The sequence below is a fragment of the Serratia marcescens genome, assembly GCF_029846115.1.
In the GTDB taxonomy this organism is placed as follows: Bacteria; Pseudomonadota; Gammaproteobacteria; order Enterobacterales; family Enterobacteriaceae; genus Serratia; species Serratia marcescens_L.
This window is the reverse complement of record NZ_JARVZZ010000001.1, coordinates 3,941,549-4,397,739: the sequence shown is the minus strand read 5'-3', so window position 1 is coordinate 4,397,739 and position 456,191 is coordinate 3,941,549. Positions and strand designations below refer to the sequence as shown.

At 60.0% G+C, this 456,191-nt stretch carries 427 protein-coding genes, 6 tRNA genes, 1 other RNA gene, 8 pseudogenes and 1 riboswitch (2 of these 443 running past the window's edge); of the genes and pseudogenes, 222 read left to right on the top strand and 220 right to left on the bottom strand.

Annotated elements, in window-relative coordinates; all coding sequences use genetic code 11:
* Nucleotides 1–1,877: the 3' portion of a tetrathionate reductase subunit TtrA gene (gene ttrA / locus QDT79_RS20990; protein WP_308317026.1), read on the top strand. It extends 1,195 nt beyond the left edge of the window; the window shows 1,877 of its 3,072 coding nt (coding positions 1,196–3,072); the start codon falls outside the window, past its left edge; it ends in the stop codon at nt 1,875–1,877.
* A gap of 47 nt (nt 1,878–1,924) precedes the next feature.
* Here the strand turns inward: ttrA and QDT79_RS20985 are convergent.
* The 4 genes from QDT79_RS20985 to QDT79_RS20970 all read right to left on the bottom strand — a co-directional run bounded on the left by QDT79_RS20985 (nt 1,925) and on the right by QDT79_RS20970 (nt 4,262).
* Nucleotides 1,925–2,054, bottom strand: a non-coding RNA gene (locus QDT79_RS20985) — RtT sRNA.
* A gap of 34 nt (nt 2,055–2,088) precedes the next feature.
* A tRNA-Pro gene (locus QDT79_RS20980) sits at nt 2,089–2,165 on the bottom strand.
* A gap of 78 nt (nt 2,166–2,243) precedes the next feature.
* A complete protein-coding gene (gene yejM / locus QDT79_RS20975) occupies nt 2,244–4,025 on the bottom strand; it encodes an LPS biosynthesis-modulating metalloenzyme YejM (RefSeq protein ID WP_308317025.1) in 1,782 nt (593 codons plus the stop codon).
* A gap of 9 nt (nt 4,026–4,034) precedes the next feature.
* Nucleotides 4,035–4,262: a YejL family protein gene (locus QDT79_RS20970; RefSeq protein WP_004935782.1), complete on the bottom strand. Its 228-nt coding sequence runs from the start codon at nt 4,260–4,262 to the stop codon at nt 4,035–4,037.
* Nucleotides 4,263–4,473: 211 nt separating this feature from the next.
* Here QDT79_RS20970 and yejK point away from each other — a divergent pair, with 211 nt between their 5' ends.
* Nucleotides 4,474–5,481, top strand: coding sequence for a nucleoid-associated protein YejK (gene yejK / locus QDT79_RS20965; protein ID WP_063988779.1), 1,008 nt, complete (start codon nt 4,474–4,476; stop codon nt 5,479–5,481).
* An 84-nt stretch (nt 5,482–5,565) separates the two neighbouring features.
* Here the strand turns inward: yejK and rplY are convergent, their stop codons facing one another.
* Entirely contained in the window at nt 5,566–5,850 is a 285-nt protein-coding gene (gene rplY / locus QDT79_RS20960; protein WP_019453645.1) for a 50S ribosomal protein L25, read from the bottom strand.
* 162 nt (nt 5,851–6,012) lie between these two features.
* A complete protein-coding gene (radD, locus tag QDT79_RS20955) occupies nt 6,013–7,770 on the bottom strand; it encodes a DNA repair helicase RadD (protein ID WP_149559611.1) in 1,758 nt (585 codons plus the stop codon).
* A 318-nt stretch (nt 7,771–8,088) separates the two neighbouring features.
* On the opposite strand from radD, the gene rsuA reads away from it, so the two are divergent.
* From rsuA to QDT79_RS20940, 3 genes are all read left to right on the top strand, one after another.
* Nucleotides 8,089–8,802 (top strand): 16S rRNA pseudouridine(516) synthase RsuA, encoded by a 714-nt coding sequence (gene rsuA, locus QDT79_RS20950; RefSeq protein WP_063988777.1) that lies wholly within the window; start codon nt 8,089–8,091, stop codon nt 8,800–8,802.
* A 41-nt stretch (nt 8,803–8,843) separates the two neighbouring features.
* Entirely contained in the window at nt 8,844–10,040 is a 1,197-nt protein-coding gene (locus QDT79_RS20945; protein ID WP_063988776.1) for a Bcr/CflA family multidrug efflux MFS transporter, read from the top strand.
* A gap of 594 nt (nt 10,041–10,634) precedes the next feature.
* Entirely contained in the window at nt 10,635–10,979 is a 345-nt protein-coding gene (locus tag QDT79_RS20940) for a YejG family protein (RefSeq protein WP_004935763.1), read from the top strand.
* Nucleotides 10,980–10,987: 8 nt separating this feature from the next.
* On the opposite strand, the gene yejF is transcribed toward QDT79_RS20940, so the two are convergent.
* From yejF to QDT79_RS20900, 8 genes are all read right to left on the bottom strand, one after another.
* A complete protein-coding gene (gene yejF / locus QDT79_RS20935) occupies nt 10,988–12,598 on the bottom strand; it encodes a microcin C ABC transporter ATP-binding protein YejF (protein ID WP_107226569.1) in 1,611 nt (536 codons plus the stop codon).
* 1 nt (nt 12,599) lies between these two features.
* Nucleotides 12,600–13,625 (bottom strand): ABC transporter permease, encoded by a 1,026-nt coding sequence (locus tag QDT79_RS20930; RefSeq protein WP_107226568.1) that lies wholly within the window; start codon nt 13,623–13,625, stop codon nt 12,600–12,602.
* Nucleotides 13,622–14,713 (bottom strand): microcin C ABC transporter permease YejB, encoded by a 1,092-nt coding sequence (locus QDT79_RS20925; protein ID WP_107226567.1) that lies wholly within the window; start codon nt 14,711–14,713, stop codon nt 13,622–13,624. Before QDT79_RS20925 ends, QDT79_RS20930 begins: the two co-directional genes overlap by 4 nt.
* A 9-nt stretch (nt 14,714–14,722) precedes the next feature.
* Entirely contained in the window at nt 14,723–16,531 is a 1,809-nt protein-coding gene (locus tag QDT79_RS20920; protein WP_130018053.1) for an extracellular solute-binding protein, read from the bottom strand.
* An 89-nt stretch (nt 16,532–16,620) separates the two neighbouring features.
* Nucleotides 16,621–18,207, bottom strand: a complete 1,587-nt coding sequence (pdeN, locus tag QDT79_RS20915; RefSeq protein WP_130018052.1) for a cyclic di-3',5'-guanosine monophosphate phosphodiesterase PdeN — start codon at nt 18,205–18,207, stop codon at nt 16,621–16,623.
* Between the two features lie 412 nt (nt 18,208–18,619).
* A complete protein-coding gene (gene mepS / locus QDT79_RS20910; RefSeq protein WP_025303553.1) occupies nt 18,620–19,195 on the bottom strand; it encodes a bifunctional murein DD-endopeptidase/murein LD-carboxypeptidase in 576 nt (191 codons plus the stop codon).
* Nucleotides 19,196–19,606: 411 nt separating this feature from the next.
* Nucleotides 19,607–20,317 (bottom strand): phosphatase PAP2 family protein, encoded by a 711-nt coding sequence (locus QDT79_RS20905; RefSeq protein ID WP_063988770.1) that lies wholly within the window; start codon nt 20,315–20,317, stop codon nt 19,607–19,609.
* A 78-nt stretch (nt 20,318–20,395) separates the two neighbouring features.
* Nucleotides 20,396–21,370, bottom strand: coding sequence for a CobW family GTP-binding protein (locus QDT79_RS20900; RefSeq protein WP_063988769.1), 975 nt, complete (start codon nt 21,368–21,370; stop codon nt 20,396–20,398).
* Between the two features lie 318 nt (nt 21,371–21,688).
* On the opposite strand from QDT79_RS20900, the gene QDT79_RS20895 reads away from it, so the two are divergent.
* Nucleotides 21,689–21,997 (top strand): YmdA family protein, encoded by a 309-nt coding sequence (locus QDT79_RS20895; protein ID WP_063988768.1) that lies wholly within the window; start codon nt 21,689–21,691, stop codon nt 21,995–21,997.
* A 62-nt stretch (nt 21,998–22,059) separates the two neighbouring features.
* On the opposite strand, the gene QDT79_RS20890 is transcribed toward QDT79_RS20895, so the two are convergent.
* Nucleotides 22,060–23,532, bottom strand: a complete 1,473-nt coding sequence (locus QDT79_RS20890) for a mannitol dehydrogenase family protein (RefSeq protein WP_130018051.1) — start codon at nt 23,530–23,532, stop codon at nt 22,060–22,062.
* 293 nt (nt 23,533–23,825) lie between these two features.
* On the opposite strand from QDT79_RS20890, the gene uxuA reads away from it, so the two are divergent.
* Complete coding sequence (gene uxuA, locus QDT79_RS20885) at nt 23,826–25,016, top strand: mannonate dehydratase (protein WP_107226542.1); 1,191 nt, start codon at nt 23,826–23,828, stop codon at nt 25,014–25,016.
* A 42-nt stretch (nt 25,017–25,058) separates the two neighbouring features.
* Here uxuA and yeiP read toward each other — a convergent pair whose 3' ends face one another.
* Both yeiP and mtr read right to left on the bottom strand, forming a co-directional pair.
* The gene (yeiP, locus tag QDT79_RS20880; protein ID WP_004935725.1) at nt 25,059–25,631 is read right to left on the bottom strand and encodes an elongation factor P-like protein YeiP; all 573 of its coding nucleotides are present in this window, start codon (nt 25,629–25,631) and stop codon (nt 25,059–25,061) included.
* A gap of 126 nt (nt 25,632–25,757) precedes the next feature.
* Nucleotides 25,758–27,002 carry a tryptophan permease gene (gene mtr / locus QDT79_RS20875; RefSeq protein WP_130018049.1) on the bottom strand — a complete coding sequence of 415 codons (1,245 nt, stop codon included), beginning with the start codon at nt 27,000–27,002 and terminating at the stop codon, nt 25,758–25,760.
* A gap of 265 nt (nt 27,003–27,267) precedes the next feature.
* On the opposite strand from mtr, the gene QDT79_RS20870 reads away from it, so the two are divergent.
* On the top strand, nt 27,268–27,522 hold the full coding sequence (locus QDT79_RS20870; protein WP_019453627.1) for a YkgJ family cysteine cluster protein: 255 nt from the start codon (nt 27,268–27,270) through the stop codon (nt 27,520–27,522).
* On the opposite strand, the gene QDT79_RS20865 is transcribed toward QDT79_RS20870, so the two are convergent.
* The 4 genes from QDT79_RS20865 to QDT79_RS20850 all read right to left on the bottom strand — a co-directional run bounded on the left by QDT79_RS20865 (nt 27,519) and on the right by QDT79_RS20850 (nt 33,929).
* Entirely contained in the window at nt 27,519–28,694 is a 1,176-nt protein-coding gene (locus QDT79_RS20865) for a sugar efflux transporter (RefSeq protein WP_063988764.1), read from the bottom strand. The genes QDT79_RS20870 and QDT79_RS20865 overlap by 4 nt on opposite strands.
* A 930-nt stretch (nt 28,695–29,624) precedes the next feature.
* Complete coding sequence (gene torA / locus QDT79_RS20860) at nt 29,625–32,099, bottom strand: trimethylamine-N-oxide reductase TorA (RefSeq protein ID WP_063989313.1); 2,475 nt, start codon at nt 32,097–32,099, stop codon at nt 29,625–29,627.
* A 13-nt stretch (nt 32,100–32,112) separates the two neighbouring features.
* On the bottom strand, nt 32,113–33,273 hold the full coding sequence (locus QDT79_RS20855) for a NapC/NirT family cytochrome c (RefSeq protein ID WP_063989312.1): 1,161 nt from the start codon (nt 33,271–33,273) through the stop codon (nt 32,113–32,115).
* Between the two features lie 233 nt (nt 33,274–33,506).
* Complete coding sequence (locus QDT79_RS20850) at nt 33,507–33,929, bottom strand: nucleotide triphosphate diphosphatase NUDT15 (protein WP_063989311.1); 423 nt, start codon at nt 33,927–33,929, stop codon at nt 33,507–33,509.
* A gap of 248 nt (nt 33,930–34,177) precedes the next feature.
* Between QDT79_RS20850 and fruB the strand changes: the two genes are divergently transcribed.
* The 4 genes from fruB (at nt 34,178) to QDT79_RS20830 (ending at nt 38,701) form a co-directional block, all read left to right on the top strand.
* The gene (gene fruB, locus QDT79_RS20845; protein WP_308317024.1) at nt 34,178–35,311 is read left to right on the top strand and encodes a fused PTS fructose transporter subunit IIA/HPr protein; all 1,134 of its coding nucleotides are present in this window, start codon (nt 34,178–34,180) and stop codon (nt 35,309–35,311) included.
* Complete coding sequence (gene fruK / locus QDT79_RS20840; protein WP_063989309.1) at nt 35,308–36,249, top strand: 1-phosphofructokinase; 942 nt, start codon at nt 35,308–35,310, stop codon at nt 36,247–36,249. Before fruB ends, fruK begins: the two co-directional genes overlap by 4 nt.
* A gap of 11 nt (nt 36,250–36,260) precedes the next feature.
* A complete protein-coding gene (gene fruA, locus QDT79_RS20835; RefSeq protein ID WP_308317023.1) occupies nt 36,261–37,946 on the top strand; it encodes a PTS fructose transporter subunit IIBC in 1,686 nt (561 codons plus the stop codon).
* Between the two features lie 161 nt (nt 37,947–38,107).
* Entirely contained in the window at nt 38,108–38,701 is a 594-nt protein-coding gene (locus QDT79_RS20830; RefSeq protein ID WP_308317022.1) for a DJ-1/PfpI family protein, read from the top strand.
* Nucleotides 38,702–38,720: 19 nt separating this feature from the next.
* Here QDT79_RS20830 and nfo read toward each other — a convergent pair whose 3' ends face one another.
* Together nfo and QDT79_RS20820 are read right to left on the bottom strand one after the other, a co-directional pair.
* Nucleotides 38,721–39,560, bottom strand: a complete 840-nt coding sequence (gene nfo / locus QDT79_RS20825; RefSeq protein ID WP_016926988.1) for a deoxyribonuclease IV — start codon at nt 39,558–39,560, stop codon at nt 38,721–38,723.
* Nucleotides 39,561–39,650: 90 nt separating this feature from the next.
* Nucleotides 39,651–40,724 carry a YeiH family putative sulfate export transporter gene (locus QDT79_RS20820; RefSeq protein ID WP_063989306.1) on the bottom strand — a complete coding sequence of 358 codons (1,074 nt, stop codon included), beginning with the start codon at nt 40,722–40,724 and terminating at the stop codon, nt 39,651–39,653.
* Nucleotides 40,725–40,917: 193 nt separating this feature from the next.
* On the opposite strand from QDT79_RS20820, the gene QDT79_RS20815 reads away from it, so the two are divergent.
* From QDT79_RS20815 to QDT79_RS20805, 3 genes are all read left to right on the top strand, one after another.
* The gene (locus QDT79_RS20815; RefSeq protein ID WP_063989305.1) at nt 40,918–41,115 is read left to right on the top strand and encodes a hypothetical protein; all 198 of its coding nucleotides are present in this window, start codon (nt 40,918–40,920) and stop codon (nt 41,113–41,115) included.
* A gap of 97 nt (nt 41,116–41,212) precedes the next feature.
* Nucleotides 41,213–42,079 (top strand): DNA-binding transcriptional regulator YeiE, encoded by an 867-nt coding sequence (yieE, locus tag QDT79_RS20810; protein WP_107226535.1) that lies wholly within the window; start codon nt 41,213–41,215, stop codon nt 42,077–42,079.
* Nucleotides 42,080–42,296: 217 nt separating this feature from the next.
* Nucleotides 42,297–43,775, top strand: a complete 1,479-nt coding sequence (locus QDT79_RS20805; RefSeq protein ID WP_063989303.1) for an amino acid permease — start codon at nt 42,297–42,299, stop codon at nt 43,773–43,775.
* Between the two features lie 45 nt (nt 43,776–43,820).
* Here the strand turns inward: QDT79_RS20805 and QDT79_RS20800 are convergent, their stop codons facing one another.
* Nucleotides 43,821–44,921, bottom strand: a complete 1,101-nt coding sequence (locus tag QDT79_RS20800) for a GGDEF domain-containing protein (RefSeq protein WP_107226534.1) — start codon at nt 44,919–44,921, stop codon at nt 43,821–43,823.
* A 363-nt stretch (nt 44,922–45,284) separates the two neighbouring features.
* On the opposite strand from QDT79_RS20800, the gene QDT79_RS20795 reads away from it, so the two are divergent.
* Nucleotides 45,285–46,367, top strand: coding sequence for a FecCD family ABC transporter permease (locus QDT79_RS20795; protein ID WP_031300718.1), 1,083 nt, complete (start codon nt 45,285–45,287; stop codon nt 46,365–46,367).
* Nucleotides 46,364–47,152: an ABC transporter ATP-binding protein gene (locus tag QDT79_RS20790; protein ID WP_033647994.1), complete on the top strand. Its 789-nt coding sequence runs from the start codon at nt 46,364–46,366 to the stop codon at nt 47,150–47,152. Before QDT79_RS20795 ends, QDT79_RS20790 begins: the two co-directional genes overlap by 4 nt.
* Before the next feature lie 810 nt (nt 47,153–47,962).
* On the opposite strand, the gene QDT79_RS20785 is transcribed toward QDT79_RS20790, so the two are convergent.
* From QDT79_RS20785 to puuR, 5 genes are all read right to left on the bottom strand, one after another.
* A complete protein-coding gene (locus QDT79_RS20785; RefSeq protein ID WP_308317021.1) occupies nt 47,963–48,916 on the bottom strand; it encodes a siderophore ABC transporter substrate-binding protein in 954 nt (317 codons plus the stop codon).
* A gap of 55 nt (nt 48,917–48,971) precedes the next feature.
* Nucleotides 48,972–50,960, bottom strand: coding sequence for a ligand-gated channel protein (locus QDT79_RS20780; RefSeq protein WP_063989228.1), 1,989 nt, complete (start codon nt 50,958–50,960; stop codon nt 48,972–48,974).
* A gap of 244 nt (nt 50,961–51,204) precedes the next feature.
* Nucleotides 51,205–52,200: an ABC transporter permease gene (locus tag QDT79_RS20775; RefSeq protein WP_308317020.1), complete on the bottom strand. Its 996-nt coding sequence runs from the start codon at nt 52,198–52,200 to the stop codon at nt 51,205–51,207.
* Entirely contained in the window at nt 52,197–53,708 is a 1,512-nt protein-coding gene (locus QDT79_RS20770; RefSeq protein WP_308317019.1) for a sugar ABC transporter ATP-binding protein, read from the bottom strand. Before QDT79_RS20770 ends, QDT79_RS20775 begins: the two co-directional genes overlap by 4 nt.
* Nucleotides 53,709–53,863: 155 nt before the next feature.
* Nucleotides 53,864–54,421, bottom strand: a complete 558-nt coding sequence (gene puuR, locus QDT79_RS20765) for an HTH-type transcriptional regulator PuuR (RefSeq protein WP_038877865.1) — start codon at nt 54,419–54,421, stop codon at nt 53,864–53,866.
* Nucleotides 54,422–54,816: 395 nt separating this feature from the next.
* On the opposite strand from puuR, the gene QDT79_RS20760 reads away from it, so the two are divergent.
* Nucleotides 54,817–56,235, top strand: coding sequence for a glutamine synthetase family protein (locus QDT79_RS20760; protein WP_149559119.1), 1,419 nt, complete (start codon nt 54,817–54,819; stop codon nt 56,233–56,235).
* Nucleotides 56,236–56,769: 534 nt separating this feature from the next.
* Nucleotides 56,770–58,137, top strand: coding sequence for an APC family permease (locus QDT79_RS20755; RefSeq protein WP_063989232.1), 1,368 nt, complete (start codon nt 56,770–56,772; stop codon nt 58,135–58,137).
* Between the two features lie 71 nt (nt 58,138–58,208).
* Here QDT79_RS20755 and sbcB read toward each other — a convergent pair whose 3' ends face one another.
* The 3 genes from sbcB to QDT79_RS20740 form a co-directional block, all read right to left on the bottom strand.
* Entirely contained in the window at nt 58,209–59,636 is a 1,428-nt protein-coding gene (sbcB, locus tag QDT79_RS20750) for an exodeoxyribonuclease I (RefSeq protein WP_149559120.1), read from the bottom strand.
* Nucleotides 59,637–59,726: 90 nt separating this feature from the next.
* Entirely contained in the window at nt 59,727–59,915 is a 189-nt protein-coding gene (locus tag QDT79_RS20745; RefSeq protein ID WP_033635247.1) for a DNA polymerase III subunit theta, read from the bottom strand.
* A gap of 54 nt (nt 59,916–59,969) precedes the next feature.
* Entirely contained in the window at nt 59,970–60,176 is a 207-nt protein-coding gene (locus QDT79_RS20740; protein ID WP_107226528.1) for a hypothetical protein, read from the bottom strand.
* 258 nt (nt 60,177–60,434) lie between these two features.
* On the opposite strand from QDT79_RS20740, the gene QDT79_RS20735 reads away from it, so the two are divergent.
* Nucleotides 60,435–61,544, top strand: a complete 1,110-nt coding sequence (locus QDT79_RS20735; RefSeq protein WP_107226599.1) for an SDR family oxidoreductase — start codon at nt 60,435–60,437, stop codon at nt 61,542–61,544.
* Nucleotides 61,545–61,580: 36 nt separating this feature from the next.
* On the opposite strand, the gene QDT79_RS20730 is transcribed toward QDT79_RS20735, so the two are convergent.
* Nucleotides 61,581–62,327, bottom strand: coding sequence for a S24 family peptidase (locus QDT79_RS20730; protein WP_004935623.1), 747 nt, complete (start codon nt 62,325–62,327; stop codon nt 61,581–61,583).
* Between the two features lie 176 nt (nt 62,328–62,503).
* On the opposite strand from QDT79_RS20730, the gene QDT79_RS20725 reads away from it, so the two are divergent.
* The 3 genes from QDT79_RS20725 to tmaR all read left to right on the top strand — a co-directional run bounded on the left by QDT79_RS20725 (nt 62,504) and on the right by tmaR (nt 64,911).
* Nucleotides 62,504–63,271: an N-acetylmuramoyl-L-alanine amidase gene (locus QDT79_RS20725; protein WP_063989235.1), complete on the top strand. Its 768-nt coding sequence runs from the start codon at nt 62,504–62,506 to the stop codon at nt 63,269–63,271.
* 94 nt (nt 63,272–63,365) lie between these two features.
* The gene (locus QDT79_RS20720; RefSeq protein WP_070914537.1) at nt 63,366–64,433 is read left to right on the top strand and encodes an FUSC family protein; all 1,068 of its coding nucleotides are present in this window, start codon (nt 63,366–63,368) and stop codon (nt 64,431–64,433) included.
* A gap of 160 nt (nt 64,434–64,593) precedes the next feature.
* Nucleotides 64,594–64,911, top strand: a complete 318-nt coding sequence (tmaR, locus tag QDT79_RS20715; RefSeq protein ID WP_004935612.1) for a PTS system regulator TmaR — start codon at nt 64,594–64,596, stop codon at nt 64,909–64,911.
* Nucleotides 64,912–65,056: 145 nt separating this feature from the next.
* Here the strand turns inward: tmaR and QDT79_RS20710 are convergent, their stop codons facing one another.
* The gene (locus tag QDT79_RS20710; protein WP_308317017.1) at nt 65,057–65,845 is read right to left on the bottom strand and encodes an ABC transporter substrate-binding protein; all 789 of its coding nucleotides are present in this window, start codon (nt 65,843–65,845) and stop codon (nt 65,057–65,059) included.
* Nucleotides 65,846–65,867: 22 nt separating this feature from the next.
* On the bottom strand, nt 65,868–67,049 hold the full coding sequence (locus QDT79_RS20705) for a M20 aminoacylase family protein (RefSeq protein WP_308317016.1): 1,182 nt from the start codon (nt 67,047–67,049) through the stop codon (nt 65,868–65,870).
* A gap of 138 nt (nt 67,050–67,187) precedes the next feature.
* On the opposite strand from QDT79_RS20705, the gene QDT79_RS20700 reads away from it, so the two are divergent.
* From QDT79_RS20700 to araD, 8 genes are all read left to right on the top strand, one after another.
* Nucleotides 67,188–68,141 (top strand): LysR family transcriptional regulator, encoded by a 954-nt coding sequence (locus QDT79_RS20700; RefSeq protein ID WP_308317015.1) that lies wholly within the window; start codon nt 67,188–67,190, stop codon nt 68,139–68,141.
* A gap of 285 nt (nt 68,142–68,426) precedes the next feature.
* Nucleotides 68,427–69,494 (top strand): zinc-binding dehydrogenase, encoded by a 1,068-nt coding sequence (locus QDT79_RS20695; protein WP_033643780.1) that lies wholly within the window; start codon nt 68,427–68,429, stop codon nt 69,492–69,494.
* A gap of 136 nt (nt 69,495–69,630) precedes the next feature.
* Nucleotides 69,631–70,548 (top strand): ABC transporter substrate-binding protein, encoded by a 918-nt coding sequence (locus QDT79_RS20690; RefSeq protein ID WP_015378502.1) that lies wholly within the window; start codon nt 69,631–69,633, stop codon nt 70,546–70,548.
* Between the two features lie 54 nt (nt 70,549–70,602).
* The gene (locus tag QDT79_RS20685) at nt 70,603–72,093 is read left to right on the top strand and encodes a sugar ABC transporter ATP-binding protein (RefSeq protein WP_308317014.1); all 1,491 of its coding nucleotides are present in this window, start codon (nt 70,603–70,605) and stop codon (nt 72,091–72,093) included.
* Complete coding sequence (locus QDT79_RS20680; protein ID WP_038877882.1) at nt 72,090–73,079, top strand: ABC transporter permease; 990 nt, start codon at nt 72,090–72,092, stop codon at nt 73,077–73,079. Before QDT79_RS20685 ends, QDT79_RS20680 begins: the two co-directional genes overlap by 4 nt.
* A gap of 8 nt (nt 73,080–73,087) precedes the next feature.
* Entirely contained in the window at nt 73,088–74,575 is a 1,488-nt protein-coding gene (locus tag QDT79_RS20675) for an FGGY-family carbohydrate kinase (protein ID WP_308317013.1), read from the top strand.
* Nucleotides 74,562–75,431 (top strand): L-ribulose-5-phosphate 3-epimerase, encoded by an 870-nt coding sequence (locus QDT79_RS20670; RefSeq protein WP_308317012.1) that lies wholly within the window; start codon nt 74,562–74,564, stop codon nt 75,429–75,431. Before QDT79_RS20675 ends, QDT79_RS20670 begins: the two co-directional genes overlap by 14 nt.
* The gene (araD, locus tag QDT79_RS20665; protein ID WP_308317011.1) at nt 75,425–76,117 is read left to right on the top strand and encodes an L-ribulose-5-phosphate 4-epimerase; all 693 of its coding nucleotides are present in this window, start codon (nt 75,425–75,427) and stop codon (nt 76,115–76,117) included. The genes QDT79_RS20670 and araD overlap by 7 nt, the downstream gene beginning before the upstream one ends.
* Nucleotides 76,118–76,123: 6 nt before the next feature.
* On the opposite strand, the gene QDT79_RS20660 is transcribed toward araD, so the two are convergent.
* Nucleotides 76,124–77,128, bottom strand: coding sequence for a LacI family DNA-binding transcriptional regulator (locus QDT79_RS20660; RefSeq protein WP_308317010.1), 1,005 nt, complete (start codon nt 77,126–77,128; stop codon nt 76,124–76,126).
* Between the two features lie 521 nt (nt 77,129–77,649).
* Here QDT79_RS20660 and QDT79_RS20655 point away from each other — a divergent pair.
* Complete coding sequence (locus QDT79_RS20655) at nt 77,650–81,291, top strand: YobI family P-loop NTPase (RefSeq protein WP_308317009.1); 3,642 nt, start codon at nt 77,650–77,652, stop codon at nt 81,289–81,291.
* A 515-nt stretch (nt 81,292–81,806) separates the two neighbouring features.
* Here QDT79_RS20655 and QDT79_RS20650 read toward each other — a convergent pair.
* Nucleotides 81,807–82,232: pseudogene (locus QDT79_RS20650) on the bottom strand (LysR family transcriptional regulator); the annotation flags it as partial.
* 107 nt (nt 82,233–82,339) lie between these two features.
* Between QDT79_RS20650 and QDT79_RS20645 the strand changes: the two are divergent.
* Nucleotides 82,340–83,647, top strand: coding sequence for a serine hydrolase domain-containing protein (locus tag QDT79_RS20645; RefSeq protein ID WP_308317008.1), 1,308 nt, complete (start codon nt 82,340–82,342; stop codon nt 83,645–83,647).
* A gap of 180 nt (nt 83,648–83,827) precedes the next feature.
* Nucleotides 83,828–84,049, top strand: a complete 222-nt coding sequence (locus QDT79_RS20640) for a DUF6434 domain-containing protein (RefSeq protein WP_308317194.1) — start codon at nt 83,828–83,830, stop codon at nt 84,047–84,049.
* 74 nt (nt 84,050–84,123) lie between these two features.
* Here the strand turns inward: QDT79_RS20640 and QDT79_RS20635 are convergent, their stop codons facing one another.
* The 11 genes from QDT79_RS20635 to QDT79_RS20585 all read right to left on the bottom strand — a co-directional run bounded on the left by QDT79_RS20635 (nt 84,124) and on the right by QDT79_RS20585 (nt 95,758).
* Entirely contained in the window at nt 84,124–84,471 is a 348-nt protein-coding gene (locus QDT79_RS20635; RefSeq protein ID WP_308317007.1) for a DUF3088 domain-containing protein, read from the bottom strand.
* Between the two features lie 166 nt (nt 84,472–84,637).
* Complete coding sequence (locus QDT79_RS20630) at nt 84,638–86,053, bottom strand: Na+/H+ antiporter NhaC family protein (RefSeq protein ID WP_063989251.1); 1,416 nt, start codon at nt 86,051–86,053, stop codon at nt 84,638–84,640.
* A gap of 21 nt (nt 86,054–86,074) precedes the next feature.
* On the bottom strand, nt 86,075–87,235 hold the full coding sequence (locus tag QDT79_RS20625; RefSeq protein ID WP_308317006.1) for a trans-sulfuration enzyme family protein: 1,161 nt from the start codon (nt 87,233–87,235) through the stop codon (nt 86,075–86,077).
* Between the two features lie 22 nt (nt 87,236–87,257).
* Entirely contained in the window at nt 87,258–88,568 is a 1,311-nt protein-coding gene (locus tag QDT79_RS20620) for an L-cysteine desulfidase family protein (protein ID WP_308317193.1), read from the bottom strand.
* A gap of 601 nt (nt 88,569–89,169) precedes the next feature.
* Nucleotides 89,170–90,249, bottom strand: a complete 1,080-nt coding sequence (gene lptG, locus QDT79_RS20615; RefSeq protein WP_308317005.1) for an LPS export ABC transporter permease LptG — start codon at nt 90,247–90,249, stop codon at nt 89,170–89,172.
* Nucleotides 90,246–91,316 carry an LPS export ABC transporter permease LptF gene (lptF, locus tag QDT79_RS20610; protein WP_308317004.1) on the bottom strand — a complete coding sequence of 357 codons (1,071 nt, stop codon included), beginning with the start codon at nt 91,314–91,316 and terminating at the stop codon, nt 90,246–90,248. Before lptF ends, lptG begins: the two co-directional genes overlap by 4 nt.
* Nucleotides 91,317–91,344: 28 nt before the next feature.
* Nucleotides 91,345–91,911: a YtfJ family protein gene (locus QDT79_RS20605; RefSeq protein ID WP_107226513.1), complete on the bottom strand. Its 567-nt coding sequence runs from the start codon at nt 91,909–91,911 to the stop codon at nt 91,345–91,347.
* Between the two features lie 20 nt (nt 91,912–91,931).
* Complete coding sequence (locus QDT79_RS20600; protein ID WP_107226512.1) at nt 91,932–92,801, bottom strand: hypothetical protein; 870 nt, start codon at nt 92,799–92,801, stop codon at nt 91,932–91,934.
* Nucleotides 92,798–94,135, bottom strand: coding sequence for a lipopolysaccharide biosynthesis protein (locus QDT79_RS20595; protein ID WP_004935553.1), 1,338 nt, complete (start codon nt 94,133–94,135; stop codon nt 92,798–92,800). The genes QDT79_RS20600 and QDT79_RS20595 overlap by 4 nt, the downstream gene beginning before the upstream one ends.
* 72 nt (nt 94,136–94,207) lie before the next feature.
* Entirely contained in the window at nt 94,208–95,002 is a 795-nt protein-coding gene (locus QDT79_RS20590) for a nucleoside/nucleotide kinase family protein (protein WP_063989257.1), read from the bottom strand.
* A gap of 30 nt (nt 95,003–95,032) precedes the next feature.
* On the bottom strand, nt 95,033–95,758 hold the full coding sequence (locus QDT79_RS20585; protein ID WP_063989258.1) for a nucleoside/nucleotide kinase family protein: 726 nt from the start codon (nt 95,756–95,758) through the stop codon (nt 95,033–95,035).
* Between the two features lie 374 nt (nt 95,759–96,132).
* Here QDT79_RS20585 and QDT79_RS20580 point away from each other — a divergent pair, with 374 nt between their 5' ends.
* On the top strand, nt 96,133–96,864 hold the full coding sequence (locus tag QDT79_RS20580) for a nucleoside/nucleotide kinase family protein (protein ID WP_308317003.1): 732 nt from the start codon (nt 96,133–96,135) through the stop codon (nt 96,862–96,864).
* A 70-nt stretch (nt 96,865–96,934) separates the two neighbouring features.
* Here QDT79_RS20580 and spt read toward each other — a convergent pair whose 3' ends face one another.
* From spt to QDT79_RS20560, 4 genes are read right to left on the bottom strand one after another with little or no spacing between them, the layout of a single operon-like run.
* Nucleotides 96,935–98,107 carry a serine palmitoyltransferase gene (gene spt / locus QDT79_RS20575; protein ID WP_004935542.1) on the bottom strand — a complete coding sequence of 391 codons (1,173 nt, stop codon included), beginning with the start codon at nt 98,105–98,107 and terminating at the stop codon, nt 96,935–96,937.
* Nucleotides 98,094–98,354, bottom strand: a complete 261-nt coding sequence (locus QDT79_RS20570; protein ID WP_015378483.1) for an acyl carrier protein — start codon at nt 98,352–98,354, stop codon at nt 98,094–98,096. Before QDT79_RS20570 ends, spt begins: the two co-directional genes overlap by 14 nt.
* 31 nt (nt 98,355–98,385) lie before the next feature.
* Complete coding sequence (locus QDT79_RS20565; protein WP_308317002.1) at nt 98,386–99,300, bottom strand: NAD-dependent epimerase/dehydratase family protein; 915 nt, start codon at nt 99,298–99,300, stop codon at nt 98,386–98,388.
* Nucleotides 99,297–101,036, bottom strand: coding sequence for a fatty acyl-AMP ligase (locus QDT79_RS20560; RefSeq protein ID WP_074181172.1), 1,740 nt, complete (start codon nt 101,034–101,036; stop codon nt 99,297–99,299). The genes QDT79_RS20565 and QDT79_RS20560 overlap by 4 nt, the downstream gene beginning before the upstream one ends.
* A gap of 737 nt (nt 101,037–101,773) precedes the next feature.
* Between QDT79_RS20560 and QDT79_RS20555 the strand changes: the two genes are divergently transcribed.
* From QDT79_RS20555 to psrA, 3 genes are all read left to right on the top strand, one after another.
* A complete protein-coding gene (locus QDT79_RS20555; RefSeq protein WP_063989263.1) occupies nt 101,774–102,898 on the top strand; it encodes a hypothetical protein in 1,125 nt (374 codons plus the stop codon).
* 219 nt (nt 102,899–103,117) lie between these two features.
* Nucleotides 103,118–103,483, top strand: a complete 366-nt coding sequence (locus QDT79_RS20550) for a diacylglycerol kinase (RefSeq protein WP_060439472.1) — start codon at nt 103,118–103,120, stop codon at nt 103,481–103,483.
* A gap of 92 nt (nt 103,484–103,575) precedes the next feature.
* Nucleotides 103,576–104,475 (top strand): L-proline-binding transcription factor PsrA, encoded by a 900-nt coding sequence (gene psrA / locus QDT79_RS20545; protein WP_308317001.1) that lies wholly within the window; start codon nt 103,576–103,578, stop codon nt 104,473–104,475.
* Here the strand turns inward: psrA and QDT79_RS20540 are convergent.
* The gene (locus QDT79_RS20540; protein WP_107226504.1) at nt 104,450–105,256 is read right to left on the bottom strand and encodes a substrate-binding domain-containing protein; all 807 of its coding nucleotides are present in this window, start codon (nt 105,254–105,256) and stop codon (nt 104,450–104,452) included. The two genes, psrA and QDT79_RS20540, sit on opposite strands and share 26 nt — an antisense overlap.
* Before the next feature lie 27 nt (nt 105,257–105,283).
* Complete coding sequence (locus QDT79_RS20535) at nt 105,284–106,579, bottom strand: MFS transporter (protein WP_063989266.1); 1,296 nt, start codon at nt 106,577–106,579, stop codon at nt 105,284–105,286.
* Between the two features lie 437 nt (nt 106,580–107,016).
* Here QDT79_RS20535 and QDT79_RS20530 point away from each other — a divergent pair, with 437 nt between their 5' ends.
* The 3 genes from QDT79_RS20530 (at nt 107,017) to QDT79_RS20520 (ending at nt 109,297) form a co-directional block, all read left to right on the top strand.
* The gene (locus QDT79_RS20530; protein ID WP_100396990.1) at nt 107,017–107,370 is read left to right on the top strand and encodes a type II toxin-antitoxin system RelE/ParE family toxin; all 354 of its coding nucleotides are present in this window, start codon (nt 107,017–107,019) and stop codon (nt 107,368–107,370) included.
* Nucleotides 107,371–107,374: 4 nt separating this feature from the next.
* On the top strand, nt 107,375–107,677 hold the full coding sequence (proR, locus tag QDT79_RS20525; RefSeq protein WP_049200011.1) for a transcriptional regulator ProR: 303 nt from the start codon (nt 107,375–107,377) through the stop codon (nt 107,675–107,677).
* A 411-nt stretch (nt 107,678–108,088) separates the two neighbouring features.
* Entirely contained in the window at nt 108,089–109,297 is a 1,209-nt protein-coding gene (locus QDT79_RS20520) for an aldose 1-epimerase family protein (RefSeq protein WP_308317000.1), read from the top strand.
* 75 nt (nt 109,298–109,372) lie between these two features.
* Here QDT79_RS20520 and QDT79_RS20515 read toward each other — a convergent pair.
* Nucleotides 109,373–109,448, bottom strand: a tRNA-Asn gene (locus QDT79_RS20515).
* Between the two features lie 456 nt (nt 109,449–109,904).
* On the opposite strand from QDT79_RS20515, the gene QDT79_RS20510 reads away from it, so the two are divergent.
* The 5 genes from QDT79_RS20510 (at nt 109,905) to QDT79_RS20490 (ending at nt 114,945) form a co-directional block, all read left to right on the top strand.
* Nucleotides 109,905–111,023 carry a branched-chain amino acid ABC transporter substrate-binding protein gene (locus tag QDT79_RS20510; RefSeq protein WP_063989269.1) on the top strand — a complete coding sequence of 373 codons (1,119 nt, stop codon included), beginning with the start codon at nt 109,905–109,907 and terminating at the stop codon, nt 111,021–111,023.
* 125 nt (nt 111,024–111,148) lie between these two features.
* Nucleotides 111,149–112,063: an ABC transporter permease subunit gene (locus QDT79_RS20505; RefSeq protein ID WP_063989270.1), complete on the top strand. Its 915-nt coding sequence runs from the start codon at nt 111,149–111,151 to the stop codon at nt 112,061–112,063.
* A gap of 10 nt (nt 112,064–112,073) precedes the next feature.
* The gene (gene livM / locus QDT79_RS20500) at nt 112,074–113,360 is read left to right on the top strand and encodes a high-affinity branched-chain amino acid ABC transporter permease LivM (RefSeq protein ID WP_063989271.1); all 1,287 of its coding nucleotides are present in this window, start codon (nt 112,074–112,076) and stop codon (nt 113,358–113,360) included.
* On the top strand, nt 113,357–114,232 hold the full coding sequence (locus QDT79_RS20495; protein WP_033635209.1) for an ABC transporter ATP-binding protein: 876 nt from the start codon (nt 113,357–113,359) through the stop codon (nt 114,230–114,232). The genes livM and QDT79_RS20495 overlap by 4 nt, the downstream gene beginning before the upstream one ends.
* Nucleotides 114,229–114,945: an ABC transporter ATP-binding protein gene (locus QDT79_RS20490; protein WP_063989272.1), complete on the top strand. Its 717-nt coding sequence runs from the start codon at nt 114,229–114,231 to the stop codon at nt 114,943–114,945. Before QDT79_RS20495 ends, QDT79_RS20490 begins: the two co-directional genes overlap by 4 nt.
* A gap of 30 nt (nt 114,946–114,975) precedes the next feature.
* Here the strand turns inward: QDT79_RS20490 and QDT79_RS20485 are convergent, their stop codons facing one another.
* Nucleotides 114,976–115,398 (bottom strand): winged helix-turn-helix transcriptional regulator, encoded by a 423-nt coding sequence (locus QDT79_RS20485; RefSeq protein ID WP_107226499.1) that lies wholly within the window; start codon nt 115,396–115,398, stop codon nt 114,976–114,978.
* A gap of 86 nt (nt 115,399–115,484) precedes the next feature.
* Between QDT79_RS20485 and QDT79_RS20480 the strand changes: the two genes are divergently transcribed.
* The gene (locus QDT79_RS20480) at nt 115,485–116,432 is read left to right on the top strand and encodes an aromatic alcohol reductase (protein ID WP_308316999.1); all 948 of its coding nucleotides are present in this window, start codon (nt 115,485–115,487) and stop codon (nt 116,430–116,432) included.
* 17 nt (nt 116,433–116,449) lie between these two features.
* On the opposite strand, the gene QDT79_RS20475 is transcribed toward QDT79_RS20480, so the two are convergent.
* A complete protein-coding gene (locus tag QDT79_RS20475; RefSeq protein WP_107226497.1) occupies nt 116,450–117,136 on the bottom strand; it encodes an aspartyl/asparaginyl beta-hydroxylase domain-containing protein in 687 nt (228 codons plus the stop codon).
* Between the two features lie 268 nt (nt 117,137–117,404).
* Here QDT79_RS20475 and QDT79_RS20470 point away from each other — a divergent pair, with 268 nt between their 5' ends.
* The 6 genes from QDT79_RS20470 to QDT79_RS20445 all read left to right on the top strand — a co-directional run bounded on the left by QDT79_RS20470 (nt 117,405) and on the right by QDT79_RS20445 (nt 124,324).
* Nucleotides 117,405–118,595, top strand: a complete 1,191-nt coding sequence (locus QDT79_RS20470; RefSeq protein ID WP_308316998.1) for a sugar transporter — start codon at nt 117,405–117,407, stop codon at nt 118,593–118,595.
* Nucleotides 118,596–118,769: 174 nt separating this feature from the next.
* Complete coding sequence (locus QDT79_RS20465; protein WP_308316997.1) at nt 118,770–120,164, top strand: MFS transporter; 1,395 nt, start codon at nt 118,770–118,772, stop codon at nt 120,162–120,164.
* A 142-nt stretch (nt 120,165–120,306) separates the two neighbouring features.
* A complete protein-coding gene (locus QDT79_RS20460) occupies nt 120,307–121,137 on the top strand; it encodes an alpha/beta fold hydrolase (protein ID WP_147190420.1) in 831 nt (276 codons plus the stop codon).
* A 9-nt stretch (nt 121,138–121,146) separates the two neighbouring features.
* On the top strand, nt 121,147–121,572 hold the full coding sequence (locus QDT79_RS20455) for a DoxX family protein (RefSeq protein ID WP_063989278.1): 426 nt from the start codon (nt 121,147–121,149) through the stop codon (nt 121,570–121,572).
* Nucleotides 121,565–123,175, top strand: coding sequence for an MFS transporter (locus QDT79_RS20450; RefSeq protein WP_063989279.1), 1,611 nt, complete (start codon nt 121,565–121,567; stop codon nt 123,173–123,175). Before QDT79_RS20455 ends, QDT79_RS20450 begins: the two co-directional genes overlap by 8 nt.
* A gap of 96 nt (nt 123,176–123,271) precedes the next feature.
* A complete protein-coding gene (locus QDT79_RS20445) occupies nt 123,272–124,324 on the top strand; it encodes an NAD(P)H-dependent flavin oxidoreductase (protein ID WP_308316996.1) in 1,053 nt (350 codons plus the stop codon).
* A gap of 117 nt (nt 124,325–124,441) precedes the next feature.
* On the opposite strand, the gene QDT79_RS20440 is transcribed toward QDT79_RS20445, so the two are convergent.
* The 3 genes from QDT79_RS20440 to QDT79_RS20430 form a co-directional block, all read right to left on the bottom strand.
* Nucleotides 124,442–125,824, bottom strand: coding sequence for a serralysin family metalloprotease (locus tag QDT79_RS20440; RefSeq protein WP_308316995.1), 1,383 nt, complete (start codon nt 125,822–125,824; stop codon nt 124,442–124,444).
* Between the two features lie 501 nt (nt 125,825–126,325).
* Nucleotides 126,326–127,615, bottom strand: coding sequence for an alginate export family protein (locus QDT79_RS20435; protein WP_063989282.1), 1,290 nt, complete (start codon nt 127,613–127,615; stop codon nt 126,326–126,328).
* 41 nt (nt 127,616–127,656) lie between these two features.
* Nucleotides 127,657–128,556 (bottom strand): VOC family protein, encoded by a 900-nt coding sequence (locus tag QDT79_RS20430; protein WP_063989283.1) that lies wholly within the window; start codon nt 128,554–128,556, stop codon nt 127,657–127,659.
* 38 nt (nt 128,557–128,594) lie between these two features.
* On the opposite strand from QDT79_RS20430, the gene QDT79_RS20425 reads away from it, so the two are divergent.
* Nucleotides 128,595–128,777 carry a hypothetical protein gene (locus QDT79_RS20425; protein WP_308316994.1) on the top strand — a complete coding sequence of 61 codons (183 nt, stop codon included), beginning with the start codon at nt 128,595–128,597 and terminating at the stop codon, nt 128,775–128,777.
* Nucleotides 128,778–129,039: 262 nt separating this feature from the next.
* On the opposite strand, the gene QDT79_RS20420 is transcribed toward QDT79_RS20425, so the two are convergent.
* The 3 genes from QDT79_RS20420 to QDT79_RS20410 form a co-directional block, all read right to left on the bottom strand.
* Nucleotides 129,040–129,399 (bottom strand): DUF805 domain-containing protein, encoded by a 360-nt coding sequence (locus QDT79_RS20420; protein WP_060420345.1) that lies wholly within the window; start codon nt 129,397–129,399, stop codon nt 129,040–129,042.
* A 113-nt stretch (nt 129,400–129,512) separates the two neighbouring features.
* A complete protein-coding gene (katG, locus tag QDT79_RS20415) occupies nt 129,513–131,708 on the bottom strand; it encodes a catalase/peroxidase HPI (protein ID WP_308316993.1) in 2,196 nt (731 codons plus the stop codon).
* Between the two features lie 259 nt (nt 131,709–131,967).
* Nucleotides 131,968–133,392, bottom strand: a complete 1,425-nt coding sequence (locus tag QDT79_RS20410) for a coniferyl aldehyde dehydrogenase (protein WP_308316992.1) — start codon at nt 133,390–133,392, stop codon at nt 131,968–131,970.
* Nucleotides 133,393–133,591: 199 nt separating this feature from the next.
* Here QDT79_RS20410 and QDT79_RS20405 point away from each other — a divergent pair, with 199 nt between their 5' ends.
* Nucleotides 133,592–134,422, top strand: coding sequence for an alpha/beta fold hydrolase (locus QDT79_RS20405; protein ID WP_038877959.1), 831 nt, complete (start codon nt 133,592–133,594; stop codon nt 134,420–134,422).
* Nucleotides 134,423–134,488: 66 nt separating this feature from the next.
* Here the strand turns inward: QDT79_RS20405 and QDT79_RS20400 are convergent, their stop codons facing one another.
* Together QDT79_RS20400 and amiA are read right to left on the bottom strand one after the other, a co-directional pair.
* A complete protein-coding gene (locus QDT79_RS20400) occupies nt 134,489–135,541 on the bottom strand; it encodes a porin (RefSeq protein ID WP_308316991.1) in 1,053 nt (350 codons plus the stop codon).
* 54 nt (nt 135,542–135,595) lie between these two features.
* Nucleotides 135,596–136,426, bottom strand: coding sequence for an N-acetylmuramoyl-L-alanine amidase AmiA (gene amiA / locus QDT79_RS20395; protein WP_308316990.1), 831 nt, complete (start codon nt 136,424–136,426; stop codon nt 135,596–135,598).
* Between the two features lie 334 nt (nt 136,427–136,760).
* Here amiA and QDT79_RS20390 point away from each other — a divergent pair, with 334 nt between their 5' ends.
* The 7 genes from QDT79_RS20390 (at nt 136,761) to QDT79_RS20360 (ending at nt 143,179) form a co-directional block, all read left to right on the top strand.
* Complete coding sequence (locus tag QDT79_RS20390) at nt 136,761–138,131, top strand: MFS transporter (protein ID WP_308316989.1); 1,371 nt, start codon at nt 136,761–136,763, stop codon at nt 138,129–138,131.
* Nucleotides 138,132–138,147: 16 nt separating this feature from the next.
* The gene (locus tag QDT79_RS20385; RefSeq protein WP_308316988.1) at nt 138,148–138,546 is read left to right on the top strand and encodes a hypothetical protein; all 399 of its coding nucleotides are present in this window, start codon (nt 138,148–138,150) and stop codon (nt 138,544–138,546) included.
* A 46-nt stretch (nt 138,547–138,592) separates the two neighbouring features.
* Nucleotides 138,593–139,669, top strand: a complete 1,077-nt coding sequence (locus tag QDT79_RS20380; RefSeq protein WP_233221869.1) for an ABC transporter substrate-binding protein — start codon at nt 138,593–138,595, stop codon at nt 139,667–139,669.
* A 43-nt stretch (nt 139,670–139,712) separates the two neighbouring features.
* Nucleotides 139,713–140,723, top strand: coding sequence for a FecCD family ABC transporter permease (locus QDT79_RS20375; protein ID WP_063989290.1), 1,011 nt, complete (start codon nt 139,713–139,715; stop codon nt 140,721–140,723).
* Nucleotides 140,710–141,477: an ABC transporter ATP-binding protein gene (locus QDT79_RS20370; protein ID WP_063989291.1), complete on the top strand. Its 768-nt coding sequence runs from the start codon at nt 140,710–140,712 to the stop codon at nt 141,475–141,477. Before QDT79_RS20375 ends, QDT79_RS20370 begins: the two co-directional genes overlap by 14 nt.
* Nucleotides 141,478–141,578: 101 nt before the next feature.
* Nucleotides 141,579–142,454 carry a glyoxalase III HchA gene (gene hchA / locus QDT79_RS20365; RefSeq protein ID WP_060425936.1) on the top strand — a complete coding sequence of 292 codons (876 nt, stop codon included), beginning with the start codon at nt 141,579–141,581 and terminating at the stop codon, nt 142,452–142,454.
* Nucleotides 142,451–143,179 (top strand): PA1136 family autoinducer-binding transcriptional regulator, encoded by a 729-nt coding sequence (locus tag QDT79_RS20360; protein WP_063989293.1) that lies wholly within the window; start codon nt 142,451–142,453, stop codon nt 143,177–143,179. The genes hchA and QDT79_RS20360 overlap by 4 nt, the downstream gene beginning before the upstream one ends.
* On the opposite strand, the gene QDT79_RS20355 is transcribed toward QDT79_RS20360, so the two are convergent.
* Nucleotides 143,176–144,066 (bottom strand): LysR substrate-binding domain-containing protein, encoded by an 891-nt coding sequence (locus QDT79_RS20355; protein WP_063989294.1) that lies wholly within the window; start codon nt 144,064–144,066, stop codon nt 143,176–143,178. The genes QDT79_RS20360 and QDT79_RS20355 overlap by 4 nt on opposite strands.
* Nucleotides 144,067–144,195: 129 nt before the next feature.
* Here QDT79_RS20355 and QDT79_RS20350 point away from each other — a divergent pair, with 129 nt between their 5' ends.
* Complete coding sequence (locus tag QDT79_RS20350; protein ID WP_308316987.1) at nt 144,196–144,768, top strand: hypothetical protein; 573 nt, start codon at nt 144,196–144,198, stop codon at nt 144,766–144,768.
* An 85-nt stretch (nt 144,769–144,853) separates the two neighbouring features.
* Here QDT79_RS20350 and QDT79_RS20345 read toward each other — a convergent pair whose 3' ends face one another.
* On the bottom strand, nt 144,854–145,753 hold the full coding sequence (locus QDT79_RS20345; RefSeq protein WP_107226483.1) for a LysR family transcriptional regulator: 900 nt from the start codon (nt 145,751–145,753) through the stop codon (nt 144,854–144,856).
* A 233-nt stretch (nt 145,754–145,986) separates the two neighbouring features.
* Between QDT79_RS20345 and QDT79_RS20340 the strand changes: the two genes are divergently transcribed.
* The 5 genes from QDT79_RS20340 to QDT79_RS20320 all read left to right on the top strand — a co-directional run bounded on the left by QDT79_RS20340 (nt 145,987) and on the right by QDT79_RS20320 (nt 150,754).
* Entirely contained in the window at nt 145,987–146,337 is a 351-nt protein-coding gene (locus QDT79_RS20340; protein WP_107226596.1) for a cyclophilin-like fold protein, read from the top strand.
* Between the two features lie 131 nt (nt 146,338–146,468).
* Nucleotides 146,469–147,686 carry an MFS transporter gene (locus tag QDT79_RS20335; protein ID WP_107226482.1) on the top strand — a complete coding sequence of 406 codons (1,218 nt, stop codon included), beginning with the start codon at nt 146,469–146,471 and terminating at the stop codon, nt 147,684–147,686.
* A 131-nt stretch (nt 147,687–147,817) separates the two neighbouring features.
* Entirely contained in the window at nt 147,818–148,846 is a 1,029-nt protein-coding gene (locus QDT79_RS20330) for an alpha/beta hydrolase (RefSeq protein WP_308316986.1), read from the top strand.
* Nucleotides 148,847–148,871: 25 nt separating this feature from the next.
* Nucleotides 148,872–149,858, top strand: a complete 987-nt coding sequence (locus QDT79_RS20325; protein ID WP_107226480.1) for an aldo/keto reductase — start codon at nt 148,872–148,874, stop codon at nt 149,856–149,858.
* 317 nt (nt 149,859–150,175) lie between these two features.
* Nucleotides 150,176–150,754, top strand: coding sequence for an HD domain-containing protein (locus tag QDT79_RS20320; RefSeq protein ID WP_107226479.1), 579 nt, complete (start codon nt 150,176–150,178; stop codon nt 150,752–150,754).
* A 157-nt stretch (nt 150,755–150,911) separates the two neighbouring features.
* On the opposite strand, the gene QDT79_RS20315 is transcribed toward QDT79_RS20320, so the two are convergent.
* Nucleotides 150,912–151,832, bottom strand: a complete 921-nt coding sequence (locus QDT79_RS20315) for an AraC family transcriptional regulator (RefSeq protein WP_149559153.1) — start codon at nt 151,830–151,832, stop codon at nt 150,912–150,914.
* Between the two features lie 105 nt (nt 151,833–151,937).
* On the opposite strand from QDT79_RS20315, the gene QDT79_RS20310 reads away from it, so the two are divergent.
* On the top strand, nt 151,938–152,771 hold the full coding sequence (locus QDT79_RS20310; protein WP_107226595.1) for an oxidoreductase: 834 nt from the start codon (nt 151,938–151,940) through the stop codon (nt 152,769–152,771).
* Nucleotides 152,772–152,865: 94 nt separating this feature from the next.
* Here QDT79_RS20310 and QDT79_RS20305 read toward each other — a convergent pair.
* The 3 genes from QDT79_RS20305 to dpiA all read right to left on the bottom strand — a co-directional run bounded on the left by QDT79_RS20305 (nt 152,866) and on the right by dpiA (nt 156,934).
* A tRNA-Asn gene (locus tag QDT79_RS20305) sits at nt 152,866–152,941 on the bottom strand.
* Nucleotides 152,942–153,055: 114 nt separating this feature from the next.
* Nucleotides 153,056–156,145: a beta-galactosidase gene (locus tag QDT79_RS20300; protein ID WP_308316985.1), complete on the bottom strand. Its 3,090-nt coding sequence runs from the start codon at nt 156,143–156,145 to the stop codon at nt 153,056–153,058.
* A 102-nt stretch (nt 156,146–156,247) separates the two neighbouring features.
* On the bottom strand, nt 156,248–156,934 hold the full coding sequence (gene dpiA, locus QDT79_RS20295) for a two-component response regulator DpiA (RefSeq protein WP_021505854.1): 687 nt from the start codon (nt 156,932–156,934) through the stop codon (nt 156,248–156,250).
* Between the two features lie 313 nt (nt 156,935–157,247).
* Here dpiA and citC point away from each other — a divergent pair, with 313 nt between their 5' ends.
* From citC to dhbA, 11 genes are all read left to right on the top strand, one after another.
* On the top strand, nt 157,248–158,318 hold the full coding sequence (gene citC / locus QDT79_RS20290; protein ID WP_130017198.1) for a [citrate (pro-3S)-lyase] ligase: 1,071 nt from the start codon (nt 157,248–157,250) through the stop codon (nt 158,316–158,318).
* A complete protein-coding gene (citD, locus tag QDT79_RS20285) occupies nt 158,318–158,626 on the top strand; it encodes a citrate lyase acyl carrier protein (protein ID WP_019452464.1) in 309 nt (102 codons plus the stop codon). The genes citC and citD overlap by 1 nt, the downstream gene beginning before the upstream one ends.
* Nucleotides 158,610–159,530 carry a citrate (pro-3S)-lyase subunit beta gene (gene citE, locus QDT79_RS20280; protein WP_308316984.1) on the top strand — a complete coding sequence of 307 codons (921 nt, stop codon included), beginning with the start codon at nt 158,610–158,612 and terminating at the stop codon, nt 159,528–159,530. The genes citD and citE overlap by 17 nt, the downstream gene beginning before the upstream one ends.
* The gene (gene citF / locus QDT79_RS20275) at nt 159,530–161,035 is read left to right on the top strand and encodes a citrate lyase subunit alpha (protein WP_004940815.1); all 1,506 of its coding nucleotides are present in this window, start codon (nt 159,530–159,532) and stop codon (nt 161,033–161,035) included. The genes citE and citF overlap by 1 nt, the downstream gene beginning before the upstream one ends.
* Before the next feature lie 3 nt (nt 161,036–161,038).
* Nucleotides 161,039–161,587 carry a citrate lyase holo-[acyl-carrier protein] synthase gene (gene citX / locus QDT79_RS20270; RefSeq protein WP_308316983.1) on the top strand — a complete coding sequence of 183 codons (549 nt, stop codon included), beginning with the start codon at nt 161,039–161,041 and terminating at the stop codon, nt 161,585–161,587.
* Nucleotides 161,568–162,452: a triphosphoribosyl-dephospho-CoA synthase CitG gene (gene citG, locus QDT79_RS20265; protein WP_060430289.1), complete on the top strand. Its 885-nt coding sequence runs from the start codon at nt 161,568–161,570 to the stop codon at nt 162,450–162,452. Before citX ends, citG begins: the two co-directional genes overlap by 20 nt.
* A 25-nt stretch (nt 162,453–162,477) precedes the next feature.
* The gene (locus tag QDT79_RS20260; protein WP_004940821.1) at nt 162,478–163,941 is read left to right on the top strand and encodes an anion permease; all 1,464 of its coding nucleotides are present in this window, start codon (nt 162,478–162,480) and stop codon (nt 163,939–163,941) included.
* A 146-nt stretch (nt 163,942–164,087) separates the two neighbouring features.
* Nucleotides 164,088–165,317 carry a bifunctional glucose-1-phosphatase/inositol phosphatase gene (gene agp, locus QDT79_RS20255; protein ID WP_308316982.1) on the top strand — a complete coding sequence of 410 codons (1,230 nt, stop codon included), beginning with the start codon at nt 164,088–164,090 and terminating at the stop codon, nt 165,315–165,317.
* A gap of 161 nt (nt 165,318–165,478) precedes the next feature.
* Nucleotides 165,479–166,171, top strand: a complete 693-nt coding sequence (locus QDT79_RS20250; protein ID WP_308316981.1) for a 4'-phosphopantetheinyl transferase family protein — start codon at nt 165,479–165,481, stop codon at nt 166,169–166,171.
* 189 nt (nt 166,172–166,360) lie between these two features.
* On the top strand, nt 166,361–167,551 hold the full coding sequence (locus QDT79_RS20245; RefSeq protein WP_308316980.1) for an isochorismate synthase: 1,191 nt from the start codon (nt 166,361–166,363) through the stop codon (nt 167,549–167,551).
* 100 nt (nt 167,552–167,651) lie between these two features.
* Nucleotides 167,652–168,410, top strand: a complete 759-nt coding sequence (gene dhbA / locus QDT79_RS20240; protein WP_039565253.1) for a 2,3-dihydro-2,3-dihydroxybenzoate dehydrogenase — start codon at nt 167,652–167,654, stop codon at nt 168,408–168,410.
* A gap of 1 nt (nt 168,411) precedes the next feature.
* On the opposite strand, the gene rarD is transcribed toward dhbA, so the two are convergent.
* Nucleotides 168,412–169,290, bottom strand: coding sequence for an EamA family transporter RarD (rarD, locus tag QDT79_RS20235; RefSeq protein ID WP_308316979.1), 879 nt, complete (start codon nt 169,288–169,290; stop codon nt 168,412–168,414).
* A 139-nt stretch (nt 169,291–169,429) separates the two neighbouring features.
* On the opposite strand from rarD, the gene alkB reads away from it, so the two are divergent.
* Entirely contained in the window at nt 169,430–170,077 is a 648-nt protein-coding gene (gene alkB, locus QDT79_RS20230; RefSeq protein WP_063989214.1) for a DNA oxidative demethylase AlkB, read from the top strand.
* On the opposite strand, the gene QDT79_RS20225 is transcribed toward alkB, so the two are convergent.
* The gene (locus tag QDT79_RS20225; RefSeq protein ID WP_308316978.1) at nt 170,060–170,995 is read right to left on the bottom strand and encodes a LysR family transcriptional regulator; all 936 of its coding nucleotides are present in this window, start codon (nt 170,993–170,995) and stop codon (nt 170,060–170,062) included. The two genes, alkB and QDT79_RS20225, sit on opposite strands and share 18 nt — an antisense overlap.
* Before the next feature lie 85 nt (nt 170,996–171,080).
* Between QDT79_RS20225 and QDT79_RS20220 the strand changes: the two genes are divergently transcribed.
* Nucleotides 171,081–171,710: an alanyl-tRNA editing protein gene (locus tag QDT79_RS20220; RefSeq protein ID WP_308317192.1), complete on the top strand. Its 630-nt coding sequence runs from the start codon at nt 171,081–171,083 to the stop codon at nt 171,708–171,710.
* Between the two features lie 10 nt (nt 171,711–171,720).
* Here QDT79_RS20220 and QDT79_RS20215 read toward each other — a convergent pair whose 3' ends face one another.
* Nucleotides 171,721–171,963 carry a hypothetical protein gene (locus QDT79_RS20215; RefSeq protein WP_308316977.1) on the bottom strand — a complete coding sequence of 81 codons (243 nt, stop codon included), beginning with the start codon at nt 171,961–171,963 and terminating at the stop codon, nt 171,721–171,723.
* 304 nt (nt 171,964–172,267) lie between these two features.
* Between QDT79_RS20215 and QDT79_RS20210 the strand changes: the two genes are divergently transcribed.
* The gene (locus QDT79_RS20210; protein WP_308316976.1) at nt 172,268–173,176 is read left to right on the top strand and encodes a WaaZ-like lipopolysaccharide core biosynthesis protein; all 909 of its coding nucleotides are present in this window, start codon (nt 172,268–172,270) and stop codon (nt 173,174–173,176) included.
* Nucleotides 173,154–174,377 carry an O-antigen ligase family protein gene (locus QDT79_RS20205; protein ID WP_308316975.1) on the top strand — a complete coding sequence of 408 codons (1,224 nt, stop codon included), beginning with the start codon at nt 173,154–173,156 and terminating at the stop codon, nt 174,375–174,377. Before QDT79_RS20210 ends, QDT79_RS20205 begins: the two co-directional genes overlap by 23 nt.
* Here QDT79_RS20205 and QDT79_RS20200 read toward each other — a convergent pair.
* Complete coding sequence (locus QDT79_RS20200; RefSeq protein ID WP_308316974.1) at nt 174,316–175,416, bottom strand: glycosyltransferase family 9 protein; 1,101 nt, start codon at nt 175,414–175,416, stop codon at nt 174,316–174,318. The two genes, QDT79_RS20205 and QDT79_RS20200, sit on opposite strands and share 62 nt — an antisense overlap.
* A 143-nt stretch (nt 175,417–175,559) precedes the next feature.
* A complete protein-coding gene (locus QDT79_RS20195; protein ID WP_063989218.1) occupies nt 175,560–176,195 on the bottom strand; it encodes a flavodoxin family protein in 636 nt (211 codons plus the stop codon).
* A 115-nt stretch (nt 176,196–176,310) separates the two neighbouring features.
* On the opposite strand from QDT79_RS20195, the gene QDT79_RS20190 reads away from it, so the two are divergent.
* The 3 genes from QDT79_RS20190 to QDT79_RS20180 all read left to right on the top strand — a co-directional run bounded on the left by QDT79_RS20190 (nt 176,311) and on the right by QDT79_RS20180 (nt 178,288).
* Complete coding sequence (locus QDT79_RS20190) at nt 176,311–177,207, top strand: LysR substrate-binding domain-containing protein (RefSeq protein ID WP_107226467.1); 897 nt, start codon at nt 176,311–176,313, stop codon at nt 177,205–177,207.
* Nucleotides 177,208–177,276: 69 nt separating this feature from the next.
* Nucleotides 177,277–177,864: a nitroreductase family protein gene (locus QDT79_RS20185; RefSeq protein ID WP_308316973.1), complete on the top strand. Its 588-nt coding sequence runs from the start codon at nt 177,277–177,279 to the stop codon at nt 177,862–177,864.
* A gap of 130 nt (nt 177,865–177,994) precedes the next feature.
* The gene (locus tag QDT79_RS20180; protein ID WP_038878018.1) at nt 177,995–178,288 is read left to right on the top strand and encodes a DUF2623 family protein; all 294 of its coding nucleotides are present in this window, start codon (nt 177,995–177,997) and stop codon (nt 178,286–178,288) included.
* A 13-nt stretch (nt 178,289–178,301) separates the two neighbouring features.
* Here the strand turns inward: QDT79_RS20180 and QDT79_RS20175 are convergent, their stop codons facing one another.
* On the bottom strand, nt 178,302–178,871 hold the full coding sequence (locus QDT79_RS20175) for a helix-turn-helix domain-containing protein (RefSeq protein WP_063989221.1): 570 nt from the start codon (nt 178,869–178,871) through the stop codon (nt 178,302–178,304).
* 38 nt (nt 178,872–178,909) lie between these two features.
* Here QDT79_RS20175 and QDT79_RS20170 point away from each other — a divergent pair, with 38 nt between their 5' ends.
* Together QDT79_RS20170 and QDT79_RS20165 are read left to right on the top strand one after the other, a co-directional pair.
* Nucleotides 178,910–179,428: a GNAT family N-acetyltransferase gene (locus QDT79_RS20170; RefSeq protein ID WP_197816131.1), complete on the top strand. Its 519-nt coding sequence runs from the start codon at nt 178,910–178,912 to the stop codon at nt 179,426–179,428.
* 17 nt (nt 179,429–179,445) lie between these two features.
* On the top strand, nt 179,446–179,886 hold the full coding sequence (locus QDT79_RS20165; protein WP_043143187.1) for a DMT family transporter: 441 nt from the start codon (nt 179,446–179,448) through the stop codon (nt 179,884–179,886).
* An 86-nt stretch (nt 179,887–179,972) separates the two neighbouring features.
* On the opposite strand, the gene QDT79_RS20160 is transcribed toward QDT79_RS20165, so the two are convergent.
* Complete coding sequence (locus QDT79_RS20160; RefSeq protein WP_308316972.1) at nt 179,973–180,836, bottom strand: hypothetical protein; 864 nt, start codon at nt 180,834–180,836, stop codon at nt 179,973–179,975.
* A gap of 243 nt (nt 180,837–181,079) precedes the next feature.
* Here QDT79_RS20160 and QDT79_RS20155 point away from each other — a divergent pair, with 243 nt between their 5' ends.
* Nucleotides 181,080–181,811: a hypothetical protein gene (locus tag QDT79_RS20155; protein WP_308316971.1), complete on the top strand. Its 732-nt coding sequence runs from the start codon at nt 181,080–181,082 to the stop codon at nt 181,809–181,811.
* Nucleotides 181,812–182,118: 307 nt separating this feature from the next.
* Nucleotides 182,119–182,646, top strand: a pseudogene (locus QDT79_RS20150) (transposase).
* On the opposite strand, the pseudogene QDT79_RS20145 reads toward QDT79_RS20150, so the two are convergent.
* Nucleotides 182,638–183,035, bottom strand: a pseudogene (locus QDT79_RS20145) (integrase core domain-containing protein); the annotation flags it as partial. The pseudogenes QDT79_RS20150 and QDT79_RS20145 overlap by 9 nt on opposite strands.
* Here QDT79_RS20145 and QDT79_RS20140 point away from each other — a divergent pair.
* Nucleotides 183,025–183,285 (top strand): annotated as a pseudogene (locus QDT79_RS20140) (MFS transporter TsgA); the annotation flags it as partial. The pseudogenes QDT79_RS20145 and QDT79_RS20140 sit on opposite strands and share 11 nt — an antisense overlap.
* Before the next feature lie 96 nt (nt 183,286–183,381).
* On the opposite strand, the gene QDT79_RS20135 reads toward QDT79_RS20140, so the two are convergent.
* Nucleotides 183,382–183,457: transfer RNA gene (locus tag QDT79_RS20135), tRNA-Asn, on the bottom strand.
* 337 nt (nt 183,458–183,794) lie between these two features.
* Between QDT79_RS20135 and nac the strand changes: the two genes are divergently transcribed.
* Nucleotides 183,795–184,718, top strand: coding sequence for a nitrogen assimilation transcriptional regulator NAC (gene nac, locus QDT79_RS20130; protein ID WP_197657826.1), 924 nt, complete (start codon nt 183,795–183,797; stop codon nt 184,716–184,718).
* A 36-nt stretch (nt 184,719–184,754) separates the two neighbouring features.
* On the opposite strand, the gene QDT79_RS20125 is transcribed toward nac, so the two are convergent.
* On the bottom strand, nt 184,755–186,218 hold the full coding sequence (locus tag QDT79_RS20125; protein ID WP_130017208.1) for an AMP nucleosidase: 1,464 nt from the start codon (nt 186,216–186,218) through the stop codon (nt 184,755–184,757).
* Between the two features lie 137 nt (nt 186,219–186,355).
* Complete coding sequence (gene opgB, locus QDT79_RS20120) at nt 186,356–188,659, bottom strand: phosphatidylglycerol--membrane-oligosaccharide glycerophosphotransferase (protein ID WP_308316970.1); 2,304 nt, start codon at nt 188,657–188,659, stop codon at nt 186,356–186,358.
* Nucleotides 188,660–188,945: 286 nt separating this feature from the next.
* On the opposite strand from opgB, the gene QDT79_RS20115 reads away from it, so the two are divergent.
* Nucleotides 188,946–189,686, top strand: a complete 741-nt coding sequence (locus QDT79_RS20115) for a transporter substrate-binding domain-containing protein (protein ID WP_197816129.1) — start codon at nt 188,946–188,948, stop codon at nt 189,684–189,686.
* On the opposite strand, the gene QDT79_RS20110 is transcribed toward QDT79_RS20115, so the two are convergent.
* From QDT79_RS20110 to tenA, 4 genes are read right to left on the bottom strand one after another with little or no spacing between them, the layout of a single operon-like run.
* Complete coding sequence (locus QDT79_RS20110; RefSeq protein WP_308316969.1) at nt 189,687–190,622, bottom strand: ABC transporter substrate-binding protein; 936 nt, start codon at nt 190,620–190,622, stop codon at nt 189,687–189,689. It lies immediately after the preceding gene.
* 35 nt (nt 190,623–190,657) lie between these two features.
* The gene (locus tag QDT79_RS20105; RefSeq protein WP_060437754.1) at nt 190,658–191,425 is read right to left on the bottom strand and encodes an ABC transporter permease; all 768 of its coding nucleotides are present in this window, start codon (nt 191,423–191,425) and stop codon (nt 190,658–190,660) included.
* Nucleotides 191,422–192,162, bottom strand: coding sequence for an ABC transporter ATP-binding protein (locus tag QDT79_RS20100; RefSeq protein WP_308316968.1), 741 nt, complete (start codon nt 192,160–192,162; stop codon nt 191,422–191,424). Before QDT79_RS20100 ends, QDT79_RS20105 begins: the two co-directional genes overlap by 4 nt.
* Nucleotides 192,159–192,842: a thiaminase II gene (gene tenA, locus QDT79_RS20095; RefSeq protein ID WP_308316967.1), complete on the bottom strand. Its 684-nt coding sequence runs from the start codon at nt 192,840–192,842 to the stop codon at nt 192,159–192,161. The genes QDT79_RS20100 and tenA overlap by 4 nt, the downstream gene beginning before the upstream one ends.
* Before the next feature lie 62 nt (nt 192,843–192,904).
* A riboswitch (TPP riboswitch) is annotated at nt 192,905–193,007 on the bottom strand.
* 150 nt (nt 193,008–193,157) lie between these two features.
* On the opposite strand from tenA, the gene QDT79_RS20090 reads away from it, so the two are divergent.
* The 4 genes from QDT79_RS20090 (at nt 193,158) to gap (ending at nt 197,117) form a co-directional block, all read left to right on the top strand.
* Nucleotides 193,158–194,180, top strand: a complete 1,023-nt coding sequence (locus QDT79_RS20090; protein WP_063990438.1) for an LLM class flavin-dependent oxidoreductase — start codon at nt 193,158–193,160, stop codon at nt 194,178–194,180.
* Between the two features lie 13 nt (nt 194,181–194,193).
* Nucleotides 194,194–194,928: an SDR family NAD(P)-dependent oxidoreductase gene (locus QDT79_RS20085; protein WP_107226461.1), complete on the top strand. Its 735-nt coding sequence runs from the start codon at nt 194,194–194,196 to the stop codon at nt 194,926–194,928.
* Between the two features lie 126 nt (nt 194,929–195,054).
* Nucleotides 195,055–196,029: a GlxA family transcriptional regulator gene (locus QDT79_RS20080; RefSeq protein WP_107226593.1), complete on the top strand. Its 975-nt coding sequence runs from the start codon at nt 195,055–195,057 to the stop codon at nt 196,027–196,029.
* 77 nt (nt 196,030–196,106) lie between these two features.
* Complete coding sequence (gap, locus tag QDT79_RS20075) at nt 196,107–197,117, top strand: type I glyceraldehyde-3-phosphate dehydrogenase (protein WP_063990436.1); 1,011 nt, start codon at nt 196,107–196,109, stop codon at nt 197,115–197,117.
* A gap of 54 nt (nt 197,118–197,171) precedes the next feature.
* On the opposite strand, the gene QDT79_RS20070 is transcribed toward gap, so the two are convergent.
* Together QDT79_RS20070 and mtfA are read right to left on the bottom strand one after the other, a co-directional pair.
* Nucleotides 197,172–197,247, bottom strand: a tRNA-Asn gene (locus QDT79_RS20070).
* Nucleotides 197,248–197,346: 99 nt separating this feature from the next.
* A complete protein-coding gene (mtfA, locus tag QDT79_RS20065) occupies nt 197,347–198,147 on the bottom strand; it encodes a DgsA anti-repressor MtfA (RefSeq protein ID WP_063990435.1) in 801 nt (266 codons plus the stop codon).
* Nucleotides 198,148–198,239: 92 nt separating this feature from the next.
* Here mtfA and QDT79_RS20060 point away from each other — a divergent pair.
* Nucleotides 198,240–198,329, top strand: a tRNA-Ser gene (locus QDT79_RS20060).
* Nucleotides 198,330–198,493: 164 nt separating this feature from the next.
* Here the strand turns inward: QDT79_RS20060 and QDT79_RS20055 are convergent.
* The gene (locus QDT79_RS20055) at nt 198,494–199,243 is read right to left on the bottom strand and encodes an AraC family transcriptional regulator (RefSeq protein WP_107226459.1); all 750 of its coding nucleotides are present in this window, start codon (nt 199,241–199,243) and stop codon (nt 198,494–198,496) included.
* Nucleotides 199,244–199,429: 186 nt separating this feature from the next.
* Here QDT79_RS20055 and QDT79_RS20050 point away from each other — a divergent pair, with 186 nt between their 5' ends.
* The 5 genes from QDT79_RS20050 (at nt 199,430) to QDT79_RS20030 (ending at nt 206,833) form a co-directional block, all read left to right on the top strand.
* Nucleotides 199,430–201,553 (top strand): TonB-dependent siderophore receptor, encoded by a 2,124-nt coding sequence (locus QDT79_RS20050; RefSeq protein WP_308316966.1) that lies wholly within the window; start codon nt 199,430–199,432, stop codon nt 201,551–201,553.
* A 21-nt stretch (nt 201,554–201,574) separates the two neighbouring features.
* Nucleotides 201,575–202,414, top strand: a complete 840-nt coding sequence (locus QDT79_RS20045) for an iron-siderophore ABC transporter substrate-binding protein (protein WP_308316965.1) — start codon at nt 201,575–201,577, stop codon at nt 202,412–202,414.
* Nucleotides 202,407–204,392, top strand: coding sequence for a Fe(3+)-hydroxamate ABC transporter permease FhuB (fhuB, locus tag QDT79_RS20040; RefSeq protein WP_107226456.1), 1,986 nt, complete (start codon nt 202,407–202,409; stop codon nt 204,390–204,392). Before QDT79_RS20045 ends, fhuB begins: the two co-directional genes overlap by 8 nt.
* Nucleotides 204,393–204,403: 11 nt before the next feature.
* Nucleotides 204,404–206,038, top strand: a complete 1,635-nt coding sequence (locus tag QDT79_RS20035) for a cyclic peptide export ABC transporter (RefSeq protein ID WP_233221866.1) — start codon at nt 204,404–204,406, stop codon at nt 206,036–206,038.
* A 162-nt stretch (nt 206,039–206,200) separates the two neighbouring features.
* On the top strand, nt 206,201–206,833 hold the full coding sequence (locus tag QDT79_RS20030; RefSeq protein WP_063990434.1) for an ECs1377 family protein: 633 nt from the start codon (nt 206,201–206,203) through the stop codon (nt 206,831–206,833).
* Nucleotides 206,834–206,890: 57 nt separating this feature from the next.
* On the opposite strand, the gene QDT79_RS20025 is transcribed toward QDT79_RS20030, so the two are convergent.
* Nucleotides 206,891–207,325, bottom strand: a complete 435-nt coding sequence (locus tag QDT79_RS20025) for a DoxX family protein (RefSeq protein ID WP_063990433.1) — start codon at nt 207,323–207,325, stop codon at nt 206,891–206,893.
* Between the two features lie 217 nt (nt 207,326–207,542).
* On the opposite strand from QDT79_RS20025, the gene QDT79_RS20020 reads away from it, so the two are divergent.
* The 3 genes from QDT79_RS20020 (at nt 207,543) to QDT79_RS20010 (ending at nt 209,763) form a co-directional block, all read left to right on the top strand.
* Entirely contained in the window at nt 207,543–207,743 is a 201-nt protein-coding gene (locus QDT79_RS20020; RefSeq protein WP_016927170.1) for a hypothetical protein, read from the top strand.
* Nucleotides 207,744–207,819: 76 nt separating this feature from the next.
* The gene (gene gspS / locus QDT79_RS20015) at nt 207,820–208,215 is read left to right on the top strand and encodes a type II secretion system pilot lipoprotein GspS (protein ID WP_308316963.1); all 396 of its coding nucleotides are present in this window, start codon (nt 207,820–207,822) and stop codon (nt 208,213–208,215) included.
* A gap of 114 nt (nt 208,216–208,329) precedes the next feature.
* Nucleotides 208,330–209,763 (top strand): EmmdR/YeeO family multidrug/toxin efflux MATE transporter, encoded by a 1,434-nt coding sequence (locus QDT79_RS20010; protein WP_308316962.1) that lies wholly within the window; start codon nt 208,330–208,332, stop codon nt 209,761–209,763.
* 62 nt (nt 209,764–209,825) lie between these two features.
* On the opposite strand, the gene QDT79_RS20005 is transcribed toward QDT79_RS20010, so the two are convergent.
* Both QDT79_RS20005 and QDT79_RS20000 read right to left on the bottom strand, forming a co-directional pair.
* Nucleotides 209,826–210,098: a FaeA/PapI family transcriptional regulator gene (locus tag QDT79_RS20005; RefSeq protein ID WP_063990430.1), complete on the bottom strand. Its 273-nt coding sequence runs from the start codon at nt 210,096–210,098 to the stop codon at nt 209,826–209,828.
* Nucleotides 210,099–210,109: 11 nt separating this feature from the next.
* Nucleotides 210,110–210,313 carry a hypothetical protein gene (locus tag QDT79_RS20000; protein WP_130017216.1) on the bottom strand — a complete coding sequence of 68 codons (204 nt, stop codon included), beginning with the start codon at nt 210,311–210,313 and terminating at the stop codon, nt 210,110–210,112.
* 559 nt (nt 210,314–210,872) lie between these two features.
* Here QDT79_RS20000 and QDT79_RS19995 point away from each other — a divergent pair.
* The 10 genes from QDT79_RS19995 to QDT79_RS19950 all read left to right on the top strand — a co-directional run bounded on the left by QDT79_RS19995 (nt 210,873) and on the right by QDT79_RS19950 (nt 219,284).
* Nucleotides 210,873–211,397 carry a fimbrial protein gene (locus QDT79_RS19995; RefSeq protein WP_033635129.1) on the top strand — a complete coding sequence of 175 codons (525 nt, stop codon included), beginning with the start codon at nt 210,873–210,875 and terminating at the stop codon, nt 211,395–211,397.
* A gap of 91 nt (nt 211,398–211,488) precedes the next feature.
* Complete coding sequence (locus tag QDT79_RS19990; RefSeq protein ID WP_107226592.1) at nt 211,489–212,034, top strand: fimbrial protein; 546 nt, start codon at nt 211,489–211,491, stop codon at nt 212,032–212,034.
* A 61-nt stretch (nt 212,035–212,095) separates the two neighbouring features.
* On the top strand, nt 212,096–214,621 hold the full coding sequence (locus QDT79_RS19985; RefSeq protein WP_063990429.1) for an outer membrane usher protein: 2,526 nt from the start codon (nt 212,096–212,098) through the stop codon (nt 214,619–214,621).
* Nucleotides 214,622–214,654: 33 nt separating this feature from the next.
* Nucleotides 214,655–215,413 (top strand): fimbria/pilus periplasmic chaperone, encoded by a 759-nt coding sequence (locus QDT79_RS19980; RefSeq protein ID WP_033635126.1) that lies wholly within the window; start codon nt 214,655–214,657, stop codon nt 215,411–215,413.
* A 48-nt stretch (nt 215,414–215,461) separates the two neighbouring features.
* Nucleotides 215,462–216,091: a fimbrial protein gene (locus QDT79_RS19975; RefSeq protein WP_209007969.1), complete on the top strand. Its 630-nt coding sequence runs from the start codon at nt 215,462–215,464 to the stop codon at nt 216,089–216,091.
* A 9-nt stretch (nt 216,092–216,100) separates the two neighbouring features.
* The gene (locus QDT79_RS19970; protein ID WP_063990428.1) at nt 216,101–216,595 is read left to right on the top strand and encodes a fimbrial protein; all 495 of its coding nucleotides are present in this window, start codon (nt 216,101–216,103) and stop codon (nt 216,593–216,595) included.
* A gap of 15 nt (nt 216,596–216,610) precedes the next feature.
* Nucleotides 216,611–217,102, top strand: a complete 492-nt coding sequence (locus QDT79_RS19965) for a fimbrial protein (protein ID WP_063990427.1) — start codon at nt 216,611–216,613, stop codon at nt 217,100–217,102.
* Nucleotides 217,103–217,116: 14 nt separating this feature from the next.
* The gene (locus tag QDT79_RS19960) at nt 217,117–217,659 is read left to right on the top strand and encodes a fimbrial protein (RefSeq protein ID WP_130017218.1); all 543 of its coding nucleotides are present in this window, start codon (nt 217,117–217,119) and stop codon (nt 217,657–217,659) included.
* 73 nt (nt 217,660–217,732) lie between these two features.
* Complete coding sequence (locus QDT79_RS19955) at nt 217,733–218,554, top strand: MrpH family fimbial adhesin (RefSeq protein ID WP_233221865.1); 822 nt, start codon at nt 217,733–217,735, stop codon at nt 218,552–218,554.
* 121 nt (nt 218,555–218,675) lie between these two features.
* Nucleotides 218,676–219,284 carry a helix-turn-helix transcriptional regulator gene (locus QDT79_RS19950; protein ID WP_308316961.1) on the top strand — a complete coding sequence of 203 codons (609 nt, stop codon included), beginning with the start codon at nt 218,676–218,678 and terminating at the stop codon, nt 219,282–219,284.
* 33 nt (nt 219,285–219,317) lie between these two features.
* Here the strand turns inward: QDT79_RS19950 and QDT79_RS19945 are convergent, their stop codons facing one another.
* The 4 genes from QDT79_RS19945 to pqqU form a co-directional block, all read right to left on the bottom strand.
* A complete protein-coding gene (locus QDT79_RS19945; RefSeq protein ID WP_063990424.1) occupies nt 219,318–219,497 on the bottom strand; it encodes a hypothetical protein in 180 nt (59 codons plus the stop codon).
* Entirely contained in the window at nt 219,494–219,679 is a 186-nt protein-coding gene (locus QDT79_RS19940) for a hypothetical protein (RefSeq protein ID WP_063990423.1), read from the bottom strand. The genes QDT79_RS19945 and QDT79_RS19940 overlap by 4 nt, the downstream gene beginning before the upstream one ends.
* A gap of 229 nt (nt 219,680–219,908) precedes the next feature.
* Nucleotides 219,909–222,302 carry a glucose/quinate/shikimate family membrane-bound PQQ-dependent dehydrogenase gene (locus QDT79_RS19935; protein ID WP_308316960.1) on the bottom strand — a complete coding sequence of 798 codons (2,394 nt, stop codon included), beginning with the start codon at nt 222,300–222,302 and terminating at the stop codon, nt 219,909–219,911.
* Nucleotides 222,303–222,449: 147 nt separating this feature from the next.
* Complete coding sequence (gene pqqU, locus QDT79_RS19930; protein WP_175089941.1) at nt 222,450–224,603, bottom strand: TonB-dependent receptor PqqU; 2,154 nt, start codon at nt 224,601–224,603, stop codon at nt 222,450–222,452.
* Nucleotides 224,604–224,908: 305 nt separating this feature from the next.
* Here pqqU and QDT79_RS19925 point away from each other — a divergent pair, with 305 nt between their 5' ends.
* Entirely contained in the window at nt 224,909–225,898 is a 990-nt protein-coding gene (locus QDT79_RS19925) for an aldo/keto reductase (RefSeq protein ID WP_308316959.1), read from the top strand.
* Here QDT79_RS19925 and QDT79_RS19920 read toward each other — a convergent pair.
* On the bottom strand, nt 225,895–226,788 hold the full coding sequence (locus tag QDT79_RS19920) for a LysR family transcriptional regulator (RefSeq protein WP_308316958.1): 894 nt from the start codon (nt 226,786–226,788) through the stop codon (nt 225,895–225,897). The genes QDT79_RS19925 and QDT79_RS19920 overlap by 4 nt on opposite strands.
* A 172-nt stretch (nt 226,789–226,960) precedes the next feature.
* Here QDT79_RS19920 and QDT79_RS19915 point away from each other — a divergent pair, with 172 nt between their 5' ends.
* Nucleotides 226,961–227,353, top strand: a complete 393-nt coding sequence (locus QDT79_RS19915) for a (R)-mandelonitrile lyase (protein ID WP_308316957.1) — start codon at nt 226,961–226,963, stop codon at nt 227,351–227,353.
* 41 nt (nt 227,354–227,394) lie between these two features.
* On the opposite strand, the gene QDT79_RS19910 is transcribed toward QDT79_RS19915, so the two are convergent.
* From QDT79_RS19910 to QDT79_RS19890, 5 genes are all read right to left on the bottom strand, one after another.
* A complete protein-coding gene (locus QDT79_RS19910) occupies nt 227,395–228,132 on the bottom strand; it encodes a helix-turn-helix domain-containing protein (protein ID WP_063990417.1) in 738 nt (245 codons plus the stop codon).
* A 160-nt stretch (nt 228,133–228,292) separates the two neighbouring features.
* On the bottom strand, nt 228,293–228,868 hold the full coding sequence (locus QDT79_RS19905) for an O-methyltransferase (protein ID WP_063990416.1): 576 nt from the start codon (nt 228,866–228,868) through the stop codon (nt 228,293–228,295).
* Nucleotides 228,869–228,926: 58 nt separating this feature from the next.
* Complete coding sequence (locus QDT79_RS19900; protein ID WP_080473410.1) at nt 228,927–229,961, bottom strand: alpha/beta hydrolase; 1,035 nt, start codon at nt 229,959–229,961, stop codon at nt 228,927–228,929.
* 8 nt (nt 229,962–229,969) lie between these two features.
* Entirely contained in the window at nt 229,970–230,524 is a 555-nt protein-coding gene (locus QDT79_RS19895; protein WP_063990414.1) for a DJ-1/PfpI/YhbO family deglycase/protease, read from the bottom strand.
* A 121-nt stretch (nt 230,525–230,645) separates the two neighbouring features.
* Entirely contained in the window at nt 230,646–230,816 is a 171-nt protein-coding gene (locus tag QDT79_RS19890) for a hypothetical protein (RefSeq protein WP_172837482.1), read from the bottom strand.
* Nucleotides 230,817–231,074: 258 nt separating this feature from the next.
* Here QDT79_RS19890 and QDT79_RS19885 point away from each other — a divergent pair, with 258 nt between their 5' ends.
* A complete protein-coding gene (locus QDT79_RS19885) occupies nt 231,075–231,890 on the top strand; it encodes a helix-turn-helix domain-containing protein (RefSeq protein ID WP_100395599.1) in 816 nt (271 codons plus the stop codon).
* Nucleotides 231,891–232,000: 110 nt separating this feature from the next.
* The gene (locus QDT79_RS19880) at nt 232,001–232,861 is read left to right on the top strand and encodes a LysR family transcriptional regulator (protein WP_308316956.1); all 861 of its coding nucleotides are present in this window, start codon (nt 232,001–232,003) and stop codon (nt 232,859–232,861) included.
* 164 nt (nt 232,862–233,025) lie between these two features.
* On the opposite strand, the gene QDT79_RS19875 is transcribed toward QDT79_RS19880, so the two are convergent.
* The 4 genes from QDT79_RS19875 to gabD form a co-directional block, all read right to left on the bottom strand.
* Entirely contained in the window at nt 233,026–233,469 is a 444-nt protein-coding gene (locus QDT79_RS19875) for a cupin domain-containing protein (RefSeq protein WP_072269740.1), read from the bottom strand.
* A gap of 225 nt (nt 233,470–233,694) precedes the next feature.
* Complete coding sequence (locus QDT79_RS19870; RefSeq protein ID WP_172837484.1) at nt 233,695–234,063, bottom strand: glyoxalase superfamily protein; 369 nt, start codon at nt 234,061–234,063, stop codon at nt 233,695–233,697.
* A gap of 22 nt (nt 234,064–234,085) precedes the next feature.
* On the bottom strand, nt 234,086–234,499 hold the full coding sequence (locus tag QDT79_RS19865; protein ID WP_063990412.1) for a GyrI-like domain-containing protein: 414 nt from the start codon (nt 234,497–234,499) through the stop codon (nt 234,086–234,088).
* Nucleotides 234,500–234,605: 106 nt separating this feature from the next.
* A complete protein-coding gene (gene gabD, locus QDT79_RS19860; RefSeq protein WP_308316953.1) occupies nt 234,606–236,081 on the bottom strand; it encodes an NADP-dependent succinate-semialdehyde dehydrogenase in 1,476 nt (491 codons plus the stop codon).
* A 211-nt stretch (nt 236,082–236,292) separates the two neighbouring features.
* On the opposite strand from gabD, the gene QDT79_RS19855 reads away from it, so the two are divergent.
* Entirely contained in the window at nt 236,293–236,508 is a 216-nt protein-coding gene (locus QDT79_RS19855) for a glycogen synthesis protein (RefSeq protein ID WP_049201387.1), read from the top strand.
* A 38-nt stretch (nt 236,509–236,546) separates the two neighbouring features.
* Here QDT79_RS19855 and QDT79_RS19850 read toward each other — a convergent pair whose 3' ends face one another.
* A complete protein-coding gene (locus tag QDT79_RS19850) occupies nt 236,547–237,461 on the bottom strand; it encodes a pyridoxamine 5'-phosphate oxidase family protein (RefSeq protein WP_308316952.1) in 915 nt (304 codons plus the stop codon).
* A 4-nt stretch (nt 237,462–237,465) separates the two neighbouring features.
* A complete protein-coding gene (locus QDT79_RS19845) occupies nt 237,466–238,083 on the bottom strand; it encodes a glutathione S-transferase family protein (RefSeq protein ID WP_063990409.1) in 618 nt (205 codons plus the stop codon).
* Nucleotides 238,084–238,182: 99 nt separating this feature from the next.
* Here QDT79_RS19845 and QDT79_RS19840 point away from each other — a divergent pair, with 99 nt between their 5' ends.
* The 7 genes from QDT79_RS19840 to QDT79_RS19810 all read left to right on the top strand — a co-directional run bounded on the left by QDT79_RS19840 (nt 238,183) and on the right by QDT79_RS19810 (nt 244,155).
* A complete protein-coding gene (locus QDT79_RS19840; RefSeq protein WP_107226443.1) occupies nt 238,183–239,094 on the top strand; it encodes a LysR family transcriptional regulator in 912 nt (303 codons plus the stop codon).
* 147 nt (nt 239,095–239,241) lie between these two features.
* Nucleotides 239,242–240,039, top strand: coding sequence for an alpha/beta hydrolase (locus QDT79_RS19835; protein WP_063990407.1), 798 nt, complete (start codon nt 239,242–239,244; stop codon nt 240,037–240,039).
* A 1-nt stretch (nt 240,040) separates the two neighbouring features.
* Nucleotides 240,041–240,412: a RidA family protein gene (locus QDT79_RS19830; protein ID WP_063990406.1), complete on the top strand. Its 372-nt coding sequence runs from the start codon at nt 240,041–240,043 to the stop codon at nt 240,410–240,412.
* 58 nt (nt 240,413–240,470) lie between these two features.
* Nucleotides 240,471–241,658: an amino acid aminotransferase gene (locus QDT79_RS19825; RefSeq protein WP_063990405.1), complete on the top strand. Its 1,188-nt coding sequence runs from the start codon at nt 240,471–240,473 to the stop codon at nt 241,656–241,658.
* 20 nt (nt 241,659–241,678) lie between these two features.
* Nucleotides 241,679–243,076, top strand: a complete 1,398-nt coding sequence (locus QDT79_RS19820) for an amino acid permease (protein WP_063990404.1) — start codon at nt 241,679–241,681, stop codon at nt 243,074–243,076.
* 120 nt (nt 243,077–243,196) lie between these two features.
* The gene (locus QDT79_RS19815) at nt 243,197–243,742 is read left to right on the top strand and encodes a hypothetical protein (protein WP_063990403.1); all 546 of its coding nucleotides are present in this window, start codon (nt 243,197–243,199) and stop codon (nt 243,740–243,742) included.
* 2 nt (nt 243,743–243,744) lie between these two features.
* On the top strand, nt 243,745–244,155 hold the full coding sequence (locus QDT79_RS19810) for a putative T6SS immunity periplasmic lipoprotein (RefSeq protein ID WP_146158851.1): 411 nt from the start codon (nt 243,745–243,747) through the stop codon (nt 244,153–244,155).
* A gap of 59 nt (nt 244,156–244,214) precedes the next feature.
* On the opposite strand, the gene paaY is transcribed toward QDT79_RS19810, so the two are convergent.
* From paaY to paaA, 13 genes are all read right to left on the bottom strand, one after another.
* Nucleotides 244,215–244,811 carry a phenylacetic acid degradation protein PaaY gene (paaY, locus tag QDT79_RS19805; RefSeq protein ID WP_060420568.1) on the bottom strand — a complete coding sequence of 199 codons (597 nt, stop codon included), beginning with the start codon at nt 244,809–244,811 and terminating at the stop codon, nt 244,215–244,217.
* Nucleotides 244,812–244,823: 12 nt separating this feature from the next.
* Complete coding sequence (paaX, locus tag QDT79_RS19800; protein WP_308316951.1) at nt 244,824–245,762, bottom strand: phenylacetic acid degradation operon negative regulatory protein PaaX; 939 nt, start codon at nt 245,760–245,762, stop codon at nt 244,824–244,826.
* Between the two features lie 79 nt (nt 245,763–245,841).
* The gene (gene paaK / locus QDT79_RS19795; protein ID WP_033635108.1) at nt 245,842–247,149 is read right to left on the bottom strand and encodes a phenylacetate--CoA ligase PaaK; all 1,308 of its coding nucleotides are present in this window, start codon (nt 247,147–247,149) and stop codon (nt 245,842–245,844) included.
* 15 nt (nt 247,150–247,164) lie between these two features.
* Complete coding sequence (gene pcaF, locus QDT79_RS19790) at nt 247,165–248,370, bottom strand: 3-oxoadipyl-CoA thiolase (RefSeq protein WP_063990400.1); 1,206 nt, start codon at nt 248,368–248,370, stop codon at nt 247,165–247,167.
* Nucleotides 248,367–248,807: a hydroxyphenylacetyl-CoA thioesterase PaaI gene (paaI, locus tag QDT79_RS19785; protein WP_060419004.1), complete on the bottom strand. Its 441-nt coding sequence runs from the start codon at nt 248,805–248,807 to the stop codon at nt 248,367–248,369. Before paaI ends, pcaF begins: the two co-directional genes overlap by 4 nt.
* Nucleotides 248,804–250,333, bottom strand: coding sequence for a 3-hydroxyacyl-CoA dehydrogenase (locus QDT79_RS19780; RefSeq protein ID WP_063990399.1), 1,530 nt, complete (start codon nt 250,331–250,333; stop codon nt 248,804–248,806). The genes paaI and QDT79_RS19780 overlap by 4 nt, the downstream gene beginning before the upstream one ends.
* 2 nt (nt 250,334–250,335) lie before the next feature.
* A complete protein-coding gene (gene paaG / locus QDT79_RS19775; RefSeq protein WP_063990398.1) occupies nt 250,336–251,127 on the bottom strand; it encodes a 2-(1,2-epoxy-1,2-dihydrophenyl)acetyl-CoA isomerase PaaG in 792 nt (263 codons plus the stop codon).
* A 3-nt stretch (nt 251,128–251,130) separates the two neighbouring features.
* Nucleotides 251,131–251,904 carry a 2,3-dehydroadipyl-CoA hydratase PaaF gene (gene paaF, locus QDT79_RS19770; RefSeq protein WP_063990397.1) on the bottom strand — a complete coding sequence of 258 codons (774 nt, stop codon included), beginning with the start codon at nt 251,902–251,904 and terminating at the stop codon, nt 251,131–251,133.
* A gap of 8 nt (nt 251,905–251,912) precedes the next feature.
* Nucleotides 251,913–252,971, bottom strand: a complete 1,059-nt coding sequence (gene paaE, locus QDT79_RS19765; protein ID WP_063990396.1) for a 1,2-phenylacetyl-CoA epoxidase subunit PaaE — start codon at nt 252,969–252,971, stop codon at nt 251,913–251,915.
* 13 nt (nt 252,972–252,984) lie between these two features.
* Entirely contained in the window at nt 252,985–253,482 is a 498-nt protein-coding gene (paaD, locus tag QDT79_RS19760; protein WP_033653577.1) for a 1,2-phenylacetyl-CoA epoxidase subunit PaaD, read from the bottom strand.
* 9 nt (nt 253,483–253,491) lie between these two features.
* Nucleotides 253,492–254,250 (bottom strand): 1,2-phenylacetyl-CoA epoxidase subunit PaaC, encoded by a 759-nt coding sequence (gene paaC, locus QDT79_RS19755; RefSeq protein ID WP_063990395.1) that lies wholly within the window; start codon nt 254,248–254,250, stop codon nt 253,492–253,494.
* A gap of 8 nt (nt 254,251–254,258) precedes the next feature.
* Nucleotides 254,259–254,546, bottom strand: coding sequence for a 1,2-phenylacetyl-CoA epoxidase subunit PaaB (paaB, locus tag QDT79_RS19750; protein WP_004935173.1), 288 nt, complete (start codon nt 254,544–254,546; stop codon nt 254,259–254,261).
* Between the two features lie 21 nt (nt 254,547–254,567).
* Nucleotides 254,568–255,506 (bottom strand): 1,2-phenylacetyl-CoA epoxidase subunit PaaA, encoded by a 939-nt coding sequence (gene paaA, locus QDT79_RS19745; protein ID WP_063990394.1) that lies wholly within the window; start codon nt 255,504–255,506, stop codon nt 254,568–254,570.
* Nucleotides 255,507–255,823: 317 nt separating this feature from the next.
* Between paaA and paaZ the strand changes: the two genes are divergently transcribed.
* Nucleotides 255,824–257,890, top strand: coding sequence for a phenylacetic acid degradation bifunctional protein PaaZ (gene paaZ, locus QDT79_RS19740; protein ID WP_063990393.1), 2,067 nt, complete (start codon nt 255,824–255,826; stop codon nt 257,888–257,890).
* Nucleotides 257,891–257,933: 43 nt separating this feature from the next.
* Here the strand turns inward: paaZ and kdoO are convergent, their stop codons facing one another.
* Together kdoO and QDT79_RS19730 are read right to left on the bottom strand one after the other, a co-directional pair.
* Entirely contained in the window at nt 257,934–258,827 is an 894-nt protein-coding gene (kdoO, locus tag QDT79_RS19735; protein WP_308316949.1) for a Kdo hydroxylase KdoO, read from the bottom strand.
* A gap of 481 nt (nt 258,828–259,308) precedes the next feature.
* Nucleotides 259,309–260,862 carry a sensor domain-containing diguanylate cyclase gene (locus tag QDT79_RS19730; RefSeq protein WP_063990391.1) on the bottom strand — a complete coding sequence of 518 codons (1,554 nt, stop codon included), beginning with the start codon at nt 260,860–260,862 and terminating at the stop codon, nt 259,309–259,311.
* Nucleotides 260,863–261,022: 160 nt separating this feature from the next.
* On the opposite strand from QDT79_RS19730, the gene QDT79_RS19725 reads away from it, so the two are divergent.
* The gene (locus QDT79_RS19725) at nt 261,023–261,217 is read left to right on the top strand and encodes a hypothetical protein (protein WP_063990390.1); all 195 of its coding nucleotides are present in this window, start codon (nt 261,023–261,025) and stop codon (nt 261,215–261,217) included.
* Between the two features lie 15 nt (nt 261,218–261,232).
* On the opposite strand, the gene yjdN is transcribed toward QDT79_RS19725, so the two are convergent.
* Nucleotides 261,233–261,652, bottom strand: a complete 420-nt coding sequence (gene yjdN, locus QDT79_RS19720) for a VOC family metalloprotein YjdN (protein ID WP_063990389.1) — start codon at nt 261,650–261,652, stop codon at nt 261,233–261,235.
* A gap of 176 nt (nt 261,653–261,828) precedes the next feature.
* Nucleotides 261,829–262,749, bottom strand: coding sequence for a Kdo(2)-lipid IV(A) acyltransferase (locus QDT79_RS19715; protein WP_107226430.1), 921 nt, complete (start codon nt 262,747–262,749; stop codon nt 261,829–261,831).
* 628 nt (nt 262,750–263,377) lie between these two features.
* On the opposite strand from QDT79_RS19715, the gene QDT79_RS19710 reads away from it, so the two are divergent.
* The 3 genes from QDT79_RS19710 to QDT79_RS19700 all read left to right on the top strand — a co-directional run bounded on the left by QDT79_RS19710 (nt 263,378) and on the right by QDT79_RS19700 (nt 264,323).
* The gene (locus tag QDT79_RS19710; RefSeq protein ID WP_063990387.1) at nt 263,378–263,575 is read left to right on the top strand and encodes a glycine zipper domain-containing protein; all 198 of its coding nucleotides are present in this window, start codon (nt 263,378–263,380) and stop codon (nt 263,573–263,575) included.
* Nucleotides 263,576–263,589: 14 nt separating this feature from the next.
* Nucleotides 263,590–263,838: a GlsB/YeaQ/YmgE family stress response membrane protein gene (locus QDT79_RS19705; RefSeq protein WP_063990386.1), complete on the top strand. Its 249-nt coding sequence runs from the start codon at nt 263,590–263,592 to the stop codon at nt 263,836–263,838.
* Nucleotides 263,839–263,933: 95 nt separating this feature from the next.
* Nucleotides 263,934–264,323, top strand: a complete 390-nt coding sequence (locus tag QDT79_RS19700; RefSeq protein ID WP_107226429.1) for a YidB family protein — start codon at nt 263,934–263,936, stop codon at nt 264,321–264,323.
* 3 nt (nt 264,324–264,326) lie between these two features.
* Here QDT79_RS19700 and QDT79_RS19695 read toward each other — a convergent pair whose 3' ends face one another.
* Nucleotides 264,327–265,259: a LysR family transcriptional regulator gene (locus QDT79_RS19695; RefSeq protein WP_308316946.1), complete on the bottom strand. Its 933-nt coding sequence runs from the start codon at nt 265,257–265,259 to the stop codon at nt 264,327–264,329.
* 110 nt (nt 265,260–265,369) lie between these two features.
* Between QDT79_RS19695 and QDT79_RS19690 the strand changes: the two genes are divergently transcribed.
* The gene (locus QDT79_RS19690) at nt 265,370–266,422 is read left to right on the top strand and encodes an SDR family oxidoreductase (protein ID WP_063990383.1); all 1,053 of its coding nucleotides are present in this window, start codon (nt 265,370–265,372) and stop codon (nt 266,420–266,422) included.
* A gap of 44 nt (nt 266,423–266,466) precedes the next feature.
* Here the strand turns inward: QDT79_RS19690 and QDT79_RS19685 are convergent, their stop codons facing one another.
* The 3 genes from QDT79_RS19685 to QDT79_RS19675 all read right to left on the bottom strand — a co-directional run bounded on the left by QDT79_RS19685 (nt 266,467) and on the right by QDT79_RS19675 (nt 268,725).
* Complete coding sequence (locus QDT79_RS19685; RefSeq protein WP_107226426.1) at nt 266,467–267,474, bottom strand: NAD(P)H-quinone oxidoreductase; 1,008 nt, start codon at nt 267,472–267,474, stop codon at nt 266,467–266,469.
* A gap of 153 nt (nt 267,475–267,627) precedes the next feature.
* Complete coding sequence (locus QDT79_RS19680; RefSeq protein WP_004935132.1) at nt 267,628–267,837, bottom strand: hypothetical protein; 210 nt, start codon at nt 267,835–267,837, stop codon at nt 267,628–267,630.
* A gap of 510 nt (nt 267,838–268,347) precedes the next feature.
* Entirely contained in the window at nt 268,348–268,725 is a 378-nt protein-coding gene (locus tag QDT79_RS19675; protein WP_063990381.1) for a hypothetical protein, read from the bottom strand.
* A 377-nt stretch (nt 268,726–269,102) separates the two neighbouring features.
* Between QDT79_RS19675 and cspE the strand changes: the two genes are divergently transcribed.
* Both cspE and dsrB read left to right on the top strand, forming a co-directional pair.
* On the top strand, nt 269,103–269,315 hold the full coding sequence (gene cspE, locus QDT79_RS19670) for a transcription antiterminator/RNA stability regulator CspE (protein WP_004935122.1): 213 nt from the start codon (nt 269,103–269,105) through the stop codon (nt 269,313–269,315).
* A 320-nt stretch (nt 269,316–269,635) separates the two neighbouring features.
* Nucleotides 269,636–269,839 carry a protein DsrB gene (gene dsrB / locus QDT79_RS19665; RefSeq protein ID WP_060420622.1) on the top strand — a complete coding sequence of 68 codons (204 nt, stop codon included), beginning with the start codon at nt 269,636–269,638 and terminating at the stop codon, nt 269,837–269,839.
* A gap of 218 nt (nt 269,840–270,057) precedes the next feature.
* Here dsrB and rcsA read toward each other — a convergent pair whose 3' ends face one another.
* Nucleotides 270,058–270,687: a transcriptional regulator RcsA gene (rcsA, locus tag QDT79_RS19660; protein WP_004935115.1), complete on the bottom strand. Its 630-nt coding sequence runs from the start codon at nt 270,685–270,687 to the stop codon at nt 270,058–270,060.
* A 797-nt stretch (nt 270,688–271,484) separates the two neighbouring features.
* On the opposite strand from rcsA, the gene QDT79_RS19655 reads away from it, so the two are divergent.
* Nucleotides 271,485–272,126: a GNAT family N-acetyltransferase gene (locus tag QDT79_RS19655; protein WP_063990380.1), complete on the top strand. Its 642-nt coding sequence runs from the start codon at nt 271,485–271,487 to the stop codon at nt 272,124–272,126.
* 13 nt (nt 272,127–272,139) lie between these two features.
* On the opposite strand, the gene QDT79_RS19650 is transcribed toward QDT79_RS19655, so the two are convergent.
* The gene (locus tag QDT79_RS19650; protein WP_308316945.1) at nt 272,140–273,555 is read right to left on the bottom strand and encodes a pyridoxal phosphate-dependent decarboxylase family protein; all 1,416 of its coding nucleotides are present in this window, start codon (nt 273,553–273,555) and stop codon (nt 272,140–272,142) included.
* Nucleotides 273,556–273,657: 102 nt separating this feature from the next.
* Between QDT79_RS19650 and QDT79_RS19645 the strand changes: the two genes are divergently transcribed.
* Nucleotides 273,658–274,533, top strand: a complete 876-nt coding sequence (locus QDT79_RS19645) for a LysR substrate-binding domain-containing protein (protein WP_063990378.1) — start codon at nt 273,658–273,660, stop codon at nt 274,531–274,533.
* Here QDT79_RS19645 and QDT79_RS19640 read toward each other — a convergent pair.
* From QDT79_RS19640 to QDT79_RS19630, 3 genes are all read right to left on the bottom strand, one after another.
* Nucleotides 274,530–275,915 carry a CoA transferase gene (locus QDT79_RS19640; protein WP_063990377.1) on the bottom strand — a complete coding sequence of 462 codons (1,386 nt, stop codon included), beginning with the start codon at nt 275,913–275,915 and terminating at the stop codon, nt 274,530–274,532. The genes QDT79_RS19645 and QDT79_RS19640 overlap by 4 nt on opposite strands.
* 61 nt (nt 275,916–275,976) lie before the next feature.
* Nucleotides 275,977–278,160: a glycoside hydrolase gene (locus tag QDT79_RS19635; protein ID WP_308316944.1), complete on the bottom strand. Its 2,184-nt coding sequence runs from the start codon at nt 278,158–278,160 to the stop codon at nt 275,977–275,979.
* A 162-nt stretch (nt 278,161–278,322) separates the two neighbouring features.
* Nucleotides 278,323–278,547 carry a hypothetical protein gene (locus QDT79_RS19630; protein ID WP_130017239.1) on the bottom strand — a complete coding sequence of 75 codons (225 nt, stop codon included), beginning with the start codon at nt 278,545–278,547 and terminating at the stop codon, nt 278,323–278,325.
* 113 nt (nt 278,548–278,660) lie between these two features.
* Between QDT79_RS19630 and QDT79_RS19625 the strand changes: the two genes are divergently transcribed.
* Both QDT79_RS19625 and mgtA read left to right on the top strand, forming a co-directional pair.
* Nucleotides 278,661–279,359, top strand: a complete 699-nt coding sequence (locus QDT79_RS19625) for an MgtC family protein (protein ID WP_025303346.1) — start codon at nt 278,661–278,663, stop codon at nt 279,357–279,359.
* 243 nt (nt 279,360–279,602) lie between these two features.
* A complete protein-coding gene (gene mgtA / locus QDT79_RS19620) occupies nt 279,603–282,302 on the top strand; it encodes a magnesium-translocating P-type ATPase (RefSeq protein ID WP_063990375.1) in 2,700 nt (899 codons plus the stop codon).
* Nucleotides 282,303–282,350: 48 nt separating this feature from the next.
* Here the strand turns inward: mgtA and QDT79_RS19615 are convergent, their stop codons facing one another.
* The 4 genes from QDT79_RS19615 to QDT79_RS19600 form a co-directional block, all read right to left on the bottom strand.
* Nucleotides 282,351–283,124, bottom strand: a complete 774-nt coding sequence (locus QDT79_RS19615) for a DUF3307 domain-containing protein (protein ID WP_063990374.1) — start codon at nt 283,122–283,124, stop codon at nt 282,351–282,353.
* Between the two features lie 2 nt (nt 283,125–283,126).
* A complete protein-coding gene (locus QDT79_RS19610) occupies nt 283,127–283,723 on the bottom strand; it encodes a hypothetical protein (protein WP_063990373.1) in 597 nt (198 codons plus the stop codon).
* Between the two features lie 213 nt (nt 283,724–283,936).
* Nucleotides 283,937–284,116 carry a hypothetical protein gene (locus QDT79_RS19605; RefSeq protein WP_004935085.1) on the bottom strand — a complete coding sequence of 60 codons (180 nt, stop codon included), beginning with the start codon at nt 284,114–284,116 and terminating at the stop codon, nt 283,937–283,939.
* Nucleotides 284,117–284,211: 95 nt separating this feature from the next.
* Nucleotides 284,212–285,321, bottom strand: coding sequence for a YbdK family carboxylate-amine ligase (locus tag QDT79_RS19600; protein ID WP_149559191.1), 1,110 nt, complete (start codon nt 285,319–285,321; stop codon nt 284,212–284,214).
* 150 nt (nt 285,322–285,471) lie between these two features.
* On the opposite strand from QDT79_RS19600, the gene QDT79_RS19595 reads away from it, so the two are divergent.
* The 3 genes from QDT79_RS19595 to arsC all read left to right on the top strand — a co-directional run bounded on the left by QDT79_RS19595 (nt 285,472) and on the right by arsC (nt 287,603).
* The gene (locus QDT79_RS19595) at nt 285,472–285,798 is read left to right on the top strand and encodes a metalloregulator ArsR/SmtB family transcription factor (protein ID WP_308316943.1); all 327 of its coding nucleotides are present in this window, start codon (nt 285,472–285,474) and stop codon (nt 285,796–285,798) included.
* A gap of 69 nt (nt 285,799–285,867) precedes the next feature.
* Nucleotides 285,868–287,157 (top strand): arsenic transporter, encoded by a 1,290-nt coding sequence (locus tag QDT79_RS19590; protein WP_197816081.1) that lies wholly within the window; start codon nt 285,868–285,870, stop codon nt 287,155–287,157.
* Between the two features lie 14 nt (nt 287,158–287,171).
* A complete protein-coding gene (arsC, locus tag QDT79_RS19585) occupies nt 287,172–287,603 on the top strand; it encodes a glutaredoxin-dependent arsenate reductase (protein ID WP_130017242.1) in 432 nt (143 codons plus the stop codon).
* A gap of 27 nt (nt 287,604–287,630) precedes the next feature.
* Here arsC and QDT79_RS19580 read toward each other — a convergent pair whose 3' ends face one another.
* Genes QDT79_RS19580 through fdhD form a run of 3 tightly spaced genes read right to left on the bottom strand, consistent with a single transcriptional unit; the run spans nt 287,631 to nt 290,446 of the window.
* Complete coding sequence (locus QDT79_RS19580) at nt 287,631–288,593, bottom strand: Dyp-type peroxidase (protein WP_308316942.1); 963 nt, start codon at nt 288,591–288,593, stop codon at nt 287,631–287,633.
* A 34-nt stretch (nt 288,594–288,627) separates the two neighbouring features.
* Nucleotides 288,628–289,545, bottom strand: a complete 918-nt coding sequence (locus QDT79_RS19575; protein ID WP_063990370.1) for a bestrophin family protein — start codon at nt 289,543–289,545, stop codon at nt 288,628–288,630.
* A gap of 58 nt (nt 289,546–289,603) precedes the next feature.
* Nucleotides 289,604–290,446 (bottom strand): formate dehydrogenase accessory sulfurtransferase FdhD, encoded by an 843-nt coding sequence (gene fdhD / locus QDT79_RS19570; protein WP_063990369.1) that lies wholly within the window; start codon nt 290,444–290,446, stop codon nt 289,604–289,606.
* A 307-nt stretch (nt 290,447–290,753) separates the two neighbouring features.
* Here fdhD and QDT79_RS19565 point away from each other — a divergent pair.
* The 9 genes and pseudogenes from QDT79_RS19565 to umuC all read left to right on the top strand — a co-directional run.
* Nucleotides 290,754–290,945 (top strand): annotated as a pseudogene (locus QDT79_RS19565) (S24/S26 family peptidase); the annotation flags it as partial.
* Nucleotides 290,946–291,158: 213 nt separating this feature from the next.
* Entirely contained in the window at nt 291,159–291,530 is a 372-nt protein-coding gene (locus QDT79_RS19560) for a hypothetical protein (RefSeq protein WP_126171699.1), read from the top strand.
* 302 nt (nt 291,531–291,832) lie between these two features.
* A pseudogene (locus QDT79_RS25105) lies at nt 291,833–292,012 on the top strand (SOS response-associated peptidase family protein); the annotation flags it as partial.
* A gap of 188 nt (nt 292,013–292,200) precedes the next feature.
* Entirely contained in the window at nt 292,201–292,635 is a 435-nt protein-coding gene (umuD, locus tag QDT79_RS19550; RefSeq protein ID WP_033635060.1) for a translesion error-prone DNA polymerase V autoproteolytic subunit, read from the top strand.
* A 96-nt stretch (nt 292,636–292,731) separates the two neighbouring features.
* A complete protein-coding gene (locus tag QDT79_RS19545; protein WP_373275482.1) occupies nt 292,732–295,269 on the top strand; it encodes a TonB-dependent receptor in 2,538 nt (845 codons plus the stop codon).
* 167 nt (nt 295,270–295,436) lie between these two features.
* Nucleotides 295,437–295,949, top strand: a complete 513-nt coding sequence (locus QDT79_RS19540; protein ID WP_063990452.1) for a sigma-70 family RNA polymerase sigma factor — start codon at nt 295,437–295,439, stop codon at nt 295,947–295,949.
* Between the two features lie 17 nt (nt 295,950–295,966).
* Nucleotides 295,967–296,884, top strand: coding sequence for a DUF4880 domain-containing protein (locus QDT79_RS19535; RefSeq protein ID WP_130017245.1), 918 nt, complete (start codon nt 295,967–295,969; stop codon nt 296,882–296,884).
* A 250-nt stretch (nt 296,885–297,134) separates the two neighbouring features.
* On the top strand, nt 297,135–297,866 hold the full coding sequence (locus QDT79_RS19530; RefSeq protein ID WP_308316940.1) for an energy transducer TonB: 732 nt from the start codon (nt 297,135–297,137) through the stop codon (nt 297,864–297,866).
* Between the two features lie 180 nt (nt 297,867–298,046).
* Nucleotides 298,047–299,363, top strand: a complete 1,317-nt coding sequence (gene umuC / locus QDT79_RS19525) for a translesion error-prone DNA polymerase V subunit UmuC (RefSeq protein ID WP_308316939.1) — start codon at nt 298,047–298,049, stop codon at nt 299,361–299,363.
* Between the two features lie 27 nt (nt 299,364–299,390).
* Here the strand turns inward: umuC and aceE are convergent, their stop codons facing one another.
* Nucleotides 299,391–302,066 carry a pyruvate dehydrogenase (acetyl-transferring), homodimeric type gene (aceE, locus tag QDT79_RS19520; protein ID WP_308316938.1) on the bottom strand — a complete coding sequence of 892 codons (2,676 nt, stop codon included), beginning with the start codon at nt 302,064–302,066 and terminating at the stop codon, nt 299,391–299,393.
* Nucleotides 302,067–302,220: 154 nt separating this feature from the next.
* Here aceE and QDT79_RS19515 point away from each other — a divergent pair, with 154 nt between their 5' ends.
* Nucleotides 302,221–302,658 (top strand): MarR family winged helix-turn-helix transcriptional regulator, encoded by a 438-nt coding sequence (locus tag QDT79_RS19515; protein WP_063990368.1) that lies wholly within the window; start codon nt 302,221–302,223, stop codon nt 302,656–302,658.
* Here QDT79_RS19515 and QDT79_RS19510 read toward each other — a convergent pair whose 3' ends face one another.
* From QDT79_RS19510 to QDT79_RS19485, 6 genes are all read right to left on the bottom strand, one after another.
* A complete protein-coding gene (locus tag QDT79_RS19510; protein WP_130017247.1) occupies nt 302,659–303,741 on the bottom strand; it encodes a transketolase-like TK C-terminal-containing protein in 1,083 nt (360 codons plus the stop codon).
* A 136-nt stretch (nt 303,742–303,877) separates the two neighbouring features.
* Nucleotides 303,878–304,294, bottom strand: a complete 417-nt coding sequence (locus tag QDT79_RS19505) for an RbsD/FucU domain-containing protein (RefSeq protein WP_063990307.1) — start codon at nt 304,292–304,294, stop codon at nt 303,878–303,880.
* A 48-nt stretch (nt 304,295–304,342) separates the two neighbouring features.
* Nucleotides 304,343–305,104 (bottom strand): SDR family NAD(P)-dependent oxidoreductase, encoded by a 762-nt coding sequence (locus tag QDT79_RS19500; protein WP_063990306.1) that lies wholly within the window; start codon nt 305,102–305,104, stop codon nt 304,343–304,345.
* Between the two features lie 21 nt (nt 305,105–305,125).
* On the bottom strand, nt 305,126–306,361 hold the full coding sequence (locus tag QDT79_RS19495; protein ID WP_172837476.1) for an MFS transporter: 1,236 nt from the start codon (nt 306,359–306,361) through the stop codon (nt 305,126–305,128).
* Between the two features lie 271 nt (nt 306,362–306,632).
* Nucleotides 306,633–307,670, bottom strand: coding sequence for a LacI family DNA-binding transcriptional regulator (locus QDT79_RS19490; RefSeq protein WP_107226409.1), 1,038 nt, complete (start codon nt 307,668–307,670; stop codon nt 306,633–306,635).
* Between the two features lie 159 nt (nt 307,671–307,829).
* Nucleotides 307,830–308,705, bottom strand: a complete 876-nt coding sequence (locus tag QDT79_RS19485) for a cupin domain-containing protein (protein ID WP_308316936.1) — start codon at nt 308,703–308,705, stop codon at nt 307,830–307,832.
* Nucleotides 308,706–308,842: 137 nt separating this feature from the next.
* On the opposite strand from QDT79_RS19485, the gene rclC reads away from it, so the two are divergent.
* From rclC to sbmC, 5 genes are all read left to right on the top strand, one after another.
* Nucleotides 308,843–309,415, top strand: coding sequence for a reactive chlorine resistance membrane protein RclC (rclC, locus tag QDT79_RS19480; protein WP_107226407.1), 573 nt, complete (start codon nt 308,843–308,845; stop codon nt 309,413–309,415).
* 35 nt (nt 309,416–309,450) lie between these two features.
* Nucleotides 309,451–309,867, top strand: coding sequence for a DUF302 domain-containing protein (locus QDT79_RS19475; RefSeq protein ID WP_253719010.1), 417 nt, complete (start codon nt 309,451–309,453; stop codon nt 309,865–309,867).
* Nucleotides 309,868–309,904: 37 nt separating this feature from the next.
* The gene (gene rclA / locus QDT79_RS19470; RefSeq protein ID WP_308316934.1) at nt 309,905–311,242 is read left to right on the top strand and encodes a reactive chlorine resistance oxidoreductase RclA; all 1,338 of its coding nucleotides are present in this window, start codon (nt 309,905–309,907) and stop codon (nt 311,240–311,242) included.
* A 147-nt stretch (nt 311,243–311,389) separates the two neighbouring features.
* Nucleotides 311,390–312,232, top strand: coding sequence for a tryptophan 2,3-dioxygenase (kynA, locus tag QDT79_RS19465; RefSeq protein WP_308316933.1), 843 nt, complete (start codon nt 311,390–311,392; stop codon nt 312,230–312,232).
* Nucleotides 312,233–312,255: 23 nt separating this feature from the next.
* Entirely contained in the window at nt 312,256–312,723 is a 468-nt protein-coding gene (gene sbmC, locus QDT79_RS19460) for a DNA gyrase inhibitor SbmC (RefSeq protein WP_308316932.1), read from the top strand.
* A 90-nt stretch (nt 312,724–312,813) separates the two neighbouring features.
* Here sbmC and QDT79_RS19455 read toward each other — a convergent pair whose 3' ends face one another.
* From QDT79_RS19455 to QDT79_RS19275, 37 genes and pseudogenes are all read right to left on the bottom strand, one after another.
* A complete protein-coding gene (locus QDT79_RS19455; RefSeq protein ID WP_107226403.1) occupies nt 312,814–313,512 on the bottom strand; it encodes a hypothetical protein in 699 nt (232 codons plus the stop codon).
* 53 nt (nt 313,513–313,565) lie between these two features.
* Nucleotides 313,566–313,940, bottom strand: coding sequence for a hypothetical protein (locus tag QDT79_RS19450; protein ID WP_107226402.1), 375 nt, complete (start codon nt 313,938–313,940; stop codon nt 313,566–313,568).
* 6 nt (nt 313,941–313,946) lie between these two features.
* Nucleotides 313,947–318,407 (bottom strand): glycohydrolase toxin TNT-related protein, encoded by a 4,461-nt coding sequence (locus QDT79_RS19445; protein ID WP_308316930.1) that lies wholly within the window; start codon nt 318,405–318,407, stop codon nt 313,947–313,949.
* Nucleotides 318,400–318,846: a DcrB-related protein gene (locus QDT79_RS19440; RefSeq protein ID WP_107226401.1), complete on the bottom strand. Its 447-nt coding sequence runs from the start codon at nt 318,844–318,846 to the stop codon at nt 318,400–318,402. The genes QDT79_RS19445 and QDT79_RS19440 overlap by 8 nt, the downstream gene beginning before the upstream one ends.
* A 55-nt stretch (nt 318,847–318,901) precedes the next feature.
* On the bottom strand, nt 318,902–320,830 hold the full coding sequence (locus QDT79_RS19435; RefSeq protein ID WP_308316929.1) for a type VI secretion system Vgr family protein: 1,929 nt from the start codon (nt 320,828–320,830) through the stop codon (nt 318,902–318,904).
* A gap of 143 nt (nt 320,831–320,973) precedes the next feature.
* Entirely contained in the window at nt 320,974–322,419 is a 1,446-nt protein-coding gene (locus QDT79_RS19430) for a serine/threonine protein kinase (protein WP_308316928.1), read from the bottom strand.
* A gap of 49 nt (nt 322,420–322,468) precedes the next feature.
* Complete coding sequence (gene tssH, locus QDT79_RS19425) at nt 322,469–325,123, bottom strand: type VI secretion system ATPase TssH (RefSeq protein ID WP_308316927.1); 2,655 nt, start codon at nt 325,121–325,123, stop codon at nt 322,469–322,471.
* 56 nt (nt 325,124–325,179) lie between these two features.
* A complete protein-coding gene (gene tssG / locus QDT79_RS19420; protein WP_308316926.1) occupies nt 325,180–326,250 on the bottom strand; it encodes a type VI secretion system baseplate subunit TssG in 1,071 nt (356 codons plus the stop codon).
* Entirely contained in the window at nt 326,247–328,133 is a 1,887-nt protein-coding gene (tssF, locus tag QDT79_RS19415) for a type VI secretion system baseplate subunit TssF (RefSeq protein WP_063990295.1), read from the bottom strand. Before tssF ends, tssG begins: the two co-directional genes overlap by 4 nt.
* A 4-nt stretch (nt 328,134–328,137) precedes the next feature.
* A complete protein-coding gene (locus QDT79_RS19410) occupies nt 328,138–328,713 on the bottom strand; it encodes a type VI secretion system baseplate subunit TssE (protein ID WP_038876749.1) in 576 nt (191 codons plus the stop codon).
* 2 nt (nt 328,714–328,715) lie between these two features.
* Nucleotides 328,716–329,537 carry a type VI secretion system accessory protein TagJ gene (locus tag QDT79_RS19405; RefSeq protein ID WP_308316925.1) on the bottom strand — a complete coding sequence of 274 codons (822 nt, stop codon included), beginning with the start codon at nt 329,535–329,537 and terminating at the stop codon, nt 328,716–328,718.
* Between the two features lie 15 nt (nt 329,538–329,552).
* Nucleotides 329,553–330,539: a type VI secretion system-associated protein gene (locus tag QDT79_RS19400; RefSeq protein WP_308316924.1), complete on the bottom strand. Its 987-nt coding sequence runs from the start codon at nt 330,537–330,539 to the stop codon at nt 329,553–329,555.
* A gap of 28 nt (nt 330,540–330,567) precedes the next feature.
* Nucleotides 330,568–331,341: a PP2C family protein-serine/threonine phosphatase gene (locus QDT79_RS19395; protein ID WP_015378289.1), complete on the bottom strand. Its 774-nt coding sequence runs from the start codon at nt 331,339–331,341 to the stop codon at nt 330,568–330,570.
* On the bottom strand, nt 331,341–333,068 hold the full coding sequence (tagH, locus tag QDT79_RS19390) for a type VI secretion system-associated FHA domain protein TagH (protein ID WP_308316923.1): 1,728 nt from the start codon (nt 333,066–333,068) through the stop codon (nt 331,341–331,343). Before tagH ends, QDT79_RS19395 begins: the two co-directional genes overlap by 1 nt.
* A 243-nt stretch (nt 333,069–333,311) precedes the next feature.
* Nucleotides 333,312–333,659 carry a T6SS amidase immunity protein Tai4 family protein gene (locus QDT79_RS19385; protein ID WP_369919367.1) on the bottom strand — a complete coding sequence of 116 codons (348 nt, stop codon included), beginning with the start codon at nt 333,657–333,659 and terminating at the stop codon, nt 333,312–333,314.
* Nucleotides 333,660–333,677: 18 nt separating this feature from the next.
* On the bottom strand, nt 333,678–334,136 hold the full coding sequence (locus tag QDT79_RS19380) for a T6SS amidase immunity protein Tai4 family protein (protein WP_107226394.1): 459 nt from the start codon (nt 334,134–334,136) through the stop codon (nt 333,678–333,680).
* 159 nt (nt 334,137–334,295) lie between these two features.
* Complete coding sequence (locus tag QDT79_RS19375; protein WP_107226393.1) at nt 334,296–334,655, bottom strand: T6SS amidase immunity protein Tai4 family protein; 360 nt, start codon at nt 334,653–334,655, stop codon at nt 334,296–334,298.
* A complete protein-coding gene (locus QDT79_RS19370) occupies nt 334,652–335,137 on the bottom strand; it encodes a type VI secretion system amidase effector protein Tae4 (protein WP_074181220.1) in 486 nt (161 codons plus the stop codon). Before QDT79_RS19370 ends, QDT79_RS19375 begins: the two co-directional genes overlap by 4 nt.
* A gap of 58 nt (nt 335,138–335,195) precedes the next feature.
* The gene (locus QDT79_RS19365) at nt 335,196–335,678 is read right to left on the bottom strand and encodes an Hcp family type VI secretion system effector (RefSeq protein WP_004961372.1); all 483 of its coding nucleotides are present in this window, start codon (nt 335,676–335,678) and stop codon (nt 335,196–335,198) included.
* Between the two features lie 263 nt (nt 335,679–335,941).
* Nucleotides 335,942–336,325, bottom strand: coding sequence for a Rap1a/Tai family immunity protein (locus QDT79_RS19360; protein ID WP_107226392.1), 384 nt, complete (start codon nt 336,323–336,325; stop codon nt 335,942–335,944).
* A 67-nt stretch (nt 336,326–336,392) separates the two neighbouring features.
* Nucleotides 336,393–337,898 (bottom strand): type VI secretion system contractile sheath large subunit, encoded by a 1,506-nt coding sequence (gene tssC / locus QDT79_RS19355; RefSeq protein WP_016927259.1) that lies wholly within the window; start codon nt 337,896–337,898, stop codon nt 336,393–336,395.
* A 3-nt stretch (nt 337,899–337,901) separates the two neighbouring features.
* On the bottom strand, nt 337,902–338,438 hold the full coding sequence (tssB, locus tag QDT79_RS19350; RefSeq protein ID WP_033635026.1) for a type VI secretion system contractile sheath small subunit: 537 nt from the start codon (nt 338,436–338,438) through the stop codon (nt 337,902–337,904).
* Nucleotides 338,439–338,559: 121 nt separating this feature from the next.
* A pseudogene (gene tssA / locus QDT79_RS19345) lies at nt 338,560–339,586 on the bottom strand (type VI secretion system protein TssA).
* A 23-nt stretch (nt 339,587–339,609) separates the two neighbouring features.
* Entirely contained in the window at nt 339,610–340,329 is a 720-nt protein-coding gene (tagF, locus tag QDT79_RS19340) for a type VI secretion system-associated protein TagF (RefSeq protein WP_063990285.1), read from the bottom strand.
* Between the two features lie 18 nt (nt 340,330–340,347).
* Entirely contained in the window at nt 340,348–343,983 is a 3,636-nt protein-coding gene (tssM, locus tag QDT79_RS19335; RefSeq protein ID WP_130018213.1) for a type VI secretion system membrane subunit TssM, read from the bottom strand.
* Nucleotides 343,983–345,203, bottom strand: a complete 1,221-nt coding sequence (locus tag QDT79_RS19330; protein WP_060427397.1) for a DotU family type VI secretion system protein — start codon at nt 345,201–345,203, stop codon at nt 343,983–343,985. The genes tssM and QDT79_RS19330 overlap by 1 nt, the downstream gene beginning before the upstream one ends.
* A 3-nt stretch (nt 345,204–345,206) precedes the next feature.
* The gene (tssK, locus tag QDT79_RS19325; protein WP_048322102.1) at nt 345,207–346,553 is read right to left on the bottom strand and encodes a type VI secretion system baseplate subunit TssK; all 1,347 of its coding nucleotides are present in this window, start codon (nt 346,551–346,553) and stop codon (nt 345,207–345,209) included.
* A 40-nt stretch (nt 346,554–346,593) separates the two neighbouring features.
* Nucleotides 346,594–347,121, bottom strand: a complete 528-nt coding sequence (gene tssJ / locus QDT79_RS19320) for a type VI secretion system lipoprotein TssJ (protein WP_025303286.1) — start codon at nt 347,119–347,121, stop codon at nt 346,594–346,596.
* Between the two features lie 32 nt (nt 347,122–347,153).
* Nucleotides 347,154–347,654, bottom strand: coding sequence for a type VI secretion system accessory protein TagV (tagV, locus tag QDT79_RS19315; RefSeq protein ID WP_063990282.1), 501 nt, complete (start codon nt 347,652–347,654; stop codon nt 347,154–347,156).
* 47 nt (nt 347,655–347,701) lie between these two features.
* Nucleotides 347,702–348,094, bottom strand: coding sequence for a DUF4150 domain-containing protein (locus QDT79_RS19310; protein WP_004934933.1), 393 nt, complete (start codon nt 348,092–348,094; stop codon nt 347,702–347,704).
* 16 nt (nt 348,095–348,110) lie between these two features.
* On the bottom strand, nt 348,111–348,746 hold the full coding sequence (locus tag QDT79_RS19305; RefSeq protein WP_308316922.1) for a DUF3540 domain-containing protein: 636 nt from the start codon (nt 348,744–348,746) through the stop codon (nt 348,111–348,113).
* A 30-nt stretch (nt 348,747–348,776) separates the two neighbouring features.
* The gene (locus QDT79_RS19300; protein ID WP_308316921.1) at nt 348,777–349,844 is read right to left on the bottom strand and encodes a pentapeptide repeat-containing protein; all 1,068 of its coding nucleotides are present in this window, start codon (nt 349,842–349,844) and stop codon (nt 348,777–348,779) included.
* Nucleotides 349,841–352,393: a DUF2169 family type VI secretion system accessory protein gene (locus tag QDT79_RS19295; protein WP_063990279.1), complete on the bottom strand. Its 2,553-nt coding sequence runs from the start codon at nt 352,391–352,393 to the stop codon at nt 349,841–349,843. The genes QDT79_RS19300 and QDT79_RS19295 overlap by 4 nt, the downstream gene beginning before the upstream one ends.
* 171 nt (nt 352,394–352,564) lie before the next feature.
* Complete coding sequence (locus QDT79_RS19290; protein ID WP_063990278.1) at nt 352,565–353,065, bottom strand: hypothetical protein; 501 nt, start codon at nt 353,063–353,065, stop codon at nt 352,565–352,567.
* 101 nt (nt 353,066–353,166) lie between these two features.
* Nucleotides 353,167–353,556, bottom strand: coding sequence for a DUF3592 domain-containing protein (locus QDT79_RS19285; protein ID WP_004934914.1), 390 nt, complete (start codon nt 353,554–353,556; stop codon nt 353,167–353,169).
* Between the two features lie 10 nt (nt 353,557–353,566).
* A complete protein-coding gene (locus tag QDT79_RS19280; RefSeq protein WP_107226386.1) occupies nt 353,567–355,906 on the bottom strand; it encodes a type VI secretion system Vgr family protein in 2,340 nt (779 codons plus the stop codon).
* 512 nt (nt 355,907–356,418) lie between these two features.
* Nucleotides 356,419–357,351 carry a LysR family transcriptional regulator gene (locus QDT79_RS19275; protein ID WP_063990276.1) on the bottom strand — a complete coding sequence of 311 codons (933 nt, stop codon included), beginning with the start codon at nt 357,349–357,351 and terminating at the stop codon, nt 356,419–356,421.
* 97 nt (nt 357,352–357,448) lie between these two features.
* Between QDT79_RS19275 and pcp the strand changes: the two genes are divergently transcribed.
* Nucleotides 357,449–358,096, top strand: coding sequence for a pyroglutamyl-peptidase I (gene pcp, locus QDT79_RS19270; RefSeq protein ID WP_130018217.1), 648 nt, complete (start codon nt 357,449–357,451; stop codon nt 358,094–358,096).
* Nucleotides 358,097–358,130: 34 nt separating this feature from the next.
* Here the strand turns inward: pcp and curA are convergent, their stop codons facing one another.
* From curA to QDT79_RS19250, 4 genes are all read right to left on the bottom strand, one after another.
* Nucleotides 358,131–359,162 carry an NADPH-dependent curcumin/dihydrocurcumin reductase gene (gene curA, locus QDT79_RS19265; RefSeq protein WP_107226384.1) on the bottom strand — a complete coding sequence of 344 codons (1,032 nt, stop codon included), beginning with the start codon at nt 359,160–359,162 and terminating at the stop codon, nt 358,131–358,133.
* Nucleotides 359,163–359,247: 85 nt separating this feature from the next.
* Nucleotides 359,248–359,667 (bottom strand): universal stress protein UspC, encoded by a 420-nt coding sequence (gene uspC / locus QDT79_RS19260; protein WP_063990274.1) that lies wholly within the window; start codon nt 359,665–359,667, stop codon nt 359,248–359,250.
* 197 nt (nt 359,668–359,864) lie between these two features.
* On the bottom strand, nt 359,865–360,080 hold the full coding sequence (gene ydgT, locus QDT79_RS19255) for a transcription modulator YdgT (protein WP_004934895.1): 216 nt from the start codon (nt 360,078–360,080) through the stop codon (nt 359,865–359,867).
* A 229-nt stretch (nt 360,081–360,309) separates the two neighbouring features.
* The gene (locus tag QDT79_RS19250; protein WP_197816073.1) at nt 360,310–360,606 is read right to left on the bottom strand and encodes a hypothetical protein; all 297 of its coding nucleotides are present in this window, start codon (nt 360,604–360,606) and stop codon (nt 360,310–360,312) included.
* A gap of 821 nt (nt 360,607–361,427) precedes the next feature.
* On the opposite strand from QDT79_RS19250, the gene flhD reads away from it, so the two are divergent.
* From flhD to QDT79_RS19165, 17 genes are all read left to right on the top strand, one after another.
* On the top strand, nt 361,428–361,778 hold the full coding sequence (flhD, locus tag QDT79_RS19245; RefSeq protein WP_004934891.1) for a flagellar transcriptional regulator FlhD: 351 nt from the start codon (nt 361,428–361,430) through the stop codon (nt 361,776–361,778).
* Nucleotides 361,778–362,362, top strand: coding sequence for a flagellar transcriptional regulator FlhC (gene flhC, locus QDT79_RS19240; protein WP_016927281.1), 585 nt, complete (start codon nt 361,778–361,780; stop codon nt 362,360–362,362). Before flhD ends, flhC begins: the two co-directional genes overlap by 1 nt.
* A 145-nt stretch (nt 362,363–362,507) precedes the next feature.
* Nucleotides 362,508–363,398: a flagellar motor stator protein MotA gene (gene motA, locus QDT79_RS19235; protein WP_015378266.1), complete on the top strand. Its 891-nt coding sequence runs from the start codon at nt 362,508–362,510 to the stop codon at nt 363,396–363,398.
* Nucleotides 363,395–364,471: a flagellar motor protein MotB gene (motB, locus tag QDT79_RS19230; protein ID WP_149560030.1), complete on the top strand. Its 1,077-nt coding sequence runs from the start codon at nt 363,395–363,397 to the stop codon at nt 364,469–364,471. The genes motA and motB overlap by 4 nt, the downstream gene beginning before the upstream one ends.
* Nucleotides 364,468–366,453 carry a chemotaxis protein CheA gene (gene cheA / locus QDT79_RS19225; protein ID WP_308316919.1) on the top strand — a complete coding sequence of 662 codons (1,986 nt, stop codon included), beginning with the start codon at nt 364,468–364,470 and terminating at the stop codon, nt 366,451–366,453. Before motB ends, cheA begins: the two co-directional genes overlap by 4 nt.
* A 32-nt stretch (nt 366,454–366,485) precedes the next feature.
* Nucleotides 366,486–366,986, top strand: a complete 501-nt coding sequence (gene cheW, locus QDT79_RS19220; protein ID WP_025303271.1) for a chemotaxis protein CheW — start codon at nt 366,486–366,488, stop codon at nt 366,984–366,986.
* Nucleotides 366,987–367,181: 195 nt separating this feature from the next.
* Nucleotides 367,182–368,852 carry a methyl-accepting chemotaxis protein gene (tsr, locus tag QDT79_RS19215; RefSeq protein WP_063990271.1) on the top strand — a complete coding sequence of 557 codons (1,671 nt, stop codon included), beginning with the start codon at nt 367,182–367,184 and terminating at the stop codon, nt 368,850–368,852.
* 76 nt (nt 368,853–368,928) lie between these two features.
* Nucleotides 368,929–370,545 carry a methyl-accepting chemotaxis protein gene (locus QDT79_RS19210; RefSeq protein WP_107226382.1) on the top strand — a complete coding sequence of 539 codons (1,617 nt, stop codon included), beginning with the start codon at nt 368,929–368,931 and terminating at the stop codon, nt 370,543–370,545.
* 37 nt (nt 370,546–370,582) lie between these two features.
* Nucleotides 370,583–371,455 (top strand): protein-glutamate O-methyltransferase CheR, encoded by an 873-nt coding sequence (gene cheR / locus QDT79_RS19205; protein WP_308316918.1) that lies wholly within the window; start codon nt 370,583–370,585, stop codon nt 371,453–371,455.
* On the top strand, nt 371,455–372,504 hold the full coding sequence (locus QDT79_RS19200; protein WP_063990269.1) for a protein-glutamate methylesterase/protein-glutamine glutaminase: 1,050 nt from the start codon (nt 371,455–371,457) through the stop codon (nt 372,502–372,504). Before cheR ends, QDT79_RS19200 begins: the two co-directional genes overlap by 1 nt.
* Nucleotides 372,505–372,606: 102 nt before the next feature.
* Complete coding sequence (cheY, locus tag QDT79_RS19195) at nt 372,607–372,996, top strand: chemotaxis response regulator CheY (protein WP_004934862.1); 390 nt, start codon at nt 372,607–372,609, stop codon at nt 372,994–372,996.
* A 10-nt stretch (nt 372,997–373,006) separates the two neighbouring features.
* A complete protein-coding gene (gene cheZ / locus QDT79_RS19190) occupies nt 373,007–373,651 on the top strand; it encodes a protein phosphatase CheZ (protein ID WP_004934858.1) in 645 nt (214 codons plus the stop codon).
* Between the two features lie 125 nt (nt 373,652–373,776).
* Nucleotides 373,777–374,010, top strand: a complete 234-nt coding sequence (gene vapB, locus QDT79_RS19185; protein WP_041035628.1) for a type II toxin-antitoxin system VapB family antitoxin — start codon at nt 373,777–373,779, stop codon at nt 374,008–374,010.
* Nucleotides 374,010–374,408 (top strand): type II toxin-antitoxin system tRNA(fMet)-specific endonuclease VapC, encoded by a 399-nt coding sequence (vapC, locus tag QDT79_RS19180; RefSeq protein WP_063990268.1) that lies wholly within the window; start codon nt 374,010–374,012, stop codon nt 374,406–374,408. Before vapB ends, vapC begins: the two co-directional genes overlap by 1 nt.
* 126 nt (nt 374,409–374,534) lie before the next feature.
* A complete protein-coding gene (gene flhB, locus QDT79_RS19175; protein WP_015378261.1) occupies nt 374,535–375,686 on the top strand; it encodes a flagellar biosynthesis protein FlhB in 1,152 nt (383 codons plus the stop codon).
* The gene (gene flhA, locus QDT79_RS19170; protein WP_063990267.1) at nt 375,679–377,757 is read left to right on the top strand and encodes a flagellar biosynthesis protein FlhA; all 2,079 of its coding nucleotides are present in this window, start codon (nt 375,679–375,681) and stop codon (nt 377,755–377,757) included. Before flhB ends, flhA begins: the two co-directional genes overlap by 8 nt.
* A complete protein-coding gene (locus tag QDT79_RS19165; RefSeq protein WP_063990266.1) occupies nt 377,757–378,161 on the top strand; it encodes a flagellar protein FlhE in 405 nt (134 codons plus the stop codon). Before flhA ends, QDT79_RS19165 begins: the two co-directional genes overlap by 1 nt.
* A 2-nt stretch (nt 378,162–378,163) precedes the next feature.
* Here the strand turns inward: QDT79_RS19165 and QDT79_RS19160 are convergent, their stop codons facing one another.
* The 5 genes from QDT79_RS19160 to flgA form a co-directional block, all read right to left on the bottom strand.
* Nucleotides 378,164–378,466: a helix-turn-helix domain-containing protein gene (locus tag QDT79_RS19160; protein ID WP_033632742.1), complete on the bottom strand. Its 303-nt coding sequence runs from the start codon at nt 378,464–378,466 to the stop codon at nt 378,164–378,166.
* Complete coding sequence (locus tag QDT79_RS19155) at nt 378,463–378,834, bottom strand: type II toxin-antitoxin system RelE/ParE family toxin (RefSeq protein ID WP_063990265.1); 372 nt, start codon at nt 378,832–378,834, stop codon at nt 378,463–378,465. Before QDT79_RS19155 ends, QDT79_RS19160 begins: the two co-directional genes overlap by 4 nt.
* A gap of 229 nt (nt 378,835–379,063) precedes the next feature.
* Nucleotides 379,064–379,498 (bottom strand): flagella synthesis protein FlgN, encoded by a 435-nt coding sequence (locus tag QDT79_RS19150; RefSeq protein ID WP_063990264.1) that lies wholly within the window; start codon nt 379,496–379,498, stop codon nt 379,064–379,066.
* A gap of 39 nt (nt 379,499–379,537) precedes the next feature.
* Nucleotides 379,538–379,849, bottom strand: coding sequence for a flagellar biosynthesis anti-sigma factor FlgM (gene flgM, locus QDT79_RS19145; protein WP_063990263.1), 312 nt, complete (start codon nt 379,847–379,849; stop codon nt 379,538–379,540).
* Nucleotides 379,850–379,978: 129 nt separating this feature from the next.
* Nucleotides 379,979–380,632: a flagellar basal body P-ring formation chaperone FlgA gene (gene flgA, locus QDT79_RS19140; RefSeq protein WP_063990262.1), complete on the bottom strand. Its 654-nt coding sequence runs from the start codon at nt 380,630–380,632 to the stop codon at nt 379,979–379,981.
* A 160-nt stretch (nt 380,633–380,792) separates the two neighbouring features.
* Between flgA and flgB the strand changes: the two genes are divergently transcribed.
* The 11 genes from flgB (at nt 380,793) to flgL (ending at nt 391,070) form a co-directional block, all read left to right on the top strand.
* Complete coding sequence (gene flgB / locus QDT79_RS19135; protein ID WP_033634995.1) at nt 380,793–381,206, top strand: flagellar basal body rod protein FlgB; 414 nt, start codon at nt 380,793–380,795, stop codon at nt 381,204–381,206.
* Nucleotides 381,207–381,211: 5 nt separating this feature from the next.
* Complete coding sequence (gene flgC, locus QDT79_RS19130) at nt 381,212–381,616, top strand: flagellar basal body rod protein FlgC (protein WP_004934826.1); 405 nt, start codon at nt 381,212–381,214, stop codon at nt 381,614–381,616.
* Between the two features lie 12 nt (nt 381,617–381,628).
* Nucleotides 381,629–382,306, top strand: a complete 678-nt coding sequence (gene flgD / locus QDT79_RS19125) for a flagellar hook assembly protein FlgD (protein ID WP_016927297.1) — start codon at nt 381,629–381,631, stop codon at nt 382,304–382,306.
* 54 nt (nt 382,307–382,360) lie between these two features.
* Nucleotides 382,361–383,584: a flagellar hook protein FlgE gene (gene flgE / locus QDT79_RS19120; RefSeq protein WP_063990261.1), complete on the top strand. Its 1,224-nt coding sequence runs from the start codon at nt 382,361–382,363 to the stop codon at nt 383,582–383,584.
* A 12-nt stretch (nt 383,585–383,596) separates the two neighbouring features.
* The gene (locus QDT79_RS19115; RefSeq protein ID WP_025303261.1) at nt 383,597–384,352 is read left to right on the top strand and encodes a flagellar basal body rod protein FlgF; all 756 of its coding nucleotides are present in this window, start codon (nt 383,597–383,599) and stop codon (nt 384,350–384,352) included.
* A gap of 18 nt (nt 384,353–384,370) precedes the next feature.
* Nucleotides 384,371–385,153 (top strand): flagellar basal-body rod protein FlgG, encoded by a 783-nt coding sequence (gene flgG, locus QDT79_RS19110; protein WP_004934819.1) that lies wholly within the window; start codon nt 384,371–384,373, stop codon nt 385,151–385,153.
* An 83-nt stretch (nt 385,154–385,236) separates the two neighbouring features.
* Nucleotides 385,237–385,938 (top strand): flagellar basal body L-ring protein FlgH, encoded by a 702-nt coding sequence (gene flgH / locus QDT79_RS19105; protein WP_107226381.1) that lies wholly within the window; start codon nt 385,237–385,239, stop codon nt 385,936–385,938.
* Between the two features lie 145 nt (nt 385,939–386,083).
* Nucleotides 386,084–387,184 (top strand): flagellar basal body P-ring protein FlgI, encoded by a 1,101-nt coding sequence (locus tag QDT79_RS19100; RefSeq protein ID WP_038876847.1) that lies wholly within the window; start codon nt 386,084–386,086, stop codon nt 387,182–387,184.
* Entirely contained in the window at nt 387,184–388,128 is a 945-nt protein-coding gene (gene flgJ / locus QDT79_RS19095; protein ID WP_308316917.1) for a flagellar assembly peptidoglycan hydrolase FlgJ, read from the top strand. Before QDT79_RS19100 ends, flgJ begins: the two co-directional genes overlap by 1 nt.
* A 273-nt stretch (nt 388,129–388,401) precedes the next feature.
* Nucleotides 388,402–390,051: a flagellar hook-associated protein FlgK gene (gene flgK / locus QDT79_RS19090; RefSeq protein ID WP_107226380.1), complete on the top strand. Its 1,650-nt coding sequence runs from the start codon at nt 388,402–388,404 to the stop codon at nt 390,049–390,051.
* Nucleotides 390,052–390,110: 59 nt separating this feature from the next.
* Nucleotides 390,111–391,070 (top strand): flagellar hook-associated protein FlgL, encoded by a 960-nt coding sequence (gene flgL, locus QDT79_RS19085; protein WP_063990258.1) that lies wholly within the window; start codon nt 390,111–390,113, stop codon nt 391,068–391,070.
* A gap of 273 nt (nt 391,071–391,343) precedes the next feature.
* Here flgL and sra read toward each other — a convergent pair whose 3' ends face one another.
* The 14 genes from sra to fliF form a co-directional block, all read right to left on the bottom strand.
* A complete protein-coding gene (sra, locus tag QDT79_RS19080; protein WP_175089935.1) occupies nt 391,344–391,478 on the bottom strand; it encodes a stationary-phase-induced ribosome-associated protein in 135 nt (44 codons plus the stop codon).
* 345 nt (nt 391,479–391,823) lie between these two features.
* Nucleotides 391,824–392,606: a flagellar biosynthetic protein FliR gene (fliR, locus tag QDT79_RS19075; protein ID WP_004934804.1), complete on the bottom strand. Its 783-nt coding sequence runs from the start codon at nt 392,604–392,606 to the stop codon at nt 391,824–391,826.
* 2 nt (nt 392,607–392,608) lie between these two features.
* On the bottom strand, nt 392,609–392,878 hold the full coding sequence (gene fliQ / locus QDT79_RS19070; RefSeq protein WP_004934803.1) for a flagellar biosynthesis protein FliQ: 270 nt from the start codon (nt 392,876–392,878) through the stop codon (nt 392,609–392,611).
* 21 nt (nt 392,879–392,899) lie between these two features.
* Nucleotides 392,900–393,661, bottom strand: a complete 762-nt coding sequence (fliP, locus tag QDT79_RS19065; protein ID WP_025303257.1) for a flagellar type III secretion system pore protein FliP — start codon at nt 393,659–393,661, stop codon at nt 392,900–392,902.
* Complete coding sequence (gene fliO / locus QDT79_RS19060) at nt 393,658–394,062, bottom strand: flagellar biosynthetic protein FliO (RefSeq protein WP_063990257.1); 405 nt, start codon at nt 394,060–394,062, stop codon at nt 393,658–393,660. The genes fliP and fliO overlap by 4 nt, the downstream gene beginning before the upstream one ends.
* On the bottom strand, nt 394,062–394,478 hold the full coding sequence (gene fliN, locus QDT79_RS19055) for a flagellar motor switch protein FliN (protein ID WP_038876868.1): 417 nt from the start codon (nt 394,476–394,478) through the stop codon (nt 394,062–394,064). Before fliN ends, fliO begins: the two co-directional genes overlap by 1 nt.
* The gene (fliM, locus tag QDT79_RS19050) at nt 394,471–395,475 is read right to left on the bottom strand and encodes a flagellar motor switch protein FliM (protein ID WP_025303254.1); all 1,005 of its coding nucleotides are present in this window, start codon (nt 395,473–395,475) and stop codon (nt 394,471–394,473) included. The genes fliN and fliM overlap by 8 nt, the downstream gene beginning before the upstream one ends.
* A 5-nt stretch (nt 395,476–395,480) precedes the next feature.
* Nucleotides 395,481–395,966 (bottom strand): flagellar basal body-associated protein FliL, encoded by a 486-nt coding sequence (gene fliL, locus QDT79_RS19045; protein ID WP_004934797.1) that lies wholly within the window; start codon nt 395,964–395,966, stop codon nt 395,481–395,483.
* A 165-nt stretch (nt 395,967–396,131) separates the two neighbouring features.
* Complete coding sequence (locus tag QDT79_RS19040; protein ID WP_308316916.1) at nt 396,132–397,352, bottom strand: flagellar hook-length control protein FliK; 1,221 nt, start codon at nt 397,350–397,352, stop codon at nt 396,132–396,134.
* On the bottom strand, nt 397,349–397,795 hold the full coding sequence (gene fliJ / locus QDT79_RS19035) for a flagellar export protein FliJ (RefSeq protein ID WP_033634978.1): 447 nt from the start codon (nt 397,793–397,795) through the stop codon (nt 397,349–397,351). The genes QDT79_RS19040 and fliJ overlap by 4 nt, the downstream gene beginning before the upstream one ends.
* A gap of 21 nt (nt 397,796–397,816) precedes the next feature.
* Nucleotides 397,817–399,178 (bottom strand): flagellar protein export ATPase FliI, encoded by a 1,362-nt coding sequence (gene fliI / locus QDT79_RS19030; RefSeq protein ID WP_004934781.1) that lies wholly within the window; start codon nt 399,176–399,178, stop codon nt 397,817–397,819.
* Nucleotides 399,178–399,882 (bottom strand): flagellar assembly protein FliH, encoded by a 705-nt coding sequence (gene fliH / locus QDT79_RS19025; RefSeq protein WP_107226377.1) that lies wholly within the window; start codon nt 399,880–399,882, stop codon nt 399,178–399,180. Before fliH ends, fliI begins: the two co-directional genes overlap by 1 nt.
* Nucleotides 399,875–400,867, bottom strand: coding sequence for a flagellar motor switch protein FliG (fliG, locus tag QDT79_RS19020; protein WP_060420814.1), 993 nt, complete (start codon nt 400,865–400,867; stop codon nt 399,875–399,877). The genes fliH and fliG overlap by 8 nt, the downstream gene beginning before the upstream one ends.
* Nucleotides 400,864–402,564, bottom strand: coding sequence for a flagellar basal-body MS-ring/collar protein FliF (gene fliF / locus QDT79_RS19015; RefSeq protein ID WP_130018229.1), 1,701 nt, complete (start codon nt 402,562–402,564; stop codon nt 400,864–400,866). Before fliF ends, fliG begins: the two co-directional genes overlap by 4 nt.
* Before the next feature lie 314 nt (nt 402,565–402,878).
* Here fliF and fliE point away from each other — a divergent pair, with 314 nt between their 5' ends.
* Together fliE and QDT79_RS19005 are read left to right on the top strand one after the other, a co-directional pair.
* Nucleotides 402,879–403,193: a flagellar hook-basal body complex protein FliE gene (fliE, locus tag QDT79_RS19010; RefSeq protein WP_004934773.1), complete on the top strand. Its 315-nt coding sequence runs from the start codon at nt 402,879–402,881 to the stop codon at nt 403,191–403,193.
* Between the two features lie 80 nt (nt 403,194–403,273).
* Nucleotides 403,274–403,474, top strand: coding sequence for a hypothetical protein (locus QDT79_RS19005; protein ID WP_063990253.1), 201 nt, complete (start codon nt 403,274–403,276; stop codon nt 403,472–403,474).
* A gap of 168 nt (nt 403,475–403,642) precedes the next feature.
* Here QDT79_RS19005 and QDT79_RS19000 read toward each other — a convergent pair whose 3' ends face one another.
* Entirely contained in the window at nt 403,643–404,242 is a 600-nt protein-coding gene (locus QDT79_RS19000) for an FMN-dependent NADH-azoreductase (RefSeq protein ID WP_063990252.1), read from the bottom strand.
* Between the two features lie 129 nt (nt 404,243–404,371).
* Between QDT79_RS19000 and QDT79_RS18995 the strand changes: the two genes are divergently transcribed.
* Nucleotides 404,372–405,301 carry a LysR family transcriptional regulator gene (locus QDT79_RS18995; protein WP_107226374.1) on the top strand — a complete coding sequence of 310 codons (930 nt, stop codon included), beginning with the start codon at nt 404,372–404,374 and terminating at the stop codon, nt 405,299–405,301.
* Nucleotides 405,302–405,779: 478 nt separating this feature from the next.
* Here the strand turns inward: QDT79_RS18995 and QDT79_RS18990 are convergent, their stop codons facing one another.
* The 4 genes from QDT79_RS18990 to fliD form a co-directional block, all read right to left on the bottom strand.
* Nucleotides 405,780–406,640: a helix-turn-helix transcriptional regulator gene (locus tag QDT79_RS18990; RefSeq protein ID WP_130018231.1), complete on the bottom strand. Its 861-nt coding sequence runs from the start codon at nt 406,638–406,640 to the stop codon at nt 405,780–405,782.
* Nucleotides 406,641–406,948: 308 nt separating this feature from the next.
* Nucleotides 406,949–407,317, bottom strand: a complete 369-nt coding sequence (gene fliT / locus QDT79_RS18985; protein WP_004934765.1) for a flagella biosynthesis regulatory protein FliT — start codon at nt 407,315–407,317, stop codon at nt 406,949–406,951.
* Nucleotides 407,317–407,727: a flagellar export chaperone FliS gene (gene fliS, locus QDT79_RS18980; protein WP_025303243.1), complete on the bottom strand. Its 411-nt coding sequence runs from the start codon at nt 407,725–407,727 to the stop codon at nt 407,317–407,319. The genes fliT and fliS overlap by 1 nt, the downstream gene beginning before the upstream one ends.
* A gap of 26 nt (nt 407,728–407,753) precedes the next feature.
* On the bottom strand, nt 407,754–409,154 hold the full coding sequence (gene fliD, locus QDT79_RS18975; RefSeq protein ID WP_063990248.1) for a flagellar filament capping protein FliD: 1,401 nt from the start codon (nt 409,152–409,154) through the stop codon (nt 407,754–407,756).
* 282 nt (nt 409,155–409,436) lie between these two features.
* Between fliD and QDT79_RS18970 the strand changes: the two genes are divergently transcribed.
* From QDT79_RS18970 to tcyN, 7 genes are all read left to right on the top strand, one after another.
* Entirely contained in the window at nt 409,437–410,489 is a 1,053-nt protein-coding gene (locus QDT79_RS18970; protein WP_063990247.1) for a flagellin FliC, read from the top strand.
* A 182-nt stretch (nt 410,490–410,671) separates the two neighbouring features.
* Nucleotides 410,672–411,394, top strand: a complete 723-nt coding sequence (locus tag QDT79_RS18965; protein WP_004934752.1) for an RNA polymerase sigma factor FliA — start codon at nt 410,672–410,674, stop codon at nt 411,392–411,394.
* A gap of 55 nt (nt 411,395–411,449) precedes the next feature.
* The gene (gene fliZ, locus QDT79_RS18960; protein ID WP_063990246.1) at nt 411,450–411,959 is read left to right on the top strand and encodes a flagella biosynthesis regulatory protein FliZ; all 510 of its coding nucleotides are present in this window, start codon (nt 411,450–411,452) and stop codon (nt 411,957–411,959) included.
* Nucleotides 411,960–412,083: 124 nt separating this feature from the next.
* Nucleotides 412,084–413,076 carry a D-cysteine desulfhydrase gene (locus QDT79_RS18955; RefSeq protein ID WP_019452928.1) on the top strand — a complete coding sequence of 331 codons (993 nt, stop codon included), beginning with the start codon at nt 412,084–412,086 and terminating at the stop codon, nt 413,074–413,076.
* Between the two features lie 115 nt (nt 413,077–413,191).
* Nucleotides 413,192–413,992, top strand: coding sequence for a cystine ABC transporter substrate-binding protein (gene tcyJ / locus QDT79_RS18950; protein ID WP_063990245.1), 801 nt, complete (start codon nt 413,192–413,194; stop codon nt 413,990–413,992).
* The gene (tcyL, locus tag QDT79_RS18945; RefSeq protein WP_041035592.1) at nt 413,992–414,654 is read left to right on the top strand and encodes a cystine ABC transporter permease; all 663 of its coding nucleotides are present in this window, start codon (nt 413,992–413,994) and stop codon (nt 414,652–414,654) included. Before tcyJ ends, tcyL begins: the two co-directional genes overlap by 1 nt.
* A gap of 3 nt (nt 414,655–414,657) precedes the next feature.
* Entirely contained in the window at nt 414,658–415,410 is a 753-nt protein-coding gene (gene tcyN / locus QDT79_RS18940; RefSeq protein WP_060424097.1) for an L-cystine ABC transporter ATP-binding protein TcyN, read from the top strand.
* A 29-nt stretch (nt 415,411–415,439) separates the two neighbouring features.
* Here tcyN and QDT79_RS18935 read toward each other — a convergent pair.
* Together QDT79_RS18935 and putA are read right to left on the bottom strand one after the other, a co-directional pair.
* A pseudogene (locus QDT79_RS18935) lies at nt 415,440–415,538 on the bottom strand (type II toxin-antitoxin system HicB family antitoxin); the annotation flags it as partial.
* Nucleotides 415,539–415,747: 209 nt separating this feature from the next.
* Nucleotides 415,748–419,719, bottom strand: coding sequence for a trifunctional transcriptional regulator/proline dehydrogenase/L-glutamate gamma-semialdehyde dehydrogenase (putA, locus tag QDT79_RS18930; protein WP_107226371.1), 3,972 nt, complete (start codon nt 419,717–419,719; stop codon nt 415,748–415,750).
* 571 nt (nt 419,720–420,290) lie between these two features.
* Between putA and putP the strand changes: the two genes are divergently transcribed.
* The 6 genes from putP to lpxO all read left to right on the top strand — a co-directional run bounded on the left by putP (nt 420,291) and on the right by lpxO (nt 427,977).
* Nucleotides 420,291–421,775 (top strand): sodium/proline symporter PutP, encoded by a 1,485-nt coding sequence (gene putP / locus QDT79_RS18925; protein ID WP_063990243.1) that lies wholly within the window; start codon nt 420,291–420,293, stop codon nt 421,773–421,775.
* 245 nt (nt 421,776–422,020) lie between these two features.
* Complete coding sequence (gene efeU, locus QDT79_RS18920; protein ID WP_063990242.1) at nt 422,021–422,866, top strand: iron uptake transporter permease EfeU; 846 nt, start codon at nt 422,021–422,023, stop codon at nt 422,864–422,866.
* Between the two features lie 20 nt (nt 422,867–422,886).
* Nucleotides 422,887–424,023: an iron uptake system protein EfeO gene (efeO, locus tag QDT79_RS18915; protein WP_308316915.1), complete on the top strand. Its 1,137-nt coding sequence runs from the start codon at nt 422,887–422,889 to the stop codon at nt 424,021–424,023.
* A gap of 11 nt (nt 424,024–424,034) precedes the next feature.
* On the top strand, nt 424,035–425,333 hold the full coding sequence (gene efeB, locus QDT79_RS18910) for an iron uptake transporter deferrochelatase/peroxidase subunit (RefSeq protein ID WP_063990240.1): 1,299 nt from the start codon (nt 424,035–424,037) through the stop codon (nt 425,331–425,333).
* A gap of 718 nt (nt 425,334–426,051) precedes the next feature.
* The gene (gene phoH / locus QDT79_RS18905; protein ID WP_015378226.1) at nt 426,052–426,840 is read left to right on the top strand and encodes a phosphate starvation-inducible protein PhoH; all 789 of its coding nucleotides are present in this window, start codon (nt 426,052–426,054) and stop codon (nt 426,838–426,840) included.
* Between the two features lie 234 nt (nt 426,841–427,074).
* Complete coding sequence (gene lpxO / locus QDT79_RS18900) at nt 427,075–427,977, top strand: lipid A hydroxylase LpxO (RefSeq protein ID WP_063990238.1); 903 nt, start codon at nt 427,075–427,077, stop codon at nt 427,975–427,977.
* A 37-nt stretch (nt 427,978–428,014) separates the two neighbouring features.
* Here the strand turns inward: lpxO and chaA are convergent, their stop codons facing one another.
* Together chaA and QDT79_RS18890 are read right to left on the bottom strand one after the other, a co-directional pair.
* Nucleotides 428,015–429,118: a sodium-potassium/proton antiporter ChaA gene (chaA, locus tag QDT79_RS18895; RefSeq protein WP_063990237.1), complete on the bottom strand. Its 1,104-nt coding sequence runs from the start codon at nt 429,116–429,118 to the stop codon at nt 428,015–428,017.
* A 294-nt stretch (nt 429,119–429,412) separates the two neighbouring features.
* Nucleotides 429,413–430,231, bottom strand: a complete 819-nt coding sequence (locus QDT79_RS18890; protein ID WP_063990236.1) for a siderophore-interacting protein — start codon at nt 430,229–430,231, stop codon at nt 429,413–429,415.
* Nucleotides 430,232–430,361: 130 nt separating this feature from the next.
* On the opposite strand from QDT79_RS18890, the gene chaB reads away from it, so the two are divergent.
* From chaB to QDT79_RS18840, 10 genes are all read left to right on the top strand, one after another.
* A complete protein-coding gene (chaB, locus tag QDT79_RS18885; RefSeq protein WP_063990235.1) occupies nt 430,362–430,589 on the top strand; it encodes a putative cation transport regulator ChaB in 228 nt (75 codons plus the stop codon).
* A 251-nt stretch (nt 430,590–430,840) separates the two neighbouring features.
* Nucleotides 430,841–431,536 carry a gamma-glutamylcyclotransferase gene (locus tag QDT79_RS18880; protein ID WP_063990234.1) on the top strand — a complete coding sequence of 232 codons (696 nt, stop codon included), beginning with the start codon at nt 430,841–430,843 and terminating at the stop codon, nt 431,534–431,536.
* Between the two features lie 302 nt (nt 431,537–431,838).
* The gene (gene cbl / locus QDT79_RS18875; protein WP_308316914.1) at nt 431,839–432,792 is read left to right on the top strand and encodes an HTH-type transcriptional regulator Cbl; all 954 of its coding nucleotides are present in this window, start codon (nt 431,839–431,841) and stop codon (nt 432,790–432,792) included.
* A 176-nt stretch (nt 432,793–432,968) separates the two neighbouring features.
* Nucleotides 432,969–434,537: an ABC transporter substrate-binding protein gene (locus QDT79_RS18870; protein ID WP_107226369.1), complete on the top strand. Its 1,569-nt coding sequence runs from the start codon at nt 432,969–432,971 to the stop codon at nt 434,535–434,537.
* Nucleotides 434,537–435,592, top strand: a complete 1,056-nt coding sequence (locus tag QDT79_RS18865; protein WP_107226368.1) for an ABC transporter permease — start codon at nt 434,537–434,539, stop codon at nt 435,590–435,592. The genes QDT79_RS18870 and QDT79_RS18865 overlap by 1 nt, the downstream gene beginning before the upstream one ends.
* Nucleotides 435,589–436,458 (top strand): ABC transporter permease, encoded by an 870-nt coding sequence (locus tag QDT79_RS18860; RefSeq protein ID WP_049202024.1) that lies wholly within the window; start codon nt 435,589–435,591, stop codon nt 436,456–436,458. Before QDT79_RS18865 ends, QDT79_RS18860 begins: the two co-directional genes overlap by 4 nt.
* Entirely contained in the window at nt 436,448–437,290 is an 843-nt protein-coding gene (locus QDT79_RS18855; RefSeq protein ID WP_308316913.1) for an ABC transporter ATP-binding protein, read from the top strand. Before QDT79_RS18860 ends, QDT79_RS18855 begins: the two co-directional genes overlap by 11 nt.
* Nucleotides 437,287–437,958, top strand: coding sequence for an ABC transporter ATP-binding protein (locus tag QDT79_RS18850; RefSeq protein ID WP_063990230.1), 672 nt, complete (start codon nt 437,287–437,289; stop codon nt 437,956–437,958). Before QDT79_RS18855 ends, QDT79_RS18850 begins: the two co-directional genes overlap by 4 nt.
* Nucleotides 437,959–438,090: 132 nt before the next feature.
* A complete protein-coding gene (locus tag QDT79_RS18845) occupies nt 438,091–439,665 on the top strand; it encodes an ABC transporter substrate-binding protein (protein WP_308316912.1) in 1,575 nt (524 codons plus the stop codon).
* Nucleotides 439,666–439,896: 231 nt separating this feature from the next.
* On the top strand, nt 439,897–441,507 hold the full coding sequence (locus QDT79_RS18840; protein WP_063990228.1) for a hypothetical protein: 1,611 nt from the start codon (nt 439,897–439,899) through the stop codon (nt 441,505–441,507).
* Here the strand turns inward: QDT79_RS18840 and QDT79_RS18835 are convergent.
* Nucleotides 441,504–442,172, bottom strand: a complete 669-nt coding sequence (locus QDT79_RS18835; RefSeq protein WP_308316911.1) for a prepilin peptidase — start codon at nt 442,170–442,172, stop codon at nt 441,504–441,506. The two genes, QDT79_RS18840 and QDT79_RS18835, sit on opposite strands and share 4 nt — an antisense overlap.
* 429 nt (nt 442,173–442,601) lie before the next feature.
* Between QDT79_RS18835 and QDT79_RS18830 the strand changes: the two genes are divergently transcribed.
* Complete coding sequence (locus tag QDT79_RS18830) at nt 442,602–444,113, top strand: YchO/YchP family invasin (protein ID WP_308316910.1); 1,512 nt, start codon at nt 442,602–442,604, stop codon at nt 444,111–444,113.
* Here QDT79_RS18830 and narL read toward each other — a convergent pair.
* A complete protein-coding gene (narL, locus tag QDT79_RS18825) occupies nt 444,110–444,760 on the bottom strand; it encodes a two-component system response regulator NarL (protein ID WP_016927346.1) in 651 nt (216 codons plus the stop codon). The two genes, QDT79_RS18830 and narL, sit on opposite strands and share 4 nt — an antisense overlap.
* A gap of 10 nt (nt 444,761–444,770) precedes the next feature.
* A complete protein-coding gene (narX, locus tag QDT79_RS18820) occupies nt 444,771–446,555 on the bottom strand; it encodes a nitrate/nitrite two-component system sensor histidine kinase NarX (protein WP_308316909.1) in 1,785 nt (594 codons plus the stop codon).
* A 351-nt stretch (nt 446,556–446,906) separates the two neighbouring features.
* On the opposite strand from narX, the gene QDT79_RS18815 reads away from it, so the two are divergent.
* The 7 genes from QDT79_RS18815 to QDT79_RS18785 all read left to right on the top strand — a co-directional run.
* On the top strand, nt 446,907–448,301 hold the full coding sequence (locus QDT79_RS18815) for a NarK family nitrate/nitrite MFS transporter (RefSeq protein WP_130018242.1): 1,395 nt from the start codon (nt 446,907–446,909) through the stop codon (nt 448,299–448,301).
* A gap of 771 nt (nt 448,302–449,072) precedes the next feature.
* Nucleotides 449,073–449,972, top strand: coding sequence for a winged helix-turn-helix domain-containing protein (locus QDT79_RS18810; protein WP_308316908.1), 900 nt, complete (start codon nt 449,073–449,075; stop codon nt 449,970–449,972).
* Between the two features lie 180 nt (nt 449,973–450,152).
* Nucleotides 450,153–451,115, top strand: coding sequence for an NAD-dependent epimerase/dehydratase family protein (locus QDT79_RS18805; RefSeq protein ID WP_063990224.1), 963 nt, complete (start codon nt 450,153–450,155; stop codon nt 451,113–451,115).
* Between the two features lie 174 nt (nt 451,116–451,289).
* Nucleotides 451,290–452,339, top strand: coding sequence for a UDP-N-acetylglucosamine--undecaprenyl-phosphate N-acetylglucosaminephosphotransferase (gene wecA / locus QDT79_RS18800; protein WP_308316907.1), 1,050 nt, complete (start codon nt 451,290–451,292; stop codon nt 452,337–452,339).
* A gap of 45 nt (nt 452,340–452,384) precedes the next feature.
* A complete protein-coding gene (locus tag QDT79_RS18795) occupies nt 452,385–453,518 on the top strand; it encodes a polysaccharide export protein (protein ID WP_063990222.1) in 1,134 nt (377 codons plus the stop codon).
* A gap of 27 nt (nt 453,519–453,545) precedes the next feature.
* The gene (locus QDT79_RS18790) at nt 453,546–455,726 is read left to right on the top strand and encodes a polysaccharide biosynthesis tyrosine autokinase (protein ID WP_308316906.1); all 2,181 of its coding nucleotides are present in this window, start codon (nt 453,546–453,548) and stop codon (nt 455,724–455,726) included.
* A 4-nt stretch (nt 455,727–455,730) separates the two neighbouring features.
* Nucleotides 455,731–456,191, top strand: partial view of a flippase gene (locus QDT79_RS18785; protein WP_107226359.1) — the 5' portion only. Its footprint extends 838 nt past the window's final position; only the first 461 of its 1,299 coding nucleotides appear in the window; its start codon is at nt 455,731–455,733; its stop codon lies off the right edge, out of view.

Here is a 456,191-nt window from a genome sequence, read left to right as displayed (position 1 = left end):
ACCCGCTGGCGGGGCAGCATCTGACGCTCGCTCATCTGAACGGCGCCGAGTCGGCGTCGCCGCTGGTAGTCAACGGCGCGGGGGAACTGGTGCCGGCCGAGGCGTGCGACCGCGCCGAACTGTGGGTAACCCGCACGGTGACGCTGCACGACGGCGCGCAGGTGGCGGTGAAAAGCGGTTTCCAGTGTCTGAAAGAGGCCGCCGACAAACTGTCGCCGGAGGCGTACAGCCGGGAATGCGGCGTGCCGGTGGCGCGTATCGCGGCGCTGGCCGAAGCCTTTACCGCCCACGGGCGCAAGGCGGCGGTGATCGCCCATGGCGGGATGATGGCGGCAAACGGGTTTTACAATACCTGGTCGGTGATGATGCTCAACGTGTTGATCGGTAACCTGAGCCTGGCGGGCGGGGTGTTTGTCGGCGGCGGAAAATTCAACGGCTTCGCCGAGGGGCCGCGCTATAACCTGGTCGAGTTTCCCGGCCTGGTAAAACCGAAGGGATTGAATATCGCGCGCAGCAAGGCCGCTTATGAAACCTCCGACGAATACCGGGAAAAAGTGGCGGCGGGTGTTTCACCCTGGCCTGCCAGGGCGCCCTGGTATCCGTTCGTCGCCGGGCAGTTGACCGAGCTGCTGACGTCGGCGCTGGCGGGGTATCCGTACGGGCTGAAAGCCTGGATCTCGAACATGACTAATCCCTTGTACGGTATCGCCGGGTTGCGCGGCGTGGCGGAAGAGCGGCTGAAAGATCCGGCGCGTTTGCCGCTGTTTATCGCCATCGATGCGTTTATCAACGAAACGACGGCGCTGGCCGACTATATCGTCCCGGATACCCATAACTTTGAGAGCTGGGGGTTCAGCGCCCCCTGGGGGGGTGTCGCCAGCAAGGCCACCACTGCACGCTGGCCGATAGTGACGCCGGCGACCGCGAAAACGGCGCAAGGGCAGCCGATCTCCATGGAGGCGTTTTGCATCGCGGTAGCCAAACGCCTGGCGCTGCCGGGGTTTGGCTACCGCGCAATCGGCGACGGCCAGGGCGGGCTGCTGCCGCTCAACCGCGCCGAGGATTATTATCTGCGCGCCGCCGCCAACGTGGCGTTTGCCGGCAAAGCGCCGGTGCCGGGCGTGCAAGCGGAAGAGCTGGCGCTGACCGGCGTCGATCGCTTGTTGCCGCAGCTTGCGCAGACGCTGCGCGCCGATGAAGTCGACCGCGTGGCGTTTATCTACAGCCGCGGCGGCCGGTTTGCCGAGCATGACAGCGGCCGTCGCGACGGCAGCGTGGGCAACCGCTGGGAGAAGCCTCTGCAGATCTGGAATGCGGAAGTGGCGAAGCACAGGCATGCGATTACCGGCGAGCGTTTCAGCGGCTGCCCCACCTGCTACCCGGCGCGTTTGTCGGACGGCCGCGCGGTGGAAGAGCTCTACCCTGAGCGGCAGTGGCCGCTGCGGCTGATGTCCTTCAAATCCAATGTGATGAGCAGCTCCACCGCAGTGATCCGGCGCCTGCACGACGTGAAGCCGGTGAACCTGGTGGCCCTGAACCCGGCGGACGGGGTGCGTTTCGGCATTCAACACGGTGATTGGGTGAGCATCAGTACGCCGGGCGGTAGCCGGGAGGCGCAGATCAGTTTGCTGGCGGGGGTGATGCCCGGCGTGATCGCGGTTGAGCACGGCTACGGCCACCGGGAGATGGGGGCCAGCCAGCACTACCTGGACGGCGAGCCACTGGCGATGGATGAGCGCATCGCTGCCGGCATCAACCTCAACGATTTGGGCTTTGCCGATCCGACGCGCGAAGTACCGAACACTTGGCTGGATTGGGTGACCGGTGCGGCGGTGCGTCAGGGCATTCCGGCGGCGATCGTCAAACTCTCCGCGTAAACGACAGACGAAAAAAAACCTGCTGTAACAGCAGGTTTTCTTGAATTTGGTCGGCATGAGAGGATTATGCGCATCTTCGATGCTTGCCCTGCGGGCCGTTGCTAAAGCAACGTGGTCTCACTACGTTCGGCTCAAACCTCCTTCGGAGATTCTCATTCTCTCAGTGTGCAGACGAAAAAAAACCTGCTGTTACAGCAGGTTTTCTTGAATTTGGTCGGCATGAGAGGATTCGAACCTCCGACCCCCGACACCCCATGACGGTGCGCTACCAGGCTGCGCTACATGCCGACGCTATGAAAAATCATACTACCGATTCCCGATGTTAATGCAAGCACCTCGCTACTTGATTGCTTTAGTTTTAAGCAGTTAGTTGGCGATAAAGCGTTTTACATCGGTCAGCACCTGCAGCAGCAGAGCAAGCTGCGGTTTCTCGTCTTTTATTTCTTCGCCGTTCTGATCGTAGACGCGATAGTTGCCGCTGTTGTCCAGCATCAGCGTCTGCGTCGGCGTGGTGATCACCAGCTGATTGCCATCGCCGGTGGCGATCCAGTCGTTGCGGCGCTGGGCGGTGAACAGATCTTCGCCCTGCGAATAGTCTTTCGGCGCGGTCTTCACGTGCAGCAATCGTTGCATCAAGGTGCGCATCACGTCGTTATGGCCGGTCAGCTTGCTGATGGTCTGCGCCGGGGTGCCCGGCCAGTGGATCACCAATGGCACCTGCAGCTGCGCCTGGTTGAAGGCGGAGCCGGCGCCCCATTGGCCTTTGCCGCTGTCGTTGAACTCGACGCCGTGCTCGGCGGTGATCACCACCACGGTTTTATCCAACAGGCCGCGCTGTTTCAGAGTGTCCAGCACCTGGGCTATCTGGGTATCCACGTCTTGCGCACCGGTGCGATAGCGCCGAATAAAGTCGGCCGGAGTCGGGGTTTTGTCGCCTTCGGCCGGCTCGGCGCCGCTGAAGTTGATATAGGAGAACCACGGCTCTTTGCTGCCCTGATCCGTCAGCCAACGCTGCCATTGCTGCGTGGTTTGCGCATCGCTTTGCGGCGCCGGCGTCGGCAGCGAGAAGTCGGTCAACAGGGCCTGGCGGTACAGGCTGGCATTGAAGCCATCGGAGGAGAACAGCCCCAGCTGGTAGCCCCGATCGCCGAGCGCAGTGATCAGCGCCGACGGCTTGCGGCCGGCGAGCACGCTGTCCAGATAGGTCGGGGAAATGCCGTAGAACAGGCCGAACAGCCCAGTATCGGCATGGTTGCCCGAACTGTAGTGATCGCTGAAACGCACGTTTTCCTGGGCGAAGCGCGTTAGCGCCGGCATGTCCTGCGCCATGTCTTTTGCGCGAATGCCGTCCACCACGATCATCAGCAGGTTATAGCTGCTGCCTTTCTCGCCGTAGCTGAGATCGCTGAGCGGATACTCCACTGCCACCGCTTCCGGATTGCCCTGTTGCATCAGGCGGCGCTCATACGCTTGCTGATCGAGCAGGCCGTGTTTTTCGAGGAACTTGCGCGCGGTCATCGGGTACGAGAGCGGCAGGTTGGCCCGCTGCATGGTGATCGGGCGATAGAAGTTGGCGTCGGCCCAGATATAAATCAGGTGTGACGCGAAAAAGGCGCTGATAAACAGCGTCGCCAGCGGTTTGCCGAAACGGCGGCGATTCAGGCTGCGCAGCTTCTGCCAGCTCCAGGTGCCGAACAGCATCTCCACCAGGAAGATCACCGGCACGCAGATAAACATCAGCTGCCAGTCGCGCGAAAGCTCGCTTTGGTCCGGGTTGACCACCAGATCCCACACCACCGGATTGAGGTGCAGGTGGAAATGGGAGAACACTTCGCTGTCGACCAGCAACAGCGTGAGCCCGATGGTGGCCAGCGCGGCGGAAATAAATCGCAACAGCCGCTGCGACATCACCACGAAGGTGAGCGGGAAGATCACCAGCAAATAGCCAGCGAACACGATAAAGCTGAAATGCCCCAGCAGGCTGACAAAGGCATAGACCCGGCCCAGCAGGGATGCGGGCCAGTCGGTGACAAACAGGTAGCGGCTGCCCAACCCAAGGGCGAGCAGAATGTTGAATAAGGCGAACCAGTGCCCCCAGCTGATCATCTGGGAGACTTTTTCACGATAACGCTGACGGTTTGTCACCATAAGTCAATATTAATGTGCTTTATCTTCACGGACAGAAGCCTGCAGGGCTTCCGCGAACGATCTCGCCAGGGTTTTCCGCTGCGCGGGAGCAACGCTGGTGTTGATCAAATTAGTGACCATGTTGCCCAGCACCATCAGGGAAAGATCGGTGGGGGTATGGTGTTTTTCCAGAACATTGACCAGCTCTGAGAGCAGTTGTTCAACGTGTTCGTCACTGTAACGGGATGATTGTGGCATAAAATTGCGCTTAGTAATCTGCAAAGTGCCCTATCTTACCGTATAGGACAGTGATTTTCCGCTCTTTTATCACTTCCTGTCATTCGGGAAATTGTTCGCCCGCGCCGGGGCGGGCCCTCGCTGCGCCTTTCCGGTTTGCCGCGGTTTTTTAGTATTGCAGGGCGGGGCCTTCAGTGTTTGAATACGCGCCTAAAGAACAGGAGGATTTACCATGAGTCTGGATATCGACCAGATCGCTCTGCACCAGTTGGTGAAACGCGACGAGCAAACGCTGGACGTGGTGCTGCGCGATTCCTTGCTTCCCACCAACGCGGCGGTGGAAGAAATGATGACGGAACTGCATCGCGTCTACAGTGCCAAGAGCAAGGCCTTGGGCCTGTTCAACGAAGGCAGCGAGCTGGCGGAAGCGCTGCGCACCTGCCGCAAGGACGATAAGGACTTTCTGGCCTTTAGCCGCGCGGCGACCGGCCGCCTGCGCGACGAACTGGCGAAGTATCCGTTCGCTGAAGGCGGCGTGGTGCTGTTTGGTCAATACCGTTATCTGGCGGTGGAGTATCTGCTGATCGCGGTGCTGAACAGCCGTAACAGCATGCGCGTCAACGAAGAGCTGGATATCAACACCACGCACTATCTGGACATCAACAACGCCGATATCGTCGCGCGCATCGATCTGACCGAATGGGAAACCAACCCGGAATCGACCCGCTACCTGACCTTCCTGCGCGGGCGCGTGGGCCGCAAGGTCGCCGACTTCTTCATGGACTTCCTGGCGGCGTCCGAAGGGTTGGACACCAAGGCGCAAAACCGCGGGCTGCTGCAGGCGGTAGACGACTATTGCGCTGATGCGCAGCTGGACAAGAACGAACGCCAGTCGGTGCGCCAGCAGGTGTACAGCTACTGCAACGAACAGCTGCAGGCGGGCGAAGAGATTGAACTGCAGGCTCTGTCGCAGGAGTTGTCGCCGGTCGGCGAGAAAGACTTCATGCAATTCTCCAGCGAGCAAGGGTATGAGCTGGAAGACAGCTTCCCGGCGGATCGCGGCACGCTGCGCCAGCTAACCAAATTTGCCGGCAGCGGCGGCGGCATCAGCCTGAACTTTGACGCCATGCTGCTGGGCGAGCGTATTTTCTGGGATGCGGCCACCGACACGCTGACCATCAGAGGCACGCCGCCGAACCTGCGCGATCAGCTGCAGCGCCGGACCGGCAGCGGCAAGTAAGCGTACCGAATCGCAGACAATAAAAAACGCCGCAATTGCGGCGTTCTTTATTTCGGCGTCCCGAAAGGTTCGAAATCGTAGCGATTAAACGCGAACGAAGTCGATGTGAGCCAGTTTTGGCTTGAACGGGTGACGCTGTACAGCCTGAACCTTAACTTTGGTTTCTTTACCGTCGATAACCAGAGTTACTGCTTCGCTGTAGAATTCTGGTTTAGCTTCCATGTTCTTAACAGAATCATGGTCCAATTCGATGGAAACTGCAGCTTCTTTGCCACCGTAAACGATAGCTGGGAATTTGTTTGCTGCACGCAGGCGGCGGCTCGCACCTTTACCCTGGTCTTTACGTACTTCTACATTGATAGTGAACATTGTTTTTTCTCTTAAAAGAAAATTTACCCTGCTACAGGCGACCCAAGTAGCAAGTTCGGAAACCCGCTTTAACGCTGGGCAGGCCCAGGTAAAGCGCGCGGTATTTTAACGGAAAGCCGCCCGCAGGGCAACGAAAACCTGCCCAGGTTGGGGACAGTTCGCTCAGGCCAATTGATTGGCGCGGCGGAAACGGCCTTGATAATCGAACACTTTCTCGCGCACCTGCCAGAACTGCCCGCGTTTGCGCGCCACCACGAAATCCGGATGGCGCAGCGCCTGCTGCTGCGCCAGCACGTCGGCGGCGGTGTGCCAGGCGAACGGCACGCCCGGCGCGCGCTGATGCGGGCGCAGGAACAGCATTTCGAACGCTTTGCGCTGCGCCGGCGTCTGCAGGCGGAAACGCTCGCTGGTGCTGGTGCCGTCCTCGTCGTAATAAGTGGCCTTCAGCCATTCGCCCTTGTCGTCGCGCCCGCTCTGCAGTTCCATGCCGCCGCAGCGCAGCACCAGCGCGTCTTTCAGCTTCAGCGCCGCCTTCAGCATGTCGTCGGGATCGACCAGCACTTCCTGGCACTGATGGCAGCGGCGCGCGGCGATATCGTTCTCCGCGCCGCAGTGCGGGCAGCTCTTGAACCGGAAGCGGTAGTCGCACTGCTCGCGGTGGCCGTCGTCGTCCTCCAGCCAGCCCTGACAGCGGCGGCCGTAGTGCTCGATGATGTCGCCAGTCTCGGTGCACTTGCCCCAGAACAGGTTGGCGAAGCCGCAGGCTGGGCAGAACACCTGCACCGGTTGGCTGTCGCCGTGCGGCTTGCTGACGCCGACCTCCGGCGTGAACAAGTCGTGCGGGTTGCCGGCGTAGTCGAGGATCAGGCAATCCTCCTTGCCGGGTGCCAGCCGTAGCCCGCGGCCGACGATCTGCTGATACAGGCTGACGGACTCGGTCGGGCGCAGGATCGCGATCAGATCGACGTGCGGCGCGTCGAAGCCGGTGGTCAACACCGCGACGTTGACCAGATAGCGCAGCTGCTGCTGTTTGAACGCCTCGATCAGCGCATCGCGCTCGGCGGGCGGCGTTTCGGCGCTGACCAGCGCGGCCTCGCCGTTCGGCAGCAGGCCGTGGATCTCGCGGGCATGCTCGACGGTGGCGGCGAAGATCATCACCCCTTTGCGGTCTTCGGCGTACTCCACAATCTGGCTGATGATGTGCGGCGTGACGCGGTTTTGCCGCTTCAGTTCGCGGTTCAGATCCGCTTCGCTGAACAGGCCGTTGCTTCTGGCTTCCAGCCGGCTGAAATCGTACTGCACGATCGGCATATCCAGCCGCTCCGGCGGTACCAGGAAGCCGTTCTTAATCATATAGCGCAGCGGCAGCTCGTAGATGCAGTCGCGAAACAGGCTGGTGCCGTCGCCGCGGGTGAAGCCGTGGTAGTGATACTGGTAAATCCAACCCTTGCCCAGGCGATAGGGCGTGGCGGTCAGCCCCAGCAGCCGCAGCTGCGGGTTGGTTTTCTGCAAATGCTGGATGATTTGCTGGTACTGGCTGTCGTCGTCGTCGCTGATGCGGTGGCATTCATCGACGATCAACAGCGAGAAAGCGCCGTCGAACAGCGGCAGGTTGCGCGCCACCGACTGCACGCTGCCGAACACCACCTTACCGGCGCTCTCTTTTTGTTGCAGGCCGGCGGCGAAGATATCCGCTTCCAGGCCGTAGGCGCAGTATTTGGCGTGGTTTTGCGCCACCAGTTCCTTGACGTGCGCCAGTACCAGCACCCGCCCGCGGGCGCGCTTCGCCAGCTCGGCGATCACCAGGCTTTTGCCGGCGCCGGTCGGCAGCACGATCAGCGCCGGTTCGGGATGCCGCCGGAAATGATTGATGGTGGCTTCGACCGCTTCCAGTTGGTAGGGGCGTAGGATAAAGGCCATAAATGAACGCCGTGGGTTGAGATGGGCCGTCGGGACGCGGTTTTGTCACCGCTGTTCCCACAGAAACCGTGACATTTTACGCGCCGGGCGGCCGAAAAATTTCTATTATTATGCCTTCTGCGCGCGCGCGGTGCGAGAAGCGTGAAAATTACCCCTGTCGGGCAACGCGTTGTGCCGCTATACTCGTGTGACAGCAATCGCTGTGCCCCCACGCGATTTCCCCCCTGAGCCTGCCATTTGCACCCGGTGCAACGGCGGGCGTCATATTTTGGCAATACGATCAATGCGATCATAACAACGACAGGCAAAGCAGATCCCATGCGATTGGACAAGTTTTTATCTCAGCAGTTAGGCATCAGCCGTGCGCTGGTCGCGCGCGAACTTCGGGCTAAACGCGTCACCGTGGACGGTGAGGTAGTGAAGAGCGGGGCGATCAAACTGACCCCGGAGCAAGAAGTAGCGTTCGACGGCAATCCGCTGCAGCAGCAGAACGGCCCGCGCTATTTCATGCTCAATAAACCTCAGGGTTACGTCTGCTCCACCGACGATCCCGATCATCCGACGGTGCTGTATTTTCTCGATGAGCCGGTCGCGTACAAGCTGCACGCCGCCGGGCGGCTGGATATCGACACCACCGGGCTGGTGTTGATGACCGACGACGGCCAGTGGTCGCACCGCGTCACGTCGCCGCGCCACCACTGCGAGAAAACCTATCTGGTGACGCTGGAGCACCCGCTGGCGGAAGACACCGCGCAGCGTTTCGCCGAAGGGGTGCAACTGCACAACGAGAAAGACCTGACGCGGCCGGCGACGCTGGAACAGGTCGACGAGCACGTGGTGCGCCTGACTCTCAGCGAAGGGCGCTACCACCAGGTGAAGCGGATGTTCGCTGCCGTCGGCAACCGGGTGATCGAGTTGCACCGCGAGCGCATCGGCGCCATCGTGCTGGATGACGATCTGGCGCCGGGCGAATACCGCCCACTGACCGAAGAAGAGATCGCCAGCGTGGGCGCGCCGCACCTGCAGGACTGATAACCGATCATCGATTGCGGCCGATTAAGGAGTCGTGGAACGTGCAACAGAACCGAACCTCTCATCTCGGTTTGATTTTCATTCTGGGCCTGTTGTCCATGTTGATGCCGTTGGCCATCGACATGTACCTGCCCAGTATGCCGGTGATCGCCGCCCAGTTTGGGGTCGAGTCCGGCAGCGTGCAGATGACGCTCAGCGCCTATATGCTCGGCTTTGCCTTCGGGCAACTGTTCTATGGGCCGATGTCGGACAGCATCGGCCGCAAGCCGGTGATCCTGTGGGGTACGCTGATCTTCGCCATCGCCGGCTGCGCCTGTGCCATGGCGCAGTCGATCGATCAGCTGATCGGGCTGCGTTTCCTGCACGGTTTGGCCGCCGCCGCCGCCAGCGTGGTGATCAACGCCCTGATGCGCGATATGTTCACCAAGGATGAGTTCTCGCGCATGATGTCGTTCGTCATTCTGGTGATGACCATTGCGCCGCTGCTGGCGCCGATGATCGGCGGTGCGCTGTTGCTGTGGTTCAGCTGGCACGCCATCTTCTGGACCATGGGCGCCGCGGCGCTGATCGGTTCACTGCTGGTGGCCCTGTTCATCAAGGAGACGCTGCCGAAAGAGCGGCGACAACGGTTCCACCTGCGCACCACGCTGGGCAACTTCGGTTCGCTGTTCCGCCACAAACGGGTGCTGAGCTACATGCTGGCCAGCGCCTTCTCGTTTGCGGGCATGTTCTCGTTCCTCAGCGCCGGGCCGTTCGTCTACATCGAACTGAACCACGTTTCGCCGCAGCATTTCGGCTACTATTTTGCGCTGAACATCGTCTTCCTGTTCCTGACGACGCTGATCAACAGCCGCAACGTGCGGCGGTTCGGCGCGGTCAAGATGTTCAAGCTGGGGCTGTTGGTACAGCTGGCGATGGGGTTGTGGCTGGTGGCGGTGAGCGCCGTCGGCTTGGGCTTCTGGGCGCTGGTGATCGGCGTTGCGGTCTATCTGGGGTGCATCGCGATGATCTCTTCCAACGCCATGGCGGTGATCCTGGATGACTTCCCGCATATGGCGGGCACCGCATCTTCTCTGGCCGGCACGTTGCGCTTCAGCATCGGCGCGCTGGTGGGGGCGGTACTGTCGATGGCACCGGGCAAAAGCGCCTGGCCAATGGTCACCTCGATGGCGCTGTGCAGCATCGTGGCGGTGCTGTTCTATGTTTACGCCAGCCGGCCGCGCGATCGCGCAGCCTGACGTACTCCCGATGCGGGGCGTGTCACCCCGCATCGTCATGGGGTTGCGCCCTGCCATTTCAGGGTGCAACTGGCAATGGAAATTTTGTTGCTAAATACACGCAAGCTAATTAATTGGCCGTTTTCCCCTCTGTGTGCTTTTTGTTAAAAAATCCCGCCGCCGCACCGCCCAATATTCCCCGGGAGGCGCGGCGTTCTGCCGGCTGAGCGCAGCGGGTGGTTTGTGTTAGGGTTGATGTAAATCAAGGCATTAGCAGGGAAATCGGCGCTAACGCGGCGGGTGAAATGTTTCTTCAATGTAAAAATATGGCGACGGAAAAGTAGTTGCATTGCAAGAAAAAAGAGTTGAGATCGCTGCAGGAAAGGGTTACATATAACGCAAAAATGCGAGCTGAGTCGCAAAATGCCGTGAAATAACACCGCACGGCGCGCCAAAAAATGGCACGGCATCGGCAAGCACGGGGTCTGGTTAATGGCTAGCGGCAAAATTTACATTTAAATAACATTTGTGCGCGGCAGAGTCGGGAGTCAACGGCTATAACTTAGTAACCCTGTCAGGTAAAAGTGTTTCACCTTTTCAAACTAGGGATTTCATGTGGAGAGTATCCAACTTTCGGTAGTGCATCGCTTGCCGCAAAGTTATCGTTGGCTATCCGGTTTCACCGGCGTGAAGGTCGAACCGATTCCGTTTAACGGAATAGACGAAGATAACAACCTGATTGGGCTGAAGTTACTCAGCCATGAAGGGGCCGAGGCCTGGCAGGTAATGCAACAGCTCAATCTGTCGCTGCAGGAGATTCAGGTCGACTGCGCGATCGTCGAATGGGAAGGCGAGCCTTGCCTGTTCGTGCAGCGCAGCGACGAGAGCGCCACCATGTGCCGCCTGAAAAACGTCGGCGCCGCGATCGCCGAACCGCTGAGCGCACAATACCCTTTCTGAATTCGCCGCTAATCCGCCAACTGCAGCAGTTGACGGGTATAGTCGGCGGCGGGCGCCGCGAAAATCGCCCGGCAGTCTCCCTGTTCAACCACTTCTCCCTGTCGCAACACGATGACCTGGTGGCATAGCGAACGCACCACCTGCAGGTCATGGCTGATGAACAGATAAGCCAACCGGTGACGTTGCTGCAGCGATTTCAGCAGCGTCAGGATCTGCGCCTGCACCGATTTATCCAGCGAAGAGGTCGGCTCGTCGAGGATCAGCAGCTGCGGCTGCAGGATCAGCGCGCGCGCGATGGCGATACGCTGGCGCTGCCCGCCGGAAAATTCGGTGGGGTAGCGATGGCGCAGTTGCGGATCCAGGCCGACTTCCTGCAATACCTCGATCACGCGCTGTTCCCGCTGCTCGGCGCTAAGCCGCTGGTGCACTTCCAGCCCCTCGGCGATGATCTGCTGCACGTTCAGGCGCGGGTTCAGGGCGGAATAGGGATCCTGGAAGACGATTTGCATCCGGCTGCGGTAGGGCAGCATCTGCTTCATTGTGAGCGGGTGCAGCGGTTCGCCGTCGAACCAGATGGCGCCTTGTGAGGCCAACAGGCGCAGCAGCGCCAGCCCGGTGGTGCTTTTTCCCGAGCCGGATTCCCCCACCAGCCCCACGCTTTCCCCGGCGCGCAGCTCGAAACTCAATGATTTCAATGCATAGTGATAATCCACCGTGCGGCGCAGCAGGCCGCGGCGAATGGGGAAGCGCACCTGCAGATTCTCCACCTTGAGCAGCGGCCGCTCGTCGCCGGGGCGCTCGTTGGCGGCGGCAGGCAGCGGCAGCGGTTCACCGACGTCCTCGGCGGCCAGCAACTGCTGCGTGTAGGGATGCTGCGGCCGGCTGAACAGCTGCGCGCGGCCGTTTTGCTCCACGCAGCGCCCTTGGCGCATCACCGCCACGTTGTCCGCCAGGCGGCGCACGATATTCAGGTTATGGGTGATGAACAACAGACCCATGTCCATCTCTTGTTTCAATTCTTGCAGCAGCGTCAGGATCTGCGCCTGGATAGTGACATCGAGCGCGGTGGTGGGCTCGTCGGCGATCAGCAGTTTCGGACGGGTCAACACCGCCATGGCGATCATTACCCGCTGGCGTTCGCCGCCGGACAGCTGATGCGGGTAATCCTGCAGCCGGCTTTTGGCCTGACGGATGCCGACGCGCTCCAGGCATTCGACGATCTCTGCACGCGCGGCTTCGCGCCGCAGGCCGCGGTGCAGCATCAGCACTTCTGCGAGCTGTTTTTCGATGGTGTGCAGCGGGTTAAGCGACACCATCGGTTCCTGAAAGATCATCGCGATCTGATTGCCGCGCACCTTGCGCAGCGCCGCTTCCGGCGCATGCAGCAACGAGTCGCCGTTGAACAGGATATCGCCGGCAGGGTAAACCACCGGCGGCGCGGGCAGCAGGCGCAGTATCGACAGGGCGGTGACGCTTTTGCCGGAGCCGGATTCCCCTACCAGCGCCAGCGTTTCCGCCGGCGCGATTTGCAGCGAGAGTTCGTTGACCACCGGCGTGACGGTGTCGCCCTGACGGAAGGCAATGCTGAGATCCTGAATAGCGAGCAAAGGAGTGGCCATATCAATGCGCCTTGCTGGGGTCAAAGGCGTCGCGCACCGCTTCGCCGATAAAGATTAATAACGACAGCAGCACCGCCAAGACCAGGAAGGCGGTGATGCCGAGCCACGGCGCCTGCAGATTGTTTTTGCCTTGCAGCAGCAATTCGCCGAGCGATGGCGAGCCTATCGGCAGACCGAAACCGAGGAAATCGAGCGACGTCAGGGTGGTGATCGAGCCGCAAAGGATAAACGGCAGGAAGGTCAGCGTCGCCACCATGGCGTTGGGCAGCATATGGCGGGACATAATCACCCGATCCGGCACGCCCATGGCGCGTGCGGCACGGATGTAGTCAAAATTGCGGGTGCGCAGGAATTCGGCGCGCACCACGCCCACCAGGCTCATCCAGCCGAACAGGATGGTAATGCCGAGCAGCCACCAGAAATTGGGCTGGACGATGCTCGACAGCAGAATGATCAGAAACAGCGTCGGCATGCCCGACCACACTTCGATAAAGCGCTGCCCCCACAGATCGAAACGCCCGCCGTAATACCCTTGCGTCGCGCCGACGCACACGCCGATCAGGCTGGAAAACAGCGTCAGCGCCAGGCCGAACAGCATCGAGATGCGAAAGCCGTACAGAACACGAGCGAGCACGTCGCCGCCGTTGCTGTCGGTGCCCAGCAGGTTGTGACGCGAAGGCGGCGAGGGGAAGGGCACCTCGGTGGCGAAGTTGATGGTGTCGTAACTGAAGCGGATCGGCGCCCAAAGCGCCCAGCCGTGTCGTTCGATCTGTCGCTGTACGAACGGATCCTGATAGTCGGCTTCGGTGTTCAGCTCGCCGCCAAAGGCGGTTTCGCTGTAGTTAATCATAAAGGGCAGGTACAGCCGGCCTTCATAACGCACCAACAGCGGTTTGTCGTTGGCGATCAGATCGGCGGCCAGGCTCAGGGTGAACAACACCAAAAAAATCCACAGCGACCAGTAGCCGCGGCGGTTGCGACGAAAACGCGCCCAGCGCGCCTGGTTGATCGGGCTAAGGCGGCTCATTGGCGGGCCTCGAAGTCAATGCGCGGATCGACCAGGGTGTAGGTGATATCGCTGAGGATATTCAACAGCAGGCCGATCAGGGTGAAGATATACAGCGTGCCGAACATCACCGGGTAGTCGCGCTGCAGCGTGGCGTCGTAGCCGAGCAGCCCCAGGCCGTTGAGCGAGAACATGACTTCTATCAGCAGCGAGCCGGTGAAGAACATGCTGATAAAGGTGGCCGGAAAACCGGCGATCACCAGCAGCATGGCGTTGCGGAACACGTGGCGGTAGAGGATTTTTTTCTCATCCAGCCCTTTGGCACGGGCGGTGGTGACGTACTGCTTGCGGATCTCGTCGAGGAATGAGTTTTTGGTCAGCATGGTCAGGGTGGCGAAGCCGCCGATCACCGTCGCCAGCACCGGCAACGTGATGTGCCACAGGTAGTCGGCGATCTTCGCCGGCCACGAGAGGGTGTCGAAGTTGCTGGACACCAGGCCGCGCAGCGGGAACCAGTCGAGGTAGCTGCCGCCGGCGAACAGCACGATCATCAGGATGGCGAACAGGAAAGCCGGAATGGCGTAGCCGATGATGATCAGCGTGCTGCTCCAGGTATCGAACGCGCTGCCGTTGTGGACGGCCTTGCGGATGCCGAGCGGGATCGACACCAGGTAAATGATCAGCGTGCTCCAAAGGCCCAGCGTGATGGAGACCGGCAGGCTCTGGCCGATCAGCTGCATCACCGAGGCGCCGCGAAACAGGCTGTCGCCGAAGTCGAAGCGCATATAGTTCCACAACATGGTGAAGTAGCGTTCGTGCAGCGGTTTGTCGAAGCCGTAACGTTGGGTGATCTCGGCGATCACCTCCGGATCCAGGCCTCGCGAACCGCGGTATTGGCCGTCGCCAGCCGCGATGCCTGCCCGGGCATGGCCCAGGCCTTCACCTGTGCCACCGCTGCCAAAACCGCTGCCATGCCCCAGCTCAATGGCGGCGATGGCCTGATCGACCGGGCCGCCGGGCGCAATTTGCACGATAAAAAAGTTGATGGTGATGATCGCCCACAGCGTGGGGATCACCAATAACAGTCTGCGTATCAGATAGGCCGCCATTCCGACTCCTTATTGCCGTTGAGCCGGTAAACGCGCCGCCTTGTTGACGTCGTACCACCAGTTGTCGAAGCCGATCGCATAGGCCGGGCGGATCGGCGGCGTGGAGAACTTGTCCCAATAGGCGTAGCGATCGTGGTTGGAGTACCACATCGGCAGCATGTAGTTGTTCCAGGTCAGCACCCGGTCCAGCGCGCGGCCGAGCGGCAGCAGGGCTTTTTCGTCGCCCTGATGGGCGGCGATCTGCCTGACCAGGCTGTCGACCGCCGGATCTTTGACGCCGGCCGTGTTGTAGCTGGAATCGATGTACTGTGAATCCCACAGGATTTGCAGATCGGCGCTGGGGAACGGCATCGCCATGTACACCGTCGACATCATGTCGAAATCGCGCTCGCGCATGCGACGGGTGTACTGCGAGGCGTCGACCTCGCGAATTTGCATCTCGATGCCCAGCCGCTGCAGGTTGTGGCGGAATGGTAATACGTACTGGAAGTTGCTGCCGCTCAGCAGCATCAGTTCGAAGGTGAACGGCTGGCCGGTTTTGGCGTTGACCAGCTTTTGATTCTTGACCACCCAACCGGCTTCTTTCAGCAGTTGGGTCGCTTTCAGCAGGTTTTGCCGATCGTTGCCGCTGCCGTCGGAGGAGGGCGGCTGATAGATGCTGGTAAACACCTCCGGCGGTATCTGGCCTTTGAGCGGCGCCAGCAAGGCCAATTCAGCGGCGTCCGGGTAGCCGCGGGCGGCGTAGGCGGTGTTTTGGAAATAGCTGTCGGCGCGCTGATAGGCGTTGTAATACAGCGCCTTGTTCATCCAGTTAAAATCGAAAGCCAGGCCGATTGCTTCCCGTACCCGGCGATCGGCAAACAGCGGTTTTTGCAGGTTGAACGCCAGCCAGCGGGTATTCTGCGCCGCCTGGTTGGTCTCGTCCTGCTTGATGATGTAGTTGCGCGCGAAGTTGCCGCCCTGATACTGGGTGGCCCAGCTTTTGGGCGATGGCTCGATGCGGAAATCGTAAGCGCCGGCCTTGAAGGCTTCCAGCGATACTTTATCGTCCAGATAATAATCGTAGCGAATGCTGTCGAAGTTGTAGCGGCCGCGGTTCACCGGCAGGTTGGCGGCCCAGTAGTCGCGCACTCGCCGGTAGGTGATGTACTGGCCGAGGCGGTAATCGCCGATTTTATACGGACCGCTGGCGAGCGGCGGGGTACTGAGGGGTTCGTTGAGCTTATGGTTTTTCCAGAAGCTTTCCGGCAATACGCGCAGGCTGAGCAGGCTGAGGATTTGCTCACGGTTGGCTTTAGGCAGCTCGATGCGCACCGTCAGCCGGGAAATGGCCTTGACCGTGACGCCTTTGTAATAGGAGCGAAACTGCGGTACGCCTTCGGTCATGAATTTATTGAAGGTAAAGGCCACATCGGGGGCGGTGATCGGGCTGCCGTCCTGGAAGCGGGCGCGGGCGTTGATATCCAACTCCATCCAGCGCATGTCGGCCGGGAAACGGGCCGATTCGGCAATCAGCGGGTAATAGCTGCCGGGTTCGTCGTCGGAGTTGGTGAACAGCGTATCGTACAGTTCCATCGTACGTTCGCCGGGCACGCCGCGGGTGGCGAAGCGGTTGAAGTTGTCGTAGGTGCCGATGGCCGCCAGCCGCACGTCGCCGCCCTTGGGCGCCGCCGGGTTGACGTAGTCGAAATGGCTGAAGTCGGTGGCGTATTTCGGTTCACCGAGAAGGGCGAAAGCGTAGCTTTCGTTAAGGGCTTCGGCCTGCAGACCGAAGCTCAGTGCCGAGAGCACCAGAGCAGCGAAAATGCGCACGGACATCAGACGGTAAGCTCCTGCTGTGAAATAAGGTACAACCTGCGCCCAGCATAACATTCTTCGGGCGGGCGCAGGGTAAAGATGCTTAAAGACTAACTATTTTTTTCCTGATAATCAAAGACCTGATGAGCATTGCAGTAAGCGACGAAATTGTCGATACTCAGCGGTTTGCTGAAGTAGTACCCCTGCATGAAGTTGACGCCGTGTTCTTGCAAGAACTGCATCTGCTCGGCAGTTTCCACGCCTTCGGCCACCGTCAGCATTTTCAGCTTTTTCGCCAGCGAGATCACCGCATCCAGCACCGGCGCGGTGACCGTGTCCTGGCCGATGGTGTTGACGAAGCCACGATCAATCTTCAGATAATCCATGGTGAAGCGCTCAAGATAGATCAACGCGCTGTGCCCGGTGCCAAAATCGTCCACCGCGATCTCGATGCCCTGCTTGTGCAGCCAGTCAAATTCCGCCAGCGCGCTCTCTTCTTCCACCATGCCGCGTTCGGTGATTTCAAACACCAGCGTAAAGTAATCGCCCGGCAGCTGCGTCAACAGTTCATACACGTCCTGGTGGAAAGACGGTGCGCTAAGATGGGCGGGGGAGATGTTGAGGCCGACCTTGCCTCCGCGTGGCAGCGCTTTGGCGAGCTGCGGCACATCTTCGGCGATCAGCCTGAACAGGTGGCGGGTAAGCGGCACGATCAGCCCGTTGCTTTCGGCATAGGGGATAAAGACATCGGGTGGAATGCGGCCCTCGATCGGATGCTGCCAGCGAATCAGCGCTTCCAGCCCGCCGATGCTGTTGCTGTCGGTATGGAACACCGGCTGGTATTCGATAAAGAACTCGTTGCGCTTGATGCCACGCAACAGCGCGCGTTCCGGGCTTTGCCGCAGCAGCAGCATGTAGTAGCAGAGTACGCCGATCATCAATGACAGCACCAGGCTGCCCAGCAGCGTCAGGCGAATGTCGTTGGGGGTCAGTTTCTCGTTGTAGAACAGGATGGTCAGCGGCAGATTGGGCAGCGTCAGGGTATCCGCCTTGCCCTTCGGCAGCTGATCGACCGGCATCAGGTTCGGGCTGAAAGTGGTCAGCGCGCGGTTGCCCATCACGATGGCGATGCCCGGCGCCTGTTCGTCGTGCGAGGTGAACAGCAGGTAGGGCATCAGATCGATGTCCAGCGTAGCGAGGATGCCGGTGGCCGTTTCGCTGGGATGCCGCAGCCAAACCGCAACCGCCGGTTTGTTCGGTACGATCGGCGTGCCCTGCTGCAGCTTGAGATCCAGAGGCAGATCCCAGTCGATGTCCTGGTAGAGATTTTTCATCGGCAACATCATGTCGCCCGTGGCGGAGGAGCAATAGGCGTAGCCGTCCTTGACCAACAGGAAGGTGCGCACGCCGCTGGTAAAGGCCGCCTGGTAGGTAATGTCCGACTGGCTGGAGAGGCAAGGCTTGTCCAGCAGCGGCATCATTTGCTGCATCACCGCCGTCAGGTGCGAGATATAACCCAGCGTGAACTTTTGCGTGCGCGCTTCGACTTTATGTTGGTATTGCGTGCGCTGGTGGTTGATCAAAGAAAGCGTGACCGCAGTGAAGAGCGTAAAAAATACCAGGGCGGCGACGCCGCTTTTAGCCAGGCTGCGCTGTCGGTGAGACACGCTGCGGGCGAAAGCTCTTTTCAAGCCCATAACCGAGTCCTCTGCAACAGGGCGTCAGGGGTGTCGCGCAGCCAGTCAATGGATTGTGCCAACGGCTTTTTTTTCATTTTTGCCTTTTTATCCCGTACCAACCGGCGGCGCCGTTTAAATATGCGGCGTCGCCGACAGAAATATAATGCGCCTATTTTAAGCGGAAACGTTTTAAATAACGCCGGGGCGTCGTTGTCGTCATTTGACGATAATAGGCGAGTTTTTCCTCGACGGTGCGATTTCCTGCCGACAGTTTATCAAAATAATGGCGTGCGGCGGCGTAAAGCGGGGAAAGGGGGCGATAAGGCCGGGATCAATCTTGATGATACCCGTTCGACAGCCAAAAAAAACGCCACCCGTAGGCGGCGCTTATCGCTCGTTTGGTATTCAGGGTCTTCAGGGCGTTGCGTCGTTAACCGTTGGTCAGCACCCTGCGCGCCTCTCGATAACGTTTATTCCAATAGTTATCGGTCAGCTTGGAAATCATGACCCCACTGCTGGTGGAGGCGTGAACGAACTGATCGTTACCCAAATAGATGCCGACATGGCGCCCGGTAGAACCGGCGCGGAACAGCACCAAATCGCCGGCGCGCAGCTTGGTGCGCTGGATTTTCTTACCGAGATCTTCCTGTTCATAGGTAGAGCGCGGTAAATCCATGCCGAACTGTTCGCGGAAGGTGCGCTGTACAAACGCCGAGCAATCGATGCCGCGCTTGGTGTCACCGCCTAAGCGGTAGCGAACGCCTTTCCAGTCCGCGTACTGATCCATAATCTTTGACTTGACGTCAACGTTGCGGACCATCGCTTCGAATTCATCCTGAGAGGCTTGCAGTAAAAGACCGTCTTTGTCATTAACTGCACGCATCTCAGTTTGTGCGTTATTCAAGTTCGAAGTGTGAGTCGAGCTGCACGCTGACAGCATAACCGCAGCGGCAATTGCAGGGACTACCCGCAAAAAATATCTCAGAAACGGTTGAGATTTGACCATTGTTGTTGTTTTCCCTTGAAGTCCTTAACGACGAAAGTCGCTACCTGAAAAATGCCAAACGGAACGAGCCTAGTCCGCACCTGTTGCATCGACAACCAGTTACCGTTGAAAACGTGCGAGAACGCACATTTTTATCGGATTCCATACTGATTCGACTTAAACCAGGCACAAACGCATTTGAGATTACCGGAACAAATAGGGGATTGCGAGCCTTTTTCCCGTCTTTTTTATATGAATTTGTGATGTAACATAATGTAAATCTTCATATAAAAAACGCCAATTGTCCGATGTATGAATCTGGTGTGAAATCAGGTTGCAAAAGCGTTAACGACGGGGCGGCGATATTTTGCGTTCGGTGAAGGGATAAAGGCCGGGAGGCGGACGCCTCCCGGCATGAGTCATAGACGCAAGTTATGGTTGGCCGGGGCGGTGCTTGCCGGGCAACAGGCGGTTCAACCGATCGACGATCCAGTCGCTGCAAGGCGTCATCAGTACCCAGCTGGCGCCAACCAGCACCACGGACAGTGAGCCGACGGCGATATCGGTAAACCAGTGGGCGCCAATCATCACGCGTGGCAATGAGAAGACCAGCGTAATCAGCAGGGCGATGGCGAAGGCGCCGCGGCCGAAATAGCGCAGCATAAAGCAGGAAAAAATAATCAGCATCATGCCGTGGTCGCCGGGGAAACTGTCGCCGGAAGCGTCCTTGGTGGGGATGCCGGTCAGCTCGCTGACACGATGGATATTGTCGAAGGTCAGGGTGGGGCTCGGATGTTTCACCGGCAGCAGATGGCCAAGCTGGTTCAGCACCACGGCAGTCAGCAGCATCACCACGCCGGTGATCACCAGGCGGCGGCGGCCGGCGGCGTCCTGCTTCAGGTAGAAGTACAGATACAGCAGCCCCATGGCGAGCAGCGAAATGACATCAAACGCACGGTTATTGGTGATGGCGACCAGGTGCAAAAACGCCGGGTCGGTGGCCAGATGGCGGTTAAAGAAGAAGAAAATCGCCGAATCCAGAGTAAACCAGCCGCCGTGATTGGCCGGCAGGAACCAGGACAGGAACAGCGCAACGCCCAGTAAGTTGAAGAAGAGAATGAAGGGTAAATTGCGGCGTGTCATGACATAAACCTGTTGGAAAAATGAAAACGAAATAAAACCCGGCCGCCCTGCGGCAACCGGGGGGCAACGGTACGGGGTTTAACTTAAACGAATCTTAAACAAGGCGGATTGCAGGGCGTTCCAATCGGCATTTTCGCTGTGGATAAGCTCAATTCGGCTGTCGAGCGGCGCGACCGGGCGGGTTTCGATGTTAAGATCCTGCCCCTGACGGTTGATCAGTAACGTGCCTTCGGGAATGCGTACCACGCCTTTGGCGCGTTCGACCGGTGCCAGCCGTACCCATTCCATAAAGCCGACGGTATCGAACCGGGTGTCGCCGTCAAAAATCCAGCCGCAGCTGGTGAAGCCTTGGCCTTCATTCAACGCTCGCCGCCAGCGGGCGTGCTCCGGCAGCCGCAGCGCCGCCAGCCCCTGCTTTTTCGCCTGACCATGATGATGCTGTGCGTCCGGCAATTCTGTACGATTCGTGCGCGGAAGTGACAACAGCGCGACATCCGCTTCGCCTTGCGCGATGGCGTAGCAGGGCCGCTGCAGCGCATCTTGCGTCTTCCAGGCCGCCAGCGCCCGCCTGTCTTCCGGCTGATAGGTGTCGCTTTTGCTGGCCAAAATAACGTCGGCCGCGGCCAGCTGATCGCGGAAGTTTTCGTTGTCGCGGTAGCGCGGCTGGCTGAGCTGGCGGGCATCCAACAGGCACAGGGTGGCCTGCAGGTCGATCCAGCCGGCATAGCTTTCCTGGGTCAGCAGCGACAGGATTTGTTTCGGATGCCCGAGCCCGGTCGGCTCGATCAGCAGCCGGTCCGGTTTGGCCTGCTGCAACAGCATATTCAGGCCTACCTGCATCGGCAGACCGTTGACGCAGCACATGCAACCGCCGGGGATCTCTTTGAGCACCGCGCCACTGTCCGCCAGCAGCGCGCCGTCGATGCCGATCTCGCCGAATTCATTGACCAATACCGCCCAGCGTTCATGTTCGGGCTTATGAGCCAGCAAATGGCGGATAGTGGTGGTTTTACCGCTGCCGAGGAAACCGGTAATCAAATTGGTTTTGGTCATTAATAATTCCTGGCGCAAAAATTAACCTGCTTAATAAATGAGTTACGCAGTCGTATCGGTGAAACGGCCGCGATTTAATTTGTGCTCTATCTCGCAAATTTTGCACGTCACCCTGCGCTTTTCAACCGGTAAAATCCACCTTTCTTTGCAAGAAAATTCTTAGATAAAACCCTGTATTAGATGCGGTTAACTTTTGTTAGTAGCTTGTTTTTACATTGTTAATGACGCGATTAACGATCAAATCTCGTCCCTTTCCTTGCGATTATTCCTAACAAGATCCTCTATGGTTAAATTGGCTTAACTAAAAATGAGGTTGCCATGAATACCTTTCGGTTATTTTTGATCGTAGGAATGTTGTTTTCATGGACGGCAGTGAGTCATGCAGGCGTGGCCGGCGGGGTAATTCGCTTCGTCGGTTCTATTGTTGAAAGTCCTTGCACGGTCAAGATTGCAGATTCTAAGGCGAATACGCAATGTTACCGCAACGGCCAGCATTATCAGGCCCAGCAAGCGTTGTCAGGTTTTGATGCTACACGCAAAGAACTTCCGCTAAATCTAGGCACAACCGAAATGAAGTGGGTGGACCAACAGAAGAAACTCGCTGTTATGACGGTCGTTTATCGTTAAGTCGTTCCGCCATGCCGGCGTAACGTTACGCCGGCATGGTTATTCTCGGCCTTGCAGGCTTCTCACCGCATCACCCACTCCTTCACCGTTTCACGCGCACCGCGATCGCGCAGCGACAAATAGGCTTGCGTCACCGCGTCGGTAAACGCCGCATGCGTCGCCAGCGTTTCGCCGAACACCGCTTTCAGCGCCAACAGCGCCGTCACGCGCCGCCGATCGTCCGTTGTGGCGGCGATCGTCTGTTGCAGCACGTCTGCCAGCGGATCGCGAATGTCGATCGGCTGACCGGCGTCATCGACGCCGCCGACGTAACGCATCCAGCCCGCCACGCCCAGCGCCAGCCCGCTATAGTCGCCGCCGTGCCGCAGATGCCAGCGTACCGCGTCCAGCAGACGTTGCGGCAGCTTCTGCGAACCGTCCATGGCGATCTGCCAGGTGAGGTGTTGCAGCGCCGGATTGCTGAAGCGCGCGATTAACTGTGCGGCGTAGTCGGCCAGACTGATGCCGGTGACGCTCAGCGTCGGGGCCTGTTCGTCCAGCATCAACCGCAGGGCGGCGCGGCGGTAGTGTTCATCCGCCATGCACTCGTTGATATAGCGGTAGCCGCCCAGGTAGCCGAGATAAGCCAGGAACGAGTGACTGCCGTTCAGCATGCGCAGCTTCATGTGTTCAAACGGCAGCACATCGCTGACCAGTTGGGCGCCGGCCAGCTCCCACGCCGGGCGTCCGGCGGCGAAGTTGTCTTCCACCACCCATTGAATGAAGGGCTCGCAGGCGATGGCGCATTCGTCGCGCACGCCGCCCAGCGCGGCGGCAATCTCATCCAGCGTGGCCGGCGTGGCGGCCGGCACGATGCGATCCACCATGGTGCAGGGGAAGGTGGCGGCGGTGGCGATCCAATCGGCGAGCGACGGATCCCGCGCCTGCGCCAGATCGAGCACCGCCCGGCGCAGCACGTGGCCGTTCTCCGGAATATTGTCGCAGGAGAGCAGGGAGAAGGCGGGCAGGCCGCGTTCGCGCCGCAGCCGCAGCGCTTCCACCAAAATGCCGGGCACGGTCTGCGGCTGATGCGGCCACGCCAGATCGGCGACGATCCCCGGATGCTGTCGATCCAGCCGCCCGCTGCCGGGCTCGATGCAGTAGCCTTTTTCGGTGATGGTCATCGAAACGATCGCCACCTGTGGCTCGGCCAGCTTCTCCAGCACCGCGGCGATGCCCTCCAGCTTGCGGTGCAGGCTCTCATGCACCGCACCGACCACGATGGCCTGATGACCGTCCGCGCCTTTCTCCAGCACGCTGTACAGATGATCCTGTTGCCGCAGCGCCTCAAACAGCGGCACGCCGCCGGAAAGGCTGATTTCGCAAATGCCCCAGTCGCCGCCGTGGGCGTTCAGCACCCGATCGGTCAGCAGCGCCTGGTGCGCGCGGTGGAACGCGCCGAAGCCAAGGTGCACGATGCGGCTGCGCAGGGCCCGGCGGTCATAGCCCGGCTGCCGGACGGCGCCCGGTAGCGGGGTGTTGGCGATCGTTTTCATCTTATCTCCAAAGCGTGTAAGACAGCTGGCGGGCCACTTGCGCCAAGTTAGCAGACCAGTTTTCCGCCGCATAGGCAGGGTGGCGCCGGTGATAAAAAACTGCGACCAGTGTAGGGATGTCGGCCAGTTAAAGGAATTGGTCAGTCCAAAATAAGCCAGAATCGTGAAGTGGATCAACCAATGAGGGGTTCGGTTTTGACAGCGCAGGGCGAAAGAGTAAGTTAAAGATAACTGACATCTAAATTAAACTGGTATAACAGCATCGCAGTGCGAGACAGGCATAAGGATAAAACATGGAACAAACATGGCGTTGGTATGGCCCGAACGATCCGGTTTCTTTGGACGATGTGCGTCAGGCCGGGGCGACCGGGGTGGTGACGGCGCTGCACCATATCGCGAACGGTGACGTCTGGCCGATCGACGAAATCCGCGCGCGGCAGGCGCTGTTGGCGGAAAAGGGGCTGGTGTGGTCGGTGGTGGAGAGCGTGCCGGTACATGAGGAGATCAAAACCCACAGCGGCGACTGGCGGCGGTACATCGCCAATTACCAGCAGTCGCTGCGCAACCTGGCGGCCTGCGGCATCGACACCGTCTGCTACAACTTCATGCCGATCCTCGACTGGACGCGCACCGATCTGGCCTATCCGCTGCCGGACGGTTCCAAAGCGCTGCGTTTCGATCAAATCGCCTTCGCCGCGTTCGAGCTGCATATCCTGCAGCGCGCCGGCGCCGAGGCGGACTATACGCCGCAGGAACGCAGCCAGGCGGCAGCCCGTTTCGCCGCCATGAGCGAGGAAGAAAAAAACCGGCTGACCGGCAACATCATCGCCGGGCTGCCGGGGGCGGAAGAGGGCTACACGCTGGAACAGTTCCGCCGCCGGTTGGCGGAATACGACGGTATCGACAAGGCGCGGCTGCGCGAAAACATGGCGGTCTTTTTGCGCGCCATCGTGCCGGTGGCGGAAGAGGCCGGCATCCGGCTGGCGGTGCACCCCGACGATCCGCCGCGGCCGATCCTCGGCCTGCCGCGCATCGTCTCCACGATTGAAGACATGCAGTGGCTGAAACAGACCGTTGACAGCATTCATAACGGTTTCACCATGTGCACCGGTTCATACGGCGTGCGTGCCGATAACGATCTGGTGCGGATGATTGAAACCTTCGGCGATCGCATTCACTTTACCCACCTGCGTGCCACCTGCCGCGAGGAGAACCCGAAAAGCTTCCACGAAGGGGCGCACCTGCAGGGCGATGTGGACATGGTGGCGGTGATCGAAGCGATCCTGGCCGAAGAGCTGCGTCGGCAACGAGCGGGCGATCGGCGGCCGATTCCGATGCGCCCCGATCATGGGCATCAGATGCTGGATGATTTGAAAAAGAAAACCAATCCGGGCTATTCGGCCATCGGGCGGTTGAAAGGGCTGGCGGAGCTGCGTGGCGTCGAGCTGGCGCTCAAGCGGCGTTTTTTCCCGGAACTGCCATAGAGGAAAATGAAACGGGGCCGAGACTCGGCCCCGCTGGCGCGACTAGTCGGCGCGGCTCATGTAGCGGCGTTCGGCGATATGAATGCGGATCTTGTCGCCGGCGCTGAGGTATTCCGGCACGTGGATCACCAGGCCGGTCGCCATGGTGGCCGGTTTGTTGCGGGCGCTGGCGGAAGCGCCTTTGATGCCCGGCGCGGTCTCGACGATTTCCATATCCACGGTCTGCGGCAGCTCCAGCGCCAGCACCTGGCCATCCAGCGTCAGCACCTGCATGCCCGGCAGGCCGCCTTCCGGAATGAACAGCAGCTCGTCTTCGATCTGGTCTTTCTTGAAGATGTACGGGGTATAATCCTCATCATCCATGAACACGTATTCTTCGCCGTCGATATAGGAGAAGTTCACCTTGCGGCGCGACAGGGAAATGGTGTCCAGGATATCGTCGCCCTTGAAGCGTTCTTCCACTTTCAGGCCGGTACGCACGTCGGAGAAGCGCATTTTGTACAGGGTGCTGGCGCCGCGGGCGCTCGGGCTCTGCACGTCGATATCTTTTACCAGCAGCAGCTTGCCGTTGTAGCTGATCGCCATGCCGCGCTTAATTTCGTTAGCTCTTGCCATTTCAATTTATCCGCAATGAGGAGTATGAGAGAAGTTGCGACAAGGTACTCGCGCCGCCGATTTCAGGCAATAGCCCGGCGTAAAAACAGTGTGAGAAGGGGAGAGCAGGCGCTCTCCCTTCGAGGATTAGTGGAAGACCGGCAGCAGACCGAACAGCGACAGAATATGCGCGGCGGCGTTGATCAAGCCGAACAGGATGACGAACAGGATCACGCCGTTGCCGCCCGGTGCGCGGTATCCCGCCTGCGGATAGCGGCGGCGGCTGGCGCGCGCCATCAGCGCCGGCACGATCACTGCCCAGATGGTGGCCGCCAGCCCGGCGAAGCCGATGGCGTACAGGAAACCGTTCGGGAACAGCAGCGCGGCCAGGGTCGGCGGCACAAAGGTCACCAGCGCGGTCTTGCTGCGCCCGATGCCGTCGTCCTTGAACTTGCAGAAGTCCGCCAGGTAGTCGAACAGGCCCAGCGATACGCCGAGGAACGAGCTGGCCAGCGCCATATAGGAGAAGGCGTTCAGCAGTTGGCTAACGGTCTGGCTGCTGGAGACGTTGCCCATTTGCTTGAGCAGGCTGCCGATATTGCCGCCTTCGGCGATCACCTGCTTAAAAGCGTCGCGCGCGATATTGCCCTGAATCACATACTGCCACAGGATATAGATAGCCAATGCCAGCAGGGTGCCGTACACCAGGCTGCGCACCACGGAGCCGCTGTCCTTGTGGTAGTACTTCACCAGCCCGGGAATGTTGCCGTGGTAGCCGAACGAGGTCAGCAGGTAAGGCAACGCCGCCAGGGCGTAAGGCAAATAGCTGGCCTGGTCATCGCCGGTGTTGAACAGCACCGCGGGTTGCACGTGGGTGAACATGTCGCCCACCGACATCACGAAGGTGATCACCATACCGCCGATCAGAATGGTGCTCAGGCGATCGACCGCGCGGGTGGAGAGCCAGACGATAAACGCCACGACCAGCGCGAACACCAGGCCGGCGGTGGTCTGGCCGACGCCGACGATGCCTTCCAGTGTGTGGGCGATGATCGAGCCGCCGGCGGAGATATAGGCGTAGGTCAGGATATACAGCACGAACGCCACCGACAGGCCGTTCACGGCGTTCCAGCCTTTACCCAGCAGATCCTTGACCATGGTGTTGAAGCTGGCGCCGCTCGGGTAGTGCAGCGTGGCTTCGAGGATCATCAGGCCGGAAAGCAGCATGCAGGCCCAGGTATACACCAGCAGCGCGACGGAACCGCTGAACCAGACACCGGAAGTGACGATCGGAATGGAAAACATACCGGCGCCAACGGCGGTTCCGGCAATGATCATCGCGCCGCCGAGGATCGAAGGGCGGGCCAGCTTCTGGATGGTGTCCGTAGACATGCGTGCTCCTGGTGGAAGAGGTTCTTTTGTACTAGCTCAATGGTACATGGGCGCATGGCGCATGTAAAGCGGGGGAGTTGCACGTTTCACGCGTTTTTATCTTTAAATAAAGGTTTATTGGGCGTTTATTCGCCATAGGATGACGCCGGCCGGCGCAGGGCGATGAGTGTAAAGATCGCCGGGGCGCAGGGATTCTGCTGGCGGCCGCCGCGCGCGGCTGCTATTGTCGCGCTTCTTTTCCCCCAGCCCACCAGGAGTAGCGCTGATGGACTGTCGCAGTGACTGCGGCGCCTGCTGTATCGCGCCGTCAATATCCAGCCCGATCCCCGGTATGCCGAACGGCAAGCCCGCCAATACCCGCTGCATTCACCTGGATGAACAGCTGCGCTGCGGCCTGTTTCATTCGCCGCTGCGGCCGAAAGTGTGCGGCAGCCTGCAGCCGAGCCGCGACATGTGCCACGATCACCGCGATCAGGCGCTGATTTATCTCGCCAGGCTGGAAGCGGACACCGCGCCCTAAGCGTCTTTCAACCGCCACAGGCACAGCGTGGCTCCCACCGTCATCGCGAGCGCGGCGTAAAACACCGCATGGTAGTTCCAGATTTCCGCTACCGCACCGGCGATCGAGCCGGCGATGATCCAGCCCACCCGGGTGGTGTTGGTGAACAGCGTGGTGGCCGCGCCGGCCTGGCCGGGCATCAAATCCTGGAAGTAGAGCATGCCGATCCCCGCCAGCACGCCGATAAACGCCGCATTCAGCAGCTGCAGGGCGATGAGCTGCCAGCTGCCGGTGATAAACAGCAGGCCGCAGTAGAACAGCACGCCGGCGACCACTGCCCCGCGCATCAGGCGGCGTTTGCCGCAGCGCTTCGCCGCCAGGCCGGCGAGCAGCATGATCGGGATCTCCAGCCCGGCGGCGGCGCCCATCAATATCCCGGCCAGCCGCTCCGGCAGCCGCAGCTCGTGCACCACATACAGCGGCATGTTGATCAGGTACATGCTGTTGGCGGTCCACATCAGGGTGCAGGCGACGAACAGCAGCAGCGAATCGCGGCGGTGCTGCCGCGGTGCGGCCAGGGGCGCGTTCGTCGCCGCGGTTTTCGGCATCGAGGGCAGCCGTTTCCACACCAGCAGGCCGCACAGCACAAAGGCCGCCGCGCCCGCCAGATACATGACCTTAAAGCCGAAGCCCAGCGCCAGCGCGAAGGCGATCGGCGGGCCAATGACCCAGGCCAGGGAGACCTGGGCGCGCATGATGGAGGTGAACATCACCGCCTCGCGGCCGGTACGGTCGGCATGCTCACGCGCCAGCGCAAACATCTGCGGGTTGGCGGTGGAGCCGAAGCTGGTGAGCACCACGCCGACGATCAGCAGCAGGTAATAGTCGCGGTTCCAGGCGAACAGCGTGAACCCCAGCGCACCCAGCATGCAGCAGAGGAAAATAAGTGACTTGCGGTCGCCTTGTTTATCCGAACGGCCGGCGAGAAACTGGCTGACCAGAATGCCAATCACCGCGCTGCCGGTAAAGAACAGCCCGACCAGCGCCGGCCGTACCTTGACCTCGGTTTCCAGAAACAGGCTCAGCGTCGGGGTTTGCAGGGCGCCGGCGATGCCGGTCAGGAACGCCACCGCCAAAAAGGCCAGCGAAGTGAGATCGGGCGTGCGTCGCGTTACTGCGGATGAAGTCGGCATGGTGGTTGAGAATTCGTCGAAAAAGGAAGGTCGCGCGCATCATACGCCCGTTGAAATGAAACGCAAACCGCTCCCTTGCGGCGAAGGGTAAACGGATATGTCGCACGGCGACGAGAAAAAAGGGGCGCGTTGCGCCTAATGCTGGTCACTTGAACCTGACTGGTATTTTTTATCCAGTCTCTTTACGTGTCGTGCAGGATGAATTGCCCTAAATGCCCAGAATTTCTCTGTTACTACAATGAACGGCAATTGGAGGGGCCGAAGGCGCGGCCCCTCCACCCGCGCCTTCGCTTAACACCGTCTGTCCGCTGTGCGGATACCCTCGCCGCGTCTGCATTGTCGGGCGGGTCGGCTGCGACAAACGTCCCTGTTAGTCTCGCCTCAACCGGCCTTCCCTGGCCGGTTGCCCCTGACAACGCCGTCTTGCTCGGCAGCCGGTGATGCGCGCCAAAGGTCAACACCCGTGCTGGCAGCTACCGGGCAACCTGTTCTTTATGACGTTATGGCAGAGAAGTCGGAGATGAACACAGGGTTGGACGCCCTTGAAGACGCCGAACGCAGGCATAGCGCATTAGGAGAAACCGCCATGGACGGCGGTTTCAGGTGAGACAGGCAGGGACGCCTGTCGCAACCGGCCTCAATGCGGTATGGCGGAGAGAGGACAAATCTGCCTGGAGCAGATTTGAACGCTGCTTGCAGCGGCCCCGAAGGGGCGAGGCCCAGGGATGGGCTGAGTAACGTTGGCAAAGCCAACCGTCTGATAGGGCAAAGGCGCGGGTTGCCAGGGGCCGCGCCTTCGGCCCCTGGCTCGGTCGAGGCGTATGAGCCTCATGGCGCATCTCACCTTTATCGACCGAAAACTGCACAAATACGTTCAGAAAAACGCTAACTGACCAGCATTACGCGTTACGCCCCTTGCTTGCGGGTAAATCAGGCGCCTTGCGGCACCGTGTGCGCGGTATTTTTCAATACCGGCCCCCGATACTTCTCGATCTGCAACTGCGCCATCTGCCCGCAGTTGCCCTGCGCCAGGCTGGAAGAGCCGATGTCGAAGGTCAGGCAGTTGACGTTGCCGTTCTTGCACAGCGAGCCGGGCTGCGCCGGATCGGCCGGATCGAACCAGGCGCCTTCGCTGATGCGCACCACGCCGGGCCGCACGTCTTCGCTGACCACCGCGCCCACCAGGATCTGGCCACGATCGTTGAACGCCCGCACCAGATCGCCGCCGCTGATGCCGCGCGGCTGCGCGTCCTGCGGGTGGATCAGGATCGCTTCACGATCCGCCACCGCGTATTTCTCGCGCAGCGGCGTGTTGTCGAGCTGGGAGTGCAGCCGGTTGGTCGGGTGCGCGGTATTGAGCGACAGCGGATATTTGGCCGCTTCCGGCCCGCGATACCACTCGTGCGGTGGCATCCAGGTCGGGATGCCGGGGCAATCCTCATAATGCATTTTGGCGATGGCGTCGGAGTAGATCTCGATCTTGCCCGACGGCGTGCCCAGCGGGTTCAGCAGCGGGTTGTCGCGATAGTCGGCGAAGCGCACCCACTGCTTGTTGGCCTCCGGCACCGGGAAGCGCACGTAGTTGTTGGATTGCCAGAACATGTCGAACGGCGGCAGCGCCACCCGGGCCGCGCGCGCCTGGTTCTTCATGTCGTCGTACATGCCTTTCAGCCACTGGGTTTCGTCCTTGCCTTCGGTAAAGGCTTCCTGCACGCCCAGTCTGGCCGCCATCGCCGAGAAGATGTCGAAGTCGCTGCGCGACTCGTGCTGCGGCGGCACGCATTGGTGCATCGGGAACACGTAGAGCTGCGAATAGTCGCCGCCCATTTCCAGATCGTTGCGCTCGTAGCTGGTGGTGGCCGGCAGCACGATATCGGCATGCTTGGCGGTGGCAGTCCAGTAAGGCTCGTTGACCACGATGGTGTCCGGCCGCTGCCAGGCTTTGACCAGGTTATTGGTGTCCTGATGCTGGTGGAAGGTGTTGCCGCCCGCCACATACACCATTTTCACCTCGGGGTAGGTGACCTTGGCGCCGTTGAAGTCGATGGTTTTTCCCGGGTTGCTCAGGCATTCGGCGATGCGCGCCACCGGGATCGGCGCCGGCGAGTTCTTCGGCGCGTTGCCGGCGGAGATGCCGGCGATGATGCCGCCCTTGGCGGTCGGGCTGCCGCCGGAGGAATAGTGGTAGCTGAAGCCGAAGCCGCCGCCCGGCAGGCCGATCTGGCCGAGCATCGCCGCCACCGTCACCAGCAGCCAGTGCTGCTGTTCGCCGTGGTGCTGGCGCTGAATGCCCCAGCCGCCCATGATCATGGTGCGATGCTTCGCCATCTCGCGCGCCAGTGCGCGCAGCGTGTCGGCATCGACGCCGCTGATGTCGGCCGCCCATTCGGCGGTTTTCGCCACGCCGTCGCGCTCGCCCAGCAGGTAGGCCTGGAACTTGTCGAAGCCGACGGTGTAGGTTTTCAGGAAGTCCGGGTTATGCAGCTTCTCGGTCAGCAGCGTATGGGCGATGCCGATCAGCATGGCGCCGTCGGTATAAGGACGCGGGGCGATCCACTGCGCATTGACGAACTTGGCGCTGTCGCTGTGCACCGGATCGATGCTGATCACCCGGGTGCCTTTCTTCTTCAACGCCTCAAAGCCGGTCTGGCCGACGTGATCCGGCACGTTCCAGCTGTTTTTCAGCGTGACCATCGGGTTGCAGCCCCACAGGATCACCAGCTCGCTGTTCTCGATCACGTTTGGCCAGGCGGTCTGCTGTTCGTAGACCTCCATCGAACCGACCACGTGCGACATGATCACCTGCGCCGCGCCGGTGGAGTAGTCGCCGGCGTAGCCGAGGAAACCGCCGGTCAGGTTCATCAGGCGCTGCAGGAGCGTGCGGCTGTTGTGCAGCATGCCGACGCTTTTCCAGCCGTAGGAACCGGCGTAGATCGACTGCGGCCCGTGATCTTTTTGCAGGCGAACGATCTCATTGCACACCAGCTCGGTCGCTTTGTCCCAGCTGACGCGCACCCACTCGTCGCGGCCGCGCAGCTCGGTGCGGCTGCCGGGGCCGCCCTCCAGCCAGCTTTTACGCACCATCGGGTATTTGATGCGGTTCTCGGCGTGCACCTGATAAGGCGCCATGGTGATCAGCTCATTGGGGTACGGATCGTCCTGCACCGGCTGCACGCCGACCATCTTGCCGTCCTGCACGATGGCCTCGAACGCGCCCCAGTGGGCGCCGGTCAGGATGCCTTTTTGCGCCTGACGCAAGGCGATGAACTGCGGCAGCGCTTCGCTGATGGCCTGCGCCAGCGCCGCTTTGGGCCATAAGCCTGCCAGCAGCGGGGCAGCGGCCAGCGCGGCGGCGCCGGTCAGGAAGCGGCGGCGGCTCATTGTTAACGGTTGTTGGTTGCTCATTGCGCTTCTCCCTTTAAAGCTTGGCCGGTGCGGCAGGTGGCATGTCGCTGGCGTGTTTTTGTACGTATTGCGTCAGCACGCGCAGTTGTTCCTGCGTCAGCGAGGTGCGCGGCGCCATGCCTTTGATGACGCCGATCCATTGGTTGGCGTTGAAGCGATCGAGCGCGGTCAGCCCGTGGCAGCCGGTGCAGTTGGCCGACATCATGTCCGCGGCGTAGCGCCAGATTTTTTGCTGATCGTCGATCAATTGTTTACGCGGCAGCCACACCTGCAAAGAGACCTGATGCCAGACCAGGCCGGTTTCCGCATCGGTCTGGGTGGCCGCGGTCTTCAGCTGTTGGCGCGCGTCTTCACCCAGCAGCACGCTGAGGATACGTTTGCCCTGCGCGGCGTAGAACACTTCGCTGACCCCGTCCTGCTGCCAGCCGCTCACGGTGGCCAGCACCTTGTCGCCATCCTGCTTCACCACCTGCACTTCGGTGGACGGCATCAGGTTGCCGGCGTTATGGCTGTCGTCCGCGCTGAGGAAGAACGGTTCAGTGGCGATGGTGTAGAGAGTGGTGGCGTCGGGCGCGGTCAGCGCCGCGGCCTTCGCCAGCTCGGCGGCGCCGGCCTGGGTTTCGCCGCTCATGTCCGGCAGGATGTGGGCTACGCCCTTATGGCAGTCGATGCAGGTCTCGCCCTGTTTGATCGCCACCGGGTGCTGCAGGCGCGCCTCAGGGCGCTGGGCGGTGATGTCCATGGCGTCGTAGCTGTGGCAGGAGCGGCAGGTGGCCGAGTCGTTCTCTTTCAGCGTTTTCCAGACCGACTGCGCCATCGCCAGCTTGTGCGCTTCGTATTTTTCCGGCGTATCGATGGTGCCGACCATCTCGCCGTAAATGTCTTTTACCGCGCGGATTTTGGTCCACAGGTAATCGATCGGTTGATGCGGCACGTGGCAGTCGGCGCACTCGGCGCGGATGCCCTTGGTGTTCTGGAAGTGGACGCTGCCCTGATATTCGGCCAGCGGCTGTTGCATGGTATGGCAGGAAACGCAGAAGGCGGTATCGCTGGTTTTATGGAATACGGTGGCGGTCCCGGCCAACAGCGCCGCGCCGAGGATAATCCCCAGCAGCAAAAGCCATAGCCATCCCCACCGGCGCTTTTTTTCAAAGCCAGTCAGTTTTTTGCTCATGGTAAACCCGCTTATAATTATGAATTTAAAATAAAATCTTGCCAAAAGGCCGCCGACCGGAGGTCAGAATGCCACGTCGATTGCAGGGGTAATAATAGAAGAGGGTTAACCCCATAGGGTTATCCGTAGTCAAAAAAAGGGCATATATCGCAAAAAATAGCGTTATATTCTAATTTATATAGCGATGGGGTTGTGCGGCAGGGGAAGCGAGCGCAACACGCGCTCGCGATGGGTCAGGCCGTGGGCAAATAGGCTTGGCCGCTCAGCCACAGGCGGATCGCGGTGCGGCTGGCTTCGAAATGCGGTTCCGGCAGGGCGTCTGGCGCGCACCAGCGCCATTCGGCGCACTTTTCAGGTTCTTTCAGCTCGGCGTCGCCGCCGGGATGATCCACCTGCAGGCAGACAGACACCGTGTGTTTGCCTTCGGCGCGCCAGGTTTGCAGATTGTTGCTGACGCCCACGAAGCGCGGCGGAGCGATGAGCAACCCGGTCTCTTCGGCGATTTCGCGCTGGGCGCACTGCTCGAAGGTTTCACCGGCCTCCAGATGCCCGCCGGGGATCGACCAAAAGGGTGCGTGCGGACCGCAGCGTTTGCCCAACAAAATCTCGCCCTGCGGGTTGACGATGATCACCCCGACGCCCGTCACTACGTTCATGCTTTTCTCCGTCAGCAAAGTTTCAGCACAGTATGTCATTTTGCCCCCGGTGTGGGCCAATACGCCGGCGAAAGTGTGCGTAAGCTCAAAAATCTGTAATGGCAAAAGGGAGAAAGCTTGCTTTCGACTTGCGCTGCTTACACACTCCTTGAAACGTTTCAGCGTTATCCGACCGCTTGTGGCGAACGGGTCACGCTCCTTTTTCTCAATGAAGCTGAAACGATTCAATTCAGCAGGAGAGGAGAATCATGTTCCAGTTGTCACCGCAAGACATTCATCTGGGCGCCGCTGCCGACGGTAAGCAAGAGGCCATCCGCCAGGTGGCTGCCGCCCTGACCGAAGCCGGCTGCGTCAGCGCCGGTTACGTGGACGGCATGCTGCAGCGCGAACTGCAGACGTCCACCTACCTGGGCAACGGCATTGCCATTCCGCACGGCACCACCGATACCCGCGATCTGGTGCTGAAAACCGGCGTGCAGGTGTTCCAGTTCCCGCAGGGCATCGCCTGGGGCGAAGGCCAGACCGCCTATGTGGCGATCGGTATCGCCGCCCGCTCCGACGAGCATTTGGCGCTGCTGCGCCAGCTCACTCACGTGCTGAGCGATGACGGCGTGGCGGAACGGCTGGCGAAAACCACCTCCGCGGAAGAGCTGCGCGGCCTGCTGATGGGCGAACAGCAGAGCGCCGAATTCCAGTTCGACGTTTCGCTGATTGCGCTCGACGTCGCGGCCGACAGCCTGATGACGCTGCAGGCGCTGAACGCCGGCCGGCTGCAAAAGGTTGGCGCAGTCAACGCGCAGTTCGTCAGCGATGCCATCACCCGCAAGCCGCTGAACCTGGGGCAGGGCATCTGGCTGAGCGACAGCGTCGAAGGCAACCTGGCCAGCGCGGCCACCGTCAGCCGCCCGGCGCAGGCTTTCGTGGAAGACGGCGAGCCGGTGGCGCTGCTGCTGACGGTGTCGGTCGCCGATGCGCAGCCGCTGGCGGTGCTCAACTACCTCAGCGATCTGCTGCTGGCCAACAAAGCTGAACGCCTGCTGAAGGCGGATGCCGCCGGGGTGCTGGCGCTGCTGACCAGCGAAGTGGCCGAGGAGAGCAGCGTGCTGAGCGCCGAATTCGTGATCCGCAACGAGCACGGCCTGCACGCACGGCCGGGCACGGCGCTGGTCAACGTGATCAAAAGTTTCAACAGTGACATCACCGTCACCAACCTGGACGGCAGCGGTAAGCCGGCCAACGGGCGCAGCCTGATGAAGGTGGTGGCGCTGGGGGTGAAAAAAGGGCATCACCTGCGCTTTACCGCCAATGGAGAAGATGCTGAAGCCGCGCTGAAGGCGATCGGCGAAGCGATTAATGAAGGACTGGGCGAGGGCGCAGCATGAGCAGAAGAGTAGCAACGATCACCCTGAACCCGGCGTACGATCTGGTGGGCTTCTGCCCGCAGATCGAGCGCGGGGAAGTCAACCGGGTAAAAACCGCCGGCCTGCACGCCGCCGGCAAGGGCATCAACGTCGCCAAAGTGTTGAAGGATTTGGGCATCGACGTCACCGTCGGCGGTTTCCTGGGTAAAGACAATCAGGACGGTTTCCAGCTGCTGTTCAGCGATCTGGGGATCGCCAACCGCTTCCAAGTGGTGCCGGGCCGCACCCGCATCAACGTCAAGCTGACGGAAAAAGACGGTGAAGTGACCGACTTCAACTTCTCCGGTTTTGAAGTGACGCCGCAGGACTGGGATCGCTTCGTCAGCGACTCGCTGAGCTGGCTGGGCCAGTTCGACATGGTGGCGGTGAGCGGCAGCCTGCCGGCCGGCGTCGATCCCGAAGCCTTTACCGACTGGATGACCCAGCTGCGCGCCAAGTGCCCGTGCATCATTTTCGACAGCAGCCGCGAAGCGCTGGTCGCCGGGCTGAAGGCCTCGCCGTGGCTGGTGAAACCGAACCGCCGCGAGCTGGAAATCTGGGCCGGCCGTCCGCTGCCGACGCTGGCGGACGTGGTCGAGGCCGCGCATGCGCTGCGCGAACAGGGCATCGCCCACGTGGTGATCTCCCTCGGCGCGGAAGGCGCGCTGTGGGTTAACGCCTCGGGCGCCTGGATCGCCAAACCGCCGTCCTGTGAGGTGGTCAGCACCGTGGGCGCCGGCGATTCGATGGTCGGCGGCCTGATTTACGGCCTGCTGATGCGCGAATCCAGCGAGCACACTCTGCGTCTGGCCACGGCGGTAGCGGCGCTGGCGGTCAGCCAGAGCAACGTCGGCGTGACCGATCGTCCCCAGTTGGCCGCGATGATGGCGCGCGTCGATCTGAAACCTTTCAATCAATAGCAGGAGGCAGAATGAAAACGCTGCTGATGGTAGACAGTTCGTTGGGGCAGGCCCGTGGCCACCTGGCGAAACGCATGCTGGAGGCCGCCGCGGCCAAAGCCGGCCTGACGCTGGTCGAGTCGGTGCAGGACGCCGAACTGGTGGCGGTGGCGGGGCAGTCTGCCCCCGCTGACGCCGGGCTGAACGGCAAATTGGTGTATGTGGGCGACGTAGAACAGGCGGTGCGGGAACCGGACGCTTTTCTGGCGCGCGCCAAGACCGAAGCTGAATCCTATCAGGCGCCGCAGGTGGCGGCGCCGGTGAAAGCCGATGGGCAAAAACGCATCGTGGCGATCACCGCTTGCCCAACCGGCGTGGCGCACACCTTTATGGCGGCCGAAGCCATTGAAAGTGAAGCGAAAAAACGCGGCTGGTGGGTGAAGGTGGAAACGCGCGGCTCCGTCGGTGCCGGCAACGCCATCACCCCGGAAGAGGTGGCGGCGGCGGATCTGGTGATCGTTGCGGCGGACATCGAAGTGGATCTGGACAAGTTTGCCGGTAAGCCGATGTACCGCACTTCCACCGGGCTGGCGCTGAAGAAAACCGCCCAGGAACTGGACAAGGCGCTGGCCGAAGCGGAGGTGTTCCAGCCGCAGCAGCGCGGCGGCGCAGCGCCGGCGGCGAAAAAGAAAGAGGGCACAGGCCCGTATCGCCACCTGCTGACCGGCGTGTCCTACATGCTGCCGATGGTGGTGGCCGGCGGCCTGTGCATCGCGCTGTCGTTCGTGTTCGGCATCAAGGCGTTTGAAGTCAAAGGCACGTTGGCGGCGGCGCTGATGCAGATCGGCGGCGGCTCCGCCTTTGCGCTGATGGTGCCGGTATTGGCCGGTTTCATCGCCTTCTCCATCGCGGATCGTCCGGGCCTGACGCCGGGCCTGATCGGCGGCATGCTGGCGGTGAGCACCGGCGCCGGGTTCCTCGGCGGCATCATCGCCGGCTTCCTGGCGGGTTACGTCGCCAGGGCGATCAGCAGCAAACTGCGCCTGCCGCAGAGTATGGAAGCGCTGAAGCCAATCTTGATCATTCCGCTGGTGGCCAGCCTGATCACCGGCCTCATCATGATTTACGTGGTCGGCACGCCGGTAGCGAAAATCATGGAAGGTCTGACGCATTGGCTGCAATCGCTGGGCACCGCCAATGCCGTACTGCTGGGGGCTATCCTGGGCGGCATGATGTGTACCGACATGGGCGGCCCGGTGAACAAAGCGGCCTACGCCTTCGGCGTCGCGCTGCTCAGTTCCTCGGTGTATGCGCCGATGGCGGCGATCATGGCGGCGGGCATGGTGCCCCCGTTGGCGATGGGGCTGGCGACGCTGCTGGCGCGCCGCAAGTTCCCGAAATCCGAACAGGAAGGCGGCAAGGCAGCGCTGGTGCTGGGGCTGTGCTTCATCACCGAAGGGGCGATTCCGTTCGCCGCCCGCGACCCGATGCGCGTGTTGCCGTGCTGCATTGCCGGCGGGGCGCTGACCGGCGCGCTGTCGATGGCCTTCGGCGCCAAGCTGATGGCGCCGCACGGCGGGCTGTTCGTGCTGCTGATCCCGGGCGCGATTTCGCCGGTGTTGCTGTACCTGGTGGCGATCGCCGCCGGTACGCTGTTGGCGGGTGTGGCTTATGCCCTGCTGAAACGTGCTGAAGTGCCGGTTACCGCCGCGGCGTAAGCCTCGTCGATACCGCAAAACGCGCAGCCCCGAGCTGCGCGTTTTTGTTTGTGCCTTAGGCAGTCAGCACGATTTACCCCTGGCCAAAAATCACAGCGCTTTCTAAGCTGATGGCGCGACCTTGTTCCTGCGAGCAAGCAATGACTCAAGGAGATTCATCCGTGGCTAAAAAAGTGGCGATCGTACTGACATCCGGTTTTGCCGATTGGGAATACGCGCTGATTGCCGGCGTTGGCGGCCCGTTTTATGGGCTGGAGGTGGCGTTTTTTGCGCCGCAGGCCGGAAAGCTTCGTTCACAGGGCGGGCTGACGGTAGAGGTTGAAAAAAGCGTGGCCGAATTGGCGGATTGGCGCCCCGAGGTGCTGGTGGTGGTCGGCGGCACCCTGTGGGAAACCGAACGGGCGCCGGACATCAGCGCGTTGCTCAACGAGCAGTTTCAACGCGGCGCAACCCTGGCGGGCATTTGCGGTGGAACGCTGGCGTTGGCGCGGGCCGGCCTGTTGAACGGCAGGGCGCATACTTCCAACGATGCCGGGTTTTTGACGCGCCATGCTGAGGGCTACACCGGCCAGCGCCATTTCGTTGCGAGCGCCACCGCCGTCGTGGATGACCGTGTCATTACGGCACCGGGATCGGCGCCGGTCAGTTTTACCGCCGGTGTGTTCAGGGCTGCGGGTTTGGATGAAGAAACGCTGCGCCAGTTCAGCGCCATGCTGGCGGCGGAGCACGCGGTGGGGGAAACCGCTCGCGCTTAGGCGAGCGGCCAGGGAAGAGTTACTGCTGCGCCTTCAGCCAGGCAATCTCTTCCGCCCAGATATCCGGGTTTACCGTCTCCAAAATCAGCGGGATATTGTCGAAACGCGGATCGCGCATGATGTAGCTGAACACCGTTTTGCCGATGTTGCCTTCCCCCAGGCTGTGGTGACGGTCGACGCGGCTGTTGAACTCGCTCTTGGCATCGTTCAGGTGCATGCCGCGCAGGTAGTTGAAACCGACGATGTCGCCAAGCTGCTTAAAAGTACGCTCGCACTCTTCTTCGGTACGCAGATCGTAGCCGGCGGCGAAGGCGTGGCAGGTGTCGATGCAAACGCCGACGCGGCTTTTGTCTTCCACTCCGTCGATGATCGCCGCCAGGTGCTCGAACTTGAAGCCCAGGTTGCTGCCCTGGCCGGCGGTGTTTTCGATCACCGCCGTCACACCGGCGGTTTTATCCAGCGCGATGTTGATCGATTCGGCGATGCGCGCCAGGCACTTGTCTTCATCGATTTGCAGCAGGTGGCTGCCGGGGTGGAAGTTCAACAGCGTCAGCCCCAGCTGTTCGCAGCGCTGTAGCTCGTCGATGAACGCCTCGCGCGATTTTTCCAACGCCTCGGCCACCGGGTGGCCCAGGTTGATCAGGTAGCTGTCGTGCGGCAGGATCTGCCCCGGCCCGAAGCCGTACTGGGCGCAGGCGCTCTTGAACTTATCGATCACGTCGGCAGCCAGCGGCGCGGCCTTCCATTGACGCTGATTTTTGGTGAACAGGGCGAACGCGGTCGCCTCCAATTCGTGCGCGCGGATAACCGCCTGATCCACGCCGCCTGACGCGCTGACATGTGCACCGACAAACTTCATCTTCATTCTCCTGTGTTATCGGTGACATTATGGCATTGATGGCGGGCGGAATAAATGCGGCCCGCCGAAGCGGGCCGCAGAAGGGAATGATTAGAGCCAGTGTTGCACCAGCTGGTTGATCGCGCCGCCGCCGACCAGTAGCCAGACGAACAGCAGCGTGGCCAGCAGAATCGGTTTCACCCCGGCCTGGCGCACGGCGCTGATGTGGGTGGTCAACCCCAATGCCGCCATCGCCATCGCCAGCATCCAGGTGTCGGCGGTGATCAGGTGGCGCACCAGCGTGGCCGGCAGCAGGTTGAAGGAGTTCAGCCCGGCGACGGCGATAAACAGCACGGCAAACCACGGAATGGTAATCGCGGATTTTTCCGCCTTGCCTGCGCTGCCGCGGCTGATGTAGCCCGACAGCAGCAGCAGGAACGGCGCCAGCATCATCACGCGGATCATCTTGGCGATCACCGCCGCATTTTCGGCGTCCGGCCCGATGGCATGCCCGGCAGCGACCACCTGAGCCACTTCGTGGATGGTGGAGCCGGCGTAGATGCCGAAAGTTTCCTGGCTGAACGGCAGCCATTGGAAGTGTTCATTCAACTGGTACAGCCACGGGTAGGCGAAGATTGCCAGGGTGCCGAACACCACCACGGTCGAGACCGCCACCGCCACTTTGCTGGAGTCGGCCTTCAGCACCGGCTCGGTGGCCATCACCGCCGCCGCGCCGCAAATGCTGCTGCCGGCGCCGATCAGCATCGCGGTCTGGCTGTCGATGCCGAACACCTTCTTGCCGAGCCAACAGGCCAGCAGGAAGGTGGTGGTCAGGGTCAGCGCATCGATAATGATGCCGCTGGCGCCCACGTCGGCGATCTGCTGAAAGGTCAGGCGGAAGCCGTAAAGGATAATGCCCAGACGCAGCAGGCGTTGTTTGGCCAGCTGTACGCCGCCGTGACAAACGGTTTGCCAGCGGGGATACAGCGTGTTGCCCACCAGAATGCCGAACAGGATCGCCAGCGTCAGCGCCCCCAGGCCCAGCTCCGCCACCCAGGGAATATCGCCGGCCCAGACGGCCAGCGCGGTGAGCGCGCCGGTCAGCGCCAGCCCCGGCACCAGCCGCGGCAGGCCGAACAGCGGAAAGCGTCGCTCGGGATAAGTGTGAGTGGTATCAGTCGCCATAAAAGTCAGTCCTTCAGTCTGTTTCTTGCTGCTAAGAGTACGTTTGGGCTGAATAAAAGAGAAATTGATTATATATTTATAACCTATCTGAATAAGTGGTATTGAGTCAGGCATTGGCATACAGCCGCATTGCGGCTAGGGTGAGGAGGAGCGGCGAGCCGCCGTCAACTTTCCAACTGAACAGGAGCAGGCGATGGATACCGACGATCAACGCAGAGAGCAGATAGACCAGGAAGTGGGGCGCGCGGTGCGGCGTTTGATTGAAGAAAACAAGGTGGTCGATCGCGACCACCTGGTGGCGATGCTGCAATTAATACAGCGGGACGAAACCGGCACGCCGCGCGAGGCGGCGCTGGCTGAGGCGGCGCAGCTGATCGCCTTGGGCAAGTAGCGCGCTGAATTGGCCGTAAACGAGGTAGCCTCGCCGGGCTACCCACCACATATGTTGCGGTTCTCTGGCAGAACCGTCTTTCAATACCGGGACAGCTATGCATATCACGTTGCGTCAACTGGAAGTCTTCACCGAAGTGCTGAAAAGCGGTTCGACCACTCAGGCCTCGGTGGTACTGGCGCTGTCGCAGTCGGCGGTCAGTGCGGCGCTGGCGGATCTGGAAGGGCAGCTGGGCGTGCAGCTGTTCGATCGTGTCGGCAAACGGCTGGTGATCAACGAGCACGGCCGGTTGCTGTATCCCAAGGCGCTGGCGCTGCTGGAGCAGGCGGGGGAGATCGAGCAGCTGTTTCGTCATGACGGCGGGGCGCTGCGCATCGCCGCCAGCAGCACCATCGGCAACTACATGCTGCCGGAGATGATCGCCCGTTACCGCCGGGATTTTCCGGCTACGCCGCTGGAGCTGAACGTCGGCAACAGCCAGGACGTGATCGTGGCGGTGGCGGATTTTCGCGTCGATCTGGGGCTGATCGAAGGGCCTTGCCATATGCCGGAGCTGGTGACTCAGCCGTGGCTGGAGGACGAGCTGGTGGTGTTCGCCGCGCCGGACAACCCGCTGACCCGCGAGCCGCCAACGCTGGAGGCGCTGGCCAATGCGCCGTGGATCCTGCGTGAGCGCGGTTCGGGCACCCGCGAGGTGCTGGATCATCTGCTGTTGGCGCACCTGCCGCACTTCCAACTGGTGATGGAGCTCGGCAACTCGGAGGCGATCAAGCACGCGGTGCGGCATGGTATCGGCATCAGCTGCCTGTCGCGGCGGGTGGTGGCGGAACAGTTGGCCAGCGGCGCGCTGGTGGAACTGGCGGTGCCGCTGCCGCCGCTGCGGCGCACCCTGTACCTGATCCGCCATCGGCAAAAGCACATTTCCAACGCGTTGCAGCGTTTTCTCAGCTATTGCGCGTTGTAATCGACAGCGCGTCACGTCCTCTGCTGCCGCGCAGGCAGGAAAAAGCATAAAAACCTGCGCGCGCTCACATTAATGAGAGTAAGTAAGGCCATAAGGGCCGCGGCTAATAATTGCCTCTGAATTATGAAGCTATCTTATATCAGTGCAATGTTGCTAGTTCACCGGCGGGTATTTGTTACAATCCGCCCTCATTTTTTAAAGAGCAGATAGGGTACGAATGGCTCAGCAGGATATAAAAACATCGGGGCAGCAAGCACCCGGATTGCGCCGTGAGCTGAAAGCCCGGCATTTGACCATGATCGCCATCGGCGGCTCCATCGGCACCGGCCTGTTCGTTGCCTCGGGCGCCACGGTTTCTCAGGCAGGCCCCGGTGGGGCGCTGCTGTCATACGCTCTGATCGGTTTGATGGTGTACTTCCTGATGACCAGCCTGGGCGAACTGGCGGCTTTTATGCCGGTCTCCGGTTCATTCTCCACTTACGGCGCCAAATACGTAGAAGAAGGCTTCGGCTTCGCGCTGGGCTGGAACTACTGGTACAACTGGGCGGTGACCATCGCCGTTGACCTGGTGGCCTCGCAGTTGGTGATGAACTACTGGTTCCCGGACACCCCCGGCTGGATCTGGAGCGCACTGTTCCTCGGCCTGATGTTCCTGCTGAACTACATTTCGGTGAAAGGGTTCGGCGAGGCAGAATACTGGTTCGCGTTGATCAAGGTCAGCACCGTGATTATCTTCATCGCCGTCGGCGTGCTGATGATCGTCGGTATTCTGAAGGGCGGCGAGCACGCCGGCTGGCAGAACTGGACGGTAGGAGACGCGCCGTTCGCCGGTGGCTTCTCGGCGATGATTGGCGTGGCGATGATCGTCGGCTTCTCGTTCCAGGGCACCGAGCTCATCGGCATCGCGGCCGGCGAATCGGAGAATCCGGGTAAAAACATCCCGCGCGCGGTGCGCCAGGTGTTCTGGCGTATCCTGCTGTTCTATATCTTCGCCATTCTGATCATCAGCCTGATCATTCCATACACCGATCCGAGCCTGCTGCGCAACGACGTGAAAGATATCAGCGTCAGCCCGTTCACCCTGGTGTTCCAGCATGCCGGCCTGCTGTCGGCGGCGGCGGTGATGAACGCGGTGATCCTGACGGCGGTGCTGTCGGCCGGTAACTCGGGCATGTATGCATCGACCCGCATGTTGTACACCCTGGCTTCGGAAGGCAAGGCGCCGCGCATTTTCGCCAAGCTGTCGAAAGGCGGCGTGCCGCGTAACGCGCTGTATGCGACCTGCGTGGTGGCCGGCCTGTGCTTCCTGACGTCAATGTTCGGCAACCAGTCGGTTTATCTGTGGCTGTTGAATACCTCGGGCATGACCGGTTTCATCGCCTGGTTGGGCATCGCCATCAGCCACTACCGTTTCCGCCGCGGTTACATGCTGCAGGGCCGCGATCTGAACGATTTGCCGTACCGTTCCGGGTTCTTCCCGCTGGGGCCGATCTTCGCCTTCGTGCTGTGTCTGATCATTACCCTGGGCCAGAACTACCAGGCCTTCCTGCAAGACAAGATCGACTGGTACGGCGTGACCGCGACCTACATCGGCATTCCGCTGTTCCTGCTGATTTGGTTCGGTTACAAGCTGTCGCGCGGCACCCGCGTCGTGAAGTACAGCGAAATGGAATTCCCGAAGATGGACGTGAAGTAATTTTCGGAGAGTGAGACGCGGCGGGGGGCTCCCGCCGCGTGTGGTTTACTTTTTCCCGCCTTTGGCTTCCGCCAGCGCCTGCTGCGCCGAACTCATCAAATCTTCCACCGTCGCATAATCCTGCGTCAGCGCCAAAATACCGGCGTTGAGCTGCATGTTCACCTCGCCGAACGCGCCAAAGTCGTAGGGCGCCTCCAGCGGCGGCACGATGCGCGCCAGGAACTCGCTTTCCGCGCCGTAAGGCAGATCGTGCACCAGAATCAGAAACAGGCCGCCGGTGTAGCGGCAGACGTAGTCACTGGGGCGGAGCAGCGTCTTGAGGCGCTCACCGACGGTGCGCAGCACGTCATCGCCGATCTGGACGCCGTGGCTTTGGTAAAGCGCCGCCAGCGGGCCGAATTCAAGAATGAACAGATGGGAGATCGTCTGTGCTGCTGCGGGGCGGCAGATGCTGCGCATCACTACCTCGCCGCCCGCGCGGTTGAGGAAGCCGGTCAGGCGATCGCGGTGGGACGCCTGCTGCTTCTCCCAGGCCAGCGTGACGTGCTGTACCCGCTGACGGTGGTAGCGCGCGATCATGCCATGGGCCAGCACCAGCCACAGCGGCGCGAGGTCCGCCAGGACAAACAGGTTTTGCACGCGCGACAGCGGCGCCGCCAGCAGGTAGGGCAGCGTCAGCGCGATCACCTCAAGCAGCGCGAAGCGCGGCGCGGCGGCATGGCGCTGCATCAGCCAGCAGGCCAGGGCGGTTATCGTCAGACCGGCGAACAGGATCAGCACGAAGCGGCCCGACAGCATCGCCAGCGCGGCGCTGGCGCCAACCAGCAGCGCCCACAGCAACACCGTCACCAGCATGGCGTTCGGCCAGGCGGATTGTTGCCGCTGCGCCAACCCGGCGCGCCCGGCGGTCAACAGCAGCAACAGCAGCAGCAGAACGATACCGACCAGCCGCTGGTTCAGCCAGGCGTACCCTACCAACAGCGCCGCCGGCCCCACGGCATTCAGCCAGGGAGTGAGAGGAGAGGGCGTCAGCGTGAGCCGCAGCTGGCGTTGAAACGGCTCGTCGTCGGCGTGCAGTGGGCTGTGCAACAGCCAGTTCAGCAGCGCCGGGCGTTTGGGCGTTACCGCCGGAGATGGACTTCTCATTACAGCCTCGTCAATAAGGCCGCTCTTGCGGCGGCCTGAAGGTTTTTTGCACGCGCGGTGCTGTGGTTTGGATTCTATGTGGTTTTGTCGTTATTTGTCAGAGTCTGGTCGGATCAGGAATAACTTTCAGAATAATGAACCTTATGGCCGCTGGCGGGGGTAAGCGTGGTGCTTTGAAAAATGGCGTGTAAAAACAAATTGTTACATTTCTATAACGCTGTTTTCACCTATTGATATGATTGATAAGTATTATCGTTTGCTTTATTGTGGACGGCTGCGCGCAGGCTGTCGCCGCGCGCTTTCCGGTTTACGGCGGACGCCTTCGCGCCGCTGTCATGATGGTTGTAACAGGTATCTTAACGAATGAGCGTATCCACCGATCCCATGACCGACGCCAAGGGGCAACCCAACGCCGGCGTGATGGGGCGTTATCAGCATATTCTTCGCCATCGCCTGTTGATGATGGGCGTGTTGGCACTGGCGATCCTGGGCTCGCTGCTGCTGGATTTCACCATGGGGCCGTCCGGGCTGTCGCTGTCGTCCTTATGGCAAACGCTGCTTGACCCCGCCGCGGCCGATGCCGGCACGCGGGTCATCGTCTGGGACATCCGCTTGCCTTACGCGCTGATGGCGGTGGTGGTGGGTTTTGCGCTCGGCCTGGCCGGGGCGGAAATGCAGACCATCCTGAATAACCCGCTGGCCAGCCCCTTCACCCTCGGCGTGTCATCCGCCGCGGCCTTTGGCGCCGCGCTGGCGATCGTGCTCGGCATCGGCATTCCGGGCATTCCCGATCAATGGTTCATCTCCGCCAACGCCTTTATCTTTGCGCTGTTCGCCGCGCTGATGCTCGACGGCATCACGCGCTGGACGCGGGTCGCCACCTCCGGTGTGGTGCTGTTCGGCATTGCGCTGGTGTTTACCTTCAACGCGCTGGTATCGATGATGCAGTTCATCGCCAGCGAGGACACGCTGCAGGGGCTGGTGTTCTGGACCATGGGCAGCCTGGCGCGCGCCTCGTGGGACAAGTTGGGCATTTTGTTCGGGGTGTTCGCCGTGCTGCTGCCGCTGTCGATGATGAGCTCGTGGAAACTGACCGCGCTGCGTCTGGGTGAAGACCGGGCGGTGAGCTTCGGCATCGACGTGCGCCGTCTGCGGCTGACCACGCTGCTGCGCATCAGCATTCTCTCGGCGCTGGCGGTGGCCTTTGTCGGGCCGATCGGTTTTATCGGCCTGGTGGCGCCGCACATCGCGCGCATGATCTTCGGCGAAGATCACCGTTTCTATCTGCCGGCCAGCGCGCTGATTGGCGCGCTGGTGCTGTCGATGGCCTCGGTGGCGTCGAAAAATCTGGTGCCTGGGGTGATCATTCCGGTGGGCATCGTCACGTCGCTGGTCGGGGTGCCGTTCTTCCTGAGTATTATTCTGCGCCACCGGGGGAACGTATGAGTCAGGGCTTGCGAATAGAACACTTCTCGGCGGGCTACCCGAAGCGCCAGGTGATCGACGATCTCTCGGTGCCGATGCTGCCGCGCGGGCAAATCACCGTGCTGCTGGGGCCGAACGGCAGCGGAAAATCGACGCTGCTGCGCTCGCTGGCCGGGCTGAACCCGGCGCAGGGCAAGCTGTGGCTGGACGACGGCGATCTGATGCAGATGCCGTTCGCCCGTCGGGCGGAGAAAGTGGTGTACCTGCCGCAGTCGCTGCCCGCCGGGGTGCATCTGCACGTGCTGGAGTCGATCATCGTGGCGCAGCGCGCCTCGGGCGGCCGCAGCAACGCCGGCAGCGAAGCCGAAGTGATGGCCTTGCTGGAGCAACTGGGCATCGCCCACCTGGCGCTGAGCTATCTCGATCAGCTGTCCGGCGGCCAGAAACAGTTGGTGGGATTGGCGCAGTCGCTGATCCGTCAGCCCTCGCTGCTGTTGCTGGATGAGCCGCTGAGCGCGCTCGATCTTAACTACCAGTTCCACGTGATGGATTTGGTGCGCCGCGAAACCCGCAAGCGCAATATCGTGACGGTGGTGGTGGTGCATGACATCAACATCGCGCTGCGTCACGGCGACCACGTGCTGATGCTGCAGGATGGCGATCTGATCGCCGACGGTGCGCCGGATCAGGTGATTACGCCACAGAGCCTGGCGCGGGTCTACGGCGTGCGCGGGCGTATCGAACGCTGCTCGCAGGGCACGCCGCAGGTGCTGATAGACGGTCTGGTGAACCAGCCGACGATTTAATCCAAGAAAAAGTTTCTTTTTCACATAATGCCGCTCACTTAAGCCCGAGTGGCATTTTTTTATCCAGCCTCTGGGCGTTCTGTGCAGGGGAATTGCCGTAAATGCCCCGAATTTCTCTGTTACCACAATGAACGGCAATTGGAGGGGCCGAAGGCACGGCCCCTCCACCCGCGCCTTCGCTTAACACCGACTGTCCGCTGTGCGGATACCCTCGCCGCGTCTGCATTGTCGGGCGGGTCGGCTGCGACAAACATCCCTGTTAGTCTCGCCTCAACCGGCCTTCCCTGGCCGGTTGCCCCTGACAACGCTGTCTTGCTCGGCAGCCGGTGATGCGCGCCAAAGGTCAACACCCGTGCGGGCAGCTACCGGGAAATCTGTCGCTTATGAGGTTGTGGTAGAGAAGTTGGAGATGAGCACGGTGTTGGGTGCCCTCGAAGACGCCGAACGCAGGCATAGCGCATTAGGCGAAACCGCCATGGACGGCGGTTTCAGGTGAGACAGGCAGGGACGCCTGTCGCAACCGGCCTCAATGCGGTATGGCGGAGAGAGGACAAATCTGCCTGGAGCAGATTTGAACGCTGCTTGCAGCGGCCCCGAAGGGGCGAGGCCCAGGGATGGGCTGAGTAACGTTGGCAAAGCCAACCGTCTGACAGGGCAAAGGCGCGGGTTGCCAGGGGCCGCGCCTTCGGCCTCTGGCTCGGTCGAGGTGCGTGAGCCACCTGGGGCATCTCACTTTTATCGACCGAAAATTTCACGAAAGCCTGCATAAAAACGCTAACTGACCAGCATTACGGCATCGCCGGGCTTTCTTTATCGTGCTGCGTGATTCAGCGCCTCGCTCACGCGTTCGACGACGTGCTGGGCGGTGACGATGCCGCCGGACAGGTAAACCTCGGCCGCCGGCAGGTAAACCACCTGGCCTTTTTTCACCGCCGTGGTTTTCTTCAGCGCGGTGCCGGTGAGGATCTTCTGCGGTGCCACCGCGTTCGGCCGTCCGGTCGCGGCGTCTCTGTCGATAACGAACAGCCAGTCCGGGTTCAGTTTGGCCACCTGCTCAGGCGTCAGCTTGTTGCCGCGTACGTCTTTTTCGTCGGACTGCAGCGCGGACGAGAAGCCGAGAGCGTCATAGACGAAGCTGAAACGGCTCTTGGGCGCATAAGCGCTGATCTTGCCGCCGGAGAACAGCACCACCAGCCCGCGCCCGGCCTGAGCGGCCTGCGGTTTGACCGCCGCGATCTGCGCATCCAGCTTATCGATCGCCGCCTGCGCCTGCTGCTGCTTATCGAACAGCTCGCCCAGCTGCAGCGTGCGCTGTTTCAGGCTGCCCAACTGATCCTGCGGATCGACGGACATGTTCAGCGTTGGCGCCAGCGCGTTCAGCTCGTCATAGGCTTTGGACGCCCGGCCGGCGATCAGGATCAGATCCGGCTTGGCGGCGCGCAGCACGGCCATATCCGGCTCGAACAGGGTGCCGGCATTGAGGTATTTGTCATCCTGATAGCGCTTCAGGCTATCCGGCAAGTTCTTGCGGTTGCCGGGCAGCGCCAGCGGCTCGACGCCCAGGAGCTGCAGCGTTTCCAGCGAGGCGTAATCCAGCACCACGATGCGCTGCGGGTGCTTCTTCACCTCGGTGCTGCCGTTCAGGTGCTGGACGTTGACGGTGGCCGGGGTAGCGGCTACCGGCGTATCGGTTTTGCTGTGGCAACCCGCCAGCGCCATCGCGGCCAGCAGGGCGATCATCAGGGGGGAGCGGCGTAATTTCATGAAGCTTCCTCACGAAGATGGAATGAAAAGGGCGCGCAGCGCGCGCCCGGGGGCATCAGAAGTTATAGGTCATGCCGACGGTGTAACGGCGGCCGTCCAGCGTGGTGTTGTAGTGGTCGTAATCCACGGTCTTGTCGAGGATGTTGTAGACCCCGCCGGTCAGCTGCAGGTTTTTCGCCGCCTGATAGCTCAGGCCCGCATCGACGAAGGTGTAGGACGGCGTGCTCTTGGCCATCGAGGTGCGGCTCAGGTAGTCAGAGGTACGGCTGCGGAAGTTAACGCGCGACCACAGGCTGAGGTCCTGCGTGGCGCGCCAGTCGAGCACGGTGTTCAGCATGTGCTTCGGCATCTGGTTGAGCGCCTTGCCCTGGAACTCGCCGCTCTTCTGTTCGGAAGCGGTGTAGGTGTAGTTGGTGTTCCACTTCCAGTCTTTGTTGATCTGCCAGCCGAAGGTGGCTTCTACGCCGCGCATATTGGCTTTGTCGACGTTGACGCGATCGCTGATAAAGTCGTAGGACGTGCCGCCGATGGTGCAATCCGGCGTGTCTTCGCAGCGGCGCACTTCGGTGATTTTGTCTTTAAAGTCGGTGTTGAAGACCGTCACGCCGGCGTTAACGCCTTTCAGGCTATCCCACATCAGGCCGATTTCTTCGCTCAGGCTCTTCTCTGGCTGCAAATCCGGGTTACCGACGATGATGCCTTTACGCACGCCGCCGCCGGTGACCTGCCCCCAGTTAGGGGAGGATTGGCGCAGATCCGGCGATTTGTAACCGGCGGAGACGCCGCCTTTCAGCGTCCACTGTTCGGTCAGGTGCCAGACACCGTACATGCGCGGGGTCCAGTGGCTGCCGAAGTTTTCATCCTGATCCATGCGGATGCCGCTGGTCAGGCTGAAGTCGTTGGTCAGCGCCCATTCGTCTTCAGCGAACAATGCCCAGCTCCAGCGCGTCAGCTTGCTGAGACCTTGAGCCGATTCAAGCTGGTTGCCGCCGTCGCCCAGTTTTTCATAGCGGTATTGGCCGCCGAGGTTCAGCATGTGGGAACCCAGCTCGAACTGGTTCTGGGTGTTGAAGATGGTGTTGTAGGCCTTCATGTTACGGCCCGGGTTACCGGTTTCTTCGCGCTGCACGTAGCTGGTGGAGTTGCCGAAGTCATAATAGCCGTTGTGGGTCAGCGAGTAGTTGGTGCGCGTATACAGGCTTTCGCTGCGGGACGTCGGCGAGCATTTGCCTTTGCTGCAGCGCTCCGCCACCACCGATTTGCCCGGCGTGCTGTTGCGATCCTGCAGCGAACGGCCGATTTCGAAGTCGAATTCGTTTTTCTCGTCCGGCGTCAGGGTGAACACCGCGGTGCCGCTGCGCATGCGCTGTTCGTTGTAACCGTTGACGATTTTATCTTCCGCGCGGCGCGACAGCAGGCCGTTGACCCGCACGCCGAGCAGGCCTTCAATCAGCGGGCCGGAGGCGTAGGCGTTGGTCTGGAACAGATCGCCGGAATCGCGGTTTTCCTGAAGGGTGGCGTCGCCGTGCAGCGAGCCTTTCCACTCGGTGCGGGAAGTCTTGCGGGTGATGACGTTGATCACGCCGCCCATGGCGTCGGAACCGTACAGCGAAGACATCGGCCCGCGCACCACTTCGATGCGCTCGATGGCTTCCATCGGCGGCAACCAGCCCTGTTCGATGCCGGCGTTGTCGCTGTTCGGACGGGTACCGCGGGTGTCGACGCGCTTGCCGTCCACCAGGATCAGCGTGTACTTGGAAGACATGCCGCGGATGCTGATGTCACTGCTGCTGGCGCCGCCGGTGACCACCACGCCCGGCACGTCTTTCAGTGCGTCGGTCACGTCGCGATAGGCCTTGTCTTCGATCTGCTGGCGCGGTATCACCGAGATGGAAGCGGCGGAGTCCTGAATTTTTTGCTGGAAACCGGAGGCGGTGACGACCATGGTGTCCTGGGTGTCGTCCTGCGGCGCGGCCAGCGCGGCGGTGGCGCTGAGTGAGGCGATCACCAGAGCGGCGAGCTTGCTGTAACGTGGCGTTTCCATGAGGTAAACCTTTCCTGGATTGAAGTGAAAGTAATTAACCAATTGAATTTCTAATGAAATTATTCATCGTTCGCTGAGAAATACTTCGCTTCGTCAGCGTTGCGTGAGGGTATTGTAAGGATTTTTTACTGAATGTAAACGCTAATGATAATTCATATCATTTGTATGCTGGTTTTACTGACGTGAAAGGGTAACCGGATGAATTAAAGGGAAAAGCGGCGCAGCGAGCGTGCGCCGGGGATAATCAGCGTTTCTGGATGTAGGTGATGGCCAGCGCCAGTGCCAGCACCAGACCTTTGATAATGTCCATGGCATAGTAGGGCACCGACAGCATCACCAGGCCGTTTTGCAGCACGCCGAGGATCACCGCGCCGATCAGGGTGCCGAGCGCATTGGGTTTACCGGCCCCGGCCAGCGAGAAGCCGATATAGGCCGCCGCCACCGCATCCATCAGATAGCCGCCGCCGGCGTTGACCTGCGAAGAGCCGATACGTGACGCCAGCAAAATGCCGCCAAGCGCTGCCAGCCAAGAAGAAATGACGTAAGCGGCAACCCTGTAACGCACGGTGCGGATGCCCGACAGGCGCGCCGCTTCAGGGTTGCCGCCGATGGCATACATGCGGCGGCCATGCTTGGTCAACGACAGGAACAGCTGCACCGTCACGGTGACCGCCAGCATAATCAGCACGATCACCGGCACCTGGCCGAGGGCGGAAAACACTTCCGTGATCAGGCCTTCCGCCATGTCGCCATTCGGCAGCACCATGTTTTGGGTGATGGAACCGCCGTAGCTGTAGGTCATCGCCACGCCCTGGATCACGAACAGGCTGGCCAGCGTCGCCAGCATATCGGGGATTTTTAGCACCACGATCAGCAGGGCGTTGAACAGACCGACCAGCGTGCACAGCAGCAGCGTCACCACGATGGCGCCGGTGGTGTCGAAACCGTGCCAGACGAACAGCGAAATCACCAGCGCGTTGGCCAGCGAGGCGGTCGAGCCGACCGACAGATCGAAACCGCCGACCGACAGCGAGACAGAGACGCCGATAGCGATCACCGTCACGATGGCGATCGAACGCAGGATATTGATGATGTTGTTGGCATCGAGGAAGTTGTCCGACGCCAGGCCGAACAGGGCGATCAGCGCCGCGACGGTCAGCAGCATGCCCCATTTGTAGAGGAAATCGAACAGCTGTTGACGCCAGGGCAGCGCAGGCCGCAGGGCTAATTCTTTACTCACGCAGGGGTTCCTCCGGTGGAATAGAGCAATAAGGTTTCTTCGTCGATGTTGGCGGCGTTCAACTCCGCCACGATGCGGCCGTCCCACAGCACGCAGATGCGATCGCACAGGCCAATCAGCTCGGCGAACTCGCCGGAGGCGTAAATCACGCCTTTGCCGGCGCGCGCCAGGCCGTCGATCAGGCCAAACAGCTCCTGCTTGGCCTTGATGTCCACGCCCTTGGTCGGTTCATCGAAGATCAGCACCTCGGCGTCGCCGCGCAGCCATTTGCCGATCGCCACTTTTTGTTGATTGCCGCCGGACAGGCGCGCCAGCCGCTGTTGCGGGCCCGAGGCGCGAATGTTCAGGCGCTGCATGATCTCGCGCGCCCAGCGCAGCTCTTGCCGCCGGCTGAACAGGCTCCAGCGCGAAAAGCTGTCGTCGGCGCTGACGCTCAGGTTCATCGGGATCGCCTCATCGATGAAAATGCCTTCTTTGCGGCGTTCCTCCGGTACCAGCGCCAGCCCCTGTTCGACCGAGAGATGCGGCGCGCGCGGCGCCCAGGGCTGCCCGCGCAGTTCGCCGCGCTCGAGCTGCACGGCGCTGGCGCCGAACAATGCCTTGCACAGCTCGGTTTTGCCGGCCCCGGCCAGCCCGGCGATGCCGAGGATCTCGCCCTCATGCAACCGCAGCGAAACGTCGCGCAGCTTGTGGCGATCGCGCAAGCCTTGCACCTGCAGCAGCGTTCGCTCGGCGTGCGGCGGGCGCGGCGGCGGGAAAATGTCGTCCAGCCGATGGCCGAGCATCTTTTCGACGATCTGTTCGCCGCTCAGCCCGCGCATGGCGTCCTCGCTGACGCATCGGCCGTCGCGCAGCACCGTCAGCCGATCGCAAATGTCGCTCAGTTCGTGGATGCGGTGGGAAATGAACACGATGCCGATGCCTTCGGATTGCAGGCGGCGCACCACGTTAAACAGGCGCTCGCTCTCGGCGCGATCGAGCGGCGCGGTCGGTTCGTCGAGCACCAGAAAACGGCAGCGGTGCGACAGCGCGCGCGCCAGCAGCACCTGCTGTTTTTCCGCCAGCGTGCAGTCTGCCAGCCGCCTGCGCGGGTTGAGCGGCAGCGCCCATTGCTGCAGCAACTGCGCAGCGCGGCGGTGCAGCTCCGCCCAGTTCAGCCAGTGGCCCGGCTCGTTCAGCCAGTCCAGCATGATATTCTCCGCCACCGACAGCGTGGGGATCAGTGCGACGTCGACCTCCTGCTGCACCACGTGAATACCGTGACGGCGCGCCTGCAGCGGGGAGTGAATCGCCACCGCCTGGCCGTCTATCAGGATCTCGCCGCGATAATGATCGTGGGCGCCGGAGAGGATCGCCATCAGCGTCGATTTGCCCGCGCCGTTGGCGCCGACCAGCGCGTGGATTGAGCCGCCCTGCAGCGTGAAGTCCACGTCCTGCAGCGCGTTGAAGCCGGCGAAGGCGATCGAGATATTGCGCATCTCGAGGCGTGAAGGCGTTGCGGTTGACATTGCGTAATAAGGCCGTTTAGATGTTTAGATGGCTGTTTTGCTCTGTTGTAACACAGATTGCGCCGTTGGCAACCAACAAAATGGCATAACGGTGATGAAAAACGTGGGGAGGCTGGGGCGCAGCCCGCGTCAGGTTGCGCCGGTGCGAGAAGCGGTCAGAAGGTGGTGGGGGTGTGTGCGCTGACGATGCGGCAGATGCGCGCCGAGGTATTGCTGAAGCTGTGCGGGATGCCGGTGTTGATGGCATAACTCTGGCCGGCGGTCAGGCAGTAGCTTTGGCCGTTGATGGTCAGCACGATCTCGCCCTCCAGCAGGGTACCGATCTCTTCGCCCTGGTGCTTGATCTTTTCGCCGGTGGTGGTGCCGGGCTGGTAGGTTTCCAGCATCATCGCCAGGTTGCGCGTCGGACTGCCGTTGTGCACCAGCTTCATCGACACCCCCTGGCTGCCGATCTCAATCAGATCCTCCGCGTCGATCACCACGCGCGGTTCGTCGGCGGCTTCCGGTTCGGCAAAGAATTCAGACAGCGACAGGCCATACACCTTCAGCAGCTTTTGCAGCGTGCTGATGGCCGGGCTGACCTTATCCTGTTCGATGGTGCTGATCGCACTGTGGGTTAACCCGGACAGTTCGGCGACCCGGCGCTGCGACAAACCCAATTGCTGACGGATCTGTGACAGGCGTTTGCCCGGTGCCAAGCTGGCTTCGCTCATAGCGGTACTTCCTTCTGGTAAGGGCGACAGGTAGAAATGAAGATCGCTATCGGGTGCCTGTCTGGTCGATAACGATGCTGCATGATATCGGTAGTTAGGGTGGGTTTGGAAAATATATTGCCCATATTCACTCTCGGTGCGTTGGACGAAATAGTTGACGTAAAAATGGCAGCAAGGTCTTTTCGGTCAATATTTTATCAATTTAGCAGTCGGTGATGAATAATCAAACAGGATTGTAACATTTGCAAACCCATTCTGTTAAGACTATGTTTCATAGTGTGGATGTTATTTTGAGCGCCCGGCAGCGGCGCGACCTGGCGAGAAATCCAATCATGTGTTGAATCGAACGGCGGACGGGCGCTAACGCGCCTTAAGAGCATAATGGCGGGTGACGTATGCAAACCAATAGCGCAGCAGTTGAACATTTTGCACAGCATCATGAAGAGAGGCGAAGTAGCGCGTTCCAAAATGAGGTTGCTCATTATTTGGAACGCCATCCCGCCACGCAGTATGTCGATATCCTTCTCACCGATCTCAATGGTTCCTTCCGCGGCAAACGCATACCCGTCTCAGGGTTGAAAAAACTGGAAAAAGGCAGCTACTTCCCCGCGTCGGTGTTCGCCATGGACATTCTCGGCAACGTGGTGGAGGAGACCGGTCTTGGGCAAGATCTCGGCGAGCCGGACCGCGTATGCCTGCCGGTGCCCGGTTCGCTGACGCCGTCGGCCGCCGATCCGGAGCATATCGGCCAGGTGTTGCTGACCATGCTGGATGAAGATGGCACTCCCTTTGACGTTGAACCCCGTAATGTGCTGAACCGCGTGTGGCAGGCGCTGCGACAGCGCGGCTTGTTCCCGGTGGCAGCGGTAGAGCTGGAGTTTTATCTCATCGATAGGCTGCGCGACGCGGAAGGCGATCTCCAGCCGCCGTGTGCGCCCGGCACCCAGGAGCGCAACACCCAAAGCCAGGTGTACTCCGTCGATAACCTGAACCATTTCGCCGAGGTGCTGAACGACATCGATGCACTGGCGAAGCTGCAGGGGCTGCCGGCGGACGGTGCGGTGGCGGAGGCATCGCCGGGGCAGTTCGAGGTCAACCTGCGTCATACCGACGATATCTTGCTGGCCTGCGACCACGCGCTGGCGCTGAAGCGGCTGGTGCGGCTGGTGGCCGAAAACCACGACATGCACGCCACCTTTATGGCCAAACCCTATGAGGATTACGCCGGCAGCGGCATGCACGTGCATGTCAGCATGCAGGACGGGGCGGGCAACAACCTGTTCGCCGACGCCGAAGGCGAGGATTCACCGCTATTGAAACAGGCGTTGGCCGGGATGATCACCCTGATGCCGGCGTCGATGGCGCTGCTGGCGCCGAACGTCAACGCCTACCGGCGCTTCCAGCCGGGGATGTATGTGCCGATCCAGGCCGCCTGGGGCCACAACAATCGCACCGTGGCGCTGCGCATTCCCTGCGGCGAACCGGAGAACCACCGGGTGGAGTACCGCGTGGCTGGCGCGGATGCCAATCCCTATCTGGTGATGGCGGCGATCCTGGCCGGCATGCTGTACGGGCTGGACAACGTGCTGCCGCTGCCTGAACCGGTGACCGGCAACGGGCTGGAGCAGGAGGGGTTGCCGCTGCCGATCCGCCAGAGCGACGCGCTGTACGAGTTTGAACACCAGCACGCACTGACCCATTATCTGGGCGAGCGTTTCACCCAGGTTTATCACGCCTGCAAGACGGACGAACTGCTGCAGTTTGAACGGCGGGTGACGGAAACCGAGATCGACTGGATGTTGAAAAATGCCTGAATGGGCGTATAAGTAAGAAGTACGTGCGGGCAACCGGCCTGCCGGTAGCGGATTAATTCGCCTACCGGGCTGGTTTTCCGTTCGATCGACAAAAAGAATTTGTATTTGAGGGTTTCCGGATCTTGTCATCCGGAGGCATTCTGGTGCAAAATATCTCAAATGCAGATAGCCGACGTTTTGAAAGCGTCGGTTATTTTTTTTGCATTAAGTTTTACCAACGTAGCGTTTCATACACCAAGCGAGGCCGGACACCGATCCGGATAGATAAATAGTTTCGTGCACGATCAAACAAAACTTTATGGTCGTGACTCATGAGGATTAGAAAGATGGGGCAATTTTTCACTTTAGCACCGGTGCCCGCCGGTTTCCGCTGTGGCCGCAGCGACTATGGAGCAGCCGAGGTTACCTCGACCCGTTATCCAGCTTACAATCCCCTTCTTTTAGAATTAAGTCGCTCGTTGCGAAGTTTCCCCGCAACCTTAAGTCTTGGCGTGTCCGCCATCCGCAAGGCTCAAGGTAAGGGGGGGCTGAACAATGTCCGATAATACCCTCAACGCCGCTCCGGCTCAGCGCACCCAGCTGCGTAAAACCCTGACTTTGGTTCCGGTAGTGATGATGGGCCTGGCTTACCTGCAGCCAATGACCATCTTCGATACCTTCGGCATCGTATCCGGCCTGACCGATGGTCACGTCGCGACCGCGTACGCCTTCGCTCTGCTGGCGATCCTGTTTACCGCCCTGAGCTACGGCAAGCTGGTGAAGAAGTTCCCTTCCGCCGGTTCTGCCTACACTTACGCCCAGAAAGCCATCAGCCCGCACGTCGGCTTTATGGTGGGCTGGTCATCGCTGCTGGACTACCTGTTCATGCCGATGATCAACATTTTGCTGGCCAAGATTTACCTGGAAGCGATTTTCCCGGGCGTCCCGTCCTGGATCTTCGTGGCGGTGCTGGTCGGCTTGATGACGATTTTCAACCTGCGCGGCATCAAGCTGGTGGCTAACCTGAACTCCATCATCGTGGTGGTGCAGGTGGCGATCATGATCGTGTTCCTCGGCCTGGTGATCAACGGTATTTACCACGGCGAAGGCGCCGGTACGCTGGTCAGCAGCCGCCCGTTCTGGTCCGATAATGCTCACGTGGTGCCGATGATTACCGGCGCGACCATCCTGTGCTTCTCGTTCCTGGGCTTCGACGGCATCAGCTCGCTGTCTGAAGAGACCAAAGACGCGGAAAAAGTGATCCCGAAAGCTATCTTCCTGACGGCGCTGATCGGCGGCATCATCTTTATCGTGGTGTCTTACTTCGTGCAGCTGTACTTCCCGGACATCTCGCGCTTCAAGGATCCTGACGCATCGCAGCCTGAAATCATGCTGTACGTGGCGGGCAAGTTCTTCCAGTCGGTGATCCTGGTATTCTCCTGCGTGACGGTATTGGCGTCTGGCATGGCGGCGCACGCGGGCGTTTCGCGTCTGATGTACGTGATGGGCCGCGACGGCGTGTTCCCGACTCGCTTCTTCGGCTATGTGCATCCGAAATGGCGTACTCCGGCGCTGAACGTGCTGCTGGTTGGCGCCATCGCGCTGTCCGCGGTATCGTTTGACCTGGTGACCGCGACCGCGCTGATCAACTTCGGTGCGCTGGTGGCCTTCACCTTCGTCAACCTGTCGGTGATTTCGCAGTTCTACATTCGCGACAAGATGAACCGCACCGTGAAGGACACGTTTAACTACCTGATCCTGCCGGTGATGGGCGCACTGACCGTCGGCGCGCTGTGGATCAACCTGGAAGCCAGCTCGATGACGCTGGGCCTGGTCTGGGCGGCTGTCGGCCTGATCTACCTGGCCTTCGTCACCCGCAGCTTCCGTCTGCCGGTGCCGCAAGCGAGCGAAGACGCCGCCTAAGCGCGAGACGTCTCCTCAGCCACAAAAAAGGCCGCGTTCGCGGCCTTTTCCTTTTCTGCTTGCAGCAGGTTTTACCCCACCAACTCTTTGCCGTAATCGAACAGCGCTTTCAGCAGGGCAGTTTTCTCTTTGTCGCCTTCGTGCAGGTTATACAGCGATTCGAGCTGCAGCAGGTAACTCTGCACGCGCTCCGCGCTCAGCGCTTCCTGGCGGTGTTGCAGCCAGCGGCGCTGCTCGGCGTCGTCCAGCGTATTCGGGTAGTTGCGCGCGCGGAAACGGAACAGCAGCTCTTTCATGCGGCCGTCGCTGAAGGCCAGATCCAGCGCCGGCAGGTTCTGCGGCTTGGTCTGCTGGATAATCCTCATCGCCGCCTTGTCGGCATCGCTGAAGAAGCCATCGTACAGCCGGGCGTCGACGTCGTTGGAGCCTTTGAACGGCTCGGCTTCGGCGAACAGCGCCACCACTTTCTCGCGCACTTCCGGGTGCTGTTTCAGCAGTTGCAGGTTTTGCAGGCAGGCCTGGCGATCGATGCCCAGCCGCTCGGCGTTCTCCGGCAGCAGGGTTTTGGCCGGCGCCAGCACCGGGCATTTGTTGATGTGCACCAGCTTGATCGGCACCGGCGCCTGATCCGGCGCCAGATCGTCGCGGCGGGTGTACAGCCGTTCACGCAGTTGATCGGCGCTCAGCGTCAGCAACGGCGTCATGTCGCCGGCGAGATCGCACATGATCACCGCGTTCTTGTTGTCCGGGTGCCAGGCCAACGGCGACACCCAACTGGTGTTGCCGCGCGCCGCGCCGAACATGCCGGAGACGTGCACCAGCGGCGTCATGTCGGCGACGTCGATCAGGGCGTTCAGCTTGTGCTTGTTGCGGTGCTGCAGCAGGAAATCGAACAGCCGCGGCTGCGCCTGCTTGACCAGCTTGGCCATGGCGATGGTGGCGTAAACGTCCGACATCGCGTCGTGAGCCTGCGTGTGTTCGACGCCGTTGGCGCGCGTGAGGTGTTCGAGGCGGAAACTGGGGAAACCGTCTTCGTTTTCAGGCCAGACGATGCCGTCCGGGCGCAGGGCGTAGCAGGCGCGCATCACATCCAGCAGATCCCAACGTGAGTTGCCGTTTTGCCAGCTGTAGGCATAGGGATCGTAGAAGTTGCGATAGAAGATATTGCGGCTCACTTCGTCATCGAAGCGGATGTTGTTGTAACCGAGAATGCAGGTGCCGGCCACGCTGAAGGCCTGATGGATTTGGCGGGTGAACTCGGCCTCGTTAACGCCTTTGGCGCGCGCCACCTGCGGCGTGATGCCGGTGATCATCACCGCCTCGGGTTCCGGCAGGTAGTCGTCGGCGGGGGCGCAGTAGATGACCAGCGGCTCTTCGATAATGTTGAAATCCATATCGGTGCGCACGCCGGCGAACTGCGCCGGGCGGTCCAGCGACGGGCTCTTGCCGAAGGTCTCGTAATCGTGAATGTAAAATGTGGCCGTTGCCTTGCTGCTCAAAATCGCGTCTCTTCAGTGGCGGATACAATATGCCCCTATTGTAACGGCGTGGGGAGCGATGCCAAGCGGCGGTTAGCGAAATGCGCGCAATTACGCACGGCGATAGTAATCCAGCCGCTGGTGAAAGTAGGGGAGCAGGTGGTCGGGGATCTGTCGTTCTGTTTCCGCCTGGGTCGAGGCGATGCCGTAGCGCTCGTTGTAGATCACGCTGATGGCCAGCAAATCGGTTTCTATTTTCTCGCGTTGTGCCTGCGGTAAGCTATCCAGCTTTCGAGCCATCGTTATCTCCCTGTTAACCTTAGGGTATAATAGGATCGTTAGCGGGTCTTGTCCCTACCCATTCCGGGGGGCGATGGACGCCTGAGCGCTTTGCTGCGAGCGGGGGGCCTGACTGTGGCGCGCGGCGAACTCGCTCTGCGCCTGGTGCGCATTGAGGCGATCCGCCCGGTTATACAGCGAACAGGCGCCGCTTATCACCGCCCCCCAAAACAGGGTGCACAGCAGTAAAACCCCCAACCAGATTTTTTGGTTATAGGTCATAAGTCCTCCACGGACGAGAAGAGAAATAACATTGACCGTTAAATTAAATCAGGCGCTACATCAATGGTATTTAAACGGCGGAGATTAATCATGGAATCTATGCGGTTCTTTTGTTACTAAAGCCACGATGGATGTTTCAAAAGATTCCTTAAGATAATATTAAGAAAAATGAGTGAGGGCGCCGTAAATCTATTTAATATTTGTTTAAATATCCGCAGATACAATCTTCCACATTCAATACCAATGTGGGTGACAATTATGAAAACGCTACTGTTGACCGGCGCTACCGGCTTTCTTGGTGGTGCGGTTCTCGAAAAATTATTGATTGAAAATCAGTCTGTTAATTATCTTTTGCTGGTGCGTGCCGACGATGCACAGCAAGGGCTGGCCCGTATTCGTGCGAATATGGAAAAGTTTAATATCGACGCGAACCTGCTGTCTAAAATTACGATAGAAAATATATTGTTGGGCGACCTTTCCGAGCCGGCCAACTTTTTAACTGACGCACGTATTAACAATGTCACGCACGTTATTAACTGTGCGGCCGTTGCTTCATTTGGTAATAACCCGCTCATTTGGAAGGTAAACGTAGAAGGCACTTTGGCCTTTGCCGAAAAAATGGCGCAGGTGCCGGGACTAAAACGTTTCCTGCACGTCGGTACCGCCATGTCCTGTTCACCGGAGCCGGGTTCGCTGGTGGCGGAGAGCGGCGAGTTTGAGGAAGACGCCGAGCATCTGGTGGAATATACGCGTTCCAAATCCACCATCGAACAGCTGATGCGCCAACGCTGCCCGCAACTGCCGCTGACCATCGCTCGCCCGTCGATCGTGGTGGGGCACACCCGCCTGGGCTGCCAGCCTTCCAGCAGCATTTTCTGGGTGTTTGGCATGGCGCTGATGCTGCGCAAATTCATGTGCTCGTTGGAGGACAATATCGACGTGATCCCGGCGGACTACTGCGCGGATGCGTTGGTGATGCTGATGAACAGCGAAACGCTGGAGAACGACGTGTATCACATCTCCGCCGGCGTGGAGAGCAGCGTCAGCTTTGCCGAGATCGACAACGCCATGGCGGCGGCGCTGGAAAAGGCGCCGGTGGGCGATGAGTATGCGCAGGTGACGTATGACGCGCTGGTGAAAATGCGCCGCCAGCTGAAAGACATTTTCGGCCCGTGCAACGAGCGGCTGATGCTGAAAGCGATGCGCCTGTACGGATCGTTCGCCATGCTCAACGTGCGTTTCAGCAACGAGAAGATCCTCAAGCTGGGCATGCCGAAACCGCCGCGCTTCACCGACTACATTGCCGGCTGCGTGCAGTCGACCCGCGGGCTGTCTATCCAGCAGCAGATGGTGGTGGACTTCAAATAACCGCCGGGCGCAGCGGGCGCCCGAGATTATTGTCCGTTACCAGGACGAAGAGGACCAGAAGACGCGGCCGAGCACCACCAGTTGCTCCTTGCGCTGCTGATAGCTTAGGTGTTCGTCCTGGTACTCTTCCCGGTTGAGGGAGCGGATGACGACGCCGCCGTCCGGCTGCTCGATCAGCACCTTCACCCGCAGCAAATTGCCGTGGCGGATGGCATAAGTCTTGCCTTCGCGGATGCGCGTGTCGTCGGTGTTGATGCCGACCACGTCGCCGTCCTGCAGACGCGGTTCCATGCTGGAGCCGGAGATGCGGATAATGCGCGCGGCGTTGACCGCCACCCCCATCTTGTGCAGATAGTAACGGCGGAAAATCAGCGAAAACTCCTCGCGATCGACGATTTCGTAGCAGCCGTCGCCGGCGGAAAAATCAATATCCAGCAGCGGGATCTCCACAAACTCTTCCTTGTCTTGTTCGGTATCTTCCCATACCACCGGTTTCAAACGGGCGGGCTGGAAGTCCGACTCCGCCGCCACGTTGTCAAACGGGCGCACCAGCTGCTTTTCATGAAACACGTCGAACCAGCCCTTGGGCAAATTCAGCCTGGCCTCGATCCGCCTGGCCAGATTGTCGCCAAGATTGCGGGAGGATTTCTCCCCGATGATTTGGCTCAGCGTCGGCGCGGAAGACTCAACCAGCGTGGCGAACTCATTCTGGTTGACGCCTTGCCGGGCGTAGCGGGCCATCAATTCGCGCAGATTGTTGCGCCTGATTTCTTTAGTTTCCATCGTGCAATGATCGCACTCTTTAGCAAAAAGGTAAATAACGGTTTTGCTAAAAAACGCTTGCGCATAATTTAGCAATTAGCTAAAACAAAAAGGGTGAGCCAAAGGTTCACCTGTGCGGAGTGGCCTGTCATGATGAGAGGCCGCTCAGTGAAATCAAACGAGAGAGGGACTTTACGATGTACAAGATTGATTACAATAGCTACCGATCGGTCGCCAGCTTCGGCCACCGCGTGCGCTTTCTGGTGCTGCACTACACGGCGCAAAACTTCGCCGACTCGGTGACGTCGTTGACCGGAAAATCGGTCAGCGCGCACTATCTGGTGCCGGATCCGACCGAGGCCACCTACCAGGCCGCCGGCTTCAGCGGCGTGCGCATTTTTAACCTGGTGGACGAGAACGAGCGCGCCTGGCATGCCGGCACCAGCCAGTGGGGCACCCGCAGCAATATCAACGACACCTCGATCGGCATCGAGATCGTCAACCTGGCGAGCGGCGACGGGGAAAACATCACCTTCCCGCCGTTCAACCCGCAGCAGATCGAGGCGGTTACCCAGCTGGCGCAGAACATCCTGCAGCGTTACCCAGACATCTCGCCGGTGAACGTGGTGGCGCACTCCGACATCGCGCCGGGCCGCAAGAGCGATCCGGGCCCGCAGTTCCCGTGGCAGCAGCTGTATCAGGCCGGCGTCGGCGCCTGGTATGACGAAGCCACCAAGCAGCAGCGCCAGCAGGAATACTGCCGCCAGGGGCTGCCGGCACAGGCCGAGCTGCTGAAACTGTTCGCCCAATACGGCTACGACACCTCTGCGGCGAACACCGCAGAAGGCTATCGCCAGCTGGTGCGGGCGTTCCAGCTGCACTTCCGCCAGCAGAAGTATGACGGCGTGATGGATGTCGAAACCGCCGCCGTTCTGCGCGCGCTGGTCGACAAGTACGCCGCCTGAGCCTGACCGCGAATGGGGGACGCCTCATTCGCCTTTTCCTTGCCGGGCTTCCTCCGCTAAAATAGCGGCCTGGCTGGTCTTTATCGGAGGCAGCGTGCGCCTCGATCGAAAAATCTCTTCACTTGAATTGCTGACCTATCGCCACTATCGCATCGTTCACGGCGTGCGCATCGGGCTGGCGTTTATTCTGACCTTTCTGCTGATCCGCTTGCTGGCGGTGCCCGAAGGCACCTGGCCGCTGATCACCCTGGTGGTGGTGATGGGGCCGATCTCGTTTTGGGGCAACGTGCTGCAGCGGGCGCTGCAACGCATTGCCGGCACGGTATTCGGCGCCGCGTCCGGCCTGATCGCCCTGTATCTGGAACTCTATTCGCTGCCGCTGATGCTGGTTTGGTGCGGCGTGGTGATGTTCGTCTGCGGTTACCTGACGCTCGGCAAACGGCCGTATATGGCGCTGCTGGTGGGGATCACGCTGGCGGTGGTGTGCGGCGCGGGCGCCGGCGACATGCATACCGCGCTGTGGCGTAGCGGCGACGTGATCTTCGGCTCGCTGCTGGCGCTGCTGTTCACCAGCATTTACCCACAACGCGCCTATATTCTGTGGCGCATGCAGATGGCGGACTGCCTGCAAACCGCCGCCCGCCTCTACGGCGCGTATTTTTCACCGAACGTCATTGAGCGGCCGCGGCTGGAGCCGCAGCTCAAGGATCTGTTGAATCAGGTGGTGAAGCTACGCAGCCTGATCGTGCCCGCCAGCAAGGAAACCCGCATCCCCAAAGCGGTGTTCGAGGCGGTGCAAACCCTCAGCCGCAATCTGGTGTGCACGCTGGAGCTGATGGCCGACGCCTACTGGGCCTCGCGCGAAACGCACTTCATCATGTTGAACGCCCGCACGCTGCGCAGCACCCAGCTGCTGACGCTGAGCTCGCTGGAATCGCTGGCGGTGCTGATGCGCGAAGGGCCGCAGGCGCAGCGGCAGGCGGCGGCGGGGCAGCTGGCGGAGATCGCCGGCGAGCTGAAAACGCTGATGCAGGAGGTGAGCCTCGGCCAGCACGGCGAAGCGCCGATTTACGGCTATGTCTGGCTCAGCATGGAGCTGGCGCAGCAGCTGGAAGAGCTGGGGGATCTGCTCCAGGTCTGCACCGCCGCCGGGCGCGAATAAGGGGTCAGATCATGAAGGCGGCGCTTTGGGTTTTGGCCACCGGGGCAAAGTGGGTAAGATAAGGCAATCACTGTTGTGCCGGACCGCCACAAACCTGTATCTTGGTGCCATGTGGCCGTAAGCAAATGAATCTGTGTATTACTAAAGCAAGGGTATAAAGATGGATAATGCAAATAAGCCGAGTTTCCAGGACGTGCTGGAGTTTGTGCGTATGTTCCGCCGCAAAAACAAACTGCAACGCGAGATCGTCGACAACGAAAAGAAAATTCGTGATAACCAGAAGCGCGTGCTGCTGCTCGACAACCTGAGTGAGTACATCAAGCCCGGCATGAGCATTGAAGACATTCAGGGCATCATCGCCAACATGCGCAGCGACTACGAAGATCGCGTTGATGACTACATCATCAAAAATGCCGATCTGTCCAAAGAGCGCCGCGAGCTGTCCAAAAAGCTGAAAGCGATGGGCGAAGTGAAGTAACCCGCTTTAGCGGGCCGGGCGTCCTGCCTGGCCCGCCTAATTTTCCCTTCTTGCCGACACTGCCGTTTCCGTTGGGGCGTTCCCCGGCGGCCGAAGGCGCCTCCCCATCCTGCAGGATCTGCAGGTGACCGCCGGGGAACGCTTATTACTGCTCCGATCCGTACATGTCGAAGTCGAAATACCTGTCGTTGATTTTCTTGTAAGTGCCGTTGGCGCGGATCGCCTGCAGCGCGTCGTTGAAGGCGTTAAGCAGCGCGGTATCGTCTTTGCGCACCCCGATGCCGTCGCCGATGCCGAAGTATTTGCTGTCGTTCAGTTCGGCGCCGATAAAGGCGAAATCTTTGCCGCCGGGCGTTTTGAAGAACTCGCTGGCGCTGACGCTGGCCAGCAGCGACGCATCCAGCCGGCCGTTGGCCAGATCTTCGTTCACTTCCTGTTGGCTTTGGTAGGCGACCACGTTGACGCCAGCCGGGCGCCACAGCGCGTTGGCGTAGGCCTCCTGGCTGGAGCCTTGCTGCACGCCGACCGATTTGCCCTTCAGCGAGGCGATGGTTGGCTGCAGATTGCTGCCTTTATGCGCCACCAGCCGCGCCGGGGCGTTGGAGACCTTGCTGGAGAAGGCGATCTGCTGCTGGCGCTGCGGCGTGATGGTCATCGACGAGGCGATGGCGTCGAATTTTTTCGCCTGCAGGCCGGGGATCATGCCGTCCCAGCTGCTTTCCACCCACACGCATTTGGCCTGCATCTGGTCGCACAGCGCTTGGGCGATATCGACGCCGAAGCCGGTCAGCTTGCCCTGCGGGGTTTTATACTCCAGCGGTGGAAAGGTGGGATCGATGCCCAGTTTGATCACTTTGCCGCTGAATTCACCGCTCAACGCGGGAAAACTCGCGGCCAGCGGCAGTAACAACAACAGCCCTTTGATGGTTTTCATGTCATTTCCTCAGCGTTGGCGATTAAACCGCGGGGCGAGCCAAAAAGCGCTCGACCAATTTGATCCAGTAGGTGGCGCCCAGCGACAGACTGTCGTCGTTGAAGTCATAACCGGGGTTGTGCAGGGAATTGCCCGGCGTGGCGGGGCCGTTGCCGATCGAGATGTAGCTGCCTGGGCATTTCTCCAGCATAAAGGCAAAATCTTCGCTGGCGGTAAACGGCCGCAGCGTGGGGATAACCCGGCTCTCTCCGGCCCATTCCAACGCCACCGCGCGCGCCAGCTCGGTTTCTGCCGGGTGGTTCACCAGCACCGGGTAGCCGTGCTGATAGTCGATCTCCGCGCGGGCGCCGAAGCTGGCGGCCTGCGCCGTGACCAGCTCGGTGATGCGCTGCTCCAGCCGCTCACGCACCGCTGCCGTCAGCGCGCGCACGCTGAGCGTCAGGGTGGCGGTCGCCGGGATCACGTTGGCGGCCTGGCCGGCCTGCATCGCCCCCACGGTGACGATCGCCGTTTCCTGCGGATCGATATTGCGCGCCACGATGGTTTGCAGACTCATGACGATGGCCGCGCAGGCCACCACCGGATCGACGGTGCTCTGCGGCACCGCGGCGTGGCCGCCGTGCCCATGCAGGGTAATGTGTACCGTATCGGCCGAGCACATGAAGGGGCCGCTGGCGAAACCCAGGTGGCCGGTGGGGAAACCGGGCACGTTGTGCATGGCGAACACCGCGTCGCAGGGGAAGCGCTCAAACAGGCCGTCTTCAATCATCACTTTGGCGCCGCCGCCGCCTTCTTCCGCCGGCTGAAAGATCAGGTGCAGGGTGCCGCTGAAGTTTGGCTGCCGCGCCAGATAGCGCGCCGCCGCCAGCAGCATGGCGGTGTGCCCGTCGTGGCCGCAGGCGTGCATCACCCCGGAATGGGTGCTGGCGTGCGGCAAACCGGTCGTTTCGGCAATCGGCAGGGCGTCCATGTCGGCGCGGATGCCGAGCGATTTTCCCGGCCCGCGCTGCAGTGTGGCGACAACACCGGTTTGTCCTACGCCGCGCGTGACGCGGTAACCCCATTCCGCCAGCCGCTGCGCCACCAGATCCGAGGTCGCGAACTCCTGGAAGCCCAGCTCCGGGTGGGCGTGAATGTGGCGGCGAAGCGCGACCATCTCATCATGAACGGCGGCGATCTCAGGCAGTACGAGTGAAGGGCTCATCACGGTCTCCGGCAAAGGGTCCCGGCCAACGGGCGGGGAATGGGGCAGAGGAGTAGGTATCGAGACTAGCAAACTCCGTTTTTGCCGGGTAGCCGCCGTTCGGTTATGCTGACAACCGATGATTGTCAGGAGGTGAACATGAAACTGCACCAACTGCAGGCGCTGGTGGCCAGCGCCGACAGCGGCAGCATTCGCGCGGCGGCGCGGCATCTGGGGCTGTCGCAGGCGGCGGTGACCCGCGCGCTGCGCGAACTGGAGCAGGAGCAGGCGCTGCCGCTGCTGATCCGCACCCCGACCGGACTGGGCTTTACCCCCTACGGCAAAACCCTGCTGGCACACGCCCGGCTGGTGTTGAATCAGCTGGAGCAAGCGCAAGGTGAAATGGCGGCGCTGCGCGGGCGAACGGCGGATCTGGTCAAGGCGGCGATCACCCCCTGGCTGATGCTGACGGTGCTGCCGCCGGCGGTGATGGCGTTTCGCAGCAAGGTGCCGGCGGTGCGGCTGGAACTGTCGGAAAGCCTGATGGCCAACGCCCAGTCTCAGCTGCGCGAGGGCACGATGGATTTCGCCATCACGCCGCTGCCGGCGTCGTCGGCGCCGCAGGAATTCCACTGCGAGCCGCTGCTGGAGTATGAAACGGCGTACATGGTGCGGCGCGGCCACCCGCTGGCGCACAGTACCTCGCTGCATCAGCTGCTGGAGCAGGATTGGGTGATGAGCTATACCCCGGAAAGTTTCGATGCGCTGCTCGACGAGGTGTTTCACCGCCACGGCGCGCGCCTGCCGCGCCAGCGCATTATCCAGGCGCATTCGTTCGGCATGCTGCAGGCGCTGGTGGAGTCCGCCGAGATGTGCACCTGGTGCCCGCGGCCGATCGTCGCGCTGCCGCAGTTCGCCTCCCGCGTGCAGCCGCTGGCGCTGCGGGAGAGCTGCCAGCCGGCGCAGCTGAATATCGTCACCCGGCGCAACAGCATTCTGAGCGCCGCCGCCCATGCGTTTATCGACACGCTGGTGCGCACCCTGCGCCAGCAGACGCGATCGTCGCGGCCGGAAGATCGCCAGATCTACGATCGCGTGCGCCTGCTGATTTAGCGGATCCCCCCGGATCGACGATCCCGTAAATGGGATCGCGATCCGCATTTGTAGCATTTTCCGTCGTAATGTTAACGATATGTGACTTCGCTCAAATAATTATTTTTGCGGCTTTGGTTATATGTTGCTCTATGTTCACGTTGTCATTTTGAGTTTTCCTGGGTATTTGATGATTAATCAATTGAAATTTATCACTTTATAACGTTTGTTGTTTTTTGTTGGATAAAAATGACAACGTCAACATTAAGAAAATTCAAGCGTTTAACGAGTGTATTGGAGGAAGAGATGAGCCAGTTGCCGGAAAAAATGCGCGCGGTCGTTTGCCACGGCCCGCAGGACTATCGTTTCGAACAGGTGCCCACGCCGTTGCCGAAGGCGCGCGAGTTGGTGATCAAGGTGGAAGGCTGCGGCATCTGCGCCGGCGACTGCAAGTGCAAGAACGGCGCACAGATGTTTTGGGGGGAGAACCCGTGGGTCAAACCGCCAGTGGTGCCGGGGCATGAGTTTTACGGCCGCATCGCCGCGCTGGGCGAGGGCGCGGAAGGCAAATACCGGCTCGGCGAGCGGGTGATCGCCGAGCAGATCGTGCCGTGCTGGGAGTGTCGCTACTGCAAATCCGGCAGTTATTGGATGTGTGAGACGCATAACATTTACGGTTTCCAAAAAGACGTGGCGGAGGGCGGCATGGCGGAGTACATGCGCTTTTCCGAGAACGCCATCGTGCACAAGATCCCGGAAAGCCTGAGCCATGAAGACGCGGTATTGATTGAGCCGATGGCCTGCGCCATTCACACCGTGGCGCGCGGCGATATCCAGCTGGACGACGTGGTGGTGTTGGCCGGCGCCGGGCCGCTCGGGCTGTGCATGGTGCAGGTGGCGCGCCTGAAGACGCCGAAGAAACTGATCGTGATCGACGCCATCGACGAGCGGCTGGCGCTGGCGAAAGAATTTGGCGCCGACGTGGTGATCAACCCGCTGAAGGAAGACGCCGACCAGATCGTCAAATCGCTGACCGGCGGCTACGGCTGCGACGTGTACATCGAGGCCACCGGCGCGCCGATCGGCGTCACCCAGGGGCTGCAGATGATCCGCAAGCTGGGCCGCTTCGTGGAGTTCAGCGTGTTCGGCAAGGAAACCACCGTCGACTGGTCCATCATCGGCGATCGCAAAGAGCTGGACATTCGCGGCGCGCACCTGGCGCCCTACAGCTACGAAATCGCCATCGATCTGTTTGAGCGCGGGCTGGTGACCTCCAATGGCGTGGTTACCCACAGCTATTCATTGAACGACTGGGACGAAGCCTTCGCCCTGGCGGACTCGACCGACTCCATCAAGGTGATCCTGGTTCCCTGACCCTCCCGCTGTACCGCTGTTGCAGTCACGATCGCCGGCCCGCCCGCAATGGGGGGGCCGGCCGGTCGGCCAAACGTAAAGACATGCTGTTGCTCTGATAACCACAACAAGAAGCTTCCCTACAGGAGAATTGGCTATGTTTTCATTATTCAAAAAGACCCTGCCTTTTATCGTCGCCGGTGGAATGTTGGCGGCCAGCCATGGGGCGCTGGCCAAGCAAATCACTATCGGTATGTCGTTCCAGGAAATGAACAACGACTACTTCGTCACCATGAAGCAGGCGCTGGATCAGGCGGCGGCGGATATCGGCGCCAAGGTATACGTGGCCGATGCGCGCCATGACGTTGCCAAACAAATCGGCGACGTGGAAGACATGCTGCAGAAGAAGGTGGATATCCTGCTGATCAACCCGACCGATTCGGTAGGGGTGCAGTCGGCGGTGATCTCCGCCCATAAGGCCGGTGCGGTGGTGGTGGCGATCGACGCGCAGGCGGAAGGGCCGCTGGACTCGTTCGTCGGCTCGGAAAACTACGACGCCGGCTTCCAGGCGGGCGAGTACCTGGCGAAAGCGCTGGGCGGCAAAGGCAAGGTGGCGATCCTCGACGGCATTCCGGTGGTGCCGATCCTGGAGCGCGTGCGCGGCTTTGAAGCGGCGATGAAGAAATACCCCGACATCAAGATCGTCACCAAGCAAAACGGCAAGCAGGAACGCGACACCGCGCTGACCGTGACCGAAAACATGCTGCAGTCGGCGCCGGATCTGGCGGGCATCTTCAGCGTCAACGACGTCGGCGCGCTCGGTGCCCTGGCGGCGATCGAAAGCAACGGCGCCAAGGTCAAGCTGGTGAGCGTCGACGGCCAGCCGGAAGCCATCAAAGAGATCCTCAAACCGAACTCGCCGTTTATCGCCACTTCGGCGCAGTTCCCGCGCGACCAGCTGCGCATCGCGCTCGGCATTGCGCTGGCCCGCTACTGGGGCGCCACGGTGCCGAAAACCGTGCCGGTCAAAGTGAAGCTGATCGACCGCAGCAATGCGGCCGGCTTTAGCTGGTAACAGTGGCCAGGTTCGCCCCGCTGCGGCGGGGCGTTCGGCGCGGAGGGCAATGCGGTGACACCTTTATTGGAACTGAAGCGAATAAAAAAGAGCTTTCCCGGCGTGAAGGCGCTGGACGGCATCGATCTGGCCATTCAACGCGGTGAAGTGCACGCCCTGCTGGGCGAAAACGGCGCCGGCAAATCGACGCTGGTAAAAATCATGTGCGGCATCTATCAGCCGGACGAGGGCGATATTTTTATCGACGGCGAGCAGCGCCGCTTTAACAACTATCGCCAGGCGATCGAGGCCGGGGTCGGCATTATTTTTCAGGAATTCTCGTTGATTCCCTACATGAGCGCCATCGACAACATCTTCCTCAACCGGGAGATCAGGAACCGCTGGGGCCTGCTGGATCGCCGGGCGATGCGGCGCAAGGCCGAGGCCATTTTCAAGCGGCTGACGGTGGCTATCGATCTCGATTGCCCGGTGGAACAGCTGAGCGTGGCGCAGCAGCAGTTCGTTGAGATCGCCAAGGCGCTGTCGCTGGAGGCGCGGGTGCTGGTGCTGGATGAACCGACCGCCACGCTGACGCCGGGCGAGGCCGAGCACCTGTTCAGCGTGATGAACGATCTGCGGCTGCTGGGCGTCGGCATGGTGTTTATCTCGCACCACCTGGACGAGATTTTCACCATCTGCGATCGCATTACCGTGCTGCGTGACGGCGCCTACATCGAAACGCTGGCCACCGGCGACACCAACGTGGAAGAGCTGGTGCGGCTGATGGTCGGGCGCAAAATCGAGAACGCCTTCCCGGTGAAACAGCACCCGGTCGATACCGCGACGGTGCTGCTGAAGGCGGAGATCCAGCGCGAGAAGCACGGCGCGACCGACCGCTTCCACCTGTACAAGGGCGAGATCCTCGGCTTCGCCGGGCTGGTGGGCTCCGGGCGCACCGAGACCGTCTCGGCGCTGATCGGCGCCAGCCGCTGCCACCGCAAACGCGTCAGCCTCGGCGGCCAACCGGCGGCGCTGCGCTCCCCGGCGCAGGCGCTGGCGCAGGGTATCGGCCTGCTGCCGGAGAGCCGCAAAACCGAGGGCCTGGTGCTGCCGTTCTCGGTGGCGCAGAACATCACCCTCAATCGGCACCACCGGCGCGGCAAGATCTTCGTCAGCGCCCGCAAGGATCGCGACGTGGTGCAGCGGCTGATCCGCGCCGTGGGGGTGAAAACCCCGGATGCCGAGACCGCCGTCAGCACCCTGAGCGGCGGCAACCAGCAGAAGGTGGTGATCGCCCGCTGGCTCAACAACGACTGCAACATCCTGATCTTCGACGAGCCGACGCGCGGCATCGACGTGGGCGCCAAGGCCGAGATCTACCAGTTGATGCAGCAACTGACCCAGCAGGGCATCTCCATCATCATGATTTCCTCCGAACTGCCGGAGATCATCGGCGTGTGCGACCGCGTGCTGGTGTTTCGCGGCGGCCACATCGTCGCCGAGCTGACCGGCGACGACATCGAATCCAACCACATTATGCTTCACGCGACCGGGAGTGCCTTATGATCGGAATTGAACAACCCGCCGTGGCGCGCCGCGCCGCCGGCCCCAGCCTCGGCAAGCGCTGGGAAAAACTGCTGCATCACCCGGCGGTCTTGCCGTTTATCGGCTTCGCTGTCCTGTTCGTATTGATGAGCCTGCTGAACGACAGCTTCCTCAGCGTCAACAACCTGACCAACGTGGCGCGCCAGGTGTCGATCAACGCCATCATCGCGGTGGGCATGACCTGTGCCATCCTGACCGGCGGCATCGATCTCTCGGTGGGGCCGGTGATGGCGCTGGCCGGTTCGGTCGCCGCCGGGCTGATGCTGGCGGCGGTGCCCATTCCGCTGGCGATGGTGGCGGCGCTGGCGGTCGGCGCGCTGTTCGGCCTGGCCAACGGCGCCTGCATCGCCTACCTGCGCATGCCGCCGATCATCGTCACCCTGGCGTCGATGGGCATCGCCCGCGGCCTGGCGCTGCTCTATACCGGCGGCTACCCGATCTCCGGCCTGCCCGACGTCTTCTCCTTCTTCGGCCGTGGCACGGTGCTGGGCATCCAGGTGCCGATCCTGATCATGCTCGGCGTGTACGTGTTGGCCTGGCTGATGCTCAACCAGCTGCCGTTCGGCCGCTACGTCTATGCGATGGGCGGCAACGAAGAGGCGGCGCGCCTGAGCGGCATCCGCGTGCCGCGCTACAAGATGCTGGTGTACGTGATCAGCGGCCTGACCGCCGCGCTGGCCGGGCTGGTGCTGACCTCGCGCCTGATGAGCGGGCAGCCCAACGCCGGCGAAGGCTTCGAGTTGGACGCCATCGCTGCGGTGGTGCTGGGCGGGGCGGCGATCTCCGGCGGGCGCGGAGCCATCGTCGGCACGCTGGTGGGGGCGATGATGCTCGGGGTGCTCAACAACGGCCTCAATCTGATGAACGTGTCGCCATATATCCAGAACGTGGTGAAGGGCGGCATCATCCTGGCCGCCATCTACCTCAGCTCTGTGCGGCGCAAATAGGAGGCGCGATGTCAGTCTTTCTTGGCATAGACGTCGGCGGCACGGTGATCAAGGCCGGGCTGTACCGGGCAAGCGGTGAAGAGCTGGCAATCGCCGAGCGCGACGGCGCGGCGATTGCCGCCCAGCCGGGCTTCAGCGAACGCAATATGGACGCGCTGTGGGATGACGTTTGCGCGGCGATCCGCCAGACGCTGCACGCGGCGGGGCTGGAGGCCGGGCAGGTGCGCGGCGTCAGCTTCTCGGCGCACGGCAAAGGGCTGTACGCCATCGACCGCCACGGCAAGCCGGTCGGCAACGGCATCCTCTCTTCGGACAACCGCGCGGCGACCACGGCGGCTGAGCTGCGCCGCGCCGGCGTGGACGCGCAGACCTACCCGCTCAGCCTGCAGCCGCTGTGGCCCAGCCACCCGGCGCTGCTGCTGCGCTGGCTGAAGCAGCAGCAACCGGCGCAGTACGCCGCCGTCGATCGCATCCTGATGGCGCACGACTACCTGCGCTTTCGTCTCACCGGCGAGGCGACGGCCGAGGTGACCAACATCTCCGGCAGCAACCTGTTTAACCAGCACAGCGGCGCTTACGATCCGGCGCTGATGGCGGCCTTCGGCATCGAAGAGGCGCAGGAGAAAACCGCGCCGGTGATCGGCTCGGCGCAGCTGGCCGGGCGGGTGACGGCCGCGGCGGCGGCGCAATGCGGCCTGCGGGCAGGCACTGCGGTGTACGGCGGCCTGTTTGACGTGGTGGGCGCGGCGCTCAGCTCCGGCGTGGCCGACGATCGCACGCTCAGCGCGGTGGCGGGCACCTGGTCGATCGCCACCTGCGTGACCGAGCGCATCATTCCCGCCGATTACCCCTACGCCTGGGGGCGCTACTGCATCGACGGCCGCTATTTCGTGCACGAAGGCAGCCCGACCTCGGCCGGCAACCTGGCCTGGTTCCTGCGCCAGTTCTGCGCCGACGACCGGCAGCGCTACGCCCAGTTCAATGCCTGGGTGGCCGAGCGCCGCGAGCAGCCCAGCGGGCTGCTGTTCCTGCCTTATCTGTACGGTTCCAACCTCGGCGGCAACACGCCGGGCGGGCTGATCGGCCTGAGCGCCCACCACGAGATGGCCGACGTGGTGCAGGCGATCTACCAGGGCATCGTGTTCTCGCACCTGATCCATCAGGAGCGCATGGTGCAGCTGAACCCGCGCATCGAGCGGGTGCGCATGACCGGCGGGCCGACGCAGTCCGAGGTGTGGATGCAGATGTACGCCGACGCCGGCAACCTGCCGCTTGAGGTGGTGGAAACGCGCCAGAGCGGCTGCCGCGCCGCCGCCCTGTGCGCCGCCGTCGGCGCCGGGGAGTACGCTGGGTTCGCCGAAGCGATCGCCGCCGCGCCGCCCAAACTGCGCTGTTATTATCCCGCGACCGCCGCCCACCGGCGCCTGCGCGCCCAGCAGGCGCGCTATCTGGCGGTCGCTCAGGCTTTGAGTGAGGTGACTGATGCAAACGACTAACGCCGCCTGTCTGGGGCTGTATGAAAAGGCGCTGCCCGCCGATCTGAGCTGGCCGCAGCGGCTGGCCACCGCCGCCGAGCTGGGTTTTGAATTTGTGGAGATGTCGATCGACGAACAGCCGGCGCGCCAGCAGCGGCTGGACTGGGATCGCCGCCAGCGGCTGGCGTTTATCCAGGCGCGGCTCGACAGCGGGGTGACGGTGCCGAGCCTGTGCCTGTCGGCGCACCGGCGTGACCCGTTCGGCAGCCATGACGCCGCCACCCGTGAGCGGGCGCGGGTGCTGATGAGCAAGGCGCTGGAACTGGCGACGGATCTTGGCATCCGCAATATCCAGCTGGCGGGCTACGACGTCTATTACGAACCCGCCGATCGCCACAGCCGCGAACGCTTTATCGAGGGCATGCAGTGGGCGGCGGCGCAGGCCGCCAGGGCGCAGGTGATGCTGTCGGTGGAGGTGATGGACACGCCGTTCATCAACAGCATCAGCAAATGGCGCGACATCGCCCGCTACGTTAACAGCCCGTGGTTCACGGTGTATCCCGATCTCGGCAACCTCAGCGCCTGGGGCAACGACGTCGCCGCCGAGCTGGCGCTGGGCATCGGCAGCATCACCGCCGTGCACCTCAAAGACACCGTGGCGGTGGGGCCGGGCAGCGCCGGGCAGTTCCGCGACGTGCCGTTCGGCGAAGGCTGCGTGGATTTCGCCCACGCCTTTTCCGTGCTCAATGCGCTCGGCTATCGCGGCCCCTACCTGCTGGAGATGTGGGCGCGCGAAGACGGGCAGGACAAGCAACGTATCGCCCAGGCCAAGACCTGGATCGAACAACAGATGATCGAGGGAGGCATCGCATGCTGAACGAACTCAAGCGGCAGGTGCTGGCCGCTAACCTCAGCCTGCCGGCATACGGGCTGGTGACCTTTACCTGGGGCAACGTCTCGGCGATCGACCGCCAGAGCGGGCTGGTGGTGATCAAGCCTTCGGGCATCGCCTACGAGGCAATGACGCTGGAGGATTTGGTGGTGGTGGATCTGGAGGGCAAGGTGTGCGAAGGGCACCGCAAACCCTCGTCCGACACCGCCACCCACCTGGCGCTGTACCGCGCCTTCGCCGATATCGGCGGCGTGGTGCACACCCACAGCCGCAACGCCACCATCTGGGCGCAGGCCGGGCAGCCGATCCCGGCGCTGGGCACCACCCACGCCGACTACTTTTACGGCGACATCCCCTGCACCCGGCCGATGAGCGAGGCGGAGATCGCCGGGGATTACGAGGGGGAAACCGGTAAGGTGATTATCGAGACCTTCAAGCAGGCGGGGCGCGATCCGCAGCAGGTGCCGGGAGTGCTGGTCTATTCCCACGGCCCGTTCGCCTGGGGCAAGAGCGCGGCGGATGCGGTGCACAACGCGGTGGTGCTGGAAGAGGTGGCGATCATGGCGATGGCGACGCGCCAGCTGGCGCCGGCCATCGCCCCGATGCAGCCGGAGCTATTGGACAAACATTTCCTGCGCAAGCACGGCAAACACGCCTACTACGGGCAATAACGCCCGTCAGCGATTCAACAGCGAGCCGGTGAAGAATTCTCTGCGCACCGGCAGCTCGCCGCGCGGGCTGTTAATGGCGCTGAACAGCAGCTCCGCGGCGATCTCCCCCAGTTTCTGCGTATCGTGATACACCCCCGGAATGTGCAGGCCGTAAGCGCCGGCGCGCGGTGGCTCGTCTATCGAGAAGAATTTCACCTGCTGATAGAGCCCCATCTCGTGGCAGATGGCGATGGCGCCCAGCGTGATGATGCCGTTCAGGCCGATGATGCAATCCGGGCGGTTCTCCGGCTGCGTCAGATAGGCGCGCACCTCGCTTTCCTGTGAGGTGAAATCGTAGTCGCCGTTGATGATATGAATCTCACGGCCGCTGCCCTGCAGCGCCGCGACGATGCCGGCGGTGCGCGTTAGCGTAATTTCCGAATCCGCCGGGCCGCCGATAATCAGCAGCTTCTGCTCCGGCTGCTCCGCCAGATAGCGCCCGGCCAGCACGCCGATCTCGCGGTTATCGAGGAACACGCCGCTCAGCTGCTGATCGTAGAGATCGCGGTCGATCAGGATCAGTGGCACGCCGTACACCTCGGCCAGCTCGAGATAGGCGGGGCGGTAGCGCTTGTCGTCGCGCACCGCCGACAGCAGGATGCCGCGCGCCTTGTAGCCGAACAGCGCCTGAATAGCGCGCATTTCCGCCTCTTCGCTGCCGTCGGTGTCGAACAGCATGATCTGGTAGCCCTGCTGGCGCGCAATGCGCGACACGGTCTTGATCAGGCCGGAATAGAACGGGTTGTACATGCTGCTGGTGACGATGCCGATAATCTGGCTGCTGCTGCTTTTCAGCCCCTGCGCGAAGGCGTTGGGCACATAGTTCAGCTCTTTGGCGATGGCGTGAATGCGCTCGCGGGTTTCCGGCTTGACCAGCTCGGGCTTATTGAAGGCGCGGGAAACGGTGATATTGGTCACCCTGGCGCGGCGGGCGATATCCACGATAGTGGCATTGGGATTGGCTTTCGACACCGTCTTTCCTTGCGTTATGCCTCAACAGATCCCTTATTGTAGGGAAGGGCGGGGGCGGTGCTAGGGGGAATGGGATTGAGTGGGGAGGGAAAATAGAGATACTCAGTAATAATTTCATTTTTTATTAACGTCAGGATAGATAATTTCATGTGTAAATATTTTGTAGACGGAGAGTTTGGTAAAGTAAAGAGGTGAGCATTACTAACTAACAGAATCTGACAGTAGGCGTTTACGCCAACAATGCCTTAAGTGGAATGGCTTGTTGTATCCTTTTTTGTCTCGTTGCCTCAACTCATTAGTCTATGGATTGTACCTGAAAGAGATATTTTATTTTCAGATCGAAAAAGACAACTATGAAATATACATCCTTTTACTATGTATAAAAAATTATTATCATGGGACAATATTTTATGCAGATATCAACTGAGCTACAATGAATCATTGTTGACGACGCGCTATGATAGTGCTGTGGATCAAGACAGTAGTACAACACTATTTTTACAGGGAGAGAATATATCCATATGATAGAAAATCAGCCTATTGATGTTGATGAGCACTCGAGACTCGTATCGCTTACGCCGGAGTATATCGAGGAAGAACATGTTGGGTATGTTCTGGCAATTGAAGCTGCTCTTGCTGATAAGCAGATCCGTAACATCGCTTTATCGGGTAACTACGGAGTGGGTAAGAGTAGCATCTTGCAAGAAGTTGCTCGAAGAAAGGATGATCATGTAGTCGAAATTTCTTTATCAACCCTGTCACCTATTGAAGTATCAAAGCTGGACAATTCGGTACCAAAGCAGGCAACGACGCCAACGAATCGCATTCAGCAGGAAATCGTGAAACAACTGCTTTACCGCGAAGAACCGAGTAAAACACCGGGCTCTCGCTTTAAACGAATTGAGCGATTTCGATGGAAATGGGAAACAGTGTCTGCTTGCTTGCTGGGATTCGCTGTCGCTGTCATTTTTCTCTTGTCGGGGTGGACGGCCCAAGTTGTATCAGCGATCCCTTCATTGAAAGCTCTTGGTGCCTGGATACATGCGGGGACCTTTAGTGTGGCATCAGGTATTGCCTTTCTGATTCGCTGGCGGTTCTACGGCAAGCTTCATATTAAGCAATTTTCAGCTGGTGCCGCGACGGTCACACTTGATGATAATTCTGTATCGTACTTTGACCAGTATTTAGATGAGATCGTATATTTTTTTGAAGTTTCTGAACGCAATATCGTCATTTTTGAGGATATTGACCGTTTTAACGATTCGCACATATTTGAAACGCTACGTGCACTGAATACATTACTCAATGCATCGCCTCAGATCAAAAGGACGGTCTGTTTCATTTATGCCGTCAAAGACAGTATCTTCGACAATATTGCCCTGAATGAGGAAGGACGTAAGATTGAAACGGCGATACTTGAAAACGGCGACCCAGCGCTCGCTGAGGTAGTTCGTGCGAACCGGACAAAGTTCTTCGACCTCATCATCCCGGTTGTTCCCTTCATTACTCACAGAAGTGCACGTAATCTCGTGCTGAAACAGCTTGGGAACATGAAGAACCAGATAGCACCTGAACTCATCGACTTGGCATCTCAATATGTCCCGGATATGAGGTTGCTCAAAAATATTCGCAACGAGTATATGGTTTTCCGTGAAAGGATTTTTTCTGGTGATGGAGAACAGCTTAATCTTAATAAAACCGATTTGTTTGCGATGATGCTTTATAAAAATACCCATCTTACCGATTTTGAGACAATTAGAATTGGCAAGAGTAAATTGGATGTTTTATATAAAATTAGCCGTGAGTTGGTGGCCAGTAATATTAAAAGGCTTGAGGGGGAGTACGCTGGTCTTCGTTATAGACTTGAGCATATCAACACAATAGCCTCAAAGTGTGAACGATTAGGTGAGGAATTGCTTGCCCATGTAAAGAGAACAGCAGAGGCCGTTGATTATAAATTACCGAACGCAACTTTCACCTTCAAGGGCGTGACATTTTCTCAAGAGGAGCTGAAAGGAGAGTCATTCTGGCAAGACTTAGTATTAGCTGACGGTGATACTGTATTCCAGGTTCGTACTCGGCAAAACTATACTATGAATTTTACTCGGGATAGTCTTGCTGAAGTCCTCGGTGAGCCATTAGATGTAGATTTATGGGAAAATCAAGAAATGGAATCTATTACTGATGAGATTGGGGATGGAAATTCCGATATTCAGTTTCTGAGAAGTGCAGATTTCCATGATCTTATTAGACATTCGGAATTTCTGGTAGCGTACGAGAATAATAATCTACCTCTCGAAACAATTGCACGGTCTCTGCTGAAAACAGGTCTGGCTTACCAATTGATTCGTGCCGGATATATTAATCGTAATTTTACACTTTACACGTCAACGTTCCATGGTACACGTGTGAGCCCGACGGCTACTAACTATATTATTCATCATGTTGAGCGTGATCTGATGGATATCTATTTCAAGTTAACGCCAGAAGATGTTGATGCCATCGTTCGTGAGCGTGGTAAAGAGTCGCTCAAAGATTCCGCCTTGTACAACATCGATATTCTGGACCATTTACTCGTTAAAGATAGCGAGTTAGCTGATGTTATGATCCATTCTTTATTAGATTTTAGCGAGAATGCTGAAAAGTTCATGCAAGCATACCTTTCTTCCGGGGAACAGCGTCCGCATTTCATTGAGCGATTAACAAATGTATTTACCAGGATCATTCCGTATATTGTAAACCTGACGGCTTTAGATGACGCCTCCCGCTTGCAATTTGTAAATATTGCCCTGACCCATCTTCCAAAACTTAAACAACGGACTGATTCAGTTTCATCTGTGTACCTCTTAACTCATTACGCTAAGCTTACCGCCCTCACCTCAGATGCCATTTCTACATCTCAAGCAGAACGTATTGGAACACTTTTCAAGGAAGCGCATATTATTGTGCCTCGTTTGCAGCCTTTGGGTAGACAGGTTCGTCGAGCTTTCCAGTCCCAAAGCATTTATGAGATCACCTATGAGAACCTGTTAACTGCTATCGATAGTGCAAAAAGTGTAGCGCTGGACATAATAAACACTGCGAGTAAGACAGTCTTTAGCTATGTTCTTACAAATCTGGGCACGTACCTTAAGGCTATAGAAGGCAAATCTTTAACAATTGATGTCCCCGATTCCTTTATCACCATAATCGAAGAGGTGCTTGCTCAAGATGCATCTCATCTTAATGACGTAATTAAGCATGCTCATACTGATTGTCATGTAAGGGATCTTGCGCAGGTGTCAGAGGCTGCCTGGCAGCCACTCGCTGAAGTTTGCCGGTTCCCCGCAACATTTAATAATGTCATTCGCTATATTGCAGTCTTTGGTGCAGTCGATGCGCACCTGTCCCAAGTGCTTTCTACATGCGGCAAGATTGTTGAGACTGAACCAGCGGAAGACGAACTAAAGACTTCCTTAGCGACAGCAATCCTCGCAGCCAGAGAATATCTTTCTCCTGCATCTCTGCGAGTAGAGCTGGTGAACAGTTTAAATCTCGGCCATTGCCTTGATATCAGCGATGTAAATGCGGAAGTAGGGGATCTTTTCGCGTTACTTCTCAGGCACAACCTCATTAAGGATGATTCGGAATCGTACGAACATCTAGCTGGGACTGACTGGCCGACCCGGCAGGCGTTCATTATTGAGTCAGCGGAATTTGAAGAGTATATGACGCCTGAACTTGTTTGCTCTGACTTGGTTGAGATTTTGGCCAGCGATGTTATCAATGCTTCGATAAAATCAAAAATAGTTAATGAAGCAACTTCATACGTTGCATTAGCGGATTTTGCTGGTATTAATCAACTGGCAAAATATGCAACACACCATGGTTATGTCTGTGATCTGTCAGTAGTTCAGAAGATGGCAGAGGAGGGGGGGACGGCGGAGCTGGTTATCCTTCTCCTACAACCGCATCTGAGATCGATTAGCCGCCAACAACTGTTTTCTGTGCTGCGATTACTTGATGGGGGTTACCCTAACCTGACAAATGTTGGTTATGACAAACCCCGAATTCCAAATACTCCGGCAGATCTGGAACTGCTTGAGAGACTAACGCTAGAAGGTATTGTAGGTAAATACGATGCCCAAGAGTCGCCGATTAAGGTAAATAAGAAGTATAAATAGCGTTTAACCAGTATTCGCTATAGACCACTAAAGGCACGTCATTTAGCACAAGTTCAACTGATGAATGACACTTTTGGTTAGCAAATTCATTAACAATCGGCACTGCATCAATTTGTTTAGCCTCAATGGGTTATCTGACAAGAGAAAACGTTAACCCACACTTGTTATAGAGGGTATTAAGTGTGTAAAAGTACCGGAGAGAAGAGAGGTATCGCAAAAGATAGGGGCTGGAGTTATTTTAGTGTCAGATAGCACTGAGTGTTAAGTATTACGAGATTGCTGATTGTCTCTCTTATTTACCACTTATAAGGAAAAGGCATATTCGGATTCTTTAGAAAGAAAAAATCTGACGCTAAGCCCGGGCAAGGTCCCAGACTGACGGCAAAACAGTTTATCGCGCTGACGCTGAGTGATGAAAAGCTGTCTATGCCCGTGTATTTGCCGGGGATACGCATCGAGGCCGAATGCGACGAGCTGGGGTTATGGCCGCTCATCTACACTGGAATGTGGATCGCACCGCTTGCCAGCAGGCTTTCCGTTTCGTCGCGCGAGGCGTTAATCAGGCTCAGGCGCGTGTTGCGCTGGGCCATCGCGGCAATCAGCGCTTGCAACAGCGCGCGGGGTGTAAAGGGATCGTAGACCAGCGAGATTTCCTGCGACGCGCTCTTCGGCACGTCTTTGGCAAACGCCTCAAACGCTTTCACCTGGCGCATCAGCAGGTGCGCCTGGCGTTGCAGCTGTTCGCCTTCCGGCGTCAGGTGCAGGCTGCGCCCCCCGCGCAGGAACAGCGCATAGCCCAAGCCATCCTCGAGAAAATCAATCAAATCGCGCAGCGTCGTGCGGTCTTTGCCCAGCTTGAGCGCGGCTTTCGCCAGGCTGCCGTGCTCGGCCACGGCGGTGAAGGCTTCCAGTTGGGCAAAGGAATAAATCAGGCTCGGCACGCGGTTCTCCCGTCGATTTTGCGGGGGATTTTCCCCCATCAGGCGTTTTTTATTATAGGCCGCGTTTTTTTAAGCTGAGCGCCTTCCTGAGCTAAGCGAGAAAAAATATGAAAAGCAAAGTGTTTAACCGCAGCCTGCTGGCGGGCGTTGTCATCAGTCTCTGCAGCGGCCTGTTGGCGCCCGCCGCGCTGGCCGCCTGTGCGGGCACCGAACTCAGCGCCTGTCCCGCGCCTTTCGATGCGCAATTGCCGGACACGCACAAGATGCTCACCTGGAGCCAGAGCGACCGGGTGATCGGTTTTCGTAACGACTACCGCAACTATGCCGGGGATGTGTTTCACCACGGCAATGCCACGCCGCTGGTGGCTGCCGCTAAACAGCTAACGAATGCCAGCTATCGGGTGAATGGCAAAACCTACTACCTGCAGGACTATCTGCAGCGCCAGAACGTCAGCGGCATGCTGGTATTGAAGGACGGCAAAATCGCCTGGAAATATCTGGGGCAGGGCAATACCGACGCCACGCTGTGGACGTCGCGCTCCGTGGGCAAATCGGTGGTCGCCACGCTGGTGGGCGTGGCGATTAAACAGGGCAAGATCCGCTCGCTCGACGATCTCATCACGCAATACGAACCCGATCTGAAAGGTACCGCGTGGGACGGCGTGACCCTCAGGCAGTTGATCACCCACACCTCCGGCGTGGCGTGGAATGAGGATTACACCAACCCGAAATCGGACTTCGCGCAGCTGACCGAGTGTGAAGCCAGGCCCGGCACCTACGCCTGCGTGCGCAAGCTGGTAGCCGGTTTGCAGCGTGCGCATCCGACCGGGCAGAACTGGTCTTACTCCTCCGGCGGCGCGTGGCTGTTGGGTGACGTGCTGGAACGCGCCACCGGCATGCCGCTGGCGGCCTATCTGCAGCAAAGCATCTGGCAGCCCTACGGCATGGCGAGCGACGGCGTGTGGCATGCCTACGCCAAAGGCCAGCATGACGTGGGCGCGCACGGGTTCAACGCCACGCTGGAAGACTGGGGGCGCTTCGGTGAGTTCATTCTGCATAACGGGACGTTGCCGAACGGCAAACAGATCTTGCCGGAAGATTGGGTAGCCCAGTCGTCCAACTGGACGCGGGCGACAGGCTCGGTGTCGGCAGCGCACCCCAACGGCATTTACGGCTACCAATGGTGGAACAACGAAGTGCCGGTGAATGCGGCCAACGTTGAGCCTACTCCGCAGGCCTCCCTGAAACATTCCCTGTGGGCGCTGGGGATCTTCGGCCAGATGATTATGGTCAATCAGGCGGAGAATCTGGTGATCGTCCAGTGGTCTACTTGGCCGCAGGCAGAGCCTTCTTTCAGCGCACAACCGCTGGAGGCTTCGCTGATGTTTAGCGCGATAGCGAAGGCATTGCGTTAATTCCACGGAGCGAGCAGGGGCGGTTGCCATTCCGCCCGTGCATATAACAGCGCGGAAACGGCGGTCTGGGCTATGCTTTTCACCACATCCATTTTGCGCCGAAACGGGCGTGACAAAAGTGCGATAGGTCAGGCCCGGTTGAAGCTCTTTATCGAACGGCTCTTCACAGGAGTGGCTAAATTGAAAATCGATTGGCATAGCGCATTGCTAACACGCGCCACGATCGTGGATAAAAGCTACAAAAATACGCAAAATGTCCGTCGTTTCATGGTTGAGGCGTGCGGAGAAGATTTTCGCTTCGATCGTGAATTTATGGCATGGATACGCAATGACGTGCCAAAGACATTAGGTGATGTCGTCGATGAGTGGCAGCGTAGGTACCCCCTCAACCTTAGCGGATAGGGTGCAACCTGCGGGCCACTTCCTTGCGGCCCGCCTCTGTCGCTATCCTCTGAATGGACAGCGTTCAGAACGTATTAAGGGTGCTTTTTAGGGAAAGCGTGCCGCGCCGATAATGTGGCGAGAATGTCGTTCAGCGCAGACAGGCACTCTCTGCCGTGATATTCCGCCGCCGGAAATCCCGAGCGTTCTCCGTGAGGCAAAACCAATAGCGGCAGCGATTGATTTTGCTCGCCGGCCAGCTCGATAACGGCCTGTCTGGGTTTCTCAAAACGGACGTAGGTCACTTCTATGGCGTTTGCCAATTCCGGATTTTTCGCCAGCAGCCCTTCCAGCAGCGTGCAGTCGGGGCAGAAAAACGGCTCCCCCGGATAGTGGCCATCGTGAAATCCCATATTGAGTAAAAACAACCGATCTTTTTCCATAAACTTCTCCGTTTGTAATGGAATAGGTTCGCTATTCCGCGATGCGATGCCGTTAATGGCCTGGCTTGCAAAACGTTAAACGCCGAATTTGGCCACCTCCTGTCACGCAGGCCTGTCACTGGGGCCATGTTTGAGGCCGGCCCCAGATTGAGCATGATTGGCGGGCTTAAAGCGAGAAGCCGAGCGCCAGGTAAACCAGCAGCGACAGCCCGCCAGTCACTAACGCGTAGGGGAACTGCGTCCTGATATGCTCGATATGCTCACAGTTGGTCGCCATGGAGGCCACGATGGCATCGCTGGATATCGGGGAGGTCATGTCGCCGAAGATCGAACCGGCAATGGCTGCGCCGATCATATATTCCGCCGGAATACCCAGGGAGACGCCCAACTGCACGCCGATAGGGATCATGATCGCGAAGGTGCCCCACGAGGTGCCGGTGGCCAGCGACATCACGGCGCTGATCAGGAAGATGAAGCCGATCGAGTAGCCGGAGGGGATCACGCCGGAAGTGACGGCGGCAATATATTGCCCGGTGTTGAGCTCTGCGGAAATGTGCCCCATCAAGAAAGCCAAAATCATGATGGAGCTTATTTTCACCATGCTGGCGTAACCGATATATAACTCTTTGAAAAAGTTTTCGATATTCAGAACGCCACGCAGGGTAAACCAGATGAATGAAACCGCGGTGCCGAACATCACGCCGGAATAAACGGACATGGAGCCGCTGCCCCGGGAGAACTGGCCGTCACCGGTAATATAGAGCGCGATGGGCACCATCAGTACGGTGGAGAGGATAGGGATGAAAAAATTAAGCAACGAATTGCATGCCGGATGATCGATCACGTCATCCTCCTGCTCGCTGTCGTCATCGGTGAGAGCGTCGGCGTTGGCCTCAAAGCGGAGCTCCGCCTTTTTCATCGGCCCCCATGAAAAGCCGGAAAGGATATAAAACAGCACAGAGGCAAGCGAGAACCAGGCCATGATATTCCACACCATGGCGCCCGCTAAAATTTCAAAAGGTTCCCCGTCGATATATCCCTTGGCGATCTGCACGCCAATAACCCCCATCATTGCGGCGCCCCAACCGTTGATCATGACCGAGGAGCAGACCGAAACGCAGGATGTCTGGATAATGTAAGACATTTTCTCGGGAGACACCCGGTAGCGTTTGGCCAGGTCTTTGGTGGAGGCGCCGGCAATCAGCTGATTGATGGAGCTTTCAATAAAGATCAGTGCGGTGACGATCATCGCCAATAACTGCACGGAGCGTTTATTGGTGACGTAGTCGTTCTTCTCGGTTAAAAACTGCACCAGCCTTCTGACCCCGCCGGTAACCACAATGAGCCGCATAATGCCGCCGATCATCACCATAAAAACGACGGTTCGGGCATTGCCCGCAGAGGCGAAGGTATCAATGATGCCGTTCAGCGTGGCGCCAATCCCGCCGAGCAGGCTGTGATTGATAACGACGAAGCCGACAAAAATACCGGCCAGCAGCGACAGGATCACTTGCCGGGTAAAAATCGCCAGAAAAATAGTCACCAAAGGTGTGATGACGGTCCATATCCCGTAATCGTGCATTTTTCGTCTTCCTTATAATCGTCAAGAAATGCAGGAGAGAGCATGGTCGAGATCGCCGATCAGATCGCCGGCGTCTTCGATGCCGATCGACAAGCGAAGCGTGGTGTCATAGATGCCGATGGATTCCCGTTCTTCGCGGCTCATGGCGCCATGCGACATTGAGGCGGAATGGTTAACCATGCTTTCGACGCCGCCAAGGGATTCGGCCAACACGAAATACTTCAGGCGTGGCAGAAAGGCTTTCACACTCTGAATGTCGCCTTTCAAACGGACGGTGACTACGGCGGCCCCCGAACGCATTTGCTTTTGACACAGGGCGTATTGAGGATGTGATTTAAGCCCCGGGTAGCAGACGCCGACAATGGCGGGATGGTTTTCGAGGAATTCGGCGATGGTTTGCGCATTTTGGCATTGCCGCTGCATGCGCACATCCAGGGTTTTCAGGCCACGCAGCGCCAGGTAAGCATCGAACGGCGAGGCGATGGCGCCGACGGTCGTTTTGATGAAATCCAGCTGTTCGGCCAGATGTTGCCGGTTAGTGATCACCGCGCCGCCGATCAGATCGGAGTGCCCGCCAATATATTTGCTGGTGGAAAGCATCACGATATCGGCCCCCAGTGTCAGTGGGCGTTGATTCCAGGCGCTGGCGAAGGTGTTGTCCACGCAGGTAGCGATGTCCCGCGCTTTGGCGATCCGACAGACCTCCTGAATGTCGACCAGTTCCAGCAGCGGATTGGTCGGCGTTTCGATCCAGATCAGGCGCGTATTCGCCTGAATGGCGGTGTTGACCGCCTGCGGATCGTTGAGATCGACATAGGTGAATGTCATTCCCGACGTCATTTTCCGCAGCTTTTCAAAGAGCCGCCAGGTGCCGCCGTAAACGCCGCACATCGCGATGACGTGTGAATCGCGGGGCAGTAATTCGAGGATCAGCGACGTCGCCGCCATTCCGGAGGCGGTCGCCGTGCAATAGATACCGTCCTCAAGCTCGGCCAACGCGCTTTCATAGGCGTTTCGCGTTGGGTTTGCCACTCTGGAGTAACAGAAATCGCCGCCTTCACCGAGGTTGGGTTGAATAAACGAACTGGCGGTGACGATGGGAGGAAATATGGCGTTATGCCCTGGGTCGGTTTGATTGCCGGCATGTACGGCCAATGTCGCAATAGAGGGTACGGGTTTCATAAATTAGCCTTTTTTGGTCTGATTATAGAGAGTGCGTTTTTTGGAATGTTTTATCCGACATGATTTGAATAATCTGTCTGTCGGTGTGTTGCATGGCTGAGGCGGCCAGCCGGCACAGGGCGTCGATCGTGGCTTCGACATCTTCATGCACGATGCCGTCATGCTGATTCGCCACCCAATGCTGTTTGGCCATCAGCACTGATTTGACGGCGCTTTCGGTCGTGCTGGAAACCTTCATGGCGCAGGTGGCAGATGCCCCGTCGCAGATAATGCCGCTGATGTCGCCAATCATGTTTTTAATGGCGCCGCTGATGATGGCGTAATCTTTGCTCAGCAGCCAGGCCATGCCGGCGGCGGCGCCCATTGCGGCAGTGGATGCTGCGCACAGGGCCGACAGGCGCGCGTAACGAGAATGAATGGAAATCGCGACCAGATGGGATAGGGTGACGGCGCGCACCAGTTCTTCTTCGCTCCGCTGCAGGTGTTTGGCCAGCGTCACGACCGGTATCGTGGCGGCGATGCCTTGATTGCCGGAGCCGAAATTGGTCATGGCCGGCATGGCGGCGCCGCCCATTCTGGCGTCGGAAGCGGCGACCGTATCGATGACGATGCGATCCTTAAGGGTGGTTTGACGAAAGATCTCGGCCCCGGCCAGGCGCAGCGCGCCATTGACATTCAACCCGTACGGCGTGTTCTGCCCCTCTGCGGACAACGCGCTATTGAGTTGGACGGCTTCAAGCATAAAGGCGATATCGTCATAGGCGACGTTCTGAATAAAATCCACCGCCTCCTGAATTGAAAATCGCGGCGGCGTGGTTGAATGGCGATGGCCAACACGAGTTTGCGGCGCCAGATTCCCTGCCACGCCGTCGACAGATAAATGAGTAATCTGGGTATGGTTATCTTCGATAACTACCCGGCAACGCTTTATATCAGTAACGACGGTAATCTCGACGTAAATAAGCGAATCGCTGTCCCGTGTTTGAATGCATACTTTGTTTTCATCGATTAATTTTTTGGCGAGAGTAATATGTTCAGGGTTGACGTCGCGTAATAACTCCAACGCCAGTGACGCATTGCCGCCTACTGCACCAATGGCCGCCGCAAGCCGCACGCCGTGGCCTGATATATTTGGCAGGCGGACGCCGTCAGCATTTTTATAGAGGTTTTTGGATATTTTACCGAATATTTCAACAATATTCCCTTCGGCATGTTGGGCAGCGGTGGCGGCGGCAAAGGCGATGGCGATAGGTTCTGTACAACCCAAGGCTGGCCTGACTTCCCGCTTGAGCCAGGCGAGAAGAGAGTGAGAGGGACTTATGTTTTCTATCATGGCGGAGACTCGTTTTAATATTTTTTTTAGGATATTACTGGCATTGGAGAAAAGCTTACCTTTTTTATCATTAATTTTATGGGTAAATGGAATTTTTTTCTCTTTTATTCTTTCTTTATGTCTTGGTGTTTTTATTATAACGTATTGATTTATATTTGTTTTATTGGATTTTTGTGAAAATGTTGTGATTTGCATCACAAAGATATTGGAGAATTTTTTACCAAGCAATGGCGTAATGGCGGGATTGTTTCACTGATTTTCCTTGATGTGGGGCAATTTTTATCGAAAAAATGAAAGGCATGTTTATTTAAAATAGAATCAGGTTTGATATTGAATGGTTATTCGCATGATGGTTAATTGTGAAAAATATGCTAAATTCGCATCCATCAACATATATAATGCGTTTTATCACATTCAGGCGAAGTCAATAATGTGGGGGATGTTGCAGTAGATAGGGATAATAACCTGTCTCGATCCTATCAAAGCCGTTAGGTCGCTTGCCGCTCTTTTGGTGGCGAAGGCAAAAACGTTCGACTTTCTCTGAATTCGCTTCTTTGACGGCAAGCTATTGTGCTGTGCACGCCGTCGGCGAGTCTAAACCCTAACCCCGCCGATCAAACCGATAAACCAGCACTAACGCCAGCGCCAGGAGCAGCAGCGGCGGGGCGAGGGCGGTGAAGGGCGCGTTGAGGGCGAACAGCAACCCCAGGTTGAGAACGATCTGGTAAGCGATGTAGGTCAGCAGCCCGATGATGACGCCAAGCGCTAACCGGCTGCCCATGCCGGGGGCGCGTGGAGCGGTGAAGGTAAACGGGATGGCCAGCAAAATCATCGCCAGCACCAGCAGGGGCTGGCCGAGTTTTTTCCACAGCGCCAGGCGGTATTCGGTGCTCGGCTGCCCCGAGCCCTGCAGGTAATCGATATAGCGCTCCAGCTGTTGCAGCGAGAAGCTGCCGGCCGGCAGAGTCAGCTCTTTCAGGCTCGGCACGGCGAACAGCGAGCGCCACGGCAGGCTGCTATGCCGCTCAATCGTCTCTTTTCTGCCTTGCCAGCGTTTCTGCATTACGTTGTGCAGCAGCCAGCTGCCGTCGGCGGCGGTGCTGGCGCTGTCGGCGTAGATATAAGATTCCAGCGCGCGGTTGGCCTGATAACGGAAGATCTCGATGCCGTGGGGCTGGTCGTTCTCATCGACGGTCTTCACTGTCACAAACTCGTTGCCGCGCCGCGCCCACAGCGGGTTCACGGTCACGTCGTTATCGTTCGACTGCGCCAGGGCGTTGTTCTTCATCTGCAGCGCGCGTTGCTGCAGCGGCGAGGCGGCCCATTCATCGAGGGCGCCGAGCGACAGGTTCATCAGCAGCCCGGCGGCGAGCATCACCAGCGCGATGCGGAATATCGACATCCCGGCGGAGCGGATCGCGGTCAGTTCCAGGGTTTTAGATAGCTGCCCCAGCCCGACGATGCCGCCGAGCAGCGCGATAAACGGCCCCAGATCGACCAGGCTGCGCGGCAGGGTCAGCACGGTCACCAGCAGCGCCTGCTGCCAGCGGTAGCCGCCCGGGGTCACGTCCTCCAGCTCGTTGATCAGCGTAAAGGTGGTGAACAGCGGAATGAGCAGCCCGGCCGCGGCGGCGAAGCCGATGAACACGTTGCGGATCAGGTAACGGCTAAAAATAGTCATCGGGAGGGTTTCCGCAGCAGGGATAAGTCGCGTGCCAGCAGCAGGGCGATGCCGGCAGCCATCGCCAGCGGCACCAGCCAAACGCCGGGGATCGTCGGCAGAGAGCCGTTGGCGACCAGCGTGCGGCAAATGTTGCCGCCATAGAAAATCGCGGTAAACAGCACCGTCAGGGGCAGCAGCGCGGCGTAGCGCCCTTGTCGCGGCTTGATGCGGCTAAAGGGGATCGCCAGCAGCACCATCAGCACGGTGGTCAGCCCGCGGCTCTCGCGCCATTGCAGTTCGGCGGCGTCACCCGGATCGGCGGAGCGCGCCAGCTCCGCCGGCGAGGCCGATTTGTGCCGGCTCTCGGCGCTGGGCATGAACGGCTTGAGCGCGATGTCGAAGTTGTCGTAGTTCTGCCCGTTGTCGTCGGTGCCCTGGCGATCCAGCACATAGGCGGTGCCGGTTTTCAGCCGCACGGCGGGGCTGGCGGGGGAGGCGTCGAGCACCTCCACCGACTGCGCGCGGTACAGGTTGGTGTGATGGCCGCCGCGCACATAAATCAGGGCGTCCGTCAGGTGGTTGGCCGTTTTGTCGACGTGATTGGCGAGGATCATGCGGCCGTTGCCGCTGACGTTGAATTTGTCGGCCTGCAGGTGGCTCACGTCCAGCACCGACTGCGACTCTTGCTGCAGCTGATAAATATTGGCGTACGCCCAGGGCCTGCCATACAGCGACAGCAGCGTAACCGCTATCGCCAGCGGCACGGCCAGTATCAGCACCGCCTTATACAGCCGCAGCGGGCTGGCGCCGGCGGCCAGCATGGCGGTGATCTCCGCATCGCTGTACAGCTGGCTCAGCGCCACCGCCACCGAAACATACAGCGCGACGGGCAATATCATCTCCAGCGCGATCAGCGATTTATAGAAAACCACGTCGGCTACCACCCGCAGCGCCAGCGTGCCGTTGGCGGCGTCGGTCAGGTAGCGCTGGGCGGAGTAGCTGGCGAACATGAAGATCAGAAACCCGGCGATCATCATCACCAGGCGGCGGATCTCAACCGTGATATAGCGTTCAATCAAAGACATGCGTCATCGGCTCCCGGCGGTGTGCGCGTCATGGCGTCTCCCGGTCGATCAGGGTGCGCAGCAGGGCGATCACTTGGTCAACTTCCTGTGGGGTGAGTGCGCCATCCTTCGCCCACTGCACGCGCCCGGCCTGGTCCAGCACCACGATGGTGGAGCTCTCCTCCGGCAGCCGCCAGGCCATGCGCCCCAGCCCGTCGCTGTCGACGATGAACTGTGCCCAGGGATAATGGCGCTTGTTTTTCTCGATCTTGCCGCGCACGAAGAAGCCGGAGCCCGGTATCGCATCGTCGGTGTTGACGATGGTGGTGGGCTGGAAGCGATCGCCCGGCAGGTTCGCGTCCTTGACGGCGTTGATCAGCAGCGAGTTCTTCTTTTTAGCGGAGGTGCGCCCGGCGATGTACTGGATCACCCGCACCTTGCCCGCCAGCTTTGCGCTGTTCCACGGCCGGTAGCTGAAATCGCCGTTGCGCAGCAGCAGCTCGCCGCGATCGGCGATGGCTATTGGCGCCACCGGCTGGCCATGCACGAAGTTATGCGCGGATGCCGCCAGCGGCGACAGCAGCAGCGCGAGGATCAGCAAGCGGCGTAACGTCATCATGGCTCCGCGCAACGCGCTTATCTGCCCGCCGCGATGGCCGGCTGGGAAAACGACAGCGGAAAGCGCGCCAGCAGCAACTCCAGGCGCTGGCGGATGTCGATATCCAGGATCGCCGGCCGATCATAGATATCGCCGCCGGCCAGCTTGTCCGCCACCATCACGTCATGCCGGTCGCCCATCAGGCCGTTAATCGCCGCCAGGAAGCGCGAGATCTGCCGGGCCTCGCGGTTGTCGGGATCGATCGATCTCAGCGTGTCGTAAAACGAGACTTGGCGGCTGACGATTTTGCGCACGTCGTGGAACTGGTGCCCGGTCAGCGCCGGGCCGGCGATCAGCGTTTGCAGCTGGCGCATCTGCTCTTGGCGGTAGGTGATAAAGCCCTGTGCGCTTTCCAGGCGGGTGTGGCGCAGCGCATAGCGCACGTACGACCATACCGGCTTGCTGAGCAGCAGCCGCAGCAGGTTGCCGTACAGCGTCAGGTTCTTCTGGTTGCCGTTGCGAAACGCATCCTGAAAATGGCCGAGCACCACGGTGGTGGTATGAAACAGGCGGTTGGCGCGGTGGGGGGCGCCGTACAGCTGCTGGGCGAAGCGCAGGTGCTTGTAGCGGGCGCGGATATATTTGTAGCGCATGCGGGTAGCCGCCGCCAACTGCGGGTCTTGCAGGAAACCGTTCACCAGTTGCAGCAGCTCGCGGCGGGAAAAGCCGTCTTCCCAAAACTGCAGGCACAGCGCGTAGTTGTCCCGAATGCTCTCGGGGGAGCATTCCAGATCGATCTGCTGCGGCAGGCTGATATTCGCCTCAACCAGGTCGTCCTCTTCCACGGCGACAAACAGCGCCTGGGTGGTTTCGGTGGAGAACTTCTTCCAATTATCGTGAGCGGTCATTGATTACTCTCTTTGGGCACATTCAGCCCCAACATAAAGCGATTGCGGTAGGCGCCGATCGTCGGTATCAGGGATAACAGAACGTCTAAACATTGCCCCAGTAAATAAGCGAAGGCGGCGCCCTGCACGCCGAAGGCATATGCCATCGACACCAGCAGCGCAATGTAGGCCGCCGAGGCCGTCGCCTGCGCGATCAGGAAAGCGCGCTGTTTGCCTGCCATAAACAGTAAGGATTCCTGCGGGAAGCCCATCATGGAAACGATGATCGCGCCCAGCATGATTTGAATCAGGTCATAGGCTTCCAGGTATTGCTGCCCGAACACCGCGGAAATGAGCGGTTTGCCCACCAGCAACATCAACACCGCAACGGCAAGGCCGATGCCGCCGGCCAGCAGCGAGGAGCGCAGGCCCAGCAGCCACGGGGTCTTGGTGCGCGGATCCAGGCGCATGATCTCCGGATAGAAGCTTTTCTCCAGCAGCTTGGCCGGGGTGCCCGTCGCATCGAAGAAGGTCATGGCGATCTTGAACAACCCGGCGGCGGCCGGCCCGAGCACCACGCCCACCAGCACGGTGGTGCAGGAGTTGCGCGCGGCCCAGATGGTATGGGCGATGTTGGTGGTCCAGACGAAGTTCCAGGCGCCCTCGATGCGGCGCGCGACGTTGAACAGCCGTGGCCTCAGCGCGCCGTGGATATCGCGGCGGCGCAGTTCGCGCGCGGTGAACCACCAAAACAGCGTGCCGCCGATCAGGTTAGAGGCGTACCAGGTGACGATAAAGCCGGGGAACCCCAGATCGAAATAATAGGAGATGACGCTGCCCACCGCCTGCAGGAACGGTTTGATCGCCTGCTGGATGGCGATGAGATCGAAGCGGTTGAAGGCGCGCAGCACGCCGGTCGGCGTGGACGACGTCATCGACGGGATCAGGGTGCAGTACAGCATGGCGAGCCAGAAACTTTCGCTGTCCAGCCCCAGGGCGTGGGACAAGAACGGCAGCATGATCATGCCGCCCAGCACGGCGATGACGCCGCTGGCGATATCCAGCCCGAAGGAGAAGGCGACGACGTCGCGGAAGCGCCCGGTGTTTTGATGCTCCAGCGCCGGGGTGCCGAATTGCACCACAAACTGCCAGGTCTGGAATTTGATGAAATCGCTGACCGCTTTGGTGTAAGCCTGGATCACCACCAGCACGCCGAACATTTCAGGCGACATGCCTTTACCGGCGCAGGAGAGCGCCAGCAGGCCGAGCAGCGCACTGGCGACGCTGCCGGAGCCTAAGTAGGCGGCATTACGTAAAATGGAGCGAAACGCGCCATCGGAAAACCACCGTTTCATAACCTAAACCAGCCGTTACCATTGTTTTTTTGCATCTTGTGTTCTGCCGTCATGCGCTTGCCCTGTATGCGTTTAATAAACCTGAGTTTCTTCGCCGGCGTTTTCGCCGGGTTGCCCGATATCGCTCTGTGGGCGCTTCGCGGGGTTCACTACGGCGGAAATGGCGTTGAGCGCGTTGCTCAGCACCTCGTCGTAAGGGGCTCTGGCGTCCAGCTCGATGATGCGCGCGCCGTTGTACTGCAGGCGCACCATGGCGGAAATCTTGTCTTTCAGCTCTTCATAGCTGTGATCGGGCTTGCGGGAAAACGCCGTATCGACGTCGATATCGAGGCGAATGATCAGCGCCGGCCGATAGACGGCCATGCGTTGATATAAACGGCGTTCGCGCACCGCCAGGCGGCTCAATAACCAGCCTTTTGCGCGTTCCACGCCGATACCGGGCCCGTCGTAGTAAAAACCTGAAATTTCCGCCTGCGGGTAGCGATCGCTGATCACCAGCACGCCGCTTTGCGCCAGCTGCCGCACCTTGCGCAGGTTGGAGGCGCGCCACAGCGAAAAGCCGTACATGATCAGCGCCGCCCACAGCGCCGGCGGCCTGTTGCTCATGCGCTGAGTTTTATCGGATTTGGCCGCCAGGCGCCGTTCCAGCCACACGCCGATAAACGGCAATTTCTTGATTTTGTCGCCGTCTTCGCCGGAGATCAGCCCCAAATAGCGCCGCTGCGTGGGGCGATGCTGCTGCAGGTTTTTTACCAGATCGGCGGTCAGCGTAGACTTGCCGGTGCCATCGCTGCCCACCACGGCAATCAGTCCGGTGATGCAGGAGGAAGAGGTATCCTGTTCGGCAGTGAGTTTATTTTTTTTCATCTGTTTCGGTACGAAAAGGTTATTTGTCGGCTAGGCATTGGCAGCCCTCAGCGATATTTTAACGGCGCGCAGCGAGGCATCGAAAATACGGTTGGCCGGCTCGCGACCGTCTAAATCCAATATGTTAGCGCCGTTAAACGTCAGGTGCGGGATGACGGCGATCTTTTCACGCAACGCCGCCAGCGAGTGATCGGGTTTGCGTGAATAGGCCGTTTGTTCGTCAATATCCAGCCGAATTAATAATAAGGGCTGATAAGACGCCATCCATTGGTACAGGTTTTGTTCGCGCTTTCTCAGCCAGCGGATCCAGCGATTGCCGCCGGCGGTTTTCGCCAGCTGCGGGCCATCGAAACGAAATCCCGCCACTTCGGCCTGTGGATAACGATCGGTGATCAGCAATGCGCCGCTGCGGCTTTTCTTCAGCATGCGACGGAATTTATAAACGCGCCAATAGGAGAGTAAAAAAATCACCAGCGCCGTGGCATTATCCGGCGGCGTGGAAGGGCGCTCATGCACGCGCTCCGACTTCTTCAGCAAATAACGCCCGAAAGGCGCGCCAATAATCGGCAGCGAACTGATCCATTCGCCGATACGCCCGGAGGACTGGCCGAGATAAAGCAGTTCGGCAGGTTCTTGTGGCGATAAGGCGTTGACCAGGCTGGCGGCTAACGTGGATTTTCCTGAGCCGTCACAGCCGGTTATCGCTATTACGCGCACGGGCGAGCGATCAGATGAAGGTCTTATCTGCTGACTCACAATAATTGATCCAATGCGAAAAAAACTATTGTATTCCAATACGCCTTGGGTTCAAGATATTTATTGTGCTTTGCTGCGATAAAATAATGAGATTGCTATTCCAGTTCGTTATTTGAATTGATATTTATGGCGTTCGTTCTTGTTATTTTGTGCTAATTGTTGGTGCGTGGGCCGGTTTCGCTTTTTATGTTAATTTCCGGCCGGGATCACGGCGAGAAAAAGGCAGGGTTTTTCAATTTTCGCTTAATATTTTGTGCTTTTTGGGCGTCGCGTTACGGCAAATTTTTTTCCACGCGGCCGCCACGGCAATGATAAGCGGTAGTTCGCTTCAAATATGGCACGCCGTTTCTGGTGTATTGAAAGAGAGTCTGATTATGAGTGCAAAATTTCCGCCGCTGATTGCGGTTATCGGCAGCGACGGATCGGGTAAGTCCACCGTTTGTGAACATCTGATCGCGTATATGAAACATTATGGCCCGGCGGTACAGGTGCATCTGGGTAAGCAGGCGGGCAACGTCGGCCGCGCGGCGGCGAAATTGCCGCTGCTCGGGCGTTCGGTGGGCAAGGCTATCGAGAGCAATACCAAAAAAGTCAAAACGAAAAAATCCCGGATTGGCCTGCTGCCGTCTGCGGTGATCATCGCTTTTGTGGGGCGGCGGCTGCTGCGTTTTCGCCGCATGCTGGCGTATCGTCGGCAAGGGTTCATCGTGTTGACCGACCGTTTTCCGCAGGCGCAAATCCCCGGCGCTTACGACGGCACGGTTTTTCCCGTCGACGTTGAAGGGAGCCGTTTCGTCCGTTGGCTGGCGGCGCGCGAGCGGGCGGCGTTTCAATGGATGGCGGGGCAAAAACCGGATCTGGTGCTCAAGCTGAATGTCAGTCTGGACGTGGCCTGCGCGCGCAAACCCGATCATCGCAAAGCGGCGCTGGAGAAGAAGATCGCCGTCACGCCGTTATTGACGTTCGGAGGCGCCGACATCGTGGATCTCGATGCCGATCGGCCGATCGGGGAGGTGCTTTCGGCGGCGGAAAAAGCCATCGCGGAATTTATGGAGGCGCAGGGTTATCGCTATTCGGCTGATGGCGTATCAACGGCTGCGCACTGAGGTGCGCATTCGTTCGGCGGGGCGGCGATGCCATGTTCAGCACCGCCGCCGCGGCCGAGAGGGAAAGGCTTTATTTTTTCAGCGCCGCAAAGGCGCGCACGATGGTGTCTATCTCTTCATCGCTGTGCGCGGCATTGACGCTGCAGCGCAGCAGGGTGACGCCCGCCGGCGCGGCCGGTGGCAGCACCAGGTTTACATATACGCCGTGGGCGATCAGCTCGCGCCAGAAACGCAACCCTTCTTCCTTTGAGCCGATCATCACCGGCACCACCGGGCTGATGCGCGGCCCCAGGGTATACCCCAGTTCGGCGAGGCCGTGGTACAGGCGGTGCGCGTTGCTCCACAGCTTTTCCCGCAGCTCGGGATGGCGCGCGATTTTTTGCAGCGCTGTACGCACCGACGCGATGCTGGACGGCGACGGCGACGCGGTAAAGATATACGGCCGGCTGCTGTAGCGCAGCACGTCCATCCCCTTGCCGCCGACGGCGAAACCGCCGATCGAAGCCAGGCTTTTGCTGAAGGTGCCCAGGATGATATCCACGTCTTGCTCGACGCCCAGCGCTTCGGCCAGGCCGCGGCCGTGCTCGCCCATCACGCCGAAGGAGTGCGCTTCGTCCACCAGCAAATACCCGCCGAGCCGCCGCTTGATGTCGACGATTTCCACCAGCGGGGCGACGTCGCCCAGCATGCTGTAGATGCCTTCCACGATAATGATCGCCTCGCGGGCCCGCTCGCCCAGGCGCACCATGCGGCGCTCCAGATCGGCAGCGTCATTGTGGCGGAAGCGAATAATCTCCGCGCCGCCGAGGGCGCAGGCATCGTAAATGCTCGCGTGGCTGTCCGCGTCGATCAACACCACGGCGCCCGGCCCCGCCAGCGTGCTGATGACGCCCAGGTTGGCGGTGTAGCCGGTGGAGAACACGATGGCGCTCGGGCGATCGAAGAATTCCGCCAGCTCCCGTTCCAGCGTCAGGTGCGATCCGTAGCTGCCGTTCGCCATGCGCGAGCCGGTGGTGCCGGTGCCGAGCGCGGCCAGGGCCGCCTGGCCGGCGGCGATCGCCTGCGCATCGAACGTCAGGCCAAGGTAATTATTGGTGCCGGCGAGGACAATCTTTTGATCGCCGATGCGGCCCTGGGTGGCGGAATAGACTTCGTCGATGCAGGTGCCGAACGGATTCAGACCGGACGTTTGAAATTGTTCACGGTCATTGGCAAGCCGCGCAAACTTATCATACAGTCCCATGGTTTTTCTCCAGGTAAGGGCGCAGCGCGTCAAGCAGTTGCTCAGGCGTTCTGACATCAAGCAATATATTGATAGGAATGGAGATATCCAATTCATCTTCCAGCATCATCAGCAGATCCAGGACTCTGATGGATTCCAGGCCAAGATCATTGACGAGATCGCTATCAGGTTTTATTTCCACTCCGCCTTCGACGATACCTTGCAAACACGTCAGGATATAATCCATTACAGCATCGCGATTTAGCATAAGAACGTTGACACACCTCTATTGGGAATAATTAAAACAGCCCTTCGCGCAGCGCGCGCTCCAAACTTACCTGTGGAAACCAATTAATCTGTTGCGACAGCGCGTGATTACTGGCGGACCAGTCGTGATGGGTTAATTCGCGTATTTTGCTGCGCGTCAGCATCGGCTCTTGTTTGACCAGGCGGTTCCACACCACGCTGATATCCGCCAGGGCTTTCAGCAGCGGCAGCGGAATGCCCACCAGGCGCACCGGCCCGTGACGCACGGCGGCGCCGATGTCCCGCAGGCGCAGCCAGTTATAGCCGTCGGCCACGCCGTCGCACAGTTCGTAAATATTTGGCTGTGCGGGTTCGGCCTGTACCCATTGGCTGACCGCCTTTGCCAAATCGCTCACGTGCAGAAAAGAGAGCCTGGCATCGGGCGCACCCAGCCGGGGCAGTACGCCGCGCAGCAGGCCGTTGAACAGCGGTTTCAGCTCTTTATCGCCGGGACCGTAAACCGCCGTTGGGCGGAAAATCCCCAGCGCGATATCGCCCGTGGCGGCGATGAGTTGCTGTTCGGCGGCCTGTTTTGAATGGGCGTACCAGGACAGCGCCGGATGGCGGGCCGCCAGCGACGACATGAACAAAAAGCGATTGCAGCGGCCGTTCTGTTTGGCCGCCTGCATCAGGTTAAGGCTGCCGGTGACGTTGCAGCGGGTGAACACCGCTTCCGCATGCCCGCGCACCTGGCCCGCACAATGCACGACGCACTCCGCGCCGCGCACCAGCTCGGTGAGCGAGGGCCGATCTTCCAACGCGCCGGGTATCCACTGCAGGTTGTCGATGGCGGCTTTTCCGGCTTGCCGCGTCAGGGCGCGCACGTTGAACCCTTGCGCCAGCAGTTCCTTGACGATATGCCGGCCGATAAAGCCGGTCGCGCCCGTCACTGCGACGGTGCCGCTCATTGCGCGAAACCGGCCAGCTGCGGCATTTGCGGGTAGAGCGAAGCGCTCAGCCAGCGTTTTTTGGCCTCCGCGCGCGCGGGTTTGCCCGACGACGTGCGGGGAATGCTGTGCGGCGGCAGCAGCTCGATGTCCACCGCAATGCCGAACTCGCTTTGAATGCGGGCGCTCAGCGAATGCACGATTTGTTCCCGGCGTTCTTCCGAGCTGACTCGGCACTGGATTTGCAAAATGATCCTGGCCGCTTCGTCGTGCTCTTCGGCTACGAAGGCAATCGCATCGCCGGAACGGATTTCCGGTTCGGATTCCGCGACGTACTCGATATCCTGCGGCCAGATATTGCGGCCGCGAATGATGATCAAATCCTTCTTGCGGCCGGTGACGTACAGATAGCCGTCCAGCAGGTAGCCCAGATCGCCGGTGTCCATCCAGCCGGTCACCTGAATTTGCTGCTGGGACTCATCGTCGCAGAAATAACCGTTCATCAGGCTGGGGCCGGAGATCGTGATATGGCCGACCTGGCGTTCCGGCAACGGTTGCCCGGTTTCGCTGCGGATCTCAATGCGGTGGCCGGGCAGCGCTCGGCCGCAGTTGACGAAGGTCGAGATGGCACGGGTCTTCTTGCCGGGCGCGACCGCTTTACCCTCGTACTCCAAAATATCGCGGTCGACCGCGTTGGTTTGCGGGCCGGAGCAGGGATCGGAAAAACTCACCGCCAAGGTGTTCTCGGCCAGGCCGTAGCACGGCATGAAGGCTTTGCTGTCGAAGTTGATGCTGCTGAAGTGTTCGCCGAACTGGCCGAGCAGCTCGGCCGGGATCGGCTCGGCGCCTACGCCCGCAACCCGCCAGCTGGAAAGATCCAGATCGGCCAGCTCTTTGGCGTTGCTGCGGCGCAGGCACAGATCGTAGCCGAACGGCGGGGCGACGGACACCGTACCGCGATTCTTGGCGATCAGTTTCAGCCACTGCATCGGGCGCATGGCGAAATCTTGCGTGCGCAGATAATCGACGGACAGCTGGGTCGCCACCGGCGTGAGCAGGAAACCGACCAGGCCCATATCGTGATAGAAGGGCAGCCACGAAACGCAGCGGTCGCCCGCGCGCAGCTTGATCCCGTTGCGGCTGATCGCGTTCAGGTTCGCCATCGCCGCCCGCTGGGTGATGATCACGCCGCGTGGAAAGCGGGTGCTGCCCGAGGTGTATTGGAGATAGGCGATATCGTCGGGCGAAGGCGCGGGCAACGCGATCTCCGGCTCTGGCAAGGCGTTAAAATCCTCGTCGCTGAGGATGTGCAGCGCCGAGGTGTTTTCCGTGGCCGACGCGATCAGCGGCGTCCACTCTTCGCTGCTGACGATCGCCGCGGGGTTGCAGCTGGCGATCAGCCCTTTCAGTTTGGCGGTGTAGGAGTCGCGTTGGCCCACGCCCATCGGGATCGCCAACGGCACCGCCACCAGGCCGGCGTATTGGCAAGCGAAAAAGGCTTCGACGAATCCCGCACTGGTTTCGGCGATAAGCGCCACGCGATCGCCTTTCTTGAGTTTCAGGGACAATAAACGCCGCGCGCCCGAGATCGCTTTTTGCTGTAGCGTGCGATATTCGAGAACGGTCACGAGTTGATTGCGACGGTCGTAAAAATTCATTCCCGTATTGCCCAGCGCCGCGTAATCCAACGCGTCCACTAAAGTGGGGAAGTCCGCATAGCGCATGGGAAGAGAATGAACGGAACTTGTTTCAGACATAGACAAACTTAGCCATAGATTAAAAATCACCAAAAGAGAAAATCACTCTTGGCGAGGTAATTGATGTTTTACTATGAATAGGTTTTGAATAAGTTTGTTATTCAACCATCTTCATTCCGCGAACAGCGTATATTGCCGTGCTTGAGGGCACGCCGGTTATTAACCGGTCAGAGCGTGAGTCGCCCGTGTTATCAGCCTTGAGCGGCACCCTGGCGATATACGAGAGACTATTGTAATATCCGGGCTGCGCCGTTCCTTAGTCTGCATCTGTCGGGCAGGAAATAACTGTCGGCTCATAGGTTATGACCTCATGCATGGCTATCTTGGAACTTAAACACTTCCTAAACAGTATGCCGCAAGAAATCCAAAAGTGAACGATTCATTTAAGGCTAATCTTAAAAAGAGCATTAAGTGGTAAAGATGGCGGCACACCTCCTGATTAAAGTCGGTACACTAAAAGCGGCGAGTTTCTTTTGCCGTAATAGCACGAAATAATAAAAGAGCACCATTAGCGTAGCCTGGCTGCGCCGCTTTCTGTTTCCTTTTTTTATCAATTACGGACATCACAGGGTGAATGTCGGGCGCAATAATGCGCTGATTCACAGGGGGTAATATTCGGTTTTTCTTATCATTGAACCGGAGGCAATACACAATCCAATAAATGAGAACAGCATAAAAAATGCTAAAGGCGTTGTCGCGCGCTTATTTAATTATTTTATTAAAACGTAAGGCTATTTATGATCCGTATTGAGAAAGTTCTGAGTAAACGCGAACTTAAAGAATTTATTGCTTTCCCCTCGCAACTGTTTCGCGATGATCCGAACTGGATTGAGCCGCTGCATATAGAGCGCGAAGAGCACCTGTCAAAGAAGAATCCCGGCACCGACCACATTGAATGGCAGGCATGGGTGGCCAAAAAACAGGGCAAAGTCGTTGGGCGCATCACGGCGCAAATCGATTCTCTGCACCGGGAGCTGCATGGCGAGGATACCGGCCACTTCGGCATGATTGACGCCGTTGACGATCCCGCCGTTTTCAGCACCTTATTCACGGTGGCGGAGGAGTGGCTGAGGTCGAAAGGCGCGCGTAGAATCACCGGGCCGTTCAGCCTTAATATCAATCAGGAAAGCGGCCTGTTGGTCGAGGGGTTTGACACCCCGCCATCGGCCCTGATGACGCATGCCAAACCCTACTACGCGGCGCAAATAGCGCAACAGGGCTACAGCGAAGGGATTGATTTGCTTGCCTATTGGATGAAAAGAACCGACCTGCACTTTTCGCCGTCGTTAACCCGGATGATGGATCAGGTGCGCAAAAAAGTGACCGTTCGCCGCCTCAACCGCAAGCGCTTTCGCGAGGAGATGCAGGTGCTGCGCGAGGTGTTCAACTCCGGATGGCAGCATAACTGGGGGTTTGTCCCGTTCACCGAGCACGAGTTCGCCACCATGGGGGATCAGCTGAAGTTTCTGGTGCCCGACGATATGATCCATATCGCCGAGGTGGATGGCGCTCCCTGCGCCTTTATCGTCGGTCTGCCGAACATCAACGAAGCGATTGCCGATCTGCAGGGGCGGTTATTGCCGTTCGGCTGGGCGAAACTCTTGTGGCGGCTGAAAGTCAGCGGCGTGCGCACCGCGCGCGTGCCGTTGATGGGCGTGCGCCAGGAATATCAATTCAGCCGCATCGGGCCGATTATTGCGCTGTTGCTGATTGAGGCGCTGCGCGAGCCTTTCGCGAAGCGCAATATCGACGCGCTGGAAATGTCGTGGATCCTGGAAACCAATACCGGCATGCGGACGATTTTAGAACGCATCGGCGCAGTGCCCTATAAGCGCTACCGCTTGTACGAGAAAACGCTTTAACCGGCTGATAACGCATCGCCTTTTCACGTTCTCAGAATAATAACCGCGCCAGGGCATTTTCGGGCGGTGTCGTTTCAGGGGCAGGGTGACGGCGCGTGAGGGAATGCATCGCCTCCTGGAAGAGAACAGTTAAGGTCTTTAATTAATAAACTCGAGATAAATTCACGCCGCGTTATTTATTCGCGAGTGATTGTCGCAGTGTTGATGAGAGCAGATGGTATGCCTGTGGAAAAGAAAAAAGGAATAAGCCGATTAACCTACAGCATAAGGAATTCCTGGGCCGGGTTTATTGACGCCGTGCTTACCGAAGATGCGTTCCGCCAATTATTGGTTATTAACGCCATTTTACTGGTTGTTACATTTGGTTTAGATATTACAAAAATGGAGCGGCTGTTATTAATCATCTGCAGTTTCCTGCTATTGGTGGTTGAGTTGCTTAATACGGCGATTGAAACCGTGGTCGATCGCATTTCGCTGGAATTACATCCGTTATCCAAACGCGCCAAAGATTTGGGCGGCGCAGCGCAGCTGGTGGCGGTGGTGCTGACTATCGTTGTTTGGGCAACGGTGCTGCTGGGCCGATAGGGGCTTGGGTGGTTCAACCACCAGGCCGGTTGCCGTGGCGATATAAGCGGTTATCATCGTTGTTTTGCGTTCAGCAAGGAGAGTAGGCCGCTATGCCCGTGAATTTTGATCTCAACGATCTTTATGCCTTCCGCGCGCTGGTGGAGTACGGCAATTTTCGGCTGGCCGCAGAGTCCATCTGCCTGTCGCAGTCGGCGCTGAGCCGCAGGATTGAAAAGCTGGAAAACGCGCTGGGCAGCAAACTGTTCGATCGCACCACCCGGCGCGTGACTTTGACGCTGTACGGGCAGGCTTTTGCCGAGCGTTCGGATCATCTGCTGATGAATGTCGAAGCGGTGTTGGCCGATATCGATAAGGTCAGCCAGGAGCGTACCGGGCTGGTCACCGTCGCCACGGTGCCGTCGGCGGCCTACTATTTCATGCCCGACGTGATACGCCGTTTCCGGCTTCGCTATCCGCGCGTGCGCGTTAAGCTGATCGACGGCAGCGCAGGCAATGTCATCGAGGCGGTCACCGGCGGCCAGGCCGATTTCGGCATCTGCTTTGCCGGGCGCCTGCAGCCTAATCTTGAATTTGTGCCGTTGGTGGGGGACGTTTACGTGGCCGCTTGCCGGCGCGACCATCCGCTCGCCGCTAAAAAGAGCCTCACCTGGCGGGAATTTTATCAGCAAGACTACGTGTCGCTGGATAAAACCTCCGGCAATCGCAATCTGCTCGATCAGCGTCTGGAACACCTCATGCCGGAGCGCCCCAGCGTGTGCGAAACTCGCCATGTGACGACCATGCTGGGCATGGTTGAGGCGGGCATCGGCATTGCCGCCGTGCCCGCCATGTCGATGCCCGCTTCAGAACATTCGGTGTTGACGTCGGTGCCGCTGGTCGAACCGGTGGTGAAACGCAGCGTGGGCCTCATCAGACGCGGCGGCCGCATGCAGTCTTTCGTCGCCGCCGAGCTGGAAAAGCTGATTACTGAACAGTATCACTCTGCCTGACCGGCTGCTGCGCCGGCACGGTTCGCATGCCGGTCGCGCGAATGGTCGGCTGTGCCTGAGAGGAGGCGAGGAAGTCCAGCAGCGCTTTGCCTTCGCGGCGGTGCTCCGCCTTGGCGGTTACCGCGCCGGCGAAGCGGGTGATGTACTGCACGTTTTCCGGCAGCTCGCCGATAAAGGTGACGCCCGCCACGGGCAACAATTCGCTGACCTGCTGGAAGCCCAGCGCGTATTTTCCTTGCGCCACTTCAGAAGCCACCGGAATGCGCTCAATTATATGCGCCTTTCCTTTCACCTGTTCCTCGATGCCCAGTTTTTTGAACAGTTGGCCGCTGACGTAGCGGCCGCTGGCGCTGTCGGAATAGGCGAAAGAGTCGGCTTGCAGCAAGGTATTGCGCAGGTCGGCATCCGTTTTTATCGCCGGCTTGGGCGCGCCCTGTTTCACCACCATGCCGATCGGCGAATCGGCCAGCTCCACGCGTGAACCCGGCTGGAGCCAGCCACTTTTGTCCAGTTGGGTCAGCGCGTCGCCCACCATGATCACCACATCGGCTTTCTCTCCGCGCGCCAGCCGCGCTGGGATCGCCTGCGGCGTTTTCCCCATGGAAGGGCCGGACACCAGAATGATTTTGTCGCCGCTTTGGGCTTCATATTCCGGGGCCAGTTTCTCCAGCGCGGCTTTGAAGCCGCCGGAGATCATCACGGTCAGGTCTTTGGCCAGCGCCGCCGTACTGAAGGAGGCGCACACGAGCAGGGTGATGATCGAACGAGTGAGTTTCTGCATGACATGATTCCTTATGGCGATGGCGCGTTAGCGTGCGGTTTGCAGCGGCATGGCGATGCGGCGATACAGATACAGCGTCGCCAGCAAGGCGCACAGCGCGGCGAAGCTCATCCAGTAGCCCGGTGAAGCCTTATCGCCGGTGTATTCGATCAACGCGGTGGAGATCACCGGCGTAAAGCCGCCGAATACCGCCGTCGCCAGGCTGTAGGCCAGCGAGAACCCGGCCACCCGCACTTCCGTTGGCATGATCTCGGTTAAGGCCGGGATCATCGCGCCGTTGTAGAGGCCATAAATGAAGGACAGCCACAGCAGCACGGCCAGCATCATGCTGAAGCTGGGGGCGGCGGCGAGCAGGCTGAGCGCCGGGTAGGCGGTGGCCAGCGTCAGCAGCGCCATGGCGATCAGCACCGGTTTGCGGCCGAAGCGATCCGACAGCGCACCGCCGATGGGCAGCCAGATGAAGTTGGAAATCGCGACCAGTAAAGTGACCAGCAAGCTGTCGGAGGCGCTGAGCAGCAGCACCTTTTTGCCGAAGGTTGGCGCATACACGGTGATCAGGTAAAACGCGGTGGTGGTCATGGCGACCATCAGCATGCCGGCGATCACCACCGGCCAGTTTTTCAGCAGGGTTTTAAACACGTCGCGCATCGCCAGGTGGTGGCGCCGGGCGGTAAATTCCTGTGTTTCTTCCAGCTTGCGGCGCAGGATGAAGATGAAGGGAACGATCAGGCAGCCGAACAGGAAAGGCAGGCGCCATCCCCACTCGCGAATAGCGCTTTCCTCCAGCGCCGCGTTGAGCGCGAAGCCCATTGCCGCCGCCACCATGATCGCCACCTGCTGGCTGCCGGACTGCCAGCTGGTATAGAAGCCCTTACGGCCCGGCGTGGCGATTTCGGCCAGATAGACGGACACGCCGCCCAGCTCCGCGCCCGCCGAGAAGCCTTGCAGCAGGCGCCCGCACAGCACCAGCAGCGGCGCCCAAAGCCCGATGCTCTGGTAAGAGGGGATCAATACGATCAGGAAGGTGCCCGTAGCCATGATCGACAGGGTGACGATCAGCCCTTTGCGGCGGCCGACTTTATCGATGTAAGCGCCCAGCACGATGGCGCCAATGGGGCGCATCAGAAAACCTGCGCCGAATACTGCGAAGGTCATCATCAGCGAGGCAAATTCGCTGCTGGCCGGGAAAAAGGTGTGTGCGATGTAGGTGGCGTAAAAGCCGAACAGAAAGAAGTCGAACTGTTCCAGAAAGTTGCCGGAGGTGACGCGCAGGATCGCGCCGGCTCGGGTTCGGGTGGTCATGGGTGAGGTAGAGGAATGCATCTTTATCTCCAGTTTGCTATTGGCGCCTACGCCGCGCCTGTTGCTGAAGACTCGCTCAGGAAAATAAACTAAATAAGCGCAATAAACGCATGGCGCGATGCGTTTGGCGCATCAATCGGCGTTAACAATTTTGCGCGACCAGTTGTAACGCACCGTTAACAAGTTTGGGGGCTGTTGCCTGCGGCGGCGCGCGTCGAAAACGGCATGCGCGTTTTGTGACAGGGTTCATAAAGGGGTGGCGAAGAAACGCCCCGTGCCTCTGAACGATTGTTCGATACCGCTCGTAAAAAGGTGAATGCCTCGCACTGCGTTTGCAAAATGCGTGGATGTACGTTCAGCCTTGCAGTAACAACGCACGCCTTTGCATGTCATCCCGGCACCTCTCTGCTATAGCTTTACATCTATATAGTTTTTGATCTATATTGCAGAGAGGTCCCGTGTGGGAAATTAAAACAACGGATGTGTTTGATGACTGGTTTAGCTCACTCAACGATGCCGATCGGGCCGGCGTGCTTGCCGCATTGATGGTCCTACGGGAAAAGGGACCCGGGCTGCCCAGACCCTATGCCGATACGGTGAAAGGCTCACGTTACAGCAATATGAAAGAGTTGCGCATTCAGAGCCGTGGCGAACCGTTGCGGGCATTCTTCGCTTTCGATCCGTACCGTATTGGCATTGTTCTTTGCGCGGGCAATAAAGCCGGCAATGAAAAACGCTTTTACGATCGAATGCTTCAGATTGCCGATCGGGAATTCACCTGTTGGCTGAACACATTAAACGAGAAGGAGTGACGCGATGGGCAGAACGCTGGAACAGCTTATTGCGGATGAAAAACCCGAGGTCGTGGCCAACGCGCAGGCGCTGGCGGCGGACATCATGCTGAACATTCACCTTGCCGAGCTGCGCGAAAAAGTCCAGAAAACGCAGGTTGAAATGGCGCAGGCGCTGGGGATCCGGCAGCCGACCGTGGCCGTGATGGAAAAACCGGGCCGCGATCTGAAACTGTCTTCGCTAAAACGCTACGTTGAGGCGGCCGGTGGCAAATTGCGCCTGGATGTTGAACTGCCGGACGGCTCTCACTACGAAGTGGTGCTGTAGACGCCGTTGCTCGGTTAACGGCAGAAAGCAAAAAGCCCGCTCAGGTTCCCCCGAGCGGGCTTTTCGCAATATGGCGCCTCCGATGTCAAGAGGCAGTCGTGAAAGCAAAGAGGCCAGGCTGTATGGGCGCTTCCGTTTGGGCCAGATAGCGTTAAGCAGGTCACCCGTCGTACCTTCGCGATAAATCATCCCCCTGGCTCAAAGCTGAAACGATACGACTTATGTTGATGAATCGCTCATTTAACGTGCAAAAAAATGAATGAATTTCATTAAAATTGCGATGATATTCGTATTTTTATCGCACTATTTATTCAAATATTCACCCGGTGAAGTTCATCACATTTCTTTAACCTGCTTAACAGTAGATTTTTCTCGTTAATAGAAAATCGATTCAGCTAAAGGGGAAGGGAAATGAAGAAAACGTGGGCTATAGCGATGTTTTCGGCTCTGATTTCAGGGCAGGCGGCGGCACAGAGTTGGGTGCTGACCAGCGCTGAAGATGGCGTAGAGAAAGGAAACTGGAAGATTTCGAGTGAGGCGCTGAAGATTAAGGATAAAACGTTCAGCATTGAGCAGAAAGTGCTGCACGGCGGCAAGCAGGAAGGCAGCAAGGTCGTGATTATCCGCAGCCAGGATGGCCTGACCATCACCCTCAGCCCCACGCGCGGCATGAACCTCCTGAGGGCAGAAGGATTTGGCGCGAAAATGGGATGGGATTCCCCGGTCAAAGAGGTGGTCAACCCCGCCTTTATCAACCTGGAAAGCCGCAATGGGCTGGGTTGGCTGGAAGGTTTCAATGAGATGATGGTGCGTTGTGGCTATGAGTGGACCGGTCATCCGGTGAGCGAAGGAGGGCAAATTTACACGTTGCACGGTAAAGCGGGCAATACGCCGGCCTCGCGGGTTGAGGTTGAGGTAGCGGATACGGCGCCGTATGAAATTCGTATTCGCGGCCTGCTCAAAGAGAGCACATTCAAAAAAGCCGATCTGCAAACCCTGACCGAACTGCGCTACGTGCCCGGCAGCAACAGTTTCAGCCTGCATGATGTGTTAACCAACCGGGCGGATTACCCCCATGACTACCAGATTATTTATCACAGCAATTTCGGTGCGCCGATTCTGGAAAATGGCGCCCGCTTCCTGGCGCCGATGACCAGCATCAGCCCGTTTAACGACTATGCCAAAGCCGGGCTGAAGACCTGGGGAACCTATGCCGGCCCCACCAAAGGGTTTGATGAAATGGTCTTTAACATTAAGCCATTATCGGATCCGAATCATCAGACACTGGCGGCGCTGGTCAATAACGCGGGCGACAAAGGGGTGGCTATTCAGTTCGATACCCGTCAATTGCCCGTCCTGACGCTGTGGAAGAATACCGATACGTTAAAACAGGGGTATGTAACGGGGATTGAGCCGGGCACCAGCTATGCCTACCCGGTCACCATCGAGCGCGAACAAAAACGCGTTAAACAGTTGCAGCCTGGCGCCAGTGCGCAGTTTGATCTGACCTATACCTTGCTGCACAGCAAGGCGCAGGTGGCGGATCTGGAGCAGAAGATTGCTGATATTCAGGGCAAGGTAAAAATCGATGAGAATGCCGTGCCGATAGCCAAAGAGTAGCGCGTCCTTGCGCCTTGTTAAGCGCTAAAAAACAAAAAGCCCGCTCGGGTTTCCCTGAGCGGGCTTCTCTAAATATGGCTCCTCTGACTGGACTCGAACCAGTGACATACGGATTAACAGTCCGCCGTTCTACCGACTGAACTACAGAGGAATCGTGTGAACGGGGCGAATAATAGCGGGGCGCCTGGGGTTTGTCAAAGCGCTAAACTGCAAAAAAGGTGCGTTTGCTGAGGGAATGAGCACCTTGCGCTGTTTTTCGGCATTTTTCACCGGCAGGCGGTGATGTTTGCCGCCTGTCTCGTTATCGCGTCGCTTGCACAAGCCCTTGCACGGCGATGGTGCACAGCCGTTTTCCCTTTCATCTTCCTCTCACGCTAACCGTACTGCCCAGGCTCCTGGTTAATGCCGCCACATGCCGCGCCGCAACTGATATGTAGGATGAATAAGCAAGCAATATGTATTCGTCGTCACAATGGCTAGATTTTTGCTTACCCATTTTTGGGGAATGCGACTGCGCTCTCAAGAAAATTATTTTCCCCGTCTACACATAAAGTGACTGATCCGCGCCCTAGGGCGTTTCGCTATACCAGTGCTGAGGAAGATAACAATGTCATCGAAATTGATAAAAAGTCCGCTCGCTGCTTTGCTCATCGGTTGTTTAGGTACGGCGTTTTCCGCGCAGGCCGACATCGTCATCGGCGTCGCCGGGCCGTTCTCCGGGCCGAACGCCACCTATGGCGATCAGTATTGGCGCGGCGCTTCGCAGGCGGCGGCGGACATCAACGCCGCCGGCGGCATCAAAGGGGAAAAAATCAAGCTGGTGCAGGGGGATGACGCCTGCGAACCGAAACAGGCGGTCGCGGTGGCCAACCGGTTGGTGGATCAGGACAAGGTCTCGGCGGTGGTCGGCCACTTCTGCTCCTCTTCCACCATGCCCGCCTCCGAGGTGTATGACGAGGCCGGCATCATCGCCATCACCCCCGGCTCCACCAACCCGCAGATCACCGAGCGCGGCATGAAGACCATGTTCCGCATGTGCGGGCGCGACGATCAGCAGGGGGTGATCGCCACCAACTACATGCTGGATACCCTGAAGGCCAAGCGCATCGCGGTGATCCACGATAAAGACACCTACGGCCAGGGGTTGGCGGACGCGGCGAAGGCGGCGATGAACAAGCGCGGAGTCAAAGAGGTGCTGTATGAGGGGTTGTCGCGCGGTGAGAAAGACTTCAACGCGCTGGTGACCAAAATCGCCTCGGTCAAGCCGGACGTGGTCTATTTCGGCGGCTGCCATCCGGAAGCCGGGCCGCTGGTGCGCCAGATGCGCGAGCAGGGCGTGACCGCCAAGTTCTTCTCCGGCGACTGCGTGGTGACCGAAGAGCTGGTGACCGCCGCCGGCGGGCCGCAGTACACCAACGGCGTGCTGATGACCTTCGGCAACGATCCGCGTCAGATCCCGGAGGGCAAGGCGGTGATCGCCAAGTTCCGCGCCAGCGGCTTTGAGCCGGAAGGGTACACCCTCTATTCCTACGCCTCGATCCAGGCGATCGCCGCCGCCTTCAACGCCACCGGCGGCAAAGACAGCGCCAAGGCCGCCGAATGGCTGAAGTCGCACGATGTGGATACCGTGATGGGCAAAAAAGCCTGGGACCAGAAGGGCGACCTGAAGGTCTCGGACTATGTGGTCTACCAATGGGATGACAAGGGCAAATATCACCAGCTGTAAACGGCCGAACCTTGAAGTTGTAACCCTATGACCGACGGGCTCGCCGCTCTGGCGAGCCCGTTCCGCGATGACCTTTGGGCCGCGTCGGACTGCGTTGGCGGCCTTACCAGGCGAGACTGCTCATTATGGATGTATTCTTTTTGCAACAGCTGATCAACGGCCTGACCCTCGGTGCGGTATATGGCCTGATCGCCATCGGCTACACCATGGTTTACGGCATCATCGGCATGATCAACTTCGCCCACGGCGAGGTGTACATGATCTCCGCCTACCTGTGCGCCATCGGTTTGGCGCTGCTGTCGTTCTTCGGGCTGCACTCGTTCCCGCTGCTGATCCTCGGCACGCTGGTGTTCACCATCGTTATCACCGGGGTGTACGGCTGGGTGATCGAGCGCATCGCCTACAAGCCGCTGCGCAACTCCACCCGCCTGGCGCCGCTGATCTCCGCCATCGGCATGTCGTTAATCCTGCAAAACTACGCGCAGATCAGCCAAGGGCCACGCCAGCAGGGCATCCCGACGCTGCTGAGCGGCGTGTTCCGCCTGGAGTTCGACGGCGGCGTGGTGCAGATCACCTACACCAAGGTGTTTATCCTGGTGGCATCGCTGCTCGGCATGGCGATCCTCACCTACCTCATTCAGCGTACCCGGCTGGGGCGCATCTGCCGCGCCACTCAGCAGGATCGCAAAATGGCCTCGATTCTCGGCATCAATACCGATCGGGTGATCTCGCTGGTGTTCGTGATCGGCGCTGCCATGGCCGGGCTGGCCGGGGTGCTGATCACCATGAACTACGGCACCTTCGATTTTTACGTCGGCTTTATCATCGGCATCAAGGCCTTCACCGCCGCGGTGCTGGGCGGTATCGGCTCGCTGCCGGGCGCCATGCTGGGCGGGCTGCTGCTCGGGGTGGCGGAGGCGCAGTTCGCCGGCATGGTGAACTCGGATTACAAGGACGTGTTCTCCTTCGGGTTGCTGGTGGCGATCCTGATCTTCCGTCCGCAGGGCCTGCTTGGCCGGCCGCTGATCGCCAAGGTTTAAGGAGAACGTCATGTCGCAATCCGTGATCAACGGCGGGCTGGACGTTAAACGCAGCCTGCTGGACGCCGTCTTGGCCGGGCTGATCGCCCTGATCGTGTTCGGGCCGATCGTCGGCATCGTGCTGAACGGCTACAGCTTCAACGTCGAACCGCACCGGCTGGTGTGGATTATCGTCGCGGTGATGGCCGGACGGCTGCTGCTGAGCCTGTTCCTGCAAACCGCGCCGGGGCGCAGGGTGCTGGCGCGCTTCGACGGCGGCAACGACGGCGTCTACGTACGGCCGCTGGGCTATAAATCCAACCTGCGCTGGATCTTGCCGCTGATGGCGGCGATCGCGCTGCTGTTCCCGTTCGTCGCCACCAAATACCTGCTGACGGTGGCGATCCTCGGCCTGATCTACGTGCTGCTCGGCCTGGGGCTGAATATCGTGGTCGGGCTGGCGGGGCTGCTCGATCTGGGGTACGTGGCGTTTTACGCCATCGGCGCTTACGGGCTGGCGCTGGGCTATCAGTACCTCGGGCTGGGGTTTTGGGCGATGCTGCCGCTGGGGGCGCTGATGGCGGCGCTGGCCGGCGCGCTGCTGGGTTTCCCGGTGCTGCGCATGCACGGTGACTACCTGGCGATCGTCACGCTGGGGTTCGGCGAGATCATCCGGCTGGTGCTGAACAACTGGATGTCGCTCACCGGCGGGCCGAACGGCGTCTCGGTGCCGGCGCCGACGGTGTTCGGCCTGGAGTTCGGCCGGCGTGCCAAAGACGGCGGGGTGCCGATCCACGAGTTTCTCGGCATCGATTACAACCCCAACCTCAAGTTCATTTTCATCTACGCGGTGCTGTTTTTGGTGGTGCTGCTGGTGCTGTACATCAAGCACCGGCTGACGCGCATGCCGATCGGCCGCGCCTGGGAGGCGCTGCGCGAGGATGAGATCGCCTGCCGCTCTCTCGGGCTCAATCACGTACTGGTGAAGCTGTCGGCGTTTATGCTGGGCGCCTCCACCGCCGGGTTGGCGGGGGTGTTTTTCGCCACCTATCAGGGCTTCGTCAACCCGACCTCGTTCACCTTCTTCGAGTCGGCGCTGATCCTGGCGATCGTGGTGCTGGGCGGCATGGGCTCCACCCTCGGCGTGGTGCTGGCGGCCTTCGTGCTGACGGTGGCGCCGGAGCTGCTGCGCAGTTTCGCCGAATACCGGGTGCTGCTGTTCGGCGTGCTGATGGTGGCGATGATGATCTGGCGGCCGCGCGGGCTGGTGCGCATCAGCCGCGCCAGCTTCGCCGAACGCAAGGGGGTGGCGCCATGAGCGACGCCATTTTGCGGGTGGAGCACCTGATGATGCGCTTTGGCGGCATCAAGGCGCTGAACGACGTCAATCTGGAGGTGGAACGCGGCTCCATCACCGCCCTGATTGGCCCCAACGGCGCCGGCAAGACCACAGTGTTCAACTGCCTGACCGGCTTTTACCGCGCCAGCGGCGGTGCGATCCTGCTCAATACCCATAAGCGGCCGACCGACGTGATCCAGGTGCTGGGGCAGAAGTTTCGCGCCGGCGACTGGATACGCCCGAAGCGGCTCGGCTCGCGCCTCTATTACAAGATGTTCGGCGGCACCCACCTGGTCAACCGCGCCGGGCTGGCGCGCACTTTCCAGAATATCCGCCTGTTCCGCGAAATGTCGGTGGTGGAGAACCTGCTGGTGGCGCAGCACATGCAGAGCAACCGCAACCTGATCGCCGGGGTGCTGAACACGCCGGGCTACCGCCGGGCGGAGAGCGCCGCGCTGGATCACGCCTTCTACTGGCTGGAGGTGGTGGATCTGGTGGACTGCGCCAACCGGCTGGCGGGGGAAATGTCCTACGGCCAACAGCGGCGGCTGGAGATCGCGCGCGCCATGTGCACCGCGCCGGAGATGATCTGTCTCGACGAGCCGGCCGCCGGGCTGAACCCAGTGGAAACGGCGACGCTGAGCCGTATCATCCGCTTCCTGCGCCAGCATCACGGCATCACGGTGCTGCTGATCGAGCATGACATGGGCATGGTGATGGAGATCTCCGACCGGGTGATCGTGCTCGATCACGGCGACGTGATCGCCCGCGGCACGCCGCAGGAGATCCAGCACAACGAGGCGGTGATCGCCGCCTACCTGGGCGCGGACGAAGAGGAGCTGGCGGGATGAGCGAAGCGATGCTGGAATTTCGCGAAGTGGACGTGTTTTATGGGCCGATCCAGGCGCTGCGCAAGGTGTCGCTGCAGGTCAACGCCGGGGAGACGGTGGCGCTGATCGGCGCCAATGGCGCGGGCAAATCCACGCTGTTGATGTCAATCTTCGGCCAGCCGCGCATCGCCGGCGGGCAGATCCTGTTTGGCGGCGAGGACATCAGCCGCCGCTCCACGCACTACGTGGCGGCCGGCGGCATCGCGCAGGCGCCGGAAGGGCGGCGCATTTTCCCGGACATGAGCGTGGAGGAGAACCTGCTGATGGGCACCATCACCGTCGGCAACCGCTATCTGGCGGAGGATTTGCCGCGTATGTTCGAGCTGTTTCCGCGTCTCAAGGAGCGGCGCAACCAGCGGGCGATGACCCTGTCCGGCGGCGAGCAGCAGATGCTGGCGATCGCCCGCGCGCTGATGAGCCGGCCGAAGCTGCTGCTGTTGGACGAACCGAGCCTGGGGCTGGCGCCGATCGTGGTGCGGCAGATCTTCGGCGTGCTGCGCGAGCTGACCCGCAGCGGCATGACGCTGTTTCTGGTGGAGCAGAACGCCAACCACGCGCTGAAGCTGTCCGATCGCGGCTATGTGATGGTCAACGGCCAGATCCGCCTCACCGGCAGCGGACCGGAGCTGTTGAACGATCCGGCGGTGAGAAAGGCCTATCTGGGCGGTGGCTGAGCGCCGCCCTTTGGGCAGGGAGGCCCGCGTTCATCCCTCGGCGGCGCTTCGATCTTGATCATCGTAGCGTGAGCGGGCCGCCCTGAAGGCATCGGCGGAGGCGATAATCCACGACCAGAGTGGCAGCATGTTGAGCAGCATCTCTTCCCCCGCGTCGGTGATGGTGTAAACCACGCGGGGCAGCTTTTCCTGATAATCGCAGCGCGATATCAACCCGTCCCGCTCGAGATGGCGCAGCGTCCGCGTCAGCATTCTCTGCGTCACGCCCGCTAATTGGCGGCCTATCTCGCCGTGGCGCAGCGGCCCGTGGGTGCCCAGGATATGCAATACCCCCAGCGACCAACGGTTGCCCGCATGTGCGAGGATCTCACGCTTCAACCCTTCATCGTCGTTGCTCAATTCTTCACAGAACGCCTGCGAAAATTGCAGCAGCGCTTCCCGATCGTTCGTCATATTCCTCTCCGGTATCACGCGTGTACCTAATTGAACCCGTTTTTGTCAGCTGTCAGGATGGCGCAGTGTTAAGACAGGAGGCAAGAATGAAATCCACAAATCCATCCATCAATACCGTGCTGATACTCGGCGCCGGTGAACTGGGGCTGCCGGTATTGCGCGCGATGAGCCGGCAGGCCCGGTTACACCACGCTTTAAACATCAGCGTGCTGCTGCGGCCGGAGGCCGCCCGCGCCGTCACCGGCCCGCATCGCGCGCGGCGGGATGCGCTGACGCGGCTCGGCATCGCCGTGGTGGAAGGCGACCTGCAGCAAAACAGCGTGGATGAGCTGAGCGCGCTGCTGCGTGGCTTTGACGCGGTGATCAACTGCAGCGGCTTTGTCGGCGGGGCGGGCACGCAGATAAAGATCACCCAGGCCGTTTTGCAGGCGGGCGTGGCGCGTTATTTCCCGTGGCAGTTCGGCGTGGACTACGATGTTGTCGGCAAAGGCAGCGGGCAACAGGTGTGGGATGAACAGCTCGAGGTGCGCCACCTGCTGCGTGCGCAGAAGGCGACGGCGTGGGTGATTGTTTCCACGGGCATTTTCACCAGCTACCTGTTTGACTCGGGTTTTGGCGTGGTGGACGCGGCCACCAAAACGGTGCGCGCGCTGGGCGACTGGCGCTACGCGGTGACGCTGACCACCCCCGAGGACATTGGCCGGCTGACGGCCGCGATTTTTTTCCATCGGCCCGCGTTTCGCAACCAGGTGGTCTATATCGCCGGGGACACGCTGACCTACCGCGAGCTTGCCGATGTCATGCAGGCGCACTGGGGCGTTGAGGTCAACAGAGTCCTGTTGGACAACGAGCGGCTGCAGGAGGAGGTGCGGAACCATCCGCGTGACGTCGGCGCCAAATACCGGCTGGCTTTCGCCCGGCCCGACGGCGTGGCCTGGGATAAGGCGAAAACCTTCAATGCGCGCCAGGGCATAGCCACCACCACCGCCGAGCAGTGGCTGGCGCAGCAATGCCCGACCTCTCAGGACGGTTAGTCGCCTGAGCGCCGGACTCAGAAATGGCGCTGCATCCAGCGCACGTTCAGCCGCACCAGGGCGACGATGGCGCTGGAGAGCAGCCGCAGCCCGGCGGGCATGTCGCGGCGGCGGATGTCCAGCAGCAGCACGGTGCGCACCTGCGCGCTGTCGTTCCACACCTCGTGTTCGAAGGTATCGTCCCACAGCATGAACTCCCCCTCGTGCAGCCGGTATTCGCGGCCGTCCACTTTCAGCACCGCCGCCGGCACCCCGTCGGCGCGTTTAGGCATGTCCAGCACCAGATAGCCGCGCAGAATGCCGCGGAACGGCCCGCGGTGGGGCGGCACCTGTTTGCCGGGCGCCAGGAAGGAGAGCGAGGCGGACAGCACGTCCGGCGACGAGGCGATCAGCGCCGCCAGCGTCGGGCAGCGCGCCAGGTTGCGGGCGATCGGCTGGCCGTAGGCCTTCATGATGAACATGCGCCAGTCGCGCGCGTCGTTGGCGGAGATCGATTCCTGCTGGATCATGATCTCGTGAAAACGGGGAATATTGTGCAGATCGTGGGCGACGGTCAGCGCCTCTTCGCGGATCTGCCGCCATTGGGCGGTGAAACGCTCGGCGTCGGGGAACAGCGCGGCGCTGTCGAGCACCGGCTTGCCCTGAATGCGGCGATCGTAAACATTGCGCAATGCGAGCACGGACCAATCATAAATCGCGGACATAATGACCTCGCCTCAGAAAACGCCAAATGGACACTGCGCGCGGTTCTTCGGCGCGGCGCGTCGTCTGCGGCGGCCGGGGGGGAAGAGCGGCAGGAAAAATTGGTACGCTTCAAGAGATTAGCACAGCATTTGTGCAACCGTGTGTCTGCGAATGTGTCGAAATGCGGCGAAAAAAACCACACAATTAAAGTGTGACGCGTATCGCATTTAGCGGGCCGGTTGGTTAAAATATCGCGACTTGCCCGCACCTGTCCGGATTTTGTTTACCATGGAACACGCTGCCGTTTCGCGCTCAACCGCCTGGTTGCGCGTGGTTATCCTCGCCGTCTCGGCCTTTATCTTCAACACCACCGAATTTATTCCGGTTGGTCTGCTGAGCGACATTGCTGCCAGCTTCTCGATGCAAACCGAACAGGTCGGCCTGATCATCACCATCTACGCCTGGATCGTCGCCGCCGCCTCATTGGCGTGCATGCTGCTGACCAGCAAAATCGAGCGCCGCAAGCTGCTGATCGGCGTGTTCATGCTGTTTATCGCCAGCCACGTGCTGACCGCCGTGGCCTGGAACTTCACCACGCTGGTCATTTCGCGCGCCGGCGTGGCGCTGGCGCACTCGGTGTTCTGGTCGATCACCGCCTCGCTGGCGATCCGCGTGGCGCCGCCGGGCAAGAAAGCCCAGGCGCTGAGCCTGCTGGCGGGCGGCACCGCGCTGGCGATGGTGCTCGGGTTGCCGCTCGGGCGGGTGGTGGGGCAGCTGCTCGGCTGGCGCATGACCTTTATCGGCATCGCGGTGTGCGCCACCCTGGCGCTGGTGTTGCTGTGGCGCCTGCTGCCGGTGCTGAAAAGCGAGCACTCCGGTTCGCTGGCCAGCGTGCCGCTGCTGTTCAAACGCCCGGCGCTGCTGGCGCTGTATATGCTGACCGTCATCGTGGTGACGGCGCACTTCACCGCTTATAGCTACATCGAGCCGTTTATCCAGACCGTGGCCAGGCTGTCGGAGAACTTCACCACGCTGATGCTGCTGTTGTTCGGCGCCGCCGGCATCGTCGGCAGCCTGCTGTTCAGCCGTTACAGCGAGCGTTTTCCTTCCGGCTTCTTTATCGGCGCCATCGCGCTGCTGGTCTTGAGCCTGCTGCTGCTGCTGCCGGCCGCCGGCAGCGAAAGCCACCTGACGGTGCTGTGTATCTTCTGGGGCATGGCGATCATGGCCATCGGCCTGTCGATGCAGGCCAAAGTGCTGAGCCTGGCGCCGGACGCCACCGACGTGGCGATGGCGATCTTCTCCGGCCTGTACAACTTCGGCATCGGCAGCGGTGCGCTGCTGGGCAACCAGGTGAGCCTGCATCTTGGGATGGGCAACATCGGCTTCGTCGCCGCGCCGCTGGCGCTGATCGCCCTCGGTTGGTGCCTGCTGAGCGTCTACCGCAGCGAACGGCTGCAGCAGCACCCCAGCCGTTAAGCCGCCGATTCGGGATGCCGCTGCGGCATCCCGCGTTGCATTTTCCTGCTATAAAACAGGCTGCTGCAGCGTTTTATGCTTAACTTTTTTTCATAGTCTGCTAATTAAAAATTTAACTCCGACGCCGCTTCGCTAGCATAGAAAGTCATCAAAAATGTTAATGCGAGGTTAACGGTGAGTGACTCTGTAGCGGCGTCGCCGATCCATGCGCGGGATTTGGCGACCAGAATCGACGCCTTGCCCGCGTCGGCCGGTCTGTGGCGCTTTATCATTCTGCTGTCGCTGGGCGGCTTTTTCGAACTCTACGATCTGTTCCAGACCGGCTATATCAGCACCGGCCTTATCGCCGACGGCATTTTCCACACCGGCGCACAGGGCGTCTTCGGCGTGTCGGACCAGGCGGCCTTCGCCTCCGCCACCTTTCTTGGCCTGTTCGTCGGCGCCAGCTTGCTGAGCCCGTACGCCGATCGCTTCGGCCGCCGCGCCACCTTCATGTTCGCCCTGATCTGGTATGGCGTCTTCTCGCTGCTGCTGGCGTTTCAACAGCAGGCGGAATGGGTGATCTTTCTGCGCTTTCTGGTGGGCGTCGGGCTCGGCATTGAGCTGGTGACCATCGATACTTACCTGACGGAGTGGGTGCCCGCGCATCTGCGCACCCGGGCTTTCGCCTTCGCGTTCTTCGTGCAGTTCCTGTCGGTGCCGGCGGTGGCGCTGATGTCCTGGTGGTTGGTGCCGCAGACGATTTGGGGCCTGAGCGGTTGGCGCTACGTGGTGATCGCCGGCGCGCTGGCCTCGCTGGTGATCTGGCTGGTGCGCAAGGGGCTACCGGAGTCGCCGCGCTGGCTGGTGCAGCAGCGGCGCTATGCGCAGGCCCGGCAGGTGATGCGGGATATGGAGCGGCGCTGCGGCGTGGCGGCCGCGGACTTCCCGTCGCGCCCGGTGGATGATGCCGAGGGGGCGCCGCCGCGCGGCCGCTTTCGCGATATCTGGGCGCCGCAGTACCGCGATCGCACGCTGATGCTGGTGGTGATGAACTTCTTTCAGGCCATCGGCTTCTTCGGCTTCGGCAACTGGCTGCCGGCGCTGCTGTCGGGCAAGGGCGCTTCGGTCACCCACAGCCTGCTGTACGCTTTCTTCATCACGCTGGCCTACCCGCTGGGCTCGCTGCTGTGCAGCTTCTACGCCGACAAGATGGAGAACAAGTGGCAGATCGTGTTGTCTTGCCTGGTGACGGTGATCTTCGGTTCGCTGTTCGCGCTGCAGAACAACCCGCTGTGGCTGATCCTGTGCGGCTTCTTCATCACCTGGTCCAACGCCTGGCTGACCTACAGCTACCACTCGTATCAATCCGAGATTTTCCCGACCCACATCCGCGCCCGCGCCGTCGGTTTCTGCTACTCCTTCAGCCGGCTGTCGACGGTGTTCAGCAGCATCATCATCGGCATTATCTTGCAGTACGGCGGCTCGCTGGGGGTGATCGCGTTTATCGTCGCCAGCATGCTGATCGTGATGCTGGTGATTGGGCTGTTCGGCCCGAAAACGCGCGGCATCGATCTGGAAAACATCTGACGTTTAACGCCGGCGGCGACGCCGGCCTCTTCAGCAAAAAAACTCGCGATCATGCGAAAATTATTCCGTTATCACTGCCTTTGCGCCTGCCGTACTGTTACCCGGTACAAAATCCAATTCAATACCGAGCGGGGAACACGTCATGAGCATCCTCACCGCGCCCGATGGCGCGCGCATTTTCTATAAGGATTGGGGCCGCGGCCAGCCGATCCTGTTCTCCCACGGTTGGCCGCTGTCCGCCGACGCCTGGGACAACCAGCTGCTGTTTTTCGGCCAGAGCGGATTCCGGGTGATCGCCCACGATCGCCGCGGCCACGGCCGTTCGGATCAGACCTGGCACGGCAACGATATCAACCAATACGCCGACGATCTGGCTCTGCTGATTGAAACGCTGGATCTGCGCGATCTGATCCTGGTCGGCCACGCCATCGGCGGCGGTGAAGTGGCACGCTACATCGGCCGTCACGGCAGCGATCGGGTGGCGAAGGTGGTGCTGGTGGGCGCCGTGCCGCCGCTGATGCTGCAAACGCCGGCCAACCCGGAAGGTGTGCCCATGGCGGCCTTCGACGGCATTCGCAGCGGCGTGGCGGGCAACCGCTCGCAGTTCTTCAAAGATCTGGCGGTGCCGTTCTATGGCTTCCACTGCGACGAGGTGGAGAGCAATGCGGGGCTGATCGACCACTTCTGGCTGATGGCCATGCAGGGCGGCGTGAAAGGGCAGTACGACGGCGTGAGCGCGTTCTCCGAAGTGGATTACACCGCCGATCTGCTGGCGATCGACAAGCCGACGCTGCTGGTGCATGGCGACGCCGATCAGATCGTGCCGATCGGCGCCTCGGCGCTGAAAGCCGCTAAGCTTATGCAACAGGCGGAGCTGAACGTTTACGCCGGCGGCGCTCACGGCTTGGCGCAGGTCGATCCCGATCGCTTCAACGCCGATCTGCTGGCCTTTATCCAGAATTCGCCGTTCTAAGGGGGCGCGATGAACCTGACTGTTATCGCCGCCCGCTGCGCGCAGCGGCTGCATGCACCCGCGGTGCGCTGGCTGCTGCTGCTCGCGATTTGCGCCGCCTACATCCAGGGCGGGTTGGTCAAGGCGCTGAACGTCGAAGGCGCGGTTGCCGAGATGACCCACTTCGGTTTGCAGCCGGCGGCGCTGTTCGCCGCGCTGGTGACGCTGCTGGAACTGGCGGCGTCGGCGCTGATCCTGAGCGGCTTTTATCGCTGGCTCGGCGCGTTGGCGCTGGCCGGTTTTACCCTGATGGCGACGCTGATGGCCAATCCGTTCTGGCAGTTCGACGGGGCGGAACGCGGCCAGATGATGAATGGATTTTTTGAACACCTTGGGCTGGCCGGCGCGCTGTTGCTGGTGGCATTTAACGATTTGAAGGAGCGAACGGATGGCTGAACAGACGGAAAACAAGGCGGCGGCGGGCGGCTTCGCGCCGCTGAAAATCCCATTATTTGCGGTGCTGTGGGGCGCCACGGTGCTCGGCAACGTCGGTAGCTTTATGCGCGACGTCGCCAGCTCGTGGCTGATCACCGATCTGTCGAGCAACCCCTCGGCGGTGGCGCTGATGCAGACCGCCGCCACGCTGCCGGTATTCCTGCTGGCGATCCCGGCCGGGGTATTGTCGGACATCCTCGATCGGCGGCGCTTTCTGATCTTCGTGCAAATTCTGCTGGCCTGCGTCAGCGGCAGCCTGTTGCTGCTGTCGCAAACCGGCGCGTTGACGGTGGAATACCTGCTGGCGCTGACCTTCGTCGGCGGCATCGGCGCGGCGCTGATGGGGCCGACCTGGCAGGCGATCGTGCCGGAGCTGGTGCCGCGCACCGAGCTGAAAAACGCCGTGGCGCTGAACTCGCTCGGCATCAACATCGCCCGCTCCATCGGCCCGGCGGCCGGCGGCCTGCTGCTGGCCAGCTTCGGCGCCGGCGCGGCTTACGGCGCGGACGTGATGAGCTATGTGCTGGTGATCGCGGCGCTGCTGTGGTGGAAGCGGCCGAAGGTTGAGGACAGCGGCCTGTCGGAACATTTCTTCGGCGCCTTCCGCGCCGGCCTGCGCTATGCCCGTTCCAGCCGCGAGCTGCACGTGGTGCTGCTGCGGGCGGCGGTGTTCTTCGCTTTCTCCAGCTCGGTCTGGGCGCTGCTGCCGCTGGTGGCGCGCCGCATGCTGGGCGGCAGCGCCGGTTTTTACGGCGTTTTGCTGGGGGCGGTAGGCGCCGGGGCGATCCTCGGCGCGATCGCGCTGCCGCGCCTGCGTCAGCGGCTGAATGCCGACGGGCTGGTGTTGCTGGCGGCGGTGCTGACCGCCGTGGTGATGGCGGCTCTGTCGCTGGCGCCGCCGCAGTGGTTGGCGGTGGTGCTGTTGTTGGTGCTGGGCGCCGGCTGGATTATCGCGCTGACCACGCTCAACGGCGCGGCGCAGGGCGTGCTGCCCAACTGGGTGCGCGGCCGCGGCCTGGCCATCTACCTGATGGTGTTCAACGGCGCGATGGCGGCGGGCAGCCTGCTGTGGGGGCTGGTGGCGCAGGAGCTGGGCGTGGCCGCCACGCTGCTGGTCGGCGGCGTCGGCCTGCTGGCGGCGGGGCTGCTGTTCCACCGCCTGCGTCTGCCGACCGGCGAAGCCGATCTGCAGCCGTCGAACCATTGGCCGGAGCCGTTGGTCAACACGCCGGTCGAGAACGATCGCGGCCCGGTAATGATTCAGGTGGAGTACCGCATCCGCGAACAGGATCGGCCGCAGTTCTTGCGCACGCTGTTGATGCTGGAGCACGCGCGTCGCCGCGATGGCGCTTACGCCTGGGGCATCACCGAGCACACCGGCGATCCGGAATGCATCATGGAGTGGTTCCTGGTGGAGTCCTGGGCAGAGCACCTGCGCCAGCACCAGCGGGTGTCGCACGCCGACGCCGATCTGCAGCAGGAGGCGCTGCGCTTCCATATCGGGCCGGAGAAACCGGTGGTGCATCACTTCCTGTCGCTGGACAGGCGGCAGGTGAAGCACTAACTGCACGGCCAGGCGGTGAGAAGGTGCTATGCTTTTGGTCGGTTCGGCGGCGCGGCCGCCGTAAGACGAATGTAGTCAGCACAGGGAGACACATTGATGACGGCACCTTCTGCTTTTGCCCGCGAACTTGGGCTGCGCTATCCGATCGTTCAGGGGCCGATGAACGGCGCGTCGCCGCCGGCGTTGGCGGTAGCGGTGAGCAATGCCGGGGCGCTGGGCTCGTGCGCGGCGGCGCTGTTTTCACCGGCGGTGATCCTCGAACGGGTGCAGCAGATCCGCGCGCAGACCGCCGCGCCGTTCAACATCAATCTGTTTCTGCTCGATGAGCAGCACCCGGATCTCGCCGAGCTGAAGCGCGCCCAGCACCTGTTGCGGCCGTTCCGCGAAGCGCTGGGGCTGAGCGAGCCGCCGATTCCCACTCAATTCGCCGAAAACAACCGTGACCAGATCGCGGCCTTGCTGGAGGCGGCGCCGCCGGTGGCCAGTTTCACCTTCGGCGTGCTGCCGCGCGCCACGGTCACGCAGTTCAAGAAGGCCGGCTCGCGGGTGATCGGCACCGCTACCACGGTGGCGGAAGCCCGCGCCTGGGAAGAGGCGGGCGCCGACTTCGTTTGCGTCTCGGGCTCGGAGGCGGGCGGCCACCGCCCGACCTTCCTCGGCGACATCGAACAATCCTGCGTCGGCCTGATGGCCCTGCTGCCGCAGGTAGTGGCGGCGGTGAAGATCCCGGTGATCGCCGCGGGCGGCATCATGAACGGGCGCGGCATCGCGGCGGCGCGCTTGCTGGGCGCGCAGGCGGCGCAGCTGGGCACCGCGTTCCTGTGCTGCCCGGAGTCGGGCATCGCCGAAGCCTGGCGGGCGGCGCTGAGCAACGCCGGTGATGACAGCACGCGCCTGACGCGCGCCTTCAGCGGCCGCCCGGCGCGCGGCATCGTCAATGATTTCATGCGCCAGATGCGCGTGGAAGAGGCGCAGATCCTGCCTTATCCGGTGCAGAATGTGCTCACCGGCGATATTCGCCAGGCGGCGGCCAAGGCCGGTCGCGGAGAGTTTATGTCGCTGTGGGCCGGGCAGGGCGTGGGCCTGGCGCGGCCGATGCCGGCGGCGGAGCTGGTCGCCACCCTGGCGGCGGAGCTGGAAGCGGTGTGAGCTCGTCTGCGCGATTTACTGCTTTGGCGATGTGGGAACCGCGCAAAAAACGCCAGCGGCAGGCCTGAAAAGAGATGAACAGTCCGGCGTTCGCGCCGGACTGCGAGTTTGTCTTGGCTAGACGAGAATATCGGCGGAAGCGTCGACCTGCCCAACGATTTTAACCAGAAAATCAGGCTGGTTATGACCGGAGAGATTGATCGCCAGATCGGTCACATTCTGCTGCGAATCATAATTCAGCGCCGCTTCATACAGCGAGCCGCTTAAGCTATCGACGAAGTGCAACTCGCCCCCCTCGGCTTTAACCGTCTGGTTGATCCACGACAGATCGATTTTATCCACTGCTGTCTGGAAATCGCGGATCCAGTCCGGTGCGGCGGCTTGGCTGTCGCCGGCTGCACTGAAGACGAAGGTGTCGGCGCCTGCATTGCCCCAGAGCTGATCGGCGCCGCCGGCACCGTAAATGATATCGTTGCCTGCGCCGCCTTTGAGCGTATTGTTCAGTGCGTTGCCCACTAAGATATCGGCGCCGCTGCCGCCGATGATGTTTTCAATCTGCGCGCCGTAGGCGACGGCGATATTCGCCTTCAATCCGCCCACATCTGAGAATGCGCCTTCGTTAATGTTGATGCGCTGATCCTGGCTGTAGCCTGAAAAATCCAGCGTGTCGTTGCCGCCGGCATCCCAGATAGCCGCCACGATTTTGTCCGTGGACGCCTTAACGCTCAAAAAGTCTCTGTCGGTATTCGAGTTGAAACCATAGGTGGTATCGCCGGTGCGCGTGGTGGTATTCGCGCCGTACAGTTTCTGTATGGCGGTAATATCATCCAGCTGCGGCCCCGATGGCCAAACGCCTTTATAGTCGGCACCGGTGTTTTGTTCACTAAAATAGCTCATCAAAGAATATTGATGGTCGTCCTCATAATATTTCGCCGAGTTGGTGTAGGTGGGGTAAGTCGCGTTGGAAGCATCGTAGTTCCCTGGGTGCGAGAGTCCCAGCGCATGCCCTATTTCGTGGGTCAGCGTATCCCTGGCATAGTTATTGGTTTGTGGGTTAGAGGCGTCGTAGCCATTGTTACCGCTGATCCAAATGGTGCTTTTGAGATCGTTTTGCGTACTTTCATAAGAGGTGTAATTGCCCCCGCTGGCCGCTTTATAAAAACCAAATTTTATATCTGCATTTTTCACATCGTTGCCTGTGACTTCGGTAAACGTGACGTTGGCGACGTCTGACCAGGACTGCAATGAAAGCTTGGTTTGGGCCTGTTGGGCGGCGTTAAGCTGTGCGGATCCTGGCTTATCGCTGTCGGTATACACGGGGAAAGAGTAGGTTATTGTTGCCGCATGGTCAGTCACGCCTTTGCCATTGGCGGAATAATGGCTCCTCAGCAACAGATCTGAAACCTCCTCTGTGGCGTATGACGGTTTGCTGCTCCCTGCGTGATCGCCTCTTTCATAATCGGTTAAATAATCTGAGATTTTATCGGTCGCTAATGACATATCAAACTCCTTTGGACGTTGACAATATTGCACCTAACGCTCTATATGCTCGTACACAGGTTTGAAAATAGGGGGTAATTAGTGGGTTATCATTAGATTGCCTCCTTGGTCTGGCTTGAATATCGCACTCAAGCGGGATATGTCCTTATCATTAATCACGGTGAGGAATTAATGGCGCGCAATGGTTGGCTGAAAGCAGTATAGGCATAATTATTTTATTAATGAGTTATTCTTATATGAATCTTTTACATAAGATATGCGTAAAAGGCGTTCTTAAATGACCAGGTGGAATTAAACCTTTATTTAATATTACTCTGTAATTGGCTCGCGAAGTTTAGGTGGCTGATATATCTTTTTGCTTTTCTTTAACTTTTATCTTTGAATAGCGGCGAGTGGCCGCCATTGCCGCAATGCATAGAGGTGGCTACTCGCCGGCGAACGTCATTATTGAGTTCGGGATTATTAAGGGCACCCGCGTACACCGATTAACTTGCCTGATACTTAAAAACGGTAGGTGCCCTGCGCCAGCACGAAATTCATGTTTTTCAGCCCGGCATGCTGCTGCAGGCTGTGGCCGACGTCGAAGTAGACATAGGCCACCTTGAACTGAAGATCGCTTCTCGGCGTCCAGGTGGTTTCGACCTGGTACTGATTGCCGATAAAGCGCGAGCCCTGCGTACTGCCTTTCACCGGGCGCATCGGCCCGAGGTAGAAGGCATCCTCGCGGCGTTGCCGCCATAACGCGTCCCAACTGAAATCGATGGACAGGGTTTGCCACGGCGTAATCGTGACCGAAGGATGGATGGCGATCAGGTTAGCCGGCGCCACCAGCCCGTTCTCGGTCAGGTAGGGCAGCTTGGGGTACATGGCGTTGAAGGTGTTGAGCTGCCCATCGTGACCGTTTTTATCGCCGCTGGCGATGCCAATTTTGCCGCCAAAGCGCGGCTGCCAGCGCCAGTCGCTCACCGTATACCCGGCGTGCGCCGACGCCGACCAGGCGCGGATGTCGCGCTGTTCTGCGCTGCCGAACTGCCAGGCGGCCTCGTTGTCCCAGTCGAATCCCTGCGCTGCGCCGAAAATGCGCGCGCCGACGGTATAGCGCCGCTCTTGCCCGCTGAGCTGCGCGTAGTGGGCATCGCTATCCTCAAAGCCGAAGGTGTAGAGATCGAGCGAGGAAGCCAGCGCGGCCAGCGGCGTGGTGCCGTACAGCCCCCACACCTTTTGGCTGTTGTCGGTATCGTCGTCGAAACTGCCGGTTTTGAGGGTGACGGGGTGGCCGATAAAGGCGTCGAGGCGGTTTTTATCCTTGGCCCAGCTGGCGCGGACGGCGTCGAAAGCGCGGCGCACGTTGGGGCCGTCGCGGGTGCCCATCAGGTGCAGCGAACCCAGCGCAATCTCCTGGCGGCCGACTCGCAGGGTGCCGAGGCCGTAGGCGGTGGGCAGTTTTAAGTCCACATAGCCCTGGCCGAGATAGGCATGATCTTCGTCGGTCGGCTTGCGCCCGCGATCGCGCGGCGTGGCCAGTGACGATCCCAACTGAACATAGGCGCCAAAGTTGTCGCCGTAGTCGAGGCGCGCGCCAATCAGCAGGCGCTGCATGAAGGTGTCGTCGCGTCCGCCGCTCAGATCGCGTTGATCCGTCCATTCATAGCGCTCGCGCAGTGAACCGTCGAAAGACAGGGTGGCCGCATCGCCCAGGGGGATATTTTTCCAGGGAGACGCGGCGGGCTCCGCCGCCAGGGCGGGGAGCGTGGAGAACAGCAACAGTGCGGGAAGCGTGCGTTTCATCATGGATATCCGAAGAAAAAAGCGCGCCGCAGCGCGCCTTGGGTTTATTTAGCCGTCTGGTGAATTTCGGCGATGTAGCCGCCGGGGAAACGCACCAGCGCCGAGGCGCGCCGCTCCGCCGCCGTCGAGCGCCACAGCACCTGCGCGCCGCTGGCCGTCGCTTTGGCCAGCGTGGCCGGCAGATCGTCGACGCCATAGCCGGTGCGCTCATGGCCGAACGGATAAGGCAGATGCCCGTCGGTGACGAAAATGCGCGTTTTGCCGAAGTGGGAGTCCAGCGCGATCTGGCGGATCTTGCCGTTGTCGCTGCGACCGATCGCCGTATCGCTGACCAGTTCGTCGCTCACGACCTTGCCGTGCGAGAACGCCTGGTAGCTTTTCAGGAAATCGTCGACGCGGTAGGCGGAGAGATACAGGCGGTTTTCCGGCACGCTCAGCAGCGGCTTATAGTTGGGCGCCTTGGTGTGCCAATAGAGCTGCATGTTGACGCCGCCGGGCCACTGGATCACTGCGTCGCGGCCGATCGGATCGTCGAAAGGCGCAACCTGCACATCGGCGCCGGCGGCCCTGGCCTGGCGGATGGCGGCGTCCATATCCCTGACCAGGAAACCGTTGCGCTCGGTGCCGAACGGGTGCGGGATCGGCGTTTTGAAATCGAACACCGAGAAGCTGCCGGCCGGCGTCAGTATCAGCTGGGAGTAAGTTTCGCTCGGCGTGGGCGTGACGTTGACCAGCACGCGTTCGGTGCGGGTGCCGCCGAAGGTTTTCAGGATGCTGTCGACAAAGGCATCCATCTTGCCGCGTTCGACGTAGACGTGGGTGGTGTCATATTGCGGCCCCACGGCGAGAGACGCCGTATCGGCCGCCCAGGACATCGCCGGGAGCAGCAGCGCAAGGGCCGATATCCTCAGCCGACGAGAAGAAATACCGATAATATGTTGCATGATGACCTCCAGGTCGCGGTTATTTTCCTGAGTAAAGTGTGATTTCCTATGACCTTTCCCGGCGGTTGAAAAATAAAAAAGAAAAGCGCAGCGCGCGGGGTGAAGCATTAAAGAAGGGCGAGCGTCTGGCGCCCAGGAAAATATCACCCAGGTGCAGAACCTCTTTTTTTATTGGCATAAAAACGGTGAGCGCCTTTGGCGGCCGCGCCCGCAGCCGCTAAGGGGCGGCGATGAGAATAAGGCCCGCCTTGGCGCATGTTGAGGCGAATCGATAATAATCCATAACGGTCTTCTCCTGGATAGGATATATCGCATTAGCCAGCTGAGTTTACGGTCTTCATTGCCGTCTAAATATAAATACAGCATTAAAAGAATTGCTGCCCATCAAATTTTTATATGACTTGTTGAGTAAATACGAATAAGCGGGTAAAGAGAATATCGCGGCGCCAGCCATGGCTCGCCGAAGCAGGCCGTTGAGGGGGCTTACGCCAGGTTTGGGCGATCGTCGTAAGGGTTATTGATGTTCTTAGCGGGAAGGAACAGCGCGAAGATCAGCATTACATAGGGTGTGAAGCAGAACCATGTCAGGCACCAACCACCGGAGTAACCCGCATCATGCAAACGGCGCACATTGGCCGCTAGCATAGGCAGCAAAAACGCCGCAAGCGCGAAAATGGAAATCTCATTCATCTTGCTGGCGATAACGGCGAGATAAAGCAGAAACCAAACGTGCTGGCACAAAAGCAGCATTGAGTAAGGCCCACGGCTTTCGCGGCCTGAGTAAGTGAAGGTCTTTTTGTAACTGCTGAAGAGCGGGTGAGCGCTGTCCGATGTCTTTATCATGCCATCTCCTTGGCTGCGGTTAGCCAACGTCAGCACGAGATTGCGATAAAGATATGCATCAATGATTAAAAAGCCCGCCGACTTACCGTGGCGGGCTTTGTGCTGTCGCTTAGTTAGGCCAGATCGAAACGATCGAGGTTCATCACTTTGTTCCAGGCGGCGACGAAGTCGTGGACGAACTTCTCCTGCGCGTCGGCGCTGCCGTAGACTTCGGCCAGCGCGCGCAGCTGCGCGTGCGAACCGAACACCAGATCGACGCGGGTGCCGGTCCACTTGACCGCGCCGCTGCGGCGATCGCGCCCTTCGAACAGGCCGTCTTCACCGACCGGGTGCCAGGTGGTGCCCATGTCGAGCAGGTTGACGAAGAAGTCGTTGGTCAGCGCCTGCGGCCGCTGGGTGAACACGCCGTGCTGCGTGCCGCCGACGTTGGCGCCGAGCACCCGCAGCCCGCCGACCAGCACCGTCATTTCCGGCGCGGTCAGGGTCAGCAGCTGCGCCTTGTCGACCAGCAGCGTTTCGGCCGGCACGCGGTATTTGCCCTTCAGGAAGTTGCGGAAACCGTCGGCGAGCGGCTCCATCGCCTCGAAAGAGTCCACGTCGGTCTGTTCCTGCGAAGCGTCCATCCGGCCCGGCGCGAACGGCACCGTCAGGGTCAAGCCGGCGTGCTTCGCCGCCTGTTCCACGCCCGCGGCGCCGGCCAGCACGATCAGATCCGCCAGCGAGACGCGCTTACCGCCGGTCTGCGCATCGTTGAAGGCGCGTTGGATGCTTTCCAGCTTGGCCAGCGTCGCGGCGAGCTGCGCAGGCTGATTGACCGCCCAGTCTTTTTGCGGCGCCAGGCGAATGCGCGCACCGTTGGCACCGCCGCGTTTGTCGGAACCGCGGAAGCTCGAAGCGGAAGCCCAGGCGGTGGAGACCAGCGCCGACACCGGCAGGCCGGAAGCCAGCACGGCGTTTTTCAGCGCGGCGATGTCCTGCTCGTCGATCAGCGGATGATCGACCGCCGGGATCGGATCCTGCCAAATCAGCTCTTCCTGCGGCACTTCCGGGCCGAGGTAGCGAGGGCGCGGCCCCATATCGCGGTGGGTCAGCTTGAACCAGGCGCGGGCGAAGGCGTCGGCCAGCTCTTCCGGGTGCTCATAGAAGCGGCGCGAAATCTTCTCGTAGGCCGGATCGAAGCGCAGCGACAGGTCGGTGGTCAGCATGGTCGGGCGGCGTTTTTTGTTCGGATCGAAGGCGTCGGGAATGGTTTCACCGATGTCTTTTGCTACCCACTGATGCGCGCCGGCCGGGCTTTGGCTCAGCTCCCATTCGTATTCGAACAGGTGGCGGAAGAAGTCGTGGTTCCACTGGGTTGGGGTGGTGGTCCAGGTGACTTCCAGGCCGCTGGTGATGGCGTCTTTGCCAACGCCGGTGCCGAAGGTGCTGTGCCAGCCGAGGCCCTGCGACTCCAGCCCGGCCGCTTCCGGATCGGCGCCGACGTTAGACGCCGGGCCGGCGCCGTGGGTCTTGCCGAAGGTGTGGCCGCCGGCGATCAGCGCCACGGTTTCTTCGTCGTTCATCGCCATGCGGGCGAAGGTTTCACGGATGTCGCGCGCGGCGGCCACCGGATCGGGGTTGCCGTCCGGGCCTTCCGGGTTGACGTAGATCAGGCCCATCTGCACCGCCGCCAGCGGGTCTTCCAGGTCACGGTCGCCCGAGTAACGGCTGTTTGGCCCGCCGCTCAGTTCTAGCCAGATCTTCTCCGAACCCCAGTAGACGTCGTCCGGCTCCCAGGTGTCGGCGCGGCCGCCGGCGTAGCCGAAGGTTTTGAAGCCCATCGATTCCAGCGCCACGTTGCCGGTCAGGATAATCAGGTCGGCCCAGGAGATGTTGCGGCCGTATTTCTGTTTGATTGGCCACAGCAGGCGGCGCGCCTTGTCGAGGCTGACGTTGTCCGGCCAGCTGTTGAGCGGGGCGAAGCGCTGCTGGCCTTCGCCCGCGCCGCCGCGGCCGTCGCCGATGCGGTAGGTGCCGGCGCTGTGCCAGGCCATGCGGATGAACAGGCCGCCGTAGTGGCCGAAGTCCGCCGGCCACCATGCCTGCGAGTCGGTCATCAGGGCGTGCAGATCCTGTTTGACCGCCGCCAGGTCGAGGCTGTTGAAGGCATCGGCGTAGTTGAAGTCTTTATCCATCGGATCGGACAGGGGGGAGTGCTGATGCAGCGGTTTCAGGCTGAGCTGATTAGGCCACCAATCCTGATTGGTGGGGCCGTCTTGCGGTGCGGGCTGCTTGCCGCCCGAAAACGGGCATTTGCTTTCAGTTGTCATGATGCGCTCTCTGCTTCCGTAAAGGTGCTCCAGCCGCCGGGCGTGGAGCGGTTAACAAGGCATGCGGGTCAGGCTTGCGTCGGGTGTTGCGCTAAATGACTGAACTCAATGAAATCACATCGCCTTGGCCGCTAACGGGCACAGGGCGACTCATGGCTAAGCTTAGTCAGCGGCGGCGGAGAGATAAAATAGGAATGATTGAATACTGTGATAGCTTGCGGCGATTCATGGCTGTGTTATCGATAGCTAGCACGCCGCCTTATCGGCGCCGCAGCATCACCTTGAGCACCGTGTCCGCCAGCTTGCCGAACGGTGCGCGCAGCAGATCGGTGAAGTGCCAGCGGCTTTGGATGAAGACGCCCTTGGCGTGGCTCAGCGCCCGGAATCCTTCGATGCCGTGATAGGCCCCCATACCGCTGGGGCCGATGCCGCCGAACGGCAGATCGTCCTGGGCAAAATGCAGCAGGGTGGCGTTGACGCTGACGTTGCCGGAGGTGGTGCGCGTCAGCAGCCTGTCCTGCAGGGGGCCGCCTGGGCCAAAGTAGTACAGCGCCAGCGGGCGCGGTCCGGCGTTGATAACGTCGATCGCTTCATCAAAGGCGGCGTAGGTGCGTATCGGCAGCAGCGGCCCGAAGATCTCCTCTTGCATGATTCGGCTGTCGTCGGGGGCGCTGACGATCAGCGTGGGGGCGAGGGTTTTCGGCCGTTCCGCCGCCGAGTCCGGGCGGTGGCCCACCGGAACGATCCGCGCGCCCCGCGCCTGGGCGTCGGTGAGCAGATCCTGCAAACGGTGGTAGTGCCTGTCGTTGATGATGGCGCCGTAGTCATGGCTCGTCGGCCCGTCGGGGTAAAACGCTTTGACCGCCGCGTCGTAGAGCGCGATAAAGTTTTCCACATCGTCCTGATGGATCAACAGGTAATCGGGTGCGATGCAGGTTTGGCCCGCGTTCGACAGCTTGCCGAACGCCAGGCTGTTAACGGTTCTGGCGGTGAGCGCGCCGGGCGCCACGACGGCGGGGCTTTTGCCGCCCAGCTCGAGCGTCAAGGGCACCAGATTTTTACCGGCCGCCTGCATGATCTGGCGGCCGATCGCCGTGCTGCCGGTGAACACCAGGTGATCGAACGCCAGCGTGCTGAACCCGGCCCCGACGTCCGGCCCGCCGGTCACCACCGCGACCTCATCGGCGGGAAACAGCGCCGCCAGCATCGTTTCGATGAGTTGGCTGGTGCGCGGCGTGAGCTCCGAAGGTTTCAGCATCACGCGGTTGCCGGCGGCCAGGGCGGTGGCCAGCGGGATGAAGGTCAACGAAAACGGGTAGTTCCACGGCGCCATGACGCCAATCACGCCTTTAGGTTGGTATTGCACATAGGCGCGCCCGGCCTGGTACGGCAGGGCGACGTGGCGGCGTTCCGGCTGCATAAAGCGCTTCAGGTGGCGCAGCAGATAATCGATCGCCTGCACGGTGACCAGGATCTCCAGGATGTCGGTTTCGTAAGGCGAGCGGTGGCCGAAGTCTGCGCTGACGGCCGCCGTCAGCGCGCCGCGCTCGGCCAAAATGGCGCTCCGCAGGCGGCGCAGGGCGGTTTTGCGCTGAGCGATCGTCGGTGCGCCGTCGCGCAGGAAGGCATGACGTTGGGCGGCAAGCCGTTGCTCCAGCGTCATGAGGATGTCATCTCCCTGCACTTGAATTCTCCTGATGCCGAGTGAAAGCGGGAATGCGGTTTGCCTAACCCGGTTTGACCTTAAAGTGAGCTTTAAACCTATACTCGTTAAACGATCAACGCAAGATCGTCGGCCAACCGGGATGAGGGAGCCAGAGATCCCGGCGCCGCGCGCAGTATATACCTTCTTTTTTAACCATAGTGTAAATGGGAGAAACAACATGGGTTACGTAACGACCAGCGATGGCGTCGAGATTTTCTATAAGGATTGGGGCCCCAAAAACGGCAAGGTTATCTACTTCCACCACGGCTGGCCGTTGTCCAGCGATGACTGGGATGCCCAGATGCTGTTCTTCGTGAACAAAGGATTCCGGGTCGTCGCGCACGATCGCCGCGGCCACGGCCGCTCCAGCCAGGTGTCGGAAGGGCACGACATGGACCACTACGCCGATGATGTCGCCGCGGTGGTAAAACACCTGGGCGTGCAGGGCGCGATGCACGTGGGCCACTCGACGGGCGGCGGCGAGGTGGTGCGCTATATCGTGCGCCACGGCGAGGACAAGGTGTCCAAAGCGGTGCTGATCAGCGCGGTGCCGCCGCTGATGGTAAAAACCGACGCCAATCCGCAGGGTACCCCCAAAGCGGTGTTCGATGATTTCCAGGCGCAGCTGGCCGCCAACCGGGCGCAGTTCTATTACGACGTGCCGGCCGGCCCGTTCTACGGCTATAACCGCCCGGGCGCCAAACCGTCTGAGGCGATCATCTGGAACTGGTGGCGCCAGGGCATGATGGGCGGCGCCAAGGCGCACTACGACGGCATCGTCGCCTTCTCGCAGACCGATTTCACCGAGGATCTCAAGAAGATCGCCATTCCGGTGCTGGTGATCCACGGCGACGACGACCAGGTGGTGCCTTATCAGGACTCCGGCGTGCTGTCGGCCAAGCTGGTGCAAAACGGCACGCTCCATACCTATAAGGGCGCGCCGCACGGCATCCCGACCACCCATGCCGATCAGGTCAACGCCGATCTGCTGGCGTTCGTGAACAGTTAAAGACTCAACGCTCGCGAGCCTCGCCCCTTACCGGGCGGGGCTTTTTATTGGCTGCGGGCGAGCGGATCACCAATGATAGCTGATGCCCATATCGAGCTTGTCTGACGCATCGACGCCGGGCGCGTGCTGCGAAAGGTTATTGAATTCATAGTTAATGAACACCTGCATATTGCCGTTGAGCAACCAGGTGACCCCCAACTCCTCATAGTTCAATAAGTCCGTGTTCCGGCCTGCTCGGGCCTGTATCAAACGGGTGTAGCCGATGTTGGGTTGGATATGGTCCGTCAGCCGATATTTGGCGAGCGCTTCGTAACTTGACGCCGAACCGCGGTTAGCGGTTTGTTGCGGGCTGATGGCGTTGTCGCTTTGGGTGAACACGGCTGCAAGATAGATTTTTTTCGACGCATAGAGAACCCCTTCGGCCAGCGTGTCGATGCGCCGGCGATAACCGGCGGCGTGTTGCTGCCGCTGCGTGGTTTGAGACGCCGAGGCGGCGGCGATGAGGCTGAGCGTCGGCGTCAGCGCATAACGGAACGAGGCGCCGAATCCGTTGCCGTTTTGTTTGCCCGGTGCTTGCCGTTCGTCGCCGTCTTTGAACTGGTATTGCAGCGCGATGGCGGCGCGCCGCTGAAACAGGCTGAAAGGTTGGCGGTAAGTGAGCAGGTTATGCGCCCGGCCGCGCATAAAGTTGTCGATGTAGTTGTAGGCCATCTCTCTAAACAGCGGAGAGCGATCGGTCAGGGCGGTCACATCATAAAGCACGCCCCAGTTGCGGCCGATATCGAGGCTGCCCAGGGCGGCGTTTTGCACGCCGATATAGGCGAGCCGGGTGCTGTTGCGCGTCGCGTCGGCGAAGCTGACGGTATATTCCCAGTGGGCGTAGGCCCGCCAGCGCGGCGCGATCTTTTTTTTGCCTATCAGGCCGAAATAGAGGTAGCTGCGGTCGCCGTCGTCGCGTTCGTTGTGGCCGCTGTAGCGTCTGGCGATAATCGTGCCGTAGAAATTCAGGCTGTTTTGCTGCGATCCCGTCAACGACACGGCGAAGGCGCCGCGCGGTAACAAGGCCAGCAGGGGGAAAAGCATGCCCGCCGAAAAATAACGAGGATTGCGTTTTATCATGATGGCACCGTCCCTGTGCGCGGCAAGCCCGTGAGCTTGCCGCCCCGGCGAAGCTTAAGCGTGCGTTTCGCGTTTAAAGTAGCTGACGATCCCCTGAGCGATCGCCGTGGCAATTTTATTTCGGAAGGCGGGAGTGCCGAGCAGCTTTTCTTCCTCAGGGTTGGTGATGAAAGAGGTTTCCACCAAAACGGAAGGAATATACGGGGACTTTAAGACCACGAAGGCCGCCTGTTCGGTATTTTTGGCATGCAAATGATGGATGGGCGCAATATGTTGAATCAGGTGTGAGCCCAGCGCCAGGCTTTCTTTGATCGTTTCCGTCTGCTCTAAATCAAACAGTATCTTCTGCAAATAGCGGTCTTTCTTGATGACGTTAGGGCCGGCGAGATCGTCCGCCGCGTTTTCACTGTTCGATAAGTATTTTGCCATCGCGCTGCTGGCACCTTTATTGGAAAGCGCAAAAACCGAAGCGCCGCAGGCGCTGGGGCAGGTAAAACCGTCGGCGTGGATGGACATGAAAAGATCCGCGCCATGCCGGTGCGCGATCTCCACCCGATCGTAAAGTGGAATAAAAACGTCGCTGTCGCGCGTCAGGCGGGCATCGATGCCGTGTCGATCGAGCTGTGCACGCACATTTCTGGCGATCTCCAGAACGACATGTTTTTCCAGTGAACCGGTGTGGCCAATGGCACCGGAGTCGATGCCGCCATGACCGGGATCCAACATGACCAGGAATCTTTTTCGCGCCCCGTGAGGTGTGGGGCGCGGCAAACCGTGGGCGTGAGCCAGCGGGGAAATGGCGCCGTTCAGCGCCAAGGTTGCCAGCCCTGCCAACATCATTCTGCGGCGAGATAACCGGGTGTTCAAAAAGTCCGTCTTAGCCATAAGGGTAACCAGCATAAAAGGGAAGGGTGTTATTGTTATAACATAACAAATTTACGCGCCGGCGAGGTTGTCTGTTAGCGGCTGTTACTTTTAATGTCATTCCTTAAATCAACTGGTTTTTTATACTGCATTTATTTTGTTTATTGAATGTTCGTATTGATATTTATTTGTTTTGTATTTGTTAATTCTTATTTTGACACACTATTTAATCCAATATTTCAAATGAGATTTATTCTCCTCTTTAATTGATATGTTATAACGTAATTACTAAAACGGATAAAAAACGGGGTCTTTGCCGCCGGCATGAAGCCACTCACGTTTTTGGAGCGTTAACATGACTTTTAAACACCAGGAAAAAGAGACATTAAATATATTCGCCGTTCTCGCCGTCTCGTTAAGCACGGTCATCGCCATGCTCGACAGTACCATCGCCAACGTGGCGCTGCCGGTGATCGCCAAAGATTTCGGCGTTTCCGAATCGGCCTCCATCATGATTATTAATGCCTACCAGTTTGCCGTCGTTGCCTCTTTGATGCCCTTCGCGGCGCTGGGCCGCGCGGTGGGCAATAAAAAGATCTTTATAGCCGGGGTGGTGCTGTTCGCTTTTTCATCCTTGGGCTGCGCGCTGTCCACGACGCTGTCGATGCTGACGGCATTCAGGGTAATACAGGGCTTCGGCGCGGCGGCGGTGCTCAGCGTCAATGCGGCGCTGATCAAGGAGATATACCCGGAAAGGCTGCTGGGGCGCGGCCTGGGCATAAACGTGATGGTGGTGTCGGTTTCCGCCGCCGCCGGGCCGTCCATCGCCTCGGCGATACTTTCGCAAACGAGCTGGAACTGGCTGTTTACCATCAATGTTCCCATCGCCTGCCTGTCGCTGCTGCTGAGCCTGATCTTCCTGGCCCCCCGCGAGCGGCGCAGCGTTGGATTCGACCGCGGGGGCGCCCTGTTGGTGTTTGTGCTGTTCATCGCTTTCTCGCTCAGCACCATGAGCATGACCACCCACCATCTGCCGGCGGCGGCGCTCAGCTTTGCGGTATTCGCCGGGCTGGCCGGGTTGCTGTATATCAATCAGAAAAGAAAGGCCAACGCCGCGCTGATCCCGATCGCGATGCTGCATAACCCGACGCTGTCATTGTCTTTGCTGATGTCGATGCTGTCCTACAGCACCCAGCTTTTGGCTTTTGTATCGCTGCCTTTCTATTTCCACAATGTCCTGCAAAGAAACGTGGTGGATATCGGTCTGTTGCTGACCGCCTGGCCGCTGGCCACCATGGCGTCTTCGCTAATTTCCGGCGATTTGGCCAAGAAGTACGATCCCAATCTTGTTGCCCTCTCGGGCCTTGCCTGTCTGCTGGCAGGCATGCTGCTGATGGCCAATCTGCCCAGCGATCCGTCGAATGGGGCGATCGTATGGCGCGTGGCGCTGTGCGGCATCGGTTTTGGCCTGTTTCAATCACCGAACAACCTGCTGATCATGACGTCGGTCTCCCATGAAAACAGCAGCATCGCCAGCGGCCTGCTGGGCAGCTCCCGGCTGATTGGGCAAATCGTCGGTTCGGCGTTAGTGGCGATTTTCTTCAATATGCGGGGCGCGCAAGCGACGAATATCAGTTTAATGGCGGGGGCGGCATTCTCGTTCCTTTCTCTGGTGGTGAGCTATATGCGCTTCAAGTCCGCCGTTACGTTAAAAACCAGCAAATAGAAGCACGAGGTTTCCCATGCGATTTATCCCATTAGTGCCGTTGATTATCGGGATGGCGGCGTTTTCCCTTGCCGGCTGCACGACCTACCACGACGTGGCGTTGCAACAAAAAGAGACGGGGCTCAATAGCCAATATTACCTGCTGCAGCCGCCGGTCTATGTCGGCGACCAATTGAAATATGGTCTGAAGGACGGCAGCGGCGGCGAGCTGACGGTGGCGAAGGTTGAACCGAAAGACTTGGTTGCCGACAGCGGAAAAATCATTCCCCTGTCGCAGCTCTCTTTCCTGCAACGCAAAGACCTTTCCACAGGAAAAACCGCCGCGTTGGTCGGCGGCGGCGCGGTCGCCACCACGGCAATCGTGTTTGTGGCCGGGATCACCATCATGGCCGCCGGCATCGCCGCGTCGGCCTAAAGCAGCCCATCGACGCACGCCGCCGAGCGTGCGCACAGGAGGCACCATGTGCGTCACAGTGAAATTTATCGCCACTGCTCTGCTGGCAATATTCGCCTTGCCGACGGCGCCTTGCGCCACCGCCGGCCAGCCGGCGGCGGCCGAACCGCCACAAAGCGTGGCGGCGCAAACGCTGCCCGGCAGCTACCCGCGGATCGTCATCACCGGCAACTGCCCCTTCGGCGTGATCCTGGCGAACGAGGCGGCCTACCGGCACGTCGTCGGCGTGGGGCCCTGGGCGTTCATGCATGCCGATAGGCATGTGTTGAAGGACATGAAGCCTGACATCGGCAGGATAACCTCCGCCTTCATCAATAAGGACTACCGGGTCAACATGGAGTCGTTAATGAATCTACGGCCCGACATTATTTATTACTACGGCAAAAGCCAGGACGATCGGCTGGAAAGGGCGGGCGTGATGACCGTCGATCTGGATGCCGGCGGGGAGACAAAATACCAGCCGATGGCCACCCAGGTATATTGGGAGAACACGTTCGCCGACACGCTCGGCCTGCCGCGCACGCATAAATTCAAAGACGCCTGGGAAAAGACCCTGAAGCAGATCCGCCCCTATGCCGCAGCCATCCATGCGCAGCACGTCAGGGCGTTGTATCTCGAAGAAAGTGACGGCAGGCAGCTGAAGGTGAGTGGCCCGCATACCTACGGCGACACCTACCTGAAAATGGCCGGCATGGACAACGTCGCCGGGGATTTGCCGGTGAAAGGGGATGCCGGCAGGTACATCAACGTTTCGATGGAGCAGATCATGGCCTGGGACCCGGATGTGATTTTCGTGGTTTTCGGCAGCGCCAAAGCGCTGCTGCACGGGGGGATCCCCGGTCAGGCCTGGGAAACGCTCAGGGCGGTAAAAAACGGCAAGGTTTTCTCGACGCCGGTGGGCATTCACAACTGGGGGGGCCTGTCGGCGGAAACGTCACTGCTACCGCTGTTTATGATCAACCGCTATGCCCCTGAAGACATTAGCGACAAGACGCTGCGGGAGGAGACGCGCCGCTATTATCAGACGATGTTCTCCTATGCCATCCCGGACCGGTTGCTGGATGAGGTGCTGGCACAGCGCTAGTGCCACGGTTGAATAGCATTCATTTAATGGGGGGAGCTTGGGGATGCCGGGCAGAGGAAAATATGTGGCGATCCTGGTGGGGCTGTTTTTGGCCTTGTGTGTAGTCGCCGTCGCATCACTGTTTGCCGGCCGCTACGCCTTGTCGGCCCATGATGTGGTGCAGATTTTATGGCAGGGGAACATGCCGGGGGAAAACCAGGCCCGCTATTCGGTGATTTTTAACCTGCGTGCGCCGCGGGTGGTGGCGGTGATGCTGGTGGGCGGTGGGTTGGCGGTCGCCGGCGCGACCTTTCAGGCGGTGCTGAAAAACGCGTTGGCCAGCCCGGATGTGCTGGGCACGTCTTCCGCCTCCGCCTTTGGCGCTGCGCTGGGCATTTTATTGAGTTTGCCTTTTGCCCTGAGTGCCATGCTGTCGTTTCTTTTCGGCGTGGTGAGCCTGCTGCTGGTGCTCGGCATCTGCCGCCTGAAACGCCGGCAGGATGCGCTGACGACGATCCTGTCCGGCATGATTATCGCGTCGTTGTTTATCGCGTTTGTCTCGGTCATAAAATATGTCGCCGATCCGCAGGATACCTTGCCGGCGATCGTCTTCTGGCTGATGGGCAGCTTCGCTTCGGTAGCGAAAGCGCAGGTCTATTGGCTAATCCCGCTGTTTGCGGCGTGTTACCTGACAATCTATCGGCTCAGATGGAAAATGAACATTCTCTCGCTGGGGGATGACGAGGCGCGCATTGCCGGCCTGAATCCGCCCCGGTTGAAGATCCTGCTGCTGATCGCCGCCTCCTTGCTGGTTTCCGCCTCGGTGAGTTTGGCCGGCGTGGTGGGATGGGTCGGCTTGGTGATCCCGCATCTGGTGAGAAGCGTGCTGGGGTATAACCACGGCCGCCTGATCCCGGCCTCGGCGCTGAGCGGGGCGTTGTTTTTGCTGGTGATAGACAATATCGCCAGAGGCGCCACCTACGCAGAAATCCCGATCGGCATCCTGACCGCGCTGATCGGTGCGCCGCTTTTCGCCACGCTTTTTATTATGGGTAATCGATATGATCACCGCTAGCCGGCTATCCTTTGGTTTCAAAGGGCGGGAGCCCATTTTCGACAACGTCAGCTTCGAGCTTAAGCGCGGCGAGATCCTCAGCGTGCTGGGCCCGAACGGCGCCGGCAAAACGACGCTGCTGAGAAATATTGCGGGCCTGTGTCGGCCCAGCGCCGGCTGGTGCGAGATCGGCCGCGTCGATAATCGAGAGGCACGCCTGGCCTATGTGCCGCAGGCGAAGGCGCCACATTTTTCCTATGGCGTACTCGAGTTTGTCACTTTCGGCTGCGTTCGTCAGGCCGGACTGTTCGCCCGGCCGGGAAAGCGCGATTTCGCCAGGGCGCAGGCGGTGCTGCAATCCCTGGAAATCGGCCCGTTGGCGCAGAAAAGCATCGATCAGATCAGCGGCGGTGAACTGCAGATGTGTTATTTCGCCAAGGCGCTGATGGCAGATCCTGACGTCATGATCCTTGATGAACCGGAGTCGAACCTGGATTTTTACAATCAGGCAAAAATGATCGAGATGCTCTGGCGCCTCGCCAAAGAGCGGCAGATGACGATCGTGCTGAATACGCATTTCCTCAATTACGCCGAACGCATCTCCGACAAGTGTTTACTGATGACAAAACGGCAGTCGTTGTTTGGCGTTAAAAGCGCTGTGCTGCGGGAAGATATCCTGGAGCGCTATTTTCGGGTGCCGGTAAGAAAGTGCCACTATGAACACCAGGGCGCCGGCGAAGAAACCTTTATTATCGCTCTGCGCAATCTCGCCTGAGTTTCGGCTGCAAAGATTGCTTGAGGGATATCCCTCATTGCGGCCCCGCCGGCGGTTATTTAAGCTGAAAGGGCAACGTAACGGTGAATATGGAGATAATCATGACTGATTCAGTGTCCAACGATCGTAATCCCACCCCGGATGTGGCGGAAGACAACGCGTTCTTCCCATCGCCTTACTCCCTCAGCCAGTACACCTCGTCCAAAACCGACTTCGCGGGCGCCAGCTACCCGAACGCCTATCGCGGCGGCAAGTGGAAGGTGCTGATGATCGCCTCGCAGGAGCGCTACCTGCTGATGCAAAACGGCAAGTTCTTCTCTACCGGCAACCACCCGGTCGAGATGCTGTTACCGATGTATCACCTGGATCTGGCCGGTTTCGAGATCGACATCGCCACGCCGTCCGGCGATCCGGTGAAGCTGGAGATGTGGGCGTTCCCGCAGGAAGACGACGCGGTCAAGGCCACCTACGAGAAGTACCGCAGCCAACTCAAGCAGCCGAAAAAGCTGACGGAGGTGGTGAAGGATCTGGACGGCGGCAACTACCTCGGCGTTTTCATCCCCGGCGGCCACGGCGTGCTCAATGATATCCCGTTCAGCGAAGAGGTGAAAAAGACCCTGCACTGGGCGCACGACAACGATCGCTACGTGATCTCGCTGTGCCACGGGCCGGCGGGCCTGCTGGCGGCGGGTATCGGCGAGAGCAAAGACGATTTCCTCTATCGCGGTTATGAAATGTGCGTGTTCCCGGACTCGCTCGATACCGGCGCCAACATCGACATCGGCTACATCCCCGGCCCGATGCCCTGGCTGGTGGGCGAACGCCTGCGCGAGCGGGGCGTGAAGATCGTCAACGCCGACATCACCGGCAAGGTGCATAAAGATCGGCGCCTGCTGACCGGCGACAGCCCGCTGGCCTCCAACAACCTCGGCAAGCTGGCGGCGGAGACGCTGTTGGCCGACGTCGCCGCGCGATGAGCGACGAGATCGCACAGCGCGCTTTCCAGGCGGCGCTGGCGATGGACCACGAGCGAACCCTGTCCGCCATTCAGGGGCGGGTTCGCGCCTTCGCCGCGCCGTTCGGCTTCGATCGCTTTGTGCTGTTTTCCGCTTCCGCCGCGGCGGAGGCGGGGATCGAGCATATCTATTGGGTCGAGGGCGACTGGTTCGGCGACGGCGAGGCCGTCGATGCGTTGACCTACGTGCGGCACTGCCCGGTGACCCGGCATATGCTGCGGGTCAGCGAGCCGTTTTTCTGGACCAAAACCTGGGCGGAGCAGGGCGAGCGCTACCGGATTGTGCGCACGCCGCGCGGCGCGGGCCTGCACGGCGTGCAGATCCCGATATTTGGCCCGGCCGGTTTGGAGGGCGCCGTCAGCCTGGGGGGCGAGCGCATCGATGCCTCGCCGCCGGTGCGGCTGGCGCTGTCGCTCGTAGGCTCGGCGGCCTTTCAGGCGGCGCGGCGGCTGTTCGCACCGGCGGCCGGCGAGGGAGAGGGGCGGTTGTCGGCGCGCGAGCGCGAGGTGCTGAGCTGGACCGCCATCGGCCGGCGGCAGGCGGATATCGCCGCGATGCTCGGCCTGTCTGAACGCACGGTGGAAAACCACCTGCGGCGCATTCGCCAGCGCCTTGGCGCCGCCACCACCGCGCAGGCGATCAGCGTGGCGATCCGCCTGGGGGAAATCGCCCCCGAGAGCCGTTAGCCCGCCGCCATTTGCCGCAGCAACCACTCGCGCAGCGCAATGATATCGGGGCGCTGCGCGGTTTCTTCGGTGGCCACCAGATAATAGTTGGCGCCGGGTAACGCCGTCTCGAACGGCGCGGCCAGCACGCCGCGCTGCAATAAATCGCGCGCCAGCAGCCGGCTGGCGATCACCACTCCCTGGCCGGCCACCGCCGCCTGCAGCGCATGCGTCTCATCGCTGAAGGTCAGCCCGGCTTCCACGTTCAACCCTTCCGGCCCGTAGCGCCGCCGCCAGTTTTCCCAGGTCGGCGAGTCGGCGGGCACCTGCCGATGCGCCACGTGAAACAGCGTTACCCGCTGCAAATCCTCGCTGCGCTCCAGCGCCAGCGCCGGGCTGGCCACCACGATAAAGCGGTCCTCATGCAGCAGGGTGCAGTGCAGATCGCTTTCCGGCGTTTCACGGTAGCGAATGGCGACGTCCACGGTGCGCTGGTTGAGATCCACCCGCTCGACGCTGGTGTGCAGGCGAAGATCGATGGCGGGAAACTCCGCCTTGAAATCCGCCAGGCGCGGCACCAGCCAGTGGGTGAGAAAATTGGAGGTGGTGGTGACGGTCAGCGCCGGCGGCTGCTGGGCGCGGGTGATTTGGGCAACGGACTGCTCCAGCGCGGCAAAGGCGCGCTGGGTACCGGCATACAGGATCTCGCCGGTCTCGGTCAGGCTGACGCCCTGCGCGCTGCGCTCGCACACCCGGCACTCCAACACCGATTCCAGCAGCTTGATCTGATGGCTGACCGCCGTCGCGCTGACGCCCAGCGCCTCGGCGGCCAGTTTGAAGCTGCGGCAGCCGGCCACGGCGTGGAAGGCGCGCAGCGCGCCCAGCGGCGGCAAACGGGTTTTTCTCATGGCTGAGTTATTCTCATCTAAGGCTGAAAACTATGAGTTTGTCTGACCGATTATACAAGAGATAGGCTACTGACATGTGAACAGGGAAATGAATTTATTTCATCATTTCTATCATGTCGGGAGTGAACGATGAGCCTCTATATCAACAACGGCGCCTTAGGCGCCATGGAACACACGGGAACGGCGGCGAGCGCCTTGGCGCTCAGCGTGCCGGTGGCCGCGGGCGCCTTGCTGCTGAAGACCGAAAGCCTGCTGGGCATCGGCGCAACGCTGATGCTGCTGACGGCATTGGCGCTGGCGTTTCTCGGCGGCGCCGCGCTGGCCCGCTGGCAGCCGCTGCGGAACCGGCCTGCGCTGGCTATGCTCCGCTACGGCTTTTTGCTGGCGGCGGCGGGATGGCTATTGACGCTGCTGATACTGTTCGGTGGCCACGACTGGCCGGTTCTGCTGGCGGGCATCGCCCTCGGCGGCCTGGGGCAGGGCGTAGCCTACCGCACGGCGGTGGGGGAGAAAACGGCGTTCGCCGTGGCGTGCCGGCTGACGACGGTGGTGACCATCGTGGCCGTGGGGGTTGCCGCTTTGCTGATTCAAACCTACGCCGCGCCGGGCGTGAGAGGGAGCTGTTTCGCGCTGGCGTTGCTGGTCGATTTGGCGTTGCTGGGGGCGTTGATGGCGCGGGTTGCAGAGCGGGATCGAGGCTGAGACATTGCGGAGGGACAAAGGCCTGCTTGGGGGGCGGGGCGGGCCTGTTGGTGTTTGTGGGGATATTATTCAGATAATTTCAGCATCAGAGTTTTCGGTTAATCCGTAATGCATCAACAACGAGAGAAAACGCCGGAGACGGTTGCTTACGGCTGGGATAATACAGATAGTAACCCGGAAATGGCAGGCACCAGGGTTCAAGTACTCGAATCAGACGCCCCTCGCTAATATGCGAACCAAATTCCTCTTCAGGTAAAAAGGCAATCCCGAGCCCGGCCAGCGCAGCATCAACAACATGATCCGATGTATTAAAAGTTAATTGTCCTTGAACCCGGACATTGAACTTGCCGCTCGCCTGCTCAAATTCCCAGGCATATATTTTCCCGGAACGCACCATCCGTTCATTGATACAGATGTGTTGCGTGAGATCGCGTGGTGTTTGAGGGGCAGGATGAAGAGCGAAATATTCAGGGGCGGCCACCGCTGCCATGCGCATTTTCGGACCGATAGGTACGGCTATCATATCCTTGTCGATGGTGTCTCCGAGCCGCACACCTGCGTCAAAACGGTCCGCCACGATGTCCCGGAACCCGTGGTTGGCGTCGAACTCAATTTGGATATCCGGATATTCGCGTAACAGCGGTGTCAGTTTGGGCAGCAGGGTGGTTTTCAGCACGTTCGGCCCGCAGGTAATCCGAACGATCCCAGCAGGCTTATCCCGCAGTGCCGTCAGCATGTCCAACTCGGCCTCAATCTCATCAATGCGATGGCCCACAGACTGCAGCAGGCGTTCCCCTGCAGCAGTCACTGACACGCTGCGCGTGGTTCGCGTCAGCAGGCGGATTTGCATCCGTTCTTCCAATCCGGAAATCGCCTGGCTCAGTGCGGGCTGGGTCACACCAAGCTGCGCGGCCGCGCGTGTAAAGCTGCCTTCCCGCGCCACGGTGATGAAAGAGAGTAAATCGTTGAGATTACGTCTGGCCATGTTCATTTCCAGTCTATTTATAAATTTTACTTATAAGGGCATTAAGTATTCATTAGCTAGTTAACCCGCTGCATATTGGTAACAATAACGGAATGAAAAAGTCAACGTTAACCTTTATGCAAAACGCCCACCGCAGAACGTCACTGTTGCTGACCCTCCTTGCCGGCCTGCTTTTCGTCACGCAGTCCGTTATGGCGGATGGCCATGACCGAGGAGGAGCACGGGAGACGCTTATGAAAATTGAGATCATTGTGGATGGAGAAACCGCCACCGCTACCCTTTTTGACACGCCAACGGGACGGGATTTTGCGTCACTGCTTCCCCTCAGCCTGACGCTGGAAGACTATGCCGATATTGAGCGCATCAGCAATCTGCCACGCAGGCTTTCCACGGCACACGCACCGGACGGCATGACGCCGGAAGCCGGGGATATCACTTTCTATACGCCGTGGGGCAATCTGGCGATTTTTGTCCAGGGCAGACCTTACGCCCGTTCACTGATCCCGCTAGGGAAAATCGATTCCGGACTGCCAGCCCTGGAGCGTCGCGGACCGCTAGCGGTACAGATTAGGGCCGCAGACTGACCTGCAACATCTTCCGCACCGCGCTTTTCCCTTATCACCGTCCCATCCCCTTATGCCGTATCAGCGCCTTTTGGAAAGCTGAGGGCGCGGGGAAGCTGACATCGTGTTAACCACTGAAAAGAAATTCATCAATGAGTAACCAGACAGACGAGAACAGAAAAAACATCACAGGAAGCGGAAAACATCCCGCGCACTGGAGCGGCGTCTTTGCCATGACACTGTGCGTCTTCGCACTGATCGCCTCCGAATTTATGCCCGTCAGCCTGCTGACGCCGATGGCGCAGACTCTGAATGTCACCGAAGGGATGGCCGGCCAAGGGATTGCCATTTCCGGGGCATTTGCGGTGGTAACCAGCCTGTTTATTTCCGTACTGGCAGGTACGCTTAACCGGAAAATCCTGCTGCTCGGTCTGACCTGCATTATGGCGGTTTCCGGCGCAATCATTGCCATGGCTCCTAATTATCTGATCTATATGGTCGGTCGAGCCCTGATTGGCATCGTGGTCGGCGGATTTTGGTCGATGTCGGCTGCCACGGCGATGCGTTTGGTTCCGGTGCACCGAGTTCCGCTCGCGTTGGCCATTTTTAACAGCGGCAATGCACTGGCCACGGTCATCGCGGCCCCTTTGGGCAGTTGGCTCGGTTCGGTGATCGGCTGGCGCGGAGCCTTCTTTTGTCTGGTGCCGGTCGCGATCGTCGCGTTTATCTGGCAGTTGTTCAGCCTGCCCTCCATGCAGGTCACCCGGCAGAGTACCGGTGCCAGCAATGTCTTCACGCTGTTTCGCCGTCGAGTGGTCACATTAGGCATGCTGGGCGTCGGCATCTTCTTTATGGGGCAGTTCACGCTATTTACCTACATTCGGCCTTTCCTTGAAACGGTGACGAAGGTGGATGCTTCAGTGGTCACCCTGATCCTGCTGGTTATCGGTGTCGCGGGTTTCATCGGCACCACGCTGATTGGCAGGGTGCTGAAACGCGGCTTCTACTCGACCCTGATAGCCATTCCGGTGCTGATGGCCATCACCGCGTTGGCACTGATCGCTTTTGGCAGTCAGGTGGCCATCGTGATGGTGCTGCTCGGGTTGTGGGGGCTGATTTCCACCGGTGCACCGGTGGGGTGGTGGGCTTGGGTACCGCGTACCTTTCCGCAGAATGCCGAAGCCGGCGGCGGGTTGATGGTGGCGATGGTCCAGTTATCCATTGCGCTAGGTTCAACGGTAGGGGGGCTGCTTTTCGATCACCACGGCTACCAGAGCACTTTCCTGGCCAGCGTCACGATGCTGCTTATCGCGACCGGGCTGATTTTCCTGACCTCACGTGCAGACACCTCTGCCAGAGACCATTCATAAACCCAGGAGTTATGTCATGACAGTTAAAGCGTATGGCGCCCGCGGCATCCATGATGCGCAGATTGATTTCGCGTTCTGCGGTGTCTGCCATTCGGATAACGCCACCCTGGCTTAATTATAAGGAGACCATCATGAAGAAATTTACGGTAGTTCTGGGGCTGCTCATCAGTTCATTTGCCGCCTCTGCGGCGGATATGTCCGGTGGAGCCGATAATTTTTATAAAAGCGATAAGGTGACGCAGCAAAAAGTGACCTTTAAAAACCAGTATCAGATGAACGTGATCGGCAACCTGTTTATCCCAAAATCGATGAATCAGAACGCCAAAAAGCCGGCGATCGTCGTTGGCCACCCAATGGGGGCTGTCAAGGAACAAAGCTCAACGCTGTATGCTCAAAAGCTAGCGGAGCAGGGTTTTATCACGCTGGCTATCGATCTTTCATTTTGGGGGGAAAGCGAAGGCAAACCGGGGCACCTGATTTCACCGGAAATCTACGCGGATGATTTCAGCGCGGCGGTTGATTATCTGAGTACACAGCCGTTTGTTGATTCGGAAAAAATCGGAGTGCTGGGTATCTGTGGTAGCGGAAGTTTCGTTATCAGTGCCGCGAAGATTGACCCGCGTATGAAAGCCATCGCTACCGTCAGCATGTATGACATGGGGGCTGCGTTCCGTCACGGCCTTAATCGTTCGCAGACGCTTGAACAGCGGAAGTCCTTTATCCAGTCAGCCATTGAGCAGCGTTTTGCTGAGTTCAAAGGGGGAGAGGCCGCGTATATTCCCGGCACCGTGAATAAATTGAACGCTTCTACGCCGGATATTCAGCGTGAGTTCTTTGATTTCTACCGCACCGAACGCGGTGGTTACACCCCAAAGGGTGAGAAAGAAGCACTGACGACGAAACCGATGTTGAGCAGTATCGGCAAGTTTATGAACTTCTATCCGTTCAACGATATTGAAACCATTTCACCGCGCCCGATGTTGTTTATCACCGGCGATCGGGCTCACTCAAAAGAGTTCAGCGAGGATGCATTCAAACGCGCCGGTCAGCCTAAAGAGCTTTATGTTGTACCGGGCGCAGGGCATGTCGATCTCTATGATCGTACCGACGTGATCCCTTTTGACAAACTGACAGACTTTTTCCGTAAGAACCTGCAATAACACGTTCAGTTAAGGAGCATCTGACATGAACTATAAACATCTGGGTCGTACCGGCCTGCGGGTGAGCCGCATCGGTCTCGGTACCATGAATTTCGGTGAGCTGACGGATGAGCCGGCCAGCTTCAGGATCATGGATGAAGCCGTGGATGCGGGTATCAACTTTTTCGATACCGCTGACGTCTATGGCGGGCCGCAGTCGCCGGATATGGCAAAGGGGTACGGGACATCTGAAGAAATCATCGGTAACTGGTTGGCGCTCAGTGGCCAGCGTGACCGAATCGTGTTGGCCACGAAAGTTTACCAGCCGATGGACACGGGCCCGAATGACAAATACCTGTCCGCCTACCATATTCGCCGGGCCTGTGAGGCCAGCCTGAAAAGACTGAAAACGGACCATATCGATCTCTACCAGATGCACCATATCGACCGGAACACCCCCTGGGAGGAGATCTGGCAGGCCATGGAACAGCTGATCCGTGAGGGTAAAATCAGCTACGTGGGCAGCAGTAACTTTGCCGGCTGGGATATTGCCACCGCACAGTGCACGGCTGATGCGCGCAACCTGCTGGGGCTGGCATCGGAACAGAGCCTTTACAACCTGACCCAGCGAACGGTTGAGCTTGAAGTCATTCCGGCACTGCGTCATTACGGCATTGGCCTGATCCCCTGGAGCCCGGTCGGGATGGGGATGCTAGGTGGCGTGCTGAAAAAAATTGCCGATGGCCGCCGGGCAACACCGCAGCTGCAGGCACAGATCAATCGCTTGCGGCCGCAGCTGGAGGCCTGGGAAACGCTGTGTGATGAGTTGGGGGAGGCGCCGTCAGACGTCGCGTTGGCCTGGCTGTTGCAGAACCCCGTGGTTACCGCTGTGCTCAGTGGCCCGCGCACTGCTGAACAGCTCCGTCAGAATCTCAATGCCCTGACGTTGTCCCTTTCAGGCGATACGCTCAAAAGGCTGGATACCATCTGGCCGGGACCGGGCGGGGAAGCCCCTGAAGCCTACGCATGGTAACCGTTATCCGTATTAACAATGACCGGCCTTCGGGTCGGTAATCATGTTATTTCAGTCAAATTTATTTATTACATGAATATGTTCTACTCTGCACCAATTCTTAGATGTCCGCTTTCGGCGCTACAGGCGGTCCGTTCCGTGCTAAATGCGAACCTTAGCGCTAACGTGCCTCGCTCAAGGCCGCCTCTACCCCCTCCCTATTAATATTACAAATTCTTGTATAATTCCTGCCAATACTGGGTTGACGAGTCATATCATACAGGACCACTCTGGCTATAGAATTTCCGTATTCAAAATAGGATAACGAGAGACAAGTCATGGATATCGTGAAAATTAAAGGGCGTCTGACCTTCCTTCAGAAAGCAGAAAAACTCAAAAGCGTGCTACGCAGTGCGCACTCATCTACGGGTAGAGCGGAAAGTACAGCCGAGCACTCATGGCGCCTGTGCCTGATGGCTATGATCTTTGAAAACGAGCTCGCTGGTATGGATATGCTCAGGATCCTTAAGATATGTCTCGTTCACGACCTGGGAGAAGCAATCCATGGTGACATTCCTGCTGTAGAACGAGAACTGCATCCGGATAAGAGCGAACAAGAGAAAGCCACTCTGTTGCATCTCACACATTCTCTTGGTGAAAAGCAACGGGAGGAAATTCTGTCACTTTGGCAAGAATACGAGCATGCCGCCTCGCCGGAAGCCAGGGTCGTCAAGGCACTCGATAAACTCGAAACTATCCTCCAGCACAACCAGGGGATTAATCCACCAGACTTCAATTACGAATTCAATCTGACCTATGGTCAGGAGTACACAAGCACCCATCCCTTGTTTACGTTAATGCGCGAAATCCTCGATGAGGATACGCGCCAAAAAATTGCCGAGCGTGCGCAACTGTAGTCCGAAAGATACGCGGCTATCAATATGCGAAATTTTGAGCAGGTTCCGAACCAGACGCTGGACGTCTGGGCTAACGGATATCAGTCAGCATACTTACTTTTAGAAGCGTCCGCTTTTCGCGCATAGCGAACTAAAGTTTCGCCATACCAAATAAGCCTCAGTGCGATGAAACAAATACCGATGCAGGCTGCGCGGGCGGAATGGCGAAGTGACGCTGCATGCGTTTTATCTCCTCTGCCGGTGGCAGGCCAAACAGACGCTTGAATTCACGGTTAAATTGCGAGGGGCTTTCATAGCCAACGGCGTAACTCGCGGCGGCGGCGGTGATTTGTTGGCGCACCATCAGCATCCGTGCCTGGTGCAGGCGTACCGATTTCACATACTGCATCGGGGGCATCTGCGTTATCGCCTTGAAATGGCTATGAAAGGTCGGCACGCTCATGCCGGCCATCATCGCCAGCTGCGTCAGCGTTAACGGCTCCGCGTAAGCGGCATGGATGTGCTGCAGTGCTTTACCGATTTTGCCAAACTGGCCCTGCAAGGCCAGCGCGGCACGCATTGCGTTGCCCTGTGCGCCTGTCAGCACGCGGAAGTAGAGTTCACGCACCCGCGCCGGGCCGAGGATCGCCGCCTCAAGCGGGTTGGTCAGGACGTCAAGTAAGCGAAGAACGGCCATTTTTACCGCGCCGTCCATGGGGCTCGACATCATGCTTTGCGGCGCGACGGGAGGATGCGGGGCGCCATGCTGTTCAATCTGCAACATCAGTTCCGCGGCAAGCCGAAAATCCAGATGCATATAAATCGCCAGCAGCGGATGTGCTGCCGACGCATCGGTTTCCATCACAAACGGCACCGGCACCGAAACCGCCAGGTAGTGCTGCTCATCATATAAATAGGTCTGTTGACCGAAATAGCCGCGTTTGCTGCCCTGGCAGACAATCACGATCCCCGGATCGTAAAGCACCGGCGTTCTGGCAAGCGGGCGATCGGAACGCAAAATTCGCACATCAGGTAGGGCAGTGAGGTTGTATCCCTCTTGCACCGCAAGTCTATTCATCAGGGCAATCATGTCGGACATCCCACCACCTCATAAAATCAGGCAAGAAAAAGAGAAGATACGGCCTAAAAATGCGGCAGATCAGAGAATACCATGCAATCTTCATGGTTCATGGGAGTTCTTTTTATGGCATCTGCAAAAACGATTTTAATCACCGGCGTCAGCAGTGGCTTTGGTCAGGCGCTGGCGCGCGAAGCCCTCGCCGTCGGGCATCGTGTTATAGGGACGGTGCGCAACAGCGAAGCGCTGCAGGCTTTCGGCGCGCTCGATACGCAGCGGGCTTTTGGCTATCTGCTTGATGTCACGGACGTTGAGCGTATTGATGAGGTGGTTGGAGAGATAGAGTCCGCCGTCGGTCCGATAGATGTGCTGGTGAACAATGCCGGTTACGGCCATGAAGGCATTCTGGAAGAATCCCCGCTTGCAGAGCTGCGCCGCCAGTTTGACGTCAATGTGTTTGGCGCGGTGGCGATGATCAAAGCCGTGCTGCCGGGCATGCGCCAGCGCCGTCGCGGCCACATTATCAATATCACCTCAATGGGCAGTTTCATTACCTTGCCCGGTATCAGCTATTACTGCGGCAGCAAATTTGCACTGGAAGGGATATCAGAAACGTTAAGTAAAGAGCTTGCCCCGTTCAACCTACACGTGACCGCCGTGGCGCCCGGCTCGTTTCGAACGGACTGGGCCGGGCGTTCAATGGTGCGCAGCCCTCGCCGTCTCCCTGACTATGACGCGTTATTTGAACCTGTTCGTCAGGCGCGTCAGGAAAAAAGCGGTAAGCAACTCGGCGATCCGGTTAAGGCGGCTCACGCCATGCTGGCATTGATCGAGAGCCGGAACCCGCCAACGCATCTGTTGTTAGGCAGCGACGCATTAAGTTTAGTGCGGCAAAAGCTCGAGGCGTTAGGTCAGGAAATTGAACAATGGGAGAAACTCACCCGTTCAACGGATGGCTGACCGGTTTCGGGTAGAGAGTGTCGGGGATCATCGATGATGACCGTCCAACAGCAAAAAGCCCGCTCAGGTTTCCCTGAGCGGGCTTCTCTAAATATGGCTCCTCTGACTGGACTCGAACCAGTGACATACGGATTAACAGTCCGCCGTTCTACCGACTGAACTACAGAGGAATCGTGTGAACGGGGCGAATAATAGCGAGGCACCGTCGGCATGTCAAAGGCGGATTACACATTCTGTGACTGTTTGCTTACAGAATGCGCAACCCGTTGAGTTTTTTGGCAGATTTAGCCCTCGGGCGCCCGCTGCAGGCGCAGCTGATAGCGGTAAACGCCGGCGGTGAGCAGGTCATCCCGGTGCACGCTCGGGCTCCAGGAATCGTCGCCGCCCACCCCCATGTGGAAGCCGTCCAGATGCAGCCAGGTGCCTGCTTCCGGCTGCAGCAGATGCTGGTGGCTGCAGGCCATCAGCTGTTGCAGGCCGTAGCGGCTGAGCGAGAAGTGGAAGCGGCCGTCGATGCGCCAGCCGCCGTAGCGCAGGCTACGGGTGTCGCAGCGCAGGCCGTTCTCGCCGGGGAAAAGATACGGCGTGTGCAGATCCGCCAGCGGCAGGCGCCAGCGCCCGTGCTGCGCGGCCAGGCGGCGATCCGGGTAGTTCTCGTGCGGGCCCAGGCCCAGCCATTCCACCTGCGGTTGCACCGTCGCCAGTTGGCAGTGCAGGCCGATGCGTGCCGGCGGCGGCAGAGTATCGGCCACCTCGACCTCCACGTTTACGCTCACCGCGCCCAGCGCATCGAACAGCCACTGTTTGCGGCTGATCAGCAAAATCTGTCCGTCCACGCCGAACTGGTGTTCGCTCACCACCTGCACGCCGTTTTGCAGCGCGTCGGCCTGCAGCCGCGTGCAGCGTTCCTCCAGCCGGTACAGGCCCGCCAGCTTCCAGCGTTCGACCCAGGCGTTGGGATCGATATGGTCCGCCTCGCTGACGCCGATGTCGTTATCGATCGGCGCGCGCGCAAAGCCGTCGCGCAGCGGCGTCAGCAGCTGCGGCTGCTCATTCTGCCACCACTGCGTCAGGTGGCCGCTGCTGCGCTCGAAGCGCCAGCGCTGGTCGCCGTGGGTCAGGGTCAGCCCCCGATCGTCTTCAATCAGCGTGGGCGGCACGCCCTGCGGCGGCGGCGGCACGGGATGCAGCGCGCGCGGCACCCGCCACTGATCCCAGGCGCAGCGGTGGTGCGCTTCGGACCAGTCGGTGGCCTGCGGCTGTACCACCTCTACGTTCAACCACAGCTCGCCGGGCTGATGCAGCATCGGCAGGCGATCGAGCAGGGTGAAGCTAGCGCTGCCCTGCGGCGGCAGCGCCAGATCGAAGCTGCCGCTGGCGCGCTCCACGCCGTCCAGCTCCAGCCGCCAGTTGAGCTGCTCGTTGTCGGTGTGGCGGAACAGGTAATCGCTGGTGACGGTCAGCGTCAGCGCGGCGGCGTCGAAGGCGAAGCGGAACAGCTGCTGCGCCCGCTGCGCTTCGAACAGCGCTGGGTGCGGAGTGCGATCCGCGAACACCAGCCCGTTCAGGCAGAACTGGCGATCGTTGGGGGTATCGCCGAAGTCGCCGCCGTAGGCCCAGTACTCTTCGCCCTGGGCGTCGCGCTTGATCAGCGCCTGATCGACCCAGTCCCAGACAAAGCCGCCCTGCAGGCGCGGATAGTGGTGGAACGCGCGCCAGTAGCGCTCAAAGCCGCCGAAGCTGTTGCCCATCGCATGGGCGTATTCGCACAGGATCAGCGGCCGCTGCTCCTCCGGCAGGCCGATCCACTTGCCGATCGCCCATTTGGGCACCGCCGGGAACGGCTGATCCTGATCCACCCGCGCATACATCGGGCAGATGATGTCGGTAGCGGCAGTGTCGGCGCCGCCGCCTTCATATTGCACCGGGCGGGTCGGATCCTGGCTTTTCACCCAGCGGTACAGCGCGTCGTGGTTCACGCCGTGGCCGGACTCGTTGCCCAGAGACCAGATAATGATGCAGGGGTGGTTGCGATCGCGCTGCACCATGCGGGTAACGCGCTCGCTCATCGCCGGCAGCCACAGCGGATCGTCAGCCAGGCGGTTCATCGGCTGCATGCCGTGGGTCTCGATATTGGCTTCGTCTACCACGTACAGCCCATAGCGGTCGCACAGCCGATACCATAGCGGGTGGTTGGGATAGTGCGAGCAGCGCACCGCGTTGAAGTTGTGCTGTTTCATCAGCAGGATGTCGTGGCGCATCGTCGCCTCGTCCATCACCTGGCCGTGGCGCGGATGATGCTCGTGGCGGTTAACGCCGCGGATCAGCAGCGGCTGCCCGTTGAGCCTCAGCAACCCGCCGCTGATGTCCACCTGGCGGAAGCCGACGTCATAGGCCTCCACCTCGATAATCTCCCCCTCGGGTGAGAGCAGGGCGACGGTAGCGCGATACAGCGTGGGCGTTTCGGCGCTCCACAGCGCCGGGCGTTCTACCGGCAGACGCAGCGTGACGCGATCGTCATAGGCGCCACGCTCGTCCACGATCTCGCTGCCGAGTGGCTGGGTGCGTTCGGCCACCCGCGCGCCATCGCGCCACAGCTGAATCTGCACCTGCAGCGGGCCGGGCCGGCTGGCGCGCGCCGTCACCACCAGTTCGCCGCGGGTAAAGCGGTCATGCAGCGGCGTGGTGATGCGCACATCGCTCAGGTGCGCGGCGGGTTTGTGCAGCAGGCTGACGTCGCGGAAGATGCCGCTCATGCGCCACATGTCCTGATCTTCGAGATAGCTGCCGTCGCACCAGCGCAGCACCATCACCGCCAGCCGGTTTTCTCCCGGCTGCAGCCACGGGCTGAGATCGAACTCCGCCGGCAGGCGGCTGTCCTGCGAATAGCCGACCCAGTGGCCGTTGCACCACAAATAGAACGCCGAGTTGACGCCGTCGAAGATGACGCGCGTCTGGCCGGCGGCCAGCCAGGCCGGATCGACGCTGAAGGTGCGCGAGTAGCAGCCGGTCGGGTTGTCTTCCGGCACGCGCGGCGGATCGACCGGGAACGGGTAGCGCACGTTGGTATAGATCGGCGCATCGTAGCCGGCGAGCTGCCAGTTGCCCGGCACCGCCAGCGGGGCGGCGTCCGGCAGATCCTGCTGCAGCCAGCCTTCCGGCGTCGCCTCTGGGCGCGGGAAATAGCTGAAGCGCCACTCGCCGTTCAGCGACCTGCGGCTGGCGCTGGGGGCATCGTCGCGCGCGTCTTCCAGCGTGCGCCAGCTGGCGAACGGCGGGTGGGCGTCCAGCCGGCGGGAGTGGGTGCAGGCCGGGTTTTGCCAGTCACGGCGGGCGAGGATCTCGGTCAGGGAAGCAAGGGGCGCAGCGGGCATCGGCGATCGTCCAGTCGGCTAGGTGATGCTCACCAAGATGCTGACCGGCGCATAAAAAGTAAAGCGGTTACACGCAACCTTGCAAGGGCGATCAAATAACCGTTAATGCGGTTCGCCGGCGCGGTAGATCCGCTGCGGGCGGCCGACCTTGCCGTAAATGATCTCGGCGCGCAGCTGCTGCGCGGCGGTGCAAAACTCCAGATAACGGCGCGCGGTGGTGCGGCTGAGCCCCATTTTTTGCGCAACGCTTTCAGCGGTGTGGCGCGCGGCGGGTTCGGCAAACAGCGCGCGGACCTTGCCCAGCGTCAGCTCGTCGATGCCGGCGGGCAGCGCCGCCTGCTGTTCGCCGCGGGCGTAGGTGTTGAACATCTCGTCGATGCGGCGCTGGTTGAGGCGCGCTTTGTCCTTCAGCGCTTCGCGGCGCTGGCTGAAGCGCTGCAGGGTCTGGCTCAGCCGGTCATAGGCCAGCGGTTTGATCAGGTAGTCGAACACGCCGTAACGCAACGCCTCGGCCACGGTGGCCATGTCGCTGGCGGCGGTGATGAACACGATGCCGCCGCGATACCCGCTTAGCGTCAGTTCGCGCAGCAGGGTGATGCCCTGGCCGTCGGGCAGAAAGTTGTCCAGCAGGATCAGGTCCGGCTTGAAGCGCTCGGTCATGGCGCGCGCCTGCGCCAGGGTGCCGGCCAGCCAAATCTGGCGGCAGCCGCCGTTCTGGCGGATAAACTCCGCGTGCATTTCCGCCAGCGGCGTTTCGTCTTCAACGATCAGGATGTTCAGCCATTCCATAATGAAACCTACTATTGCAATCAAGATGCTAAATGAATGTAAGTAAATTGCGGCGCCAAATAAAGATTATCTCAATAATAAACACCATAAGATTAATTAAGCAAATAAAGAACATTAAATAACTTATTAACCGGAATCGGTTTGTGAAATAGGTCAATAATCGGCGTTTTTTTTCTGTTTACCATTGATTTATCGAACGCGAATCGGCGTTTATCTTCATGGTTTTTAAGGTTTTAATTATCTTGCTTAATGTTAATTAAAATGCATTTTTGTATTTAATTTGTTGTTTGCCAGTTAACCCAGAGAGCGTGTTATGTTAGGCGATGCCGTATTTAATCGGGTAAAGCGATCGGATCATAAAGCGATTTCGGAAATAAGCGCCTTCTTGCGCAGTAACGATCTGAATATCGACACCACGGTTGAAATATTTATTACCGTTACCCAGCACGACAAATTGGTCGCCTGCGGCGGCATCGCCGACAATATTATCAAATGCGTCGCCATCAGCCCGCTGATGCGCGGCGAAGGGTTGGCGCTGGCGCTGGCGACCGAGCTGGTGAACCTGGCCTACGAGCGCCACCACACCCAGCTGTTTATCTACACCAAGGTGCAGAACGAACCGCTGTTCCGCCAGTGCGGTTTCTACCCGATCGCCACTGTGCCGGGCATCGTGGTGCTGATGGAAAACAGCCCGTGTCGCCTGAAGCGCTACGCCGCCCAGCTGGCGAGCCAGCGCCGGCCGGGTGACACCATCGGCAGCATCGTGATGAACGCCAACCCCTTCACCCGCGGGCATCAGTATCTGGTGCGTCAGGCGGCCAAACGCTGCGACTGGCTGCACCTGTTTCTGGTGAAGGAAAACACCTCGCGCTTCAGCTATGAAGACCGCCGTCGGCTGGTGCTGGCCGGCACTTCCGATATCCCCAACCTCACGGTACACGAAGGCTCGCAGTACGTGATCTCGCGCGCCACCTTCCCCTGTTACTTCATCAAGGATCAGGGCGTGGCCGACGACTGTTACACCGAAATCGATCTGAAGATCTTCCGCCAGTATCTGGCGCCCGCGCTGGGCATTACGCACCGCTTCGTCGGCAACGAGCCGTTCTGCGCGGTGACCGCGAAATACAACCGCGACATGCGCTACTGGCTGGAAACGCCGGCGCTGCCCAGCCCGCCGATCGCGCTGGTGGAAATCGAGCGTTTGCAATATCAGGGCACGGCGATCTCCGCCTCCTGGGTGCGCAAGCTGCTGGCGGCGGGGGACTTCCACGCCGCCGCGCCGCTGGTGCCGCCGGACACCCTGTACTACCTGCAGGATCTGCAAACGCAGCGCCGGGCCAAGGCGGCCCCGCATCCTTTTGAGTCCGCACAATCAGGTGAATGATGAAAATTATCCGAGAAGCAATGGCCGGCACGCTGGAATCCAGCGATGTCATGGTGCGCATCGCGCCCGCCGAGGGGCCGCAGCACGATCTGTTGATCGCCAGCAGCGTGGAAAAACAGTTCGGCGCGGCGATCCGCCACACCCTGCTGGAGGTGCTGCAGCGTTATGAGGTGGAGCCGGTGCAGGTGATCGTCGATGACAAAGGCGCGCTGGACTGCGTGCTGCGCGCCCGGCTGGAAACCGCGCTGATGCGCGCCTGCGAGGGCGGCCAACTGCCGTGGGAGGCGAAAGATGAAAACGCTGAATAAAACCCGGCTGCGCCGCAGCATGCTGTTCGTCCCCGGCGCCAACGCGGCGATGGTCAGCAACGCCTTTATCTACCAGGCCGATGCCCTGATGTTCGATCTGGAAGACTCGGTGATCCTGCGTGAAAAAGACGCGGCGCGCCGGCTGGTGTACCACGCGCTGCAGCACCCGCTGTACCAGGAGGTGGAAACCATCGTGCGCGTCAATGCGCTCGACTCCGCCTACGGCCTGGCGGACCTGCAGGCGGTGGTGCGCGGCGGCGCGGACATCGTGCGCCTGCCGAAGACCGACAGCGCGCAGGACGTTATCGACATGGAACGCGAGATCGCCGCCATCGAAGCGGCCTGCGGCCGGCCGGTCGGCAGCACCGGGCTGCTGGCGGCGATCGAATCGGCGCAGGGCATCACCAACGCGGTAGCGATCGCGCACGCTTCGCCGCGGCTTATCGGCATCGCGCTGGGGGCGGAGGACTACGTGCGCAACCTGCGCACCGAACGCTCGCCGGAGGGCATCGAGCTGCTGTTCGCTCGTTGTTCGCTGCTGCAGGCGGCGCGCGCCGCCGGCATTCAGGCGTTCGACACCGTCTATTCCGACGCCAATAACGAGGCCGGCTTCCTGCAGGAAGCGGCGCTGATCAAACAGCTCGGCTTCGACGGCAAATCGCTGATCAACCCGCGCCAGATTGAGCTGCTGCACAACCTGTACGCGCCGACCGCCAAAGAGGTGGCGCACGCGCAGCGGGTGGTGGACGCCGCCGAAGCGGCGGAGCGGGATGGGCGCGGCGTGGTGTCGCTCAACGGAAAAATGGTCGACAGCCCGGTGATTGAACGCGCCCGGCTGGTGCTGGAGCGCGCCGCGCTGTCCGGCTTACGGGAAGAACCGGCGCAGCACGGGGAGGAAGCATGATGAACCGCCAACAACGATTGATGACCTTCGCCAACCCGGCGGATCTGCCGGGCTATCAGGACGTGTCCAAAGCCAATCTGCAGGCGCGCAAACCGCGCGATCTCAAGCTGTGCGACTCCTTGCAGGAAGCGGTGCGCCGCAGCGGGCTGCAGGACGGCATGACCATTTCCTTCCACCATGCGTTTCGCGGCGGCGATTTGACCCTCAACCAGGTGATGGAGACGCTGGCGGCGATGGGGTTCCGCAACCTGACGCTGGCCTCCAGCTCGCTGACCGACTGCCATGCGCCGCTGGTTGAGCATATCCGCCACGGCGTGGTGAGCCGCATTTACACCTCCGGGCTGCGCGGCCCGCTGGCGGACGCCGTTTCGCGCGGCCTGCTGGCGGAGCCGGTGCAAATTCACTCGCACGGCGGCCGGGTCAACCTGATCGAATCCGGCGAGCTGAAGATAGACGTGGCCTTCCTCGGCGTGCCGGCCTGCGATGAGTTCGGCAACGCCAACGGCTACAGCGGTGAAGCCTGCTGCGGCTCGCTCGGCTATGCGCGGGTGGACGCCGAGGCGGCGGGCACCGTGGTGCTGCTGACCGAGCAGCTGGTGCCGTATCCGCATCATCCCGCCAGCCTGGCGCAGGATCGGGTGGATCTGATCGTGCAGCTGGAGCGGGTGGGCGACGCCGACAAGATCGGCGCCGACGCCACGCGCATGACCTCGAACCCGCGCGAGCTGCTGATCGCCCGCCGCGCCGCCGAGGTGATCGCCGGTTCCGGCTACTTCACCGAAGGCTTCTCGCTGCAAACCGGCACCGGCGGCGCCTCGCTGGCGGTGACCCGGTTCCTGGAGGACAAGATGCGCGCCCGCGGCATTCGCGCCGCGTTCGCCCTTGGCGGCATCACCTCGACCATGGTGGATCTGCACGAGAAAGGGCTGATCGGCAAGCTGCTGGACGTGCAGAGCTTCGATCGGGCGGCGGCGACCTCGCTGGCGCGCAACCCGCGCCATATCGAAATCAGCGCCAACCAGTACGCCAACTTCAGTTCCAAGGGCGCGTCGGTCGATCGGCTCGACGTGGTGGTGCTGAGCGCGCTGGAAATCGACACCGGCTTCAACGTTAACGTGCTGACCGGCTCCGACGGCGTGCTGCGCGGCGCGTCCGGCGGCCACTGCGACACCGCCGCCGCCGCACGGCTGGCGATCATCGTTGCGCCGTTGGTGCGCGGGCGTATCCCGACGCTGGTGGAGCAGGTGACCACCTGCGTCACGCCGGGCTCCAGCATCGACATTCTGGTGACCGACCACGGCATCGCCGTCAACCCGGCGCGGCCGGAGCTGGCGCAGCGCCTGCGGGAGGCCGGGCTCGAGGTGGTGAGCATCGATTGGCTGCGCGCCCGCGCGCTGCAACTGACCGGCGAACCGCAGCCGATCGCCTTTACCGACAAGGTGGTGGCGGTGGTGCGCTACCGCGACGGCTCGGTGATCGACGTGGTGCATCAGGTGGCGGAGTAAACGATGGCCGCCGTCGATCCCCAACTGGCCGCCGAACGTGCGGTCAGCCTGCCGGCGCTGCTCACCAGCCGCGAATGCCGCCAGGCGCGGCAGCAGGCGTGGCTGGCGCAGCACCAGTGCACGCTGCTGGTGCTGACGCTGGTGGTGCCCGGCCCGGTGAAGGACAGCGCGCTGACGCGCGGCATCTTCAATCTGGGGTGGGCGGCGTTGCTGCGGCTGTGCGCCGAACAGGGTTGGCCCAGCCCGCAGGCCGAGGCGCTGGCGCTCGCCACCGGCTGCGAAGGGTTTGTCGCGCTGCGCGCCGATGCCCAGCGGGTGAAGGACTGCGCCATGCAGCTGGAGGTGAGCCGCCCGATCGGCCGGCTGTGGGATATCGACGTGCTGGATACGCAGGGGCGCATTTTGTCGCGCCGTGACATCGGCCTGCCGGAACGGCGCTGCCTGCTGTGCGGCCAACCGGCCAAGATCTGCGTCCGCCAGCGGCGGCACAGCAGCGAGCAGCTGCTGCATGAAATGGAAAGGATGTTCAACGATGCGATCTCTGCCGATTAACCTGCCCGCCCACCGTGCCGAACCGGCCTGCGATTTCGCCCGCGCCGCTTTCCGCGCGCTGCTGGTGGAAGTCAACCTCACGCCCAAGCCGGGGCTGGTGGATCGCCATAACACCGGCGCCCACCGCGACATGGATCTCGGGCACTTCTATCGCAGCGCCCGCGCCATCGGCGTGTGGCTGCCGCGCTTTATCCAACGCGGGCGCGAGGACGCCGCTTTGCCGGCAGAGCAGCAGCTGGCGCGGCTGCGGCCGCTCGGCCTGGCCTGCGAAAACCAGATGTTCCGCGCCACCGGCGGCATTAACACCCACAAGGGCAGCGTGTTCTCGCTCGGGTTGCTGTGCACCGCCTTCGGCCGCCTGCAGCAGCAGGGCCGCGCCATCGGCGCCGAAGCGCTGTGCGCCGAGGTGGCGGCGATGTGCCGGGGGCTGGTGGATCGCGAGCTGCGGCGCAACAACGCTGGGCAGACCGCCGGCCAGCGGCTGTTCGCCGCGCACGGGTTGAGCGGCGCACGCGGCGAGGCGGAGGCCGGTTTCCGGCTGGTCATTGACGGCGCGCTGCCGCTGTATCGGCAACGGCTGGCCGCCGATGGCGACGAACAGCGGGCGCTGCTGGACAGCCTGCTGTGGCTGATGGCCCACAACGACGACACCAACGTCGCCTCGCGCGGCGGCCTGCACGGGCTGCGCTGGCTGCGGCGCCGGGCGGCATTGCTGCTGGCGCAGGGCGGCTCGGCGGGGGAGGCGGGTCTGGCGCGCCTGCGGCGCTTCGATGCCGACTGCATCGCCCGCAACCTCAGCCCCGGCGGCAGCGCCGACCTGTTGATAGTGACCTGGCTGCTGGCGCAGCTGGGTGCCCAAGAATAATAACCAAGCCTTCAGGAGAGTCCCTATGTCCCAAACCCAGGAAAAGATCTGGAAAGCGATAGCGCCGCTGGCGGTGCTCGCGATCCTGTTATTGATACCGGTTCCCGACGGCATGCCGCCGCAGGCCTGGCACTACTTCGCCATCTTCGTGGCGATGATCGTCGGCATGATTCTGGAGCCGATCCCGGCCACCGCCATCAGCTTTATCGCAGTGACCGTCAGCGTGCTGAGCGCCAACTGGGTGCTGTTCGGCGCGCAGGAGCTGGCGGAGCCGGGCTTCAAGGCCGGTAAAGAGGCGCTGAAATGGGGGCTGGCGGGCTTCTCCAGCACCACCGTCTGGCTGGTGTTCGGCGCCTTTATCTTCGCGCTGGGCTACGAGGCCACCGGGCTGGGGCGGCGCATCGCGCTGTTCCTGGTGAAGTTCATGGGCAAGCGCACGCTGACGCTGGGCTATGCGGTGGTGATCATCGATATCCTGCTGGCGCCGTTCACGCCGTCCAACACCGCGCGCACCGGCGGCACGGTATTCCCGGTGGTGAAAAACCTGCCGCCGCTGTTCGATTCCTTCCCCAACGATCCCTCCTCACGCCGCATCGGCGGTTACCTGATGTGGATGATGGTGGTCGGCACCAGCATCAGCTCCTCGATGTTCGTCACCGGCGCCGCGCCGAACGTGCTGGGCATCGAGTTCGTCGGCAAGATCGCCGGGGTGCACATCAGCTGGATGCAGTGGTTCCTGGCGTTCCTGCCGGTCGGCCTGCTGCTGCTGATCATCGCGCCGCTGATCTCCTACTACCTGTACAAACCGGGCGTGACCCACAGCAGCGAAGTGGCCGCCTGGGCGGATACCGCGCTGGGGGAAATGGGCAAGCTGACGCGCAAGGAATACACCCTGATCGGCCTGGTGCTGCTCAGCCTGTGCCTGTGGGTGTTCGGCGGCAAAATGCTGGACGCCACCGCGGTGTGTCTGTTGGCGGTGTCGCTGATGCTGGCGCTGCACGTGGTGTCGTGGAAAGAGATCACCAAATATTCCAGCGCCTGGAACACGCTGGTTAACCTGGCGACGCTGGTGGTGATGGCCAACGGCCTGACGCGCTCCGGCTTTATCGACTGGTTCGCCCAGACCATGAGCACCCACCTGGACGGCTTCTCGCCGAACATGACGGTGGTGGCGCTGGTGCTGGTGTTCTACTTCGCCCACTACCTGTTCGCCAGCCTGTCGGCGCACACCGCCACTATGCTGCCGGTGATCCTGGCGGTCGGCAAAGGGCTGCCGGGCGTGCCGATGGAGCAGCTGTCGATGCTGCTGGTGCTGTCGATCGGTATCATGGGCGTGCTGACGCCGTACGCCACCGGGCCGGGGGTGATCATCTACGGCTGCGGCTACGTGAAGTCGAAAGACTACTGGCGCCTGGGCGGCATTCTCGGCGTGGTGTACATTGCCGCGCTGCTGCTGATCGGCTGGCCGATCATGAGCCTGTGGTACTGAGTTGAAGCCACGCGGCCACCGCCCGGTGGCCGCGGTTACGATCCTTTCCCGTGAACCCTGTCACACACTTGTCACACTAACCCCGCCATCATACTCGGGCAAACGCTAACACCTTAAAAATAATCATTTTCCGGGAGCCTCTGCGGATGAGAAAAAAAACGTTATTACTGTGCCTGCCTTTGTTATTCACCGGGAGCGCGCTGGCAGACGCCGGCGGTTATCAGCTGGAACAGGTGCTGGTCATGAGCCGCCATAACCTGCGCGCGCCGCTGGCCAACAACGGCAGCGTGCTGGCGCAGTCTACGCCGAAGGCCTGGCCGGCCTGGGAAACGCCGGGCGGCCAGCTGACCACCAAGGGCGGGGTGCTGGAAGTGTATATGGGGCACTACTTCAACGCCTGGCTGAAACAGACCGGCCTGTTGCCGCAAGAGGGCTGCCCGACTGCCAGCAGCGTGTATGTCTACGCCAACAGCCTGCAGCGCACGGTGGCCACGGCGCAGTTCTTCAGCAACGGCGCGTTCCCCGGCTGTGACGTCAGCGTGCACCATCAGGACAAGATGGGCGAGATGGATCCGACCTTCAACCCGATCATCACCGACACCAGCGAGGCCTTCAACCAGCAGGCGCTGGCGGCGATGAACGCCGCGCTGGGCTCGCTGAAGCTGGACGCGGCTTACCAACAGCTGGCGAAGATCATCGACTACAAGGATTCCGCCGCCTGCAAGACCGACAAACACTGTGACTTGACCAAAGAAGCCAGCGTGATGAGCGCGGTGCCGGGCAAAGAGCCGGGCGTCTCCGGCCCGCTGCGGGTGGGCAACTCGCTGGTGGACGCCTTTATGCTGCAGTATTACGAAGGTTTCCCGATGAAAGAGGTGGCCTGGGGCAAAATCGCCACCCCGCACCAGTGGCAGCAGCTGGCGCAGCTGAAAGACGGCTATCAGGACTCGCTGTTCACCTCGCCGGTGGTGGCGCAGAACGTCGCCAAGCCGCTGCTGACCTATATCAACAACGCGCTGCTCGGCGAGCGCAAACCGGACGCGCCGAAGCTGACGGTGCTGGTCGGCCACGATTCCAATATTGCCTCGCTGTTGTCGGCCATGCAGTTCCAGCCGTATCAGCTGCCGCAGCAATACGAGAAAACGCCGATCGGCGGCAAACTGGTGTTCCAGCGCTGGCGCGACGCGCAGAACGACCGTGAATTGCTGAAGATCGAGTACGTCTATCAGTCCACCGAACAGCTGCGCAAGGCGATGCCGCTGACGCTGCAAACCCCGCCGCAGCGGGTAACGCTGGCGCTGAAAGGCTGCCCGATCGACAAAGACGGTTTCTGCGCCTGGAGCGATTTCGAGAAGACCATGAAAGGCATCTTGTAATGCCCAGCCTCTCTCCCGACCGCGGGGGAGAGGCCTCTCCCCATCCCGGCTAACGCGCCGCCGTGCGGGCCTTAACGCCATTTATTTTGCCCAGGGTCATTGTTGCAGGCCGTTTCGGGGGCTAACATCATCAGCCTGCCTGCTTATCATGGATACCGCCGTTGCCCACTTTTATCCGCAATATCGAATTTTTCACGCCGGACGGCTATCCGGGCCAGGTGGCGCGCTGCCATTTTGCGCTGGCGGAGTATCGTGACGAGAGTTTTCCCGAGGCGGGCTTTGCGCTGCCGGATCATCTGGCGCGCGCGGTGCCGAAGCGCCGCGCGGAGTATCTGGCCGGGCGTTTTCTGGCGCGGCAACTGTTGGCGCCGCTCGGTTTTGCCGATTTCACCCTGGCGCGCGGCGAAGATCGCGCGCCGCAGTGGCCGCCGGGCATCGCCGGGGCGCTGAGCCATAATTCGGATACCGCGCTGTGCGCTGTGCACCGCGAGAGCGGGCTGGGCGGCGTTGGGCTGGATGTGGAGACGCTGCTCTCCGACGTGCGGGCGGAGGAGCTGTGGGGGGCGATCGTTTCGGCGGGGGAGCGCGAGGCGTTGCTGCGCGAGGCGCTGCCGTTCAATGAACTGCTGACGCTGACGTTTTCCGCCAAAGAGAGCCTGTTCAAGGCGCTTTATCCGCAGGTGCGCTGTTACTTCGATTTTCTCGATGCGCGCATGGTCGCCGTGGATACGCAGCGGCAGACGTTTGTATTAGCGTTGCTTAAGACGTTGACGCCAAATTGCCCCGCCGGCCGCCGGTTTAACGGGCGTTTTTGGCGTGAAGGTGACGGCGTCACGACTTTTATTTTCTGTTAAAACACAATAATAACAGTGTGTTATTTCTTGCTGCGCCGTAAATCGGATTTGCCGCGGCGGGTGGAAAGATTCATTCATCGGAGATTGACCCACGGTGGGGATCCGGTGTAATTTATCCTCCTTTTATGGCTAATGATAATTATTCGCATAAACATTATCATTGGTAAGGCGCAACAAAGGAGTGGTCTTGTGGCGACACTGACGACAGAAAACCAAACCTTCCTCGGGTTTGTGTACGCCGAACAATCGACCTTTTTGTACCGGTCTGAATTCCGTTCCCTCTCCGCCGACGGCGTGTTCGAGCGTATCGAGACGCCGGCGTTCGGCGGCGAGCAGGAAGGCAGCGCGCTGACGCAGCATATCCGCCAGGCGCTGGCGCGCGCCAAAACCGCCGGCCAGGAGACGCCGGTGGTGGTGGGCGCCATTCCGTTCGATACGCGCCGGCCTTCCAGCCTGTACGTGCCTGAAAACTGCCAGTTTGTCGCCAACGACAGCTTTACCCGCGCCGCGCGCCCGATGCTGCAACAGCCGCATCGCCTGGCCGCCTGCACCAGCATTCCGGACGAGCCGCGCTTCAAGCACGCGGTGGCGGAAGCGGTCAGCCGCTTTAAACAGGGCAAGCTGGACAAGGCGGTGCTGTCGCGCATCCTCGACATTGAGCTGGAGCAGCCGGTGGCGGGCCATCAGATCCTCAATAACCTGATGGTGCAGAACCCGACCGGTTACCACTTTTCCCTGCCGCTGGCCGATGGCGGCGTGCTGATCGGCGCCAGCCCGGAGCTGCTGATCCGCAAGCAGGGCGGCGAGATCCACACCAATCCGCTGGCGGGCTCGGCGCGCCGTCAGGACGATCCGCAGCAGGATCGCCTCGGCAGCGAGCGCCTGATGCGCTCGACCAAAGACAAATACGAACACAAGCTGGTGATCGACGACATTCGCCGCCACCTGGCGCCGCTGTGCGCCAGCCTGAGCGTGCCCAGCGGCCCATCGCTGCTCAGCACCGGTACCATGTGGCACCTGTCCACCCGCATTCGCGGCGAGTTGCTGAACCCGAATCTCAACGTGATGCAGCTGGCTTGCCTACTGCATCCGACGCCGGCGCTGTGCGGCTTCCCGACCGAGAGCGCCCGCCAGCTGATCGCCGATCTGGAACCGCACGATCGCGGCCTGTTCAGCGGCATTGTCGGCTGGTGCGACGCCAACGGCGACGGCGAGTGGGCGATCGTCATCCGCAGCGGCCTGCTGCGCGGCAACCGGGTGCGGCTGTTCGCCGGCGCGGGCATCGTCGCCGCCTCAACGCCGCAGTCCGAGTGGCTGGAAACCGCCGCCAAACTGGGCACCATGCTCAACGCTTTCGGCCTGAACAGCGGCGCGCTGTAGGCCTCTTTGCGGCGCAGTGCGCGCCGCGTCATACGCTTTCGCAGGAGATAACGATGAACAACAACATGACCCGGCAGCGTGCCCGGATGGCGGTGTGCGCATGAGCATTCAGATGGATTTCACCGGTAAACGCGTGTGGGTGACCGGCGCGGCGCGCGGCATCGGCGAGCAGATCGCCCGCCATTTTTTGACGCAGGGCGCCGAGGTGGTGGGATTTGACCGCGAGTTCGCCAATCCGGATCTGCCTTATCCTTGCGTGACGTTGGACATCAGCCGGCCGGAGCAGGTGGAGGCGGTGTGCCGCCAACAGCTGGCGGAGAACCCGCGACTGGACGTGTTGGTCAACGCCGCCGGCATTCTGCGCATGGGCAATACCGAAGATCTGAGCGTGGATGACTGGCATCAGTGCATCAACGTCAACGCTTCGGGGGCGTTTTACCTGTTCCGCGCCGTGCTGCCGCACTTCAAGGCGCAGCGCAGCGGGGCGATCGTCAGCATCGGCTCCAATGCCGCGCACGTGCCGCGCGCGCAGATGGCGGCTTACTGCGCCTCCAAGGCGGCGCTGACCAGCCTGAACCACTGTGTGGGGCTGGAGATGGCGCCGTTCGGCGTGCGCTGCAATCTGGTGTCGCCGGGCTCGACCGACACGCCGATGCAGCGCGGCATGTGGCAGACCGACGATGCGCAACAACGCACCATCGCCGGCTTCCCCGAAATGTTCAAGCTGGGGATCCCGCTGGGCAAAATCGCCCGCCCGGATGAGATCGCCAACGCGGTGTTGTTCCTGGCCTCCGATTTGGCCAGCCACATCACCATGCAGGACATCGTGATCGACGGCGGCGCCACGCTGGCCGCCTGAGTCAGACCCGCTGGCGGCGCAGCAGGTGCTGCGCGCCTTCCGCCGCCAGCAGCAGCACCGCCAGCCAGATCGCCAGATAGGTCGGCCATTCGCTTTGGCCGATGCTTTCGCCGAGCAGCAGTGCGACGATCACCAGCAGCACCGGTTCCACATAGCTCAGCAGGCCGAACAGGCTGAACGGCAGCAGGCGGCTGGCGAGGATGTAACACACCAGCGCCACGGCGCTGATGATGCCGAGCAGCGGAATGCGCCAATACAGCTCGGCATTAATTTTCAGCGCCGCCGCGCCGCCGTCGCCGAAGGCGAACCAGGCCGCCGCAGGCAGCATCAGCGCCAGCTCGCACCACAGCCCGCCGAGATTGTCGGTGCCGAAACGCCGCCGCAAAATAAAGTAGAACGGATAGCCCAGCGCCACCACCAGCGTCGGCCACGAGACGCCGCCCGCCTGATACAGCTCATTGCCCACCCCCACCATGGCGCACGCCACCGCCAGTTTTTGCAGCAGCGACAGCCGATCGCGGTAGAAAAAACGGCCCGCCAGCACCATGGTCAGCGGCAGCAGAAAATAGCCGAGCGACACGTCGAGCGCCTTGCCGTGCAGCGGCGCCCACAGGAACAGCCACAGCTGCACCCCCAGCAGCGCCGAGGTGAGCAGCAGGCCCAGCAGGCGCTGCGGCCGTTGGCCGATCCAGGCCAGCGTGTCGCCCACTTTGCGCCAATCGCCGGACAGCGCCATAAACAGCGTCAGGAACGGCAGCGTCAGCAGCGTGCGCCAGCCGTAGACCTGCTCGCCGTTCAGCGGGGTGAGGGTAGAGGTGAAGTAATACATCGCGCCGAAAAAGATGGAGGCGACGACCGAAAGAGTGATGCCCTTAATCACACGCATTCCTGGTGAGTGATTGATTTTATGGCGGCTACTGTAGAGAAATTTGCCGCCAACGACAATGGCGTTGCCGGGCGCTGGACAATCGGCGGCGGCGGTTTACAATGAGTACTGTGTATTCATACAGGTTTTGGCGATGACAATCGATCTTTTTGAAGACGCGCTGCCGCCGCCGTGGCGCGAAGAGATCGCCCCCGGCGCGGTGGTGATGCACGGCTTCGTGCGCGATCACGGGCCGGAACTGCTGGCGGCGGTGCAGGGCGTAGTCGTCCAGGTGCCGTGGCGGCATTTGACCACGCCCGGCGGGCACGTGATGTCGGTGGCGATGAGCTGGTGCGGCAACGGCTGGACCAGCGACAGCCGCGGCTACCGCTATTCGGAACGCGACGCGCGCAGCGGCAAACGCTGGCCGGCCATTCCCCCCATCCTGATGGCGCTGGCGGACGAAGCCGCGCAGCAGGCGGGATTCGGCCCCTTCGTGCCGGATTCTTGTCTGATGAACCGTTACGATCCGGGCAGCAAGCTGTCGCTGCATCAGGATAAAGACGAGCACGACTTCGGTGCGCCGATCGTCTCGGTGTCGCTCGGGCTGCCGGCGGTGTTTCAGTTCGGCGGGCTGCAACGCAGCGACCGGGCGCGGCGCATCCCATTGGCGCACGGCGATGTGGTGGTATGGGGCGGCCCGGCGCGGCTCTGTTTTCACGGCATCCTGCCGGTCAAGGAAGGTTACCACTCGCTGGTGGGGCCGCACCGCATCAACATCACGCTACGCAAGGCGCTTTAGCTGCGGCTCCTGCGCCAGGCAGGCGACGAGATAGTCGATAAACACCCGCAGTTTGGGCGGCAGATACTGGTTAGGCGCGTAAAGCAACCACAGGCCGCCGTGATAGCTGCTGAGGAAATCCCACTCCGGCAACACCTGCACGATCTCGCCGTCGTCGAGCGCCTGGCGGGCGGTAAAATACGGCAGGCTGCCGATGCCGATATGCTGTTTCACCGCGTCCAGCCGCACGCCGGTGTGGTTGGCGGCGTAGCGGCCGCGCACGTTGACCGTCACCGTTTTGCCGCTGCGGCGGAACTTCCATTGCGCGTCGCTCGGCGTTTCGCCCAGATAGATGCAGCTGTGCGCCGCCAGATCGTGCGGGTGCTGCGGCGTGCCGTGCTGCGCCAGGTAGTGCGGCGTGGCGCACAGCAGATGGTCTATTCTCATCAACTGGCGGCCGATCAACCCGGGCGACGGGCGATCGGTGATGCGCAGCGCCAGATCGACCCGATCGTCGATCAAATCCATGTAGCGATCTTCCAGCCGCAGCCTCACGTCCACCTTCGGGTAGCGGCGCAGGAACTCCGGCATGTGCGGATGCAGCACGAAGCGGCCCACCGCCTTGGGCACGCTGACGCTGACCAGCCCTTCGGGCTCCACGGCGCCGCGCCCGCCGATCGCCATGACCGCGTCGGCCGCCGCCAGCAGGGTGCGGCAGTGCGCAAACGCCTCTTCGCCGTTTTCGCTCAGCCGCAGTTTGCGGGTGGTGCGGTGCAACAGCTGCAGCGCCAGCGCCTGCTCGAGCTTCGCCACGCTGCGGCTGACGGCGGAAGGCGAAGTGCCCAGTTTACGGGCGGCGGCGGAAAAACTGCCGCTCTCTACCACCTGAACGAAAACGGCCATTTCGGGCAGCAGGGCGTAAGAAAGATTTGTGCTCATGACGCAAAGGTCCATTGTGATGGCGGTGGATTATCCCTCGATTATGACATGAATATAATGGCTCTTCGAACCGAGGAGAAAAATGATGATCGAACGACGTTATTACTACAGCGACGATGTACAGGGCCAGGCGCAGGTGTTGAGCTGCGCGCCGGCCGAGGCGGGCGCTTACGCCGTAGAGCTCGATGCCACGCTGTTCCACCCGCAGGGCGGTGGCCAGCCGTCCGACGTGGGGACGTTAGGCGGCGTCGCCGTGCTACGGGTGCAGCAGCAAGGGGATACCGTGCTGCACTTTACCGCTGCGCCGCTGCCGCTCGGGCCGGTTACGATGCAAATCGATGAAGCGCAGCGCCGCCTGCACGCCCGCTGGCACTCCGGCGGGCATCTGATCGGCTGGCTGGGCGAAACACGAGGCTGGCGGCCGGTCAAGGCGCATCATTGGCCGGGGGAAGGGCGCATCACGTTTACGCCAGGCCCGGATGCGCAGACGGTAGAAGCGGACTTTTTGCAGGCGGAGCTGGCGCGCTTGATCGCCGCCGATTTACCGCGCCGCCAACAGGCGGTGGGCGGTATGCGCCAGGTCGGTTTCGGCGAACTGCCCGCCTACGGCTGCGGCGGCACCCATGTCGCCACGCTGGCGGAGGTGGGGGCAATTGCGATCACCGGCGTAAAGATGAAGAAAGGGCAGCTGATTGTGCAGTATGAGCTGAGTTGAATAAGGGGCTTCAACGCCCGGCCTGCCGCAGCTGGGTGCAGAACGCGCATTGGCATCCCGCTACCGGCACTGCCGCGCAGCTGCCGATGTTCACCGGCTGGGCGTCCATGGCGTGAAAGCCGTAAAACAGATTTTCGATGTTTTGTTCCGCCGCGCGCGCCTGTTCCGGGCGCGGTTCGGACACTTTTGACTGAAACGCCGCGGCCTTGCCGGCCAGCAGGCTGAGAAACAGCAGCGACAGCTGGATTTTCATCGTCGTCTTCCTTTGGCTTAAGTTCTGATACGTTATAACAAAACCCCATCAATGCCAAGCGGCGGCGCTGCGGCCATTCACGGTATTTTTACGCACTGCAACAGTTCCTCATTCAAATAACACTTCGACACATTTCTTGCCGATGCGCTGACTAATAATTCAAATTACAAAAATTGCCTCGCTAAACGAATATTTAGATACTCGCTGTGCGGCCTGGCCAGTGCTGACTCGTTTTTAAATTCTGAGCATACAGAAAGATGCCTCTGTAGGTATCGTCACGCACTCTGGACAGGACATCGCCACCATGGGCTCTTTTTTTAAGCAGATCTACCGCTATTCCCACGCGCGCCCTTATCGGCATAACGAAAACCTCTGGCCCTACGTGAAGATCGCGCGCGGCGAAGGCGGTGAAATCGCCGCCTTATGGTACAAGCACCGGCCGGTGCCGATCGTCACATTGAGCGAACTGCGCAACAGCTGCCGGGGGCCGGCGTTGCTGACGGCTACCGGCCCGTCGGTGAAGGCGCTGCGCTTCGAAAATATTCCCGCCATGCCCGCCATCGGGGTCAACGGCGCCTATTGCCTGCATCGGCAGGTGGATTTTCGCTTCTACGTCATCGTGGACATGGGGTTTATCGATAACCGCCCGGAGATCGTGCGCGACGTCATTCAACGGACTGAGCTGACGCTGTTCACCACCGTGCACGGCGTGGCGCGCATTCTCGATCGCTTTGGCCCGGCGGCGATCGGTTGCCGATTGGCGATCGTCGAAGACGCGGCCTGCAAGATTTATCGCCCCCGGATCGACAGCGGCGCGCTGTGGGATCACTACTGCCGGGAAAACGGCGTGGTCTTTGCCGCCGAGAGCCGCATGCTCGGCTTCAGCCAGGATATCCGCTGCGGCATTTTCGATGCCGGCACCGTGGCCTATTGGGCGCTGCAAATCATCGCCTATCTTGGCTTCAGGCAGCTGTTTATCGCCGGGCTGGACATGAACAATTTCCACCAACCGCGCTTTTACGAAACCGAGCAGGATCGGTTGCCGACGTTTCTGGCGGACAAGGTGGAGTCGCTGGTGATCCCCGCTTTTCGACACGCCGGCGCGATCATGAAAAAGCAGCAGATCGCGATAAAAAACCTCTCCCTGCACAGCGCTATCGGCAGCGATATCTTCGAGAAGGTGGACGGCAATGTTTACTTTCAGCAAGCCTGAGCGGTGTTATCGCGTCGGCAGCGCGTTGTTTTTAGCCTTCGCGTTTTTCAGCGCGATCTTTTGCGGGCAGACCCGCGTCAACAACCTGTTTCATCTGGCAGCGCTGCTGTGGCTGGCCGCCGTGTTCACCTGGCCGCCGCTGCGGCGGCAACTGTGGGCCAATCGTCAGGCGCGGTGGGGCGGCGGGCTGGCGCTGATGTTTTTGCTTTATTATTCCCTCAGCGCGCTGTGGGGCGAGACGCCGGGCGACATGCCGTCGGCCCTGACCCACAGCGCCTATATCCTGCTCTATCTCGCCTGGCTGGTGACGCTGCTCGACGGTGAGCGGCGTCATCAGCTGCTGTGGGCGATGCTGGCCGGCATGACGGCGCTGTGCCTGTATCTGACGCTGGTCGATGCCCCGTCGATTTATCATCTGCGGGAAACCACCGCCCGCAATCCGGGGCCGAGCAACGTGATCGATCTGGCCGGTTACGCCGCCATCGCCATTTTGTTGAGCCTGATGATTTTCCGCGATACCGGGCAAAAAGCGGCGCTGTGCTTTATCCCGCCGCTGCTGGCGTTCATGGTGCTGACGCAAAGCCGCGGCCCGCTGATCGCGCTGGCGCTCGCGGTGGTGGTGGCGATGCCTTATCGACACCGGCCGGGACGGTGGCTGTGGTTTCTGTTGCCCGGCGCGCTGGCTGTGGTTCTCGCCGTCGTTTACAGCGCGATCGGCGAAATGCTGCTGACGCGCTTTGGCGAGCTGTATCAACAGAGCTTTGTTCGCATCAGCATCTGGCACCACAGCCTGGCGCTGATTGAACAGGCGCCGTTCTTCGGCTACGGCTTTGATAAGCAGCTTAATTTCCTCAATTACACCGGCGAGCTGAATCACACTACGCACAGCCTGTACCTTGGCGCGTTGCTGAAGGGCGGCTGCGTGGGGTTCCTGTTGTTGCTGGCGCTGCTGGGATATGGCGCGCGGCTCGCCATCGCACACTGGTGCGCAGGGCGGCGCTGGGAGGCGGGCCTGTTTCTGTTTATGCTGGTGTTCTACAGTTCGCAGGGCATGTTTGTGATCGCCAATCCGGCGGAGTTTTGGTACCTGTTTTGGCTGCCGCTGGCGCTGCTGCTGTCGCAGCCAAAGCGGTCGCCGATCAGGCGTGTACAGGCGGTAACGCCGCCAGGGTTTTCTCCAGCACCTGTTCCGCCGCGATGATGCTGAGCGGTTGGTGGCGCTGGGCGGCACTCAGCGCGGCGCTGTCAACCGGCACGTGCATCACCTGATGCCGCTCGCTGTCCTGATAGGGGCCGGTATGGCGCGGGTTAGCGGTGACGAACAGGCTGACGGTGGCAGTTTTCAACGCCACGGCGAGGTGGAGCGGGCCGGTATCGCCGGTCACCAGCACCTGCAGATTGGCGATGGTTGCCAGCAGTTGCGGTAACGTGGTCGCGCCGATATGGCTTACCACCCGCTGTTGCTGTTCCTCGCTCAAACCCGCCATAAATTCCCGCTCGAGGCTGCGCTCCGCCTTACTGCCAATCAACGCGATCTGACAGTCGGGGGAGTGCGCCAGCAGCCGTTGCGCCAGCTCAACAAAGCGGTCGACCGGCCAGCGGCGCAGCGTTTCGGAGGCGCCCATCTGAAAGCCGATCAGGATCTTGCCCGCCGGTTTCGCCAGCGAGGGAAAAGCGATCGGGATGAACATGTCGGGATTATCGGTACGGCATCCCAGTTGCCCCACCATATCCAGCTTGCGCTGAATCAAATGGCCGCCGGTGCTGTGGCTGACGCCGGTCAACCAGCGCTCCATGCCGCTCGGTTTGTTGCCGTAAACGTCTTTGAACAGGTATTGGCAACCGGTGGCGATGGCGACCAGCACGTCGTAAGGCGCCTTCGAGTGCAGGATGACCGCCAGCTGTGGCCGATTTTTTCGCAGGCGCCGGATAACGCCCAACATGTCTTTGGCCTTGTGGTCCCAGTAAATCACGTCATGAAAGCAGGGGCTGCCTTCGACCAACTGCCGGTTTTTGTGGCTGGAGACCAACGTGATTTGCGCGCCGGGGTAGCGTTCGCACAGTGCGCGAATGGCGGGCGTATTGAACATCAGATCGCCGAGGGCGCTGGTGGAGAAAATCACGATGCGCTCAAAGGATTGCTGCGAATCGAAGCTCGCTGCGGGCCGGAAATTGCCCGCGATGCGGGTATAGAGACGCAAACCGGCGTTGGCCGCCGCTATTTTCCACTGTTTAGACATTGCAGTTCGCTTCCGCTTGAGATCGGCGGCCACCGTCTGGCGCCGCGTCGTATCATACAAGTGCGGCAACGGCGGGCCAATGGCCCGCAACAGATTGCGACAGATGCTAACGTTATGCTTGCAATTGCCTTCGGGTGCCGCGCTTACTCCTCCCAGACCTGCGTGCTGCGCGGGCTGTCCATCTGATAATCCGAGTAGGGGCGGGTGAAGAACTCGCGCCCCAGTTCGCGGGCGGCCTGCAGCGGGTTGCGCGGATCGCGGGCGATCTCGCCGCGCTGGTTGCCGGCGCCGTGCACCACGCCGACGAACGCGGAATGGGTGTAGCGGCTGAACTCCTGGATCTGATGCACGATGCCCAGCGCCGCGCCGGGGTAGGTTTCTTCCGACGCCACCGCCAGCCCGATGCGCTTGCCGCTCATGCGCTGGTGCACCTGTTCCGCCTGAGGGTAGGCGTTGGAATAGAAGCTGAACGAGCGATCGAAAAAGGCTTTGGTTTGCGCCGACATGCCGTACCAGTAAATCGGCGTGCAAAATACCGCGCCGTCAGCCGGCAGGAAGTGCTCAAGGAACAGCTCGGCGTAGCGATCGGCCGGCGGCGGCGTGTGGCGTTCATCGCTCAGAAAACCGCTCAGGTAATCATCGAGAAAATGCAGGCTGGCGGATGTGCCGGCTTCGGCGGCGCCCGCCAGGATCGCCTGCGCCAGCGTGGCGCTGTTGCCGTCGCGGCGCGGGCTGCCGACCAGCACCACCAAACGTTTGGATTGATGAGTTGTATTCATGTCATGTTCCTCGGTATGAAGTGGATTCAGTCCTACTCTAGAAACAAGCACCGGCAGGCGACAAATGACGGCTTTTCTGCCAGGATGATCTCAACTCATCTCAAGAGGCTTCGTCATGTTCGCCACGCTGCCCGTCAACGCATTACGCACCTTTGAATCCGCCGCTCGCCTGTGCAGCTTCAAGCTGGCGGCGGCCGAGCTGGCGGTGACGCCGACGGCGATTTCGCACCAGATCAAAGCGCTGGAACAGCAGTTGGGGTTTGCGCTGTTCGAGCGGGTGCCGCGCGGCGTGCGGCTGACGCCGAAAGGCGAAACGCTGTTTGCCGGGGTGCACGGCGCGCTGCTGGACATCGCCGCCACGCTCGAGGGCCTGCGGCCGCAGCCCAGCACCGGATCGCTGTGCGTCTCGGTCACGCACTCTTTTGCGGCGCTGTGGCTGGTGCCGCGTCTGGGGCGTTTCTATCAGGCGTACCCGCACTATCTGGTGCGCCTGGAGGCCTGCGCCGAGGTGATCGATCTGCAGCAGGACGCCAGCGTGGACGTGGCGGTGCGTTACAGCCGCGCGCAGTATCCCGCGCTGCATCAGACGGCGCGGCTGGAGGAAAGCTTTGGCGTTTACGCTGCGCCGGGGCTGGCCGCCGCCGAGCCGGAAAACCCGGTGCTGATCACCGTCAAGTGGGGGGATTCGGCGCTGTACGACAGCGGCTGGCATGACTGGTGCCGGGCCGCCGGCGTAGACTGGTGGCAGCGCCATGCGGCGATGCGCAGCTATCACGAGGAGCATTACGCTCTGCAGGCGGCGGTGGCCGGGCAGGGGCTGGTGCTCGCCAGCTCGGTGATGGTGTCCGATATGGTGGACAACGGCCTGCTGGTGGCGTACCGGCCGGAGGTGCGCGTACCGGGCGCCGCCTACAGCGTGCTGTGCGCGCCGGGGCGCGAGCGGCATCCGCCGGTCAGGGCGTTTCTCGCCTGGCTGCAGCAGGAGCTGCCGCAGGGTAATGGCACGAAATAAAAGTTTTATCGTCCTAAGCTGTGGGAATATCAGCGAACTTTTGTTTTTACTTCACTGCGAGAACCTATCATGAGCCAGCCAAGAACCTCCGATTACCCGATTGATGCGCAATTTATCGAACGCTGGTCGCCGCGCGCGATGGCCAACGACGCCATCGACGATCAAACGCTGCTGAGCTTTTTTGAAGCGGCGCGCTGGTCGCCATCGGCCTACAACATTCAGCCGTGGCGCTTTGCCTACAGCAAGCACGGTTCCGACAGCTGGGAGAAATACCTGGAATTCCTGATCGACTTCAACCGCGGCTGGGCGCAGCACGCCTCGGCGCTGGTAGTGATCGTTTCCAAAACCACCAGCCTGAACGGCGAACGGTGGGTGGACAACCCGACCCACGCGTTCGACACCGGCGCTGCCTGGGCCAGCCTGGCGCATCAGGCGCACCTGAAAGGCTGGCTGACCCACTGCATGAGCGGCATTCACCACGACAAGATTAAGACGGCGCTGCAGCTGCCGGACGACTATGCGGTGCACGCCATGGTGGCGATCGGCAAACCGGGCGACAAGGCCCGCCTGCCGGATTTCCTGCAGGAAAAAGAGGCGCCGTCGGGCCGCCTGCCGCTGGGCAAGACCGTCAGCGAAGGGCTGAATTTCACGCTGTGATTGCCCGCTTTCCCTCAGGCCCGCTTGGCGGGCCTTTTTTATGCGGCGAGTAAAACTTAGGGAGTATGTTCTCGTTCGCTTATTCGCTGTATATTTTGTTATATAGCGATGGCGTGATGAGGAGGAAAGCGTGGGTGACCATTTTGGCAAAGGGCTGTTGGCGGGGCTAAAGGCGGAGAACCTGAAGCCGGAGACGGAGCTGTCGCGCTTTTGCTCCGACTACAAGCGCGGCTTTGTGCTCGGCTATGCGCACCATTTGGCGCAGCGTTGCGGCGACGAAAACCGGGCGGCGTTCGAAGCCGGACAGCTGAGCCGCGCCTATGGCCTCGGCAGTGAGCCGATGAGCGAGTTCTTTTCCGGCGGCGACAGCCGGCTGGCGGAGAAGTTTTTCCGCGCCGGCTATAACCGGCCGACGCAGGGCTAGCGCGGGCGGGGCGTCAGGCGGCGCTCAGCACCGCCACCATATACACGCACGGTTGGTCGCTCTGGTTTTCAAAGCGGCAGTCCGCCGGTGGGCCGAGCTCCAGGCAGTCTCCCTCGGCCATGTCATGGCGTGCCTCACCCTCAAGAAAGACCAACTCACCGGATAAGACCCAGATCAGCTGGCGTTTGAAGGCATACACCGAAGCCGGCATCGGGATCGTCGCGCCGGCCGGCAGTTCGATACGCACCAGATCGAGCGGCAGATCGGTGCGTGGCGACACGTGGCGCCGCACGTAGCCGCTCTCCGGATCGACCCAGACCGGCTGATCTTCCCGGCGCAGCAGCCGGCCTTCCTGCGTTTCCGCCCGGGCGATCAGCTTGGACATGCTGAGGCCGAACGCCCCCGCCAGCCTGCCCAGCAGCATCGCCGTCGGGCTGCTCTCGCCGCGCTCGATCTTATGCACCATCGCCCGTGAAACGCCCGCCTGCTCGGCCAGATCGGACAGCGACCAGTGGCGCGCCTCGCGTTCAATGCGAATGCGTGCGCCGATCAGCTGATTTAGATTGTCTAATTTAATATTCATATCGTAGTATTATAGTGGACAATTGGCCGGGGTAAACCATGATTATACGAAATGCGACGCTCAGCGATAGCGCGGCGATTGCCGCCATCTATAACGACGCGGTGTTGAACAGCACCGCCATCTGGAATGAACAAACCGTGGATGCGGCCAACCGCGCGGCGTGGATCGGCGAACGGCAGGCGGCCGGCTACCCGGTGCTGGTGGCGGTGAACGGCGCGGACGAGGCGATCGGCTACGCGTCGTTCGGCGACTGGCGCGCCTGGGACGGCTATCGCCATACCGTAGAACACTCGGTGTATGTCCATCAGGCGCATCGCGGTGAAGGGATTGGCAAAACGCTGTTGATCGCCCTGATCGCACGGGCGCGGGAGATCGGCAAGCATGTGATGGTGGCCGGCATCGAATCCGGCAATCAGGCCTCTATTCAGCTGCATCTGGCGCTCGGGTTCCGCGAGGTGGGGCGCATGGAGCAGGTGGGCGCCAAATTTGGCCAATGGCTGGATCTGACTTTCCTGCAGCTGACGCTCGACGAGCGGGCGGCACCGCCGGCGCGCTGATCCCGGGAGACAGGGCGATGAATATGCTATTGCTGCTGATCGCGGCGGGAATGGGACTGGTGGTGCAGAATCTGCTGATGGTGCGCATTACCGAAAGCGTCTCGACCATCCTTATCACGCTGGTGATCAACTCCAGCGTCGGTTTGCTGCTGTTGGTGGGGTTGTTGCTGGCCAAAAACGGCCTCGGCGCGGTGGCGGAAGTGACCGGCGCCGCCAGGTGGTGGATGCTGCTGCCGGGGCTGCTGGGATCGCTGTTCGTGTTTGCCGGTATCCTGGGCTACCAAAAACTGGGGGCGGCGGCCACCATCTCGATCCTGGTCGCCAGCCAGCTGTGCATGGGGCTGCTGGTGGACGTCTACCGCGCCGGCCCGGCGGCGCTGCGCGAGAATCTGCCGGCGCTGTTCGGCGCTTTGCTGCTGGTGGCGGGCGCCTATCTGGTGGCGAAACGCAGTTTTTGAGGGAGCGGTTTGCCGCCGCCGGGATTGTTTCTGCGCCTTGAGCTACGCCGCATGTTATCGGGGGAAATGATTCCCCCGATAACAAACTAGTAAACATAGTCATACTTTATTTCTGCAACGTGGTCGTAGATGTTATCCCGGTTTTTCTTCACGTCTTTAATCAAAATTGAAATATTTTGCTGAGCATTAATGCATCTTCCAAACTTATCCCAGCTTTTACAGGTGGTTATGGTCGTTTCTGTGGTGAAGGACTTCATCACTTCTTTGCTGGCTAACTCTCTATCGTCACTATCATAAGTAAAATCTGCGGTGGTTGTACCTGATGTTGATCTTATTAAACGATTTTTAGCGCCATAACTATAAACGGTGTTGCCACTGTCATTGCCCAGCGTACTAATGCGTTTTGCCTTGGATAGCCTCCCGGCGTCATCGGCTAAAAATGTTGTTACCGCCTTGCTTGACTGGTGCTTTTGCTTGATGAGCAGGTCGGATGCCTCTTCCGATCGGACGATTCGGCCACTGTCATCGGTGAGCACGGTACCGCTGATCTCTTGCGCCATCAGCTCATGGCGGGCATTGCCATTCTCAATCATAGACATGTTGAATGTTGAGCTGTAATCCCAGTTGTTATGGTTTTTATCAAGCGTGCTGCTGAACTGGATCACTAAAATACTCTTGTTAATTTGTGACCTGACGGTTTTTTTAGCGCGTGAATGCAGCAGGGTACCGCAGTCATCAAACTCTACCTGGGAATCAGCCGAAATATAGTCATCCTTGCTGGTTATATGCATGCTGATTTTTTTAGGCGTTTTCTTAGCTGACCACTCTTGAGCCAAGATGGCATTGTTAAAGGCGTTGTTGGCTGATGTTTTTTCAGAACAGAGATGTTTATTTGCATATACATTGCATGAATAAATAAGCGGCAAAAAGAGCAACATTGATTTTTTCAAAGTGAACACTCCATGTCATAGCACATTGATGTTGTATGATTATATCTACGTATTGCCATATATCGCAACTTTTTGCCAGCCTGGCCAACAGGTCATCCGTTTTTGAAAAGATAACGAAAAACAGGCCAGAGCATTCATGAATCTGTACCTGTCGTTACGTTACACAATATATACTATGGTATTGTAATTTTAGAGCATGTACTATTATCTAACTATACGACTGTAGTGATGGATATTTATGCTATGCTAACATCTGACCCACGTTATCAACTTCTAGCTGTATATAGTGCACAACATCTCCGTGCGGTTGCTGGCAGAGTCATTGCTCGTGCTGAGCTGCCACCTCTGAATTTTTCTACGCTGCTCTGGCGCTCAATGTGGCAATCACCAATTCCACCTCTTTTACACCCTGAATCAGGTAACGAATTTTTACAGGAAAACGGCTGCCCATATCCACGACCTTATGGCCTTGAGTCGTGGATCACGACCAATAATAAAGGTATTCTCGATTTCCAGTCTGCTAATAAGATTATTTATTTGGCTAGTTTTATTGAAAAAGACTGGGGTCTTAGCAGGCAAATGCCAATATGGAGAAAACACGCAACGAACCGGATCAATGGCTATGCATATAATATTGTTCAGATGTTTATGTATGATGGGCTTTCGGATGCTTATCCAACTGAATACTATGTTACGTTCGACTACGATCTTTTGAATGGCGAGTTGAAAAACAAAAGGCTTAATCACTGGGTGTCTACATACCAAAAAAAATCGAAAGATCCCTTTGTCGTTGCATCAATGGAGATTACTCGGATATCTAATATGAGATCGATATTTCTATGGCAAATTACGCTTGAGACAGTTAAAGGGTTGTGTACATCTTTAACAGTGGAGGCTACACCGGGTAATTCATATTTAAGCTATTCTCATCCCGTCAGACAAAAGCGAGTTCATCCATTTATTGGCTATATTTGAATGCTTAAAGGATATAGTGTTAAAGGGAAGAGGGTTATATGTGCTATGCGATAAAATAACTCTGTAAACCATAGTGGTATAGGCGTGGAGCAAGAAGATGAAATATAATACAACTCGGTCGCCGTAGAATTTCTCGACCAAAGCCGTGCGAATAGAGACTGTAATTTAAATTGTGTATCTGCCTGTTTTTGATATGTTCATTCCCACAACCGAGACAGGCAGTTATGGACGAAAATAAACTCAAAGCGCTGGCTGCTGAACTGGCAAAGGCCTTAAAACTGAAGCCGACCTCAACCAGTTTTTCCAGATGCTGACGAAGCTTACCGTCGAAACGGCGCTCAATGCAGAACTGAGCGAGCACCTCGGACATAAGAAAAACGCGCCCAAAAAAGGCTCAAATACCCGCAATGGCTACGCGTCAAAAACGCTGCTGAGTGATGACGGCGAGAGCGAGCTGAACACCCCGCGTGACCGTGAAAATACCTTTGAACCTCAGTTAACAGACGCGTATTACGCAGATGGACATCCAGATTTGGTCCCTCTATGCCAAAGGCATGACCACCGCGAAATCGTCGCCACGTTCAAGGAAATGTACGATACGGACGTGTCTCCCACGCTGATATCTAAGGTCACCGATGCAGTTAAAGAACAGGTGACAAAGTGGTAAAATAGGTCTCTTGATGCACGGTATCCCATTGTTTATCTTGACTGTATCGTGGTGGGGGTTCGTCAGGCTGGCAGCGTGATTAACAAAGCCGTATTCCTCGCTCTGGGCATTAACACTGAAGATGATCTTGACCCGCTATCTCCAGACAGCTTTTGTATCTTAAGTTAACATTGCCCGCAGGCGCCGGTATTCTCTCGGGGAGTGATATCCCAGTGCGCTGTGCGGATGGTTTTCATTGTAATGATTGAACGCCTCAGCAAGGTTCTGCAGCGCCGTTCGCACATTCGGTTTTGGCATGAACGCGATGTAGTCTTCCTTCATCGTCTTCACGAACCGCTCGGCCATGCCGTTACTCGTGGGCTGCTCGCTGCCGTTGTGTAGGCTTCCAGATTCAGCTCTGTGGCGAACTTGCGCGTGCCATGCGTCGTATACGCCGAACCATTGTCCGTCAGCCACTGCACCGGTTTGTCCGGGAGCGTCACTCCGAAGCGCTTCTCCACGGCTCTCAGCATCATGTCCTGCACGGTCATGCTGTTATAGCCACCGGTGCTCGCAGCCTTAGCCACGTTGGCCATGTTCCTGTTTGTTAGCGGCGATGAAATTCACATCTTAAAGTATTTCATCTTCGGGCCTGGTTTTGTTTCCAGCGCGATTTATATCACGGTGATTACGCTCGGCTCACAGCAAGTGAGTGTTTCCTCACCCAATCTGGTGAGTTTCATTCTGACCAGTGGAACAGTCGGCACCATGTTGACCTTTGTGGTCACCGGGCCAATTGTGGCGCACTTAGGCGTATATGCGGCGCTGTTCGGCGCCTTGCTGCTGGTGGCGAAACGCAGCTTTTGACGGCGGCTGAAAGGCAAAAAGCCCGCTCGGGTTTCCCTGAGCGGGCTTCTCTAAATATGGCTCCTCTGACTGGACTCGAACCAGTGACATACGGATTAACAGTCCGCCGTTCTACCGACTGAACTACAGAGGAATCGTGTGAACGGGGCGAATAATAGCGGGGCGGTTGTGGCTTGTAAAGCGTGAAAACGCCCGATGCGTTCGTTTGCTGCAAGATTGCCCAACCTGCTGCTTTTTCTCGCTTTTGTCGCTTATCCCGCGCGCAGCGTCGCCGAATTGCCCGTTGAGCGCCGCAGTTGCCTGCCTGTGGTGCAACGCCTGCCCTGCGGTGTGGCGCTCGCCGCCCGGCGAACGGTCGTTGACCACCTGATATCCCGCCTCCTTGGCCGTTTACCGACTCTGGCCCGGATCTTGCTGCGGTGCCTGACCGGATTTCGGCATTCTCAATTTAGCGGCTCGCTGGAGGCTCTATGAATTTCAGACGTCTGAAGTACTTCGTGAAAATCGTTGATATCGGCAGCCTGACCCAGGCAGCGGAGGTGTTGCACATCGCCCAACCGGCGCTCAGCCAGCAGCTGGCGACGCTGGAAGGGGAGCTGAAGCAACAACTGCTGATCCGCACCAAGCGGGGCGTACAGCCGACCGAAGCCGGCAATATTCTCTATGCCCACGCGCAGACCATTCTGCGCCAGTGTGAGCAGGCGCAGAGCGCGGTCAACAGCGCCGGGCAGGCGATGAGCGGCCAGGTGTCTCTCGGGTTGGCGTCGGGCAGCACCGCGGCGCAGCTGGCGCTGCCGCTGCTGCAGACCCTGCGCGATCAGCAACCGGGCATCCTGCTCAGCCTGCATGAAAACAGCGGCGCGGCGCTGGCCGGGCAGGTGGCCAACCAGACGCTGGACATGGCGATGGTCTACGGCGCCAAGATGCCCGCCGGGCTGCACGCCATCGCACTGATGCGGGAAGATCTCTATCTGGTGGCGACGCGCGCGGTGCCGCATCCCGGCAACAGCGTCGAACTGCTGGACGTGGCGCGGCTGAACCTGTTCCTGCCGCGCGAGGGCGATGCGGTGCGCAATCAGCTGGAAGAGGCGATGGCGCTGCGTAAATTGGCGATCAACGTGGTGGGAGAGATCGAATCCTCGGGCGCGCTGAGCGCCGCGATCGCCGGCGGGCTGGGGGCGACCGTGCTGCCGGAATCGGTGGCGCGCGCGATGATCGGCCCGGCCAAGGCCTGGATGGCGCGCATCAATGCGCCGACGATGTCGGTGCCGCTGGCGCTGTGCATGTCGGGCCAACAGGCGTTGTCCGCCCCGGCGTTGCTGGTCAAAGACATGTTGCTGTCGATCGCCGGCGGCCGCAGCCAGGAGAAACGCGCGCTGGCGCTGGTGCGTTGAGGAAAAAACGGCCCGCCGCAACGGGCCTGAGCACCGTTACCGGAACGGCGGTTCGTTGAAGGTGCGCAGCTTGCGCGAGTGCAGGCGATCGCCCTCGGCGCGCAGCAGATCGATGGCGCAGATGCCGATCTGCAGGTGCTCGGAGATCGCCCCTTCGTAGAAGCGGTTGGCCTGGCCCGGCAGTTTTATTTCGCCGTGTAGCGGTTTGTCGGAGACGCACAGCAGCGTGCCGTACGGCACCCGGAAGCGGTATCCCTGAGCGGCGATGGTGGCGCTCTCCATGTCGACCGCCACCGCGCGGCTGAGGTTGAAGCGCCGCGCCGAAGCGGAATAGCGCAGCTCCCAGTTGCGATCGTCGGTGGTGACCACGGTGCCGGTGCGCAGGCGCTGTTTGACCTCTTCGCCGGGCATGCCGCTGACCATCTTGGTGGCGTCGTACAGGGCGCGCTGCACCTCGGCGATGCTCGGGATCGGGATATCCGGCGGCAGCACCGCATCCAGCACGTGATCGTCGCGCAGATAGGCGTGGGCCAGCACGTAATCGCCAATCTTTTGGCTTTCGCGCAAGCCGCCGCAGTGGCCGATCATCAGCCAGGCGCTTGGGCGCAGCACCGCCAGGTGATCGCAGATGGTCTTGGCGTTGGACGGGCCGACGCCGATGTTAATCAGCGTGATGCCCTGGCCGGTGCGCGAAATCAGGTGATAGGCCGGCATCTGGTGGTTTTTCCACGCCAGATCGGACACCGCCTGTTCCGGGGCGCTGGTTTCCGGCGTGATATAGGTGCCGCCGGCGCTGGAGAGCGCGATGTACGGGCTAGCCGGATCGGCGATTTGCGCGCAGGCCCAGCGCACGAACTCATCCACATAGCGGGTGTAGTTGGTGAACAGCACGAACGGCTGGAAGTGTTCCACCGGCGTGCCGGTGTAGTGCCGCAGCCGCGCCAGCGAGAAATCCGCGCGCAGCGCATCGAAATGCGACAGCGGGAAATGGTTGTCGGTGGTGTGATACAGGCCGTCGGCGGTTTCGTCACCGATCTGCGCCAGCTCGGTGGTGGGGAAATGCTGCGCGATGCCGGCGCTCATCGAGCGATCGAGCGCCAGGCTGGAGCCGTCGATCACGTAAGGGAACGGGATCTCCTGCTGCGACGGCGCCACTTCGATATGGGCGGCGTAATCGTGCTCCAGCATCGCCAGCTGTTCGGCCAGATAGTGGCGGAACAGCTGTGGCCGGGTCACGGTGGTGCTGTAGCTGCCGGGATGAGTAAAGCGGCCGAAGGCGCGGGTTTTGTTCGGGCCGGATTGTTGTCCGTCCCAGCTGACGCGCAGCTCGGGATACACGAACAGCCCGGCGGCGCGCGCCTGCGCATCCGGCAGCGCGCCGTGGTTGATAAAGTCGCTGACCGCCTGACGCAGCGCGTCTACCGCGGCGTCATACAGGGCTTCCAGTTGATCGAGTGCCTGATCGGCGCTGAGGCCGCTGCGAGGTGGGGCATAGCTCATACTTTCTCCTTGGATGTCCCGGCTCTGTGGCGGGGGGCGGCGTTTTACCGTCACAGGTTAGCCGAAGAAGGGCGTAAAAGCTTGGTCGAAATGACGGGCGCGGCAAAGAAAATACCGCACCCGTGAAGGCGTGGGGATCAGGAGGCGGGGCTTGCCGCTTCGACCTTCAGCGACACCAGGCCGATGCCCAGCTTCTTCGGCGTGAAGCCGCCGCTGGCGCTCTCTTTCGGCTCGGTCGGTGCCGGCGGGGTAATGCTGATCTTCTGCGCGCCGCGCGGGTTGTCGAAGCGCAGGGTGACGGTGCTGTCCTGTTCGCCGAGCGACACGAAACGCTCTTCGTCGCCGACGCGCACCGAAATCGGTTCGCCGACGTTATTGCCGTAGGCGCGGGCGCGCAGCACCAGATCGAAGCGCTTCGGCAGCGGATCGACGTAGTCGATGTCGACCGCCGGCGCCAGATTGGCGTCGGACCAGCGGCCCCACTCCTCGACGCCGGAAACGCCGGTGATGGCTTTCACCTGCTCCGGCAGGCCGGGCAGCATGAACTCGATGCTGTCCGCCCGGTACTTCATCGCCGCGTCGTCCACCTGCAGGCGGGCGACGGCGTTTTGGTAATCGGCGACGCTGTCCGCCGCCGGGGCGGTAAAGCTCACCTTGCCGCGGAAGCGTTCGCCGCTGGCCTGCACGATCTGCGGCGGCGAGGCCAGGGTGCCGGAGGCCACGCAGATGTCGGTGCTCAACGCCAGCTGCGGCGCCCAGACCCGGCCGATCTCGTAGCATTTATCGACCCAGACGAATTTCTCCCCCGCCCCCAGCCCGGCCAGCTGCTTGCGCAGCGGGGTGGAAAGGTAGACGTTGAACATCGGTTCGATGCGGTTATCGCCCACCCGCAGAATGAACGGCACCTTGTAGGTGACGCCGGAGAAGCTGAAGCTGCGCTGGCGCGTATCCACGCTGTAGTCGCTAATGCGGTTCGGCAGGCCCCACTGGTTGATCACCGCCGGTTTCCAGCCGTTGATCTTCTCTTCGATGTTCAGGAACACCGTAGACAGCGACGGCGCCGACAGGCTGCTGCGGCCGAGGCCGATGTAGTTGTCGCCGCCCATCACGTCCAGCACCGTGGCGCCGTTGTCCAGCGTGCTGCGCTTCTCGTTGCGCTGTTCCGCCAGCGGCCGGGTGCCGTCGATGATGAAGAACAGGTTGCGGCGCTTCTGTTTGGTCAGGATATCGTAGGCGGTGTTGTTCATCGCCAGATGATCGGAGGACACCACGATCACGGTATTGCTGAAATAGGGCGAGCGTTTGATCTTGTCGATCAGCGCGGCGATGTGTTGCTGGCTGCAGGCCACCGCGCTCAGCGAGCGGTTTTCTTTATTCTGCCAGGCGTAACTTTTCTTGCTGCAGCCGGCGGAGATGAAGCCGTCCGGGTGATGGGTGTCGACGGTCAGGGTAAACAGCGAGAAGGGTTGGCGCTGCTTGGACAGCTCGACGAACTTGCCGTACACCACGTCCAGCACGCTGTCGTCGTACCAGCCCCAGTCGTTTTTGTAGCTTGGATCGGCGACCTGTTCGCGCAGCTCTTTGAAGCCGTAAACGTGGTCGAAGCCGTGGGATTTCAGGAAGGTGTCTTTACCGGCGAACGCCAGCTCGGCGCCCTGATAGAAATAGTTGCTGTAGCCGGCGGCCTTAAGCACGTCGCCCAGGCAGACGTTCTCCGGGTAGAAGGTGGAGACCGCGCTCGAGGCGTTGCCGTCGAAAGGTGCGAACAGCGGAATGCCGCACTGCGAGGCGACCATGCCGGCGATGGTGTAACCGGTGCCCGGCAGCTGCTGGGTGTTGCTGAAATCGATGCTGTCCGTGCGCAGGGCGTTCAGCTCGTCGGCCAGGCCGGGAAACAGCTCGGTATCGAAGTAGGTGCGCTCCAGGCTCTCGGCATAGATGTACACCAGGTTCGGGCGCTTGCCCTGTACGGTTTTTTTCGGCGCCTTGTAGTAGGTGGTGAAATCGGCGGTATCGCCGACGATCTGGCTCTTGACCAGCAGCGAGATGTCCTGAAACGCCGGGGTGGTGCCGACCGAGAACAGCGCCAGCAGCACGGCGACGACGCTGTAGGCCACGCTGCTGCCTTTGGCCTTGCGGCGCAGCAGGCTGCGGGCCAGCACCGCGAAGATAAGCCCCAACGCCGCCAGCAGGCCGATAAACGGCAGCACGTATTTGCTGATGCCCGCGCCTTTAAGGCTGCTGGTGACGGTGTAAATCACCGCGTCGGTGATGCCGTCGCCGGTGAAGTAGTTGCTGGCGATCAGGATGACGTTCAGCACCAGATAGCTGCCGAGCAGCGTCAGCAGAATGGCGAACCACCAGCGGTTGGCGGCGGCCCGGGTGCGATAAATCAAAATCGACGCCAAAAAGAGAACAAACGAAACGACTGCTAAAACCATCCGCCAAACCTTGTCTGATTGAAATAAAACCGTTGCTGCCCTGGTTTGCGCCGCCGAGCGTGCCGCAGCGCGAAAAGTGAAGGGTATAGCCTATTGCCGGCGGCGGAACAACGCGCGATCTCCCGCTACGGCCGACGAGCGGCGGCTATTGTACATTTTTATGACAATAGTGTGACGTTAATCACGCCGACGGTGGCCTCGGCGGCGAAAGCTTGCTGGTCGGAGGTTTCGCTCTACGCTTAATGAGCGCCACGACGGTGCGCCCATCAGCCATTCAGGAGGAAGTATGCAGACGATTCCCGCCGCGGTACTCGACGATCTGGCCCCGCAAGGCGTGTTGCGCGCGGCGATCAACTACGGCAATCCGGTGCTGGCGCAGGCCGGGGCCGGTGGCAAACCGCAAGGCGCTTCGGTGGAACTGGCCGCCGCGCTGGCCCAGGAGCTGGGTGTGGCGCTCGAACTGGTCACCTATGACGCGGCGGGCAAGGTGTTCGCCGACCTGGACAGCGGCGCCTGGAACCTGGCGTTTATGGCCATCGAGCCGGTGCGCGCGGCGCAGATCGCCTTCAGCGAGCCCTACGTGATCATCGAGGGAACCTATCTGGTGGCGAACGACGCGCCTTACTTTGAGGTGGCGCAGCTCGACAGGCCGGAGGTGCGCATCGCGGTCGGCCAGGGGGCGGCGTACGATCTGTTTTTATCGCGCACGCTGCAGCAGGCGCAGCTGGTGCGGGCGGCAACCTCCGCCGAGGCGATCGCGCTGTTTTTCGAACGGGGGCTGGAGGCGGCGGCCGGCGTGCGTCAACCGCTGCTGGCCGCCGCGGCCGCCCATCCCGGCTACCGGGTGCTGGAGGGGCATTTCACCGCTATCCGCCAGGCGATGGCAGTGCCGCGGCAAAAAACGCAGGGCGCCGCCTACGTGAACGATTTTATCGCGCGCTGCAAAGCCAACGGGCTGGTGAAGGCGGCCTTGCAGCGCAGCGGCCAGGGCGAGGTGACGGTGGCACCGCCGGCCGCCTCGGCGTGATCAGTCGAGCTCCACCGCGTACTGTTCCACCGGGGTGATTTTCTTGATCAGCTTGTTGTCGAACAAGAACTGTTCGTAAGCCTGGTAGCGGGCCCGATCCAGCTTGGCCGGATCGCGCGCGAACAGCGGCAGGCTGGCTTGCCACGCCTGTTTGTTCAGCTCGGTATTCAGCTCCGGGTGCGCCTTGGCGAACGCCAGCCAGGTGTCCTGCGGGTGCGCATGCAGGTAGTCGCTACCTTGCTTCAACGCGGCGAGGAACTTGCGGATTTTCGGTTCGTTCACCGCATCGCGGTGGGTGACGATGATCAGCTCGTCGTAGGCCGGCACGCCGTAATCTTCGACGTTGAACACCACCGGCGTCTTGCCCTGCAGCTTCAGTTCCAGCGCTTCGATGTTGCGGTAGCCGCCGATCACCGCATCGACCTGGCCCGCCAGCAGGGCGCTGGTTAGCTGGAAGTTGACGTTGATGAGCTTGATGTCCTGCGGCTTGAGGTGCTCGTGTTCGACCATGGTGGCCAGCGTCGCCTGTTCGATGCCGCTGACCGAGTAACCCACCGTTTTGCCCTTGAGATCCGCCGGCGACGTGATGTTTTTATCCAGCGCGATCACCGTATTCAGCGGCGTGTTGATCAGCGTGCCGACGCGCATCAGCGGCAGGCCCTGATCGGCGAAGAAATGCAGCTGCGGCTGATAGGTAATGGCGAGGTCGGCCTGTTTGGCGGCCACCAGCCGCGGCGGCAGCGCCGGATCGGACGGCGGCACGATCTTGACGTCCAGCCCTTCGGCCTTGAAGGCACCGATTTGCTCGGCCACCATAATCGGCGCGTGATCGGGGTTGATATACCAGTCGAGCACCAGCGTCAGCTTTTCGGCCGCGCCGGCCTGGCCGGTGATGGCGGCGCCGAGCAGCAGCCCGCAAACGGTTTGTTTGATCATGGTCGTTCCTTTATCCCTGGTTATGGTTGCAATCATCAGTCGTTTTCCGGCGCCCAGGCGATCAGGCGCCGCAGCAGCGCATCCACCGCAGCCCACAGCAGCACGGTCATCAGCACCAAAATAAACAGCGCGGCGAAGCAGACGTCGGTCTGCATGCGCGCGTTGGCGTTCAGCATCACGTAGCCCAGCCCTTCGGCCGAGCCGACCCATTCGCCGATGATGGCGCCGATCGGCGCGACGGCGGCGGCCATGCGCAGGCCGGAGCCGAAGGCCGGCAGCGCTGCCATCAGCCGCACGTGCCGCAGCTGCGCCCAGCGGGAAGCGCGCATCGTGCGCGCCAGATCGAGATAGTCGTTGTTGACCCGCCGCAGCCCGTCGAAAAAGGCCGACACCACCGGGAAGAAAATCACCAGCACCGCCATCGCCACCTTGGCGCTCATGCCGAAGCCGAACCACAGCACCAGCAGCGGGGCCAGGGCGAACACCGGTATCGCCTGGCTGGTGAGCACTAGCGGCATCAGCCAGCGTTGCAGGCGCGGCGAGAAGATCATACACAGCGCCAGCGCCGCGCCGAGCAGCACGCCCAGCGCCAGCCCGCTGACGATCTCCGAAGCGGTGACCAGCGTGTGCCAGGCGAGGTAGCCGCGCCCGTCCCACAGCGCCTGCGCCACCGCGCTCGGCGTGGGCAGCAGAAAGGCCGGAATGCCGCTTTGCGCCGCCAGCCACCACAGCAGCAGCAGGCCGGCAAACACCGTCAGCCCACGCCGCAGGCGGGTAAGCCCACGCTCTTTGGCAATATTCATTGCGCGGCCCTCACCAGCTGTTGCAGCAGTTCGGCCTGGCTTCTCAGCAGGTCGGCGTCATCCGGCGCGCGCGGCGGTTGCCCGCTGATGCGGTGGGTGTCGTCGAGGCCCAGCGGCCAGGGCGACAGCACCAGCAGCCGGTGGCTCAGGCGGCAGGCCTCCATCGGATCGTGGGTGATCAGCAGCACGGTGTTTTGCGCCAGCAGTTCGGCGGCCAGGCTCTGGATCTCGGCGCGGGTAATGGCGTCCAGTGCGGAAAAGGGTTCGTCCATCAGCACGATCGGCTGGCGTTCGTAGAGCGTGCGGGCGATGGCGGCGCGCTGGCGCATGCCGCCGGACAGCGCGGCAGGCAGGCTGCGGCCATGAGAGGCCAGGCCCACGCGCTCCAGCAGGTGCGCCGCCCACGCCCGGTCCGGCGTTTCGCCGCGCAGCCGCGAGCCGAGGGCGACGTTCTCCTCGACGGTCAGCCACGGGTAGAGCAGGTCTTTTTGCCCCATGTAGGCGATGCGCCCGGTGACCGGCAGGCCGTCGCTGCCGGTCACCGTGCCCGAGGTAGCCCGTTCCAGGCCGGCGATGATCTTCAGCAGGCTGGTTTTGCCGGCGCCGCTGGCGCCGAGCAGGGCGACGAAGCTGCCGCCGGCGATGTCGAAGCTCAGCCGGTCGAAGACGATTTGCTGACCGAAACGCAGGCTGAGATCCCGCACCTGGATGCCGGGCGGGCGAAGCGGGGAGGTCATGAGGCGTTCAGCCCCATCTGCCAAAATGCCGATTCCAACTGGGTGGCGGTGGTGAAAATCTGCGCCAGCTCGGTGAGGCGGCCTTGTGCGCCGCGCTGGTGGCCGACGGTCTCGAGCAGCTCGATGGCGGCACGCACGCCGGCCAGATAGCCCTCGTCGCCGTAGTTGCGGATCCAGGAGGCGTAAGGATTGCCCTCCATTTGGGTGGCGGGATCGTGCAGCAGCCGCAGGCCGATTTCGGCATAGCCGGCCACGCAGGGCAGCAAGCCGGCCAGCAGATCGAGGGCGTCGCCGGCATGGCCGATATCCAGTACGTAGCGGGTGTAGTTCATGGTCTCCGCCGCTTCCGGCTGGGCGGCGATCTGCGCTTCGCTCAGTCCCCATTCGGCGCAGTAGGCGACGTGCAGCGGCAGTTCGGCGACGATGCCGTTGAGCGACGCGGTGGCGGCGCGCATCTCCGGCAGGGTGCGCAGCTTGCTGACCAGCAGCGCGTAGGCGCGGGCGAAGTGCAGCAGGAACAGGTAGTCCTGGGTCAGGTAGCGGCGAAAAGCGCGTTCGGGCAAGGTGCCGGCGGCCAGCTGCTGCAGAAATGGGTGATCGACGTAATCTTGCCAGTGGCTGCCGGCATGCTGGCGCAACCGGCCGTAAAGACCGCTTTCGAACAGGGTGGTGATGGACATGGGACCTCCTTGAGTCAGTGGAGATCCGGGCACGCTGGGGTATGAACAGGCAACGGGTGAGAGCGTTGTTGCCTAACCGTCCCTTCGCTGGCATGACCCAGATCAGGTTCAAAGGGTTCGGCTTGCGCCATCTCAGCCCGTAACAGGACACCCCTCGGAGCTGCTTGTTATACGACATTTGTTTTTTGATTACAATCGCCGGGCGGCGCGGCGGCAATCGGTTCGTTTAGTGCGATCGGGGGCGATTTTGCTGGCGCAGAGCGCGCGATTTTTGTCACTGTAGGCCGATGATTTTGCCTTTGAGGACGATTCCCGATGAAAAAGATTGGTTTTCTCTCGTTTGGCCACTGGTCGCCTTCCGCCCAGTCCGGCACCCGTTCCGCAGCGGATGCGCTGCTGCAGTCCATCGATCTGGCGGTCGCCGCCGAAGATCTGGGGGCGGACGGCGCCTATTTTCGCGTACACCACTTTGCACGCCAGCTGGGGTCGCCGTTCCCGCTGCTGGCCGCCATCGGCGCCAAAACCCAACGCATCGAGATCGGCACCGGCGTGATCGACATGCGTTATGAAAACCCGCTGTACATGGTGGAAGACGCCGGCGCGGCGGATCTGATCGCCGGCGGGCGGCTGCAGCTCGGTATCAGCCGTGGCTCGCCGGAGCAAGTGATCGACGGCTGGCGCTATTTCGGCTATGCCCCGGCCGACGGCGAGACCGACGCGGACATGGCCCGCCGCCATACCGAAGTGTTCCTGGAAGCGCTGCGCGGCGAAGGGTTCGCCGAACCCAATCCGCAGCCGATGTTCCCGAATCCGCCTGGGCTGCTGCGGCCGGAGCCGTTTTCCGCCGGGCTGCGCGATCGCATCTGGTGGGGCGCCGGTTCGAACGCCACCGCTGTCTGGGCGGCGAAGCTGGGCATGCACCTGCAAAGCTCGACGCTCAAGAACGACGAGACCGGCGAACCCTTCCACATCCAGCAGGCCAAGCAGATCCGCGCCTACCGCGCCGCCTGGCAAGAGGCCGGCCACACGCATGAGCCGCGGGTTTCCGTGAGCCGCAGCATCTTCGCGCTGGTGGATCAGCGGGATCGCAACTACTTCGGCGGCGGTGGCAAGGAGGGCGATCAGCTCGGATATATCGACGCGCAGACCCGGGCGATCTTCGGCCGCAGCTATGCCGCCGAGCCGGACGTGCTGATCAAGCAGCTGGCGCAGGACGAGGCCATCGCCGAAGCGGATACGCTGCTGCTGACCGTACCTAACCAGCTGGGCGTGGATTACAACGCCCACGTCATCGAATCGATTTTAACCCATGTCGCGCCGGCGCTCGGCTGGCGCTAAACGGAGGAATGGCATGTCACGCATTTTCATTACCGGCTCGGTAGACGGGCTGGGCCGCGCCGCCGCGCAAAGGCTGTTGGACGAAGGGCATCAGGTGATTTTGCATGCGCGTGAGCCCGGCCGTCTGGACGCGGTGCGCGATCTGCTGGATCGCGGTGCGCAGGCGGCGATTGGCGATCTGTCCGATGTGCAGCAGATCCGGCAGCTTGCCGAGCAGGTCAATCGCCTCGGCCGCCCGGACGCGGTGATCCACAACGCCGGTATGTTTACCGGGCCGCAGGTGATGCCGGTGAACGTCGTTGCGCCCTACCTGCTGACGGCCCTGATCGAGCGCCCCAAGCGCATCGTCTACCTGAGCAGCAGCATGCACTTTGACGGAGCGCCGGAACTGAACGGCGTAGACTGGCTCGGCGGCGCTGCGGGCTCCTATTCGGACAGCAAGCTGTTCGTCACCGCGCTGGCCGCCGCTGTGGCGCGCCTGTGGCCTGACGTGATCAGCAGCGCGGTCGATCCCGGCTGGGTGCCGACCAAAATGGGCGGCGCGGATGCGCCCGACGATCTGGCGCTGGGGCATGTGACGCAGGCGTGGTTGGTGACCAGCGATGAGCCGCAGGCCCTGGCGTCCGGCGGCTATTGGCACCATCAGCAACGGTTCGATCCCCACGCCGCGGTGCACGACGAGGCGTTTCAATCGGCGCTGCTGGCGCAGTTGGCGCGCGCCGGCGGGGTGAGCCTGCCGCAGGCTTGAGGGCAGTGCTTTGTTGGCCCGTCGGTGCTTGTCGGCGGGCTTTTTTATGCCCGCAGGGTGAACCGGCGAGGCTTTTCTTATACAGTGGCTGTCTGACCTGTTTTGCTCGTTCTTCTTATTATCGCCATGCATACATTCCTGATTATCGTCCCTGAAGGGGGCATGCTGTTCGAGGCGGCGGGCATCGCCGATATCCTGATGCAGGCTAACCGCCTGAGCCCTGCCGAGGCGCCGCTGTATCAGATCGCGGTCGCCACCACGCAATCCCATCGGGTGGTACACGGCCTGTCCGGGCTGAGCCTGTTGGCCGACCATCGCCTGGCGGATCTCGATCCGGCCCTGCCGCGCGATACCGTCATTGTCGCCGGTAAAGGGGCGACCGAAGAAGAGGGCGCCCTGGTGGCGGATTGGCTGCGCCGCGCCGCGCCACAGGCGCGCCGTATCGCGTCGGTCTGCGGCGGGGCTCTGCTGCTGGCCGAAGCCGGATTGCTGGACGGGCGGCGGGCGACGACCCACTGGCGGCTGGCGGAAACGCTGCAGGCGCGCTTCCCGCGGGTGCAGGTCGAGAACGGCCCGATCTACGTGCAGGATGGGCCGATTTGGACCTCCGGCGGCGTCAGCTCAGGTTTCGACCTGACGCTGGCGTTGGTGGAGGACGACTACGGCTTCGTGCAGGCGCGCGAAGTGGCGCAGGATCTGGTGATGTTTCTGCGTCGCCCCGGCGGACAGGCGCAGTTCAGCCGCTACCCGCTCAACCAGGCCAAATCGCCGGGCCCGATCCGCGACCTGCAGTCCTGGATCCTGGAAAACCTCGCCGACGATCTCAGCGTCGATCGGTTGGCCGAACGCGTGGCGATGAGCCCGCGCAACTTTACCCGCGTATTCAGCCGTGAGACGGGCATTTCTCCCGCCAAATTCGTCGAAGAAGGGCGGTTGCATACCGCCAGGCAGCGCCTCGAGCAGAGTGCGGAGGGCATCGAACAGATCGCGCTGGCCACCGGCTTCGGCAACGGCCTTAACCTGCGGCGGGTGTTTGAGCGCAAACTGCAGCTGACCCCGAGCGAATACCGCGAACGCTTCCACGCGCGCAATTTGGCGTAAATTGATCGGTAAACGTCATTTACGCCGCCTCGGGGCAAGGCTAGATTTGAGGCAAAGCCCAAAACGAGGAGAGCATCATGGTGAAAGTAGGCATTAACGGCTTCGGCAGGATCGGGCGCAACGTGCTGCGCGCGGCGCTGGGGCGCAGCGATTTTGAAGTGGTGGCGATCAACGATCTGACGGACAGCAAAACGCTGGCGCACCTGCTGAAATACGACACGCTTTCCGGCACGCTGGCGGCCAGGGTGGAAGCCGGCGACAACCAGCTGTTGCTGGACGGCCGGCCTATCCAGGTGTTTTCGCAGCGCGATCCCGCCGAGATTCCCTGGAGCAGCGTGGGCGTGGACGTGGTGATCGAAGCGACGGGCTTCTTTACCGATAAAGCCAAGGCGGAAGTGCACATCACGCACGGCGGCGCCAAGCGGGTGATTATCTCGGCGCCGGCCAAGAACGACGACATCACCATCGTCATGGGCGTTAACGACCAGCTCTACGATCCGGCGCTGCATAACGTGGTCAGCAACGGCAGCTGCACCACCAACGGGCTGGCGCCCGCCGCTCAGGTGCTGCATCAGGCCTTCGGCATCGAATACGGGCTGATGAACACCACTCACGCCTATACCAACAGCCAGGCGCTGCACGATCAGCCGGAAAAAGATCTGCGCGGCGCGCGGGCGGCGGCGGAATCGATCGTGCCTTACTCCAGCGGCGCGGCCAAGGCGCTCGGCAAGGTGATCCCGGATCTCGACGGCAGGTTGACCGGTTACTCGCTGCGGGTGCCGGTGCCGGTCGTCTCGATCGTCGATCTGACGGTGACGCTGAAACGCCCGGCGACGGTGGAGGAGATTAACGCCGCTTTCCGCGCGGCGGCGGCGTCCGGCCCGCTGAAAGGGATTTTGGGGTACAGCGATGAACCGCTGGTGTCGAGCGACTACCGCGGCGACGCGCGCTCGTCGATCATCGACGGCCTGTCCACGCTGGTCATCGGCGGTAACCTGGTGAAAGTGCTCGCCTGGTATGACAACGAGTGGGGCTTCTCCAACCGCTTGGTCGATCTGGCGCTGCTGATGGAAAAACGCGGGCTGTAAATGCCCGATAGCAAAAAGCCCGCTTAAGTTTCCTTAAGCGGGCTTCTCTAAATATGGCTCCTCTGACTGGACTCGAACCAGTGACATACGGATTAACAGTCCGCCGTTCTACCGACTGAACTACAGAGGAATCGTGTGAACGGGGCGCATCATATCCAGCGGCCCTGGGTGTGTCAACGCTAAATTGCCTCGAGTGGTGCGACTGCTCGGTATCTGAGCAATGCGCCCGTCAATCAGCCCATTGTGCGTCGTTTTCTGCCTGGGCGCGCAGCAGACGCGCCAGCGGATCCTGGCGGTAGAAGCGGCAAAAGTGCTGATACAGCGCCGGGAAGCGTTCGGCCAGCAGCTCGGGGGCGCTGAAAAAATACTCCGACAGCACGGCGAAGCACTCGGCCGCATCGGTGGCGGCGTAGGCATCCATGCTGGCGGCCTCTTCACCGACCATGTCGATTTCATCCTGCAGGCTTTCCATCGCGGCGTGCAGATCGTGCTCCCAGGCGGCCACTTCGCGCAGCGGGATCGGCGGTACGCCGGTGGCGACACCGCCGTTGCGCATATCCAGTTTGTGCACCGCTTCGTGGATCACCAGATTGAAACCGGAAAGATCGAAAGAGTCCTGCACGTCTTGCCAGTTGAGCACGATCGGCCCCTGTTCCCAGCTTTGGCCGGACTGCACCACCGGCCCCGAGTGCACCAGGCCAATTTCGTCCTGCCATTCGTCTTCCACCACGAACGGGGTGGGGTAGAGCAGAATTTCGTTGAAGCCGTCGAGGCACTCCGCGCCGAGTTCCAGCACCGGCAGGGCGAACAGCAGGGCGATGCGCGCCTGCATTTGCGAGGTGAGCTGCAGCCCCTGCAGCGGCACGATGCGCTTTTGCTGCAAGATCTGCCCGGCAACGGCCACCAGCCGCTGCTGCTCCTGCTCATTCAGCGGCGAGAGCAGCGGGATCGCCAACGCGTCCTGCCACTGGGCCTGAGTGTCTGCCTGGGGTTGAGAGGGTTGAGTCGCTTTCCACGGCCATTTAATCATCAGGTTGCTCGTAAACTCATCACTTGAACGTTCAGCGGTATGCTAATGCTGTAAAAATGCCGTAAAAGCGGGCATGATAGCAAGCGTTGTTAGGAGAGATGCCGGAGCGGCTGAACGGACCAGTCTCGAAAACTGGAGTAGGGGCAACTCTACCGGGGGTTCAAATCCCCCTCTCTCCGCCACTATTCAATCACTTACGAATAAATCTTTCAACGATCCCCATCACAATAGCGCTGGCCTGGCGCCAAATCACTGAACGTCAATCCACTGCCTGCTGCTGATCTTCATCGGGTATTCGCGCGTCATCGTCATATTGGTATTCCGTCATCTTAAGCTCGCCCGACTTTCACGCTTCCAGCGCACTTTGAATATAGCGTTGCGGCGACACGCCCAGTTTTTTGCGAAACATGGCGATGAATGCGCTAGGGCTGGCGTAACCCAGTTCGTGGGCCAGCTGACCCACGGCCACGCCGCGCGCCAGATTGCATACCGCCTCCAGCAAGCGAATTTGCTGGCGCCATTCGGAAAAGCTCAGCTGCGTCTCTTCGCGAAACAGCCTCGCCAGGGTGCGTTCGCTGGCGCCGACCTTTTTCCCCCACCAGGCGAGCGTTTCGCCATGGCCCAATTCGCGGCACAAAACATCGCATACCTGGCGCAGGCGCCGGTCGTTCGGCAGGGCCACGTGACACAGTTGGCCACTTTGCATGCGTTGAAACTCATCGCTCAGCAGATTTTGAATGAGCGTAAGCCGTTCGGCGGAAATGGCGTTTTCAAGCCCGGCGGCAATCAGGGGATGCAACAGGGGAGTGGCGCTCAGCCCCTGGGGCCGTGCGCCATAGCGGCGAGAAAAGGGTGGCGTAAAGTAGATGTTGTGCGTCACAACGTCATTGATGGCTTCCAAACCGTGCGGTGTGCCGCTGGGGAGCCAAATGGCGCGGCCCGGCGAGAGCAGCCAGATATGCTGCGCGGTGGCGATTTTCGCCACGCCGCGCAGCGGCAAAATCAGCTGCCCCTGCTCATGCTGATGGACGGGCTCTTGGCTGCCGGGGCTGTAACGCAGCTGACGCAGGCCTTCAATACCGTGATGGGATGTCATATTTACCCGCCTCTGTCCGGTTCTCACCATTTGTGTCTATTGCTGCGATAACGGACAACGTTTGTCCGTCTGGCGACATCCTGACTGTCGGTAGCGCCATTCTGCCATGAACGGGCTTCTCTTTTAAAGTTGAATAATTATCATTTCGATAAAATTCTACTAACAGTCGGAAAGGCGATGAGACAGATGGGCAAATTTTTCAGGGAAAAACCGTTGAAAGTGCTGGTATATACGATAATCGCAGGCTATAGCGGGCAAGCGTTTACCGCGGATGGCGGGCAGAATACCACAAAAGAAGAGACGCTGGTGGTGAGCGCGGCAGCGTCTCAGGATCAGGATGACGGGAGCACGCTGGTGGCGCACGGTGCCGCCTCTGCGACGAAGTCAAACCAGCCGATTAGCCGTACTTCACAGAGTATCTCGGTGGTGACGCAAGCGGAGATTGACGCGCAAGCGGCGAAAAACGTCCCGCAGGCGCTGCGCTATGTTTCCGGCGTCAACTCGGAGAGCGCCGGGCCGGATACCCGTTTTGACACCATCATCGTGCGCGGTTTTGAAGCCGACGAGTACCTGGACGGTCTGCGGCTGCCCCGTGAAGCGTGGTGGAGCCGCCCGGCGTGGGATCCGTTTCTGTTGTCGCGTATCGAAGTGGTCAAAGGCCCTTCCTCGGTACTGTATGGCCAGGCGAATCCCGGCGGGATCGTCAACCTGATCAGCAAAACGCCGCAGGCGACCCCGTCCGGTGAGGTTTATGTCAGCACGGGCAACGAAAATCAGTTTGGCACCGGCGTCGACGCCACCGGGCCGCTGAACGATAACGGCACGCTGTTGGGGCGCGTGGCGGGGACCTTTTTTGATACCGAAACCCAGGTCGATCATACCCACTATCGGCATTATGACATCGCGCCGTCGCTGACGTGGCAGCCGAATGCGCACACTAGCCTGACGATTATTTCGCAGCTGCGCAAAGATCCGGACAGCGGGTTCTACAACCAGATGCCGCTTTCCGGCACCTTGACGCCTAACCCGTACGGCCACATCTCGACCCGTTTTTACGGCGGCCAGCCGGGCTTCGACAAGTACGAACGCCAGCAGGGCAGCATCGGTTACCAGTTCCGGCACGATTTCAACGATACGGTGACTTTCCGCCAGAATCTGCGTTACCTCAGCAGCACCGGCGACTATCTGATGGTCTATCCATGGGGTGTGCATGCGGATGCGCCGCTCATCGATCGCTATTCGATGAACCTGAAGGAGAGCATGACCAACTTCGCGGTGGATAACCAGGCTGAATTCCACTTTGATACCGGTCGGGTGAAACATACGCTGCTGACTGGGATCGACCGCATGCACACCTCGGTGCGCAGCCAGTCGGGCTACGGTGACGCCAGCCCGATTAACTTCCTCAACCCGGACTATAGCGTGCCGGTGGCCATACCGCCGCTCGATAGCAGTACGCACAATACGCTCGATCAAACCGGGCTCTATCTCCAGGACCAGCTCGAACTGGGAGGCTGGATCCTGAACCTGGCCGGCCGTTACGACGCGGCGAAAACCAAAAGTATCGACCTGCTGAACGACACTCGCACCGAGCGCAACGATTATGCAACGACCGGGCGCGCCGGGCTGCTGTACCACTTCGATAACGGATTGGCGCCTTACATCAGCTATTCCACGTCGTTTGTGCCGAGCAGCAGCAATGACTTTTACGGCCACGCCTTTAAACCGACCGAAGGCAAGCAGACGGAAGTGGGGTTGAAATACGATCCGGTCGGGCTGGATGCCTTGTTTACCCTGGCGTTGTACGACTTGCGTGAAACCAACGTGGCGACCGCCGATCCCGATCACCCGAATTTCAGCGTGCAGACCGGCGAAGTGCGCTCGCGCGGGGTTGAGCTTGATGGCCGCATCAATATCACGCCGGCGTGGTCGGTGCTAGCGTCGTACAACCTGACCGATCCGAAAGTGCTGAGCGCCAACGACGATACGCAGGGCAAGCGTCCGGTGGGCATTGCGCGCAATACCGCCAAGCTCTGGAGCCAGTATGCCTTCGACGGCGCGCTTGACGGCGTGACGCTGGGCGGCGGCGTGCGCTATGTCGGCACCAGCTACGCCACCTCGGACAACGGCCTGAAGGTGCCGGCGGCCACGGTCTACGATGCGCGCGTCGGCTATCAGTGGCGCCAATGGCAGCTGGCGCTCAATGCCGCCAATCTCGGCAACAAAACCTACCTGGCTTCCTGCTCCAACAATGGCTGCGAGTATGCGCTGAAACGCCAGTACATCGCGACCCTCAGCTATAAGTGGTGACCGATGCTGTCGCGACGCAGGTTGTTGACCGCTCTCCTGTTGGCCCCGCTTTACGCGCGGGCCGACGTCGGCCAGCCGCCGCAAAAGCTGGCCGTGTTGGATTGGGGACTGACGGAAATTCTGTTGGCGCTGGGGGTGACTCCGGCGGGCGTCTCGGCGCCGGATTGGTATCGTAAGCTGATCCCGACGCCTGTGCTACCTGCGTCGGCGTTGGATCTCGGCCTGCTGTTCCAGCCCAATCTGGAAACGCTGTACGCACTGCGGCCGGACGCGATTGTCATCACGCCGCAGCATGCGTTGCTGAAGCCGGCGCTGGAACGCATCGCCCCGACGATCACGCTGCCGGCTCATGGGCTGGCAGAATTCATCAGCGCTGCCCGGCAATTGGGCGAACGGCTTCAGCGGCAGCCTCAGGCCGCGCAGATATTGACCAGTCTGAACGGCAAGCTGAGCCGCGCCTCGCTGCTGGCGCGGCAGGTTGAACGGCCGACGCTGCTCGCCGCCCCGGTAGATGCGCTGCACCTGCGGGTATACACCGCAGCCAGCCTTCCCGGCGACGTATTGGCCCTCTGCGGGCTGCGCAACGGATGGCATGGCGGCGCGGGAGCGGAAGGCAGCGTACTGGTGGAGCTGACCCGCATCGCCGATCTGAATGCGCGGCTGATGCTGTTGACGCCTGACGATCAGCGGGAGTCGGTGTCTCAATGGCGCCAAAGCCCGCTGTGGCAACGTCTGCCGCTGACTGCTGCGCACAACCTGAACCTGATAGAAGAAAACATCAGCGATGCCGGCGCCCTGATAACCGCCGGGCGCTTTGCCGATATTTTTACCGGGATGATGATGAGGTGGCGTGATGCATGAGTCTTTCTCCCGCCGTCTTTCCTGGGGGGTAATCGCCGCGTTGTGGCTGACGTCGTTGCCGTTGGCGCTGGCCGATATTCATCGGCAGGGCGGCATTGTCGCGTTGTTCTCCGATCATAATCTCGACCCGGCGGCCATTATCCTGCATAGCATGTGGTTGCCGCGTCAGGGTATGGCGATGGTGGGGGGCGCGACGCTGGGGCTGTGCGGCTGGTTAATGCAGCGTGCGCTGCGCAATCCGTTGGCGGAGCCGATGACGCTCGGCATGACCGCCGGGGCGACGTTGGCGATGGGGCTGGCATCGTTGTGGTTGCCGTCGCTGCTGGTCGGCGCGCGCACCGCCGTGGTGATTGCCGGTGAGATTGCGGCGCTGGCGTGCGCGCTGGCGCTCAGCTGGCGTCAGCGTATGTCGCCGCTGGCGATGGTGCAGGCGGGCATCATGATCAATTTGTGGTGCGGGGCGCTGACCTTGCTGATCGCCATTATCAACGATCGCTTTTTACTTCAGGTGCTGATGTGGGGAGGCGGTTCGCTGGCGGTGGAAGACGGGCAAATTCTGCTGCGGATGTTGCCGTGGCTCGCCGTCTGCGTAGTGAGCCTGTTGTTCTTGCTGCGCCCGCTTGAACTGCTGCAACTGCCGGAAACCGTGGTCAGCAGCCTCGGCGCATCGCCGGTGCGCATCCGTGCCGCCGCGGTGCTGCTGGCGCTGACCATGAGCGCCCTCATCATTAACGCGGTCGGCGTCATCGGTTTTTTGGGGCTCGCAGCGCCTCATCTGGCGCGCTTTGGCGGCGCGCGAACATCCCGGCAAATGGTGTTGCATACGGCACTCATCGGTGCGGGCCTCCTATGGCTGACCGATCTTTGCGTCTCTCGCGTGTCGCTGGAGAGCGGCCAACTGCTGCCCGTCGGTATGCTGACCGCCCTGACCGGCGGCCCGTTGCTGATGCTGCTGGCGCGTTTTGCACGGCAGCAAAGCATCGATCTTGCGCCGCCGTTGCCGGTGTCGCAGGGCTCGCATCAACGACGGTTCATCTGGTTGTCGGCCGGCGTTCTGGCTGTGGGGATCGTGGTCTCTTTATGTTTCGGCCACGGATTGCAGCATTGGCACTGGGTGGAAAGAGGGGAACTGGCGAACCTGCTGCCATTGCGATTGCCACGCCTGCTGGCGGCGGTGAGCGCCGGTGCGCTGCTGGCAGGGGCCGGCGTGTTGATGCAGCGGGTGAGCGGGAATCCGCTCGCCAGCCCGGAAGTGCTGGGTATCGGCGGTGGTGCGGCCATGGGCGTTACGGCCTTTGTGTTTTTGCTTCCCGCTGGCGGCAGTGGCTGGCTGTTGGCGAGTAGCCTGGGGGGCGCGCTGATAAGCCTGTTGCTGACGTTGTGGAACAGCCGTCGAAGCGACTTTAATCCGCAGCGGGTATTGCTCAATGGTTTGGCGCTGAATGCGCTATGCCAGGCAGCGGTCAGCATCGTGATGCTCAACAATCTTGCCGCAAGTGCGGTGTTGTTGCCGCTGATGACGGGCAGTACCTATTACGTCGGCGCGTCGTTGGCCGAAGGCGTGTTTGTCATCACGCTGGTTCTCCTGGCGCTGATGCCGCTGTTCCGCCGCTGGCTGGTGCTGTTGCCGATGGGCAACGTCGCTGGCGCGCTCGGTGTGCCATTGCCGCGCGCACGTTTCAGCGTGCTGGCTATGGCGGCAGTCATGACCGGGCTGGCGACGTTGCTGGTCGGCCCGGTGTCTTTCATCGGTCTGCTGGGGCCGCATCTGGCGCGCAAGATGGGTGCGAAAGGGCCGCTGATGCAGCTTTACACCGCCGCGCTGTTGTCATCCGCCATCATGACCGTTGCCGACTGGCTGGGGCGCAATGCCCTCTACCCGCGCCAGCTGCCGGTCGGGTTGGTGGCATCGCTGATCGGCGTCCCCCTACTGGTATGGCCGTTAATTCGTAATAAGACTTTCCAGTCAAAACCATAAAAAGTGTGAGTATGAGCAAGGAATTCAGCATGTCGGTATTGATGATGTTGTTTCGTATGGTGCGCGGTTGGCTACTGCTCGCCGTGGTCGCCGGTGTCGCCAGCGGGCTGTGCAATGCCTCTTTGCTGGCGATGATCAATCATGGTCTGGCGCAATCCAATGAGACGTCATGGCTGAGTCCGGGAGGCGATTTTGCGTTACTGACGCTGTTGATGTTGGCGACGCGCGTGGTTTCTCAAACCACGTTTATGGCGCTGGGACAAAAGGTGAAGGCACGCTTGCGCAGCGAACTGGTGCAAGACGTCAGCGAAACGCGCTGGCTGCTGTTGGAAAAAGCGGGGATGGCAAAAACGCTGTCGGTGCTGACACAAGATCTCGATACGCTGGTGGTGTTTTTCGTCAACCTGCCCAATCTGCTGATTTTCGGTGCCGTTATCGTTGGCTGTCTGGTTTACCTTGGCAGCCTGTCATTGAGCGTACTGGCGCTGGCATTGGCGGTGATTGTCTGCGGCAGCCTGGGCTACCGCGCCGCGCACGGCCCCGCGATGCGTTTGTTGCGCCGATCGCGTCAGCGCGAAGATACGCTGATTCAGCAATGCAAAAAATTGTTTGACGGTGCGAGAGAGTTTCGACTTAACGCGGTGCGCCGCCGTCAATTCGTCAGCGGTGAACTGGCGCAAAATATTGACGCGGTTCGCCGGGAGAGAACCCGCGGTTACGTGTTGTACGGTTTGGCGAGTAGTTGGGGAAGCGCGCTGTTTTTCGCTTTCATCGGCCTGGTGCTGTTTAGCTTGCGCGACGGACTGGCTTTGGACGAGCGGGCGCTTACCGGCTATATCATGGTGTTTCTGTATATGATTGTGCCGGTCGAAGGGCTGTTATCCGCCTTGCCCACCCTGGCTGGCGCGAGAGTGGCCATGCAGCGGGTACAGTCGCTGCGCGAGCAACTCAGGCCCGACGTTCCGCAGCGCCATTTTACGCCTCCCCCTTTTGCTTCGTTGGCGTTGGATAATGTCCATTACCAATATCAGAACGAAGAAGGGGAACATTTCACCCTTGGCCCGCTGAATATGCACATTGCACCCGGTGAACTCATTTTTATCGTCGGCGGCAACGGCAGCGGCAAGACGACGTTGGCGAATCTACTGGTGGGAATTTATCCTCCCGATAACGGCGCGATTTTGCTTAACGGCGAGCCGATCAGCGACGATCTTTTGGAGATGTACCGTCGGCATTTTTCGGTGGTGTTCAACGACTTCTTTCTTTTTGACGATGTGGTGTTCGTCACTGAGCGCACACAAAAGCAGGTCGAACATCTACTGCGCCTGCTGAAGTTAAGTCATAAAGTCAGTTTTGCCCACGGCCGTTTTTCAACAATTGCGCTCTCTCAGGGGCAGAGAAAACGGCTGGCTTTACTGCAGGCGTGGTTGGAAGAGCGCCCGGTTTATCTGTTTGATGAGTGGGCCGCCGATCAGGATCCTGAGTTTAAGGCGGTGTTTTACCTTGAACTCTTGCCGATGCTGAAGGCCGAAGGCAAAACGGTCATTGCGATTACTCACGATGATCGCTATTTCTACCTTGCGGATCGCATCATCAAGCTGGAATCGGGGCAGGTGGTCCCATCGATGAGTGGCGCGCCGTCATGATGCTCATCGTTTTCACCCAGCGAGATATTTGGCTTTTTTCCCTCATGCTTGATGATTCGCCCCGGCTTTCCTCAGGAAAGTGAATGCGGTGATAGTGTACTGTTGCCCGCGGGTAAGGTAATTTGCTGATGGCAATGATGACTGACGCGGGGACCAACGGACATGAACGAAAGAATCGACTATCACATCGAGAAATACCATTTCGCGCCGTTGGATGAGGCCCCCAGGCTCGCGCACCAGTGGAGCGAGGTGCTGAACGAGTGCCGCGAGACGCAGGCCGGGGCGGAAGAGCGTCTGCGCATTGCGCTGCTCAACGTGGACTACGTGACCAGTTTTGAACTGCCGTTTCGCTTATTGCTGGTGCGGGCGCCGCAGCTGATCGCCGGAATACGCGATGAGATGCCGCTCAGCCAGAAGAATGTGGTGTTCAACGGCAAGCGTTTCGGCTGTGTCTACAGCCTGAAAAGCGATTTGAGCGGCGTACCTGAGGCTTTCCAATACGGCCTGTCGACCCGTATTCACCGAACATCTGCGTCGGGCGTGGATGCGCTGCCTTACCGGGAAATCGCCAAAGCGCTCAAGGCGCCGCGTGAGCGACTCAGACTGGCGCTGGAGCAAGGGCTGCCGGTAACGGCGCTGGACGGATTGTTCTGGTTCGGCATCCAGCGCATTGCCGCCGAGGTGCGCAGGCTAAGAAAAACCGGCATGGCGATCGTGACGGCGGAAACGGAGATCTTCGACACCCTGACCGGCACCACGCGCAAGGTCCCGGTGTACCGCCTGGCCGAGAGTTAGTTGTCGTTTCAGCAGAGAGGAGGTTCACATCAGGAACCTCCTTAATAATGGTACCGCTTATCGATAGGCTTCATTGCGCGCAATCGCGTATTTCCCGCTGCCCAGCAGCAGGATGGCAAGCCCGCCCATAAAGAACACCAGTTCGTTTTCAATGCCCCAGGCGCCGACGTCAGTGACGCTGAACACCTTACCGGTACCGACCATCAGAAACGCCACCACCAGCGTCAAGGCGTAAACCAGCGCGGCGGGGCGGGTGAACAGCCCCAAAATGATCAGTATCGGCGCCAGGATCTCGCCCACGTACACGCCATAGGCGATGAAGGCGGGCAGCCCCTGTTCCTGCAGCGCGCCGGCGATCCAGCCGACGCCATGCTGAATTTTCGCCACGCCGTGAAACAGCATCAGCCCGCCGAAGGTCAATCTGAGCGCCAACTTGCCGGCGTCCGGGCGATCAAAAAGACGAGTGAATGCCGCATTCAGTGATTTAACCATGGCCTTTTCTCCTGAATAGGAATGATTTTCAATCAATGTACCAGCCAGGTGAATGCGAAAGATGTCCTGGATCAGTAAAACGGCGGGCTTTACGCCGAATTACCGGGTGAGGTTTAGCGGGCGCTTCGCGCGGCAACGCAGGCTGTCCCCGCGACTCAAATCGCGGTAAAATGCAGCAGTTCACCTTATCGCACGCCATCAGGCCGCCGTACTCGCTATGAAAATGCGCAAACCGCGCCGTCCGCCCGGGCGGTGGATTTATTACATCCTGCATGAAGACATGCTGTGGCCCTGCCCGGTCAAATGGGAGTGGGAGAGCGGCTATAACGCTTGGCTGCCGTTTTACTATTCCCCCACGTTGGAATTCGTCGCCGGCAACCCTGCCCGCGCCACCAAGGTCAGCAGCGGCCGGCGCTAAGCGTGCTGCCCGCCTTGCCGCCTGGCATCCGCTCACCTAAGATCATTGCATCACCCACAGGTTTCCGGGAGCACCCATGTCTACTCTGTTTCGCACGTCTCTTTGCGGCGCGGTGGCGTTGCTGCTTGCGGGTTGTCAGCAGACGGCGCATCAACCGGCGCCGCCCCTGCAGGCGCAGTTGGATCACATCACGCTGATGTTGGCCGGCGGGCACTTCCTGCGCGTGGACTGCGGGCGCAGTGAAGTGCCGGACGATGTGAAATTGCAACGCACCGCGATGCGTGCGGCGCAGTATCGCGGCTGGGATACGCATGCGGCAGGGTATCGGCAGTTGCCGGCACTCACCCAGGCGCGTTACCTGACTTTGCAACAGGATAATCAGCTGCTGACGGACAAATGCACCACGCTCAGCCGCAGCACCGCGCGCTTTATCGCGGCGGCGCAGGCCGATCAGGAAGACTACATGGAGTAGCGTTGCGGTAAGCCTGTCGGGCGCTCGCCGCGGGCGCCCAAAAATTCTTTGCAGGATAACGATTTATCGCTCATCATTTGAAATGATGTTTCACTTTCATCCATCGAGCCCACCTTGAACCTGTATGCCGCACTGCGTCAGCGCGTGGAAAATACGCCCTGGTACGCCAAACGGAAAAGCTACCGCGTGTTGTTCTGGCGCGAAATCACGCCGCTGGCGGTGCCGATCTTTCTGGAGAACGCTTGCGTTCTGTTGATGGGGGTGGTGAGCACCTTTCTGGTGAGCTGGCTAGGCAAAGAGGCGATGGCCGGGGTGGGGCTGGCGGACAGCTTTAACATGGTGATCATCGCCTTTTTCGCCGCGATAGATCTCGGCACCACCGTGGTGGTGGCCTTCAGCCTCGGCAAGCGCGATCGCCGGCGGGCGAGGGCGGCGGCGCGCCAGTCGCTGGTCTTGATGACCGGCGTGGCGGTGCTGTTGGCGGCGGGCATTCATCTGGCGGGTGAGCCGATCATCGATGTGATCGCCGGCGAGGCCTCACCGGAGGTGAAAGCGCTGGCGCTCTCTTACCTGCAGACCACGGTGTGGAGCTACCCGGCGGCGGCAATTGCGCTGATCGGCAGCGGCGCCCTGCGCGGCGCGGGCAATACTAAGATCCCGCTGCTGATCAACGGCGGCATGAATATCCTCAATATCATCATCAGTAGCATCCTGATTTACGGCATGCTGGGCTGGCACGGGCTGGGCTTCATCGGCGCCGGGCTGGGGCTGACGATTTCACGCTATATCGGCGCCATCGCCATTCTCTATGTGCTGTCGATCGGTTTTAACCCGGCACTGCACATCACGCTGAAAAGCTATTTCACGCCGCTGAAGATGAGCATCCTGTGGGAGGTGCTGGGGATCGGCATTCCCGCCAGCGTCGAATCGGTGCTGTTCAACGGTGGCAAGCTGTTGACGCAAGTGTTCGTCGCCGGCATGGGCACCAACGTGATCGCCGGCAATTTCATCGCTTTTTCTATCGCTTCGCTGATCAATTTGCCGGGCAACGCGCTGGGCTCGGCCTCGACCATCATCGTAGGCCGGCGGCTCGGTAAAGGCGAGATCGGTCAGGCGGAGCGGCAGCTGCGCCATATTTTCTGGTTGTCGACCCTCGGGTTGACCGCCATCGCCTGGGGCACGGCGCCGCTGGCCGGCGTCTTCGCCGCGTTCTATACCTCGCAGGATGACGTAAAAACGGTGGTGAAAACCCTGATTTGGCTCAACGCCGCCTTTATGCCGATCTGGGCCGCTTCCTGGGTATTGCCCGCCGGGCTGAAAGGGGCGCGCGACGCCCGCTTTGCCATGTGGGTGACGATGCTGGGCATGTGGGGATGCCGAGTGGTGGCCGGCTATGTGCTGGGCATCGAACTGGGCATGGGCGTGGTGGGCGTCTGGCTGGGGATGTTCCTCGATTGGGCGGTGCGTGGCGCTTTGTTTTACTGGCGCATGGTCAGCGGGCGCTGGCTGTGGAAATATCCGCGGGTGAGGCGAGAGGGGAAAGGTTAACCGTGTATTATCGGGGAACTACCGGCGCCGATTGAACGGCCGCCGGCAAGAAAATGGCGTCGTCAGGAGTGGTGAGTCGAAGGATACCAGCGCAGTGAGTTATTGACAGGGCCTTGGGTGACCAGCACTTTTCCCTTGCTCGCCAGGCTCAGCAGCAAATTGCGCGCCTGATAAATCGTCAAGTCGTTGGACTCGGCCAATTGGCGCGTGGTGGGCCATTCGCCGGGGGGCGGCGGCGGCGTTTCCATGGCTGAAGGGCACAGGTTGTGTAGCGTCGTGAGTAAATGTTGCTGCAGGTTTTGCAATTCTTGTTGTTTTGAAGTCCGTTTTGCCATGTAAGCCTCCCTTAAACTTCAGGTGAGTTTTGATATAGCGGTAAAAGATGGGTCAGAGAATAGCGCTGGTTGCCGACAAGACGCTCCTGAGCTATTCCCAGACGGCCGTCTGAACCTGATATTTCCGCCGCTATAACCCGGTGGCGCGCAAGGGACTGGATGGAGAATTCTGTTACCGGGGTCCCGGCCGGCTGTGTGTATTGGCTGTATTTCATTGTTTTTCTCCATGGTGTACTTCCGAGCCTGGTTTCACCTGTTCGGATTGTTAAGTCTTCCTTCTCTTTTCCGACGCATTATAACGCAAACGGCAAAATGGCGATCATTAATGTCGTGGAAAATATGTTTTTCGATACAATTGACTGGTGTTATTGATTTTACGATCTGTTGTCTCGCAAAAATATATTCGTCTCGTGGTTTTTGGGCTTATATTTTGTATTTATTGGTTTTGATTAAAATGACTTTCCAAGGTGTGAGTGTTTTTGTAAGAATAACCAGGCCAAAATGAGCGGGTAAGAGGGAACTTATTTTAAATATCTCTGAAGGGTAAGTTTTTAGACGATCTTTATTTAAGCGTGTTTTTCTTTTTCCTGCTTAGCTATTCGTTTATAACCCTGATTGGGTGGCAATGAATTGATAGTCGCGATTTCACAATTGCGACGTCTTTCTTTTTGGCGATGAGTAATACCGTTATTCATTCTGGAATGTATAAATGGCTGTTAAAGGAACGGGAGCAATCCTGCGCTTTTTACACAATATTAAAGGAATAAGTGAATTATGAAACTGAACAAAATCATGCTGGCAACTGTTCTGGCGTTTGGCGTGTCTTCTCTGGCGAATGCCGCCGATCAGGGTCATGGCAAAGTGACTTTTACCGGTTCTATTATTGATGCTCCTTGCTCTATTGCGCCTGAGTCGGTCGATCAAACTGTGGAAATGGGGCAGATTTCCAATGTCGCGCTGAAAAATGGCGGCAAATCAGCGCCGCGTCAGTTCGATATTAAACTGGAACAGTGCGACACCTCCACGCTGAAAACCGTCACCACCACTTTTGACGGCAAGGCTTCCGCCGCGAACCCAGATCTGCTGGGCATCATCGGTACCGCCAGCGGCGCCAGCATCGCCATTACCGACATGGCGAGCAATCCGATCAAACTGGGCACCGCAACGGCTCCTCAGACGTTGAACGACGGCAACAACACGCTGCGCTTCGCGGCTTACCTGCAGGGTGACGGCGCTTCCGCCACCGTGGTTCCAGGTGATTTTACCGCCGTAGCCGATTTCAAACTGGCTTACCAATAAGTCTCATCGCCATTGGCGTGACGTCTTTTATGCATGCGGGATACCCCGCATGCATTTTCCCAGGATGAAGGGTATTTGTCAGGGGTATTTAATGAACCGGTTTATTTACCATTTAGTGTCTCCTTGCATATTGATGACCATGCTAGTTATTCCGGCCACTCAGGCTGCTCCCAAGGTTCAGGGATGGGGGCGAGTGAATATGCAAGGAGCCATTATCGATACCGCTTGCGCCATTGCCGCCGGCAGTCGCGATCAGACTATCGATATGGATGTGTTGCCGCTGGGAAATATCGCGCGCGATGGACAGGGCAATACGCGCCCATTCACCATCGAATTAATCAACTGCACGTTTGAACGGCCAAAGCCCAACTTGCCTGACTGGAAGCAATTCCAGGTTGTTTTTGACGGCGATGCCGATGGCGAGTTATTCGGCGTGCGCGGAGACGCGAAGGGTGTGGCGCTGCAAATATCCGATGGCCAAGGGAATATCGTGGCGCCCGGTGTGCCTTTGCCGCGTGGCGATATTTCACCAGGAAGCATGTCGCTCAACTATTCCATCAAGCTGGTTGCCAATAATCAACCGCTACATGCCGGGAGCTATTTTTCTGCGGTGCGCTTCAAGCTGGATTATTACTGAATTTTTTATTACGGCTTACGGTGGGCCGCAACGACGGAAATATACGATAAAGGTTAGGGATATGATGTTATCACCTGCTGGGAAGCTATTTCGATTTCAGGTTTTGGGGTTATGTATCACGCTAGCGCTGGGAAGTTCATCAACGCGTGTTTACGCTGAAGACGGTATTCAATTTAATACTGACATTCTGGATGTTAACGATCGGAAAAATATCGACCTAAGCCAATTTTCCCGCAGCGGCTACATTATGCCGGGGAGTTACAGCATGGTGGTTCATATCAATAAAAACGAACTACCGGAGCAAAAAATATCGTTTTATCCGCCGGACAACGATCCGGACGGCAGCCGGGCCTGCATCACCAAAGCGTTGGTCGAACAATTGGGGCTGAAGCAAGAGATGATGCGATCGCTCAGCTGGTGGCATCAGGGTGAGTGTCTGGACGAATCCAGCCTTAAGGGCATGGAGTCGCGCGGCGATCTTGCGACGGCTGCGATCTATCTGAGCGTGCCGCAGGCTTACATGGAGTACAGCTCGGAAGACTGGGATCCGCCGTCGCGCTGGGATGAGGGTATTCCGGGGTTGTTGTTCGACTACAACCTCAATGCTCAAAGCCGGCATCAGCAAAAGGAGGGCACTCGCGAGTATAGCGTCAGCGGCAACGGTACCGCCGGCGCCAACCTCGGCGCCTGGCGTCTGCGCGCCGACTGGCAGGGGCAGCTCAACCATCAAACCGGTGTCGGGCAGCCTACCGATAAGAAGTTGGACTGGAGCCGCTATTACGCCTATCGCGCCATCCCCGCGCTGCGTTCGCGCCTGACGCTGGGTGAAGATTATTTGGATTCGGGCATTTTCGAGAGCTTCCGTTTTTCAGGCGCGAGTCTGGTCTCCGACGACAATATGCTGCCGCCCAACCTGCGCGGCTATGCGCCAGAGGTGGTCGGCGTGGCCAAAACCAACGCCAAGGTGACCATCAGTCAGCAGGGGCGGGTGATCTATGAAACCCAGGTGGCGGCGGGGCCGTTCCGTATTCAGGACATCAATGACGCCATCTCCGGCGAGTTGGATGTGAGGGTGGAAGAACAAGACGGCAGCATACAGGCGTTCAAGATGAACACCGCCAGCATTCCGTATCTGACCCGCCCGGGCTCGTGGCGTTTCAAACTGGCGGCGGGCAAGCCGTCCGACTGGCAACACCACTCTCGCGGGCCGCTGTTTGGCACCGGCGAATTCTCATGGGGCATCAGCAACGGCTGGTCGTTGTATGGCGGCGCGTTGGCGGGCGGCGATTATAACGCCCTTTCGCTGGGCGTGGGGCGCGATCTGATGATGTTCGGCGCGCTGTCGTTCGACGCCACTCAATCGCGGGCGCGCCTGCCGCAGCAGGAAAAAACGCTGAGCGGCGGTTCTTACCGGGTGAGCTATTCGAAAACCTTCGATGAGTTGGACAGCCAGGTCACCTTCGCCGGCTACCGTTTCTCGGAAGAAGACTACATGAGCATGAGCGAATACCTCGACGCGCGTTATTACGGTAATCGGGTCGGCAACAACAAGGAGATGTACACCATCACCTTTAACAAGCAGTTCCGCGACTGGGGGTTGAGCACTTACCTCAACTACAACCATCAGACTTATTGGGATCGCCCGGCCAATGACCGTTACAGCCTGACGGCGTCGCGCTATTTCGACATCGGCGACTTCAAAAACCTAAGCCTGTCGTTGTCGGCTTATCGCAACCGTTACAACGAGACCAACGACGACGGCATGTATCTGTCGCTGTCAATGCCGTGGGGCAATGGTGCCACTCTCAGCTACAACACCACGGTGAATCGCAACGACAACACTCATCGCGTGGGGTACTACAACCGCGTCGACGAACACAACAACTATCAGGTGAGCGCCGGCAGCGCGCGTAGCGGCGCCAATTTGAACGGCTACTACAACCACGAGGGCGACGTGGCGCGTCTGAGCGCCAACGCCAGCTATCAGGCCGGTCGCTACAGCGCCGTTGGCCTGTCCGCGCAGGGAGGGATGACCGTCACGCAGGAAGGCGGCGCGCTGCATCGCTCTACCGTTATGGGCGGTACGCGCTTGTTGCTGGACACCAACGGCGTAGCCGGGGTACCGGTGCGCGGCTACGGCAGCACCGTGAGCACCAACCGCTTCGGCAAGGCGGTGGTGGCGGACGTCAATAGCTATTACCGCAACAAGGCCAGCATCGATCTGAACAAGCTGGGAGACAACGCCGAGGCCACCCGATCGGTGGTGCAGGCCACCCTGACCGAAGGGGCGATTGGCTACCGCAAGTTCGATGTGATAGCCGGTGAGAAGGCAATGGCGATCGTCAAACTGGCGGACGGCAGTACGCCGCCGTTCGGCGCTACGGTGCTGAACGCCCGCAAACAGGAAACCGGCATCGTCAACGACGGCGGCAGCGTCTACCTGAGCGGCATCAACGCCGGTGAAACCATGACGGTCCACTGGAATGGCGCCGCACAGTGCCAAATACAGCTGCCGTCTTCGCTGCCGACCGACATGCTGATGCGCACATTGCTGCTGCCTTGCCGGCCGCTCGCCCCGGCTGAATAAATTCATCATTCTGAATCTGGAGTAATCGACAACATGCAGAACATTTCCCTGAAGACCGCGGCGGCGATCGCCCTGTTGAGCACAGCGATGTCGCAGCAGGCATCGGCGGCGATCGCGCTCGATCGCACCCGGGTGATCTTTGACGGCGGCCAGAGCTCGGTCAGCCTGAACCTCAGCAACCAGAACAAACAGCTGCCGTATCTGGCGCAGGGGTGGCTGGAGGACGAGCAGGGCAACAAGATTCAGAGCCCGCTGGTAGTGCTGCCGCCGGTGCAGCGCATCGAGCCGGGCAAACCTAGCCAGATAAAGATTCAGGCGCTGCCGGCGGCCAAGCAGCTGCCACAGGATCGCGAGAGTCTGTACTACTTCAATTTGCGCGAGATCCCGCCGAAGAGCGACAAACCGAACACGCTGCAGATCGCGCTGCAAACGCGTATCAAGCTGTTTTACCGGCCGACGGCGATTGTGCCGAGCCGCGCCGACATGGCGACGCCGTGGCAAGAGCAACTGACACTGACGCGCCAGGGAGACGGCTATCAGGTCAATAACCCGACCCCTTATTACATCACCATTGTCGATGCCGGGAGCAAAAAGCACGGCGAAGGCGCGCAGGGTTTCGAGCCCTTCATGATCGCGCCCAAGAGCAATGCGCGGCTGACCGTGAGCGCGGCGGCCCTGGGCGGCAGCCCGGTGCTGACCTATATCAACGACTACGGCGGCCGGCCGCAGCTCAGTTTCAGCTGCAGCGGCGGCAGTTGCAAAGTGGTGCCGGAAAAGAAACCGGCTTCATAACCCTCTGTTCAGGCCGTTATCGACGGGAGAGTGACTCAGGTGCAAAGGATGAAACGAAAACTGAAAAAGGACAGCCTGCCGCAGCGCTGCGAATGGCGCTATTACGCCGCGATGGGCGGCCTGGCGCTGATGTTGCCGCTGCTATTGCCGAAAGCCGTCGCGGCCGACAACTGGCAGGTGGAAGGCGCCAACGGCGTGTTGCAGGTGCGCGGCGCGCTGACGGAGAGTGCCTGTCGGTTGGAGATGACCAGCGCGCGGCAGGATATTTGGCTGGGGGAAACCGGCACCGCACGCTTGCGGCAGGCCGGCGATCGCGGGCTGCCGGTGGCGTTCGAGCTGCGCTTGCAGGATTGTCTGCGCGCCTCGACCAGCCAGCGCGATGCGCGCACCGGCGCGCTGACCTGGGCGCCGAACCAGCCGGCGGTGACGGTCAGCTTCGGCGCGCCGACGGATATGGACAATCCACAGTTGGTGAAAGCGCAGGGCGTTTCTGGTCTGGGGCTGCGCCTGCTGGACGGCCGCGGCCGCGACGTTCGCCTGGGCAGCCGCGGTGAGCCGCTGATGCTGACGCCGGGGCAGAATACCTTGAGCTACACCGTCGCGCCGGAGCGAACCGCGGCACCGTTGATGGCCGGCGCTTATCGGGCGGCGGTGGATTTTAGGCTGAGTTATGACTGAGGCGGCGAGATGGCGCAGAAGATGAAACGAAGCCGAACGGCGATCTGGCTGGTGGGGCTGTTGGCGCTGATTCAACTGTCGGCTAAGGCGAACACCCTGGTAAACGTCCGGGTCACCGTGCTTTCGCCCCCCTGCATCATCAACGGTGGGCAGCCAATCGAGGTGAATTTCGGCGATGAAGTGATGACCACCCGGATCGACGGCAACAACTATCGGCGGCCGGTGAACTATACGCTGACGTGCAACGGGCAGAGCAGCAACGCTCTCAAATTGCAGGTTCAGGGGGCGGCTGCCGGTTTCGACGGTCAATTGTTGCGCACCAGCCAGGACGGACTGGGTATCGCGCTGCTTCACGGGGGAGGCCGCTGGCCGATCAATCAGTGGTTGAATTTTACCTATCCCGTCACGCCGACGCTTGAGGCGGTGCCGGTGAAATCGGCCGCTGCCAAACTGACGGCGGGCGAATTCACCGCCGGCGCGACGATGAAAGTGGACTATCAGTAACGCAGGAGCGAGAGCATGAAACAGCGTTTAACGGCGAGCGTGCTGCTGTGCGCCGGCGTGGTGTGCCACTTCGCATGGGCGGATAAAACGGTCGATATGCAGTTCCGCGGCACGCTGATTGAGCCGCCGCCCTGCACCATCAACGATGATGGCGTGATCGATGTGGATTTCGGCGATCGCGTCGGTATCAATAAGGTCGACGGCGTGAATTACCGGCAAACCATCGGCTATCGCATTACCTGCGAGCCGGGGATCGGCAAGTGGGACATGATGTTGAGCCTGAACGGCACGGCGACGTCTTTCGATGAGGCGGCGGTGCAAACCAACCACCGTTATCTGGGCATTCGCATTTACCAAAATGCCGCGCCATTCAAAGTGGGCAGTTCGCTGCCCATCGATCCGCTCAAGCCGCCGGTGCTGGAAGCGGTGCCGGTCAGCAAGGCGGGGGAAACCTTGACGGAAGGGGCGTTCGACGCCACTGCGACCCTGCAGGCTGACTACCAGTGAAGGAGGGAACACGTATGAAAATGACGCCAAGACGCCGCTGGGCGACGGCGGGGCTGTTGCTGTTTTCACTGGGCGCGAGCGGCATGGCGCGTGCGGCGGACAATCTGTATATGCACGGCGCGCTGGTGGCGGAGCCCTGTGTCATTCAGCCGGGCGACGAAGATATCCAACTGGATTTCGGCACCGTGGTCGACAAATACCTGTACTTGAACCAGCGCACGTTGAGCCAACCGTTCGCGCTGCGGCTGTCCGAATGCGATCTGAGCCTGGGAAAAACGGTGTCGATCACCTTCAAGGGCGAGGAAAACCCGCAGTTGCCGGGGCTGTTGGCGCTGGCGGCGAGCAGCGAGGCCAGCGGGATCGCCATCGGTATGGAAACCGCGCAAGGGCAGCCATTGCCGCTCAACAGCGCCGGCGGCAAGTACCCGTTGCAGAACGGCAGTACGGTAATCGCTGTGCAGGCTTACGTGCGGGGCGAACCGGAGGCGCTGGCGAAGAAGACCATTGGTCGGGGCGCGTTCAACGCCATTGCGACTTTCAACCTGGACTATCAATAAACGCCGGGCCGGCCCGGTATTTGGCAAAACAGAATAAGGACCTGACGCGATGCAGCGTGCTCACTTCAGATGGATGTCTCTACTGCTTGGCCTGGTGCCGGGGCTGTGCTCGGCACAAATCTATTCGTACGTCACCCAAAGCACCGGCTCTCCCTCCAACGCTAGCTATAAGTTCGTGCTTGAAAGCTGGGATATGGACGACCTGTCGCCCAATCCCTGCTATCAGCAGGCAAATTGCGCCATCGGCATTAACCACCGGCATACCAGCACCAACACCGGGGGCACATCTTCGGTGTCACCGTCTGCCTACGTTGTCGGCTCGACGCGTTATCCGCAAATTACTCAATTGGCGACGATGGGCGAGCTCAGCCGTTTTTATCAAAGCATCTATCCGTTGCCGATACAGGGGAGCACTTCGCACGTGGGGGAGTCGATCACTCAGGAGTGCGTCGGGTTGTTTTACAACACGCGCTCCGGTTCCGCGGTAACGGGAAGCAATGCGCGCCTGATGCCCAGCAGCGTCTGCGGCATCGCGCCGCCGCCGGTCGGGGTGTGCGGCATTGATGAGCAGCAGCTCGATTTGAACCATGGGGTGCTGCAGGACACTGAACTGGCGGGCAATACCGCGCGCGGCAGTCTGCGGGTGGTGTGTTCGCAGAAGATGAATATCGTCATGTATATCCGCACCGGTAGCAACGGCCGTTTGGATCTGGGCAACAACTCGGGCGTCTACAGCACGCTGCGCATCAATGGCGTGTTGGGCAATCAGGGGTATCCGTTCACTGCCGACACGAGCGGCATCACGTTGCCGGTCACTTCAACGCTCGGCGTGACCGGAACGGTCAAAGCGGGTGATTACTCGGGCCAATCGGTCGCCATTCTGGCGCTGCCGTAGCCGCATTACCCGCGCCGCGCGCCGTCGCGATACCGCGTTATGCCGTTGAGTCGCCCGCCATCGGGGGGATGACTCACGCTCGGCGGCGGCCGGGAAGGATTATTTCAAAGGGAGTGTGCCGATGGAAAGCACCATCACTCTGGCGTTTATCGATAATGACCGTTTCTTTATCGAAGGATTGCAGCGGCTGCTGCTGGCGTATTTTTCGCGCCGAGGTATGCGGGTTCAACTGCTGGACGCCGCACAGGCGCACCGGGCGGATATGGTGTTCCAGTCCGTGGAGCGAGACTGGCAGGCGCGTTTCTGCCTGTGTTCAGTGAGCGGCAGCCGACCGATCAACTTTGCGCTGCGTGAGCCGGGCGATACTCGCTGGCGCGATAAGCCGCGATGCATCAGCGAAGCGGGGGTGATCTTCCGCAATGACTCACCTGGCAGCGTAGTCGGACAGCTGGACCTCGCACTGACGGGGATGGCGGCGCGAGCGTACGGCGGTGAAGCGCGCCGGTGTCATTGGTGTGAACGGCAGCGCATTACCCGTCGTGAGCAGGACGTGATGCGCTATCTGGCCTGCGAATTGCCGCAGACCACCATCGCGCGCAACCTGCACCTGAGCGTGAAAACCGTCAGCAATCACAAACAGGCGGCGATGAGAAAACTGGGTTTCAAACGCAACGTGGATCTCTACCACTGGCTGCGAATGGGCGGGTTGAAAACCGTAGAGCGGCCGTGAGGGCGCGGCTCAGGCGCCTGAGCCGCTGCGGCGTCAATACAGCAGGGTCATCGCGCTGAAAAACAACAGCGTCAACGCGATGATGATGACGTTTTGCGTGGCTTTGCGCACCAACCTGCTGGCGCTCAGCCGGCTGTCGATGACGTAGAGCAGCGGCACCATCAGCAGCACGTAGGCGAACATCAGCATGGCGGTAAAAGGCTGCACATTCATTCCGGTGGCTCCTGTGAGTCATCTTGGCCGATCAGGTGTACCAGCACGGCCTCTGTTTGAAGGGGAAGCCCGACAAAGGGCGAATTGACGAGGGCAGGCGGCTCGAACGGCAGGCCGGCGCGCCGCGTCTTCACCGCCGCTTGCAGGATCTTCTTTTGGTGTCTTTGCGTGTGGTCGACCATGCGCCTCCGAATAGGGCCGCCCGCAGGCGGCCGACTGCCGTATTGCCCATTAAGGTGGAGAAGGATTGCGGGCCACTGCCGGGGCCACGCACTTATAATATTGCGAATGATAATTATTATCAATAATGAAAATGAAAAAATTAAGGGTATTGCGGGCGGCGCATTAGGCGGGGCGTAAAAAGAAAAAGCACGCCTTGCGGCGTGCTTTGCGGGGTACTAACGGCGGTGGTTACTTCTGATCGGGCAGCGCGTAAGCGACCACGTAGTCGCCCAGCTTGGTGCCGAAGGAACCGTGGCCGCCGGCGTAGATCAGCACGTACTGCTTGCCGTTGGCCTCATAGGTCATCGGCGTCGCCTGGCCGCCGGCCGGCAAGCGCGCTTCCCACAGTTTTTCACCGTTGGTCACGCTGAAGGCGCGCAGATAGTTGTCAGCGGTGGCGCCGATGAAGAACACGTTACCGGCGGTGGTCACCGGACCGCCCAGCATCGGCATGCCCATTTTGAACGGCAACGGCAGCGGTGAGCTGTCGCGCACGGTGCCGATGCGTTTTTTCCACACGATGTCGTTGGTTTTCAGATCCACGGCGGAAATGTAACCCCAGGCCGGCTGTTTGCACGGCAGGCCGAACGGTGACAAGAACGGGTTCAGGGTAACGCCGAACGGTACGCCATATTGCGGCTGTACACCGGATTCGGTGCCGCTGCCGCCTTTGTCGCCTTCCGGCGGCTCAATCGGGTTGCCTGGGCCGCGCGGGATCAGTTTGGACACGAACGGCAGCGCGATCGGGTTGGCGATGGCGATTTCGCGATCGGTATCGACGGCCAGGCCGCCCCATTCGAACATGCCCAGGTTACCCGGGAACACCAGCGTGCCCTGCTCGGATGGCGGGGTGAAGGTGCCTTCATAGCGCAGGCTGTGGAACATCACGCGGCAGACCAGTTGGTCATAGATGGTCGCGCCCCACATGTCCGCACCGGTCAGTTTTTTCTCAGGACGGAAGGTCAGCTCGGAGAACGGTTGGGTCGGCGACAGGCGATCGCCTTTGGCCGGGCCCTGCGGTACCGGTTTCTCCGGCGCCGGCACCACCAGTTCGCCGTTGGTGCGGTTCAGCACGAAGATGTTGCCGGTTTTGGTCGGTACGTAGATGACCGGCACTTTTTTACCGCTCTTGTCGGTAATGTCCGCCAGGGTCGGCTGTGCAGGCACGTCCATATCCCACAGGTCGTGGTGGACCGTCTGATAGAACCAGACCAGTTTGCCGGTGGAGGCGTTCAGCGCCAGCAGGCCGCTGGCGTAGCGCTCCATTTCCGGGGTGCGGTTGCCGCCCCAGATGTCCGGCGTGGCGACGCCCATCGGCAGATAGACGATATTCAGCTTGGCGTCATAGGCGGCCGGCGCCCAGGAGTTCGGCGAGTTCGGCACGAAGTGATGCTCGTCCGCCGGGATGGCGTTCGGATCTTTCGCACCCGGATCGAAGGCCCACAGCAGCTTGCCGCTGTTGACGTCGAAGCCGCGGATCACGCCGGAAGGCTCACGGTTGGAGTAGTTGTCGGTCACGGCACCGGCGACGACGATCACGTTATCGGTGATCACCGGCGGTGAAGTCGGCTCGTAGTGGCCCGGCGTCGCATACGGCATGTTGCTCTGCAGGTTCAGCTCGCCGTTGTTGGCGAAGTCCGGGCACGGTTTACCGGTTTCGGCGTCCAGCGCGAACAGGCGGCCGTCGTTGACCGGCAGAATGATGCGGCGTGCGCACATCGCCGGTGCGGCGTTGCCGGCAGCCTCTGCGGCGTTGCCGGCAGCCTCTGCGGCGGCAGCGGTTTCGTGGTAAGACACGCCGCGGCAGGTGATGTGCTGGAAGGTCGGGTTGTACTTCAGCTGCGGATCAAACTTCCATTTTTCTTTACCGGTGGCGGCATCCAGCGCAAACAGCTTCTGGTGCGGCGTACACATGTAAAGGGTATCGCGGATCTTGATCGGCGTGACTTCGTTGGTGATCTCACCCGGATCGTTGGCGGTCTTCAGATCGCCGGTCTGGAAACGCCAAACCTCTTGCAGCTGGCCAACGTTTTTGTCGTTGATCTGGCTCAGCGGCGAGTAACGGGTGCCTTCCTGGGTGCGGCCATAGGCCGGCCAGTCGGCGCCGGTGGCGTCTTTCGGCTGTACCTGTGCGGCGTCGAGGGTGCCGTTGATCTCTTGCGGATCGTTGAATACGGCATAGGCCAGCGCGATGACGGTGATGACCAGCGCCGCGCTCAGCGCACCATAGGCGAACTTGCCGTTGGCGACCAGCTTACGGTAGATAAACGGCAGCACCAGCCACAGGCCGAAGAAGAAGGTGACGTCCAGGCGCGGCGTCAACGCCCAGAAGTCCGGGCCGACTTCCCACAGGGCCCAAACGGTGGTGCCCAGCAGGAACACCGCGTACAGCAGCAGCGCGGTGGCGCGGCGGCGGAACAGCAGCCAAGAGGTCGCCAGCAGCACCAGCCCGGCGATGATGTAATACAGCGAACCGCCCAATTTGGCCAGCCAAATGCCGCCGCCGAGCAGATAAAGCCCGCTCAGGGCGGCAAACAGCGCCGTTATGACGATAAGCGGCGATAGTGACGCTTTATTTTGCATAGCAATACCCTTACCAAAAATGAAAGTCCCCGATTTAGAGATTAAGCCAAATCGGAAAAAACACGCGGTTTCTCCCTAATATTTCAGCGGGAAGCCGCTAGGGTGACGTAAAACCCATCCCGTCTTTTAACCTTAAGGTGCTTTGCCTTATTCAAAGCGGTAAGACAAGGTGGCGCCGCCACCCCAGTTGCGACCCGGCGCCGGCTCGAAATAGCGGCCGTTGCCTTCATTGACGATCACCGAACCGACGTAACGGCGATCGAAAATATTGTCCACCCGGCTGAACACGTCCAGCGCCCAGCGATTCCAGGTAAAGCGATAGCCGGCGTTTACGCCGGCCACGGTGTAAGAGGGGGCCTGCGCGCTGTTGGCGTCGTTGGCCTGAATGTCGCTCATGTAGCGCAGCTCCGCGCCGGCGTGCCAGCCTTCCGGCGGCGCAAACGCCAGCGAGGCGTAGCCCATGTTGCGTGCGATGCCCGGCAGGCGATTGCCAGCGGGAATGGTCTGGGCCGGGGTACAAGCGGCTTTGCCGCACATATCGCTGCGGTAGGTGGCGTCCAGCAGCGTCCAGGCCATATGCAGGCGCCAGTCCAGCGCAAACTCCTGATCCAGCGCCAGCTCCAGGCCGCGCCGCCGGGTTTTGCCGGCATTGGCGTAGCTGGTGCGTCCGCCGCTGCTTTCCGCCACCACCAACTCGTTGTCGGTATCGGTCTGGAACAGGGCGGCGCTCACCAACCCGTTGCCGAGGCGCAGCTTGCTACCGAGTTCAACGGTGTCGCTGGTGGACGGCTGCAGGCCGATATTGAGGCCCGTCTGGCCGTCGGGGCGGTAGGAGAGTTCGTTGATGGTCGGGGTTTCAAAGCCGCGGCCGGCGGAGAGATAGACGTTCCACGCCGGATTGATCTTGTAGTTGAGCGAGCCCATCGGCAGCCACTGGTGGTAGCGTTTGCTGCCGCTGTCGTCGCCGTTGCGCGGCGTGATGTAATAGTCGGTCGAGTCGAAGCTGACCGTGCTGTAGCGCAGGCCGGCGTCCAGCGTCCAGTGCGGCGTCAGTTGCCAGGAGGTTTGCAGGTAAGGATCCAGGTTCCAGATGCGGTTCTTCTCGTTGCGCCGCTGGTCGCCTTTCTCGCCGTAGTCCACTGTGCCGTCTCGCAGAATAAAGTTTTCGAACCCCTGGCGGCGTTCCGTCATGGTTTCATAATCCAGACCGCCGATCAGTGTTACCGGTAACGATGCGAGAGTATCCTCATGCTTCCAGCGAGTGTCAATGCCCTGATATTTTCTTTCCAGCACGATCACCCCGCCGGCGTGGGTGGGGTTGAGCTGCGGCCCCATCGGGATCGATTGATACTGCGTGGTGTGGCGCTCGCCGTGGTAGGCGGTCAGCGTCAGTTCGTCGCGCTCGCTCATCTGGCGCTGATAGCGCAGGCCGGCCTGGGTCTGGTCGAGCGATTTGCGGGTGTTGTATTGATCCGCGCGTGGCGCCTGGCGCGGGTTTTCCTTCCACTCTGCCTCGGTCAGGCCGCCCGGATCGCCGGCGTCAATCGAGACGCTGTTGAACATCAGCGTCAGGGTGCTGACGTCGTCGAGCCGCACGCCGAGCTTGCCGTTGCCGAGGTTTTTCCGCGCGGCGCTGTGATCGCGGTAGCCCTGGGTGGTAAAGCGGGTGCCGGAGATGGCGTAGTTGACGTCGCCGGCCTGGGTGCCGTCGCCGGTGGCGCCGGTCGCTTTCACTCCATAGCGCCAGGTGTTGTCGCTGCCGAAATAGCCGCCGGCCTCCAGCGTCGGCGGCTGGGTGCCGGTAATAGTATCAACATTGATTACCCCGCCCGAGGCGTTGCCGTACAGCGCGGAATAGGGGCCGCGCAGCACCTCGATGCGTTCGACGGAATTGATGTCGATATTGGAGGTTTGCCCCTGCCCGTCGGGCATGGTGGCGGGAATGCCGTCGACGTACATGCGCACCCCGCGCACGCCGAACATCGAGCGGCTGCCGAACCCGCGTATCGACAGCTGCAGATCCTGCGCATAGTTTTGCCGGTTTTGAAGCTGCAGGCCCGGCACGCTGCCGAGGTTTTCCGACAGGTTAATCTGCGGGGCGGCGTTGCGCAGGTCCTGGCCGTCGATCACGCTGACGGACACCGGCGACCCCAGCTCGGTCAATCCGGTGGGTTGCGCCATCACCACCAGGGTGTCGCTTTTTTCTTCATTATTTTCTGCCGCCAGCGCCTGGCTGGCGAACATAGGCTGTAGCAATAGCATTGCAGCCGGGGTAAGCACGGCGCTTTTCTTATTGGTCATGGAATAAATCTGCCACTGGTATTGAAAGGGAATCGCAGGTCGATTCAGAGTTAGCCATCTGTCGCTCCATCTACATGACGCTAAACGAAAAGGGTAAGGCATCCTGACATCAGTATAGAGTATCTCGGGCAGGAACGTTCCCGCAAAAACTCCGGTCCCAGCGACGGTTAACGGATTCATGAGCCTGGCTCATAAGCCCAAGCGTATTTCGCCCCATAGTCATGGCGGCAGTTGCGTTTTACAGTCATCACACCGGAGCGGCTCCGCGTCAGGCGGGGCCGGTATCAATCAGCGGGAGAGTGAAGATGCAAACACGCAAGTTGGGGCGTGAAGGACTGGAAGTATCGGCGTTGGGCCTGGGCTGCATGGGGTTGAGTTTTGGCTACGGCCCGGCCACCGACAAACGGCAGGCGATCGATCTGATCCGCGCCGCGGTCGATGAAGGCGTGACGTTCTTCGATACCGCGGAGATTTACGGCCCGTTCACGAACGAGGAATTGTTGGGCGAAGCGCTGGCGCCGGTGCGCGATCGGGTCGTCATCGCTACCAAATTCGGTTTCGACCTGTCGCAACCGGCGGGGCAACAGGTGTTGAACAGCCGCCCGGAGCATATTCGCCGGGCGGTGGAAGGTTCGCTGAAGCGCCTGCGGGTAGAGACGATCGATTTGCTGTATCAGCACCGCGTCGATCCCGATGTGCCTATCGAGGAGGTGGCCGGTACGGTGCAGCAACTGATTCGCGAAGGGAAAGTGAAGTACTTCGGCCTGTCGGAAGCGGGTGCGCAAACCATTCGGCGTGCCCACGCGGTGCAGCCGGTCACGGCGCTGCAAAGCGAATATTCGCTATGGTGGCGTGAACCGGAGCGTGAAATCTTGCCGACGCTGGTGGAACTGGGCATCGGTCTGGTGCCGTTCAGCCCGCTCGGCAAGGGCTTTCTCACCGGCGCCATCACCGAAGACACTACCTTTGACAGCGGCGATTTTCGCAACGTGGTGCCGCGCTTCAGTGCCGAAGCGCGCCGGGCCAATCAGACGCTGGTGAGCGTGCTGGGGCAGATAGCGCAGCGCAAGGGCGTGACGCCGGCGCAGATCGCCCTGGCCTGGCTGTTGGCGCAGCAGCCGTGGATCGTGCCGATCCCGGGAACCACCAAGCGCCATCGGCTGGAAGAAAACCTCGCGGCGGCGTCGGTGGTGTTGGCGGCGGACGAACTGGGCGAGATTGAGCGCGCGCTCTCCGCGATTGATGTGATCGGCGATCGTTACCCGGCGCATCTGCAGAAAAACGTCGGGCGTTAAGCCCCGCGCCGCAGCGCCTCAATCAGCAGGGCAAAGGCGGTGGTGTGCTGCCTGCGGCTCGGATAATAGAGGTAATAGCCGGGAAACGGCGGGCACCAGTCGTCCAGCGCCATCTGCAACCGCCCGTCGGCCAGCGGCTCGGCGACGGTATCTTCCGGCACAAAGGCGATGCCGAGGCCGAGCTGCGCGGCGTCGATCCGCTGGCGCAGGCTGTTGAAGGTCAGTTGCCCCTCCACCCGCACTTTGATCTCCCGGCCATCGCGGGCAAATTCCCAGGCGTACAGCCCGCCGAGGGTAGGTAAACGCATGTTGATGCAGCGATGGTTTTGCAGCGCTTGCGGCGTGGCGGGGAGGCCGTAACGGGCGAAATAGGCGGGCGAGGCGATGGGTACCATGCGCATGTCCGGCCCGATGCGCACCGCGACCATGTCCTTCGCCACCTGTTCTCCCAGCCGGATGCCGGCGTCGAAACGCCCGGCGACGATGTCGGTCAGGCTGTTATCGACGGTGATTTCCACGTTGATATCCGGGTAATCGACGAGAAAAGTGCGCAGCACCGGCCACAGCACCGCATCCACCGCGTGTTCGCCGGCGGTGATGCGGATGTTGCCGGCGGGCCGATCGCGCATTTCACCCAGCGCGTTCAGCTCGTTTTCTATCTCCGCAAAGCGTGGACCGATGCTGTTGAGCAGCCGTTCGCCGGCCTCGGTGGGGGCGACGCTGCGGGTGGTGCGCGTGAGCAAGCGCAGCGCCAGGCGCTCTTCCAGCCCGCGAATGGCGTGGCTGAGCGCCGATTGGGAAACCCCAAGCTGCGCTGCCGCTTTGGTGAAGCTGCGCTCCCTGGCCACCATCAGGAAAGCGATCAGATCGTTAAAGTTTTCTTTCAACATACCGGTACCGAAGAGGAAGGTGAGCGCACTGTCGCGCGTAGATTTATGAATTTAACTCATAGCTCCTTGCACATTTTACCCGCTAGTCGCCGGAAAAGCATGGCGCTATCTTGGCATCACTGACTCATAACTATCAGCGTAGGTTGGAAAGCCGACGTGGAGGACACGACAGATGAAAATACAACGCAGCGGTTCTATCCCCTCACAGCGCGGTTCGGCGGATTACTTTACCGGGCAGGTGCGCATTGACGCGCCGTTCGCCGGTGACGCGCCGGCCAGGGTGGGCGGCGCGACTGTCACCTTCGAACCCGGCGCGCGCACGGCCTGGCATACGCATCCGCTCGGCCAGACGCTGATCGTCACCCAGGGTCGCGGTTGGATCCAGATGTGGGGCGAGACCACGCAGGAAATGTATCCCGGCGATATCGTCTGGATCCCGGCTGACGTCAAACATTGGCACGGTGCAACGCCGGACACCGCCATGACCCATATCGCCATCGCCGAAGCGGTGGACGGCAGCCCGGTGACCTGGCTGGAGCCGGTCAGCGAGGCGGAGTACCGATAATCGCTCGATGGTGAGACTCAATCGATGTCGCGGCGATGCCCCTATCCCAACCTGATGATCGGGATCAGATAATCGCAGCGAAAAGTGCCGGGATCGCTCGTTGTCGCCTGTTCAGCATAAACCAGTTGGAGATCTGAACCTTCCCGGCGACTTAACCTGTTGAGGGGCAGAATTGAGTCATACAGCGAGAAGACGAAATCGAGTAGCTTATTGTGGGGCCCAGCGTAACGGAACACGGCATATTTTCCCGGTGTTACAGCGGATTTTTCGCTGCAGAAGCATGACAACATCATCCGTATATGAGGTGCGTCGAGTGCCGGAGGATGAACGCGCCATGGAAGCAAGGAATAACGCCTGGCCAGGTCGCTTAGGCGCCGGTGGGTAAGGTACATAAATTCAGTTTGCGGCACTATGCTGCTGTCGATTTGCAATGGGGGATGCAGCGTGCTCATGTCCCATTTTTCGTTCTGGCGGTAACGGCTGGGGGAGAGGCCGAACTGCCGCGTGAAAGCACGAGTGAAAGCTTGCTGACTGTCGAATCCGTATCGCTTGGCGATATTATAGATAGAGTTACGGGTTAAGCGCAGCGCCAGTGCGGCTTTTGACAGTCGGCGAACGCGAATGTAATGCCCTAAATCTTTGCCGGTGACTTTCTTGAACTCTCGCTGCAGGTGCCATTTGGAATAACCACTGCGCTGAGAAACCGCATTCAGCGTCAGGTCACTCTGCAGGCTGGATTCGAGCCACTCCAGCATTTTATGAATAATAACTTTTTGCATGAAATTATCCTTGTCAGTGAATTCAACGATACCGCTCTGGCAAGAGTGTCAGTGGGGGAAATAGGGAATGATGCGAATAGAACGCCGCGGCGTTTAGTTTGGTGAAGCGGATGATTTTGTCCGGGCGAGTTCTGCTACAGGCAATTTCCGCGTGTGATCTTCATCCGGCGCGTTTTCTGAAGATGCGCGTGTTGGCTTGCTCGATAGGCGACAGTTCGCGCCAGATTTCGGCAGAGGTCAAAAACGCCATGACTCTGGCATCGTTGCAGAGAGATAAATTGGAACAGGCCAGAACGCCCTGCGATGCGAGACGATGATGTATCTTCTTGAGCAGCGTGATTTCCGGTGCAAAACCGTCGAAGAAGGCAAAATCGTATTCTGTGTCTAACGTATCGATGACGGTGTTGAAATCGCCGTGGTGCACAGTTATCCGCGATGAGAGGCTAAGCCAGGCGGTATTGTGTCGGGCAAGTTCAACGTTCACGTCATCTTTATCTATAGTGTCGATCGCTGCCTGAGGAGCTGCGAGCGCCATAACGCATGAGGTAAAGCCGATGGCCGTGCCTAGCTCCAGTATCTTGGTGGGACACAGATTGCTAACGGTGTCGTAGAGCCCGACAGCGTCTTCGAATACGTATGACCAGTTGCCGCGTTTACGCTGTAATCTTTTGGTTTCCTGATAAAGGGTGGCCAGCGGCGCCAGTGTTTCCTGGTTTGTTTTGCGTGGGTGGGACATGGTGAAATCCTGCTCGTGAGGGGCGTCCGCTCGATAACGGCGAACGCCTGATGTGGAATTAAAACTTGTTAAAGAAATTGGCGACGTGCGGTACTGCTGCATCAACGGTGAGCGGATCCTGATAGAACTGGAGTTGGTTTCTGCCGCCAAACCAGACCAGCTGTTTATTGCTGCTGCCAATGCTGTCAAACAGCTGCCGCGGGATTTGTTCTCCGCTCGCGGCGCGTTCACTGTGGATCATTAGCACGGGTTTTTGCAGATCGGCGATCGCTTTACTGCTGTCTCGTGCCCAGATCCCCGCTTCGCTCATGCGAGTCATTTTATTCTCCCAGCGGCCACGGTGGTTGGCCAAGACGTCATGCTGCGCCCAGGGAGCGTAGAAATTGTATATGGCTTCCGCAGTCAGATAAGCCGATTTATCTTCAGTGCTGACCACCGGGATGTATTCTATTTCACCGGCTTTCTCAAAGCGTTCACGGGCTTTAAGCGCCATGCCAACGCGATTGTCGATCGCCTCTTGCGACTGAAGGTAAAGCATCCAGGTTGCCGGCACCAAATACTGCCCTGCGATCAGGGCAGTGGCACGGATTAACGGATTGGAATTGACCGCATCAATGGTCCAGTTAACGCCTTGGCACAGCCCAAGCGCGTAAATGCTTTCTTCATCCACACTGTCCAACTGCGAAAGATAAGCGACCGCTGCGTTCAAATCTTCGGTTTTATTGGCGCCCCAGTCATAGCCGCGCGGTTCGCCTGACGATTCGCCAAAACCGCGAGGATCAAAGGTCAGTACGGTAAAACCGTGTTTGACCAAGCGGCTGGCGTATTGCAACGGTGCCTGTTCCTTCACGTAACTGATCGGCCCCATCACGGCGATTGCGGGGGTGCGGTAAGCTGATTTTGCCGGTGAAAAGAGATTGCCGACAATTTCCACCCCTTGGCTATCAAAGGTGATGCGTTCAACAACATAATCAGTGACCTGCAGACGAGCATTCTCATCCCAGTCCTGGGTTTTAAATTCACCCACGTTGTTTCTGGTAAGAAAACCGGGTTCGGAACCGGCATGTTGCGCTTTGAATGCTTCATTCATCATTGTGTTCCTTATAAGCCTAATTCTTTTGCGATTGCCAGGGAGAAAGGTTCCAGGTCCCCTGGGTTTCTTGAAGTGATCAATACCCAGCCATTTTCGTCCGAACGGACCACGGGAGCGTCGCTCCAGCGGGCGCCTGCATTGGTCAGGTCTTTTTTCATCGTATGGTAGGAAGTCAGTTTTTTGCCCGCCAGGCGGTCGGCTTCGACCAGTAGCCAGGGGGCATGGCAAACCGCCGCTACGGGTTTGCCGGCGGTGATGAATTCGTTGACCAACCTGATGGCGTGCGTGTCGATACGAATATTATCGGCGTTGACCGTCCCGCCCGGGATGACTAATGCATCGAAATCAGCGGTTTTAATTTCATCGCTGAGCAGTCGATCGGCATTAACAATTTCGTCTTTATCGGTATCGTTGACAAAAGTCTGCACGCGTAAGCTTTCCGCCGCCGCATGCACAACCTCTGCACCTTTAGCGGCAAGGCGACGTAATGGGATAAGCAGTTCATCTTTTTCCACACCGATGTTATAGGTAATGAAAAGGATTCGTTTATTTAACGTAGACATACAGATTTCCTTCAAACATGAGGGCCATAGGGATAATAGCAACGCAAAATTGCGCCCAACCAGTCTCTGGCAGAGCCACCTTGTTACAAGTATGAAGAGATGAATGGTATGGCTATGTTTATCAGCTGGTTATAACAACATCTGATTGATATTGTTTGTTTAATATTTTGCTGAAGCATTGCTCTTGCCGTTTCACTTCCAATATAAACTCATCCGGAGTCAGTTTATGATTAATTCCCGCTAAATAGGCTAGCGCCAACTCTTTGGCCGTGTAATGATTAAATTGATACATGATCATCTCCGCAGGTGTATAAATGTGTTCTTGTTAAAACAGTGGGTGACATAACTTTACCGTTTTACTCGTTGTCCAAACAGTCTCTGACAGTACCAGTTTGTTATAATTGTTTCCAAGCGAGGGCGGGCGTTCTGCTTCGGCGATATGACAGAAAATAAAAATGGCGGGAGAGGTCATGAGGTGTTATTAATTAATAATGAATAACGTTATTTCACGCCCCGTGATAACGTCGGACCCAACGAAACAGGATGTTGTATGAATATGTTGATCGAGCAGATTCGCAGTTTTTTTTACAGCCGAAGATGTCGCTTGAAACCCACTGATTTTGGCATTTTGGATGATGGAAAGAATAGACGAGTCAAAGGATTACGTAGAGAGGAGTTGGCCGAACAGGCGGGGTTGAGCGTAGAATATTATACCAAGTTGGAGCAGGGGCGAGTGAGCAATCCTTCGTTGCAGACGCTGTCCGTTCTGGCGGATGTACTCAGGTTAGACGCGTCGGAACGGCAATATTTGTACTTGTTGTTTAACCGAGAACGCCCTCTTTCATCTGCGGAAATATATTCTGACGCAGCAACGCTGCAGTTTTATATTGAGTCCTTTGTGTTGACGCCTGCCTATTTTCTGGATGTACGGCTTGACATCATAAGTCCGAATTTTTTAGCCAGAAAGCTGATTACCGGCACAGATGAAAGTGTACATGAATTGAATCTGGCGCGAGTGGTTTTTCTGGATGATGAGGCAAAGAACCGCTACGCCACCTGGCGTGAGAAGGCTGAAGATACGGCGGCTATGTTGCGTTTTGCGATAGCTCTTTTCCCGCAGGACACGTATCTTTTTGAACTGCATGCGGAGCTTTATGAACGAAGCGATCTGTTTCGCCTGCTCTGGAATCAGCATCGCGTCCTGGAAAAAACCAACGGGTATCGGCCGTTGTTTTATCCGGATGGCACACGGCTTGAAACTTCTTACGAGACCTTTACGCTTAACCAAAATCCTTTATTGCGCCTGGTCGTCTATTTTCCAAATGATATGGCGACTCGCGAACGCCTTGCTGCCTTGCAACAATAGCGTTGTCTGGGGTTTTTATCGATTAGAGGCGGCAGGTTTTCTGAGAGTTTTATTTTAACTGCAGATTATTAGTCTGTTTTATAGTAAGAAGAAAGGAATCAAGCGATAAAATGAAGCTACATCAGTTAAGCTTATTCTGTGCAATTGTTGAAAATGGAACCATTGCCGCTGCGGCCAAGAAGCTGAATTGTGTTCCATCCAATATCACTATTCGGTTGAAACAGCTTGAAGAGCAGTTGGGGGCGAAGCTATTCAATCGAGAAAAGAACCGCTTATTGATAACGCCACAGGGGCGCATACTTTACCGCAGTGCTAAAGACTTATTGTTGCGTGCTGTCAATATTGAACATTTATTCAATAGAAATACTGCAGCGAACGGTGTTTTTCTTGTCGGTGCTCTGGAGGGGGTGCTGTCCTCTCACATGCCTTCATACATCGTCAATCATCGAATGAAATACCCCAATATAGAATTGCATATCAGGTCTGATAACTCTCTCAATCTGGAGCGAGAGTTACTCGAAGGGGCACTCGATCTCATCATTACCGATGGTCCCATAGAGCATCCGTTGCTTTCCAGCACGTTGGCGTTTAGAGAGCGATTAATGTTGATTGTGCCCCCGTCCTTGCCGGCAACCATCGATCTTGGCTTTTTGGAAACACTGGATCTTTATACATTTAGAAAAAGCTGTAGCTATCGACACCTGATTGAATACCTACTTTCGAGTAAAAAAATCAGACCTAATATGATATTGGAGATGGAGTCGTATGATGTTATCACCGCCTGCGTAAGTGCCGGTTTGGGGTTTTCCTTTGTACCGGAAAGTATTTTAGAAAAGTGCTTTCCAACTCAGAGTAAAATACAGGCCATGGAGATTCCTGAGCTTGAAAGGAATGATTTATTTTTTGTATGGAGAAAGAGTGATGACGCATCAATGCTGGTCTCTGACTTTGTATCAGGTGTGTTCTGCTAGACCTTATTCTTAATTCCATTATATCGGTGAGTTAGGAGGGCGTTTGGCGGGACAGCCCTTCTAAAGCTGGGCTGTCCATGCAAGGGATTTTAACTAACAGGGTATTTAATGCAAAGTGGCATTGGATATCTAAATTGAAAAAGCATGCGGTTCAGTTTCAGTTATCAATACTCATCCACTTCGCCTGGCTCTGATGTAAATGTCGGAACACCCTTGACTGCAGAATAAGTCAATATCAGCACTGTCTCGGTATTCCCACTGATACCACGATGTACGCCTCCGACCGTTTCAGGAAAGGCCTCACCGGTTTTAAACGTTTGTTTTTTACCAGAGTCTCTGTCTTCGATAGTAAGCTGGCCTTTTAAAACATAACCTGCGTTTGGATAGGGGTGTGTATGCCAGGGAAGTGCCGTGTTGGCAGGAATCGTCATTCTGATGACTCTTAGATCAGGTTGGCCGGATGGATAACTTTTGTAGGGTGTGCCATCCCAGGCTGACGTACTTTCCACCAGCTGCTCTACTTTAGCAGAAGCCGTATTTTGATCTTTGGAAAATGCGGAAACGGACGTCAGAAGGACTATTGTGGATATTAAAATGTGACTTTTCATAAGTGCACTCCGGCAATGTTTAAGGGAGATCACGATGTTGTTATAACGAGGTGCTTACATCGGGTGGGGAATTTATAGCAAAGCCCATTTCCTGCCGAAAGTAACTTTTTTTAAGCACAGCGGTGAATATTTTTGACTAAATGAATGTAATGAACGTTTTTCAATTTTACGAGATTGAAAATAGTATTCTCATCCGGTAGAACGGACTCATGAACGTTATCACATTCATTCCGATCCACTCTGCTCGTAAAACCGCAGGCGGTTGCCGAACGGATCGGTCAGGTTCAGCTCTTTGCCCCAGTCGACAACCTCCAACCCCGGCCGGGCATAGCGGTAGTTTTTGGCCGTGAGCTCCCGGTGCAGCGCATCGATATCGTGCACCGGGATAAAAATAGCGGCGCCGGGCGTGCTGTCGCCATAGTGTTCGCTCAGGTGCAGCGTCAATCCGGCGCGGCTCACCTGCATGTACAGCGGCAGATCTTCGCTGAAACGGTGCTCCCACTCCAGCGTGAAACCGAGAAAGTCCAGATAAAACTCTTTGGCCTTGTCGACCGCAAAAATGCGCAGGATCGGAATGGCGGGGGAGAAAGTGATCATCGTCGATCTCACTGTTACGTTAGCGGCAGCCGATATGGATATTGACCGCCTCGGGGCCGGTATAGGCTTCGAAGTCGGTCAGGAAGCGGCGTTCGATTTCCGGGTGTTGCTCAAAGTAGGTCCAGATGGCTTGCCAGCCTGCGATGACCGCCGCCGGCATGGCGCCACGGGCCTGGAACACCAGATAGCGGCCGGGTTGGATGTGTAGACCGTTCTCTGCCGCGCTGCCGGCGGTAACGTCAAACGGCCCGCCGGCGTCGGAGGCGTAGTTAGAGTAGACCCCATAGACCGGCGTGGTGGGCGAGGTGGCGAAAAAGTCTGACCACAGCGCGGGGATTTTAGCCGTCTCGGGCCGGGTTTCGTCCTGATTGGTGGTTCTGACCGTTTGGCCGGCGACGTAAAAGCCGGGTAGCTGTACCACGAGAGGTTGCATACTGGAAATTCCTTTTAACTAACCGTTCGAACGAGAGGCCTAAAGGTCGCAAAGGCTTTCCGGATCCGCCAGATAGCGGCCCCCGCAGGTGCGGGGGCCACTCGTATCAGGCGCCCAAACCGCCAAGGCAGAGGTATTTGATCTCGAGATAGTCTTCGATGCCATACTTCGAGCCTTCGCGGCCCAAACCGGAGTGCTTCATGCCGCCGAACGGTGCCACCTCGGTGGAAATCAGCCCTTCGTTGATGCCGACGATGCCGTACTCCAGCGCTTCGGCCACGCGCATCACCCGGCCGATGTCGCGGCTGTAGAAGTAAGCGGCCAGGCCGAACGGCGTGTCGTTGGCCAGTTCGATGGCTTCCGCTTCCTGATTGAAGCGGATCAGGGGGGCCACCGGGCCGAACGTTTCCTCGCGGAAGATTTTCGCCGTGCGCGGTACGTCGGTCAGAATGGTCGGGGTGAAGAAATTGCCGCCCAGCACGTCGGGTTGCCCGCCCAGCAGTACCGAGGCGCCGTGCTCGACGGCGTCGGCGATATGCTCGCGCACTTTTTCCACTGCGTCCGGGTTAATCAACGGGCCGATGGTGACGCCGTCATCCAGGCCGTTGCCGACTTTCAGCTTGGCGACGGCGGCTTTCAGTTTGGTGGCGAAGGCGTCGTACACGCCGTCCTGCACCAGAAAACGGTTGGTACAGACGCAGGTCTGGCCGGCATTGCGGTATTTCGAAGCGACCGCGCCGGCCACGGCGGCGTCCAGATCGGCGTCGTCGAACACGATAAACGGCGCGTTGCCGCCCAGCTCCATGCTGGTTTTCTTGATGGTGGGCGCACACTGGGCCAGCAGCTGCGCACCGACTTCGGTGCTGCCGGTGAAGGAGAGTTTACGCACATCCGGGTTGGCGGTGAGTTCGCCGCCGATGCCTTTGCTGGGGCCGGTGATCACGTTGCATACCCCGGCGGGCAGCCCGGCGCGCTCCGCCAGCACGGCGATCGCCAGCGCCGAGAACGGGGTCTGGCTGGCGGGGCGGATCACCCCGGTACAGCCCGCCGCCCAGCCGGGGCCGGCTTTGCGGGTGATCATCGCCGCCGGAAAGTTCCACGGGGTGATGGCGGCGAACACGCCGATCGGCTCTTTCTGCACGATGATGCGGCGACCGGCCTGGGGCTGCGGAATGGTGTCGCCGTAGACCCGCTTGCCTTCCTCGGCGAACCATTCGATAAAGGAGGCGGCATAGGCGATCTCACCGCGGCTTTCGGCCAGCGGTTTCCCCTGTTCCGCCGTCATGATGCGCGCCAGATCTTCCTGATTTTCCATCATCAGTTCAAACAGCCGCCGCAGCTTGCCGGCGCGCTCTTTGGCGGTCAGCGCACGCCAGGCGGGCAGCGCTTTTTTGGCGGCGGCGATGGCGCGTGCGGTTTCTTCGGCACCGAAGGCCGGTACGTGGCCAACCAACTCGCCGTTGGCGGGATTATGGATGGCGATCGTGTTGCCTGCTGTGGCCGGCAACCATTGCCCGTCGATGTAATTGGCCTCGCGGAACAGCGTGGGATCCTTGAGGGTAGCGCTGATGCTGGTGCTCATTGGTCTCTTCCTTTGCTGAGTTCAACAGAATGGTCTATCCCATACGGCTACCCTTTACCCTAGCAAACTTTGCCGTCGCCGTTTGCCAGCGTGGCGACAAGATGAGCGTTTTCTTCATGCGCACCTTCTGTACAAAAAATATCCGCCGTCGGGCCGATACTGAAAGAGCAGGCATATGACCCTTTTCGATGTGATTAAAAGGAGTGTGCGAATGATGAAATCAGTGGACAGACATCTCGCAGCCTACGGCAGCGAAATGGATTTTTTGGCGTCGAGTATCGCCCTGATGGAATGGCAAGGGCGGCAGATTGACGCCGGGCAGGTGGCCGGCAATATGTCGGAACAGCAAAGCCGCCTGTTCTTTGCGCGGTTGAGTTATTTTCGTCAGCTTTATCAGGCCGCAGCGGCGGCCGAACACAGCCTGTAATTTCCCGATTCAGCCCCGCCGCAGCGGGGCTTTTCATTTCAGCGGTGCCACACTCCAGTCGCCAGCGTCGCCGGCGAATACTCCAGATCGCGTCCCCGCCACGGCAGCGCCGCCGCAAAGCGCCAGGCGCGGTGAACGTCAAACCGCCAATAGCGTTCCGCCCCTTCAACGCCGGGATCTCCTTCCGCCCGCCAGAGGATCTGCGTTTTTCCTTGCAGATGCAGCACGTCACCGCGATCGAAATCGATGAACAGCAGCGCCGCCCGCGGTTCGGCCAGCAGGTTGCCCAGCGTATTCATATAGCGGTTGCCGCGAAAGTCCGGCATCCACAGCGTGTCGCCTTCCAGATGGATAAAGCCGGGCCGCCCACCGCGATGGGAAATATCGACGCCGCCCTGCGCCAGTTCCAGGTGCGCGCCGCTGGCGACGAAGCTGGTATCCGCGGTGCGGATCAGCGCCTGCGCCGCCGGATCGAGCGACGCTAAATGCTCAACCGGCTGTGGCCGGCTCTCCACCGGGTAGAGTTCGCGGCGCTGAATGTACTGCGGGCAGTTGCCGAAGCTTTGGTGAACGACGATCTCCACCCGGTTTTTGTCGGTGCGGCCGACGGTGCCGTTGGCGCGATTGCGCCGCCGGTTGCTGAAGTCGAGCCCCAGCGCGCCGACCGGTTTGCCGGGCAGCAACAGCGCCTGAGCGGGATCGTCGTTGCGGCGCGGTGCGCTGATGCGCAGGTGTGTGTCGTCCGGCGAGCGTAAAAATCCGGGCGGGCCGCTGAACAGGGTGGCGATGGGCCAGCCCTGGTCATCCAGCGTGGCGACGAACAGGTAGGGCAACGCGGCGAAAAACGCGCGGTGCTGATCCGGCATTGCGGGGTAGATGCCGCCGCCCACGCGCTCGAAACCGGCCAGCGTCTGCGCGCGCAGCTCATCGGGGTGAAACCGTTGCGGGATCATGGCGTCAGCTCACCGCAGGTGCCGGCAGTGGGGGCATGGCGAAGAAGCCGGGAAGCGCCACGATGCTCGCCACCCAGCGGCGTATGGCGGGGTAAGGCGCCAGCGAAATGCCGCCTTCGGCCGCGACCGCCACATAGCTGTAGCAGGCCAAATCGGCGATGGTCGCCTGTTCGCCGGCCAGATAGGTGCGCTCGCTCAGGTGCTGCTCCATCTGCGGCAGAAAACGATCGCTGATTGCCCGCGCCACCTGATAATCCTCCGGCACCGCGAACTGGGCGATCAGTCGGCAGGAGGCTGGGCCGTAGCGGACTTCGCCGGCGGCTTTGGAAAGCCAGGCCTGCACCTGCGCCGCCGCTACCGGCTGTTCCGGTAGCCAGTGGCTGTCCGGCGCATAGCGTTTCACCAGATAGACCAGAATGGCGTTGCTGTCGGCCAGCGTCAGCTCGCCGTCCTGCAAAACCGGGATCTGGCCGAACGGGTTGAGCCGGCGAAAGGCCGCGCTCTGCCGCACCGCCGCCGAGGCTTCTACCCATTCATAGGGCAGCGCCAGCATGCGCAGCAGCAACGCCACGCGGTGAACGTGGCCGGAAAGCGGGGTGCCGTAGAGGGTGATGGTGGACATGGCGTTTCTCCTCAGTGCTTTTTTTCCAGCATACTCTTGCGGTGAATGAGCGGAATCCGGCAATGTGGAAATTGATAATTTCACTTCTCGGAAGAGTCTATGGATCGGTTAGACGAGTTGGCCATCTTCGTGGCGGTGGTGCAGCAGGGCAGCCTGGCGGGGGCCGGGCGCAAACTGCGGCGTTCGGCGCCGGCGATCACCCGGGCGATCGCCGCGCTGGAACAGCGGTTCGGCACCCGACTGGTGGAACGCACCACCCGGCGGCTGGCGCCTACCGAGGCGGGCGTGCGGCTGCTGGAGCGCGCGCAACAGCTGCTGCAGGATTATCAGGCGGTGGTACAGGATACCGCCGAAGCGCAGCTGAGCGGCTTGCTGCGCGTCACCTCGCCGGTGCAGTTCGGCCGCCGCTACGTGGCGCCGGTGGTGATGGCGTTTCTTGATGACTACCCGCAGATGCAGATCGAAATGGTGTTGAACGATCGCAATCTCGATCTGATTGACGAAGGGTTGGATATCGCGGTGCGCATCGGCCATCTGCAAGACTCTTCGCGCGTAGCGCGGCGGCTGGGGCAGGTCAGCCGGGTGACGGTCGCCAGCCCGGCCTACCTGGCGCGCTGCGGCGAGCCGCGCTCGCCGGCGCAGCTGGCGGAGCATGCCACCATCGTCGGCACCCAGCGGCCGTCGCTGCGCGAATGGCGTTTCGGCCCGCAGGAAAACGGCGAGCGGGTGCGCTTGGCTCCCCGGCTGTTGCTCAACGACGTGGAAGCGCAACTGCTGGCGGTGCGCGCCGGCAAGGGTATCGCCCGGCTGCTCTCGTATCAGGTGGCGGACGATGTGGCCGCCGGCACGCTGGTGCGGCTGCTGGCGGATCATGAGCCGTTGCCGATGCCGGTACAGCTGGTGGCGCAGCAGGCGCAGCGCATGCCGCTGAAGGTGCGCGCCTTTTGGGATTATGCGTTTGAGCGGCTCAGCGTATTGCCGCAAATTCAGCCGGACGGGCGGGGAAAATAAGCGCAAAAAGTTTCATGGGTTAAACTTTTTCGCCGCCCGTGTTGTTTTATTTTACCGGGCGCGCATTGCTGATGTGCTCGTCTTGACAATAATGTTGCGGGTGCTAATAGTTAATTCATATCTTAAATAATAAACGAAGTTTAATATATGAAACAACTTGTGGGGAGTTATGACAACGGCGCCACGGTGAATAATGAAGACGCTATTTTAGCTTCATTCCAAACCCGCAGTGCGGCTATTTATCATCAGGCAAAACATGAAAAAAATATTGCGTATGGCGAAAGCGAACGCGAGACGGTTGATTGGATCTATTCTGCAAAACAGCACCAGGGGACGTTAATTTTTATTCACGGCGGCTATTGGCAATTCTGCGATAAGGCGGATTTCGCCTTTATCGCCGCCGGGCCGTTGGCGTTGGGTTTTGACGTGGTGCTGGTGGAGTATGCGCTGGCGCCGGCGGTTAATCTTGACGCCATTTGTCGCCAGGTGGGGGCGGCGCTTGATGCCATTCAGCGCCGTCTGCCGCTGCACTATGCCCATCCAGTGCATCTGTGCGGCCATTCCGCCGGTGGGCATCTGGCGGCATTTTGGCAGCAGCATGCGTTGGTGGATGCGGTCTTTCCCATCAGCGGCCTGTTCGAACTGGCGCCGCTGCAAGAGAGCTATGTCAATCGGGCGCTGCAGCTGACCGCGCGGCAGATTGAAACGCTCAGTCCGGCGCGCCACCTGCCGGCGTGCAGTAAGCCGCTCACGCTGTATTACGGCGCATTGGAGCTGCCGGAGCTGATCGGCCAGTCGCAGCACTATCACGCGGCGCTGTGCCAACGCGGGCTGCGGGCCGATCTGGTCGCGGTGCCCGGCGCCAATCATTTCACTATTCTGGATGCGTTGTTCGCCGCCGACGGCGCGCTGCTTCGCCAACTTGACCAGCACGGGAACCACTGACATGCGCGAGATCGTAGAGACCGGGCTGCCGAACATCGGCCAGCCTTTTTCCTGGGCTACCCGGGGTGGCGGCATGCTGTTCACCGCACACGGCCCGGTGCGGGCGGACGGCAGCATCGAGACCGGCGCGCCTGAGCAACAGATTACGTTAACCTTTGACAATCTGGCGCAGACGCTGAAGGCGGCGGGCAGCCACAGCGATAAGGTGCTGCAGGTGATCGTTTATCTCACCGACGTCAACGACGTTAAATTGCTCGATGATATTTACCGGAAATACTTTAGTTATCCTTATCCCAATCGCTCCACGGTTATTGTCGAAAAGTTGGTGGTGCCGGGAATGAAAATAGAAATTACCGTAAGCGCCATCGCTTGATTTAATTTCTCATTAAGTCCGTCTTCATATTAATTCAATAACGAGTTAAGGATGCGTCATGTTTAAACAGATTGCACCTTCCGCAGCCGATCCTATTATGTCGCTGATGGAAGCCTATTTACAGGACCCCAATCCGAAAAAAGTGAATTTAGGCATTGGGCTCTATTACGACCAACAGGGAAATATTCCGTTGATGCGGGTGGTCGAGGCCGCCGAGCAGCGGTTGCTGGCGCTGCGCCGTCCGCACGGCTATCCGCCGATCGAAGGTTCGCCGCAGTTCGCTCGCCAGGTGCAGGCGCTGCTGTTCGGTGAGCGGCAGGCGGCCGAGATCGCCACGGTGCAGACCGTCGGCGGCTCCGGTGCGCTAAAGTTGGCGGCGGATTTTTTGCGCCACTTTCTGGCGCGCAGTGACATTTGGGTGTCCGATCCCACCTGGGCCAATCATTGGGCGATTTTCGAAGGGGCCGGGCTGCGGGTGAATACCTATCCCTACTTTGACGAAGCGGCGGGCGGCCTGCGTTTTGCCGCCATGCTCGACGCGCTGGACAGCCTGCCGCCGGGCAGCGTCGTCCTGTTGCATCCTTGCTGCCATAACCCGACCGGCACCGATCTGACGGCGGAGCAGTGGCGCGCCACGCTCGCCGTGCTGCAACGGCGTAACCTGTTGCCGCTGTTCGATATTGCCTATCAGGGCTTTGGCGACGGGCTGGAGGAAGACTGCTTTGCGTTGCGCGAAGCGCTGAAAACCGAGCTGCCGTTTTTGGTCTGCAACTCGTTTTCCAAAAACGTGGCGCTATACGGCCAGCGGTTGGGTGCGCTGTCGGTGCGCTGCGCCGATGCGGAAAACGCCGCCAACGTCAAAGGCGCGTTAAAAACGCTGATCCGTCGCAGCTACTCCTGCCCGCCGACGCACGGCAGCCAGATCGTGGAAACCCTGCTCGGCGACGCCGAACTCGGTGAGCTTTGGCGCAATGAGCTGGCGGAAATGCGCGTGCGCATCAAGCAGATGCGTGAGCAGCTGGCCGCCAGCCTGGCGCGGGGCGGTTCTTCGCTGGATCACCGGCGCATACGCGATCAGCGCGGCATGTTCAGCTATACCGGCCTGAACGAAGCGCAGCTGCAGACCCTGCGACAGCGCTACGCCATCTATCTGGTTTCGCCCGGCCGCATGTGCCTGCCGGGGCTCAACCCCGGCAATATCGACTACGTGACCGCCGCCATTCTCGACGTCACCCGTTCCGCCTAACTCCGCTCGGGAACACAGCCATGCTACAGATGAATGATTTTGAGCATATCGCCCGCCGTCAGGGCGGGTTGAACAAGCATCTTACCGCCGGGCAGATGTCGATGCTGGCGATCGGCGGCGCCATCGGCACCGGGCTGTTTCTCGGCAGTGCCTACGCCATTCAGATGGCGGGGCCGTCGGTATTGCTGAGCTACCTGATCGGCGGCGTTATTGCGCTGTTGTTGATGGGCAGTCTGGCGGAAATGACCTCTGAACACCCGACGCCCGGCTCGTTCGGCGACTACGCCGAATTCTATCTCGGCCCGCTGTTCGGTTTTCTGGTGCGTTACTCCTACTGGTCTTGCGTGGTGCTGGCGGTGGGCACCGAAGTTACCGCCATCGGCATGTACATGCAGTTCTGGTTCCCGGCGACGCCGACCTGGCCGTGGGTACTGCTGTTCTCGGCGGCGGTGATCGTCGTCAATGTGATCGGCGTGAAGTCGTTCGGCCAGGTGGAATACGCGCTGTCCACCGTCAAAGTGACGGCGATCGTGGCGTTCATTCTGATCGGCATCGGCATTCTGGCGTTCTCGGGCAACCCGGCCTACGGCTTGCGCAACCTGACCGCCGGCGGTTTTATGCCGTTTGGCGTCAAGGGCATGTGGTTCGCGGTGATCGTTTCTATCTTCAGCTACCTGAGCATTGAAATGATCGCGGTGGCCGCCGGCGAGGCGAAAAATCCGGTGATTGCGGTGAAGGCGGCGTTCAAGGGCACCATCGTGCGGCTGTTCATCTTCTACATGCTGTCGATCGCCCTGATGCTGGCCATCGTGCCCTGGCGCCAGTCCGGCACCGGCGAGAGTCCGTTCCTGATGGCGATGAACGTGATCCATCTACCCGCCGCCGCCGGTATTTTCAACTTTATCGTGCTGGTGGCGGCGCTGTCGGCGATGAACAGCCAGCTGTATATCACCACCCGCATGATGTTCTCGCTGTCGCGCGCCGGGCAGGCACCTGCAGCGTTGGGGCGCGTCAGCCGGCGCGGCATTCCGGTCAATGCGCTGGCGATGTCGTGCATCGGCATCGTGGTGTCTATCGTGCTGAGCCTGGTGGCACCGGACACGTCGTTCGCCGCCATGATGTCTATTTCAGTGTATGGCGCCTGCTTTACCTGGCTGATGATTTTCGTCACCCACCTGTTCTTCCGCCGCCGGCATCGGCAGACCCACCTGAAGTTCCGCATGTGGGGATTCCCCTATACCACCTTGCTGGGCGCCGGGCTGATGGCGGCGTTGATGATCTCGACGGCGTTTACCGAATTCTTCCGCATGACGCTGTGGTTCGGTATTCCGTTCACTTTACTGCTGGTGGTTGCTTATCACTTCCAGAGCCGCCGTGCGGCTGCGCCGTCGCCGTTCAAAGCGCCTGAGGTGGAGTAATCGATAGGCTGATACGGTTATGGCGTGCTCAAAACGGAGGGGTAATGTACTGTTAGTCTGAAAAGGCGGTTTTTTAACATGAGGTTTGTGGTTTTAGCGTACAGGGATAAAGAATAGCGCATGCAAAAGGAAGAAGGATCGCTCAGACAGCTAACGTTGAAAGAGATTGCTTTAGCAAGAACGGTTTTTGGTGGGGAGATAGCTTATCCGCGTGTGTGGATACATTGCGCTAGCTATCTTCCTTTTGGCTTACAAAGGCGTGGAACGGCTATGACGCCTAATGGCGAATTGTTTTTCAGAAAAGAGCTGTATTCCCCGGATTTTGGCGCTGAATCAACCGTTGATATCAGGCATCTATTTATTCATGAAATGATGCACGTATGGCAGCATCAGAAAGGTATGTGGGTAAGAGCTCGGGGAATGTTCAGTTGGGCAGCTGATTATACCTATCGATTGGATGACAGAGCGTTATTGGACTATGGGCTTGAGCAGCAGGCTCAGATTATTGCTGATTACTATGTTTTGCAGGCCTATGGCTACCGTGAATGGAATATCCAGCGGCGTAAGGCTTGGCCGGTGGTCACTTATCAAGGTGTTTCAGATCAAAATACGTTAGCGACAAGGTATCGCAAAACGCTGTTCCGCTTTCTGCAAGGAGTGAAATGATAATGGAAAAGAGGAAATACCTGGCGACGCTTTGTTCCATTCTGATGTTGTCAGCGTGTGAGTCAAGGATTCTCGATATTCAGGCCGCAAAGGTGAGTGTGGTCGATGATAAGGTATGCCTGCAGGTGCCCGCGAAAAGTCATGAGTATCTAAATGGGATCCAGATCGTAGAAGCGGATAAAGAGAATGAAGCGTTTAGAAAATATTTTGATGTAAATGAAAGCCAACCTCTCCTTTTATCACAAGACTTGTGCGTGCCTGATTTCGGTTATCCGTTCAAGGAAGGACATACCTACGGGTTCCTGACTGAGACTTTCTTTAAAGGGGAAGGTCAATCAGGTGGACGGAACTTTAGCTCGTCATTCCGGTTATACCGTGAATCGGGGGTCTTGAAAGTTGAGCAGATCAGATAGCCTGTTTCAGGCTATCTGAATCAAGTTAGCGGTCGGAAGGCCCGCGTCATTTCCTGAGATTACAGCTGGCTTTTCGGGATCAGGTGGTCGCCGAAGCTCAGGCGTTGGCGGCCCGGTTCGATTTCGGTCAGCGGCGCCACTTCGTGCAGCGAGGATTTGCAGCGCTGTACCAGATCCTGATACTCGCGGGTGCCGGCGATCTTCCAGGCCAGCTCCTGTTCGGTCAGATCGCGCAGCACGCGCGCCGGGCTGCCGACCACCAGCTTGTTGGCTTCGATCACCGCCGCGGCTTTGACGAACGCCATTGCGCCGATGATGGTGTTCTCGCCGATCTCCGCGCCGTCCATCACCACCGCGTTCATGCCCACCATCGCATTGCGGCGAATGCGGCAGCCGTGCAGGATGGCGCCGTGGCCGATATGGCCGTCTTCTTCCACCACCGTGTCCTGCTGCGGGAAGCCGTGCATCACGCAGTTGTCCTGAATGTTGGCGCCGTCGCAGATCACCAGGCGGCCAAAATCGCCGCGCAGGCTGGCATTCGGGCCGATGTACACGTGTTTACCGACGATCACGTCGCCGATCAGCACCGCCGTCGGGTGCACATAACTGCTGGGGTCGACGACCGGCGTCAGGCCGTCAATCTGATACACAGGCATAGCGTGAGTTCCTTAAAATGTAGGGTCGCGCGGCAGGCCGCCGAAGCGCCGATAGTAGCCGGCGGCCGGCGCGGGCAGGGCGCCGATGGTGGTTTCCGCCATCGCGCTGACGTACTCCGTCGCGGCGCGATCGACCTGCTGATAAAGGTTGATGCACAGGTTGCGGGCGATCTGGCCCTCCCACTGCGTGGGCAGCAGCGCGTCCGGCAGCAGCGGATCTTTCAACACTACGCGACGGAAGAAGTGAATCAATAATAGCTTAATCTGGAAACAGCGCAGCGGCGTCAGCGCCGCCGGGTCGACTTCGCGCAGCAGCGCCATCAGCGGCCGGAATGAGACGATAAACTCGTGATAGCCGGCCGCCACTTCGCTTAGCGACCAGCAGTCGGCCACCAATTTCTGCAGGGTTTGCTCGGAGCGGTTGTAGGGATAATCGGCGCGGAAATAAATCACCTGCTCGCTGGCGTTCAGCTCGCCGAGCAGCGCCGTCACGTCGGTTTGCGCATGGGTGGGGGCGGCCATCAGGTTGCTGGCGATTTGCCCGAACCCGAGCCAGCCCAGCTCTTTTTTCAGCCGCGCGCGCGCGTTTTTTTCGGCGGTTTCCAGCAGCAACAGCTCCCACTTGCCGTCCCAGGCGGGCTGCTCGCGCAGATAGATTTTCGATTCGGCATGGCGGAACTGGCGCATTCCCTGCTCGGTCACGCGGTAGAAGCTGCGGCGGCCTATTTTCTCCACCGCCAGCCACCCCTCTTTCTGCAGGCGGAACACCGAGGTGCGCACGAAGCGATCGCCGAAGCCGAAGGCCTCCAGCAGCGCGCTCAGGCTGCCGAGCCACACTTCGCCGCCGCGGTGGCTGAGCGCGTCGCCGTACAGCGAAATGATCAGCGAGGTGCCGCTGATCGGCTGCGCGTCGATGGCATGGCGAATGAACTCATCCAGTTTATGTTCCATATTTTTCCATGGGTTAGCCTTCGATGAGCCATAACATTACGCCTAATTTGGGGCGGCGTCATCCGTGACGCCGTGCGCTTCAGCGCGGCCGCAAATCGACCACGCGCTGCGCTTTGCCTTCCGAGCGCGGAATATCGCCGCAGTTGGCGATGCTGACGTCGGTGCTGACGCCCACGATCGATTTGATGTGGTGGCGCAGCTGGTGGCAGATGTCGCAACGCTGCTGGTGACTGAGGCTGAGCGCCGACTCCTTGAGCTCGACGCGCACTGCCAGCGTGTCCAGGTGCCCGCTGCGGCTGACTTGCAGCTGGTAGTGCGGCGACAGCTGCTCGAACTGCATGATCTGCTCTTCCACCTGCGACGGGAAGACGTTGACGCCGCGGATGATCAGCATGTCGTCGGAGCGGCCGGTGATCTTGCCCATGCGGCGCATCTGGCGCGCGTCGCCCGGCAGCAGCCGGGTGAGATCGCGGGTGCGGTAGCGGATCACCGGCAGCGCCTCTTTGGTCAGGGTGGTGAACACCAGTTCGCCGTGCTCGCCGTCCGGCAGGGCGACGCCGGTTTCCGGGCAGATGATCTCCGGCAGGAAGTGGTCTTCCCAAATGGTAGGGCCGCCGCCGCTTTCCAGACACTCCATCGCCACGCCCGGCCCCATCACTTCCGACAGGCCGTAAATATCCAGCGCCTTGATGCCCATGCGGGTTTCGATCTCGTGGCGCAGGGCTTCAGTCCAGGGTTCGGCGCCGAACACGCCGAGCCGCAGCGAGCAGCCGCGCGCGTCGCCGCCCATCTTGCGCTCCAACTCGTCGATCAGCGTCAGGCAATAGGACGGCGTCACCATGATAATGTCGGGTTTGAAATCGAGGATCAGCTGCGCCTGGCGTTCCGTCTGGCCGCCGGACATCGGGATCACCGTCGCGCCGAGCCGCTCCGCGCCGTAGTGCGCACCCAGGCCGCCGGTGAACAGGCCGTAACCGTAGGCGACGTGCACCTTGTCTTTGGCGGTGGCGCCGCCGGCGCGCAGGCATCGGGCGACGATATCGGCCCAGTTATCGATGTCGCGCTGGGTGTAACCCACCACCGTCGGGCGGCCGGTGGTGCCCGAGGAGGCGTGGATGCGCACCACCTGTTCCATCGGCACCGCGAAGGTGTCGAACGGGTAGTTGTCGCGCAGATCCTGCTTGGTGGTGTAGGGGAAGCGCGCCAGATCGCTCAGCTGTTTGAGATCGTCGGGGTGCACGCCGGCCTGGTCGAATTTGCGTTTGTACATCGGTACATTGTCGTAGGCGTGGTGCAGCGTCCACTTCAGACGCGCCAACTGCAACGCTTCAATCTCATCGCGCGAGGCGAATTCGATCGTTTCGAGGGGCTGTGGATTTATTGTCATGGTTAGCCTCAGGGGTCAGACACGCTCAATGATCATGGCGATGCCTTGGCCGACGCCGATGCACATGGTGCAAAGCGCGTAGCGGCCGGCTCGCCGTTCCAGTTCAAACAGGGCGGCCAGCGCCAGGCGCGCGCCGCTCATGCCCAGCGGATGCCCCAGAGCGATCGCGCCGCCGTTGGGGTTGACCTGCGGGGCATCGTCCGGCAAGCCAAGCTGGCGCATCACCGCCAACGCCTGGGCGGCGAACGCTTCGTTCAGTTCGATAACATCCATCTGCGCCAGGCTCAGCCCGGCGATTTCCAGCACCTTGCGGGTGGCCGGCAGCGGACCAATACCCATCAGCCGTGGCTCCACGCCGCAGGTGGCGGTGGCAACGATGCGCGCGCGCGGCGTCAGCCCCTGGCGCGCGGCCATCGCTTCGGAGGCGACGATCAGGGCCGCCGCACCGTCGTTCAGGCCCGAGGCGTTGCCGGCGGTGACGCTGCCGGGCTGACGGAACGGGGGTTTCAGCGCCTGCAGCTGATCAAAGGTGGTGTCGGCGCGCGGGTGTTCATCCTGGCTAAACAGCGTCACCGCGCCTTTTTTACCGGTGAGACTGACGGGCGCTATCTCCTGCGCCAGGTGGCCCAGCGCCTGCGCCCGGGCGGCGCGCTGCTGGCTGCGCAGCGCAAAGGCGTCCTGATCGGCACGGCTGATGTTGAACTGCGCCGCGACGTTTTCGGCGGTCTCCGGCATCGAATCGGTGCCGAACTCGGCCTGCATCCGCGGATTGACGAAGCGCCAGCCGAGGGTGGTGTCGTACAGCTGCGCCTGGCGGCTGAAGGCGCTGTCGGCCTTGCCCATCACCAGCGGCGCACGGGTCATCGATTCCGCGCCGCCCGCCAGCAGCAGCCCGGCGTCGCCGGCTTTGATGCTGCGCGCCGCCATTGCCAGCGCATCCAGGCCCGAACCGCACAGGCGGTTCACCGTGGTGCCGGACACGCCGATCGGCACGCCGGCCAGCAGCAGCGCCATGCGTGCCAGATTGCGGTTGTCTTCCCCGGCCTGGTTGGCGCAGCCGAGGATCACGTCGTCCAGCTGCGCCCAATCCACCTGCGGATGGCGTTCCAACAGCACGCGCAGCGGCAGGGCGGCGAGGTCGTCGGCGCGCACCTGGGCCAGCGCGCCGCCATAGCGGCCGATCGGGGTGCGCACGCCGTCGCAGATAAATGCCTGATTCATGCCTGATCTCCTAAAATGCTGTGACCGAGGCGGTGCGCGCGGCCGCGGAACCAGGCGACGGTTTTGCCCAGTTGGTTAACGATCTCGACGTCATACAGCCCGGTGGCTTTGCCCTGATGGCGCATCTCCGCGCTGGCGGTGAGGCGGTCGCCGGCCAGCGCCGGGCGGACGAAGTCGATGCTGCAGCCGGAGGCCACCGCCGCCAGCCCCTGGCTGTTGCAGGCGTAGGCGAAGGCGGTGTCCGCCAGGCTGAACAGCTGGCCGCCGTGGCAGGTCTGGTGGCCGTTGAGCATCTGCGGGCCGACGGTCATGCTGACCTGAGCGTACCCGGCATCGACGGCGTCGATGTGCATCCCCATCGCCTGAGCGCAGGTATCTTGCTGAAACATCTGTTCGGCGCAGCGCTGAGCCAGCGCGCGCGGCGTATTGGCGTTCATCGTTCGGCTCCTGGGAAAGAGGCGGGGGAAGCGTAGCGGCGCAGCAGCGGCATCGGGCGATAGCGCGCTTCGCCGTAATAGCGTTGCAGGTTTTCCAGCGTCGTCAGAATGTGGTGCCAGCCGAGCGCGGCGCCCCAGGCCAGCGGCCCGCGCGGATAGTTGACGCCGCGCAGCATCGCCAGATCGGTATCTTCGGCGCTGGCGACGCCTTTGTTCACCACGTCGAGCGCTTCGTTGGCCAGCATGGCCAGGGTGCGCATCGTCAGCAGGCCGGGGTAATCCGGCAACGGAATGACCTGCTTGCCGAGGGACTGCAGCAGGCGAATCGCTTTGGCATTGTGTTGCGCATCGTTTTGCGCCGCGCAGCTGATGGCGATGGCGGGGGCGTGCGCATAGTCGGCACAGAGATCGAACAGCACCACGGGTGTTCCACGTTCGTCGGCCAGTTGGCCGGCGGTTTTACCATTAGTTAACATCAGTGTAACGTCGTCGATCGTGACGTGCGGGCTGGTCTGGCCGGGTTGTTTGATCGCCCCCGCATTTTCGATCAACAGTTCCGCCAAATCGGCCAGCGAAGACCAGTCGCCGTGCAGCGTAACGTGTTGCGGCAGCGCGGCCTGCGCCGGTGACGCAAAGGCGATCTCGGTAGCGGATCGCGGTGCGTCGTAGTGGTAGAAACCGCGGCCGGACTTGCGGCCGAGGCGCCCGGCGGCCACCAGCTCCTGTTGCACCAGTGAGGGAGTGAAGCGCGGATCCTGATAGAAGGCCTGATACACCGAGTCGGTCACGGCGTAATTGACGTCCTGGCCGATCAGATCGGTCAACTGCAGCGGGCCCATGGCGAAACCGCCGGCGTCGCGCAAGACAGCGTCCAGCGTGGCGGCGTCGGCCACCCGTTCCTCCAGCGCGCGCAGGGTTTCGGCATAGAACGGCCGCGCCACGCGGTTGACGATAAACCCCGGCGTCGAGCGGCACACGACGCTTTGCTTACCCCAGCGCTGCGCCAGGGCCTGCAGCGCGGCGAGGGTCTCGGCGCCGGTCTCCAGACCGCTGACGATCTCCACCAGCTTCATCAGCGGCGCCGGGTTGAAGAAGTGCAGCCCGGCCATGCGTGCCGGGTGCTGCAGTGCCCCGGCGATGGCGGTGATCGACAGCGACGAGGTATTGCTGGCGAACAGCGCCGTGGGCGAGCAGAGCGCCTCCAGATCGCGGAACAGGCCCTGTTTGATCGCCAGATTTTCCGCCACCGCTTCAATCACCAGCGTGCAGTCGGCCAGTTGATCGAGCGAGTCGGCGCGCTCGAGACGCGCCAGCAGGGCTTCGGTGATCGCGGCGTCGGCCTTGCCGCCGTTAACCCGCTGGCGCAGGCGGCGAGCGAGATCGTCGATCGCGCGCTGGGCGGCGGCGGGCGCGATGTCGAACAGCCGCACCGGGTGACCGGCGGCGGCGGCCACCTGGGCGATGCCGATGCCCATGGTGCCGGCGCCGATCACCGCCACCTGGCCGTTAAGAAGGGGCGCGTTCATGGCTATTTCCCGCTGAAGTTTGGCGTGCGTTTGGCAAAGAACGCGCTGACGCCTTCGCGATAGTCGTCGCTGCGGCCGCCCAGGCGTTGCAGATCGCGCTCCAGATCGAGCTGCTGATCGAGGCTGTTGGTGGCCGAGCTGTAGAGGGCTTTCTTGATCAGCCCCAGGCCGTAGGTCGGCTGGGTGGCCAGATGGCGTGCCAGCGTTTGCGTGCGGTCGGCCAATTCATCCGCCGGCACCACCTGCCAGATCATGCCCCACGCCAGCGCCTGTTGGGCGCTGATTTTGTCACCCAGTAAGGCCATGCCCATCGCGCGGGCGTGGCCGGCCAGCCGCGGCAGGAACCAGCTGCCGCCGGAGTCAGGCACCAGCCCCAGACGGCAGAACGACTGAATGAAGCTGGCATTGTCGGCGGCGATGACGATATCGCACGCCAGGGCCAGCGCGGCGCCGGCGCCGGCCGCCACGCCGTTGACTGCGCATACCACCGGCTTCGGCAGGGCGGTCAGGCGACGGATCAGGGGGTTGTAAAAACGTTCGACCGACAGGCCGAGATCCGGCGCCTGCTGATCGGCGCTGACGTTGCGATCGTTGAGATCCTGCCCGGCGCAGAAACCGCGCCCGGCACCGGCGATCAGCAGGCAGCGTACGCTGTCGTCGCGCTCGGCTTGCGTCAGCGCTTCGCTCAGCTGGCGATGCATCTCATCGTTAAAGCTGTTGAGCCGATCCGGCCGGTTGAGGGTCAGCGTCAACACGCCGGCGTCGAGATGGCTGAGAATCAATGCGTTATCCATAAATCAGCGCCCCTGATAGTTTGGCGTACGTTTTTCGAAAAAGGCGGCGATGCCTTCGCGGCGATCGTCGGTGGCGGCCAGGGTGACGAACTGCTGACGCTCCATCGCCAGCCCCTGGCTAAGGCCGGTTTCCTCGGCCTGTTTCAGCGCCTGTTTGGCGGCGCGCAGCGCCAACGGCGCTTGACGGCTGATGCGATCGGCCATCTGCTGTGTGCGTTCCAGCGTCAGGGCATCGACGCACACTTCGCTGATCAGGCCGGCCTGCAGCGCGGTGCGGGCATCGATGGGCTCACCGGTCAGCACCATCTGGCTGGCGCGCGACTTGCCGACGCAGCGGATCAGGCGCTGGGTGCCTCCGGCGCCCGGCATCAGGCCGAGGGTGATCTCCGGCAGGCCGAAGCGGGCGCTTTCGCCGCCGATGACGATGTCGCAGGCCAGCGCCAGCTCGCAGCCGGCGCCCAGGGCATAACCGTTCACCGCCGCCAGCAGCGGCTTGCTGAACTGCGCCAGACGCTGCCACAGCTGCGGACGGCGATCCGCCAGCGCGGCCGCCAGATCCTGCTGTTGCAGTTCGCGCAGATCGGCACCGGCGGCGAAGAAGCGCGCCGCGCCGGCGATCACCACGGCGCCCACGCCGCTGTCGGCGTCGGCCTGCTCCAGTCGGGCAACCAGCTGTTCCAGGCACGGCGTGCTCAGGGCGTTACGCGCCTCCGGGCGATGCAGCGTCAGCGTGACCACGCGGTGCTGCTGCTGATGCAAAATAAAGGGGGTGTCCATCGCGGCTCCTAGACGTCGAAGTCCAATACCACGCCGTCGCCTTTCGGCCACGACTGGCAGCTCAATACGTAACCCGCCGCCAACTGATCCGGCTCCAGGCTGTAGTTGACGCCCATCTCCACCTGGCCGGCCTTCAGACGGCATTTGCAGGTGGCGCATACGCCGCCTTTGCAGGCGTAGGGCAGGTCGGCTCCCTGGCGCAGCGCGGCGTCGAGAATGCTGTCGTCCTGTTCGCCGACCTCGATATCCAACCGGCGGCCGTCAAGCAGGATCGCCACCCGGGTGGCGTTGCGATCGCCGCTGCTTCGCGGGCGGGCGACCAGGCCACTGGTGTTGAAGCGTTCGCTGTGGATGTGGTCGGCCGGGACGCCGGCCTGTTCCAGTACGGTTTGCGCGTCGTCCATCATCGATTCCGGCCCGCAGATAAAGGCGTGGTCATAGTCGCGGAAATCCAGCAGCGCGCCGCCGATCGCCGTCAGGCGTTCACGGTCGATGCGGCCGCTGAGCAACGGGCTGTCGAGACTTTCCTGGCTGAACAGATACAGCGGCTGAAAACGTTGCGGGTAGCGGTTTTTCAGATCCGACAGCGCCTCTTTGAACATCATCGAACGGCTGTTGCGGTTGCCGTAGATCAGGGTGAAGCTGCTGCCCGGTTCGAGCAGCAGCGTCGCCTTGATGATCGACAGCATCGGCGTGATGCCGGAGCCGGCGGCGATCGCCAGGTAGTTGCCGTGGCGCTCTGCCTGCGGCTGGTAGCCGAAGCGCCCCTGAGGCACCATCACCTCCAGCGCGTCGCCGACCTTCAGCATGCGGTTGACGAAGCCGGAGAAGCGCCCCTGGTCAATCGCCTTCACGCCGATCTGCAGCAGGCCTTCCTGCGGCGAACTGCAGATGGAGTAGCAACGCCGCAGCTCTTCGCCGTTGACCAACGCCTTGAGCGTCAGGTGCTGGCCGGGGGTATAGCGGTATTGGTTTTGCAGCTCTTCGGGCACCCGCAGGGTGATGGCTACGGCGTCCGGCGTTTCGCGCTCGATGGCGGCGACATTCAGGCGATGAAAGACCGTCATGGTGTCAGCGCTCCTATATGCATTTGAAATAATCGAACGGTTCCCGGCAGTCGCAGCAGCGGTACAGCGCTTTACAGGCGGTGGAGCCGAACTCGCTGATCTTCTCGCTGTGGGTGCTGCCGCAGCGCGGGCAGGCTACCGGGCCGTGGGCGTGCGGCCGATCGCAGGTGTGCCCCTGCGGTGGCGCTACGCCGTATTGCCGCAGCCGCTCGCGGGCGTCGGCGTTCATCCAGTCGGTGGTCCAGGCCGGGCTGAGGCGAATGTCCACCTGCACCGGGCTGAAGCCGGCGGCCGCCAGCCGCTGTTCGATGGCGTTGAGCAGAAATTCGGTGGCCGGGCAGCCGGAGTATGTCGGGGTGAAGGTCACGCGCCAGCCCGCGCCGTCGCGCGCCACGTCGCGCACCATGCCCAAATCAGTGATCGACAGCACCGGCAGTTCGGGATCGCTGATCTGCTGCAGGCAGTGCCAAATCTGCGGGATTTCGGCGGGTTGCAAACGGGTGACGTTCATCGCGGCCTCCTACCATTGACCGTTTGGATAGGCGCGCTGCAGGAACTGCATTTCCGCCAGCAGCGGGCCGAGGTGTTCGCTGTGCCGGCCTTGCTTGCCGCCGTGCCGGAACGCCTGTTCGGCAGGCAGCGCCAGCGTCGCCTGGCGCAGCGTCTCTTCCACCTGCGCTTGCCAGGGGGCCTGCAGTTCGCGCGGATCGACGGCGATGCCTTGTTGCGCCAGTTCCAGCTCCAGCGCGTCGGCGTGGAACAGCTCGGCGGTGAAGCGCCACAGGTTATCCAGCGATTGCTGGATCTTGCGGTGGCTGACGTCGTTGCCGTCGCCCAGGCGGATCATCCAGCCGTGGCTGAAGCGCAGGTGATAATCGGCCTCCTTCAATGACTTGGCGGCGATGGCGGCGATCTGCGCATCGCGGCTGCGGCTCAGCGCCTGGTGCAGCTGTACATGGTAGGCATCGAGCAGGAACTGACGCACCAGCGTGTCGTTGAAACCGCCGTTCGGCTGCTCCGCCAACAGCAGGTTATGAAACTGGCGCTCGTCGCGGCCGAAGGCCAGGCTGTCTTCGCTGCAGGGCGGGCCGGCCAGTTCGGCGGCGTAACCCAGAAAGTTGCGCGCCTGGCCGAGCAGATCGAGCCCGATGTTGGCCAACGCCAGATCGATTTCCAGCTCGGGCGCGTGGCCGCACCAGGCGCACAGGCGCTGGGCGAGGATCAAAGGCGTGTCGCCCTGGCGGAGCAAATAGCTGATGCGCGGATCGTTAACCGTCATGGTCGCCTCTACATGTTCTTGATGCCGTCGGGAATGGTGTAAAACGTCGGATGACGGTAGATCTTGTCTTCGGACGGATCGAAGAACGCGCCGCGATCTTCCGGCTGCGAGGCGATCAGGTGGCGCGACTGTACCACCCAGATCGAGCAGCCTTCGTTGCGGCGCGTATAGGCGTCGCGGGCATTTTCCAGCGCCATTTGATCGTCGGCAGCGTGCAGGCTGCCGACGTGGCGATGCGCCAGCCCTTGTTTGCTGCGGATAAACACTTCATACAGCGGCCATTCAACGTGGCTCATGATCTCGGTTCCTTATGTTGGCTATGCGGCGGAGGCGGCGTTTTTCGCGGCGTGGGCCATGGCGCCGTCGCGCACCCAGGCGCCGTCTTCCCAGGCGCGGCGTTTGGCCTGCAGGCGTTCGTGGTTGCATTGGCCGCGCCCTTTTATCACCTCATGCAGCTCGCTCCAGTCGATTTCGCCGAAACGATAGTGGCCCGCAGCGGCGTCCCAGTGCAGATCAGGATCCGGCGCCGTCATACCCAGCGCTTCAAGCTGCGGCACGGTGTTGTCGACGAACTTCTGCCGCAGCTCATCGTTGCTGTGGCGTTTGATCTTCCACGCCATGCTTTGGGCGCTGTGGGGGGAGTCGGCGTCGCTCGGGCCGAACATCATCAGCACCGGCCACCAGAAGCGATCGATGGCGTCCTGCAGCATGGCGCGCTGCGTGTCGCTGCCGTTGGCCATCGCCATGACCGCCTCGTAGCCCTGGCGCTGGTGGAAACTTTCCTCTTTGCAAATCTTCACCATCGCCCGCGCATAGGGGCCGTAGGACGCGCGGCACAGCGCCACCTGGTTGACGATGGCGGCGCCGTCGACCAGCCAGCCGATCACGCCGATATCCGCCCAGTTGAGCGTGGGGTAATTGAAGATAGAGGAGTACTTCATCTTGCCGTCGAGCATCTTTTGGTAGATGTCCTGGCGCGAACAGCCGAGGGTCTCGGCGGCGCTGTAGAGATACAGACCGTGGCCGGCTTCGTCCTGCACTTTGGCCAGCAGCACCGCCTTGCGGCGCAGCGTGGGGGCGCGCGTCAGCCAGTTGGCTTCCGGCAGCATGCCGATGACTTCCGAGTGGGCGTGTTGGCCGATCTGCCGAATCAGATTCTGACGGTAGGCGTCCGGCATCCAGTCTTTGGCCTCAATGGCGATATCCGCCGCGATCTTGTCGTCGAAATGCTGCTGATACTGTGCTTCAGTTATCATGCTTTCCTCTTGATGATTCGTATTTTTCACATAAATGGTAAAAATGTGAATCACTTTAACTAACCATAAGGCTACAAACTGATAACAAAAAGATCAAACGTAATTCATGTGGTTTTGCGAGGTGACTCACAGGGTGTTTTGTTATAATTTTGATTTTATTTGATAAATAAAGTGATTGATGCCTGGTTTATGACAGATGAAACGCTCTGAAAGCGCCTTTTGTTTTATTTTTGTTAAAATTTGGTTTGGCGCGGGCTGGCGTTTATGTGATACGTAATTAAGCTATAAGGTGAAAATTTATGAATTCCGGAGGGCACATGCAGCAGTTACACAGTTATCTTTCTGGGGCCTGGGTGTACGGGCAGGGAGAGGGGCGCCAGATCCGCCACGCCGTGACCGGCGAAGCGCTGTACCAGGTCTGCTCCGACGGCCTGCCGTTGGCGGCGAGCCTGAGCTATGCGCGCAGCCACGGCGGGCCGGCGCTGGCGCACATGACATTCCAGCAGCGCGCCCAGATGCTGAAAGCGGTGGCGAAACACCTGCTGGCGCATAAAGAGGCGCTGTATCAGATTTCCTATCAAACCGGCGCGACGCGCAGCGACGGCTGGGTCGATATCGAGGGCGGCATCGCCACGCTGTTCGCCTATGCCGGCATGGCCGGCCGCGATCTGCCGGACGATACCCTGTGGCCGGAAGACGAGTTGATCCCATTGTCGAAACAGGCGCAGTTCGCCGCCCGCCACGTGCTGACCTCGCGCCCCGGCGTGGCGCTGCACATCAACGCCTTCAACTTCCCCTGCTGGGGCATGCTGGAAAAACTGGCGCCGACCTGGCTGGCGGGCATGCCGGCCATTATCAAGCCGGCCACCGCCACCGCGCAGCTGACGCAGGCGATGGTCAGGCTGATCGTCGACAGCGGGATGGTGCCGGAAGGGGCGCTGCAGCTGGTTTGCGGCGGTGTCGGCGACATGTTTGCGCACCTGGATTACCAGGATGCGGTGACCTTTACCGGCTCGGCGCAGACCGGACAGCGACTGCGGGCACACCCGCGTCTGTTGGAAAAATCGGTCGCGTTCACCATGGAGGCGGATTCGCTCAACTGCTGCGTGCTGGCGGAAGACGTGACGCCGGAAATGCCCGAGTTTGCGCTGTTTATCAAAGAAGTGTGCCGTGAAATGACCGCCAAGGCAGGGCAGAAATGCACCGCGATCCGCCGCATCATCGTGCCGGCGGCGCAGGTGGCGGCGGTGCGTCAGGCCCTGTTGCAGCGTCTGGCGGGGGTGACGGTGGGCGACCCGCAGCTGGAGCAGGTGCGCATGGGGGCATTGGTCAGCCACGAGCAGCGTGAAGATGTGCAAAGCAAGGTGGAGTTCCTGCTGCGCAACGGCTGCGAACCGCTCTGTGGCGCGGCGCTGGATAAGCTGGACGTGCTGGGCGACGGCGCGCGCGGCGGGGCGTTTTATCCGCCGACCCTGCTGTATTGCGCCGATCCGTTGACCCATCAGGCGGTGCACGGCACCGAGGCCTTCGGCCCGGTGGCGACCCTGATGCCGTATGCGGATACCGAGCAGGCGATCGCGTTGGCGTTGCTGGGGCAGGGCAGCCTGGCGGGATCGCTGGTGACCGCCGATCCGGCATTGGCCACGCGCTTCATTCGCGCGGCGGCCTGCGCCCACGGCCGCATGTTGATTTTAGATGAGCAGGCGGCGGCGGAGTCCACCGGCCACGGTTCGCCGCTGCCGATGCTGGTGCACGGCGGCCCGGGGCGCGCCGGCGGCGGTGAAGAGCTGGGCGGGCTGCGCGCGGTGAAACACTATATGCAGCGCACGGCGATCCAGGGCAGCCCGGCGATGCTGGCGGCCATCGGCGGCGAATGGGTGCGCGGCGCGCCGGTCGCCGAGCATCCGGTGCATCCGTTCCGGAAATACTTCGAGCAGCTGCAGCTGGGCGACAGCCTGTTGACCGCGCGCCGCACCGTGACCGAAGCGGATATCGTCAACTTCGCCTGCCTGAGCGGCGACCATTTTTACGCGCACATGGACAAGATCGGCGCCGCCGACTCGCTGTTCGGCGAGCGGGTGGCGCACGGTTACTTTGTGGTGTCCGCCGCGGCCGGGCTGTTTGTCGACGCCGCCGTCGGGCCGGTGATCGCCAACTACGGCATGGAGAATCTGCGCTTTATCGAACCGGTGAAGATCGGCGACACCATTCAGGTGCGATTGACCTGTAAAAAGAAAATCCGCAAGCCGCAGAAAACCGCCGAAGATCGCCCGCACGGCGTGGTGGTGTGGGATGTGCAGGTGTTGAATCAGGAACAGCAGCCGGTGGCGCTGTACAGCATTCTGACGCTGGTGGCGCGCCAACAGGGGGACTTCGAGGCGTGATGCGCGTTGGCCGCCGCCGGCATCCCCGGCGGCGGCGAATCAGTCAGATCAACGGCTGGCCGCGCAGCTGTTCCAGCACTTTCAGCGGTGAACGCTGCGGATCCTGCATTTTATTGACCGGCAGCAGGAAAGTCTGTTCCAGCATAAACTGGCCGCCCATCGCGGCGTGCGGCGTTTGGTCCGAGAAGCAAATCCAACTGCTGCCCGGCGGGAACGCCAGCGCCAGCTGCGGCCCCTGTTGCTGATAATCGCCGTCGGCCTTCATGGCGTCATGCAACTGCAGCATCAGGTGGTCATAATGGCTGCGGCGGGTTTTGGTGATGCGCACCTGATGCTGCAACCAGCTGCTGAAGGCGGAGTAGCGTGCGAGGCGCGGCATAAAGCGTGTTGCCAGCTCAGGGAACGGCTCGCCGACCCGCCATTGGCGATGCTCGCCGTGCGGATTGATGTTGGTGAAAATGCGCAGAATGCGTTCACCGTAGTTCGGGCGCGACGGGAAAGCGTCGACGTGCAGCCGGCTATCGTCTTTGCGCCAGGAACTGGTCGCCCGCCAGGCGGAGACCGGATGCAAGCGCAGGCTGCCGGTCGGGTGGTGCAGCCCCTCCTGATACTCAGGCAACAGCCCGGCGATCAGCTGGCGGCAGGATTGGTAATAGCGCTCCAGCAGTTGCTGAACCTGCTGGCGGCGTTCCGCGACGGCGACGCCGCTCAGCTTGCCGGACAGCGGTTGATAGCTAATGTTTTTGCGCTTCGGATCGACCAACGACGGATCCAGCAGCGGCATTTCCTGTTCAGACAGGGTGAAGGCCAGTTCGGGCAGAAACAGCACCTTGCCCTGTTCCAGTTCGCTGACCGCGCTGGATGCTTCTTGCGCCGCCCATTGTCGTAACGGCAGCGTCAGGACGGCTTGTTCACGTATAATATCGCCAGTAGGCATGAGATCTCCTCGCAAATCTATATCGCTTTATTCCCGCCTTTCAGGTTGCCGCGTGATTGGCTGCACTGGCTTGCGCAGTGGCTGGCTGGAGCGGCGTCAACAGGCCGCCCAATTGCAACGTGAAATTTGTGGGTTCTATTATGGATGTATCAGCAGGGAGCAGTGCGCCGAAGCGTGCGATGGCTTCCTGATATAGAGAATAGTCCCAATAAGGGTATCACCGGCAATACCAATGAAAAGTAAACGAGGGCTAAACGGGGCTGTGCGTGGGCACGAATAATCAAAAATGGCACGAATTGTCTGCGGAATGGCGAGTTTTTATCTTATTGAATTATAATGAAAATAAATATTCTGCTTATTTATTGGCGTTATTCTATTCAACGTGCAGGGTAAACCGGGGAAATAATGTTGCGGAGGGGAATTATTTCATTTTGTCGGTAGAATAAATCGGGCCGCCAAATTTTGGTGACCCGAGTAATGATTAAGCGCCGTAAATGCAGTTTTTGCCTTTTTTCTTGGCCTGATATAACGCACTGTCCGCCTCATTGATAAAGCTGATCGGCGTATCGTTATACATATGCGGCACTTTGGCGCAGATGCCGATGCTGATAGTGACGATGCCGTGCGGGTTGCCCTGATGCGGAATTTTCAGATCGCGCACCGCCTGGATGACGCGTTCGGCGAAAATCAGCGCGCCCTGAACGTCGGTATCCGGCAGGATAATCCCCATCTCTTCGCCGCCGTAACGCGCCAGCACGTCGTTGCTTCGGCATGCCAATCCTTTGAGCGTTTGGCCGATCTGCTGCAGGCACTGGTCACCGGCGACGTGGCCATAGCTGTCGTTGTACTGTTTGAAATAGTCGATATCCAGCATCAGCAGCGCCACGCTGCGGTAGTTGCGCGAAGCCCGCGCCAGCTCGTTCTTCAGCGCGATATCAAACTGGCGGCGGTTGGCCAGCCCGGTCAGGCCGTCCAGCAGCGCCAGCTCTTCGAGCATCTGGTTGATGCTGGTCAGCTGATCGCGGGTGCGCATCAGCTCGGCTTCGGTTTGCATGCTGTGCTTGATTTGCCGCAGCAGCACCATGCCCATCGCCAACAGGATCATCAGCAGAGAGAGGCCGCCGGCGGCGAACAGACCGGCGTCGGTGCGCCAGTCCGCCAGCGCGTCGCGTTTCGACAACCCGGCGGCGATCACCAACGGAAAGCGGTTGACCCGCGAATAGCCGTAGATACGCTCCACTTTGTCGTACAGCGAGGTGATGGTGGCGTTACCGAATTCCGAATGCGGCAAAATTTCGCTGAACAGCACGCCCTTGGCGATGTTTTTACCGATCGACGCCGCCGAGTATGGGCGGCGGTAAAGGATGGTGCCGTCCGCCAGCAGCAGATTCAGGGAGGCGTCGGTGTTGAGGGCGAAGCTGTCGTAAAACTGGCGGAAATAATCGACGTACAGCGTCGCCAGCACCACGCCGCCAAAGCTGCCGTCCGGATTGTTGAAACGCCGCGAAACGGGAATGATCAGATCGCCGGTGGTGCGGCTGCGGATCACCTTGCCGATGTACAGGCCGCCGCCGTCGCGGTTTTGATGGTATTTGAAGTAATCGCGATCGGCGTTGTTGGCGTTCTTGATGAATTTGCCCGAGGAGGTCGCCAGCCAGCGGCCGCGCGCATCGTAGAGAAATAGCCCGTGCAGCTGCGGCAGGTTGCCGACCTGCGTCTGCATGACGCGCTGCAGCCGCGTCAGCTGCGATGGGCCCAACCCGTCGGTTTGGAGACGTTCGGTCAGATCGAGCAGGTTGCCGTCCACCTGCAAGAAAGTATCGTCGGCATGCTGCGCCAGCGAGCGGGCGAGGTTGGCGGATTCATGTTCAGCGCTGCGCAGATCGCGCTGGTGCGCGTTCCAGATTTGCCAGCTGTTAAAGAGGATCAGCGTGGCGGCAACGATGATGACAAACACGCCGGCCTGAAATAATAATGGGGAGCTTTTAACGCTGCGCGCCGGCACGGCATCCTGTATGGGTTGCTGCTGAGTCATGTCACCCTTGTTGTTTGATTACTATTCAATTTGAGTTAAGAGCAATCTTATATTTTATGCATAAATGCGTTAGACCTCTAGCCTTTAACGAGGCGATAGGGCGAAAGGCCGATCGCAACCCGCATCAGCGGCGGTGTGAACACGTTGGAGTGAAAGAGCCATGTCGGATTACATCATTATCGCTTTACTGACGCTGGCGGTGTATTACCCCCTTACGCTGGGAACGCTGGCGGTGATGATGTACTTCGCCTGGCGGCGGCGCCGGTCGCCCTATTGGCGGTTGGGATTGGCGCTGTTGGCGCTGCTGTTCCTGCTGTTCGCCAAGGCGGCGTATGACTGGCACCGCTATGGCTAGCGGCGCCATGACGGGTTATTCCACGTTGATCATCCAGTTGACGCCGAATTTGTCGGTCAGCATGCCAAAGCCTTTGGCCCAGAAGGTAGCTTGGTACGGCATCGTTACCTGGCCGCCCTGCGCCAGATTGTCGAACAGTCTGCGTCCTTGTTCCGCATCGCTGGGGTTCAGCGACAGCGAGAAACCTTTGTGAGAAGCGCCGCCGCTGTCATCTTGCGGACAGCCGTCGGAGGCCATTAGTACGCCGTCGCCGATCAGCAGGCGCGCATGCATGATCGCTTCCGGATTGGCGTCCTGCGGCCCGCCTTGCCGGGCCTCTTCGGGCATGTCTTTATAACGCATGACCATTTCAATTTTGGCATTCAACTGCTGTACGTAGAAGTTAATCGCTTGCTCACAGTTACCGCTGAAAAACAGATAGGGTTGTACCAGCATGACATTGACCTCGGTTGTGGCCCGACAGGCAACGACCGGCCCTCGAGCAGGAAGAAATGGTTGCTGGCGGCAATAATTGCCGTCGGTGACTTATTAGTGTAGTTCCCCTGACGCAGAATGCTTGTGCGAGGCGAGCGCCTTCGCCGGCGGCGTGACGGGCGAAGGCGCGAAGGCGGTTAATACAGCGAAGGTTCGCCGGGTGGGCGGGTTTTAAAGCGGCGGTGCAGCCACATATATTGGTCGGGGGCCAGCAGCACCTGTTCTTCCACCACGCGGTTCATCTTGGCCGCCGCGCGCGTTTCATCATCCAGCGGGAAGTCCGTCAGCGGCGGCTGCACGATCAGCTCATAGCCCTGCGCATTTGGCAGGCGGCGCGGCACGAAAGGCACGATCGACGGCCGCCCCAGGCGCGCCAGGATAACGGTACCGGTGGTCGTGGCAGCGTTTTCCACCGCGAAGAACGGTGCGAACACGCTGCTTTGCGGCCCATAATCGTGATCCGGCGCGTACCACAGGATTTCGCCCTGTTTCAGGTTGCGGATCATGCCTTTGATATCTTTACGATCGATCATGAATTTATTCGAGCGCAGCCGGCCGCGGGTCTGTACCCACTCCATCAGCCTGTTGTTGTGCGGGCGATGCACGCCGATGCCGGGGTTTTGCATGCCGAAAATGCGTGCGCCCAGTTCCAGCGTCAGGAAATGCAGACCGATCAGCAGAACGCCTTTGCCGTCCTGGCGCGCCAGCCGCATGTTTTCCATGCCGCTCACTTTGAACCAGCGGGCGATGCGCCAGTCGGGCCAGAACCAAGCCATGCCGACTTCGAACAGGCCCATGCCGACGGACTCAAAATTTTTGACGATCAGCGCCTCGCGCTCGGCGGCGGGCATTGCGGGGAAGCAGAGTGCTAAATTGCGGCGCGCTATTTTTACCCGGCGTTTCATCAGGCGCATGGCTATTCTGCCAAGGCCGTGTCCGAGTCGATAAATGAGCGGGTAAGGCAGTAATACCAAGAGATAGAGTATTCCCAGCCCTATCCAGAGCAACCAATAACGAGGGCGCAAGAATTCGCGCTCAAAGCGTTGGTTAGAAAACATTTTTCCTGTGATTCCTTTTCTTTCCCAATGGGACCTTAACCCACGTTGTTATAAGGCGAATGATAGAGCATTTTGTGCTAAATAGGATTTTCCATTAATGCTTTTCTTACACTTTATTTAAGCGCAGGCGAAAAACGGAGTGAGATAGGATTTTTACCGAGGAAAGGGAGGGTATTTCCCGCTATTTCAACCGGCTGACGAAATTGAAAAATAAAGACACAATTAAGCACATCGCAAAAGTGACAACTGCTATGTAACCTTAATGAAACAGTAACGCGGCGGAACCGTCCCAAACGGCGGCCAGTGCGTACAGTAGCTCGAGAATCAAGACAAAAGGTGCATTGAACATCGGCGTTTCCTCCAGGAGGATATGTTTAAAGTTTAGCCTTGTGAGATGACAGCGCGATGAAAACAGATCATTTTTTGCACGGTGAAATTCAGACGGACGGAAATGGGTAAACCGCTGATTTTTTACTATAGTCATAGTGTGAAGTTGTGCGTTTGCCGCCGGACGCCTCCGCATTGAGCGGCAGCGGGCAGGTTGCCCAGAGCAAGATCGCGGAGCGGACGACGCCTGGCGCGAAACATGTGACGAGATTCTCAGAGGGTTGGTCTGTAAGGATTTGACATGTCATATGAAAATGACGATCTAAACGGTGTTGAGCAACCGAGCGACTACGTGAAAACCACCGCCTGCGAAGTGAGCAGCGGTGTAAAAGCAGCGCTCGAGCAATCATGTGCCTGCCTCAAGGATCACCCTTGGGCGGGGATAGGCGCCGGTGCCGTCGTGGGCCTGGTAATAGGATTTCTGTTAGGCAAAAGGTAATAGGGAGAGTAAAGATGGGCATCATTTCCTGGATCATTTTTGGTTTAATCGCCGGTATCTTGGCCAAGTGGATTATGCCGGGCAAAGACGGCGGCGGCTTTATTGTGACCGCTATATTGGGGATCGTGGGCGCCGTCGTCGGCGGCTATATCAGCACCTTCTTCGGTATGGGCCGCGTTGACGGTTTTAACCTGGGCAGCTTTGTGGTGGCGGTAATCGGTGCCCTGGTGGTGCTTTTTGTCTACAGGAAGATCAAAGGCTAAGCAGCCGTTGCTCAACAGGGTCGCCGCGGCGGCCCTTTTTCGTGAAATCAATCCGGCGGTGCGGCACAGACCGTACCTGCTGAAAGGGGAATATCATGGGTCTGTTCGATAGCGTATTGGGTAACATTCTGGGCGGCGGCGCCAATGGTAAAGGCATCGACTACATCGCCATTATGCAGTGGGTCGAGCAACAAGGCGGCCTGCAGGCCATTTTGGACAAATTCCGTCAGGGGCAGTTCGGTGATATCGTTGGTTCCTGGCTCGGCAATGGCGAAAATCAGCCGATTACCGGCGATCATGTGCAGCAGGCGTTGGGTAGCGACGCGATCAATCAACTGGCTGAAAAACTGGGCATCGATCCTGCGCAGGCGTCCAGCACCATTGCACAGTTCTTGCCATCGGTCGCGGATGCCGCCTCGCCAAACGGTGAAGTGCAGCAAGACAGCAACGAACTGGGCGACATGGTCGGTAAGCTGTTCAAATAACGTTCATGCTCCCGGCGTCTGGCCGGGGGCATTCACTCCGCTAATTCCCTCGATCGCCGTCAACGCCTGCTGCAGATGCGCCACCCAGGCGCGCACTTTCTCCGGAATAAATCGTAAGGCGGGATAGACCGCGTGCAGCGCCATGGGCGGGTAGCGGTATTCCGGCAAGACGGGCACCAGCGCCCCCGTCGCCAGCTGCTCGGCGATTAAAGGCCGTTGAGCGCCGCCGATACCGGCCCCAGCCTCAATGGCGGCCAGCAGCGATAGCGTATTGTTGGCGCGGAACGTGGGCCGCAGCGCCACCACCTCGAGGCCGTGTGGGCCGAACAGGGTAAGCGTATCGCCGTCGTTCAAACCGCTGTAACGAATGTGCGCATGTTTAGCCAGCTCCGCCGGCGAACGTGGCTCGCCATGCTTGGCCAGATAGGCCGGAGACGCCACCAGCAGGCGTTGCAGCTCGCCCAAACGTTTCGCCACCATGCCGGGCGCATGCAGTTCACCGAAGCGCAGCGCCACGTCGATGCCTTCGCCGATCACGTCGGCGCGCCGATCGTCCAGCAGCAGCTCGATGACGAGGTTCGGATGACGTTGCTGGAAAGCGATGGCCAGCGGTGTGACGTGCAACTGCCCGAACCCGGTCGGGGCGTGAATGCGCAGATTGCCCTGCAACTGGTGGTGCAGGCCGTGCAGTGCATCTTCCGCTTCGTCGACCGCCGTCAGAATCGGTTTGAGGCGCTGATAATAACCGCTGCCGGCATCGGTCAGGGTGACCGCCCGTGTGCTGCGAAACAGCAGTTGGGCCCCCAGTTGCTGCTCCAGGCCGGCGATTTGCTGACTGACCGCCGGCTGCGTCAAACGCAGATCGCGAGCGGCGGCCGACAGGCTGCCCAGTTCCGCCACCCGCATAAAGGTTTTCATTGCGTTCAGCTTATCCATGTCGATCTTGCCTATAGATTTTTCTTATAAGTGTTAGTGGAAAGCCTCTTCTACCGCAAGTATCACTAATCAATAACACTCAGGGCATCGACAACCTGAGGAGTGGCAAGATGAATACAAAGCGACAGGCATTGGTGATCGGCGCCAATGGCGTGATTGGGCGCCGATTGATTGAGGAGCTGACCGGCCAGGGCTGGCAAGTGGTGGGCGTCTCGCGTCGGGGTGGGGAACCGGCACCGGGAGTGCGCCACCTTCAGGTTGATCTGCTGGATGCGGCGGCGACGCGCGACGCGCTGCGGCCGCTGAGCGCGGTGAGTCACGTTTTCTATGCCGCCTATCAGGATGCGCCGGACTGGGCGGGGCTGGTGGCGCCGAATCTGCAGATGTTGCAGCACGTCGTCGAGGGGCTGGAGCCGACCGCACCGGCGTTGGAGCACATCAGTTTGATGCAGGGCTATAAGGTGTATGGCGCACATTTGGGGCCGTTTAAAACGCCGGCGCGCGAAAGCGACGCCGGGCATATGCCACCGGAGTTTAACGTGGCGCAGCAGCAGTATCTGGCGCAGCGGCAGGCCGGCAAACGTTGGCGTTGGAGCGCCATTCGCCCGAGCGTGGTGGGAGGCTTCTCCCTTGGCAATCCGATGAACCTGGCGTTAAGTATCGCGGTTTATGCATCGATCAGTAAAGCGCTTGGGCTGCCGTTGCGTTTCCCCGGCAAGCCGGGCGCTTATCACAGCCTGCTGGAAATGACCGACGCCGGGCTGTTGGCGCGTGCCACGCTGTGGGCGGCGACCGAACCGGCGGCGGCCAATCAGGCGTTTAATATCAATAACGGCGATCTGTTTCGCTGGAGCGAGATGTGGCCGAAAATCGCCGCTTACTTTGGGCTGGAATGTGCACCGCCGCTGCCGATGCCGCTAGAGAGCATGATGGCGGACAAAGCGCCGCTGTGGCGGGAGCTGGTGCAACGGCACCAATTGGCCGAGCCGGACTATCGCGCGGTGGCCGGCTGGCGTTTCGCCGATTTCGTCTTTTCCTGGGACTATGACATGTTCGCGGACGGCAGCAAGGCGCGGCGCTTCGGTTTCCATCAGTTCGTCGAAACCGAAGCCATGCTTTTCTCGCTGTTCGATGAGTTCCGCCGTCGCGGCATCATCCCCTGAGCGTGGCATCGGTTTCCCCGCAGCGCAGACCGCGGGGAATGGCCTCAGAACGTCAGCATGATCTTGCCGATGTGCTCGCTGGACTCCATCAGCGTATGCGCGGCGGCGGCCTGCTCAAGCGGGAAGGTTTTAAAAATTTGCGGTTTCAGCACGCCGCGTTCCAGCAGCGGCCAAACCTTCTCGCGCAGCTCGGCGGCAATCTGCGCTTTGTCCGCCACGCTGCGCGAACGTAGCGTCGAACCGGTATGGGTCAGGCGTTTCAACAGCAGCGGCATCAGATTGAGCTCTTTCACCACGCCGTTTTGCGTGCCGATTTGCACGATGCGGCCTTCCATCGCCGCAGCCTGATAGTTTTTGGCTACATAATCGCCGGCGATCAGGTCGACGATCACGTCGGCACCTTTGCCGTTGGTGGCGTCTTTGGTGCGTGCGACAAAGTCTTCGCTGCGGTAGTTAATCGCCACGTCGGCGCCCAGCGCCAGGCTGGCCTGACGTTTCTCTTCGGATCCGACGGTGGTGATCACCTGGGCGCAGAAGGCCTTCGCCAGCATGGTGGCGACCGTGCCGATACCGGAGGTGCCGCCATGGATCAACACGGTCTCGCCGGCCTTGAGGTGACCGCGCTGGAACACGTTGACCCAGACGGTAAAGAAGGTTTCCGGCAGCGCGGCGGCTTCGGTCAGGCTCAGACCTGCCGGTACCGGCAGTGCATTGCTTTCATGCACAGTGCAGTATTGCGCATAACCACCGCCGGCGATGAGGGCACAAACCCGATCGCCGGGCGCGAAGTGGGTCACCCCTTCACCGATAGCCACCACTTCGCCGGCGATTTCCAGGCCGGGGATATCCGAGGCGCCGGGCGGCGGCGCATAGTTTCCCTGGCGCTGCAGCACGTCGGGGCGGTTAACGCCGGCGGCGGCGATTTTCACCAGCAGTTCGCCTGCCTGTGGTACGGGTACCGGACGTTCGGTAACGACCAGAACTTCGGGGGCGCCCGGCTGGCTGATTTCAATCGCTTTCATCGTACCGGGCAGCGCTGCATTTGTTGACATGGTTACTCTCCTCATCGTGGCGGACGTGGCGATCGGGCAAAACGTCCGCAATAAAGTCTGCTCTTAGCTTAGCGAAATCGAATGAGGCGCGCGTGGTCGAATAGAGCGGTTTTACGAGGAAGGGGCGAAGCCGCCGCGATGGGCGGCAGGGTATCAATCGTTAGGCGGGATGCGGAACCCTTTCAACGAGACGATGAAGTGTTCTTTTCCTTTGGAAATCTTGGCGCCTTTATCGCACCACAGGCTGGCAAGCTGGAAGAAGTCGTCGCTGCCGATGTCGTAGGCCAGTTCGATTTTCTTGGCGGTGCCGGCGCGGATGAGTTTTTCTGCTTCCTGATGGTTTGCAGCTTTAATTATGGTCATGGGCGAAATCCTTGGTGTTAAGCCAGAGCGGATAAACGCGAATTATCATATGGCCATAATGTGACAATTTTGTGATGAAAGCATGACAGTCCGCAAAGGCACGGCGCGCGATGTGCCGGGCCCTCGCGGTGAAAGCGCGTTGCCGGTTACCGATCGTACGGGCGGACGAGTGTGCTTTTTTTCTGAGATTTTAAATGTTTGTAGAGGGCGAAACCCGCAATGCCGGCCAAGACGGCCAGGAGGGCAAGGGATCCTGTGGCCATGAACGTTACCTCCGAATAAGAATGGCAAGGAGGCGTATTTGTGACATTCATCACTTTGTGGGGCAATGAGAGCAATCTGTAATCGGAAGACGCGTTGAGGGAGGGACCAAAAAAAAGCGCCTATAGGGAGGCGCATAAAGATTTGCAACACAGCTTGTTGTGTTCAACACCAGGAGGAGTGGTGAACTAAGGCATATTCTATGCAGCGGCAAAGGAGGCTGATATAGGTATTACTCCGAAAGCGCCACTACCACTCATAGCCCAGCTGAATGTTGTAATCGGGATCCTGATTGGTGGAATAAGGATCAGACTGACGGCGGCGATCGGTTTTCTTCACCGGGCCTTCATATGCGGGATAAGGTTTGGCGCGCGGTTTGCTGCAGCCTGGATGATCGCACTCGATATCGACGCGAAAACCGCTTTTATCTCTCGCCTCTGCCCAGGCAATCGGCGGTTTTTCCGCTTTGGGGGCCGGCCCTGAAGGGGCTGGCGGTTTGGGCGCGGGAGCCACGCTGGGCTCGGGGGCTTGATAATTGAGTTCCAGTGCACTCTGGGGAGCGCTGTAAGCGGCAAAGGCCAGCAGGGCGGCGGCGCTGGCAGCCGGTAATGTAAGCCATCTCGGCATGGTGAATCTCCCTGAATGATTTCGTCAGGCAACTATAAAACAGCAGAACGAGAATTACTATCATTTGCCTTGGGCGTTACGGGTGAGCCAGGCGGCGCCTCGAACGGTAGACAGGGTCAAATCCTGCGCGTTTAGCCGAGATTAGCGTCCCGTCACGGCGAAAAAGGTTGCTATTGCCGCTCGCTCATGAGTTAATGATGTCGGCCTGTGGTACAGACCTATTTATGCACGACATTTTGAGTAAAGTAGTTCAAATTTAAAGCGTTATCCCGGATAGCCCTTCTCTGACGAATTTCCTTTCCAGTGCCTCCATAAGTAACTGATGACCGGCTACCTCGCCCATGGCGGCTTACATTTATTATTGAAGGAAATTAGACATGTCTAACATGATCAAAGGTCAAGTGAAGTGGTTCAACGAAGCTAAAGGTTTTGGTTTCATCACCCCAGCAGACGGCAGCAAAGACGTATTCGTACACTTCTCTGCTATCCAGGATCAAGGCTTCAAGACCCTGGCTGAAGGCCAGAACGTACAGTTCTCTATCGAGAACGGTGCGAAAGGTCCATCTGCGGCTAACGTTACCGCTATCTAATTGGCGTCTAGCGCTGATTGAAAAAAACCCGCCGCGGCGGGTTTTTTTATGCCTGCCATTTGGCAGCGCGCAAAAAAAAGCCCGCAAGTCTGCGGGCAAAAGTTCCTTGTTACTTCTTCATTTGCGAGCGCTTCTCTGGGGGGGAAACGCCTGAAGACAGGCTACGCGAGGCCGGCTTAAGATTCTGCGGCCAAACCGTTAAGAAAGTGAAAATCCAGGCGGCTGCTACGCTGATAGCAGAGGCCGGCGGGGCTAGAGCGGTGTCCATTACCCTCGCTTTTGTAATACACTGACGGCAATCGCAAATAATGGGGAACGGTATGCAGGTTAACGATCGAGTGACGGTAAAAACAGACGGCGGCCCGCGGCGTGAAGGCGTCATTCTGGCCGTAGAGGTGTTCAACGAAGGCACCATGTATCTGGTTTCTCTTGACGACTATCCGGCGGGCGTATGGTTTTTTAATGAAATCGACAGCCGTGACGGCACGTTTGTGGAGCTCTGTCGCGAGCACGATGGGCAGTAACTTCGGCTAATCTCATTAATTTGCTAATGAAATTGTCCATTTTGAGATTATTTCATGGCGGTAAGATTATTTTTATCGACGGCAAAAAAATACCCGCTGCGCTAGCGGGGGATAACGCAGCAGGTATTCTTTTAAGGGTCTCGGCGCCTGATATCCAGATGACATTATCACCGGGTATTTAACGGCCGGCAAAACAGAGTGGGGGCGTTCTCTGTGGTTCAACGGCTATTGACAAATATTCCACTGGTCAAGGTATCGGTCAAACGAACAACGTGGTAAATGATCTGCTTGTTGTGCGTTTTTATTTTCCGCTTGATGTTTCCTTTGTGGGAAGAGACCGTTTTGGCCTTTATTTGCATCTGGTCTGATATCTGGATGGTGCCTTGACCGGACATCCACATGCGTAACATGTTCGATTCAGTCTGGCTCAGCGTTACCGGCGTTTGATCCAGAGAAGATTTCTCCGTTCGGAGGGACGTTCTCTCGAGATAGTGACTAAGTAGCTGATTCATAGTCTCTGGTTTGATGGATTTTGACGATATGATGACGTTCTTGCGAACATATAAATAATCGTCGAAATGTACGTTGGTAATGGCCATGAAGATGAAGAATAACGTATCCGGGTGCAGTGAAATCACCCGTTTTATTCGCTCGGTGGCGTTTGCTTCGTGGATGAAGCAGTCCTCGTTAATAAACACCAGGCTGGGATTCAACTTACTGCATTTTTCGTGCAGGCTGTCAATGTCCTCGATGGCATTAATATGGCGTTTCTTCACACCATGCGAAGTCAGATAGTCGGTTAAACCCAATCTGGTATAGCTACATGAATCCATGATGATCGTTGGCATATCGCACCCCCACTTAAATCCGTTTTACTGCGGTAATATGAGAAAAAGCCTAAAAAGCCGAAAGGCAAAATGGAGCAATAATTCAGTGTAGCGAGTGTTCTATCAATAAACACGGCGTCACTCAATGATATTTTCATACTAAACTTATTAATTGCATGAATCTATAAGTTTGGCTTAAGTCAGAACGATCTGCTGCCCGTCCAGCTTCGGCATGTTGAGCCTGATTTGCGCTTGGCGCCCGTGCCTGTCTGCATTGCTTGCCGCGAATCTGTTCATCATGTCACGAAACAAAATTTTAGTTTGCTAGGAAAAGTCTTAAAAAAAATTCATGTGTCGTTTTTTTGAAGTGTTTCAGCGCATTTTTTGAGTGGTCAAAAAACGCCTCCCCCGAAGGTCTTTGTTTTTTACATATAAAAATCATTATGTTGCGGTGCTTTTTTCTTCTCAAGCTAATGATAAGCATTTCTTTTTTTATCATAACAACAAACAAAAGTTAACATTATGGCCGGAATGTGTAGCTTAATTGTTGCTATAAGTCACCGTTTTACAATGAGTTATCTGGATATTTATTTCACGTGGAATAGTTTTCGTGAATGTTTAACGGTGATTCAGTGATTTTTCTAAACTATCATCCTGCTGCCCGATCCGCGGGGCAGGAATGGCAGGTCGGAGTTGTCTCTGGCCCGCGTTGGTTTTAACTTGCCTCTCCACCTTTCAAAAAACAGGATGCCGCGGTGAGACGGAATCAGTATGGGCAGCCGATAGGTGAAGCCCTCCCTCATTGGCAGCCGGCAGGCATGCCCGGGCACACATCGTTGCAAGGGCGGTTTTGCCGCCTCGAACCGCTTAACCTCGAGCGCTGGGGGGATGCGCTTTATCAGGCTTATCAAACCGCCGAGGACGATCGCGACTGGACCTATTTGTTTTGGGAACGGCCGCAGTCGCGCGCAGATTTCCAGCATTATCTCCAGGCGCAGACGTCCAACGCAGACAGAAACACGATGGTGGTGATCGATCGGGCGAATGGGCGCGCGGTAGGAACCTGCGCCTTTTTGCGCATCGATCCTGGCAACGGCGTGGCCGAATTGGGCACCATCAACTGGTCGCCGCTGATGAAGCGCAGCGCGCTGGGCAGCGAGGCGATTTTCCTGATGCTGCGGCATCTGTTCGACGATCTTGGCTACCGGCGCTGCGAATGGAAATGCGATAGCCTCAATCTGCCTTCGCGCCAGGCCGCCGAGCGCTTGGGTTTCCGCTATGAAGGCACGTTCCGCCAGGCGGTCGTCGTCAAAGGACGCACGCGCGACACCGACTGGCTGTCGATTGTCGACGGGGAGTGGCCGGCGCGGTGCGCGGCGTTTGCCGCCTGGCTGTCGCCGGATAACATCAGCGATGACGGGCGGCAAGAGCGGCGTTTGCAGGCTTTCCAACTCGGCTAGTGCGCCGCGCGCGTTAGGCCGTTTCCGCCAGGCAATGGCGCAGCGAGTCCAGCGCCAGCCGGATGTCCCGTTCCTCCGTCATCCAGTTGACCAGTGCGGCGCGGATCCCTGGCTGACGGTTATAGGTCGTCGGGGTGCAACGCACCACGCCGTGCCGGTTAAGGCGCTCGAGAAAGCGATCGCGCGCCGCTTCGCTGTCGCCCTGCGGGTGGCTGAGCGCGAAACACACCACGTTCATATTCACCGGCGCCAGCAGCTGGAAACCGTCGTCGGCTGCCAGCGCCGCACCCAGCGCCTGCGCCAATCGGACGTTGCGCTCGACGATATCCCGTATGCCGCTGCGGCCATAGGCTTTCAACGTCAGCCAGAGCGGCAGGGCGCGAAAGCGGCGCGAATTTTCCGGTGTCAGGTGCAGATAGTTGTCCGGCCGCGGCGTCGGCGCTTCCAGGTAGGCTGAATGGTTCTGAAATACCTGCATCTGCAGATTCAGGTGGCGGGTAAATTGGATCGCGCTGTCATAAGGTACGTTCAGCCATTTGTGCGCATCGACGGTGATGGAATCGGCATGCTGCCAGCCCTCGAGCCTTGGGGCGTACAGCGGCGAGCAGGCCGCCACGCCGCCGAAAGCCGCATCGACATGCAGCCAGAACGGATAGCGCTCCCGCAGCGCCAGCAGACGCGGCAGATCGTCGAAGGCGACGGTGTTGACCGTGCCGGCGCTGGCCAGCACCAACGTGGGGCGGCCTTCACCGGCGGCGAGCTGTCGCTCCAGCGCTGCCATATCCATGGCTTCCGAGTCCGGCAGGCTGGCGACGGTCGTCAGCGCGTCGCGGCCGATGCCGAGCATGCTGAGCGCCTTCACGCTGCTGGAATGCGGGTTGGCCGCCAGCACCCGGATCGGGCCCAGCGCCGCCAGGCCCCGTTGGGCGATATCCACGCCGTGCTGTTGCCCCAGCCACTGCCGGCCAATGGCCAGTCCGGCGAAATTGGCCATGGTGGCACCGCTGACCAGGCTGCCGCTGAACGCTTCCGGCAGGCCCAGCAGGGATTTCAACTGCGTCACGGCGGCCAGCTCGATCGCCGCAGCGATCGTATCATGGCTGAGTTGGCTATTTTGGTCTGTCACGCTAACCAGCCAGTCCGCCGCGACCGCCGCTGGGGTACCGCCGCCGGTGACGAAGCCGAAATAACGCGGGCCGGCGCTGGCGGAAATGCCCGTCTGATAACGTTGCCAAAAATCATCCAGCGCCGCCAGGGCGCCTTCGCCGTTTTCCGCCAGCCGATCGTCACCGGGTTGCAGTTGCTGTTGCGTGAGCGGTGGGCAGACCGAGCGCTCACGCAGCCCGGCCAGAAAATCTTCCGCCAACTGGCGGGTGTGGTCGAGGATCTGCGGAAACTGTGTAAGATCCTGTTGTAAACGTGGGTGCATGGCGGCTCCGAAAGCATCAGGGATAGATGGCATAAACATAGAACAGTTGCGGGCGGGTCAAAATCGATGAAAAATAACCGTTTTGGATAGCATGGTTAACCAGTGATGAGTGAGCGCCTTCCCCTGCATGTCTTGCCGACCTTTGTTATCGCCGCCAGGTTGGAGAATCTGCGCGCCACGGCGCAGCAGGTGCATTTAACGCACGGCGCGGTCAGCCAGCAAATTCAGCTGCTGGAGCAGGCGGTCGGCCACCCGCTGTTTGAACGGCGCGGGCGCGGTGTGCGTCTGAATGCGGCCGGGAAAGAGATGCTGGCGGCGGTAGAGCCGGCGCTGCAGGCGTTGCAACAGGGCGTTGCCCGCGCCCGGCGCGCTGCGGCAAGCCAGACGCTGCGCATCAGCGTGCTGCCGTCTTTTGCTCATTATTGGCTGCTGCCGCGTCTGCCGGCCTTCCATGAAGCCTGCGCCGATATTGCGCTGGATATCGATGCGTCGCTGGCGCTGCAGGATCTGTCGCAGCGCGGGTTCGATGCGGCGATCCGCATCGGCAACGGCCAGTGGGCGGGGCTGCAGGCCCAGCGCATCGCGTCGGGTGACGTGCTGCCGGTCGCCTCGCCGGACATGGCGCGGCAGTGGGGAACGGCATTCGAGAACGGTGGCGACGTTCCCTTGCTGGAGCACGACGTCAGCCCGTGGCGCGACTGGTTCAATGCACAAGGGCGCACGCGGTGTGGGCGGCAACAGGCGGTGTTCAACGATGCCGGATTGTTGATTCGCGCGGCCGAGCAGGGGTTCGGCATTGCGCTGGCGAAAAAGCTGCTGGTGCAGGATGCGATCGACGCGGGGAGGTTGGTGGCATTGGCCGCGCCCTGCCGCCTGAGCGAGGACGACGTTTATCTGGTGTGGCCGCAGACCGCCGGGCTGACGACGGCGGTCTTACGGTTGCTGCAGTGGCTGCAGCAGCAGTTGGCGGCGGTTTAACGGCGCAGCCACGCCGGCTGCGAGGTGCCGAGCGTGGTCGCCGGCAGCGCCCATTGCAGCGCCGTGCCCTGCAGGCTTAACGGAGCGCGCAGGCGTTGCGCGGCGCCCCAGAAAGTCAGTTCTGTTTCCGGATCCTCGTCGGCGGGGGCGGCCGGCGCCAGCGGTTCCGGCCGATAATCTGCCGAACAGGGATGCGCCAGCAGCAGTTGTGCCGTGCGCGCCAACGACAGCCGCGCGTGGTAGCCGGTGCCGCGGCTCAGGCGTTGTGCCATACCGGTCAGCACCGCCGTCGCCATCAAATAGCCGGTGGCGTGGTCCAGAGCCTGTACCGGCAGCGGCACTGGCAAACTGGCGCTGCGCCAAACCATGCCCGCCTCCGCCAACCCGCAGCTCATCTGCACCAGGCTGTCGAAACCGCGCCGGGTGCGCCACGGCCCGCTCCAGCCGTAGGCATTCAGGCAGACGTCGATCAGGCCCGGCGCCAGCGCGCGTCTTTCCTCCGCGCCATAGCCCAATTTCTCCAACGCACCGGCACGGTAGCCATGCACGATCACGTCGGTGTTTCTCAGCAGATGTTCAAACGTATGGCGATCGTGCGCATTGGTCAGGTTGAGGCGCGCGCTGCGCTTGCCCAGCATCACCTCGTGCTCGACGCCGGGTTCATCCCAACCGTAGGGATCGATGCGCAGCACGTCGGCGCCCAAACCGGCGAGAAAACGGGTGGCGATCGGCCCGGCGAGAATGCGCGTCAGATCCAGCACCCGAACGCCGTGCAGCGGCCGGGCGACGGGCAGCGCCCAGCCCGGCGGCGGCGCTTCCGGCTGCAGCGAGGTGTGGATCAAGGGTTCGAGCGCCACGCTCTTGCCCTGAATATGTTGTCGCCACGCGGCCGCCGAGCGCATTTGGGCCGCGCAGCCGCCGGCCTCGATCACTGCCTGTTCCAGCTCGCTTTTTTTCCAGCTCAGCACGCGCGCCGCCAGCGTGCCTTTATCCGATGCCGGGCCCATCACCTGTTCCACGGCTCTCCGATGATGCGGCGCATTGGTATGCAGGCGTATCCAGCCATCCGCCGTCTCGTAGTCGCCGGCCAGCGCGTCCCAGGCCGCAGGCAGCGTCCAACCCAGCGGACGCAGCGTCCAGCCGAACCAGAGCGAGGCCAGGCGTTGATCGATCCAGACCTGCGGTGCTTCGGTTGCTTCGCGGCGAAGCAATTCGGCGCAGGCCAAACCGGCGGCGCTCCAGGCGGCGGTCGCCAATTCGGTGACGGGAAAAGCCGAAGGCAATGCGCCGACGCCGCTTACGGTTAACCGGTCGGCGGGGGCGGGCCGTTGCCCCAGGCTTTGCCAAATCTCGTCGAGCAGAGTGTGAGTCAGAGGCGTCATCGGCCACTCCTTGCGGGTCGTCGGAAATATAGCCTAGCGTAGCCCACCGCCGGCGACCTTGCTAAGGCGCAACGTCGAACGTGCGACCGTCGGCCAGTTTGGCGCGCAGGCTGTGGGCTGCGATGCCGGCGACCGGCTGCGCGCTGAAGTTGGCGGTCAGCGTCGACCCGTCGCTGAACGTCGTCTGTTGCACCCAGCCGTCCCGATCGAGCCAGCGGAAGTCGGTCAGCGCTTTGTCCCACAGGGCCTGATGCAGCGGCCGGAAGGCGGCGTCGGCGCGTTTGATTGCCGGCAGGCGGGCCGCCAGGGTGGCGCGGCTCAGATGGAACATCGGCGCAGTGTTATACAGCTGGCTGAGCAGGCTGCGGGTGGTCTGAACGTCGCTGAACTTCAGGTTGTCGTAATTCCAGTGGTGGCTGCTGACGATTGCATCGTGGAAAACGGCCTGGTACAGCGGCAGGCGGTAACGCGGATCGAATTCGACGGTGCGGTAAGGCTGCTTCACCTTGGCGGGGCGGAAGAAAAACGCCGGTTGGGCGTTGGGCCACCAGGCGCCGAGATAATAGGGCGAGGATTTATCCTGATTCATCTGTTTATCGCCCCAGCCGAATCCCCAGGTTTCCATGCCGTGGGCGAACATCAGGCTGCGGGCGGTCACCGCATTGCCGTCCTCCGAGCCGAGCGGCAGCTTAAGAGTGGTGCTGAACCAGGCCAGCCTGGCGTTGCGCGCTTCGGCCATCTGCGCCGCGCCGGTCGGGTGGTTGGGCTGATAGTCGTCGGAGACCATGCCGGTGCCGTCCACGTCGAGAAACAGGCTGTTCAACCCGGCCAGTTGCACCAGCTCGCGCATGCGCTGTTGAGAATAGGGCAGGACGCAGCCCGGGTTGAGGTAGTAACCCTGTTTGCCGAATCCGGGTTTCTTGCTGCCGTCGGCGCGCACGATGGCGCAACTTTCCCGCAGCGCCGTCGGCAGTTGCGCGGTGAGCCAGCTGTCGTTCACGCCGCGTGGAATGGCGGTATCGTAGGAGTCGTAGCTGGCGATCAGATAGCCGGCCGCCTTGGCGGCGGCCACCGCCTGCGGGTGCAGGAAGGCGGCGGTCCAGTTATCGGTGCCCAACCACAGGCGCGGTAAGCCGGCCTGGCGCAGCGCGTCGATCACCGGTTTGGCCAGCCCTTGCCCCCAACGGTCCGCCGGGGTTAACCAGCGCCCCAGTTCCTGTTGCGCCCGCTCCTGAACCGCAGCGGCCTGGCGCTGCTGCGCCTGCAGAAAATCGGCGTCATCCGGCGTGGCGCCCAGCGGGATTTGCGCCGTCAACGCCTGGTTGATGCCGTCGATCAGGGGCTGTTGCTGCCAGCCCTCCGGTGTTTTGCCCGCCAGCTGCAGCAGGCGCCTTCTGCTCTCGGCATCCATCTTCTGCCGCAGCCCTTCGGCGGCGGGAGAGGCGAGGTAGTGCAGCAACCCCGGCCAATCTTTGACGTCTTCCGCCGCCAGCAATTTATCGCCCCACAGGTAGACATGGGTGGCGCCGATCAGCTTTTCGCCTTCGGGCGCCTGCTTTATCTTCTCGCGCAGGCTGCTGAACTGGCCGTTTTGTTGCAAATAGTCGCGGTAGCGGCGCGCGCCGGACAGCGGCGTGCCGCCGACGTGCAGCAGCACCTCGAATGTCTGCTGTTGATTGAAGCGGTTGAACTGATGCCCGGCGCGCATCTCCAGCTTTTCCTGCGCGGCGGTGAAGGTGACCCGGTTGCTGAACGGCGTCAACATCAGCCAGCTGTAGACCTTGCCCTGGAATTGCTGGCTCCACAGCGGCAGCTTCAGATCCCAGTTGGTATCCAGCGGCGTCATTTCCGTCGTCAGGTAATGGCGCCAGACCGCGTTGTCGAGCGGAATGCGGCTGCCTTCGCCGATCGGCAGCAACAGCGTTTCCGCCTGCGGCGGCAGACGATACCAGGTCAGAAGCTGTGGCCGCTCGCTGCTGAAGCTCAGGCGCAGATCGCCGTCCTCCAACCTGGCGCTAACCTTGACCGCACTCTGCGGCCAGCGCCAGCTGGCGCGTTGTGGCGACGCGGTGAGATCCGCCACCGGTTGCGCGGGCTGCGCCAGATTGACCGGCACAGCGCCGGCGGCAATGCGCAGCGTGGCGGGATCGAGTTCAAACTGCGCGTCACCTTGCTGCAGCAACAGGGCATCGGCGGGAAAGCTGACGAGCAGCGCGAGCGCGAGCGGGGAAAGTCGGTGTTTCATCGGGGGCGTCCTTGAAAGATGAAGGAGGGCAGTTTACCGATAAGCGCACTGCCGCCCAATGTTGCCGTCTTCTATTTGTGACATCGGAATATCATTGCGGTATTTCAGTTTATTTTTCGTTTAATAAATTAGCCTTTACTTCATTACCCGACGTCACTATACTCAGCCAAAATTTCGGTGGAGAAACCCAATTGGACAGTTGTAGTTGTAATAAAATAAATAAGGCAAGCTGACCAATTCTCTTCTGATTTGTTGCTTGCCGTTATCGGCGGGCAGCACCCCTCTCCAGTTATTCCTGAGCTGTGCATACCCGAATAAAAACGTTTCCTGAGGCCTGATGGTTTCAGGTGAATTGAGTTGGACGTTATTATGGTATTCTGCAGCCACAGCCTTTTCCCTCCAGGCACAGCACGCTGATTCGCTGATTTATTTTCGGCGCGATTTTGCGTGTGCTAAACAGCACATGATTTTATCTCCTGCGGTTAATTAAGGGGACAGTCATGGCTATGACTCCTTTCGTTTTAAATTTATTGCTGGCAATGTGCCTGGGCGCGGTGATTGGCGCCGAGCGCCAGTGGCGCCAACGTATGGCCGGCCTGCGCACCAATGCGCTGGTGGCGACCGGCGCGGCAGTCTTTATTCTCAGCTCCATGTCCACCGATCCGGCCAGCGCCGGCCGCGTGGCCGCGCAGATCGTCTCGGGTATCGGCTTCCTCGGCGCCGGCGTTATCATGCGTGAAGGGCTGAACATTCGCGGCCTCAACACCGCCGCCACGCTGTGGTGTTCGGCGGGGATCGGCGTCCTGTGCGGCCTGGGCCAGCATTGGGATGCGGTGGTCGCCACGCTGGTGATCCTGTGCGCCAATATCCTGCTGCGCGAGGCCGCGCAGCGCATCAACCTGCAGCCGCATCAGCAGGCGACCGATCTGGAACTGTGCTATCGCATTCAGGTGACCTGCGGCGAACAGGATGAAATTCTGGTGCGCACCCTGATTCTGCAGGCGCTGAACGGCGTCGCCTTGCGGTTGCAATCCTTGCGCAGCGCCGATATTTCCAGCCCGGGTCAATTGGAAGTGTGCGCGGAAATTACCGCTACACCGGCTGCGCAAAAAGAAATTGAAGGTATTGTCTGCCGTGTCAGTCTGGAAAAAAGCGTGAGTGCCGTTCGCTGGCGCGTCGCGTCCGAATTACCGGTCTGATTAATGATATAAATATTTACTAACTTGATTATATGTTCAGGTTTATTCAGGCACGCCTGAATAACGCGGAGCATTAAGGAGGCGTTATGGACGATGACCCCGGAAGGGAAATGATTTCTGCGTGGCTGACAGGGTAATCACGTTATTCAGTCACGCTAATTAAAAAATTCCACTCTGCGCAGAGTCACCTGTTTATCGGGCGGGATCTCCCTGTGCGCAGAACGAAAATAAGAGAATAGCGTTATGACTCAGATTAATGAAAGAACGCGTCGCCGTGATAAAGACGCGGTGACCTACGCCATTGCGCAAGAGGCGACCAACAGCATAGCCCAAACGCTGGCGAACCTGAAGTGCAACCGCAACGGCTTGACCCAGGACGACGCCGATGAACGGTTGGAGCAGTTCGGCGCCAACCAGGTCGCCCACGATAAGGCGCCGCATGCCTTGATTCAGCTGATCAAGGCTTTCAACAACCCGTTTATCTTCGTGCTGATGGTGCTGGCTGCGATCAGTTTCTTTACCGATTATTGGCTGCCGCGCCAGAGCGGTGAAGAAACTGAACTCACCGGCGTTATTATCATTCTGACCATGGTCACGTTGAGCGGGCTGCTGCGTTTTTGGCAAGAGTACCGCACCAACAAGGCGGCGGAAGCGCTGAAGTCGATGGTGCGCACCACCGCCACGGTGCTGCGCCGCAGCAGCTACAGTGCGCATCCGTTGACGCTGGAAGTGCCGATCCGCGAACTGGTGCCGGGAGATATCATCCAGCTCTCCGCCGGTGACATGGTGCCGGCCGACGTGCGTCTTATCGCTTCGCGCGATCTGTTCATCAGCCAGGCGATTCTGACCGGCGAAGCGATCCCGATTGAGAAATACGATGCGATGGGCAACGTGGCGCAGAAGTCGAGCGAAGGGGAAGTGTCCAGCGAGAACGCGCTGCTTGAGCTCTCCAACATCTGCCTGATGGGCACCAACGTCGCCAGCGGCACCGCTACGGCGGTGGTGGTGGCAACCGGCGGGCGCACCTACTTCGGCTCGTTGGCTAAATCGATCGTCGGTTCGCGGGCGCAAACCGCGTTCGATCGCGGGGTGAACAGCGTTAGCTGGCTGCTGATTCGCTTCATGTTGGTGATGGTGCCGGTGGTGTTGCTGATCAACGGTTTCACCAAAGGCGACTGGAGCGAGGCGGCGCTGTTCGCCCTGGCGGTGGCGGTCGGCCTGACGCCGGAAATGCTGCCGATGATCGTCAGCTCCAACCTGGCGAAAGGGGCGATCGCCATGTCGCGCCGCAAGGTGGTGGTGAAGCGCCTGAACGCCATTCAGAACTTCGGCGCCATGGACGTGCTCTGCACCGACAAGACCGGCACGCTGACCCAGGACCGCATCATTCTCGAGCATCACATCGACGTCACTGGCGCGAGGGATAACGAGGTGCTGCACCTGGCCTGGCTGAACAGCTTCCATCAGAGCGGCATGAAGAACCTGATGGACCAGGCGGTGATCCGCTTCGGGCGCGGCAAACCGGGGATCGAAGCCCTGGGGCGTTTCAGCAAGGTGGATGAGCTGCCGTTCGACTTCGTGCGCCGCCGTTTGTCGATCGTGGTGGCGGACGAAAATGGCAAGCAGCAGCTGATCTGTAAGGGCGCGGTAGAGGAGATGCTGGAGATCGCCACTCACGTGCGTGAAGGCGACAAAACGCTGGAACTGGACGACGCGCGCCGTGCGGCGTTGCAGGCGCTGGCCCGCGAGTATAACGAAGACGGTTTCCGCGTGCTGGTGCTGGCGACGCGCGAGCTGGACGCGCAACGCCCGGCCGACCCGCTGAGCGTGGCCGACGAGCGCGACATGGTGGTGCAAGGGCTGCTGACCTTCCTCGATCCGCCGAAGGAGAGTGCGCAGCAAGCGATCGCCGCGCTGCAGGAAAATGGCGTGACGGTGAAGGTGCTGACCGGCGACAACCCGGTGATCACCTGCAAGATTTGCCGCGACGTCGGGCTGGAGCCGGGTGAACCGCTCTCCGGGCTGCAGATTGAACAGATGGATGACGAAGAGCTGGCGCGCGAAGTGGAACAGCGCACGGTCTTCACCAAGCTGACGCCGCTGCAAAAATCGCGGGTGCTGAAAATGCTGCAGGCCAACGGCCATACCGTCGGCTTCCTCGGCGACGGCATCAACGATGCGCCGGCGCTGCGCGATGCCGACGTCGGCATTTCGGTCGACACCGGCACCGATATCGCCAAGGAGTCGGCGGACATCATCCTGTTGGAAAAGAACCTGATGGTGCTGGAAGAGGGGGTGATCAAAGGGCGCGAGACCTTCGGCAATATCATCAAGTACCTGAACATGACCGCCAGCTCCAACTTCGGCAACGTGTTCTCGGTGCTGGTGGCCAGCGCCTTCATCCCGTTCCTGCCGATGCTGGCGATCCACCTGTTGATTCAAAACCTGATGTACGATATTTCCCAGCTGTCGCTGCCGTGGGACAAGATGGACAAAGAGTTCCTGCGCAAGCCGCGCAAGTGGGACTCCAAAAACATCGGGCGCTTTATGCTGTGGATTGGGCCGACCTCGTCAATCTTCGATATCACGACGTATGCGCTGATGTGGTACGTGTTCGCCGCCAACAGCGTGGAACACCAGGCGCTGTTCCAGTCCGGTTGGTTCATTGAGGGGTTGCTGTCGCAAACGCTGGTGGTGCATATGCTGCGCACCCAGAAGATCCCGTTCATTCAGAGCACCGCGGCGCTGCCGGTATTGCTGACCACCGGGTTGGTGATGGCGCTCGGCATCTACATTCCGTTCTCGCCGCTCGGCGCCTTGGTTGGCCTGCAGCCGCTGCCGTGGGAATACTTCCCGTGGTTGGCCGCTACGCTGGTCAGCTACTGCGTGGTCGCGCAGTTGATGAAGCGTTTCTACATCCGCCGCTTCGGCGAGTGGCTCTAAGCCGTCTCGGTATTCACTTCGGGGGCGAAATTCTTCGCCCCCGCACCGCTACAGCAGTTTGTTGACCAGCAGGCCGAGCATGATGGTCAGCGTGAAGGAAAAAAGCGTGCCGAGCAGCACATACTCGGTGCGCATCTTATCGTCGCTCTGGCGCAGATCGCCGAAACGGAAGATAGATTTGGCCGCCAGCAAAAAACCGATCGCCGGGATTTGCCCCAGCAGCACAAAGGTCAGGATCAGCGTTCTCTCCAGATAGCCAATCTGTTTGCCCGCGCGCAGCAGTGAGTCGTTGTCGGCCTTGGCCGAAGGCGGCATTTGCGGCGTCCAGTGCGCCAGCAGTTGCCCGATCAGCAGGCTCATCGGCAGATAAATCAGGCTGTAGGCCACCAGCACCAGGCCGGTTTGCCAACGCCCCAGTTGCCGCCCCAGCGCGGCGATCAGTTCACCGGCATTCGGCGTCAGCCCCAGCCACAGCAAGGCGATCACCGCCAGATGCAATCCCTGATCGAGCAGGAAACTGCGGGCCGGGCTCAGGCGGTTCATCGCGGTGACTTTCAGCAAATCGATCAGGTAGTGGCTGACGGCGATGACCAGCAGGCTGGCCAGCACCTGAAGTGAAGAAAGCCCGCCGTGCAGCAGGCCGAAACCGGCCACCACCCAGGCGGCCAGCACCCCGTGCAGCAATGCGTGCAACACCAGAAAACGTGAACGTGCGCGATGCTGGATTTTATCTTCCACCCAACTCAGCGGCTGCAGCGGAAAATCCGCCAGCAGGTGGACGAGCAACAGCCAGGCCAGCAAGGGCGCATAGGTCAGATCCATAGTCAGACGATCCTGTTAATGGCGTGAATAAACCGCATGATTTCCTCGTAGGCCGCGCGTTTTAGCGCGGCGGAAACCGTGGAGGCGGCTTTCTGCAGTTGGTCCGCCACGGCGGCGCCGCTGTCGGCGAACATTCTCGTCTGGACGATGCGCGCTTCGGCCTGTGACAGGTGGCCAATCACATGATCTAACATTGGCAGCAGATCGCTGACAATGGCGTTTGTCCGATCGTTGTCGGTTTTCAGAGCCAGCCGACAATTTTTTACCATGGCGTCCAGCGCGCTGCCGGAGTTGATAAAGGCACTGCCGTAACCGGTGGCGTCGGGCCGTTGGCTGCCCAGCCCGATGGCGATGCGCGCATCCCAGTGTGCGGCGCCCATCGCCCGCAGCGCGAGGCGAATGTACACCGCCAGCAACAGCCCGTCCTCCGGGGCGGCCTGTGCCTGGAAGGCATCGCCGCGAAAGATTTCCACCTGATGCAGCCGCCCGTCGCGCTGCAGCCGATCGAGCAGGCGATGCAGCCCATTGAGGTAGTTGACGGTGTCTGACCGGCGAGAATCGACCAGATCGCCGCTGATAACGCTGATTGGCATCGGCATGGCGTGTTCCGTTGTGTGCAGAGGGATGGCTATAAATTCGCACCTGGATACGAATATGTCAATAATTCGCCTGTGGATGCGAATTTATCAGATTTTCGCCTGTGAAGACGAAACGAGGCAGGGCGAGGAGTGGGGGATGAACGGCCGGGAATGCGCGGGCCTGTCAGGCTCGCCACCGGCGGCGTAGAGGGAAAATGGCCGGCGACCGGCCGTTCAGAAGCTTTTAACCAGAACGTCACGCGGCATTTCGCTGCCGTGTTTCAGCAGGTGCTCAAACGAACGTTCGCTGCTTTTCAGCTGCTGCAAAAATTCCTGCGGCGACAGATCGTGTTTTTTGCCGCTCATGTAAGCCAGCGCCAGTTCTTTTGCCTGATAGCGGGAGAAGTTGTACATGGTGTCCTCGATACGGTGAATGTCTGTGCTCACGATTGTAGCGAAAGAGCACATAATGAACAGTGGCTTTAGCGTATGGAATCGATAGCTGAAACTTAACTTGCCGGTTGCAATAGCTCGTCGCACAGGCGCTTGATCACCTGAGCCTGCGGCAGGCCGTTGTGCAACATCTGGCGGATATGCTCCGAATCGCTGATGCCCTGGCGGACATGACGCTCGACCGCCTGCAGCACGGCCCGATCCTCCTGTCGCTCGGCGAAACCGCTCAGCGCTTCGAGCGTGTGCAGGATGTGAGCGGTCAGGCTGCTGCGGCGCAGCGTCGCGGGATCGACGTATTCGGCGGCGAAACCGCTGCGATAGGCGTTGATCTTGTTGTAATGGGTGAAGGCATCGTATTCCGGCGCGATCGGCGAGCGGTGTTGCAACAGAAAATCAGCCAGCAGGCGGCAGTAACCGACCAGCAGCACGGCGTGCGCGAGGCGCAGCGGCGTATCGCAGATGCGGATCTCCACCGTGCCCAGCTCCGGTTTTGGCCGCGCATCCCAGTAAATATCCTTGACGCTTTCAATCACGCCGGCGGCGTTCAGCCGTTCGTAGTAGGCGTTGAATTCGCGCCAGCTGTAGATGTGTTCCAGGCATCCGTAGTTGGGGAAGGAATTCTGCGCGCTGAAACGGGAGCTGGCAAAGTGCGTGTCGACGCCCTGATACAGCGGCGACGAGGCGCTGAGCGCGATCAGCTGCGGAAAATAGGGCGTCAGCGCATGGCACAGGTACATCGCCTCGTCCCCGTCGTTGACGCCGAGGTGAATGTGTTGGCCGAACACGCAGGCCAGCTTGGAGAGGTAGCCAAAGCGGCTGGCCAACTGCCTGTAGCGCGCGCTGTCGCTGATGACCTGCTTGCGCCAGTCGTTGCTCAGGTGGCGGCCACCGCCGCAGACGTCACAGCCCAGGTGCTGCGCGCTGCGCCGGACGGTATGGGTCAGGGCGCGCAGTTCGGCGTGCAGCTCACCGAGATCGCGGTGCACCGAGCTGTTCAGCTCCACCATCGATTTGGTGAGCTCATGTTTGACGCGCCGGCGGTCGCCGACCGCGCTGATCACCCGATCGGCCCGATCCGTAAGATCGTAGTGCTCGTCATCGACCAGCTGCAGCTCTATTTCAGTGCCGATGGAGAGCCTTTGCGAACGTTTGAATGTGAGCGGCATGGTGCCTCCTTCCTGCAAGAACGGCATAAAGATAAGTATATGCCTCGGCGAGGGGGACAACGCTTTGTGTTTTATATTTGTTTTTTCGAATATGAAGGTGGTATCTTCACGAGCGATTTGTGAAGAAGATAAGGTTAACGGGAGTGCGACATGACGTCATTGACGCCGCTGAAGTTGTTTAAAAACCTGTCGGACGAGACGCGTCTGACGCTGGTGCTGTTGCTGCGACACGCCGGCGAGCTGTGCGTGTGCGAGTTGTCGGGCGCATTGGCGCTGCCGCAACCCAAAATTTCAAGGCATCTGGCGATGTTGCGTGAAAGCGGGCTATTGCTCGATCGGCGCGATGGCAAGTGGATACATTATCGCCTGTCACCGCATATGCCTGCCTGGACGGCGGGGATTATTGAGCAGGCTTATCAGTGCCGGCCAGAACAGATGATGGCGTTGGCGCAACGCGTAGCGAGAGGCTGCCCGTAACGGTAAAAAATTTGCGCAAACACATTTGAAAAAACATATATGTAAATTTGAAGAGGCAGTGAGACGGCGATGATAGTGGCAGGGGCGATCTTTATTCTGACGTTGGCCTTGGTGATCTGGCAACCGAGAGGGCTGGGCATCGGCTGGAGCGCAGCGTTCGGCGCGGGATTGGCATTACTGAGCGGCGTGGTGCACGTCGGCGATATTCCCGTGGTGTGGCAGATAGTCTGGAATGCGACTGCAACCTTTATCGCCGTCATCATCATCAGCCTGCTGCTGGATGAGAGCGGCTTCTTTGCCTGGACCGCCTTGCACGTCGCGCGCTGGGGCAACGGCAAAGGCCGATGGCTGTTTACCTACATGCTGCTGCTGGGGGCCGTGGTGGCGGCGCTGTTCGCGAACGACGGCGCCGCGTTAATCCTTACGCCGATCGTGATCGCCATGCTGTCGGCGCTCGGCTTTCGCCCTGCGGCGGTGCTGGCTTTCGTCATGGCGGCGGGCTTTATCGCCGATACCGCCAGCCTGCCGCTGGTGGTGTCCAATCTGGTGAATATCGTTTCGGCGGATTTCTTCCGGCTGGGCTTTACGGAGTATGCGGCGGTGATGGTGCCGGTCAACCTTGCCGCTGTGGCGGCGACCCTGGTGATGTTGCATCTGTTCTTTCGCAAGGATATTCCGCGGCGCTACGCGTTGACGCGTTTACCCATACCCCAAGAAGCGATTCGCGATCGTGCGACTTTCCGAACCGGCTGGGCGGTATTGGCACTGTTGCTGATTGGCTTCTTCGCCCTGGAGCCGCTCGGTGTGCCGGTAAGTTTGGTCGCTGCTTGCGGCGCGCTGATTCTGTTGGCGGTGGCGAAACGTGGACGGACGATCAATACCGGTAAAGTGCTGCGCGGGGCACCCTGGCAGATCGTGATTTTCTCGCTGGGCATGTATCTGGTGGTCTACGGGCTGCGCAACGCCGGCTTGACCGAACTGCTTTCAGGCGTGTTGGACGTGCTGGCGCGGCAGGGGCTATGGACGGCGACGCTCGGCACCGGCTTCCTGAGCGCGTTTCTCTCTTCCGTCATGAATAACATGCCAACGGTGCTGGTGGGGGCGTTGTCAATCGACGGCAGCAGTGCGGAAGGCGTCATCAAGCAGGCGATGATTTACGCCAACGTCATCGGCAGCGATCTCGGCCCCAAAATCACCCCGATCGGCAGCCTGGCCACGTTGCTGTGGCTGCATGTGTTGGCAAGGAAGAACATCGTCATTACCTGGGGCTATTATTTCCGCGTGGGGCTGGTGATGACGCTGCCGATCCTGTTCGTCACCCTGGCCGCGCTGGCGCTGCGGCTGTCCGTTTTACCCTAACCGGAGAAACTGTCATGAGCAGTATCAAGATTTATCACAACCCGGCTTGCGGCACGTCGCGCAACACGTTGGCGCTGATCCGCAACAGCGGCGCTGAGCCTGAGGTGATTTTGTATCTGGAAACGCCTCCCAGCCGCGAACGGTTGGTTGCGCTACTGGCCGAGATGGGCATGACACCGCGCGCGCTGCTGCGTAAAAACGTCGAGCCTTACGCCGAGTTGAAACTGGACGAGACCGGTTGGAACGATGAGCAACTGATCGACTTCATGCTGCAACAGCCGATCCTGATCAATCGACCCATTGTGGTGACACCGCTCGGCACGCGTCTGTGCCGGCCATCGGAGGCGGTGTTGGATATTCTGCCGGATCCGCAGCGCGGGGCCTTCAGCAAAGAGGATGGGGAGCCGGTGATCGATGCGCAGGGCCGCAGGATAACCAAAGGCTGATCGCTGCGGCCCTGCGCCCTGGCAAAATCAGTGCAGTTCGGCGCCGCTGCGATCGGCCAGCGCTTCCAGCAGCGGGGCGGAAGGCACGAAGAACAGGGTGCCGCTCACCGCGTGGCTGAAATCGAGCAGCCGATCGTAGTTGCCGGCCGGGCGGCCGATGAACATGTTTTCCAGCATCTGCTCGATCGGCTGCGGGGAGCGCGCATAGCCGATAAAGTAGGTGCCGAATTCGCGCAGGCCGGGGCGACCGAACGGCATGTTGTCGCGCAGAATTTTCACCTCGTTGCCTTGCTCGTCGGTGATGGTGGTCAGCGAACTGTGCGATGACGACGGTTTGACCGCTTCATCCAGCTCGATGTTGGACTGCTTATGGCGGCCGATGATCTTCTCCTGCGTTTCCACGCTGAGCGAATTCCAGCCCTGCATATCGTGCAGGTATTTTTGCACCAGCACATAGCTGCCGCCGCTGAACGCCGCGTCTTCGTCGCCGATAACCGTATAGTCGTAGGCTTCGTGTCCCTCCGGATTCTCCGTGCCGTCGACGAAGCCAATCATGGCGCGCTGATCGAAGTAACGGAAGCCGTGTACCTCTTCGACCACCGTCACGGCGTCGCCGAGCTTGCCGACCAGCTGCGAGGCCAGTTCGAAACACAGATCCATTTCATCAGCGCGGATATGCAGCAGGATGTCGCCGGGCGTGGCGACGGCGACGCGTTCCCCGCTGCCGATCGGGCTGAACGGATGCAACTGGCGAGGGCGCGGCGCGCCAAACAGCGTATCCCAGGCTTCGGAGCCGAAGCCGCAGACGCAGGTGAGGTTGCCCGCCGGCGCGCGTTTGCCGACCGAACGTACCACGGCGGCGATGTCGCCGCACCAGGCGCGCACCGCCGCCAGATGGGCGGGAACGGGCGACAGGGTGGCGACGATGAAGATGGCATGGCGCGTCACCGGCGTGAATACGGCTTGCGGCGGATTGTTATTTGCATTCATTGCATTCGGCTCCAGTGTGTTCGGGTGAAATCAATCAGATCAAATTAAAGTGCTCGTCGGGTTTCATCGGCGGCGGCAGCGGGCTTTGGTCGTTCATTTCCAGCAGGTTGCGCTCGATGGTGTTGCACATGGCGTTTAACGGCAGATGGTTGGCCGACACGCCGAATGGATCTTCCAGCTCTTCGGCCAGCGAGTCCCAGGATAAGAAGGTATAGGAAATGAACACCGAAACAAACGGTGTCATGTAATGCAGATCGGTCACCAGGGCAAAAGGCAGCAGGCTGCAGAACAGGTAAACGGTGCGCTGCAGGATCAGGGTATAGGCGAACGGCACCGGCGTGCTGGCGAGCCGTTCGCAGCCGCCGAGGGCGTGGGACAGCTCGCTCAGCTTGTTGTCGAGCAGCTCGAAGGTGATGTCGCTCAACAGCCCCCGTCGGCGCAGCTTGCCGATCTCCTGGCCCAACATCAGCAGGATGCGGTTGGTCGGCATCGGGCTGGCGATCACCTCCGCCAGCTCTTTACTGCTGAGATTGTGGTACAGATCGGCGGTCGGGTCGGTGGCGCGCAGCTGATGCTTCAGGCTCCAGCTGAAGGCGATCAGCAGCTTGGCGACCTTCTGATGCACCGCCGGTTCGTCCGGCAGCAGGCTTTTGATCTGACGCAGCAGGGAGCGCTCGGTAATCAGCAGCGAGCCCCACAGGTTGCGCGCTTCGACAAAGCGGCTGTAGCCGGCGTTATTGCGAAAGCCGAGAAAAATGGCGATGGCGATACCCAGCAGGCTGAACGGCGCGATGGTTAAATGCACGCCGAGCTGTTCGTACCATTGATAGCTGATCACCGCCACTATCGACATCAGCACGTTCAGCGACAGGCGAAAGGTGATCTTTGACAGCACGGAACCGTGCCAGGCGAACAGGCGAAAAAACCAGTTCTGATTCGGGCGAATGATCATGACGTGGGTGCTTCCTGGTGTCCTGCTATTGAGAATAGTCGATTCTTATCCGGCGGCGTTAGGCCGCCGTCGTCGATGGCCAGAGCCGCTGCGGGTGCGTATAGACGGTGGCGCGCCCCGGCTTGCTGAAGCCCACCAGCGTCAGGTTGCTGCGTTCGGCTACTTCCACCGCCAGGCGGGTGGCGGCGGAAACGGCGAACAGGATCTCGACGCCACACATGGCGGATTTTTGCACCATTTCATAGCTGGCGCGGCTCGACACCAGCGCTGCCCCTTGTGACCAGGCCTGTTGGCTGCGGTAACCCAGCAGTTTGTCGAGCGCCACGTGGCGCCCAACGTCTTCACATCCGCCGCTGAGCGCGCCGTCCGGCTGGATCCAGGCCGCCGCGTGGGTGCAGCCGGTCAATTTCCCCACCGTTTGCACCTCCTGCAGCTGCGCCAACGCTCGGTCGAGCAGGGCCAAATCGAAGCGTTGCGTGAAGGGCAGCGGCGCGATGGGTTGGGCGACCTCCTGCAGCTGCTCCACCCCGCAGACGCCGCAGCCGGTGCGGCCGGCCAGGCTGCGGCGCTTCTCTTTCAGCTGCATAAAGCGGCGGCTCGAGAGTTCCACATGCACTTCAATGCCGTTGCAGGCCGGCTGTTGACGGATATCGTAGATATCGTCGGGGGAGGCGATGATGCCTTCGGACAGCGAAAAACCGATGGCGAAGGCCGCCAGATCTTTCGGCGTCGCCATCATCACCACGTGGGAAATGCCGTTGTACACCAGGGCGACCGGCACTTCTTCCGCCAGCCAATCCTGCTGCGCCTGAGCCAGATCGTTGCGCTGCCAGACCGCGTGGCGCGACAGGCATTCCTGTTTGATATCGTCGGTTTCTGCGAGGAGTAGGTGCTTATTCATAACGTTCTCGTGACCGTCGGTGACGAGGCGCCGACGGGAGTGAATTCTTATTAGCAGGTGTGGGGATTATACAGGATCCTGATCCCGCTCGCGTAGGGAATGACACCCTGCCGGCGACCCCACCAGGTTATCCACAGTTTTGGTGGATAACGTGTGTGCAAGGGGCGGTGAAACGCTTAGCAGGCGTAAAAAAAAATCGCTCAGAAAATTATTATATTACGCGGGAAAGCGCGATCTGCAGGGGGATTGGGGGTTGCACGCGTTCGCGTTTTGTTTATGCTTTACTGTATAAATATACAGTTTGGTTATGATTATGCTGAGCAATTCAAGGTTGTATGCTTTTTCACCAGGTGAACCCCTGACGTTACCGCTGTTTGCCGATCGCGTGGCCTGCGGCTTTCCTTCCCCGGCGCAGGACTATGTCGAGAGCAGGCTGGACATCGGCAAGCTGCTGGTGCGGCACCCCAACGCCACCTACTTCGTGCGCGCCAGCGGCGAGATGGAGCGTGCAGGATGGATCAGGCACTACCGACAGATTAAGAAACTGAGTATCCGAGAAACAGCAGACGCGACAGGCTACAGTACTTCCCAAGTTTGTCGCATTCAGGCCTTCTATAAAGAAGTTGAGACTGATTAAAAAGCAGCCTTAATGTACAATAATTTTCGATATCCAAACTGACCCCATGAACAATCAATGAGTTAGAGGTAAAAGATGATTTCATACAAAAAAACCATACCTGCTCTTGTCATATTCGCTTTATCTAATGCTGTGGCATATGCGAATGATTTCGACAAATCAAACGAAGCGATGGCAATTTCAGCAATAGGTTTTTCTGGCTCAAATGCTCGTGTTGCACATGATGTTTGTGGGGCAACCAATGAGAAAATTGATAAATATAAAAAACAAATAAAAGACTCATTAACTAGAACATTAAAGTATGAACAGTCAGGATTCGATACGCATTGGGATAATGGTTGGAAAAATGCTGATTTTTTGGTTAAGTCATTAAGTAATGATGAAGCCTATAAAAAAGAATATTGCCGAGAGGTTTTAGATGGAATTAATAATCCTGAAATGAATTAAGGATTATTCCTTATTCGGGGTTCTACGCCGGAACTCCAGATTTTTCCGTCCGCTAAAATTATCCTCGGTTGAGCAGCTTTATACCGTCAGCTCGCAGTGGACCATCAGGGGAAATGTGGCGGTACAGCGTTTGTCGGGTTATCCCAAGCTCCTGGCATAACGTACTGACTTTCGTCTCTGGCCGTCCCATTGATGCCATTGCCAGTCGCAATTTTATTGGCGTCATTTTGTAAGGCCGTCCGCCGTTCCTCCCGTGAGGCAAGGCCTGCCGCTGTTCTTTGCGGCGCTGTACGCAGCAGAGACCGAGGGCCGCGCGCGACTGGCTCGACACCCGCTTAGTCCCGCCCTCTGGTCAAATGCAGGCTGACGTGTACAGCCTGCAGGCAGAGGATTTCGTCTGGCAACCGGTATCGCCCGCCGTCGGCGCCGTTCGCAATGACAATCCCTCACTCATCCTGCCCATCGATACGCCAACGGTCTGAGTGCCGCATTATCCACAGTTTTGGTGGGTATCATGTGTGTAAACACACGCGAAGAATGCCAAAAGCTGCAGGAAAAATCGCTCAGAAAATTATTATATTACGCGGGAAAGCGCGATCTGCAGGGGGATTGGGGGTTGCACGCGTTCGCGTTTTGTTTATGCTTTACTGTATAAATATACAGTTTGGTTATGATTATGCTGAGCAATTCAAGGTTGTATGCTTTTTCACCAGGTGAACCCCTGACGTTACCGCTGTTTGCCGATCGCGTGGCCTGCGGCTTTCCTTCCCCGGCGCAGGACTATGTCGAGAGCAGGCTGGACATCGGCAAGCTGCTGGTGCGGCACCCCAACGCCACCTATTTCGTGCGCGCCAGCGGCGAATCGATGATCGACGGCAATATCCAGGACGGCGATCTGCTGATCGTCGACAGCGCCCTGACGCCGGAGCACGGCAATATCGTGATCGCCGCGGTGGACGGCGAATTCACCGTCAAAAAACTGCAGCGCCACCCCGACGTGCGGCTGTTGCCGATGAATCCCGCCTACGCGCCGATCGTGTTCGACGACGAGGCGCAGCTGGAGATTTTCGGCGTGGTGACCTTTATCGTCTACGCGGCGCGGTGACTTCGGCCCTTTTTTTCATTTTTTTTCTGCCCGATCTTTTCGTTGGCGTGACCTCTCTACTGAGTTTCCAGTTCAATACACTCAGGGGAATCCTTCATGGCCATAAAAAACAAGAACGGCGCAGGGCGTACGTTCACATCAGCCAAACGCATTACCGGGAAACGCGTAGCTATCGGGATAGGATGCGCACTATCGGGCATGCTCACCTCCGCGATGGCAGCACCCGGTGCGTCGGCACCACCCTCGGCGGTCGAACAGCCCGCTATCCTTTCCTTCGCCATTCCCGCCGGTGATCTGGCGCCCGCCTTGCAGACGGCGGCCGCTAAGGCCGCCGTGATAGTGATTTTCACGCCCGAACAGACGCGTGGAAAAAGCACCGCGGGCCTGCAGGGACATTATCGTCTCACCGACGCGTTCGATACGCTGTTGGCGGGCAGCGGATTGCGCGCTCAGCAAACTGCGCAGGGATATCGGTTGGTCGACGCCGGGCCGGTTCAGCCGTTGACGATACCGGAACTGTCGGTGGTCGGCGGTTTGTCCGACAGCGTCGCCGCCGGCCGTTCGGTGCTGGATAAAGAAGACATCGAACGCGTACAGGCCGATAACATCGCCAGCCTGCTCGATCGTCTGCCCGGGGTAGGGATGGCGGGATCGCCGCGCCCGGGGGGCCAAAGCCTGAATATCTGGGGCATGGGCGACATGGAAGATGTGAAGGTGGTGCTGGACGGCGCGCCGAAGGGATTTGAGAAATATCGGCAGGGTTCGGTATTCATTGAACCCGAATTGCTGAAAAAGGTTGAGGTCGATAAGGGGCCGCACAATCTGTTGAACGGCAATGGCGGCTTTGGCGGGACCATTACGCTGGAGACCAAAGATGCCGGGGATATGCTGCTGCCGGGCGAAGATTTTGGCGGCTTGCTGAAGTACAGCTACCACACCAACGATCGCCAGGGCATTTACAGCGGTGCGTTGTACGGCCGTACGCCGGAAGGATTCGCCGACGGTTTGATCTACATGAGCAAGCGTGACGGCGGTAATCTGAAGCGACCTGACGGCACGCGCTTTGCCTATTCCGCCAACGATCAGGCTTCCTACCTGTTAAAAACCAATATTTATCTGAGCGAGGCGCAAACCCTGACGCTGTCGGCGATGCGTTCGGACTCCGATGGCTGGCAGCCTTTTGCCGCCAAGCGGGACGATATCGCTGCGCCCAGCCAGGCGGATATCGATAAATATGGCCGGGAAGAAGCGTGGCGCCGCATTCTGGTGTATCGCGACCAGACGGACACTAATTACTCGGTGAAATGGAATCTGGCGCCGGAAGCGCAGCCGTTGCTGAATCTGACGCTGTCTTATGCCTATTCGAAGACAGAGCAGCATGACAAGCGGCCGGATTCCGCGTCAAAGTTCAGCTATCTCGGTACGCTGGGCAATGAAAGCTGGGTGAACTATACCGATCGGCAGTTTGACGTCAGCAATGAAAGCCGTTTCGCCAGCGGGCCGCTGGAGCACAAGCTGTTGCTCGGCGCGCGTTGGCATAAACATCAGCGCGATACCCTGATGTATTACCCCTCGCAGGTGAAAAACGCCAGTTACAACTACGGCTATTTCCAACCGTATTATATGCCGGCGGGCGAACAGGAAACCCGCAGCGTTTATCTGCAGGATGCGGTCAGCTTCGGCAGCCTGACCGTGACGCCGGGCGTGCGTTACGATCATGTGACCAATACCGGGCAACCGAACCGGGCGCCGCGCTATAACGACAGCGATCCGCTTGTGGGCCATGATTACAGCAGCGTGACCTATACCGGCTGGTCGCCGCATTTGGGCGTGATGTGGAAAGCGACGTCGAATCTGTCCCTGTTTGCCGACGTTAGCCGCACCTGGCGCGCCCCGGTGATCGACGAACAGTACGAAGTGCAATACGCCGCTTCCAGCGTGCCCGGCACCAGCCGCGGCCTGCAGGTGGAACGCATGACGGGCGTTCGTCTCGGCGCGGTGCTGGACTTCAACGATGTGTTGATGGCGCGAGACAGTCTGCAGATCCGCACTACGCTGTTCCGCAATCGCGGCAAGGACGAGATTTTCTATCGTCGCGGCGTAGTGTGCGACGCCGCACGGCACGGGGGCCAATGTGGGCAACCGTTGTCGAACTATCGCAATTTGCCGGGTTATACCATTGAGGGCGTGGAGCTCGAATCGTTTTATGACAGCGAAAGCCTGTTCGGCAGCCTGTCGTTCTCCTCGATTCGCGGCAAACGCGACGCTTCACCGCGCGATCCGTGGGGCAACGAAACCTGGATTGCCGAAATTCCACCCGTTACGGCACACGCGATGCTGGGCATGAAAGTGCCGCAGTGGGACATGGCCTTCGGCTGGACCGGCGATTTCGTGCGTAAACAGGATCGTTCACCGGCCGACGGCGATCCGATGGCCGTTGTCTGGGCGCTGCCGAAAACGTCGGGTTATGCATTGCACGGCCTGTTCGCCTCGTGGCAACCCAGCGGTTTGCAGGGCTTCGAAGCTCGCGTCGCGGTGGACAACCTGTTCAACCGCGATTATTACCCTTACCTGGGCGAATCGGTGTCCGGCGTAGGGCGCAACATCAAGTTTAGCGTTAGTCAACGTTTCTGAATATCCTGCTGACAGGGGCCATTTCGGCCCCTTTTCACGTTTTCTCTCCCGTATTTCCCTACTTTTTCGCCGTTTATAAATCATCAGCAATCGCTTGACACAGAAGTTACAATTTTAAAATAATAATAATTATCATTTTCAATCTCATTATCAATTGGTGTCACCGAATGGCAAGGAAAGAGGCCGCGGCAGCCAACGGGTTTGCTCAACAGCTTTACCTTGAGCATCACAGTTGGCTATGCCATTGGCTGAGACAGAAGGTCGGGTGCGCGCATCACGCCGAAGACCTGGCGCAGGATACGTTCATCAGTATTTTACTGAGCCCGCAGTTGCTTGCCATTCGGCAACCACGCCCCTTCCTGGCGACCGTGGCGCGCCGGCTGGTGGCGAATTATTACCGGCGTAAAACAATCGAAGAGAGCTATCTGCAGGCCTTGAGCGAGCTGCCGACGATCGAGGCGCCCTCGCCGGAAGTCCGTCAACAAACCCTCGAAATGCTCGAACAGTTGGATCAGGCGTTGGACGGATTGCCGGCGCACGTCCGCGAGGCTTTCCTGTTGGCGCACCTGCAGGGCATGCGTTATTGCGACATCGCTGAACGTTTGCGGGTGTCGACCAGCTCGGTGAAACAATATCTGCAGCGCGCCAATTTGCACTGTTTCTTTGCATTGGCGGCGTAACGGCAAGTGCGGAACCCATGATGGAATCGGATATCGATCGGCAGAGCGCGCGTGAGGCCGCCGCCTGGTTAACCCAGCTGATGTCGGAAGAGGCAAGCGATGCGGATAGGGAAAACTGGCGGCGTTGGTATCAGGCGAAACCGGAAAATGAACGCGCCTGGCGGCATATCGCCGCGTTTTCATCCCGTTTTTCTCTGCTTAACGGGGCGGCGGCGCAGCGTAGTCTGTCGCAGTTGCCGAACCCGCAACGCCGCCGGTTGCTGAGAAGCCTGGCGGCCATCGGCGTGGTGGGGACGGTTGGCATCGGTTCTGGCGCGCTGCCCTGGCGCCCCTGGCTGGCGGATTACCGCACGGCGGTGGGGGAGCAGCAAACCGTCGCGTTGGCGGATGGCGCGCAGTTGATGTTGAACACGCAAACGGCGGTCAACGTCAGCCGTCAGCAGGCCGCATTGCTGGAGGGCGAAATGATGGTGAATCTGCCGCCGGAAAGCGGCGCGTTGACGGTGAGGCTGCCGCAGGGTGAGATCGTGACGCAGGCTGCTCGCTTCAGCGTTCGCCTGTGGGAAACCTACAGTGAGATCGCCGTTTATCTTGGCCGCGTCACGATCCTTTCGCCGGCGCATCGGAACGCGGTGCTCAACGCCGGTCAGGGCGGCAGATTAAGCCGGCAAGGCATTGGCGAACCGTATCGCGTGACGCAAGAGCCCGGTTGGCGGCAGGGCATGCTGCTGGCCGACAACATGCGGCTGGACGACTTCCTGATGGAGCTGGGGCGTTATCGCCAGGGTATTATTCGCTGCCGGCCGGAGGTCGCCGGCCTGCGGCTCTCCGGCGCGTTCCCGCTGGCTGACCCCGAGCGCGTCATTGCGGCACTGCCCGGCGCGCTGCCGGTTAGGGTAAATATGCTGTCAAAATACTTCATTACCGTATCCTAAAGTTTTTTACTCTGCCATTAGGGTATTTCCTTTTCGATTGACCTGTTCTTTCTCGTTCCCTGCCCGGTACCGCGTGCCTAAACGACCTTTCTGACATACCCCGACTGCCGTTGACCGCCGCGTACGTTGGTCTGTTTTACGCTTAACCTGAGTACCGTTTCCTATGTTCAATCACAACGTATTATCTGGCGATTTCTCTTTACCACCAACAGGCGGGCGATGGCGCTGGGCTACCGCCAATGTGTTGGCGTTGGGTCTGCATGGTGCGTTGTGGCTTGGGCTCGGTTATCACCTGATGCCACCGCTGCTGCCCGCGGCGCAACCGATGGTGTTGATGATGGTTGCCGAGCAGGCTGAATCGACCCCCAGCGCGGAGCCGATGCCGACCGGCGTGCGCCAGGTGCAGGCGGTGGCGCAACGGCAGGCCAATCGGGAACCGGAGGCGGCGATGCCTCCGCTGATTCATGCGCCGCGTGCGACAGAGCGGCAGAGCAAGGCTAAAGGGCAACGGAACGACCCCATCAGACCGAAGACGGAACCGCCGCGCCCAAGGCAAGCGGAACAGGAAAAAATAGCGTCTGCAAGCTCAAGAGCATCAAGCACCAGCGCGCCGCCGTCTCTGGACCGAAAGCGTGTTGCCGCGCCGCAAACCAGCGTGGCGTCACAGCCGAGCCAGGATGCCTCGGTCTGGAGCGGCCTGCTGTTGGCGCATTTGAGCCGTTTCAAACGCTACCCGGTCCTGGCGGTACGCCAACAGCGCCAGGGGGTTGTTCAGGTTGCCGTGACGTTGGATCGGCAGGGGAACGTGCTGGGCGTGAAGCTATTGCGATCGAGTGGGGTTGCTTCGCTGGATCGGGAGGCGCTTCAGTTACCGCAGCGCGCTTCTCCACTGCCCACACCCGGCAACGAGATCGCAGCGGGGCAGGCGGAATTCAGCGTGACCATTCCGATTCGTTTCGATCTGCGTGAAGTTCGCCGTTAATGAAAAACTCGGCTCCAGGTAAACGGAGGCTGAGTTAAAAGCCAAAGTGCATCAAGCGGATAGCAGAGATGGGGTGGTTTCTACTTGATCGTCACCAGAAAAATACAAATACTGTATATATAAACAGTAAATTGGTGCCGTTATGAATAACAACCCACTGACGATGAAAGGTCGGTAACCATGTTCGCTCTGGTGGACGTCAACAGCTTCTACGCCTCCTGCGAGACCATCTTTCGGCCCGATCTGCGCGGGCAGCCGGTGATCGTGCTGTCCAACAACGACGGCTGCGTGATCGCCCGCAGTGCCGAGGCGAAGGCGCTGGGCGTGCCGATGGGCGCGCCTTATTTCAAAATCAAAGAGGAGATGCGCCGCCGCAACGTCGCGGTGTTCTCCTCCAACTACGCGCTGTACGCCGATATGTCCCGCCGGGTGATGGATACGCTGGAAGAGATGGCGCCGGCGGTGGAGATCTACTCGCTGGACGAAGCCTTTCTGCGGCTGGACGGCGTGGCGCATTGCGAAGCGCTGGAGCCGTTCGGCCAGCGGGTGCGCGATCGCATCCGGCGCGAGCTGCATTTGACGGTCGGGGTCGGCATTGCGCCGAGCAAAACGCTGGCCAAACTGGCCAACTTCGCCGCCAAGAAATGGCGCGGCACCGGCGGCGTGGTGGATTTATCCGATCCGGCGCGCCAGCGCAAGCTGCTGGCGTTGATCCCGGTGGAGGAGGTGTGGGGCGTGGGTCGCCGCCTGACTCGTCAGCTGCAGGCGATGGGCATTCACACCGCGCTGCAGCTGGCGGACTGCGATACCCGGCTGGCGCGTAAAACCTTCAGCGTGGTGCTGGAGCGCACGATACGCGAGCTGCGCGGCGAATCGTGCCTGCGGTGGGAAGATGAGGCGGCCGCCAAAGAGCAGATCATCTGCTCCCGCTCGTTCGGCCAGCGGTTGACGCACTACCCGCACATGCGCGAGGCGATCTGCAGCTACGCCGAACGCGCCGCCGAAAAGCTGCGGCAGGAAAAGCGCTACTGTCGCAACGTGTCGGTGTTTATCAAAACCAGCCCGCATTCGGCGGGTGAGGGGTATTACAGCAATATGGGCACCGCCCGGCTGCAAACGCCGAGCAACGACAGCCGCGACATCATCGCCATGGCGGTGCGCGCGCTGGAGAGCATCTGGCAGGAAGGGCGGCGTTACCTGAAGGGCGGCGTGGTGTTGGGGGATTTCAGCGCCGCCGCCATGGCGCAGATCGATCTGTTCGACGACTGCCCGCCGCGCCGCAACAGCGAGCGGCTGATGGCGACCCTCGATCGCCTGAATCAGGAGGGGCGCGGGCGCGTATGGTTCGCCGGGCAGGGGATCGTCAAGCCGTGGCAAATGAAGCGCGACATGCTGTCGCCGGCCTACACCACCCGGCTGGCGGATATCCCGGTGGTGCGGTTGGGGGAGCGGGCGCCGCGCACCGCCGAATCGAAGGAAGAAAAACGCCGCAGGTGACAACCGGCGGCGCGGGTAGGCTGCGCGTTACTTCACCGCCGCCGGGTCCGGCTTATCGGGGGCGATGCCATACAGCACCATGGCGCGGTTGACCTCGCTGCGGGCGATACGGCCTTCGTCAGCCAGCAGTTTCAACGCGGCGAGCGCGATGAAATGGCGGTTGACCTCGAAGAACTCACGCAGCGCCTCGCGGGTGTCCGATCGGCCAAAGCCGTCGGTGCCCAAGGCGATAAAGGGACGGTCGGGCAAGAACGGCTTGATCTGATCGCCGACGATCTTCATATAGTCCGTCACCACCACCACCGGGCCGGGATGTGCCGCCAGCAGGCTCTGGATATAAGGAACTTTCGGCGGATCTTCCGGATGCAGCAGGTTCCAGCGTTCGGCCGCCATGCCGTTGCGGCGTAGCTCGCTCAGGCTGGTGGCGCTCCAGATATCGCTGGCGACGCCAAAGTCCGCTGCCAGCAGCTCCGCCGCCGCCAGCGCCTCGCGCATGATGGCGCCGCTGGCGACCAGCTGAGCGCGCGGGCCCTCTTGGTTTGCCGTTTCGTTCTGTTTGAGCAAATACGCCCCTTGGATAATCCCGTCCTCAACGCCAGCCGGCATCGGCGGCTGCGGGTAGCCCTCGTTGAGCAAGGTGATGTAGTAGTAAATATCCTCTTGTTCAACGAACATCCTGCGCATGCCGCTCTGGACGATCACCGCGAGTTCATAGGCATAGGTCGGATCGTAGGAGACGCAGCTGGGAATGACGGAAGACAGCACGTGGCTGTGGCCATCGTCATGCTGCAAGCCTTCGCCCATCAGGGTGGTTCTGCCGGAGGTGGCACCGAGCAAGAAACCCTTGGTGCGTGCGTCGGCGGCCGCCCAGGCGAGATCGCCCACCCGTTGCAGCCCGAACATCGAGTAGAAGATATAAAACGGGATCGTCGTGACATCGTGGTTGCTGTAGGCGGTGCCGGCGGCGATCCAGGTCGATATCGCACCGGATTCGTTGATGCCCTCCTGCAAAATCTGGCCGTCTTTGGCCTCTTTATAGTAGCTGAGCTGCCCGGCGTCTTGCGGGGTATACAGCTGGCCGAGCCAGGAATGGATGCCAATCTGGCGGAACAGGCCTTCCATGCCGAACGTGCGCGACTCGTCCGGCACGATGGGCACAATCAGTTTGCCGATGTTGGCGTCTTTGAGCAGCGCGCCGAGGATATTGACGAAAGCCATGGTGGTCGACATGTTGCGTTCGCCGCTGCCCTTCAGGAGGCCGTCGAAGCGCGATAGTTCCGGTATCGCCAGCGGAGCGGATTGGCCGAAGCGGGCAGGGATGTAGCCGCCCAGCGCGGTGCGCGTCGCGGTGATGTACTTCGCCGCCGCGCTGTCGGGCTCGGGCTTCAGGTAAGGGATCTCTGCCAGTTGGGCGTCGGAGATTGTCAGCCCTAAACGGTCGCGGAAGGCCTTCACCGCATCCTGGCTCATTTTTTTCAGCTGGTGGTTGATGTTCTGCCCTTCACCGGCTTCCCCCATGCCAAACCCTTTGACGGTCTTGGCCAGCACCACCGTCGGCCTGCCCGTGGTATGCACCGCCTGATGGTAGGCGGCGTACACCTTTTGCGGATCGTGGCCGCCGCGGTGCAGCGCCCAGATCTCATCGTCGCTCAGGTCGGCGACCAGCTCGAGCAATTCCGGGTACTTGCCGAAGAAATGCTCCCGCACATAGGCGCCGCTTTGCGACTTGAAGGTTTGGTAATCGCCGTCGACGCACTCCATCATGCGCTGCATCAGCAGCCCGGAGCGGTCTTTTTGCAGCAGCTTGTCCCAGCCGCTGCCCCAGATCACCTTGATCACCTGCCAGCCGGCGGCTTTGAAAGTGCCTTCCAGCTCTTGAATGATCTTGCCGTTGCCGCGCACGGGGCCATCCAGCCGCTGCAGGTTGCAGTTCACGACGAAGATCAGGTTATCGAGTTTTTCTCGCCCGCCCAGCGCAATCGCCGCCAGCGATTCCGGCTGATCCATCTCGCCGTCGCCGAGAAAGGCCCACACCTTTCTCCCCTGGTGCGGTTTCAGTTCGCGGTATTCCAGATAGCGCATGTAGCGCGCCTGGTAGGCGGCGGTCAGCGGCCCCAGCCCCATTGACACGGTGGGATATTGCCAGAAATCCGGCATCAGCCGCGGGTGCGGGTAGGAGGAGAGGCCGCGGCGTGTGGATTCGCGGCGAAAGTTGTCGAGCAACTCCTCGTCGATGCGGCCTTCGAGATAGGCGCGGCCATAAATGCCGGGGGCGGAATGGCCCTGGATATACACCATGTCGCCGGCGAAATCATCGGTGCGCCCGCGGAAGAAATGCGTGAACCCCACATCGTAAAGCACTGCGGCCGACTGGTAGGTGGCGATATGTCCGCCGACGTTGGAGTGTTTGCCGGCGCGCAGCACCATCGCCATGGCGTTCCAGCGAATAAACGCATTGATGCGTGCTTCAGCGGCCAGATCGCCGGGATACGTCGGTTGCTTATAGGCCGGGATCGTATTCACGTAGGGCGTGGTGACCAGGCTGAAGAAATCACCGTGCTTGCGCTGATCGGCTTCGGCCATTCTTGCCAACAAAAAATGCGCGCGTTCACGGCCGTCGATGTCAGCGACACCTTCAAATGCCTCAAGCCATTCAGCCGTCTCTTGTGGGTCAAGATCTGCTTTTACCGCGGGTTGGTTCATAAAAGCTCCAAATGTACTTACCTGATAAGGCGCTGAGCGATACAGGAATTCAGTGAATTGCAAGTGCAAGAATTGCAAATGCAACAATGGCGAAAGCCACTCTATCCCTTTACAATTGCAATTGCAACTCACCGGTTTTGACGAGAAAAATGACATGAAAGATAAACAACCCGACCTGTGGTTCTCCTTTGTGCGCGCGCATCGGGCGATTATCAGAAAGATAGAGACGAAGTTGTCGGAAGCGGGGCTGCCGGTTTACGCCTGGTATGACGTGTTATGGGGATTGGAAAGCGGGGAAAACGGCACGCGCCGCATGCATGAGCTGGCGGACGTGTTGGTGATTGAGCGTTACAACCTGACCCGCCTGATGGATCGCCTGGAAAAAGAGCGGCTGGTTACGCGCTTTCGCTCCGACGACGATCGCCGGGCCTCCTTCGCCACCATCACCGAGGAAGGCAAGGCCCTGCGGAAAAAGATGTGGGAGATCTACCGCACGGTGGTCAAAACCCACTTTCTCAACCAGTTCAGCGAAGAAGAGATCGCACGCTTCTCCGACGCGTTGGACAACGCGATGCAGCTGGCCAGAGAGTGATCAGGCATCGGGTGTGGTGATGTGCAGAACGCGTAGCGCATCGGCGATCAGCGCCGAAGGGATTTTCTGCTCGTCGGCCAGCAGTTTGAGGGCGCAGAGCGCAATCCATTCCGCCTGCGGGTAGTGGATTTCGCCGCGCACCCGTGAATCTGAGCCCACCGCGGCAAAGCGCGCGGGAATGAATCGCCTGAGCTGGTTGGCAATCAGGTGCGAATAGTCAGTGACGGCAACGACGGGGACATTCCCGGCACCCAGGCACGCTTTCAGATGGCATTCGCCGCCGCTGTCCTGGCGCTGCATGTCGGCGAGTTCGGCGTCCTGCGCCAACCGCGTGTAGCTGGGGCAGCTCCAGATTTCAGATGCAATCCCCCAGTTTTTCAACATCTCGGCCGCCTGCTGAACGCGGGCGAGCGCTCGGCCGGCACCGCACAAGCGAATCTGCAACGGCGAGTCTGCCGCGGCGGCGACGCGATACATTCCCTTGAACGCCTGTTCTGCGACAAACGGTTCCCCTGAAGAGAGGGTGCCATTGTCTGCGTTGGTCGCGAGATACACCATCTTCCTCGCTCCCTCCAGATAGAGCGCGCGCAGGGCATGGTGGAGTATCGCGCCGGTTTCCCGGGCATTGGCCGGATCGAAGGGCAACCAGCCCGGCATGGCCGTGAGCTGAAGCGGGAACCAGGCCTGCACGCCTTTCGGCAAATCGGCACTGCCGGTATCCGCATCGCTGATGAAAATCCCCTTGCGATTGGTTTCCGGCTCAAGCCCGCGGAGCATGTCCACCGAGGGCGTGTTGACGACGTAAAACAGCGGTTTTTCATAGCGTCCGGATTGATGGCCAAACCAGAGCGGCCAGGCCGTGGCGTAATGGGAACTCGGCGGCTCAGCGCGCCTTCTGCCGTCGATAAGCCAGATGTCGCCGCTGGCGTTAAGTTCGCCCAGGGCTTGCGCCGTCCAGGCGGTGGAAGAGGGACACGCGGCGCCGGTTTGCTGATAGGCGGTGGCCATCCTGCGGATACAGGCCTCGGCCAGCGTTAGGGTACCGGCTGCTGCTGCGGGCATTGTTATAGGTTGAGGCGACATGCACAGCTCTCTCTTTGAATTGCAAATGCAACGATTGTAATTGCAATTCAATGCGTGTGCCAACGGCTTTCTTTGGGGAAATCGCATCGTAAGTGTGAGGCGGCGAAGTATGAGGGGGGCATCCCCCTCGCGCCTTTCACACCACCGGCGCCACCGTTAGCAGCAGGTTGGCGAAGCGGCGCTGTTCGCCGGAGGCGATCACCAGCAGCGTCCGATCTGATTTGACCGCGGCGTAGAACGCCTCGCGCGGCAGGTGTTCGACCGGGCACTGCGCCGGCAGCAGCTGCCGATATTCGGCTTCGATGGTGTTGGTGAAGTCCGGCGGGCAAGCCATCAGCGTGGCGCTTTCCACGTTGATGCAGGCCAGCAGCTTTTCCAGGATCGGCGGGGCGGCGAGCGTGCCGGGCGCCAGGTTCAGATAGACCACGGTGGCGTCTTTCGGCGCGTGGGTCACGCAGGCGTAGTTGCCGTCGGCGATCAGCACCTGGGTTTTATGCCCGCATTGCGCCAGCGCGGCGAGCAGCGGCGGGTGGGTGATGGCGGATTTAATCATAAGGCGATACCTGAATAGGGGGCGGCAGCCGTGCCGCCCGCAGCTGAATTACATGCGGTAGATGCCGCCGTTGATGTCGAGGGTGGCGCCGGAGATGAAGCCGTCGTACTCCGCCGCCAGGAAGGCGATGGCGCGTGCCACGTCGTCCGGCGTGCCTGCGCGGCCCAGCGGGATGGCGCGAACGGTTTCCTCCGCCGATGCTTGGGTGGTGTGGCGATTATGGAAACGGGTGCCGAGGATCAGACCGGGCGCCACCGCATTCACCCGGATGCCGTGCTCGCCCAGCTCCGCCGCCAGCGAGCGCGTCCAGGTGAGCACCGCACCCTTGGTGGCGGAATAGACCAGCGAGCCGGAATGCCCGCCGGCGCGGCCGGCCTGCGAGGCCAGGTTGACGATGCTGGCGCCGTTTGCCGCCTTCAGGAACGGCAGCGCGCTTTGGGTCACGTTCAGCATGGTGGTCATGTTCACGTCGATCACGGTTTGCCAAAAGGCGCGGTCGATCTCGCCCAGCCATTTGCGCCCGACGATGCCGCCGACGTTATTGACCAGAATGTCGATGCCGCCGAGAAACTCGGCGCCGGCCGAAACGCAGCGCAGCGTTTCGTCGGTATCGATGAGATCGGCGTAGCCGTAAGCGGCCTTTTGCCCCAATGAATGGGCCAGCGCCACCAGCGCTTTGGGGCCGCTTTCGTCGCTGTGATAGTGAAAATAGATGTCGCAACCGGCCTTGATCAGCCGCTCCGCAGTCGCGCGGCCGATGCCCTGTTCCGCCCCGGTGATAAAGACCTTTTTGCCCGCAAGATCGCCCATGATTGACTCCTTATTGGTTCGTTAAGCATTGATGACGCCTTCGCGCTGTTTCGCGCAGTAGAAAATGCAGATCAACCCGGTGGCCAGCAGGCACGAGGCCAGGAAAAACAGCCCCGGCGCGCTGTTGCCGGTCAGATCGTTCAATACGCCCACCGCATAAGGCGCGACGAAGCCGCCGATATTGCCGATGCAGCTGACCACCGCCAGCCCGGCGGCCGCGGCCGCGCCGGTGGAAATGTTGGCGGGCATGGATAAAAACGGCGGTACGGCGGTGTAGATGCCGATGGCGGCGATGCACAGGAACGACAGCGCGACGAGCGGATCGTATTTAAAAAACGTTACCGCCCCCATCAGGCCGATAGCGGCGACCACCATGCTGAGGCCGGCGAACAGGCCAAGCTTTTTGGTTTTGCTGGCCCACAGGCTCCACGGGTACACCAGCAGCGCGGCCAGGCCGTAGGGAATGAGTGCCAGCAGGCTGACGCGGAAGATATCGCTGCCGGAGAGGGCGGTAATGATCGACGGCAGCCAGGTGCCAAAGCCATAAATGCCGCACACCATGCCGAAGTTGAGCAGCGCGTAGAGCAGGTATTTCTTGTTTTTAATCCCTTTCAGGAAGTCGCCCAGCGTGATTTTAGAGCCGGATTTGGAGCGGCCGGCGTTGCTCATCAGCCAGGCCTTTTCCTCCACGTTCAGATAGCCGACGTCCTTGGGCGAGTTCTTGATCAGGAACGGGATCAGCAGGCCGATGACGATCGGCGGCAGCCCTTCGAGGATAAACAGCAGCTGCCAGGGGGCGAACCCGAACCAGTCATGCTGAATATTGAGAATAAAGCCGGAAATCGGCGAGCCGACGGCGTTGGACAGCGGCTGGACGATGATGAACATGCCGAGAATTTTGGTGCGGTATTTTTCCGGGAAAAATACCGTGAAGTAATACACCACCGAGGGAAAGAACCCGGCTTCGCACACGCCCAGCATAAAACGGCATATATACAGCTCCAGCGGCGTGCGTACAAAACCGAGCAGGGTCGCGAAGATGCCCCAGGAAATTAATATTCTGGCGAACCAGATGCGCGGGCCGAATTTAATGGTGCCGGCATTGCTGGGTATTTCAAACAGAAAATAGCCGATAAAGAAAATCCCGGAGGCGAAGCCGAAGGCCGAGGCGGTCAGGCCCAGGTTATCCTCCAACGCCTTGGCGGCGTAGGCCATGTTATTGCGATCGAGAAAGGCCAGGAAATACAATAAAATCATGAGGGGGACAATATGCAGCGTCAATTTCCTGATAGCGCTGCGTTCAATATCCTGCGGCTTGCTTATTTTCATTTTGATATTTCCAATGTGGTTAATCGGAATAATAGAGGCCCGGCCCATAACCCTGAGCTGAACGTTAAATAACGGCACGACACTGATTCATTGAGGCGCGGGCATCCCTTAAGCGCGACGGCCTGTTCCTTTGTTTTTGGCTGACACCGATCCGGACGATGCCGCTGCGCATCGCCTGGGTAAGACGCTGTTATTTCAGTTAGCCGGCGGCTTTAACCGAACGCCGGCTGATGACCGTCGGCGGGAAGAGAAACTCACCGGGCGGTGGTGAATCACTGTTGATGCGGCCGATCAGGCGCTCGACCATCAGCTGCGCCATCTCCGCCAGCGGCGGCCTGACGGACGTCAGCCCCGGTTCGGCCAGGCCGGCCAGCGCGATATTGTCGATGCCGATCACCGAGATGTCTGCGGGTACCTGGACGCCGGCGGCGCGCACCCCCACCATCAGCCCGATGCCCAGCGCATCGTTAATCGCCACGATACCGTCCGGGCGCGGCGTCAGCGCGAGTACGCGCGGCGCCAGCGTCAGCCCCAATTCGAACATTTCCGTGTCGCCGTAGGCGCTGTTGGCCTTGCCTTCGATCACCCGTTGGCGTTCGCTCAGGCTGTGCCCCAGCGCACTCAGAAAACCGTCGATCTTGTGGCTGCGCCCGACGGTCAGCGTCGCTTCGGTGGCGAACACAATGTGTCGGCAGCCGCGTTCGAGCAGGTGCTGCGCGGCCAGGCGCCCGGCGGCGACATTGTCCATCGAGACGCTGTCGAACAGCGGGGTATCGATGGCCGCCCGCTCGGGAAACGGATTGTCATAGCTGACGATCTTCATGCCCCGTTCGGCGGCCCGGACAAAATGGGTCTGGCGAACGTCGCTTGCCGCCACGATGATGCCGCGCACGCCATGCAGGAACATATCGTCGATAAACGCGGCCTCTTCCTGTTCCTGGCGGTAGGCGTTGCCGAGCAAGACGCGGTAGCAGTGGGCCCGCGCCGCGCCGTCGACCGCATGCGCCAGCGCCGAAAAGCTCGGGTTGACGATCGACGGCAGCAGCAGGCCGATGATCTTGGCCTGCGGTGCGGGCACCGCCGCCGCCCGGGCCGGCCGATACCCCAGGGTCGCCATCGCTTGTTCGATGCGTTCACGGGTCTGCGCGCTCATCTGGTGGCTGCGGTTGTTCAGCAGGTTCGACACGCTGCTGATGGAGACGCCGGCCAACCGTGCGACATCACGAATATTTGCCATTTGCCGATACCTTGCTGCCTGCCGTTAGCCTGCAATCTATAAGGGAAGCCGGCCGCAGGCAAGCCGTAACCGGGGCGCCGCACGCATGGGATTGCGCATTTGTGAGAGTCGTCAGGCGGCGGCCGGATTGTTTACTAAACAGTAAGGCGGGGCAGGAGGTTAGGCCAAGATCGGGCAAGCGTCCGGCGGTGTCTCGGCGGCCTGCTGGCGGAATTTTCCCGGCGTCAGGCCGAAGTGGCGGGTGAAGGCTTTATGCAGCGCCACTTCCGACGAATAGCCGGCCTGTTCGGCGATACGGCTCAGCGGCAACGCCTGGCGCGCCAGCAGCCGGGCCGCCAGCTGCATGCGGATGGCGGTAAGGGCCTGCAGCGGCGTTTGCTGCGTGACCTGACGAAAGACGCGGGCGAAGTTGGCGCGCGACATATGGGCCCGTTCGCTCAGTTCCACCAGCGTCCAGGGGTGTTGCGGGCGGCGCAGCATCTGTTCAACCACGTTGCCCAACTGCGGATGCAGCAACGCGGCGACCAGATTGCCGCTCTGGTTCGGCTGGGCCAGCCAGGCGCGGATCGCCAGCGCGAACAGCAGCGCCATGGTCTGGCTGACAATGGCGTTGTGCCCCTGGCCCTGTTGGCTGAACTCATCGCTCAGCAGCTGGCCGGTCGCCTGCAATAGCGCCAGCCGCCCCTGCTGGCGGCTGTTGAACAGCAAACATTCCGGCAGGCTCGCCAGCAGTGGCGATGCGCTGTGCGGCAAGATTTGCACGCCGCACAGCAGGTGCGTAGCGCTGTCGGCCCCCTCCGGCAGCAGGCGGTGGGCGGAGTTGTGCGGCAAGAACAGCAGGCTGCCTTGCTCCAGCGGTACCGGGCAGCCGCCGGGGATCTCCAGCCGACAGCTGCCTGCCAGCACCATGTGCCAGCGGATCTGGCTCCACTCCCCGGCGGCATGCGGCGAGCGCCACTCGCCGCTGAAATGGCAATCGCGCGCCACGTAACCGCGCATGTCGTTAAGCATCAACAGTTGGCTGAGCGGATCCATTTTGAGACTCCTGGCTAAGAAGCTGATTGTTTCGGCAATGGGCCGGCGTAATGCGAAGCACTAAGATCGGTTCGATAGTGCAGCGATGCGGAGGGCGTCGCTGCGATGCATGAGTTATCAATGACATGGAGCCGGTAATGAAAATACTATTCTTTCTGAGCAAGGGCGACAAGCTGGGATTAACGCTGATTCGCCTCAGCATCGCCATCGTCTTCTTATGGATTGGCCTGCTCAAATTCATCCCTTACGAAGCGGACAGCATCACGCCGTTCGTCGCCAACAGCCCGCTGATGTCGTTTTTCTATGACATGCCGCAGGACTATCAGGCGCATCTGACGCACGAAGGCGAACTGAACCTCGCCGCGCGCGCCTGGCAGCAGGCCAACAATACCTATGGCTTCTCCAACGGCCTGGGCGTGGTGGAGGTGGCGATCGCGCTGCTGGTGCTGGCCAACCCGTTCTCCAAATGGCTGGGGCTGTTGGGCGGCATGCTCTCCTTTTGCACGCCGCTGGTGACGCTGACCTTTTTAATCACCACCCCGGAGGCCTGGGTGCCGGCGCTGGGCGATGCGCATCACGGCTTCCCTTATCTCTCCGGCGCCGGGCGCCTGGTGCTGAAGGACACGCTGATGCTGGCGGGCGCGGTGATGATCATGGCGGATTCGGCGCGCAGCTTGCTCGAGAAACAGTGGCGGGGGAAGGCCGCATGAGCGTCATGAACCGAGCTGTGGCCGGTAGCCTGATGATGCTGGCCTGTTCTGCAGTGGCGGAGGGGACGCCGGGGCAAGAAACCCGAACGGTAGAGAGCGCCTACGCTTATCAGGAAACGCGTCAGCGCATTATCAGCACGGCCGAGCAGAAGGGCGTGACGCTGTTTGCCGAGTTCGATCACGCCAGGGCGGCGCGTGAGCATCATCTGGCGATGCCGCCCACCACGGTGCTGGTGCTGGGCAACCCGCTGGCGGGCACGCCGCTGATGCTGGCGCGGCCGGCGTTGGCGCTGGATCTGCCGTTCAGGGTGCTGATTGCGCAAGACGAACGGGGCAAAACGCAGGTCAGCTACCACCCGGCGGAAAGTCTGAAGCGGAGCGCCGGGGCCGACGAACGACAGATCGCGGCGCTGAGGCCGCTGGAGCGGTTAGTTGAGGCCGCAATACGCTGATTGACCGGCGATGAACATCACGAGACGAGGCGACACAATGTACGATTATCAAGCGATTATCATCGGTTTTGGCAAGGCCGGCAAAACGCTGGCGGCCTTTCTGGCCGGGCAGGGATGGCGCGTGGCGATGGTGGAGGCGTCGGCGCAGATGTATGGCGGCACCTGCATCAACATCGGCTGCATCCCGACCAAAACGCTGGTGCACGATGCCGAGCTTCACGGGCCGGGCGAACAGGCGTTCAGCCAGGCGATGGCGCGCAAGCGGCAGGTGACCGGCCTGCTGCGGGAGAAAAACTACCAAAACCTGGCGGGGCTTGAACAGGTCACGGTGATCGACGGACGGGCGGAGTTTATCGATCCGCACCGCATCAGCGTGCAGGGCGCCGCGGGAACGCAGGTGCTGAGCGGCGAGCGCATCTTCATCAACACCGGGGCCGTCAGCCGCCGGCCGGCGATCGACGGGTTGGATCGTTCGCAGCGGAGTTACGACAGCACCGGCCTGCTGCAGTTGACGCAGCGGCCCGCGCGGTTGGGCATTATCGGCGGCGGTTATATCGGGCTGGAGTTCGCTTCGATGTTCGCGCAGTTCGGCAGCGCCGTGACGGTATTCGAAGAGGCGGGCGCGTTGCTCGGCCGGGAAGACCGCGATATGGCGCAGGCGATACAGCAAATCCTGAGCGACGCCGGGGTGAGCTTCACGTTTAACGCCGGCGTGAAGCAGGTGCGCGATGTGGAAGGGGGCGTTGAGGTGGTGCATCAGGGCGGCATGCAGTCGTTCGATGCGCTGCTGGTGGCGGCCGGGCGCGCGCCGAACACCGCCGGCTTGCAGCTGGCGCGCGCCGGTGTTGAGACGGATGAGCGCGGCGCCGTGCGGGTGGACGCGCAGCTGCGCAGCAGCGTGCCGCATATCTGGGCGCTGGGGGACGTCAACGGCGGGCCGCAGTTTACCTATATCTCGCTGGACGATTTCCGCATTGTGCGCGACAGCCTGTTCGGCGCGGGTAAACGCAGCACGACCGATCGCGGCGCGGTGCCTTACTCGGTGTTCATCACCCCGAGCTTCTCGCGCATCGGTCTCAGCGAAGATCAGGCCCGGCAGCAGGGGCGCAATATTAAGGTTGCCACGCTGCCGGCGGCGGCGATCCCGCGCGCCCGCGTGCTGGGCGACACGCGCGGCCTGCTGAAGGCGGTGGTCGATGCGCAGACCGGCCAGATCCTCGGCGTGGCGCTGCTGTGCCGCGATGCCCACGAGATGATCAACATCGTCAAAACGGCGATGGACGCCGGGCTGCCCTATACCCGGCTGCGCGATCAGCTGTTCACTCACCCGACCATGAGCGAGTCGCTCAACGACCTGTTTGGGTTGATAGGGTAAAGCGGGGCGAGAGGGGCGGCGCAGATGAGTGAGATCTGCGAAGCACCTCTCGTTTATCGCCCTTCGGGGCGGCGGGTTCTGTACTATTGTTTTCTCTTTGCGGCACGTTCCAGGCCGATGGGGCGCTGGGCGCAACGGAGATCACAGATGAACAAACGGGAATTAGAAAGCGCGATTGTCACCGATTTTTCCAAACGCATGAGCTACGGCGACTACCTGTGCCTGGACTCGTTGCTGGACTGCCAGCACCCGCTCTCCAATCCGCCGCATCATGACGAAATGCTGTTCGTGATACAGCACCAAACCTCCGAACTGTGGATGAAGCTGATGCTGCACGAGCTGCAAGCGGCGGTGCGGCTGGTGCAGCAGGACAAACTCAGCCACTGCTTCAAAATCCTTGCGCGCGTCAAACAGATCCAGCGGCTGCTGTTCGAACAGTGGGCGGTGCTGGAAACGCTGACGCCGTCGGAGTACGTCGAGTTTCGCGACGTGCTGGGTAGCTCGTCGGGCTTCCAGTCGCACCAATACCGCTCGATCGAGTTCCTGCTCGGCAACAAGAATGCGGCGATGCTGGCGGTGTTCAGCAGCGATGCGGAAAAACACGCGGCGCTGAAGGCGATCCTCGAAGCGCCGAGCCTGTACGACGAATACTTGCTGTACCTGGCGCGCCACGTCCTGCCGATCCCGCAGGAGTGCCTCGAGCGCGACTGGACGCAGCCCTACCAGCGCAACCCGGATCTGCTGCCGGCGTTCAAAGTGATCTACGACAACCCGCAAACCTACTGGGAAGCCTATGAAATGGCGGAGAAGCTGGTGGATATCGAAGAGAGCTTCCACCTGTGGCGCTTCCGCCATATGAAAACGGTGGAGCGGATCATCGGCTTCAAGTCGGGCACCGGCGGTTCCAGCGGCGTCAGCTTCCTGAAAAAGGCGTTGGATCTGACCTTTTTCCCCGAGCTGCTGGACGTGCGCACCGAAATCGGCGCCTGAAATAACGAGAGAGGATAAGGGCGATGAGCGTGAGGATTATCGATAAAGCAGCGGAGAAGGTGGCGGGAGTGAGAGTCGTGGGGCCGTATCCGCAGACGATCCCGCAGGGCTCGCAGCAACTGCTGGCATGGCGGCAGCGCCACGGCGTGCCGTTCGGCAAATGGCTGGTGCTGTATTGGGACGATCCGGCGGAAGTGGCGCCGGAAAAGCTGCGCGCCGACGTGGTGATGAGCGTCGCGGACGATTTCGCGCTGCCGGTGGGCAGCGAGGGCGTTACCGTGCAGACGCTGCCCGCCGGGCAGTATGCGGTCTACCACGTGCGCATCAGCGATGGCGACTTCGAGCGGGTGTGGGGCGAGTTCTACCAGAAGCTGCTGCCGGCCAGCGGCTACCAGCCGGTTGAGGGGGTGAGCTACGAACACTATCTCAACGACTGCGAAGCCGACGGCTATTTCGACCTCGATATTTACCAGACGGTGAAGAAGTGGTGAGACGGCGCGGTAGCGTATCAAAAGGCTCTTTGGGAGCCTTTTGATAGGGTATTTAAAGATTCATTTAAAAGAGGAACAGTCATAAGATAATTATTCCATGTCTATATCATAGAATGTATATTTAAGGTTTTTTATAAAATCTATTATTTGCAGTAAGCGAACGTCTATCTTTTGATATGCCAAACAATCCTTCTCTAACTGGTTTATTATGGATAAACATCTTTCATCTTGCTCGTCCATGGCATCATAAAAATCTTGGTTGCACAAATCTAGCATTCTTAAGAATAACGAATCGGAAATTGTCTCATCTGATGGTGGTGTTCCCCCGGGGATATGATGGGTCGCACTGAGCAATAAAAAACCATGATACGAAAAATCACAGCCCAACAAGAAATAAAGACCCTCTTTGATTGGTGCCTTATAAACGATGGCCGATGTATCCGATGCGACAATTAAAATGTTCTCTTTGGATTGGAAAACTGTTTCGTCTTGAATAGTGACGTGAGATACGAAGCTATCGATACATTCTGATAATTTTATTTCTCGTAATGAGTCAACATCAAGGGCATGACGCTCGCTTGATGCTTTAAAAAAAGAAGGAACGCTCAACAACAAAAAAGAAAGCTCGTTTGTTTTCTTGTTGATTAAAAACCAGTCAAGGGAGTCCATTTCACTAAAATTACTGCTTCCAAAGAAATTACTGATATCATTTTCTAACTCATAGATATCACTGTACTGGCTTTTCATTGATATATTAAAGTTGGCGATATCCCAGGAAATATTCATCATCTGTTACCTCAGAGTGTTATAAAGATTTCAGTGGGATCGCCTCTAAGAGAGCGCTAGTGAAAAATGAAACCCAGCAACTTTATCTTATATCTTGCTGGTTGTGACTCACCCGTCGCCGTGATTATTGTTATTCTGTTTTTGTGCATTTCCGACTCTACTTTCTGAATGTAGATATCCAGATTTTCATTTTTATATGAAGGTATTGGGTCATATGGGTACTCTATGACTTTTATCCCGCTTATTTTTTCTGCGATCGCCTTCCTGATGTTTTCATCTATATCCCATATGGGTATCGCAGAGCTGTTATCATAAAGTACTTTTTCGTTAGAGTTAGGGATGGATACTTCTTTTTTAAATAAACGAAACTGCTCTTCGTTACCATCAAATAGTTGCTTATCTTTCTTCACGCTAAAGTATTTTTCGCTCATAATTCCTCAAATTGGCCGGATTCGGCCTTCTGCAAGAAGTTGACTGATGGATTTGGACAGTTCAAATTGTGTTCCTCCACCAGCTTGGTTAAACCACGGTATAGCAGGCCCCATATCTGCTTGGATTGGTTTAACCACCTCGTATACTCGATACGGTTTTTCCAGAGTATCTAACGGTAATGCCCGGCTGCCAAAAGAGGCTCCAGCAGGAGAGACAAAGGTACCTCGGTCGTTGAATACGCCATTATTTGTCCAGCCACCGTATCTATCAATTTTTGCTCCAGGCATAAGAGTAGTAGGAGTTGCTTGTACAAAACCTCTATTGGGAGGCCATGAGCCATGCCCCATGAATTTTTCTAAGGCCGCCCAATCTTGTTTTTTCCACAGATTATAAGCTTTAGATGCCTGGCTTCTGGATGCAAAAACACCTTTCGACTTCGATTGAAAATTATTCCAGGAATTGCCGCAACTCAACCCCAACGGATCCACCCAACCCAGCGGATTCGGCGCGTATTGGTACAGGTTGATCCCGCCGGCCAAACCTATCGGATCGTGCTGGGTAAATCTGCCGATATCCGGATCGTAATAGCGGAACAAATTGTAGTGCAATCCCGTTTCCCGATCCAGGTATTGACCATGCAGGCGCAGGTTTTGGGAGTAATCCAGATCTTGCTGATTTCCCTCATACTTTATGCGGCCCCAGGCGCTGCTGTGGCTCTGCCAGCGCAGCGTTCCGTCGCTGTCGGTCAGGCTTTCCGGTTCGCCGTTCGGCGCCGTGTGGAAGTAAAATACCTGGGCCGGCGCGTGGCCGTCGATGCGCGCCAAAGGTTCATAGCTGCCCTGATCGGCATAGACATAGGTGAGGGGCATGCCGTCGCGAGTTTCCTGCAGCAGCCGGAAACCTTCCCACAAAAACGTGGTGGTTTGGCATTTGCCGGCCGGTTGGCGCAGATCCTGACTTTGCTGCCACACCCGCTTTTGCGTGCGCCGCCCGAGCGGATCATAGTGGAAATGCACATGCTGCTGGGCTTCGCTGCGATGCTGGCTGTAGCGCACCACCTCGCAGAGGCGATGATCGGCGTCGTAGAGATATTGCCAACGGTAGTGGCCTTTGCGTTTTTCCACCGTGCGGCCAAAGACATCGTACCGGTAATCAATTCCCTGATAATGCAGTACGCGGTTGTGCCGCTGGCGGAATTGCCCCTCATCCAGCAGGTTGGATGCCGGATCGTACCGGTAGCGCTCGGTATCCGGCAGCGTGCCGTCCCGGCTCAGCAATCGACCGGTGGCATCGTACTGATAACGCTGGTAGGAGAACGGGTTGGCGTTGTGTTCTTCGCGCGTCAGGTTGTTTTGATAGTCGTAAGACCACTGGCGCGAGCTGCTGGCCGGCGCCGGGCGCTGGCGGTTGTCATTGAAGATCTCCCGCCGGTCTTTGCGCCCCAGCCGATCATAATGCACTCGGCTGGTCAGGCGACCCTGCGTACGGCTCAGTTCGCGGTGCAGATTGTCGCGCTCGAACTCGCTGAGGGTGATATCGTCCAGCGCCAGCTGCAGCAGGTGGCCGCTGCCGTAGTACAGTGCGCGCAGCGTGCGTCCGTCGGGCAAGGTGGTTTGCGTGCGGTTACCCATCGGATCGTAATCATAGCGTAGCGTACCGTTGGCACCTTGCTCACGGGTCACCCGCCCCAGCAAGTCATAATCAAAACTGACCTCGTTCTGAGCCGCTGTCGGCTCGTCATGCCAAGCGTTGCCGCGGTAGCTGGCGGCATGCAGCAGTTGGCCGAGCGGACTGTAGCGGTAGCGGGTTTCTCCATCGGGCGTCTGTTTGCTCACCAGTTGGCCGGCGCCGTCATGGCTGAAATAGTGCGAGAAGGCGGCGGAGGTATTGGCGGCGAAGCGGCGCTCGACGACCCGGCGGCATTCGTCGTAACGATAGCGGGTGCTGACGCCGTCCAACCCGATTTCTTCCTGCAACAGGTTGCAGGCCGTCCAATGGAACAGGTAGCTTTCCGCATTCTCGTTGCACAGCGCCGTTAATCGGCCGCGGGCGTCGTAGTGGCGCACCACTTCGCCATCGAGCGGATTGCGCGTGGCCAGCAGGCGGCCGGCTGCGTCATAGCGATAATGTGTCAAGCGCCCATCGGCCCCCTGATAGCGATCCAGCTGGCCCTGCGCGTTCCAGCTCAGCGTCTCCTGCCAGCCCTCGGCGCGCTGCAGCTGTGTCAGGCGGCCGGCGGCATCGTAGCGGTAATGAACGCGTTCGCCGGAGGCGTCGGTCACCTCGCGGAGCCAGCCTTGAGCCGTATATTTGTAGAGGGTTTGTTTGCCGGAGCAATCGCGGGCGCGCAATAATTGCCCGTGCTCATCATAAGCGAAATGGCTGATGCCGCCGTTGGCGTCGACGGCTTGCACCACCTGACCATAGCCATCGCGCAGGTAGCGCTGGCTATGGCCGAGCGCACCGATCTCGGCAATCAAGGCATGGCGCTCGTCGTAGTAGAAATGCTGCGTGGCGCCGTTGGGCTCCTTGACGCTGATCGGCAGCGCGCGCTGTGGTAGCCAACCGGTGAGGCGGATATGGCCGAGCGGATCTTCTTCCTCGACCAGATTGCCGACTTCATCGTAGCGGAAATGCCAGCCGTGGCCGAGCGGATCGCGCGTGGCGATCAGCATGTCCTCGTCATTCCATTGGTAATGCCAGACCTCACCACGCTCGTCGGTATATTCGACGATCAGCCGTTGGGCGTTCCAGCGGTGCTGGTGCCGCAAGCCGTCGTACTCGGTGACCGTCGTTAACCCGGCGGCCAAATCGTAGTCGATTGTACAGCCGCCGCCGGCGCTGTCGCGGTGTTCCACCACGCGCCAGTCGTCGAACATCGCCCATCGATACTCGAAGCTGGGCCCACCGGCCTGTTGGTGGCGGGTCAACAGATGTTGGGCGTTATAGTGAAATTCACGCGTGACCAAGCCGCCGGCGTCGATCACCTGATGCAGATTGCCGCCGTCGTCATAACGGTAGCGCACGCGTGGTTCGTCGTTATGCCGCAAGGCGGTGACGCGATCGTCAAAGCGCGGATCGCCGTATTCCAGCCGCAATGTCATGGCGCCGGCGCTGTCGACGATGCGGCTCAGGCGCTGTCGTTCGTCGTAGTTCAGCAGCAGCGCGTTATCGTACTCATCGCTCAACGACACCAGCCGCAGGCGGGAAGGGTTCTGCGGCAGCGGCACGAACAGCCGCCAGACGCTGCCGTCGGTGTCGGCGATCAGCAGCTGTCCCTCTTCACCGCGGCGGAACATCAGCCCTTCACCGGCGCTGAAGCTCGGCTGGTTCACCTCAGGCAGCGGGAAGCGTAGCTCACGACCGGTTTCATCATGCAGGCAACACTCAACGCCGCCGTCCCGGTCGCCAAGATCGACCCAGGTTTCAAAAGGCGTGCGCCAGCCGTGGCCAAACAGTCCCTGATAGTCATTGCGGCTGTTGTAATTGCGCTGCCAGACCAGCGGAAAGCGTGCCGGCAGCAACAGGTCCAGATCTTCTTCGCCGTTCAACACCTTGGCGCCGGTGGCGGCATGCACCGGGTTAAAGGCGGCGTGGATCGCTTCACCGAGGGCGTTAACGCCCGCCGCCGCCAGCCCGCCGCCGATCATGCAAGGCAGGTTCTTAACCAGTTTGGCCGGATTACCGAGCAGCAGCGGCAGTACGGTCAACGCTAAACCGATACCCGGCAGCTTGCCGCTCTTGATGTCGCGTACCACCACCGCTCCGCCGCCGATCTGCACATTTTTGGAGGCGTCGGTCGAGACTTTCGCCTCGCAGGTTGAACGGTCATTACTGCGTACGGCCGGTTGGCCGTTGATAAATACTTTACTGGAGCCTTCCGCCAGGTATTGCGGAAGCGGATGTTTGTCACAGCTGATTTTATCTTCTTCCAGCGGTTGGCTGGGCTGGCTGGGGCCGGCGACGCTGGGCTGCCACAGCTGCGAGAGGATATTACCGCCGGTGGCCAGCAGCTCGGCGCCATAATCCCAGAAGCTTTGTGGCGGCTGTGGCGCCGGTAACGCTTTGATCTCTGCGGGCGTGAGTAAGCGACCGGCGGCGCGTGCCGCCGGTTTGGCGTTGGTGAAGACATTGGGGGAACCCGTGAGAATGACGCCGGAGACGGAAGGCGGGAAGAGCCAGTTGGCCACGGCGTCGCAGCCGTTGCTGATATGTTCCCCGACGCCGGTCAGGCTGGTGGCAAAACCGACGATCAGCCCGGCGCCAACGCAACCGGAGGCCGCCGTCGCCGCTGCGCCGAGCACCGCCACCCCTGCCAATGCCGGCGCTGCGGCTGCCGCGGCGGCGGACACGGCGGCGGTCGCCACCGCATACACCGCGACTTCGGCGACGGCGCTGGCGATGTCCGCCAACGCGCTGGTGTGGATCAGTTCGTCATCCTTTCTTGCTGCCCAGATCTCAGCCATGGCTATTGTTCACTGTGTTCAAGACCAGCGACGCTTTCACCTGCTGCCAGTGAGCGTCATCCTCGGGGGTGAAGGGGCGCATGGCGGCATAGGTGACGATCAGTAACGTCTGGCTCTCGTCCGGCTGCACCGCCAACTGATGCTGATGATGGTGGTGTCCGGCGCGGATAAAGAGACTGGTGACTTCAATCGCCTTGAGATGGCCCTGCGGCCCGGCGCTGATGCGCCGGCGCGGCGACTGTTGCAAATCGCTGATCTGTGGCAGCAGAGCTTGCCACTGCTTCTCGAATTCGTCCTCCAGCGTGGCACCTTGCGGAATGATGCCGCGGGTGATGACCAGCGAGGCGCCGGTTTGCGGGTTTTTGAGAATATTGACCGTGCAGTCCTGCCAGGCGATGGCGGGGAGGGTGAAATAGCCTTCCTGGAAAAGGTAATCCATGGATGTCCTTGCAAGTAATCAGGGGGAAAGGGCGCGGCGCAGGGCCGCGTCGGCATCAGGATTTCGGGAACAGCTGATCGACGGCGCTCTGGATCGCCGCCTGATGGCCGCCGCCCGGTGCGGCGGTGCGTGCGGCGCCGCCGGGCTGGTTGAGATCCAGCTGGCCGCCGGTATTGATCTCTCCGTCCTCTTTCACCGTGATATTGAAGCTGGTGCCGGTGATGTTGATTTGGCCGTTCGCCAGCAGCTCGATCACGCTTTCGCCGCACTCCAGCCGCAGCGATTCGCCGGAGCCGAGGGTAAAGGCGTTGACCACGGCGTCGCTGCGCGTTTTGCCGGTCAGCGCGGAGGCATCGCCTTTGACGCCGGTGGCCTGATTGAGCACCACCCGTTTGATCTGGTTGCCGCCCACCAGATGGGTGTGGTCGTTATCGATGGTGTGGCTCTCATCGTTTTTGACCTGGGTGTCCATGTTGCGTTCCGCCTGGATCCACACCTGTTCGGCGCCGGCCTTGTCTTCGAAGCGCAGGGCGTTGGCGTTGTCGGCGGTGCCGTCCTTGGTGCGGCTCATAAAGCCCATTTGGGTGGCGGCGGCCGGCAGCGCCCACGGCGGCATGCTGGCTTCGTTATAGACGCGCCCGGTGACGATCGGCCGATCCGGATCGCCGTTGATAAAGTCCACCACCACTTCGTCGTTGACACGCGGGATCTGCACGCCGCCGTAGCCCTGGCCGGCCCAGGCGCTGGAGACGCGCACCCAGCAGGAGCTGCCGTCGTCCTTCGGCCCGAAGCGGTCCCAGTGGAATTTCACCTTGATGCGGCCGTATTTGTCGGTCCAAATTGATTCGCCGGCCGGGCCGACCACCCGGGCGGTCTGCGGCCCGTGGGTTTTCGGCCAGGTGGCCTGCTGCGGCGGGTGCCAGGGCACGTTCGCCGGCAGCACGATGAAGTCGATACGGTGTTCGCTGCTTTGATCGTCGCCGCTGGCATAGCGGTTCTCTTTTAAATGGTAGTTGGCCTGCAGCGTCAGGTACTCGCGGTTGTCGTCGGCGTGCGGGGCGTTATACAGCGTAAAGGTGCTGCCGGGAGCGATGCCCAACGCGGTGGCGGTGCCCCGGATCTGCTGATGCTCGGCCTGCCAGGCCTCCTGGCGCACGCGGGCGTAAAACTCCCCCTGTTGATGTTCGGTGTAGCGGCCCGGCCAGTCGTAGACGTCGATCTGCCCCGGCGTCGGCGAGACCGGGTTTTGCCGCGCCTGGAACAGCCAGGCGTTCGGCTTGCGGAAATCGTAGTCGTCCAGGCTGTAGATGCCCGGTGTGACGCGATCGGACAACGTCCACTGGCTGATGCCTTCCTCGCTGGTGCTGCCGCCGGACGGCGTCAGGTGATAGGGGATCATCTCGTAGCCGGGATAGGGCTGGTGGTGGTGGGGCGCATCCCCGAGCACCAGCGTGTGTTTGCCCATCTCGTGTTTGAAATAGTAATAGATGCCCTCCAGCTCCATCAGGCGGCTGATGAAGTTGAAGCTGCTTTCGTTGTACTGCACGCAGTAGCCCCACAGGCGATAGTCGCCGGTCAGCTGATCTTCCAGCTGCACGTTGTGCTCCGCCAGCAGGGTCTTGACGATCTGCGGTACCGTCTGTTCCTGGAAGATGCGGAAGTTGCGGTCCTTGGTCATCGGCCACAGATCCGGCTGCACGTGCAGGTTATACAGCGCGTAGCGGGTGCCGCCGATCTCTTCGCTGCTGACGGCGATGGCGGTGATCTTGCCGTTCAGGTAGCGCGGGGCGCTGAGAAAGCCCTGGGTCGGGATCTCCAGCGTCAGCGGTTGGCCGAGCAGCGCTTTGCGATCGAGCCGCGCGTCGGTGCTCAGCAATTCAATAGAGAAGTTGAAAGGGGTGGAAAGCGCTTCGATGCCGTCCAGTGAGCGGAACAGCAGCTGCTCCTGGCCCAGCGGCGTGTGCGCAATAATGCGATCCAACATGAGGACGTCCTCTGTGATTGACGTCTTGCCCTGCATACCCCGGCGTTGCAGCGGCCTTGCCGCGCGGCCAATGAGGGTGGGCAGTGGTGCGTCAGTCTCATGAAATAGGGGAAACCCCGCCGCGACGGGGCTTCAGAACGGAATTAACCGGCGCTGGCCGGATTGACCAGCCAGGTGCCGGCGGTGTCGATGCTGAGTTGCTGCTGGCGACGCCGATCGTTGTGACGGATCTCCAACTGATAACGGCCCGGCGCCAGATTCAGGCTGGCGAAGCCGTTTTCGCCCGGCGTCACCTGCTGCGGCTTGCCGTCGAGGCTGACCTGTTCGCCCGGCTGCAGTTTGAAATACACCAGCGCCACTGGCTGCGGTGGCGGCGCCGCCTTTTCAGGTTCCACCGGCGCAGATGGCGCGGTTTGCGGCGCGCTCGGCTGCTCCGTCAGGGTTTTCTGCGCCGGTGACGCCTCGGTGTTTTGCGCTACGGCCTGGGCATCGTCCTTGCCGCCGCTCAGCCAGGCGACGGTGCCAATCACCAGCAGCGCTGCGACGCCGGCACCGGCCATCATCGGCCGCGAGAATTGGGTGCTGCGCGCGGTAACGGCGCCGGCGGCTGCGGCGGCGGCAGCCGGGTTGGCGGCCACCAGCAGGTTCTCCGGCGCGGCGGCCGGGGTGCTGATGATTTCGTTCTCATCGGCGATCGGCAGATGCAACAGCTCGGCCATTTCATCGATGGTCTGCGGCCGGTCTTCCGGCTTCAGCGCCAGCGCGCGGTCGACGGTGCGCAGCAGCTCCGGCGAGTAGCCGGCGGGGCGGCGCTCGGCCAGCGGTTGATAGCTGTCTTCGATGCTGCGCACCACGCTGACCGGCGGCGGCGAACCGACGATCAGCGTATGCAGCACGGCGCCCAGCGCGTAGATATCGGTCCAGGGCCCCTGTTCGCCGTCGCTGTTCTCGGTGTACTGCTCGATCGGCGCGAAGCCTGGCTTCAGCATGATCTCCGTTTCGTCCGACAGGTTGCCGATCTCTTTGCGCGCCGATCCAAAGTCCAGCAGCACCGGCAGCTGGCTCTCCTGGATCTGGATGTTATCCAGCGAGATGTCGCGGTGCAGGTAGCCTTCCTGATGGATGGTGTTGATGGCGCTGAACAGCGGCGGCAGCAGCCGCCGGATCCACGCTTCGTCGATTTTCTCCGGCTGCTGCGCCTGCAGGTTCTTCAGCGTGGTGCCGCTGTAGAACTGGGTGCCCATGTAGGCGGTGCCGTTCTCTTCCCAGAAGCGCAGCACGTGCAGCAGGCCGGGGTGCGAGAAGCGGGCCAGCAGGCGCGCCTCCTGAATAAAGCTGTTCAGCCCGGCCTGGAAGGTTTTGCCGAAGCGCTCGCCGCGCAGCCCGATGCTGAGATCGTCGTTGCGTTTCGCCAGCGAGGTCGGCATGTACTCCTTGATGGCGATGGTGCGTTCCAGTTGATGATCGTAGGCGCGGTAGACGATGCCGAAGCCGCCTTCGCCGATCGCTTCCTGGATCTCGAATTCGTTGAATCGATAGCCGCTTGGCAGGCTGTTCGAATTCGGTTTGGTTATCCCGGTTCCCGACATAGTGATGACTCTCTGTGTTCAAAAGGCCGCCGTCTCGGCGGCCGTGGCGTTATGCCTGAAATTGACAAATGAATTCGTGGTTCTGCAGCGCGATATGCAGCTGGCGATAGCGCTGGTCGTTGGCGCTGCCGGTCAGCAGGGTGTGGCTGATCTGCGGCAGCAGGGTGTTGGTCAGGATGGCGTCGACCATGCGGCCGCCGGACTCTACCTCGGTGCAGCGGCTGACGATCTGCTCGATGACCGCGTCGTCGAAGGTGCAGACGATGTCGTGATTCTCCGCCAGGCGACGCTGGATGCGCCCCAGCTGCAGGCGCACGATGTTGCCCAGCGTGGCGTCGGTCAGCGGGTAATACGGCACCACCAGCAGGCGGCCGAGCAGCGCCGCCGGGAATACCGACAACAGCGGCTGGCGCAGCGCGCCGCTCAGCGCCTCCGGCTCCGGCAGCAGCTCCGGATCGCTGCACAGCCCGGCGATCAGATCGGTGCCGACGTTGGAGGTCAGGATGATGATGGTGTTGCGGAAATCGATATGGCGACCTTCGCCGTCCTCCATCCAGCCCTTGTCGAACACCTGGAAGAAGATTTCATGCACGTCCGGGTGCGCCTTCTCGATTTCGTCCAACAGCACCACGCTGTAAGGACGGCGGCGCACCGCCTCGGTCAGCACGCCGCCTTCGCCGTAGCCGACATAGCCGGGAGGCGCGCCTTTCAGCGTCGAAACGGTGTGCGACTCCTGGAATTCGCTCATGTTGATGGTGATGACGTTCTGCTCGCCGCCGTACAGGGTTTCCGCCAGTGCCAGCGCGGTTTCGGTCTTGCCGACGCCGGATGGCCCAGCCAGCAGGAACACCCCGACCGGCTTGTTCGGATCGTCCAGGCGCGCCCGCGAAGTGCGCACCCGGCGGGCGATCAGATCCAGCGCATGGCGTTGGCCGATCACGCGCTGGTTCAGGGTGTCGGAGAGTTGCAGCACCGCCTCAATCTCGTTTTTCACCATGCGCCCCAGCGGGATGCCGGTCCAGTCGGCCACTACCGCCGCCACGATATTGGCGTCGACGGCGGCGAAGATCAGCGGCGCTTCACCTTGCAGCGCGCTTAACTGCTGCTGCAGTTCGCCCAACTGGGCGCGCAGCGCGTCGGCGTCAGGGCGCGCCTGCGTCTCTTCTTCAGTAGACTCTTCTTCCTGCCGGTGCAGCTGGGCGCGCAGTGTGATGATCTCTTGGATCAGCGCCAGCTCCTGCTGCCAGCGGTCGGTCAACTGTTCCAACTCCTGGCGCAGCGCGGTCAGCTGGGCTTCAATCTCCTGCGGGCGCAGGGGATCGCCGATGCCCACCTTGGCCTCGCGACGTGCGATATCCCACTCTATCTGCAGCGCATCGATGCGGTGGCGGCAGTCTTCGACCTGGGCAGGCTCGGCGTGTTGGCTGACCGCCACGCGCGCGCAAGCGGTATCCAGCAGCGCCACCGCTTTGTCCGGCAACTGGCGGGCAGGAATATAGCGATGCGACAGCCGCACCGCGGCGTCTACCGCTTCATCCAGCAGCAGCACGCGGTGGTGTTGTTCCAGCGGGCTGACGGTGCTGCGCAGCATCAGCAGCGCTTTGTCTTCGCTCGGCTCGTGTACCTGCACCACCTGGAAACGGCGGGTGAGCGCCGGATCCTTCTCGATGTATTTCTTGTATTCCGACCAGGTGGTGGCGCCGAGGGTGCGCAGCTGGCCGCGCGCCAGCGCCGGTTTCAGCAGGTTGGCGGCGTCGCCGGTGCCCTGGGCGCCGCCGGCGCCGATCAGGGTGTGAATTTCGTCGATAAACAGGATGAGCGGCGTCGGGCTGGACTGCACTTCGTCGATCACCGCCTGCAACCGTTTTTCAAACTCGCCTTTGACGCCGGCGCCGGCCTGCAGCATGCCGATGTCCAGCAGGCACAGCTTCACGTCGCGCAGCTGCGGCGGCACGTCGCCGGCCACGATGCGCAGCGCCAGGCCTTCCACCACCGCGGTTTTCCCGACGCCGGCCTCGCCGGTCAGCAGCGGGTTGTTCTGGCGGCGGCGCATCAGGATATCGATGATTTGCCGGATCTCTTCATCGCGGCCGGCCACTGGATCGATCTCGCCGTTGCGCGCTCTGGCGGTCAGGTCCTGGGCATACTGCGCCAGCACGCTTTCACCGCTGCGCGGCGCGCCGGATACGTTCTCGGCGTTGCTTTCCGCCAGCGCATCCTGGGCGTTTTCCGCCGAGTGAGCGGTGATGGCGGCGAACTGCTCCATCAACAGATCGGCGTTGATGCGCTCGAACTGCGGGGAAATGGCCTTCAGCAGATGGCGCAGGCTGTAGGTTTTCAGGATGCCGAGCAGCAGGTGGCCGCCGCGGATGCGCGCCGCGCCGAATTTCAATGAGCCATAGACCCAGGCGCGTTCTACCGCGCTGTCGATGTGCTCGGACAGATCGGAGATGGCGCTGGCGCCGCGCGGCAGGCGATCGAGCGCCTCGACGATGTCGCGCGCCAACTGCGCCTCGTCCAGCGCGAAGTGGCGGACGATCTGTTGCAGATCGCCGTCCGGCGATTGCATCAGCTGATGTAGCCAGTGCGCCAGTTCGACGTAGGGGTTACCGCGCAGCTTGCAAAACGCCGTCGCACTTTCCAGAGAGGTGAATAACAGGCTATCCAGTTTGCCAAATAATACCGAGCGGCTGATTTCAGACATGGTTTTCCTCAGGTCTCAGAGTGGCCTGGCGCCGCAGGGCGCCGGCCGAAATAGGGTCAGAACGGATTTTCCAGCGGTTCAGGGCTGAAGATCAGATCGTCGAGATCGCGTTGCCGCCGAGCGTCGGCCAGCCAGCTGCTCAGGCCCAGTCGTTGCGCGCCGCCGAGCTGGAGGCCGTGCGCCTGCTCCTTCGCCAGGATCAGGCGGACTTCCCAGACGAACTCGATGCCCAGGTATTGGCGCACCCAGTCGCGCAGCTGCCGGCACAGGTCGGCGCCCGGCAGGAAGCGGTCATAGTCCCGCTGCGGCATCGGCCCCAGCTCGATGCGGAATTTGTGCTGAATATCGCGCACCGCGATGCCGAGAAAGGCCGACTCGCCGAGCCGCGGCGCACCGCGCCCGGCCTTGAGCCGAGCTTGCTCGCGCGGCTCCACCCGCAGCCAGTGCGGCACGTTTTCGACGATGCGCACCGGCACCTTGAAATACTGCTGCAAAATCTTGCTCAGGCCTTCCGGATCGCGGCTGTGGCGAATCAGATGACCGGCCATAAAATGTTTGGCGTGGGCGTTGATGCTGTCGCGTTCCTGCTGCGCCGGCTGGCCGATGCCGATCAGGCTCGACAGGTACTCGTCGAAGCGTCGGTTGTCTGGACGATCCAGCGACACCGTCGGCTGCGCATCGGCCCAGGCGCGGTAAAACAGCAGCGTGAGCCGGTGATGGAACAGGTTGGTGAACGCCAGCAGGGTGGTGTCCTGATGGTGGTACACCCGTTCGCGCACGTATTCGGTCAGGTGTAGCGGCAGCGGCCCGTTGGGGCCGAACAGACCGAAGCTGAAGATCGAGACGTCGTGCAGCGTGCTGTTGGCGCGCGGCGCCACCTGCGCCAGCGTGGAGGGCGCGAACGACAGCGACGGCTCCTGGCCCAGGCGCAGCATCTCGTGGCGCGGCAGCGGCGCGCGCCCCAGCAGGTAGGGTTGACCGCCCTGGGCGTCGATGCGGCGCAGCAGCTGAAACAGATCGTGCTGGTAAGGCGCGCTGCGCAACCGCGGCCAGAAGTCGTCCGGCAGGCGATACAGCGCGTTGATCTGCGGCGGCGCCAGTTCGGTGGCAATCATCTCCGCGTTCATATCAGCGTCCTTTTGCCCATGCGCGCCTGCCAGTGGGCGATTTCGCCGCGCTGCTGACTGGAGAGCGTCATCTCGGTGAAGGTGTTCATCGCCACCAGGCGCGAGAACAGGCGCTCCAGCACGCTGCCGAGCAGATAGGGGCTGTTGCCGGAGAACGCCTGCTCATCGACCGTCAGATCGATGGCGATGCCGCGCGCGAACACGATGGGGCCCGGCTCCGGCACTCGCCGGTAGACCGGCCGCAGGTTGCAGTGGCGCACGCCCTGGATCTGTTTGGCGATCGCCGGTTCGCTCAGGTTGCCGTACAGCCCCAGCAACTGGCGCAGGCTGGCGGCGCCCTGTTCCGGATCGCCGTCCATCATGCTGAGGTAGTTCAGCTGCAGCTGGCTGATCAACCGCCAGGTGATCATCCCTTCGGCCAGCGCCGGGCGCGGCGGAGTGGGGCCTTTGCGCAGAGAGACCTGTTTGATCGGGATCGAGTCGGGCATCACGAAGTTGCCCTGATCCTGTTGCAGCAGCATCAACGGCAGGTCGCGGCTGGTGCACAATACGTCGGCGGTGAGGTATTTCAGATCGCTGTGCCACGGCGATTGCCGCTCGTCCACCAGCGACACGAACACTTCCGAACCGGCATAGCCGGTGCGGGTGCCGTAGCGGCGGGCGTGCTCCGACAGCGTGCGCTGTTCGCGCCGCAGCGAGAAGTAGGCGCCATAGTTGCCGTCGTCCGCGCTCAGGGTGCTGTAAAACGGCCGAAACTCTTGCTCGTAGCGTTTTTCGCTGGCGCTGCCGCCGAGCCGCTGCACCGAGAACACTTCGTAATCCAGCGGCCGGATATTGTCGACCACCAGATGGTATTCGTGGTTTTTTTCGTTGATCGCGATGCGTTCGGCGACCTTCGGAAACAGGTTGATCACCGGCGTGCAGTGCAGCGCCAAATGGGCGGCGTCGACCACCCGTTCCAGCGCGGCATCGTGCCGATCCAGCAGCACCACGATCTCGAACTGGCGCAGCGCCTTTTTCCCTTCGCGCACGCTTTGCAGCAGCGGGCGCAGGCCGTTGACGCTGAAGAACTGGAAGCGCGCCGGGAAGGCGAAGTACTCCTGCAGCAGCCGGTAGCCTTCGAAGTTGCGCAGGTCGTTGGGCAGCAGCGCCTGTTCGGCGGCGAAGCCCTCCTGCCGCAGCCCGTCCAGCGCCAGCGCGCGCCGCTGCGGCTGCGCCTCCACCGTTTGGCAGACAAGCCCGACGCTGTGCTGCATCAGCAGTTCCAGCAGCTGCTGCGCCTGTATGTCCGGCCCGGCCAGGTAAAACATCAACTGGTCCAGCTGCAGGTTGTTGAGCGTCACGCTTTCGTAGCACTCGAGGCGAATGCGCAGCGCGCTGACGCAGCCGCTGTGCTGCAGCCCCAGCGAGGCCAGCGGAATATCGGCCGGAATGCCGCCCAGCTCGACGCCGGCGATGCGCACCGGCTGCAGCGTGACGTCATGCGCCGTGGTGTAGCTGCAGGTGATGCCGCTTTTCTTCAGCGTCTGGCTGTCCATCATGGTGCCGCGCGGCACCACGAAGCCGTTGCTGATGTCGCCTTTGCTGCTGTCCGGCTGCAGCTCGGCGATCGCCATCGACGGCGTCGGCGACAGGTAGTTGGGGTAGATGATCTCCAGCAAGCGCTGAGAAAAGCGCGGGAACTCGGCGTCCATTTTCAGCTGCACGCGCGAGGTGAGGAAGGCGAAGCCCTCCATCAGACGCTCGATATAGGGATCCGCCACGTCGATGCCGCGCATGCCGAGACGGCCCGCGACCTTCGGGTACTGTTCGGCGAACTCGGCGCCCATCTCACGCAGATAGGCCAGCTCGCGGTTGTAATAATCTAAAAGTTTACTGTCCATCGCCTTACCCTATGTCTTTCAGATCGAAGTGGCCGTTTTCCAGATCCACGTCGGTACGGAACAGAAACTCCAGCGGATAGGGCACGCACCACAGGCGGCCCTTGATTTCGATCGACAGCACGTTGTGCAGCTCCAGCGAGCCGGTGTCCGAGATGCAGCGCACCTGCAGCCCCTCGGGCAAAATGCGCGGTTCGAAATGAAGAATGGACTCGGTCAGCGCGCGCTGAATGTCGAGCCATTCGATGTCCGACATGCGCTTGCCCGCCAGCGAGGCGATGCCGTAATTCAGGGTGGAGCGCCGCACCTGCGGAAAATCGCCCAGATCCAGATTGGATTCGCTGTTGACGCAGTTGAACAGCCACTGCAGATCGCGCAGCACCCGGCGGCGCAGCTCGCTGTGCGACACCAGGTTGCGCACCTGCGCCTCCTGCTTTTTCTGCGGTTCGTCGTCGGTCAGCATGTCGAGCAGCACCGGCTGCATTTTGTCGCGCGACGTCAGGCGCTCGCTGTCCTGACGATAGCGATAGCCCTGGCGGCGCAGATCGCCGCCGTCGTAATGGGGGGGGCGCTTATCGTTCATGTTCAGGCGCTCGCGTCGAAGCTCAGCTGCCGCAGGCTGTGCAGCGGGAATTCGTCGCTTTCGCTGAGCCAGGTCTTCAGGCCCAGCCCCGCATAGTGGGTGCCGTCGCCCAGCGGTTGCCATTCGGTGCGCTTGCCCAGCAGCAGCGCGTCGTCGCTGCCTTCGGCCAGCGGATAACGGGCGGGCAGTTGGCACACCTGTTCGCGGCCGTCGGTGAGGCGCACCAGCGCATGGCTCCACACCAGATCGATGGCGCTCTGCGGCGCCTGGAACTGGATCGCGGCGATATCGGCGAACGGCAGCCAGTAGTAAACGCCGTTCAGCGCCAGCTCGCATACCGGCCCGAGGCGGCCGTCACCGTCGGTCAGCCAGTCGAAACGCAGCTGCCGTTCTTGGTCGCCTTCGGCCAGCGTTAACCGCCCGGCGCCGGCCGGGGCGGCTTCCAGCGCTTCATCGCGCAGCGCCTGGGCCTGCTCGGCCGCGCCTTGCGCATCCTGCTGCAGCGCCTGCACCATCAGTTTCAGCCAGGGCTGATCCTGCCGCAGCAGCGCCGGCGCGGCCGTGCCGGCGAACACCGCCTGGCGTTGCAGCTCGGCGTTAATCGACTGCGCCAGCAGCAAGGTGGTTGGTTGGGCGATCGGTTTCAGCGCCTGCCAGGATTTCAGCTGCGCGTTGGCGCGCGTCCAGTTGCCGCTCAGGCACAGCAGTTGCACCAGCGCGGCGCGCAGGTCGGCATCCGCCGGTTTCGCCTTGATCTCGTTTTCGACGGCGGTGATGGCCGCGCCAATCGACTGGCCTTGCAGCATGCTTGCTAATGATTTCACAGGCTTTCCTTATAATCAGTGAGTGGCGCCGTTAACCGACAGGTAGCTGCCGCTGGCGGGATCGACCCGGTCTGCGGCCAGCTTTTCCACCAGCTTGAAGGTCAGCGGAGCGGGGGCGTTCAGCAGCGGTTGCCAGGCGGTTTGCGCCTGCTGCAGGCGCTGTTTGACCTTGTTCTCGTCAGCGGCGTCGATGCGCGGCATTTCAACGATCGCTTCGCCGTTGAACGCCCAGGCGTGCAGCTTCGGTTCGAATCTCAGCAGCAGGAAGCTGCCCGGCGCCTGCGGGTTACCGCCCAGAACCAGCCGTTGGGCGTTGGCGCTGACGACGGTCAGCGCGCGATCGCCGCCGTTGATCTGCGCCAGCGGATAGCCCTGCAGGAACCACAATGTCGGCGAGAGGGTTTGGCCGCCCTGTTGCAGCGTGACCGCGCCGCTGCCCTGCAGCCAGCCGTCCTCGCCGCAGCGCAGCGCGTCGCCGGCGGGAATGAACAGCGCGCCGCCGTTGGCGTCGTCATGCCAGAAGGTGCGGAAGTGGCAGCCCTGCGGCAGGTTGAAACGCTGAGGCGGCGCGGTGTCCGCCTGCGGAGAGGTCACGGCTACCGCCGCAGGGATCGCCGGCGGCGGCGGGGTTTCCGGCTGCTCGGCGGATTCCTGTTTGACCACCGGTTTCCAGCCGCGCGCTTTGGCGGCTTCGCCGCTGGCCAGCTTTTCACCGCGCTTGTCGGTCAGCGTCCAGGGCAGGTGGCCGGCTTTGGGGCACTGCTTTTCCAGCAGATTGCCGACGCGCGGCAGAAAGTCGTTCAGCACCGCCGGATCTTGGCTTTGCGCCGAGACGATGCGCAGCGGGATGCTCTTGCCGCACCAGCTTGCCGGATTGCTGTTTTTGACGTCATCGATAAACACTTCCAGCTTCTGGCTGGGGGAGTAAACCAGGCGATAGTTCATCGCCTGCGCGGTCGGTACCGCCATCAGGGCGACGAGCCCCGGCATCCAATATTTCATAGTGAACCTTGCTGTGAATGTGCGCTGCTCAGTCGCGGCTCAGAAACCGCTCCGCATCCGCCAGCGAATGCAGCAGGGTGGTTTCCTGCGGTGAGCCAATCCAGACGGCGATAGCGCTGTAGTTATCGCTGTTATTGTTTTTCTTCCATGCCTGCTGCATCAGGGCGATCCACTCGCTGGGGGAGTTGACCATGTGCAGCGACTGTTCCAGCTCGGCCTGGCTGAAGCTGTGCCAGAAGCCGTCGGTGCACAGCAGGAAAACGTCGCCGTCTTCCAGCTGCAGCACGTCGCTGTAGGTGGCGTCGCGCTCTTCGTTCAGCCCCAGCGCGAAATACAGCAGGTTGCTGTTGATGCCGTTGGTCTGATAACCGGCGTCCTGCATCTGCTGGATCAGGCTGTGGTCGGTGGTGACGGCATGCAGGTAGCCGCGGCGGAACAGGTACAGGCGGCTGTCGCCGGCGTGCGCCCAGTAGGCCAGCTGGTAATCGCGATCGATAAACAGGCTGACCAGCGTGGTGCCCATCTTGCTGTATTCGTCCGACTGTCGCTGCTGCTGGTGGATGGCGGCGTTGGCGCGCGTGATGTGCTGACGAATGCTCTGGGCGTTCAGGTGCTTTTCGCCGTCGAAGTTTTGCAAAATGGTGTCGCGCGCCAGTTTGGCGGCGATATCGCCGCCCGGAAAGCCGGCGATGCCGTCGCACACCACGAAGCAGGCGGCGCGGTTGCCGAGCACCTCGCCGGTCTGATCCTGGTTGGAGGCGCGGCCGCCCTGGTTGGAGGTAGAGGCTATGGTGATATTCATTACGCGTCCGGTTTGGTCTGTGAGTCTTTGTATTGATTCACTTCAACGTCATAGGCGTGCAGGAAGGCTTCGCCGAACAGGGTGTGGAAATCGTCCTCGATCTCGCCGGAGGTTTGCTGATAGTTCTTCACGAAGTAGTCCCACAGCGCAGCCTTGCGGTTGGCGGGCAGCGACAGGCGCGGCGCCACGCCTTCCTTGCGCGCTTCCTCTTCGAGGCGCTCCGGGTTAAACGACTGCAGCATGGCGGCGATGATGGCGCGAATACCGGCGATCATTCCCAGCTGGTGCGCCTGCAGGTCGATCAGCGCGTCGCGCACCGCCTGCTCCGGCGGCATAAAGCCCGGCATCTGGCTGCCGAACATCTGCATCAGCACCGTTTTGCCCGAAGGCAGCAGCTTGAACGGGTTGTTGGCCTCGTCGAGGATCATGGTCATCTCGGCCTTCACGCCTCGCTTGAGGATCGAGCGGGATGAGAGCAGGGCGACGGTGCCTTGCGAGAACAGGCTCAGCAGGCGACCGGCCTGGCGGATCTGTTGTTCGTCGAAATGCGGCTGCGGCTGCAGATCGTCGAGACCAATGCCTTGCAGCAGCGCCGCCAGCAGCGGCCCCTCTAAGGTGTCGCCATTCGGCGCGGCGGCGTGCTGCCGCTGAGCGGACTGGTAGGCGACCGGATCGATGCCCAGGCGGTTGCCCTGGCGCGGGCGCGGCGGCTGCACGGGCGGTTCCTGCCGGCTGAACTGCGGTGCAGGTTGGGGCTGTGGCTCAGGCGTCTGCACGGGTGGCGGCGTCCGCTCTGGGCGTGGCGCTTGCGGTTGTGCGGCGATCGGCGGCGGTGCGGGCGGCTGTACCGGCTCCTCCGGCTGAGCCAGCGGCACGGCGCCGCCCATCAGCAGCCCCAGCGGATCGTTGCTGTTTAGCGTCTCGGGCGACGCGGGAGCGGATGAACCGCCGAACAGCGCCAGCGGATCCAGCTCTTGCTCCGGTTGCTGCGCATTCTGAGCCGGGGTTACCGGCCGCGCTGGCGCAGCCTGTTCCGCCAACAGCGCGCTGGGGGTGGTATCGGCCAGGATGTGTTCGCGCTCAAAGGTGGTGTCGGTGTTGAACAGCGCCGCCGGATCGGTTTGCTGCTGCTGCAGCTGGCGCAGATCGACATCGCCCGCCAGCTGCGCCAGCGGATCGGCCGGGTTCAGCTCGCGAGCGGGGGTATCCAGCAGCGGGTGGTTGCCAGGATTGGCGACCGGCGGCGGCGTGACGGCGGCCGGCGCATTCGGGGTAAATTCTTCCACCAGGCTGTCCCAGATTTCGTTGGGGATGGGCGCGGCGGATTTTTCTTTGGCGGCGGCTGTTGGGGCCGCCGCAGCGGCAACGGCGGCGGCCTTGGCCACCGGTTGAGCCTGTGGCGCGGCGTGCTGGTGCAGCGCGCTGACTTCAATCTGGTAATCGTCGATGCCGAGCACGTCGCCGTCCTGCAGTTCAACCTGGCGGCCACGTTCCAGCGGAATGTCGTTCAGCAGCACGCGGGTAACGTTGCCGCGGTTGGTGATGCGGCATTCGCCGTCAGCGGAAATATGCACGATCGCCTGCAGGCGGGAAATGGCGCGCTCTTCGTCCGGCAGCACCAGGTTGTTGTCCACGCTGCGGCCGATGGTGCCGCCCGGCGGCAGAAAATCGCAACTGCTCTGCGGCGGAACCTGGCCGCTTTTATTTTTTACAATGGAAAATCGCATAAGGCATTCCTGCTGATTAGGAGGTAGTGCAATAATTAATGATTCGATCTATGGCTTGCCAAAATTTGCGGGTATTTTGGCAAGCCGTTAAGTTGTTTCTTAACTCGTTCACTAAGGCTTGTTGTAGTCTTAATTTTACTAAATGCTTTTATTATTAATTGAAAGAATTATGGAATAAGAAGGTGAAATAAAATTCCGTTGAACATCTCAAGGGTAACGGCTCTCTCATAACTAATTCTGATATCAGTTGTCGTCTTTCCCTTGGTACTTCTTGATGATGGCTTGCAATGCTTGGCTATGTACAAGATCGATGCACTTTGCCATCGTCATCGGCTCCCCAGACATGCTGTCATAGTGCTTTGCCAGAAATTCTTTTGCCAGCGCCCTGACAGCGGTATGCGCTTCCAGAGAATATTCGCCGAATTCCGTGTAACCCCGAGCAGCGGCGGCGGCATCGTTTTTGACTTCTTTTGCTGAGTATCCCTCGGCGATACAAACGCTAAGCGCGTAGTTTTTGAGGTACTCGGCAGGGGAGTAGTCAATTTTTGTCGCTGCATTAGCGTTCAACGTTGCGGCGATGGCCACAGTCAGTAAGATTCTTTTCACTGATTATTTCCGAGGAGGATTTTCATTTACTCTATCCGGATTGTCTTTCACCCAATTATCATTAGGGCGCTGTACATAGTCTTTCGCAAGTTTGTCAAGATCTTTACTATGGTACATATCCATGCACTTCATTAAGTCTAAGCGGCTTTTCCCATCCTTAGCATTGTAATTCTTTTGCAAGTACTGCTTTGTCAGCGCAATGATAGGGGATTCTTCATCACGAATTGCATAGTATGACCACGCATCGATTCCATTCGATGAGGCAACTGCATCTTTGCTGGCTTCTGGTGATGTCTTATAAGCGACGGAAATGCAGTAGGTTAGAGCAATATCCTTGTAGTTTTGCAAATAGTTTCTGTACGCCGCTTGCGGTGGCCACTTTTCAATAGGTTCTTCTTGATTTTTCTGTGCTATAGCACAAGTAGCATATATACAAAGAAAAGAGATAAGGATTTTTTTCATCTCAACACTCCAAAATCCGTATGGTTTGTGCAGAGTGGTAGATAACCAGCGCATGAGTATCTCAATGCTTGATGGCTAATACCCAGTGAAAATAATTAATAAAACTCTAATTTGCTTAAGTTGATGGTTTTATAAAATTGCAACCTACAACATTAATTATTAGTTAGAGTAACGTTCGAAGATGGCTTTAGCCTCACTGGAACTCTGCAGCGAAAGGCAATCTAAAGTATGATAACTTCCTTTAACTGAGCCTTGACTATTTTTATTTGCGTACTGTTCAGCCAGTTTTTCGCCTTGTTCGAATGCATCCATGGGGAGTTTACTGAATTCTAAATAAGCGGAAGCGGAACGGAAGGCATCTTGCTTGGTTTTTTCTGAGTCAGTAGACTTCCCAATACAGCGGCTAACCAGCCAATTTTCATAAATTTCGCTTTGAGGTAAGTTTTCTATTTTTATATCTTCCGCCAGCAATATAGGAGAAACGAGAAGAAGAGCAAGGGCGATGTGGGTAGTCTTCATTTTAATATCCAAAGTGATGCGACTTCAGGAACAAAAGATCCATTCTCAGGATCCCCCATGAAATGACAAGAGTCAGAGCAAATGTCACCGTTCCATAATGTGACATGTCCTCTGGCATTTCGCCAGCCATTTCCTTGTATAACCATTATCCCTTTTTTACCTGAAAATTTAGCTGGGGTAGGGGATTTCACCGTGATATCAGGCTTGCCGAAGTTCTTTTCTAAAAAGAGAATCATATCGTTAACACGATAAAGATACCATTTTTTATCTTTACCAGACACAGTCGCATAACCGGAGTTAGAGGGAATTGGTATGCCTGTATAGTTGAGTACATAACTCATTCGTATAGGACAAGCATTTTCAAAAATACCGCTTTCAATATTGCTTTCTACTTTTCCACCAATCAATGCACCCACTTTTTTTACATTGATATTGACTTCAGAGAAACGAATCCATGCGGGCCCAAATAGAGGTTTTTTCATCCTGACTCTCCATTGTATCCATGTTATGAACCCCCGGCCGTAGCCGGGGGCAGGCAAATTAAGCTTCGCGGTTTTCCTTAATGTTCCAACCTGCGCTGCTTTCGGCGCCTTTGCCGCCTTTGTCGCTCTGCTCCCAGTATTGCTGTTTCACTTTCGCCGCCTGGAAGGAGTAGGTGACGCCCACGGTGTCTTCACCGCCTGCGCCGGTGTACTGCACGGCGGTGACCAGCACGTCGTCCAGGGTGATTTTAACGTACTCAACCTGAGTACCGCCCGCCTTGCAGACAGACAACTCAACCTTGGTCAGGTGCTTACCGCTGGAGCAGTGCTTCAGCAGCGCCGGGGTTGACTTGTCGACCAGCGCGTTAACGTGCAGATCGTTGAAGCACACTTTACCGGCGCCACCGCCGCCGCCAACGCCCATATTGCCCGGTTGAGAAGCGCCCCAGGAGAAAGAAGTAATGTCGGTCCAGCCTTTGTGATTCGAATCTTTAGATTCGCCGCTGGCACCTTCAACTTTCAGGAACATATCAATAGCCATAGTTTCTTCACTCTTTATTAAGGGTTAACAGTAGTATTAACGTTACGTTGAAAAACTCAGGTAATAGCAGCAGGAATTGCAAGTGTGGTAATGCATTACCAATTTATATCCTTGTGCCATGCACCTTCTTAAATACCGAAAACTATCGGTACGGGTTACCGAGCCACTATTAAGTGCTAATGGCTCAATGCTTCATTATTTCGCGTTATCTTGATTCCACGTGCGATCTGGATTGCCTACGATAAGCTGATGATATAAAGGTTTCATGCTTTGCCTCCTTTGCAGGGGAAGCGAGTCACCAGAGCCTCTTCAATCAGGGGGGCAGCCCTTTCGTGCAGGCGCGCAGCGGGAAGTTTATTAAAGAATTCGAACACAAACTCCTGCAGAGTGACGGTTTGTAGCTGGCTGTATTGGCACCAGCTTTTTCCTTCCGTCGCGTCCAGCACGCCCAGCAAATAAATCCGCGCTTTCTCTTTTTCCTGTTTATCTGCACTGCGATAGAAACGGAAAAAGTCACTGCCTGGCAGATTGACATCATCGGACGTCAAATGCGCTATCGATGTCTGCTCTGCGAAAGCTGGCGGCACGGCGGAGAGCGAGCAGACGACAGCCAACAGCGATGCCAGATAAAACCGTTTTGTCTTCATCTTTCTTTCCCTGTGATGAGGTTGATGTATCAGCCAGGCCGCACTACCGCGGCCTGACTTCAGTCCATCAAGACGCGTCGTTTTGCTTCAGCGAAGGCAGCTTCGACACCAGGCGCAGGGAGACGGTCAGGCCTTCCAGCTGGTAGTGCGGGCGCAGGAAGAACTTGGCGCTGTAATAGCCCGGGTTGTCTTCGATCTCTTCCACCTGCACTTCCGCCGCGGCCAGCGGTTTGCGCGACTTGGTTTCCTGCGAGGAGTTGGCCGGATCGCCGTCCACGTAGTTCATGATCCAGTCGTTCAGCCAGCGTTCCATGTCGTCGCGCTCGCGGAAGGAGCCAATTTTGTCGCGCACGATGCACTTCAGGTAGTGCGCGAAGCGGCAGCAGGCGAACAGGTACGGCAGGCGCGCGGAAAGCTGGGCGTTGGCGGAGGCGTCGGCGTCGTAGTATTCCGCCGGTTTCTGCAGCGACTGCGCGCCGATAAAGGCGGCGAAGTCGGAGTTTTTGCGGTGCACCAGCGGCATAAAGCCGTTTTTAGCCAGCTCGGCTTCGCGGCGATCGCTGATGGCGATCTCGGTCGGGCACTTCATGTCTACGCCGCCGTCGTCGCTCGGGAAGGTGTGGCACGGCAGGTTTTCCACCGCGCCGCCGGATTCCACCCCGCGAATGGCGGTGCACCAGCCGAACTCTTTGAACGAACGGTTGATGTTGGCGGCCATGGCGTAGGCGGCGTTGGTCCAGGTGTAATTGCCGTGGGTCGCGCCGTCGGTGTCTTCTTCGAAGTCAAACTCGTCCACCGGGTTGGTGCGGATGCCGTATGGCAGGCGCGCCAGGAAACGCGGCATCACCAGGCCCAGGTAGCGCGCGTCTTCCGACTCACGCAGGCTGCGCCAGGCGGCGTACTCGGTGTTCTGGAAAATCTTGGTCAGATCGCGCGGGTTGGACAGCTCCTGCCAGGACTCCATCTGCATCACGCTTGGCGCGGTGCCGGCGATGAACGGGCAGTGCGAGGCAGCGCCGATCTTGGCCATTTCGCCCAGCAGCTCCACGTCCTGCGGGCTGTGATCGAAGTAGTAGTCGCCCACCAGGCAGCCGAACGGCTCGCCGCCGAACTGGCCATACTCTTCTTCATAGACTTTCTTGAAGATCGGGCTCTGGTCCCAGCCCACGCCCTTATAACGCTTCAGCGTGCGGCCCAGCTCCTGCTTGGAAATGCTCATGAAGCGGATCTTCAGCATCTCGTCGGTTTCGGAGTTGTTGACCAGATAATGCAGGCCGTGCCAGGCGCCTTCCAGCTTCTGGAAGTCGTCGTGGTGAATGATCTGGTTGATCTGCTGCGACAGCTTTTCGTCGATTTCCGCAATCAGCGCCTGAATGGTGCGGTAGGCGTCGGAAGAGACGGTGACGGTGTTTTCCAGCGCCTGCTGCGCCAGGGTTTTCACCGCGTTCTCGACCGCTTCTTTGGCCTGATCGGTCTTCGGCCGGAACTCTTTATTCAGCAGCGCGCTGAATTCATCGCTGGAAAAAGTCTCGGTGGTCTGCAACGCATTTTGTTGCTGAGGCGAGTTGCTCATCGATTAATCCTCACGCTCGTTGTTTTCGTCGTTAACCGCCGGCTTCGGCGCGTCGGTCAGGGATTGCAGCAGCGCCGGATTTTGCAGGATCTTGGAGATCAGCTCTTCGGCGCCGTTCTTGCCGTCCATGTAGGACAGCAGGTTGGAAAGCTGGGTGCGGGCGTCCAGCAGATTGTCCAGCGCGTCGACCTTGCGGGCGATGGCGGCAGGGGAGAAGTCTTCCATGCTTTCGAAGGTCAGATCGATGTTCAGCTTGCCTTCGCCGGTCAGCGTGTTGTCGACCTGGTAGGCGACGCGCGGCTTCAGCGATTTCATGCGCTCGTCGAAGTTGTCGACGTCGATTTCCATGAACTTGCGCTCTTCCACGCTGGCTTGCGGATCGACCGCTTTCCCCACCAGATCCGCCATCACGCCCATCACGAACGGCAGCTGGATTTTGCGCTCTGCGCCATAAATTTCGACATCGTATTCAATCTGTACGCGCGGCGCGCGGTTGCGGGCGATGAATTTCTGCCCGCTGCGGGATTTCGAGTTTGACATGATTTACTCCATCTAATGGCGATTGGGAACGCGCCTCGTCCGGCTGGGAGAGTCAGGTTCTGATTCGGGTCTGCGCGGGAGCAGACGGTATCGGATGCGTCAAGAGAACAAAGGTCGGCGGCTAGCTGTTCTCCTCGTTGTCGGGGCGACCGAGAATGGTCTCCAGTTGGTTAAGCCCATCGGGCGCCAAATCGCGGACGATTTGCATAAAGTCCAGCGTAATCAACCGCTGGACCCGATCGATCATCAGCGGCGCCGGGTGGCTCGGCTCATGAAGACGAAAATAGTTTTTCACCTTGTCCAGCATCAGCTGGGCATCGTCGCGCGACTGGATCTGCGCGCTGCGCCAGTTGAGCGGGGCGGTGGCGCTTGCACGGCGGCGGGGGCACGGCGGCGGTGTCCGGCAAGGCGTCCGGTTCGGCGGCTGCCGGGGCATCGCTTTGGCCGGCGAGCGCCACCAGAGAAAAGACCTTGGTGAGCGCGCTCATTTCCGGCAGTGCGCTTTCTCCCAGATGGCGGGTCACTTCGCCGCGAATGGCGCTCAGGGTGTTGGCGATGCGCGTCACCAGGGCGCCTTCGGGGCGATCCTGCTGCGCCAGTTCATCCTGCAGCCGCGCACGGCCGCCGGGAAAGTTGGGGCACTCCTGCTTGCTGCCGTCGAGCAGGGCGCCGGCATCGCGCAGCGAGATTTCTCCGGCGGCGCTTTTCAGCAGCGGCGCAGCGCGGACGCTGGCGGCCAGCGCGGCCTTGTCGCCAAGGTCGGCCAGCGCATTGATGCGAAACAGCGGGTCGGCTTCCCCATCGAACTCCAGAGGCGGCTGCAGGGTGTCCCAGTAGCGGAGTATCGACTGGTGGATCAGCGTCAGCCCGTCGGCGTAGCCCGGCAACCCGCGCAGTTGGGTCCAGGCGCGGGTGAGATACAGCATGACGCGCAGGTCCTTGGTTCGTGCCAACAGCGAGGTCGCGAGGCGCTCGACCTGCACCCAGTCCGGTGCTTCTTCCGGAATGATGGTGCTGCCGAACTGCTGTTCGGCCTTGCCGGTGGCGGCTTGTTCCATCGCCAGAAAGTCGGCGTCGTATTCCAGGTTGTCGCCGCAGGGATTGTCCGCGTCGACCGGGGCCAGCAGGGTATCGGTGTCGATAGCCATAAAATTTCCTTCAACGAGCGATGTTAATCAAACATTTGCGGGTACTGGCCGCCGCGACCGGGGCGCGCCCAGCCGTTGGGCTCGAACAGCAGTGAAAATAGCTGCACGGTGAGGTTGCCGCTGTGCACGTGGGTGTAGAGCGGGTGTCCGTCGGCCTGATTGGTCCACCAGAAACTGGTGTACTGCGCCGGGTCGAAACAGTCGGCGGCCTGTTGCCAGCCGAGGCCCGGCACGTCCGGATGCTGAAAACCGATAATCGACAATATCTCTGAATCCGCTTCCGCCGGCGGGCTGGGCAGCGCCGGAATAGCCTGCAACGTGCGGTCGATCTGCTCGGCGGAGAAACCGTTGCGCACGCCGTTCAGCAGGGTATGACCGAGCTGTTGGTACCAGCTCGCCGCCATGTTCAGCTGTTGCGGTCGCCAATCCTGTTGGCTGAACAGGCGCAGCGCGCAGATCGGGTAGCGTCGCCCGACGCGATCGCGCGCCGGCAACAGGCAACCCATCTGCACGTACGGGCTGCCGAGCGTGGCGGGGATCACGAAGTTCCACACCGGTGCATTGCTGAACGGATGGCCGTTCGGCCCCTGCGCATCGCGCTGCAAATTCACCAGCCCGTTATGGAACCAGTGGGCCCAGTTGTTGACCACCGGATCGGGCAGGCGGCGCTGCAGGAAGTCGCCGGCGGAAGGAAGTTTGCCGTACCAGCCGAGGCTCGTCGGGGCGCTTGAATCAGTGCTCATGGTCATGTCCTTTCGGGGCTACGGGCACGAGAAGGCCGGCAGTTGGAACGGATTACGGATGCTGTTGGGCGTGAACTCCAGCGTGACACGGTGGCCGTCGAGATTGAAGGTCGCCTGGCGGCCGAGGCCGCCGGTGCCCGAAGATTGCGCCATATCCACCAGGCGGTTCAGCGCCCACGGCCCGCTGGTCACCAGGCTGGCGGTGGTGCCGTTGGCCAGCGCCAGCTGCAAATGCACCTGGTTGGTATTGCGGGTGCCCGGCCAACTGACCACCAGCGGCACCTGTGGGCCGTGGCTGTATTTGAACAGCTGGCCGTCGATATCCAGCGTCAGGTTGAGGATATCGTTATCCATCCGCACCGGCCGTACGGTCACGCGGTAGGAGGGCGTCGCGGTACCGTTGGCGAAAAAGGCGTCGCGGATGCGCTGCGCCTGCTGGAATGAACGCAGGATGCCTTCGCCACCGGGCAGCGTCTTGCCGTCCACGCCGGGGGTAAAGCGCCAGTTGGCGCGGGTGGTATCGACCTTGCCCTGCAGATTGTCGCGGAAGAAGCTGTCCATCAGCCCGCTGTTCGGCGCGAACATGCGCGCCAGATCGTCCGGCGTCACGTCCTGGCGCGCCCGGGCCACCAGCGGATAACGGCCGGCGATCGCCTGGCGGCAGAAGCTGCCGACCTCGAAGCTGATGCGCTTTTTCACGTTCTCCATCTCTTTGCGCTGGGTGTCGCTGCTGGCGCCGATCGCCAGCGACAGTAGCATCTGTTTGAACGGCACCGGCAAGCGGCCGGACTCGGCCTGCAGGCGCGGGATGATGTCGCTCGGTGGCGCCGACATGCCGCTGTTGGCCGCGCCCTGCACCGCAGTCAGATAGCTGTACAGCTCATCGACCTGCTTCAGCACGCTGTCGAAAGGGATCGCCTTATTGCCTTCGCCCTGGCTTTGCGCCAGCTCCAGCAGCGGCGCGAAGTGCGCCATCACCAGCTGTTCCGGCTGGACCGACACGTCGCCGTCGGCGTTGGCCGGCCGGTTGGTGAACAGCGCTTCCAGCGTGCGGTTGGCGTTTTGATTCAGCCTGTCTTCGGTTTTGGCCAGCAGCGAGCGGGAGTCGGCGTCGCTTTTCTCGTCGCGCAGGGTGACGTTTTTGCTGACGTTGACCAGCAGGTTGCGCATCGGCGACGGGTTGCCGGAGAGCAGCCGCGCGCTGCTGATGCGCTGGGTCAGGTTGCCGATGTTGGCCAGCTGGATATCCCCCAGCAGCTCATCCCAGGCGCCGATGAAATCCTGCATGTACAGCTGGCGGATGGTCTTGGTCAGATCGGCGCTTTTCTGCTCCGGCGTCTGGCTGTTCAACACCCAGACGTCTTCCTTGCGCAGGGTGTCGGTCACCGGGTCGATGTTGTCGTTGAACGCTTTCCAGTACCCCTGCGGGGTGAACAGGCCCGGCACGCCGTCGGTGACCGGTTTGCCGCTTTTGCGACTGAACGCCAGCTCGGTCTGCGGGCCGGCCAAATCGACCAGGCTGACCGGCTTGATGTCGGTCTGTTTCAGCAGCAGGCGCTTGAGGCGGCCATAGACGCGCTGCGACAGCGGCGCCCGATTGATGGCGGCCTGCGCCTGTGCCACCAGCTGTTCGTCTTTGGCGTAAGGCGAGGCCTGGATCTGCGTATCCAGCAGCTGGCTCAGGTGCCATTCGATCTGCTGCAGCTGTTTCTGCGTGCTGCCCTGCGGCAGGTTGCGCTGCAGGTTGAGCATCACCCAGGCGCGCAGGAATTTGCCGTCGTACTGCTTCGGCAGATACAGCATCTGATAGGCCTTCAGCGCTTCGTAGCTGAAGTCCGCGTCGCCGTGGTTGTCGTTGCGCAGCGTGGTGGCGATCTGTTGCGCCACCTGCGGCAGCAGCAGCTCTTTCAGCGCTTTTTGGTACAGCGCATTGCCGGCGTCGCTCACCTGATCGCCGCGGAACAGCCCCATGCGGTAGGTGAACGGCGGATCGTCCAGCGAAAAGTTCTGGCTGTCCGGCAGGTGCAGCAGGCTATTGAGGAACGGCAGCAGCGAGAACATGTCGCCGTTGCCCAACTGCGTCAGGTTTTGCCCCTGGCGCTCGACGCCGGGCACCTTGGCGGCCACTTCCGCCAGATAGGCCTTGTTGTTGCCGTAGCTGGTGAACCAGAGCATCGCCAGCACCGCCAGGATTGCCGCCAGCGCGATGTAACCCGCCCAGTGCAGGGCGCGGTTGCGGTATTCCCACCAGCGGTTGCTGCCCGCCAGCCCGGATTCCTGGAAGACCACCGATTCCAGCGTCTCTTTCAGGAAGAAGCTTTGGCCCTTGGCCGCCGGGATCGGCGCTTCCTGGCCCACGCTGTCCCAGGCCGCGTTGGCCTGCGCCCCTGAGTTTGCCGTCGGCAGCTGCAGGTAGCGGTTCAGCTCGCCCATCACCCGGTCGAACGGCAGACCTTCCTGTGTGCCGCTGGTGAAATAGATGCCGCGCGGGGTAAAGCGGGTTTCAAAACTGGAGGTGGCGAACACCTGTTCCAGGTATTGGCTGAGCAGCGGGCGCAGGGCCGCGAACTCCTGCGGGAACAGATAACTTTCGGCGCGCTGGCGCGCGTCGTGCTCCATCAGCAGCGTATCCGGCAGCGCCGCGTCCAGCCGCTGTTGCAGCAGGGCGTATTGCTGTTCGAAAGCGGCGTTCAGATTGAAGTCCGGCTGCCGCGAGCGCTCGTAAGGGAAGGTGAACCCCCAGATCTGGTCACGCTGCGCTTTGTCGAAGCTGCCGAAGTAGGCCATAAAGCCGTTGAGCAGGTCGGTTTTGGTCACCAGCACATAGACCGGGAAGTGAATGCCCAGCTGCTCGTGCAGTTCGATCAGGCGTTTGCGCAGCGCACTGGCCTGGGCGGCGCGCGCTTCGGCGCTGTCACTCAGCAGATCGGCCACGCTGATGGTCACCATCACGCCGTTGATCGGCTGGCGGGTGCGGTATTTTTTCAGCAGCGCGACGAAGCTTTGCCATTCGCCGGCGTCTTCTTCGCGCTGGCTTTCCTGCGTGGTGTAGCGGCCGGCGGTGTCGAGCAGCACGGCGTCGTTGGTAAACCACCAGTCGCAGTTGCGGGTGCCGCCCACGCCGCGCAGCGCGGCTTTGCCGAAGCGATCCGCCAGCGGGAAGTGCAGGCCGGAATTGACCAGCGCGGTGGTCTTGCCGGCGCCGGGCGCGCCGATGATCACATACCACGGCAGCTGGTACAGGTATTGGCGGCTGAAGCGGGTCATCCAGCGGTGTTTGCCGCCCTCCTGGCCCGGTGCGAAGCGCGCCTTTTTCAGCAGCTGCGCCGCTTCGTCGAAGCGCTGCGCCAGCTGTTCGTCTTGCTTAACTTCGGGCTTGCCGTCTTCCGCCGGCACCGCTTCGGCGGCGCGCAGGTTGCTCAACAGGCGGCTGTTGAACCAGGCGCTGTAGAGGCGCGGGATCAGGCGGCACAGGAACCAGATCAGGTAGATAACGCCGATGGCGATCTGGCGGTTGAGTTCCGGCTCCAGCGGGCGATAGTCGCCGATGGCCACCAGCGGGCCGATCATCCAGATGATGAACGCCAGCGCGGTGATGCCGACAAAGCCCCACAGCAGGCGGCTGGTGATGATGGAGAATAACGTACTGAGCATTACTTTCCGGTTCCTTGCGGCAAGCCGTTGATTTCCGCCTGGGTATTTTCCGGGGCGACCAACAGCGTAATTTCTACCCGGCGGTTCAACGCGCGGTTCACTTTGTTATCGTTCGGCGCGACGGGGTTGCTTTCGCCGCGGCCCTCGGCCTTGACCCGCTGCGGGTTGGCGAGGTGCTTTTGCAAACGGGCGCTGACCGCTTCGGCGCGCGCCAGCGACAGCTCCCAGTTGGAGGCGAAACGGGCGCTGCGGATCGGCACGTTGTCGCTGTAGCCGGTGACGAGGATCTTGCCGCTGACGCCGTTCATGGCGGCGGCGATGCGGTCGATGACCGGAATATAGTTGGCGCGCACCGTGGTGGCGGCGGAGTCGAACAGCCCGTCGCCTTTGAGGATCACCACGCTTTGCTGCGCTTCGTCGCGCACCACCACCAGCCCTTCGGCGATCTCTTTGCGCAGGAAGCTTTTCAGGCTCAGCGTCGGCGGCGCGGCCGGCGCCGGGTTACCGATCGCCACCTGCGGCAGATTGGTTTGGTAAATCGCCGCCAGCACCGGGCTGGTGTTGTCGCCCAGCCGCCAGTTGAGGGCGATGAACAGCAGCGAAGCCAGGAAGCCGGTCAGCGCCACGCAGGCCCACAGCGGCACCAGCGGGCGCCACAGTTTCTGCTGTACCGGCAGATCCAGCGCATGAGGCGACAGCGGCGGGGCATAGCCGCCGCGCACCGACCGGATCAGCTGCAGCAGGCGCTGCTTCATGGTTTCTAGCTGCGAGCGGCCGTTTTCCATCACCCGGTAGCGGCCTTCAAAGCCCAGCAGCAGGCAATAATTGATCAGCTCCAGCAGGTTGATGTGCTCGCGCGGGCTTTGCGACAGCTTGGCCAGCAGTTGGAAAAACTTCTCGCCGCCCCAGGTTTCGTTATGGAAGGTCACCAGCAGCCCGCTGCCGGACCACACGCTGTTGCTGCCCCACGGGGTCAGCGCCGCCGCTTCATCCAGCGCGGTGCACAGGCAATAACGCGCGCCGATGATCACTTCGTACGGCAGGTTGGCGCGTTGGCCGCGGATCTCGAAGCGGCGCATTTCGTCGATCAGCTGTTGGCGCAGCTGCGCCGGGTTGGCGTGCGTGGCCGACTGGCGGATCTGCGAAATGGCGTTCAGCAGCGGGTTGGCGGCATCTACCAGCGGGTTGGCCGCCGGCGCCGTGCTATTTTCCTGAGTCATAGGTTACCGGTCCGTATGGCTGCGAATCGCCCAAAATTCCATGTCCAGCCCCGGGAATTCGCCGGCCAGGTGCAGGGCGAAGGCGCTGGATTTTTCCATCTGTTTCCACAGGTCGCCGCCTTTTTCCAGCTCGAAGTAGGTGTAGCCGGCGTGATAGGGGATCTGGCGCGGCGCGGCGGGCATGGTGCGCAAACCGATGCCCGGCAGCTGCAGCTGCACCAAATCGCGGATGCGCGTGACCGGGGCGATCTTCATCTGCGCCGGGAAATGGGTCAGCAACACCTCGGCGGCCACGTCGGCGCGCACCGCCAGCACGAAACCGAAGTCGCGCATCATTTTGGCGTCCTGCACGGTGGCGACGTTCAGTCCGTGGGAGCGTTCGACCAGCGTCAGCTGAATGGCGTTGTCTTCCAGCACCACCGACAGCCCCTGACGCAGCAACAGCATCAGCTTGCCGAAGCACAGCGCCAGGTTGTCGTGGTCATACACCGGCAGGCGGCCTTCCGGGGTGCGCTGCGCCGAGAAGCTGGCGAGCTCTGTCGCGAACTGCAGCCAATCGGCGAACAGGCGCTCCGGGTGCAGATGGTCGAGATGGTAGGCGTGGCTCACCTGGCCGAGATGGCGGTTGATCAGCTGCAGCAGCATGAAATCGACCATTTCGGAACTGCCGCCGCGGCCCGGCTGCAGCAGACGCTGGCTCATCTGCTGGCTGCGCTGTTGCAGCAGGCCCTGCAGATCGTTGATGAAGGTTTTCAGTACCGGGTTGCCCTGGCAGTTCAGCATCGGCGGGATCTGCGCGGTATCGAGACGCAGGCTGTTGTCGCCGCGTTTTTCCAGCACGCGGGTCACGCCGAGCGCCGTCCATTCGGCGTTGAGTTCGCTCTCCAGCATCAGCCGCAGGCGCAGGCGGCCGAACTGCAGCGCCGCGCTGCCCACCGAGACGGCGTTGAGATCGTCGACTTCGTTCTCGTAAGCCAGATAGCGCGCCAGCGCCTCCGGGCTTTCCTGAAAGATCACGTCTTCACGCCCCGCGCGGTAGGTCGGCAGGGCCAGCACCACGTTTTCACCGGTCTTGTTTTCGGCGATGGTCAGCGGCGCGGGCGCCTGCTGGGCGCCGGAGAAGCGAAACGGCGTGCCGTCCGGCATGATGCCGCTGGCGGCGTTGAGCGCAATCTTGCCCTGGCGCAGCAGCGTTTGGTCCAGATCCAGGGTGAGGAACCCCCAGAAACAGCCGCTGTGGGCCTGGCCCCAGTTGCGCATATAGCCTTCGAGATAGTTTTCCGCCTGCTGGAAATGGTGAGGGCGCAAAAACATCCCCTCAGTCCAGACAACCTTATGAGCATCTTTCATCATCACACCTATAGTTACTTCGCTTCAGCGCAGCGGTAGGTCAGTCGACCTTTTTTACGGGGCGCAGGCCACTCACGCCCGCGACGATATGCGCTTCCAGCTCATCCGGCGAGAATTGCCATACCTTGTAGAAATTGGTTTCGGTAGGTTCCGGCAGCGGCAGTGAAATGCGCCAGGTCTTGCCGTCCAGATTTTGATACTCGGCGATCACGCCGATGTAACGCGCGTCCAACGCGCTTTGCCCACCGAGCTTCTTGCCGGTCTGGCCCGGCGTCAGGAAGAACTGATCGCTGTCCAGCAGGCTGTTGCCGAGCACGCTTTTGGCGTCGTTTTGCAGACTGAAGAAGTCGGCATCCATGAATTCCGCATCCGAACGCAGCAGCAGCACGCGAATTTTTATCGGCGCCGGTTGTGCGCCGGCGGCGGCGTTGACCTGGCGATCGGCATCGAACACCAGGCTATAACGCGACGGCACGCTTTTGGCGGAAGACATGCAACCGCCGAGCGCCAGCGCGCCCAGCAGCAGAAACAACATCCCGCACCAGCGGGAAGCGATAGGGGTCGTCATAATGGGAATCTCGTCGCCCGCAGGCGTGCTGACTACTGGAGGATCCAGGTGGCTGAGCCGGCGTTTTTACACGCCTTGCTGTCGCCGCCGACTTTGACGCAGTCCTGTTTGGCGGCGCGCGCGCGGCGCGGCAGATCTTTGCGCAGCGTCGATTTGTAGCGCGCTTCCGGCACGCCGGCGTTGGCCTGGATATAACCCATCAGGTCGCCCCCGCGGATGGCGGAGATCGCCAGCCAGTTGTTTTCCACTTCGCCCAGCGCGTAGAACGCGGCGGCGTTGTCCAGGCTGCCGACGGCGGTGCCGGTATAATTCGGGCTGCTCATGATGCTGGCGGCATACAGACTGCGGTACTCCTCACCGATCGGCTTGAACTGTTTCGGCGCGCTTACCGCGGCGCGGTGCTGCAGCGTGACGCCGTTGACTTCACTGCTGACGAGGGCGTCGTTATTGAGTGCCGGCGGCGGCGGCGGCGGGGTGGAACAACCGGCAAGCGTCAGGGCGGTCAGCAGCGTCAGGGTAATCCGTGTTTTCACAATATCCTCTTTTCTTGTTTGAATGGCTGTGTAATAAGGCGCCGTCATCAGGGCGCAAGCAGCAACACTTTTAATTGGCTCGGCACGATGCGCATGCCGAGCGCGTTGGTGGAATTCTGCAGGCTGAGGCTGGTCAGCCGGGTGGCCGGGGTGCCTTTGAGCAGCACGGTAAAGGCGCCGGTCAGGTGGCGGGACGGCCCCATTACCGTCCCGGAAGCGACGCCGGTGGCCACGCCGGGGTTGTCGCCGTTGGTCAGCGGCGTCACCGTCGCCATGTTGTGCGCCGGGGTGCCGACGAACAGAATGTTGAACGCGTTCGGGATGGCGGTCGGCGCCAGGGCGATATCCGGGTAGGGCACGGGCACCGGCGCCGGGCTTGGCGTCAGACAGACGTCGGGAAACGCCAGGTCCACGCCGATCATTTGGCTGTTGGCAAACATAAAAGGCCTCCGCAGGTTATCCGACGTGGATTTGTTCCGAATCCAGTTTGGTGATGTCTTTTGAGGTAATGAGCGTGTTGCGGGCATGAATGCGGGCGTAATCTTCCGCTTGATAATCCAGCTGCCCGGCGCGCACGTGCTCGGTTTGGCGCACTTTGCGGAACAGCGAATGGCTGATCTGGCTGACCGAATGCCACAGCGACTCGCAGCGTTTACCGACCAGGCGGCTGATGCTGACGAAGGCCGACAGCTCCTCGCCGCTGTATTTCATTTTGTCGACGTGGCAGTCGCCGCTGTTGGCCTGCAGCGTCATGGCGTCGCCGCTCAGTTTCAGCGCCTGCGCGCTGTGCAGCGACAGCGAACCGTTTGGCGTTTCAATTTGCAGGTCGCCTGCGACGCAGAGCCGCGCCGCGCTTTGCGGTTCTGCGCGCTCGAGGACGGCGATCGCCCACAGCTGGTGGCCGCAGCCGGCGACCAGCACGCTATCGCCGAGGGCCGGCGTCAGCAGGCAGCTCGCCGCCCGGCGGCAATGCCAGCCGCGGCCTTCACATTCCACTATCAGGCTGCCGTCCGGCAACAGGTTGACGACCTGGCCGGCGGCCTGTTGGGGCGGTGCGATGTTGACGGCGCGAGTTGTGTTGGCAACGCTCATGGTGATCCCCTCGTGAAGTGGTCAATGCATTCAGATTCGGCTCTGGCGCTGTGCGCTCCAGGTTTCGGCGGCGTACAGCTCTTCGTCGCGCTCGAGGATCCCGTTGCGATCGCCCCAGCGCGTTTGCTGCTGGTGGGCACGATGCATGCTGGTGCGCATAAAGCGCGCGCGCCGGAAATCGGCGGCACCGATGTCGGCATAACAGAAATCGGCGTAGGTCAGGTCGCTGTCGCTGAAATCACAGCGTGCTGCACGGCTGCGCTGGAACACGCATTGATACAGGCGCGCCTGGCTGAAGTTGGCGGCGTCCAACGTCGCTTCGCTGAAGATCGCCTGATCGAACTGCCCGCCACGGCACTGCGCCTGAGTCAGGTTGGCCTCCAACCACAGCGACTGTTGCGCCTGCACGCCCGCCAGGTTGGCGCGCCGCAGCGAAGCGCCCTTGAAATTGCTCTGGCGCAGCGTCGCCTGGCTAAAATCGACGTCGTCCAATTGGTTATCGGTAAACTGGCAGGCGATCAGGCGCTGCCCGGCGTAACTTTTGCCTCGATGGTCACATTCGAAAAACGTGACGCGGTCGAAATCTACCCCATCAAGCCCTGTCTCACAGAGGTTTAAGCGAAAGAACGTGACAAGGGATAACCGCGCCTGATTCAACGCAGCGCCGCTGAGCGGGCTTTCGTAGAAGGTGGTGCGATCGTGCTGAGTGGCGGAAAAGTTCGCGCCGGCCAATTGGCATGACATCCAGTGGCTTTGGTTGAGCGACAGCCGGCTGAAGTCGCTCTGTTCAAGCCGGCAGTCGTTGAACATCGTCAGTTCGATATGGCTCTCGTTGAAGCGGCCGCCCGACATGGCGCACTGATTGAAGGCCGTTTGCTTCAGGTTCGCCCGTGCAAATTGCGCATGCTCGAGCCGGCAATCGCTGAAGACGCTGTCGCGCAGATCGCAATCGGAGAAGTTCACGCCGTTCAGGTTCAGTTCGTTGAACATGCCACCGGCCAAATCCATACCGGCGAATGACAGGCCGTGCAAATCCTCACCGGCAATCAGCTCGCCGCGTTTCACGCGCTGGCGTATCTGCTCAGGTTTTGAGGTCATACTTCCTTCCCGTTGTGGCGAGGCAATGTTTTCACCCTGGCGGTATAGGCACCGTCGAGCCGGGTCGCCTGATCCACTTGGGATTGCGACAGGTCTGCCCGGAACAGATTGGCGCCCTGCAGGTCGGCGCCTGACAGCACGCATTTTTGCAGGATAGCCGCAATGAAACTGGCGTCGCGCAGGTTGGCGCGAGACAGATCGCTGCGGATGAACAGGCTGCCGCTGCCGTTGGCCTGACGGAAATCGGCCTCGTTCAGCCGGGTTTCCGACAGGTCGCAGTTGTCGAGGCGCGCCCGGCTGAAATTAGCCCGCTGCAACGGCATCTGGCGCAAATTGCACTGGTTTAGCGTCGCGTCGCTGAAATCCGCCTGCGGCAACAGCGTCTTTGCCGCAAAGGCGCAGGCCGTGAGGCGTGCGGCGCGGAAGCTGAGGCTTTGCGTCTCGGTATCAACCCAGGCGCAGCTTTCCAGCCGCGCCCGATCGAAGTTCACCGCCTGCAGCCGGCATTTGACGAAGCTGACTTTGTCGAGCCGGGCGTGGCTGAATGTCAGTTGCTCCAACTGCAGCTCCATCAGCGTAATGTTGGCCAGCGTGGCGCGGCTGAAATCACACAGCCCGAGCAAGGTTTCGTATCCCAGCAAATCGCGTAATGACGCCATCGTGAAATCGCAGCGTTGAAACAACGTTTGCTGAATGTTGGTTTCGTGCAGCTGCGCGCCGCCGAAATTCGTCGCTTCGCATTTCGCCAGGGCCAAAGAGGCGTGGCTCAGATCGGCCTGCTGCAAGACGGCGCCGCTGAGATCGGCGCGCGCCAACATCGCCTCGCGAAGATCGCAACCCACCAGTTGGGTTTGGCGCAGATTGGCGTTTTCCAGCAAAGCGCCGCGCAAGTTAGCCTGGCAGAGATCCATGCCGGACAGATCGGCGCCGGTGAGATCAAGACCGCTGAGATCCTTATCGCGCAGCATGGCGGCGGCGACGCGTTGGCGAATGATTTGCGCCAGATCGCCGCTTAAACGCAGTGCAGGGCTTTGCGCCTGTGCCGACATTAAATACATTTGGTGCAGCGCGCGCTCGCTTTCCCCCAGCTGTTTGTCGCTAAACGCGTCGGGATGCTGGCGCGCCTCCTGGAACAGCAGATCGCGCTGCTGCTGGTAGCTTTCCGCACCGGATGGCGGCACGTGATCCCCACCGGGGTTGAGCGGATCGATACCCTCGGCTTGCGCCAGCTTGAGCATGTCCTGATACTGCGCCTCGGCCTGGTTTTCCAGACGCTCGACGAATTCGGCGAGCTCGTCCAGCTTCGGCGGCGCTTCTTGCGACGGCAGCGGGAACAGTTCATCGATGTCCTGACCTTCACGCAGCAGACGCAGGCGATGCTCTTCGCGTTGTTGGTGTTCGTAGGCGGCGATATTTTCCGCCATCGGGCTTTGCTGCGTCGGCGTTTCCGTATCCAGCCAGGCGCCGATGCACGCTTCCGGCAGTAACTCTTGTTCACGAAAAGCGTGTAAAGCCCCCCGTTCTTTATCCAGCCGCTGGGCCAACACCTGCCGATAATGCGCGATGGAGCGGGGCTCGCCATCGGTTTCCAGGGCCGGCATCAGCTGCATCACGTCGGCGGCATCGTCCTCATTGATGCGCGCGCTACCCTGATAGATCAACAGCATTTGTTCCCGATGCGGGAAGAACCAGACGGTGGTATGGCGCATCGCAATCTCTTCGAAATGCGTTTCGCCGCCGCGCAGTCGGTTGATGAAGCAGCGCGCGCGCCACGGCGGCAAATGCCCTTGCTGTACCGGTTCTGAAGGGTGCATGTTCCAAATCCGATAGGCAGCCCGGGGCGGCAAGCTGTCGCGTTGAGGAAACTGCTGATCGCTGTCCGCCATGTTGAACAGGCGCCAGTCGATATCGTTGGCGAAGCCGGGAAAGCCGTTTTTCAACCAGTCGGCGTCGTAGTTTTTACCGATGCGGGAGAAGCGGCGTGGCCAGGTGATATCCAACGCGTCAAAGCTTGCCGGTTGCGCGCTTTGCCGAGGAGACGCGAGGCGCCCCTGCAGCGGTTCAACATTGGGTAGGCGATGGATACGGCCTTGCGGAAATGTTTCTGGAGTGGCGCCGATGCCGTGCGGATTATCGGCGAACTGGGTGCCGCCGTAAGCCCGGCGCCAGTCCAGACGCATTTCTGCAAAAGGGAGGGGAGTGGAGGGACGATCGTTGATCCAGTGGCGATCGCCGAAAACCACCAGCGTTTTTTCCAGAGAATCCAGCTGGATCTTCACGGCGCAAGCGGTTTTGTCTTGTTGATGGTGGGTGTAGGCGTTGCCGGTAGCGAGAAACTCCGCGCAGGCTTTCGGGATAGCCAGATCGAGCACGCCGCCGCTCAACGCGAGTTCGTCGGCGGCCAACTGCCACAGCTCCGGTTCGGGACGCAGGCGCGGGGAGGCCCCCATGTCGGCCAAGGCCAAAACGGAAACGCCCAGATAGTTTTGCCCTTGCCAAGAGAAGGGGCGATGAAGCGCGCTGAGGCGCAGAGGTTTTACGACTTTCATTGTGTGTGTAAAGCTTCCTGTGGATATCAGCTGGCAGCCAGGCTGCTTGCTCAAAAACAATCCGTTTTTCGGTTTAATAGATATCAGGCTATGTCACAACAGATGAAGAAAACGATGCGGCGTTAAGCGCCGATCGCTAATGCGGGGAGAGCCCCGCTTCGAAATGGATGATCAAGAGGACAGTGCGCTGTCCTTCCCGTTTATTCCGCGAACCAACAGCACGGCGGCCACGGATAACGCCGCGGCGATCGCCTTGGCGGTAAATTGGCCGACGCTCTCCAGATGATAGGGCGCAAAAAAACCGACGCCGGCGGTGCCCAGAATCAACAGCGCGGCGAGCGCTGCAAAACAGGGCAGCTCTATCGCCAGCGCCAGTCTGCCGGTGGGCGCCGCACCCAGGTAACCCATCAAAAAACCGGGCAAAATCAGGAAACCGATCAGTTCTGCGGGGGCATTCACCGCAGACATCACCTGCTGGTTGTATTTCAGCAGCGCCAGCATCAGCGCGACAAAGATCAGCAACCGTACAGGCAACGCGGCCGCTCGGCTTGCCGACAAAAAGGTTTTGCCGATCGCGGCGAGCAATACGCAGCCAACCAGGATGCCAAAGAAGGTAAACAGGATTTGCCCCCAGAGGCTGTCCTGCGTCGAAAAGGCAATGAACGCGCCCATCGTGACACTTCCTTATGCAAGGTGATTTAGCGAACTGATGAACGGTAAGCCGTTTGCGGAACGTTGAAATCGGATCGCGTGGTTGAAGGGATCGTTTTCGCTCAAAGTCGCGAAAGCTCTTCGATCACCGCTTTTTTTGGGTTCTTCGGGTCGTACTTTATCGCGATGAAATGGCCCGGCTGATAACGCGGCAAATCCACGACGCTGATCGGGCCTTTCGCCACCGCCGTATGGTTTTTTCCGTCTTGGGCGATGTACTTGACTTCGACTTCGCAGACCGGTCGATTCCCATCCCACAGGTTGGTCTGGCGAATGCTGACGATTTGCCCTGAGGCGGAAATACCGTTCTCCATCACGCTGAGGGACGAACCGATATGTTTGAAATAGCCCCAGATATCGACCGTGATAAATTTGAAAAAGCCCACCAGGCTGAGGATGGGAGCCAATAAAATCAAACCGATAACGGTGAAAACATTTTTGGCCTTCGACATGGGAGTCCCTTTACAAGAAGATCGCCAGCGCCTTGGTGCTCAACCGTAAGGCGCCGTTGGTGACCAGCGCGCCAAGCTGAGTGAACGTCATGGGATCATTACTGAGCTTGAAATTGGTTTTGCTGATCGACAGCGGGTTGTGCGAGATATCCAGCATCGTGTGTTTCAGGCTGGTTGCCGTCAACGAAAGATTGGATCCGTAGAAGGCAAAGTTGGCCCCGGTCGCCACCCATTTCCAACCGTGGCAGTTATCTTTCCAGCTCGGTGTTTGCACCGAGACGCCGTCCGCGCTGGTGATATCGATGGTTTTCGCCTTGATGGTCAGCGTGCCGGTTATTGTCGTGTTCTGGTTGTTGTTGTAGGTTTCGGTGACATCCCCGGTCACGGTGGCCGTCTGACCGCCCGCTTCAATCGTCAGAATTTGCCCGCCGGCGGTGATGGTGGTGTGCTGGCCGCCGGAGGTGATGTTGACCGTCTGCCCCTGCTTGATGGTGCTGGTCTGTTGCCCTTCGGTAATGTCGAGGGTCTGGTTGCCTTTCACCGTGACATGCTGGGTTTGCGTAATGTTTTGCGTCTGCGCGCCGTCAAGCTTGAAGGTCTGATTGCCGGTGATGTCGATTTTATCGCCGCCGTCGATAATCGTCAGGTCGCGGCCGCCTTTGATGTTCACCGTCTGGTGAGCGTTCAGGTTGGCGGTTTCCAGCCCATTGACGGTAGTCGTGCGTTTCGCTTTGTACAGGAACGTGGCGTCGCCGGTGACGGTGTCGTCCTGCTGGCGCCCGATGGTGGTGGTGCGACTGCCGTCAATATTGACGTTCTTGTCGTTCTCCACCGTCATGTTCATGTTGCGTTCGGCATGCATGTCGAACGATTCGTTGCCGGGCGAGTCTTCCAGGAACAGAAAGCTGGCGTTGTCGGCACCGCCGCCTTTACTGCGGCTCATAAAGCCCATTTTAGTGGCGTCGCCAGGCAGATCCCACGGCGGCATGCTGTCTTCGTTGTAAACGCGGCCGGTGATGATAGGGCGATCCGGATCGCCGTTGATAAAGTCGACCACCACTTCCTCACCCACGCGCGGGATCTGGATCCCGCCGTATTTCCAGCCGGCCCAGGCGCTGGAGACGCGCACCCAGCAGGAGCTGGTTTCATTGCCGCTGCCGTGGCGATCCCAACGGAATTTGAGTTTCACCCGGCCATATTTATCGGTCCAGATGCTTTCCCCTTCCGGTCCTACCACTTCGGCAGTTTGCGGGCCATGGGTTTTCGGCCAGGGCGTGGTGCGCGCCGGGCGCCAATTGATGTCCGCCGGAACGACCTGAAATTCGGTTCGCTGCTCGCCAACATCGTTATCGTTGCTGGCGTAGCTGTTTTCCTGCATGAAGTAATGCGCGCTGACCACCAGGTAGGTGCGGTTGTCTTCCATACGCGGCGCCTGGGTCAGTTGAAAACGGTAGCCGGGTGCAATGCCCTGCGAATTGCCTTCGCCGCTCATCTGCTCGTGCTGCGCTTCGAACTCCTGCTGGCGAACCTTGACGTAAAACTGGCCGTGGGCGTGATCGGTATAACGGCCGGGCCAGTCGAACACCTCGGCTTTGTCCTGCGCGAACGAGGCGGGATTTTGCCGGGCCTCCAACAACCGCGCGCGCGGCTTGCGAAAATCGTAGTCATCCAGGCTATAGAGGCTGGGCGTGATGGCGTCAGAAACGCTCCAGCTGTTGATGCTGTCTTTGTTTTCCACCAGGCCGCCTTCCGCGAGCTGATAGGGAATGCTGGCGTAGCCGGCGAGTTCCTGATGTGCCGACGGCGCGTCAGCCAGCACCAGCGTATGGCCGTCTTGTTGGTGCGTGAAATAGTAATAGATGCCTTCGTGTTCCATCAGGCGACTGATGAAATCGAAATCGCTCTCCTGGTACTGCACGCAGTACCCCCAGATACGGTAGTCGTAACTCAGGCGGTTATCGATTTTCACCTGATACTGCCCCAGCACCTGAGTCAGGATGTCGGGAACGGTCTTTTCCTGGTAGATGCGAAAATCGCGGTTTTGCGTTAGATACCACAGCGTGGGGCGCAGCACGGCGCGGTAGATATAGTAACGGTTGCCGCCGGCTTCTCGTCCGGAGAGGGTCATGCGCGTGATATTGCCGTTGAGATAACGCGGTGCCAGCGGATTGCCCCGCAGCTCCAGCGTGATTTTTTGTCCCAGCAGCGCTTTCAGATCGAGCCGATTGTCAGGACTGAGCAGTTCGACGTCGAATTCGAACAATCCGGCCAGTTTTTCCTCGCCGGAAAGGCTTCTGAACAACAGCTGATGGGAGGGCAAAGGTGTGTGCGCAATGATAAGACGATCCATACTATTCCCCGCTTTAGGCATAGCTACCGCACGAGAATTGACGCGCGATCCCGATGGCGTATCTGTCACGAATGGAGACAGGAACTGACGAAAGATTTAACAAAGTTTACACAAAGGCACGATTTGTGCAGTCTACAATAGAGCTCTGCATTTGCAAAATAGCCTTGTGGATCAATGCTCAATTCGTTAACTTGCTCACGATCTTGTTTTTTATCACCTAAAACATATAGATACGGGTAGATCGTTTTTTATCTCAAATTATTGGAAAATTGGTAATACCAAAAAATAAATATGTAACACTTAAGTCAACGTGTTTATAAAACAACTCTTTTTTTACGTAAAAAAAGTCACTGACTGTTTTTTATCCTTACCATTTGCCAGTTAAAGATGATCAAATATATAAATTTGGCGAATGTTAATTCGGATGATTCCTATTTGGTGGGCGTCCCAGCGCCCACCGACGGGCCCGGGAACAGGCGTTTGAACGGTTGAAAATGCAGCGTATGCCGTCGTTAACGTGAGGAGGCGGCGAAGGGGAGTTGGCCTATCAGCTCACAGAGCCAGATTAACGCCGGGTCGCGTTGCGCCTGCCGGCCGGCGATCAGCTCAATGGGGAAAGGCGCGATGGCCAACTCGTCAGGCAGCGGGAGAATGCGTACGCGTTGTGGATCGGAAAAATGCCGGGCCGCGCTGGCGGCCAGGGTGGCGATCAGATCGCTGTCGGCGACCACGGCCGGCAGAGCGGCAATATGTGAAAAGGTCACGGCGACGCGCCGTTGACCGCCGATTTCCGCCAGGCGCCGGTCGACCAATCCCCTGGCAGAGCCGTCGTCTGCGGGTGCGTACAGCCCATGCGGCAGGCTGAGGTAGCGTGCCAGATCCCAGCGGCCATCCGCCAACTGTGGGTGTGAACGGCTGGCGATACACACCAGATGTTCTTCAAACAACGTGCGCACATAGTGGCTTTCCGCTCCGGAAAGGTGCCCTCCCAGCGCGATATCCACCTCGCCGCGATCCAGTTGCCGGTAAATATTGTGGCGATCCAGGCGCGAAACGCGAATATCGATGCCGGGTGCTGTCTGACGTAACCGACTGATGATAGCGGGCAGCAGCAGGATATCGGCATAGTCGCCGGCCGCCAGCGTAAAGCGCCGCTGCCCGGCGGTGGCCGGATCGAAACGGGCAGGGGGCGCCAACGCCAGATGGATCTGTTCAAGCACCTGCTGTATCTGCGGCATAAGCTGATGGGCGCGTGGCGTAGGCGCCATGCCGCCGCCGCTGCGAACAAACAGCGGATCGTTCAGCAGCGTGCGCAGCCGTGCCAAGGCATTGCTGACGGAGGGCTGGGCGCGGTTAAGACGCCGGCCTGCGGCGGTGACGTTGCGCGTCTGATATAGCGCCTCGAACACCACCAGCAAGTTGAGATCGACGTTGGCTAAATTCATTTTATGAATACTCTATATACAGATAATCCATTTCCGGAATCATACTGCGTTCTTTAGGCTGGTAGCACACGAATTTAGCCTTCAATCAGGGGAAATGATGAACAAAGTCTTGATCACCGGCATTGAGCCGTTCGATGGCGATGCGGTGAATCCTTCCTGGCAGATTGCGCAGGCGTTGGCCGGTGAGCGTATCGCCGGCGCGGAGATCGCGGTGCTCGAGCTACCTTGCGTGTTGGGCGAGGCCAATCAGCAATTGATCGCGGCGATTGAGGCGCTGCAGCCGCTGGCGGTGATTTGTCTGGGCCTGGCCGCCGGCCGGGCCGAGATATCGTTGGAACGGGTGGCCATCAATTTGATCGATGCCCGCATTCCCGACAATGCCGGTAAACAGCCGGTCGACATACCGGTGGTGGCCGGCGGGCCGGTGGGGTATTTCAGCACGTTGCCGGTCAAGGCCGCAGTGCAGCAGCTGCGCCGACAGGGGATCCCGGCGGCGGTCTCTTATACGGCAGGTACCTATAACTGCAACCATATTTTTTACGGTCTGCGGCACTATCTCGAGACGCAGCACGCGAGGGTCAGGGGCGGATTCGTGCATATTCCGTACAGCCATGCACTGGCGGCAGCGCATCCGGGCAAGCCGAGTATGGCGCTGGCGACGATGGTGGAAGCGGTGCGCACTATTGTGCAGGTGACGCTGACGGTCGAGGAAGATGTGCGATTCGGCGACGGCGCCGTACATTAACAGCAGGGCGTGGTACGCCACGCCCTGCTACGGGTTATTCATCGGCGACGCGGATCACCAGTTTGCCGAAGTTTTTGCCCTGCAGCAGGCCGATAAACGCCTGCGGCGCCTGCTCCAGTCCGTCGACGATGTCCTCGCGGAACTTGATTTTCCCCTGTTCGACCCAGATGCTCATTTGTTGCAGGAACTCATCAAAGCGCGAGCCGTAGTCGTCGAAGATGATAAAGCCCTGCATACGGATGCGTTTGCGCAGGATCAGCCCTTCCAGCAGCGGCAAGCGGTCCGGCCCCGCAGGTAACCCGGTGGCATTGTAATGGGCGATGATGCCGCATACCGGAATGCGGGCTTTGGCGTTCAACAGCGGCAGTACGGCGTCGAACACCGCCCCACCGACGTTTTCGTAATAGATGTCGATGCCTTTAGGGCAGGCGGACGCCAGCTGTTCGGCAAAGTCAGGGGCGCGGTGATCGATACAGGCGTCGAAACCCAACTCTTCCACCACATAGCGGCATTTTTCCGCCCCGCCGGCAACGCCGACGACGCGGCAGCCTTTCAGCTTCCCGATTTGGCCGACCACTGAACCGACTGCACCGCTGGCGGCAGCCACCACCAGCGTTTCACCCGCCTGCGGTTGACCGATATCGAGCAGCCCCATGTAAGCGGTAAACCCCGGCATGCCCAGCACGCCCAGCAGGCGGGAAGGATGCGGCAGGTGCGGGCCGAGGTTGCGCAGGCCGCTACCGTCGGACAGGGCATAATCTTGCCAGCCGTCATAACCCAACACCCAATCGCCGACGTTGAAGTCGGGATGCTGTGAGACCGCGACGCGCGATACCGTGCCGCCCACCATCACCTGACCGATCTCGACCGGCGGCGCGTAGGAAGGGGCATCGCTCATGCGCCCGCGCATATAAGGATCCAGCGACAGATAAACGGTACGCAGCACCAGCTGCCCGGCGCCGGGCTGTGGCACGGGGACAGTGTCGAGACGGAAGTTCGCCGCCGTCGGTTCACCGTGCGGACGCGAAGCCAGCAGGAAGCGGCGGTTCTGTTGAGAAGGGGACATCGAAAGCTCCTTTGCGTTGCGACAAACAAGATTCGTTAAGCCTAGTTCAGGGGCGGCAAGGCAACGTTACCGAATGTGCTTAGCCTTAGAGCGGAACGATCAGCACGTCGATATGGCTGATATTGATAAAGCGGGCGGCGGAACAGGAGACCTTATTCATCATGCCGTCACGATGATTGCCGCACAGCAGGAGGTCGAACGGCTGACGGCGGCTGGCGTATTCCAGGCTGTCACCCAGCTCGCCGTGCACGATCAACGTATTGGCGATCGGGTAACCGGCGCGTTGACGCAGTTCTTCCATAAACAACCGGGTTTCCTCCTCCATCAACGAGCGTAAATCGCCCAGCATCGGCCCGGCGAAATTATTGTACATTTCCGGGTTGGCGAGGGTGCTTAACAAGGTGATGCTGCCGCCGTAAGGGCGAACGATGGAGACGGCCTTTTCCACCAGGCGGTGGCTGTCAGGGGCAACGGCGACGGTGACCAGAACGTTTTGATACCCCATATCCTACTCCTTGTTGTATCCATCGTGTTTCAGGCTGCCGCATCGGCGGCCTTGGTGGAAGTACTGCGTCGGATAAAGGGTAGAACCTGGCGAGGGTAATAAATGTGTTTCGCATCACGCGCGGCAATAAAAGCCGAATTTGCCCCGGTTATATAGCAATAAAAGATAAAACCGTTGCCGCACGTAATTTCACTGAATTAAAGCACCTGCGCCCACAGCGTTTTCGGCACCTTGCCCAGATCGAACAGTTTACCGGCCACCAACTCGGCGCGACGGTGGTCGGCGGCACGGTACATATTGCTCATTTCCGTATCGTTTTCAATGGAGTAGTTCAGTTTGTCGTACACCTTCTCCAGGCTGTCCAAAGAGGAGCATTTACGGAATGTCAGCAGATATTCGAGCGTATCAGTCATGATTAAAATATAGCCTGTTAATAGTTAAAGCCGGGTGAATAACACATCGGCGGCTCACGGCGGCGCCGTCGAGGCAGCGATGTACGACCTGACAAAAATCATTTCAAGTAGATAAATTGCACTGGGTAATGATGTCGCGCCGCCCGTGGCGGCGCTTTGATAAATCATAATATGCCCGTGCGCCGTCAGCAATCTCATCCTGCTGATAAATGAAGAAATAGGGAAAGTCTCAGAGCGAGGCTGCACGGGATGGCGGCAGAAGCACCGCGGTTCCTACTGCGCGCAAGTTCGCGCCGTCGTTTTGCGGCGTTTTCTTCACCTGCCCTAAGAGGCGCAACGGCATTACGCGGTGTTTGTTGCCGCCGCTTGCGTTGAAAAGCCGTTTTTCTCGATGGAGAAATATGAAGAGTAAAACAAAACTGCGTTTTATTTTATCGCGATGAAGGGAGGGGAATGGGGGGCTGGTTAATAATTTATTCACCTGGGGAATAATTATAACGGCAACAGAAAAAGAAATAAAAAGCATTAAAGTTTTATGGATTTCTGCCGATATGGCGTTTTGGGGGAATTTAACTCAGAAAAAATATTCTTGCATCGTGCTAATACAGAAACATATCGTTACGTCTGTTAGCTTGTTCACTACGCCTACGAATCATTGATAAGCCTTAATCACCTGATGTTGAAAATTAGAACAGCCTCAGGCTGAGGGCTTAAGTCAAATCCGATAGCTAATAACCTCATAGTTTACATTGGTTATTTTTCAGCTTGGATATTTTTCAGTAACTCAAATGGTTATTTATACTGAGTTTGTTGCCTATATGCAGATTTTTGTTCTGTTATTTTGGTTTGGTGATGCTTTTGTTCGAATTGATCTAAAAAAGATAATTTTTTGGCGCATAAACATTGTTTTTAAGACGTTTTTTTACCTATGGTTATTTTATAAGCAAAATGACGGTCAATAAGTGAGCGTATTTGGGTGTATTTGGCTTAATTATTTTTTATTTTTGTGATCTATGTCACATTGTATTTAAAATTGCCTCTCACTTACATTGTGTGTGCTAATGGTTCGGGGGTAGAGTTGCGCTGCTTTAGGAATAATCTTATTAAATTTGTAAAAATAGTTTCATGGTGACTAAACACTATCGAAGCAGAATGCTGTACATCCATACACGTTGGTTTACGCTCGTAGCAAATACTGAACAGTGGTCGAATTTAGCGATTGTCGAAAATTATAGCAGTCGTTTTTGAGCGATTAATTTGCCAACTTTGGGAAACAACCCAAGTCACGGGCGATAAAATTTATCACCCAGCGTATGTTTTTAAACATAGTCTGTCGGGATGGGGAATATGGGTACGTCTGAATTACTTAAGCATATTTATGACATCAATCTGTCATATTTACTTTTAGCACAGCGTTTGATTAACGATGAAAAAGCGTCCGCGATGTTCCGCCTTGGTATTGATGAAACCATGGCCGATGCGCTGGCACAGCTGACTTTGCCGCAAATGGTTAAGCTGGCCGAGACCAACCAGCTGGTTTGCCACTTCCGCTTTAACGAAAGCCAGACCATCGAACGCCTGACCAAAGAGTCGCGCGTCGACGATCTGCAACAAATCCATACCGGCATTTTGCTATCAAGCCATTTACTGCAAGAGCTATCGAGTAAAGACGCTAGCCCGACGAAGAAAAGAGCCTGATGATGGTTGAGAAAAGTATCGTTCAAGAAGCCAAGGACATTCAGCTCGCCATGGAGCTGATTTCGCTGGGAGCCCGATTGCAGATGCTGGAGAGCGAAACTCAGCTCAGCCGTGGGCGCTTGATTAAACTTTACAAGGAGTTACGCGGCAGCCCGCCGCCAAAAGGAATGTTACCGTTCTCAACCGACTGGTTTATGACCTGGGAACAAAATATTCACTCGTCGATGTTTTACAACGCCTACCTGTTTCTGATGAAAAGCGGGCAGTGCAGCGGGGTGGAGGCCGTGATCAAAGCCTATCGCCTCTATCTCGAGCAGTGTCCGCAGCAGGCCGGCGAGGCGCCGTTGCTGGCGCTGACCCGTGCCTGGACGCTGGTGCGCTTCGTCGATAGCGGCATGTTGCAGCTCTCTGCCTGCAGCTGCTGTGGCGGCGCATTTATCACTCATGCGCATCAGCCGCTGAATGGTTTCATCTGCAGTTTATGCCAACCCCCATCCCGCGCCGTAAAAAGACGTAAACTTTCGCCGCAACTGGCCGATATTATTCCTCAACTGCTGGACGAGCAGGTCAAACGCGCCATTTGAGCCGCCACATTGCCGGCTCTCGGCAATGAATACCGACGTGTGATACGCAGGGGCGGCATGCCGCCCCCAGACATGCAGCCTGGTCTGTCGCGCCAGGGCGCGTTTGCCCCACCTTCCATCCACATTGTTAATTTAAGGAATGCGTGTGCTAGTTATTTTGGGTTATCTCGTGGTATTGGGTGCGGTGTTTGGCGGCTACCTGATCGTGGGCGGTCATCTCGGTGCGTTGTATCAGCCGGCGGAATTTCTGATTATCGGCGGGGCGGGGGTCGGGGCCTTCATCGTCGGCAACAACGGCAAGGCGATCAAAGCCACGCTGCGCGCGCTGCCGCGGCTGATGCGCCGTTCCAAATACAACAAAGATCTGTATATGGATCTGATGGCGCTGTTGTTCCGCCTGCTGGCCAAATCGCGCCAGCAGGGCATGCTGTCGCTCGAATTCGATATTGATAATCCGCAAGAAAGTGAAATTTTCTCTAATTATCCGCGCATCCTTGCCGATAACACCCTGGTGGAGTTCATTACCGACTATTTACGGCTGATGGTGAGCGGCAATATGAATGCGTTCGAGATCGAAGCGTTGATGGACGAAGAGATCGAAACCTACGAGCAGGAAAGTGAAGTGCCCGCCGGCAGCCTGGCGATGGTGGGCGACTCCTTGCCTGCGTTCGGTATCGTCGCGGCGGTGATGGGGGTGGTGCACGCCCTGGCTTCGGCCGATCGGCCGGCTGCGGAACTGGGCGCGCTGATCGCTAACGCCATGGTCGGTACTTTCCTCGGTATTCTGCTGGCCTACGGCTTCATCTCGCCGCTGGCCACGTTGCTGCGCCAGAAGAGCGCCGAAAACGTCAAGATGATGCAGTGCATCAAGGTCACGCTGCTGTCGAGCCTGAACGGTTACGCGCCGCAGATCGCCGTCGAGTTTGGCCGTAAAACGCTGTATACCACCGAACGTCCTTCTTTCGTTGAGCTGGAAGAACACGTGCGTCGCGTGAAAGCGCCGGCGCAGCAGGCGACGGAAGAAGAAGAAGCATGAAACAGAATCATCCGGTCGTTCTGGTCAGAAAGCGCAAGTCGCATCATGCCGCCCATCACGGCGGCTCCTGGAAGATCGCTTATGCCGACTTTATGACGGCGATGATGGCGTTCTTCCTGGTGATGTGGCTGCTGGCGATCGCCAGCCCGCAGGAGCTGACGCAAATCGCCGAATATTTCCGCACGCCGCTCAAGGTCGCTCTGACCAGCGGCGACAAGAGCAGTTCCGAAAGCAGCCCGATCCCGGGCGGCGGCGACGATCCTACGCAACAGCACGGCCTGGTGAGAAAGCAGGTCGATTCGCCGGACAAGCGCGCCGAAGAGCTGCGCCTGAACAAGCTGCGCGAAAAGCTGGATGAGTTGATTGAGTCCGATCCGCGCCTGAAGGCGCTGCGCCCGCATCTGCTGATCAACATGATGGACGAGGGGTTGCGCATTCAGATTATCGATAGCCAAAACCGGCCGATGTTCAAAACCGGCAGCGCGCAGGTCGAGAGCTATATGCGCGATATTCTGCGGGCGATAGCGCCGATCCTCAACGATTTGCCGAACAAGATCAGCCTGTCCGGCCACACCGATGATATCCCTTACGCCACCGGCGAGCGCGGCTACAGCAACTGGGAACTGTCGGCCGATCGCGCCAACGCCTCCCGACGCGAGCTGATCGCCGGCGGCCTGGCGGAAGGCAAGGTGTTGCGGGTGGTGGGCATGGCGGCCACCATGAGCCTGAAACAGCACGGCGCCGATGACGCGATTAACCGTCGCATCACCGTGCTGGTGCTGAATAAGCAAACGCAAGAAGGCATCGAACATGAAAATGCCGAAAGCAACGCGATGGATATCGCCCAGCCGGACAGCCTGAAACAGCTGGCGCCGTCGGCGACTGCGCCGGCCAGCCAAACGCCGGAACCCCAGGCGGTAACGCCGACCGATCAAGCTATGCCGCCGGCGACGGATCCCGTCTCCCAATCGCAGGCATCCCCGGCGATAGCCCCGACCGGCCAAGCGCCGGAGCAACCGGCGGCCGCACCCGCACCGACTAACCGCGACTCACAGCCAGAGGTGACCCCGTGAGCATGGACATTAGCGATTTTTATCAGACCTTCTTTGATGAGGCGGACGAGTTGCTGGCCGACATGGAGCAACACCTGCTGGAGCTGGATCCGCTGGCCCCCGATATCGAGCCGTTGAACGCCATCTTCCGTGCGGCGCACTCGATCAAGGGCGGTGCGGCGACCTTTGGCTTTTCGGTGCTGCAGGAAACCACCCACCTGCTGGAGAACCTGCTGGACGGTGCAAGACGCCAGGAAATGAGCCTGAGCACCGAGATTATCAACCTGTTTCTGGAAACCAAAGACATTATGCAGGAGCAACTGGACGCCTATAAAACCTCGCAACAGCCTGACGCCGAAAGCTTTGAATACATTTGCCAGGCGCTGCGCCAGCTGGCGTTGGAGGCGCAACAGCAGCAGGAGGCGCCTGCGGCTCAACCGGCCGTTCAGCTGCCTGTCGAGAAGCCGGCTGCTGCGCCGGCGGCGATCGAAGGCGGCATGCGCATCAGCCTGAACGGGCTGAAAGCCAGTGAAATCCCCTTGATGTTGGAAGAGCTGGGCAACCTGGGCGAGGTTAAAGATCCTCATCAGACGGAACACAGTCTGGACGTGACGTTGCTCACCTCCGCCAGCGAAGACGACATCAGCGCCGTTTTGTGCTTCGTGCTGGAACCGGAACAAATCAGCTTCTCGACGCCGACGCAAAGCGAACCGGCCATTGCAGAAGCGAGCTTACCGGCAGCGGTCGCCGCGCCGCCTGCCGCCAAACCGGCCGCCGCAGCGGCGGAAGCGCCAAAAGCGCGCGCCAAGGCGAGCGAGTCCACCAGCATTCGCGTGGCGGTGGAAAAAGTGGATCAGCTGATCAACCTGGTGGGCGAGCTGGTGATCACCCAGTCGATGCTGGCGCAGCGCTCCGGCACGCTCGATCCGGTGAACCACGGCGATCTGCTGAACAGCATGAGCCAGCTGGAGCGTAACGCGCGCGATCTGCAGGAATCGGTGATGTCGATCCGCATGATGCCGATGGAATACGTCTTCAGCCGCTATCCGCGTCTGGTGCGCGATCTGGCCGGCAAGCTGAACAAACAGGTGGAGCTGACGCTGCAAGGCAGTTCCACCGAACTGGACAAGAGCCTGATCGAACGCATTATCGATCCGTTGACGCACCTGGTGCGCAACAGCCTCGATCACGGTATCGAAGAGCCGGCCACCCGCATCGCCGCCGGCAAGTCGGCGGTGGGCAATCTGGTGCTGTCGGCCGAACACCAGGGCGGCAACATCTGTATTGAAGTCATCGACGACGGCGCCGGTCTGAACCGCGAAAAAATTCTCGCCAAGGCCGCATCGCAAGGGCTGGCGGTGAGCGAGAGCATGAGCGACGAAGAGGTCGGCATGCTGATCTTCGCGCCGGGCTTCTCCACCGCCGAGCAGGTGACCGACGTTTCCGGCCGCGGCGTCGGCATGGACGTGGTGAAACGGAATATTCAGGAGATGGGCGGCCACGTCGAGATCCGTTCGCAGGCCGGTAAAGGCACCACCATCCGCATCCTGCTGCCGCTGACGCTGGCGATCCTCGACGGCATGTCGGTCAAGGTGAACGACGAAGTCTTTATCCTGCCGCTGAACGCGGTGATGGAATCGCTGCAGCCGCAGGCGGAAGATCTGCATCCGTTGGCCGGGGGCGAACGCGTGCTGCAGGTACGCGGCGAATACCTGCCGCTGGTGGAGCTGTATCGGGTATTTGAAGTGGACGGCGCCAAAACCGACGCCACGCAGGGCATCGTCGTTATCCTGCAAAGCGCCGGCCGCCGCTATGCGTTGCTGGTGGATCAGCTGATTGGCCAGCATCAGGTGGTGGTGAAGAATCTGGAAAGCAACTACCGCAAAGTGCCGGGCATCTCCGCCGCGACCATTTTGGGCGACGGCAGCGTGGCCTTGATCGTCGATGTCTCGGCGTTGCAAACCTTGAACCGTGAAAAGCGTCTGACGGACGCCGCCGCATAATAATGAGTTTATTGATTTAAAAGGTGAATGATATGGCAGGATTGGCAGCCGTCAGCAAATTGGCTGGCGAAACGGTAGGGCAAGAGTTTCTGATTTTTACCCTGGGCAACGAGGAGTACGGCATCGATATCCTCAAGGTGCAGGAAATTCGCGGCTACGATCAGGTGACCCGCATCGCCAACACGCCGGCGTTCATCAAGGGTGTTACCAACCTGCGCGGCGTGATTGTCCCGATCATCGATCTGCGGGTGAAATTCTCGCAGCAAAGCGTGTCTTACGATGAAAACACCGTGGTGATCGTGCTGAACTTTGGCCAGCGCGTGGTGGGCATCGTGGTCGATGGCGTTTCGGACGTGTTGTCGCTGACTGCCGAGCAGATCCGCCCGGCGCCGGAGTTCGCGGTGACGCTGGCGACCGAATACCTCACCGGTCTCGGTTCGCTGGGCGAGCGCATGCTGATCCTGGTGGATATCGAAAAGCTGCTGAGCAGCGAAGAGATGTCGCTGGTCGACAGCGTGGCGAAAAGCGTCTGATTCATGACCCCAGGGGGCAGGGCGCTGCCCCCTTCATCCATCACTCTTCCTGACCTGTTGCGACGCCGCAGGCCGCGCCCGGAACCCCCACTAAAAATAGTTACTTTCCCGCATAAAGTTTTGCCGCACGGCGCCGATAACTCTCACATTCAACGTCATCAGAGCCTGTCTGCGCGGGCTTCAACAAGGGAAATCATGTTAAATCGTATGAAGGTGGTCACCAGCCTGTTGCTGGTGTTGGTGTTGTTTGGCGCCTTGCAGTTGATTTCGGGCGGACTCTTTTTCTCCTCGCTCAAGAATGATAAAGAGAACTTTGCCGTACTGCAGACGATTCGTCAGCAGCAGTCTGAACTGAACGAAAGCTGGGTCAACCTGCTGCAGACTCGTAATACCCTGAACCGAGCGGGTATTCGTTACATGATGGATACCAACAAAATCGGCAGCGGTGCCAGCGTCACCGATCTGTTGACTTCGGCGAAGAGCATGCTGACGGTTGCGGAACAGCATTACGCCGCCTATGAAAAAATTCCTCTCGATCCGCGTCAGGACGCGCAGTCCGCGGAAAAGCTCAAGCAACAGTATGACATCTTGCACGGTGCTTTGACTGAACTGATTCAGCTGTTGGGCGAAGGCAAAATCAATGCTTTCTTCGATCAACCGACACAAAGCTATCAGGACGGCTTCGAGCAGATCTACAACACCTACCTGGCACAAAACGACAAGCTGTACCAAGGCGCGGTAGAAGACAGCAACAAGTCGTTCTCCTCGGCCATTTGGACGCTGGTGATCGTGTTGCTGGTCGTGTTGGCCGTGATCGTGCTCGTTTGGACCGGCATCCATCATATCCTGGTGCGTCCGCTGAACCGCATGATTGACCACATCAAACAGATCGCCGCCGGCGACCTGACTCAGCAGATCGTCGTCACCAGCCGCAACGAAATGGGCGTGCTGGCGGCCAGCCTGAAACACATGCAAAGCGAACTGATCGAAACCGTCAGCGGCGTGCGTCAGGGCGCGGACGCCATCTACAGCGGCGCGTCGGAAATCGCCGCGGGCAACAACGATCTCTCCTCCCGCACCGAGCAGCAGGCCGCTTCGCTGGAAGAGACCGCCGCCAGCATGGAGCAACTGACCGCCACGGTAAAACAGAACGCCGAAAACGCCCGTCAGGCTTCACAGCTGGCGCTGAGCGCCTCCGAAACCGCGCAGAAAGGCGGCAAAGTCGTGGCCAACGTGGTGCAGACCATGCACGACATCGCCGGCAGCTCGCAGAAAATCGCCGATATCACCGGCGTGATCGACGGCATCGCCTTCCAGACCAACATCCTGGCGTTGAACGCCGCGGTGGAAGCGGCGCGTGCCGGCGAGCAGGGCCGCGGCTTCGCGGTGGTGGCCGGTGAAGTGCGCAACCTGGCGCAGCGCAGCGCACAGGCGGCCAAAGAGATCAAAGGCTTGATCGAAGACTCGGTCAGCCGCGTCGATATGGGTTCCGTATTGGTCGAGAGCGCCGGCGAAACCATGGGCGACATCGTCAATGCCGTTACCCGCGTGACCGACATCATGGGCGAAATCGCCTCGGCTTCTGACGAACAGAGCCGCGGTATCGATCAGGTTGGCCAGGCGGTAGCGGAAATGGACCGCGTGACCCAGCAGAACGCCTCGTTGGTGGAAGAATCCGCCTCGGCGGCGGCGGCGCTGGAAGAACAGGCCAGCATGCTGACCCAGTCGGTGGCGGTATTCCGCCTGAGGCCGGAAGGCCAGGAAGAGTTTAAAGCGCCTGTCACCAGCAAGGCGACGGTAACACCGGTAATCAATCATAAGAAAATGAACGCCAGCGATCTGCAGGATAACTGGGAAACGTTCTGACCGGTATCGGGCCTCTCTCGCAGAGGCCCTTTTCCCTACGTAGGCCGGTCGCCGGCCGGCTGCAAGGAGGTTCACAGTGTTTAACCGAATCCGTATCTCTACCAGCTTGTTCCTGTTGTTGATGACCTTCTGCGTTCTGCAGTTGGCTAGCAGCGGCCTGTCGTATTCCGCGTTTCGTTCCGATAACCATAACCTCGACATCATCACCCTTGGCAGCCAGCAGCGCGATTCGCTCAGCCTGAGCTGGGTGTCGCTGTTGCAGGCGCGCAATACGCTGAACCGCGCCGGCACCCGTGCGGCGCTGAAACTGCCACAGGAGCAGGTGAACGAATTGATGAGTAGCGCCCGCAGTTCGCTGCAGAAGGCCGATCTCTATTTCAATCAGTTCATGGCGGTTGAGCGCAGCAGTGAGCAACAGCGTCAGCAGACGGCAACCACCAAGGCCAGCTACGAGCGGCTGCGCGGCGCGCTGCGTGAGCTGATCGACTTCCTGGAGAAAGGGGAGCTGCAGGCGTTTATGGACCAGCCGACGCAGAAAACCCAGGACCTGTTCGAAGCCGACTTCGTGCAGTACCTGCAGTTGGTCAACGGCGACATCAGCGAAGCCAGAGACGCCAACCAGTTCTCCTTCACGCTGGCGGGCCTGATGCTGGCGGGGGCGGTCTTGATGCTGATCGTGGTAACCGGCAGCGCCATGTGGTGGTTACGCACCATGCTGGTACAGCCGCTGAACCAAATTCGCAGCCACTTTGAACGCATCGCCGCCGGCGATTTGGCGACGCCGATTCAGGTGTATGGCCGCAATGAAATCAGCATGCTGTTCGCCAGCCTGCAACGCACGCAGCAGTCGCTGATCGGCACCGTCGGCGCCGTGCGCGACGGCGCGGAGTCGATTCTGATCGGCCTGCAGGAGATCTCCGAAGGCAATAACGATCTCTCTTCCCGCACCGAGCAGCAGGCCGCTTCGCTGGAAGAAACCGCCGCCAGCATGGAACAGCTGACCGCCACGGTGAAACAGAACGCCGACAATGCGCGGCAGGCTTCTCAGCTGGCGCGTGACGCCTCGGCCACCGCGGCCAAGGGCGGCGAACTGGCCGGCGACGTGGTGACCACCATGCACGACATCGCCAACAGTTCGCAGAAAATCGGCGCTATCACCAGCGTGATTGACGGCATCGCCTTCCAGACCAACATTCTGGCGCTCAATGCGGCGGTGGAAGCGGCGCGCGCCGGCGAACAGGGGCGCGGTTTCGCCGTGGTTGCCGGCGAAGTGCGCAACCTGGCGAGCCGCAGCGCGCAGGCGGCGAAAGAGATCAAGGGGCTGATCGATGAATCGGTCAGCCGCGTCAAACACGGCTCGGTGCTGGTGGAAAACTCCGGCGCCACCATGCAGGACATCGTGCGTTCGGTGACCCGCGTGACCGACATCATGGGCGAGATCGCGTCGGCTTCGGATGAACAGAGCCGCGGCATCGAGCAGGTGACGCAGGCGGTGACCCAGATGGATCAGGTCACCCAGCAGAACGCCGCGCTGGTGGAAGAGTCCGCTTCTGCCGCCACCGCGCTGGAAGAGCAGGCTATTACCCTGGCCGACGCGGTCGCGGTATTCCGTCTGGCGGACGATAACTTCGTCGCGCCAGGTAACAGCAGCAACGCAGTTTCACCTGTGGTAAAGGAAGCCCAAGATTGTTAAACCGCATAAGCAGCACGTTTTTCCCCGGTGAGGTGGCATGAAACAGGCGCCGTCAACTTCTAACCGGGATACTGCGTCGATGTTGACGCAAATGGTGCAGCGCCTGCCGCTGTCGGACGTGCATTTTCGCCGTATCAGCCAGTTGATTTATCAACGCGCCGGCATCGTGCTGGCGGAGCATAAGCGCGAGATGGTTTACAACCGCCTGGTGCGCCGTTTGCGGCTGTTGGGATTGCACGATTTCGGCGACTATCTGGCGCTGCTGGAAAGCGACCCGAACAGCGCGGAGTGGCAGGCGTTCATCAACGCGCTGACCACCAACCTGACGGCCTTTTTCCGCGAGGCGCATCACTTCCCGATCCTGGCGGAACACGCGCGCTCGCGGCCGAACGGCTACAGCGTCTGGAGCACCGCGGCCTCGACCGGCGAAGAACCGTATTCGATCGCCATCACGTTGAGCGATGCATTGGGCCAGCGGGCCGGCAGTTGCCAGGTCTGGGCCAGCGACATCGATACGCAGGTGCTGGAAAAGGCGGAGGCGGGCGTTTACCGCCAGGAAGATCTGCGCACCCTGACGCCGACCCAAATGCAGCGCTATTTCCTGCGCGGCACCGGGCCGCATCAGGGGCTGGTGCGCGTGCGGCCGGAACTGGCGGCGCAGGTGAACTTCCAGCCGCTGAACCTGCTGGCGCCGGAGTGGGCGCTGCCGGGGCAATTCGACGCCATTTTTTGCCGCAACGTCATGATCTATTTCGATAAGGCGACGCAGGAGCGCATCCTGCGCCGCTTCGTTCCCTTACTTAAGCCGGGGGGGCTGATGTTCGCCGGCCACTCCGAGAATTTCAGCCAAATCAGCCGGGATTTCTACTTGCGTGGGCAGACCGTGTATGGGCTGACCAAGGAGAGGTAATGAGTAAAATCAGAGTGTTATGCGTAGACGATTCGGCACTGATGCGCCAGCTGATGACGGAAATCGTGAACGGCCACGCCGACATGGAGATGGTGGCGACCGCGCCGGATCCGTTGGTGGCGCGCGATCTGATCAAAAAATTTAATCCTCAGGTGCTGACGCTGGACGTCGAGATGCCACGCATGGACGGGCTGGATTTCCTCGAGAAGCTGATGCGTCTGCGGCCGATGCCGGTGGTGATGGTTTCTTCGCTGACCGGCAAAGGGTCTGAGATCACGCTGCGTGCGCTGGAGCTGGGCGCGGTGGACTTTGTGACCAAACCGCAGCTCGGCATTCGCGAAGGCATGTTGGCCTACAGCGAGCTGATTGCCGAGAAGATCCGCACCGCTGCCAAGGCGCGCCTGCCGCAGCGTTCCAACAGCCCTGCGCCGGCGATCCTCAGCCACGCGCCGCTGCTGAGCAGTGAAAAACTGATCGCCATCGGCGCTTCCACCGGCGGCACCGAAGCGATCCGCCAGGTGCTGCAGCCGCTGCCGGCGACCAGCCCGGCGCTGCTGATCACCCAGCACATGCCGCCCGGTTTCACCCGTTCGTTCGCCGAGCGGCTGAACAAGCTGTGTCAGATCACGGTGAAAGAAGCGGAGGACGGCGAGCGCGTGCTGCCGGGCCACGCCTACATCGCGCCGGGGGACCGCCACCTGGAGCTGGCGCGCAGCGGCGCCAACTATCAGGTGAAGCTGCATGACGGCCCGGCGGTCAACCGCCATCGTCCGTCTGTCGATGTGTTGTTCCGTTCGGTGGCGCAATATGCCGGCCGCAATGCGGTGGGGGTGATCCTCACCGGCATGGGCAACGACGGCGCGGCAGGGATGCTGGAGATGCACCGCGCCGGGGCGTATACCCTGGCGCAGAACGAGGCGAGCTGTGTGGTGTTCGGCATGCCGCGCGAGGCGATCGCCAGCGGCGGCGTCAGCGAAGTGGTCGAGTTGGACAGGATGAGCCAGCGCATGTTGGCGCAGATTTCCGGCGGCCAGGCATTGCGCATTTGATTTTAGTCCGCAGGGTTTACCCGGCGGCGATATGACCCAGGTTCGCCGCGCGGCGGCCTGCGGTTTTGCATCATTAAACGGTTAACTATTTCAGGAGTAACAATGGCAGACAAGAACCTCAGATTTCTGGTTGTGGACGACTTTTCCACCATGCGCCGCATCGTCAGAAATCTGCTCAAAGAGCTGGGCTTCAACAACGTCGAAGAAGCTGAAGACGGCGCGGATGCGCTGAACAAGCTGCGCGCCGGCGGTTTCGACTTTGTGGTGTCCGACTGGAACATGCCGAACATGGACGGGCTCGAACTGTTACAGACCATTCGCGCCGACAGCGCGCTGGCCGCGATGCCGGTACTGATGGTGACGGCGGAAGCCAAGAAAGAGAATATCATCGCGGCGGCGCAGGCCGGCGCCAGCGGTTATGTAGTGAAACCATTTACGGCGGCGACGCTGGAAGAAAAGCTCAACAAGATTTTTGAAAAATTGGGCATGTAAGGAGAGGGCGATGAGAGACATTCCAATGCCTGCCAGCGATGCAGCGACCGCGGGAGAGATCATCTCCCGCATCGGCCAACTGACCCGAATGCTGCGCGACAGCATGCGTGAACTGGGGCTCGATCAGGCGATCGCCCAGGCGGCAGAAGCGATCCCGGATGCGCGCGACCGTCTTGACTATGTCGTAACCATGACGGCGCAGGCGGCGGAACGGGCGTTGAACTGCGTGGAGGCGGCGCAACCGCGCCAGGCGGAGCTGGAATCCGGCGCGAACGCGTTGAAAGGGCGCTGGGACGAGTGGTTCGCCAATCCTATCGAACTGGACGACGCGCGTTCTCTGGTTAACGACACACGCCAGTATCTGGATCAGGTGCCGGGCCATACGGCCTTCACCAATGCCCAGCTGCTGGAAATCATGATGGCGCAGGACTTCCAGGATCTGACCGGTCAGGTGATCAAGCGCATGATGGACGTGGTGCAGGAGATCGAAAAGCAGCTGCTGATGGTGCTGATGGAAAACATGCCGGAGCAACCGGTGAAGGAAAAACGGCCGAACGACAGCCTGCTGAACGGCCCGCAGCTCGACCAGAACGGCGTCGGCGTGATCGCCAACCAGGCGCAGGTCGACGATCTGCTCGACAGCCTCGGTTTCTAAGGCTTTTCGGGGCGCGCGACGGCGCGCCCCGAAAGTTGCGCGGTGTCCCGCAAAGATTAATGTATATAGTATTGCTATATACATCATGGCGGTTATAATTTGTACTCCAGTTAAAGGAGGTCGCCATGACGTTAGGTTCTGTCTTTACCAATAATCGGACACAGGCTGTACGCTTGCCTGCAGAGGTGCGTTTCCCTGATACCGTTTCTAAAGTGACCGTCCGCGTAGTGGGCAAAGAGCGCATTCTTGCCCCCCTGGAGAATACCTGGGACAGCTTCTTCTGTGCGGAAAATGAGGTGAGCGATGATTTCCTTAATGAACGTGCCGGACAGCACCAACGCGAGCGGGAAGATTTTTGATGTTCAGCCATATGCTGGACACCAACATTGTTATCTATGTCATTAAGCGCCGGCCGCTGGAAGTGCTGGAGGCATTCAATCGCTATGCAGGTAAAATGGTCATTTCGTCGATCACCTATGGCGAATTGGTTCACGGGGTGGAGAAAAGCGCTCGGCCAGCGGTGAACGCCAGAGTCGTTGAGGATTTTGTCTCCCGATTGGACATTCTCGATTACAGCGCCAAAGCGGCATCGCACTACGGCAACATCCGGGCTGCGCTGGAACGCCAGGGAACGCCTATTGGCGTAAACGATCTACATATCGCCGGGCATGCGCGCAGCGAAGGATTGATCCTGGTGAGCAATAATCGACGCGAATTTGAGCGCGTTGAGGGTTTGCGGCTGGAAAATTGGTTGTAACGTCTCCCTGATGGTCTCATCCCCTAAATAACCCGCCTTTTCCCCCGTTGTTCCGTCAATGACATCGCCAATTTTTTGGCATGCTGACCGCCATTCTTTACCCTCCCGACACAGGAACGGCGTTTCGTGGCTGAAGACAGCGATCTGGAAAAAAGCGAGGCCCCCACGCCCCACAGGCTGGAGAAGGCGCGTGAAGACGGCCAGATCCCGCGTTCCCGCGAACTGACCTCGGTACTGATGCTGCTCTCGGGCCTCGCGATCATCCTGATGTCCGGCAGCAACATGGCGCAACAGCTGGCGGCGATGCTCACGCAGGGTTTGAACTTTGACCACGGCATGGTCAGCAACGATAAACAGATGCTGCGCCAGCTGGGCATGTTGCTGCGCCAGGCCGTACTGGCGCTGTTGCCAATCATGGCGGGGCTGGTGCTGGTGGCGCTCGCCGCGCCGATGCTGTTGGGGGGTATTCTGTTCAGCGGCAAGTCGATCAAATTCGATTTGAAGCGGCTGAACCCGTTGTCCGGGTTGAAGCGTATCTTTTCCAGCCAGGTGCTGGCCGAGCTGCTGAAAGGGATCCTGAAAGCGACGCTGGTCGGCTGGGTGACCGGCCTCTATCTCTGGCATAACTGGGCGGCAATGCTGCATCTGATGACCCAGCAGCCGCTCGACGCGTTGGGCAATGCGCTGCAGATGATTCTGTTCTGCGGTTTTCTGGTGGTGCTGGGATTGACGCCGATGGTGGCGTTCGACGTGTTCTACCAGCTGTGGAGCCACTTCAAAAAGCTGAAGATGACCAAGCAGGATATTCGCGACGAATTCAAAGACCAGGAAGGGGACCCGCACGTCAAGGGGCGCATTCGTCAGCAACAGCGGGCGATCGCCCGGCGCCGCATGATGGCCGATGTGCCCAAGGCGGACGTGATCGTCACCAACCCGACGCACTACGCCGTCGCGTTGCAGTACAACGACAAAAAAATGAGTGCGCCGAAAGTGCTGGCCAAAGGGGCCGGTGAAATCGCTTTGCGCATTCGCGAGCTCGGTGCGGAGCACCGCATCCCGATGCTGGAAGCGCCGCCGCTGGCGCGTGCGCTGTATCGACACAGCGAGATTGGACAACATATCCCGGCCACCCTGTATGCCGCGGTCGCCGAAGTGCTGGCCTGGGTGTACCAACTGCGCCGCTGGCGGCGCGAGGGCGGCCTGATCCCGAAAAAACCTGAACGTTTACCGGTGCCGGAAGCACTGGATTTTGCAAAAGAGAGTGACTCTGATGGCTAATTTGGCCTCCCTGCTTCGTTTGCCGGGCAATTTTAAAGATACGCAGTGGCAGGTGTTGGCCGGCCCGGTGTTGATCCTGCTGATCCTGTCGATGATGGTGTTGCCGTTGCCGGCGTTTATCCTCGACCTGCTGTTTACCTTCAACATCGCGCTGTCGATCATGGTGCTGCTGGTGGCGATGTTCACCCAGCGCACGCTCGAATTCGCCGCCTTCCCGACCATCCTGCTGTTCTCCACGCTGCTGCGTTTGTCGCTCAACGTCGCGTCGACGCGCATCATCTTGCTGGAAGGGCACACCGGTTCCGCCGCCGCCGGCCGCGTGGTGGAGGCCTTCGGCCATTTCCTGGTGGGCGGCAACTTCGCCATCGGTATCGTGGTGTTCATCATCCTGGTGTTGATCAACTTCATGGTCATCACCAAGGGGGCCGGGCGTATCGCCGAAGTGGGCGCGCGTTTTGTCCTGGACGGCATGCCGGGCAAGCAGATGGCGATCGACGCCGACCTGAACGCCGGGTTGATCGGCGAGGACGAAGCGAAGAAACGCCGCGCCGAAGTCACTCAAGAGGCCGATTTCTACGGCTCAATGGACGGCGCCAGTAAATTCGTGCGCGGCGACGCCATCGCCGGCCTGATGATTATGGTGCTGAACGTGGTCGGCGGCCTGTTGGTCGGCGTGGTGCAACACGGCATGGAGCTGGGGGCGGCGGCGGAAAGCTATACGCTGCTGACCATCGGCGACGGCCTGGTGGCGCAGATCCCGGCGTTGGTGATCTCCACCGCCGCCGGCGTTATCGTCACCCGCGTCGCGACCGATCAGGACGTCGGCGAGCAGATGGTGGGCCAGCTGTTCAACAATCCGCGCGTGATGCTGCTGAGCGCCGGGGTGCTGGGGCTGTTGGGCCTGGTACCGGGCATGCCGAACCTGGTGTTCCTGCTGTTTACCGCCGCTTTGCTGGGCCTGGCCTGGTGGCTGCGCGGCCGTGAACAACAGGCACCGAAAACGGTGGAGGCGCCGGTGATGCCGGAGAACCCGCAGGCCGCCGAAGCCAGCTGGGCCGACGTGCAGTTGGAAGACCCGCTGGGGATGGAGGTGGGCTATCGGTTGATTCCGATGGTCGATTTTCAACAAAACGGTGAGCTGCTGGGGCGTATCCGCGGTATTCGCAAGAAATTTGCGCAGGACATGGGCTATCTGCCGCCGGTAGTACACATTCGCGACAACCTGGAACTGCCGCCTGCCAGCTACCGCATCCTGATGAAAGGCGTCGAGATCGGCAGCGGTGAAGCGCAGCCGGGCCGCTGGCTGGCGATCAACCCCGGCAATGCCGTGGGGGAGCTGGCGGGAGACAAAACCGTCGATCCGGCCTTTGGGCTCGAGGCGGTGTGGATCGACAGCGCATTGCGCGAGCAGGCGCAGATCCAGGGCTTTACCGTGGTGGAAGCCAGCACCGTAGTGGCGACGCATCTTAATCACCTGATCGGCCAGTTCGCCAGCGAGCTGTTTGGCCGCCAGGAAACCCAACAATTGCTGGATCGCGTGTCGCAGGAGATGCCGAAACTGACCGAAGACTTCGTGCCGGGCGTGGTATCACTGACCACGCTGCACAAGGTGCTGCAAAACCTGCTGGCCGAGCGCGTCTCTATCCGCGATATGCGCACCATCGTCGAAACGCTGGCGGAGCATGCCCCGGCGCAAAGCGATCCTTATGAGCTGACCACCGTGGTGCGGGTGGCGCTGGGCCGGGCGATCACGCAGCAGTGGTTCCCGGGCAACGGCGAGATTCAGGTCATCGGTCTGGATACCCAACTGGAGCGTTTGTTGCTGCAGGCGTTGCAGGGCGGTGGCGGTCTGGAGCCGGGGCTGGCCGATCGCCTGCTGGATCAGGCGCGCCAGGCGCTGCAGCGGCAAGAGATGCTCAGCGCGCCGCCGGTGCTGCTGGTCAACCATGCGCTGCGGGCCTTGCTGGCGCGCTTCCTGCGCCGCAGCCTGCCGCAGATCGTGGTGTTGTCCAACCTCGAAATCAACGACGATCGCCAGATTCGCATGACGTCGACCATTGGAGCCGCCTGATGAAACGTTGTCTGTTCGTGTTGTGTTTGCTGGTGCCGTTAACCGCCGGCGCGGTGTCCGGCTCCTGGGTGGCCGAAGGGGCGGGCGTGACGTTGGAACAGGGCGGCATGCGCGATGAGTCCGCCGGTTTGCGGCCGCCGAACGCGTTGCCGGATGCCAATGCGCGCATCATCAGCGTCAGCTGGCGCTATCGTTTACTGGGGCCGGAGCCGGCCGGGCTGCAGGCCCAGCTGTGTACGGTGAACCGCTGCATTCCGCTCGGCGGCGGCAGCGGCAGCAGCAACGGTTTGCAGGGCGAACCGGCCAATGCGGAATTGCGCTTTGTCTATTACGTGCAGTCGCAAGGCGGGCTGAACCCGCCGCTGCGGGTGATTGGCAATCAGGTCATCGTTAATTATCAGTAGGATCAGGCCAGAATTTGCAGGCCGTTGCGTTCCACCAGCGTCAGCAGCTTCATCGCGGCGGAGTTCGGTTGCGCTTCGCCGCGCTCCCATTTCTGCACCGCCTTTTTACTGACGTTAAGATACAGCGCAAATACCGGCTGACTGACGTTTTCCCGTTCGCGCAGCGCGCGGATCTCGGCCGGCCCGAACTGTTTCACCGGCCGCAGACACAGCATGTCGAAGGTGCGCATGGTCACGTCGTCGACGAAACCGGCGCGGTGCAGGCCCTGAACTTCCTGGTGGATCGATTTCAGCATCTTGCTCATAGTTGTAACCTTATTAATTCCCCGCAGTTGACCAGCTGATACAGTCTGAATGGTGAATAATCCAGATACAGCGCCGCCAAATGCCGCCAGGAAATTAACTCCTCCTGATTGATGTTGTCTCTTTCGTTTTTGGCAAAGCCATACATGAAAAAGATCCTGCCTTCATCTGCCGTTGCGATTAATACCCGATACCCGCGCCGTTTTCCACTCCCCATCCGGGCGATGCGTTTTTTGTAAACGCAACCACCGAGATTGGCGTCGTACAACTGATTTTGCATCTCTCGTGCCGCTTTCACTATCGTGGCGTCACTAATGCGTTCGTCGCCGGCAAATGTCTGGAAGGCTTTTGTGAGATAAATGTCGGTCATTCACTCTCCGTGTGAAAATATACCCTTAATGGGTACAGATCAAGATGTTTAACGACCGAGCTAAGATGACGAAATAGAGAGTGATGGGGAACAGGCAAATATCCGTTCTGCGCAGCCTGGCGCATAACGTTAAGGGAATTCAGAAAGCAAAAAGAAGAAAATGCGAGAGGGCGCGCATAACCGGGGAAACCCGCGCCCGGCGCTGCGCACACCGGGCGAAATCAGGGGGTTAGACGCCGATTTTTCTGCCGAGCAGGCTGCCGGCGTGCGACTGGCCGTCCGGGCCATACAGCGATTTGTTGTTCTTGCTGAGGATGGCCAGCGCCTGCGCGTTATGGTCGATCTGTTGATTGAGCAGCAAGCCATTGTGCTGATTCTTTTCGCGCAGCGTTTGGCTCAGCAATTGAATGCGCTGCCAGCGATCGGCCAGAGACGCATGGCTGGAATAGGGCGCGCGTTGCCCGCAGGCTTTTTCCTGCCCCAGACGCTGTTGCTCGAGGTAGGCGACCGTCGCCAGCAGTTGGCTTTTGGCATCGGTGACGCGCTGCAATGCCACGCCGGGCAACTGGCCGGAACACAGCAAGTCGTGCTCTTCCTCCAGCACGCCATTGAGCGCCCGCAGCGTTTCCAACAGTTTGTCCAGCAGTTGTGCCAGGTTTTCCATAGTGATGACTTATCCTTTACCGCTACTCGCCGCGCGCTGTCAGTCGCGTCCGGCGATCCATTGAATATCGCTCTGTGCGTCTTGCAGCAGCGCGTCGGCGATTTTACCGGCGTCCATCTTCAGTTCGCCGCTGCGGATCGCCTGCTTGATGGCCTCGACCCGGCCCATATCGATATCCTGGGAACCCGGTTGCATCAGACGCGCCTGCGCCTCGCTCAGTTTGACCTGCGTGCCGCTGACGGCCGTTTCTGCCACGGCGGCCTTGCGCGGTTGGAGCGGGTTGTCGGCCGGGGTTTCACGTGGTTGCACAGTGGAAACCGGCTGTAACCGCTGGGTGCGATCGATACTCATGGTCCATCTCCGTTTACGCCGTGACCGCTGGCGGGCGACGACGCTGCAATGAAATTTTTGCGGCCCTGGTGGCCAATAAAATGCTGCTTGATTTGTCTTATCGGCAAGGTTTGCGGAACCTTTACTTTTTTATAACGTAATGCGAATCGCGCCGTCGTCTCCGACCACGCCGCTGACGATCTGTCCGGACGCCATGCGCACGCGCACGCTGTCTTCGGCGGCGGCGTTGTTCATCGCCTTGCCCGACCCGCTGATGTTGAATCCTTCGCCCTGCGCGTTGACCTGCACCGATTGCCCCGCCTTGATAATCCAGGCGCGGCGCAGCATGGCGAGGGTCAGCGGTTGGCCAGGGCTGATGTTGCGCAGGCTGACGGCGCCCAACGCTTTGCCCGTTTCGGTCAGCGCGCGCGGCGGCAGGGTATCGAGCCGGCCTTCTTTCAACGTCAGATCCGCCGCGGTCAACCGGCTGCCGGCGCTGATGCCGCGCGCCGAAACCAAATAGCGGCCGAACACCTGCACCTGAGTCTGGATAAAACGCCGCTCCTGGCCACAGCGCGCCGAAATACTGACGTTGCCGCCGATCCGCGCGTTGGGCGGCAGCGACAGCTGGGGCAGTTCGCAGGCGGGCCACTGGGCCGGCGGCGTGCGCACCCGCACTTTCACCTGCACCGGCTCACCGGTGAACTTGCCTTGGATGAAGCTTTCGATTTGCGTCGCCAGATCGTCGGCGCGCGCGTTCAGACTGCACAGCAGGCCGATAAGCAGCAGCATTTTACCTTTCATCGTCATCTTCTCAAGCTTCATCGGGATACGCGTAAGTGTACCCGCAGCGCGCGCAGGCTAAGCAGATAAATAGCGCCCCATTTTGCGTCTATTCCCGCGATAGGGTGGCGCAGGGGGCGTTTATCCTGTCGACTCCAAATTCTAACCTCGCGGAGGGAGCATGCTCGACAAACTGGACGCGGCTCTGCGCTTTGGCCAAGAGGCGCTGAACTTGCGCGCCCAGCGGCAGGAAATTCTGGCCGCCAACATCGCCAACGCAGACACACCGGGTTATCAGGCGCGGGATATCGATTTCGCCAGCCAATTGAACAAAGTGCTGGAACAAGGGCGCGTCAACGGCAACGGCATGTCGCTGAACCTGACGGCGGCGCGCCACATCCCGGCGCAAACCCTGCAGCCGCCGCAGCTCGATCTGTTGTACCGGGTACCGGACCAGCCGTCGATGGACGGCAACACGGTGGACATGGATCGCGAACGCACCAACTTTGCCGATAACAGCCTGAAATATCAGACCGATCTGACGCTGCTCAACGGGCAGATCAAAGGGATGATGTCCGTGCTGCAACAAGGATAAGGCGCATGTCTTTACTGAACATTTTTGATATCTCCGGCTCGGCGCTATCGGCGCAATCCCAGCGCATGAACGTCAGCGCCAGCAACATGGCCAACGCCGACAGCGTGACCGGCCCGGACGGCGAGCCTTACCGCGCCAAACAGGTGGTGTTCCAGGTCGCGGCGGCGCCTGGGCAGCCGACCGGCGGCGTGCGCGTCGCCCAGGTGGTGGACGATCCGGCGCCCGAGCGTCTGGTGTACCAGCCGGGCAACCCGCTGGCGGACGCCAAGGGCTACGTGCGCATGCCGAACGTCGACGTAGTGGGGGAAATGGTCAACACCATCTCCGCTTCCCGCAGCTACCAGGCCAACGTCGAGGTGCTCAACACCACCAAGTCGATGATGATGAAAACCCTGACGCTGGGTCAGTAACCGGAGGTTCCCATGGCTATTGCCGCAACCACGAACGAGTCGTTGGACAACACCGTCATCGGTAACAACAGCAAAAATACCAACAGCCAGGATCTGCACAACAGCTTCCTGACGCTGCTGGTGGCGCAGTTGAAAAACCAGGATCCGACCAATCCGATGCAGAACAACGAACTGACTTCGCAGCTGGCGCAGATCAACACCGTTCAGGGTATCGAAAAACTCAACACCACGCTGGGATCGATCTCCGGTCAGATCAACAGCAACCAGTCGCTGCAGGCGACTGCGCTGATCGGTCACGGCGTAATGGTGCCGGGCAACAACATTCTGGTCGGCAGCAAGGACGGCAAGGTCAGCACCACGCCGTTCGGCGTGGAACTGGAGCGCGCCGCCGATCAGGTGACTGCCACCATCACCAACGCCAGCGGGCAGGTGGTGCGCACCATCGAAATCGGCGGCCTGACCGCCGGCGTGCATGCCTTCACCTGGGACGGTTCGCTGGATGACGGCTCTACCGCGCCAGACGGCGCCTACAAAGTGGCGATTAACGCCAAAGGCAACGGCGAGCAGTTGGTGGCGCGTAGCCTGCACTTCGGGCTGGTCAACGGCGTGATCCGCGACGGCAACGGCGCCAAGCTGGATCTTGGCCTGGCGGGCAACGCCACCCTGGAAGACGTGCGACAGATCTTATAACCCCAAGCATCAGGCTCAATCGGACGATAGCCTGACCACTATTCGGAGAATAACATGGCTTTTTCTCAGGCAGTCAGCGGCTTGAACGCGGCAGCAACCAACCTTGATGTGATCGGTAACAACATCGCCAACTCCGCGACCGCGGGCTTCAAATCCGGCAGCGTGTCCTTCGCCGACATGTTCGCCGGTTCGCAGGTCGGGCTGGGCGTTAAAGTGTCCGGCATCACCCAGAACTTCAAGGGCGGCACCACCACCGGCACCAGCCGTTCATTGGATGTGGCCATCAACGGCAACGGCTTTTTCCGCATGCAGGATAAAGACGGCGGCATCTTCTATACCCGCAACGGCCAGTTCAAGCTGGACGAAAATCGCAATCTGACCAACATGCAGGGCCTGCAGCTGACCGGTTACCCGGCGGCCGGCTCCCCACCGACCATTCAGCAGGGCGCCAACCCGGTGCCGTTGAGCATTCCTGAAGGCATGATGAACGCCAAGGCGTCCACCTCCGGCCAGATGGTCGCCAACCTGATGTCGACCCATGAAGTGCCGAAAAACAAGACCTTCGATCCGACCAAACAGGACAGCTACAACTATACCAATACCATCACCGCCTACGATTCTCTGGGTAACGCGCACAACATCAACGCCTACTTCGTGAAGACTGAAGACAACAAGTGGCAGGTCTATACCCAGGATGGTAGCGCCGCGCCAGTGAACGCCGGCACCATGGAGTTCAACACCAGCGGCAGCCTGGTGAAAACCACCAGCACCAACGGTGCGCCGGGCGAGTTCAGCATGGTGATCCCGATGACCGCCAAAGACGGTGCGCCGGCGCAAAACTTTACCCTGAGCTTCGCTGGCAGCATGCAGCAGAACGTGAGCAGCGACTCGGTGAGCAAAGTATCGCAGGACGGTTATGCCGCCGGTGAATACACGGGCTATCAGATCAACAACGACGGCACCATCATGGGGGTCTATTCCAACCAGCAGACCCAGCTGTTGGGCCAGATCGTCATGGCTAACTTCTCCAACCCGGAAGGGCTGGCGTCGCAGGGCGATAACGTTTGGCAGGAAACCGGCGCGTCCGGCCAGCCGCGTGTCGGTCTTGCGGGCGGCGGCGGCTTAGGAAAGCTGACCAGTGGCGCGCTGGAATCTTCCAACGTCGATCTGAGCCAGGAGCTGGTGAACATGATCGTCGCGCAGCGTAACTACCAGTCCAACGCCCAGACCATCAAGACGCAGGACTCCATACTGCAGACGCTGGTTAGCCTGCGCTAATAGGGCCAAGTTATGGATCACGCGATTTATACCGCGATGGGCGCGGCGCGCCAAACGCTGGAGCAGCAGTCCATCACCGCCAACAACCTGGCCAACGCGTCGACGCCGGGTTTTCGCGCCCAGCTCGCCGCATTGCGCGCGGTGCCGGTCGACGGGCCGAGCCTGGCAACGCGCACGTTGGTGACCGCCTCGACGCCGGGCGCCGACATGAGCCAGGGGGCGCTGAACTACACCGCGCGTCCGCTGGACGTGGCGCTGCAGCAGGACGGTTTCCTGGCGGTGAGCCTGCCGGGTGGCGGTGAGGCCTATACCCGCAACGGCAACATTCAGATTTCCTCCACCGGGCAGTTGACGGTGCAGGGATTGCCGGTGATGGGTGACGGTGGCCCGATCGAGGTGCCGCCGTCGGCGGAGATCACCATCGCGGCCGACGGCACCATTTCGGCGCTGAACGCCGGCGATCCGCCGAACACCATCGCGCAGATCGGCCGCCTGAAGCTGGTGAAAGCCGATGCACGCGAAGTGATGCGCGGTGACGACGGGCTGTTCCGCCTGACGCCGGAAACTCAACAGCAGCGCGGCAATCAGTTGCAAAACGACCCGCAGGTGCGGGTGATGCCGGGCGTGCTGGAGGGCAGCAACGTCAAGCCGATGGAGACTATGGTCGACATGATCGCCAACGCCCGCCGTTTTGAAATGCAAATGAAGGTCATCCACAGCGTGGATGAAAACGAACAGCGTGCCAACTCACTGCTCTCAATGAGTTAAGCAGCAAGGAAATAACCGATGATTCCATCCTTATGGATTGCCAAAACCGGTCTGGATGCGCAGCAGACCAACATGGACGTGATCGCCAACAACCTGGCGAACGTCAGCACCAATGGCTTCAAACGCCAGCGTGCGGTATTTGAAGATCTGCTGTACCAGACCATGCGTCAGCCGGGGGCGCAGTCCTCCGAGCAGACCACGCTGCCTTCCGGTTTGCAGATCGGTACCGGCGTGCGTCCGGTGGCGACCGAGCGCCTGCACAGCCAGGGCAACCTGTCGCAGACCAACAACAGCAAAGACGTCGCCATCAAGGGGCAGGGATTCTTCCAGGTGATGCTGCCGGACGGCACCCAGGCCTATACCCGCGACGGGTCGTTCCAGATCGATCAGAACGGCCAACTGGTGACCTCCAGCGGTTTCCAGGTGCAGCCGGCGATCACCATTCCGGCGAACGCGCTGTCCATCACCGTCGGCCGCGACGGCATCGTCAGCGTCACCCAGCAGGGGCAAACCGCCGCCCAGCAGGTGGGCCAACTGACGCTGACCACGTTCGTCAACGACAGCGGTCTGGAGAGCGTGGGCGAGAACCTGTATCAGGAAACCGAAAGCTCGGGCGCGCCGAACGAGAGCACCCCGGGGCTGAACGGCGCCGGCTTGCTGTATCAGGGTTACGTGGAAACCTCCAACGTCAACGTGGCGGAAGAGCTGGTCAACATGATCCAGACTCAGCGCGCTTACGAGATCAACAGCAAAGCGGTATCGACCTCCGATCAGATGCTGCAAAAGCTGACGCAACTGTAATCTGTCATTGACGGGCCCGGCTTGCCGCGCCCGTCATTCTCTTTCGTGAAACAAAGGCGATACCCGTGGTAACCACATATTCGATGGCAATCCTGCCGCGGCAGGGACAACGCTGGCTGGCAGGAATGGTGATGCTGACGCTGAGCGGCTGCGCCTATATCCCGCACAAATCGCTGGTGGACGGCGCGACCACGGCGCAGCCCGCGCCGGCCAGCGCGCCGATGCCGAACGGCTCGATCTTCCAGACGGTGCAGCCGATGAACTACGGCTACCAGCCGCTGTTCGAAGACCGCCGTCCGCGCAACGTCGGCGACACCCTGACCATCGTGCTGCAGGAAAACGTCAGCGCCAGCAAAAGCTCCTCCGCCAACGCCAGCCGCAACGGCGCCAGCAAGTTCGGCGTCGCCACCTCGCCGCGTTACCTCGACGGCCTGTTGGGCAATGCGCGCGCCGATATGGACATTTCCGGTGACAGTACCTTCGGCGGCAAGGGCGGCGCCAACGCCAACAACACCTTTAACGGCACCATTACGGTGACGGTCAACCAGGTGCTGGCCAACGGCAACCTGCACGTGGTGGGGGAAAAGCAGATCGCCATCAACCAGGGCACCGAATTCATCCGCTTCTCCGGCGTCGTCAACCCGCGCACCATCAGCGGCAACAACTCGGTCACTTCGACGCAGGTGGCGGACGCACGTATCGAATACGTCGGCAATGGCTATATTAACGAAGCGCAGACCATGGGCTGGCTGCAGCGCTTCTTCTTAAATGTTTCACCGTTTTGAGTACAGGCTATTTTACTTGCCATTTTGAGGTTGGGCAGTGCTCGGAAACGTCACGTACTGCGTGTACGCTCCGTTTCCTGCGCGCTGTCCGCCCTCAAACTGCCTGCGACAATAACGCCTTTTGGCTAAGGCGAATGAGGTTCTAATGACAAAAAAAATCCTGATGGCTTTGCTGATCGGAACGATGAGTCTGCCGGCGGCGGCGGAGCGCATCCGCGATCTGGTGACGGTGCAGGGCGTGCGAGACAACGCCCTGATCGGCTACGGCCTGGTGGTGGGGCTGGACGGCTCCGGCGACCAGACCATGCAGACGCCGTTCACCACCCAAAGCCTGAGCAACATGCTGTCGCAGCTGGGCATCACCGTGCCGCCGGGCACCAACATGCAGTTGAAAAACGTGGCGGCGGTCATGGTGACCGCCAAACTGCCGCCGTTCTCACGCGCTGGGCAGAACATCGACGTGGTGGTTTCTTCGATGGGCAACGCCAAGAGCCTGCGTGGCGGCACCCTGCTGATGACGCCGCTCAAAGGCGTGGATAACCAGGTTTATGCGCTGGCGCAGGGCAACGTGCTGGTCGGCGGCGCAGGCGCGGCGGCCGGCGGCAGCAGCGTGCAGGTCAACCAGCTGGCGGGCGGGCGCATCAGCAACGGGGCTACCATCGAGCGTGAGCTGCCGACCACCTTCGGCAGCGGTGGCGTTCTCAACCTGCAGCTAAACGACGAAGATTTCACGCTGGCGCAGCAGATCAGCGACGCCATCAACCGCCAACGCGGCGGCGGCACCGCGACGCCGCTCGACGCCCGCACGATCCAGGTGCTGGTGCCGCAGGGCAACAGCTCTCAGGTGCGCTTCCTGGCGGAGATTCAAAACATCACCGTCAACGTCGGGGCGATGGACGCCAAAGTGATCATCAACTCGCGCACCGGTTCGGTGGTGATGAACCGCGATGTGATCCTCGACTCTTGCGCCGTCGCCCAAGGTAATCTGTCGGTGGTGGTCGATCGGCAGAACACCGTCAGCCAGCCGACGACGCCGTTCGGCGGCGGCCAGACGGTGGTGACGCCAAACACCCAGATTTCGGTGCAACAGCAGGGCGGATCGCTGCAGAAGGTGAACGCCAGCGCCAACCTGAACAACGTGATCCGCGCGCTGAACGCGCTGGGTGCCACGCCTATCGATCTGATGTCGATCCTGCAGGCGATGCAGAGCGCCGGCTGTCTGCGCGCCAAGCTGGAAATCATCTGATGGCCGGCGATCTGATGGCGATGTCGGGCGCGGCCTATGACGCCCAGGCGCTGAATGGCCTCAAGCGCGATGCGGCGGCCGACCCGCAGGGCAACCTCAAGCAGGTGGCCCAGCAGGTAGAAGGCATGTTCGTGCAGATGATGCTGAAAAGCATGCGTTCCGCCTTGCCGCAGGACGGGGTATTGAGCAGCGATCAAACGCGGCTCTATACCTCGATGTACGACCAGCAAATCGCCCAGCAGATGTCGCAAAAAGGGCTGGGGCTGGCCGACATGATGGTCAAGCAGATGAGCAACGCCAACACGGTGCCGAGCGAAACGGCGGGCCTGTCGCCGATGGCGCTGGACAACGAGGTGCTGCAAACGTTGCCGAACCAGGCGCTGGAGCTGATGGTGCGCCGCGCGATGCCGAAAGCCCCGCCTGCCGCCGCGCCGCTATCGCTCAACAACGGCAACTTCGTCGCTCGCCTGTCGATACCGGCGAAGGTCGCCAGCCAGCAGAGCGGCATTCCGCATCAGCTGATCGTCGCGCAGGCGGCGCTGGAGTCTGGCTGGGGGCAGCGCGAGATCCCGACCTCAGACGGCACGCCGAGCTACAACCTGTTCGGCATCAAGGCCGGCGGCAGCTGGAACGGGCCGGTGACGGAGATCACCACCACCGAGTTCGAACAGGGCGCGGCGAAGAAGGTGAAGGCGAAGTTCCGCGTCTACGGCTCGTACGTCGAGGCGATCGCCGATTACGTCAAGCTGCTGACCAACAACCCGCGCTACGCCGACGTGGCCGCCGCGCGCAGCCCGGAGCAGGCGGCGCATGCGCTGCAACGCGCCGGGTACGCCACCGACCCGCAGTACGCCAGCAAACTGGTCAGCGTGATTCAGCAGATGAAGAACGCGGGGGAACAGGCGGTGAAAGCTTACACTCACGATCTGAAAGATTTGTTCTAAATCCCCGTCATTCTTGACGCCGCTGCGGCGTTGATTGCACAAGCTCGCCCCGGTCACTTGGCTTAACCAGGCTCCCGGGGACGCCTTTGCTTATCGCCTTTCTGCGGCGCCAATTATTTAGGGGATAGGCGGTAATGAATGCTGACCGCATTGCCGCTTTTTTTCCTCAAGTTCTTCCCATTTTGGCCGATAACCGAAACAGGCTGAGCGAACAGGCTCAGCAGCTCAATTAGAACCCTGTGGGCCACCGGCGCCGCAGCATAAGGAATTCCGATGTCCAATAGCTTAATCAATACCGCGATGAGCGGGCTGAATGCGGCTCAGGTGGCGCTCAGTACCGTCAGCAACAACATCTCCAACTACAACGTGGCGGGCTACAACCGCCAGACCGCGATCCTGGCGCAGAACGGCGGCATGGCCACCATGAGCGGATTTATCGGCAACGGCGTGACCGTCACCAGCGTCAACCGCGAGTACAACCAGTTCATCACCAACCAGCTGCGCGGCGCGCAAAGCGCGTTCGGGGCGCAAAACGCCTATTACGAGAAGATTTCGCAGATCGATAACCTGCTGGCGAGCAAAACCAACCCGCTGTCGACCAACATGCAGGATTTCTTCACCAACCTGCAGAACCTGGTGAGCAACGCCGGTGACGACGCCGCGCGCCAGACGGTGCTGGGCAAGGCCAACGGCCTGGTGAACCAGTTCAACAACACCGACAAATTCCTGCGCGACATGGACAACGGCGTTAATCAGCAGATCAGCGATACGGCGCAGCAGATTAACAGCTACGGCCAACAGATCGCCAAGCTGAACGACGAGATCACCCGTTTGCGCGGCAGCGCCGGCGGCGAGCCGAATGCGTTGCTGGATCAGCGCGATCAGCTGGTCACCGAGCTGAACCAACTGGTGGGCGTACAGGTCACGCAACAGGACGGCGATGCGTATACCGTCTCCTTCGCCAACGGTTTGACCCTGGTGCAGGGCAGCAACACCTATCAGGTAGAAGCCGTGCCTTCCAGCAGCGATCCTTCCCGTCTGACCATCGGTTATAACCGCGGCAATGGCGCCAGCGAAGTGCCGGAAGGCCAGATCACCAGCGGCACGCTGAGCGGCGTGCTGAAATTCCGCAGCGAAACGCTGGATGGCGTGCGCAATCAGCTGGGCCAGTTGGCGCTGGCGATGGCGGACAGCTTCAATCAGCAGCATCGCGCCGGTTTCGATCTGAACGGTGATGCGGGCGGCGACTTCTTCAGCTTCAGCGGCGGCCGGGTGGTGGATAACACCCGTAACACCGGCGACGCGTCGCTGTCGGTCGCTTACACCGACACCGGCAAGGTGAAGGCCAACGATTACCGCGTCGAGTTCGACGGCAGCAACTGGCAGGTCAGCCGCCTGCCGGACAACGTGAAAGTCAACGCCACGCCGGGCACCAGCGCGGACGGCAAACCGACGCTGAACTTCGACGGGTTGGAAGTGAGCATCGACGGCAATGCGCAGGCCAAAGACAGCTTCACCGTGAAGCCGGTCAGCGACGTGGCGGGTAACCTGAAAGTGGCCATCACCGATTCGTCCAAGATCGCCGCCGCCGGTAAAGACGACAGCGGCCGCGGCGATAACGAAAACGCCAAGAAGCTGCTGGATCTGCAAACCAAAAACCTGGTGGACGGCAAGGCGACCCTGAGCGGCGCTTACGCCGGCATCGTCAGCGGCGTCGGCAACCAGACCGCTGCCGCCAAGGCCATTGCCACGTCGCAGGCCAAGATCGTGACGCAACTGGGCGCGCAACAGCAGTCGATGTCCGGCGTCAACCTTGACGAAGAGTACGGTGAACTGTTGCGTTTCCAACAGTACTACATGGCCAACGCGCAGGTGATTCAGACCGCCAGCTCGCTGTTCGACGCGCTGCTGAATATTCGTTGATTTTATTGTTAACCGGCACCGATAACGGCGCCGGTCGCTCAGAGTAAGGAACCCACAGCATGCGCATGAGCACCAGCATGATGTACCAACAGAACATGAACGGCATCACGGGCAACCAGTCGCTGTTCATGAAGGCGGCCGAGCAGCTTTCCTCCGGCAAGCGGGTGATCAACCCGTCCGACGATCCGCTGGCGGCGTCGCGCGCGGTGATGTTGTCGCAGTCGCAGGCGGAAAACAGCCAATACACGCTGGCGCGCACCTTCGCTCGCCAAAACGTGTCGATGGAAGAAACGGTCTTGGCCGGCGCGACGTCCACTATCGCGGACATGAAGGCGTTGATCGTCAACGCCGGCGGCACGGAAAGCGATAACGACCGTCAGTCGTTGGCCACCCAGCTGCAGGGGCTGAAAGATCAGCTGCTGAACCAGGCCAACAGCACCGACGGCAACGGCCGCTATATGTTCGGCGGATATGTGAACGACAAGGCGCCATTCGTCGACAACGGCGGCACCGTCAGTTATCAGGGCGGGGACAAGACGGTTCAGCAGAAAGTGGACGCCAACCGCACCATGACCATCGGCCATACCGGCAACGCGGTGTTCATGTCGTTGACCAGCAACCCGAAGCCCGAGCCGGACGGCAGCGCGCCGGTCAGCAACGTGTTCGAGAGTATCGATATCGCGCTGAACGCGCTGAAAATCCCGCTGCAGGGCGCCGATGAGGCCACCAAGCAGCAGGTGAACGATGCGCTGGCGAAAGCCAACCGCGGCCTGGACAACTCTTACAACAACGTGCTGAGCGTGCGCGCCGAGCTGGGCAGCCAGCTGCAGGAAATGGATCAGCTGGACAGCATCGGCAAAGAGCGAGACATGACCAACCAGGTCCAGATGAGCGCGTTGACGGATGCCGACCTGGCCGAGTCTATCTCGTCTTATTTCATGCAGCAGGCGGCGCTGCAGGCGTCGTATAAAACCTTCAGCGATATGCAGGGCATGTCGCTGTTCCAGATGAATCGTTAAGAGCAATACCCCGTTGCCTGACCGCGACGGGTTTCCCTTTAGTGCGCTTAGAAAATACCCTCTCCGCCCCGCGGGGAGGGAGGCTTCTTGAAACCGGGCGCACTCGTTTGGCGCGTCGCTCGTTCTCCCACTACTGACTGGGCGACGCGCCTTTTTTTCATCAGGAAAGAAATAATAAGATTGTCACCCCTGCTTAATGCGCAACGGCATGATTGAACTCAGCGGCGGAAAAATCGTGAGGGGATATTATTTCCCTGATGATCAATAGCGGTATTATTTCTTTTTCTTCACCACTTTCCATTTTCCGCCGTCGGCCGTCTCGGTAAAAGAAACGCTAAATTTGTTGCTTTTCCAGTGGGTCAAACCGAATAACCGGCGCGCCTTGCGGTTGCTTTTCGCTTTAATCATTTTCTCGCTCCTGTGGTTAGTAAAGGTCGATGCTGCGCCCTGCAGCCGGCAGGCGCCGGACGCATTTATTCAAGGTATAAGTTATCTGTCGCGCATTTAACCCTGCGTGACTGCGTTATTTTTATTTTTTACTCAAGATAAACGTACTTTATCGCTGCGGGAAAATAAGGAGATGCAGGCGATATTTTTTGTTACCGGGTCTATTCTAGGTCGGGGTTTTATTTATTCAAGCCGCCGGAGACATTTGAACCTTAATCCGGATAAAAGACGTTTCTCAGGCTTTTATCCCAGGAAAGCGTTTTTATTGCCATTTTGTCTCAGGGGAAAAGGGGGAAAGGAAGGGGCTTAGAAGGTCATGCCGCCGATCACCGCCGCCAGCCGGTCGAAGATTTCACCGAACAGATGCTCGCAGAACGGCGCCAGCATCGGCATCATCATGCCCAGCGTCATAATGCCGAAGGTCATGGTGACCGGGAAGCCGATCACAAAGACCGACAGCTGCGGCGTCATGCGGTTGAGCAAGCCGAGCGCCATGTTCAGCGTCAACAGCAGGCAGATCAGCGGCAGCGCCAGCATCATGCCGTTGATGAAGATCAGCGAGCCGACCTGGGTCAGCACCAGGAAGCCATTGCCGTTCAGAGGCTGCGTTTGGACAGGCAGGGTGTGGAAGCTGTCCGCCAGCAGCGAAATCAGCCACAGATGGCCGTCGAAGCTGAGGAACAGCAGCATCGCCAGCAGGTTGAGCAGGCGCGCCAGCACCGGCATGTTCGGGCCGCCGCTGGGATCGAAGAAGGTGGCGAACGACAGGCCCATCTGCATGCCGATCACTTCGCCCGCCAGGCGCACCGCCGCGAAGGCAAACTGCATGGTCAATCCCAGCGCCACGCCGATCAGAATCTGTTGAATCGCCAGCCACAGGCCGGCGGCGGAGAAGATCGGGATATTGCTGGCGGGCAGCGTTGGCGCGATCAGAATGACGATCAGCCCGCCAAGGCCGATTTTGACCTTTTTGCTGATTTGCTTTTCGCTGAATATCGGCGCGGTGCTGATCAGCGCCAGAATGCGCAGCAGCGGCCAAAAATAGTGGCTGAGCCAGACGGTGAGCTGGGCGCTGTCGAAGGTGAGCACGGTTAGCCGATCAGGGTGGGCAGGTTGCTGAACAGGGTGCGCATGTAGTCCAGCAGCAGGTTCAACATCCAGGGGCCGGCGATGATGATGGTGGCCACCACCGCCAGAATTTTGGGGATGAACGACAGCGTCATTTCGTTGATCTGGGTGGCGGCCTGCAGCAGGCTGACCACCAGGCCGCTAATCAGCGCCGCCAGCAGCAGCGGGGCGGCCAGCGCCAGCGCCACTTTCATCGCCTCGGTGCCGAGCGCCATAACCGATTCAGGTGTCATCTCGCGTTCTCCGGTCGGGGGTTACGAATAGAAGCTCTGCGCCAGCGAGCCGAGCAGCAGCTGCCAGCCATCGACCAGCACAAACAGCATCAGCTTGAACGGCAGCGAGATGGTGGCCGGCGGCACCATCATCATCCCCAGCGCCATCAGCACGCTGGCGACCACCAGGTCGATAATCAGGAACGGAATGAACACCGTAAAACCGATCTGGAAGGCGGTTTTCAGTTCGCTGGTGACGTAGGCGGGCAGCAGGATGCGCATCGGCACCGCCTCCGGGCCGGCCAGCGGCGGCTGATTGGCCAGCCTGGCGTACAGCGCCAAATCGGTTTCGCGCGTTTGGCGCAGCATGAATTCGCGCAGCGGCTGCGCGCCTTTATCCAGCGCGACCTCCAGCCCGATCTTGTCCTGGCTGAACGGCAGATAGGCGTCCTGATAAACCTTGTCGAACACCGGCGACATGATAAAGAAGGTCAGGAACAGCGCCAGCCCCAGCATCACTTGGTTCGGCGGCGCCGACGGCGTGCCCAGCGCGTTGCGCAGCAGGCCGAGCACGATGATGATGCGGGTGAAGCTGGTCATCATCAGCAGCATGGCCGGCAGGAAGGTCAGCGAGGTTAACAGCACCAGCGTCTGCACCGGTAGCGACCAGCTTTGGCCGCCGTTGGCCAGCGGCTGACTGATCAGCCCCGGCAGTTGCGCCAAAGCCGCCGGGCTGATGAACAGCAGGGCGGCAGGGAGCCAAACCGCCGGACGGCGGACGAGGGTATGAAGAGTCGAGGTCATGCCGATTTTTCCGGGCGTTTCAGAACTTTTTGCATCAGTTGGCGGAAGTCCGCCGGCGTCGCCGCGTCGGTCGCGCCCTCGTCTTTCGGCGGGGCGGGCAGGGTGTGCAGCGGGGTGATCTGCTGGGCGGTGACACCCAATACCAGCAAGGTGTCGTCGACTTCCACCACCACCACGCGCTCGCGCTGCCCGACCTGGCAACTGGCGCGCAGGTTGAGCAGCTTGTGGTTGCGCGCCTGCGGGGCGAAGCCCAGCCGGCGGAACAACCAACCGGCCAGCAGGATCAGCAGCAGAATGCCGCCGAGCGCGCTGCTGACCTGCATCAACACCGAACCGGCCGGCAAGGCCGGCGCGGCGGGTGGTTGGCTGCTTTGGACGGTAACGGGCGCCGCGACGGTCATCAGCGGCTCAGTCGACGCATGCGTTCGGACGGGGTGATGATGTCGGTGATGCGCACGCCGAACTTGTCGGCCACCACCACCACTTCACCTTGTGCGATCAGGTAACCGTTGATCAGGATGTCCAGCGGCTCGCCGGCCAGGCCGTCCAGCGCCACCACCGAGCCTTGCGACAGGCGCAACAGCTCTTTGATGGTCATCTTGGTGCGCCCCAGTTCCACGGTCAGCTTGACCGGAATATCCAGGATCAGGTCGATATCCTGCAGGCTGCCGAGCGCATCCTGAGCTTCCAGCGACTTGAACACCCCTTCGGTGCTCGCGCCGGATTTCTCTGTCGACTGCTGCTCGTTAAACGCATCAGCCCACAGATCGTCTACGGATTCCTTTCCTTCGCCAGACGGTTGCTTAGGATCACTCATTGGGCTGTTCCTCACTCAGAGCATTCAAAATAGGGTTAATCAAATGTTCAACACGCAGGGCATATTGCCCATTCAACGTGCCGTATTGGCTGGTCAGAACCGGTACGCCGTCCACATGGGCGATCAGGCGTTCCGGCTTGTCTATCGGTAATACATCGCCCGGCTGCAGCTTCAGGACTTTCGACAGCCGCATCGGGATATCGACGAAGTTGGCGATCAGCTCCAGTTCGGAGTGTTGCACCTGCTTCACCAGGGTTTCGCGCCAATGGCTGTCTTCCTGCCGCGAGTTTTCCAGCGGCGGGTTGGTCAGCAGCTCGCGCAGCGGCTCAATCATCGCGAACGGAATGCAGATGTTGAACTCGCCGGTCAGCGCGCCGATCTCCACCTGGAACGGCGTGGTGACCACGATGTCGTTCGGCGAAGTGGTGATGTTGGTAAATTTCACCTGCATTTCGGCGCGCACGTACTCTACGTCGATCTTGTAGATGGCGCTCCAGGCGTCGCCGTAGGCGTCCAGCGCCAGGCGCAGCATGCGCTTGATCACCCGCTGTTCGGTCGGGGTGAACTCGCGGCCTTCGACCTTGGTCGGGAAGCGGCCGTCGCCGCCGAACAGGTTATCGACGGCGATGAACACCAGGCTCGGCGCGAACACGAACAGGGCGGTGCCGCGCAGCGGGTTCAGATGCACCAGGTTCAGGTTGGTCGGCACCGGCAGGTTGCGGGCGAACTCGTGATACGGCTGGATTTTGATCGGGCCGACGGTAATGTCCGGGCTGCGGCGCAGCAGGTTGAACAATCCCATGCGGAACTGCCGGGCAAAACGTTCGTTGATGATTTCCAGCGCGTGCAGACGCTCGCGCACCACGCGGCGCTGGGTGTTCGGATCGTAAGGCTTGACCTCGCTCTCTTTGCCGACTATCGCTTCGGGTTCATCACCCGCGCTGTCGCCGTTGAGCAAGGCGTCGATCTCTGCCTGTGAAAGAATGCTATCGCCCATAGTGATTACCGCAGTATGAAGGCGGTGAACAGCACGTCGCTGACCACCTGCTTCGGTTGTCCCTTAACCAGTGGTGGGCTGAGCACGTCCTTAATCTGCGCCACCAACTGTTGCTTCCCTTGCTCATTGGCCAGCTGGCTCGCTTCCTGGCGGGAGAGCAGCATCAGCAGACGGCTGCGCACTTCCGGCAGAAAATCGTTCAGCTGGCGGCGGGTACTTTCGTCCGGCAGACGCAGCGTGAGGCCGATGTACAGCACGCGATCCGGGTTGTTGTCCGGCGTCACCAGGTTGACGGTAAAGGTGTCGAGCGGCATGAACACCGGCGCGGCCGGCGGTTGCTGTTTGGCGGCGGCCGGTTCGGCGCCGTTTTTATGCTGTTGCAGCAGCCACCAGCTGTAGCCCGCGGCGCCACAGGCGACGACGCTGATCAAGACCAGCAGGATGACCAGAAGGGGGCGTTTCGGTGCTGCCGGAAGGGAGTTCTGAGACATAGCGAAATCTAATTCCTGTTGTTCCACCCGCGGCCGGCGAGGCGGCGGGCATAGCGCGCGGCAAAGCCGCACGCATGACATGTAAAGGTATTATCGCGTCTATTGCGGCGTGCAATAGCCTGAATAGACGCGCAAATGGGTGCCAGCTTGGGCGTTTGCGGCGGCTCAGGCGAAAATATCGACGCCGTTGACCGCACTGGCCATACGCTGCAGCGTCACCGGTGCGCTGACGCCCTCGGCGGCTGCGCCATCACCGCCATGATGTTCAGCATAGTTGGAACGACCCTGGCCGTTGGAAGCCTGCTGCTGCCATTGCGGGGTGGACTCGCCGCCCACGCTGCTTTGCCCCAGGTTGATACCGCTCTCCGCCAACGCGTGACGCAGCTGCGGCATCGCCGCTTCCACCGCCGCACGCACCTGGCCGTGAGCGGAGGCGATGTGCAGTTGCGCCTGCTGATCGTCCAGTTTTAGCGTGATCTGCAGGGCGCCCAACTCCTGTGGGTGCAGGCGCAGCTCGGCGCTCTGCTGGCCGTTGCGGTGGAACATCAGCACCTGTTGGTTCAACGCCTGCTGCCACTCCGGGCTGCCCAGCTGCGCGTTGAGCTGCGGCGCAGGCGGTGCGGTCACCAGTGCGCTGGCCGGGGCGGCCGTTTGCGTCGGGCTGGCGGCGGCCAGGGCGACGGCGTGGTTGAACGTCGGTGGCTGCTGCGTATCGCTTGCCGGCAGCGGTTGTGCGGTGCTTGCGCGTTCGCCGTTGGTTGGTTGCGGTAGCGCCGCCTTGGCATTATCGCCGTCGGTAGCCGGCGATTTCGCGCCCGTCAACGACGGAGCAGGAGAGGCCGACGCGCGCGCAGCGGTTTTATCACCGGCCGCCGCGATGTTCAGCAGGCCGTTGCCGGGCTGCAGCGCAGTCGCCTCGTCAGCGCTTTCCTCCGGCAGCGGCCGTTGCCCGTCCGCCGGTTGCGCCTGGGCGACGATCGCGGCCGGCAGCATGGCGTAAAGCGCCTGCAGCGTTGCGGCATCCAGCTCTTTGGCGGCGGCGATCGGCGTCTGCGCCGGTTTATCGCCGGCGACGGGCGCTTCGCCCTCGGTATCTTCAGGTGAAAGCGCGTCGGCTGAGGTTGTCGGGTTCTGCAGCAGACCGCCGCGCTCGCCGAAGGTGGCCAGCAGTTGATTGAGCTGGTTGCGGCTCAGGGCCGGGGCGTGTTCATCGTCTGTGTTCAGCGCGACCGGTGGCTGTTTGCCGTCGATCGCGGGCGCGAAACGGGCGCCGAGCAGCTGGGCGAAAGCGGACGACAGCTGGCTCTCATCCAGCGCCGACGTCAGTTCGGCCAGGCCGCCGGCGTCGCCGGGTAAGACCAGACCGGGCAGGGCGTTCAGATTCATGGGTTGATATTCCTTTGTGCACTGCGTTGAGCGAACTCATCCATCAGTTTTTGATCCCGTTTGTTCTCCTGCTGCTGCTCCGCCGTCATGGCGCGGGTATGCAGGGTCTCGAAAGCGTTCAGCCGCTGTTGTTTGTCTTGCCATTGCTTCACCGCATGATCCACTTTCTGCCCCCACTGCAGCAGCTGCTGGCGGTGCTGGTCGATGGCCTGTTCCAGCGTGCCGATAAACTGCTGGTAGTTTTGCCAGCGTGAGCTGTCCATGCCGTCGCAGAGCGTATGATTCAGCTTCTGGCGGTATTCGTCCTGATAGTTGAGCAGCATCGACAGCTGCTGTTCTGCCGCCTGCTGCGCCTGCCGTACCTGGCCCAGCTGTTGCGCGGCCTGTTCCACCGCATCCTGCGCCAGATCGCGCAGGGTAATCAGGGGGGATTGTGATTTCATCGCTCTGCGCCTCTGGTGACGTTAAACAATCAACTGCTGCAGCTGTTGACAGGCTTCGTCATAGCCGCTGCGTTCAAAGATGCCCTGCTGCAGGTAGGCTTCCATCTGCGGATACAGCGTCATCGCTTTGTCCAGCAACGGATCGCTGCCTGCCGCGTAGGCGCCGACGCTGATCAGATCGCGGTTGCGCTGATAGCTGGCCAGCATCTGTTTGAAGGTGCGCACCCGGCGGTAATGCTCTTCGTCGATCAGCGACGTCATGGCGCGGCTGATCGACGCTTCGATGTCGATCGCCGGGTAGTGGCCGGCCTCCGCCAGGCGCCGGGACAGCACCACGTGGCCATCGAGAATCGCGCGCGCCGAGTCGGCGATCGGGTCTTGCTGATCGTCCCCTTCGGTCAACACGGTGTAGAAGGCGGTGATGGAACCGCCGCCGCTGATGCCGTTGCCTGCGCGTTCCACCAGCGCAGGCAGCTTGGCGAAGACCGACGGCGGATAGCCTTTGGTCGCCGGCGGCTCGCCGATGGCCAGGGCGATCTCACGCTGCGCCATGGCGTAGCGGGTGAGGGAGTCCATGATCAGCAACACATGCTGCCCGCGATCGCGGAAATCTTCGGCGATGCGTGTGGCGTAGGCCGCTCCCTGCATGCGCAGCAGCGGCGACACGTCGGCCGGCGCGGCGATCACCACCGATCGCGCCCGGCCTTCGGCGCCGAGAATGTTCTCGATAAAGTCTTTGACCTCGCGGCCACGCTCGCCGATCAGGCCAACGACGATCACATCTGCCTGGGTATAGCGGGCCATCATGCCGAGCAGCACGCTCTTGCCGACGCCGGAACCGGCGAACAGGCCCATGCGCTGGCCGCGACCGACGGTCAGCAGGCCGTTGATGGTGCGCACCCCCACGTCCAGCACCTGCTCGATCGGCGTGCGCTGTAAGGGATTGAACGGCGCGGTGATCAGCGGCGCCCGGTAACCGGTTTCCGGTGAAGGCAGGCCGTCGAGCGGTTTGGCGCTGCCGTCCAGCACCCGTCCCAACAGCGCCGGGCCGAGCGGCAGCTGTTTGCCGGCGCTTTGGCCTTCCGGCGCGATGCGGGCGTAAACCCGTGCGCCCGGCACGATGCCTTCCACTTCTTCCAGCGGCATCAGGAACAGCCGCTGGCCGTTGAAGCCGACCACTTCGCTTTCCACTTCCTGCACCTCACCGGCGTCGTGCCGTTCGATGAGGCAGGTCGCGCCGAGCGGCAGCTGCAGCCCGGTGGCCTCCAGCACCAGTCCGGTGGCGCGGGTCAGGCGACCGTAGCGGCGCACCGTCGGCGCGCGGGCGATGCGCTTTTCCAGCGTATCCAGAGAGCTCAGCCAGCGGCCGAGACGCGCGGTCATCAGACTTCTCCCGGTGCTGCCAGGCGGCACAGTTCATGCCAGCGCGTTGCCAGGCTGGCGTCGAGATCGCCTTCCTCGGCGCTGACCTTGCAGCCGCCCGGATGCAGTTCGCCGTCCGCCAGCAGACGCCAGCCGTGCAGGCTGAGGGTGACCCCCAACTGTTGCTCGACGCGTGGGTAGTCGTCCGGGTGCACCCGCAGCTGCGGCTTGCCGTTGAACATCGGCTCCTGCTGGATCAGCTGTTGGATCTGCGCCAGCAGGGCGGTGCCGTCGCACACCGGCGGTTGGCCCAGCACCTGCTTGGCGGCGGTCAGCGCCAGCTGCATCAGTCGGGAGGCGATCACGCTGTCGAGCGCATCCAGCGTGTGCTGGAATTCGGTGACCAGCTGCTGCCAGTGGGCAGTCAGCGGCTGCTGCTGCTGCTGTGCTTCCAGCAGCCCTTGCTGGCGGCCTTCCTCCAGTCCGGACTGGAAACCGGCCTCATAGCCTTTTTGCTGGCCGTCGGCATAGCCCAGTTGCTGGCCCTGTTGTTCCGCCTGCAGGCGCAGCGTCGCCAACTGCTGCTGCAATTCGGCCTGTGCGTCCGGCGACGGATCGTCAAGTTCGAGATCCGGCAACTGCGGCAGTTCGAACGCCGGTTTCTGTTCGCCCAAATCGTTGAGCGACCAGGGCTGCCAGGGCAGGGTGTTAATGCGATCAGACATAGGTGTCCTCGCCGCCGCCGATGATCATTTCGCCGCTTTCCGCCAGGCGTCTCACCACCAGCAGGATGGCTTTCTGCTCGTTCTCCACCTGCGACATGCGCACCGGCCCACGGTTGGCCAGATCGTCGCGCAGGATGTCGGCGGCGCGTTGCGACATGTTCTTGAGGAACTTCTCGCGCAGCGGCTGCTCGGCGCCTTTCAACGCGATCAGCAGCGACTCGCCTTCCACTTCCTGCAGCAGGCGTTGGATACTGCGATCGTCGACTTCCACCAGGTTTTCGAACAGGAACATCTCGTCGATGATCTTCTGCGCCAGCTCGCCGTCGTATTCGCGCATCGCGTCGATGACCGCCTCTTCCTGCTGGGTTTTCATCAGGTTGATGATCTCGGCGGCAGTACGCACCCCGCCCATTTTGCTGCGTTTGAGGTTCTGGCCGTCGAGCAGGTTGTTCAGCACTTCGGTCAGCTCCGCCAACGCCGCCGGCTGCACGCCGCCGAAGGTGGCGATACGCAGCATCACGTCGTTGCGCAGGCGTTCGTCGAACAGGGCCAGGATATCCGCCGCCTGGCCGCGTTTGAGGTGCACCAGGATGGTGGCGATGATCTGCGGGTGTTCGTCGCGGATCAGATCGGCGGCGCTCTGCGGCTCCATAAAGTTGAGCGTTTCCATGCCGGTAGTGGTCTCGCGCGATTCGAGAATGTCTTCCAGCAGGCTGGCGGCGCGCTCTTCGCCCAGCGCCTTGACCAGCACCGAGCGCAGATAGTCGCTGGCGTTGACGCTCAGCGCCGCGTATTGCTCGGCGTCGTCTTCAAACTCGGTCAGTACTTCGCCGAGCTGTTTGTGCGAAACCTGGCTCATGCCGGCCATGGTGCCGCTCAGCAGCTGTACTTCGCGCGAGGAGAGGTGCTTGAACACCTCCGCCGCACGATCTTCACCCAGCGTCATCAGCAGGATGGCGCTTTTGTCGGTTCCGGTCAGGCTCATATCTCGTTACTCATCCATTGGCGGATTACCAGAGCGACCACGCGTGGGTCTTTGTCAGCCAGATCGCGGATCCGCTGGCTCTGGACTTCTGCGCTGACGCGCTGCTGCGATTTACGACGCTGCGCCAGCTCCTCGTTGCTCGGTTTGCTGCTGTCGACCGCTTTGGCGGCAGGGGCGTTGGCGGCGGCGACGGCGGCCTGTTGTGCCGCCTGGCGCTGTTGCAGCTGCGGCCGCACCAGTTTGCGCCACAGCAACCAGGCCACCAGCAGCACCAGCAGATAGCGGCCCGCGTCGATCAGGCGATCGATAAACGACTGGCTTTGCCAGAACGGCAGTTCGCCACCGGTCACCTGACTGTCAGTAAACGGCGTGTTGACCACGTTCAGGGTATCGCCACGGCTGCTGGAGTAGCCCATCGCTTCACGCACCAGCGCTTCGATCTGCGCCAGCTGCTCTTTGCTCATCGGCTGCGGTTTGCCGTCTTTATCGGTGCCCAGATAGTTGACCACCACGGCGACCGACAAACGCTGCACGGTGCCGGCTTTTTGCTGGGTATGGCGAATGGTGCGGTCGAGCTCGTAGTTGGTGGTCGCGTCGCGACGGGTATTTTGCGGTACGCCGTTGGCCGCCGCGCTGCGGGTGGTCGCGGCGTTTTGCGCGGTGGCGTTGGCATTGTTGCCTGCCGCGGTGGCTGGCTTGGCGGTCTCAATCGGCGCCGTGGCAGGCGCGCTTGGTTGGTTGGACAGTGCGCCCGGCACGCCGCCTACCTGTGGCCCGCCGATCTGCTCGCTCAGGCTGGTTTGCTGAGAGCGGATAGCGGCTTTGTCCGGCTGTTGGTTCGGTTGGTACTGTTCATCGGTTTGTTCGCGAGTGGCGAAGTCAATCTGCGCCGTGACCTGCGCACGCACGTTGGCGCTGCCGACCACCGGGGCGAGGATCGCTTCGATGCGGCGCTGGAAGCCGTTTTCCACTTCGTTGGCGTATTTCAGCTGCGAGGCGTTGAGATCGCGCCCGGTGCCGTCGGACTGCGTCAGCAGGCGACCGGCCTGATCGACCACGGTCACGTTGCCCGGCGGCAGGCCGGCGACGCTGCTCGACACCATATAAACGATGGCGTTGATCTGGCCATCATCCAGCGCACGGCCGGGTTGCAGGGTCAGCGTCACCGACGCGGAAGGGGATTTCTGTTCGCGCACGAACAGCGAAGGTTTAGGCAGCGCCAGGTGAACGCGGGCGTTTTGCACCGGCCCCAGCGATTCGATAGTGCGCGACAGCTCGCCTTCAAGGGCGCGCTGGTAGTTGATCTGCTCGCTGAACTGGCTGATGCCGAATTTTTCCTGATCCAGCAGTTCGAAGCCGACGGCGCCACCCTTCGGCAGCCCTTGCTGCGCCAGACGCAGACGGGTTTCATGCACTTTTTCCGCCGGGATCAGCAGCGCCGCGCCATTTTCGGCAAAGCGGTAAGGGATGTTCATCTGCGTCAGTTGAGTGACGATGGCACCACCGTCGCGGTCGTTCAGATTGCTGTACAGCACGCGGTAGTCGGGGCTTTTCACCCACAATAGCAGCGCGACGACGATCGCGATCGCGGCGGAAGCGGCGACCAGCAACGGAATTTTCGGGTTGGCGCGCAGACGATTCCAGATGGCCTGCAGGCCGTTGTCGCGGCTTTCGCCGGCGGTTATCGAAGCACTCATTTTAGGTCTCGTCCTTCAATGGCGCTCACGATCCCGTACGGGCCGCTGAGCAGCTCCCTGCCAGGCTGATGAACGGTATGGTTAGCGTTGTGTGACAAAACAGACTCCCTGATACACATATCTTCTAAATAGCGGCGCTCCCATTTCTGGGCAGGCCATTATTCGCCTTATCAGACGATTCCGATTGCCCGATAAGCCGGGTTTTTTGCAGTTAATTAGCCGCTTTAGGTCTGAAAACGCTGTGCTAGGGTGTGCATCATTGGAGAAGTGCAGGGTGAAACGTCACCCGGCGAGACGAGATGATTGAGGATCAGATGGCGATTCAGGGCATTGAAGGGGTACTGCAGCAGATGCAGACCATGGCGGTTCAGGCCGGCAAGATGGGGCAAAATGCGGCGCCGCAGGGCGTCAGCTTCGCCAGCGAACTGACCGCGGCGCTCGGCAAGATCAGCGAGACCCAGCAAACGGCGCGCAAACAGGCGCAGGATTTTGAACTGGGCGCGCCGGGCATCAGCCTGAACGATGTGATGGTCGATCTGCAGAAATCGTCGGTCTCGCTGCAGCTGGGCGTGCAGGTGCGCAACAAGCTGGTGGCGGCCTACCAGGACATCATGAATATGCCGGTGTGATGAGCATGCCGCTCATTTTGCAGTGACATTTGGGCCGGCGCTGTTACCCTATAGCGACGGTTATTTATCAGGATAGGATGATGTGCAAATCGCTGTGTCTTGCTCTGGGCATCATGGCGCTGTCAGGATGCGCCGGGCAAAACGATGATGATTCATCGGCCCAAAAAAACGCGGCTCATCAGGAAGCCGGCAAGGAATGGAAAGCGTTTGTCGCGCCGCTGTCCGTGAAAACGCAGTCACCCGGTGAGCGAGAAATGAAACGCGTCGCCCGGCAATATTGACGCCGAGACCCCAGCCGATGAACAAAAAAAACCAGCTATCGAAATAGCTGGCTCAAAGTGCGATAAAACTTTATATGATGTAGGTGCGTCGACGCCCGTTCTGGGTGACGTCAACGCGGTTATCATATTTGTTATGTTATAACAAATCAATGCTGCCGTGCGTTTGCCTCAGTCCGCCAATTCCGCAATCCGCTGGTGGGCGTTCGCCAGCCCCTGCGCGAGGCCGTGCGGTTTCATATCCAGCCCTTCGGCATAGATAAATTGCACGTCGCCGATCCCCATCAGCCCCAGCACCGACCGCAGATAGGGCGTCACGGCGTCGGTCGGCTGGCCGGCGTGTACGCCGCCGCGTGAACTGAATACCAGCGCATTGACGCCGTCGACCAACCCGACCGGATAGGTGGCGGTATAGTTGAACGTTACCCGGGCGCGGGCCACCAGATCGAACCAGTTTTTCAGCTGGGTCGGGACGTTGAGGTTGTACATCGGCGCCCCGATCAGCAGCAGATCGCTCCCTTTCAGTTCGGCAATCAGCCGATCGGAAAGCGCCAGCGCCGCTTTGGCGCGTGGGCTGGTGTTTTCCGCGCCGCGCAGCGCACTGAACAGCTCGCCGTCCAATACCGGCAGGTCCAACGCCGTCAGATCGTGCTCGATGATCTGGTCTTCGTGCCCGTTGGCCCGACGTTCCGCCAGATAGCGATCAATCAGGTTATTGGTCTGCGAGTCGTTTCCCATAATGCTGGATTTGAGCACCAGTATTTTTTTCATACGGTTGTCCTCTGACGGTCATCTGTGGTTTTCACCGGGAATTCCGGAATGACTGCAGGTTATCATTGCTTGATGTTCACCAGTGGTGATAGGTTTTCACTTAATTGATTCCAATTTGGAAACGGTAAAATGAAAAGCGATCTCAGCGCGCTGCCGGCTTTTGTCGCCGTGGCGGAAGGCGGCAGTTTTGCCGCCGCCGCAGAAAAACTGCATCTGACGCGCTCCGCGGTCAGCAAAATCGTGTCGCGGCTCGAGGCGCGACTCGGTGTGATGTTGTTTATGCGCACTACGCGCAGCCTGAGCCTGACGGATGAAGGGGTGCTGTACTACGAGCACTGTCGGCAGGCGTTGGCGAACATTCAGGCGGCGGAAAATCAGCTGGACAGCGGCAAGATGCAGGTCAGCGGCCGGCTCAGGGTCTCAGTGCCGGTGTTGTTCGGCCACCTGTGCATCGCCCCCTTGCTGACGGCGCTGGCGAATGAGCATCCGTTGCTGGCGTTGGAAATCTCGTTCAGCGACCGCAGGATCGATCTGGTCGACGAGGGGTTCGATCTGGCGGTACGCATCGGCGAGCTGGCGGACAGCGGCAGTCTGGTTGCCCGGCGTCTGGGTGAACACGGCATGCTCCTGTGCGCTTCGCCCGATTATCTGCAGCGCTGCGGCGAACCGCGCACGGTAGACGCCTTAAGCCGACATCAGGCGGTGGGGTATCTGCACGCCGGCGCCGTGTTGCCCTGGCAACTTCGCGGCGAAAACGGCGAGCTGCGGCCGTTCAGGCCACCGGCCAAGATGATGATGGACGATATGCAGGGGATCGTCGATGCCGTTTCCGCCGGCGCCGGTATTGCCTGGCTGCCGGAGTGGCTGGTACGCGATCGGCTGGTGGCGGGGGCGTTGGTGGAGCTCATGCGTGGTGAGTCCAGCCCCAGTTTTCCGGTGAATGTGGTATGGCCGTATATGCCTTACCAGCCGCTTAAGGTACGGCTGGCGGTGGACAAATTGGTGGCGGAGCTGCCGGGGAAATTGGCGCTTGTGGCGCCGGCGGTATCGCACCGGTAATGGCTGGTGCCACAATCAACAGGAAATGGGCGCTAATGTTCCGAATAGAGGGACGAAAACGGCGCTGTCAGGCTCATTGACTGCGCAGGCGGCCGTTTATTATGGCCTGATTAGTAGGGTTATTATTCGAGGCAGGTCAATGAGCACGAAAAGCGAATCCAGATGGCGCCTGATCAGTATTTTAATGCTGACGGTACTCGTCGTATTAATTGGCATTCTGGTTAAACTGGATTGAAGTCTGACCAGGCGATAAAAGCCTGGCCATTTTATTGTGCGGCAAGTAAGCGCATCATGTCTTCTTCATACGGCAATGCTAACAGCCACAGCCCCAACAACATTGTTGCCAGAGAAAATAATCGCTTTTCATTACGCATCGTTTAATTTGCTCTTCGGCGATTTGACGTTGCGTAGCCTATCTCAGCGTTGTGACAACGGTTAGGGACCTGTGCCAAATAAAGCCATTTTGTTGCGCGTCCAGTTATGTTTCTCCGGCGGCTATCGTTTCGGTTCCCACGGGGCCAGGTTCCATAATCCTTTGATGACCGCGAATAGCGGTAGGGGCGAAACCGAAGCGTTTGCGAAAACGTTCGGCGAAACGTGATGCGCTTTCATAGCCGACATGTTGCGCGATGGCGGAGATCGGCCAGTCGGTCGACTGCAGCAGGGCCAACGCACTGCTCATGCGCACGTCGATCATCAGGTTGCGCAACGCGGTATTTTCCATCGAGAGTTTGCGGCGCAGCATCACTTCGCTCATCGACAGGCTTTCCGCCACTTTGGCGGCCGTCCAAATGCTGTGTGGATCGGTTGCCAGGCAGCGACGCACGCGCTGCGTCAGGTCCTTGGCTTCGTTGTGGATGAAGCGAATGCCGAATTGGGCCAGCCACAGCAGAATTTCCAGCATTTTGTGCCGCACGATGATGGTGGGAAAACGCTGCCGGAGCGCCAGCGCCAGGCTGGTGGTCTCAAAACTGTGTTTCAACGCGCAGGGCAGGCTGCGCAGCGCCAGAACGGCATCAAACGGCATCGGCGCCGGCGCTTCCTCGGCTGGAGGCTGAATAGTGAGCAGCAATGGGTCGCAGGTCAGCAACTGGCAGCTGAACACCCCCTCTTCGGAGGGGCCGTTAATAATATCCACCGTTTGCCCCCCGTCGATAATCAACAGTTCGCCGGCATGAGCCACCACCTCGTGTTGTTGCCAGCGTACGCGCTTATGGCCTTGTTGTATCAGATACAGGTGTGGTTGCTCAAAATAGACTGAAGGGAATAATAATTCAGTATGCTGAATGATGTGCGCTGAGGCGCCAATTCCTGGACAGAGATTAATTGTACGTTCCATCGATATTCATTTCGCAGCCATTATCTGAGAATATCTTTACGCTTTGATCCGCGTTGGAGCAACATTTTTCCATGGGCCGTGAAACACAGCGGCGTGTTGTATCTATCAAAAATCAATTTCCTGCTGAACAGAAAACGTCCGTGTCGGGATAATGTTTATCCATTAAAGTGAGAGCCAGGCTCGAAGCGCGCATTTTACCAATTACCCATAAACTGAATAATTCAAATGCCATAGATTAATATCCTAACGTAACCCGAGAGTAATAGCGCATAGTGCTATTTAATCCATTTTCGTCAGTATTGTCGATCTTATCGGACCTGCGGTTCCCCCAGTAACAGCGCACGGTCATGAAACTGGCCGTAGGTATTGTTGACCACGTTCTGGCGCGTGGACTGTTCGATCAGCATTTTCAGCTCATCCATGCGCTGTTGTAACAGGCGTTTGAGCTCGGTTTCGTTGTCGAGGATCTGTTGCAGCTTATTGCGCAACATCTCCTGCAACGCCATGGAAGGGCCGGCTTGCCCGGTAAAGGCGGCGGTTTTTTCCACCGCCGTCACGTAAGCGAACTCGAGCTCGACGAGCTCTTCCCAGCGCCCGGTTTGCGCCAGCGCGATCATCTGGCTGCTCAGGCTGTAAATTTGTTGATAAGCGGCTAACAGCTGCTGTTGACGTTCCATTACATGGCGTCCTGCGAAGGTTGGTAGTTGGGGCCGATCTGGCGCCAGGCGTCGGCGATGTTTTCCAGCAGTTTGACCACTTCGGCGATCGCCGCTTCGTCGTTGTGCAGGTTGGCCTGCATCAGACGCCGCTTCATATAGTCGTACAGCGCCGCCAGGTTTTCGGCGATCTCGCCGCCCTGCTGAGGGTCGAGGCCGCTTTTCAGGCCGTTATCGATGATATTGATGGCTTTGGACAGCGCCATACCTTTGCCGGCGATATCGCCCTGGTTCATCAGGATGCGTGCGCGAAGCAGGGCGCTGAGCGCCCCGTCGAACAACATCACGATTAACTGGTGCGGGCTGGCGCTCATGGCGCCGCTTTCCAGACTGACCTGTGCATAGGCCTGAGTGCCGCTACGGTTATACATGCTGTTTTCTTTACCTTGTTAAAGGGTTACTTGAACTGTTGAGCCAAATAGTTACTGGTGCCGTTCATTTTCGACATCATGGTATCCAGCTGAACGAACTGTTGTTTATAACGATCGATGGTGTTCTGAATGCTGGCGGTGACCGTGGTGATTTGGCTGTTCAGGCGATCGAGGTTGGTGTTGATGCTTTTGGTCGAGTTCTCGATGATGCCGCCGGATTTGATGTAGCTTTGGATCTCGTTGTGGATCTCGGTGGCCATGCCGGTGTCTTTGCCGTTGCCGACGAAGAAGTTACTGACCTGATCCGGTTTTTCATCCATCGCTTTCTTCAGCTTGGTGCTGTCGATTTCCAGTTTGCCGGTCTTGGTGTTGGTGGAGATGCCGAGGTTGCCCAAGCCTTTCAAATCCGGGTTGTCTTGCGCGGCACTGAGGGCGCTTTTGATCGACGACTGAACGCCGCGCAGGGTGTTGTCGCCGAGCAGCGGACCGTTGCTCGGGTTTGGCGCTTCGCCGGTTTTCACCGGGGTGTACTTGGACAATGCGTTGAAGGTGTCCAGCAGTGAGTTATAGCTGTCGACCCATTCTTTGATCTTGTCGGTGGTGCCGGCGGTGTTGGTGCTGATCACCAGGTTTTGTGGCTCGGTGTCTTTGGTTTTGGTTTTCAGATCGATGGTAACGCCCTGCAGGGCATCGCTGATCGAGTTGGTGCTGCGCTTGATATCCGTGCCGTTCACTTTCAACAGCGCATCTTGCGGCTCAACGGTCTGCTTCATGGCGGTGGTGGTGCCGCGGGTGGCGTTGTAGTTCAGGATGTCGCCCAGTTTGTCGTCATTGTCGACCTGGAGGGAAATCTTGTTGTTCTCGCCGGTGGTGGAGGAGCTGATCGCCAGCTGATAGTCGTTGTCGCCGACGCGCATGATGCTGGCGGTAACGCCGGCCTTGGCGCCGTTGATGGCGTCGCGCAGCTCCAGCAGCGAGGTTTGATCGTCGCTGAGCGGGATTTTGGTGGCTTTCGGCGGGTTGCCGGCGGTGATGGTCAGAGCGCGGTCGGTGGCGCTTTCGGTGCCTAACTTGGCGCCCTGATCGCTGACTTTCGCCTGAGTGGTCAGGGTTTGCGCCTGCGCCAGCTGCTTCACTTCCACCACGTAGTTACCCGGCACCGCTTTGGCGTTGGTGGTGATCTTGAAAGCGTCGTGTTCGGTGGCGGTCGTCGCCTTGAAAAAGTCTTCTTTCGCCATCTCTTTGCTGAGGTTGTCGAACTTTTCCAGTGCGCCTTTCAGGGTGCCGTAACCGGTCAGCTGCGCGTTATAGCTCGACTGTTTGGTGGTGTAAGGGGTCAGGCGCTGCTGTTCCGCTTTGGTCAGCTTATCCAGCAAGCCGTTGAGGTCGAGTCCTGAGCCGAGACCTAATGAACTGATCGTTGCCATGAGTAATTCTCCTTGATTATGACTTTATTCGCTTTACGCGTTATCGGCCCAGTGATGAAAAAGTTTACCGAAAAAAACAAAAAACCGATGGCGCAATAGAAGAGGGAAAAAACGCGTTATTTCCGCCATTGCCGAAAGCGCAAAAAATTTTAAAAAATTGCTAAAGGTTGGTAGGAGAGGGCCGATACCTGAGGGGACGGTGGTTGACGCCGTGGGCAAATAAGCCCGAACCTTTTTAACTGTGTTGCGAAGAACGCAACTGACTCGTAAGGAAAGCAAACAATGGCACAAGTAATCAACACTAACAGCCTGTCGCTGATGGCGCAGAACAACCTGAACAAATCTCAGTCTTCTCTGGGCACTGCGATTGAGCGTCTGTCTTCCGGTCTGCGTATCAACAGCGCGAAAGACGATGCTGCGGGTCAGGCGATCTCCAACCGTTTTACCGCGAACATCAAAGGCCTGACTCAGGCTTCCCGCAACGCCAACGACGGTATCTCCCTGGCGCAGACCACTGAAGGCGCACTGAACGAAGTTAACGACAACCTGCAAAACATCCGTCGTCTGACCGTACAGGCGCAGAACGGTTCCAACTCTACCAGCGACCTGAAGTCCATCCAGGACGAAATCACCGAGCGTATGTCGGAAATCAACCGTATCTCCGCGCAGACTGACTTCAACGGCGTGAAAGTGCTGAGCAGCGATCAGAAACTGACCATTCAGGTTGGCGCTAACGACGGCGAAACCATCGATATCAACCTGAAAAAAATCGACGCTAAGCAACTGGGTCTGGATACCTTCAACGTGACCGACAAAGGTCCATCTGTTGGTGCAGCAGTCGCTGACGGTACTATGGTGAAAGGTGCCACTAAAGATGTTGCTTATAACGCAGCTGCGTCGGGTTTGGATGCTGCTAAAGGCGAAGCACTGGTTTCTGGTAAAGACAAAGACGGTAATGCGGTTAACTACGTGCAGACCACCGCTGCAGACGGTACTAAAACCTACAAAGCAGCTACCATTGCTGATGACGGCAAAGTGACCGCAGGCGCTGACGTTACCATCAAAAACCCACTGGATACCCTGGACAAAGCGCTGGCACAGGTTGACGGCCTGCGTTCTTCCCTGGGTGCGGTACAGAACCGTTTCGATTCTGTTATCAACAACCTGAACAGCACCGTTAACAACCTGGCTGCTTCTCAGTCCCGTATCCAGGATGCTGACTACGCGACCGAAGTGTCCAACATGAGCCGTGCCAACATCCTGCAACAGGCTGGCACCTCTGTTCTGGCACAGGCTAACCAGTCTACTCAGAACGTTCTGTCCCTGCTGCGTTAATCGTCTCTCCCGATTAACTGTCGCAAAGAAACCCCGCCTCGGCGGGGTTTTTTTATGCTCGCGCACCGCGCGGTTATTACATGGCGCAAATAAAGCCCGTTTTGTGCGACTGTTCAGCCGATTGGCATTCCGCCCCCTACGCATAATAGCGCTGACTCTCTTATCCGCAGGTTTAAGACATAGTGAGCGATCTGTATACCGCCGAAGGCGTGATGGACAAAAATTCTCTCTGGCTGCGCTACGTCCCGTTAGTGCGCCACGAGGCGCTGCGCCTGCAGGTCAGGCTGCCCGCCAGCGTGGAGCTTGACGACTTGCTGCAGGCCGGGGGAATCGGGCTATTGAACGCCGTTGAGCGTTATGACGCCCTACAGGGAACCGCCTTTACCACCTATGCGGTGCAGCGCATTCGCGGCGCGATGCTCGACGAGCTGCGCAGCCGCGACTGGGTGCCGCGCAGCGTGCGGCGCCACGCGCGCGAGGTCGCGCAGGTGATGCGGCAACTGGAACAGCGTTACGGCCGCCCGGCGAGCGAGACGGAAGTGGCGCAGACGCTGAATATCTCGCTGGATGAGTACCGTCAAATTCTGTTGGACACCAATAACAGCCAGCTTTTCTCCTACGACGAATGGCGCGAGGAGCATGGCGAGAACGCGGAACCGATGCTGGAAGGGCATGAAGAGGCCAACCCGCTGCATCATCTGTTGGAAGGCAGCCTGCGCCAGCGGGTGATCGACGCCATCGAGGCGTTGCCGGAGCGCGAAAAAATGGTGCTGACGCTGTATTACCAGGAAGAGTTGAATCTCAAAGAGATCGGCGCCGTGCTGGACGTCGGGGAATCCCGCGTTAGCCAACTGCACAGTCAGGCGATCAAACGGCTGCGCGCGCGGCTGGCGAACGATACCTGACGGCGGCCCGCCGCCCCTCAACTCGATGACTCATGCGACAACCGGACTGCCCCTTATGCCAGGAATACTGTTGAAGAAACGGCCGCTTAGCCGTTACCTGAAAGACTACAAGCACAGCCAGACCCATTGCTCCCAGTGCGGCAAACTGTTGGACCGCATGGCGCTGGTGTTTCGCGGCAAAATCATCAATAAAGAAGCCATCGCGCGCATGGATCAACCGATCGACGATACGGTCTGGCAAAACGTGCAGCATGAGCTGACCGCGCTGTGCCGCTTTTGCAGCGAGATCTCCTGCAACAGCCACCCGAGCTATTTCGATATTATGGCGTTCAAACAGTATCTGTTCGAACAGACCGAGATGAGCCACAGCACCATCCGCGAGTATGTGGTGCGGCTGCGCCGGCTGGACGAAATGTTGGTGGCGCGCAACTACCCAGCGGACAAGTTCGCCAACTGCGCCAGTCACCAGCGTATCATCGACGATCTGCCTAGCGCGGCGCACAACAACTACCGCATAGCGCTGCGCAAATACGATCAGTACCTCGCCTGGCAGCGCAGCTACTGAGACTTTCCCCGGCCGTTGGGCCGGGGCCCGCTGTTTCCCCCGTGATAAAGGATGATTATTCAGTTCACATCTGATAAATCTATCGCTTATCTGATGTCGATATTCGATTCCCTGGGGGGAAGAAGTGAACCTGCAACAACAACTGGCGCAATTTCCGCGTCTGGACCTGGTTGGCACCGCCACACCGCTGGAAAAGCTGTCCCGTCTCTCCGATTACCTCGGCCGCGATATTTACCTTAAACGTGACGATGTCACCCCTATGGCTATGGGCGGCAACAAGCTGAGAAAGCTTGAGTTTCTGGCCGCCGATGCGCTGCGCCAAGGCGCCGATACGCTGGTCACCGCCGGCGCCATTCAATCCAACCACGTGCGCCAGACGGCGGCGGTGGCGGCGAAACTGGGCCTGCACTGCGTCGCGCTGCTGGAAAACCCTATCGATACCCGTGCGGAAAACTACCTGACCAACGGCAACCGCCTGTTGCTCGGCCTGTTCAACGCCGAGGTGGTGATGTGCGAAGCGCTGCACGATCCGCAGCAGCAGCTGGCGGAACTGGCGATGCGCCTCGAGGCGCAGGGCTTCCGGCCTTACGTGGTGCCGGTGGGTGGCTCCAATGCCCTGGGCGCGCTGGGATATGTGCAGTGCGCATTGGAAATCGCCGAGCAGAGCCAACGTAGCAACGTGGCGTTCAGTTCGGTGGTGGTGGCGTCCGGCAGCGCCGGCACCCACGCCGGGCTGGCGGTGGGGTTGCAGCAGCTGTTGCCGGAGACTGAGCTGATCGGCGTGACGGTCTCGCGTACCGTGATCGATCAGCTGCCGAAGGTGGAGCAGATCCAAAAAGCCCTGGCCTGTTCGCTGAATATCGATGAACTGGCGCCGATCGCGCTGTGGGATGATTATTTCGCGCCGCAGTACGGCATGCCGAACGAAGAGGGCATGGCGGCGGTGCAACTGCTGGCGCAGCAAGAAGGCGTGTTGCTGGATCCGGTATACACCGGCAAAGCGATGGCCGGTTTGATCGACGGCATCGCCCAGCGGCGCTTCCGCGATGAAGGCCCTATTCTGTTCGTTCACACCGGCGGTGCGCCGGCGCTGTTCGCCTACCATCCGCAGGTGTAAATACCGCTTGTTATTCCATTTTGAACTATATTTATAAGGTTATATTCCTTTATGCGGGCGGTCGCACTGTTAAAGTGCTGATATCAAAAAAGATAAATAACACACAGGGGTGTTTATGATGTTTGCGAAAGTTCGTCGTCAATGGCTGTTGGGCGTGGTGGGTATTGCGTTGGCCGCCGGTGTGACGACTCAAACCTATGCCGCCGACAATCTGCTGCAGCAGGTGAAACAGCGCGGCACGCTGATCGTCGGGCTGGAAGGCACCTATCCGCCGTTCAGCTTCCAGGGGGAAGACGGCAAGCTGACCGGTTTCGAAGTGGATTTCGCCAACGCACTGGCGGAACATCTGGGCGTGAAAGCCAAGCTGAACCCGACCAAATGGGACGGCATGCTGGCTTCGCTGGATTCGAAGCGCATCGACGTGGTCATCAATCAGGTGACGCTCTCCGATGAGCGCAAGAAGAAATATGATTTCTCCACCCCTTACACCGTTTCCGGGATTCAGGCGCTGGTGAAAAAAGGCAACGAAGGCACCATCACCAAGCCGGAAGATCTGAAGGGCAAGAAGGTCGGCGTTGGGCTGGGCACCAACTATGAGCAATGGCTGCGCGAGAATGTGCAGGGCGTGGACGTGCGTACCTACGACGACGACCCGACCAAGTATCAGGATCTGCGCGTTGGCCGTATCAACGCCATTCTGGTGGATCGCCTGGCGGCGCTGGATCTGGTGAAGAAAACCGGCGATACGCTGGCGGTAGCCGGCCCGGCATTCTCTCGTCAGGAGTCCGGCGTGGCGCTGCGCAAGAACAACCCAGAGCTGCTGGCCGCGATTGACCAGGCGATCGCCGAGATGCAAAAAGACGGCACGATGGCGAAGATCTCCGAGAAATGGTTTGGCGCGGACGTAACTAAATAATGCACGAAAGTATTCAACTGGCGCTGGATTCAGCGCCATTTTTATTGAAGGGCGCAATACTGACGCTTCAGCTCAGCCTGGGCGGCATGGCGCTGGGGTTGCTGCTCGGATTTCTACTGGCGCTGATGCGCCTTTCGCCGCTGTGGCCGCTGGCGTGGCTGTCGCGCATTTACGTGTCGCTGTTCCGCGGCACGCCGTTGATCGCCCAGCTGTTTATGATCTATTACGGTCTGCCGCAGTTCGGCATCGAGTTCGATCCTTTCCCGGCGGCGCTGATTGGCCTGTCGCTCAATACCGCCGCCTACACCTCGGAAACGCTGCGCGCGGCGATTTCGTCGATCGACAAAGGCCAGTGGGAAGCCGCCGCCAGCATCGGGATGACCCGCTGGCAAACCCTGCGCCGGGTGATCCTGCCGCAGGCGGCGCGCACCGCCTTGCCGCCGCTGGGCAACAGCTTCATCGGCCTGGTGAAAGACACCTCGCTGGCCGCCACCATTCAGGTGCCGGAACTGTTCCGCCAGGCGCAGCTGATCACCTCGCGCACGCTGGAAGTGTTTACCATGTACCTGGCGGCATCGCTGATTTACTGGGTGATGGCGACCCTGCTTTCCGCACTGCAAAACCGTCTGGAAGCCCACGTTAATCGCCAGGATCAGGAGTAACGCATGAGTGCCATCGAAGTTAAGCAATTGACCAAGCAGTTCAAGGGTCAGACGGTGCTGCATGGGATCGATCTGGCGGTGGACGCCGGCGAAGTGGTGGCGATCATCGGGCCGAGCGGCTCGGGGAAAACCACCTTATTGCGCTGCATTAACCTGCTGGAGGAGCCGGATTCCGGCACCATTCGCGTCGGCGATATCCTGATCGACGGCAGCAAGCCACTGAGCAAGCAGAAAAATCAGGTGCGGGCGCTGCGTCAGCAGGTCGGTTTCGTATTCCAGAACTTTAACCTGTTCCCGCACCGTTCGGTGTTGGAAAACATCATCGAAGGGCCGGTGGTTGTCAAGGGCGAGGCGAAGGCCAGCGCGGAACAGCGCGCCCGCGCGTTGCTGGCCAAGGTGGGCCTGAGCGGCAAAGAGCAGGCTTATCCACGCCGGCTGTCCGGCGGCCAACAGCAGCGGGTGGCTATTGCGCGCGCGCTGGCGATGCAGCCGGAGGTGATTCTGTTCGATGAGCCGACGTCGGCGCTCGATCCCGAGCTGGTGGGGGAAGTGCTCAATACCATGCGCTCACTGGCGGAAGAGAAACGCACCATGGTGATCGTCACCCATGAGATGAGCTTTGCCCGCGACGTGGCCGACCGGGTTATCTTTATGGACCACGGCCGCATCGTTGAACAGGGGCCGGCCAAAGCGCTGTTCGCCAACCCGCAGCACCAGCGTACCCAGCAATTCCTCGACAAATTCCTGAATCAATAAGGCGACGGGGGAGCTTCCCCCGTCCGCATTCACTCCGTTTCCAACAATGCGTTTCGCGCGGCGGCGGCGAGAAATCCGCTGCGGCTACCGTATCCCTGATATTGCCGAACCCGAGAGTCAATGCGACTCGTAGCGTTCTGCCGCGGCTTGCAAGCAGGTTAATTCGTTCTGAGCTCACCCTGTTGTTATCGCCCATAGAGGCGCCACATCCTCATGCAAGAATAACAAGACGCTAACGGCTGACCGGGCTGCGGGCAATAAAAAACCCTGCACAAGTGCAGGGTTTGCGTCGCGGTGAGCCAATCAGGCGGCAATGCATGGCCGCCTTGACGATGCGTTAACCGATGGTCATCAGGCTGGCGTTACCGCCGGCGGCAGCGGTGTTGACGCTCAGCGAACGCTCGATCAGCAGGCGTTCCAACAGGATGTTGGTTTCACCGTGAGCGAAGCCCTGCACCGAAACGATGGCGCCGCCGCGCTGCGCGATCTGTTCGCACAGGGTACGCAGCTGGTCGGCATCGCCGTGATAGATGGCGGCGTCGAACTCGACCTTGTCCTGCTGCCAGTCTTTGCTGAAGGCAATGCGCGCCTGCACATCGTTCGGCAAGCGGCGGAACAGATTGCGCTGCAGTTCCGCTTCCGGCCACAGCACACAGCTGCCAACCGCCAGCACGGCGGCCAGTTGGATCAGCGCGTCGGCTTCGTTATCCGCCAGGCACAGCACGCGTTCACGCGGCAGCAGGGCATAGGTATTGCGCTCGCCGGTCGGGCCCGGTAGCGGACGTACGGTGCCGCCCTGGCCCAGTTCCGCATAGCGCTGCGCCAATGCCGCCAGTTCGCCTTGTTGGCTGGTGACCGCCCATTTCTCCAGCGATTGCAGTGCGCCCAGCAGTTGCGGCCGCGCGGTGGCTTCCATCGGGCGCTCTTCGTCCTGACGGTGCAGCGTACGCTGCAGTGCGTCGTCCGGACGGTTGGCCAGCAGACGGTACAGGTACAGCGGGCCACCGGCTTTCGGGCCGGTGCCCGACAGGCCTTCGCCGCCGAACGGCTGCACGCCGACCACCGCGCCGACCATATTGCGGTTGACGTACAGGTTGCCGACCTTGGCGCGTTCGGTCACCCGGGCGATGGTTTCATCGATACGGGTGTGAATACCCAGCGTCAGGCCATAACCGGCGGCGTTGATCTGATCGACCAGCGCGTCCAGATTGTTGCGCTGGAAGCGCACCACGTGCAGCACCGGGCCGAAGATCTCTTTTTGCAGCTCGTCGAAGCTGTCGAGTTCGATCAGCGTCGGCTTGATGAAGGTGCCACGCGCCCACTCCTTCTCATCCTGCGCGCTGCCTTTGGCGGCCTGGTACACCTTGCGGCCTTTGGCGCGCATCGCCTGGATGTGGCGTTCGATGCCGGTTTTGGCTTCGGCGTCGATCACCGGGCCCACGTCGGTAGACAGGCGCTCCGGATTGCCCATGCGGCATTCGGCCATCGCGCCGCGCAGCATTTGCAGCGTGTGTTCGGCCACGTCTTCCTGAATGCACAGGATACGCAGCGCGGAGCAGCGCTGGCCGGCGCTGTCGAAGGCGGAGGCCACCACGTCGGTCACGACCTGTTCGGTCAGGGCGGAAGAGTCGACGATCATGGCGTTCAGGCCGCCGGTTTCGGCGATCAGCGGCGTCGGGCGGCCCTGCGGATCCAGACGACCGGCGATGCTGCGCTGCAGAATACCGGCGACGTCGGTGGAGCCGGTAAACATCACGCCGCGTACGCGGGCGTCGTTGACCAGCGTTGAGCCGACAGTTTCCCCCTGGCCCGGCAGCAGCTGCAGCACGCCTTGCGGAATGCCGGCTTCCAGCAGGATACGCACCGCCTGCGCGGCCACCAGCGGCGTTTGCTCGGCCGGTTTGGCCAGCACGCTGTTGCCCGCCGCCAGCGCGGCGGCGATTTGGCCGGTGAAGATCGCCAGCGGGAAGTTCCACGGGCTGATACAGACCACTGGGCCCAGCGGGCGGTGGCTGTCGTTGGCGAAATCGTCGCGTACCTGGCCGGCGTAGTAGTGCAGGAAATCGACCGCTTCACGCACTTCGGCGATGGCGTTGTTGAAGGTTTTACCCGCTTCGCGCACCAGAATACCCAGCAGGCTTTGCAGCTGGCTTTCCATCAGCTCGGCGGCGCGTTCGAGGATCGCGGCGCGCTCCGTCGGCGGTGTCGCGAACCAGATTGGGCCGGCGGCCGCGGCGGCGTCGAGCGCACGGCTGACTTCGTCTTCGGTGGCTTCACGCACGTAGCCGACCACATCGCCCGGCTCGGCCGGGTTGATCACCGGTTGCTCTACGCCCTGATCCAATTCGGCGTCGATGATAGGGTCCGCGCGCCACGGATGGCTGGCGCTGGTGAGCAGGGCGCTGGAGAGCGAGGCCAGACGCTGTTCGTTGGACAGATCCAGACCGCTGGAGTTGGTGCGCTTCTCGCCGTACAGCTCGCGCGGCAGCGGAATGCGCGGGTGCGGCAGGCCAATCTGACCTTCGCTGGCCGCCAGCGCTTCCACGGCGCTGACCGGATCGGCCACCAGCTCGTCGAGCGGCAGGGTGGCGTCGGCGATGCGGTTGACGAACGAGGTGTTGGCGCCGTTTTCCAGCAGGCGGCGCACTAGGTAAGCCAGCAGCGTTTCATGGGTGCCGACCGGCGCATAGATGCGGCAAGGGCGGTTCAGTTTGCCGTCGGCCACTTTACCCACCACCTGCTCATACAGCGGCTCACCCATGCCGTGCAGGCACTGGAACTCATACTGGCCAGGGTAGTAGTTGTTGCCGGCCAGGTGATAGATGGCGCTCAGGGTATGGGCGTTGTGGGTCGCGAACTGCGGATAAATCAGGTTCGGCACCGACAGCAGCTTGCGGGCGCAGGCCAGGTAGGAAACGTCGGTATAGACCTTGCGGGTGTAGACCGGGTAGCCTTCCAGGCCGTCCATCTGGGCGCGTTTGATTTCGCTGTCCCAGTAGGCGCCCTTCACCAGACGGATCATCAGGCGACGGCGGCTGCGTTGCGCCATGTCGATCACGGCGTCGATGGCGAACGGACAGCGTTTTTGGTAGGCCTGGATCACGAAGCCGATGCCGTTCCAGCCGGCCAACTGCGGCTCGAAGCACAGTTTCTCCAGCAGATCGAGCGAGATCTCCAGGCGGTCGGCCTCTTCGGCGTCGATGTTGATGCCGATATCGTATTGGCGTGCCTGCAGGGTCAGCGACAGCAGGCGCGGGTAGAGTTCTTCCATGACGCGTTCGTACTGCGCGCGGCTGTAGCGCGGGTGCAGGGCGGACAGCTTGATGGAGATGCCGGGGCCTTCATAGATGCCGCGGCCGTTGGAAGCTTTGCCGATGGCGTGGATCGCCTGCTGGTAGGAAACCAGGTAGGCCTGCGCGTCGGCTTCGGTCAGGGCGGCTTCGCCCAGCATGTCGTAGGAGTAGCGGAAGCCTTTTTCTTCGAGCTTGCGCGCGTTGGCCAGCGCTTCGGCGATGGTTTCACCGGTTACGAACTGTTCGCCCATCAGGCGCATCGCCATGTCCACGCCTTTGCGGATCAGCGGTTCGCCGCTCTTGCCGATAATGCGGTTCAGCGAGCGGGACAGATTGGCTTCGTTATGCGTGGACACCAGTTTGCCGGTGAACAGCAGGCCCCAGGTCGCGGCGTTGACGAACAGCGATGGGCTGCGCCCCAGGTGCGAGTGCCAGTTGCCGTTGCTGATCTTGTCGCGGATCAGGGCATCGCGGGTCGGTTTGTCCGGAATGCGCAGTAGCGCTTCCGCCAGGCACATCAGCGCCACGCCTTCTTGCGAAGAGAGGGAGAACTCTTGCAGCAGACCTTGCACCATGCCGGCGCGGCCGTTTGCACTTTTTTGGTTACGCAACTTCTCGGCGATGCCATAGGCCATTTTGTGAGTGGCCTGAGCAAGATCGGCGGGTAATCGCGCCTGTTCAAGCAACATCGGCACCGCTTCGGTCTCCGGGCGACGATAGGCGGCGGTGATGGCGGCGCGGGTGACCGACTGCGGCAGAATTTGTTCGGCGAAATCGAGGAATGGCTGGTGTGACTCTTCCTGCGCTTGCGGCATAATGTCGTCCGCTTCAGGCTGGCCCGCAGCGGCCAGCGCGGGAATTTCAGGAATATCGGAACCGCTCTCGAGACGCTCGAGGTAATTAAAGATGGCCTGCTTGATGAGCCAGTGCGGCGTGCGATCGATACGCTGTGCGGCGCTCTTGATCCGGTCGCGTGTTGCCTCGTCGAGTTTCACGCCCATTGTGGTAGTGCCCATGCCAATCCAACTCCTGTGTTTAGAACCTATCCCATCAGGCTAGACAAACAGCAGGCCGGAAAGCCTGTTGGGATAGGTTCGTGAGATGTGTGGTGTCAAGAATGCAGACAATATCCTGCATGTTGCAACTTTGTGCAACCTTGTTAAATCAGGCTGATGAGCGAAGTGTGAGTTTCATCGATTTTTTAACATCGGCAGTTGGCACGAATGTTGCGTTATTGAGCGAATGCGGCGGGGGTTATGATGCCGCAGGCGTTATACCTTGCGGTATATAAGGGTAATAAGAGGGTGCAACTCATTTTACTTGTCGTGAGTGCAACCTTCGGGCCCGGTAAATGTGACGCAGGGTAAACTTTGTGTAACTTTGTTGTTAAATATCTTGTTGGTTGATGAAAGGCTCATCTAGGATAACCGACGGTCAACAATTACGGGCAGAAACTATTTTACCTGCACTTGCTTGCAGGCTGCGCCACGTTCCGGCGCGGCGGCCAGTAAAATGCATTGCGCGTGGGTTTACCGGCGCCGGCTTGGCCGGAGCGAAACGCGAATAATAATGAAAGTGGAGAATTAAATGACAATGAGCACACCTATGCTGGTGACCTTCCTGGTGTACATTTTCGGGATGGTGCTGATCGGCCTGCTTGCCTACCGGGCAACCAACAACTTTGATGACTATATTCTCGGCGGCCGCAGTTTGGGCAGCGTGGTGACCGCGCTGTCCGCCGGCGCTTCCGACATGAGCGGCTGGTTGCTGATGGGCCTGCCGGGCGCCATCTTCCTCTCCGGCATTTCCGAAAGCTGGATCGCCATCGGCCTGACCATCGGCGCTTACCTGAACTGGAAACTGGTGGCAGGAAGGCTGCGCGTTCATACCGAAGCCAACAACAACGCCCTGACGCTGCCGGACTATTTCACCAGCCGCTTTGAAGACAACAGCAAGCTGCTGCGGGTGATCTCGGCCATCGTCATCCTGGTGTTCTTCACCATTTACTGCGCCTCGGGTATCGTAGCCGGCGCACGCCTGTTCGAAAGCACCTTCGGCATGAGCTACGAAACCGCCCTGTGGGCCGGTGCCGCGGCGACCATCCTCTATACCTTTATCGGTGGTTTCCTGGCGGTGAGCTGGACCGACACCGTGCAGGCCAGCCTGATGATTTTCGCGCTGATCCTGACGCCGGTGATCGTGATTTTCGCCGTCGGCGGCATCGATACCTCGATGCTGGTGATCCAGGCGCAGAACCCGGCCAACCTCGACATGCTTAAGGGGCTGAACTTCGTCGCCATCCTGTCGCTGCTGGGTTGGGGCCTGGGCTACTTCGGCCAGCCGCACATCCTGGCGCGTTTCATGGCGGCGGACTCCCACCGCACCATCCGCAGCGCGCGTCGCATCAGCATGACCTGGATGATCCTGTGCCTGGCCGGCACCATCGCCGTCGGTTTCTTCGGCATCGCTTACTTCGCCAATAACCCGGATCAAGCCGGTAACGTGTCGCAGAACGGCGAACGCGTGTTCATCGAGCTGGCGATGTTGCTGTTCAACCCATGGGTGGCGGGCGTGCTGCTGTCGGCGATTCTGGCGGCGGTCATGAGTACCCTGAGCTGCCAGCTGCTGGTGTGTTCCAGCGCGATCACCGAAGACCTGTACAAGGCGTTCCTGCGCAAAGGCGCCAGCCAGCGTGAGCTGGTGTGGGTCGGCCGTGTGATGGTGCTGGTGGTGGCGCTGATCGCCATCGCGCTGGCGGCCAACCCGGAGAACCGCGTGCTGGGCCTGGTGAGCTATGCTTGGGCCGGTTTCGGCGCCGCCTTCGGCCCGGTTGTGCTGATCTCGGTGCTGTGGTCGCGCATGACCCGCAACGGCGCGCTGGCCGGCATGCTGGTCGGTGCGGTGACGGTGATCGTCTGGAAACAGTACGAATGGCTGGGCCTGTATGAAATCATCCCAGGCTTCATCCTGGGCTGCCTCGCGATCGTGGTAGTGAGCCTGATGGGCCGCCAGCCTTCCTCCACCATGACCGAGCGTTTCGATCAGGCGGAAGCCGAGTACAAAACGGTATAACGCCGTTCGATGTCAGTCAGCAAGGGGCGCGCAGAGCGCCCCTTCTTTTTTCCTGTTTACCACCGTCATCCGGCTGTAACACCTGGCGACATTTGATTAGAAAAAATCACGCTTGCGCCTCTTGTATTTCTTCTTGGCAGAATGATAATCACTCTCGTTGTATTTTACGTTTCTTTACAGAGTTGCCGCCGCTCATTTCGAGTCAGTTTTCTCTGCCGCCGCGGTCTTTTCAGGGGTGATTATTTATGTTCGTTCCCTTTCTTATCATGTTCCGCGAGGGGCTGGAGGCTGCGCTGATCGTCAGCCTGATCGCCAGCTACCTGAAACGCACGCAGCGCAGCCAATGGCTCGGTGCGGTGTGGATCGGCGTGATTGTCGCCGCGGCGCTGTGTCTGGCGCTCGGCATCTTCATCAATGAGACCACCGGCGAGTTCCCGCAGAAACAGCAGGAGCTGTTCGAAGGCATCGTCGCGGTGGTGGCGGTACTGATCCTCACCTATATGGTGTTTTGGATGCGTAAGGTGTCCAAATCGGTCAAGGTGCATTTGGAAGGCGCGATCGATCACGCGCTCAACGCCGGTAAAGGGCAGGGTTGGGCGCTGGTGGCGATGGTGTTCTTCGCCGTAGCGCGCGAAGGGCTGGAGTCGGTGTTCTTCCTGCTGGCGGCGTTTCAGCAAGACGTGGGCGCCGCGGCGCCGATCGGCGCGGTGCTCGGCCTGGTGGCCGCCATCGTGCTGGGCATGATGATTTACTGGGGCGGGGTGAAGCTGCACCTGGCCAAGTTCTTCAAATGGACCAGCCTGTTCATTCTGTTCGTCGCCGCCGGCCTGGCCGCCGGGGCGATCCGCGCCTTCCACGAAGCCGGTCTGTGGAACCACTTCCAGGCTATCGCCTTCGATTTCAGCAGCACCCTGTCGACCCATTCGCTGTTCGGCACCCTGCTGGAAGGTATTCTCGGTTATCAGGAAGCCCCGACGGTCAGCGAAGTGGCGGTCTACTTCCTGTATCTGATCCCGGCGCTGATTTTCTTTTTCCTGCCGCAGCGCGCGGAGCCGGCAGCGGCCCCGGCGCAACGTAAAATCAATCATTAATGTTTAATAGGGAATCTCGTATGTCTACTCCGTTATTTCGCCGCAAGGCGTTGCACGCAGCATTACTGGCTATCCCGGCGTTTGCGCTGAGCATCGACGCGTTGGCGGCGGACGTGCCGCAGGTCAAGGTCACGGTCAACGACAAGCAGTGTGAACCGATGCAGCTGACGGTGCCGGCCGGCAAGACGCAGTTTGTGGTGCACAACACCAGCCAGAAAAACGTCGAATGGGAAATCCTGAAAGGGGTGATGGTGGTGGAAGAGCGCGAGAACATCGCGCCGGGCTTTACCCAGAAAATGACCGCCACGCTGGAAGCGGGCGAATATGACATGACCTGCGGGCTGCTGAGCAATCCGAAAGGCAAACTGACCGTCATCGCGGCGGACAACGGCGCTACCGACGGCAAACCGAGCGCGCTGGATCTGGTTGGCCCGATTGCCGAGTACAAAGTCTACGTCACTAAAGAAGTCGATGGGCTGGTGAAACAGACCAAGCTGTTCACCGACGCGGTGAAGGCCGGCAACGTGGAGCAAGCGCGCAAGCTGTACGCGCCGACCCGCCAGCACTATGAGCGCATCGAGCCGATCGCCGAGCTGTTCTCCGATCTGGACGGCAGCATCGACGCCCGTGAAGACGACTACGAGAAGAAATCGGCGGATCCGAACTTCACCGGTTTCCACCGTCTGGAGAAGGCGCTGTTTGCCGACAACTCGACCAAGGACATGGGCAAATATGCCGATCGTCTGTATCACGACACCGTTGAACTGCAAAAACGCGTGGGTGAACTGACCTTCCCGCCGAGCAAGGTGGTGGGCGGCGCCGCCGGGTTAATCGAAGAAGTGGCGGCCAGCAAGATCAGCGGTGAAGAAGACCGTTACAGCCGCACTGACCTGTGGGATTTCCAGGCCAACGTCGACGGCGCGCAGAAGATCGTCAATCTGCTGCGCCCGCTGCTGGTCAAAGCCAACAAGCCGCTGCTGGACAAGATTGACGCTAACTTCAAAACCGTGGACACCATTTTGGCGAAGTACCAAACCAAAGAAGGCTATGAGTCCTACGAGAAGCTGAGCGATGCCGATCGCAACGCGTTGAAAGGGCCGATCACCACGCTGGCGGAAGACCTTTCCCAACTGCGCGGCGTGTTGGGCCTGGACTGAGGCATACGGTTATGAGCAACAAGGCAGGCCCGCACAGCGGGCCGCATCCGCAATCGCAGGGGGCGGCATCGCCTTCGCGGCGCCGTTTGCTGCAGGGGCTGGGGCTGGGCGCACTGGCGCTGGGCGGCAGCCGCCTGGCGCAGGCGGCGGGCAACACAGCGGAGCCGTTGGCGACGCCGCAGGATGAGCGCTGGCAGAAACAGCCGTTTTATGGCCGCCATCAGGCCGGGGTGCTGACGCCGCAACAGGCGGCGATGATGCTGGTGGCGTTCGACGTGCTGGCGACCAATAAAGCGGAGCTGGAGCGGCTGTTCCGGCTATTGACCGATCGCATCGCCTTCCTGACCCACGGCGGCAAGGCGCCGGAGGTGGATGCCAAGCTACCGCCGCTCGATTCCGGCATCATGGGGCCGGAGATTTACCCGGACAACCTGACCATCACCGTCTCGGTCGGCGCATCGCTGTTCGACGAACGCTTTGGCCTGCAGGCGCAAAAGCCGCTGCGGTTGCAGAAAATGACCCGCTTCCCCAACGATGCGTTGGACGCCGCGCTGTGCCACGGCGACCTGTTGCTGCAGATTTGCGCCAACACCAATGAAACCGCTCTCCATGCGCTGCGCGATATCATCAAGCACTCGCCGGATCTGCTCAGCGTGCGCTGGAAGCGGGAAGGGTTTATCTCCGCGCATGCGGCACGCAGCAAAGGCAAAGAGACGCCGATTAATCTGCTGGGCTTCAAAGACGGCACCGCCAACCCGAAAACCGACGACAAACCGCTGATGGATAAAGTGGTGTGGGTCGGTGACAACGTGGGTGAACCTGCGTGGACGGCCGGCGGCAGCTACCAGGCGGCGCGCATTATTCGCTTCCGCGTGGAGTTTTGGGATCGCACGCCGCTGCAGGAGCAGGAAACTATTTTCGGTCGCGAAAAGCACAGCGGCGCGCCGTTAGGCATGAAGCATGAACATGACGAGCCGAACTACGCGAACGATCCCGACGGCAAGGTGATACCGATGGACGCGCACATCCGGTTGGCTAACCCCCGCACGCCGGAAAGCCAAAGCAACCTGATGCTGCGGCGGGGTTATAGCTATTCCCTTGGCGTTTCCAATGCCGGGCAGCTGGAAATGGGGCTGTTGTTCGTCTGCTATCAGGCCGATCTGGAAAAAGGCTTCCTGACGGTGCAAAAAAGGCTCAACGGCGAAGCGCTGGAAGAATACATCAAGCCGATCGGCGGCGGATATTTCTTCGTATTGCCGGGCGTGAAAGAGGGCGGCGACTATCTGGCCAGCGGCCTGCTCAAGGCCTGAGTGCGCAATGACGAGGCGGGATCTTCCGCCTCGTTTTACTTTGGCTTGCCTATTGCGCGGGACATTAAGCGACGGAGTTCAATTCAATCCTTCGCCTGCAGATTAAAAAATCTGAACGGCCCGCCGACTTTGAGTTGTGTAAATTTTAATCGGGAAACCAAAGTGTCATTCACGGTTTTTAATTTTAATTTATTGATATTTATAGGAATAAAATTTTTATGGAATGACGTGACGAGCGTGATATAGTGTTTTTGTGCTAACTGAAAACAAAAGATATAAAATTTTTTTACATTTTAGTAACGCGACAGGATTGAATGTCATTATACTGTAATCATCTGGCGGTAGTTTTCACACGGTGCACAGCTTGAAGCTGTAAATATCACTGCGGGGATCGCTAATGGTAAAGTCCTTGGCTGGGCTGGAAAGAAAAAATAACACATCTCCCCTGATTTCTCGTTGTAACGAGGGTTCTCTCTCCGACTCTCTTTTACCGGCAACTCCGCACCCTTATCGCTACCGAATCTCATCACTTTTTACTCCACGTTTATTGATGCAGTCCGCGTTGTCCCGTGAAAAAACGGCGCTTAAGCGTTGCCGTCGATTCACGTTGTCCCTTGGCTCTTATTGGCTCGGAGGAGGCCAAAACCTAATACGTGTGTGAAACATAATCGCGCGGCCTGGCCGTTGCGGTAGGTGAAACAAACTGTAAGGTGCCACTATGGGTAGACAGAAAGCAGTGATCAAAGCACGTCGTGAAGCGAAACGCGTTATTCGTCGTGACGCTCGTAGTCATCGCCAGCTGGAAGAAGAGTCTGTGACCTCGCTGGTGCAAATGGGGGGAGTCGAGTCTATCGGCATGGCGCGAGACAAGCGCGATAGCTCACCCATCGAGGCTAGAACCGAAGCTCAGGGTCATTACTTATCAGCCATAGAGAATAAGCAGCTGATTTTCGCCACCGGCGAAGCCGGCTGTGGCAAAACATTCATCAGCGCCGCCAAGGCGGCGGAGGCGCTGATCCATAAAGAGGTGGATCGGATTATCGTTACCCGTCCTGTTTTGCAGGCGGACGAAGACCTCGGTTTCTTGCCGGGGGATATCTCCGAGAAGTTCGCCCCTTATTTCCGCCCGGTGTATGACATTCTGGTACGTCGTTTAGGCTCTTCCTTTATGCAGTACTGCCTGCGCCCGGAAATCGGTAAGGTAGAAATTGCGCCGTTCGCTTATATGCGCGGACGCACCTTCGAAAATGCGGTCGTTATCCTGGATGAAGCCCAGAACGTGACCGCCAGCCAAATGAAAATGTTCCTGACCCGTCTGGGCGAAAACGTGACGGTTATCGTTAACGGCGACGTGACCCAGTGCGACTTGCCACGCGGCGTGAAATCCGGTCTCAGCGACGCGCTGGAGCGCTTCGAAGAGGACGAGATGATCGGCGTTATCCGCTTTGAAAAACAGGACTGCGTGCGTTCCGCTTTGTGCCAGCGCACGCTCAACGCTTACAGTTAACCTATCCGCTAATGGAAAGGCCGCTTCGGCGGCCTTTTTTATCTCCGCAATTTCCCCTCTCGTTTAACCTTTGTGTAAATTATTGTGGTTTTTTGTATAGATTTTCGTTGAGTTAGCGTTAATGATTAATGGGTTCCAGATTGGCGTGCAATTTGCCTGCGGCGCCAAAAGGACATTATCTGGGGTGTGCGCCGCGCGGCGCATAGCGTGTAGGTTCTTTGATGCGATTCAAACATGAAATACATCATTCTGATTTTGCTTATTTTATGCGTCGTCTATGTGCATTACCGCGGACGGGTGCGCTACAACGTGTGGCGGCAGCTGTCTGACCATTCCACCTTTACCGCACCGTTGAACGTTTTCATGTATCTGTTTTCCCGTGTGCCGACCACGCCGTATCTGAGGCCGGAGCAGTTTCCTGAGCTGGCGGTGTTGAGAGATAACTGGGAGACCATCCGCGACGAAGGACAGAAGCTGATGGAGATCCAGCAGATCAAGGCGTCCGATCAATTCAACGACGCCGGTTTCAACTCGTTTTTCAAGACCGGTTGGAAGCGCTTTTACCTGAAATGGTATGAGGACAGCCATCCTTCGGCCATGACCCTGTGCCCGCAGACCACGGAACTGCTGCGCCGCCTGCCTTCGGTCAAGGCGGCGATGTTCGCCGAACTGCCGGACGGCAGCCGTTTGCCGCGCCACCGCGATCCTTACGCCGGTTCGCTGCGTTATCACCTGGGGCTGATGACCCCCAACGATGACCGCTGCTTTATTGAAGTGGACGGCGAGCGCTACAGCTGGCGCGATGGGGAAGGCGTGATGTTCGATGAAACCTATCTGCACTACGCGGAAAACCAGAGTGGGCAGAACCGTCTGATCCTGTTCTGCGACATCGAACGGCCGATGCGTTATCGCTGGGCGCAGGCGGTTAACCACTGGCTGGGGCGTAATCTGATGAGCGCCGCCACCGCGCCGAACGAAGAGGGCGATCGCACCGGCGGCGTCAACAAGATGTTCAAATACATCTATGCGATACGCCGGGTGGGGAAACGCCTGAAGGCCTGGAACCGCACCGGCTATTACATCATCAAGTGGATTTTGTTCGGGGGGATCGCCGCGGCGATATTCTTCTCGGTATAAACGAAGACAGGGGCGCACGGTGTGCGCCCCTTTTTGATCAGGCGAAGATAGTCATCATGTAGGCGGCGAACAGCGCCAGGTGGGCGGTGCCGTTCAGCACGTTGGTACGGCCGGTCGAGAACGACAGCTGGCACAGCAGCAGCACCGTCAGCATCACCACGATATGCGGCGTCTGCAGGCCGAAGATCAGCGTTTGCCCGGTCAGGGTGGCGATGATGGTGACCGCCGGTACCGTCAGGGAGATGGTCGCCAGCACCGAGCCGAAGAACAGGTTCATGGCGCGTTGCACCTGGTTGTTCAACACGGCGCGCAGCGCCCCCAGGCCTTCAGGCGACAGGATCAGCAGCGCCACCAGGAAACCGGTGAACTGCGCTGGCGCGTTCATCTTGGTCAGCAGGCCTTCCAGCGGATTGGCGTTGAACTTGGTGACGGCGATAACCGCGATCAGGTGTACGACGAGCCAGGCGGCATGCCAGGCACTGCTGTGGGAAGAGGGCTTGCCGTGATGCGGGTCGCCATCGTCGTCTTCATGCTCGTACACGAACAGACTCTGGTGAGTTTTGGTCTGGATCACCAGGAACACGCCATACATGGCGGCGGAGATCAGCGCGACCAACAGCGCTTGCCCGGTGCTGAAGTTGCCGCCCGGCAGCGCGCTCGGGAACACCAGCACGATCACCGCCAGCGGGAAAATCGCCATCAGATACTGTTTGATGCCGCCCAGGTTGACGTACTGGGTGGCGAACTTGCGCCCGCCGAGCAGCAGCGCGAACCCGACCAGGCCGGCGGAAACGATCATGATGATGGAGTACAGCGTGTCGCGCATCAGCGCCGGTGCGGCGTCGCCGGTGGCCATCAGCGCCGAGATCAGGCTGACCTCGAGGATCACCACCGACAGGCTGAGGATCAGCGAGCCGTAGGGTTCGCCCAACCGGTGGGCGAGCACGTCGGCGTGGCGCACCACGCTGAAGGCGCTGCTGAGGATCCCCACCAGCGCGAGAATGTTGATGCCGACGATCAGCGGAAAGTGAGTGGTGCTGCTCCACAGATTCAACACCACCAGCGCGGCGATGGGGAAGATCAGCGAGTATTCGGTATGGCGAGACTTGGTGGATCGGCCAGGATCGTGTTGCGACTTCATGAGGGTGGCACTCCTTCTCAAACAGCGTAGCCCGTCAGCGCCGGTCGCCGTGATGCGGCAACTCTGCGTTTCCAGTAGGTATTTTATATTAGGATACACCCACGGCGCCGGTGTGATGTTGTTTTTATCTGAGAAAGCAATTGCTTGCTTTATGTGATCAGGGTAACAAAAAAACCGCACGGGGTGCGGTTTTATTTACTTACTTTTACGCAGTAACGCCAATTTTTAACGTTAGATTTGAGAAAAGTCGTGTTTACTCATTTACCACTTGGTTAATCAAGGAAAATGAGACCGTCAGTCATCAATGTTATCCATGATTTCATGCCGTTTATTGTGGTAACCCTCTTCATTTAGCCCTTCACGCCAGTAAGGTACGGCATAAAGGCGATTGCGATCGCATTGGCGTTCACGGCGCAGATATCGACGCAACCCCACCACCAGGCGATCTTCACCGGCGAGCCAGAAGTGCGCTTCGCCCTGCGGCAGGGACTGCGCGCGGAACTGAGCGATCAGTTCCTCGGTTTTCTCCGTGCTGCCGACGATCCAATTGACTTCAACATCGGCGGGTTTTTTCAGGTCAATCACGTCAGCGGTGCTGTCGACGCGGACGAAAGCGCGTCCGGCGCTGTGCGGCGGCAGGTTTTCCAGCAGCGCGGCCAACGCAGGCAGCGAGGAAGGATCGCCCGCCAGGCAGTAGAAATCGGCCGCCGGCAGCATCGGTTTGGGGCCGCCCGGGTTGCTGATGCCGATTTTATCGCCGGCTTTCGCCTGGCGCGCAAAGTCGACCGCCGGTCCCTGGTGATCGTGAATCGCGAATTCGATGTCCACTTCCGCCTGTTCCGGGCGCACCGCGCGAATAGAATAGGTGCGTACGATCGGGCGCACGGCGTCCGCGGCCCAGCGCGGACCGTTTTCGGTCAGCGTCGGCAGATCCGGCTGGGTTTGGCCGGCGAGCGGCAAAAAGACCTTGATGTGCGCAGCGGCGGCGTTGGCCGGGTAGTAGCGCAGATCGGGCGCGGTAAAGGTGATGCGGCGCAGGTGCGGCGTAATGTCCTGTACGGCGCTGACGGCGATCAGGTAGGGGGCGCGTGAGCGAGGGGCTTCGGTAGTCACGGGGATCTCCTTATAGTTCGTTTGGCGGTGAGTATATCATGCCGTTTGATAATGAGAATTGTTTGCTCATTGAGGCGCAACTGCGTGTGAGCTAGGCTTAAGGTTCACGGAATACGCACGGGAGGACGTGATGCCCTATCAAGACACGAACGACTTGCCGGACAATGTGAAGCATGTGCTGCCGGCCCATGCGCAGGCGATCTATAAAGAGGCGTTCAACAGCGCCTGGGAACAATACCGGGATCCTGAAGACCGACGCGGTGACGACAGCCGGGAGGAGACGGCGCACAAGGTGGCCTGGGCGGCGGTCAAGCAAAGCTATCGCAAGGGCGACGATGAGCGTTGGCACAAAAAGTAACGCCTTTATGGCCTGCTAAAATCGCGCAGACGTTATGCTGACCTCGGCAATTAATATTATTGCTGCTCAGTACAAATACTTTTCCACGTTAACGCCGCTTTGCAACTTGATTGCGCGGTGGGAAAAGAATATGGTCATTATTAATCGGCGCGGTTATTGAATTAATAAAATTCCGCACCAAAAAATAAAATTGCAAAGGTTCAGTAGTGGCGAGGGAGGACGAGAAATCGTATTCCCGGGAGGTTGTAACAGTGTTAACGCGAGATTTTCTGCAAAAAGCGGATTGCAAAACCGCCTTTGGCGCTATTGAGGAATCGCTGTTGCTGACGCCTGAGCAGCGCGCAGCCTCGTTGGAGTGCACGTTATCGCGTAGGCCGAATCACAGCCCGGTATGGGTGTTTGGTTACGGTTCGCTGATGTGGAATCCGGTTTTCGAATCGGAAGAAGTGCGGCCTGCCATGCTGCAGGGCTGGCATAGAGCGTTCTGCATGCGTTTGACCGCCGGGCGTGGCACGCTGCATCAGCCGGGGCGCATGCTGGCGCTGAAAGAGGGCGGCCAGACCACCGGATTGGCGTTTCGTCTGCCGGAAGGCAAGCTGCGCGAAGAGCTGGAGCTGCTGTGGAAGCGCGAGATGATCACCGATTGCTATGTGCCGACCTGGTGTGAACTGCAGTTGGATGGCGGAGAGACCGTTACGGCGCTGGTGTTCGTGATGAACGCGCAGCATCCGCTGTTTGAAGCAGACACCAGCCACCAGGTGATCGCGCCATTGATCGCCAGCGCCAGCGGCCCGCTGGGCACCAACGCGCAATACCTGTTTGCGCTGGATAACGAGCTGAAGCACCACGGCATGCAGGATGATTGCATTGGCGATCTGGTGCGCTATGTACAGCAATGGTTGCAGCAGAACCGCCCCGGCGCTTTCGGAGCCGAGGCCACGGCCTGAGGCGTTGGTAATGTGGCAGGCAGCAAAGGGCTCAGCATGTTGAGCCCTTTTTCATATATCTAATACCTCTATTTAATAACTTTATACTGCATGATTATTTAAGGCTTCTTTTTTGTATGGTTATTTATCTCGTTATTTTTAAAGTCATTCATCATTTTCCTCCGTCTTCCCACCCCGAGAGTCACGATAAATAATTCACTTAGTATTAAATTGCATAACTAAAGGTTATTTCTTATTTGTTCAGCCCCGTGGGACTCCGTATCAATAGGGCAAACGCTACCGCAAGAAACAGGGAGACGGGGATGAACTTTCAACAATTAAAAATTATTCGCGAATCGGCGCGCTGCAACTACAACCTGACCGAGGTCGCCAATACCTTATTTACTTCGCAGTCCGGCGTCAGTCGGCATATTCGCGAGCTGGAAGAAGAGCTTGGCATTGAAATATTCATTCGCCGCGGTAAGCGGCTGCTGGGCATGACCGAACCCGGCAAAGAGCTGCTGGTGGTGGCGGAACGCATTCTCAACGACGCCAACAACATCCGTCGCCTGGCGGACGTCTTCAGCAGCAACGATTCGGGGCAGCTGCATATCGCGACGACGCACACCCAGGCGCGCTACAGCCTGCCGGGGGTCATCAAAGAGTTTCGCGCGCTTTACCCGCGGGTGCGGGTGGTGCTCAATCAGGGCAGCCCGGAGGAGATCGTCTCGATGCTGGCCTCCGGCGAAGCCGATATCGGTATCGCCAGCGAACGGCTGATGAGCGACGAATCGCTGGCGGCGTTCCCTTACTATCGCTGGCATCACACCATTTTGGTGCCGGAAGGGCACGAGTTGACGCGCCAGCCGCAGGTGACGCTGGAGATGCTCAGCACCTTGCCGCTGATCACTTACCGCCAGGGCATTACCGGGCGCGCGAAGCTGGATGCGGCGTTCAAAGCGGCGGGCCTGACGCCGGACATCGCGCTTAGCGCGCAGGATTCCGACGTAATTAAAACCTACGTCGAACTGGGATTGGGCGTGGGCGTGCTGGCGGACATGTCGTATGAAAAAGAGCGCGATCGCGGGTTGGTGAGCCTCAACGCCGAGCACCTGTTTGAACCCAATACGGTATGGCTGGGCCTGAAACGCAGTCAGCTGCAGCGTAACTATGCCTGGCGCTTTATCCAACTGTGCAACCCGACGCTGTCGCTGACCGAAATCAAGGACAAGGTCTTCTCGTCGCAGTTGGATGCGGTGATTGACTACCAGATTTAATCGATAAGCGGCAGGCAACGCCTGCCGCGCATTCTGCATCGCCCCCCCTAATAATCAAAATCCCATCTATATACATAAAAAGAATATCTATAGTGATTTAAGTACCTTCAGCTGCCGATCGTGCTCGCATACACTCGCGAAATTATTATAAATTCCATCCGCTTGGAGAGTTTCAGATGAAAGCGCTCGTTCCTTCTTTACTGTTTTTGGCCGTGGCGGCCGGCGTTAACGCGCAGGCGGCGACGCCGGCCAACACGCTGGTGATCGCGCAGTCTATCGATGACGTGGTCAGCTTTGACCCGGCCCAGGGATTTGAGTTAACCACGGTGCAGTCGTTCAACAGCCTGTATCAACGTCTGATCCAGTCCGATCCGCACAACCCTATCGATCTCAAGCCGACCCTGGCCAGCAGCTGGCAGGCCGGCGCCGACAATCGCAGCCTGACTTTCAGCCTGCGCCCGGATGCCAAATTCGCCAGTGGCAATCCACTGCGGCCGGAAGACGTGATCTTCTCGCTTTCACGGGTGGTAAAACTCAATCTGGAACCGTCGTTTATCCTGACGCAGCTGGGTTGGAACGCGAAGAACGTGGAGCAACACCTGAGCAAGGTGGATGACCACCAGGTGAAAATCAGCTGGAGTGAAAACGTCAGCCCGGCCTTCGTGCTCAGCCTGCTGTCGGCGCCGGTATCGTCGATCGTCGACGCCAAAGAGGCGCTGGCGCACCAGCAGGGCGACGATCTGGGGCACCAATGGTTGAACAGCCACTCCGCCGGCAGCGGCCCTTATAAAATCCGCACCTATGTGCCGCACGAAGTGGTGGTGCTGGACGCCAACCCCGGTTCGCCGGAAGGGGCGCCGACGCTGAAAACCATCCTGATCAAAAACGTGCCCGATCCGGCCGCGCGCCGCTTGCTGATCGAACAGGGCGATGCCGATATCGCGCGCAACCTGGGGGCAGACCAGATGGCGGCCTTGAAGGGCAAGCCGGGCGTCAAACCGTTGGCCATTCCTTACGCCTCACTTTATTTCCTGCAGTTCAACGCCAAGGCGTCGCCGGCGCTCGGCAATCCGGCGTTCTGGGAGGCGGCGCGCTGGCTGTTCGATTACAAAGGCATCGCCGACGATCTGCTCAAAGGGCAGTTCCAGAGCCATCAGGCATTCCTGCCGGACGGTTATCTGGGCGCGCTCAAGGATCAGCCGTACAGCTTCAATCCACAGAAAGCCAAAGAAATACTGGCCAAAGCGGGGCTCAGCAACGTCAGTTTCCGTCTGGACGTCAACAACCAGCCGCCGTACCTGGATATCGCCCAGGCGCTGCAGGCCAGCTTTGCCCAGGGCGGCGTGAAGGTCGAACTGGTGCCGGGCATCAGTTCGCAGGTCTCTACCAAGGTGAAAGCGCTTAACTACGATGCGACGCTGACTTCCTGGGGGCCGGATTATTTCGACCCTAACACTAATGCCGCAGCCTTCGCCTACAACCCGGAAGACGGCAGCAAGACGCTGGCCTGGCGCGCCAACTGGCAGATCCCGGCGCTGAGCAAGCTGACGCTGGCCGCCACTGCGGAAAACGACACCGCCAAACGGGTGGCCGATTACCAGCAACTGCAGAAACAGGTGCAGCAAAGCTCGCCGTTCGTCATCGGCCTGCAGGCGCGCAGCCTGATTGCGGTGCGTGACAACCTCAAGGGCTATGTGCAGGGCATCAACCCTGACATGGTGTTCTACAGCAAGGTCAGCAAGTAATGGCCGCTGAAGTGTCCGCCAGCGCCGGGGCTGCCCGGCGGTATTGGCGCTGGGGCGGGCGGCTGCTCGGTGGCGCGCTGTCGCTGGCGCTGACGTTGCTTGGCCTGCTGCTGTTCACCTTCATGCTGTCGCACCTGGCGCCGATCGATCCGGCGCTGCAGGTGGCGGGCGATCACGCCAGTGAAGCCACCTATGCGCAGGTGCGGCACGAGCTGGGGTTGGATCAACCGTTGCCGGTGCAGTTTTGGCGTTACCTGGTGCACCTGGCGCACGGCGATTTGGGCATTTCGCGCATCACCGCCCAGCCGGTGTTGAGCGATCTGCTGCGTACCTTCCCGGCGACGGTGGAGCTGGCCACCTGCGCCATTATCCTCGGCGCCCTCGGCGGCATTACGCTGGCGTTTCTGGCGGTGCTCAAACCGGGCAGTTGGCTGGATAACGCGGCGCGTCTGCTGTCGCTGATCGGTTATTCGGTGCCGATTTTCTGGCTGAGCCTGCTCGGGCTGCTGCTGTTCTACGCCACGCTGCACTGGTCGTCGGGGCCGGGGCGGCTTGACGACATCTACTTGTACAGCATGGAGCCGCGCAGCGGTTTCGTGTTGATCGACAGCTGGCTGTCCGGCGATCGCGAGATGTTCTACAACGCCATCAGCCACCTGTGGCTACCGGTGGTGGCGTTGGCGTTGCTGTCGATGGCGGGCATCACCCGGCTGCTGCGGGCGGCGATGCTGGAAGAATGCAACAAGGAATACGTGACGCTGGCGCGTTCCAAGGGCGCCGGACGCCTGCGCATTCTGCTGCGCCATGTGTTTCCCAACGTGCTGGGCACGCTGATCACCGTGCTGTCTCTCTCCTACGCCAGCCTGCTGGAGGGGGCGGTATTGACCGAAACGGTGTTCGCCTGGCCCGGCGTCGGGCGTTACCTGACCTCGGCGCTGTTTGCCGCCGACACGCCGGCGATCCTCGGCGCCACGCTGCTGATCGGCAGCTGTTTCGTGCTGTTGAATGCGCTGGCCGACGCCTTGACCTATTTAGTGGATCCGCGAACCCGATGAGCCAATATCTCTCTGAACACGAACCGCAAAGCGAACCGGCCGTCGGTTACCGCCGCGGTCGGCGCCTGACCACGCTGACGCTGGGCGCGGCGCTGGTGGCGATTCTGATCGTCACCGCGCTGCTGGCCCCGTGGCTGGCGCCTTTCGATCCCAATCTGCAGCATATCGAGCTGCGGTTATTGCCGCCTTCCGCCGTACATTGGCTGGGCACCGATGGCTTTGGCCGCGATTTGCTCTCCCGCGTGATTTACGGCGCGCGGCCGACGCTGATTCTGGTGTCGCTGATTCTGGTGTTGACCATTCCCATCGGTCTGCTGGTCGGCATTGGCGCCGGTTATCTCGGCGGCTGGGTAGAGCGCATTTTGATGCGCCTGACCGACATTTTCCTGTCGCTGCCGAGCCTGGTGATCGCGCTGGCGTTCGTGGCGGTCATGGGGCCAGGGCTGATGAACGGCGCGCTGGCGCTGGCATTGACCAGTTGGCCGGCCTTTGCCCGCCAGGCGCGGGCCGAAACCCTGGCGCTGCGCCGCAGCGACTACCTGGCGGCGGCGCGTATGCAGGGCATCAACGGGCTGCGGCTGATGGTCGGCCACATTTTGCCTTTATGCCTGCCGAGCGCGGTGGTGCGCGCGGCGCTGAGTCTGGGCGGCATCATCCTGTCCGCCGCTGGTCTGGGGTTCCTCGGCATGGGCGTCGCGCCGCCGACCGCCGAATGGGGCTCGATGGTGGCCGAAGGCAGTAAAGTCATTTTCGACCAATGGTGGGTCGCCGCCGCGCCGGGCGGGGCGATCCTGTTCGCCAGCCTGGCGTTTAACCTGCTGGGCGATGGCCTGCGCGACAAAATGGATCCTCGTCATGGGCACTGATAACACCTTATTGACCATCGAACAGCTGGCGATCGGCGTGCCAGGGCCACAGCCGGTGGCGCTGGTGAAGAATATTTCGTTCAGCATGGGGCGGGAGCGGCTGGCGCTGGTCGGTGAGTCCGGCTCCGGCAAATCGTTGACCGCGCGTGCGCTGATGGGGCTATTGCCGCCGCCGTTGCAGCTGCAGGCGCAGCGCCTGACGCTGGGCGATGAAGACTTAACGCGCCTGAGCGAGCGCCAGTGGAGCCGGCTGCGCGGCGACCGGGTGGCGATGGTGATGCAAGATCCCAAGCATGCGCTGAATCCCAATCAGCCTATCGGCCGTCAGGTGGAGGAGCCGCTGGTGCTGCATGCCAAGCTGAGTCGCGCCGAGCGGCGTGAAAAAGTGCTGGATATGTTGGCGGCGGTGGGCTTGCCCGAGCCGGCGGCGCTGTGCCGCCGCTATCCGCATCAGCTCTCCGGCGGCATGGGGCAACGGGTGATGCTGGCCATTGCATTGATCAACGATCCGCAGTTGCTGATTGCCGACGAACCGACTTCGGCACTGGATCACCAGATGCGCGATCAGGTGCTGCAGCTGATAGACAACCTGGTGGCGCAACGCAATATGGGCCTGATCCTGATCAGCCACGATTTGCAGCAGGTGGCGCGCCACTGCGAGCGGGTACTGGTGATGTACAAAGGCGAGCTGTTGGATCAACTGCCGGCGGCAGCGCTGGCGCAGGCCACGCACCCTTATACCCGCACGCTGTGGGCGTGCCGGCCGAGCCGCGAGACGCGCGGCAAACCGTTGCCGGTGCTGGATCGCGCGCTGTTGGAGACCTTGAAATGAGCGTGATTGCACTGAAAAACCTGAGCGTCAGTCACCGCCAGGGTTATGAACTGCGCACCGTGGTGCATGAGGTTAACCTGCGCATCGAACCGGGCGAGTGTTTCGGGCTGGTGGGGCCTTCCGGCTGCGGCAAGTCCTCGTTGCTGTGGGTGCTGGCCGGGCTGAATGGCAGCTGGCAGGGTGGCTTTGAGTTGCTGGGGCGGCGGCTGCAGCCGGGGCAGGCGTTTACCGGCGAACTGCGGCGCGAGGTGCAAATGGTGTTTCAAGATCCCTATGCTTCGCTACACCCGAAACACCGGCTTTTGCGTACGCTGTCGGAGCCGCTCAAACTGCTGAAGGAAAGCGACATCGAACGTAAAATCAGCGCGGGCTTTCACCAGGTGGGGTTGGATCCGCGCCTGCTGGATCGCTACCCGCATCAGCTGTCGGGCGGCCAGCGGCAGCGCGTGGCGATCGTGCGCGCATTGTTGCTGCGGCCGAAGCTGCTGTTGCTGGATGAACCGACTTCGGCGTTGGACATGTCGGTGCAGGCGGAGATCCTCAACCTGCTCAACGAGCTGAAACAGGCGGGCGATCTGACTATGGTGCTGGTCAGCCACGATGCGGACGTGATCGACCACATGTGCGATCGTTCGGTGGCGATGGCGCACGGCCGCATCATCGTTTGACCCTATGCCCGCCAACGCGGCGGGCATATCCATCGTGGTAATAAATAAAGCAATTTATCGTCGTTCTTCCGTTAATTCTTACCCCCTACACTCGACAAACAGCGCAACCGCGTGATTGTGGAGAGTGTAGCGATGAAACGGTTAATCCCAACCTTATTATATGGCGCGCTGGCGGCCGCTTCCGGTGCGCAGGCCGCTACCCCGCAGGATACCTTGGTGGTGGTCAGTTCGCTGGAGGGCATTATCAGCCTCGATCCGGCGGAGAGCTTTGAAACCGTCAGCTCGGCCAACCTGGTCAACCTCTATCAGCGCCTGGTGGCGCCGGATCGCGCCGCGCCGCAAAAGCTGGCGCCGGACGCCGCAGGCAGTTGGCAAGCGGGCGCCGATGGCCGCAGCCTGACCTTTACCCTGAAAGCGCAGCAACGCTTCGCTTCCGGCAATCCGCTACGGCCCGAAGACGTCATTTTCTCGCTGGTTCGCGCGGTGAAGCTGAACAAGGCGCCGTCGTTTATTCTCGGTGAGTTTGGCTGGACGCCGGATAACGTTGAGCAGCAGTTGAAGAAGGTGGGGGATAACCAGGTGCAACTTCGTTGGCCCGCCAACATCGGCAGCGAGCTGGCGCTGCGGCTGCTGACGGCGAACGTGGCCTCGATCGTGGATGAGAAGCTGCTGCACGAGCACGCACAGCAGGGGGACTACGGCAATGCCTGGCTGCGCAGCCATTCCGCCGGCGGCGGTCCGTATCGGGTAAACAACTATGTGCCGCACGAGGCGCTGCTGTTTGGCCGCAACGACTATGCGCCGTCGCCGGCCCGGCTGAAAACGGTGTTGTTCAAGAACGTCAGTGACGCCGGTACCCGCCGCTTGCTGTTGCTGAAAGGGGATGCCGACGTGGCCTACGATCTGGGCGCCGATCAGTTCGACTCGCTGCGCAATGCGTCTGGTGTGCGCATCGAGCAGGCCGATGCGCCCCGAATCTATTACCTCGGTTTCAACACCGGCAGCAAAGACAACCCGGCGTTGGGCAATCCGGCGCTGTGGCAGGCGGCGCGTTGGCTGGTGGATTATCAGAGCATCGCCGAGCAGTTGCTGAAAGGGCAATATCGCGTGCATCAGGCCTTCTTGCCGGAGGGATTGGACGGTGCGCTCGACGATCGGCCGTTTAAGCTCGACGTGGACAAAGCCAAACAGATCCTGCGCGAGGCCGGCATTGCTGAAGGTACTCGCATCGATCTTATCGTCATCAACCAGCCGCCGTACACCGATATCGCGCAGGCGTTGCAGGCCAGCTTTGCGCAGGCCGGGCTGCGGTTGGATATCCATCCGGTGGTGGAAAGCGATCTGTGGGGCAAGATGCGCGGCCGCGATTTTCAGGCGATCTTCACCTACTGGGGCGCCGACTACCTGGATCCGAACACCAACGCCAGCGCCTTTGCCTACAACGTGCCCGGTGGGCCGAAAACCCTGGCCTGGCGCACCCAGTGGGGCATTCCCGCCATCAGCGCGGAAACGCGTGCCGCGGCCGCAGAGGGCAACAGCGCCGCGCGCAGCGCTCGTTACGTCACGTTGCAACGGGAACTGCAGGCCAGTTCGCCCTATGTGGTCGCGCTGCAGGGGCAAACGCTGGTGGCATTGCGCGACAACGTTGAAGGCGCCCGGCTGGATATCGCCAACAGCATGCTGTATCTGGACCGGGTGAGTAAGTAGCGGCAGCGCCCCGCGCCTGGCCGGGGTTTCTGGCGCGCCAAAGGCCGACAGCGTGTGAAATCGCATGCTGTTGCAACCACGAAGCGCGAGATGTTGTATCAAGGTGAAATAAAATGAAATTTCATAACGTGCTCATGTGACGGTGATAGATTGGCGCTGAAAGGCGGCGTTGTTTACGCCTTTCAGCGCGGTCGTTCGCAATGATGCGGACACATCACGTCAGGAGATATTATGGACAATAACGGAAACGCTTCAGTGGAGCGCGCCGCAACCTTGCTCGCCACCGGTGAGGTTGTGACGCCGGAACAGTTTTATCAGGACAGCGACGGAAGCAACTGGGGGCCGGCGATCAACAAAGCGGCGGCGGCGGCGCTGCAAGCCGGCGGTACGTTGTCCCTGGGCAAACGGGTGTATACGGTCGCCGGGCACGTACTGATTCAGACGACAACGGACATCTACGGCGGCATCGGTTTGCGGGTGGTCGGATTGGGGCGGGCGACCAAAATCGTCAAGACCGCGGACAGCAGTTATACCAATGAACAAGGCGAAACCAAGAAAGCGGTGATCGTGGTGAAAGGCTTCGCCAATCTGACGCTGCACGGCTTGACGTTGCGGGATGATACCGGCGCAGACGATACCCACGGCGTGTGGTTCAGCGATCTCAATATGACGAAGTTTGATATCCGTGACATCTACACCAAGGTTGGCGGTTATTCGCTGTTTGTCTCGGGCGACATGTTCATTAACTGGCTGGTGAACGTGCAGATGGAAGCTAACGCCAATCGCCCGGGCGATGGGGTGCTGTGGATGAACAAGTCCGGCACCACCAATTTTATCGACGGGCTCTACGCCGCTCGCGCCAAAGGCACTGCGTTCAGAATTTCAGGGTTCTACTCTACGGTCGGCTCATTGGCCGCGGATGACTGCATCGGCGATATCTACTATTTCAAAGATTTTAACGGCACGATCAATTCGTTGGGCTGCGAGAACCGCAACACGCAGCGCGCCGCCAATGTCAGCGTGTTGTCCACCAACTTTGCCCAGGGCACGATAGGCAATATCAATATCCAGGACGCGCAGAATGTGGAAAGCGGAGGTGCGCTGTGCCGATTTATCAACGAATCCCGTTGGGATATCGGTCAGTTGAATCTTTACAGCGGTTCCAAGACGCCTTTCCCGGTGGCGATTGCCACCTGCAACAACAATACCGAGGTAACCTTCAGTAACGTCTATAACGGCGGCGTCCCGGTGGCCGGCAAAAGCACCGTCGACGTTACGTCGTTTTTAAGCGGTGTCGAAGCGATGTACAGCCTGGGCGAGCGAGGAATTGCCCCTTATTCCACCAGCAATCATTTGCCGCGCAACATCTCGAAGCAGCCATCGTGGACTTTTTTAGGCACCCTGACCGCGCCGGATCGGCAACCCACAACGCACATTACGCTTCAACAGGGCGTAAGCACCAAGGTGCTGGCGTGCGATTTATATATCACGTTCGATCTGTCTTCGCAGGCGACCGCCTTTGTCGTCAATAAAGGCAGCTATAGCGCGAAAAGCGCCTTTATGTTGCGGCGCACCGGGCCGTTGAGCTGCGAAATATATTACCGCGTCGAGAAAGATTTCGGTTTTGGCAGTTATCAGGTGCAGACTACGCGCGGCAGCTACTGGCGGCCGGACGGCGCTTCGTTGAGCGCGCCCCCCTCCGATGCGTTGGAAATTCGCAGCGATGAGGTGTTATCCACGACCAGACTCGCGGTGATCCAGCCACTGGCCAATCCGGCAACGGCCAGCACGGCAGAAGTAGCCGGGTTGCTCAATCGGCTGATCGAGACGCTGAAGACCTAACCGAACAACGTCTGCGCATTCTGGCCGGCGTCTGTCAACAGCAGCAGCCAGCCGGCCGCCGCCAGGGCGATACCGAAAGGTTGCGGCGCTCGCCAGCCGCGGCGCTGGCGAGCGCCGCGCGCCAATGCCATGCCTAACCCGAACGCTGCCGCCAGACAGACCAACAGCGGCAACAGCGTCCAACCGAGCCAGGCGCCCAGCGCCGCCAGCAGTTTGAAATCGCCCTGGCCGATGCCGTCACGCCGCCGCACCTGACGATAAAGCGCGTTGAGTAGCCACAGCGCCCCGTAACCGGCCGCAGCGCCGATAACTGCGTCGTCCAGCGGCGCCCAGCGAGCGTCAAGATTGCACAGCAGCCCGCCCCACAGCAGCGGCTGGGTTAGCCGGTCCGGCAGCCACCGGTGGCGCCAGTCTAGCCAGGCCAGGGCGATCAGCAGCGCCGCGGCCGGCGGTAACCACAGCCGATGTGCTGTCGGCAGGTCAAAGGGCAGCGCCGCCAACGCCAAACCCAGGGCCGTCAGCAGCAGGCTGCGACGGCGCAATCTCGGCGGGCTGGCGCGCACGGCCGCCGTTCGCTCCAACCGGGTGATGAGCGCGAAGGCGACCACACCTGCCGAAATCAGCGCGGTGAAAAACAGCGCGTGCCAGAGTGAGGAAAGAAACATCAAGACTCCGTCAGTTGTGAAACAGAGGGTTAAAATAACGGCAAAATGCGTATTTCATCGGGGTGAAATGCGGGGGGTTGTGAGGAATGCGCAGTCGTACGCATCGCCACTTTACGTGTTGCAGAGTGATACACTGCCATGCGCGGTGGCGCGCAGCAGCAGGTTGCCGTGCTTTTTATCGGCAAAATCGGTGCTAAAAAGATGTGAATTCACCTGGCGGCCGGAAGGGATCGGTAAATGGCGTAAGTGACGACGTCACTCAGGCTGATTGGGGTTTATCCTATTGTTTCTGCTCGTCAAGCCGTTAGGCTTTAAGAAAGAGGCGTCCCCGCCAGGGCGGGACGTAAGGTTTTTCAGAACTGTCGCGGGAAAGGCGATAGCAAAGCAGTGGGTTGGCGAGATCCAGGAGGGAGAAAAGCCAACGGTGTCATGAAAGACGTGATTCAGGCTGAATTTATCAAGACTCAAAAACGATTTTGGCGCCGTCGCCAAACGGTGTGGCTGGCCGGGCCGCTGATGTGGCTGGCCGGTGCAGCGCCCGTGCGCGCCGAATCCCCGCCGGCGCCGGACGCCGTTATCGTTTCTCAGCAGCAAGCCGCAGATCCGGCCGAGAACTTGCCGGAGCTGGGCGGTGCGTCCGACGATGCCGCGCGCGAGAAGCAGTGGGCCGAGATGGCCAAACAGCTGGGTGAAAAAGAGTTGAACAACGTTTCACGTCAGCAGATGCGCAGCCGCGCCGAGGATTATTTGTTGGGCCAGGCGACCGACACGCTGCAGCAGCAGGCGCAGGAACTGTTGTCGCCGCTGGGCACCGCGCGGCTATCGCTGAAAATGACCGGGGAGGGTGACTTTACCGGCAGTAACGGGCAGTTATTCAGTCCGTTGTACGACGTCGACGGATTGCTGACCTACAGCCAGATCGGCTGGCTGCAGCAAAGCGCCGGGGCGCTCGGCAATTTTGCGCTGGGGCAACGCTGGATCGCCGGCGACTGGCTGCTGGGGTACAACACGGCGCTCGACAGCGATTTCGCTCGGCAGCGCAATCGTGGCAGCGTCGGTGCGGAAGCCTGGGGTGATTACCTGCGTTTCTCCACCAACTATTACTACCCGCTGTCGGCGCTGTCGCAACAGCCCGGCGATGGGGTATTTTTCAGCCGTCCGGCGCGCGGTTACGACATCACGACGCAAGGCTACCTGCCGTTTTATCGCCAGATCGGCGGTTCGCTCAGCTATGAGCAGTATCTGGGCGATAATGTCGATCTGTTCGGCAGCGGCAAAAAACAAAACGATCCGCGCGCGATGCAGCTGGGGCTCAATTACACGCCGGTGCCGCTGGTGACGATGAAGGCGCTGCATAAGATCGGCGCGGGCGGGCAGAGTCAGGATCAGGTCGAACTGGCGCTGAGCTATCGGCTCGGGGTGCCGCTGGTGAAGCAGATTTCGCCGGAGTATGTAGCGCAAGCCAAGTCGCTGCGCGGCAGCCGCTACGATCCTATCGAACGCAAGAACGTACCGGTGCTGGAGTTCCGTCAGCGCAAGACGCTGCAGGTGTTCCTGGCCACGCCGCCGTGGAGCCTGCAGGCGGGGGAAACCGTGCCGCTGGTGCTGGAAATCAAGGCGTTGAACGGTATCGCTCACGTCAGTTGGCAGGGGGATACGCAGGCGCTGAGCCTGACGCCGCCGCATAACGCCAACGATCCGCAGGGCTGGACGGCGATCGTGCCGCCGTGGGACGACGCGCCGGGTGCCGCCAACAGCTACCGGCTATCGGTCACGCTGGAAGACGATAAACAGCAGCGCGTGACGTCCAACTGGATAGAGCTGAAAGTGGCGCCGCCGCTGACGGCGACCGCCGGTGATGATGCGGGCCTGCCGCCGATCAAAACCCTGACGCCGCCGCCGATCCCGGCGCAAACCGGGCCGCTGTACGACGGCGATTAACCGTTTTTACCCTGCAGTACCCATACGGCGGCCTCGACGCGGGATTTTAGCTTCATCTTTTTCAGTAGGTGTTTGACGTGTACCTTGACGGTGCTTTCGGTGATGGTCAGGCGGCGGGCGATCAGCTTGTTCGGCAGCCCTTGGGCGATCAGCTTCAGGATATCCCGTTCGCGCGGCGTCAGTTGCTGAATATCGCGATCGGCGCTGGGGCGGTTTTCCCGCAGGCTGGCGGCGAGGATCGGCGTCAGCGTTTCGCTCAGCACCATCTGCCCGGCCGCCGCCTGATGCAGCGCCTTCAGCAGATCCTCCGGCTCCATGTCTTTCAACAGATAGCCGTCGGCGCCGCGTTTGAGCGCGCTGACGACGTCGTCTTCATGGTTGGACACGCTGAACACCACGACGCGCCCCGACAGGTCGGTTTGGCGCAGGCGATCCAGCGTTTCCAGCCCGTTGATGCCGGGCATGTTCAGGTCGAGCAGGATCAGATCCGGATCGTGCTGCTCCGCGAGCGTGACCCCTTGTTCACCGTTGCTGGCTTCGGCGATGACCTGCAGGCGAGCGTCCATGCCAATCAGCTGTTTTACGCCGTTGCGCAGCATCGGGTGGTCGTCGATCAGTAAGATTGTGGCGGCGGTTTCTGTCGTCATGGTGTCTCCGTTAGTCGATGGCGTGGTTATCCGGCGTGAAGCTGACCCGCACCTCGGTGCCGCCGCCGCTGCGCGGTAAAATGTCGCAGCGGCCGTGCAGGCTCTTGGCGCGATCGCGCATGATGATCAAGCCGTAATGATCGGGGCGAGACGTCTCGGGCGGCAGGCCGCGTCCGTTGTCGCATACGCTCAGGGTCACTTCGCCCCGTTTATTGATGACCTGAATGCTCACCTCGCTGGCGGCGGCGTGCTTAAGGATATTGCTGAGCGCCTCGCGGGCGATCTGCAGCAGGTGAATGGCCTGGTAGGCCGGCACCGTGCGTGGCCCCAACTGGTAATCGAGGCTGATGTTCAGGCCCAGTTTGGGATTGAACTCCGCTACCGTCGATTGCAGTGCCGCCAGCAGGCCCGGTTCGGTCAGTTGCAGGCGGAAGGTGGTCAGCAGCTCGCGCAGCTGGCGATAAGCGCCGTTCAGCTCTTCGCGCATCTGTTGGACCAGCGCCTGGCTGGCGGAGGAGAGCGTTTCGCCCTGCATCTGCAGGCAGGCGATTTGCATTTTCAGGCAGGAAAGCGATTGGGCGATGGAGTCGTGCAGCTCGCGGGCGATCGCCGCCCGTTCTTCCATCAGCATCAGCTGCTGCTGGTGGTCGACCTGACGCTCGATGGCCAGCACGCTGGTCAGCTGCTCCACCAGGGTGTTGATCAGCTGGCGGTGCTCATCGTTCAGCGGCTGTTGCGGCGCATGCTGCGCCACGATCACGCCGTAGTCGCCAAGCTTGTCGCTCAGGCTCCAGCTCAGCGACGGATTGTCGGGATGCTGTCGGTCGCTGTCGTTCAGACAGGCGCTGCACACCGGATTATGGCAATGCTCCGGCCGCAACGGCTGGTTGCCGCTCAACTGCAGCAGCGGTTCCCGGCTGTCGTTTTCATACAACCGCACCTGAATGGCGCGCAGCGGCGTCAGGGTTTGCAGTTGGTTGAGCAGCGGCGTCAGGCGGCTGCACAGCGGCTCGCTGGCGTGCAGCAGGCGGCTGGCGCGATAGAGGAAGCTCAGCACCTGATTTTTCTGCTGCAGGTCGGCGGTTTTCTCGGCCACGCGCTGCTCCAGCCCGCTGTAGGTGGCCGACAGTTCGTCGGACATGGTGTTCAACGCGCCGCCGAGCGACGCCATTTCATCCTGGTGGCCGCGCTGCGCGAAGCGCCGGCTAAAGTCGCCGCGGCCCACCGCCAACGCCATCTCCACCAGCTGTCGCCACGGATGCAGCAACCGGCGGCGCAGGTAGCAGGTGGTGCCGATCAGCAGCAGCAGGGTCAGCGCGATGAAGCCGGCCTGCACCAGCGTTACCATCAGCAGGCGGCGCTCGGTTTGCCTGTCGATATCCGAGACCAGCTTATCCAGCAGTTGCACGAAGTGCGCCACCTGTGGCGCGGCGTCGGCCGGGCGTTGCGCGCTGCGCAGGCGCGGTTGCAGAGTCTGTTGCCAATAGTCGCGCAGGGCGTCGAAAGGTTGCGTCAACCCTTCCTGTTCCACCGAACGCTGCAGATCGGGGCTGTTTTCGTCGCGCTCCAGTTCGCGGATCAACGCTTCATGCCGTTCATCCAGCGGCACCTGCGCCAGCAGACGGTAGCTTTGCATACGCAGCGAGCCGGCCTTGTTGATGGCGTGCGCGTTGCCCTGAATGCTTTGCGACATCCAGGCGGAAATCCCCATGCCGGCCACGCCCAGAATGCCCGACAGCAACATCAACAGGGCGACCTGATTCACGATCGAAAGCGGGGCCAACAGGCGTTTCATAAGCACGGATTCCTGGCGTTTGGCGCCGCTGAAGCTCAGGGGCGAAGGCGGCGACGGGATAAACAAGTAACGATTCAGCTGTATTTTTGATTATCCCTGAGCATAACCCCATACCTCGAATGAAGTACCCATTAGTTTCCGACGGGGGGGCAGGACGATAAAAGTGATGCGGATTTTATTTTTAATCCGTTGATTTGAATGTATTTAATTTTTAATTGTGGCGTACCCCTAAGGGGATGAGGGCGCTATTTGCGCCGCCAACTACTTGCATTCGGGTTGATATACATCAACTTTGCCGCCGGGGCCGCCCCCTAGGGTGTGCGGAATGATCCCCCGTGTCTGAGGTTTTTTATGTCGCAACTTGCAACGCCTTCATCAAAGAAAACCGGTGCGCTGATTCAGGACTGGCGTCCTGAAGACAGCGCCTTTTGGCAGCAGCGTGGCCATCGCATCGCCACCCGCAACCTGTGGATTTCCATTCCCTGCCTGCTGCTGGCCTTCTGCGTCTGGATGCTGTTCAGCGCCGTCGCGGTCAACCTGAACAAGGTGGGCTTCAACTTCACCACCGACCAGCTGTTCCTCCTGACGGCGTTGCCGTCGGTGTCGGGCGCTATTTTACGCGTGCCGTATTCATTCGTGATCCCGCTGTTTGGTGGCCGCCGCTGGACCGCCATCAGCACCTGCTTCCTGCTGGTGCCGTGCCTGTGGCTAGGGTTTGCGGTGCAGGACAGCAGCACGCCGTACAGCGTGTTCGTCATCATTTCTCTGCTGTGCGGTTTCGCCGGCGCCAACTTTGCCTCCAGCATGGCCAACATCAGCTTCTTCTTCCCGAAAGCGCGCCAGGGCGGTGCGTTGGGGCTCAACGGCGGGTTGGGAAATCTGGGCGTCAGCGTTATGCAGCTGGTCGCGCCGCTGGCGATTTCTTTCAGCCTGTTCGGCCTGTTTGGTGGCACGGCGCAAAATCAGGCAGAGGGGGGGCAGCTGTGGCTGGAAAACGCCGCCTGGATCTGGGTGCCGTTCCTGCTGGTTGCCACCCTCGCGGCCTGGTTCGGCATGAACGATCTGGCGGCGGCCAAGGCATCGCTGCGCCAGCAGCTGCCGGTGCTCAAGCGTGGGCATTTGTGGATGCTGAGTTTGCTGTATCTCGCGACCTTCGGTTCTTTCATCGGTTTCTCCGCCGGTTTCGCCATGCTGTCGAAGACGCAATTTCCGGACATCGTGATCCTGCATTACGCATTCTTCGGGCCGTTCCTCGGTGCGCTGGCACGGCCGGTCGGCGGCGCGCTGTCTGACCGTTTCGGCGGCGTGCGGGTGACGTTGATCAACTTTGTGGTGATGGCCGTGTTCGCCGCGTTGTTGTTCCTGACCTTACCGACGGCGGGTGAGGGCGGTTCTTTCATCGCCTTCTACGGCATCTTTATGGTGTTGTTCCTCACGGCGGGGCTGGGCAGCGGGTCGACTTTCCAAATGATCGCCGTCATTTTCCGTAAAATCACGGTCGATCGCGTGAAAGCGGCCGGCGGCAGTGATGAGAGCGCGCAGCGTGAAGCGGTGACGGACTCCGCCGCCGCATTGGGCTTTATCTCGGCGATCGGCGCTGCCGGCGGCTTCTTTATTCCCCAGGCATTCGGTACCTCGCTGGCGCTGACCGGTTCGCCGGCGGGGGCAATGAAAGTATTCCTGGTGTTTTATATCCTGTGTGTGGTCATCACCTGGGCGGTGTATGGCCGCAAGAAAAAGGCCTGAGTATCACACTGCTTTCTCAATCCCTCCCGACAGGGGAGGGATATTTCGCTCATTCCGAGTCATCTCTCCTTGCTTCCTCAGTGAAATTTTCTGTCTTTAGGTAAAATTCTCATCTCCGCTTGCCGTTTTTTTCTTTTTTTATAGCACTATCTCTCAATGTGGGAATATTTTCGCCAAAACGGATTATATTATTTGCACGCTTTTTCCGTTTTATTGAGAGTATTCTTACATTAAGGCGCTAATGTCTTTCCGAAGATTAAATGAAATTTTCGGGAGGGGAAGGCATAATTAGTGCGATTGTTATAAAATCAGTAATAGGCTTTTGTCTTAGATGCTGCACACACCGAGTGGAATGTGTCACGGGGTTAAATCAGATAACTCTCATTCTGTTTTTTTCGGCTTTTTGTAGTCTATCTGACAATCAGATTAGGTGGAAAAACACAATGAATTCACGGATAAGAATGAAATTTCACAATTTCATTCGATTAACAATTGAACGATGCCGCTAATTTTTTCTTTTTAAATCAATGAGGTGGTCATTTGAGCTTTACGGTAGCCATGAAAGAAATCCATGTTGCCAACAGGGAAAAAGAGTCATTTGGATAAACGGAACATCCTTAATAAGGCCTAATGTAAAAAATGAAATCAGAAAATTTTTATAAAGGCCAATATCCGATGAATGCAACCTGTTGAGTTTACATTTAATTTCTTGAACATTTTTTGATATTTCTATACAAAGTGTGCAGGACAGGCACGCTAAGGAAATTAAAAGTGAATCTTGATAAAAGAATAAAGATTAGGAATCTCGATGTTCTGACTCCTGCCGGGGAGAAATTTCGTCTGCGTTGGAAGGAGTATCAAATTCTTTCGCTGCTTGTCGCCAGATCACCAGAACTGGTTACCCGAACGGAAATTATAGAAAATATCTGGAAAGGAACTTACTGCTCAGATTCAACGATAAATCAAACAATTAAATCTATTCGCCAAAAAATTAGCGACACGGAACATACGCTTATCAGAACCATTCCTCGCTTGGGTTACAAGGTGGAAAATCAAGCGGCTTTTCACTTTATATCCGAGGATGAAGACTACGCTGATGATGATATATTAAATGGCGGTGAAGATATTAGCGTTGATATTCAAGCGGAACTTTCTGAAAGTGAAAATGAGTCGTCTGAAACAAACGATGAAAAAATAGATAAGCCGCGTAAATCGACGCTGGTTGCTGCGCCTGTTGCTACGGTAGCGTCATCCCATGAACCCACTCGTGAAAAAAAACCGACGACGGTGCGTCGCTTTTTCAGCATGCCCGCCAGTCGCATAGTGAAATACCTGACGGTATTCGCTTCATTGCTGGTTATTTCACATTTTTCATATGTGCTCGGCAACCAAACTCGTCCGCCAGTGATCAATGACATTCAGAACAACACGCGCGTGGTGTTGACGCTGACGCTGAATAATCCTCATACCAACAGCCCGCAAACCCTGTTCTGCCTGTACCAGGGCGAGAGCATGGAGCAGGCGACCATCGAATGTGTCGACCCTAAGCAAGGGCAGCTTAAATTGCCGGTAAAATATGAGACCTCTTCGACGCCGGGCAAAGGTCGGATTAATCTCATATTGCCGAATAAAGCCTTGCAATATCAAGTTGCTTACGATGTTAAAAATTAGTGCTGAATGAGGTTTTATCTTTAGCGATAATTTTACATTTGATGAAATCTTTTATTTCATTATTTGTTATTTGAAAGCCAGGTTCGATTTGTCCAGTCTGGAACTCATTACCTAACGCATATTAGCGTCCTGTTTCCATCGCGGTGACAGGAATAATGAGAACCTGCTGAGTGACAAATTATGGATAAGCGTAAAGTAGCTATTATCGGGGGTTCCGGTTTTATCGGAACACGCCTGGCGAAACGTCTCAGTGCGCGCGATGATCTGACGTTGGTCATCGTGGATAAGCAACCCAGCGCACATTTTCCGGCGCTCTATCAGTATGGCGACGTGACGCAACCCCAGACCTTGCAAGAACCGCTGGCGGGCTGCGACGCCATCATTAATCTGGCGGCGGAGCATCAGGACAACGTCGATCCCATTTCGCTCTATTACCAGGTCAATGTCGAAGGCGCACGCCATGTCTGCATGACCGCCTCCGCATTGAATATCCACCAAGTCATTTTCACGTCGTCGGTTGCCGTTTATGGGTTCGTCAAGCAGGAAACCGGCGAAGAAGGACGTTTCGAGCCTTTCAACCATTACGGCAAGTCCAAGCTCGAGGCGGAATACGTCTATGAAGCCTGGCGCAAGGCCGACGCCGAAAATAAATTGACCATCATCCGCCCGACGGTGGTGTTCGGCGAAGGCAACCGTGGCAACGTGTATAACCTGTTCCGCCAGATCGCCAGCGGACGTTTCGTGATGATTGGCAGCGGAAATAATATGAAGTCGATGGCTTACGTTGAAAATATTGCCGCGCGGCTGGAACATGCGTTGGATCAACAGTCAAGTTATCAGGTCAGCAACTACGTCGATAAACCGGACTTTACGATGAATCAACTGGTCGACGTTATTTCCTCTTCATTGGGGAGGGAAAATAAGACGATTCGCATTCCCTATGCCGTAGGCATATGCGGTGCAACCGCATTGGATGTCGTGAGTAAAATAAGTCGCAAGAAATTCCCAATCAGTCGCGTCAGGGTGCAGAAATTCTGCGCCAGAACGCAATTTAAAAGTAATGTGCAAAATAATTTCGTGGCGCCGGTTGACCTTGATTCGGCAATCGAAAGAACCATTAAACATGAGTTTTCTGATAGATAACTTAACCGCACGCTGACGTTATTTAATTATTTCCGCCGACAAGCGGATAAATCTGTATTTTTCAGGATTAATTCATGCTGACTTATATCCTGGCAGGATCAATTTTGTTTTTGTTAATAGCGCATTGGGAGCTGTAACTCAAGGGCGGTAGCGTGCTTATTCGCTGGAGGAACGATGTTATATCAACTGAGCGTGATATTTGTACTGGCGGTCGCGTGGGTCCTTATTGCCCGCCGGGCCGCCTTGACGGTGGGATTAGTGGATAAGCCCAATGCGCGCAAGCAACATCTGGGACATATTCCGCTGGTCGGCGGCATCGCCGTGTACCTGACGCTGATGCTGATGACGCTGTGGCAACCCGCCTGGCTGCCCGACAGCACCGTCTATCTGCTGTGCATCACGGCGCTGGTGGTGTTGGGCGTGCTGGATGACCGCTTTGATCTGCCCGTGGCGCCGCGCGTCATGGTGCAGGGAGGGATCGCGCTGGCGATGATGCTGGCGGCAGGGATGCAGCTTTCCTCATTGGGCTATGTTTGGGGGCATCAGGAAGTGATGCTCGGTTATGGCGCGTTGTTACTCACGCCGCTGGCGGTATGGGGAGCGATCAACGCCTACAACATGGTGGATGGCATCGACGGGCAACTGGGCGCCTTGTCCTGCGTTACCTTCGTCGCGTTGGCTATCGTGTTCGGATTGGGCGGCCGGGAAGACCTGGCGCTGTGGTGTCTGGGCATGATCGTCGCGCTGGCGGCTTATCTGCTGTTCAACCTGAGCTTGTTCGGCGTGCGTAACAAGATCTTTATGGGCGACGCCGGCAGCATGGTGATCGGCTTCAGCGTGCTGTGGCTGGTGTTGCTGGCGACGCAGGGGCAGCAGGCGGTAATGCGCCCGGTCACCGCGCTGTGGCTGATCGCCATTCCGCTGATGGACATGGTAACCGTGATGGTGCGCCGCCTGTTGCGCCGCCAAAGCCCCTTCAAAGCGGGCCGCGATCATTTGCACCATATTCTGATGCGTCGCGGGCTCAATGCGCGTCAGGCACTGGCGATGAGCACCATGCTGGCGGTAACGCTGGCCTGCATCGGCATTTGCAGTGAAGTGTTGCAGCTGCGGGAAAGCCAGATGCTGGTGGCCTTTTTGTTCTGTTTTTGCGGTTATTTCGTCATGTTGCGCGAACCGCGTCAGGCGACGGTGTTCAGCGATAATCCGACCGTCGGCCGTTAATCCCCCCACGGGCTGCGGCGGCAGCCCGTTTATCACGGTACTTCCATGAATTTTCATTTGCCTCTTTTGATGCCGTTGGCCTTCACCTCCGCGCTGTTGAGCGGGTGTACGGTGGTCCCCGGCTCACATTTACCGACCAGCGGAAAAGCCATCGTCGTGCAGCAGGACGACGACTTCGATTTGAATGACCAGGTACAGGTCTACCGTATGTCGCCGATGCTGCTGCAGAAAATGCGGCGCGTAGAACCGGTCGCCCGACCGAATCCGGCGCTGGATCAGCGGTTGCAGAGCTATCAATACCGCATCGGCGTCGGCGACGTGTTGAATGTCACCGTCTGGGACCACCCCGAGTTGACCACGCCGGCCGGCCAGTACCGCAGCGCCAGCGACACCGGTAACTGGGTGCATGCGGATGGCACGATCTTCTATCCCTATATCGGGCGAGTGGCGGTGGTGGGCAAGACCGTCACCGAAGTGCGCAGCCTGATCGCCGGCCGTCTCGCGCAGTACGTGGAAAGCCCGCAGGTGGACGTCAGCATCGCCGCTTTCCGTTCGCAGAAGGCTTACGTGACCGGCGAAGTGAAAACCTCCGGCCAGCAGGCGATCACCAACGTGCCGTTGACCATTCTGGACGCGATCAACGCCGCCGGCGGCCTGACGGACAATGCCGACTGGCGCAACGTGGTGCTGACCCATCAGGGCAAAGAGCGGGTTATCTCGCTGCAGGCGCTGATGCAGCGCGGCGACATCAGCCAGAACGCGCTGCTGCAGCCGGGCGACATCCTCTACATCCCGCGCAATGACGAACTGAAAGTGTTCGTGATGGGCGAGGTGGGCAAGCAAGCGACGCTGAAGATGGATCGCAGCGGCATGACCCTGACCGAAGCCCTCGGATCGTCCGAAGGGATCAGCCAGACGGTGGCGGATGCGACCGGGGTGTTCGTGATCCGGCCGAGCGGCGGTAAAACGCCGCAGCGGCTGGCGACGCTGTATCAGTTCGATCTCTCCGACGCCAGCGCGCTGGCGATGGGCGCAGAATTTCAACTGCAGCCGTACGACGTCGTGTACGTCACTGCGGCGCCGGTCGCGCGCTGGAACCGTTTGATCGGTCAGCTGGTGCCGACCATCAGCAGCTTTAACGATCTCAGCGAGGCGACCTTGCGCGTGCGCAATTGGTAACTCCGCAGAGTGAATAAGGAACAGAAGATGAAAAACAATGCGCTGTCCGTGATGGTGGCCGAACAAGATGAAAAGCTGGAGTGGGAGCGTCTGATCGGGCCGCTGTGGGATAACCGTTGGCGGATCGCCGTCGTGACCGGTTTGGCCGGCGTGCTGGGCGTCGCCTATGCCCTGTTGGCGACCCCGGTGTATCAAGCCACGGCGGTGGTGCAGGTGGAGAAGCAGCTGTCTGGCGAGTCGCTGCTGCGTGAAACGCTGGACAGCTCGATGGGGCAAAATTCGGCGACGCAGGATGAGGTGACGCTGGTCAAGTCACGCTACGTGCTCGGCAAAACGGTGGACGCCCTCGGCTTGACGGTGCGCGTCAGCCCGGACTATTTCCCGGTCTTCGGCAAAGGCTTTGCCCGGCTGAGCGCCGAAAAGCCGCCGGTGCTGGACATCACCACGCTGACGACGCCGCCGGAAATGGAAGGCGAAGCGCTGACGCTGACGGTGCGCGAGGGGCAGCATTACGAATTGAGCCATGACGGCGACAAACTGTTCAGCGGCGTGGTCGGTCAGCCGGTAGCACAAGGCGGATGGAACATGGCCGTCTCGGCGCTGGACGCGGCGCCGGGCGCCAGCTTTACCGTGGTCAAAGTCGCGCGTCAGGAAGCGGTGGACGATCTGCGTAAATACCTGGATGTGACACCGGGTGGCAAGGACAGTGGCATCATAACCTTTACGCTGCCGAGCGAAGATCCGCAGCGCGCCGAGGCGGTGCTGAAAAGCATCACCGACAATTACCTGCAGCAGAATGTGGATCGCAAAACGGAAGAGGCGCAGCGCATGCTGGCGTTCTTGCAAGAGCAGTTGCCGCAAACGCAAACCGCGTTGAATAACGCCGAAACCCAACTCAATCAGTTCCGCCAGCAAAACGACTCGGTAGATCTGTCGCTTGAAGCCAAATCGGTGCTGGATACCCAAGTGCAGCTCGAAGCCCAGCTCAACGAGCTGACCTTCAAGGAAGCGGAAATCTCCAAACTCTACACCCGCGCGCACCCGGCCTACCGCGCGCTGCTGGAAAAGCGCGCCACGCTGGAGGTGGAAAAAGCGCGTCTGGGTAAACAGGTGCAGACGCTGCCGAAAATGCAGCAGGAGATCCTGCGCCTTACCCGCGACGTGCAGGTGGATCAGCAGGTTTACATGCAGCTGATGAATAAGCAGCAGGAGCTGAGCATCAGCAAGGCCGGCACGGTAGGCAATGTGCGCATCATCGACGAGGCGGAAACCGCTATCCGGCCGATTAAGCCGCAAAAGGGGTTGATCGTGCTGTTGGCGCTGTTGCTGGGCGCGGCGGGCGCCGCCTCGGTGGTGCTGCTGCGCGCGGCTTTCCATCGCGGCATCAATGATATCGATACCCTGGAGAAGCGGGGCATCAACGTCTACGCCACCGTGCCGCTGTCGCCGTGGCAGGTGAAACGCAACCGCGAGCAGCGTCATTTGCTGCCTAAATCCGGCGGCCGGCGTTTGCCGATCCTGGCGGTGGCCGAACCGACGGATCTGTCTGTGGAAGCGATCCGCAGCCTGCGCACCAGCCTGCATTTCGCCATGATGGAGGCCAAAAACAACATTCTGATGGTCTCCGGTGCCAGCCCGGAAAGCGGCAAGAGCTTTACCAGCACCAACCTGGCGGTGGTGGTGGCACAGGCCGGGCAGCGGGTGCTGTTGATCGACGCCGATATGCGCAAAGGTTTCCTGCACCGCTGGCTGGCGGATGATGGGCATCAGGGCCTGTCCGATCTGCTGGTGGGCAACGTGATGACGGAACAGGCGGTGCGGAAAACCGCCATCGCCAATCTGGACTTCGTGCCGCGCGGCCAGGTGCCGCCGAACCCGTCCGAACTGCTGATGCATCGCCGTTTCGCCGATTTTCTGCGCTGGGCCGGGCAAAACTACGATCTGGTGCTGATCGATACGCCGCCGATTCTGGCGGTGACGGACGCGGCGATCGTCGGCAACCACGCGGGCACCTCGCTGCTGGTGGTGCGTTTTGAGGTCAATACCGTCAAGCAGATCGAAACCAGCATGCGCCGTTTCGAACAGAATGGGGTGACGATCAAGGGCGTGATCCTCAACGGCATGGTGAAGAAGGCGGCAACCGACATGAGCTACTACAACTTCGCCTATCCAAGCCACCGGGAAGATCGCCCGCAGGCAGGGGAATAAGCGGGTGAAGGCCATTATCACCAATGCCCTGTGGCTGATGCTCGAACGCGTTTCGCTCAGCCTGTCCGGCATCTTCGTCTCCATTTACGTTGCGCGCTATCTGGGGCCCGCGCAGTTTGGCACGCTCAACTATCTGTTGGCGACGATCGCCATCGTGGTGCCACTGGTGCAGTTGGGCGCCGACAGCATCATTTTCAACCGCGTCGCCCGCCGACAGCCGAGCGGCATTCGCCTGATGCTGGCGTCAATACGCCTGCGTCGTCGGCTGTTCCTGGTGGTGGCACTGCCGATACTGATATGGAGCTATTTCAGCCAATCGCCCGCCAGCCAACTGATGACGCTGTTGCTACTGATCAGCGCCTATTTCTCGATTCAGGACGTGTACAAAATTTATTACGATGCCCGCCTGCAGTCGAAACGCAATACGCTGATCAACAACCTGGCGCTGCTGCTGTCGATCGGGCT

Bases quoted from the DNA above. Each gene is read 5' to 3' on its own strand.
- yejM (WP_308317025.1), bottom strand. From the start codon at position 4,025: ATGGTGACAAACCGTCAGCGTTATCGTGAAAAAGTCTCCCAGATGATC.
- QDT79_RS20970 (WP_004935782.1), bottom strand. From the start codon at position 4,262: ATGCCACAATCATCCCGTTACAGTGACGAACACGTTGAACAACTGCTC.
- yejK (WP_063988779.1), top strand. From the start codon at position 4,474: ATGAGTCTGGATATCGACCAGATCGCTCTGCACCAGTTGGTGAAACGC.
- rplY (WP_019453645.1), bottom strand. From the start codon at position 5,850: ATGTTCACTATCAATGTAGAAGTACGTAAAGACCAGGGTAAAGGTGCG.
- radD (WP_149559611.1), bottom strand. From the start codon at position 7,770: ATGGCCTTTATCCTACGCCCCTACCAACTGGAAGCGGTCGAAGCCACC.
- rsuA (WP_063988777.1), top strand. From the start codon at position 8,089: ATGCGATTGGACAAGTTTTTATCTCAGCAGTTAGGCATCAGCCGTGCG.
- yejF (WP_107226569.1), bottom strand. From the start codon at position 12,598: ATGGCCACTCCTTTGCTCGCTATTCAGGATCTCAGCATTGCCTTCCGT.
- QDT79_RS20930 (WP_107226568.1), bottom strand. From the start codon at position 13,625: ATGAGCCGCCTTAGCCCGATCAACCAGGCGCGCTGGGCGCGTTTTCGT.
- QDT79_RS20925 (WP_107226567.1), bottom strand. From the start codon at position 14,713: ATGGCGGCCTATCTGATACGCAGACTGTTATTGGTGATCCCCACGCTG.
- QDT79_RS20920 (WP_130018053.1), bottom strand. From the start codon at position 16,531: ATGTCCGTGCGCATTTTCGCTGCTCTGGTGCTCTCGGCACTGAGCTTC.
- pdeN (WP_130018052.1), bottom strand. From the start codon at position 18,207: ATGGGCTTGAAAAGAGCTTTCGCCCGCAGCGTGTCTCACCGACAGCGC.
- mepS (WP_025303553.1), bottom strand. From the start codon at position 19,195: ATGGTCAAATCTCAACCGTTTCTGAGATATTTTTTGCGGGTAGTCCCT.
- QDT79_RS20905 (WP_063988770.1), bottom strand. From the start codon at position 20,317: ATGACACGCCGCAATTTACCCTTCATTCTCTTCTTCAACTTACTGGGC.
- QDT79_RS20900 (WP_063988769.1), bottom strand. From the start codon at position 21,370: ATGACCAAAACCAATTTGATTACCGGTTTCCTCGGCAGCGGTAAAACC.
- QDT79_RS20895 (WP_063988768.1), top strand. From the start codon at position 21,689: ATGAATACCTTTCGGTTATTTTTGATCGTAGGAATGTTGTTTTCATGG.
- QDT79_RS20890 (WP_130018051.1), bottom strand. From the start codon at position 23,532: ATGAAAACGATCGCCAACACCCCGCTACCGGGCGCCGTCCGGCAGCCG.
- uxuA (WP_107226542.1), top strand. From the start codon at position 23,826: ATGGAACAAACATGGCGTTGGTATGGCCCGAACGATCCGGTTTCTTTG.
- yeiP (WP_004935725.1), bottom strand. From the start codon at position 25,631: ATGGCAAGAGCTAACGAAATTAAGCGCGGCATGGCGATCAGCTACAAC.
- mtr (WP_130018049.1), bottom strand. From the start codon at position 27,002: ATGTCTACGGACACCATCCAGAAGCTGGCCCGCCCTTCGATCCTCGGC.
- QDT79_RS20870 (WP_019453627.1), top strand. From the start codon at position 27,268: ATGGACTGTCGCAGTGACTGCGGCGCCTGCTGTATCGCGCCGTCAATA.
- QDT79_RS20865 (WP_063988764.1), bottom strand. From the start codon at position 28,694: ATGCCGACTTCATCCGCAGTAACGCGACGCACGCCCGATCTCACTTCG.
- torA (WP_063989313.1), bottom strand. From the start codon at position 32,099: ATGAGCAACCAACAACCGTTAACAATGAGCCGCCGCCGCTTCCTGACC.
- QDT79_RS20855 (WP_063989312.1), bottom strand. From the start codon at position 33,273: ATGAGCAAAAAACTGACTGGCTTTGAAAAAAAGCGCCGGTGGGGATGG.
- QDT79_RS20850 (WP_063989311.1), bottom strand. From the start codon at position 33,929: ATGAACGTAGTGACGGGCGTCGGGGTGATCATCGTCAACCCGCAGGGC.
- fruB (WP_308317024.1), top strand. From the start codon at position 34,178: ATGTTCCAGTTGTCACCGCAAGACATTCATCTGGGCGCCGCTGCCGAC.
- fruK (WP_063989309.1), top strand. From the start codon at position 35,308: ATGAGCAGAAGAGTAGCAACGATCACCCTGAACCCGGCGTACGATCTG.
- fruA (WP_308317023.1), top strand. From the start codon at position 36,261: ATGAAAACGCTGCTGATGGTAGACAGTTCGTTGGGGCAGGCCCGTGGC.
- nfo (WP_016926988.1), bottom strand. From the start codon at position 39,560: ATGAAGTTTGTCGGTGCACATGTCAGCGCGTCAGGCGGCGTGGATCAG.
- QDT79_RS20820 (WP_063989306.1), bottom strand. From the start codon at position 40,724: ATGGCGACTGATACCACTCACACTTATCCCGAGCGACGCTTTCCGCTG.
- QDT79_RS20815 (WP_063989305.1), top strand. From the start codon at position 40,918: ATGGATACCGACGATCAACGCAGAGAGCAGATAGACCAGGAAGTGGGG.
- yieE (WP_107226535.1), top strand. From the start codon at position 41,213: ATGCATATCACGTTGCGTCAACTGGAAGTCTTCACCGAAGTGCTGAAA.
- QDT79_RS20805 (WP_063989303.1), top strand. From the start codon at position 42,297: ATGGCTCAGCAGGATATAAAAACATCGGGGCAGCAAGCACCCGGATTG.
- QDT79_RS20800 (WP_107226534.1), bottom strand. From the start codon at position 44,921: ATGAGAAGTCCATCTCCGGCGGTAACGCCCAAACGCCCGGCGCTGCTG.
- QDT79_RS20795 (WP_031300718.1), top strand. From the start codon at position 45,285: ATGAGCGTATCCACCGATCCCATGACCGACGCCAAGGGGCAACCCAAC.
- QDT79_RS20790 (WP_033647994.1), top strand. From the start codon at position 46,364: ATGAGTCAGGGCTTGCGAATAGAACACTTCTCGGCGGGCTACCCGAAG.
- QDT79_RS20785 (WP_308317021.1), bottom strand. From the start codon at position 48,916: ATGAAATTACGCCGCTCCCCCCTGATGATCGCCCTGCTGGCCGCGATG.
- QDT79_RS20780 (WP_063989228.1), bottom strand. From the start codon at position 50,960: ATGGAAACGCCACGTTACAGCAAGCTCGCCGCTCTGGTGATCGCCTCA.
- QDT79_RS20770 (WP_308317019.1), bottom strand. From the start codon at position 53,708: ATGTCAACCGCAACGCCTTCACGCCTCGAGATGCGCAATATCTCGATC.
- puuR (WP_038877865.1), bottom strand. From the start codon at position 54,421: ATGAGCGAAGCCAGCTTGGCACCGGGCAAACGCCTGTCACAGATCCGT.
- QDT79_RS20760 (WP_149559119.1), top strand. From the start codon at position 54,817: ATGCAAACCAATAGCGCAGCAGTTGAACATTTTGCACAGCATCATGAA.
- QDT79_RS20755 (WP_063989232.1), top strand. From the start codon at position 56,770: ATGTCCGATAATACCCTCAACGCCGCTCCGGCTCAGCGCACCCAGCTG.
- QDT79_RS20745 (WP_033635247.1), bottom strand. From the start codon at position 59,915: ATGGCTCGAAAGCTGGATAGCTTACCGCAGGCACAACGCGAGAAAATA.
- QDT79_RS20740 (WP_107226528.1), bottom strand. From the start codon at position 60,176: ATGACCTATAACCAAAAAATCTGGTTGGGGGTTTTACTGCTGTGCACC.
- QDT79_RS20735 (WP_107226599.1), top strand. From the start codon at position 60,435: ATGAAAACGCTACTGTTGACCGGCGCTACCGGCTTTCTTGGTGGTGCG.
- QDT79_RS20730 (WP_004935623.1), bottom strand. From the start codon at position 62,327: ATGGAAACTAAAGAAATCAGGCGCAACAATCTGCGCGAATTGATGGCC.
- QDT79_RS20725 (WP_063989235.1), top strand. From the start codon at position 62,504: ATGTACAAGATTGATTACAATAGCTACCGATCGGTCGCCAGCTTCGGC.
- tmaR (WP_004935612.1), top strand. From the start codon at position 64,594: ATGGATAATGCAAATAAGCCGAGTTTCCAGGACGTGCTGGAGTTTGTG.
- QDT79_RS20710 (WP_308317017.1), bottom strand. From the start codon at position 65,845: ATGAAAACCATCAAAGGGCTGTTGTTGTTACTGCCGCTGGCCGCGAGT.
- QDT79_RS20705 (WP_308317016.1), bottom strand. From the start codon at position 67,049: ATGAGCCCTTCACTCGTACTGCCTGAGATCGCCGCCGTTCATGATGAG.
- QDT79_RS20700 (WP_308317015.1), top strand. From the start codon at position 67,188: ATGAAACTGCACCAACTGCAGGCGCTGGTGGCCAGCGCCGACAGCGGC.
- QDT79_RS20695 (WP_033643780.1), top strand. From the start codon at position 68,427: ATGAGCCAGTTGCCGGAAAAAATGCGCGCGGTCGTTTGCCACGGCCCG.
- QDT79_RS20690 (WP_015378502.1), top strand. From the start codon at position 69,631: ATGTTTTCATTATTCAAAAAGACCCTGCCTTTTATCGTCGCCGGTGGA.
- QDT79_RS20680 (WP_038877882.1), top strand. From the start codon at position 72,090: ATGATCGGAATTGAACAACCCGCCGTGGCGCGCCGCGCCGCCGGCCCC.
- QDT79_RS20675 (WP_308317013.1), top strand. From the start codon at position 73,088: ATGTCAGTCTTTCTTGGCATAGACGTCGGCGGCACGGTGATCAAGGCC.
- QDT79_RS20670 (WP_308317012.1), top strand. From the start codon at position 74,562: ATGCAAACGACTAACGCCGCCTGTCTGGGGCTGTATGAAAAGGCGCTG.
- araD (WP_308317011.1), top strand. From the start codon at position 75,425: ATGCTGAACGAACTCAAGCGGCAGGTGCTGGCCGCTAACCTCAGCCTG.
- QDT79_RS20655 (WP_308317009.1), top strand. From the start codon at position 77,650: ATGATAGAAAATCAGCCTATTGATGTTGATGAGCACTCGAGACTCGTA.
- QDT79_RS20645 (WP_308317008.1), top strand. From the start codon at position 82,340: ATGAAAAGCAAAGTGTTTAACCGCAGCCTGCTGGCGGGCGTTGTCATC.
- QDT79_RS20635 (WP_308317007.1), bottom strand. From the start codon at position 84,471: ATGGAAAAAGATCGGTTGTTTTTACTCAATATGGGATTTCACGATGGC.
- QDT79_RS20630 (WP_063989251.1), bottom strand. From the start codon at position 86,053: ATGCACGATTACGGGATATGGACCGTCATCACACCTTTGGTGACTATT.
- QDT79_RS20625 (WP_308317006.1), bottom strand. From the start codon at position 87,235: ATGAAACCCGTACCCTCTATTGCGACATTGGCCGTACATGCCGGCAAT.
- QDT79_RS20620 (WP_308317193.1), bottom strand. From the start codon at position 88,568: ATGATAGAAAACATAAGTCCCTCTCACTCTCTTCTCGCCTGGCTCAAG.
- lptG (WP_308317005.1), bottom strand. From the start codon at position 90,249: ATGACTATTTTTAGCCGTTACCTGATCCGCAACGTGTTCATCGGCTTC.
- lptF (WP_308317004.1), bottom strand. From the start codon at position 91,316: ATGTCTTTGATTGAACGCTATATCACGGTTGAGATCCGCCGCCTGGTG.
- QDT79_RS20605 (WP_107226513.1), bottom strand. From the start codon at position 91,911: ATGACGTTACGCCGCTTGCTGATCCTCGCGCTGCTGCTGTCGCCGCTG.
- QDT79_RS20600 (WP_107226512.1), bottom strand. From the start codon at position 92,801: ATGACCGCTCACGATAATTGGAAGAAGTTCTCCACCGAAACCACCCAG.
- QDT79_RS20595 (WP_004935553.1), bottom strand. From the start codon at position 94,135: ATGAAACGGTGGTTTTCCGATGGCGCGTTTCGCTCCATTTTACGTAAT.
- QDT79_RS20590 (WP_063989257.1), bottom strand. From the start codon at position 95,002: ATGAAAAAAAATAAACTCACTGCCGAACAGGATACCTCTTCCTCCTGC.
- QDT79_RS20580 (WP_308317003.1), top strand. From the start codon at position 96,133: ATGAGTGCAAAATTTCCGCCGCTGATTGCGGTTATCGGCAGCGACGGA.
- spt (WP_004935542.1), bottom strand. From the start codon at position 98,107: ATGGGACTGTATGATAAGTTTGCGCGGCTTGCCAATGACCGTGAACAA.
- QDT79_RS20570 (WP_015378483.1), bottom strand. From the start codon at position 98,354: ATGCTAAATCGCGATGCTGTAATGGATTATATCCTGACGTGTTTGCAA.
- QDT79_RS20565 (WP_308317002.1), bottom strand. From the start codon at position 99,300: ATGAGCGGCACCGTCGCAGTGACGGGCGCGACCGGCTTTATCGGCCGG.
- QDT79_RS20560 (WP_074181172.1), bottom strand. From the start codon at position 101,036: ATGTCTGAAACAAGTTCCGTTCATTCTCTTCCCATGCGCTATGCGGAC.
- QDT79_RS20555 (WP_063989263.1), top strand. From the start codon at position 101,774: ATGATCCGTATTGAGAAAGTTCTGAGTAAACGCGAACTTAAAGAATTT.
- QDT79_RS20550 (WP_060439472.1), top strand. From the start codon at position 103,118: ATGCCTGTGGAAAAGAAAAAAGGAATAAGCCGATTAACCTACAGCATA.
- psrA (WP_308317001.1), top strand. From the start codon at position 103,576: ATGCCCGTGAATTTTGATCTCAACGATCTTTATGCCTTCCGCGCGCTG.
- QDT79_RS20540 (WP_107226504.1), bottom strand. From the start codon at position 105,256: ATGCAGAAACTCACTCGTTCGATCATCACCCTGCTCGTGTGCGCCTCC.
- QDT79_RS20535 (WP_063989266.1), bottom strand. From the start codon at position 106,579: ATGCATTCCTCTACCTCACCCATGACCACCCGAACCCGAGCCGGCGCG.
- proR (WP_049200011.1), top strand. From the start codon at position 107,375: ATGGGCAGAACGCTGGAACAGCTTATTGCGGATGAAAAACCCGAGGTC.
- QDT79_RS20520 (WP_308317000.1), top strand. From the start codon at position 108,089: ATGAAGAAAACGTGGGCTATAGCGATGTTTTCGGCTCTGATTTCAGGG.
- QDT79_RS20510 (WP_063989269.1), top strand. From the start codon at position 109,905: ATGTCATCGAAATTGATAAAAAGTCCGCTCGCTGCTTTGCTCATCGGT.
- QDT79_RS20505 (WP_063989270.1), top strand. From the start codon at position 111,149: ATGGATGTATTCTTTTTGCAACAGCTGATCAACGGCCTGACCCTCGGT.
- livM (WP_063989271.1), top strand. From the start codon at position 112,074: ATGTCGCAATCCGTGATCAACGGCGGGCTGGACGTTAAACGCAGCCTG.
- QDT79_RS20495 (WP_033635209.1), top strand. From the start codon at position 113,357: ATGAGCGACGCCATTTTGCGGGTGGAGCACCTGATGATGCGCTTTGGC.
- QDT79_RS20490 (WP_063989272.1), top strand. From the start codon at position 114,229: ATGAGCGAAGCGATGCTGGAATTTCGCGAAGTGGACGTGTTTTATGGG.
- QDT79_RS20485 (WP_107226499.1), bottom strand. From the start codon at position 115,398: ATGACGAACGATCGGGAAGCGCTGCTGCAATTTTCGCAGGCGTTCTGT.
- QDT79_RS20480 (WP_308316999.1), top strand. From the start codon at position 115,485: ATGAAATCCACAAATCCATCCATCAATACCGTGCTGATACTCGGCGCC.
- QDT79_RS20475 (WP_107226497.1), bottom strand. From the start codon at position 117,136: ATGTCCGCGATTTATGATTGGTCCGTGCTCGCATTGCGCAATGTTTAC.
- QDT79_RS20470 (WP_308316998.1), top strand. From the start codon at position 117,405: ATGGAACACGCTGCCGTTTCGCGCTCAACCGCCTGGTTGCGCGTGGTT.
- QDT79_RS20460 (WP_147190420.1), top strand. From the start codon at position 120,307: ATGAGCATCCTCACCGCGCCCGATGGCGCGCGCATTTTCTATAAGGAT.
- QDT79_RS20455 (WP_063989278.1), top strand. From the start codon at position 121,147: ATGAACCTGACTGTTATCGCCGCCCGCTGCGCGCAGCGGCTGCATGCA.
- QDT79_RS20450 (WP_063989279.1), top strand. From the start codon at position 121,565: ATGGCTGAACAGACGGAAAACAAGGCGGCGGCGGGCGGCTTCGCGCCG.
- QDT79_RS20445 (WP_308316996.1), top strand. From the start codon at position 123,272: ATGACGGCACCTTCTGCTTTTGCCCGCGAACTTGGGCTGCGCTATCCG.
- QDT79_RS20440 (WP_308316995.1), bottom strand. From the start codon at position 125,824: ATGTCATTAGCGACCGATAAAATCTCAGATTATTTAACCGATTATGAA.
- QDT79_RS20435 (WP_063989282.1), bottom strand. From the start codon at position 127,615: ATGATGAAACGCACGCTTCCCGCACTGTTGCTGTTCTCCACGCTCCCC.
- QDT79_RS20430 (WP_063989283.1), bottom strand. From the start codon at position 128,556: ATGCAACATATTATCGGTATTTCTTCTCGTCGGCTGAGGATATCGGCC.
- QDT79_RS20420 (WP_060420345.1), bottom strand. From the start codon at position 129,399: ATGATAAAGACATCGGACAGCGCTCACCCGCTCTTCAGCAGTTACAAA.
- katG (WP_308316993.1), bottom strand. From the start codon at position 131,708: ATGACAACTGAAAGCAAATGCCCGTTTTCGGGCGGCAAGCAGCCCGCA.
- QDT79_RS20405 (WP_038877959.1), top strand. From the start codon at position 133,592: ATGGGTTACGTAACGACCAGCGATGGCGTCGAGATTTTCTATAAGGAT.
- QDT79_RS20400 (WP_308316991.1), bottom strand. From the start codon at position 135,541: ATGATAAAACGCAATCCTCGTTATTTTTCGGCGGGCATGCTTTTCCCC.
- amiA (WP_308316990.1), bottom strand. From the start codon at position 136,426: ATGGCTAAGACGGACTTTTTGAACACCCGGTTATCTCGCCGCAGAATG.
- QDT79_RS20390 (WP_308316989.1), top strand. From the start codon at position 136,761: ATGACTTTTAAACACCAGGAAAAAGAGACATTAAATATATTCGCCGTT.
- QDT79_RS20385 (WP_308316988.1), top strand. From the start codon at position 138,148: ATGCGATTTATCCCATTAGTGCCGTTGATTATCGGGATGGCGGCGTTT.
- QDT79_RS20380 (WP_233221869.1), top strand. From the start codon at position 138,593: ATGTGCGTCACAGTGAAATTTATCGCCACTGCTCTGCTGGCAATATTC.
- QDT79_RS20375 (WP_063989290.1), top strand. From the start codon at position 139,713: ATGCCGGGCAGAGGAAAATATGTGGCGATCCTGGTGGGGCTGTTTTTG.
- QDT79_RS20370 (WP_063989291.1), top strand. From the start codon at position 140,710: ATGATCACCGCTAGCCGGCTATCCTTTGGTTTCAAAGGGCGGGAGCCC.
- hchA (WP_060425936.1), top strand. From the start codon at position 141,579: ATGACTGATTCAGTGTCCAACGATCGTAATCCCACCCCGGATGTGGCG.
- QDT79_RS20360 (WP_063989293.1), top strand. From the start codon at position 142,451: ATGAGCGACGAGATCGCACAGCGCGCTTTCCAGGCGGCGCTGGCGATG.
- QDT79_RS20355 (WP_063989294.1), bottom strand. From the start codon at position 144,066: ATGAGAAAAACCCGTTTGCCGCCGCTGGGCGCGCTGCGCGCCTTCCAC.
- QDT79_RS20350 (WP_308316987.1), top strand. From the start codon at position 144,196: ATGAGCCTCTATATCAACAACGGCGCCTTAGGCGCCATGGAACACACG.
- QDT79_RS20345 (WP_107226483.1), bottom strand. From the start codon at position 145,753: ATGGCCAGACGTAATCTCAACGATTTACTCTCTTTCATCACCGTGGCG.
- QDT79_RS20340 (WP_107226596.1), top strand. From the start codon at position 145,987: ATGAAAATTGAGATCATTGTGGATGGAGAAACCGCCACCGCTACCCTT.
- QDT79_RS20335 (WP_107226482.1), top strand. From the start codon at position 146,469: ATGAGTAACCAGACAGACGAGAACAGAAAAAACATCACAGGAAGCGGA.
- QDT79_RS20330 (WP_308316986.1), top strand. From the start codon at position 147,818: ATGAAGAAATTTACGGTAGTTCTGGGGCTGCTCATCAGTTCATTTGCC.
- QDT79_RS20325 (WP_107226480.1), top strand. From the start codon at position 148,872: ATGAACTATAAACATCTGGGTCGTACCGGCCTGCGGGTGAGCCGCATC.
- QDT79_RS20320 (WP_107226479.1), top strand. From the start codon at position 150,176: ATGGATATCGTGAAAATTAAAGGGCGTCTGACCTTCCTTCAGAAAGCA.
- QDT79_RS20315 (WP_149559153.1), bottom strand. From the start codon at position 151,832: ATGTCCGACATGATTGCCCTGATGAATAGACTTGCGGTGCAAGAGGGA.
- QDT79_RS20310 (WP_107226595.1), top strand. From the start codon at position 151,938: ATGGCATCTGCAAAAACGATTTTAATCACCGGCGTCAGCAGTGGCTTT.
- QDT79_RS20300 (WP_308316985.1), bottom strand. From the start codon at position 156,145: ATGCCCGCTGCGCCCCTTGCTTCCCTGACCGAGATCCTCGCCCGCCGT.
- dpiA (WP_021505854.1), bottom strand. From the start codon at position 156,934: ATGGAATGGCTGAACATCCTGATCGTTGAAGACGAAACGCCGCTGGCG.
- citC (WP_130017198.1), top strand. From the start codon at position 157,248: ATGTTAGGCGATGCCGTATTTAATCGGGTAAAGCGATCGGATCATAAA.
- citD (WP_019452464.1), top strand. From the start codon at position 158,318: ATGAAAATTATCCGAGAAGCAATGGCCGGCACGCTGGAATCCAGCGAT.
- citE (WP_308316984.1), top strand. From the start codon at position 158,610: ATGAAAACGCTGAATAAAACCCGGCTGCGCCGCAGCATGCTGTTCGTC.
- citF (WP_004940815.1), top strand. From the start codon at position 159,530: ATGAACCGCCAACAACGATTGATGACCTTCGCCAACCCGGCGGATCTG.
- citX (WP_308316983.1), top strand. From the start codon at position 161,039: ATGGCCGCCGTCGATCCCCAACTGGCCGCCGAACGTGCGGTCAGCCTG.
- citG (WP_060430289.1), top strand. From the start codon at position 161,568: ATGCGATCTCTGCCGATTAACCTGCCCGCCCACCGTGCCGAACCGGCC.
- QDT79_RS20260 (WP_004940821.1), top strand. From the start codon at position 162,478: ATGTCCCAAACCCAGGAAAAGATCTGGAAAGCGATAGCGCCGCTGGCG.
- agp (WP_308316982.1), top strand. From the start codon at position 164,088: ATGAGAAAAAAAACGTTATTACTGTGCCTGCCTTTGTTATTCACCGGG.
- dhbA (WP_039565253.1), top strand. From the start codon at position 167,652: ATGAGCATTCAGATGGATTTCACCGGTAAACGCGTGTGGGTGACCGGC.
- alkB (WP_063989214.1), top strand. From the start codon at position 169,430: ATGACAATCGATCTTTTTGAAGACGCGCTGCCGCCGCCGTGGCGCGAA.
- QDT79_RS20225 (WP_308316978.1), bottom strand. From the start codon at position 170,995: ATGAGCACAAATCTTTCTTACGCCCTGCTGCCCGAAATGGCCGTTTTC.
- QDT79_RS20220 (WP_308317192.1), top strand. From the start codon at position 171,081: ATGATCGAACGACGTTATTACTACAGCGACGATGTACAGGGCCAGGCG.
- QDT79_RS20215 (WP_308316977.1), bottom strand. From the start codon at position 171,963: ATGAAAATCCAGCTGTCGCTGCTGTTTCTCAGCCTGCTGGCCGGCAAG.
- QDT79_RS20210 (WP_308316976.1), top strand. From the start codon at position 172,268: ATGGGCTCTTTTTTTAAGCAGATCTACCGCTATTCCCACGCGCGCCCT.
- QDT79_RS20205 (WP_308316975.1), top strand. From the start codon at position 173,154: ATGTTTACTTTCAGCAAGCCTGAGCGGTGTTATCGCGTCGGCAGCGCG.
- QDT79_RS20200 (WP_308316974.1), bottom strand. From the start codon at position 175,416: ATGTCTAAACAGTGGAAAATAGCGGCGGCCAACGCCGGTTTGCGTCTC.
- QDT79_RS20195 (WP_063989218.1), bottom strand. From the start codon at position 176,195: ATGAATACAACTCATCAATCCAAACGTTTGGTGGTGCTGGTCGGCAGC.
- QDT79_RS20190 (WP_107226467.1), top strand. From the start codon at position 176,311: ATGTTCGCCACGCTGCCCGTCAACGCATTACGCACCTTTGAATCCGCC.
- QDT79_RS20185 (WP_308316973.1), top strand. From the start codon at position 177,277: ATGAGCCAGCCAAGAACCTCCGATTACCCGATTGATGCGCAATTTATC.
- QDT79_RS20175 (WP_063989221.1), bottom strand. From the start codon at position 178,871: ATGAATATTAAATTAGACAATCTAAATCAGCTGATCGGCGCACGCATT.
- QDT79_RS20170 (WP_197816131.1), top strand. From the start codon at position 178,910: ATGATTATACGAAATGCGACGCTCAGCGATAGCGCGGCGATTGCCGCC.
- QDT79_RS20165 (WP_043143187.1), top strand. From the start codon at position 179,446: ATGAATATGCTATTGCTGCTGATCGCGGCGGGAATGGGACTGGTGGTG.
- QDT79_RS20155 (WP_308316971.1), top strand. From the start codon at position 181,080: ATGCTAACATCTGACCCACGTTATCAACTTCTAGCTGTATATAGTGCA.
- nac (WP_197657826.1), top strand. From the start codon at position 183,795: ATGAATTTCAGACGTCTGAAGTACTTCGTGAAAATCGTTGATATCGGC.
- QDT79_RS20125 (WP_130017208.1), bottom strand. From the start codon at position 186,218: ATGAGCTATGCCCCACCTCGCAGCGGCCTCAGCGCCGATCAGGCACTC.
- opgB (WP_308316970.1), bottom strand. From the start codon at position 188,659: ATGGTTTTAGCAGTCGTTTCGTTTGTTCTCTTTTTGGCGTCGATTTTG.
- QDT79_RS20115 (WP_197816129.1), top strand. From the start codon at position 188,946: ATGCAGACGATTCCCGCCGCGGTACTCGACGATCTGGCCCCGCAAGGC.
- QDT79_RS20110 (WP_308316969.1), bottom strand. From the start codon at position 190,622: ATGATCAAACAAACCGTTTGCGGGCTGCTGCTCGGCGCCGCCATCACC.
- QDT79_RS20105 (WP_060437754.1), bottom strand. From the start codon at position 191,425: ATGAATATTGCCAAAGAGCGTGGGCTTACCCGCCTGCGGCGTGGGCTG.
- QDT79_RS20100 (WP_308316968.1), bottom strand. From the start codon at position 192,162: ATGACCTCCCCGCTTCGCCCGCCCGGCATCCAGGTGCGGGATCTCAGC.
- tenA (WP_308316967.1), bottom strand. From the start codon at position 192,842: ATGTCCATCACCACCCTGTTCGAAAGCGGTCTTTACGGCCGGTTGCGC.
- QDT79_RS20090 (WP_063990438.1), top strand. From the start codon at position 193,158: ATGAAAAAGATTGGTTTTCTCTCGTTTGGCCACTGGTCGCCTTCCGCC.
- QDT79_RS20085 (WP_107226461.1), top strand. From the start codon at position 194,194: ATGTCACGCATTTTCATTACCGGCTCGGTAGACGGGCTGGGCCGCGCC.
- QDT79_RS20080 (WP_107226593.1), top strand. From the start codon at position 195,055: ATGCATACATTCCTGATTATCGTCCCTGAAGGGGGCATGCTGTTCGAG.
- gap (WP_063990436.1), top strand. From the start codon at position 196,107: ATGGTGAAAGTAGGCATTAACGGCTTCGGCAGGATCGGGCGCAACGTG.
- mtfA (WP_063990435.1), bottom strand. From the start codon at position 198,147: ATGATTAAATGGCCGTGGAAAGCGACTCAACCCTCTCAACCCCAGGCA.
- QDT79_RS20055 (WP_107226459.1), bottom strand. From the start codon at position 199,243: ATGACATCCCATCACGGTATTGAAGGCCTGCGTCAGCTGCGTTACAGC.
- QDT79_RS20050 (WP_308316966.1), top strand. From the start codon at position 199,430: ATGGGCAAATTTTTCAGGGAAAAACCGTTGAAAGTGCTGGTATATACG.
- fhuB (WP_107226456.1), top strand. From the start codon at position 202,407: ATGCATGAGTCTTTCTCCCGCCGTCTTTCCTGGGGGGTAATCGCCGCG.
- QDT79_RS20035 (WP_233221866.1), top strand. From the start codon at position 204,404: ATGAGCAAGGAATTCAGCATGTCGGTATTGATGATGTTGTTTCGTATG.
- QDT79_RS20030 (WP_063990434.1), top strand. From the start codon at position 206,201: ATGAACGAAAGAATCGACTATCACATCGAGAAATACCATTTCGCGCCG.
- QDT79_RS20025 (WP_063990433.1), bottom strand. From the start codon at position 207,325: ATGGTTAAATCACTGAATGCGGCATTCACTCGTCTTTTTGATCGCCCG.
- QDT79_RS20020 (WP_016927170.1), top strand. From the start codon at position 207,543: ATGAAAATGCGCAAACCGCGCCGTCCGCCCGGGCGGTGGATTTATTAC.
- gspS (WP_308316963.1), top strand. From the start codon at position 207,820: ATGTCTACTCTGTTTCGCACGTCTCTTTGCGGCGCGGTGGCGTTGCTG.
- QDT79_RS20005 (WP_063990430.1), bottom strand. From the start codon at position 210,098: ATGGCAAAACGGACTTCAAAACAACAAGAATTGCAAAACCTGCAGCAA.
- QDT79_RS20000 (WP_130017216.1), bottom strand. From the start codon at position 210,313: ATGAAATACAGCCAATACACACAGCCGGCCGGGACCCCGGTAACAGAA.
- QDT79_RS19995 (WP_033635129.1), top strand. From the start codon at position 210,873: ATGAAACTGAACAAAATCATGCTGGCAACTGTTCTGGCGTTTGGCGTG.
- QDT79_RS19990 (WP_107226592.1), top strand. From the start codon at position 211,489: ATGAACCGGTTTATTTACCATTTAGTGTCTCCTTGCATATTGATGACC.
- QDT79_RS19985 (WP_063990429.1), top strand. From the start codon at position 212,096: ATGATGTTATCACCTGCTGGGAAGCTATTTCGATTTCAGGTTTTGGGG.
- QDT79_RS19980 (WP_033635126.1), top strand. From the start codon at position 214,655: ATGCAGAACATTTCCCTGAAGACCGCGGCGGCGATCGCCCTGTTGAGC.
- QDT79_RS19975 (WP_209007969.1), top strand. From the start codon at position 215,462: ATGAAACGAAAACTGAAAAAGGACAGCCTGCCGCAGCGCTGCGAATGG.
- QDT79_RS19970 (WP_063990428.1), top strand. From the start codon at position 216,101: ATGGCGCAGAAGATGAAACGAAGCCGAACGGCGATCTGGCTGGTGGGG.
- QDT79_RS19965 (WP_063990427.1), top strand. From the start codon at position 216,611: ATGAAACAGCGTTTAACGGCGAGCGTGCTGCTGTGCGCCGGCGTGGTG.
- QDT79_RS19960 (WP_130017218.1), top strand. From the start codon at position 217,117: ATGAAAATGACGCCAAGACGCCGCTGGGCGACGGCGGGGCTGTTGCTG.
- QDT79_RS19955 (WP_233221865.1), top strand. From the start codon at position 217,733: ATGTCTCTACTGCTTGGCCTGGTGCCGGGGCTGTGCTCGGCACAAATC.
- QDT79_RS19950 (WP_308316961.1), top strand. From the start codon at position 218,676: ATGGAAAGCACCATCACTCTGGCGTTTATCGATAATGACCGTTTCTTT.
- QDT79_RS19945 (WP_063990424.1), bottom strand. From the start codon at position 219,497: ATGAATGTGCAGCCTTTTACCGCCATGCTGATGTTCGCCTACGTGCTG.
- QDT79_RS19940 (WP_063990423.1), bottom strand. From the start codon at position 219,679: ATGGTCGACCACACGCAAAGACACCAAAAGAAGATCCTGCAAGCGGCG.
- QDT79_RS19935 (WP_308316960.1), bottom strand. From the start codon at position 222,302: ATGCAAAATAAAGCGTCACTATCGCCGCTTATCGTCATAACGGCGCTG.
- pqqU (WP_175089941.1), bottom strand. From the start codon at position 224,603: ATGACCAATAAGAAAAGCGCCGTGCTTACCCCGGCTGCAATGCTATTG.
- QDT79_RS19925 (WP_308316959.1), top strand. From the start codon at position 224,909: ATGCAAACACGCAAGTTGGGGCGTGAAGGACTGGAAGTATCGGCGTTG.
- QDT79_RS19920 (WP_308316958.1), bottom strand. From the start codon at position 226,788: ATGTTGAAAGAAAACTTTAACGATCTGATCGCTTTCCTGATGGTGGCC.
- QDT79_RS19915 (WP_308316957.1), top strand. From the start codon at position 226,961: ATGAAAATACAACGCAGCGGTTCTATCCCCTCACAGCGCGGTTCGGCG.
- QDT79_RS19910 (WP_063990417.1), bottom strand. From the start codon at position 228,132: ATGCAAAAAGTTATTATTCATAAAATGCTGGAGTGGCTCGAATCCAGC.
- QDT79_RS19905 (WP_063990416.1), bottom strand. From the start codon at position 228,868: ATGTCCCACCCACGCAAAACAAACCAGGAAACACTGGCGCCGCTGGCC.
- QDT79_RS19900 (WP_080473410.1), bottom strand. From the start codon at position 229,961: ATGATGAATGAAGCATTCAAAGCGCAACATGCCGGTTCCGAACCCGGT.
- QDT79_RS19895 (WP_063990414.1), bottom strand. From the start codon at position 230,524: ATGTCTACGTTAAATAAACGAATCCTTTTCATTACCTATAACATCGGT.
- QDT79_RS19890 (WP_172837482.1), bottom strand. From the start codon at position 230,816: ATGTATCAATTTAATCATTACACGGCCAAAGAGTTGGCGCTAGCCTAT.
- QDT79_RS19885 (WP_100395599.1), top strand. From the start codon at position 231,075: ATGAATATGTTGATCGAGCAGATTCGCAGTTTTTTTTACAGCCGAAGA.
- QDT79_RS19880 (WP_308316956.1), top strand. From the start codon at position 232,001: ATGAAGCTACATCAGTTAAGCTTATTCTGTGCAATTGTTGAAAATGGA.
- QDT79_RS19875 (WP_072269740.1), bottom strand. From the start codon at position 233,469: ATGAAAAGTCACATTTTAATATCCACAATAGTCCTTCTGACGTCCGTT.
- QDT79_RS19865 (WP_063990412.1), bottom strand. From the start codon at position 234,499: ATGCAACCTCTCGTGGTACAGCTACCCGGCTTTTACGTCGCCGGCCAA.
- gabD (WP_308316953.1), bottom strand. From the start codon at position 236,081: ATGAGCACCAGCATCAGCGCTACCCTCAAGGATCCCACGCTGTTCCGC.
- QDT79_RS19855 (WP_049201387.1), top strand. From the start codon at position 236,293: ATGATGAAATCAGTGGACAGACATCTCGCAGCCTACGGCAGCGAAATG.
- QDT79_RS19850 (WP_308316952.1), bottom strand. From the start codon at position 237,461: ATGATCCCGCAACGGTTTCACCCCGATGAGCTGCGCGCGCAGACGCTG.
- QDT79_RS19845 (WP_063990409.1), bottom strand. From the start codon at position 238,083: ATGTCCACCATCACCCTCTACGGCACCCCGCTTTCCGGCCACGTTCAC.
- QDT79_RS19840 (WP_107226443.1), top strand. From the start codon at position 238,183: ATGGATCGGTTAGACGAGTTGGCCATCTTCGTGGCGGTGGTGCAGCAG.
- QDT79_RS19835 (WP_063990407.1), top strand. From the start codon at position 239,242: ATGAAACAACTTGTGGGGAGTTATGACAACGGCGCCACGGTGAATAAT.
- QDT79_RS19830 (WP_063990406.1), top strand. From the start codon at position 240,041: ATGCGCGAGATCGTAGAGACCGGGCTGCCGAACATCGGCCAGCCTTTT.
- QDT79_RS19825 (WP_063990405.1), top strand. From the start codon at position 240,471: ATGTTTAAACAGATTGCACCTTCCGCAGCCGATCCTATTATGTCGCTG.
- QDT79_RS19820 (WP_063990404.1), top strand. From the start codon at position 241,679: ATGCTACAGATGAATGATTTTGAGCATATCGCCCGCCGTCAGGGCGGG.
- QDT79_RS19815 (WP_063990403.1), top strand. From the start codon at position 243,197: ATGCAAAAGGAAGAAGGATCGCTCAGACAGCTAACGTTGAAAGAGATT.
- QDT79_RS19810 (WP_146158851.1), top strand. From the start codon at position 243,745: ATGGAAAAGAGGAAATACCTGGCGACGCTTTGTTCCATTCTGATGTTG.
- paaY (WP_060420568.1), bottom strand. From the start codon at position 244,811: ATGCCTGTGTATCAGATTGACGGCCTGACGCCGGTCGTCGACCCCAGC.
- paaX (WP_308316951.1), bottom strand. From the start codon at position 245,762: ATGGAACATAAACTGGATGAGTTCATTCGCCATGCCATCGACGCGCAG.
- paaK (WP_033635108.1), bottom strand. From the start codon at position 247,149: ATGACAATAAATCCACAGCCCCTCGAAACGATCGAATTCGCCTCGCGC.
- pcaF (WP_063990400.1), bottom strand. From the start codon at position 248,370: ATGAATCAGGCATTTATCTGCGACGGCGTGCGCACCCCGATCGGCCGC.
- paaI (WP_060419004.1), bottom strand. From the start codon at position 248,807: ATGAACGCCAATACGCCGCGCGCGCTGGCTCAGCGCTGCGCCGAACAG.
- QDT79_RS19780 (WP_063990399.1), bottom strand. From the start codon at position 250,333: ATGAACGCGCCCCTTCTTAACGGCCAGGTGGCGGTGATCGGCGCCGGC.
- paaG (WP_063990398.1), bottom strand. From the start codon at position 251,127: ATGGATAACGCATTGATTCTCAGCCATCTCGACGCCGGCGTGTTGACG.
- paaF (WP_063990397.1), bottom strand. From the start codon at position 251,904: ATGGACACCCCCTTTATTTTGCATCAGCAGCAGCACCGCGTGGTCACG.
- paaE (WP_063990396.1), bottom strand. From the start codon at position 252,971: ATGACGGTCTTTCATCGCCTGAATGTCGCCGCCATCGAGCGCGAAACG.
- paaD (WP_033653577.1), bottom strand. From the start codon at position 253,482: ATGAACGTCACCCGTTTGCAACCCGCCGAAATCCCGCAGATTTGGCAC.
- paaC (WP_063990395.1), bottom strand. From the start codon at position 254,250: ATGACGGTTAACGATCCGCGCATCAGCTATTTGCTCCGCCAGGGCGAC.
- paaB (WP_004935173.1), bottom strand. From the start codon at position 254,546: ATGAGCCACGTTGAATGGCCGCTGTATGAAGTGTTTATCCGCAGCAAA.
- paaA (WP_063990394.1), bottom strand. From the start codon at position 255,506: ATGATAACTGAAGCACAGTATCAGCAGCATTTCGACGACAAGATCGCG.
- paaZ (WP_063990393.1), top strand. From the start codon at position 255,824: ATGCAGCAGTTACACAGTTATCTTTCTGGGGCCTGGGTGTACGGGCAG.
- kdoO (WP_308316949.1), bottom strand. From the start codon at position 258,827: ATGCCTACTGGCGATATTATACGTGAACAAGCCGTCCTGACGCTGCCG.
- QDT79_RS19730 (WP_063990391.1), bottom strand. From the start codon at position 260,862: ATGACTCAGCAGCAACCCATACAGGATGCCGTGCCGGCGCGCAGCGTT.
- QDT79_RS19725 (WP_063990390.1), top strand. From the start codon at position 261,023: ATGTCGGATTACATCATTATCGCTTTACTGACGCTGGCGGTGTATTAC.
- yjdN (WP_063990389.1), bottom strand. From the start codon at position 261,652: ATGCTGGTACAACCCTATCTGTTTTTCAGCGGTAACTGTGAGCAAGCG.
- QDT79_RS19715 (WP_107226430.1), bottom strand. From the start codon at position 262,749: ATGTTTTCTAACCAACGCTTTGAGCGCGAATTCTTGCGCCCTCGTTAT.
- QDT79_RS19710 (WP_063990387.1), top strand. From the start codon at position 263,378: ATGTCATATGAAAATGACGATCTAAACGGTGTTGAGCAACCGAGCGAC.
- QDT79_RS19705 (WP_063990386.1), top strand. From the start codon at position 263,590: ATGGGCATCATTTCCTGGATCATTTTTGGTTTAATCGCCGGTATCTTG.
- QDT79_RS19700 (WP_107226429.1), top strand. From the start codon at position 263,934: ATGGGTCTGTTCGATAGCGTATTGGGTAACATTCTGGGCGGCGGCGCC.
- QDT79_RS19695 (WP_308316946.1), bottom strand. From the start codon at position 265,259: ATGGATAAGCTGAACGCAATGAAAACCTTTATGCGGGTGGCGGAACTG.
- QDT79_RS19690 (WP_063990383.1), top strand. From the start codon at position 265,370: ATGAATACAAAGCGACAGGCATTGGTGATCGGCGCCAATGGCGTGATT.
- QDT79_RS19685 (WP_107226426.1), bottom strand. From the start codon at position 267,474: ATGTCAACAAATGCAGCGCTGCCCGGTACGATGAAAGCGATTGAAATC.
- QDT79_RS19680 (WP_004935132.1), bottom strand. From the start codon at position 267,837: ATGACCATAATTAAAGCTGCAAACCATCAGGAAGCAGAAAAACTCATC.
- QDT79_RS19675 (WP_063990381.1), bottom strand. From the start codon at position 268,725: ATGCCGAGATGGCTTACATTACCGGCTGCCAGCGCCGCCGCCCTGCTG.
- cspE (WP_004935122.1), top strand. From the start codon at position 269,103: ATGTCTAACATGATCAAAGGTCAAGTGAAGTGGTTCAACGAAGCTAAA.
- dsrB (WP_060420622.1), top strand. From the start codon at position 269,636: ATGCAGGTTAACGATCGAGTGACGGTAAAAACAGACGGCGGCCCGCGG.
- rcsA (WP_004935115.1), bottom strand. From the start codon at position 270,687: ATGCCAACGATCATCATGGATTCATGTAGCTATACCAGATTGGGTTTA.
- QDT79_RS19655 (WP_063990380.1), top strand. From the start codon at position 271,485: ATGCCCGGGCACACATCGTTGCAAGGGCGGTTTTGCCGCCTCGAACCG.
- QDT79_RS19650 (WP_308316945.1), bottom strand. From the start codon at position 273,555: ATGCACCCACGTTTACAACAGGATCTTACACAGTTTCCGCAGATCCTC.
- QDT79_RS19640 (WP_063990377.1), bottom strand. From the start codon at position 275,915: ATGACGCCTCTGACTCACACTCTGCTCGACGAGATTTGGCAAAGCCTG.
- QDT79_RS19635 (WP_308316944.1), bottom strand. From the start codon at position 278,160: ATGAAACACCGACTTTCCCCGCTCGCGCTCGCGCTGCTCGTCAGCTTT.
- QDT79_RS19625 (WP_025303346.1), top strand. From the start codon at position 278,661: ATGGCTATGACTCCTTTCGTTTTAAATTTATTGCTGGCAATGTGCCTG.
- mgtA (WP_063990375.1), top strand. From the start codon at position 279,603: ATGACTCAGATTAATGAAAGAACGCGTCGCCGTGATAAAGACGCGGTG.
- QDT79_RS19615 (WP_063990374.1), bottom strand. From the start codon at position 283,124: ATGGATCTGACCTATGCGCCCTTGCTGGCCTGGCTGTTGCTCGTCCAC.
- QDT79_RS19610 (WP_063990373.1), bottom strand. From the start codon at position 283,723: ATGCCGATGCCAATCAGCGTTATCAGCGGCGATCTGGTCGATTCTCGC.
- QDT79_RS19605 (WP_004935085.1), bottom strand. From the start codon at position 284,116: ATGTACAACTTCTCCCGCTATCAGGCAAAAGAACTGGCGCTGGCTTAC.
- QDT79_RS19600 (WP_149559191.1), bottom strand. From the start codon at position 285,321: ATGCCGCTCACATTCAAACGTTCGCAAAGGCTCTCCATCGGCACTGAA.
- QDT79_RS19595 (WP_308316943.1), top strand. From the start codon at position 285,472: ATGACGTCATTGACGCCGCTGAAGTTGTTTAAAAACCTGTCGGACGAG.
- QDT79_RS19590 (WP_197816081.1), top strand. From the start codon at position 285,868: ATGATAGTGGCAGGGGCGATCTTTATTCTGACGTTGGCCTTGGTGATC.
- arsC (WP_130017242.1), top strand. From the start codon at position 287,172: ATGAGCAGTATCAAGATTTATCACAACCCGGCTTGCGGCACGTCGCGC.
- QDT79_RS19580 (WP_308316942.1), bottom strand. From the start codon at position 288,593: ATGAATGCAAATAACAATCCGCCGCAAGCCGTATTCACGCCGGTGACG.
- QDT79_RS19575 (WP_063990370.1), bottom strand. From the start codon at position 289,545: ATGATCATTCGCCCGAATCAGAACTGGTTTTTTCGCCTGTTCGCCTGG.
- fdhD (WP_063990369.1), bottom strand. From the start codon at position 290,446: ATGAATAAGCACCTACTCCTCGCAGAAACCGACGATATCAAACAGGAA.
- QDT79_RS19560 (WP_126171699.1), top strand. From the start codon at position 291,159: ATGATTTCATACAAAAAAACCATACCTGCTCTTGTCATATTCGCTTTA.
- umuD (WP_033635060.1), top strand. From the start codon at position 292,201: ATGATTATGCTGAGCAATTCAAGGTTGTATGCTTTTTCACCAGGTGAA.
- QDT79_RS19545 (WP_373275482.1), top strand. From the start codon at position 292,732: ATGGCCATAAAAAACAAGAACGGCGCAGGGCGTACGTTCACATCAGCC.
- QDT79_RS19540 (WP_063990452.1), top strand. From the start codon at position 295,437: ATGGCAAGGAAAGAGGCCGCGGCAGCCAACGGGTTTGCTCAACAGCTT.
- QDT79_RS19535 (WP_130017245.1), top strand. From the start codon at position 295,967: ATGATGGAATCGGATATCGATCGGCAGAGCGCGCGTGAGGCCGCCGCC.
- umuC (WP_308316939.1), top strand. From the start codon at position 298,047: ATGTTCGCTCTGGTGGACGTCAACAGCTTCTACGCCTCCTGCGAGACC.
- aceE (WP_308316938.1), bottom strand. From the start codon at position 302,066: ATGAACCAACCCGCGGTAAAAGCAGATCTTGACCCACAAGAGACGGCT.
- QDT79_RS19515 (WP_063990368.1), top strand. From the start codon at position 302,221: ATGAAAGATAAACAACCCGACCTGTGGTTCTCCTTTGTGCGCGCGCAT.
- QDT79_RS19510 (WP_130017247.1), bottom strand. From the start codon at position 303,741: ATGTCGCCTCAACCTATAACAATGCCCGCAGCAGCAGCCGGTACCCTA.
- QDT79_RS19505 (WP_063990307.1), bottom strand. From the start codon at position 304,294: ATGATTAAATCCGCCATCACCCACCCGCCGCTGCTCGCCGCGCTGGCG.
- QDT79_RS19500 (WP_063990306.1), bottom strand. From the start codon at position 305,104: ATGGGCGATCTTGCGGGCAAAAAGGTCTTTATCACCGGGGCGGAACAG.
- QDT79_RS19495 (WP_172837476.1), bottom strand. From the start codon at position 306,361: ATGATTTTATTGTATTTCCTGGCCTTTCTCGATCGCAATAACATGGCC.
- QDT79_RS19490 (WP_107226409.1), bottom strand. From the start codon at position 307,670: ATGGCAAATATTCGTGATGTCGCACGGTTGGCCGGCGTCTCCATCAGC.
- QDT79_RS19485 (WP_308316936.1), bottom strand. From the start codon at position 308,705: ATGGATCCGCTCAGCCAACTGTTGATGCTTAACGACATGCGCGGTTAC.
- rclC (WP_107226407.1), top strand. From the start codon at position 308,843: ATGAAAATACTATTCTTTCTGAGCAAGGGCGACAAGCTGGGATTAACG.
- QDT79_RS19475 (WP_253719010.1), top strand. From the start codon at position 309,451: ATGCTGGCCTGTTCTGCAGTGGCGGAGGGGACGCCGGGGCAAGAAACC.
- rclA (WP_308316934.1), top strand. From the start codon at position 309,905: ATGTACGATTATCAAGCGATTATCATCGGTTTTGGCAAGGCCGGCAAA.
- kynA (WP_308316933.1), top strand. From the start codon at position 311,390: ATGAACAAACGGGAATTAGAAAGCGCGATTGTCACCGATTTTTCCAAA.
- sbmC (WP_308316932.1), top strand. From the start codon at position 312,256: ATGAGCGTGAGGATTATCGATAAAGCAGCGGAGAAGGTGGCGGGAGTG.
- QDT79_RS19455 (WP_107226403.1), bottom strand. From the start codon at position 313,512: ATGATGAATATTTCCTGGGATATCGCCAACTTTAATATATCAATGAAA.
- QDT79_RS19450 (WP_107226402.1), bottom strand. From the start codon at position 313,940: ATGAGCGAAAAATACTTTAGCGTGAAGAAAGATAAGCAACTATTTGAT.
- QDT79_RS19445 (WP_308316930.1), bottom strand. From the start codon at position 318,407: ATGGCTGAGATCTGGGCAGCAAGAAAGGATGACGAACTGATCCACACC.
- QDT79_RS19440 (WP_107226401.1), bottom strand. From the start codon at position 318,846: ATGGATTACCTTTTCCAGGAAGGCTATTTCACCCTCCCCGCCATCGCC.
- QDT79_RS19435 (WP_308316929.1), bottom strand. From the start codon at position 320,830: ATGTTGGATCGCATTATTGCGCACACGCCGCTGGGCCAGGAGCAGCTG.
- QDT79_RS19430 (WP_308316928.1), bottom strand. From the start codon at position 322,419: ATGTCGGGAACCGGGATAACCAAACCGAATTCGAACAGCCTGCCAAGC.
- tssH (WP_308316927.1), bottom strand. From the start codon at position 325,123: ATGTCTGAAATCAGCCGCTCGGTATTATTTGGCAAACTGGATAGCCTG.
- tssG (WP_308316926.1), bottom strand. From the start codon at position 326,250: ATGAACGCGGAGATGATTGCCACCGAACTGGCGCCGCCGCAGATCAAC.
- tssF (WP_063990295.1), bottom strand. From the start codon at position 328,133: ATGGACAGTAAACTTTTAGATTATTACAACCGCGAGCTGGCCTATCTG.
- QDT79_RS19410 (WP_038876749.1), bottom strand. From the start codon at position 328,713: ATGAACGATAAGCGCCCCCCCCATTACGACGGCGGCGATCTGCGCCGC.
- QDT79_RS19400 (WP_308316924.1), bottom strand. From the start codon at position 330,539: ATGAAATATTGGATGCCGGGGCTCGTCGCCCTGATGGCGGTACCGACC.
- QDT79_RS19395 (WP_015378289.1), bottom strand. From the start codon at position 331,341: ATGAATATCACCATAGCCTCTACCTCCAACCAGGGCGGCCGCGCCTCC.
- tagH (WP_308316923.1), bottom strand. From the start codon at position 333,068: ATGCGATTTTCCATTGTAAAAAATAAAAGCGGCCAGGTTCCGCCGCAG.
- QDT79_RS19380 (WP_107226394.1), bottom strand. From the start codon at position 334,136: ATGAAAAAAATCCTTATCTCTTTTCTTTGTATATATGCTACTTGTGCT.
- QDT79_RS19375 (WP_107226393.1), bottom strand. From the start codon at position 334,655: ATGAAGACTACCCACATCGCCCTTGCTCTTCTTCTCGTTTCTCCTATA.
- QDT79_RS19370 (WP_074181220.1), bottom strand. From the start codon at position 335,137: ATGAAAAAACCTCTATTTGGGCCCGCATGGATTCGTTTCTCTGAAGTC.
- QDT79_RS19365 (WP_004961372.1), bottom strand. From the start codon at position 335,678: ATGGCTATTGATATGTTCCTGAAAGTTGAAGGTGCCAGCGGCGAATCT.
- QDT79_RS19360 (WP_107226392.1), bottom strand. From the start codon at position 336,325: ATGAAGACAAAACGGTTTTATCTGGCATCGCTGTTGGCTGTCGTCTGC.
- tssC (WP_016927259.1), bottom strand. From the start codon at position 337,898: ATGAGCAACTCGCCTCAGCAACAAAATGCGTTGCAGACCACCGAGACT.
- tssB (WP_033635026.1), bottom strand. From the start codon at position 338,438: ATGTCAAACTCGAAATCCCGCAGCGGGCAGAAATTCATCGCCCGCAAC.
- tagF (WP_063990285.1), bottom strand. From the start codon at position 340,329: ATGAGCACTGATTCAAGCGCCCCGACGAGCCTCGGCTGGTACGGCAAA.
- tssM (WP_130018213.1), bottom strand. From the start codon at position 343,983: ATGCTCAGTACGTTATTCTCCATCATCACCAGCCGCCTGCTGTGGGGC.
- QDT79_RS19330 (WP_060427397.1), bottom strand. From the start codon at position 345,203: ATGACTCAGGAAAATAGCACGGCGCCGGCGGCCAACCCGCTGGTAGAT.
- tssK (WP_048322102.1), bottom strand. From the start codon at position 346,553: ATGAAAGATGCTCATAAGGTTGTCTGGACTGAGGGGATGTTTTTGCGC.
- tssJ (WP_025303286.1), bottom strand. From the start codon at position 347,121: ATGACGACCCCTATCGCTTCCCGCTGGTGCGGGATGTTGTTTCTGCTG.
- QDT79_RS19310 (WP_004934933.1), bottom strand. From the start codon at position 348,094: ATGTTTGCCAACAGCCAAATGATCGGCGTGGACCTGGCGTTTCCCGAC.
- QDT79_RS19305 (WP_308316922.1), bottom strand. From the start codon at position 348,746: ATGAGCGTTGCCAACACAACTCGCGCCGTCAACATCGCACCGCCCCAA.
- QDT79_RS19300 (WP_308316921.1), bottom strand. From the start codon at position 349,844: ATGACCTCAAAACCTGAGCAGATACGCCAGCGCGTGAAACGCGGCGAG.
- QDT79_RS19295 (WP_063990279.1), bottom strand. From the start codon at position 352,393: ATGAAAGTCGTAAAACCTCTGCGCCTCAGCGCGCTTCATCGCCCCTTC.
- QDT79_RS19290 (WP_063990278.1), bottom strand. From the start codon at position 353,065: ATGGGCGCGTTCATTGCCTTTTCGACGCAGGACAGCCTCTGGGGGCAA.
- QDT79_RS19285 (WP_004934914.1), bottom strand. From the start codon at position 353,556: ATGTCGAAGGCCAAAAATGTTTTCACCGTTATCGGTTTGATTTTATTG.
- QDT79_RS19280 (WP_107226386.1), bottom strand. From the start codon at position 355,906: ATGGATCGTCTTATCATTGCGCACACACCTTTGCCCTCCCATCAGCTG.
- QDT79_RS19275 (WP_063990276.1), bottom strand. From the start codon at position 357,351: ATGAATTTAGCCAACGTCGATCTCAACTTGCTGGTGGTGTTCGAGGCG.
- pcp (WP_130018217.1), top strand. From the start codon at position 357,449: ATGAACAAAGTCTTGATCACCGGCATTGAGCCGTTCGATGGCGATGCG.
- curA (WP_107226384.1), bottom strand. From the start codon at position 359,162: ATGTCCCCTTCTCAACAGAACCGCCGCTTCCTGCTGGCTTCGCGTCCG.
- uspC (WP_063990274.1), bottom strand. From the start codon at position 359,667: ATGGGGTATCAAAACGTTCTGGTCACCGTCGCCGTTGCCCCTGACAGC.
- ydgT (WP_004934895.1), bottom strand. From the start codon at position 360,080: ATGACTGATACGCTCGAATATCTGCTGACATTCCGTAAATGCTCCTCT.
- QDT79_RS19250 (WP_197816073.1), bottom strand. From the start codon at position 360,606: ATGCTTTTTATTTCTTTTTCTGTTGCCGTTATAATTATTCCCCAGGTG.
- flhD (WP_004934891.1), top strand. From the start codon at position 361,428: ATGGGTACGTCTGAATTACTTAAGCATATTTATGACATCAATCTGTCA.
- flhC (WP_016927281.1), top strand. From the start codon at position 361,778: ATGATGGTTGAGAAAAGTATCGTTCAAGAAGCCAAGGACATTCAGCTC.
- motB (WP_149560030.1), top strand. From the start codon at position 363,395: ATGAAACAGAATCATCCGGTCGTTCTGGTCAGAAAGCGCAAGTCGCAT.
- cheW (WP_025303271.1), top strand. From the start codon at position 366,486: ATGGCAGGATTGGCAGCCGTCAGCAAATTGGCTGGCGAAACGGTAGGG.
- tsr (WP_063990271.1), top strand. From the start codon at position 367,182: ATGTTAAATCGTATGAAGGTGGTCACCAGCCTGTTGCTGGTGTTGGTG.
- cheR (WP_308316918.1), top strand. From the start codon at position 370,583: ATGAAACAGGCGCCGTCAACTTCTAACCGGGATACTGCGTCGATGTTG.
- QDT79_RS19200 (WP_063990269.1), top strand. From the start codon at position 371,455: ATGAGTAAAATCAGAGTGTTATGCGTAGACGATTCGGCACTGATGCGC.
- cheY (WP_004934862.1), top strand. From the start codon at position 372,607: ATGGCAGACAAGAACCTCAGATTTCTGGTTGTGGACGACTTTTCCACC.
- cheZ (WP_004934858.1), top strand. From the start codon at position 373,007: ATGAGAGACATTCCAATGCCTGCCAGCGATGCAGCGACCGCGGGAGAG.
- vapB (WP_041035628.1), top strand. From the start codon at position 373,777: ATGACGTTAGGTTCTGTCTTTACCAATAATCGGACACAGGCTGTACGC.
- vapC (WP_063990268.1), top strand. From the start codon at position 374,010: ATGTTCAGCCATATGCTGGACACCAACATTGTTATCTATGTCATTAAG.
- flhA (WP_063990267.1), top strand. From the start codon at position 375,679: ATGGCTAATTTGGCCTCCCTGCTTCGTTTGCCGGGCAATTTTAAAGAT.
- QDT79_RS19165 (WP_063990266.1), top strand. From the start codon at position 377,757: ATGAAACGTTGTCTGTTCGTGTTGTGTTTGCTGGTGCCGTTAACCGCC.
- QDT79_RS19160 (WP_033632742.1), bottom strand. From the start codon at position 378,466: ATGAGCAAGATGCTGAAATCGATCCACCAGGAAGTTCAGGGCCTGCAC.
- QDT79_RS19155 (WP_063990265.1), bottom strand. From the start codon at position 378,834: ATGACCGACATTTATCTCACAAAAGCCTTCCAGACATTTGCCGGCGAC.
- QDT79_RS19150 (WP_063990264.1), bottom strand. From the start codon at position 379,498: ATGGAAAACCTGGCACAACTGCTGGACAAACTGTTGGAAACGCTGCGG.
- flgM (WP_063990263.1), bottom strand. From the start codon at position 379,849: ATGAGTATCGATCGCACCCAGCGGTTACAGCCGGTTTCCACTGTGCAA.
- flgA (WP_063990262.1), bottom strand. From the start codon at position 380,632: ATGAAAGGTAAAATGCTGCTGCTTATCGGCCTGCTGTGCAGTCTGAAC.
- flgB (WP_033634995.1), top strand. From the start codon at position 380,793: ATGCTCGACAAACTGGACGCGGCTCTGCGCTTTGGCCAAGAGGCGCTG.
- flgC (WP_004934826.1), top strand. From the start codon at position 381,212: ATGTCTTTACTGAACATTTTTGATATCTCCGGCTCGGCGCTATCGGCG.
- flgD (WP_016927297.1), top strand. From the start codon at position 381,629: ATGGCTATTGCCGCAACCACGAACGAGTCGTTGGACAACACCGTCATC.
- flgE (WP_063990261.1), top strand. From the start codon at position 382,361: ATGGCTTTTTCTCAGGCAGTCAGCGGCTTGAACGCGGCAGCAACCAAC.
- QDT79_RS19115 (WP_025303261.1), top strand. From the start codon at position 383,597: ATGGATCACGCGATTTATACCGCGATGGGCGCGGCGCGCCAAACGCTG.
- flgG (WP_004934819.1), top strand. From the start codon at position 384,371: ATGATTCCATCCTTATGGATTGCCAAAACCGGTCTGGATGCGCAGCAG.
- flgH (WP_107226381.1), top strand. From the start codon at position 385,237: ATGGCAATCCTGCCGCGGCAGGGACAACGCTGGCTGGCAGGAATGGTG.
- QDT79_RS19100 (WP_038876847.1), top strand. From the start codon at position 386,084: ATGACAAAAAAAATCCTGATGGCTTTGCTGATCGGAACGATGAGTCTG.
- flgJ (WP_308316917.1), top strand. From the start codon at position 387,184: ATGGCCGGCGATCTGATGGCGATGTCGGGCGCGGCCTATGACGCCCAG.
- flgK (WP_107226380.1), top strand. From the start codon at position 388,402: ATGTCCAATAGCTTAATCAATACCGCGATGAGCGGGCTGAATGCGGCT.
- flgL (WP_063990258.1), top strand. From the start codon at position 390,111: ATGCGCATGAGCACCAGCATGATGTACCAACAGAACATGAACGGCATC.
- sra (WP_175089935.1), bottom strand. From the start codon at position 391,478: ATGATTAAAGCGAAAAGCAACCGCAAGGCGCGCCGGTTATTCGGTTTG.
- fliQ (WP_004934803.1), bottom strand. From the start codon at position 392,878: ATGACACCTGAATCGGTTATGGCGCTCGGCACCGAGGCGATGAAAGTG.
- fliP (WP_025303257.1), bottom strand. From the start codon at position 393,661: ATGACCTCGACTCTTCATACCCTCGTCCGCCGTCCGGCGGTTTGGCTC.
- fliO (WP_063990257.1), bottom strand. From the start codon at position 394,062: ATGACCGTCGCGGCGCCCGTTACCGTCCAAAGCAGCCAACCACCCGCC.
- fliN (WP_038876868.1), bottom strand. From the start codon at position 394,478: ATGAGTGATCCTAAGCAACCGTCTGGCGAAGGAAAGGAATCCGTAGAC.
- fliM (WP_025303254.1), bottom strand. From the start codon at position 395,475: ATGGGCGATAGCATTCTTTCACAGGCAGAGATCGACGCCTTGCTCAAC.
- fliL (WP_004934797.1), bottom strand. From the start codon at position 395,966: ATGTCTCAGAACTCCCTTCCGGCAGCACCGAAACGCCCCCTTCTGGTC.
- QDT79_RS19040 (WP_308316916.1), bottom strand. From the start codon at position 397,352: ATGAATCTGAACGCCCTGCCCGGTCTGGTCTTACCCGGCGACGCCGGC.
- fliJ (WP_033634978.1), bottom strand. From the start codon at position 397,795: ATGAAATCACAATCCCCCCTGATTACCCTGCGCGATCTGGCGCAGGAT.
- fliI (WP_004934781.1), bottom strand. From the start codon at position 399,178: ATGACCGCGCGTCTCGGCCGCTGGCTGAGCTCTCTGGATACGCTGGAA.
- fliH (WP_107226377.1), bottom strand. From the start codon at position 399,882: ATGTCTGATCGCATTAACACCCTGCCCTGGCAGCCCTGGTCGCTCAAC.
- fliG (WP_060420814.1), bottom strand. From the start codon at position 400,867: ATGAGCCTGACCGGAACCGACAAAAGCGCCATCCTGCTGATGACGCTG.
- fliF (WP_130018229.1), bottom strand. From the start codon at position 402,564: ATGAGTGCTTCGATAACCGCCGGCGAAAGCCGCGACAACGGCCTGCAG.
- fliE (WP_004934773.1), top strand. From the start codon at position 402,879: ATGGCGATTCAGGGCATTGAAGGGGTACTGCAGCAGATGCAGACCATG.
- QDT79_RS19005 (WP_063990253.1), top strand. From the start codon at position 403,274: ATGTGCAAATCGCTGTGTCTTGCTCTGGGCATCATGGCGCTGTCAGGA.
- QDT79_RS19000 (WP_063990252.1), bottom strand. From the start codon at position 404,242: ATGAAAAAAATACTGGTGCTCAAATCCAGCATTATGGGAAACGACTCG.
- QDT79_RS18995 (WP_107226374.1), top strand. From the start codon at position 404,372: ATGAAAAGCGATCTCAGCGCGCTGCCGGCTTTTGTCGCCGTGGCGGAA.
- QDT79_RS18990 (WP_130018231.1), bottom strand. From the start codon at position 406,640: ATGGAACGTACAATTAATCTCTGTCCAGGAATTGGCGCCTCAGCGCAC.
- fliT (WP_004934765.1), bottom strand. From the start codon at position 407,317: ATGGAACGTCAACAGCAGCTGTTAGCCGCTTATCAACAAATTTACAGC.
- fliS (WP_025303243.1), bottom strand. From the start codon at position 407,727: ATGTATAACCGTAGCGGCACTCAGGCCTATGCACAGGTCAGTCTGGAA.
- fliD (WP_063990248.1), bottom strand. From the start codon at position 409,154: ATGGCAACGATCAGTTCATTAGGTCTCGGCTCAGGACTCGACCTCAAC.
- QDT79_RS18970 (WP_063990247.1), top strand. From the start codon at position 409,437: ATGGCACAAGTAATCAACACTAACAGCCTGTCGCTGATGGCGCAGAAC.
- fliZ (WP_063990246.1), top strand. From the start codon at position 411,450: ATGCCAGGAATACTGTTGAAGAAACGGCCGCTTAGCCGTTACCTGAAA.
- tcyJ (WP_063990245.1), top strand. From the start codon at position 413,192: ATGATGTTTGCGAAAGTTCGTCGTCAATGGCTGTTGGGCGTGGTGGGT.
- tcyL (WP_041035592.1), top strand. From the start codon at position 413,992: ATGCACGAAAGTATTCAACTGGCGCTGGATTCAGCGCCATTTTTATTG.
- tcyN (WP_060424097.1), top strand. From the start codon at position 414,658: ATGAGTGCCATCGAAGTTAAGCAATTGACCAAGCAGTTCAAGGGTCAG.
- putA (WP_107226371.1), bottom strand. From the start codon at position 419,719: ATGGGCACTACCACAATGGGCGTGAAACTCGACGAGGCAACACGCGAC.
- putP (WP_063990243.1), top strand. From the start codon at position 420,291: ATGACAATGAGCACACCTATGCTGGTGACCTTCCTGGTGTACATTTTC.
- efeU (WP_063990242.1), top strand. From the start codon at position 422,021: ATGTTCGTTCCCTTTCTTATCATGTTCCGCGAGGGGCTGGAGGCTGCG.
- efeO (WP_308316915.1), top strand. From the start codon at position 422,887: ATGTCTACTCCGTTATTTCGCCGCAAGGCGTTGCACGCAGCATTACTG.
- efeB (WP_063990240.1), top strand. From the start codon at position 424,035: ATGAGCAACAAGGCAGGCCCGCACAGCGGGCCGCATCCGCAATCGCAG.
- phoH (WP_015378226.1), top strand. From the start codon at position 426,052: ATGGGTAGACAGAAAGCAGTGATCAAAGCACGTCGTGAAGCGAAACGC.
- lpxO (WP_063990238.1), top strand. From the start codon at position 427,075: ATGAAATACATCATTCTGATTTTGCTTATTTTATGCGTCGTCTATGTG.
- chaA (WP_063990237.1), bottom strand. From the start codon at position 429,118: ATGAAGTCGCAACACGATCCTGGCCGATCCACCAAGTCTCGCCATACC.
- chaB (WP_063990235.1), top strand. From the start codon at position 430,362: ATGCCCTATCAAGACACGAACGACTTGCCGGACAATGTGAAGCATGTG.
- cbl (WP_308316914.1), top strand. From the start codon at position 431,839: ATGAACTTTCAACAATTAAAAATTATTCGCGAATCGGCGCGCTGCAAC.
- QDT79_RS18870 (WP_107226369.1), top strand. From the start codon at position 432,969: ATGAAAGCGCTCGTTCCTTCTTTACTGTTTTTGGCCGTGGCGGCCGGC.
- QDT79_RS18865 (WP_107226368.1), top strand. From the start codon at position 434,537: ATGGCCGCTGAAGTGTCCGCCAGCGCCGGGGCTGCCCGGCGGTATTGG.
- QDT79_RS18860 (WP_049202024.1), top strand. From the start codon at position 435,589: ATGAGCCAATATCTCTCTGAACACGAACCGCAAAGCGAACCGGCCGTC.
- QDT79_RS18855 (WP_308316913.1), top strand. From the start codon at position 436,448: ATGGGCACTGATAACACCTTATTGACCATCGAACAGCTGGCGATCGGC.
- QDT79_RS18850 (WP_063990230.1), top strand. From the start codon at position 437,287: ATGAGCGTGATTGCACTGAAAAACCTGAGCGTCAGTCACCGCCAGGGT.
- QDT79_RS18845 (WP_308316912.1), top strand. From the start codon at position 438,091: ATGAAACGGTTAATCCCAACCTTATTATATGGCGCGCTGGCGGCCGCT.
- QDT79_RS18840 (WP_063990228.1), top strand. From the start codon at position 439,897: ATGGACAATAACGGAAACGCTTCAGTGGAGCGCGCCGCAACCTTGCTC.
- QDT79_RS18835 (WP_308316911.1), bottom strand. From the start codon at position 442,172: ATGTTTCTTTCCTCACTCTGGCACGCGCTGTTTTTCACCGCGCTGATT.
- QDT79_RS18830 (WP_308316910.1), top strand. From the start codon at position 442,602: ATGAAAGACGTGATTCAGGCTGAATTTATCAAGACTCAAAAACGATTT.
- narL (WP_016927346.1), bottom strand. From the start codon at position 444,760: ATGACGACAGAAACCGCCGCCACAATCTTACTGATCGACGACCACCCG.
- narX (WP_308316909.1), bottom strand. From the start codon at position 446,555: ATGAAACGCCTGTTGGCCCCGCTTTCGATCGTGAATCAGGTCGCCCTG.
- QDT79_RS18815 (WP_130018242.1), top strand. From the start codon at position 446,907: ATGTCGCAACTTGCAACGCCTTCATCAAAGAAAACCGGTGCGCTGATT.
- QDT79_RS18805 (WP_063990224.1), top strand. From the start codon at position 450,153: ATGGATAAGCGTAAAGTAGCTATTATCGGGGGTTCCGGTTTTATCGGA.
- wecA (WP_308316907.1), top strand. From the start codon at position 451,290: ATGTTATATCAACTGAGCGTGATATTTGTACTGGCGGTCGCGTGGGTC.
- QDT79_RS18795 (WP_063990222.1), top strand. From the start codon at position 452,385: ATGAATTTTCATTTGCCTCTTTTGATGCCGTTGGCCTTCACCTCCGCG.
- QDT79_RS18790 (WP_308316906.1), top strand. From the start codon at position 453,546: ATGAAAAACAATGCGCTGTCCGTGATGGTGGCCGAACAAGATGAAAAG.